This is a genomic window from Thalassobaculum litoreum DSM 18839 (genome assembly GCF_900102465.1).
GTDB classification, from domain to species: domain Bacteria; phylum Pseudomonadota; class Alphaproteobacteria; order Thalassobaculales; family Thalassobaculaceae; genus Thalassobaculum; species Thalassobaculum litoreum.
The window spans coordinates 1-419,159 of record NZ_FNBW01000003.1 but is presented as its reverse complement, the minus strand read 5'-3'; the positions used below and the strand labels follow the sequence as shown (position 1 = coordinate 419,159).

Below are 419,159 nucleotides of genomic sequence, written 5' to 3'. Positions count from 1 at the left end.
CTTCTCGCGGATCCCGGCATCGGCAAGGCCCAGGTCCGGCTGCGGTATTCGGCCGACAACATCGACCGCGTGATGATCGTCATGGGCGCCCAGCCAGGGCGGCCGAGCGGCGGTCAGCTCACCTTGCGAGTGTGGGGCTGAGATGACGACAGGCCGTATCCTTCTCGACAACCTGGCGCTCGACGCCACACTGTCCGGCGGCAGCTGGGGCGGCACGCTCGACAACGTGCTCGATCCCCGCATCACCTCCAAGCCGGCGCGCTGTGCCGATCCGTCGGACCTGGAGGCGAGCCAGTTCCTGATCACGTTCGACGACAAGGTGCTGCTCACCGGCCTGCTGCTGGGCGGCCATACTGCCCTGCTGGACAGCCGCTACCAGATCACCTGCTACGAGGGTGAGACCGAGCTGCTGCAGCTCGAATGGCGCGACGTATTCGGGCGGCTCTACGACACCGAGCAGCTGCCGTTCGAGCAGGGCAACTGGTACACGGGCAAGCCGCGCCTGAAGGACATCCAGGGCTATGCGCGCCATCTGCCGGTGCGTTTTCCGACCTCGGTGGCGCCCGACAGCATCCTGGTCGAGCTGGACGTGCGCGACGTCGCCGACGCCAGCGAGGATTTTGACCTCGGGTATGTGATGGCAGTCGCCGCCTTGGCGCCTCTCTGGAACTACGACTGGGGCCGCGAGCTGGGGATCAGCCGGCGCACTCAGGAAGAGGTCACCGTCGGCGGCCGGGTGATCAAGTCGCGGCGCACCAACGCGCGCGAGCACGTCGTCAGCTTCCCGTCGCTGACCAAGACCGAGGCCATGGCGATCTACGACCGCGCCATGCTCGATGACGATCACCCGATCGTCTTCGATCCCGATCCGAGCGACCTGGTCCACGAGTTTCGCGAGGTGTTCCCGGCGGTCATGTCGGTCGTCAGCGCACCGCGTCAGGTGGACGAGACGGGCGACTGGTCGATCACGCTGCGCTTCACCGAGATGCAGGGATAGGAGGCACCATGCCCATCGACTTTGCGACTGCGATCAGCCGGCTCCTGGCCGGGTATTGGAACGCCGAGTCACAGACCGACGCCAATCCGGGCGGTTTCGGGAACAACGGCCACAAGGAGAACCTGCCGGCGCTGGCCGAGGCTCTGGGCGTGGTCGGCAGCGACGTGGCCACCAAGGCCGGTGCTGCCAGCGGTTCGGCCGATGACGCGGCCGGTTACGCGTCGACAGCCTCCGACGCTGCCGACGCGGCGGGCATTTCAGCGGGTACTGCAGCCGGTGCGGCGACGGCAGCGGCCTATGCGGCCGATGCGGCAGCGGCCTCTGCGGCCGGTCTGAATATGCCGGCGGTCTCTGGCCCCGACGCGCTCAAGTACCTGCGCGTCAACTCGGAGGGGGATGGGTTCGAGGTCGGCGCTGGCGTCGCCAGCGAGGAAGAGGCCGAGGCTGGCACCGATACGCTCAAGCTGATGACACCGCAGCGTGTCGCGCAGGCGATTGCGGCGTTGGTCACCGGCTTGACGGTAGCCAAGGGCGGAACCGGGGCGGCCACCTTTACAGACGGCGGCGTCCTTGTCGGCAACGGAACCGGTGCGGTCCAAGCGACCAGCGCCGGGACGTCTGGTCAGGTGTTGACCTCGAATGGCGCCGGGGTTGATCCGACATTCGAGGATGTCGGGGGCGGCTTCACCTCAGCGACGAAGCAGACGGCAAGTTCCGCCTTTTCCATAGACTTCAGCGGCATCCCGTCCGGGGTTTCGGTGATTGTGCTGCAATTCGATACTCTCACAGTCACAGGTGGAGGCGATCTGAGGGTAACAATTGGCGATAGCGGCGGTTTAGAAGCAAGCGGTTATAGGGCCACTTCCATTTATATTAGAACGACGACCGGTGTGATCGTGTCGACAAGCGCCTTTGATCTGAATGTGGGCGTTGCCGCCGCCGAGTTTCACGGACATTTAATCCTGACCAATGTTTCGGGAAATTCATGGGTGGCGACGCACCTGGGGAGCCTTGGCGCTGGAACACAATATGTGATCGCGGGCGGGGGTCATAAGACGCTCAGCGGCACTTTGGACCGCCTCAGAGTAGAGGTTACCGCCGGAAATATGTCAGGCGATCTCAACATCAAATATCAGTGAGGTTCATGATGAGTTACGTCGCAATTGTCGCTTGGGACGAGAACAACCGGATCACCAAGTTCCAGGACTTCGATACCCTCCAGGCTGCGCAAGATCACGCCGACGCGGTCTCCAGTTCATGGCCTGGAGCATTCGCCGCAGAAAAGCCGGAGGGCCCCGTCTCTGAATGGCTGGTCGACGGCGAGGAGGGAACGGTTTCAAGATCACTGGATGCAGGGCAGATCCAGGCCGAGGCAATAGAGCTGATTGCGCGCGTGAAGTCCGAGGCTGAAGGCGCCAGCATGGCGTTCCTTACACCCGGCACGGCCAAATCACAGAAGTACACGGCGAAGAAAGCCGAGGCTGAAAGCTGGTCGAACGACACGTCGCCGCGCGATCTCACAAACTACCCATTTGCCTTACGTGAGGCGGCGGCGCTTGAAGGTATCGCGTTGTTTGAGCCGGAAACGGGCGACCTGGTGAGTGCTGCCGATCTGGCGGCGATGGAGGATGTGACGGAAGCTCTGGTTGGCGCGGTAATCGCGATCTACCAGGCCACAAGCGCGGCGTATGTCGGCATCGGCTCCGCTATCGAAGGGCTTGAGCAAGATGCTACCGCCGCGATCAGCGCCGCGCGTGACGCCGCAGTCTCTGCTCTTGGCGAGAACCCGCCTGACACTGCTACGGCTGACGCGCAGATTTCAACTATGCGGTCCGCCGCTGCACTCAATTGGCCGACCCCAAGTTAACTGGCCGCGCCGCCGTCGATATGCCTTTGCCTCTCGGCGGCACGGTAGTCCTTGCTGCCATCGTGGCAACCGATCCGGACGCCGACTGTCTGCCTCAGGCGAGGGCGGTGGTCGTTCCTGAGTAAGTCACCCCCGCTAGGGCGGGGGACGGAGCGCGCCAACGCTCCGAGCCGCGGGATTGGGACCCGCACCGACCACCCGGCAGCCATGGCAGCCGGTCCCGCCCTCCCCGCAGGGAAGGTGAGCTTAGGAAGGTCCATCAATGGAGTCGACTCCGCGGCTGTTTGAGAATGAGGTTGATACTCTTCAGGGCCTGGCTCCCTGGCTGGGCGGCAAGCGCGCCCTGGCCAGGCGCGTGATCCGGGAGATACTGAGAATCCCCCACAAAGCCTACGCCGAGCCCTTCATTGGGATGGGCGGCATCTTCCTGCGCCGGCCTCAGCGCGCCCAAGCCGAGATCATCAACGACGCGAGCGGCGACGTGGTGAACCTGTTCCGGCTAGCCCAGCGGCATCCGAACGCCCTGGCCGAGGAGCTGGGCGGGATGCTGATGAGCCGGGCGGAGTTTGCGCGCCTGGCCAAGCTGGATCCGGAGCAGCTCACTGACATAGAGCGGGCAGCTCGGTTCCTCCTCCTCCAGTACGCAGGATTCGGAGGGAAAGCCACGGGGAGGACGTTCGGTGTTGATCCGTCCAGCTCGGCCAGGTTCCAGCCCGGCCGAGTGAAGAAGCTGCTCCAGCGGGTCCATGCGCGGCTCGAGGGCGTCGTGATTGAGAACCTGGACGCCGGGGCGTTTCTGGACCGCTACGACCGACCGTACACGCTGTTCTATTTAGATCCGCCGTATATCGGCTGCGAAGACGACTACGGCGCGGAGCTGTTCTCGGCGGCCGATCATCGTCGCATTGCGGATCACCTGGTCGGACTGCAGGGCGCTTTCGTGCTGTCGATCAACGACTGCCACCAGGCCCGCGAGCTGTTCGGTGGATTCCGCCTGATTGAGGTGGAGCTGTCCTACACGATCAATCCGCAATCGGCTGGCGTTCGCCGGCAAGAGCTGATCGTGAGCAACCGGTGACGAGGTCAGATCTGCCCGCTAGTCTGTCGGCACCATGCACAGCCGCGCCATACCCGAGGGGCCTCCGACGCTCCATCAACTGCTGACGGACAGCGAGGTGGAGCGTGTCCTGGTCTATTGCAACAACCGGAGCTGCGGGCACCACGGCAGCATACCGATCGCCACCTTGATCGAGGCGACGGCTGGAGACCTGCTATTTACGGAGCTGGTGGGCAAGCTGATGTGCAGCTCTTGCGGCGGCACCGATGTTGATCCCCGGCCGGACTATTCGACGCGATCGACCCCCGGCTTTGCGCGCGGTTGGTCTGCAGCGTGGTAGAGGGCAGATCGGCTCGGCGGTTATGGGCCATTGAAACGACGGTTAAACACCATGCTTCGACCAAATCATTTTGCTCTAAAACCTATTGTCCAGGACTCTAAAACCAAATGTCCGGCTACAGTCCGGATGGCATCAAGGCTCTCCCCCTCGGTCAGCCCACCCGCCAGTCCGTCGGTCGCGTTGATCTTCACCCCGACAGGGAAGCCGGATCCGACCGCCTCGCGCACCGCGTCGACCACCGCCAGCGGCAACCGCATGCGGTTCTCCAGACTGCCGCCCCAAAGATCACCGCGCCGGTTGAACAGGGGCGACAGGAACTGGCTGAGCAGGAAGCCATGGGCGGCGTGGACCTGCACGCCGGTGAAGCCCGCCGCCTTTGCGATCCGCGCGGTTTCCGCATAGCGCGCCGGCAGCGCCTCGATCTCCTGCACCGTCAGCGCGTCGCAGGTCAGGCCGTCCAGGGCCAATGCCGACGGACCGACGCGCCGCCCGACCCCGTCATGAGCCAGCGCCCCCGCATGGCCGAGCTGCGCCCAGAGATGGGCCCCGTCGCCGGTCGCCCCGTGGGTCACCTCGCGCAGCGCATCGATGTCGCTGTCCGCATGCAGCACCAGGTTCCCCGGGTTCTCCAGGGCATGCGGATCGCCCTGGACCTCGCCGACGATCGACAGGGCGAGCCCGCCCTCGGCCCATCGCCGGTACAGCGCCGCCTGTTCCGGCGTGGCCTCGCCGGTGCCGCTGCCCAGGCTGTCGGACATGGCGGACTTGGCGATCCGGCACCGCAGGACCGCGCCGCAGCGCAGTGTCAGGGGATCGGCGAGCGCGGCGGCGCTTTCCGCCATCAGGTGAAGCGCACCCGCGCTTCGCCCAGATGCTCGAAGCGGATCAGCACCTCGGCCGGTTCGGTGAAATGGATCGTCTTGACCACGCTGCCGAGCATGACGAACTCCCCGGCCTGCAGCGGCCGGCCGAGAGCGACCCGGTGATTGGCGAGCCAGGCGAGCGCGTTCATCGGATGGCCGAGGATGTCGCGCCCACGGCCGGAGCCGGCGCGCACCTTGTCGACGAACATCTCGCCTACGATCGCATCCAGGTCGAGGCCCCGCCAGTTCTTCAACGGATCGCCGAGCACCACGCCCGCATTGAAGAAATCGTCGGCGATCAGCACCGGCGCGGAGAAGGACGGGAAGTGGGTGTACCGGTCGTCGACGATCTCGATCCCCGGCATCAGGGCCTCGACAGCGGGAGCGACGCCGTCGCGGTCATAGGGCGCGCCGGTATCGGGAAGGTCCGCGCCGAGCCGTGCGGCGATCTCGCATTCCACCCCGACCCGGTGGAACCGCGACAGCGGCAGGGTGGCCATGTGCTCGGACACGGTCGAGCCGAAGACCTCACCGGCGCAGGGATGGTCGATCTTCAAGTAGGCCTGCATGACCGAGGTGGTGCAGCCGATCTTGTGGCCGGTACGCGGGCCGAAGCCCGCCGCCTCCAGCCGGTCGTGGACCAGGGCCTGGACGGCATAGCCGTCCTCGACGCTGTCCGGCTCCAGCTCGGCCGGCGGCAGCGGTGTCGCCGCCCCGCCGGTGCGTGCCTTGACCAGATGGTCGGCGAGGTCGGCCTGACGGTCCGGGTTCATCCGTTGCGCCGCTCCTGCAGGATGCTGGAGGCCGCGTCCGCCAGCACCTGGCAGCCGATGGCGATGTCGCCGCGATCGCTGTCCTCGGCGAAGTCGTGGCTGATGCCGCCGATCGACGGGATGAACAGCATGGCGCAGGGCAGCTTGGCGGTGATCACCATCGGGTCGTGACCGGCGGCCGAGGGCATGGACTGCCACTTGCCCGGTACGGTGGCCTCGGCGGCGGCGGCGATGTGCTTCTGGAAGCCGTCGTCCATCATCGACGGGCGCACCGGCAGGCGCGAGCGGGTGTATTCCACCCGGGCCTTGCCGCGGCTGTTGATGTCGTCGGCGATGGCGGCGGCGATCTCCTCGAACCGGTCGAGGATGCTCTCGTCCTGGTCGCGGAACTGCAGGTCGAGTTCGGCATAGCCCGGGACGATGGAGGCCGCCCCCGGCTGCACCACCGCGCGGCCCATGGTCCAGACCGTGCGCTCGCCGGCGACCGCCGGAAACTCCTGGTTCACCCGGTAGGCCAGCTCGTACAGGGCAGTCGCGGCGTCCTTGCGGCGGGCCATCGTGGTGGTGCCGGCGTGGTTCTGCTCGCCGTGGAACTTGAAGCGCATGGCGCGGATGCCGACGATGGCGGTGACCACGCCCACATGCTGCTGGGCCTCCTCCAGATAGGCGCCCTGCTCGATATGCGCCTCCAGATAGCCCAGGTAGCGGTTCTCCTCCATGGTCAGGCGCGGCACGTCGGTCAGGCCAGCGGCGGCGATCGCGTCGGTCAGCTTGGTACCGTCGCGGCCGGTGGCCGCCTTCTCCGCCTCGGGATCGAGCACACCGCACCAGGACCGGCTACCCAGGCATCCCAGGAACGAGCCCTCCTCGTCCTGCCAGGACACCACGTCGACGGCGAGGTTCGCGGTCTCCGGATCCTCGGACAGGGCGCGGGCGATCTCCAGGCCGTAGACCACGCCGAGCGCGCCGTCGAGCCAGCCACCGCGGGGCTGGGTGTCGGAATGGCTGCCGATCAGCAGGACCGGCCCCGGCTTCGAGGTCTTGCCGAGAACATTGCCGACACCGTCGATGGTCGCCTCCAGCCCGGCCTCCTCGAAGCGCTTCTTCAGCCAGCGCCGGGCCTCCATGTCTTTCTCGCTGAGCGCGGTCCGGATCACGCCCGTCTCTACACCGCCGATGGTGCGCAGGTGGTCCAGGTCGGCGAGCAGGCGCTCGGCATTGATCTTCGGCATGGGGTCCTCCAAGTGGGTAAAGCCCAGCCTAACGCGCCACATCCGCGGGCGTCACGACAGAGAATGCGGATGGGTACGGCGCGCCGCTGCGGTGCACCACGTAGCGGTAATACATCGTGGCGCCGGTGGTCGAAAGACGGATCGCCTCATCCGCCTCCCGGTCGCGCAGGGAGAAGGCATGGGACACGACCACCGCCCCGTCCGGCAACTCGTTCAGCTTGGCGGATAGCACCTTCATGGCGCCGATCATCAGGTAGCAGGTCACGGCCCGATACGTGGACAGATCGGCACGCAGGAAGTTTGCGCGGCGGTATTCAAGGTTCGCCCGGGGGGTGATCTTAAGACGCAGGCACGAGAACCAGTAGGGGATCGGCGACAGTTCGTAGCCGACGACCTGGTTCTGCGGGTAGCGGTCGGCCAGCACTTCTGCCAGCGCGCCCCAGCCGGAGCCGAGATCGGCGATATCCCCGTCGATCGTCTCCGGCAGGAGAGAGAGCAGCGCCTCCCGTGCCGCTCGGCCGGAGGATTGCGGCGGCACACCTGTGCGCAGGGCATAGAACAGGATCAGCAGCGTTCCAGCGAGGACAGCGGTCAGCAGGGCGGTCTCGATCAGCGACAGGCTGATCGCCCTCGCGAGGGTGCCGAGCCAGGTCGTGTAGAACCAATCTGCCAAATTGTGGGCCCCGTTGAGTGTCGCCATTTCCGCCGCTTCGTTCTAGGCCGCTCATCGCGGACTGTCGACGCCTCGCCCCAAGGCGGATCGGTAGGTTGGCCGACCAAAATCCCATGCTAATCTCGGTAACCGAAACGCAACTCCGTCCAAGACCGTGTCCCTCGCCGAACGCCTCACCGGGCTCAGCGCCCGCGACAACACCCCCATCGCCATTGTCGGGCTTGGCCACGGCGCGACCCATTGGGTGGCCGCGACCTTCTATCTTCTGCTGCCCAGCCTCTCCACGGCTCTCGGCCTCGACTACGCGGCGACGGGGCTGCTGGTGTCGGTGCTGCATGTCAGCGCCTTCGTCGCCAATTTCGGCTCCGGCCCGCTGACCGACATGACCGGACGGCGGGTGGCGTTGCAGGTCGCATCGCTGCTGATGGGAGCGGCGGCCCTGGCGCTGCTCGGGTTCGCCGGCGGGCTGCTGGCGGTGGCGGCCCTGGTCGCGGTGATCGGCGCCTCGAACAATCTCTGGCATCCGCCGGCGATCAGCTATCTTTCCGCCCGCTTCCCGGGGCAGCGCGGTTGGGCGCTGTCGGTGCATGCGCTCGGCGCCGGCCTGGGCGACGCGGTGGCGCCGCTCGCCGCCGGCGCGATGCTGGCCGCCCTGACCTGGGAGGGCGTGGCGCTGTATTCCTGCCTGCCGGTCCTGGCGGTGGCGGCGGCGCTGGCGATGTTCCTCGGCAGAGCGCCGGCTGCCAGCCATGGCGACGCCGGCAAGGGCGTCGATTTCGGCCAGTATCTCGCCGGCATCGCGGCCGTGGTGAAGGACCGGGCGGTGCTCGGCCTGTGCCTGATGTCGGCGTTCCGGGCGATGACCCAGAACGGCCTGCTGGTCTTCCTGCCGCTCTATCTGGCCCACGAGATGAAGGTCTCGCCGCTGATGATGGGCGTGGCGCTGGCAGCCCTGCAGGTGGGTGGGCTGATCGCCACGCCGATCGCCGGCCGGCTGTCCGACCGGGTCGGCCGCCGCCAGGTGGTGCTGGCCGGGCTCGGCGTGTCGACGCTGGCGATCGCGGCGCTGACCCTGCTGGGCAACGAGCTGTCCTTCATCGCCGGCGTGTCGGTGCTGGGCTTCGCGCTCTACGCGATCCGGCCGGTGGTGCATTCCTGGATGATGGACCTGACGCCCTCGCACCTGGGCGGCTCGGCCACCAGCCTGATGTTCGGCGCGCAGACAGGGTTATCGATCCTGGCGCCGGTGGTCGGCGGGATCGTCGCCGACGCCTATGGGCTGGTGGTGACTTTCTACGTGCTGGCGGCGAGCATGCTGGTGACCAACCTGATCGCCTGGAGCCTGCCGAACGCGAAGCGGGCGTAGGGCGCTGTCATAGCCTCTTTCCGTCTCCTCGGCCCTGCGCCGGGGCCTAGAGAAACGCGCGCCGGAGCGGTGACGCACATTCTTCACCGCTCCAGCACACCGATGTCCGGATCCCGGGGCAAGCCCGGGAAGACGGTTGAGTAAAAGGGTTAGGTCGCATCCCCCGGGTACCAGCTCGGCGGGCGCTTCTCCAGGAAGCTGGCGAGCCCCTCCTTCGCCTCGTCGCTCTGGCGCTTGAGCGCGTGTTCCTCCACCAGCTCGGTGAAATGCGATCCGGAGAGATCCAGCCCCGCCTCCACCAGCGCCCGGCGCTTGGTCTGGGCCAGGGCCTCCGGCGCGCTCATCAGCAGGTTGTCGATCACCGGGGCCGCCGCCTCCTCCAGCCCGCCCTCGGCGCAGACCTGATGCACCAGGCCCATCTCCTTGGCCTCCCGGGCGCCGAAGCGCTCGCAGGTCAGGGCGTAGCGCCGCACGTTGCGCACGCCCATGGCGGCGTTCAGATGCGGCACGATGATCCCGGCCATCACGCCCCAGCGCGCCTCGGTGATGGCGAAGATCGCGTCCTCGCTGGCTATCACGATATCGGCCGCCGCCGCGATCCCCGTCCCGCCGCCGAAGCAGCCGCCATGGATCAGGGCGATGGTCGGTTTCGGGAACTCGGTCAGACCCTGGATCGCACTGGCGGTGCGCCGGGAGACCTCGATGTTCTCCAGCGGGCTGAGCTGGCCCATCTCCTTCAGCCAGGACAGGTCCGCCCCGGCCTGGAAATGCTTGCCGTTGCCGCGGATGACCACCACCCGCACGGCCGGATCGGCGGCAAGGCTTTCCATGCCGGCGATCAGCGCATTGATCACCTCGCCGTTATAGGCGTTGTTCCGCTCCGGCCGGTTCAAGGTGACCGTCGCCACACCGCGCGCGTCGACGGAACAGAGAACCACGTCAGTCATCGTCACTTTCCTCCCAGGGCGCCGGCCAGTTGCTTGCCCAGCCCGGCGATCAGTTGTCGTGCCTTGCCGACCATCCGGATCTGCGTCATGCAGCCGTGGATGATGCCGGCGTGTTCGGTGTGATGGGCCTCCACCCCGGCGGCCTTGAGCTTCTCGTAGAACCGGCGGGTGTCGTCGCGTAGCACGTCGACCCCGGCGGAGTGCAGGAAGCAGGGCGGGAAGCCGGTCACGTCAGCCTTCATCGGCACCGCGCGCGGGTCGTCATGGTCGGCCGGACCGTTCAGGTAATGGCCGAAATAGTTCTTCATATCTGCGGCGCTCAGGAACCAGTCGCCGCCGCCGAAGATCCGGTAGCTGTCGGTCTCGAAATCGTCGCCGAACACGCCATAGATCAGGCCGAGCGCCTTGACCGGCGAGACACCACGCTGGCGCAGGGCCACTTCGGCCCCGGCCGCCAGGTTGCCGCCGGCGCTGTCGCCGGACAGGGCGATGCGCGTCGGATCGACCGACCAGTCCGCGCCGGAACGGGTGATGAAATCGACCACCGCCACGGTCTCCTCGATGGCCGCCGGGAACTTGTTCTCCGGCGCCAGGCTGTAGTCGACGGCGGCGACAACGCAGCCGGATTCCAGCGCCAGCAGGTGCATGCCCGCCGCATGGGTCTCCAGCGAGCCGACCACCCAGCCGCCACCGTGCAGATAGACGATGACCGGGAGGTTGGTCGCCTCGCTCGGATAGAGCAGACGGACCGGGATGTCGCCGGTCGGACCCGGCACCGTGGTGTTGACGATCTTCGCCACCTCCGGGCGCACCTCGTTCCACCATTTGCGGTCCAGCTCGGAGCGCTCGCGGGCCTGAACCGGCGTCAGCTTGGAGCGGTCGGTCGCCAGCCCGTGTTCGACGACGATCTCCTGGGCGCGGGCGATCGCCTGCCTCATGTCCGGATCGACCCAGATCTGGTCCTCGGCCAAATCTCCCTCCTCAACCAGTGTTTTCGTTTTACCACTGCCCCCGGTCGGGGGAACGGTGCAGCGGTCCGCCGGGGGCCGTCAGGTCCCAGCCGGTCAGGGTGCGGTCCTGGTGGACCGCCCGCCAGGACAGCATACGCTCGGCATACATCGCCCGGATATCCCGATAGTCCTCGTCGTCGGCCCGGTTGTCGAGTTCGTGCGGATCACGGCCGAGGTCGAACAGCAGCGGCGGCAGGCCGGAGAAGTGGACGTATTTGTAGCGGTCGTCGCGGATCGTGGTGAGCTGGCACGCGTCCAGCGGCAGGCCCAGTGCGCGCTCCGCCTCGCCGCTGGCGGTCTCGCGGAAATCGAACTCCCAATGGGCGGCGTTGCGCCAGGTGTCGGGCATCTCGCCATGCAGGAAGGGCAGCAGGGAGCGGCCGTTCATCGCCGGCGGCCGGGCCACGCCGATCGCCTGCATGATGGTGGGCGCCACGTCCACCGCCTCGGTGATGATGTCGACCCGGCCGAACACCGGCGAGCCGGCGGGTTTGACGATGAGCGGGATGCGGTAGGCGCCGTCGAACCACCCGAGCTTGCCGAACAGGTGGTGGTCGCCGAGCAGCTCGCCGTGGTCGCTGGTGACGACGATCAGCGTGTCGTCATAGGTGCCGCGCTCCTTCAGGAAGGCCATCAGCCGGCCGACCTGGGCGTCGACCTCGGCGATCATGCCGTAATAGACCGCGCGGATGGTGCGTACCGAATCGTCGTCCAGATCGGCGACCAGGCCCGGCGCCTCGTAGACGAAGCTGGAGAGTGCGGTGCGTTCCATCGCGTAGCGCAGATAGGGGTGCATCGCCGCCTGGTCGGCCCGGCTCGCCGCCCGTATCGGCAGGGCGACGTCGGCCGGAGCGACCATTGTGTTGTAGGGCTCGGGCACCACGAAGGGCGGGTGCGGGCGCAGGTGGCTGACATGCAGGAACCACGGGTCGCTCCCGTCGCGGTCCCGCAGGTGCTCGATCACCCGTCCGGTGAGGAAGGCGGTCTCGGTCTCCTCGGCACCAAAAGCGGGCGGCTCCGCATGAGCGCCGGTGGGCGGCAGGTCGCCGCCGTTCGGCCGCCAGATCCGCTTCGGCTCGTCGCCGGGGTCGGTGCCACGGCCGGCCAGCCATTGCCGCCACAGCGTCCCGTCCTCGCCCAGCGGCGTATGCACGGCGAAGTCCGGCGCGACGCCCTCATAGATGCGCATGCGCGGGCTGGTGGGCGAGATCGCGCGCGGATCGGCACTCTGGTCGGTATAGCCGAACAGCATCGGGTCGTAGCCGACCTTGCGCGCCTCGGTGGCCAGCGTCGGGTGGCGGCGGTCCAGCGGCGTGCCGTTGCGCAGCACCCGGTGGTTCATCTGGTAAAGCCCCGTCAGCAGCGAGGCGCGTCCGGGCGAGCATGGCGCGCACTGGGCCCAGTGGTCGGTGAACAGCACCCCGTCGCCGGCCAGTGCGTCCAGGTGCGGCGTTCGCACGTTGGGATGGCCGAGCGCGGAGAGGCAGTCGCCCCGGAATTGGTCCAGCGTGATCAGCAGAACGTTGGGACGGAGGCTCATCGACCGGGCCGAATGTGGGAGACGGGGCGGAACCATGACGGTCGGCCCGGTCCGGCGCAACCGGGCTCGCAGGGTGTCGCGGAAATGTCATGGGGGTTTGGAGTGACGTCTCCCCTCTCCTCGGTCTTCCCGGCCCTGCGCCGGGAAGACGGGGGTATTGAAGGACGATCCCGATTCCTTCCCCGCCCGCAGTCCGAGGATTGCCGCCGGCGCCCGGCGGTGCTAACCGCTTTGGCCATGGATCTGCTCACCTCCGTCGCCGGCAGCTTCGCCGAGACCTACGGCGAGGCCCGCGAGAAGTTTCTCGCCGCCCTCGCCGCCACCGGGACCGCCCCGCGCGTCTACGCCAACCCGAACACGGGTCCGACCGGCGAGGGTCTCGCCTGCGAGACCGCCTGGATCGGCCCCGAGGACGCGGCCAAGGTCTTCGTCGTGGTCAGCGCCACCCATGGCGTGGAGGGCTTCTGCGGCAGCGGCATCCAGATCGACTGGCTGGCCGACGAGGGCCCCGCCCGCCTGCCACAGAATACCGCCGTCCTGCTGATCCACGCGCTGAACTGCCACGGCTTCGCCTGGTGGCGCCGGGTGACCGAGGAGGGCTGCGACCTCAACCGCAACTTCATCGACTTCGCCAAGCCGGTTCCGGAGAACCCGGGCCATGACGCGCTGGTCGACGCCTTCGTGCCGGCCTCGCTCGACGCCGAGACCCTCGCGGCCGACGAGGAGCGGCTGGCCGCCTGGCGCAAGGAGCACGGCGAGCTCGCCTTCCAGTCCGCCCGCAAGGCCGGCCAGTACAAGCACGCCCATTCGGTGTTCTTCGGCGGTTTCGAAGAGACGTGGTCGCGCCGCACCCTGGCGACAATCTTCGACGACTACCGGCTGGGCGACCGGGCGGCGGTCAGCGTGGTCGACGTCCATACCGGGCTCGGCCCGTTCGGCTATGGCGAGCCGATCTGCGGCCATAAGCGCGGCACGGTCGGGCTGGAGCGGGTGCTGTCCATGTACGGCGATTCCACCGGCCTGCCGGCGGAGGGCCAGTCCTTCTCGATCCCGCTGCATGGCACCCAGCGCGAGTTCTGGGCGCCGCGGCTGGGCGATCGCTACACCTATGTCGCCCTGGAGTTCGGCACCTACAGCACCGAGCGCGGCCGCAAGGCCCTGCGCGCCGACCACTGGCTGCACAACCAGGGTGAGGTCGACTGGAACGACCCCAGGACCCGCGAGATCAAGAGGGAACTGCGCACCCAGTACTATCCGGCGACCGTCGACTGGAAGGAGATGGTGCTTTGGCGCGGCCGCCAGGTCATCCGCCAGACGCTGGAGGGGCTCGCGCGGTTTACCTGACCCACAACGGATCGACCGGCGGTCGCGGCTGGGTTGTAGGGCCTCGGCGCGGCGCGCTACAAACGGCTCCTGACAGACTCCCGCGGAGAACGGCGATGGCGAACACTGAAATCCCGGGCGTGGTCCGGCGCACCGACCCGATCGGCGAGCCGGCGCCTCTGGTCTTCGACAGCCCCCATACCGGCCTGCTGTTTCCCGACGATTTCAAGCCGACCATCCCGATGGACACCTGCGAGCGGGTGGCCGACTGGTTCGTGGAGGAGTTGTTCGGCGCCTGCACGACGCATGGGGCGATCCTGGTGGAAGCGCTGTTCCGCCGCGCCTATATCGACGCCAACCGGGATACCGCCGATCTCGACCTCTCCATGGTCGAGGGCGACTGGCCGCATCCGGTCGACGTCACCGAGAAGACCAGGCGAGGCGCGTCGCTGATCTGGAAGGTGATCGACGGCGAGACCGCGATCTACGGCGGTAAGCTGCCGGCCGAGCTGGTGCGCACCCGGATCGAGACCTACTGGCGGCCCTACCACGCCGCGCTGGCGCAGGCGCTGGACGAGACCTACGACCGGTTCGGCCGGGTCTACCACGTGGACTGCCACTCCATGCCGGAATGGGGCGACGCGCGCTGGGGCGACCAGGGCGAGCGCCGGGCCGATTTCATCGTCGGCACCCGCGACGGTACCACCGCCGGCGCGGCCTTCACCGAGGTAGTGGTGGAGAGCCTGCGGGCATCGGGCTATTCGGTCGGGGTCAACGACAAGTTCAAGGGCGTCGAGCTGATCAAGCGCTACTCCGACCCGTCCAAGCGCCGCGAGTCGCTGCAGATCGAGGTGAACCGCGGCATCTACATGGACGAGGCCGCGATCACCCGCAGCGAGCGCTTCGCCGGCACCAAGGCGGCGATCACCCGGATGATCGAGGAGCTGGAAACCTTCGCCCGGCTCGGGTGAGAGGCCGCCGGCCGCCTCCTCTCGTCTTCCCGGCCCTGCGCCGGGACCGAGGATGGGTATCGCCGGAGCGCCTGGGGTAAACGCCAAACGCTCTATCGCGCTGAGCCCTGGATCCCGGCTCGAGGCCGGGAAGACGGGGAAGGCAACAGCCTAGGACCGGCCGCGACCCTAACTCGAATATTTTATGGGCGAACCTACCGCCTCGGCCACCTCCCCGGCCTTGTGCCGGGGCAAGCCGTCAGCCCGCTTCACCGCCGGTGATCTTTCCCAAGCGTCCCATCACGTTGACCCGCTGCCCCGGCACAAGGCCGGGTGAGTGAGTGGCGGTTTAACGGCCGCTCAAAACCGCTCGATCCGATACGGCGTCATGTCGATGCCCGGGTCGCGGCCGGCGATCTGGTCGGCGATCAGCTCGCCCGTGCGGGCCGCCAGGGTCAGGCCGATATGGCTGTGGCCGAAGCCGTAGAACACGTTGGCCTGATCCGGCGACCGACCAATCACCGGCACGCTGTCCGGGGTCGACGGGCGGAAGCCGAGCCACTCCCGTGTCACCTCGTATTTCAGGCCCGGCAGTGCCTCCTCGGCCATCGGCAGCATCCGGTAGACCCGGCGGAAATCCGGCGGCGCGTCCACGCCGGCGAACTCCGCGCCAGTCGTCAGCCGTAGCCCGTCCTGCATCGGCGCCAGGACAAAACCGTAATCGCCGATCACCGTGGGCCGCCGCAGTTCCGGCCCCTCGGCCACGGTCAGGTTCAGGTGATAGCCGCGCTCGGTGTCCAGCGGCACCTTGCGGCCGAGCATGGCGCAGAGCTCGTGGCTGCGGGCGCCGGCGGCGATCACCACCGCGTCGCAGGGATGCATCGCCCGGTCGGTGACCACCTTCTCCACCCCGCCCGGCCCGATCTCGAACCGGCGCACCTTCTCAGAGACCCAGGTCCCTCCGAGCTCGCGGAACTTGGCGAAATAGGCTTCGGTCAGCTTGATCGACTGGCTGACGAAGGCGTTTTCCGGCTGGTTGTAGCCATGGGTGAACTTGCGGTTCAGGCCCGGCTCGAGCTGGCGGATCTCGTCGGCGTTGAGCTCGTCGAATTTCACCCCGCGCCGCGCCATCGTCTCGCGCTCGTCCCTGGTCTTGTCGTAGCTCTGCTGGCTCGAATAGACCTTCAGCCAGCCGACCGGCCGCACGATGTCATGGGCGCCGGCCAGTGCGATCAGCTTCTTATGCGCGACCAGACCGTCCTTGGAGATCGCCCGCAGGGAGTGGGAGATCTCCTCGACCCTCTTCGGCGTGCTGGCGGCCAGGAACTGCATCAGCCAGGGCAGCATCTTCGGCAGGTAGGACGGCCGGATGTTCAGCGGCGAGGCCGGATTGAGCAGCATCTTCGGCACCTGCTTCCAGTTCCCGGGGCTGCCCGTGGGATAGACGCTGCCGATGGCGATGGAGCCGGCATTGCCGAAGGACGTACCGGTGCCGGGGGCGGCCGGATCGACCAGTGTGACCGAATGCCCCTCGCGCTGCAGGATCAGCCCGGTGGCGACGCCGACGATGCCGGCGCCGACGACGACGATGCGTTTGGGAGGCGTGGATTTGGAGACGGTCGGGGCGGAAGCGGGCGTGGTCACGCGGCGGTCTCCTTCAACATCTTCAGCAGCGCGATCAGCCGTTCGTCGCGCTGGGCCTCCAGGTCGTCGATCGTGCGGTCGCCCATCTCGTCCTTGATGCCGGCGATGAGCTCCGCCTTCAGCTCGGGCGTCAGGGCGGGCGTCTTCTGCATGTCCTTCCACCAGCCCTCGATCGGCGGGCCGAACTGCTCCAGCATCGCCGCGTAACCGCCTTTGCCGCCGGTCAGGTTGAACACCATGTGCGGCCCCATCAGCGCCAGACGCAGGCCGGGTCCCTGGGCGATGGCGGCGTTGACGTCCTCCACGCTGGCCAGCCCCTCGGCCACCGCGTTGACCGCCTCGCGCCACAGCGCCGCCTGAAGCCTATTCGCCAGATGGCCGGGCACTTCCTTGTTCACGTAGATCGCGTGCTTGCCGATATGGCCGTAGAAGCCGTGCGCCCACTCCGCCGCCGCCCGGTCGGTCGCCTTGCCGAGCACCACTTCCACCAGCGGAATCAGATGCGGCGGGTTGAACGGATGGCCGACCACAAGGCGCTCGGCGAAACCGATCCCGTCCTGCAGGTCCGACAGGATCAGGCCCGAGGTCGAGGTCGCGACCACCGTGGTCGCCGGCACCGCGTTGTCGATGCGCCGGTACAGGTCTAGCTTGATGGGCGCGCGTTCCGGTGCGTTCTCCTGCACGAAATCGGCGTCGGAAACCGCGGTCGCCGGGTCGTCGACCATGGTCAGCGTGCCCTCCGACTCGACCGCGGTACCGATGGCCTTGAGCTGCGGGCGGGCGTTGTCGACGAAGGCCTGCAGCCGCTGCTTCCAGCCGTCGGCAGGGTCCCAGGCGGTCACGTCGTAACCGCGCGCCAGGAAATAGGCGGTCCAGCTGGCACCGATGGTCCCGGTGCCCAGAACGGCGATCCGCCGGACCTCCTCGAACGGCTTGTATGCGGCCATCGTTGTTCTCCCCCGGATTTTTTGGCTCAATGCCGACACCGAACCGCGGACAACAGACCTGGACGATATCGGCTTTGCGCCAATATCAGCACCGGCACACGGCAAAGGGAATGGGCGATGAACCGGAGGAAGATTTTGACGCTGGCGGGCGCCGGCCTGGTGGCCCTGGCGGCCCGACCGGCCCAGGCGGGCCTGCTCGACAAGTACCGCTGGAAGCGCCGTTTGCTGCTGGTCTTCGCGCCAGTCAAGCCGCATCCGAATCTGGTCGTCCAGCGGCAGCGCCTGAAGGATGCCGCGGCCGGGTTGAAGGAACGGGAGGTCACCATCATCGAGGTGGTGCAGGACTCGGTCTTCGTGGACGGCAAGCTCGCCATCGAGCTGAACGCCAAGAACCTGCGCAAGGAATTCGACACCACGATCGTCGAATTCAACGTGGTGCTGATCGGCAAGGACGGCGGTGAGAAGCTCCGCCGCGACGAGGCGGTCCAGGTCGAAGAGCTGTTCAAGACGATCGACGCCATGCCCATGCGCCAGCAGGAGATGCGGCAACGCGGCCAGAAGACCTGATCAACCGGGACTGATCACGGTCGCCGGAAAGGGTGGGCAAGCTGGCCGAGAAAGTCGGGCGGCATTGGCCAGGAACGCGGCCACCAGGTCCCGCCGTCGGCCGCCACCAGGTCGGCGATCCCGATCACCGCCGTCATGAGGACCACGACCTGCACGAATCCCTTGGTCAGCACGGTGTGCAACAGGGCGGGCAGCACCTGGTCGTCCGGCCCGAGCCACTGCCGCTCATAGGGCAGCAACCGCTCAAGCACCGCCACACGGCCGCCAGGCCGAGATATGTCGCGTTGAAGGCCAGCGCCGGCGTGCCGGCGGAGAGCCCCAGCCCGATCGGAATCAGACAGGCAGAAAACAGCCCTGGCCACAGAAGGGCACGGACAATTCCGGATGCGTGATTCATCGAGATCGGCCCCGCCAGCCTTAGGCAACCGCACCGGCATTTTCCCGAGAATGATCAAAGACTCAAATTTTATCGTTGTATTTCAATTGGATATATAAAAACAGCAGTAAAGCGCACCCCGTGCGCAAATCGATCTTGAAATGCGCACTTTGTGCGCTTAAACCGGCAGTCGGAGGAGAACATGACCGCTTGCCGCAAAGAGACCACCCCGCATCCCCTGCCCAGGCTGGTGGCGGACAACCCCAAGGCCGCGCGTCTGTTGATGCCGCTGCGCGACCTGGAACGCCGTCTGTCGGTGATCGACCGGGGCCTCGCCAGGCGCGGACTGAGCCCGTCGGCGCGGACGGCTCTCCGGCATCAGCGGGCGCTGATCGCGGCCATTCTCGCCGCGCGGCTGACCGCGCCGGACCGGGCACGGCGACTGGAACAGGAACTGCGCTGGCTGGCGCCGCGGATCCCCGCGCCGGCGCCGACGCCGGGCTCCCGGGTGGCCCGCCTCTGATGGCGCTCCCTCTGCACACCTATACCCCGCCCGAGGACTGGCCGGCCACCGCGGACAGCCTGCTGGCGGCGACGGACCGGCTGCGCGGGTCGCTGGTCGCCGATGCGCCGACGACGCGGTCCCGGAGCCTCACCCTGCGCGACAGCGCGGACCAGCGTCTGACGCGCCGGGGATACCGCCTGACCTCGGTTCCCGACGAAGACGATCGCGAAACCTGGACCCTCGCCGGTCCCGACGGCGCGGTCGAGGCAACGGCGCAGGTTACGGCGCCGGACCGGCGCTTCGACAGCGACCTGCCCAAGGGCGCATTGCGCAGCCGGCTGGAGGATCTGGGCCGGGGCCGGGCGCTGCATCCGGTCGCCGAGCTTCACCTGACGGAAACCGCCCTCGCCCTGCGCGACGAGGAGGGCAAGATCCGCTGCCGCGTGCTGCTGACCCGGGTGGCGGACGGTGCCAGCGGCGAGACGACCGACGTCGCGGTCCTTGCCCTCAAGGGCTACGAAGCGGACGCCGAACGGGTCCGCGCGCGGATCGAAGACGATCTCGGGTGGCCGCAGGCGCCGGTGCCGGCACTCGCACGCCTGCTCGCCGCCGCGTTCCCGGCGCCGGTTCGGGCCGGTACCGAGCTGCGGCCGGACGATCCCGCCGGCCCGGTGATGCGCGAGCTCCTGTCGGCCCAGCTCGACATACTGGAGGATCGGCTGCCCGGCGTGCTCGCCGACCGCCACCCGGACTACCTGCACCAGTTCCGCGTCGCCATCCGCCGAACCCGTTCCGCCCTGTCCCAACTCCCCCAGGCCATCGCCCTGGAGGGACGGGCCGAGGCGACCGAGGGGTTCCGCTGGCTCGGGCAGGTCACCAGCCCGCAGCGCGATCTCGATGTCCAGCTCATGGACCTGGCCGCGCGCCGGACCCACAGCCCCGACGCGGACGCCCTGGCCCCACTGGAGCGCCACCTTCAGGCGATGAAGACCGCGTCCCACCGCGACCTCGCCCTGCAGCTTTCGGGCACACGGTTCCAGACCCTGGTCGCGCGCTGGCGCGACAGCCTGAGCCCGTCCAGCGCGAACTGGACCGCGACGGAACCGCTGCGCGCGCCGTTCGCCGAGATCGTCGCCGCCCGTGGCCGGAAGATCCTGCGCAGGGCCCTGCGCGACGGCCGCCGCATCGGCCCCCACAGCGAGGCGGAACGGCTGCACGACCTGCGCAAGCGCACGAAGAAACTGCGCTACGTCACCGAGTTCCTCGCCGAGGTCCTGCCGCGCGAGAAGACCAAGCCGGCGATCAAGGCGCTGAAGGGCCTGCAGGAGGTGCTCGGCCGGGTGCAGGACCGCGAGGTGCAGGTGGCGGCGCTGCATCGCTACGGCCGCGAACTGGCCGGCCGGAAGGGCGTCTCGGCCGAGACCCTGATGGCGATCGGCGCCTGGAGCGAGGAGCTGGACCGCGACCGGCGCGACGCCCGCGCGGAATTCGCCGCGGCCTTCAAGACCTTTGCCGCCGGGGAGACGCAGGCGCTGTTCCATGCGATCTTCGACCGCCACACCGACCGGGCCGACGGCGGCCGATCCAAATGACGCGGCACGAAGGAGGAGTGATGCGGATCCTGGCGAGCTACAACATCAAGGGCGGGGTGGGAAAGACGGCGGCGGCCGTCAACCTGGCCCATGTGGCCGCCACGCGCGGCCATCGGGTGCTGGTCATCGACCTCGACCCCCAGGGCGCGGCCAGCTTCTACTTCCGGGTCAAGACCAGGGTGAAGGGCGGCGGCAAGGGCCTGGTCAGCGGCAAGCGCGACCTGGACGACCTGATCAAGGCCACCGACCACGAGAACCTGGACCTGATCCCGGCGGATTTCCGCTTCCGCAATCTCGACCTGCTGCTGGAGGCCGAGAAGAAATCGACGCGGCGCCTGCGCAAGCTGCTGAAACCGCTGGGAGACGACTACGACATCATCATGCTCGACTGCCCGCCCAGCGTGTCGCTGGTGTCGGAGGCGGTGTTCGAGGCGGCCGACGCGCTGATCATCCCGCTGATCCCCACGACCCTGTCGCTGCGCACCTACGACCAGCTGGAGGCGTTCAAGGCGGAACAGAAGATCAAGGGACTGAAGCTGCTGCCGTTCTTCTCCATGGTCGATCGCCGCAAGGCGCTGCACCGGGAGATCCTGGAGAGCTTTCCGAAGAAGCACGGCAACGTGCTGGGGGTGAGCATCCCCTACGCCAGCGCGGTGGAGCGCATGGGCGTGGAGCGCGAACCGCTGACCGCCTTCGCCCCACGCACGGCGGTCGCCGGCGCCTACCGCGCGCTGTGGGACGCGGCGGACGCGGCGACTGGGTAGGTGGGCTCCCCTCCTCTCCTCTCCTCTTCCCGCTTTTTACACACTCCCCGGCCCTGTGCCGGGGCCCACGGCAAGGCCAGCCCGGTCGCACACGCCACTGTCCGGACGACAGGACCATCCCAAGCGTGGGTCCCGGCACAGGGCCGGGAAGTGATTTGAGGAGTGGTTTGGGAGACGGCGGCACCGCTACTCCGCCCGAACATCCTTGTCCCGCAGCAGCCCGACCGCGAAGGCCGCCACCGCCGCCATCGCCAGGTAGGTGGTCTGCCAGAGCCCGAAGGACACCAGCCCCGGGAGCAGACCCACCGCCAGCAGCGCCGTCGCCCACGGGCGCAGCGCCCGTGGCAGCCGGCCGATCTGCCAGGCGACCGCCGCCAGGAACGCGATCCCCAGCAACACGCCGACCACCCCGGTCTCGACCCAGAGCTGCAGCCCCGCATTGTGCGGATGCGGCTCCGGCTTGGTCATCCGTTGCGCCTTCGCCAGCCGCTCCGGGTCGATCGGCCGGTGATCGAAGGCGTCCAGCCCCCAACCGGTCCACGGCCGCTCCCGCGCCAGGGCGCCGCCGTGATCCCACAGCTCCAGCCGATGCCGGATCGCCAAGTCGGAGATCGCGACATTGTCCGTGATCACCCAGTCGTAGACCGCGTTCGCCGCCCAGGGCGCCGACAGCATCTGCACCGCCACCACCACGACCATCGCGACCCGCACCAGCCGCTCGGCCACCGCACCGGCGACCAGCGTGACCAGCCCGAGCAGCAGGCAGAGATGGGCGATCAGCGAAATCCCGAGCATGGACACCGCCCCGACCGCCGCCAGCAGCGCGACCGCCCACACCCGGCGGCCTTCGCCCCACAGCACCCCGCCCGCCACCAGGGCCAGCAGCACCAGCGCGACAATGCCCCGGTTGTACCGCGACAGGGAAACCGCCTCTCCCGGATCGCGGCCGTTGAGCAGGCGGTAGATCGGCGCGTCCAGCCCGAGCTCGACCAGCGCCACCAGCGCTCCGATCAGCACGCCCGCCACCAGGGCCCGGCGCACCAGCGCCCGATCCAGCCGCGCGGCCGCGACCGTCCCGCCGGCCGCCAGGGGCAGCAGCAGCACCGCGGCCCCAGCCGCCTGCGGCCAGCGATCCGCGCAGGGCGGGCAGGACGGTGCGACGAGCAGGTCGAGCGCCTGCACCGCCAGCAGCGCCGCCACCGGCGCCACCAGGGCCCAGCCCGGCCACGGCAGCCGCCGGTCGAGCAGCAGCAGCGCGCCCAGCAGCACGGCCAGGGTAATCCCGAGCGTGCTCATGCCGTGCTTGGCGAGCATGCCCACGGTCGGGAATGCCAGCAGGATGACGGCGGCGATCCAGCTCGCCGCCCGCCCGTCGGTCACCGCCGCCGGCAGAGGTCCCCGCATGTTGTGTCAGCGCCCCTTGTAGACCGGCTGGCGCTTCTCGTTGAAGGCGCGCACGCCCTCCAGGCGGTCCTCGGTCGGCACGGTGCGGTTATAGGCCTCGATCTCGAAATCGTAGCCGTTCTTCAGGTCCATCATCTCCGAGGCGTTGATCGACTTCTTGGCCTGGCGCACGGAGATCGGCGCGTTGCCGGCGATCGCCCGGGCGGTGTCCAGCGCGGCGTCCAGCAGGGTCCCGTCGGCGCAGATCCGGTTGACCGCGCCCCAGGCCAGCGCGTCCTCGGCGGAGAACGGCCGGCCGGTGAGGATGATCTCCTTGGCCCGGCGCAGGCCGACGGCGCGCGGCAGGTTCTGGGTCCCGGCCGCCCCCGGGATGATGCCGAGGGTGACCTCGGTCAGGGCGAAGCGGGCGGTCGGCGCGGCATAGGCGAAGTCGCAGCCGAGCACGATCTCCAGCCCGCCGGCGAAGGCCGCTCCGTTGACCGCGGCGACGATCGGCACCGGGCAGTCGAGCTGCGCCTTGACCATCTGCTCGAACAGGGCGTGCTGGCGGCGCCAGTCGGCATCGGTCATGCCGTTGCGTTCCTTCAGGTCGCCGCCGGCGCAGAACGCCTTGTCGCCGCGCCCGGTCAGCACGACGCAGCGCACCTCGCCGGCATCGCGGTAGAGTTCGACCCACAGGTCGCGCAGGTCGAAGCCCATCTGGGTGTTCAGCGCGTTGCGCACATCCGGCCGGTCGAGGGTGACCAGCAGCACATGCTCGTCGACCATCTCCAGGGTCAGGGTCTCGGGCGCCAGATCGGCCACACTCATCGCGCATTCCTCCGGTATTTGGTTGCGGCTCCGTCTTAGCACGAGGCGCGGCGCCGGCGAGAGGGGCTGGCTGCTCCGGCCGACGTGACGGTCGCCCGGTGCGACGGCCGCCCGGCACGGAGAGGACGGCCCGTGACGGAATACCGATCAAAATACCCTGCCGACGCTCTCGACAAACCGGAATCGACCCGCTATAAGGCCGCCTCTTTCGCGGAACCGCGGCATCTCCGGCGGCCCGCACGGATGGGCGCATAGCTCAGTTGGTAGAGCAGCTGACTCTTAATCAGCGGGTCCAAGGTTCGAGTCCTTGTGCGCCCACCATCCGAACCCCGAAAGACAACACGCAATTTCCATTACCCTGCCGGGTGACGAAGGACGTCGTGTTTCGCCCAACCCGCGGCGGCGATCGTGCGCGCCGGCGTAGGCGTCAGTCGCCGCCCTTGCCTGAATCCTGAAAATAGCTGAGGCCGATAATCAGCGACTGAACCAGGCTGATCGAGGCGGCGATCGGCCGGAAGCGGTGGATATCGGCGTCGTCGACGCAGAAATAGACCTCGCTCTGCCGGGCGAGCGGGCTGGTCGGCACATCGGTGAGCGTGAACATCGGAATGCCCCGGATATGGACGTCGGTCACCGCATCGACCACCGCCGGCGTGTACTCGGCGAAGGCGATGGCGATCAGCAGGTCGCTCTGCCGCAGGGTGGCGACCTGCTGCGGCACCATGCCGCCGACGAAGTCCAGCAGTTGGCAGCGGCGCTCAAGCCGGGTCAGCCCATAGGCCAGATAGGAGGCGATGGGAAACGCCCGGCGCTGGCCGATCACATAAATCGTGTCGGCCTGATCCATCATGGCGATGGCGCGCGCCAGTGTCTCCGGCTGGACCGTGTCGCGCAGCCGCTCCAGACACATGATCGAGGCGTCGGTGAATTCGTTCAGGATCGCCGCCGGATCGTCCTTGGCCGCCCGCTCCAGCGACTCCCTGTGGCGGTAGATCCGCTCGCGATAGGCCGGCGCGCCCTCGATCAGCCGCAGCTTGAAGACCTTCTGCATCTCGGAAAACCCGGAATAGCCGAGCTCCTTGGCGAACCGGATCAGGGTCGAGGGCTGCACCTCCACCACCTCGGCGAGCCGGTTGACGGTTTCCAGGGCGAAGGCGTTGGGGTCGTCCAGGGCGAAGCGGGCCAGGCGCTGCAGATGCGGGCTGAGCTCGTCGTAGCGTTCCTGTAACGCGTGCCGCAGGGCGTCGAAGGACTGCGGGCCGCCCGAGTTATCCACGCTCATCCCAGTCGCTTTCCGTCGTTCCCGCCTGTCCTGCCTATACCCGCCAGGACCCCGTGCGGGCAAGAAATTGAATGAATTTTCATTCTAGATCAAAAACTTGAAATTTCCATATTGACCACAGGAACGAATTTTCGTTCTTTTCTGAATAACGAATGAAATTTCCATTCGACGGAAAGGGGGACGCGGCATGACCGGATCCGACAAGGGCGACGAGTTCGAGCCGAAGGGGTTCGGCCGCGGCGCCTTCCATGTTCAGCACGAACGCGACGCGGCCTGGGAGCCGGGCTTCCGCGGGTTCTTCGACTACCGCGACCTCGGCATGGCGGAGAAGACCGGCGGCAAGTTCCGCGCCCATATCCACCGGCCGAACGCGCCCTGCCCGGGCCGCGGCGACCTGCACTACCACAAGGTCGATTTCCAGATGGTCTACGTGCTCAAGGGCTGGGCGCGGGTGGAGTTCGAGGGCCAGGGCGAGATCCTGATGGAGCCGGGCACGGCGATGTACCAGGAGCCCGGCATCCACCACCGGGTCCTCGAATATTCCGACGACTACACAGCCATGGAGATCCTGGTCCCGGCGGACCCGGAGACTGTCTCCGTCGAACCGTAACGGCCGGCGGGGAACCAACGCACCGGCCGCTCAACGGGACCGGGCGAGAAAACGAAAACAGGAGGAAACCCCATGTCCATGAAGGCAGTGAATCGACGCAGTTTCCTGAAGACCTCTCTCCTCGGCGGCGCGGCGGGCGGTGCCGCGCTGTTCGGTCCCTGGACCCATAACCGGGTCTATGCCGCAGCCTCCGACAAGCCGATCCGCATCGGCCTCACCCACGACGCCAGCGGACAGTTCGCCAATTCCGGACAGGCCGAGAAGCGCGGCTCGGAGATGGCGGTCGCCGAGTTCAACGCCAAGGGTGGCGTGCTCGGTCGCAAGATCGAAACCGTATGGATGGACACCGAGACCAACCCGCAGACCGGCACCCGCGTCGCCGAGCGGATGATCACCCGCGAGAACGTCCATTTCCTGGCCGGCGCGGTGCAGTCGGGCACGGCGAACGCCATCAGCCAGGTGGCGCAGAAATACGGCTGCGTCTACTTCAACACCAATTCCAGCTCGCCGACCGAGAGCGGGGCGAACTGCCACCGGGTGAAGTTCGTGTGGGACGGCAATGGCGAGAACTTCTCCAAGGCCGCCGCGCGCAACGCCATCAACAGCTTCGGCAACAACTGGCTGCTGATCTACAACGACTACGTCTGGGGCCAGAACACCAACGCCGCCACCAAGAAGGTCGCCACCGAGTACGGCGCCACGGTGATGGACGAGATCGCAATCCCGGTCGGCACCCGCGACTGGTCGAGCGTGCTGCTGAAGATCCAGCAGATGAAGCCCGATGTCGTGGCGGCCGCGGTCGGCGGCGACGACTTCAAGGTGATGCGCCAGCAGGTCCACGACATGGGCCTCGACCGCAACCCGGCCTGGATCAACAACCAGCAGGACTGGCCGGACATCTTCGGCCTCGGCGCCGATGCCGCCTTCGGCGTGTTCGGCACCACCTGGTACCACTATCTCGACCTGCCGGGCGTTCCGGAATTCGTGAAGCAGTACCAGGAGATGTACCCGACCACGCGGATCAGCGTGCCGGGCAACGTCACCTATAACGGCTATGTCGCCATGCGCGAGCTGCTGCGGGTGGTCGAGGAGGTCGGCTCCACCGACAACATGAAGGTCATCAAGGCCCTGGAGGGTCGCGTGATGACCGCCAAGGACCGCATGCAGCACTTCGACGCGGTGATCGATGCGAACTCGCACCAGGTGCAGCAGACCATCTACCTGGCCGAGGGCAACGCCAAGCCGCGCGACGACACCGACTACTTCAACATCCTGAGCTGGTCGGATCCGGAAGCGATCCGCTCGTCGGCCGGCGACGAGTGCAAGCTGGAGAGCTACGCGGACACGCCCAGCTACGACCAGGGCTGACCGCGCAGAGGCGATCCTCGCCTCCGTCCCTGCGGGGGAGTCCCGTCCCGGGCTCCCCCGTCCTTTTCCTGAACTCCAGTCATCGGCGGCGGCTTCCGACCCATGCTCTATGACCTGATTCCGCACATCATCAACGGCCTCGCCCTCGGGCTGCTGTTCGCGCTGCTCGCCCTGGGATTCATGCTGATCATCGGCGTGATGGAGGTGATCAACCTCGCCCATGGCTCGCTGTTCGCGCTCGGCGCCTATGTCGCACTGGCGGTCATGGTGCCGGACGGCGGCCTGCCCTACGCCTTCATGGAGCCGTACTACGCGCTGCCCGACGTGCCCCGCTACGTGATCGCGCTGATCGTCGGGCCGCTTGTCGTGGCCGTGGTCGGCGCCGGGCTGGAACTCTGCCTGCGCCGGACCTACGGCCAGGACCCGCTCTACGGCCTGCTGCTCACTTTCGGCGCCGCGCTGGTGCTGGAGGAGGGCATCCGGGAGATCTGGGGCAGCAGCGAATATTACCTGCCGATCCCGCGCGGTATTTCCGGCGGCTTCATCGCCGGCGACCTGATCTATTCCACCTACCGGATCTACGCCGCCATCTTCGCCGCCGCGATGATCGGGCTGCTGTGGCTGTTCCTGAACCGCACGCCCTACGGCGCCATCATCAAGGCCGGCGCCCATGACGGCGAGATGGTGCGCGCGCTCGGCCACAACCTGTCGCGCCTGCGGCTGTTCGTCTTCGCCTTCGGGGCCGCGCTGGCCGCCATCGCCGGCATCATCATGGCGCCGATCTGGGGCATCCGGCCGGTGGTCGGCGTCGACGCGGTCGTGCCGGCCTTCGTGGTGATCGTGCTGGGTGGGGTCGGCAGCTTCTGGGGTGCGGTCAGCGCCGGGCTGCTGGTCGGCCTCGTGGTCGGCCTGACCGCCGCCTTCGCCACCGACTGGTCGCTGTTGTCCATGTATCTGCTGCTGCTTGCAGTGGTGACGTTCCGCTCGCGCGGGCTGGCCGGCAAGGCCAGCGTGCTCGAGTCGTGAGGAGCCTGTCATGACCCTGCCCGCCATGCAGTACGACCGGCGCGAGACCACCGCCTGGATCACCAGACCGATCCTGGTCATGGCCGTGGTCTTCGCCACCCTGCCCCTGTGGATCGAGACCGTCGGCCTGTACCAGTATCTCGGGGTCGAGGTGCTGATCTGGATCGTCTTCGCTCTCGGCTTCAACCTGCTGCTCGGCTACACCGGCCTGCCGTCCTTCGGCCATGGCGCGTTCTTCGGCATCGGCGCCTATGCCTTCGGGCTGGCGCAGTTCGAGGTCTGGGCCAACCTGTGGTTCTGCCTCGCCGCCGCGATCGTGGTGACCGGTGCCTTCGGCGCGGTGACCGCCCTGTTCCTGGCCCACCGCCGCGGCATCTATTTCGCGCTGATGAGCATCGCCTTCGGCCAGATCTTCTACTTCATCGCCAGCAAATGGACCGACGTCACCAAGGGCGAGGACGGGTTGCTGAACATCGCCCGCCTGCCGGCCGATTTCGGCGTGGCCGAGGTCTCCATCCAGTCGAACACCGCGCTCTACTATTTCTGCTACGCGGTGATGATGGTCCTGATCGTCCTGCTGTGGCGGCTGACCAACTCGCCGTTCGGGCGCACCCTGCGGGCGATCAAGCAGAACGAGACCCGCGTCGCCTTCATCGGCTATCCGGTGCGGCTCTACAAATGGGCGGCCTTCACCCTGTCCTGCGGCATCGCCGGGCTGGCCGGGGGGCTGTTCGCCATGGCGCAGGAGGGTGCGTACATCAACATCATGAGCCTGCAATGGTCCGGCACCATCGTGCTGATCGTGCTGATCGGCGGCGGGTTCGTGAGCTTCTGGGGACCGGTGCTCGGGGTCATCCTCTACTTCGTCGCCCGCGACATCCTCGGCGCCTATACCGAAGCCTGGCTGCTCTGGTTCGGGCTGATGTTCGTCGTGCTGGTGATGTTCAAGCCGGACGGCATCGCCGGCATGTGGCGCGGCTGGGTCGCGCCTCGCCTGCGCGGCCGCGGCGCTACGACGCCCGCCCCGCGTCCCGCCGAATCGAGGAGCTGAGCCATGGCGCTGTTCGAAGCCACCCATCTGCACAAGCGGTTCGGCGACCAGGTCGTGCTGGAGGATATCAGCCTCGCCTTCGAGGAAGGCCAGGTCTCCGGCATCATGGGGCCGAACGGGGCCGGCAAGACCACCTGCTTCAACGTGCTGACCGGGCGCTACAAGCCGGACCGGGGCCGCGTCACCTTCGACGGCGAGGACATCACCGGGGTCGCGCCGCATCGGATCGTCGCCAAGGGGATCTCGCGGTCGTTCCAGATCATGACCCTGTTCGACGAGTTCACAGCCCTGGACAACGTGGTCATGGCCCTGCCCTCGACCCGCCGGCGCGGATTCGACGGGCTGCATGCGCTCGACGGCGACAGCGCGGCCCAGGACCGGGCCGCCGAGATCATGGGCCGGGTCGGGCTGAAGGGCCGTGAGGGCGTCAACGCCAAGTCGCTGTCCTATGGCGAGCGCCGGGCGCTGGAGATCGGCGTGGCCCTGGCCACCGAACCCCGGCTGCTGTTCGTGGACGAGCCCACCGCCGGCCTCGGCACCGAGGCGACGGCACGGCTGACCGACCTGATGCGGGAACTGAAGCGCTACACCACCATCGTGGTGATCGAACACGACATGCGCTTCCTCTTCGCCCTGGCCGACAAGATCTCGGTCATCCACTGGGGTCAGGTGATCGCCCAGGGCACGCCGGATGAGCTGCGCGCCAACCGCTGGGTCCGGCGCTCCAATATCGGGGAGCTCGCAAATGCTTGAGATCCGCAACGTCAACACCTTCTACGGCGAGACCCAGGCGCTGTTCGACGTCTCGCTCGATGTCGGCGCCGGCGAGGTGCTGGCCGTGCTCGGCGCCAACGGCGTCGGCAAGACCACCGCCATCCGCACCATCCTCGGCCTCACCCCGGCGCGCTCCGGCGAGATCCGGTTCGACGGGACCGACATCACCCGGCTGAACACCCACGACATCGCCCGGCGCGGGGTCGGCTGGGTGCCCGACGACCGCCGCATCTTCCCGACTCTCAGCGTCGCCCAGAACCTGGCCATAGCCCGCAAGACGACCCGCTTCCGCTCCTGGCGGCTCGACGAGATGTTCGAGATCTTCTCCGCCCTGGAACACCTGATGGGTCGGGACGCGGAGAACCTGTCCGGCGGCGAGATGCAGATGGTGGCGATCTCCCGCGCGCTGTTGGGCTCGCCCGGCCTCGTGCTGTTCGACGAGCCGAGCCAGGGGCTGGCGCCGAAGATCGTGCAGGACGTGATGAAGACCATCCGCCGCCTGAAGAACGAGGGCCTGTCGGTGCTGGTGGTCGAGCAGAACGCGCTCGCCGCCCTGGAGGTCGCCGACAGGGCCGTGGTGCTCGACCGCGGCCGGGTGGTCCATCGGGGCACCGCCGCCGAGCTGATCCGCGACGAAAACCTGCGCCGCAACCTGATCGGGATCTGAGCCATGACCGCGATGCTGAGCGTCGAGCATTTGACCAAGACCTACGCCACAGGCTTTCCCAGCCGGAAGCCGACCTTCACCCTGGCCGCCGACTTCACCATCGAGGAGCCGGCCATCGTCGGCCTCATGGGCCCGAACGGCTCGGGCAAGACCACCCTGTTCGAGCTGATCACCGGCTCCAACGCGCCGACGAGCGGCCGGGTGCTGGTTCAGGGCCGCGACATCCACCGCATCCGAACCGACGAGCGCGACCGGCTGGCGATCCACTATCACCAGTCCTACCAGGTCCGGCATTTCCGCTCGCTGACGCCGAACTTCATGCTGGAGAAGGCGGGGTCGGACTACCCAATCGTCCACCTATTCGACGAGCCGCAGTTCAACACCCAGGATGGCTATATCGGCTTCATGCTCGACTTCTTCCGCAAGCTGCGCGCCCAGGGCAGGCTGGTCTTCCTCTGCGTCCACCCGAACGAGCGGTTCCACTTGGAGATCCTGCAGGAAATCTGCGAGCGGTTTATCTTCGTGCAGACCGGTTCGGTCACGCCGATGCCCGACTACGCCTCGCTGATCGCCCATCCGCCGGTGCAGGCCTATCTCGGCGATCTGTTGACGGAGCGCGCAGCATGAGGGCGGCCCTGATCGGTGCGGGGATGATCAGCCTCTACCACCTGCGCGCCTGGCAGGCCGCCGGCGTGCCCGTGGCGGCGATCTGCGACCTCGACCGGGCGAAGGCCCAGGCCCGGGCCGACGAATTCGGCATCGACCGGGTCTATGACGACCCGGCGTCGATGTTCGCCGACGGCGGGTTCGACATGGTGGACATCGCCGCCTCGGTCGGCGGGCACGCGCCGCTGACCCGGCTGGCGGCCGATCATGGCGTCCACGTCCTGCTGCAGAAACCGATGACCGAGACCGTGGCCGAGGCGGAGACGCTGGTCGCCGAGGTGGGCGAGCGGATCCGCTTCATGGTGCACGAGAACTACCGCTTCCGGCCGCATTACATGACCGTGCGCCGCTGGATCGACGAGGGCCGCATCGGGCGTCCGCGCCATGCCGCCATCGCCGTGCGCGGTTCCGGCCTGTGCCCGCGCGTCGGCGACGTCCCGTATCTGATCGAGCGCCAGCCCTACCTGACCGGCTTCCGGCGCAATCTGGTGTTCGAGACCATGATCCATCACCTGGACGTTCTGCGCCTGCTGGTCGGCCCACTGACCGTCGTCGCCGCCCGGCTGAACCGGCTTGCCGACGGCCTGCCGGGGGAGGATACCGCGTCGATCCTGATGGACGGGCCGGACGGCCTGATCGCCACCGCCGACGGCTGCATCTGCGCCCCGGGCTATCCGCCCCTGCACGGCGACCGGCTCGAAATCGTCGGCACCGAGGGCACGGTGGTCATGGACTTCAACCGGGTGTTTCTCGTGGGCGAGGAGGACGCGGCGGAGGAGGTCGACCTGATCGGCCGCTATCAGGAGTGCTTCGATCATGCTATCGCCGCCTTCGTCGACGGCGTGCGCACCGGTGCGCCGTTTGAGACCGACCGACTGGACAATCTGGAAACGCTGCGACTGATGGAAAGTGTTTACACCGCCGCCGGGGTGACCGTCTGACATGGAAGCCCCGTCCCCAAGTCTCACGCCCGGAATCGATCCCAATCGGCTCGCCGGCCTGTTCAGCCTGAAGGGCAAGACCGCCTTCGTGCCGGGCGGTTACGGCGCGCTGGGCGAGGCGATCTGCCTCGCGCTCGCCGCACACGGCGCTTCCGTCGTGGTCGCCGGTCCGCAGCAGGCCAAGGCGCAGGCCCTGGCCGAGCGCGTCGCGGCCCAGGGCGGCACCGCCTGGGGCCTCGGCCTGGATGCCAGCGACGTTCCGGCGATCCGCGAGACGGTGGAGCAGGCGATCGGCCTGGCCGGCGGGATCGACATCCTGGTGAACTGTGTCGGCATCCAGCGCGAGCAGTCGATCTTCGACGTCACGCCCGAGGCGTTCGATACGATGTACGCCACCAACCTGCGCTCGGCCATGTTCCTGAGCCAGTCCGTCGCCCGCCATCAGGTCGATACCGAGCGCCAGGGCCGGCACATCCACCTGCTGTCGGTGCGCTCCCAGCTGGCGCTGCGCGGCCGCGGCTATTCCGCCTACTGCGCCACCAAGGGCGGGCTGCTGATGCTGGTGAAGCAGCACGCCATGGAACTGGCGCCCTACGGCATCACCGTGAACGGCGTGGCGCCGACCTTCATCCAGTCGGACCGCATCCGGCCGCATCTGGAGCGCGAGGAGTTCAAGAACTTCATCCTGAACCGCAACCCGCTGGGCCGGATCGGCGAGCCGATCGAGGTGGCGGGGCAGGTCATCGCCTTCGCCGCCCCGGCCGGCGGCTACATCACCGGCCAGGTCGTCTATATCGACGGCGGCGTGACCGCCAGCCAGTAGGGCGGCCGGTCGGTAGACCACACGCCGGCCCCGTCGTCGATCAGATGCCTGAGCTTGCCCGGCGGGTCAGGGCATGGCCTAGTCTGGTCGCATGACCGACAGCCTCCCCACATGCCCCCGACCGTCGGCCGACCGCGCCGGGCCGGGGCGGTCTTTCAGGCGATGACGGACGCGCTTTGCGACCCTGCCTGGACCGCGGTCGCGGCCACGCGGCCCTGGGCACCGCCGGTCTGGCTGGAACCCGGAGACGGCGCGGACTCCCCGCACCTGCCCCGGCAGCCAATACCTCCCGGTGCCCGGCAGCGGCGGCTCGCCCGGACCTATCTCGGCGATCTCGACGGGCTCCACGCTCTGCTCCAGGAGCTTCGGTTGCAGGCCGACGAGGAACTGGCCCCGCGGCTCCCAAGCTTCGCCGGCAAGCTCTACCCCCTGGGCCGCTGCCTGGAGATCCGCGACGCCGTCTTCGCCGCCCTGGTCGCGCGGATCCAGCAGCCCGACTCGGCCGCTACCCGCGCCTTGCACGGCTTTATCGCCGAGGGTGGGGTCGGCGGGAAGATATGGGGCGTTCTGCGCGAGTCCTACTTCCAGAACGCCATCCAGCTCGGCCCGCTCTATGTCGACGTGGCCAACGACACGGTGACCGTCACCAAGCCGAAGATCGAGATCCTGCCGATGGAGTCCGCCGGGATGGTGCCGGTGGCCAGCCTGGCGCATTTCGCGACCATCGCCCGGCGCTACTGGGGCGTGGAGATCTACCGCAACACGGTCTTTCCGGCCCTGGCCCCGTATTACCCGATGATCTGCGTGTCCGAGACGGGCGCGGCCTGGATCGAGCCGGGGTCCGGGCAGGTCACCACGCTGATCCGGCGCCAGCGGATGATGCCCGCCCTGCGGTTTCTGTCCGCGCTCGCGCTGCCGCCGGACGACCGGGTCCGCGCGCTGTATCAGATCAAGAGTACCAGCACCGATGCGCTGATCCGTGCCGAAGGCGATCCGGTCGCCATGGTCGAGCAGGCGCGCGCGCAGGGCCGGTATCGCGATCCGGCGTATCTCGCCGCCTGCCGTGCCAGCCGGGACGCGATCATCGCGCATTTCAGGGGGAGCGAACCGACCAAGCCATGGAATCTCGACGGGCCGCCGTGAGGCTTCTCTGCTCCCGGACCACCCCGTCGGAAGACCGACGCGGCGCGAGGGAACTCCGCGACATTTCAACCCGGTTCGAGTAGGCTTCGCCCTACTCCCGCTCTCCGGCCCAAGAGGGTTCCGTGCCTCTCGAGAACGTCACGATCATCGACACCACGCTGCGCGAAGGTGAGCAATTCGCGCGCGCTGATTTCTCCTCCGACGCCAAGCTGGAACTGGCCCATGCGCTGAGCGAGTTCGGCATCACCTTTCTGGAGGTGACCTCGCCGGCGGCCAGCCCGCGCTCGCGCGACGACGCCGCGCGGATCGCCGGGGCCAACCTGCCGGTGACCGTGGCCGCGCATATCCGCTGTCACCGCGACGACGTGGACATCGCCCTCGACAGCGGGGTCGGCGCCCTCAACATGGTCATGGCGATCTCGCCGATCCTGCGCCGCGCCAGCCACGGTCAGGCGATCCCCGAGGTGGTCCGGACCGCCGCCGAGATCGGCGAATATGTCCGCAAGCGCGCGCCCGACGTCATCCTCCGGTTTTCCAGCGAGGACGCCTTCCGCTGCCCGCTGAACGACCTGCTGAACGTCTATCTGCCGCTGTCGGAGCTGAAGCTGTTCGACCGGCTGGGCATCGCCGACACCACCGGTGCCGCCACGCCCGACAGGGTGTCGGAAGTGGTCGGTCTGGTCTCGCGGCTGACCGGCACGCCGGTCGAGTTCCACGGCCATAACGACATCGGCTGCGCCATCGCCAATGCCCATGCCGCCGCCATGGCCGGCGCCGGCTACATCAACACCACCGTGCTCGGCATCGGCGAGCGCAACGGGATCACCTCCCTGGAGGGTCTGATCGCCGTGCTCTACGCCGCCGACCCGGAGACCACCCGGTCCCGGTTCGACCTGCCGACCCTGCCCGCCCTGTGCCACCGGGTGGCCGCGCTGGCCGGAGTGGAGGTGCCGTTCAACGATGTGCTGGTCGGCGAGACCGCGTTCAGCCACAAGGCCGGCCTGCACACCAAGGCGGTGTACAACGATCCGCGCGCCTACGAGGCCCTGGACCCGGCGGATTTCGGTCTGGACCGGCAGATCTCCATCGGCCATCGGCTGACCGGCTGGAACGCAATCCGCGTGCGCTCCGAGGCGCTCGGCTACAGCCTGCCGCTGGCCGTGCTCAAGGCGGTCACCCGCCGAGTCAAGGAAGCCGGCGACGGCGGCGACCTGTCGATCGAGACGGTCGATGCGCTGATCGCCGACGCCGCCCGGGAAGGCGGTCTGGCCGCCGGAAACTGAGCTGCGTCAGGCCGGCGCACGCTGGCGCATGGCGAAGCTGGCCAGACCATAGAGCAACGCCACCACCGCGTATCCGATCCCCAGTACCGCCAGGGCGGCCGGATTGTCGGAGGCGGCGACCAGCAGCAGGCCGACCAGGGCCGGACCCGAGATGTGACCGATCCGCTCCAGGATCCGGTAGACGGCGATGGTGCGGTCGCGGCCCACGGCCCCGGCCGCCCCGCCGGCGGCGACGCGGGCGATGATGGGGGCGGCGATCAGCCCCTGGCCGACCCCCAGCAGCGCCACGGACAGGCCAATGGCCGCACCGCTCGCCACCGACAGCGGGATCGCCTCCAGTGCCGTCTGGACGTCGACGGCAAGCACGATGAGCCACTGCGGCATGGCGCCGCCGCTGACCCCGGTGACCAGTCCCAGCCCGGCCATGCCCAGCGCCAGGGCGATCATCCCGACCACCAGAGCCCGGTCGGTCGAGCCGATCAGCTTGACCAGCCGGGGGGCGATGGCGGTCACCAGATAGGTGACGATGGCAAAGACCATCAGCGCCTGACCGACCTCGTCGTCGCCGTAGCCCGACCGGTGCAGCACCAGGGGCATGGCGAAGATCGCCACCCCGGCCAGGGCGAATTTCGAGGTCACACCGATCATGGTCAGCAGGGCGAGGAAGTCCGGGAAGACAAGCACCCGCTTCAGGTCGCCGAACAACCGGATCGGCTGCGGCTCCTGGTCCTTCCGCAGGGACGGCAGCACGAAGCGGATGTAGAGCAGCGATACCACCGCCACCAGGCCGGCCAGCATGACGAACGTGGCGTCCGGCATGAACACCGCCAGCAGCCCGCCGATGCCGGTGCCGACGATCAGGCCGCCGTTATAGCCCAACACCTGGGCCGCCGCCGCCCGCACCCGCTCCTCCGACGAGACGATCTCGAAGGCATAGGCCTGCACCGCGACGAGCAGAATGCCCTGACCGACGCCGCCGAGCGTCCGACCCATGCACAGCGCCCAGAACGACTCCACGCCACCGACCAGGAACAGCCCGCCCGCCACCGCCGCGGCACCGCCCACGAACAGGGCGCGCAGGTCGATCCGCTCGGTCAGGATCGAGGCGGGGATCAGCGCGGCGGTCAGCCCGATGAAGAACAGGCTGAACGGCAGCGACACGAAGCCGCCCGACAGGCCCTCGGACACGACCCGTTCATGGCTGATCTCCGGCAGCACGGTCAGCACCAGGGAATCCGCCAGGATGCCGAGGAAATAGGCCGGCTGCAGCACCGCCAGCCCGGCCGTGCCGGTGATCCTGTCCGCACGCGCGCCGTACCCGCCGGCCCGCACCGCCCGGAAGAAGATCGTCGCGAAGAGCATGCAGCCGAAGAACAGGGCGGCGAAGTTCCGCCCGCCGGCCCCCATGGCCTCGATCACCACGGAGAACGGCAGCTCCGCGGTCAGGACCAGTTGCTGATCGGCATCGATCGGCTGCGAGAACGAGACCGTTCCCTCGCCGGTGCTGTCGCCTGCATGCTCCTGGTCGGTGATCCGGTTCAGGACCTTGTCGCGCTCGGTCAGCGTGATGGCCGCGATCTGCGGGTTGATCCGACGGTAGTCGACCAACGCCTCTCGGATCCCGCTCAGCGCGTCGATTGGAATGCCGATCTCGGTGACCGCCGTCAGCCGCGCGGCCATCGACCGCGCCAGCCCCTCGGCCTGGCCCTCCACGCCCTTGCGGTAGAGCTGGAACATCACCACGACCAGCACCGCCACCATCACGACCATCACCGCTGTGAAGGTCGGCCGCAGCCAGCGCCGCGCCGCCTCCGCCCCACGCAGCACCACGATCGTCTGCATCGCGGCGAAGGCCAGGAACAGGCCCGCGGCGGTGAGGAACACCGGCAGGAAGGCGTCGTCGATGGTGCCGCGGATGGTCGGGCCGTCCACATGCAGCATCAGGAAGCCGACCGGTCCGAACTTGTCCGTGACCGGCAGGCGCAGGATCTTGGCGTTGTCGACCGAGGCGACCTCGCCCCCTTCCCCGTCTGCATGATCGTGGAAGGCCGACACGTGGACGTCGAATTCCCCCGCGCAATCCTCCGTTTCCGGATGCTCGTGAACCATGACGCAGGCGACGGTGGCGCCCCGGACTCCGGTCAGCGCCACCGTATGGATCGAGGTATCGACACCGCCCAGTTGCTCGGCCCGCCGATCGAAGCCGGTGAACTGGTCGAGCGGCAGACCGCTCTGGGCGAACTGGTTGAGGGTATGCTGCAGCGTCGCGCCGAGCTGGACCACCCGGTCGATGCGCATGCCGGTATAGACCCGGGTGGCCTCGCCATAGCCCACATAGGCGAACATGAGCAGGCTGAGCCCCATCAGCGCAATGCCGGGGAGGATCGCAGTGAATCGGTTCATTCCGGTCTCCGGCCTCGGGCGTCGCCCCCTCGACACCCCGGGCCGGGCGTCATTTGGAAGGCTTCAGGGGATGGGCAGGCGTCGCCCGCTCACCCCTTCGGGGCGGCCGCGGCGGCAGCCGCGGAAGCCCCCGTGTCGGTCTCGATATCCTTCAACCGCGGTTCGATCATGAGCTGGACCTTGCGCAGGTCGCGCACGAACTTCTCGTTGTGCCCGTCATCCAGCTCGACCGCCCGCCGCAGGATGTCGGCGGCCTTGACCTTGTTGCCGTGTTCGGCGTGGTACATGCCGTAGGCGTGAACGACGCGCGGGAAGTCCGGGGCCATGTCGTAGGCCTCGCGGAACTTAAGACCCGCCTCCTTGATCTTGCCCTGGGCGATCAGCGAGTTCGCCCAGTACACCACGGCCTCGGGATAGTGCGGATCGATCTCCAGGGTCTTCTCGAACCGGCCGATCGCCTCCTCGTGCATCCCCATGGTCTGCAGCGCCTCACCCCAGCGCATCATCGGGCGCGGGAAGGTGGGATCGAGGGCGAGCGCCTGCCGGTTCTTCATGATCGACCCTTCCAGGTCGCCCTCGAAGTACAGAACATGGGCCCACAGGGCATAGACCCAGGGCAGGTTCTTGCGGGGCGCATGCACCAGGGCGTGGGTGATCGCTTCCTTGGTCTTGGTGAAATCGCGGGACGGGATCTCGTCGCGGAAGTGATAGACGGCGATCAGGTACGGATCGAGTTCCTTCAGAAGATCGATTGCCGCGGCACTGACGAGGCTGGGGATGTCATCCTTCGAACCGCGCTTCTCCATCAGGAAGTGCCAGTATTCCGAGGACTGGCCCCGGATCCGCAGCACGAGGTTCTCGCCCTCCTCGACGAACTCGCCGGAGAAGGAATAGGGCAGGAAGCCGAGCGCCACCTGGGTGGCGCGGATCGGCTGGGCCAGACCGAACCAGTCGCTCAGGGCCTCGACCGATTTCGCCTGGGCCGTCTCCTCGGCAACATAGGCGCCGCGGTTGGTGCCCGCGGCGTCGCTGATCCAGGCGATGCTGTCCGACAGCATCGTGGTGGCGACAGCGCCCGAATACCCCTGATCCTCCAGGCTCGGCGGCACCGAGATGTTCTGGATCACGATGGTGTCCGGACTGATGAAATATGAAACCGCAAAGAACGCACCGACCGCCAGGGCCGGAATCGTCAGGATATTGTCCAACACCGCGCGCATCCTCCTCGTCGCCTCGGCCGGCGCGACCCGTTCTCGGGATTCACGTTCAGCCGACCACTCCACGCGCTCCGCCACCGCAGCGGAACCCGCTCCCTAAACCCGTGACCCTCCGGTCCCGGTCCGTCAGAACACCCGCTGGCCGAAAGCCACCACCTGGCGTCCCTCTCGATCGTATACGAAGGTGGAAGACTCCAGAAAAGAGAATGGAATCTTCACCCCGATCCGGTCGGCGATCAGAAAGTTGATCGCCAGATCCGGCGGCGCCACCGTGCCGACCGGCAAGTCGCCCGGCCGCGCGTCCCCTGTCACCACATCCACCGCATAGACCGCGGCCAGCGTCAGCGCGCTCGTCAGGTTCACACCGATGGACAGCAGCGCCGACTCCTCGCCGGCGCGCACGATGTCCGGCAGCATGGAGACCACCGGCAGACGGCCCGCATGGCGGTTGATCTGGGCAATGCGTTCATAGGCCGCGGTCGAGCCGGTGACCAGCAGGATGCTCTTCTGGAAGTCGGGATCCAGCCTTCGGATCCGCTCCAGCGCCTTCGGCAACCCATCTTCGAGCTCCTGCTCGGCCGAACCGCGCTCTGTCACCGTGACGTCGATGATGGTGAGCCCGTGCCTGTCGGCCGCCGCCTTGAGCGGGTTCACCTGAGTCAGGACCGCGCTGTCGTTGTTCTCCGAATAGATCAGCCCGATCGTGTTCAGATCGGGGATCAGCCGCCGCAGATAGGCGACAAGCGTCCCGGTCTCAACGTTGATCGAGGTATAGGCGATGTTGGTGCCGCTACCCGACGGGTCACTCAGATGCCCCGAGGCGATCGGATCCTTCGACGCGCTGGTCACCGCCGGGATCGCGTGGCCACTGTGATGCGCCCGCAGGAACGAGGTGGCCGACGAGCCGGCCGACATGATCAGATCCACCGGCTGGTCATAGGACCAGCGCAGCGCCTCCAGCGCCACGGTCTCGTCGTTGTCGTAGTACCAGATGTCGAACCGGGCCGGCACCTGACGCCGGGCGAAGACCTGCAGGATGGTGTTGACGGCCAGGGTATAGGCCTCGACCGAGCGGCTGGGGATCAGAAGCATCACCCGCTTGGCGCCCTCGGCCCCGTCCCGGGGCACGGCCACGTGGCGGGCGGTATCGCCGGCATCGGTATCGACGCTGTAGCTGTCCAGCGTGGCGTCGTCATAGACGACCCAGTCCAGCACGGGGCGCGCCGCCGCCGCCGTGGGATCGGCGACAAGCCCAAACGCCAGAACGAGGAGCACCCGAATGATCATGGCCACACTCGTACCATCACCGCTGGCTCGCAGCATCACCGCAGGGCGTTTCAAACGGGCACGCCGCCCTCGACCGTCAGACGATGCATGATCCGCGCCTGGTCCGGCGGCGTGAAGGTCGCGGAATGGATGATCGAGGCGTTGTCCCAGGCCACCAGATCACCCTTGCGCCACTTGAAGCGCAGCACCCGGTCGGGCGTCGTCGCCTCCTCGCACAGGCGGCGCAGCAGCGGCACCGCGACTGAATCGTCCAGGCCCTCGATCCCCACCATCATCTCGTCGTTCAGGTACAGCGCCTTACGGCCGGTCACCGGATGGGTGCGGGCGACCGGGTGGCGCTGCTCGGGCACCTTGTTGCTCTTCTCCGCGGTCGGCGACGGCCCGGCCGCGGCCTCCTCGGCGAGGCGTTTGCGCTTCAGCTCCTCGATCTCCGCCTTCTCCTCGGCGGTCAGCTCGCGGTCGCCGGAGAACACGAACTCCTTGCGCTGGTAGCGGTGGATCGCCCGGCGGCCGTCGATCAGCGCCTTGGTCTCCGCGTCGAGCCGGTCATAGGCGTCGTACATGTTGGCGAACAAGGTGTCGCCGCCGCGCGCCGGCACCTCGACCCCGTGCAGCAGGGTCACGCTGCTCGGCTTCTCCACGAAGGTGCTGTCGCTGTGCCAGTGGGTTCCGGCGCCGTCGCGGCCGATCGGCTTGCCGTCCTTGCGCACGTTAGACAGAACGTAGATCTGCGGATGCTCCGGATGGTTATAGGAGCTGATGAAGAACGGCTCGATCGGCCCGAAGATCTCGGCGAAGCGGATGAACCCCTCCGGCGCTATGTCCTGGCCGCGGACGGCGATCACCTGATGGCGGAAGAACAGTTCGCGGACCCGCGCCGCCTGTTCCGGCGTGACGTCCCGCGACAGATCGAGGCCGGTGATCTCCGCGCCCAGGAACGGGGTCAGCGGCACCGCCTCGATCCCGACGCCGTCGGCCGTTTCGGTCCGGATAGCTTCTGCCTGCATCAATGACCTCCCGCCGGGTCAGCCCGGCTTCCCCGATCGCGCAAATCGGAACTGCCTGCGCGCGCAATTGCACCGGCGGACCAAGAGTGATTCACTACGCGCAATTCGTTGCGCCGGACTCACTGCGCCGGTTTCCACGGAGCGTTCTACCACGATCGCGGCTCGGCGGTCGCGGGGGTAAGTGACCGCGAGCCGCCGAAAATCCGTCCGACGACGCCCCGATCAATCAGGGAGCGGCCATGCCGCCTCGAATTTCCACCGATCCGGTCACATGGCTCAGCGCCGAGGATGTCGCGGTCGATTTCACGCTCCCCCCGGGCACGGCGCCCGCCGGGCGACAGGCCCTGGCGACGGCACGGCTGGTGATTTTCGTCGGCCTCACCGGTTCGGGAAAGTCCGCCACCGTGACCGCGCTCGCCGAGACCGGTGCCGTCCGGGCCGTGCTGCCGGACCGCCGCGCCGTCACCGATCGGATCATCCTGCCGGCGATGACCGGAAATCCCGACCGCCCGGTGACCGATCGGATCGAGCGGTTCCGGCTGACCGCGGCGTTCCGCGATGCGCATCCGGGCGGCATGGGCGACGTCCTGGAGCGTCTGACCGTCGACCGGGACGCGGCGGAGGGCTGGCTTGCCGGGGGCTGGCTGGTGTTCGACGGGGTACGCGGCCCGGCGGAGGCGGCGGCGGCGGCACGCCTGCCCAATGCCGTCTTCGCGGTGCTGGAGGCGCCGCCCGAGGTTCGGGTGGCCCGGCTCAGCCTGCGCGGCGATCCGTTCGACCGCGCGTCCCTGGACGGCAACGACATGACGGAGGATCCGGGCGGGGCGGCGGACTACCTGCGGGCGCTTCGCGAGCATGAGGTCGGCACGCTGATGCAGGAGGAGACGATGCTGCGTCTGGCGCGGCTGCTCTCTGACGCCGGCGCCGATCCGGCGGCCGTCGCCTCGGCGGCCGCCATCGTGGTCGAAGAATCCCGGTACTACGACACGGGACCGGCGATCGCGGTGCTGCAGGACCGGGCACCGGGCCGTACCGTGATCGTCGATACCGCCGAGAACCCTGTCGCAGATGTCGTGTCGGCGATCAGCGCGCGGCTCATGGACGCGGGCTGATCGCCGGAGGTCTGTTCCCGGCCGTGGCCGGGATCGCGGGTCTTACTCGCCGGTGTACCAGGCGTCGGCGTAGAGGCCACCGCTGACGGCGCCAAGCAGGCGCATGCTGCCGCGGAACAGCGCGTAACCCTGGGTGTGAATCAACGCGAAGGCATTGCCCTGGCCCAGCGCACCGATGCTCGAGCCGGTCAACGTGCCGTATACCGGCAGGATCAGGCCGTCGGTGACGATGGTCGCGACGACCGCACCGCCGACCACGCCGGCGGTGATGGCGACCGCGCGATAGGCGTCGAAGCTGGACGCCTGGGCGGCTTCCGGCACGATCGGCTGGACGGTCTGGGCCTTGGCGCCGGTGGTCGCGACGACGAAGACAAGCCCGAGGGCTATCACCAGGCCTTGCGCGAGCTTGAACAGTTTTGTCATAGCATTTCTCCCTGTGGGTCCCTTTTACCGGGAAGGCGTGAACGTCTTGTTCGTGTTGCGGCCGGAACGGCCGCCATCGGTGTCACTCGCTGACGAAATACATGCCCATCAGGGCACCGCCGAAGGCCACCGTCGCCGCGGTGACGGTATGCACGGCCATCTCGCCGGCCAGCGGCAGCGAGCCGGTTGCCGCCATCCAGGTTCCGCCGAGGATGTTGGAGGCCGGCAGGCCGATGATCGGCGTCAGAGCCGCTCCGCCCGTGATCACGTTCAGGGCGAGCGCGCCGGCCGCCGCGCCAAGCAGGGCAGCGGATACCGAGCTGATTGTGTGGGCCTCGTCGCGGGCATCGCCCAGCGACTGGACGATGGCCGGCGACGGCACACCCTGATCCAGGGTGGCCGAACCGGCCTGCTGCGCCATCACCGGCGTCGCCATAAGGCAGACCGCCGCAAGCGCCACCACGATCGTCTTGAAGAAATCCAGTCGCACCATACCCCCCATGGCAATCCCGATTGTCCGCCGTCCCCCGGACCCGCCGGGTGGCGGTGTCTACCTCATCCGCCGAGTTCCGCCCGCAGCGCCGACACGTGTTCGGTCTCCGCGGCCGAGCAGTAGTTCGTGATCAGTTCCTTGTCGCCCAGCGTGAGCTGGCCGGGCGTTACCGTCTCGGGTGCCGCAACCTCGGCGTAGAAGCCGCGCTCGTAGCCGTACATCCACCACTCGGCGAACTGTTCCGAGTAGAGCGCGGCGACGAACTGGGCCGCCAGAAAACCAGAGACTGTCGCGACGAAAGTCATGATCCCGTTCCTTCCACCGCGCCCTCAATTCCTGTCGATGATGCGGCAGAGTTCCATATCGGTGCGCGCCAGCGGCGTGCCGGTCATCTCGAACGCCAGCCGCTCCGCTTCGCTGCCCTCGGGATCCGACTCGATGTTCCAGAAGTATCCGGAAACATGTTCGCTGTTCCAGATCGCCAGGTTCTCCGCGGACACCTCGATGAATCCGAGGGCCAGCAGGGTTCCTGCGAACGTCGTCGTCGCCGTGAGCAGAAATTCCATACTACGCTCGCAGGTCTTGAAAAGGCCAGAAGGCGATCCTATCGATCCTGGGCATTTGAGGCAACAGACGGCGATGATTGCAAACCGCTGTCGGGGTCCTATACCGTCGCCGACGGTCGCCCCCTGATGCCAGTTCGGAAGCCCGCCATGGAGCACAGCGCCGTCGTCGAGAAGGCCATCGCGCAGTGTTCCGGCGCGTTCAGCACCCTCACGCTCTACGAGACCTACCTGTCGATCGACCGCAGCCAGTTCATCTGCGACGTCCATGAGCTGGTGTTCCGCTCGCATCCGATCCGCAAGAGCCGGATCGAGCTGGCCGAGATCACCGAACTCGGGCTCAGCGCCTCGATGCTGCTGCCGCCGCTCTTCGTCGTGCGCTTCGCCGGATGCGCGCAACTGACCGGCTCGATCCTGCACGACGCCATCCTCGGCAACGTCCACATGCTCAGCTTTATTGACAACCGCCCGTTCTACGCGCTGTACCATCAGTTGGAGACCATGATCCTGGCACGGCGCCCCCCGGCCGAAAGCGCCGACGTGCTGGACGACCGACGGCCGTTCCGTTCGTTCCCATAGAACAGCGTACAGTCCCCATGACCCTCTACCGTGCCGCGGCCTATCTGTTCTCGCTGCTGATCGTGGCGGCCTTCGCCGCCAGCGGGGTTCTCGCCTTCCACGGCACGCCCTTCGGCCAGAACGAGAACACGGCCGAGTTCGAGCGGCCGGACTGGGCCCGCGAGATCAACAACCACGTCGGCTTCCCGGCCTACCGGCTGCGCGACGACGGCTCGTCGGTCGCCATCGGCCGCGTGGTGATGCTCAGCCCCGAGCGGCTGCGCGTCTCCGTGTTCCCCGACGTGAAGATCGATCCGGTGGGCCAGTCCCGGGTGCTGCTGCTGGAGACCAATGCCCGCTCGCTGCTTGCCCTGGTGCCGGACAAGTCGCGGATGGAGATCGCCAAGGACATGGAACGGGTCGCCCGCTCGATGCGCGACCGGTTCGTGTCCATCGTCCGCGATCCGGCCTTCGACGAAGCCTACCGGGAGCGGCTCCAGGCGATCGTCATCGACGCCTACCGCGAGGTCCGCGCCGATCCCGTCCTCGACACGGCGACCGACCGGGCGATCGAGATCTACCGCCGGGAATACGCACCCGAGCTCAGCAACAGCCTGCTGATCGCGGCGATCCCGCGGCTGCGGGCCGCCGCCCTGGAGATGATGACCCCATCCTGGCAGAACATGCTCGACCTGCTGGTCGAGGGTAAGGTCGACTACTCGCCGCTGGGCGACGCCGCGGCCGACCTGCTGCGCAACGACGAATTCTTCGACGCGATGGTGATTCACGCCCTCAATCTCGGCCGCGACCGGCGGTTCTGGCAGGTCAGCGTGCTCCTGGCCGACGCCTTCATCGATGCGGTCTCCGACGACCCGCGCACCGAGGCGCTGCTGGACGATATCTCCCGCGACCCGGCCTTCCACAACGAACTGCAAGTGCTGGAGCGCGAGGCGGCCGCGGCAACGACGACGATCTTCTCCAGCGTCGTCGGCCGTGGCCCGCAGATGCGGCCCGACGCGCTTGCGGTCCGGATCATCCGCTATATTCTCCTGCGCCGTCCCCATGTGGTCGCCGTCGTCGTGCCGAACGGCGAGCCCCTGCCGTCCGGCATACTGGACCGTTTCACCCCGCTGACGAGAGCCGGATCTTGACCCCTGCCTCCGCCGCCGAGCGCCGCGCCCCGATCCTGTCGGTCGCGTCGCTCTCCATCGCCCAACCGGCCGGGCGCGTGCTGCTGCACGATGTCGACCTCGCCCTCAATGCCGGCGAGATCGTGCTGCTGGCCGGCCCCAGCGGCACCGGCAAATCGACGCTGATCAACATGCTCTCCGGCGCCATCGACCCGCGCGAGGAAGGCTGGCGGGCCTCCGGCGAGATCAGCTACGGCGACCGGATCTACGACCTCGCCACCGACCGGGTGGCGATCGGCGGCGTGGTGTTCCAGAACTTCGCCCTGTTCGACGACCTCTCGGTCGCCGACAATCTGGCCATCGCCCGCGACCACAGCGACGCGATCAGCCCCTCCCTGAGCGAGGCGATCGACCGGCTGATCGAGGATATCGACCGCAAGCAGCCGGTCGCCTCGGCCAGCGGCGGCCAGCGCCAGCGCGTCGCCATCGCCCGCACGCTGCTGGGCAACCATCCGGTCCTGTTCCTGGACGAGCCGAACTCCGGCCTGGACGTGTCGTCCTCGCGGCAGCTCGCCGAGATGCTGCGCGCCCTGGTCGACGAGATCGGCATCCCGGTGGTCATCATCGCCCACCACTTCCGACACCTGGTCGACGTCGCCGACCGGGCGCTTGTGCTGGATTCGAACGCCCACGCCCTGGTCGAAGTGCCCGTGGAGACCGATGCCATCGAGACGGCGCTCTCGGCGATCGAGAACGAGCAGCCCCCGTCGGCCCTCGCGGTAGCCGCGGCCAAATCCGAGGCGGCGCCGCAGGAGCTGGCGGATGGCGGGCCCCTGCCCGACGCCGCCGCCCGGTGGCGGTTCCACTGGGGACTGCGGTATTTCCTGCGCTACGTCTGGGAGCTCTGCTTCTCGCCCTCGGCCCTGCTTTTCGTCGGCCTCGGCTGCACCATCGTCGGCTTCGTGACGACCTGGTTCATCTTCATGTACCTGCCGTTCCGCGACTACCTGCTGCCGATCATCCATTCCGACGCGCTGGCCGGTCTCGCCTTCAGCGAACTGCGGGTGCTGGCGCCGCTGATGGCGGCGGTGCTGATCAGCGTGCGCAACTCGTCGCTGATCACCGCGAGCATCGGCCACAAGGTCTATTCCGATCAGATCAAGGCGATGCGGAACCTGAACGTGCCGCACCGGATCTACATCAACACGATGATCATGGCGGCGTCCGGCGTGGCGGCGATCTTCCTGGCGGCGGCCGCCGTGAGCCTCACCGCCTGGGTGGCGATGATGACCTGGGCCCATATCTTCCCCGACGGCTCCACCTACATGTGGCGCGACCAGTTCTTCCAGCGGCTCTGGCCGCCGGGAGAGCCGTTCCTGATCGGCTGGGACTGGATCCTGGCCAAGACCATCCCGTCGATCGTCGGCGCCTCCGCCATCGCGCTGTATTTCGGATACCGGCCGAAGCACGACGTGCTGGACATCAACAAGGCAATCGCCCAGTCGCTGATCTGGGGCCTGTCCTTCGTGCTGAGCTGGCAGTCGATCCTCACGCTGATCGAGTTCAAGCGGGTCTCGGCGCGGCTGGAAGCGACGTTCTGACGGGATGCCGGGGGAAACAATGGCGAAGCTCTGCTGGATTTTCACGCCCACCCACGCCCTAATGCGGCTCGACGCGGCACGGGATCCGGGGTGATGCAGCAATTCCTCGACTATATCGGCAGCTTTCGCAGTGGCCGGCGCTTCATTGCGCTGGAAGAGGAGCGCGCGCTGCTGCACATGGGCACCACCCGTTTCGGGCTGTCCCTGGACGACGCCATGTCGGCCCTGCTGGTCGGCGCGCGGCAGTCCGACCTGATCCTGGAAAGCGAGGTGGCCGACGAGACGGCCGCCTTCCTGGCCGGCCGGGTGAGGGAGGCCGGGCGCATCGCCCGGTCGGATTTCAAGGCTGCGTCCGACTTCTTCACCGCGCGGGCCGGCAACGTGGTGACACCGAACGAGGCGGCGCGCCGGGTGCGCCAACTGGTCAACCGGTCGGGCTGGACGCCGGCACGCTCGGGCTGGATCTGGCGCGACACGCGTTGGTTCGACGGCATTCCCGACCCGGCACCCAGCACCAGGGCCTGGCTGCCGGCGCCGCCGATGGCCGCCGACGGCCTGTCCGGATCGGCCGCCGACGCCATGCAGGCCTCGACCAGCGGCGACGGGACCGGCGTGTTGCGGGACTGGGCCGCCGCCCTGCAGGCGCGCAACGTCGAGCAGATCATCGCCCTGTACACGCCCGACGCCCTGCTGCTGGCGACGGCGGAGGAGCGGCCGCTGGTCGGCCCGGCACAGATCCGTACCTATTTCGACCGGTTGGCGTCCTATGAGGGGCTGAACGTGCGCTTCCAGCAGGAGCTGCAGCGGCTGACCTCCGACCGGGCGACGCTGGTGAGCGGGCTGTACACCTTCAGCTGGCTGGATCCGGTGACCAGTGCGCCGGTGGTCACCCCGGCACGCTACAGCTTCGCGGTGCGCCAGACCGGCTCGCCCGCGCGGATCAGCATGCACCATTCGTCACGGATTCCCGGAAATTATCCGGGCGCCGACCAGATCTGACCGAAGAATCGAGTCAGGCCGGGCGCTCGGGTCGGGGCCGCGACGGCGTCACCGATCAGACGTTGCGGCCTTCCTCGACGATCTTCACGCCGCCGATCCGAGAGTGGATATGGGCGTAGCACAGCCCGGCGCCCATGATCAGCACCAGGGTGAACTGCATGGCGTTGATCAGGTCGATGCGGCTGTCGATCGTCACCCAATCCTTGTCGATGGCGAACCAGGCACCGGCCGAGGCGGCGATCGTGACCAGCAGCAGGCCGGTACGCTGCAGGGCGACCGCCCCGGTTTCCGTGATGTTGTAGTAGGCGAAGCCCAGCACACCGAAGCAGCAGATCTTCAGGATGATGTCCTGATCCGGGTAGTCGACCACCCAGTGGTAATAGGAATAGCCGCTGGTGTTGTACGTGGCGAACACCACGAAGGCCGGATACAGAAGCCGCGCCAGAACGCCGCCCGGGCCGAGAATAAAGTGTCCGTCCATGCGATCCGATCCACCGCTGGGCCTTCGATGAGAAACGCCATCCTAACGAACGCCAGCCGGATCAGGCAAGCCGGTCCGCAGAGGGATCAGCCGCGGGATCAGCAGAGGCGTCAGCAGGCGGGGGCCACCGCCGCCACCCGGCACAGGGCGGCGTCCATCCGGGCCTGGGCCTCCTGGACCGTGCGGTCGCGCTGCTCGGCGATCACCTCCCGCAGCTCGGCCTCGAAGACGGGCCGGTTCCAGGCGCTGTCGACCCAGTTGATCAGATAGTCCGCCCCCCAGAGTCCGGCTGCGATCGCGCCCGAAAACAGCGAGGCCCCCAGGAAGCCGCCCGTGTCGGCCGCCGTCACGGCGGCGGCGCCGCCGACCATGGGAATGACCACGGGAACGATCACCAGCCGGGTCGCCGCGCTGAGCAGCCGGATCGACAGCGGCCGCACCGCCCGACCGAGCACCAGATCCGCCTGGGCCGGATCGATCGTGCCGTCCAGCACCGCCGTCTTGGCCCCCCGGGTCAGCCGGTCGGGCGCCCCCGGATACCAGTCGACCAGAAACGGCTGGGCGTAAGCCTGCGGCGCGCCCCGGGCCGCGCGTTCCGCCGCCAGCCCCCGGTCGACGCGGGCGAGTTGATCCACCGCCTGCTGCCAGGCTTCGAAAAGCTCATGCTCGGTGGTCTCCGGCCGGATCACCTGCTCCTCGAAGGCCGCGCCCACATAGGCCTCCAGGTCGCCGACGATCGCGTCGGTGTCGACCGGTTCGCCGCGCCAGAGCTGAGCGCCCACCGACTGGGCGCCGACACCGGCCAGCCGCGCGCTGACCGCGAGGCTGGAGAGCCAGCCATACACCCATTCACTGTATTCCGGGACCCGGTCGGCGACATGCCGGTACGGCTCGCCCAGGCGGGCGGCGACGAGCGCTTCGGCCGTGCGGCGCAGTGTCACGGCATCGCGCCGGACCCAGCGTTCCGCCCGCTCGGCCGAGACCTCACGGGCCGCTGACGCCTGGGCGGAAGGCCCGAGAAACAGCGTGCAAGCCAACAGCGCGGCGAGGCCGAGACTGCACACGAAATGACACGGAGTGTGCATTAAAGGCGTCGCAGAAATGCGATACATAAGATCCAACCTATCGGACTGATTTCTGCTATGGTGTGACGATAGATCAAAAGATCGGCGCCCATAAACGGGATGACGGTGGAAGGTCCGTCGGGCATTATGTGCACCGCGAAAGCTCGACGTCACGTATCGGCTATAAAAACGGGGGTACTCGAAATGAAAGCGTTCGCTTTCTTATTGGTTTCAGCCGGAATCCTGATCGGATCGGTCTCGGCGGCGTCGGCGCAGCAGGCGACGACCGCGCCGTCCACCGAAGCGGTCGGCGGTTCGGTCCTCACACCGGAGCAGGTGGAAAATCTCAACGCCATGGTCGAGCGCATGCAATCGAGCATGAACGACATGGTTGAAGCGGCCCGCGAGACCGCGCTGCAGATCGGCACCGGGTCGAAGACCGTGGTTCTGACCACCAACGACCTGGCCGCGATCGCGATCGGCTCGGTCGGCGTGGCACTGGTTGTCGATATGCTGGGCGGCGGTGGCATGGCCACGTTGGCCGGTGCGGTGGTCGGCGGTGTCGGCGCCCACTGGCTGGTCACCCAGCAGGGCCCGCTTCTGGAGAACCCGCTGTAATCGGGGTCCGGCGGGCGCCCCGGCCGATGAGGGCCTGGGCGCCGGGGCATGCGCGGTCGCCGGAACTGAGGCGACGCTCGGGTTTTCCCGTAGCGGCGGCCGTTCCGGAGAGTCGCTGGCGGAATCTTATTCTGATTGCGCCAATGGCCATTACCGTTGATAAAATGCGCCGGATTTCAAGGAATTGCTGAACAGGCAGCGTAGGTCGATGGTGTCAGATCCAGAGTCACGGCGGCGATTTGCCGACATGGTCCGTATCGAGGGGATGAACGGCGGTTTCATCCGGGCCGAGGAGGAACGCCGATTGCTTCAGGACGGCATGACGCGCTTCAACCTGTCCCTCGACGAGGCGAACGGCGCCATGCTGGCGACCGTGAACGATCAGAAGCTGGTGCTTCAGCGGGTAGCCGACGAGGGAACCCGCGAGTTCCTCAACGTCCAGGCGAGCCGGAACCGGCAGCGCAGGCTGTCGCGCCAGGATTTCCGCCAGGCCGTGGAGATGTATCGGGCCAAGTCCCGCCAGCGGGTCTCCGAGGAGGAGGCGAAGCGCCGGGTGAAGTCGCTGATGCTGGAGGAAGGCATTACCGCCAAGCGGCATGGATGGCTCATCCGGTCGCGGCGCTGGTTCAACTCCATACCGGAACAGATCGCGTAGGCACGCCGGGTCTGAGGACAGCCCACGCGCCGAGGATACAAGCCCGAGGATACGAGAATGGCGAACCGACCACGGCTGCCCAACGTGGACCCCGAAGACCTCGCGAAGCTGGCGAACCAGTACCCGGGCAGCCGGACGGCCGACGGCACCGGGTCGAGCGAGACGTCGACCGCGTCGTCCACCGGCAAAGATGCGCCGTCCTCCCAGAAGACTGACCAGAACACCGGATCCTCCCCGTCGCTCTCCGCCTCAGCGTCCGCCCGCAGCGGGACCTCGGGATCGGGCACGTCAGGGTCGGGCCCATCGGGGTCGGGCACGTCCGGCTCCGCCTCCCCGGCCCCGAAGAGGCGCGGAAGCTGGTCGGCCGCCTTCCTGACGTTCCTGTTCGCGCTGATCGCCCTGGCCGCCGCCGTCGCCGCCATCGGTGCGCCGAGCTACCGTGGCGAGATCCATGCGCTGCTGACCGAGTACGGCAAGCCGTATCTGAACGACGACACCATCGACATCCTGTCCGGCTACGACACCCAGCGTCTGGAGGTGACCTATGCCGGTCTCGACCAGCGCATCGCGCGGCTGAACGAGGCGTTGGAGCGGGTCGGCGCGACCCAGGGCGTGTCCGGCGACGACGCCCGCGCGCTGATGTTCCGCGACGACCTCGCCGAGAAGCTCGACGCGCTGTCCGCGCAGGTCGGTACCCTGGCGCAGACGACCGATACCCAGGCGGGGCAGATCGCCGACCTGGACACCGACATGACCGGCGTGACCGACACCCTGCGCGCGGAGCTTGAAGACTCCGCCGCCGAGGTCCGGGGCGCGATCGCCGCCGTTCAGGAGGAGGTCGCCGCCACCCGCGCCGATCTCGGCGTGCTGACCGACCGCATGGCGGCCGCCGAAGGACGTACCGACGACCAGGCCGCCGCGAGCGCCGAGTTGACCGGCCGGCTCGAGGAGATCGAGGGCCGCCTCGGCACCCTGGTCACCGACTTCAACGGGCTGCTCGACCTGAACGACCAGGTCGCCCAGACCGTGGCGACCTTCAAGAACGAGAACATGCCGATCCTGGCGGTCATCCAGCTGCGCGACGCGGTCATCCGGGCGGAGTCCTTCACCCCGGAACTGGCCTTCGCCCAGCGGGTGCTGAACGGGGCGCCCGGCATTCAGGACTCGCTGACCACCCTGGCCGCGAGCGCCCAGGACGGCATCGCCTCGATCCCCCAACTGCGCCGGGACCTGCGGCTGATCTTCAACAACATGGGGACCCTCGTCGCCAAGGTGGAATCCTGGTCGGAGCGGGTCGGCAGTTGGTTCAACATGCTTGTCGGCTCCTCGACCGTGCCGGAAGCGCGCCGCGGCGGCGGTCTGGTGTCGGCGATCGCCACAATGGACGACGCTCTCGACCGCGACGATCTCGAACTGGTCATCCGCGAGGGTGCGGCCCTGCAGTCGGAGCTGCGCTCCGCCGCCCTGGCCGACTGGCTGAACGCCGTGGTCGAGCGGCTGGAGGCAACCAGCGCGGTGCGGCAGCTCGAGACGGTCGTCTATGCCCGCTCGGCGGTGCAGCCGGCCAACCCGGGGGCGAGCAAGGTCCAATAGGGCCGGCCTCGAGCCCCCGGTGGAACCAGCGGAACTATTATCGACCCTCGGTGCCCGGCTCGTCGGAGGGATCGTTCTGGTGGCCCTGCCGCTGGTCGGCTACGTGGTGGCAAACCTGATCTGGCATGTCCGCCCCCTGGTCTTCTTCCACCGCATTCCGCTGCTCTCCAAGCTGGCGATGACCACCGGCCTTCTCCTGGGGATCGGCGTGATCGCCGCCAGCCCCGAGCGCCCCTCCTTCGACATCAACGCGATCGTCGCCGATGGCGGGGCCTGGGACGTGACGTGGCGCCGGTTCCTCACCGACATCGCCAATCCCGGCCTGTACCGCTACGACGCTCTCTGGAGCATGCTGAGCAGCCAGGACCTCTCCGGGTCGTGGATGATCTACGGGGTGGCCGTGAGCGCCGCCCTCTTGGCGTCGGCGATCGCCACGCTGGTCATGCTGCGCGGCGAGGAGTTTCTGATCGGCGTCTTCGCCATGATGTACGAAATACTCCTGATGCAGGCATTGGCCATGTACGTGATCATGCTGCTGGCCTACACGCTGTGCACCTTCAACTTTTGGACCGCGCTGCTCGCCCTGATGATCCTGCAGTATTACCGTTATGTGCAACGGCCGGCGGGACATTGATGTTCGGCATCTTTCGACCTGCCAGGGCCGCTGCGGCCGATACATTTCAAATCCACTGTAGTATGCTTTGCCCAAAGGCTGGCTCACGCAAGACGGGGACATGACCGTGACCGACGAGGACACCGGCAGCACTGCCAAGACGACGAAGCGCAAGACCGCATCGACCGGGACACGGACGCCGTCGAAACCACGCGGCAAATCGACCGCCACCCGTTCCACGGCCGCCAAGGCGCCGGGCGCGAAGGCCGCAGCCTCGGCCACCAGTGCGGCAGCGACCAAGGCTGAACCGGCGAGCAAACCGGCAGCCGCTCCGGCTACACCGGCGGCATCGCCGACTGCTGCGGCTCCGGCGGCGGCCCCCCCGGCAGCAGCCGCCCCGGCAACAACGGCGGCCGCCTCGTCGACCGCAGCTTCGTCGACCACATCCTCTTCAACCACCGGCGCCACGCCGTCCGGCGGATCGGGGTCCGGCTCCGGTGGTTCGGGGTCGGGCGGATCGGGATCCGGGGGCGGATATACCCGTGTGCCGGCGCCGCAGCCGAGCGCGTCCGGCGGTTCCGGGCTGGTCAGCCTGCCGATCATTCTCAGCATCGCCGCCATCGTCATCGCCATCCTGATCCCCGTGCTCAACGACCGGTCGGCGGAACCGGCGGTGACCGCTGAAGACCTCAATGCCATCAAGGTGCAGCAAACCGATCTGCTGACCGCCGTGGCCGGTCTGGAGGCGAACATCCAGGCGCTCGGCGTCGAGCAGGATGCCATGCAGGCATCGATCGCGGCGGTGAAGGTGCCGTCGATCATGATCGCGGCCACCGACCTGAACGACGCGATCGGGTCGGGCGATCCGTTTGAGGAGGAGCTCGCCCTGTTCCGCGCGATCGTCGGCGAGAACGACGCGGTGGCCTCGGTGTATGCGCTGGAGCCGCTCGCCCCGGCCGGCGTCCCGACGACCCGCGAGCTGCAGGCCGGCTTCGGGGACATTTCCCATGCCGTGATCGCGTCCTATCAGACCGTCGAGTCCGAGGGCGACCTGGCCAAGCGGGTGTCGGAGACCATGGCCAACCTGACCGCGGCCACCACCCGCCTGCGCTGGCGTCTCGACGGCGCCACCCCGCCGGAGGGAACCTCGCCGCTCGCCATCATGGCGCGGGCGGAGGACGCGGCCGAGGACGGCGATTTCGACGCGGTCATCCTGGAGCTGCAGACCCTGCCGGAGACCCTGAAGGCGATGACCGCGGACTGGATCGAGCAGGTCGAGACCCAGCAGAAGGCGCAGACGGCGACCGAAGATCTGGAGCTGTTCATGATTGAGACGGTGGCCAGCACCCGGAAGTAACCGGCGCTCGGAAGTAAGAGGGCCGCCGCAGACCGTCGCGGACACAGATTAGGGGATCGGCACTGCCGGTCCCCTTTCGCTTTATTCGGCGAACAGGACCGGTTCGATCTCGCGGGCGAGGTTGCGGATCTCCAGCGTCGCCCGGTTCTTCGGGGCGAGGCTCAGCGGCGAGGCGCCGTGATAGGACGCCTCCTGGAAAATCACCCGGTCGCCGATCCGCGCCTTCAGCGGGTTCAGGCCGAGTTGCTCCAGGTTGCGCTCGGTGTGCCGCACCACCGTGGTCATCCGCTTGACCCGGTTCAGCACCGAATGGAACGGAATCTCGCGTCGGGTCAGCTTGCTGGCGGAGCTGATCACCTGCTTCATCTTCGCCGCCTCGAACAGGCTGGCCTCGTCCGGCATCACCGGGATCAGCACCATGTCGGCGACGCCGACCGCATAGACCATCGCCTGGTTGCCGAACCCGGCGGTATCGACGACCACCACATCGGCCTTCTCCGCCAGGGCGTAGACCGACTCGATGATCTCGTGCTCGTTGGCGTTGGCATCCACGGAGATGCCCTTGAAGCCCGACGCGCTCTTGCGCGCCCATCGGGCCATGGCTTCGTTCGGATCGGTGTCCAGAATGGCCACCGCCTTGCCCTGGTCACGCCAGTAAGACGCCAGCGCGGCCCCGATGGTTGTCTTTCCGGTTCCACCCTTACTGGTGGCGACAACGAGAATACTGGCCATGGCGGACAACATCTTGTGCAGTGATGGCGCAATGATGAACCACGGCACCGACAAGCGATACCATGATGTTGCCCGGCGGCCCGTTTTCCGCTTTAGTTCGCTGGTTTCCTGACGGGCGGTTTCTCGAATGATCCTTTCCAAGAGCACTTCCAGCCGCAGAATCCTGCGGACCGGCGCCTCCGTGGTGATCCTCGCGGCGGCACTGGCCGTCGCGCAGCCGTCGGCCGCCCGCGCAGGGGTCGTCGGCTCCGCGCTGGAGGCCGTCGCGGGCTGGGTTTCGGGAATCGAGACGGCGATCTCAGACTGGTTCGACAGCACCCTCGGCGCGATCGAGATTCCCGATCGTGGGGAGAGTGCAGCGCGCGCCGTCGCCGGGATGGCCTACGACGACCCGGCGGGTCTCGCCGCCATCGCCGATCGGGCCGGCTTCCGGCTGACATCGATCAGCTTCACCAAGGACGGCAAGCAGGTCGACGGCATCACCTTCGCCTATGAGCGGAAGATCGAGAAGGAAGGCCGGCTGGCCCTGTGGCGCGACGTGCTGGAGGTCGAGGACACGCCGTTCCGACCGGAGATGGAGCTGGTGCGCCTGCTGCTGAACGCCTCCGACATGCAGGAGAACCGGCCGCCGGTAGGGTTGAGCATGACCGAGGTGACGATCTCCGTGGACGACGATGACCTCGACGCGTCCTGGACCTTCGTCCCGGCCGCCGCGCAATAAGCGCCTGCGTCGGTTACCTCCGGCCTCGAATACCCCCTACCCCGTGCCCGCCTATCGCATGACGTTCAGGAAGGCCGTCGGACTGATCGACGCGTCGCCGATGAACGGATAACTGAGCTGCAGCACCATCAGCAGGTGCAGCATGAGGAAGGACGTGAGCAGCGCCGACATCACCGTCTGCGACACCACGTTCACCGTCCCGAAGAACCAGGGAAACACGATCGCCATCAGGGTGCCGCTGACCAGCACCGCCCAAACCAGGGCGATCAGCGACCGCGACACCGTGGTCAGACGGAGTGCGCGGTACTCGTTGATCTGATTCACCCATTCGATGGTGTTCTGCTGCAGCGAGGCCTGCGCCTCGGTCATCGGCTCGACCCGCATGAAGACGTCGTTCATATCCGCGAGGCGGTTGGAGACGTCCGGATCGGCGAGGCCGTAGCTCATCACTCGCCACTCCTTTTCCACCACCGCCCGGGCATATTCCTGGACCGCCCGCCGCATGGCCGCGCGGTCCGCCTCCTGCCCAGGCTGGTCATAGGTGTCGGCCGCCCAGGACAGGGACGACAGCGTCGCCGCCTCCCGCTGGGTATTGGTCTGGGCGGTGGTGAAATGATCGAAGGCGCCGATCATCGCCAGGCCCAGAGTCACCGCGTAGACCTCGCCGAGGAAGCCGAACTTGGCCCCCCCGATGAAGTTGTTCGGTTCGAGCTCGAACGGAGTGAACACCGAGTTCACCAGCCAGGAGCCGACGATCGACAGCAGGATGCCGATTGCGACCGCGAAGGGTATCGCGGTGCTCAGCGGAACGCCGGCCAGTTGCAGACCGATATCGTATGTCATCGCCGTCGTTCCCCCTGGCCGCCCCCGGTCATCCCGGCACGCCCGACCTCACGCCCGCTCAGTGGTGCTCATGCTCGAGCTCGCCCTTGCCAGCGTGGACCTTACCGTCCTTGGTCTTGATCCGGATGACAGCATCTACCTCATCCGGAAGGTGGTCGTCGAGCTTGCCGACAAGCGCACCGTTCTCCATGATCAGGGCGATCTTGGTCGGCTTGCCGCCGATCAGCAGCACCAGGTCGCCGCCCGTCGCCTCCTCGGTGAGGTCCTTGCCGCCATGTTCGATCAGCCGGACGATCAGCGCCTCTTCCTGCACCACGATCTCGGCATCATAAGGGCCGACGGCGAAGATCTGCCCGCCGTTCGGGCCCTTTTCGTGTTCGCCGTGGGAATGCTGGGCCAGGGCCGGTGCCGACAGGGTAACGGCCGACAGGGCCAGGCCGCCCGCCATCAGGGCCACGGTGAGAAGATCGCGAACGATGCGCATCTGCTTGTTCCTTTCCATTCGATTGACGTTTCGTCTCTTCTCCGGGGGCCTCAATACGCTTCCTTGAGCCCGCCGCCTTCCAGTCTCTGAGCCTGCAGATACTCGAGCGATTTTTCGCCGAACAGCTTGAACAGGACCGGGGTGAGCAGGGTGTCCAGCACCAGGGCGCTGATCAGGCCGCTGAAGATGACCACCGCGATCGGGTGCAGGATCTCGCGTCCCGGGATCTCCGAGCCGAAGAGCAGCGGGACCAGGCCGAGCCCGGCCGACAGACTGGTCATCAGCACCGGCGCTAGCCGTTCCTCGCTGCCGCGCACGATCATGTCGTCGCCGAAGCGCTCGCCCTCGCTCAGCACCAGGTTGATGTAGTGGCTGATCTTCAGAATGCTGTTGCGCGCGGTGATGCCGGCCAGGGTCACGAAACCGAACATGGCGGCGATGGACAGGGGCAGGTTGAACACCCAGAGCCCGGCGATGCCGCCGATCGCCGCCATCGGGATGATGGTCATGATGATCAGGCAGAGGCTGGTCCGGCGGTAGCGGGTGTAGAGCACCACGAAGATCATCGCCAGAGAGGCGAGCGACAGCAGCAGGATCGATTTCGAGGCGTGTTCCTCGGCCCGGAAGGTGCCGTCCAGGTTCACGAAATAGCCCGTGGGCAGTTCGGCCACGCTCACCTGATCGTTGATGGCGTCGACCACCTGGCTCATGTCGCCGGCATCCGCGTTGGCGCGCACCACGATCCGGCGGCGCATGTTCTCGCGGTCGATGTTGTCGGGACCGTCGGTCTCGATGATGTCGGCGAAGGTGGACAGGGGTACATGGCCGCGCGGGGTATCGATCAGCAGCGCCGACAGGCCCTCGGAATCGCGGTCCGCGTCCTTCATACGGATCACCAGATCGAAGCGGCGCTCGCCCTCGAACACCTCCGAGGGGGTGAAGCCGAGGGCCATGTGCTGCAGGGTCTCCAGCACCTGGGACGGGGCGATGCCGTAGGCGGCCGCCCGCTCGTGGTCCACCGCGATCGAGATCTCCGGCAGGCGCGACTGGGTGGAGACCGCCACGTCGCCGATGCCGGGAATGGTCCGCATGTCCTTGGCGAAGCCCTCCGCCAGATTGCGCAGCACGTCCAGATCGTCGCCGAAGATCTTTAGCGCGATCTTGGCCCGCACCCCGGAGATCATGTTGTCGATCCGGTGCGAGATCGGCTGGTCCATGAACACCCGGACCGGGAACGGCGCGAGCTTCCGGCGGATGTCGGCCGACACCTCCTCGCCGGGTCGGCTGCCGACCGCGAGGCGCACGTTGAACTCGCTCACGTTGACGTTCTCGGCATGCTCGTCGAGCTCGCCCCGACCGGTGCGCCGGCCGACCGCAAGCACATCGGGGACCTGCAGCAGCAGGTGCTCGATCACGCCGCCGATCCGGTTGGAGGCCTCCAGCGAGGTGCCGGACGGCGCCTGCACCAGCACGACCAGCGAGCCCTCGTTCGCCGTCGGCATGAAGATGCGCGGCAGGGCCAGCGCCGACAGGCCGCTCAGCAGTGCCACGGCGGCGACGCCGGCCACCAGGGTCCAGCAGCGGGCCAGCGCCCAGCGCACGATCGACCGGTTCCACTGCTTCAGCTTCGACAGCACCGCGCCGTCGCCGGCCTGCATGAGCTTCGAATTCGGCAGCAGGTAGTAGCAGAGCACCGGGGTGATCGTGGTCGCCGTCAGCAGGCTCGCCAGGATGGCGATGATGTAGGCGGTGGCGAAGGGCGTGAACATCCGCCCCTCGATCCCGGACAGGGCGTAGAGCGGCACCAGCACGACGATGATGATGATGGTGGCGATCAGGATGCCGGAGCGCACCTCGATGGAGGCGTTGGCGATGACTTCGAGCGCCGGCCGCGGCGTCGGCAGGGCCGCGTTCTGCCGCAATCGCCTGAACACGTTCTCCACGCCGACCACCGCGTCGTCGACCAGCTCGCCAATGGCGATGGCGAGACCGCCCAGCGTCATGGTGTTGATCGACAGGCCGAAGGCGTGCAGCACCAGAATGGCCGACAGGGCCGAGATCGGAATGGCGGTCAGCGAGATGATCGTGGTGCGGGCATTGACCAGGAACACCGCCAACACGATCGCGACGACGATCGACGCCTCGATCAGCACGCGCTTCACGTTGTCGATCGAGATCTCGATGAAATCCGCCTGGTTGTAGAGCGGCGAATGCACCTGGACATCGGCCGGGAAGCCGGCGCTCAGCCCGTCGAGAGCGGTCTTCACCCGGTCCACCAGGTCGAGCGTGTCGATGCCCGGCTGCTTCATGACGGAGGTGATGACCGCGGCCGAGCCGCCGTATCCGGCGTCGCCGCGCTTCGGTCGGGCGACGAAATCGACATCGGCGACCTGCTCGAGCGGAATCGAGATGCCGTCCCGCTCGGCGACGCGGACCCGCCTCAGATCCTCCAGCTTGCTGCCGGAGCCCAGGTTGCGGATCACGTATTCGCGGTCGGACTGCTCGACGAAACCGCCGCCGGTATTGGTGCCGAAGCTGCGCATCGCGTCCGACAACTCGTCGATGGTCACGTTCACCGCCATCATCCGGGCCGGATCGGGCGTAACGCGGAACTGCCGGACCTCGCCGCCGATCGGGATCACCTGGGCCACCCCCGGCTCCGCCATCAGGCGCGGGCGGACCACCCAGTCCACCATCTCCCGCAGCTCCATGGCGGAGGTCTCGCCGTCGCTGGTGAAGGCCAGCAGCATGATCTCGCCCATGACCGAGGACATCGGCGTCATGAACGGCACCACGCCATGCGGCAGCGTTTCGGAGATCTGCTCCAGGCGCTCGACCACGAACTGGCGGTCGACCAGCACGTCGGTGTCCCAGCCGAACTCGAGATAGACCATGGAGATGCTGCGCCCGGAGACGCTGCGCACCCGTGCCAGCCCCGGCAGGCCGGCCATGCCGCTCTCGATCGGGTAGGTGACCAGCGCCTCCACCTCCTCGGCCGACAGGCCGGGGACCTCGGAGATGATGGTGACCATCGGGCGCGTCAGGTCGGGATAGACGTCGACCGGCATACGGCTCAGCGACAGCAGGCCGTAGCCGACCATCGCGAGTGCGATCACCAGGACGAAAAGCCGGTTCCGTAGGCTTTGCTGGACGAGTTGAGCGAACATGGAGCCGGCTCTCTACAGTCAGGTAGGCGGGATGGAGAGGCCGGCCCTCAAACCAGGCCGGTGGTCGAGATGCCGATGGCAAGGCCGGCGACCACCGCGCTCATGCCGACCCAGCGGGCGACGCCCCGGTAGCGGATGCCGGCCGACAGGCCGGCCAGCGAGAGCAGACCACCCATCAGGATCATCCAGGTCCCGCCGGCGTCCTCGGCCGACGCCAGTTCGCTCACCCCGTCGGTGAGGCTCGCATGGCCGTCCCCGGGCGCGGTCTGGCCGCTCTCCAGCGACGCGTCGACCACCGCATCGGACAGGCCGACGACCATCAGGTCTTCCCCGGCCTCGGCGACCACGGTCACAACCACGTCCGATCCGCGCAGCGTCTCCGGATCGACTCCGGCGGGCGGCCAGGGCGAGGCGAGATAGACCCCGGGCACCACCTGCTCGGCGATCAGCGGCGCGTCGGCCACGGTCAGCAGTTCCACATAGGCGTCCAGCACCGGGGCGTTGGTGTCGGCGTTGTCGAGGAAGATCGCCAGCGCGCCGGAGACCGGCATGGCGACGAACTCGAACCAGGTTCCGGCGGCGATGGCCCGCGGACGCAAGTCGTCCAGGGACACCGTCGGCAGCGCCTCCTCGGTCCCGTGGTTATGGCCGGGACCGGCCTTCGGGGCCGCCGCCGGCACAGTCAGGATCAGCGCCGCCAGTGCCGCTATCGTCGCGCGCTTCATCATCCGGGCGCTCCAGGCATTCGTGCGGTACATCAGCGGATCTCCGACAACAGGGTGGCCCCGGCGACGACGACGCGCACGCCGTCTTCGAGGCCGGCCTCGATCATCGCCACCTCCGCGCCGGCCGAACTCCATTTGACCTTGCGCGGCTCGTACTGCTCGGGGCCCTTGGCGACCCAGACCGTCATCTCGCCGTTGCCTTGGCGCACCAGGGCGCTGCGCGGCACCAGCACGCCCTCGACCTCGCCGAGCTCGCGGACGTTCACCACGACCTGCTGGCCGATCCGTACGCCGTCAGGCACACCGTCGACGCGGAACTGAACGGGCGAGGACTGCGCCCCGTCGGTGGACAGGCCGAGGCCCTGGAGCACCAGATCCATCACCTGACCGTCCTGGGTCTGCGCCGTCGAACCGGTATCGGCGAAATTGGTCTGCGACCCGAAGGAGTCGGCCTCGACCCAGAGATCGTCGGTATCGGCGATCTCCCACAGCAGCTGGCGCTCCTCGACCACCTGACCGACGCGTACCTCGGACCGGGCGATCACGCCGGACACCGACGCGATCAGCGGCTGGCGGGCGTCCAGCCCCTCGATCAGGGCGTCACGCTGAGCGCGCAGCCGGTTGAGCTCGATCCGCAGGGACAGAATGCGCCCCTCGCGGAACGGCAGCAGCGGCAGTTCGCGCGTCCGGGCGATCGCCAGTTCCTGCTCGGCGATCTGGCCACGCACCAGGGCGATCTGGCCCTGCAGCTCGGCGCGGCTCATGCTCGACAGGATCGGGATCAGATAGCCGAGCAACTGGCCCTTCTCCACCCGCTGCCCGATCACCGGGAAACCGAATTCGCCGGCCTCGATCCGGCCGTTCTGCTCGGCCTGGACCAGACCGCTGCTGGTCGGGTTGGCGATCACATGGCCCACCAGCCGCCGGGTCGTCGACACCGTGCCCTTGCAGGTGTAGGCGGTGCGGACCTCCAGCAGGCGCTGCGTCACCTTGGGCAGGAAGATCGTGCCGTCGGGGAGGCGCTGGGCGCTCTCATCCATCAGGCCGAGCCTGCTGAGCACAGCGACATCCTCGCCGCTGAGGGCCGCCGCCTTGCCTTTGCTCTTCGGCGCCCAGGAACAGATATCGTCCGTCGCCGCGCCCTGGTCGGAGGCGGTCCGATCAGCAGAGGTCCCCGGCGCCGTCTCCCCCTCGCTGTCGGCGGTGTTCAGCGCCACCGGACGGAACGGGCTGCGCGGTCCGGTCTGGGTCGCCGCAAGAAGCGACCGGTCGCCGCCGGCGGACCGGCGGCCGGCGGGATCCGCCGTCGGCGTCGCGGTCTCCGTGGCGAACGGATGGGGCGCCGGTGCCTCCACGGCGGGCGGCTCGTCCCCGGCGCTGCTGCCCCACCACAGGCTCGCGACGCCGCCTTCACCAAGGCGCGCGCGGTCCTGCGCCCCTTCGGTGGAGAGCAGGCCCAGCATCTGCAGTGTGCTGATACCGATGATCTGCGACGATTCGACGAGCTCGCCGCCGAGATAGTAGGCGCCCGCCGCAAGCTGCCAGCCGGTCTCGGCGACCGCGCTCGCGCCGGCGTTCAGGCCGCCGGCACTGCGGGACACGAGTCCGGCTGCACTTCGGTCGGCACTTCCGTCGGCGGCGACTTCGGCAGCCGGCACATTGGCGGACACGTCGCCCGGCGCGGCCGGATCGCCCTGTGCTTCGGCATCGACCGGCGCTCCGCCCAGTCCTGCGGCGGCGACCAGTCCCCCGATCGCCAACGCTGCTATCGCTGCGGCTCGAAAACTCATCGACGCGTCACCTCTCAACATTCTGTTTCAGGTGCACCTGGCAACTGCCCCAGGCAACAACCATAGACGCTCCCGAACCGCGAGCTTCTGCCATGCGGCGCCTCCACGCCCGTAACCGACCAACAGTCCGCTGCACGAACTCTAGCTCCTCGTACATTCTGATCCGAAAGCATGTCGCCGAATTCATGCCACGTTCAGCCTGACGGGAATAGGCTTACGGAGAGGTTATAACATGTCCGAAATTCTTCGCTGATGAAACAAAGATCTTTGAATGATTCCAACGCAACTTCCCGACTAGGTTAGCTTTTCCGACGTCAGCCGCCGGCCGCCGGCGCGAGCCCTTCCGTAACAGTTGGCCGGAACAGTTGGCCGGAACAGTTGGATTGACCGGCCGGCACAGGTAGCCTGCCCGTTCACAACGTCACCGACGAGGCATCGGCGCGGTCATGGCGGCGCATCCCCGATTGAGCGCGAACATGTTCGACGCAAGCCTGCGGGCTGTCGAGCACGGCCTCGTCTCCCCCCTGGGCGGCACCGTCGCCGTCCACAATGCCGTTCGATGCCTGTCGCGATTCGGTGACGACTTTCGCCGGGCGATGGCGGAGGGCGGCGACCTCCGGCGGACGGCCCAGAGCGGTGCGAGCCGGCTGCAGCGACAGATTGTCGTCGACGTTCTCCCGTCCCTAGCGCAGGCGTTCGACGACGCGGCCCGCGAGAGCTGGCGGAACCCCGGCGCCGACACCAAGGAGGACGCGGCCGTCGGTCCGCTGGATGCGGCCGCCCTGCTCGGCGCCCTGGCCGCCTGGCAACGGGCCAGCGGATCCGGCACCGAGGCCAGCGCGCTGATCAAGCGGATCGGGGCGCGGATGGCGGCAGAGGCCACGGACCGCGTCGATCGGTTCAAGGCGCTGCAATCGCCGGAAGACTCCCCCGATTACCGAGCCGCGATGGTGGATCTCGCCGCCATGGAGGCGATGATCCGGGTGGCCGCCCGGTTGGACGACCGCCAGGCCATGGCGGAGGTCGGGCGGCTTCGCGACCATTACGCCAAGATCGCCCTGCTGTCGGCGCTGACCGTGATCGATCGTGGGGGCGACGCGGCCGACATGTTCGTGCATTTCGACATCGCCGCCATGCTGGTCTCCGTCGAGCATGTGGTCGCCGTCATCTCGCGCACCCTGGACGTCGTCGAGCGCGAGCGCACCCATGCCCATCCCCATGTGGAGACGATCAGCGAGCATGTGGTGCGCGACTTCGCATCGGGATTGCTGCGGTTGGCGCCGAACTATGTGAGAATGCTGAAGAATACGGTGTCCAAGACGGGAACCGCGGTGCCGGAGTTCGGCTTCTCCATCCTGCGTGTCCTGCTCCAGATCACCCGCCTGATCCGGATTCTCCACCACCATCTACCCGATGGCGGCCTGGCGGAGGTGGCGAACAAGATCGCCGCCGATGTCGCAGAACTGCGAGGAAAGCTCTTGGACACAGCCCGCAACGATCAGCTCCTGCTCGCCCGCATGCACGAAGCGCTCGACGCCCTGGCGGCGGCTCCTCACATCGCGACGCCTCCGGGCGCCGGAGCGGACCGCTCATGACGGGGGTCCGCTGTCGGTGTCGGGACCGGGGTGAGGAGATCGGCCGCCTGCCGGACCACGGCATCTTCGCGCCGGACGCGAGGGCCTGAGCGATGCCGACGCCGACCATGACCATCACAGCCGCCAACCGGGCCGAGGAGCTCGATCGGATCGCCGCGGAGATCGGCGGCTTCGCCGAGGCGCACGACCTGCCGATGCGCAGCGCCATGCATCTGGACATGTCGGTGGAGGAGATCGTCTCCAACGTCATCAAGTACGGCTTCGATACTGGCGACATCCGTGAGGATGCGATCGAGATCGCCCTCACCCTCGACGGCGACCGGCTCGACATCCGCATCGCCGACAGCGGGCGGCCGTTCGACCCGCTGACCGACGCACCGGAACCGGACATCGACGCCAGCGTCGAGGACCGGGCCATCGGCGGGCTCGGCGTGCACATCGTCAAGACCGTGATGGCCGAGACGCGCTATACCCGCGACGGCGACCGCAACGTGCTGGACATGGTGCTGGCGCTCAACGCCCCGGCATGACGGCGCAACGTCGAACCGTTACTCTCGACCCGAGACTGACCTGGAAGGATCCGGAAACATGCAGATCGACACCGCGACCCATGGCGAATTGCTGGAAGTGGCCCCCAAGGGGCGGCTGGACAGCAACACGTCGCCGGAGCTGGAGAAGGCCCTGCTGGAGCGGATCGGGGCCGGACAGACCAAGATCACCATCGATTTCGGCGGCATCGACTACGTGTCCAGCGCCGGACTGCGGGTGCTGCTGGTGGCGGCCAAACGGACCGCCGCGGCGAAAGGCCAGTTCTCCATGCATTCCATGTCGCCGGAAATCCGCGAGGTCTTCGAGATCAGCGGCTTCCTGACGATCCTCAAGGTCTATCCCGACCTGAACGCGGTGCTCGCCGCCGGCTGATTGCGACCGGAGGCCGACTCAGTCCTCCTCGACCCCGGCGCGGGCGATGCGCACGTCCCTATGCACAGAGACGCCGAGCAGCAGCCCCAGCCCGATCATCATCGTCAGCATCGCCGTGCCGCCATAGCTGATCATCGGCAGCGGCACGCCGACCACCGGGATCAACCCCATCACCATCGCGACGTTGATGAACAGGTAGAGGAACAGCGTCGTGGTCACCCCCAGCGCGACCAGCCGGCCGAACTGGCTGCGCGCGCGGATGGCGATGGCGAAGCCATAGGCCAGCACCAGCACGTACAGCCCGATCAGGCACGACGCCCCGACCATGCCGAACTCCTCGGCCAGCATGGTGAAGATGAAATCGGTCTGCTTCTCCGGCAGGAAGTTCAGGTGGCTCTGGCTGCCCTTCAGGAAGCCCTTGCCGAAGATACCGCCGGAGCCCAGCGCGATCTTGGACTGAAGGATGTGATAGCCGGAGCCGAGCGGATCGCTCTCCGGGTTGAGGAAGGTAAGAATGCGCTTCTGCTGATACTCGCGCAGGAACTGCCAGACGATCGGCACCGCCGCCACCCCGGCCGCGATCAGCGCCAGGAACTTCCAGATCCGCACGCCCGCCAGAAAGAAGATCGCGCCGGACCCGGCGATCATCATCAGCGCCGTCCCCAGATCCGGCTGCTTCAGCACCAGCATAGCCGGCAGTGCCACCATCAGCAGCGGGATGATCAGGTTCAGCGGGTTGCCGACCTCCTCGTAGGTCAGGCCGTTGAAATACCGGGCCAGGGCCAGCACCAGGCAGATCTTCATGACCTCGGACGGCTGGAGCTGGAACAGGCCGAGATCGATCCAGCGCTGCGCGCCCATGCCGATCTCGCCCATGATCTCCACCGCCCCGAGCAGCAGCAGGGCCGCCAGGTAACCGAGATACGCGGTGCGTATCCAGAACCGGATGTCGATCAGGGCGATGGTCAGCATAGCGGTCAGGCCAATGCCGAAGCGCAGGGCGTGGCGGTAGGCCCAGGGCGTCCAGTCGCCGTTGGCGGCGGAATACAGCATCAGGCAGCCGACGCCGGCGATCGTGACCACCAGCAGCACCAGCAGCCAGTTGATCGCCACCAGCTTCTGGCCGATCGAAAGTTCGGGCGGATTCAGGCCGTCGGAGCGGAAGGAGATCGCCATCAGCCGTCCTGCCTCTCGGGCGTGGGAGCACCGCTTTCGCCCGAGGCGGTCGGTCCCGGTGGGTCGATCCGCAACGCCTCCCGCAGCACGTCGGCGCCGATCGGGGCCGCCATCGACGACCCGCCGCCGCCATGTTCGACCACCACCGCCACGGCATAGCGCGGCGCCTCCACCGGCCCGAAACCGACGAACAGCGCGTGGTCGCGGAAGCGCCAGGGCTTCTCCTCCTTGTAGGCGCCGGATGCCCGGTCGGCCATGGTGATGCGCCGGACCTGGGCCGTGCCGGTCTTGCCGCCGATCTTCACGTCGTCCGGGCTGCCCTGGATCTTGCGCGCCGTGCCACGCGGCCCGTTGACCACCTCCGACATCGCCACCCGCACCGCTTCCAGGTGGCGGGTGTCGACGGCCATGTCCTCGGCCGCTTCGGGCGGGCCGTTGGGAAACTCGATATGCGGCACCACAGCCTTGCCGCCATTGACCAGCCGGGCCGTCATCAGCGCGAGCTGAAGCGGGGTGGCGAGATTGAATCCCTGCCCGATCGCCGCCACCAGCGTCTCGCCCATCTGCCAGGGCACGCCGGTCGTCGCCAGCTTCCACTCGCGGGACGGGACCAGGCCACGGCGTTCGCCGGGGATGTCGACCCCGGTCAGCTCGCCCAGGCCGAACCGCTTGGCGATTGAGGAGATCCGGTCGATCCCGATCCGCTTGGCCAACTCGTAGTAGTAGACGTCGCAGCTCTGGGCGATCGACTGCTTCATGTCGAGCCAGCCATGGCCGTAGCGCGACCAGCAGTGGAAGCGGGTGTCGCCGAGAGTCAGATGGCCCGGACAGAAGAACTTGGTGTCCGGCCCCGCCAGCCCGGATTCCAGGGCGGCCAGCATCACCAGCATCTTGAAGGTGGAGCCCGGAGGATACTGACCGGACACCGCCTTGTTGTTGAGCGGCCCGCGCGGATTGGTCAGCAGCTCTTCCCAGTCCTTGGCGGACAGGCCGCGGTTGAACGGGTTCGGGTCATAGCCGGGCGCGGAGGCCAGCGCCCGCAGTTCCCCGGTATGGACGTCCATCACCACCGCGGAGCCGCTCTCCGCCTCGATCACCTTGCCCTCGGCATCGACCAGCACCGTCTGCCGGTCGGCATAGAGGTCGCGCATCGCCGGTTCGGCCTGCGCCAGGGCGAGTTGCGCCCGCGGATCCTCCGTCGGCAGCCGCTCGGCATTGCCGCGCGACAGGCGTTCGGTGGCGTAGCGCTGCAGGTTGATGTCGAGCGTCAGCTTGACGTCCCGACCCGGCTCGCCGTCCTCGCCCGGAAGCTTTCGGATGATCCGGCCGAGCGCGTTGACCTCGACCTGCCTGCGGCCGGCGGTCCCGCGCATGCCGAGGTCGTGCAGCTTCTCGATGCCGCTCTTGCCGATGCGGAAATCGGGCAGTTCCAGCACTGGGTCGCCGGTCAGCTCGCTTTCCGACACGGCGGCGACGTAACCGGTGATGTGCACGGCGGTGTCGGCGAACGGATAGCGCCGGGAGCGGCCGACCTCGATGCGGATCCCCGGAAGATAGGGCGCATTCACTGCGACCCGGGCGATCTCCTCGCGGGTCAGGTTCTCCACCACGGTGACCGGGACGAAGGCGCGCTTGCGCTTCACGTCCTTCAGCACCCGGCGTACGTCCCAGTCCGGCACCTCGATGATCGAGCGCAGGGCCGACAGGGTCGCCGCCACGTCGTCGGTCTGCTCGCGCACGATCTCGACGCGGAAATTGTCCTGGTTGTCGGCCAGCGCCACGCCGTTGCGGTCGAGAATCCGCCCCCGCACCGGCGGCAGCAGCTCCAGATTGAACTGGTTGCCGCGCGACAGCAGCTCGTAGCGGTCGGCCTCGACCACCTGCAGGTAGTACAGCCGGGCGCCGAGCGCGCCGATCAGGGCGAGCTTGCCCCCCGCCAGCACCAGCGCGCGGCGGGTGAAGACCTTTTGGACGTCCTGCTCGCTCGCCTTCAGCATGGGGTCACCGGACCACGTAACGGTGCAGGCGGACGAAGAGCCAGGCCACGACCGGGAAGCCGAGCACAGTCACCAGGTACTGGAAAAGTGCCGGCTCCGGCCCGACCAGGCGGAACTGCAGCATCGACATCATCATCCACGCGAGGATCGAGACCGGAAGCTGGATGAGCATGAAGCCGACCCAGGTCAGCAGAAACGGCTTGGTGATCAGCGCGCGCCGCTGGGACAGGGCGAAGGCGTGCAGCAGCAGCAGGCTGACCGCGGTCAGGCCGAGCGGGGTGCCGGTCAGGATGTCCTGCAGCACGCCGATCAGGAACAGGGCCGAGGCCGGCTGGAGGTCGGGACGGAACACCGCCCAGTAAAACGTCGCCATGGCGGTGTAGCCGGGCACCACCGAGGCATAGCCGGGAATGCCGATGGTGATCACCGACAGGACCGCCAGAATCGCGGTGAGCGCCATCGGCGTCGACTGGCGGATCCAGAGATCGAGACGTTGAGCCGCGGTCGGTCGCATCATTGTTTCGTCCCGCCGGAGCGGGGCGCGGTCTCCGGACCCATGACGGAGAACGGCGGCAGATGGGCGCTCTCGGGCTGGACCACGCCGTCGGAGCCGGTCTTCAGGATGCGCACGTATTCCAGCCGCTCCCAGTCGACGAAGGGCGTCACCCGGATCGAGCCGTCGGTGATCGTGGTCACCATGCCGACCGCCAGACCCGGCGGGAACACGCCGCCATGGCCGGAGGTGACGATCCGGTCGCCGGGCAGGACCTGGGCGTTCTGCGGCAGATAGACGATGCGGGGCGAGCGAGTGTTGTCGCCGGCCAGCACGCCCGGGTCGCGGGTCCGCTCGATCACGATCGGGATCTGCGAGTTCAGGTCGGTGATCAGCAGGACCCGGCTGTAGGCCTCGCCGACCTCGACGATACCGCCGACCAGCCCCTCGCCGCTGACCGCGGCGTTGCCGAGGGCGAGACCGTCCTTGCGGCCGGCGGTGATCATGACGCTGCGCACGAAGGCGCCGCCGCCATCGGCGATCACCCGCGCGCTGACGAAATCGATCTCCTTCGGCGGCACGAAGTTGGTCAGCGCCCGCAGCGCCCGGTTCTCCGCCTCAAGCCGGCGGGCGACATGCTGCCAGCGGTCCAGCCGGTCGTTCTCCACGGCCAGCCGGGCGTTCTCGGCCCGCAGGTAGCGCAGGTCGCGGACATTGTTCATCAGGTCGGTCACGGCCTCGGCCGGGCGCGCCGCCACCTCGATCACCGGCGCCAGCGCGTCCAGCACCACCACGCGCGTCCGATCCACCAGCAGGACGTCCGCCTTGCCCAGCAGCATGAGCGCGAAGGCGGCAATGATCAGCGTGGCGAAGGCGAACCGGCTCCACAGTGAACGCACGGGTTGTGCCACGCTGCTGAACGATCCGGGTCGCTTCGCCATGATCGCCGGTCACCTCACGGGTAGACGGAGTTTCGAATGCGCCTGCACGGCGTGGATGTCAGTACGCACCGATCAGCACGTTGCGCAGCACCTTCATCTCTTCCAGGCACCGGCCGGTGCCGAGCGCCACGCAGGACAGCGGGTCGTCGGCGATCATCACCGGCAGGCCGGTGGCATGGCGCAGCACGAAGTCGAGATTGCCGAGCAGCGCGCCGCCACCGGTCAGCACGATGCCCTTGTCGACGATGTCGGCCGCCAGTTCCGGCGGGGTCTGTTCCAGCGCGACCTTCACCGCTTCGACTATCTGGCTGACGGGCTCCGCCAGGCTGTCGGCGATCTGCGACTGGTCGATGATGATTTCCTTGGGCACGCCGTTCATCAGGTCGCGGCCCTTGATCTGCAGGCCCTTGCCGGTGCCGTCCTCCGGCGGATAGGCGGAGCCGATCTCCTTCTTGATCCGCTCGGCGCTGCCCTCACCCACCAGGAGGTTATGGTTGCGGCGGATATAGGCGATGATCGCCTCGTCCATCTTGTCGCCGCCGACGCGCACCGAGCGCGAGTAGACGATGCCGCCCAGGGACAGCACGGCCACCTCGGTGGTGCCGCCGCCGATATCGACGACCATGGAGCCGGTCGGCTCGGTGACCGGCAGATTGGCGCCTATCGCGGCGGCCATCGGCTCCTCGATCAGGAACACCCGGCGGGCCCCGGCGCTCTCCGCACTCTCCTGAATGGCGCGACGCTCAACCGCGGTCGACCCCGACGGCACGCAGACGATGACCTGCGGGCTGGCGAAGGAGCGGCGGTTGTGCACCTTGCGGATGAAGTGCTTGATCATCTCTTCGGCGACTTCGAAATCGGCGATGACGCCGTCGCGCAGCGGCCGGATCGCCTGGATGTTGCCGGGCGTTCGGCCGAGCATCTGCTTGGCCTCGTCGCCGACGGCCAGCACCTGTTTCTTGCCGCGGACCGTGGCGATGGCGACCACCGACGGTTCGTTGAGGACGATGCCGCGGCCCTTGACGTAGACCAGGGTATTGGCCGTGCCGAGGTCAATGGCCATATCGGCGGACAGCATTCCGAGGAGATTGGCGAAGAACATCGTTTCTCAGTCCCGTCGATGTTGCGGCCCGGTCCATGTCTCCCATGGGACTGGCCGATCGAATCCCGTCTGGGCCGCCGTCCCTGGCTGATCACCTGGACGGCCTTCCGGCCCGGCTCGTATTCCGCGTGTCGACGCTTCGGCCTTATAAACAGCCTGGCTGCGCCGCCCCCACCGCTTTGCGCTGCTCCGATACGCTACGTCGATGACAATATCAGGATTCGCAGACAGTTACAAAGCGCTCTTCACCGCGATTCGTTAAAGAGTCGCGGACGAATCCGGCGGATCGACGGTGGGCATTGTTCCGAACGCGAAACGGGCAGGTCAGCACCGGCCGACCCGCCCGTCCGTTAATCAAATAACCGACGATCAGTTCTTGGTCTGATCGACCAGCTTGTTCTCCGCGATCCACGGCATCATGGCGCGCAGCTTCTCGCCGACCTGCTCGATCGAGTGCTCGGCCGCACGGCGGCGCATGGCCTTGAACGAGGACTGATTGACCCGGTTCTCCAGCATCCAGTTGCGGGCGAAGGTGCCGGACTGGATGTCGGCCAGGACGCGCTTCATCTCGGCCTTGGTCTCCTCCGTCACGATCCGCGGACCGGAGACGTACTCACCGTACTCGGCGGTGTTGGAGATCGAGTAGTTCATGTTGGCGATGCCGCCCTCGTAGATGAGGTCGACGATCAGCTTCACCTCGTGCAAGCACTCGAAATAGGCCATCTCCGGGGCGTAACCGGCCTCGCAGAGGGTCTCGTAGCCGGCCTTGATCAGCTCGCACAGACCGCCGCACAGGACGACCTGCTCGCCGAACAGGTCGGTCTCGCACTCTTCCTTGAAGGTGGTCTCGATGGTGCCGGCGCGACCGCCGCCGATGGCGGAGGAGTAGCTCAGCGCGACTTCCAGGGCGTTGCCCGAGGAATCCTGGTCGATGGCGACCAGGCACGGCACGCCGCCGCCCCGCAGGTACTCGGAGCGCACGGTGTGGCCCGGGCCCTTCGGCGCGATCATGAACACGTCGATGTCGTCGCGCGGCTCGATGAAGTTGAAATGGACGTTGAAGCCATGGGCGAAGGCGATCGCCGCACCGGCGCGCATGTTCGGCTTCAGGTCCTCGTTGTAGATGTCGCCCTGGAGCTCGTCCGGGGTCAGCATCATGAGAATGTCGCCCCACTTGGCGGCCTCGGCCGGCGTCATGCACTTGAAGCCGGCGGCCTCGGCCTTCGCGCGGGAGCGCGAGCCCTCCTTCAGCGCGACGACCACGTCCTTGACGCCGCTGTCCTTCAGGTTGTTGGCATGGGCATGGCCCTGGCTGCCATAGCCGACGATCACGACCTTCTTGGTCTTGATCAGGTTCACATCGGCGTCGCGGTCGTAGTACACGCGCATGGGTGTCTCCCTCCTTCGGGTCTTGCGGTTCTCAGATCAGGTTTTCGATATTTTCCATGGATCCGGCGACGGTTTAGCTGGGCGGCCGCCGCCGAGTCCAGATGGCTGGTCGTTTCTTGAGTCAGTCGTCGGCGGCTTTCTTCGCCTTCCGCTTGGCCTTACGGACCAGCGGCATGTGCACGTGCTCGCCCCGGGCGATGGCGACGACGCCGGTACGCGACACCTCCACCTCGCCCAGCGAGATCATCAGGTCGATGAAGGCGTCGATCTTGCCGGTATCGCCGGTCAGCTCGAACACGAAGCTGCCCAAGGTGCTGTCGATGGCCCGGGCACGGAAGGTGTCGGCGATGCGCAGGGCCTCGATCCGCTTGTCTCCGCCGTTGCGGATCTTCACCAGCGCCATCTCGCGGCCCACATGCGGGCCTTCCATGGTCAGGTCGTGGACGTCGTAGACCGGGACCAGACGGGCGAGCTGCGCCTTGATCTGTTCGATCACCATCGGCGTGCCGGAGGTGACGATGGTGATGCGCGAGCGGGCGTTGACCTCGTCCACCTCGGATACGGTCAGGCTCTCGATGTTGTAGCCGCGGCCGGAAAACAGGCCGATGACGCGGGCCAGCACGCCCGGCTCATTGGCCACCAGCACGGCGATGGTATGCCGGGCGCTCGGTTGATCATTGGGTGTCACGTCGGATCTCCGAAAGACGGGCGGGGGCTCGGCGGTTCATGCCGGAGCCGGCGCCCGGAAAGGGAATGGCGGGGACGGCGGGCGGGGCAGCCGCCGGGAAGCCCCGGCGGCCGCACGCCGTCATACGAGGGCCATGCCCTTGTCGGTCACGGTCTGCTGCTCCTGATCGCTCGGGCTGAGGATCATCTCGTTATGCGCCCGGCCCGACGGGATCATCGGGAAGCAGTTCTCTTCCTTGGTCACGCACACATCGACCAGAACCGGGTGCGGCGAGGCGATCATCTCGTCGATGACGTCGTCGAGCTGGCTCGCCTCGGTCGCCCGCAGGCCGACGCCGCCGAAGGCCTCCGCCAGCTTGACGAAGTCCGGCAGGGCCTCGGAATAGCTCTCCGAGTAACGCTTGCCGTGGATCAGCTCCTGCCACTGGCGGACCATGCCCATCCACTGGTTGTTGATGATGAACGCTTTGACCGGCAGGTTGTACTGCCGCATCGTCGACAGCTCCTGCATGTTCATCATGAAGCTGGCCTCGCCGGAGATGTCGATCACCAGCGCCTCGGGATGGGCGATCTGCACGCCCATCGCCGACGGGAAGCCGTAGCCCATGGTGCCGAGCCCGCCCGAGGTCATCCAGCGGTTCGGCTCGTCGAAGCCGTAATACTGGGCGGCCCACATCTGGTGCTGACCGACCTCGGTGGTGATGTAGCAGTCCATGTCGCGGGTCTTCTCGAACAGCCGCTGGATCGCCTGCTGCGGCTTGATGTCCTTGGTGCCCGGGGTGAATGCCAGGCACTTGCGCGCCCGCCAGCCGTCGATCTGCCGCCACCAGGAGGCCAGCGCCTTGGCGTCGGGCTTGTAGGCCTTGGCCTTCCACACCGCCAGCATCTGCTCCAGCACGGTCGCCGCGTCGCCGACGATCGGCACATCGACCGCCACGTTCTTGTTGATCGAGGACGGGTCGATATCGACGTGGATCTTCTTGGAGTCCGGCGAGAAGCCGGAAATCGTGCCGGTCACCCGGTCGTCGAAACGCGCGCCGATGCAGATCATGACGTCGCAGTCATGCATCGCCAGGTTGGCTTCGTAGGTGCCGTGCATCCCGAGCATGCCCAGGAACTGCTTGTCCGAGGACGGGTAGGCGCCCAGGCCCATCAGGGTCAGGGTGGCCGGATAGCCGGTCTTGCGCACCAGCTCGCCGAACAGCTTGGACGCCTTCGGGCCGGCGTTGATCAGACCGCCGCCGCCGTAGAAGATCGGCCGCTTCGCCTTGGCGATCAGCTCGACCGCCTTCTCGATGGCGCTGTCGTCGCCCTTCACCTGCGGACGGTAGCTCTTCGGCTCCTTGTCCTTGGCGTTGGTGTACGGGCAGTCGGCGAACTGGATGTCCTTCGGCAGATCGACCACCACCGGGCCCGGCCGGCCGCTGCGCGCGACGTAGAACGCCTCGTGCATGACGTCCGCCAGCTTCTCCGGGTCCTTCACCAGATAGTTATGCTTGGTGCAGGGCCGGGTGATGCCGGTGGTGTCGGCTTCCTGGAAGGCGTCGTTGCCGATCAGGTGGGTCGGCACCTGGCCGGTCAGGCACACGATCGGGATCGAGTCCATCAGCGCGTCGGTCAGGCCGGTCACCGCGTTGGTCGCGCCCGGGCCGGAGGTCACCAGCACGCAGCCGACCTTGCCGGTCGACCGGGCATAGCCCTCGGCCGCGTGCACCGCCGCCTGTTCGTGGCGCACCAGGATGTGCCGGATGGCGTTCTGCTTGAAGATCTCGTCGTAGATCGGAAGTACCGCCCCGCCGGGGTACCCGAATACGACCTCTACACCCTGATCCTTGAGCGCGCGGAGTACAACAGCGGCGCCCGACATGATTTCGGGTTTAGCCGCCTGGGGAGACGACGGGGTACGGGAGGACGTCTTGCGGGTATCAGCCACCGTTCCGCTCCTTCTTTGTTGCGATCTCGCTGTCGGCGCCCGGTTCCTGAGGGGCGCCAGAGAGGATCAAGGTTGATAAAGACACGACCGGCGCGGAAACCTCCCGCGCCGGCCGGCCGGAACCTAGTCGTTCACAATTTGGGCGTCAACACGAAGCTGCGAATTTCCGAAAAGATTTTCTCAAAACCGCTTTTCGAAAATTGCGCGTCCAATCGGATATCGGACAGGAATTGATGACGGAACCAGGTCCGCTGGCGCTTGGCATATTGCCGCGTGGCGATCACCGAGGCGTCCACAGCCGCATCCAGATCGCGCTTCCCTTCAATATAATCAATCAGTTGAGGAACGCCGATCGCCCGCATGGCCGGCAGCGAAGGATCGAGACCCATTGCAGCGAGCCGCCGCACCTCCTCCACGGCCCCCTCCTCGATCATTTTTCTGAATCGGACCTCCACCGCCTCGGCCGAAACCGGGCGGGGCGGGAACAGCAGCACGCGGCAGAAGGTCAGATCGTCGCGTCCGCCGGTCGGCTGCGCCTGCCAGTCGGAGAGCGGCCTGCCGGTCGCGGTCGCCACCGCCCAGGCGCGCTGCAGCCGCTGGGAATCCCCCGGCTCCAGCCGCACGCCGAGCACCGGGTCGAGGGCTCGGACCTCCTCCCGGAAGGCGTCGCCGCCGAGCCGGGCGTAGCGGGTGACGGCCTCCTCGACCGCCTCGGCCGGCACCGGCGGCACCTCGGCGATACCCTGCATCAGGGCGTTCAGATACAGCCCGGTACCGCCGCACAGGATCGGCACCCGCCCGTCGGAAAGCACCGCGTCTATCTCGGCCGAGGCCGCGTCGCGCCACCAGGCGGCAGACCCGCGCCGGGCGGCGGGCAGCACGCCGAACAGCCGGTGCGGCACCCGCGCCTCGTCCTCCGGCGGCGGCCGGTCGGTCAGGATCCGCAGCTCGCGATAGACCTGCATGCTGTCGGCGTTGATGACCACGCCGCCGAGCGCCGCGGCCAGCTCCAGGGCCAGGGCGGTCTTGCCGCTGGCGGTCGGCCCGGCGATGACGAGCACGGTTTTCTGCCCCAGAGGCGGGGTCGGAGGCGGGTCGGCGCTGGACATGGCTCGCCGCTACGCGATAAGTGCGCTGCATGCAACAGGTTCTGACACTCTGCGCCGCCCCAGGCGCGCTCGCCGCCGACACGCTCGCCACCGCCGCCCGGCTGCTGGCCGAGGCCGGCGCCCGGATCGGCGATCCGACATGGCTGGCGCCGGGCGAGGCCGCCGACATCCCCTTCGACGCCGAGCGGCCGGTCGAGTGCCTCGCGCGGGTGCGCGTCGGGCTCGAAGACGCGCCGGTGGACGTCAATGGCGGGCCCGCGGCGGGACGGCGCAAGCGGCTGCTGATCGCCGACATGGACAGCACCATCATCGTCGGCGAATCCCTGGACGAGCTGGCCGAATACGCGGGCATCCGCGACAAGATCGCGGCGATCACCGCCCGGGCCATGCGCGGCGAGCTGGATTTCGAGGGCGCGCTGAGGGAGCGGGTCGGGATGCTCAAAGGCCTGCCGGCGGCGACCATCGACACCGTGGTGGACGGGCTGCAGCTCACCCCGGGCGCCGACGTTCTGGTGGCGACGATGAAGGCGGCCGGGGCCTACTGCGCCCTGGTCTCGGGCGGGTTCAAGCCGATGACCGGCGCGATCCGGCAGCGGATCGGTTTCGACGAGGACCGCTCGAACGTTCTGCATGTGGCCGACGGCGTCCTGGCCGGCACGGTGGGCGAGCCGATCCTGGGGCGCGACGCCAAGCTGGCGACGCTGAAGGAGCTGTGCGCCGCCCATGGGCTGGCCCTGGATGCGGCGCTCGCCGTCGGCGACGGCGCGAACGACCTGGCCATGCTCGGCGCCGCCGGCATGGGGGTGGCGTTCCAGGCGAAGCCGGCGGTGCGCGACGCGGCCGGCTTCCGCATCGAACACGCGGATCTGCGCGGGCTGCTCTATCTGCAGGGGTACAAGGTATCCGACTTCGCGACAGGGTCCGTCGCGGGATGAACGGCCTCAGTTCGGGTAGCTGACCACCGGCAGGCCCCGGTTCAGCCAGCCGGGCGCCACGCCCGTCTCGTCATAGCGGCCGAACATGCCTTCCTTGATGTCGTAGACCTCGGTGAAACCTGCCGCCACCAGCCACGCCCTGGCCCTGGTCGAGCGCACGCCGGTCTCCGCGATGGTGGCGATCGGCCGATCCCTGTCGCCGTTGACCGCCACCAGGGCGGCGGCGATGAAGCCGTCGCGGCCCCGCGGATTATGGATGCTGGCGCCGACCGCGCCCTCGGCCAGACCGGTCTCCCGCCACTCGCGCTCGGCGCGGACATCGATGATGCGGATCTCGCCGCGCGTCGCCATGGCATGGGCCTTGGAGGCGTTCAGACGTCCGTCCTCCAGGCCCCAGTGCGGCATGCCGTACAGGGTTCCGACACCGAGGATGGCGGCGCTTACGACGATCAGGAGGGGGAGGCTGTACCGCATGAACGCAGCCTAGCCGATTCCCCTGTATGTGTGAGGGATTTTCTTCAAGTGATGAGGAAAATTTAAGAGCCGACCCCCGAACGCAGGAACGGCGCCGGTTCCTTAGGAACCGGCGCCGCCTCCTCACTCCGCGAAAAGGGCCTGGGGGGCGGGGGGATCAGCCCTTGTCGATCCGGAGCGGGATAAATCTCTGCTCCCCCTGTCTATTGACCAGAAGAAGGATGGTTTTCTTCCCATTGGTGCGATGATCTTCTACGAGACGGCGCACATCCTCGAGCGAACGGACCTCGTCCTGGGCGACTTCGACGATCACGTCGCCTTCACGCAGGCCCTTGTCGGCAGCGTCAACGGTGTCGTCCACCTCGGTGACGACAACGCCTTCGACCTCTTCCGTGATGCCATATTGCTCACGCAATTGGGGCGTCAGCGTGGCGAGACCGAGGCCAAGAGAGTCCACGCGGCCTTCTTCGGTCGGTCCGGGCGTTGCCGACGTGGTCAGCATCCGCGCCTCTTCCGCCTGCTCCAGCTCACCGAGGGTGGCGGTCACGGTGATCGCGGCACCGTCGCGCCAGACCTCGACCGGTACCTCGCGGCCGACCCGGGTTTCGGCGACGATGCGCGGCAGGGTGCGCATCTCGTCAACCGGCTCGCCGTTGAACCCGGTGATGATGTCTCCCGGCTGGATCCCGGCCGCCTCGGCCGGACCGTCCGGCGTCACATCGGCAACCAGGGCGCCGCGGGCGGTATCGAGCCCGAGGCTGTCGGCGATGTCGGGGCTGACCTGCTGGATCCGCACGCCGAGCCAGCCGCGGCGGGTGCGGCCGAACTCGCGCAGCTGGTCGACCACGCCGATCGCCAGATCGGAGGCGATGGCGAAGCCGATGCCGACGGAACCGCCGGTCTGCGAGAAGATGGCGGTGTTGATGCCCACCACCTGGCCTTCCAGGTTGAACAGCGGGCCGCCGGAATTGCCGCGGTTGATCGAGGCGTCGGTCTGCAGGAAGTCGTCATACGGACCCTGGCCGATATCGCGGCCGCGGGCCGAGACGATGCCGGCGGTCACCGTACCGCCCAGGCCGAACGGGTTGCCGATGGCGACGACCCAGTCACCGACGCGCAGCGAGCCGGACTCGCCGAACTCGACGAACGGCAGTTCCCGGTCGCCCGGATTGATCGACAGCACGGCGACATCGGTCTTCGGATCCTTGCCGATCAGGGTCGCCTCGTACTCGGTGTCGTCCTGCAGGCGGACCTTGATCTCGTCGGCATCGGCGATGACGTGGTTGTTGGTGACCACGATGCCGCTGGCGTCGATGATGAAGCCGGAGCCCAGGGACTGGGCCGAGCGCGGACGCGAGGGCCGCTGGCCCTGATTGCGCTCGAAGAAGTCCTTGAAGAACTCCTCGAACGGCGAGCCCGGCGGGAACTGCGGCATGTCCGGCATGCGCGACGAATCGACCGTCTGCGTCGTGGCGATGTTCACCACGGCGGGCAGCAGCCGCTCGGCAAGGTCGGCGAAACTCTCGGGCGGCGCTTTCGCATGCACCGGGTTTGACAGCGCCATGCCGAAGGCCAGCATGGTCGCCAGTGCAGCCGCGAGTGCCATCCGATACAGATTGGCGGCGGCTTGCGACCGACCGTCTTCCGTTAAGGTGCGCACTGCGGTGGCAGAGGTCTTCAGGCCCATATCTTGTCTTATCCCTCTCTTCTCGAACCGGCTTCGGAAGACAGCATCGCGACTATCGCCCCACCGCACAACAGGTGGGCTGTCGCCGACCACAGTCAACGGCCGGCCGGTCCCGCCGGAAGACTTTCGTATACGTAAGGTGTGGCCCGATTGCGGCGACAGTCACATTCCGGCGATCAGCCGCGCACGAGCCAGAGCAGAAGGATGCCGCTGATCGCCGCACACAGGCCGGCGACGCGCATGGCGCCCGGCGGCTGCGTCAAGATGACCGTCATCGCCCGACGCATCGCCTCCGGCGCGGCGGCATAGAGTAGACCCTCGATCACCAGCACCAACGCAAAAGCGGCGAGGAAATCCATCACGATCTCGCTCGCCGCCTTGCCGTGTCAGCCTGCCGGGCCATGCGACCCGATCACTGGACCGGGGCCGGGACCCCGCCAGTCATGGAGTTGAAGTACTTGAAGAAGTCGCTGTCGGGCGAGAGCACCATGGTGGTGTCCCCGTCCCCGTCATTGACCATCGTCCGGTAGGCCTGCATCGACCGGTAGAAGGCGAAGAACTCCGGATCGCGGCCGAACGCATCGGCGTAGATCTTGATCGCCTGGCCGTCGCCTTCACCACGCAGGGTCTCGGCTTCCTTCTGGGCCTCGGCGACGATGACCGTGCGCTGCTTGTCGGCATCGGCCCGGATCTTCTGCGCCTGCTCGTTACCCTGAGCGCGGAACTCGCGGGCTTCGCGCTCACGCTCGGAGGTCATGCGGTCGAAGATGTTCTGCTTGGTGGCGTCCGGGTAATCGGCCCGGCGGATGCGCACCTCGATCAGCTCCATGCCGAAGCGCTTGGCGCTTTCGTTCACCTCGGCGCGGATGTCGGTCATGATCTGCGGTCGCTGATCCGACAGCACCTCGATCAGAGTCTTGTTGCCCAGCACCTGGCGCAGCGAGGAGTTGATGACAACCGAGAGCCGCGACGAGGCTTCCCGCTCGGTCCGCACGGCCCGGAAGAACTGCAGCGGATCGATGATCTTGTAGCGGGCGTAGCTGTCGACATCGAGACGCTTCTGGTCCGACAGGATGACCTGCTGGCGCGGCGGATCGACGTCGAGCGCGCGGCGCTCGTAATAGATCGTGTCTTCCGCCACCGGGATTTTGAAGTTCAGGCCCGGCTCGCGGATCTCGCGGACCGGCTCACCGAACCGCACGACCAGCGCCTGCTCCGTCTCGTCGACGATGAAGAAGGACTGCGACAGGACGATGCCGATGATGACGACGACGATGCCGAGGACGGCTAGGGTCCGGTTCATCAGTTGCCTCCGTTCTGCGTGCTGGACGCGCCCGCCGGGCGGTTCTTGTTCAACCGGTTCTGAAGTTCCGGCAGGGGCAGATACGGCACCACGCCGCTGCCGCCGGCGTCATCGTCGATGATCACCTTGTTCACGTTGCTCAGGATGTCCTCCAGCGTCTCCAGATAGATCCGCTTGGTGGTGACGTCCTTCGCCTGGGCGTAGGCCTCGTAGACCGAGTTGAAGCGGTTCGCGTCACCCTGGGCCCGATTGACCACCTCCTGGCGGTAGGCGTCGGCGCCCTCGATGAGCTGGGCCGCCTCGCCTCGGGCCCGCGGCACGACATCGTTGCGATACGCCTCGGCCTCGTTCTTCAGGCGCTCGAGGTCCTGACGGGCACGCTGCACCTCGTTGAAGGCGTCGATCACCTGGTTCGGCGGATCGACCTGGTCGAGCTGGACGGAGCGGATCTCGATGCCGGCGCCGTATTCGTCGACCAAAGCCTGGAGCTGCTGCTGCGCGGCGACCTGGATCTGGCCGCGGCGTTCGGTCAGCGCGTCCTGGATCCGCGTCTGGCCGATGATGTCGCGCATCACCGCCTCGGCGGAGACCTTCACCGTCTGTTCGGGATTCTGCAGGTTGAACAGGAAGTCGCCGGGGCTGCGGATGATCCAGAACACCACGAAGTCGATGTCGATGATGTTCTCGTCACCGGTGATCATCATGCTTTCTTCCGGGACGTCGCGACCGGCGCCGGTGCGCGACTCGCTGCCGGAGCGGAAGCCGATCTCGATCCGGTTTTCCCGGGTCACGTCCGGGCGGAACACCTCGCCGAAGGGCGCCGGCCAGTTCCACTGCAGGCCCGGCTCCTTCGGGACGCCGTCATACTTGCCGAACACCAACTCGATGCCGAGCTGGTTCGGCTGCACCCGGTAGAAGCCGTTCGCCGCCCACAGACCGACGAGGATCAGAACGGCCAGAATGATCAGCTTCGGTCCGCCGAAGCCGCTGGGCAGCATGCCTTTGAAGCGCTGCTGCTGCCGGCGCAGCATGTCCTCGATATCTTTCGGGCTCGGTCCCTGACCGCCGCCGCCGCCGCTCCCCCGAGGCCGGCCCCAGGGCGAATTGCCACGGCCCCCGCCGTTGCCTCCGCCATCGCCGCCGCCGCCCCATGGGCCCTGCCCGCGTCCCCCTTGATCGCTCCAAGGCATGGCTCGTCCTCTCTGTTCATTACCGCGCGGGACCTAGCATGCCACCGGCGCGTTGCAAAGCGCAGCCCAGCACTCTATGTCCCGCTTGCGTGCGGGTAGTCTTTTAAGGTTCCCGGTATGTTGGCGAAATCGCGAGGATTTCAAGCGATGACAACGGTTTCCGAGCAATCAGTCCGAAAAACCCTGGCCGAGGTCGTCGATCCGGGGTCGGGAGCGGCGCTTTCGGCGCTCGCGACGGTATCGGGTCTGGTGATCAAGGACGGCAATATCGGCTTCTCGCTCGAGGTGGACCCGGCCAAGGGCCCGAGCCTGGAAGGCCTGCGCAAGGCCGCTGAATCCGCCGTGCTGGCGCTGCCGGACGTGACGTCGGCGACCGCCGTGCTGACCGCCCACCGCGCCGGCGCCCCAGCCCAACCGCAGCGTTCCGCCCAGCCGGAACGCCCCGCCCAGCAGCAGGGCCGCATGCCGTCCCGTCCCGAGCTGCCCGGGATCAAGTCGATCGTCGCCGTCGCCTCGGGCAAGGGCGGGGTCGGCAAGTCGACGGTCGCCACCAACCTGGCCCTGGCGCTGGCCGGCCAGGGACTGGAGGTCGGACTGCTCGACGCCGACGTCTACGGCCCCTCGCTGCCGCGCATGATGGGCATCAACCGCAAGCCGGAGAGCCGGGACGGCAAGACGCTGATCCCCCTGGAGAACCACAACATCAAATGCATGTCGATCGGCTTCCTGGTGGCCGAAGACACGCCGACCATCTGGCGCGGCCCGATGGTGATGAGCGCGCTGGAGCAGATGCTGCGCGACGTGGAATGGGGCGAGCTCGACGTCCTGGTGGTCGACATGCCACCGGGCACCGGCGATGCCCAGCTCACCATGGCCCAGCGGGTGCCGCTGGCCGGCGCGGTGATCGTCTCGACGCCGCAGGACATCGCCCTGCTGGACGCCCGCAAGGGGCTCAACATGTTCCGCCGGGTCGATGTGCCGGTGCTCGGCATCATCGAGAACATGAGCTATTTCCTATGCCCCCATTGCGGCGAGCGCAGCGACATCTTCGGCCATGGCGGTGCGCGCCAGGAGGCCGACAAGCTGGGCGTGCCGTTCCTGGGCGAGGTGCCGCTGCATCTCGACATCCGGGTGGCGGGGGACGGCGGCACGCCGATCGTGGCCGCCGATCCGACCGGCCCCCATGCGGCCGCCTTCGCCCAGATCGCCGAGAAGGTGGCGGGCGCGATCTCCGGCCCCTCCCAGCGCAAGGCGGCACCGAGCATCGTGTTCGAGTAGCTCTTCCTCCGCCGATCTCCCCACCGCACTCCCCGGCCTTGTGCCGGGGAAAGCCCGGAAGCGGCTCCGAAGCCGACCGGATAGGGTTCAGGTCCAAACGCGCGCCCCGGAATGAATCCGGGGAGTGGAGAAGGGGTAGAGAGGAAACCGCAGCCTCCCCTCACGCCCGCTCATAGTCGGCGAAGGTGAACGCCGGGCGGCCCTCCTCTGCCGGATGGGGCTCGCGCCAGGTCTCGCGCCAGTGCGACCAGTCGATCTCCGGGAACAGCACGTCGCCCTCGGCCTGCATGTGCACGAAGGTGAGCGCCAGGCGGTCGGCCGAGGGCAGGGCCAGCGAAAAGATCTCACCGCCGCCGATGACGCAGATCTCGTCCTCGCCGGCGCAGGCGGCGATCGCGGCCTCCATGGCGCCCACCCGTTCCGCGCCCTCGGCGGCCCAGGCGGTGTCCCGGGTGATCACGATCGACCGCCGGCCCGGCAGAGGGCGGCCGATGGCGTCCCAGGTGCGGCGTCCCATCACCATGCTGTGTCCCATTGTGCGGCGCTTGAAATGGGCGAGATCGGCCGGCAGCGACCACGGCAGGCCGTGGCCGCTGCGGCCGATGACCCGGTTGTCCGCAAGCGCGGCGACGAGCGTGAGATCGGCCATTGCGGATCCTTGCGATTGATCATCGGACCCCACCGTGGCACCGCCGGGCCGGATCGGGCAAGATCGCCGGATGGCCTCGGGAACACAGCGCGCGGAAGAACTCTCCGACGGAATCGAGCGGGCGCGCGAGCTCGCCCGGCGGGGCGACCTGCAATCGGCGATCGGCATACTGGAGACCCTGGCAGAGCGCAGCGCCGATCCGGCGCCGGCGATCTTCGAGATCGGCAACCTCACCAAGGCGGCCGGCCTGTACGACCAGGCCGAGGCGGCCTTCCGCAAGGTGATGGAGCGCTATCCCGGCTCGGTCGAAGCGGCGACCAACCTCGCCAACGTGCTGAGCGCCAAGAGCCAGGCGGCCACCGCCATCGCCATCCTGCGCAACGTCCAGTCGGTGGTCCGGGGCAATCCGATCGTCGACATCTCGCTGGCCGACGCGCTGTTCGCCGACGACCGGATCACCGAGGCGCTGGCCGCCTACGACGCCCTGGCCGGCCGGTATCCGGACTATGCCCCCGTGCATGCCAATCGCGGCGAGGCGCTGGCCCGGCTCGGTCGCCATGCCGAGGCGATCGCCGCCCTGGACCAGGCCGCCGCCCACGATTCCGCGAACCCCAACATCATGCGCAACCGAGCCTTCAGCCGGCTGGCTCAAGGCGACCTGCGGGCCGGTTTCGCCGATTACGAGGCCCGTCTGAACCCCATCCTGCCGGCGGCCCCCGTGCGGGTGAACCTGAACGCGCCGCGCTGGGACGGCACCCTGCCGCTGGACGGCCCGCTCCTCGTGGCGGCGGAACAGGGGCTGGGGGACGAGATCCGTTTCGCCGCCGCCCTGCCGCATCTGATCGAGCGGGCCGGCGACGTGATCGTCGAATGCGATCCCCGGCTGGTCGAGCTGTTCGCCGACAGTCTGCCGGGTGCGCGGGTACTCGCCTATGACCGCCGGCGCGACGGTCAGCGCCCGGTCTTCGACTATGCCCATCTGCCCGATCCCCCGGCCGCCTGGATCGAAGCCGGCAGCCTGCCCCACGTCCTGGCCCTGCCGGACGGGGAGCCGATGGCGCGCCGGGGCTACATGGCGACCAACCGGCCGCGGGCGGGCCTGTTGCGCGCGCGCCTGGAGGCCGACGCCCTGGACCGGCCGCTGTTGGGCTTCTGCTGGGGCAGCGGGGCCGCAGAACGCCCACGCCAGCGCTACTATCCCCCGCTGCAGGACTGGGTGCCGCTGCTGACCGGCCTCGACGCCGCCTTCGTCGATCTGCAGTACATCTCTTCGGAAGCCGACCGAGCGGCGTTCCGAAGCCTGTGCGGCATCGAGATCATCGGCACCGACGACCTGGACAAGCGCAACGACCTGTCCACGGCGGCCGGTCTGGCATTCGCGATGGATGCGGTGGTCGGGGTGTCCAGCTCGGTCACCGCCATGGCCGCCGCCGTCGGCACGCCCACCGTCGAGGTCACGCCGGAGCGCACCTGGGTGCCGCTGGTCGACGGACGGGATGCCTGGCTCGGCCCCCTCGTCGCGGCCTACCCGGATGCGCCCGGCGACTGGCGGCAGGCGATGTCGCGCGCGCTCGGTACGCTGCGGCAGGTTCTGGATCCGACTGCGTAGGGCGGATCAGCCCCCGTCCAGCGCGGCCTTCATCCGCTCCACGGTCCGCTTCCACGTCCCGTCGTGATCCTGCCAATACAGCCGGGCGGTCGGGTACCAGGGCGTGCGCGCCTTGCCCACGCCCCAGCGGGCATCCGCGCCGTTGTCGAGCAGGATGCGGGTGTCGATGCCCAGCGCCGAGGACAGATGCGCGACCAGGGCGTCGATGGTGACAACCACGTCGCAGGCGGCCACGCGGGCGGCCATGGCGTCCACGTCCGCCGGATCGGGATCCGGCTCAAGCAGGAGCTTGTCGGCCGCCATCTCCCGCTCCTCCGGCGTCATCCCGCGCTGGAGCGATACCACCACGCGCCCGGGGATCGCCACCGCGTCGAGCACCGCTTCCAGCGGGATGGACCGGCGCGCGGAGCCCGGGTCCGGATGACGCCAGGACAGGCCGATGATCCGTTCCCCACTCGGCGACCACCGGTCGCGCCAGGACATCACCTTGGCCTGGTCGGCCTCCAGATAGGCGCGGGCAAGCGACTCGTAGCCGTTCTCGTAGACCTTGGTCCGCAGGGCCAGGCTGCCGATCGGCGATTGCCAGTGGATCTGTTCCTTGGAGATCGAGTCGTCCGGCGGCGAGGTGCGGCCCACCACCTTGACGCCGTTGAACGACCGCTCGAACAGCGCCTGCATGCGGGCGTCGCATTCCAGCACCAGCGGGTTCGGCGCCTCGCGGATGATCTGCGGCAGGGACGCGGCGAAGCGGATCTCGTCCGCCGGGGAGCCTTCGCCCCAGACCAGCAGCCCCTTGTCCTTGAGCGGATTGCCATCCCATTGCGGCAGATCGAAATCGCGGCGCTTGGCGCCGATGCGCGGGTCGATGTTGTTGGCGTCGAATCGGGCCTCGTAGCCGGCCCAGCCCTCGCCGTCGCGGCCGATGGCGAGCAGCGCCTGGGCGAGGATGGTTCGGGCCACCGGGTCGTTGCCGGAGATCTGCAGCGCCTTCTCGCCGGCCGCCACCGCCTCGTCCGGGCGTCCGAGCTTCAGGCAGACATCGGCGATGCCGGCCAGGGCCCGGACGGAGTCCGGATCCAGGTCGGTGGTGTTGCGATAGGCGTCCTCCGCCTCGTCCAGCCGGTCCAGGGACATCAGCACATGGCCGAGGGTGAGCCACAGCGCCGGCTCGCGCGGGTCGGTGCGCAGGGCGAAGCGCAGGTCGTTATAGGCTTCCACCGGCTTGTTGCCGGCCATCAGCGCCTCGGCGCGTTCGGCCTGGGCCAGGGGCCAGAGCGGATCGCCGCGGCGGATCCGGTCGAGGCAGGACAGGGAATCGTCGATGGCGCCGACCCGCCAGGCGATCCGGCCCATCAGCAGCAGCGCCTCGGGCGCGTTCGGCGCGATCCGCCAGGCTTCCTCGGCGAGCACGAAGGCCTGATCCGCCTCGCCGAGCTCGAGGGCCATGTCGGCCGCCCGCGCCCGCGCGGTGATCGGCGCACCGTCGATTGCCGCCCTGAACTGCGCCAGCGCCGCTTTCGTATTGCCGGACGCCGCAAGGCGCTCGGCTTCTTGGAGGGAATCAACCGACTTCGACACCACTACCGCCCTGACTTTCCGGCCTCCGATCGGGATCAGAGTGAACCGGCGCCTATATACCGTTTCGCACAAGACCCTTTAACAGCCGTTAAGAAGGGCTTATATCCTGCGATGTCGGCTTCGGTCGACTATGGCGATAAACGGCGCTCGGAATAAGCGTTGCGGACCCGGGGGCAGTACCCGGCGCCTCCACCAAAATCTCCGACCGTTCTGATGAAGAATGGCCGGAACGTTTCATGGGGGCGAAACAGGATCGACGCGCGTAGTAAAGGACCGCTTTTTGCTCGGGATGGTACCGCCGTTATCGGGCCGTATGATAGTTGCGAACGACAACTATGCTGAGGCGCGCCTGGCTGCGTAATGCAGCTCGGTAGTCTCGACTAATCCGTTGCGGTTAGCGTCGTAACGTGGGGCTCGCGGGCCGCCTAGCAACAGAAGGCTCGCACTCTCCCCCGCATATCCCTCCGGCATTTTTCCCTTGATGGGTCACAGGGCCCTGGTGTTCATTGGCCGAACGTCCAACGTTCGGGAAGCCGATGGCTGACGATCTTTTCCGATACGACCTGATGGTCGAAACGGCCCTGCGTGGTGTGGTTCGTGATGCCCTTCGGCGGGCGGCGGAGCGCGGTCTTCCGGGCAATCATCACTTTTACATCACGTTCAAGACGAGCGCGCCCGGTGTCCATATCCCGGCATATCTGGTCGAGCGCTATCCCGACGAGATGACCATCGTCCTGCAGTTCCAGTTCTGGGATCTGGAGATTCTGGAAGACCAGTTCTCGGTGACGCTGAGCTTCAACGACATCCGTGAGCCGCTGACCATTCCGTTCGAGGCGCTGACCGGCTTCGCCGATCCGTCGGTTCAGTTCGGGCTTCAGTTCCAGCAGACAGCCGACGGCGAAACCCCGACCGGGGACGACGACGATCCCAGCGGCGGCGACACGCCCGACGGTGAGGACGAGGCGGCCGACGACGATGCCGGCACCGGCGAGGTCGTCTCCCTCGATCAGTTCCGCAAGAAGAAATAATATAGCCATGCCGGGGCCGACCGGTTCGGCACCCGACGCGATGCCGCAGACCGGAGAGGATGCCCCTATGGCGGAGTTCGACTTCACCGAGATGTTCCCGCTCGGCCCGGATACGACCGAGTACCGCAAGCTGACCAGAGACCACGTGTCCGTCGACAAGATCGGTGGCCGCGAGGTCATCAGCGTTCAGCCGGAAGCCCTGACCATGCTCGCCGAGGAGGCGTTCATGGACATCTCCCACCTGCTGCGCCCGGCGCATCTGCAGCAGCTCCGCAACATCCTCGACGACAGCGAGGCGTCGGAGAACGACCGCTTCGTCGCCTATGACCTGCTGAAGAACGCGTCCATCTCCGCCGGCCGCGTGCTGCCCATGTGCCAGGACACCGGCACCGCCATCGTCATGGGCAAGAAGGGTCAGAACATCTTCACCGGCTTCGACGACGAGATGGAGCTGGCCCGCGGTATCCAGAACACCTACGTGAACCACAACCTGCGCTACAGCCAGCTCGCGCCGCTGTCGATGTTCGAGGAGAAGAACACCGGCACCAACCTGCCGGCGCAGATCGAGCTCTATGCCGACAAGGGCGATGCCTACAAGTTCATGTTCGTGCAGAAGGGCGGCGGGTCGGCCAACAAGTCCTTCCTGTTCCAGCAGACCAAGGCGTTGCTGAACCCGGAGAGCCTGGAAAAGTTCCTGGACGAGAAGATCCGAACCCTCGGCACGGCGGCCTGCCCGCCCTATCACCTGTCCATCGTGATCGGCGGCACCTCGGCCGAATTCACCATGAAGACGGTCAAGCTCGCCTCCTGCAAATATCTGGACAACCTGCCGACCCAGGGTTCGGACAGCGGCCACGCCTTCCGCGACCTGGAATGGGAAGCGAAGATCCTGAAGATGACCCAGGATATGGGCATCGGCGCCCAGTTCGGCGGCAAGTACTACTGCCACGATGTCCGCGTCATCCGTCTGCCGCGCCACGGCGCCAGCGTGCCGGTGGGCATCGGCGTGTCCTGCTCGGCCGACCGCCAGGCCTTCGCCAAGATCACCCGCGACGGGGTGTTCCTGGAGAAGCTGGAAGCGGATCCGGCCAAGTACCTGCCGGACATCGACGAGGCCAGCCTGACCGCCGACGCGGTCGAGATCGACCTGACCCGGCCGATGAGCGAGATCCGCGAGACCCTGTCGCAGTATCCGATCAAGACCCGCGTCTCCCTGACCGGACCGATGATCGTGGCCCGCGACATCGCCCATGCGAAGCTCAAGGAGCTGATCGACGCCGGCAAGCCGCTGCCCGACTACATCAAGAACCATCCGATCTACTACGCCGGCCCCGCCAAGACGCCCGAAGGCTACGCCTCCGGCTCGTTCGGTCCGACCACCGCCGGCCGCATGGACAGCTATGTGGAGCCGCTGATGGCCCATGGCGGCAGCTTCATCACCCTGGCAAAGGGCAACCGCTCGTCCGTGGTGCGCGAGGCCTGCAAGCAGCACGGCGGCTTCTATCTCGGCTCCGTCGGCGGTGCCGCCGCCAAGCTCGCCCTGAACTCGATCAAGAAGGTCGAGGTGCAGGAGTATCCGGAGCTCGGCATGGAGGCGATCTGGCGGATTGAGGTGGAGAAGTTCCCGGCCTTCATCGTCGTCGACGACAAGGGCAACGACTTCTTCAAGGATATCTGAGCCTCCGATGACCGGTCCCGCCTTCGCCGCCGTCCCGATCCTGCGGATCTTCGACGCGACGAAGGCGCTCGGGTTCTACCGGGACTGGCTCGGCTTCGCCGTCGACTGGGAGCATCGCTTCGAGCCCACGGCCCCGCTCTACATGCAGGTTTCGCGCGGCGGCATGCGCCTGCATCTGAGCGAGCATCACGGCGACTGCACGCCCGGTTCGACCGTGTTCGTGCAGGCGACCGCCCTTTCCGATTTCCATGCCGAGATCATCGCCCGGGACTATCCGTACAACCGGCCGGGCCTGGATCCCGCCCCCTGGGGCGGGCTGGTGATGGAGGTCACCGACCCCTTCGCCAACCGGCTCCGGTTCTGGGAAGACACCGGGGCCTGAGCGCTCAGACGCGGGTGCGGCTGTCCAGGTTGAGGGCCTCGGCCAGGTCTAGAATGCTCGACAGTTCCGCGAAGACCCGCTCCACCGAGGCTGCGTCGCACAGGGTCTTGCCGTTGCCGATCTCGAACGGATCGGACCGTGTGTCGAACAGCAGGGTCAGGTGGCTGTCGACGCAGACGAAATGCGCCGCGTCGCAGCCGACCACCTCGGTCATGCCGACCAGCCGCGCCATGAAGGCGGGGGTGAGCAGATAGCGCGCGCCGACCTGATCGGTGGCGAACACCGTGAACCGCTGCTCGAACTCGAGCGACTCCAGATCCACCGGCTCGTACTCCGGCCGCTCGCCGCTGCCGATCCACACCGGACCGGTGGCCCTGCGGAAGAAGGTCTGCCTGCCGATGCCGACCACATTGCCGGCGATCTGCTTCCGGGTCGGGGCGATGCGGACCGCCATGCCCTCGAACGGCGTGTTCTGGTCGCGGACCTCCGGGCCGTACTGGCTGACGACAAGGTCCCAGACGTCGGCGGCGTAACCGTCGCCGGTGACGCGCAGCCCCTCGGACCAGTGGCAGTGTTCCGGCTCGTAGGGCAGCACGCCGGCGTCCCGCAGATCCGCCCGCGCGTCACCCGCCGCCTCCCCCGTTGCGTCCGGCCGGTAGGTGAAGCCGAGAAAGCCGGCGATGTCGGCGACCACCCGCTTCTCCATCGCCCGGGCCTTAGCCACCTGCTCGGCCGGCTGACCGGAACCCATCAACGCCCCGATAACGAACAGGCTGATGATGCCGCCGAGAAAGACTGGAAACGCCAGGAAGGGATGGATCGCGGCCGACCCTAAGACCGCCGCGACGAAACAGCCGAAGAAAGTCGCGGCTTGAAGGTAGCGTTTGCGGTAGTCGGGCTTCTCGCGCCCGGGATAGTCCGCGTCGAGTGCCTCCAACCCCGGCCACAGGGTCTGCTGCACGAAGACCCGCGCGCCCTTCAGCCAGGGCCGGTCCTCGGCGATGGCGGGCATCCGGCCGACCGGCACCTGCGCCACGCCCGGCTATCCGAAATGCCGTGCGACGTCGACCACGCCCCGGGTGTTTTCCTCGGTCTCGAAATACGGCAGCGGAACCGCGCCCATCTGCGGGGCGATGATGTTACCCGGGAAGGTCTGGATCACGTTGCGGTGCTGCATCACCGAGGCGTTGTAGTATCGGCGGGCGGCGGCGATGTTGCCCTCCACCTCCTCCAGCGTGTCCTGCACCCGGGTCATGCTCTCGTCGGATTTCAGCTCGGGATAGCCTTCGGCCAGGCTGAAGAGCTGGCGGAACTCGGACTGCAGGGCCCGCTCCGCCTCCAGGTGGGCCGCCACCTCGCCGGCCTTGGTCTTGTCGTAGGAAGCGGCGGCCTTGGCCCTGAGCTCGGTCAGGCGCTCCAGCAGGGCGGCCTCGTGGCTCATGAACTTTCGCGCTGTGGCGACCACCTGCGGTATCAGGTCGTGGCGCTTGCGAAGCTGTACATCGACGGAGGCCAGTGCCTGTTCCGCCTCGTTTCCCGTCACCACGATGCGGCTGTGGGTGCGGTAGAGGATATAGGCGGCGAGCAGGACAAAGACGCCCACGGCGATCAGGCTGGGCATGTCCATTCCGCTTCTCCCCCTCTCGATCCGATCAACATTATACTCGTTGCCGCGAACAACGATCCAGAGACACAGATGCGCGATTTCCCGCTGCTGACCGACGGGCCACAGGACGCCGTCGTCACCCTCGTGTTGGCCCATGGCGCCGGGGCACCGATGGACAGCCCCTTCATGGAGGCAATCGCCACCCGCATCGCCGCCAGGGGCCACCGGGTGGTGCGTTTCGAGTTCGACTATATGGCCGAGCGACGGACCACGGGCCGCAAACGGCCGCCGGAGCGCGCGCCGGCTTTGCTGGAGCAGTGGCGGGCGGTGATCGGGCATCTCGGTGGACCGCAGGCCCTGGTCATCGGCGGCAAATCGATGGGCGGGCGGATGGCCTCGCTGATCGCCGCGGAGACGGCGGTGGAAACAGCGGTCCGGGGGTGCCTCTGCCTGGGCTATCCCTTCCACCCGCCGGGCAAGCCGGAGCGCCTGCGCACCGAGCACTTCGCCGCCCTGCGCTGCCCGACGCTGATCATTCAGGGAACCCGCGATCCGTTCGGCACGCGCGCGGAGGTCGAGGCGCTGGCGCTGCCCGACATCGCGGCGGTGGACTGGATCGAGGACGGCAACCACGATCTGGCGCCGCGCAAAGCCAGCGGGTGGAGCGTGGAGCAGGCATGGGAGAAGGCGGCCGAAACGGCCGACGGGTTCCTGCGCGCCCTGTAGGCCCGCCGGAGCCTAGAACCAAATCCGACCATATTGAATCATTTCATGATTCAATATGGTCGGTGAATTTGTCTCTAAAACAATGAGATAGAGCATACTCACGCACGCTGGCGCGATCACGAAGTGATCCCGTCACCGCACGATCTGCTCTAGAACCCGCGCCACGAGGGCTATTCCGCCAGGATCGCCTTGATCTCACGGGGGTCGAGGCCGACAGCCTCCACTTCCTCCCGCGTGATGGTGACGCCCATCTGATCGGCGGGCAGCTGCCCGAGCAGACCGCTCAACGGGCCTCTGCCCGCATCCCGTGTCGCCATCCAGCCAAGCACGCCCCCGACAACGGGCGGGCCGGCGACAAGCGTCATCCAGAACAGTGCAATCACGACGGAACGCGCCGCAGTCGCAGCGCGCTCATGGAAGCTCAGTTCCTGATCATTCCAGGTATCGACCGCCATCTGGCTCGTCCCCACAAAAGAGCCGGTCGTCTCATCTGGAATAAGATCATACGCAACACGGGTAAAAATTCAATTAACGCAGTGATCCACAAATTTCATCGATTGCTTCATCGCCTTCAACCATCTCTAGCGGAGATGGGCGACGGCGTTCTCTTTATGCTTTCCGGTGTATTTAGAGAGCTTTTTTATCAAATATTCCGCGTCTTCCTCGGAGAACCCGACCTCGTCGGCATCGAAGGTGGTCAGCACCCGCTCCAGCACGGTCTCCGCGAAGCGGTCGCGGGCATCCGGCGCGTCGACCATCTCCGTAGTTCGGGCAACATCAACCGCCGCGCGCAGGATGATCCGATCGTGCTCGCTCATCCCGGCCTTCGAGGCGAGGGACTTCAGCCCGTTCGCCCCGTCGTCATGCACCAGCAGGTCGGCGTTGCGGAAGGCGATCTTGGCGCGGACTGCCAGGCCGGCCGCGACGAAGGCGAGATCGCCGGTGCAGGCGGCGCGCAGCAGGATCGAGTCGGTAAGACGGCCGTTACGGGCCATCTCGCGGACCAGATCCTCGACCTTCTGGCTCCCGGCATCGTCCGACAGCAGCGCCAGCGTGGCCCGCTCCCGTCCCTCAAGCACCAGGTCGGTCGCCATGTCCGGCGAGATCTCGTGGCGGCGGACCAACTCGTCCTTCAGCTTGTCGGAGACCAGGGACACCAGGCGCTCCGCCACGGCCACCGGCAGGGTGGCGCGGCCGACCATGGGGGTCTGCAGGCGCGGGCTGTCGCCGAACCGGTCGAGCGCCTTGCCCAGAACGGGCTCGTTAAGCTCGGCTCCCGGATTGGAGACGACGGCGACCACGACGTCCTCGTTGCCGCGCTCGACCAGCGCGCCAGCGACGACATCGGAGACCTCGTCCCGGTTGGCGATCGCCAGTTGCTTGTCAGTGTCGCCCTCCTCCACGATCGTGACCAGGTCCCCGTCGGTCAGGACCACGCTGTCGCTGATGATCGGCAGCGCCACCTCGGCCACGTCCTTGGCCAGCTTCAGCGCGACGTCATGGGGCAGGCCGACGGATTGGCGGACGGCGTCGGCCAGGTTCCTGCGAACCTGCTGCTCCAGGTCGCCGGCCAGCTTGCGCACGATGTCCAGGGCGATGTCCCGCTCGACGGGGCCGAGTTCGGGACTGTCGATCGACCGGCCGATCGCGTCAGCGACCTCTCCACGGGCCTCGGTGGAGGCAGACCGCGAGAGCTTGCTCATCAGTTGCGCCAGGGTCGGCGCTGCGTCGTCACCGGTCATGGATCGGGCCTCCTCGGCATGTATTCCAAGGAGATTATAGCAGCGTTTTCAGGCCTGCGCTTTGATTCCGCGCGCCGGAGCGCGCCGGCTCAGTCGCGGATGATCATCACCGAACAGGCGGCGTGCCGGACGACCCGGGCGGCGTTCGGCCCGAGCAGGAAGTCGGAAAGCTCGGGACGGTGCGAGGCCATGATGATCAGGTCGCAGTTCGTCCGCTGCGCCGCCTTGACGATCTCCTGATAGATCGTGCCGTGGGCGACCACGTGCTGCAGCTTCACATCGGCCGGGATCATCTTCTCGCAATAGGCATGAAGCTGCTCGCGCGTCGCCTCAAGCGCCTTGCCCTCGAAATCCTTGGGGAAGAAGCCGGCGACGATGCCGGAGTTGAACTCCGGCACAACCGTGACGACGTGCAGCCGGCTGCCGAAGGCTTTCGCCTGCCCGACCGCGGCGGCGACCGCCTTTCTCTGGGTCTCCGGCGAGGTCAGATCGACGGCCAGGAGAATATCCGAGAACATCGCGACCTCCCTCAGAACGCCGGCACGTCGGTGCGCCGACGCTGCAGGACGATGACCAGCCCGAGCAGCAGCAAGGCCGGAATGTAGAACACCTCCTTGGGCAGGCGCTCGGCCTCCACATGGATCTCGGAGATGCGGACCGGATCGTCCCCGTAGAAGTCGAAGCCGCTGAGCTTACGGCCCGGGATGCTGCCGGCGGGACCCGGCCGGAACGGCTCCTCCAGCTTGGCCACACCGTCCTCGATCATAACTAGCAGGTCGGCATCCTGCAGCCGCTGCTCGCCCGGGCCGGCGGCTCCGAGCGGCAGGATCAGCGTGGTCTCGTGGGTCGCGTCGAGATCGTTGAAATCCGGTCCCGTGACCACCAGGCGCAGCTCGCCACCGTCGGGCATCTCGCCCGCCAGTTCGATCACCCGTGTCGGTTCCACCGTCTCGAACGGATCCTGCATCAGGTCGAGCCAGAAACCCGGCCGGAACAGGGTGAAGGCGATCAGCAGCAGGGCCACCGCCTCCCAGGCCCGGTTCTTGGCGAAGAAATATCCCTGGGTGCCGGCGGCGAAAAGCAGCATCGCCACGGTCGCGACAATGAAGACGAAGACCGCCTCCATCGGCGTGACGTCGATCAGCAGCAGATCGGTGTTGAAGATGAACAGGAACGGCAGCGCCACCGTGCGCAGGGAGTAGTAGAAGGCGGTGAAGCCGGTCTTGATCGGATCCGAGCCCGAGATCGCCGCCGCCGCGAAGGAGGCGAGTCCGACCGGCGGTGTGACGTCGGCCATGATGCCGAAATAGAAGACGAACAGGTGCACGGCGATCAACGGCACGATCAGGCCGTTCTGCGCCCCGACCTCGACCACCACGCCGGCCATCAGCGAGGACACGACGATGTAGTTCGCCGTGGTCGGCAGGCCCATGCCGAGGATCAGCGAGAAGATCGCCACCAGCACCAGCATCGCCATCAGGTTGCCGCCGGACAGGAACTCGATGAACTCGCCCACCACCTGGTGCGCGCCGGTCAGCGAGATCGTGCCGACGATGATACCCGCCGCACCGGTGGCCACGGCGATGCCGATCATGTTGCGCGCCCCGGCGATCAGGCCCTCCAGGATCTCGGAGAAGCCGCGGGCGAAGCCATGGGCGACATCGCCGGTCTTGCGGAAGACGGCCTTCAGCGAGTGCTGGGTGATCAGGATGAACAGCATGCCCACCGTCGCCCAGTAGGCGCTGAGGCCCGGCGACAGCCGCTCGATCATCAGGCACCACACCAGCACCACGATCGGCAGCAGGAAGTAGAGGCCGGACAGCACCGTCGGGCGCACCTCCGGCAGGCTGTCCACCGGCGCGTTCGGGTCGTCGAGCTCCAGCTCAGGGAACCGCGCGGCCACCGCTACCAGGGCGATATAGGCCACCACGAACAGGATGCAGACGGCGTAGAAGGTCGCGTCGCCGAAGGCGTCCTTGGTCCAGCCCAGCGTGTAGTAGATGATCGCCGCCGGGATCGCGATGGCGAGGAAGCCGGTCAGCACGCCGAGCAGGCTCTGCAGCGCGGTACGCGGGCCGCCAGGCTTGGGCAGGCCGCGCATCCCGGCCTTCAGCGCCTCCAGATGGACGATGTAGAGCAGCGCGATATAGGAGATCGAGGCCGGCAGGAGGGCGTGGCGCACCACGTCGAGATAGCTGACGCCGACATACTCGACCATCAGGAAGGCGGCCGCGCCCATCACCGGCGGCATGATCTGGCCGTTGACCGACGAGGCGACCTCGACGGCGCCGGCCTTGTCGCCGGAGAAGCCGACCCGCTTCATCAGCGGGATGGTGAAGGTGCCGGTGGTGACCACGTTGGCGATCGAGGAGCCGGAGATCAGGCCGGTCATGGCCGAGGAGACCACCGCCGCCTTGGCGGGTCCGCCGCGCAGGTGGCCGAGCAGGGCGAAGGCGACCTTGATGAAGTAGTTGCCGGCCCCGGCCTTATCGAGCAACGAACCGAACAGCACGAACAGGAAGACCATGGAGGCCGACACGCCGAGCGCGATGCCGAACACGCCCTCGGTCTGCATCCAGAAGTGCCACATGGCCTTGCCGTAGGACGCACCCTTCCACTGGATCACTTCCGGGATGAAGGGCTGGTCGCCGAAGAACACATAGACCACGAACACCGAGGCGACGATCACCAGCGGCAAGCCGAGCGCCCGGTAGGTGCAGATCAGCACCAGCGCGATGCCGATGGTCGAGATCACCAGGTCGCCGGTCGTCGGCAGACCGGCGCGCAGGGCGATCGTGTCCTTGAAGACGATCAAATAGAGACAGGACACCACGCCCAGGATCGCCAGGATCCAGTCGTACCAGGGCACGCGGTCGCGCGGCGACGATTTGAACAGCGGATAGGACAGGGCGGCCAGAACGAAGGCAAAGGCCAGGTGGATCGCCCGTCCCTCGTCGGAGTTGAACACCACCGGCAGGCCGGTGAGATCCTGCAACAGGAACGGCAGGTCAGAGGCGTAGTAGAGCTGGAACAGCGACCAGGCTAGCGCCAGTCCGGCCAGCACCTTGGCCACGATCCCGGTCGGCACGCGGTTGCCGGTGTCGGTGGAGGCGACGAGGTCTTCGAGATCGACGGTTTTGGAGGTGCCGTTCTGGTCGCTCATGATCCCCCCGATCCTTGGAGCGGGCCCACGCGTCGGGCCGGGTCGTGCCTTGGGCGCCGGCACCAGCGGCACCGGGTCGACTGCAGAAAGAAAAGGCCGGGGCGGAACGGATCCGCCCCGGCCAGGGGATTACATCAGGCCGAGTTCCTTGTAGGCCTTGATCGCACCCGGGTGCAGCGGCGCGGACAGCGCCTCCTTCACCATCTCCTCAGCCTTGAGGTTGGAGAAGGCCGGATGCAGCTTCTTGAAGTCCTCAAGGTTGCTGAACACCGCCTTGGCGACGACATAGGCCACGTCGTCGGAGACCTTGGCCGAGGACACGAAGGTGGCGCCGACACCGAAGGTGTTGGTGTCGTCCGGATTGCCCGGATACATGCCACCCGGGATCACCGCCTTGCGGTAATACGGGTTGTCGGCGACCAGCTTGTCGAAGGCCGGGCCGGTCACGTTGACCAGGTTGGCCTCACAGGTCGACACGGTCTCGGAGACCAGCGCGGCCGGGTGGCCGACCAGCCAGAAATACGCGTCGATCTTGTTGTCGCACAGCGCCTGACCGGTCTCGGCCGACTTCAGCTCGGCGGCGAGCTTCAGGTCTTCGCGCTTCCAGCCGGTAGCACCCTCGATGACTTCCCAGGTGCTGCGGGTGCCCGAACCGGCATTGCCGATATTGACCCGGGTGCCCTTGAGGTCCTCGAAGTTGGTGATGTTCGCGTCCTTGCGGGCGACGATGGTCACCGGCTCGGCATGGACGGAGAACACGCTGCGCAGGTCCTCGAACGCGCCGGCGCTGGCGAAGTCGCCGGTGCCATTATAGGCGTGGTACTGCACGTCGGACTGGGCGACGCCGAACTCGAGCTCGCCGGCGCGGATCGTGTTCACGTTGTAGGTGGAACCGCCGGTCGACTCCACGGAGCAGCGGATGCCGTGCTCCTTGCGGTCGCGGTTGACCAGACGGCAGATCGCGCCGCCGGTCGGGTAGTACACGCCGGTCACGCCGCCGGTACCGATGGAGATGAACTGCTGGTTCTGAGCCGAAGCCGGAGCGGAGCCGCCGGCGACAAACGCGCCCGCGCCCAGCGCCACGGCAAAGGTAGTGGCAAGAAGCCGCTTCATGTGAAGTCCTCCTAAAGACTCTCTCGTTAATCTTTTTCGGATCCGGCGATCTCCTTTGGGAGCTGCCGTCAGGGGTCCCGCCGGGTCGCGTTCCCTGCTCCCCCACGGGACATCGCCGTGATCCAAGAGCCTCAGCCCTTGGGCCTACTATGGGGGGCAGTTTCACAGAAGGTCAACAAAGCCGTGCCCAGCCGCGCACCGGGCAAGTCGGGCACAATTCAACGGGATGCATGGTTACGACGCGTTAACCATCTTCGACGATGACGGGTGGCCGCGACCGCCTGCCGCGTTGTTCCGGAGGCCGGGCGCCCCATTTCGCTGTCATGGACCCGACGCGGACAGTCCCGGAGCACCCGGAAGCCGGCACGGCGCCCCAGAACGGCGCCGACACCCCCGTCCACTACGATATCCACGTCTATTACAACGGCGCCTGCCCGGTCTGCCGCAGCGAGATCCACCATTACCGGAAGGTCGCCCGGCGCCATGGGGTGGACGGGATCGCCTGGACCGACATCACCACCGAGGCGGGCCTGCTGTCGCCATGGGGGGTGGACGACGACGCGATCGTCCGCCGCCTGCACGTGGTCGACGGCGAGGGGCGGTTGCTGGCCGGGGTGGACGGGTTCATCGAGATCTGGAAGCGCCTGCCCCGCTACGGCTGGCTCGCACGGCTGTCGTCGGTGCGCTGGATCAAGCCGCTGGCGGATGTGCTCTACGATCGGGTGCTGGCGGCGGCGCTGTACCGCTGGAACAAGGCCAAGGGCCGCGTTCCCCCGCCTCCGGCGCCGACGGCCTGAGAACAACTCTGCCGCCCGCCCAGGTTGCCAGTTTTGGCCACCCGGGCCATATGGCGCTTCTTCTACCCGCCGATGGAGCCTTGCGTGACCGAACTGTCCGGAAAAATTGCCGTTATCACCGGTGCCTCTGCACCACGCGGGATCGGTCAGGCCATCGCGCGCCGGCTGGCTACCGACGGTGCCACCGTTGTCGTGACCGACATGGAGGGCGCCTTTTCGCTCGAGGGCCGCAGCTACGACCGTACGGAACTGCTCAACAACCTCGCCAACGAGATTGCCGCGAACGGCGGCACCGCACTCCCCCTGAGCCTTGATGTCACCCAGGTCGACGACATTACCCGCTGCATCAATGCGGTTCGGGATCGGTTCGGTCGGATCGACATACTGGTAAACAACGCCGGTTCCCTGGCGGGTTCAGCCGCTTTCATGGAGACGGCGCCGGATCAGTGGGAGAGCAGCTTTCGGGTCAACCTGCTGGGCCCGGTCATGCTGTGCCAGGCCGTAATCCCGGCCATGAGGGCGGCTGGCGGTGGACGGATCGTCAATATCGGCTCCACCGGCAGTCTTGGCGCGGAACCCGGCTTCGGTGCCTACACCGCTATGAAACACGCGCTGGCTGCCCTGTCGAAGACCATCGCCGCCGAGGAAGGCCAATACGGCATCCTGTGCAACACCGTCTGTCCAGGCTTTATCATGACCGACATGCACATGGCGGCGAACCAGCGCCTGGCGGAGGAAGCCGGCATCGAAGTCGAGGAAATGCAGGCCCGCCGCTATGCCACTGTTGCCACACGCCACGCGGGTCAACCCGAGGACGTCGCCGCCGCCGTCGCCTACCTTGCAAGTTCCCAGGGTCGCTACGTGACGGGCATTAATCTGCCGGTCAGCGGCGGCGTTCCCTACGGCATCTGAGCCGGGTTCTGGCCACCCGGGCTACGCCGCCAGCGCCGCGTCGACCGCGTCGCCCAGCTTCTCCACCAGCTCGGTGATGTGGCTCTGGTCGACGATGAACGGCGGGGCGACGAGGACGTGGTCGCCGTGCCTGCCGTCGATGGTCCCGCCCATCGGGTAGACGATCAGCCCGCGCTCCATCGCCTCGCGCTTGATCACCGCATGGAGCTGGCGGGCCGGATCGAAGGTCTCCTTGGTCGAGCGGTCGGCCACCAGCTCGATCGCCATGAACAGGCCGCGCCCGCGGATGTCGCCCACATTGGCGTTGTTGCCGAACCGCGCTTCCAGCGCCCGGCGCAGGGCCGCTCCCTGCCGGTTCACGTTCTCCAGCAGGTTGTCGTCGCGGATAACCTCCTGCACGGCGAGGCCGGCGGCGCAGGCGGCCGGGTGGCCCATGTAGGTGTGGCCGTGCTGGAAGAAGCCGCTGCCGTCGCGGATCGCCTCGAAGATCCTGGTGTCGACCAGCACCGCGCCGATCGGCTGATAGCCCGCGCCCAGGCCCTTGGCGACGGTCATCAGGTCCGGCGCCACCCCGTCCTCGTCGCAGGCGAACATGTGTCCGGTGCGCCCCATGCCGCACATCACCTCGTCGAAGATCAGCAGTACGCCGTGGCGGTCGCAGATCTCTCGGATCCGCTTCAGGTACCCCGGCGCCGGCGGCACGGCGCCGGCCGTCGCCCCCACCACCGGCTCGCAGATGAAGGCGGCGACCGTCTCCGGCCCGGCCTGCTGGATCGCCGTCTCCAGCTCGTCGGCGGCACGCCGGCCGTATTCTTCTTCCGTCTCGTCCACCCGCTTCTCGCGGTAGGAGAAGCACGGCGCGATATGGGTCGCCTCCATCAGCATCGGCTGGAACTGGGCCCGGCGCGCCGCGTTGCCGCCAACCGCCAGGGCACCCAGGGTGTTGCCATGGTAGCTCTGGCGCCGGGCGATGATCTTGTGCCGCGAGGGCTGGCCGATCTCGATGTAGAACTGGCGCGCCATCTTCAGCGCCGCCTCCACCGCCTCGGAGCCGCCGGAGACGAAATAGACCTTGTCCAGCCCGCCGGGCGCGGCCTGCGCCAGATGGGTCGCCAGCTTCTCCATCGGTTCGTTGGAGAAGGCGCCGGTATGGCCGTAGGGGATGGCGTCGAGCTGCCGCTTGATCGCCTCGATCACCTTGGGATGGCTGTGCCCCAGGCACGACACCGCCGCCCCGCCCGAGCCGTCGAGATAGCGCTTGCCGTCGGCGTCGACGATATAGCAGCCGTCGCCCTTCACGGCGATCGGCGGCTGCAGGCGGGCGTTGCGGTGAAAGACATGGCTGGTACGTGCGGACATGGGGCGGCTCCGGAGACGGGAAGACCGTATCGAACGCCTCGCAGGAGAGGCCGTCAAGCGCGGGAGTTGGGGCGCGAGGGGCTTGCCCGCTCCGTGATCTTCTCTCTCCCTCCCCTTTCAATCAGTCCGCGGATTTGTTCCGGGGACTGATTGAAAGGGGAATGGACGCGAGAGAAGAGCGACGGAGTATCAGAAGCCCACAGGATTCTTGGCGTGCTGCCCGTGTCCGTGGATACTTCGGCGATGATTCTCTTCTCACAACGCCATTCGCCGTTCGCCCGCAAGGCCGAGGTCGCCCTCCTGGAGGCCGGCCTCGCCACCATCGAGGTCCGGCACCTGGCCGATCACGTCTCCCAGGGCGACGAGGCGGTCTATCCGGAGAACCCGCTGAACACCGCCCCGCTGCTGATCCTGGACGACGGCCGCAGTGTGTTCGAGAGCGAGGAGATCTGCTTCTACATCGACGAGTTCTCCCGCGGCGCCCTGATCCCCAAGGATGCCGGCGAGCGCGAGGCCGTCCTGACCCTGCAGCATCTGGCGACCGGCCTGTGCGCGCTGGGCGCCGATCTGCGCTGGGAACTGCAGCAGAACGACATGGGCATCAGCGTGCCCGGCCTGCGCGAGGACCTGATCGCCCAGCTGGGGGCGGCCTACGACATCCTGGAGAACGGCCCGCCCATGGACCGCACCCCCGGGGAAGCGGTCGCCGATATCGGCACCATCGCCCTGGCGACCGCATTGGACTGGCTCACCTTCCGCGGCCTCGACCGCTACCTGGCCCCGCACCCGAACCTGGACTGGTGGGTCGACAGCTTCCGGGAGCGGCCGTCCATGGCCGCCACCGAATACGAGGACCTGTCCGACCTCTGACGCGCGCTCAGCCCCTCGCGCAGTCCCATGCTTAGCCGTGCAGCGCGCGCCAGACCCTCTCCGGGGTCGCCGGCATGTCGATATGCTTGCCGCCCAGCGCGTCCACCACCGCGTTCATCACCGAGCCCAGCGCCCCGGCACAGCCCGCCTCGCCGCAGCCCTTCGCGCCCACCAGGTTGGTGGTGCAGGGCACCGGGTGGCTGTCGTAGCGAAACATCGGCGCCTCCTCGGCGCGCGGCATGGCGTAGTCCATGAACGAGCCGGTGACGATCTGGCCGCTCTCGTCGTAGCGCACCTGCTCCATCAGCGCCTGGCCGATGCCCTGGACGATGCCGCCATGGGCCTGGCCCTCGACCAGCATCGGGTTCACCACCACGCCGAAATCGTTGACCATGGAATAGCGCACCACCGCCACATGGCCGGTATCCGGGTCGATCTCCACCTCGGCCACATGGCAGCCGTTCGGGAAGGCCGAGGGGCCGGTCTCGTGGGCCAGGCTGACATCCAGGCTCTGGGGCACGTCCTCGGGCAGGTCCAGCCCGCCGCGGATCTGATCGGCCAGATCCATGATGGCGATGCTGCGGTCGGTGCCGGCCACGGTGAAGGTGCCGTCAGCGAACTCGATATCGGCGACCGCCGTCTCCAGCACATGGGCGGCGATCTTCCTGCCGTTCTCGATCATCGCATCGCCGGCCTCGATGATCGCCCCGCCGGAGGACATCATCGACTTCGAGCCGCCGGTGCCGCCGCCGACGATCAGCTCGTCGCTGTCGCCCTGCAGCAGGCGGATCCGGTCGAACGGGATTCCGGTGCGCTGGTGCAGCACCTGGGCGAACGCGGTCCAGTGGCCCTGGCCGTAATCGAGGGTGCCGGTGATGATCGTCACCGTGCCGTCCTCCTCGAAGCGCAGGCCGCCCATCTCCTTGCCCGGAGGGCCGGTGACCTCCAGATAGTCGCTCATGCCGATGCCGCGCAGCCTGCCGCGCGCCTCGCTCTCCGCCCGCCGTTCGGCGAAGCCGTCCCAGTCGGAGAATTTGACTGCCTTGTCGAACACGGCGGGGAAGTCGCCGCTGTCATAGGTCATGCCGGACGGCGCGGTGTACGGAATCTGGTCGGCGCGGATCTGGTTGCGCCGGCGGATCTCCAGCCGGTCGATGCCCATCTCGGCCGCCGCGGTGTCGAGCAGCCGCTCCACGTAGTAGTTGGCTTCCGGCCGCCCGGCGCCACGATACGGGCCGATGGTGGTGGTGTTGGTGAGCACGCACTTGGCGTTCACGTCGATCACCGGGGTCTGATAGACCGAGATCAGGTTCTTCACCGCGTTCAAGGTCGCCGGTTGCGGTCCGACCGGGCTCAGATACGCCCCCATATCGGCGTGGATGTCGGCGCGCAGGGCGAGGATGTGTCCGTCCCTGTCGAAGGCCATCGACGCGTCCACCACATGGCCGCGCCCCTGGTGGTCGGAGACGAAGGCGCCGCTGCGGTCGTCGACCCATTTCACCGGCCGGCCGAGCTGCTTGGCGGCGTGCAGCAGCGGGAAGTATTCCGGATAAGGCCCGCCCTTCATCCCGAAGGAGCCGCCCACGTTCTTGGTGATGACCCGGACCTTGTCGGTCGGCACCTTCAGCACCGCGTTGGCCAGCGCATTGCGCAGCCCGAAGGCGCCCTGGCTGCCGGCGATGAAGGTGTATTTCTCCTCCGCCGGATCGTAGCTGGCGATGGCCGAGCGCGGCTCCATTGAGGCGACGACGACCCGGTTGTTGACCAGGGTCAGCTTGGTCACATGCGCCGCGCCGGCGAAGGCCCTCTCCGCCGCCTCGGCGTCGCCATAGTGGTAGTCGAGGCAGACGTTGTTCGGCACGCCCTCATAGAGCTGCGGCGCGCCGTCCCTGGCGGCTTCGACCGGGTCGGTCACCGCCGGCAGCTCGTCGATGTCGAGCATCACCATCTCGGCCGCGTCGCGGGCCTGGGACTGGGTCTCGGCGACCACCATGGCGACCGGATCGCCGACGAAGCGCACCACGTCCTCGGCCAAGCCGGGCCGCCGCGGCTTGTGCATGTCTGAGCCGTCGCGGTTCTTGAACGGCACCACGCAGGGGATGCCGCCGAAACCCGCCAGGTCCTTCGCCGTGTAGATCGCCAGCACGCCCGGCATGGCCAGCGCGTCGTCCAGGTCGATGCCCTTGATCACGCCGTGCGGCACCTGGCTGCGCACCACATAGCCGTAGGCCTGGCCGTCCAGATTTACGTCGTCGGTATACTCACCGCGCCCGGTCAGCAGGGTCGGGTCCTCGCCGCGCGGAACCGGCTGTCCGACGCCGAATTTCAGGGTCGCAAGGTCGCTCTCGTGCAGGACGTTCATGTCCGCTTACCTCTTGGCTCGGGATCTGTCGGGACGGCCGTTATCGTTGCAGGAATGCTAGCGCAGGATCGCGCCGTGAAAACCCCGCGAAACGGGAAAGACACTTTTGGCCCAAAGCCGGGACAGGTGGATCCGCCTATCGGCCACGGCTACCCACGCTCGGGCGTCAGCTTAGCCGCAGGGTCCAGACAACCACGTCCCGCAGCACGATGCCGAGCGCGGCGTCGAACGTGTGGACGATATCGGACATCCTGTTGGACGGCGCGGGACGCTTGGTCTCGAACCCCTGGGACGCGGTGATCGTGCGCTGGGGCATCTGCACCATCTTGACGTTGACGCGTACGTTGATGGTCGGGATCTCCGCCCCGTCGAAATACTCCGCCTGAAACTCCCGCAGCTCGACCTTCAGGGTGAAGTCCGACCGGAAGCTGACCCCGTCGCGACCGACGCCGATGATCCGGTTGGAGTTCTCGAAGGATTCTATCAGCAGCCGCTGCACCATGTTCGGCGCGTCGTCGACCCAGGCCACCCCGGCGTAATAGTCCAGGGTCAGAGGCTCCCGCGCCACGGCGATCCGCGCGGACGACAGGCCGGCCGGCGCACTCGGCCGCTCGACGGCGAGCTGCCAGGGCGCTTCCGGCAGATCGGCCGGATAGGTGCTCTTCGGCGTCAGCGTGTACATCTGCGGCGGCCGCTTGCCGATCGGCAGCTGGCTGCAGGCCGCCGTGAGCCCTGCGGCGCCGGCGGCGGCCATGCCGCGGGCGAGAAACGTCCGTCTGCGCAGATCCGTCATTGTTCGGCCTCCACCTGTCCGTCGCGATCCCCGAACAGGAACTGCGACGGGTCTCGGTCGATCTGGCGCAGCACGCGGTCGATGTTCGACACCAGGAAACGCGCCTCCACCAGAAACTGTGTGAGTTCATATAGGCCGGTATTGGTGAAGTCCTTCATGCCGGGCCGGGCGTCGGCCAGCATGCCCTCCAGCTCCCCCGCCGTCGACGCGATGCGGTCGCCCGCCTTGGCCAGGGAGCCGGACAGGGCCGCCACCTCGTTGTCGAGCCCGACCGCCGTGCCGCGCACCGTGGCCAGCGTCGCGGACGCCTCCTGCATGAGCGGACCGACCTCGGCCGCCGCCTGGCGCAGGTCCTCCACACTGGCCGCCGCGCCGGAGATCACCGCCTCGATCTCGTCCGACCGGTCGGCGACGGTCGTGCTGACCGTGGCGAGATTGGCGAGGAGCATGCGGAAGTTCTGCTCGTTCTCCTCGCTGAGGAACTCCTCGATCCGGGCGATCACCACCACGAGCCGGTCGGCGATCTGCGGGGCGGTCTCGAACACCTTGCTGAGCGCCGACGAGCGGGCCGGGATGCGCGGGACCGGACGATCCCCGGTCGGTTCCAGCTCCTCGGCGTCCGCCGTGCCGCCCTCGATCTGGATGAACCCGATGCCTGTCAGGCCCTGGGCCTGGAGCACCGCGTACATGTCCTTCTTGATCGGAACCTCGGCGTCGACCTCGATATCCACGCGGATCACCTCCACGTTCTCGGGATCGATGCGGATATCGCTGACGGTGCCGACCGGCACGCCGCGATAGCGCACGGGACTGCCGGTGCTGAGCCCGTCGACCGCCCCCTGGAATTCGATGAGGAAGGGCCGGGTCTCCTGATCGAGGCGCACGCCGCCGAACCAGATCGCCAGGAAAAGCCCGCCGACGAACAGCACGATGGCGAAGGCGCCGACGGTGACATAGGAGGCACGGGTCTCCATCGCCTACTCCTGCGCGCCGGCCAATGCCGGCCTGTCGAAGGCGGCGCGGGCGCGCGGGCCATGAAAATAGCTGCGGATCCAGGGGTGCTGGCTGCCCGTCAGCTCCTCCATGGTGCCGACGACGATCTTCTTGTCGACCAGAACGGCGATGCGGTCGCAGATCCGGGCCAGGCTGTCGAGATCATGGGTCACCATGACCACAGTGAGCCCGAGCGCGCGGCGAAGGTCCAGAATCAACTCGTCGAAATCCGAGGCGCCGATCGGGTCGAGTCCCGCCGTCGGCTCGTCCAGGAAGACCACGTCCGGGTCCAGCGCCAGCGCCCGGGCAAGCCCGGCGCGCTTCTTCATACCGCCGGACAACTCCGACGGAAACTTGCCGCAGGCGTCCGGCGGCAGGCCGACCAGCGACACCTTGAGCCGGGACAGCTCGTCCATCAGTTGCGGCGGAATCCCGCCGCACTCGCGCATCGGCACCTGGATGTTCTGGCCCACGGTCAGGGCGCTGAACAGGGCTCCGTCCTGGAACAGCATGCCGAACCGGCCGGCCAGCGCCTCGGTGGAGGAGCCGTCCCACGCCACCGTCTCGCCGAGCAGGGTGACCTCGCCGTCCGCGGGCTTCTGCAGCCCGATGATGGTGCGCAGCAGCACGGTCTTGCCGGTGCCGGAGCCGCCGACCACGCCGATGATCTCGCCGCGCTTCACGGTCAGGTCCAGGCCGTCATGGATCGTCGTCGTCCCGAATCGGGTCACGACGCCCCGCACCTCGATCGCCGGTCCGTCCTGCGGGGGTGCGGCGCCGGTCATATGCCGATCTCCGCGAAGGCGACGGCGAAAAGGGCGTCGAGCACGATCACCAGGAAGATCGATTCGACCACCGCCCGGGTGGTGTAGCGGCCGACGCTCTCGGCACTGCCGGACACCCGCAGCCCGTCGTAGCAGCCGACCAGGGCGATCACGAGGGCGAAGACCGGCGCCTTCAGCATGCCGGTACCGAAATCCCAGAAGCTCACCGCCGCCTTGAGCTGGGTCAGGAACTGGGCGAAGGACAGATCGAGCAGAAACAGCGCGACCACCGATCCGCCGAGCAGGCCGGCCGCATCCGCCCAGACGGTCAGCAGCGGCATGACGATGATGAGCGCGATCAGCCGCGGCAGGACCAGCACCTCCACCGCCGACAGCCCCATCGTCTCCAGCGCATCGACCTCCTGGTTGACCTTCATCGTGCCGATCTGGGCGGCGAAGGCGCTGCCGGAGCGGCCGGCGACGATGATCGCGGCCAGCAGGATGCCGATCTCGCGCAGCACCGCCACGCCGACCAGGTTCACCGTCAGGATGTCGGCGCCGAACTGCTTGAGCTGCAGCGCGCCCATATAGGCGAGCACGATGCCGACCAGAAAGCAGAGCAGGCCGACGATCGGCAGGGCGTTCAGGCCGGTCGCCTCCATCTGCGCCACCGTCGCGGTCACCCGCAGGCGCCAGGGCCGCACCAGCACACCGCCCAGAGTCACCAGGGTGTACCCGAAGAAGCCGGCCAGATTGCGCCCGACATGCGCGGCGTGCAGCACGGCCCTGCCGGCCCCCTCCAGCGGCGCCAACAGGCCGGTGCGGGACGGTGGGGCGACGGGCGCGCGCGGATCGGGGACCACGGCCTTGTCCAGGATGGGACGGTAGGCGTCGGAGAGCCCGCGCAGTTCGGTCTCCGCGCCGCGCGCCTCCGCCTGCTCCAATGTCCGGCGGATCGCCCAGGCGCCGGCGCTGTCCAGCCCCGTCAGCCCCTCGGCCTCGACCACAAGACGATGGATCGGCCGGCGGGCCGTCGCGCGGAGTTCCCGGTCCAGACGCCGCATCGTGTCCAGCGTCCAGCGTCCCGACAGCCGCAGGACGAGGGCCCCGCCCTCCTCCCGCAGGTCGAGCGGATCAGCAACTCCGATGTCGGCCACATACCCTCCCGTTCGATAGCTGGCGGCATTCTACTGCGTCGCCGCCGCCACGAACAGGAGAGCGCCGGGATGGTTCCGCTCTTGCCGGTCGGTCGACGACCCGGGGCTGAAGCGAAGTTGAACCGAATTACTACACATTCTTCATGGTCCGACGGTACGCTCTGCCGGATCGGTGCCGCATCGGCCCGGTCATGCAAGCAGGGAGGAATGGCCATGAAGACATTCGACAGGCGCACGGTTCTGCGGTCGACGGCGATCGCCGCCATCGGCTGTGCCTGCTGCGGGTCGCTGTCCGCCACGGCGAACGCATCCGGCGGCAGCGGTTGGAGCTACGAAGGCGCCACCGGGCCGGCCGAGTGGGGATCCATCGGCAACGACTACGCCGCCTGCTCCCAGGGAAGCGCCCAGTCCCCGATCGATCTCGCCTCGCCGATCCCGGCCGAGTTCCGGCCTGCGGCACTGCGCTGGCAGGATGCCACCGACGGTCAGGTGATCAACAACGGCCACACCATCCAGGTGAACGTGCCCAACGGCAGTGCCGTGAAGCTCGACGGCACGACCTTCGAGCTGGTGCAGTTCCACTTCCACCATCCCAGCGAGCACCTGATCGACGGCAAGGCGCTGGCGATGGAGGCGCATTTCGTCCACCGCTCGGCCGACGGCGCCCTTGCGGTGCTCGGTGTCCTGATCGGCGAAGGGACGGAGAGTGCGGCGCTGGCGCCGATCTGGTCGGCTATGCCGCAGGACAAGGCCGAGGGGGCGGTCGTCCCGGTTGCGCTGAAGGACTTCGTGCCGGTCGACCGCGCCCAGTTCCGCTATGCCGGTTCGCTGACCACGCCGCCCTGCTCGGAGATCGTCAACTGGGTCGCCTTCAAGACCCCGATCCAGGCGTCGCGGGAGCAGATCGCGGCCTTCGCCACGCTGTTCCCGATGAATGCCCGGCCGGTGCAGCCGCTGAACCGCCGGTTCCTTCTGCTCGGCGGGTAATCCCGGCGAAACCACAACCTGTCTAGGCGCAGGGTGCGGCCGTTGCTAGCGTCCTCCCCATAAAAACACGGGAGGAAACACGACATGGCCACCAACGGACACACCCTGCTGCCGACATCCCTGGTCGGATCCTACGCCCAGCCGAACTGGCTGCTCGACCGCGCAAAGCTGGCCGGGCGGTTCCCGCCGCGCACCCGGGCGCTGGAACTCTGGCGGGTGGATCCGGAATTTCTGGAGGAGGCGCAGAACGACGCCACGCTGCTGGCGATCCGCGATCAGGAGCGCGCCGGCCTCGACATCATCACCGACGGCGAGGCCCGTCGGGAGAGCTACTCCAACCGCTTCGCCACCGCGCTCGACGGTGTCGACATCGACAATCCCGGCACCGCGCTGGACCGCTCGGGCCACCCGAACCCGGTCCCCCGCGTGGTCGGCCCGATCAGTCGCAGGCACGCGGTTCAGGTCGAGGACGTGAAGTTCCTGCGGGCCAATACCGACCGGCGGATCAAGATCACCGTCCCCGGCCCCTTCACCATGTCGCAGCAGGCGCAGAACGATTTCTACAAGGACGAAGCGGAGCTGGCGATGGCCTATGCCGCCGCCGTGAACGCCGAGATCAAGGACCTGTTCGCCGCCGGTGCCGACATCGTACAGGTGGACGAGCCCTACATGCAGGCCCGCCCGCAGAAGGCCGAGGAATACGGCATCGAATGCCTCAACGCCGCTCTGGACGGGGTGAAGGGCGAGACGGCGGTGCACATCTGTTTCGGCTACGCCGCGATCATCCACGAACGCCCGGCCGGCTATAACTTCCTGCCGCAGCTCTCGCGCTCGACAGTGGACTCGATCTCCATCGAAACCGCCCAGTCCAAGCTCGACTGCACCGTGCTGGAGGAGCTGCCGGAAAAGAAGATCATCCTCGGCGTGCTCGACCTGTCCGACATGGCGGTGGAGAGCCCGGAGACCGTCGCGAAGCGGATCCGCCGCGGACTGGAACACCATCCGGTCGACAAGATCATCGTCGCCCCGGATTGCGGCCTGAAATACCTGCCGCGCGACGTCGCCTTCGGCAAGATGAAGGCGATGGCCGACGGGGCCGCGATCGTGCGGGCGGAGCTGTAGAGGCCCCTGACCACCGACCGATCCGACCGGCAACGGATGGAACCGGCCCTTCTCAGACGGGCCGGTTTCCTCTAAGGGAATGCGCGTGCGGCAACCCGAGCGGAGGACGTCCCCGTGGATCTCAAGGCCCATATTCGCGCGGTACCGGATTTCCCGAAGCCGGGCATCCTGTTCTACGACATCTCCACCCTGCTGGCCCATCCGGCCGCCTGGAAGGAAACCGTCGACCGGCTTGCCAAGGTCATCGCGCCGTTCAAGCCCGACCTGCTGGCCGGCATCGAGAGCCGGGGTTTCCTCACCGCCGCCCCGCTGGCGCTGGAGCTGGGCCTGGGTTTCCTGATGGTGCGCAAGAAGGGCAAGCTGCCCGGCCCGACCGTGCCCTACACCTACGACCTAGAATACGGCACCGACACGGTAGAGATCCAGGAAGGGGCCGTGCAGCCGGGCCAGCGCGTGGTGATCCTCGACGACCTGCTGGCCACCGGCGGCACGCTGAGCGCCTCGGTGGAACTGCTGCGCAAGGTCGGCGGCGAGGTCGCGGGCGGCGCCTGCATCATGGAGCTGAGCTTCCTTAAGGGCCGCGACAAGCTGGATATCCCGTTCGAGAGCCTGCTGCAGTACGACGACTAAACGGGCGTGTATCCTCCTTCATGCACTCCCCGGACGTGTTGCGGGGCAGGCCATAAGCTTGCGCGAACTCTCAACGGTTCGAGCAGGCGGACGGGATTGCCCCGGAACACGTCCGGGGCGTGCGCGAAGGAGGGAGACGGAGAAGAGAGCCCCCAGAATCTTGACCCTGCGTGATCTTGCGCGGGTGTCGTGCGCGCCCTATCCATGAAGTTCGTCGGCGTTTCTGCTACAGATCCGCCCGAACGGATACCCAAGGACACAAGCCTTCGGTCAATCGCCCGCGCGCCCCGAAACCGCGCGGCGTCTGGATGAGGAGAGAACCCATGACCGCTTGCATCGTCGGATGGTCCCACCTGCCCTTCGGCAAACGCACCGAGGACGACGCCGAAAGCATGATCGTCCAGGTCGCCACCGCCGCCCTGGAAGACGCCGGCCTGACCCCGGACGACATCGACGCGGTCTATCTCGGCCACTTCAACGGCGGATTCGAGAAACAGGATTTCACCGCCTCGCTCGTGTTCCAGGCCGATGACCGGTTCCGCTTCAAGCCGGCCACCCGCGTGGAAAACGCCTGCGCCACTGGCTCGGCCGCGGTGCATCAGGGCATCCACCTGATCGAGGCCAAGAAGGCCAAGCGCGTGCTGGTCGTCGGCGTGGAAAAGATGACCGCACTCGGCGGCAAGGAGATCGGCGAGACCCTGCTGAAGGCCAGCTATCTGAAGGAGGAGGCCGGCATCGACGGCGGCTTCGCCGGCGTGTTCGCGCAGATCGCCCAGGCGTATTTCCAGCGCCACGGCGACAACATGGACGCGCTCGCCAAGATCGCCGCCAAGAACCACAAGAACGGTGTCGCCAACCCCTACGCCCAGATGCGCAAGGATCTCGGCTACGAGTTCTGCCGCACCGAGAGCGAGAAGAACCCCTATGTCGCCGGCCCGCTGAAGCGCACCGACTGCTCGCTGGTTTCAGACGGGGCGGCCGCCATCGTGCTGACGGACGTGGACACCGCGCTGGCCATGGACAAGGCGGTGATCTTCCGCGCCGCCGCCCATGTGAACGACTTCCTGCCGATGTCGAAGCGCGACATCCTGAAGTTCGAGGGCTGTTCGGTCGCCTGGAAACAGGCACTGGCCCAGGCGGGGGTGAGCCTCGACGACCTCTCCCTTGTGGAGACCCACGACTGCTTCACCATCGCCGAGCTGATCGAGTACGAGGCCATGGGCCTGACGCCGGAAGGCCAGGGCAAGCGCGCCATCCTGGAGGGCTGGACCGAGAAGGACGGCAAGCTGCCGATCAACCCGTCGGGAGGGCTAAAATCCAAGGGCCACCCGATCGGCGCCACCGGCGTGTCCATGCACATCATGGCGTCGATGCAGGTGCGCGGCGAGGCCGCCGACATGCAGGTGAAGGACGCCAAGATGGCCGGCGTCTTCAACATGGGCGGGGCGGCCGTCGCCAACTTCGTGTCGATCCTGGAGCCGCTGCGCTGAGATGACGGACGGCCGGGTGATAGAGGGGCGGGATCCGACATACCGCATCCGTCAGGCCCGGCCGGACGAACTGCATCTGCTGGCGGAGATCGACATCGCCGCCGACCGGCGGTTCGACGCCACGCTCCATGCCGCCGCCGTCGCCACCTATGCACCGGTGCAGGTGGACGATCTGGCGGCGATGCAGGATGCATGGCGACTGTGGGTGGCAACCGATGGGGACGGCGCGCCGGTGGCCTTTGCGCATACCCATACCGACAGCGACACGGTGCTTCACCTGGCCCAGGTCTCGGTGCATCCGGACCATGCGGGGCACCGGTTGACCGACGGGTTCCTTAAGGCGCTGATCCGCTACCACCAGGGCCGGGGGATCGCCGAGATCACGCTGACGACGTTCCGCGACGTGCCCTGGAACGCGCCGTATTACGCAAGGCTCGGCTTTGCGGAGATCCCGGACGCGGAGGCCGACGCCGATCCCCATCTCGGCCCCCGGCTGGTGGACCAGGTCGCCCACGGGTTGCCGCGCGACAGCCGGGTGGCAATGCGGCTGGTGCTGGGCCGCTGACGCCTCTCTTTTTCGATCGTTCACCCACTCCCCGGCCATGTGCCGGGCCCTACCCCTCAGTTGGCACAAACCCTCGGCGGCTCGTACCGGCGGACCCGTGGGCCCCGGAAAAAATCCGGGGAGTGTGCGAGGAGGGAGGCTATGTATGCAGGAGATCGGCGGCCGCCCGATCGGCTCCCGCCTCCCCGTCCTCCCCCAGCGGATCGCGTGGGGTGAGCTTGTGGCGGATAACCAGCTCGGCCAAAGCGGTGCGTTTCTCATCGCCGAGCAGGGAGCCCTCCGACGCCAGCAGGCAGGCCGACGCCGCGTGGTACAGGCCGGAAGCGACGCTGCGCGCCCGGTCGTCGGCTCCCTCCGTCGCCGCGCCGACAGCCGCCACCGCCCGGCGCAGAAGCCCGTCGAGACGGGTCCGCAACGCGTCCGCCACCCCGGCCTCCGCCATCCGCCGCGACAGCGCCTCCCCCAGCGCCGTATGGGCCGCCTCCTTGCGGGCCGCGCGCAGCACATCGAGCGCCACGATGTTGCTGGTCCCCTCCCAGATCGAGCCGAGATGGGCGTCGCGCACCAGCCGGGGCTCCGGCCATTCCTCGATATAGCCGACCCCGCCGCGCGCCTCCATGCCGTCGCCGGCCACCTTGCGGGCGTCGCGGCAGACCCGGAACTTCACCAGCGGCGTCAGGATCCGGCGCAGCTTCAGGCCCTCCGCCTCCCCGGCATCGGCCCGGGCCAGCGCGTCGGCGGTGAACAGCGTCACCGACAGCGCCTGCTCGGCCGGCAGCATAAGTTTCAGCAACTGCCGGCGCTGCAGCGGCAGATCGATCAGCCGGCTGCCGAAGGCCGAACGCCCGCGCGCCACGGCCAGCGCTTCCCGCAGGGCCCGGCGCATCATCCCGGCCGAGCGCACCGCGTTGGACAGCCGCGACTGGTTGATCATCTCCGCCATCTGCACGAAGCCCTGGCCCGGCTCCCCCACCATCCAGGCGGCCGCCCCCTCCAGGGTGATCTCGCCCGAGGCCATCGACCGGGTGCCGAGCTTGTCCTTCAGCCGCACGATCCGATAGGCGTTGCGGCGGCCATCCGACAGGTCGCGCGGCAGCAGGAACAGCGACACGCCCTTGATTCCCGCCGGCGCCCCTTCCGGCCGGGCCAGGACCAGGGCGAGGCCGGCATCGGTGTTGGAGCAGAACCACTTGTCGCCCCACAGCCGCCAGCCTTCGCCGTCCCGCCGGGCCACGGTCTCGGTCGCGCCCACGTCGGAGCCGGCCGCCTTCTCGGTCATGAACATGGCCCCCTGGATCTGCGTCTCCAGGCTTTGTGCCGTCAGGCCCGGGAGACAGCGCGCCACCAGATCCGGATCGGCGTAGCGCCGGATGGTGCGGGTCAGCGCGTCGGTCATGCTGATCGGACAGAGCAGGCCGAACTCGGCCTCGGCGAACAGGTACTGGAAGGCGTATTTGGCGGCAGGCGGCATCGGCCGGTCGAGGCCCAGGGCCGGCCGGTGCGACATGGCGGCCAGGGAAAAATCCTGGAAGCCGATCCGCTCCATCTCGACATAGGCGGGATGCTTGTCGATCGCCTGCACGTCGCGGCCCTGGCGGTCGCGGGGACGCAGCACCGGCGGGTTGCGGTCGGCCTCATGGGCTAGCGCGTCCAGGCGGCCATGCACCAGCCCGCCGAGGCGGCGGAACGCCGGGGTCAGAACCTCCAGGTCGGCCGGGTCGAGATACAGGCCGAGCACGGCCCGCAGCGACGCATCGTCGTCGAAGGCGTTGACGCCACGCGTGTCCGGCTGAAGTCCGTGCGGTGTTGCGGTGACCGACAGATCCATGGCTTCCTCCCGTATCGGCCCTCTTGTCGGGGCTGGGAGAAGCCTACACCCGGGAGTGAGCGATGACCGATACCTTCAAGGCCTACCTGCTGCGCGAGGGCGACGACCGCAAGGTCACCGGTGCCTTCGAGGAGGTGGCTATGAGCGACCTGCCGGAGGGGGACGTGACCGTCCGCGTCGCCTATTCCACCGTCAACTACAAGGACGGCATGGTGATGGGCGGTATCGGCCGTCTGGTGCGCAGCTATCCGCATGTGCCGGGGGTCGATTTCTCCGGCGTTGTGGAAGCCTCCGACAATCCGGGTTTCAAGCCGGGCGACAAGGTGGTGCTGACCGGCTGGCGGGTCGGCGAGATGCATTGGGGCGGCTATGGCGAGCTGGCCCGGGTGAAGGGCGACTGGCTCGTCAAGCTGCCGGACGGGCTGTCGCTGTCGCGCGCCATGGCGCTGGGTACCGCCGGGTTCACCGCCGGGCTCGCCGTCGACACCCTGGAGGCGGCCGGCATGACGCCGGCCAAGGGCGAGGTGCTGGTGACCGGGGCCGCCGGCGGGGTCGGCAGCGTGGCGGTCGCCCTGCTCGCGGCCAAGGGCTACACCGTCGCCGCGGCCACCGGCCGGGCCGAGACCCATGACTATCTGACCGGGCTGGGGGCCGCGTCCTTCATCGACCGGGCGGAACTGGCCGAACAGCCGGGCCGGCCGCTCAACAAGGAGCGCTTCCAGGCGGCGATCGACAATGTGGCCGGCCCGACCCTCGCCAACCTGCTGACCCAGATCGCCTATGGCGGGTCGGTCGCGGCGGTCGGCCTCGCGGGCGGCAACGAGGTGGCGACGACGGTGCTGCCCTTCCTGCTCCGAGGCGTGAACCTGCTCGGCATCGACAGCGTGATGTGCCCAGCCGAGCGGCGCCAGAAGGTCTGGTCGATGATCGCCGGCAACCTGCCGATGGAGAAACTCGACGCGATCAGCCACAGCCACGGCTTCGACGAACTGCCGGCCCTGGGCAAGGCGATCCTCAAGGGCGAGGTGCGGGGCCGCGCCGTGGTGACGGTCGGCGGAGAATGAACGGACCCGGCCCTACGACACCCCGGGGCTCGAGCCCCGGGGCACTCTGGGCGGGACCGCTCGCAACCCTCAATCGATCGTCATCCCGGTGAGGCCCGGGATGACGACTTTGAAGACTTGAAATGAAGCACCTTCCCCTGAACGCCCCGGACGTCGGGCCGGAGCTGTCGAAGGGCGCCCCGCCATCACCGGAATCGGCTACACTGGTCTCCTTCGTCCTCGAATTCTGGAGCTTTGCATGCCCCGCCTCGCCACCGCCCTGGTCCTTGCCAGCGTTCTGATGCTTTCGGCCTGCTTCAAGGACAGCAAGGCGGAGATCGCCAAGAAGGCGGAGAACGCCGCCACCGTGGAGGAGCTGCGTGCGGCGATCGGCGAGCCCGACGAGTTGAACAAGGCCGGACCGCTCGAGGAATGGATCTACGACGCTTCCGACGGCACGGTGCGCTTCCCGATCCTGGCCGGCAAGGTCGGCCCCTTGGTGACCGGCGGAAAGCGTCAGTAGGCGCCACGTTTCGAGGGCAGCGCCTAGAGCAGATCGTGCGGTGACGGGGCCGGCAGACGGCCGGGCTGCTGCGCGAGATCGGCCTGGCCGAGACCGTCGCCACCACGCCCGAGGCCTATGCGGACAACGTCGAGAGACTGGTAAGCGATCCGGATTTCGCTGCGGACCTGCGCCGGCGGGTGGAGAGCGAGGCGCCCCGCATCTTCGGCCGGACCGACGGGGCGGATGCCCTGACCGACCCCATCGTCGCGGGGACCTGAGGCCCGAAAAGGAAAAGGGCCGATCCAAGGACCGGCCCCCACCTTCAGGTCATGACCGAAACGGTCACTTCATCTCCAGGCTCAGGCCCTTGTAGAGACCGGCGCCGTAGATGCCGTGCGCCTCGACCGGCTTCAGCTTCGGGCCGGCGGCGACGAACATCGGCTCGTGCACCAGTGGGATCCAGACCACGGCGTCGTGGACCTTCTTCTCCACCTTGGCGTAGGCGGCGGCCCGGTCGGCGTCGTTCAGCGCACCGCGCGCCTCGAACAGCCACTGGTCGGTTTCCTTGTCGTCCCAGTTCATGCGGTTCGGGCTCGGCATGTTGGCCGACGGGAAGTACAGGTTCAGGGCGTCGCCGGCCGACACGTACGGATAGCTCATGGTGTACATGTCGAAGTCCTGGGTCTTCAGCTTGCCCCAGACGACCGTGGCGTCGAACAGCTCGACCTGCATGTCGATGCCGACCTTGCGCAGATCGCCCTGCACCGCCTCGGTGAGCTGACGCCAGATGTTGGTGAAGCTGTAGGTGACCAGCTCCAGCTTCTTGCCGTCCTTGTAGCGGAAGCCGTCGTCGCCCATCTTCCAGCCCGCCTCGTCCAGCAGCGTCGCCGCCTTCTCGGGATCGTAGCCGAACAGGCTCTCGTCGATCGCCTCCTCCGAATAGTCGAGGGTGCCCGGATGGACATAGGCGGTGGCCGGCTCGGCCTTGCCGAAGAACGGGCCTTCGGCCAGCGCCTTCTGATCGACCGCCAGGTTGATCGCCTCACGCACCTTCACGTCGCTGACGTTGTCGCGGGTGATCTTGAAGCCGATGTAGAAGGTCCAGAAGTAGAACGGCGGCTGGGTGACCGAGATCTGCGGGTTGGCCTCGAGCTGATCGATCGACCAGTACGGCAGGTACTGGGTCACGTCGCCCTGGCCGGTCTGGATGCCGGCGACCACGTTGTTCTCTTCCGGCACGATCTTCCAGACGACCTTGTCGACCTTGGCCGGGCCCTGGGTCTCGTAGAATGCCGGGCCCCAGGTGTAGGCATCGTGCTTGGTCATCACGAGTTCGTTGCGCGGCTCCCAGCTTTCGAAACAGTACGGGCCGGTGCCGTCGAAGCCCTTCACGCCGAAATCGTCGCCCAGTTCGTTGACCTGATCGACGTTGATGATCGTGTGGAAGTGCTGGGTCATCTGGTACAGCAGCTCGGAATACGGCTGAACCAGCTCGTACTCGACCGTGTAGTCGTCGACCGCGCGGACTTCCTTCACGTCGCCGGCGCGGTTCTTCACCACGCCCTTGTCGAGGTTCAGCCAGCGGTCGATCGTCGCCTTCACGTCGGCGGCGGTGAACTTCTTGCCGGAGCAGAAGGTCACGTCATCGCGCAGGTGGAAGGTGTAGAGCTTGCCGTCCTCCGACACCTCCCACGACTTCGCCAGCAGCGGATGGATGGTCTTCATGTCCGGGCCGAGCGCGACCAGCGTGTCGCCGACCATGAACATGATCTCCGCCGTCGAACGGGCGGTGGACGTGTGCGGGTCGTAACGGTCGGTGTCGATCTGACGCATGACCGTGACAGACGACTGAGCCGACGCGGTGGTCGACAGCGGCACGGCGGCCGCGAGCGCAATCGCCCCTGCCGCGAGCCACTTTGTTGCGTGTCCCATTGGTTAGCCTCCTGGGGTGTTCCGGGGCAGACATACCGTGCCCCGCTCAGTTTCCCGCGTCATCCCGACCCCCTTTGGGATTACTGACGCAGGCGTGGATCGAGGACGTCCCGCAGCGCGTCGCCCAGCACATTGAAGGCGAGCACGATCAGAAAGATCACGAAGCTGGGGATGGTCGAGACATGCGGCGCGAAGAACAGGAAGTTGCGTCCTTCGGCCGCCATGGTGCCGAGCTCGGCGGTCGGCGGTTGGGCGCCGAGACCGATGAAGCTGAGGGCCGCGCCGAGCAGAATGGTCTGGCCGAGCTGCAGGGTCAGGTAGACGAAGATCGTCGACAGACAGTTCGGCAGCAGATGGCGCCAGATGATGCGCAGATCGCTCATGCCGATGGCGCGGCAGGCGGTGATGTACTCCATCTGCATCTGCACCAAGGCTGCACCCCGGGTGATGCGGGCGATGGTCGGGACGGCGGCGATCGTCAGCGCGATGGTGATGGCGAAGATGCCCGATCCCAGCACGGCGGCGATGGCGAGTCCGAACAGGATCGACGGGAACGACAGCAGGATGTCGACCAGCCGCATGATCGGGCCTTCCAGGCGCCGGTAATAGGCGGCGATCAGACCCAGAGCCGCGCCGATGAGGCCGCCGCAGATCACCGCCAGCACCCCCATGATCAGCGTGGTTCGGGTGCCGTAGAGCAACCGGGTGACGATGTCGCGACCCTGGCCGTCGGTCCCCAGCAGGTGCTCGGGCAACGCCCCTTCCGACCATACCGGCGGCTTCAGCATGTTGCGCAGGTTGTTGTCGTAGGGATCGTGCGGCGACAGCACCGGCGCGAAGATCGCGCAGAACACGATCACCGCCAGCACGATGGCCGAGAGCATCGCGCCCTTGTCCCGCGCCAGCTTGCGCAGGATCGACGACCGGGCCATCGCGGTTGTGGAATCGGGCTCCGTGGCGGCCGGTTCTACGGCGGCGGTTTGGACCTGCATGTCGGTCATCCCGCCCTCACCCGCGGGTCCAGCACGGCGTACAACACATCCACGATCATATTCACCAGAATGAAGGAAAGCGCGAGCACCAGGATGGCGCCCTGGCTGAGGGCGTAGTCGGCCGAGACGATGGCGCCGACAGCGAGCCGGCCGACGCCGGGCCAGGCGAACATGGACTCCGTCACCACGGCGCCGCCCAGCAGGAAGCCGATCTGCAGGCCGATCAGGGTGATCACCGGGATCAGCGAATTGCGCAGCGCGTGGGTCATGACGACCGTGTACTCGCTCACGCCCTTGGCCCGGGCGGTGCGCACGAAATCGCTGCCCAGGACCTCCAGCAGCGAGGTGCGGGTCATGCGCGCGACGGGGCCGATGAAGACGCCGCCCAGCGTGATCGCCGGCAGGGCGATGTGCCGCAGGCCTTCCAGCGTCCACAGCGGTCCGGCCCGGCCCTGGAACGGCAGAAGCTGCCACTTGAAGCCGACATACTGGATCAGCATCAGGCCGAACCAGAAGATCGGCATCGACACGCCGGCGACCGAGGCGGCCATGATGATGCGGTCGGAGACCTTGCCGCGGCGCACGGCTGCCAGGGTCCCCAAGGCGATGCCGAGCGGCACAGCCCAGATCAGGCTGGCAAACATCAGCTCGATCGTCGGGCCGACCGTGTTGCCGAGCTCGACGATCACCTCGGAATTGGAAATCAGCGACCGGCCGAGATCGCCCTGCAGCACGCGGCCGAGATACATGGCGAACTGGACGAGGACGGGTTCGTTCAGGCCCATGGCCTGGCGGATCGCCTCGACATCCGCGGCACTGGCGGTCGGTCCCGCAAGCACGGTCGCGGGGTCGGTCGGGACCACCTGCATGAGCAGGAATCCGATGAACAGGACGCCGATCAGGACTGGGATCGAGATCAGCAGACGGTGGGCAATATGATGCAGCACCGTGAGGGCGCTCCTCACGAAGGGGAAGTGGGATCGGTCGCCTTACAACGACCGTGCCAAAGGTGGCACGCGCCGGCGGATCCGCGCTAGTCCTTGATTTCTATTTGTGCACTTTCACGGTCGGGTCCCTGGCCATCCCGTAAAACGCTCAGCAATAAGGCAGACTCGGGGTCTTTTGCCGATTTTTCAGCCAGAAATTGGTGCCGAGGGGGCCGGTCCCGCGGGTTGCGGCGTCGAGGCATGCGCCCGCCGTACCTGCAAGGTTGTACCCACGACCGCCACCACCTCCGCCGACGCCCCCACCTCGAGATCCTCGTCGCAGGCGATGCGCCAGCGCGAGTCGCCCACGCGGGCCGCGCCGAATCCGTTGACCACCGCCTCGGTCACCCCGACGCGTTGGCCGACCAGGGACTGGCCGCGCTGGTTCAGCCCCCGCGCCGCCAGCATGTCGCCCTTCTGCCAGCGCCGCACGTAGACCCGCACCGGGACGTAGGACAGCAGCGCGTACAGCCCGAACAGGCCGATCTGATAGGCGGTCGGCATGTCGACGACGAACAGGGTGGCGCCGGTGGCCACACCGGCCAGGCCGAACCACAGGAAGACGGTCTCCGGCAGTACGATCTCCAGCGCCATCAGCACGAAGCCCAGGGTGGCCCAGTGCCACGCCTCCGGCCGGATCACCAGCAGATGGTCCATGACCGCCTCCTCAGCCGCGCCGCGGCGGGGGCGGCGGCAGGTCGTTGCCCGACACGCTGTTGAGCAGTTCCTTGATGCCGCCGATCGAGCCGATCACGGACGATGCCTCCAGCGGCATGAAGACGGTCTTCTGGTTCGGCGACCGGGCGAATTCCGACAGCGCCTCGACGTATTTCTGAGCGATGAAATAGTTGACCGCGTTGGTCCCCGTCGAGCCGATCGCCACGGCCACCAGACGGGTCGCCTCGGCCTCGGCCTGGGCCAGACGCTCGCGCGCCTCGGCCTGACGCTGGGCCGCCACCAGCTCGCCCTCCGCCTTCAGGATCTCGGACTGCTTGTCGCCCTCGGCCCGCTGGACCGCCGCCGCACGGTAGCCTTCCGCCTCCAGGATCTGCGCCCGCTTCTCCCGTTCGGCCTTCATCTGGCTCGCCATGGCGTCCAGCAGGTCCTTCGGCGGCGCGATGTCCTTGATCTCGACCCGGGTGATCTTCACGCCCCAGGGGTCGGTCGCCTCGTCCATCACCCGCAGGATGCGGGTGTTCATCTCGTCGCGCGACGACAGGGCGGCGTCCAGGGAGGTGCTGCCCAGCACCGAGCGGATGTTGGTCAGGGCCAGATTGATCACCGCCTGCTCGAGATCGCGCACCTCGTAGGCGGCGCGGCGGGCGTCGATCACCTGGAAGAAGACGATGGCGTCGACCCGGCAGGACGCGTTGTCATGGGTGATGACGTCCTGCTCGGGGATGTCGAGCACGTTCTCCATCATGTTGATCTTCTTGCCGATCCGGCTGAACAGCGGGTTGATCACCCCGAGCCCGGGTTCCAGCGTGGTCACGTAGCGGCCGAACCGTTCCACGGTCCACTGCTCGCCCTGCGGCACGATCCGCACGCCCTTCACCACGAGGAAGATCAGCACGACCGCCAGAACGATCAGGGCGATCTGTCCGCCGGAGACGAAATCCATCACAGGATCCATGGAAACCTCGCTTGTTCAGGCCGTTGCGCGGCCACCGGGAGCAGTATCCTCCGGCGCCGGTGATGGCCGCCAACAAAAACGAGGCCCACCTTCTACAGATGGGCCTCGCCGGAGGTCGCCGCAATCAGAATCGGCCGTGAAACGCGGCCGGCAGGGTGGTCAGCCGCCGAACTTGGCCTTCGCCTCGATCCGGCGCCGGTGCAGGACCGGCTCGGTGTAGCCGCTGGGCTGCTCGCGGCCCTTGAACACCAGGTCGCAGGCCGCCTGGAACGCCACGCTGCCGTCGAAATCGCCGGCCATCGGACGGTAGGCCGGATCGCCGGCGTTCTGGCCGTCGACCACCTTCGCCATGCGCTTCATGGTCTCCATCACCTGCTCCTCGCCGCACACGCCGTGGTGCAGCCAGTTGGCGATGTGCTGGCTGGAGATCCGCAGGGTGGCGCGGTCCTCCATCAGGCCGACATTGTTGATATCCGGCACCTTGGAGCAGCCGACCCCCTGGTCGACCCAGCGGACCACGTAGCCGAGGATGCCCTGGGCGTTGTTGTCCAGCTCGGCCTGGATGTCCTGGGGCGACCAGTTCGGCCGCGCCGCCACCGGCACCGTCAGGATGTCGTCCAGCTTGGCCCGGCCACGGGAGCGCAGTTCGTCCTGGCGCGCCTTCACGTCCACCGTGTGATAGTGGGTCGCGTGCAGGGTGGCGGCCGTCGGCGACGGCACCCAGGCGGTGTTGGCACCGGCCTTCGGGTGGCCGATCTTCTGCTCCAGCATGTCGGCCATCAGATCCGGCATGGCCCACATGCCCTTGCCGATCTGCGCCTTGCCGGTCAGACCGCATTCCAGCCCGATATCGACGTTCCAGTTCTCGTAGGCGGCGATCCACGGGGCGGCCTTCATGTCGCCCTTGCGGATCATCGGGCCCGCTTCCATGGAGGTGTGCATCTCGTCGCCGGTCCGGTCGAGGAAGCCGGTGTTGATGAAGGCGACCCGGCTCTTGGCGGCGCGGATGCATTCCTTGAGGTTGACGGTGGTGCGCCGCTCCTCGTCCATGATGCCCATCTTCAGGGTGTTCGGCGCCATGCCCAGCACCTGCTCGACCCGGCCGAACAGCTCGTTGGAGAAGGCGACCTCCTCGGGGCCGTGCATCTTCGGCTTCACGATATAGACCGAGCCGGCGCGGGTGTTGTGCAGACTGTGGTCGCCCTTGATGTCGTGCAGGGCGATGGCGCTGGTGAACATGGCGTCGAGGATGCCCTCGGGCACCTCGTTGCCGTCGCGGTCCAGCACCGCCGGGTTGGTCATCAGATGGCCGACATTGCGGACCAGCATCAGCGAACGGCCGTGCAGGCTGACAGAGGAGCCGTCCGGCGCGGTGTAGACCCGGTCCGGGTTCAGCTTGCGCTCGACGGTCTTGCCGCCCTTCTCGAACCGCTCGACCAGATCGCCCTTCATCAGGCCGAGCCAGTTGCGATAGGCGAGTACCTTGTCCGGCGCATCCACGGCGGCGACGGAATCCTCGCAGTCCATGATGGTGCTGACCGCGGATTCCAGGACCAAATCGGCGACATGGGCCTTGTCGGTCTTGCCGATCGGGTGGGAGGCGTCGATGACGATCTCGGCATGCATGCCGTTGCGCACCAGCAGGATACCGGTCGGCGCGGCCGCATCGCCCTTGTAGCCGACGAACTGGGCGGGGTCCTTCAGGCCGGTGGAACCGGACGCCATGGAGACCACCAGCTTGCCGCCCTCGACCGTGTAGCCGGTGGCATCCGCGTGGCTGCCCGCGGCGAGCGGGGCGGACCCGTCGAGGAACTTGCGGGCCCAGGCGATCACCTTGGCGCCGCGCGCCGGGTTGTAGCCGCCCGACTTCTCCGCACCGCCCTCCTCGGAGATCGCGTCGGTGCCGTACAGCGCGTCGTACAGGCTGCCCCAGCGCGCGTTGGCGGCGTTCAGGGCATAGCGCGCGTTCATCACCGGCACCACGAGCTGCGGGCCGGCGATCGAGGATATCTCCGGGTCCACATTCGCGGTGTCGACCTTGAAGTCCGGCCCTTCCTCCACGAGGTAGCCGATCTCCTTCAGGAAGGCCTTGTAGGCATCCAGGTCGCCGATCGGACCCGGGTTCGCCTTGTGCCAGGCGTCGATCTCCTCCTGGATCTTCTCGCGCCTGGCCAGCAGGGCGGCGTTGCGCGGAGCGAGATCGTGGACGATGGCGCCGAGCCCGTCCCAGAACGCGGCCGCCTCCACGCCGGTCCCCGGCAGAGCCTCGTTGACGGCGAAGTCGTAGAGCTCCTTCGCCACCTGCAGTCCGCCGACCTCAACCCGCTCCGTCATTCGCCTACTCCCTGAGTTTCTGAATTTGTCTGATTACCCGACGCTATAAACAAGACGGATTCCCACGGATCAAGGCAAACCTATTTTCGCCGGGCCACCGGCCCGACCGGACCTGGCTCCGACGAAAACAATTTCTCTGCTTAACCCTAGGTTAAAAAATTGCCTCTACCTTCACCGATTCCGAGGGCTGGTCCTCGATTCAGGCACAGGTGACGCATTCCATGATCAACCTGCAGACGCTGAGCTTATTCGACGACATGACGCCCCACGGCTATTGCCTGCTTTGGGATCCGGTTCTGATCTGGAGCCATGTGCTGGCCGATGTCGGTATCGCAGCGGCCTACCTGTCGATCCCCGCGGCGCTCGCGATCATCGCCCGACGCCGCCCGGATCTGAACCCGAACGGCATTCTCTACTTTTTCGCCGCCTTCATCATCCTGTGTGCGATCACCCATCTGTTCGGCCTGGTGACACTGTGGGTCCCGGCCTACAGCGCGGAGGCGGTGAGCAAGGTGATGACCGCGATCGTCTCCGTCGCGACCGCCGTGCTTGTCTGGCAGATGCTGAGCACCATCCTCACGGTCCCGACCCATGCGGCGCTGCGCGAAGCCAACGAAAAGCTGGCCCGGGCGAATGCCGAACTGGAGTCGCGGGTGGAGGCCCGGACGCGCCAGCTGCGCTGTGCCAACGAACGCCTGGAGGTGGTCGCCTCCGACGCGCGTGAAGCCGAGCGGGTGAAGACCCAGTTCCTGGCCCGCGTCAGCCATGAGCTGCGCACGCCCCTGAACGCGGTGCTCGGCTTCACCGATCTGCTGGACCTGCAGATCTCCGGACCGGTGAACGACACCCAGAAGGACTATCTGGACAGCATCCGCACCGCTTCCAACCAGCTCCTGCAGCAGATCAACGACATTCTCGACCTTGAGCGCCTGATCCAGCACGGCCCGAGTTTCACGCCGGAACCGGTCGCGGTGGACCGCACCATCGCCGATATCTGCCAGATGCTCTCCACCACGGCCCGGGACATGGGCATAGATCTGCTGACCCAGGTGCAGTCGGCCAGCTCGCTGTGTACCGACGAACGGGCGCTGCGGATGGTGCTGACCAACCTCATGTCCAACGCCATCAAATACTCCCGTCGCGGCGGCACGGTGGAAGTGATCGCCCGGGCCGTCGATGACGGCGTCGAGATCGCGATCCGCGACCAGGGCGTCGGCATCCCGGCGGACAAGCTCGCGGATGTGTTCGAACCGTTCTTCCGCGGCCACGAGCACGACCTGCCCAGCATCGGCGGCACCGGTCTCGGCCTCACCCTGGTCAAGCAGCTCGTCGACGCCTTGGGAGGCAACATCGTGCTGGACAGCACCCTGGGCCAGGGAACCACCGTGCAGCTTACCTTGCCCGAAATGGCACCCTATCCGCAGACCGCCGCATGAACACCGCAGCATGAACACCGCTCCATGAACACCACTCCATGAACACCGCAACATTCGCACCGCGGCGTGAACATCGTCGGCTCGCTGTGCTACGTACCTATTCATGAAACTGCCATTTCTCTCCCGCCCGAAGACCCCCGTGGTGGAGCGTCGGCGCCAGCCCCGGCTGCGCACGCGCGGCGACAGCTACGTGCGCCTCGAGGGCCGCGACGTGCCGCTGATCAACTGGTCGGAGGAAGGGTTCCTGGCCGGTCCCTATGCCGGCGGCCTGATCGCCGGTCAGAAGGCATCGGTCCGGATCGTGGTGCGCGACTATCACGACCGGACCGGAACGCTGGACCTGGACCTGACGGTCGTGATCAAACGGGTCGGCGGGCCCGGCCTCGCCGCCCGGTTCTTCTCCCCGGAGCGCTACAAGCGCCAGGCCCTGCAGAGCTACTATGCCGCCAAGCGCGCCGAGGTGAAGAAGCCGTGACCGATGCCCGGATCTTTGTGGACGCCGACGCCTGCCCGGTGCGCGACGAGGTTCTGACCGTCTCCGACCGGCTCGGCTGCGAGGTCTTTCTGGTCAGCAACCGGGGCTTCCGCGTCACCGACCGGCCCAAGGTGCACAACATCGTGGTCAGCCAGGATCTGGACGCCGCCGACGACTGGATCGTCGGCAAGGTGGCGGCCGAGGACGTCGTGGTGACCGGCGACATCCCCCTCGCCGCGCGCTGCCTGGAAGCCGGCTGCCGGGTGATCGACCACAAGGGCAAACCCTTCACCGCCGCCAATATCGGCATGGCGCTGAGCATGCGCGAGCTGATGAGCGACCTGCGGGCGATGGGCGAATCCAAGGGTGGCGGCCCGGCCTTCACCAAGCAGGACCGCTCGCGGTTCCTGGAAGCCCTGGACCGCGCCCTGCAGGGCTGAGGTCAGGCCTCGTCCGGCTCGTAGCTCAACAGATCCGCCGGCTGACAGTCGAGCTCGGCGCAGATCCGCGCCAGGGTCTCGAACCGCACGCCCTTCACCTTGCCCGAGCGCAGCAGCGACAGGTTCTGCTCGGTCATGCCGATCCGCTCGGCCAGTTCCTTGCCGCGCATCTTCCGGCGGGCCAGCATGACATCCAGGGTGACGGTGATCGGCACGACGGTCAGGCGCCCCTATAAGCTAGACGAACTGCCGGTTCTCGTCGGCGATCTCCGCCGCCTCGCGCAGCACGGTCGCCAGCGCCACCATCAGAAGGCCGATCGCGAACAGCACGACGTCGTCGCTGGAGAACGAGATCTGCAGCTGGCGGCTGCCCGGCGGCATCGCCCGGGTCAGCCAGACCGACAGCAGGGCGTGGGCGACGACCTTTGCCGGCACCACGGCGAGCAGGGAGATCGCGAAACGGCGCAGCCGGACCGCATTGCCGGCATCGAACAGGTCGCCCGCCGCGAACCGGCCGAACAGCGCGGCCAGATTCAGGAACCCCCAGACCCCGATCGCCGCCGGCAGCATCGAGATCGCGTAGCCGCCGATCCGGTCGAGACCCGAGAACGTCCCGACCCCGAGGCCGGGCATGACCGAGGGGGCAAAGACCTCGAACCGCATCCACACACCGATCAGCACGACCGGTCCGAAGGCGGCAAGCGCGAGGCTGACCCACCGCATGATCCCCGCCAGCCGCCGCAATCGTGCCCTGCGACGCTCGTCAGATCGGACCTCGCTCATGGACTCGCTCCAATACATCCTCGACAAAATCACCCTAATAGGATAAAAAATTAATGTCTAACAATGATTTTTTGGATCGGAAATGCGTATCGCGACCGCCGTTGTGCTTTGCCTGACCATGCTTGCCGGATGCACGTGGAAGGAGTCCGGCATCGATCCGGTGCGGTGGCTGAGCACTGTCGCCCAGGCCGGCTGCGACGCCGTGCGGAACTGCGGAACTGACACCGGCGGCGACCGCCGGCGCTATTAGAGCGGCTCGGGCTTGAGCATGACCCGCGGCATCCGAGCGCGCCCCAGGGTCATGGTCACGTCATGGGGCAGGTCGACGAATTCCTCGTCCTTCTCGCCGCCGTCCAGGAACATCACCGTGGCGAAGACCGCCGGCCGGTCGAGCACGGTCATCGGATGGTGCCAGACATTGGCGTTGTAGCTGACGCCCTGATCGCCCTTGGCGAGGAACAGGGTGAGCTGCTCGGGATCCGGCCGTCCGTCCTCCCCATGCGGAGCCACCAGAACCAGATAGCGCGCCACATCGACCGGCAGGAAGGCCTGGCTGGAGAACTCGTGGCGCTCCATGGTCCGGGTGACCAGCGGCATCGGGCTCGGCATGGTCATGCTGGTACGGAAGCAGACCTGGGCGGCCGCCCCCCGCAGGTTCTGGCTGAAGGCGGAATAGTCGACCCGGCTCGGCCCGGTCGGCAGCGCGAGTACATGGCCGTACGGCGCGAAGGCGTCGGCGGTCAGCGGAATCGGTGTCAGAACGGTCATCGGAATCCTCGGCGGATGCGAACGGCGCGAGCCTATCCGGCGCCGTTGCCCCGGTCATCGGAGATTCGCTCGGGCGGCAGCTGAATCAGCCCCTGCGCCATCAGCTCGCGGCGTCCCTTCTCCCAGATCGGCTCGGCCTCCTCGGTCGTCATCCGGCCGAAGCAGTTCATGTAGATCTCCGAAAGCCTGAGGAAGCCCGCCTTGTGGCGCCGCGCCCAGGCCTCCAGAGTCCAGACCTCGTCCGACGGCGCCACGCTGGTGTCGATCCCGCAGAACATGGCGTCGACCTCTCCGTCGGCGGTCCGGGGGCGGCAGGGCAGCAGGCCGTAGTCGAAATCCTCGAAGAACAGGACCCGGGCGTCCTCGTCGGCGTTGCGGGTCTGGTAGACGATGCCGTCCACCGCGCTCTGCGGATCGGCGATCAGCATCGGGAAGCTGTCCTTCCACACCCGCACCCGGCGATAGCCGTCCAGGGTCGCCGGCTCGAAGCGGTCGTCGGAAACCGGCCGTGCCAGAACCAGCTCCAGCACATCCCGATCCATCAGGGTCCCGAAGAAGAAATACCGCGTCGACATCGCCCGTCCCGTTCCGTCGGCGCCCGAACCGGGCATGCTGTCCAAGGCTTCGGCGCACCGATAGACGATCGTGCTGTAGACGGCAATGACAAGAGACGGCAGTTTGGGGCCATGTCTACGACCGATCATGAACCCGCAATGGCCGAGCAGAAGAAGACAAGACCGGATCCGCCGCTTTTCTGGGGACAGCGCCTGCCGAACTTCGTGGAACGGACCCGCGAGGGCGGCCGCTTCGAGCTCTATCGCGACGTGACCCGGGGCCCGGTGGTGATCCTGGCCAATCCGACGGCCGAACTGGTGCAGTCGGTGATCGACACCGCCTGTGCGGTCATGCCGGAGACCAATGTCGTTGTCCTCGGCGATGTCGCGATCCCGGACGACGCAGCACAGCCGAAGGCCGTCCTGACGGACACCGACGGCGCGCGGCGGCGGGCGCTGTTCACCAACCGGGACGATCTGACCGCCGTGATCGTCGCCGACCAGGACCAGCGCGGCGTCGCCGCCTTCTTCGTCGACGACTATCTGAAGGTCCGCCTCGAAGTGGCCCTCGCCCCGCTGAAGCGCCCGGAGCCGGCGATGCGGCGATCGACCGCGCCGGTGCTGGTCCTGCCGAACATCATCGACCCGGGTCTGCGCGACGACCTGCTGGAGGCCTTCCACCTCCATAACGAGGAGGGCACCGTCAGCGTGACGGTGGACGGCAAGGACGCCTCCCGCGTCGCGCCGGATTTCAAGCGGCGCCGAGACCTCACCCTCGACCGCAAGGGGCCGCTCTACGCCGCCGTCTCCAGAGCGATCGGCAAGCGGCTGATGCCGGAGTTGTACAAGGCCTGGTGGGTCACCCACCTGCGCACCGAGGCGTTCTACGTCGCCAGCTACACGGCCGAGCGCGGCGATTTCTTCGTGGCCCACCGGGACAACACCCTGCCGCAGACGGCGGACCGGCGGATCGCCATCAGCATCGAACTGAACGACGACTACACGGGGGGCGGGCTGATCTTTCCGGAATACAGCGACGACCAGTGGCGTGCGCCGCCGGGCGGCGGGCTCGCCTTTTCCTGCTCGTTGATGCACGAGGCGGTGGCGGTGGAGAGCGGGACGCGGTACGTCCTGCTGGTCTTCCTGGCGGCGCCGTGATCGATTGGCACGCCCGATGGCATCCATAGCCGGCAAGGCCTTGCCCGGAGCCCGATCCATGCCATTTCGCAAGGACGTTCGCAGGCCGGACCACACCCGCAGGCCGGGCCGCAACCGAAGTCGCACTCGGGAAAAAGAAGAATGAGCCCGCGCATCACCTCCTCCATCCCCGGGGTCGCCGACCACCCCGTCGTCACGCTGGGTCGCGTGGGCGTCCTGCTGGTCAATCTCGGCACGCCGGATTCCACCGACGTCCCGGACGTGCGGCGCTATCTGGCCCAGTTCCTGTCCGACCGTCGGGTGATCGAGCTCAACCCGATCCTGTGGAAGGCGATCCTGCACGGCATCATCCTACGCACCCGCCCGCCGAAGACGGCGGAGGCCTATCGCGCGATCTGGATGACCGAGAGCAACGAGTCGCCGCTGCGCCACTACACCCGCGAGGAGGCGGCCCGGCTGGCCGAGCGGCTGGATCCCACGGGCGAGACGCTGGTGGTCGACTGGGGCATGCGCTACGGCACCCCGTCGGTGGGCGAGCGCATGCGGGCGCTGCAGGAGCAGGGCTGCGACCGCATCCTGATCGTGCCGCTCTATCCACAGTATTCCGCCTCCACCACCGGCACCGTGGTCGACGAGGTGGCGCGCGAGCTGCTGAAGCTACGCTGGCAGCCGGCGATCCGGACACAGCCGGCCTTCCATGACGACCCGGCCTATATCGAGGCGGTGGCGCAGGGGATCGAGCACCACCTGTCCACTTTGGACTGGGAGCCGGAGGTGATCCTGGCCTCCTTCCACGGTCTGCCGAAGCGCTACCTGCTGGCGGGCGATCCGTATCACTGCCACTGCGCCAAGACCGCCCGGCTGCTGCGCGAACGCCTGGGCCTGAGCGAGAGCGCCTTCCGCCTCACCTTCCAGTCGCGGTTCGGCCGCGAGGAATGGCTGCAGCCCTACACGGACGAGACCATCACCGCCCTGGCCGAGAAGGAGGGCGTGAAGCGGCTCGCTGTGGTCATGCCCGGCTTCGTCGCCGATTGCGTGGAAACGCTGGAGGAGATCGCCATGCAGGGGCGCGAGACCTTCGAGGAGGCGGGCGGCACCCACTTCTCGGCCATTCCCTGCGTCAACGACAGCGACGCCGCCATCGACATGCTGGAGGCGCTGGTCACCCGCGAGCTCGGCGGCTGGTGGGCCAAGGCTCAGAAATAGGCGACGGCCACCGCGTCGGGATCGTCCACGCCGATCAGCTCGATCCGCGTCCCGCTCGACAGCCGGATCACCGAGTAATCGCCGAAATCGAGCCGTGTCGTGACCTCGGTCCCGCTCTGCACGAGAAGCTGGTCCTCGCCCACCGCGAAGCCCTCGATGGTGTCTCGGTCCTCGTCCGCCGCGCCGTAGACGAAGACGTCGGACCCGGCGCCGCCGACCAGCACATCGTCGCCCTCCCCGCCCGACAGTCTGTCCCGGTCCTGCCCGCCATACAGGGTGTCGTCGCCCGAGCCGCCGCGCAGCAGGTCGTCGCCCTGGTTGCCGTAGACGATGTCGTCCCCGGCACCGCCGTCCAGCGTGTCCTCGCCGGTGAGATAGACCAGCGCGCCGTCGACGATCTCGGCCCCGGCCTCGCCGTTGCGGCCACCGTGGATCACGTCGTCGTCCTCGCCGCCCCAGATGGCGTCGTCGTCCTGGCCGCCATACAGGGTGTCCTCGCCGGCGCCGCCGGTCAGGCTGTCGCGCCCTGCATTGCCGTAGACCACGTCGTCGCCGCCCAGCGCGTCGAGGATGTCGCGTCCATCGAAGCCGTACAGGATCTCGTCGTCGGACCCGCCGAACAGGGTATCCGCACCGAGCGAGCCGGTGAGCTGGTCGGTGGTGACGGTAACGGTGATGATTGGATCGGCCATGGGACCTCCCGCAGGACTGTGTCCCTGGCCCTAACGCAAGATGCCTGCCAATCCGTCGGTCGTGACGGAAATCAGAGCAGATCCGGCGCGACCACGCGGTTGCAGCCGGCGGCCCGTGCCGCCTCCACCCGGTCGACGGCGCGGGCGAGCATGTTCTGCAGATCCGGCGTCTGTGCCCGGGCGCTGCGGGTCATGCCGTCGATGCCGATGCTCACGGTCACCGGGATCGCGGTTCCGTCCTCGGCATAGAACCGCATCGACTGCACCGCGACACGCAGGCGCTGCCCTACCGCACGGACGGCGGCGAGATCGATATCCGTATGCAGAATGGCGAAGGAACTGGCGTCGATCCGCCCGACCACGTCGTGGCCGCGGACCTCGTTCAGCAGACACTGCCCCACGCCGCGCACGATCATATCGGCGCAGTCGGGACCGTAGCGGGCGCGGACGGTGTCGATGTGGTCGATCTCAACCAGGGTGAGGGCCGATGCGGCATGCAGCTGCATGCCCAGGCGACGCCGGGCCCGGTCTTCGAAGCCGCGCCGGCCGATCAGTCCGGAAACCGGATCCTCGATGTCGTCCGGCACGTCGACCCACTTCTCCTCACCAAGGGCCAGCAACGCCTGACTGTTCATCTCAGCAACCATGATTCAACGACGAAATAACGTGGGTATGCATACAGTATAGCGCCCACAGGTAAACAATTCGTTTACAACCATAGCGCTATATTGCGCCCATAGAATCACAACGTGTTGATCGGCACCTTCAGCACCGGCCGCCCGTCTTCACCGGTCGGCATGTGGCCCCCGCGCATGTTCACCTGGATCGACGGGATGATCAGCCGCGGCATCGACAGGGTGCGGTCCCGCTCGGTGCGCAGCTTCACGAAACCGGCCTTGTCCCGGCCCTGCGCTTCGCTGCCCACATGGATGTTGCGGGCCTTCTCCTCGGCCACCGTGGTCTCCCAGCGGATGTCGCGGCCGTTGGGGCCATAGTCGTGGCACATGAACAGCCGCATCTTCTCGGGCAGGGCGAGCACCTTCTGGATCGAGTCGTAGAGCTCGCCCGCATCGCCGCCCGGGAAGTCGGCCCGTGCCGTCCCCCCGTCGGGCATGAACAGGGTGTCGCCGACAAAGGCGGCGTCGCCCAGCACATGGGTCATGCAGGCCGGGGTGTGCCCGGGCGTGTGCATGGCGAAACCGGTCATCGAGCCGACGGTATAGGTGTCGCCGTCCTCGAACAGCCGGTCGAACTGGCTGCCGTCGCGCTGGAAGGCGGTGCCCTCGTTGAACACCTTGCCGAAGGTCTCCTGCACCTCGACGATCTTGGCGCCGATGCCGATCTTGCCGCCCAGCGTCTCCTGGATATAGGGCGCCGCCGACAGGTGATCGGCATGGACATGGGTCTCGATCAGCCATTCCAGCGTGAGCCGCTGCTCGCGGATGAAGGCGATCAGGGTGTCCGCATGGGCATGTGACAGCCGGCCGGCGGCATAGTCGATGTCCAGCACCGAGTCGTAGACCGCACAGGCCCGGGTCGACGGATCGACGGCCACATGGCTGATGGTGTTGGTGTCGGGATCGAAGAAGCTGGTGACGTCGGGATGCACCGACAGATCGACCGGATAGGTGGGCATGACACTCCTCCCGGAAATTCTCGCCGCGCGCGTTTACCGCGCCTCCTTACAATATGGGCCTCCGGATCGGCGGAATCGAGCGTTGCGGTAAGGCCTGCGACCTACCGCCGCCAGTTGATCGCCACCACACCTGCGATGGCGGCCACCACGCCGGCGATAACGGTCGGGGTCAGGGTCTCGCCCAGCACCAGCACGCCGAGCAGAACGCCGACCCCCGCCCGCAGATAGCTCTGGCTCGCCACGCCGAGGGAACCGAGGGTGCGCACCAGGCGGAAATACAGCAGCAGGGCGAGGCCGGTACACGCCACGCCCAGCACCAGCGCGGCCACGAGTGCGGTCATGGACGGGGTCAGGGTCCACGGCCGATCCAGTACCAGGCTCGCGGGGAGGAGCACGGCCGAGGCGCAGAGCATGGTGCCTGCCGCCGTCACCACCGGCGGCAGATGCGCGAAGCGCCGGCCATGCAAGGCGGCAGCGGCATAGAGCCCGGCACTCACCAGGACGGCGATCTGTGCGGCGACCTGGCCGCCGAGGCCGTTGAGCGCATCGGTGCCGACGATCAGCACCACCCCGCCGAGGCCGAGGCAGGCGCCGACCAGCCGCAGCCCGCCGGTCGCCTCGTGCCGGGTGACCAGAACCGTGAACAGGAACACGAAGAGCGGCGAGGTCGAGTTCAGCACCGCCCCCAGCGCGCTCTCGATCTGCCGCTGTCCCCAGGCCAGCAGGGTCCAGGCGCCATAGCTGTTGAGGAAGGCCTGCAGAAACAGCCGGCCCCAGATCGTGCGTCCCCGCGGCAGGCACTCGCCCTGGGCGGCGGCGATGGCCATGAGCAGAGCGGCCGCCACCGTCACCCGGACCGCGATCAGCGTCACCGGCGGGATCTCCGCCACCGCGACCTTGAGCAGCGGATAGGATCCGCCCCACAGCAGCGCCAGGCAGGCCAGCAGAGCGAGTTCCAGGGCGGGAGGGGCTGTCCGCGGTGTCATGTCGGACTCTTAAAACCGGTTGCGATGACCCAGGCTAGGCGCTGCCGAGTTCGGGATGCTTCGGCGGCGCCCGAACCATACGGCTTTTCCGCCGGGACCGGCCCGTCTACCGTCACGCCATGATCCCGCCTTCGACACTCCCGCCCTGGCTGCGCGTCGCCATCGGCGCCCAATGCGGCCTGCTGATCGGCATGGGGCTGGGACGATTCTCCTACACGCCGATGGTCCCCGCCCTGATCGAGTCGGGCAGTCTGAGCGAGGCGCAGGCCGGCTATGTCGGGGCGATCAATCTCGGCGGCTACCTGCTCGGCGGCCTCGCCGTGCCCTGGCTGCTGCGCCGGGCCGACCGGGTGGTCTGGCTGCGGGCGGCGATCTGCCTGTCGGTGCTCTGCCTGCTCGCCAGCATCGTGCCGGGCGGGTTCCTGTGGCTGGCCTTCTGGCGCGGACTGATCGGCATCGCCGTGGCGGTGATCATGATCCTCGGCATCTCCAGCGTCACCGCCACCGCGCCGACCGGCCGGACCGGCATCGCCACGGCGACGGCCTATACCGGCGTCGGCGCGGGCATTCTGCTGGCGGCGGCCGGCCTGCCCTGGCTGCTGGCGCTCGGGGAGATCTGGGCCTGGACCGGGACGGCGGCGATCGGCATGGCGGCGCTGGTCGTCGCCCTGTGGGCCTGGTCGGGACCGGCCGCCGAGGTCGCCAGGGCGATCCCGCCGCCACCCGCGACATTGGGATCGGCGCGCGGCGACGGACTGCGCCTCGTCCTGGCCCAGGGGCTGTTCGCCGTCGGCCTGGTGCCGCATTCGATCTACTGGGTCGACTATCTGGTCCGCGCGCTCGGCTGGAGCACCGGCGCGGCCGGGGCGCAGTGGGTGCTGTTCGGTGCCGCGGCCATCGCCGGCACGCTGGTCTGGGGACGGATCGGCGACCGGATCGGCTTCCGCCCCTCCCTGATCGCGGTCTATCTCAGCCTCGCCCTCGGCGCGGTCCTGCCGGTGCTGGTGACGGCCACGCCGGCGATCCTGCTCTCCAGCCTGCTGGTCGGCGCCCAGCCCGGCCTGACCGCGATCATCGCCAGCCAGGCGCAGCGGGTGATGGGGCCGGGCTCCATGCTCGGGTTGTGGCGCTGGATGGTGCTGTCGGTGGGGGCCGCACAGTTGGTGGGCGGCTACGCCCTGGTGGCGCTGTTCAACGCCACCGGGTCGTATCTCGCCGTGTTCGGGGCCGGCGGCCTTGCCTTCGCCGCCGGTGCCGTCCTGGTCGTCGGCCTGAAGGGCCGCGCTTAGAGCTAATTACGATCAGATGGAAACTTCTGCTCGTGTGAATTTGCTCCATCTTTAATGGGCTAGAGGGCGATTCACGGTTCAGATCGTTCCGAGCCGAACCGATCGCGCGCTAGGCGGCGAAGGCGCTGCGGGCGCCACCGCTCTTCTGGGTCTTGAAGATCGAGCCGCTCTCCGGCGCCGGCGGTAGCGGAACCCGGATCGGCAGGGCCTCCATGCGCGGCGTCATGGTGAGCCCGCCGGTGATGATCCGGTCCTGCAGGTCGGCATAGAATTTCCGCTGGCCGAGGCTGTGGATGTAGGAGCCGCCGCCGAGGATCGGCCAGGCATCGGCCGCGTTGCACTCGTAGAACAGGATCAGCCGGTTGCGGTCGCTGGTGTTCGGCGCCGAGCCGTGCAGGGTGCGGGCGTGGTGCACGGTCATCGACCCGGCCTTGCCGGTCAGGGTCACCGCCTTGTCGAGATGGAAATCCGGGTCGGACGGATCGACCGCGCCGCAGAACACGCCATCGGCATTGGTATGGGCCAGCACCGGTCCCTTGTGGCTGCCGGGGATGACCTTCAGCGGGCCGTTGCTCTCGTCCACATCCTCCAGCATCAGGCCGAAGGCGAGCACGCTGTCGTTGGTGTGCGGGTAGAAGGCCCAGTCCTGGTGCCATTCCACCGCCTGGCCGCCGCCGGGCGCCTTGGTGTTCAGCTTGCTGGTCTGGATCAGCGTGTCCGGGCCGAGCAGGTCGGTCAGCACCTCGGTGATCGCCGAGTTCTTCAGCACGTCCCAGTACAGCGGGTCCTGCTTGTGCGGCAGCTTGATGCGGGTCAGGCGCGGATTGTCCGGGGAATGGCCGTCGTCCAGATCGTAGACGTCGTCGGTCTCAGTGACCGGCCGCGACGCGTCGATCAGCCGGTAGGTGGTCTCCTGGAGCGCCTTGAGCTGCTCCGGGGTGACCGCGTTCTCGACCATCAGGTAGCCGTTCTCGTTATAGAAGTCGATCTGTTCGCGCGACAGCATGGCATGCCTCCCTGGCTGTTATGTTATCGGTAACATAGCGCCGGAAAACTCGTCAATGGTATCGATATCATCTATGCTCGAGTCCGATATCGGAGGGATGCGGATGGCGATCGAGACCGGCGGCTGGGTGACCATGGGCGAGGTGGCCGAGCGGGCCGGCGTCTCCAAGATCACCGTGTCGCGCGTCCTGCGCTCTCCCGACAAGGTGAAGCAGGAGACGCGGGAGCGGGTGCGCGCCGCCATCGCCGAGCTCGGTTATGTACCGGACGAGGCGGCGGGCGGCCTGTCGTCGCGACGCAGCCGGATCGTCGGCGCGGTGATCTCCACCCTGGCCGGCTCGACCTTCGCTTCCACCGTCGACGGGCTCGGCGACCGGCTGCGGCAGAACGGTCACCAGCTCCTGCTGGCCGGCACCGACTACTCCTCGGCCCGGGAGGCGGATGCGGTCGCCGCCATGCTCGGCCGGCGGCCCGACGGCCTTGTGCTGACCAGCACGACCCACCGCGACGACACCCGCCGGACCCTGGAGGCGAGCCGCATCCCGGTGGTGGAGATCTGGGAACTGCCAGTCGACCCAATCGGCTATGCGGTCGGGTTCTCCAACCGCGATGCCGGCGCGGCGATGGCCCGGCACCTGCTGGCGGCGGGACGTCGGCGCATGGCGTTCATCGGCACGGCCGGCGAGGACGACCGGCGCGGTCGCCTGCGCTACGACGGCTTCGCCGAGGTTCTGGAACAGAGCGGGGTCGCCGAGGTCCGGGCCACCGCCGCCGCCTCCGGCACCCAGACGGCGCGCGGCGCCAGAGGCCTCGCCGCCGTGCTGGAGCGCTGGCCGGACACCGACGCCGTCTTCTGCTCCAGCGACACCCTGGCCCTGGGGGCGCTGAGCGAGGCGCGCCGGCGCGGCCTGACGGTGCCCGAGGATATCGCCATCGCCGGCTTCGGCGATTTCGAGTTCGCCGGCGAGTTCGGCCTGGGCCTGACGACCGTGCGGGTGCCAGGCCCGGACATCGGCGAGGTGGCCGCCCAACTCATCCTCGACGTCAATGCCGGGCTCGAGCCGCCGAGCCGAACGGTCGATCTCGGATTCCAAGTGATCGCGCGCGCCACGACCTGACTCCTGACGGTTGACTCAGGTCAACGCACGCATCTTCAACTCCGGATATGCATCCTCATGTAAAGACCGTTAGGAGGAGCGACCATGACCGACAAGATTCTAGTTCCCGTCGACCTGGAGCATACCGAGAAGCTCACGAAGGCCCTCAGTGTCGCGGCGACCATCGCCCGGGCCGAAGAGGCGGAGGTCTGTTTTCTCGGCGTCACCGACTCGGGTCCGAGCGCCGTGGCCGCCACGCCCGAAGCCTATGCGACCAAGCTGACAGCCTTTGCCGAGGACCAGGCCAAGACCCGGGGCATCTCCGCCAAGGCGAACGCCGTGATCGTGCATGACACGCCCGTCGAGCTGGCCAAGGCCATTCTGGGCGGCGCCAAGGAAGCCGGTGCCGACCTGATCGTCATGGCCTCGCACGTGCCGGGCCTGCAGGAGCATGTGTTCGCGACCCATGCCGGCTACATCGCCAACCACGCGCCGATCTCGGTCTACGTGGTGCGCTAACAGATAGAGCCCGACTCCCTGGCATACGCGACACGGTGTCATGCGCGGCTGGAGACGGGACATCGGCACGGGGTCGGAGTAGGGTGGCGAAAACAGCCCCGGAAACGCCCCCGAATGCCTTCCCCCCTCTCCCCGCTTCGGCGCCGCTGCGCTGAGACGGTCCGGTGCGCCCCGCGATGAGCGAGTGGCATCCGGACGACCGCCGCGCCCTGCGGAACATCCTGATCCTTCTGGGATCGTTCTTCGTCATCGTGCAGATCAACCGATCCGCCGGCGGCGTGCTGGCGAACTATCTCGGCAGCCATCGCGGCCTGTCGCCGACCGATATCGGCACGGTGATGGGGGCGATGTTCTTCGCCTCGGCCCTGGTGCAGTTGCCGACCGGCCTGCTGTTCGACCGGATCGGCGCCAAGCGCACGCTGGTCGCCATGGGGCTGGTGGCGGTCTGCGGCATCGTCCTGTTCGCCGTCGCCGAGAACACCTGGGCGCTGGTCACCGGCCGTTTCATGATCGGCCTCGGCCATGGCGGGGTGATCACCGCCGTCTATCTGATCGCCATGGGCTGGGCCCCGCCGGATCGGGTGGCACAGGCCACCGCCAGCCTCGTCGGCATCGCCGGCGGCATCGGCGGGGTCATGGCGACGGCCCCGCTGGAACTGCTGCTGTCCGAGGTCGGGCTGACCACGACCTTCCTGGTGGTCGCCGCCCTGACCCTGGCCTTCACGATCGTCATCCAGTTCACTGTTCGCGACGGGCCGGCCTCCGGCGGCGTGCGGCGCGACCCGGAGACCTTCGCCCAATCCCTGGCCGGGCTCTGGGAGGTGATCCGCATGCCGGAACTGCGGCGGATCTACGTCATGGGGTTCTGCTTCACCGCGCCGTTCATGACCATCGGCGGGCTCTGGGCCGGTCCGTATTTCACCGACGTCCAGGGCCTCAGCCACGAACAGGCGTCGCTGGCCCTGCTGATCATGGTGGTCGCCCTGCATGTCGGGACGTTTCTCTACGGGCCGCTGGAGCGGTTCGCCGCCTCCCGCAAGCGCCTGATCCTCTGGGCCGTCGCCCTGGAGGTGGCGTGCCTCGGCGTGCTGGCGATCTGGCCGGCCGCACCGATCTATGTCGCCGGACCGATCCTGTTCGTCTTCGGCTGCGTGGCGCCGTTCTTCGTGGTGCTGGCGAGCCATGCGCGCGGCTTCGTGCCGCCCCACCGCGCCGGCCGGGCGATCACCACGATCAACCTGGCCGGGCTGACCGGCGTGTTCGTGCTGCAGACCGCCACGGGCGGCGCCATCGACTGGGTGCAGACCACCGGCGGAGCGGCGGAGACCGGCCACCGGATCGTGTTCGGACTGGTGATCGCCGCGCTGACCCTGTCGGCGCTGGCCTACGCCGGCCAGCCGGAGAAGCCGGTCGAGCGCTGACGCTCAGCCCTTCTCCCGCGCCTCGGCGACCAGCTCGGCAAGCTGCTCCTTCGAGACCGCCCCGGGCACCACGTGGTCGCCGATGGTGAAGGCCGGCGTCCCCTGGATCGACAGGGCCTGGGCCAGTTCGAAGGATTTACGCACATGGGCCTGCAGGGCCGGATCCTTCATGTCGGCCTGCAGCTTCTCGACATCGAGACCGGTCTCCAGCGCCACCTGGAAGATCGCCTCCGTCGTGAGCCGCCCGCGCAGGCCCAGCAGCGCGGTGTGGAAGTCCTTGTACCTGCCCTGCCGGTCGGCGCCGAGCGAGGCCAGGGCGGCCGCCTCCGAGGTCGGGCTCAGGATCGGGAACTCCTTGAGCACCAGACGGATATTTCCGTCCTCCTCCACCAGCTCCATCAGCGGCTTCATCATCGTCTTGCAGTAGCCGCACTGGTAGTCGAAGAACTCGACGATGGTCACGTCGCCGTCGGGATTGCCCAGCACCGGATCGGCCGGATCGCGTTCCAGGGCCTCGCGGTGATCGACCAGCGCCTGCTTGGCGGCGGCGTTCTTGGCCGCGTCCTCGCGGGCCTGCATGATCGCCACACTCTCCAGGATTATCTCCGGATGCTGCAGGATGTAGTCGCGGACCAGCGCCTCGATCTCGGCCTTGCGGTCCGGCGACAGCGGCCCGTCATGGGCGTGTGCCGGCGCGGCGAGAAGGGCGGCGGAAAGCAGAGCGGCGGCGAAGACGGACCGAAACATCGAGAACTCCGAAGCGGGACAGCGGCGCCATCCTGTCCCAGCCGGGCCGGCACGTCCACAGCCCGGGCCGCTCGCGCCACATCACGGTGGCGTCATTTCTTGCGTTGGGCCGCCCGCTCGCGCTTGGCCAGTTCCTCGATGTCCAGCGCCCGCAGCATGGCCGGGGTGCCCGCCTTCAGCATCGACTGGGCGCGCTTGGACTGGGTCTCCGCGTTCTCCCACCTGCTCTGCCGCACCGCCTCCTCCGCCAGGGAAAGCGCCGCCTGCCCGATATCGCCGAGCCGCCCCTGCGCCGTGGCGAGCTGGCGCCACAGGAACGGCCAGTCTCCTTCCGTACGCTTGGCGGTCTGCAGATGATCCATCGCCTTCTGATCGGAGGCGGGGTCGTTGCGGGCCAGCAGGACCTGGGCCAGGGAAACCTCGATCAGCCCGGCCTCGGGCGCCAGCCGCTGCGCCTTCTCCATCGGCGCCACGGCGGCGTCGATCTGCCCGCTCTCGAACAGGAGCTGTCCCTCCAGTTCATGCAGGTACGGATCGTTCGGATCCTCGGCGATCATCTCACGGGTCAAGGCGATAGCCTTGGGATAGTCCGGCACCTCGCGATACGCGATGGCCCGGGCCAACTTCGCCGGCAGGCTGGTATCCGTTTCCGGATACTTGCGGAAAGTCTGGGACGGCGACCGGATGAAGCCATGCAGCTTGGCGACCACCCGGTTGAACCGGGCCACCTGATCCGGCGACGCTTCCTGGTCGGAGTATTCCGACGTCGCCACATGCGCCTCGACCGTGTTCAGACGGTCGCGGGTGAAAGGGTGGGTGGACATGTACGGCGACTGACGGGAGGCCGACAGCAGCTCCTGGGCCGCCAGTTCCTCGAAGAACCGGGCGAGGCCGCGGGCGGACTGCTGCGTGGCGTCGAGATAGCTCAGCGCCGCCTGGTCCGCCGCCGATTCCTGGGCCCGGCTGTACTGCAGGAAGCTGCCGACCGCGGCCGACTGGCCGCCGATGGCGATCGCCGCGCCGGCATCGCCGCGCCCCGTCGCCACCGCGGTCGCGATGCCGACGATCGCCGACAGCAGGGCGGCGTTGGACGCCGACGCGATCGCATCGGAGGTTCGGGCCAGATGGCCGCCCGCGATGTGGCCGGTTTCGTGCGCCACCACCCCGATCAGCTCCAGCGGCGACCGCATGGCCATGATCAGCCCGGTGTTGAGAAACAGGTTCTGACCGCCGGCCACGAAGGCGTTCAGCTGGTCGTCGTTGATCAGGTAGATCGATACCGCTTCCGGGTTCACCCCGGCGGCCTGGAAAAGTGGCGTGGCCAGATCACGGATGGTAGCTTCGATTTCAGCGTCCCGGATGAGGCTGCGCTTCTGCGCATGCGCGCCCGTGGCCAGAGACAGAACCAAGAGTGCGGCGGTCGCTGCCGCGAGTATCCACCGCCCCGGTCCAAAGATGATTCGCTTCACGCCAGCGCCCAATCCCGATGATGTCCGCCCGAACACACACTACCCATCAGATGGGCATCGGGAAAGGCGGACGCAAAGCCCCCCCCGTTCGGCCCGCCGGATCGGGCTTGGCCTAGTCCTGGCCGCCGGGCTCCTGACCGGCTGCGGGTCGGACACCGTGGATCTGACGGAAGGTTTCTACGGCACCGTGGTGGCCGAGGAGCCGCGGGCCGCCCTGCTCGCCCGCGACGTGCTGGTGGACGGCGGATCGGCGGCCGATGCGGCCGTCACCATGTTCTTCGCGCTGTCGGCGACGCTGCCCAGTTCCGTCGGGGTGACGGCGAGCGGCTCCTGCGTGGTTCACGACCCGCAGAGCAAGACCGTTCAGCGGCTCGAGTTCCTGCCGCGCCCGTCCAGCGACGCGCCGAATGCGACGACCCTGCCGCTGGCGCCACGCGCCATGTTCGCCCTGCATGCCCGCCACGGCACGACGCCGCTGGGCGAGCTGATTATCCGGGCCGAGCGCATCGCCCGCTTCGGCGCGCCGGTGAGCCGCGCCTTGGCCCAGGAACTGATCGAGGACGGTGGCGCCGTCGCCGGCGACCCGAACGCCGCCGCCCTGTACCGTCCGGGCGGCCGGCCTCTGGCACAGGGCGCGGAACTCTCCCAGGTTGTCCTGGCGGCCACGCTCGCCCGCCTGCGCTCCGAAGGCGTCGGCACGCTGTATTCCGGCGCGCTCGGCCGGGCCTTCGTCGAGGGTGCCGCCGCGGCCGGGTATGCGGTCGATCCCGACCGGTTGCGGGACGCGCTGCCGAGATGGGCGCCGATTACCGAGATCGAGCACGACAATCACCTGTGGGGCGTCGCCGCACCGACCGAGGCGGACCTGCGCCTCGCCCAGGCCGCGCTCGGCATGATCCTGGAGAGCGGCGACTGGGCCGACGGGGACGATGCCGCCCGCGCCCACCTGCTGGCCGCCGCCCTCGGCGAAGCGGCCCTGCTGGCCGGCACGAACACGGCGATCACCCCCGACGTCCTGCGCCAGGCGGCGTCCCGCATCACCGGGGACCGCAAGGCCGACAGCGCCAACCAGCCGCTGCTCGCGGCGATGCTGGGCACCAGTTCCGGCCACCGGGCCGGCGCCACCTCGTTCTTTGCCGTCGACAGCAGAGGCCTGGGGGTCGGCTGCGCGGTCGGCCTCGGCGCGCCGTTCGGCACCGGCAGGACGATCCCGACCCTCGGCGTCTTCCTCGCACCGGTCCGGGCCGAGGCGGTGAACGGGCCCGGCGCCTTCTCGCTGATCGTCGGCAACCAGAATACCGGCCAGTTCCACATGGCCGCGTCGGGCGCCGGCGGACGGCGTGCCATCTCCTCGATGCTGGAGACCGTGCTCGACCATTGGGTCCGTAGGATCAGGATCGACGACGTGCCCGCCCTGCCGCACAGCCACTACGCCGGCGGCATCAACACCATCTTCGTGGAGCCGGCGACGGACGCGTCGGTTGTCGGATCCCTGCGTCAGCGCGGCTATCAGGTCGCTCCGGCGGAAACCATCGCCACCGGCCACGCGTTTCGCTGCGTGGAGGGCCTTCCCCGGCGCGAGATCCGATGCGGCGTGGCCAAGGACCCGCGCAGTTCCGGCCTGATGTTCTTCGAATTCGGAGGGTAACCCGTGCCCCGTCCCGCCTCCCGCGGAAACGTCGATCCCTTCATCGTCATGCAGGTGATGAGCGCCGCCGCCGAGCGCGAGGCCGCCGGCGGCGACGTGCTGCATCTGGAGGTCGGCCAACCGTCCACACCGGCGCCGAAGGGCGTGCTGGACGCGGCCCGCGCCGCGCTGGACACCGACAAGATCGGCTACACCCTGGCGCTCGGCATGCCGGCGCTGCGGGAGCGGATTTCGGCGCATTACCGCGATTGGTACGGCGTCGATGTCCCGATCGAGCGGATCGCGGTGACGACCGGCTCGTCCAGCGGCTTCACCCTGGCCTTCCTGTCGGCCTTCGAACACGGCGCCCGCGTCGCGCTGGCCTCCCCCGGCTATCCGGCCTATCGCAACATCCTGAAAGCGCTCGGGGTGGAGGTGGTCGACCTGCTGACCGAAGCGGCCGACCGGTTTCAGCCGACCGTGGCGCGGCTGGACAAGGCCGGCCCGCTGGACGGCGTGATCGTCGCCAGCCCCTCGAACCCGACGGGCACCATGCTCGGTGAAGACGGCATGACCGCGATCACCGAGTGGTGCCGGTCGAACGACGTGCGGATGATCTCCGACGAGATCTACCACGGCATCAATTTCGGCCAGCGCTCGGTCTCCGCCCTGGAGAGCGATCCGAACGCCCTGGTGATCAACAGCTTCTCGAAATACTTCTCGATGACCGGCTGGCGCATCGGCTGGATGGTGGTGCCGCCCGACCTGATCGGCCCGGTGGAGCGGCTGGCCTCCAACTTCTTCATCTCCGCCCCGACCCTGTCGCAGTTCGCCGCGACCGCCGCCTTCGACTGCATCGAGGAGGCGCAGGAGAATGTGGCCCGCTATGCGCGCAACCGGGAGATCCTGCTGAACGACCTGCCGGCGGCCGGGCTCGACGACCTGGCCCCGGCGGACGGCGCGTTCTACATCTACGCCAATGTCGCCAAGTACACCAACGACAGCGTGGAGTTCTGCCGCCGCATCCTGGCGGAGACGGGTATCGCCTGCACCCCGGGGATCGATTTCGACCCGTCGCGCGGCCATGCCAGTATCCGCTTCTCCTTCGCCGGCTCGAGCGACGACATGGCCGAAGCCTGCAAGCGGTTGAAAGCCTGGCTGTAAGGAGCATCGGTCAAGGCGTGCGTAGCCTGTTCGTCGCTACCCTCCCAGCCTCATAGTTCGGCCGTCGCCATCCCGTTGACCGCAGGACCTGATCGGCGGCTGGTCCTGATCTGGGACTGGTCCTGATCTGGGACTGGTCCTGATCTGGGACTGGTCCTGAGCCGGAGGTCGGCCCGGACACACGGACTGCTCCGACGTCGGTGGGTCGATCCTGACGTGCGTCAGGACCAAGCCTCTCGCCCGACAACCTGCTCCTGCGCATGCCCGGTCAGATCGGGCGGCGCACGGGACGATGGAGCACGTCGGAAACGAAACAGGCGGCGCCGGGAGGGCGCCGCCTGTCGTTGACGTCTGGCAGTATGCCTCGGCCAGTGCCTTAGCGGCGCCACCAGCCCTTGCGGGGTTTCTCGACCGGCTTGTCCACGCTCTGGACCTCGATCGGCGCCGAACTCAGGTTCTGCGGCACCGGATCGGCATCCTCGGCCGGATCGTCAGCGGTCGTGAGGTCCTCGCCCAGCTCGCCGCTGATCGCACCCTCGTTCGCCGCGACGAGTTCCTCGGCCGGGGCCGGGGCCTCGGCGGGAATGGGCTCGGCGGCGGCAGGTTCCGGGGTCGGCTCCGGCGCAGCCGCGGCGGGCTCTTCCGCAGCGGGCACGTCCTCGGCCGGCGCGGCGTCCGCCTCTTCGTCCTTCTTGCGCCGACGGCGCGGACGCTTGGCGGCCGGTTTCTTCGCCGGCTTCTCCTCTTCCGCCTTCTCCTCGGCAGGGGCAGCGGCAGGGGCTTCGGCGGGAGCTGCGGCCGTCACATCGTCAGCCACCGTCTCGTCGGTCAGGGCCTCTGCGGCAACCGCCGGCACGGGCTCGGCCGCCTTGTCTTGGTCGCCATCGGCTTGGTCGCCATCGGTCTGGCGGTCCCCGCTCCGGGCATCGTCGCCGGACTCGTCCTCGCCGGACTCGTCGTCATCGGACTCCGAACCCTCGGCGTTCTCGCCCTCCGAGCCTTCCTCGCCATCGCGACGACGGCGGGACCGGCGGCGACCGCCGCGACGGCCCCGACGGCGGCGCTTGCGGCCGTCGGCATCCTCGTCGTCGTCCCCGTCGCCCCGCTCTTCGCCCTCGGCGGCGGTGTCTTCGCCATCGGCCTCCGCCTCGGAGTCGTCATCCTTATCCTTGGACTCCTGATCGTCCTCGGCGCGATCCTCCGGCCGGCGGCGGCCGCTCCGGCGACGGCGGCGCGAGCGGCCCCGACCGCCCTTGCGATCGTCCTGCTCCTCGCGGGTTTCGTTCTCGGCCTCGGCCTCGGTCTCGACGTCGTCCTCATCGTCCTCGATCAGGTCGCTGTCGTCCTCGTCCGGCTCGGCGGCCCCGGCGGAACTCGCCGCGATCGCGGTCTGGAAGGCGGCCCGCTCCTCGGCGGTCTTCGGTCGCAGACGCTCAAGCCGGTGATCCGGCGGCACCAGACTGTCGTCCTGCTCCAGAATCACGCGGGTACCGTAGCGGAATTCGATCTCCGCCAGACGGTCGCGCTTCTGGTTGAGGATGTAGAGGGCGACCTGTGCCGGCACATGGACGGTGATCTCGGCCGCGCGGTTGCGCAGCCCCTCTTCCTCGATGACGCGCAGGATGTGCAGCGCGGTGCTGTCGATCGAGCGGATGTAACCGGAGCCCTTGCAGTGCGGGCAGACCTGGGTGCTGGCTTCCACCAGGGACGGCCGCAGCCGCTGGCGCGAGAGCTCCATCAGGCCGAAATGACTGATCCGGCCGATCTGGATACGCGCGCGGTCGGATTTCATCGCCTCCTTCATGCGGCGCTCGACCGCATGCTGGTTACGCGACTCCTCCATGTCGATGAAGTCGATCACCACCAGCCCGGCGAGGTCGCGCAGGCGCAGCTGGCGTGCCACCTCGTCGGCGGCCTCCAGGTTGGTCTTGAGCGCGGTCTCCTCGATGTTCCGCTCCGAAGTGGAGCGTCCGGAGTTCACGTCGATCGCGACCAGCGCCTCGGTCTGGTTCATCACGATGTAACCGCCGGACTTCAGCTCCACCACCGGGCTGTGGATGGCGTCGAGCTGGCTTTCCACCTGGAAGCGGTGGAGCAGCGGCACGTGTGTGTCCTTGTAGCGCTTGACCCGCTTGGCATGGCTCGGGATCAGCGTCTTCATGAAGTCCTTGGCGATACGGTAGCCGTCATCGCCGTCGACCAGCACCTCGTCCAGATCGCGCGTATACAGATCGCGGATCGAACGCTTGATGAGGTTGGCTTCCTCGTAGATCAGGCACGGCGCCGTGCTGTCCAGCGTGGTCTGACGGATCTCGTCCCACAGGCGCAGCAGGTATTCGTAGTCGCGCTTGATCTCGGCCTTGGTGCGCTGCGAGCCGGCGGTGCGGACGATGACCGCCATGCCTTCCGGCACATCCAGGCCCTCAACGATCTGCTTCAGCCGCTTGCGGTCGCCCACATGGGTGATCTTGCGGCTGACGCCGCCGCCGCGCGCGGTGTTCGGCATCAGCACGCAATAGCGGCCGGCCAGCGACAGGTAGGTGGTGAGGGCGGCACCCTTGTTGCCGCGCTCCTCCTTGACGACCTGCACCAGCATGATCTGGCGCCGGGCGACGACCTCCTGAATCTTGTAGCGGCGGTTGGACGGCTTGCGCCGGCGGCGCACCTCTTCCATCGCGTCGCCGCCGACGGTCTCCGGCCTGGCGCTCTTCTTGGTCTGGACGCTGAGTTCGGCGGCCCGGGCCGGAGCCTCGTCGCCGCCATCGTCGTCGCCGGTCTCCTCGTCGCCGGATGCCTCCTCGTCGCCGGCGGCCGCCCCATCGTCCTCGCCGGAGCGCTCGTCGTCGGTCTCGACGTCGTCGTCGTCCTCGTCGGCCATCGCCTCGGCCTGCTCCTCACGGAGCAGTGCCTCGCGGTCCTCGATCGGGATTCGGTAGTAGTCGGGATGAACTTCCGAGAAGGCCAGGAAACCGTGGCGGTTGCCGCCGTATTCGACGAACGCTGCCTGCAGGGACGGCTCTACCCGGGTGACCCGGGCGAGGTAGATGTTCCCTTTAAGCTGCTTTTTGGCTGCGGTTTCGAAGTCGAAGTCGTCGAGCTTGTTCCCGTCGACCACCACGACCCGGGTCTCTTCCGGGTGGGTGGCATCGATGAGCATGCGCTTGGTCATGTGTTGGTAACTCCGTGTCGCGCCGCGACGACCGCAAGCATGGCTGCGGTCCCGCGCGGTCGGCGACGCGGAAAAGCGTCGGCCCAGGCGCGGAAAGTGGCGGCGCGGATTGTGGCGTCGGCGTACCCTCGGCACGCCGGATGCAGTCGCTGGAACGAAGTGCGGCGGAATCGGGCACGACACCGAACGTCCCGCTCGCCCCGTGGGCAGGAAGGACTCGGGTTGTCGCGGGCGACTTGGAGGTCGCCGTCGCCGAACTGTTCCAGTTTGCAGGTCTCACGTCGGTCGGTCCTGCGCGGAGCCGGGAACTACGATTCGCCCCGGCTCGAAATCGGTAAAAGTCTCGCGTATCCCCGTAACCCTTTGGCCAACAACGGCGCGCACGGACCCGCACACGGTCTTCGAGGACGAGTGCACCATACTGTTCCAAGCGCATACTAACAATCCAAAACTTCAGACGGTTTCCGGCCCGCGTCACTAAACGGCAACAGAGCGGGAACAATTGAGGCTAAACTGCAATTGCATCGCATAGCATTATGATATCAATCGTAAATATTGCCTTTGCGATTCGCCCACGCTAAACTGCGGCATCTTGCAACCGGTTCGGGGACAGGGAATGACGCGACACGCGGTCCGCTCAGCCATGCCGCTCGACTCGCAGGGCGCCGGCATCCCGGCTCTGCGTCTACGGTTCAAGGCCTTCCTGTGCCTCTGCGTGCTGGGGCTGGTCGCCCTCGCCACCGCGCTGCCGGCCGTCGCAGCCGGGGTCCCCGTCGTATCGAACCTGCGCATCGGCAATCATCCGGACAAGGTCCGCATCGTGCTCGACCTGGACGAGCGGGTCGATTTCTCGATCTTCCTGCTGCCGGATCCCTACCGGGTCGTGATCGACGTGCCGGAAGTGTCGTTCCGGCTGCCCGAAAGCGCGGGGTCGCGCGCCGTCGGCCCGATTGCCGGCTGGCGGTACGGCCAGTTCCGGCCCGGTACCTCCCGCGTGGTGATCGACGCCGACAATCCGGTCCAGGTGAAGTCCGCCTTCGTCCTGCCGCCGTCCGGCGCGCAGCAGTACCGACTGGTCATCGATCTGACCCCGGCGACGCGCGAGGCTTTCCTTGAGGCTTCCGACGCCTCGATCGAGCGTCACGTGGCGCTGAGCGCGCCGCGCGTCTCGCCGCCGCCCGCCGCGCCGGCCCCGCTGCCGAAATCGGACGACCGCATGACCATCGTCATCGATGCCGGCCATGGCGGCGTCGACCCCGGCGCCATCGGAGAGAACGGGGTCTACGAGAAGAATATCGTGCTGGCCGCCGCGCAGTCGCTTAAGGCGGCGCTGGAGGAGACAGGCCGGTACAAAGCGGTGCTGACCCGCGACAGCGACAGCTTCATCCGCCTGCGCGAGCGCATCGCCATCGCCCGCCGGGTGGATGCCGACCTGTTCGTGTCGCTGCATGCGGATTCGATCAAGGACGGCTCGCTGCGCGGCCTGTCGGTCTACACCCTGTCGGAGAACGCCTCGGACAAGGAGGCGGAGGCGCTGGCGACCAGCGAAAACAAGGCCGATATCGTCGCCGGCATCGACCTCACCCAGCAGGAGCCGGAGGTCACCAACATCCTGATCGACCTGGCGCAGCGCCGGACCATGAACTATTCCGCGCGCCTGGCCGGCTACGTGGTGAAGGAGATGGAGCGCGAGACCAAGCTGCTCGGCCGCCCGCACCGCTTCGCCGGCTTCGCCGTGCTGAAGGCGCCGGACGTGCCGTCGGTGCTGGTCGAGTTGGGCTTCCTGTCGAACCGGGAGGACAACCGGCGTCTCAACGACCCGACCTTCCGCCGCAAGGTCGCCGCAGGTCTGACCCGCGCCATCGACCGCTACTTCCAGGGCGTGCAGTCGGCGTTCCGGTAGGGCGGCACCCTCAACCTCCCCACAACTCACTCCCCGGACCTGTTCCGGGGCAAGCGATCCCGCGTGACGGTTCCTCGGGGCGCTGTCTCAAGCCCGACCGCCTGACGGGCTCACCCCGGCACAAGGCCGGGGAGCGGGCGAGACATGAGAGGGAAACGAGGTCTCCCCTCCCCGGCTGCACCCTCAGCCCTTCAGCACACCACGGTTGATCTGGTCCTGCTCGATGCTTTCGAACAGCGCCTTGAAGTTGCCCTCGCCAAAGCCCTCGTCACCCTTGCGCTGGATCAGCTCGAAGAAGATCGGCCCGATCACCGTGTTGGTGAAGATCTGCAGCAGTAGGCCGCCATCCTCGGTCGGCGCGCCGTCGATCAGGATGCCGCGCGACTTCAGCTCCTCCAGGTTCTCGCCGTGGTTCGGCAGGCGGTCGGACAGCATGTCGTAATAGGTCTCCGGCGGCGGGGCCATGAACTTCATGCCCAGGCCGCGCAGCCCGTCGACGGCCGCGAAAATGTCGTCGGTGCCCATGGCGATGTGTTGGATGCCCTCGCCCTTGTACTGGTCGAGATATTCGGCGATCTGGCTCTTGTCGTCGGAGCTCTCGTTGATCGGGATCCGGATCTTGCCGCAGGGGCTGGTCATCGCCCGGGACTTCAGGCCGGTCAGCTTGCCTTCGATGTCGAAGTAGCGGATCTCCCGGAAATTGAAGAGCGTCTCGTAGAAGCTGCCCCAGACATCCATGCGGCCCTGGTGCACGTTGTGGGTCAGGTGGTCGATATAGGTCAGACCCACGCCCGCCGGGTCCTGCTCCTCGCCGGCGATCGGCACGAAGTCCACGTCGTAGATCGAGCGTTCGCCGTAGCGGTCGACCAGGTAGATCAGGCTGTCGCCGATGCCGTGGATCGCCGGAATGTTCAGCTCCATCGGCCCGACCTTGCCCTCGAACGGCTTGGCGCCGAGCTTCACCGCCCGCTCGAAGGCGGCGGCCGCGTTCTTCACCCGGAAGGCGATGGCGCAGCAGGACGGGCCGTGCACCTTGGCGAAGGCCTGGGCGAAGCTGTCCGGCTCGCCGTTGACGATGAAGTTCACCCCACCCTGACGGTACAGGGTGACGTTCTTGGAGCGGTGCTTGGCGACCGCGCGGAAGCCCATGGCGGTAAACAGCTTCTCCAGGTCGGCCGTGTCCGGGGCGGTGTATTCGACGAACTCGAAGCCGTCGGTCGCCATCGGATTCTCGGGCGTGCCCTGGGGGACCGGGGGCAGCGTGGTGGTAGCCATGGGGAACCTCCTTGTCGGCGGCGCGGGCGACGTCGATCCGGACGATGCCTCGCCGCGCCGCGGGAAATCGTGTTAGTTTCATTTGTAACAGATTCATTATTTGGTTTCAAATGAAACCATTATCAAGACCCATGCGACGAGGCTCGACGCTCTGATGACCGCTCTGCCCGAAACGCCCGCTCCCGCCAACCCGGACGAGACGCTACGTCTGGACCGGTTCCTGCCCTACCGGCTGGCGGTGCTGGCGAACACGGTGTCGAAGGGGATCGCCCGGCTCTATGCGGACCGGTTCGGGATCACCATTCCGGAATGGCGGATCCTGGCCATCCTCGGCGCGTTCGGGGCGGCGACGGCCTCGGAGATCCAGGGCCGCTCGGCCATGGACAAGGTGCAGGTCAGCCGGGCCATCGCGCGGCTGACCGAGGCCGGGATGATCCAGCGCACGGTCGACGCAGCGGACCGGCGCCGCCAGACCATCGCGATGACGGCGGAGGGCGACCAAGTCTACCGCGAGATCGTGCCGCTGGCACGGGCACGGGAAGCGGCGCTTCTGGAGGGATTCACGCAGGAAGAACGGGAGATGCTGGACCGGCTGCTGGACCGGCTCCAGGCGCGGGCGGCGGCAGGAGAAACGCCCTAATCACACGCACTCCCCGGCCTTGTGCCGGGGCAATCGGGTCAACTCGCGCCAACCGCCCAAGCTCCGCGCGAGCGGAGGGGATTGCCCCGGAATAAATCCAGGGAGTGTGGGAAAGAGGGAGGAGCATTTGGAAAACGCCGGAGACCGGTAACCAACGCCCCTCCAATACCCTCTCCCCGGCGCTGGGCCGGGGAGACGAGCAGGAAAATGGGCGGTCTTTCTTCTCCCTACGCGACCATCGCCGCCACGTGGTCGGCGATCGCCAGGCTCGACGTCACGCCCGGGCTTTCGATGCCGAACAGGTTCACCAGCCCCGGCACCCCGTGCTCGGCCGGGCCCTGGACCATGAAGTCCACCGCCGGCGTGCCGGGGGCCTGGATCTTCGGGCGGATGCCGGCGTAGCCCGGCTGCAACGCTCCGTCCGGCAGGCCCGGCCAGTACTTGCGGATCGCTTCGTAGAAACTGTCCGACCGGCGCGGATCGACGTCGTAGTTGATTTCGTCGATCCACTCCACGTCCGGGCCGAACCGCGCCTGTCCGCCCAGGTCCAACGTCAGATGAATGCCGAGACCCGCCTGCTCCGGGGCCGGATAGATCAGGTGGGTGAACGGCGCCCGCACGCCGGACAGGGAGTAGTAGTTGCCCTTGCAGTAGAAGTGGGGCGGCACCTTTTCGGCGGGAAAGCCCATCAGGCCGGCGGCCAGCGGCTGGGCGTGCAGGCCGGCGGAGTTCACCACCGTCTTCGCCTTCAGCAGCATCGGCTCGGCCCCGCCGACGGCGATCTCGATCCCGTCCTCGCCCACCTTGCCCCCGGCGACCGGCGCGTGGAAGGCGATCATGCCGCCCCGCTCCTCCGCATCGCCCTGCAGGGCCAGCATGTAGGAGTGGCTGTCGAGCACGCCGGTCGACGGCGACCACAGGGCCGTCACGCAGCGCAGTTCCGGCTCCATCGCCACCACTTCGTTATGCGACTTGAACTCAAGGTCGGTGACGTTCGCCTTGGTCGCCCGGTCCTGGATCTGCTGCAGCGCCGGGATCTGATCCTCCGAGGTCGCCACGATCAGCTTGCCCATCGGGGAGTACGGCACGCCGTGGTCGTCGAGGTAGCGGTAGAGCCTTTTCTTGCCCTCCACGCAGAACTGCGCCTTCAGCGATCCCGGCGGATAGTAGATGCCGGCATGGATGACCTCGGAATGCCGCGAGCTGGTCTCGGTGCCGATGGCCTCGGCCGCCTCCAGCACCAGCACCTCGCGCCCGGCGAGAGCCAGGGCCCGGGCCACCGCGAGACCGACCACACCTGCGCCGATGACGATCGCATCGACCTGTTCCGCACTCATTTACCCGCTCCGTTCAGTCCACCGAGTTCCGCCATCACATCGACCAGCAGGGGTACGTGCTCCTCGCCGTGACCGGTCGCGCAGGCCAGTGTGTAGAGTTGAAGCGCCGCCGACCCGAACGGGGCGGGGAGCCCCGCCTCGGCGGCGATGTCGTTGTAGTAGCCCACATCCTTGCGGGCATTGGCCATGGCGAATTGCAGGCCCGACGCATCGCCGTCGACCGCATAGGCCATGATCTTCTGGAACATGCCGGAATTGACCGCCCCGGCCGAAACCACCTCGCGCAGCTTGCCGAGATCGACCCCGGCGGCCCGCGCCGTGGTTGCCGCCTCGGCCACCAGGGCGGACATGGACATGCTCATGAAATTGTTGATCAGCTTGAGGGAATGCGCCGCCCCCAGCGGGCCGATGTGGAAGATGTTGCGGGCGTAGCACTCCAGCACCGGCCGCGCCTTCTCGACCAGCGCGTCGGGGCCGCCGACCAGCACGTTGAGCGTCCCCTCCATCGCCTCCTTCGGCGTCATGGTCATCGGCGCGTCGATGAAGTCGATCCCCGTCTCCGCCAGAGCCACAGCCACCCGCTTGGTGGAGGCCGGCTCGGCGGTGGAGGTGTCGAGCACCAGGGTGCCGGGTTTCCCGCCCTCGATGATCCCGTCGGCACCGAGGCAGACCCGCTCCACCACTCGGCTGTTCGGCATGCACAGGATGACGATGTCCGACGCGGCGGCGAGCTCCTTCGGCGTGGCCGCCTCGGCCGCCCCCAGCGCCGTCAGTTCCTCCACCGGCGCCCGGTTGCGGTGACCGAGCACGGTCAGCGGATACCCCTTGGCCAGGATGTTGCCGGCCATGCCCCGGCCCATCAGGCCCACACCGGCAAAGCCGACCTTCACAGGATCGGTCATCGCGGTTCCTCCCTTTGTGGTTCTTGCTTCCGGCATAGCCGATTGTCGGGCTCCCCTCCAAGCCCCCCAATGCACAGATCGTGGATTGACCGGGCCGTACCCGCCACGCTGCAATCGCGGCAAAAGCGACAAGCAACGAGGTTGGGAGGATTCGATGGGTGACCCGGTTCCGGCGATCACCGAGCATGAGGCGACAGGCGCGGTCGCGGAGACCTTCGACGACATCAAGGCGACCCTCGGCATTCCGGTGGTCAACCTGATCTGGCGCCATCTGGCGACGATCGATGGCGGGCTGGACTGGGCCTGGGGGGCGGCCAAGCCGATCTACGCGAGCGGCCAGGCGGCCCGCTCCGCCCAGGCGCTGTTCGACCGGCTGCCGGTGGCGATGCCGGAGCCGCTGGCCCCCGGCGCGCTACAGGCGGTCGGGGTGACGGCGGAGGATCTGGCGACCATTCGGGCGGTCGCCGCCGGCTACAACCGGGGCAACGGGCTGAACCTGCTGGCCCTGGGTGCGCTGGTGGTCCCGCCGGCGGGGCCGGTGCCGGGCGGCGGCGGGTCGGCGGCGGAAGAGGCGTCCGCGCCGATCCCCCGGGTGCTGTCCGAGGGCGACGTGCCACCGCATGTCTGGGAGCTGGTCCTGGCGCTGAACCGCTTCGGGTCCCGGCCGGACGAGCCGATCCTGGCGACCATGTACCGGCATCTGGCCTATTGGCCGGGGCTGCTGGCGCTGATGCATGCGGGGTTCGCGCCGCTGGAGGCCGACGGACGCCTGCGGGCGGCGACGGCAACCACGCGGAGCATGGCAATGGCGGAGAGCGCCCGGCTCGCCCATCTGCGCGCCGAGGCGGGACCGGCCCCGGCCGAGGCGGTGGCGGCGGTGGAAGAGTTCACCCGCCACGTCATCGCCCGCATGGTGCCGATCTGCCTCGCGTTCTCGCGATGGGTGGGATGAGTGCATAAACACAAAATGCCGTCATCCCGAACTCGTTTCGGGATGACGAGTATGGTAGTCGCGTTCGAGCAGGCTATCCCCGCCCGGTGGAGCCGAACCCGCCGCTGCCGCGAGCCGTCTCGTCGAGGGTCTCCGCCTCTTCCCAGGCGACCCGGCTGACCGGCGCCACCACGAGCTGGGCGATGCGGTCGCCGCGCGCGAAGGTCACCGGCTCCTGGCCGAGATTGACGAGCAGCACCTTGATTTCGCCGCGATAATCGCTGTCGACCGTCCCCGGCGCATTGACGCAGGCGATGCCGGAGCGGAAGGCCAGCCCCGAGCGCGCCCGCACCTGCGCCTCGTAGCCTTGGGGCAGGGCGATGGACAGGCCGGTCGGCACCGCCGTGCGTTCCATCGGCGCCAGAGTCACCGGCGCGTCGAGCGCGGCGCGCAGGTCCATCCCCGCCGAGCCCTCGGTCTCATAGGCCGGGAGCGGCAGGTCGACGCCATGGTCCAGCCGGGTGATGCGGACGGGAATGCTCATACGGAATGTCCAGTCTGGAAGTGCTCTGCGATACGGGCGGCAAGGCGTTTGCCGACCTCGGTCTTGGTCATGGCGGGCCAATCCTCGGTGCCGCTTTCAGTAACCAGATGGATGGTGTTGCTGTCGCCGCCGAAGGTGCCGGTGGCGGGGGAAACGTCGTTGGCGAGGATCCAGTCGCAGCCCTTGCGCGCCCGTTTGGCGGTGGCGTGCTCCACGACCTTCTCGGTCTCCGCCGCGAAACCGATCACCAGGGCCGGGCGGCCGTCCGTCTTCTGCGACAGGGTCTTCAGGATGTCCGGGTTCTCGGTGAGCTGCAGGGGCGGGAGGGCACCCGCCTCCTTCTTCATCTTCTGGTCAGCGGCACTGGCCACCCGCCAGTCGGCGACGGCGGCGGCGCAGACCACGATATCGGCCGGCAGGGCCGCCTCGCAGGCGGCCAGCATGTCGCGCGCACTCTCGATCGGCACGGTCTTCACCCCGGCCGGGTCGGGCTCGCGCGTCGGGCCGCTGACCAGGGTGACCTCCGCCCCCAGCGCGGCCAGGGCGCGGGCGATGGCATGGCCCTGCTTGCCGGACGAGCGGTTGGCGATATAGCGCACCGGGTCGATCGGCTCATGGGTCGGCCCGCTGGTGACGATCGCCTTCTTGCCGGCGAGCGGGCCGGCCGCTTGCGCGAAATAGGCTTCCGCCGCCGCGACGATCTCCAGCGGCTCGGCCATGCGGCCGTAGCCGTATTCGCCGCAGGCCATGGACCCTTCGTTCGGCCCGGCCACCCGCACACCGCGCGACGCCAGGGTCGCCAGGTTCGCCCTGGTGGCCGGGTGTTCCCACATGCGCACGTTCATCGCCGGCGCGATCAGCACGTCGGTATCGGTCGCCAGCAGCAGCGTGGAGGCGAGGTCGCCGCACAGCCCGTTGGCCATCTTCGCCATCAGGTCGGCGGTGGCCGGGGCGACGACGATCAGATCGGCCGAGCGGGAGAGCTGGATATGCCCCATCTCCGCCTCGTCGGTCAGGTCGAACAGATCGGTATAGACCTTGTCCTCGGTCAGGGCCGACAGCGACAGCGGGGTGACGAACTGCTCCCCTGCCTTGGTCAGCACCGCGCGCACGGCCGCCCCGCGCTCGCGCAGGCGGCGGGTCAGGTCGAGCGCCTTGTAGGCGGCGATCCCGCCCCCGACGATCAGGAGAATGCGTCTGTTGCTCAGCGTCATCATGGGCCGGAAGGTAGCGCGAAGTGCGGCGGCGGGCGAGAGGGTTCGGGGAGACGCCCACCCTCATTTCCTCTGCGTCATCCCGGCGAGGCCCGGGCATGACCCGGGGCTCGGCCGGGACCCAGAGCGACTGCAGTGGCAGGTCCCGGCCCGCCTCCGGATCGGGTCCGGGGTCGTCCGGGATGACGAGGAGGGAGCCGAGCGGGTCAGAACGGCGGCCGCTCCGCGCCCGTCAGTTCGCCACCGCCTGGCCGCCGTCGATGTAGAAGGTCTCGCCGTTCAGGAACGGGATGTCGTCGGCGACGATGGAGCCGACGAAGCGCGCCACCTCCCAGGCCTCGCCCGGCGTGCCGCGCGGGATCGCCTTCTCGATGAAGGACCGGAACCGCTCGTTGTCCATGTGGGAGCGGTTCAGGTTGGTCAGCGTGAAGCCCGGCGCCACGTCGACCACGCGGATGCCCTTGCGCGCCCATTCCACGCCCAGGCACCGGGTGATCGCGCCCACCGCCGCCTTCGAGGCGCAATAGGCCGCCGTGTACTTCACCCCGATCTTGTCGTAGTGCGAGCCGATATTGACGATCACCCCGCCGCCGCTGGCGATCATGTGTGGGTAGGCCGACTGGCACATGGCGAACAGGCCGACCGCGTTGGTGTTCAGCACCTCGGCGAACTCGGCCGGGGAGAAGCTCTCGCTGCGGCCTTCCTTGTGGATGCCGGCATTGTTGACCAGGGCGTGCAGCCCGCCGGTCGTCTCCACCAGGGCCGCCAGGGCTGCGGCCCCGGATTCCGGGTCGTTCACGTCGCAGGCCAGGTTGATCATCCGCCCGGCGAGCTCGTCCGGGACCGGCTCCTCCTCCGGGCCGATACCCTTGCGCGACAGGCAGCCGACGGTCAGGCCGCGGCGGGCGAGTTCCAACGCGATCTCCGCTCCCAGGCCGCGAGAGGCTCCGGTAACGGCTACGGTTCTCGTCTCGGTCATAGGTGTCCCAGTTGTGCACGGCGGAAGGCAATGCGGCGGTCGGCGGCGTCGAAGTTCCGAGAACTCATTTTCGGCGGCTTAGCGTCGCTGATCTTCAGGTAGACGAAGGTCGGTCCGTCGGTCCGCCGCAGTTCCTTGCGGCCCGCCTCGATCTCGTCGGGGGCGGTGACGGTCATCACGTTCCTGATGCCGAGCCCCTTGGCGGTCACCGCCAGGTCGGTACCCATGGAGGTATGGGTGATCTGGTTGCCGGTCTCGCCATAGCGCTCGTTGTCGACGCAGAGGATCGACAGGTTGGTCAGGCCGGAGGCCATGACGGTGGCCAGCGCGCCGACATTCATCAGCAGCTCGCCGTCGCCGCACATGACCAGCACCTGCCTGTCCGGCTGCGCCAGCGCCAGGCCGAGTCCCATGGAGACCGACGCGCCCATCGCCCCGCCGAGCAGGAAGCAGTTATCGGCATCGGGCTCGATCGCGTACATGTCCTGGGCCGTGCCGGCGAGGCCGGTGACGACCAGGAAATCGCGGTGGTTCCCGACGATGGCCGGCACCGCCTGGGCGCGGTCCATGCGCTGGTTGGAGCCGGTGATCTTGATCTCTTCGCTCATCTCCGGTCCTTCCCTCAGAACGCCTTGGCGCCGATGAACTTCTGGGTCAGCAGAAGCGCCACCGCGCAGTTGGACCGGAAGGCGAGGTTCATCGCCGCGTTGGTCGTCTCCTTCAGCTCCTCCGGCCGCTCGACCTCGAGCACATGGACGCCGATCGCCTCCAGGCAGGGGCGCACGGCCTTGCCCATGGGAACCTGCCAGGGGTTCTGCTCGCCGAAGGTGCCGCGCATGGTGATGATGGCCAGGAACGGGAAGCGGCCGTTGGCCTGGAGCGACAGCATGTTGATGCAGTTGCCGGTGCCGCTGGACTGCATCAGCAGCACCGCCTTCTTGCCGCCGAGATCCGCACCCGCGGTCAGCGCCACCCCCTCTTCCTCGGTGGTGAGCGGGATGGAATGGACGCGGTCGTCCTCCAGCGATTTCTGGATCATCACCTTGTGCCCGCCATCGGGGACATAGGCGAAAATCGACACGCCGCCGTCCACCAGCGTGTCGTAGAGCTCAGCGCCCCAAACCGATTGGTCCGACATTTCCGTGCGTTTCCCGTGTGATCGTTCTTCTGAAGGGGCACGCTAGCACGGTGAAATTCAGGATTGTATGCAATATTTCGCCGCGCCCGACGCCCCTGGCTAGGCGCCGAACCGGTCGTCCAGTCCCTGGTGGAGCGGCAGATCCACCAGCGCGCAGTACTCCGCGTAGGTGTGCTGCGGTCCCGCCTGAGCCGGTGTGCCGTCGCGCTTGAGCGCGGCCATGGCGTCGGCCACCGCCCGCGTCGCGGCGAACAGGGCGGTGACCGCGTAGAGCACGACGGAGAAGCCCATCGCCTGCAGGTCGCCCGCGGTCAGCTTCACCGTCTCGTTGCCGTCGACGATGGAGACGACCTTCGGCCCCTCCACGCCCCGGGCCACCGCCTCCACCTCGGCGACGGTCTTGATGCCGTCGACGAAAACCAGATCGACACCTGCCTGCTGGTAGAGGCGGGCGCGCCGGACGGCTTCGTCCGGGCCGAGCGTGCCGATGGCGTCGGTGCGGCCGATGATCAGCAGGTCGTCGGCCCCCCGGGCCTCGACCGCGCAGGCCAGCCGCCGGGCGTTCTCCTCGGCGTCGATCAGGCGGATTCCGGCGAGCTGGCCGCAGCGCTTCGGTGCCATCTGGTCCTCCAGATGGATCGCCGCCACGCCGGCCTGCACATGCTCGCGCACCGTGCGGTGGATGTTGGAGGGCCCGCCATAGCCGGTATCGGCGTCGGCGATGATCGGGATCGAGACGGCCCGCGCCATGTTGCGGGCATGTTCCGTCATCTCGGTCTGGGTCAGCAAGCCGATATCCGGGGTGCCCAGCCGGCTCGCCGTGGCGCCGAGGCCGGTCATGTAGAGTGCGGGAAACCCGGCCTGCTCGATCACACGCGCCGAGATGCTGTCCGGCGCGCCCGGCGCCATGACGATCTCACCGGAGGCGAGCAGGCCGCGCAGGCGGGCGGCGGGAGAGTCGGTCATCGGGCGGGCTCCGTGATTTGTTGGCGCAGGGTGGGCTTCTGCAGCTTGCCGTTGGCGTTGCGGGGCAGCGGGTCGGCGGTGAAGGTGACGGTCTCCGGGACCTTATAGTCGGACAGGCGCTCGGCGCAGAACGCCCGCACCGTCTCTTCGTCCAGCGCCGATCCCTCCACCGGACGCAGGAAGGCGTGCACCCGTTCGCCCAGCACCGGATCCGGACGGCCGACCACCGCCGCCTCGACGATCTCCGGGTGGTGGTTCAGCACGTTCTCGACCTCGGCGCTGAACACCTTGAACCCGGCGCGGTTGATCATGTCCTTCAGCCGGTCGAAGACCTTCACGAAACCGTCGGCATCGACCGTGCCGATATCGCCGGACCGCCAGGCGCCGTCGACGAAGGCCTCCCGGTTGGCGTCGGGCCGGTTCCAGTAGCCCGGCACCACCATCGGGCCGGAGATCCACAGCTCCCCGGTCTCTCCGGGCGCCAGAACCGAGCCGTCCTCGCCCCGGATCTCCACCCGGCCGCAGGGCACGACCTGGCCGACGCTGTCCGGATGGGACGGGTTCAGCCCCGGCGGCATGATCGTCGTCGGCGAGGTGGTCTCCGTCGCCCCATAGGCATTGACCAGCACCAGATCCGGCAGCAGATGCGCCAGCTTGGCGATGGTCGCCTCCGGCATCGGCGCGCCGCCGAAACAGCCGATGCGCCAGGCGGAGAGGTCGTGGCCGGCGAGGTCCGGCTGCAGAACCGCCAGGGTGTAGAGGGCTGGGACCAGGATCGTGTAGGTGATCCGCTCCCGCGCGGCCAAGGCCAGCAGATCCGGCACCCTGTAGCCGGCGCGCAGAGCGACCAGGGCGCCGCCGGCGATCAGGGTCGAATAGAAGATGCCGACCAGGCCGCTGACATGGCTGAGCGGGATCGCCGCCAGGGCCCGTTCGTCGGCGGAGAAGGACAGGCAGCGCGAGAAGGCCAGCGCCGACTGGATGATGCCGAAATGGGTCAGCATCGCCCCCTTCGGCCGGCCGGTGGTGCCGGAGGTGTAGAGGATGACAGCCACCGCCTCGGGATCGATCGAGGCTGGCGCGTCCAGGGGGTCGGCGGAAAGCAGGCTCTCGAACGGTTGCGCGCCGTCGCACAGACCGCCGACCGAAAACCGGTGCCGCAGGTCGGGCACCGCCTCGACCGGCGGCACGTTCTCCGCCAGAGCGGCCTCGTGGATCAGCACGGCCGCGCCGCAGTCGCTCAGCAGGAACTCGAGCTCGGCCCGGCGCTGGCGGATGCCGAGGGGCACGCAGATCGCCCCGATCCGGTTGCAGGCCAGCAGGGAGGTAACGAACGCCCAGCCGTTGTCGAGCAGCAGCGCCACCCGGTCGCCGGAGCCGACGCCAAGGGCAGCGAGGCCGCCGGCGATCCGCCCAACCTGCGCGTCCAGTTCGGCGAAGGACAGGCGGGTGTCTCCCGCGACCACCGCGTCGCGCTCCGGGTGTTGCGTCACGAGATCGCGGAACATCGCCGCCAGATCCGCCGGGCGCTCGACATAGCAGCGCACCTGTCGACCGCTGTAACGAGTCTCGACGGCCGTCTCACCGATGCAACCGTCCCAGAACCGGTCGTGGGAGGCGGCGGTCACGGCTGGAAATCCGGCGCCGGCCACGGTCCCTCCCCCGGTTCGGCCAGGCGCGGGCCGACATCGCGGGCGCCTCTGTCGATATTCCCCGGCTCGCGGTATTTGCGCAGTTCCAGTCGGCCGATCTGATTGCGATGGACCTCGTCCGGCCCGTCGGCCAGCCGCAGCAGCCGCGCCGTCGCATAGGCCGAGGCGAGGCCGTAGTCGTTGCTGGTCCCGGCCCCGCCGAAGGCCTGGATCGCCCAGTCGATCACCTGGCAGGCCATATTGGGGACGGCGACCTTGATCATGGCGATCTCGGCCCGGGCCTCCTTGTTGCCGACCGTGTCCATCATCCAGGCGGCCTTCAGGGTCAGCAGCCGCGACTGCTCGATCATGATCCGCGCCTCGGCGATACGTTCCAGCGTGACCGTCTGCTGGGAGACCGGGGTGCCGAAGGTCACCCGCTGTTCCGCCCGGCGGCACATCTTCTCCAGGGTCCGCTCGGCCAGTCCGATCAGGCGCATGCAGTGATGGATACGGCCGGGGCCGAGCCGCCCCTGGGCGATCTCGAAGCCGCGCCCTTCCCCCAGCAACATATTGGATGCCGGCACCCGCACGTCCGTGAAATCGACCTCCGAGGCCCGGTCGGGCACGGCGTAGAAGCCGAAGACGGGGATCGGCCGGATCACGGTGACGCCGGGCGTGTCCTTGGGCACCAGGATCATCGACTGCTGCTTGTGGCGGTCCGGATTGTCCGGGTCCGACTTGCCCATGAAGATGACGATCTTGCAGCGCGGATCGGTGGCGCCGGTGGTGTACCACTTGCGGCCGTTGATCACGTACTCGTCGCCGTCGCGCCGGATCGAGCTCTCGATATTGGTCGCATCGGAGGAGGCGACCGCCGGCTCGGTCATGGCGAAGGAGGAACGGATCTCGCCGGCCAGCAGCGGTTCCAGCCACCGCTTCTTCTGCTCGTCGGTGCCGTAGCGGACCAGCACCTCCATGTTGCCGGTGTCGGGGGCCGCACAGTTGAACACCTCGGGCGCGAGGGGCGAACGGCCCATGACCTCGCAGAGCGGCGCGTAGTCGAGATTGGACAGGCCGGCGCCGTACTCGCTCTCCGGCAGGAACAGGTTCCACAGGCCGGCAGCCTTGGCCTTGGGCTTGAGCTCCTCGACCACGGGCTGGACCTTCCAGGGACCCAGCTCGGCGGTCTCGGCGTAGTAGCGGGCCTCGTTCGGGTAGATGTGCTCGGCCATGAAGGCCTCGATCCGCGCGCGCAGATCGTGCACGGCGGGTGCGTGCTGGAACTCCATCGTCCTCCCCTCATTCAGCGGCGGGCCTTTGGCGGCCCGTCCTTTGGGTGCAGCCTGCCATGGCGGCGGGGAGCGGTGAAGGTGGCGAAATCGTCTCCGCGGGCGGCCCGTCGGATCCTCCGCGCCGTCCCTCTTGCCCGAGGCGTGCGGTGTCGCTATTTTGGATCCATGGATCCAAATTCACCCACAGAGATTGCCGACCGCCTGCGCGCAGATATCCGCAGCGGCCATATCGCCGCCGGCGCCGTCGTGCAGCAGGAAGACCTCGCCGCCCGGTTCGGGGTCAGCCGGCAGCCGGTGCGGCTGGCTATGGAGAGCCTGCGGGCGGCGGGGTGGCTGGAGCCCGGACGGGGGCGCAGCCTGAAGGTGGTGGAGATGTCGGCCGAGGCCTTGCGCGACCTGGTGGCCGTGCGCCGGCTGGTTGAGGGCGAGGCCCTGGCCCTGGCGATGCCCCGCCGCAGCGACCTCGACGTGCTGGAGGCAACCCACCTGCAGGAGCGGATCGAGGTGGAAACCGAGCCGCAGGCGCTGGAGGAACTGGACGCCGCCTTCCACACGGTGCTGTATCGGGCGGGGGGCAACCGGCGGCTGCTGGCGCTGGTGGACGAAGTGCGGCGGGAGGACCGCCGCCCATATCACGAACAGCAACCGGACGCGGAGATCCGCGCGGTCTGGACGCGGCAGCACCGCGCCCTGCTCGACGCCTTCCGCGCCGGGGACGCGGCCCGCGCGGAAGCGGCCCTGGATACCCACCTCACCCACCTGATCGAGAGATGACGGGACCATGCCCTCAGGCTTCGCCAAGACGCCGGAACCGCCGTATTACGCGGTGATCTTCACCTCCACCCAGACCGACGACCGGCGCGGCTACGAGGCCATGGCCGAGGCGATGATGACGCTGGCGCACGAACAGCCGGGGTGTCTCGGCGCGGAGAGCGCGCGCGGGGCGGACGGACTCGGCATCACAGTGTCGTATTTCCGCGACGAGGACGCGGTGCATGCCTGGAAGCAGCACGCCCGCCACCTCGGCGCCCAGACGCTCGGCAAGGAACGCTGGTACGCGCACTACGAGCTGCGGGTGGCGAAGGTGGAGCGGGCGTATTCGGGGCCGCAGGGGCGGTAGGGCGACACCACCCCCTTTCCCGTCTTCCCGGCCTCGCGCCGGGACCGAGAGAAGGAGCTGCTGGAGCGCCGGGAAATCAATCTCCGGCGCTCCGGAAAGCGGCACCCCGGACCCCGGCGCAAGGCCGGGGAGACGCGGAAAAATGAGAGAGCACTCCCCGAGCTAGATCCGGGGAGCGCACGGGTCGGAGGCGGGCGGCGTGTCGCCCCCTAAACCCGGTTCAGCAACCGTGCCCGGATCGTCCCCGGGAGTTCGCGGATCTGCTCCAGGATCTGCACCCCGTCCTCGACCTCGCCGTGCACGTCCAGCACCACGTAACCGATCTGACCGTCGGTCTGGTAATGCTGGGCGACGATGTTCAGGCCGCGACGGGCGAACAGGTCGTTCAGGCGGCCGAGCTCGCCCGGCTCGTTGCGCTGGACCTGGATGAAGCGGGTGACCAGCGTGCCCTTCGGCAGCTGCACCTCGGGGAAGTTCACCGCGCCCATGGTCGAGCCGACATCGGAATATTCGACGAACTTGCGGGCCACCTCGTCGCCGATGCGTTCCTGCGCCTCCTCCGTCGAGCCGCCCACATGGGGGGTGAGGATGACGTTGTCGAGGCCGCGCAGGGCACTCTCGAAGGTGTCCTTGTTCGATTTCGGCTCGGTCGGGAACACGTCGACCGCAGCCCCGCCCAGATGGCCGTCCTTCAGGGCGGCGGCCAGGGCGTCGATCTCGACCAGGGTGCCGCGGGCGTTGTTGATCAGGAACGCACCCTTCTTCATGGCGCGGATCTGCTCGGCCCCGAACATCCCCCTGGTCTCATGCGTCTCCGGCAGGTGCAGGGAGACCACGTCGGACTGGGCGAGCAACGCCTCCAGGGTCTCGGTCGGCTCCACATTGCCGTGGCTCAGCTTGTCGGTGCGGTCGAAATAGATCACCCGCATGCCCATGGATTCGCCGAGTGCCGCGAGCTGGGTGCCGATATTGCCGTAGCCGACGATGCCCAGCGTCTTGCCGCGCACCTCACGCGAGCCGAGCGCGGTCTTGGCCCAGCGGCCGTCATGGGCGGCCATTGATTTCTGGAAGGCGCCGCGCATCAGCATGACGATCTCGGCGATGGTCAGCTCGGCGACGGAGCGGGTGTTGGAGAACGGCGCGTTGAACACCGGAATGCCCAGCGTCGTCGCCGCCGGCAGGTCGACCTGGTTGGTGCCGACCGAGAAGCAGCCCACGGCGACCAGCGTCCCGGCGGCCTTCAGGACCTCCTCGTTGAGCTGGGTGCGCGATCGGATGCCGAGCATGTGCACGCCCTGCAGTTTGTCGATCAGAGCGGCCTGATCCAGCGCGCCGGAGACCTCCTGCAGGTTGGTGTAACCGGCGTTCAGCAGCACGTCGCGCGCGGTCGGCGAGATCCCCTCCAGCAGGAGGATGCGGATCTGATTCTTCGGGCGGGACAGTCCCTTTGCCATCTGGCTGGGTCCGTTCTGGTTTCAGGAGCGTGCCCGCGTCATAACGCAAATGCTGCGCTGCACCAACCCGTCACGCCGTTCTGAATTGCATGGCAGGCCCGCGCGGCCCCGACTCCTGCGACGCCCTGTCACCCCCCTGACGCCCCAGCGCGAACAGCAGGAACGCGGCGATGGCGATGTGCAGGATGTTCCAGCCGACGCCGTTCAGGAATGCCGCCGTATAGCTCAGCGTCAGGTCGTAGATCGCTCCCGACATCCAGCCGCCGAGCCCCATGCCGACCAGGGTCGCCGACAGCACCACGCCGACCCGCACCCCCGCCTGGGCGGCCGGGAAGAACTGGCGCACGATCAGCGCATAGGTCGGCACGATCCCGCCCTGGGACAGGCCGAACAGGGCGGAGACAACATAGAGCGGCACCAGCCCGTCGAAAGGCAGGAACAGCAGCAGGGCCAGGGTCTGAAGCGTGGAGCTGAGCAGCAGCGTCCACAGCGCGCCGATCCGGTCGGCCAGCGCGCCGCAGACCAGCCGGCTGACGATGCCGGTGGCCAGCATCAACGACAGCATCTCCGCCCCGCGCTGGCTGTTGTAGCCGAGTTCCAGGCAGTAGGAGACGATGTGCACCTGGGGCATGGCCATGGCGATGCAGCAGGCCAGCCCGGCGACGATCAGCAGGCCCTGAAGCACCGGGCTGGGCAGCGGCGGCTTGCCGTTGCGGCCCTTGGCGACGACCGGGGCCGGCGCATGGCCGATCGGCGAGCGGCGGCGCAGAGCCAGCGCCATCGGCACCACGGTGACGACGCAGAAGATGGCGATGATCTGGTGGGTCTCGCGCCAGCCCACGTCATGGACAAGATAGTCGATGATCGGCGGCCACACCGTGCCGGCCAGGTAGTTGCCGCTGGCGGCGATGGCCACGGCGATGCCGCGCCGGCGCACGAACCAGTGGGAGATGTCGGCCAGCAGCGGCCCGAAGGTCACCGCCCCGCCCAGCATGCCGATCAGCAGCGCGTGCGCGGCCGAGAAGACCCAGATGGACGGCGCGAAACTCGTGGCCCCGTAGCCGGCCCCGAGCGCGATGCCGCCGACGATCAGCGCCGGCACGATGCCGACCTTGTCCGCCAGCTTGCCCATCAGCACGGTGCCGATGGCGACGCCGATCAGGGTGAAGGTGTAGGGCAGCGAGGCGTCGGCGCGGCTGACCCCGAAATCCGCCTCCACCGCCGGCAGCACCACGACGACCGACCACAGCCCCGCGCCGCCGATCATGCTGATCAGCAGGCACATGGCCAGCCGGGCCCAGGCATAGGGGCCGTCGATATCGCCCGGGGCGTCGGAATCGTAGCCCGGCCCGGTCTCCCGCGATGTGGTCTGGCTCATCCCGCCGCCTTGGCAAGCGCCCGTTCGACGTAATCGAGCCGGTCCTGACCGTAGAAGTTCTCGTCGTCCACGAAATAGGTCGGCGCGCCGATCACGCCGCGCATGATGGCCTCGCCGCAGTTGCGCTCCAGTTCCGCCTGCACCGAGGCGGTCATCGCCTCCTCGATCAGCGCGCGCGGATCGCCGTAGCCGGCCTGCCCCACCAGATCGGCGACAACGTCCTCATCGGCGATGTCCCGGTCGAAGCGCCACAGGGCCTCCAGTACCAGCAGGCTGAGGCGGTCTACGTCCCCCGCCTCGCCGCGCCGCACGGCGCGCTGGCCAGCGATCACGATGCCGCTGGGAAGCTCGACCGGTCCCATGTGATGGATCGGCTCGCGCTGGATCTCCACACCATGGGCGGCGGCGCAGCGCAGCGCGTCCACCATGGCGTAGTGGCGCAGCATGGTCGGCCGCTCGCCGAACTGCATCCCGCCGATCGGCGGCATGGTCTTCGACAGCAGGATCGGCCGGTGCACGATGGTGCGGCCGTATCTCTGCGCCAGGGCGTTCAGCCGGGCGGCGCCGATATAGGTGAAGTTCGACCGGGTCGAATAGTAGTAGTCGATGGTGCTCATGCCGCGCTGCTCCCGGCCTCGTCCGGCAGGCTGACGGCTTCAAGCGCCGCCTTGCCCCGGATTATGTCTGACGCCTTCTCGGCGATCATCATCGTGGATGCGTTCAGGTTGGCCGACGGCATGGTCGGCATCACCGAGGCATCGACCACCCGCAATCCCTCGAGCCCGTGCACCCGCAGGCTGTCATCCACCACCGTCAGCGTGTCGCTGCTCGGCCCCATGCGGCAGGTCCCCATGGGATGGAAGGTGGTGGTGCCGCGATGCCGGGCGGAGTCCAGCAATTCGTCGTCGCTCGCCACGCCTGGCCCCGGATAGGTCTCCCCGGCGTTGTACTCGGCCATCGCCTGGGAGGCCATGATCTGCCGCGCCAGCTTCATCGCCGCCAGCAGGACCCGGCGGTCCTCCTCATGGGCGAGGTAGTTCGGCTGGATCACCGGCGCCTCGAACGGATCGGCGTTGCGCAGGCGGACATAGCCCAGGCTCTCCGGGCGCTGCTGCCAGGACGCGATGGTCATGCCCGGCTCGCGTTCCAGCTCCGACTGCACGCCTTCGGCATAAGAGGCCGGGGTGAAGGTGAACTGGATGTCGCCGAACTGCAGCGCCGGATCGGAGCGCCAGAAGCCGTAGACCAGGGTCGGGCTGATCGCCAGGATGCCCTTCCGGGTGGTCAGGTACTTCATCACCTCGCCAGCCAGTTTGAAGCCGCGGGCGCGCTCGTTGATGCTGTCGGTGTTCTTGACCCGATAGGCGAAGCGCGGGGCGTAGTGGTCGCGCAGGTTCTCGCCGACCCCCGGCAGGGCGTGCTTGACCGCGATGCCGTGCTGGCTGAGCTGCTCGGGCGCGCCGATGCCCGAAAGCTGCAGGAGTTGCGGCGAGTTGTAGGTGCCCCCCGACAGGATCACCTCGCGGTTCGCCTTGACCTCCGACGGAATGCCGTGGCGCCCGCCCTTGTTGTAGCGCACGCCGGTGACCCGCTTGCCCTCCAGCGCCAGCTCGGTGGCGTGGGCATGGGTGATGACGGTCAGGTTCCGACGCTTCATGGCGGGGTGCAGGTAGCCGCGCGCGGCACTCAGGCGCCGGCCGTCGCGGATCGTGCGCTGGGCGTAGTTCACGCCCTCCTGCTTCTCGCCGTTATAGTCCGGGTTGCGCGGAATGCCGGTCTCCACGCAGCTCTGGATGAAGGCCTCGGTCAGCGGGTGCGACCAGTCGATATCGGTGACGGTCATGGCGCCGTCGCGGCCGCGGAAGGTCTCGTCCGCCTGACCCTGCCGGCTCTCGCAGCGCTTGAAATAGGGCAGCACGTCGGCATAGCCCCAACCCCGGTTGCCCATCTGCGACCAGGTGTTGAAGTCGAGCCGCTGGCCCCGGTTGTAGATATGGCCGTTGATCGAGCTCGACCCGCCGAGCGTCTTGCCGCGCGGCGCCTTGATCCGGCGGCCGGCGGTCCAGTGGCTCGGCTCCTGCTCGTACAGCCAGTTCACCGACGGATCGAGGATCGTCTTCATGAATCCGGCGGGAATGTGGATGAACGGGTGCCAGTCGCTCGGCCCGGCCTCCAGCACGCAGACGGAGGTGTTGGGATCCTCGCTCAGACGGTTGGCGAGCACCGAACCGGCAGAGCCGGCACCGACGATGACGTAGTCGAAGCTGTCCATTGGATCACGATCCGAGTCTTGAAGCGGTCCCACGAGTGCGGGTTTCGACCAGTCCTAGCACAGACAATGGGGCCGGCGGGAGAGAGAAGCCGACGATTTAAACTTCGCCGGATCGGCACGAATGTTTGTGCATCTGCGAAGAGGTTTTTGCGGGTGCGAAGGGATTTCGCAGATCAACACTCCCCGGATCTGTTACGGGGCACTGCCGGCAGCCGGTGCGAAGCGTTCGACGGTGGGCGTCGCACCCGGGTTCGCCCCGGCACAAGGACGGGGATTCGGAAGGGGTGGGTGGCTTGGCCCTGATTTGCATCAGGACCATGCCGACAGCGCCGACGCACCCCCCTCGCCTCTTCCCCTGCGCGGTGCCACAGTGGCGCCCCGTCCGCCCGTTGCCCGCCAGAGACACACCCATGCCCCAGCCCGCCGCCCTGATCTTCGACTGCGACGGGGTGCTCGTCGATTCCGAGGCCATCGTCATGCGCATCGAGCAGGCGGCGATCGCCGAGGCCGGACTGAGCTATTCGCCGCAGGACTACGCCACCCGTTTCACCGGCCTGTCCTATGACGATTTCTTCGCCACGCTGGACGCCGAACACCGCGCCCGCTTCGGCGGCGCCCTGCCGCCCGGCCTGTACGAGCGGATCAAGGAGGACAGCGTCGCCGCCATGGAGCGCGAGTTGGAGGCCGTGCCGGGCATCGCCGATCTGGTGGAGATCGTCGCGGTGCCGACCGCCGTCGCCTCCTCGTCCTTCCCGGACTCGCTCGTCATGAAGCTGCGCAAGACCGGGCTCCACGACCGCTTCGCCCCGCATATCTACTCCACCCAGCTGGTGCCCAACGGCAAGCCGGCGCCGGACATCTTCCTGTACGCCGCCGAGCGTCTCGGCGTGCCGCCACGGGAGTGCGTGGTGCTGGAGGACAGCGTGAACGGCATCCGCGCCGCCGTCGACGCGGGGATGGCCGCCTGGGGCTTCACCGGGGCCGGCCATGCCGATCCGGGCCTGGCCGAGCGCCTGACCGCCGCCGGGGCGCAAACCGTGTTTGACAGCCACGCCGCGATTGCGCTCCGCTTGCGGGAATAAAGAACGATAAATTTGGGAGGACTGCATGGCCGTGGACCGGGTCGAGGACGCCACCGTCGATATCGCGATCGTGGGGGCCGGGTTCGCCGGCATGTACATGCTCCACCGGGCGCGTGGCATGGGGCTGCGCGCGGTGGTGTTCGAGACCGGCGACGGGGTCGGCGGCACCTGGCACTGGAACCGCTATCCGGGTGCGCGCTGCGACGTCGAGAGCATGGAGTATTCCTACCAGTTCGACGAGGAGCTGCAGCAGGACTGGTCCTGGTCGGAGCGGTTCGCCGCCCAGCCGGAGATCCTGCGTTACGCCAACCACGTGGCCGACCGCTTCGACCTGAAGCGCGACATCCGGTTCGAGACCAAGGTGACCGCCGCCCATTTCGACGACGCGGCTGAGCTGTGGCGGGTCAGCACCGACAAGGGCGACACCGTCGCCGCAACCCATCTGGTGATGGCGACGGGCTGCCTGTCGTCGGCCAACGTGCCGCATTTCGAGGGGATGGAGGAGTTCGGGGGCGACTGGTACCACACCGGGCGCTGGCCGAAGGACGGGGTCGATTTCACCGGCAAGCGGGTGGCGGTGATCGGCACCGGCTCGTCGGCCATTCAGTCGATCCCGGTGATCGCCCGCCAAGCCCAACACCTCACCGTGTTCCAGCGCACGCCGAACTACGCGGTGCCGGCCCATAACCACCCGGTCGACCCGGAGCGCGAGGCCTGGTTCAAGGCGAACTACAGCGAGCTGCGCGAGAAGGCCAAGCAGGGTCGCTCGGGCCAGCTCTATTCGGTGCGCGACGTGACCTGGGGCAGCGAGCCGCTGGAGACGGCGAAGGCGGAGTTCGCCCGGCGCTGGGACCTCGGCGGGTTCTCCTATCTCGGCGCCTATATCGACCTGCTGGTGAACAAGGAGGGCAACGACGTCGCCGCCGAGTTCGTGCGCGACAAGATCCGCGAGACCGTGAAGGACCCGAAGACGGCGGAGCTGCTCTGCCCGACCAGCGTGATCGGCTGCAAGCGGCTCTGCGTCGATACCGGCTATTTCGAGACCTACAACCGGGACAATGTCGCCCTGGTCGACATCTCGAAGGCGCCGATCGAGCGGCTGACCGAGAGGGGCCTGATCACCGGCGGGCGGGAGTACGATTTCGACGCCATCGTCTTCGCCACCGGCTTCGACGCCATGACCGGCTCGCTGAACCGGATCGACATCCGCGGCCGCGGCGGCCTGCCGCTGGTCGAGAAATGGGAGGCGGGGCCACGCACCTATCTCGGGCTGACGACGGTCGGCTTCCCCAACCTGTTCCTCATCACCGGACCGGGCAGCCCCTCGGTGCTGACCAACATGCTGCCGACCATCGAGCAGCATGTGGACTATGTCAGCGACATCATCGACCACCTGCGGGCCCACGGGCAGAACACCATCGAGCCGGAGCAGGATGCGGAGGACGCCTGGGTCGACCACGTGAACCAGATCGCCGGCGGCACCCTCTATCCGAGCTGCAATTCCTGGTATCTCGGCGCCAACGTGCCCGGCAAGCCGAGGGTGTTCATGCCCTATCCGGGCTTTCCGGCCTATGTGAAGAAATGCCAGGAGATCGCCGCGTCGGGGTATGCGGGGTTCCGGAAGGGGTAGCCCACCACACCCTTCTCCGTCTTCCCGGCCTTGCGCCGGGATCCAGGAAAGCCGCCGCTGAGCCGCCGGTGACTTATTCCAAGCGTTCCAGCGCGCGCGCCTCTGGCCCCCGGCGCAAGGCCGGGGAGACGGTGGGGAGTGAAGCCGTCATCCCGGCAAGCCCCGCGGCCGGCGCGCGTGACGACCGCCTCGCCCGTCAGATCGTCGTCACCCGCTCCGGCGCCGGCGGCAACTCCCCGCGTTCGACCGCGTGCACGGCCTTCACCAGCCCCAGGTTCGCCGGAGCGTCGATGCCGATCTCGGCCCCCTTCTCGGCGATGAAGCCGTTGATGTAGTCGATCTCCGTGCGCCGGGCCTTGGCGATGTCCTGGGCCATCGACGGGCGGCTCTCCTCGCTGCGGCCCTCGCAGGCGGCGAGCATCTCGTCCTCGATCGCCTGGCGCTGCCTGGCGTCGCCCTTCCAGGCGGCGATCCACTCCTCGCCGGTGAACTTGCCGATCTTCTCCAGATCGTAGCCCAGCGCCTTGCCGATGGCCGCCGCCTCGCCGCAGATGCGGATCTGCAGCCAGCGCACGTCGGCGTCCCGCGCGCAGCCGTTATTGCCGAGGCCGCTCGCCGCGCTCACCCCGTTCTGGTGGGCGTTGGCGCAGAGCTTCGACCAGCGCTCGCCCCAGAGATTGGTGGTGGTCTTGGCACTGTCGATGCCGGCCAGCATGCCGCAGACGCGCTCGACCCGCGGCGTGATCCGGCCATGGATCTCGCCGACACGGAACACGGTGTGACTGTTGCCGCCCAGCGGCACGCCGCGCTTGACCTCGCCCGGTCCGGTCATCTCGACCGCGATCTTGGCGGCGATGGTGCCGATCACCCGGCCCCAGCCGACCACCTTGGCGATGGTCTCCTCGTTGATGCAGTTCTGCAGCGAGACCACGTAGCCGTTCGGCGACAGGTAGTCCTGGATCATCATGGTGGCCCAGGCGGTGTCGAACGACTTCGTGCACACGAAGGCGATGTCGATCGGCCCGGTCTTCTTCAGCGCCTGCACATCGGTCAGGTGGATCGCCTTGGCCGGCGCGTTGAAGCATTCGGCCTCGGTCAGGCCGTAGAGGTTCAGCCCGCCCGCGTTGATGGCGTTGACGTTCTCCGGCCAGGGATCGATCAGGGTGACATCCTCGCCGGCGCGGGAGAAATAGCCGCCGACATAGGCGCCCACGGCGCCGGCCCCGACGATCGCGATACGCTCGCTCATCTCTTGGTCTTCCTTGTCTAGGTTGTCAGTGCGGCCGGTCGCCGCCGCCGATGGTCAGGCGGTGCATCACCCGGCGCTCGCCCGGATAGTCGTTCAGCGCCATGTGCTGGGTACAGCGGTTGTCCCAGATCACCAGGGTGCCCTTGCGGTAGGAGGCGCGGGCGGTGAAGTCCAGGGTGCCGGCATGGGCCTTCAGGAAGGCGACCAGGGCGTCGCTCTCCTTATCCGCCAGTTCCTTGATCCGGTAGAGGTGGCTGCCGGAGATGTAGAGCGCCTTGCGGCCGGTCTCCGCGTGTGTGCGGACCAGCGGATGCTCGCTCTCCATCTTCGGCGCGTTCTCCACGTTGGCCGTGTCGAAGCGGGTGCTGCTCATAAGCGCCGCGCGGCCACCGCGCCGGCCCTTCAGATCGCCGCTATAGACGCCGGTCAGCCCGTCGACGAAGCCGCGCAGGGTCGGACTCAAGGTCTCGTAGGCGCGGTACAGGTTGGCCAGGACCGTGTCGCCGCCACGCGAGGGCACCTCGTGGGCGTAGAGCATCGTGGCGATCGGCGGGCGCTCGTCGAACGACATGTCGGTGTGCCAGGCGCCGCCGAAATTCTTCTCCTCGTCCGGCTCCTTGCGGATCTCGAACACCTCCGGATGCGCCTCCAGACCCTTCACGAAGGGATAGGGGACAAGCGGGCCGAAGCGCTGGGCGAAGGCCTTGTTCTGCTCGATCGTCAGGTCCTGATCGTGGAAGACGAGAAGCTGGTTTTCCAGGAAGGCGCGATGGATCTCCGAAAAGGTCTCGTTGCCGAGCTCCTTGGATAGGTCGACACCGGACACCTCAGCACCCATTGTGCCGCCGATGGGTTTTACGGTTATCGTCTCGTACGGTTGCATGCCGTTTCCTCCCGTGAGGACCGTCTGTTTTCGCGGCCTTGTACACAATCTCACCACGGGCCGCCGTCCGGCGTCACCCCACCAAATTCGCGGAGCCTCTGTGTCCGAAGCCCTCCCCCAAAAGGCCGTCAACGCCTACCTGCTGCTGGTCCTGACCACCCTGTCCTGGGGGGCGAACGCGGTCGCCGCGAAGATGTCGGTCGGCGAGCTGTCGCCGATGCTGCTGACCCTGCTGCGCTGGCTCGGCGTGTTCATTCTGCTGGCGATCTTCGCGCGCGGAAAGGTGGCCGCCGAATGGCCGGTGCTGCGCCGGCACTGGGGCAGGATCTTCGTGATGGGCGCGCTCGGCTTCTGCGTGTTCAACACCCTGATGTACGTCGCCGCCAAGCACACCCAGGCGGTCAATATCGGCATTCTGCAGGGATCGATCCCGATCTTCGTGCTGCTCGGCGCCTTCGCGGCCTATCGGACGCCGGTGCGCGGCGTGCAGATCCTCGGCGTGGCGATCACCATGATCGGCGTCGCCCTGGTGGCGTCGAAGGGGGATTTCGGCCGGCTGGCGGCACTGGAACTGAACCATGGCGACGTGCTGATCGTGGTCGCCTGCGTGCTCTATGCCGGCTACACCGTGTCCCTGCGCAAGCGCCCGCCGCTGTCGGGGATGACCATGTTCGCCGGGCTGGCGACGGCCGCCTTCCTGACCTCCATTCCGGTCGCCGGCTACGAGTATCTGGTGGGGGATTTCCAGGCGCCGACCGTGAAGGGCTGGGCGATCGTCGCCTTCGTGGTCATCTTCCCGTCCTTCCTGGCGCAGATCTCGTTTCTGCTGGCCGTCGACCAGGTCGGGCCGGGCCGGGCCGGCGTGTTCGTGAACCTGGTGCCGATCTTCGCCGCCGTGCTGAGCGTGGCGATCCTGAGCGAGGAATTCCACCTGTACCACGCCCAGGCCCTCGCCCTCGTACTCGGCGGCATCGCCATCGCCGAACGGTTCAAGCGCTGACGGAGGTTTCCATGGCCGCCACTCCGACCCCCTTCACCCTCGCGATCCCCCAGGCCGATCTCGACGACCTGATGGACCGCCTATCCCGCACCCGTTTCCCCGATCGAACGCCGGGGGAAGCCTGGGCCTACGGCACCGACCCGGACTATCTGCGCGAACTGGTGGCCTATTGGCGCGACGGCTTCGACTGGCGCCGGGAGGAGGCCGCGCTCAACGCCTTCCCGCAGTTCCGGGTCGAGTTGGACGGCATCCCGCTGCACTACATGAAGGTCGAGGGCACGGGGCCGGACCCGATCCCGCTGCTGCTGCTGCACGGCTGGCCGGGCTCGGTGCTGGAGTTCCTGGAGCTGATCCCGCTGCTGACCGACCCCGCCTCCCACGGCGTGCCCGACGCGCCGTCCTTCACGGTGATCGCCCCGTCCCTGCCCGGCTTCACCCTGTCCTTCGCGCCGGACCAGAAGCGGTTCTCCTGCGAGGAGATGGCGGCCACGCTGGCGAAGCTGATGGACGAGGTGCTGGGCATCGAGCGCTACATGGTCCAGGGCGGCGACTGGGGAGCCTTCGTCGGCTCGCGCCTTGCCTTCGACCATCCCGACCGGGTGCGCGCCCTGCATCTCAACTTCCTGCCGCTGCGCCGCGACGCCGCCGTGGCCGAGGATCCGAGCCCGGAGGAGCAGAGGTATCTGGAGGAACTGGCCGAGTTCCTGCGCGAGGAGACCGGCTATCAGGTGATCCAGGGTACGCGGCCGCAGACCCTGGCCTCCGCCCTGGCGGACAGCCCGGCCGGCCTCGCCGCCTGGATCGTCGAGAAGTTCCACGTCTGGACCGACAATGACGGGCGGATCGAGAACGCCGTCAGCCGCGACCGGATGCTGGCGGACATCTCGCTGTACTGGTTCACCGGCGCCATCGGCTCCTCGTTCTGGCCCTACTACGCCCGCGCCCATGGGCCGTGGCCGATCCCGCTCGGCGGCACGATCGCGGTCCCGGTGGGCTATCTGCAATCTCCGCGTGAAATTCTACGCCCGCCCCGGACCGCGGCCGCGCGGGTCTATACCGATATCCGCCGTTGGGAATCCTTAGAAAAAGGAGGGCATTTTGCCGCCCTTGAGAATCCGGACGCTCTGGCCGGTGAAATCCGAGCCCTGGCCTCCAGCCTTTAGATCCATCGACACAAATTATCAAAAATCAATTTTTGAGTGTGCATCCGGAAGCTGATACGCTGGCTCTTCCAGAGCGGGAGGAGCGGTCATGGGCGACGGAAGAACACCAAAAACCAGCATGAAGCGGCGCGATTTTCTGGCGGGCGCGGGGGCGATGGCGCTGTCCGGCCCGCTGATGGCACGCGCGGCGGTGGCCCAGGGCACCGGCCCCGGCGTCGCCCCGGCGGGTGCGAAGATCGCCCGGCTCGGCATCTATCCGGCCATCGGCATCTGCCGGGTCGGCGGCAGCAAGCTGTGGTTCCACGCGCCGGAAGTGCCCGGCCTGCCGCCGACACCGGCGGACGGGCAGTTCAAGGACGGCACCGAGCGGATCAAGAAGCAGGTCCAGCGCTTCCGCATCTACGCCTTCGACCGGGAGGGCCGGGTGATCAAGGAGATCACCGCCGCCGACGGCTCCATTCAATGGACGGTTCATGTCGCCAATACCAAGGCCGCCTGGTACGGCTTCAACAACCCCATGGACAACGGCGACCTCGCCCCTGGCATTCCCGGCCAGCGGCGCAACCAGTATTTCACCCGCCCGGAGCAGCGCCTCGACAATCTGGTGATCGACGGCACGGCCACGACCATCTCCGGCACCGACACCAACCGCGACGGCGACGACGCGGCCTTCGCCATGGGCGGCACCTTCTGGGGCAGCGAGCCGGTCGGCCTCGGCCACCTGCAGACCGACAGCGCCGGTCACCTGCTCGTGGTGCCGCCGGACGGCGTGTCGAAAAGCCCGACCGGGGCCGGGATCACCAGCTTCGCCGACAACGACGGCTGGCACGACGACTGGTGCGACGGGCCGGTCACCGCGACGGTCACCCTGGCGGACGCCCTGCCGGTGGAGCCGGATCTGGATACCGCTGCGGACTCGGCCTGGGTCGCCTGCGTCGGCCCGAACTTCGCGCCGCAGATCGAGCCGGTCTCGACCATGTACGACCTGATCTACGATATGAACGTGCGGCTGAACTGGCAGAGTCGGCCGGCCAAGCCGTCCTTCACCAAGGACATCTATCCCACCCTACAGCGCCTGGGGCAGATGCAGTGGCTGACCGACGCCGCCAATCTGCGCGAGGCCTGGATGGGCGCGTATTTCGACTTCGCCGATCCGGCCCTGATCGACCGGCTGTCGAAACCGGCCAACACGCAGCTGCGCCAACAGGCCTTCGCCCAGATCCGCCCGCCCTTCCAGTTCTCCGGCAACACCGAGGCGGACTATTTCACCGAGCAGCAGCTCAAGGTGCCGTACATGCTGGGCGACGGCATCAACTACGACGGCAGCCCGTACCAGTGGTTCCAGATGGCCCATCTCCAGTACCAGTTCCTGATCGACTGGAAGGACGGCAACTACGTCGACGACTGGCAGCCGGACGACAAGGGCATCACCGATTTCGACCAGATCCCGCTCGACCAGCAGCCCTTCGCCCTGACCCAGGCGGCGCTGATGCCGTTGAGCGGCGGCGCCTTCCACCCGGGGGTGGAGCTGACCTACTACCTGCGGCACAAGGCCATGTACGCCCGCGACCATGCCCCGACGAACGGGCCCCTGCCGGAACCGTTCCGTCTCGCGCGCGGCGACCGGCCGACCCTGCTGCAGGATGTCGGCCGGCTGCTGACGCCGGAGCTCACCCTGGTCGGCGACCCGGACAAGGGGATCGCCCCGGCGGTCGGCCCCTGCATGCCAGGGGACCTGACCCGCTGGATGGGCCTGCCCTGGCAATGCGACGCCTTCAGCTGCCAGCAGGTGCTGATGCAGAGCGATTTCCCCACGGCCGTGTGGTGGCCGGCGCTGCTGCCGATCGACGTGCTGCCCGTGGCGTTCCTGGAGGACCAGGTGATCAGGGGCGAGACCGGCGACGGCCAGAAGCTCGGCCGGGAACAGAGGATCAAGTACTTCAACCAGCGCGCCGACTGGAAACGCGGGGTCGCCGGGATCGGCTACCACGCCAATGCCAGCTACTGGGACGGCATCACCGACATGATCACCCTGTGGGAGCGCATGGGCTTCGTGGTGAAGCGCGAGGTGCCGGAAGAGGTCGCCCGCGAGCTCGGCATCCCGCGCGAGGTCTATGCCGAGGTGCAGCGCGGCGACACCATGGAGTTCCGTTTCAGATGGACGCCGGCGGACGGCCAGCTCCCGAACTGAGGCCGCCATGGGAAAGACCGTCGCCGTCATCGGGGCCGGCATCGCCGGGCCGGCGGCCGTGCTCGCGCTCGTGGAGGCTGCGGGCCTGACAGGGGGCCGGGCCGGGGACCAGGCCGGGTTGCAGGTGCTCTGGGTCGCGCCGCCCCCCGAGGCAGGACACGACCCGGTGGGCGAGACCCTGGCGCCGGCCGCCAACCCGATCCTCGCCCGCCTCGGCCTGTCCGACGCCATGGCGGCGGCCGGGCATCGGGTGTCCCACACCACCCTGTCCTCCTGGGGCGGCGACCAGCTGCTCGACCGCAACGCGATCCTGCATCTGGAGGGACCGGGACTGGTGCTGGACCGGGCCCGGTTCGAGGCGGACCTGCGGCGCCATGCCGAGGCGGTGGCCAGCCGGGTGTTCGCGACCCGCGTGAGCGATGCAGGTGCCGGCGACGGTGCCTGGCACCTGACGCTGGAGGACGGCGAGACGCTGACCGCCGATGCGGTGGTGGACGCCTCGGGCCGCGGTTCCGTCGTCGCCCGCCGGGCCGCCGAACGGCACCGGGCCGACCAGCTCGTCGCCGCCCATGCCTTTCTGCCGCACCGGGACGACAGCGTGGAGCCGACCCGGGCGGTCCTGATCGAGGCGGTCGAAACCGGCTGGTGGTACGCCGCCCTGCGGCCGGACGGCATGCTGTCGGTCGCCTATTTCACCGACCCGGACCTGCTGGGCGAGACCCCGACCCGGGACCTCGCCGCCTGGACCGCCCTGGTCGCAGGCACGCGCCATATCGGCCGCTGGATCGAGGATGCCGGCTTCGCACTGGACGCACCCCCGAGCCTGTCGAGCGCGGGGACCACCTGGCTTGTCCCTCCCGCCGGGCGGGTCGACGGCGCGCCGTGGATGGCGGCGGGCGACTGCGCGGCGGCGTTCGACCCGCTCTCCTCCCACGGCATGACCACCGCACTCTGGGCGGGCGCCCGCGCCGGCAGCGTGCTGTCGACGGCGCTGGAGGGCGACGACACCGCGCTGGAGGCCTATGCCCGATCGGTGCTGGACGGGGTGGCGGGGTTCCTGGCCCAGCGTCGGGCCATGTACGCGCAGGAACGCCGGTTCGCCGACGCGCCGTTCTGGCGGCGCCGGCAGAGCGCCAACTGACGCTTCATTCCCCCGCATCCGTCTCCCCGGCCTTGCGCCCGGGCCCAGGGAAGACGCGCGCTGGAACGCCTCGCCAGGCCCAGGAAAACTCCGGCAAGCCGCACCCTCGATCCCGGCGCAGGGCCGGGAAACCGAAAGGGGAAATGGGGGAAGGAAATGGTGAGAGGACCGTTACCCCTCGCGAGCAGCCAGCGCCCTATCGGAACAGGAACCGCTTGTGCGCGTCGGCCATGTTGCGGGCTCGGACGAGAAATTCCTGGGCCGCCCGCGGGTCGACCGTATCGGCCAGGGTCTCGGCGAACAGGGCGAGCCAGCGGTCGAAATGCGCCGGCGTCAGCTCGCCAATTCCCGCATGCACGCGCATCGGCATGCCGTCATAGCGCCCGGTCAGGTTCAGCACCGACGACCAGAACGCCTTCAGCCGCTCGAAATGCGCCGGCCAGTCCTCCACATGGCGCATGAAGACGGGGCCGAGCATCTCGTCCTCCCGCGCCCGGCTGTAGAAGGTTTCGACCACCAGGGAGATGTCGTCCTCGCTGACCCGCGCGAAGGGTGGGGCCAGGGCGGACCGGTCGGGTGCGGAATTGGAGGCGTCGGTCATGGCCGCACGCTACCACGGCATCCGGTCAGGCGGCGAGCGACGGCGTGTAGAGCAGCTTGACGTAGGACCGCAGCAGCCGGATCTGTTCGGCCAGCACGCCGGGCTCCTTCAAGGCCTTGGCCATGACGATCCCGCCCTCGGTCACCGAGGACACCATGTCGGCCAGCGCGTCGATATCGACCACGTCGTTCGCCGGATAGTGGGCGTCGATGGCATCGAAGATTCGCCGGAACCGCTCGCGCCAGGCCAGCACGCCCAGGCGGTTCAGCTCGCGCACCTCGCGGTCGAACAGAACCTCGTTGTAGCAGTAGGTCGCCACCAGGCAGCCCGGGTGCCCCTGCTCCATCTCGCCCATGATGGCCGCGAAACGGTCGAGGCCCTTCAGGAAGGCGGCGAGCGGATCCTCGCCCTCGCCGACGGCGAACAGGTCGTCCAGCACGGCGTCGTCGCGCTTCAGGAACCGCACGAGCATCGCCCGGGCGAGTTCGTTCTTATCGCGGAAGTGATAGAAGAATCCGCTCTTGGTGATCCCGACGGCGGCGATCACCTCTTCGATCGAGGTGGCGCCGAAGCCCTTCGCCAGCACCGCGTCCTCGGCGATGTCCAGGATCTTTTCCCGCGTCTGCTCTCCTCTGCGCATTCCGAACTCCTCCTCCTCGGCCGGTATCTCCGACGGATTAGAGGGCATTTGTTTCAGTTCGATTTCCGTACCGCAGGTTTACTAGCGTTAACCATGGCATCCGCCGATTTTCCGGCCACCGCGAAACATGAGGAGGCCAACCATGGCACGCTACCGCACACGCCTGCCGCAGCTCGACGGCGGGCCGTTCCTGACCGACGGCGGTCTCGAAACCACCCTTGTCTTCATCGACGGCATCGACCTGCCGCATTTCGCCGCCATCGACCTGCTGCGCCGCGACGGCGGCCGCGAGCGGCTGAAACAGTATTCCGAACAGTATCTCCAGATCGCCCGGGACAACGGCTGCGGCTTCGTGCTGGAGAGTGTCACCTGGCGCGCCAGCCGAGACTGGACCCGCAAGCTCGGCTATTCCGAGGCGGAACACCTGCGCCTGAACCAGGTCGCCATCGAGGATCTGGCCGCCCTGCGCGACCGCTGGGAGACGCCGGCGACCCCGGTGGTGGTCTCCGGCAATATCGGCCCGCGCGGCGACGGCTACGATCCGGGCGACGTGATGACGACGCAGGAGGCCGAGGCCTATCACGCCTGCCAGATCGCCCTGTTCAGCGACACCGAGGCCGACATGGTCACCGCCATGACCCTGACCAACGTGCCCGAGGCCGTCGGCATCGTGCGAGCCGCCGCCAGGCGCTCCATGCCCAGCGTGATCTCCTTCACCCTGGAGACCGACGGACGTCTTCCCACCGGCCAGCCGCTGGGCGAGGCCATCGAGGAGACCGACGCCGCGACCGACGGGGCCGCCGCCTACTACATGATCAACTGCGCCCACCCGACCCATTTCGAGTCGGTGCTGGCCAAGGGCGGCGACTGGATCAACCGGATCCGCGGCGTGCGGGCCAACGCCTCGACCCGCAGCCATGCCGAGCTGGACAACTCCACCGATCTGGATGCGGGCGATCCCGAGCAGCTCGGCCGAGACTATGCCCGGCTGCGGACGCTGCTGCCCGCCGCCAACGTGTTCGGCGGCTGCTGCGGCACCGATCACCGCCACCTGGAGCAGATCGGCGGGCGCTGCTCCGGCCATGCCCGGGCGGCCTGAGGGGGACGGGATGGGCTATCACGACCTGATCCTGCGTCCGGCCGGTCCGGACGACGCCCTCTCGCTGGTCGAGATCGTGGAGATGGCGAGCGAGGGCATGGTTACCCATGTCTGGAAAGGCATGGCGGAACCGGGCGAGACCCCACGGGATGTCGGCCTGCGCCGGGCCCGGCGGGGCGAGGGTTCCTTCTCTCATGGCAACGCCACCCTCGCGACCCTGGCCGGCCGGGTCCAGGGCGGGCTTGTCGGCTATCCGCTCGGCGCCGCGCAGCCGATCGACGAGGATATGCCGGCGATGTTCGTTCCCCTGCAGGAGCTTGAGAATCTGGCGGCGGGAAGCTGGTACGTGAACGTGCTGGCGGTCATGCCCGACTGGCGCAGTCACGGGATCGGCTGCCGGCTGCTCTTCGAGGCCGAACGTCAGGCCCGCGACTGTGGCTGCACCCGGATGTCGATCATCGTCTCCAGCGCCAACGCCGGTGCCCGTCGGCTGTATGAGCGGTTCGGCTTCGAGTTCCGGGCCGAGCGGCCCATGGGCAAGGGGGACTGGCGAAACCCGGACACCCATTGGCAGTTGCTGATCAAGGTCCTCGACTGATCCGACGATAGGGGGCGCTGGCGACTATTTGCGCGCCAGCGCCGCATGCGCCCGGGAGCGGAACTCGCGGCGATACAGGATCGCCACCACCCACAGGGATGCGGCGATCAGTGCGACCGGGTGCAGAAACCAGGCGCAGGCGGCGAGCCCGAAATAATAGGCGTGCATCCCGCCGTTGTAGTGCCGGGCGGCCAGGGTGGTGATCCGGGCGACCACGCGGGCGCGGTCCTGGGCGACCTCCGGGTCGTCCGACGCCCCCGGCTGCGGGATCGAGCCGAGCACCACGGCGGCGTTGTTGTGCAGCCGCAGGGACCAGGCGAGCCGGAAGAAGGCGTTGATGAACACCACGATCAGCGCCCCGACCATCAGGCCGAAACGGTCGCGCGTCGTCTCCAGCAGGTACTCGAACCCGTTCAGGATCAGCACCGCGTGCTCCGACCCGCCGATCATCGCCGCCAGACCGCCGATGACGAAGATCGCCGTGGAGGCGAGGAAGGCGGAATTGCCGGCCAGCGAGCGCAGGATCTGGATGTCGATGATCCGGTTGTCGCGATGCACCGCGGCCGCCGTCCAGTCGCCCCGCCACCCCTGCATCAGCCCCGACAGGTTGGCGCCGCGCTCGGCCGCCCGTTCGCCGAAGATCTCGTAGCCGAGCCAGGCGGTGACGAAGATCGCCAGGGCGAGGATGTCGAGGGGCGAGAAGATCTGCATCAACGTCGTCATGGCCCATGCGATAGCAGATTTGCGCGCGCCGTGCCGCCGAGGAATGCGGACAGGTGCCCGGCAATCCGTGTCGCTTTCGCCCTGTGCGGCGGGCGGCAAGGCGCTTACCCTTTGATCGCAAAGGGTCCTGATACGGATCGGCATGGGAGGACGTCATGGGATCGCTGGACGGAAAGATCGCCGTCGTCACCGGGGCGGGCAAGAATATCGGCCGCGGGATCGCGCTGACTTTGGCCCGGGACGGTGCCGCCGTCGTGGTCAACGGCCGCGGCGACCAGGCGGCGGTCGACGGCGTGGCCGAGGAGATCCGCGCACTGGGCGGCCGCGCTTTCGGGCACCTGGCCGACGTCGCCGACGAGGCCGCGGTCACCGCCATGGTCGAGCGTGCGGTGAGCGAGTTCGGCGGCATCGACATCGTCGTCAGCAATGCCGGCCTGCGCCGCCAGACGCCGTTCCTGGAGATGGGCCTCGCCGAGTGGCGCGAGATCCTGTCGGTCGCGCTGGACGGCGCCTTCATCCTCACCCGCGCCTGTGTGCCGCACATGATCGCCAGAAGCCAACAGGGAGGCGAGGGCGGCGCCATCGTCGGGCTATCGGGGGTATCGACCCATGTGGGCACGCCCGATCGCTGCCACGTCTCCGCCTCCAAGGCCGGGCTGGAGGGGCTGATGCGGGCGCTGGCGGTCGAGCTCGGCCCGCACGGCATCACCGCCAACTGCGTCGCCCCCGGCGCCATCGACACCGTGCGCGGCGCCGCCGCCGGACAGATGCCCAGCACCATGCGCGCCGCCGGCGTGCCGGCCGGCCGCAAGGGCACGATGGAAGAGATCGCCGCCATGGTCCGCCATCTGGTCGGACCGCAGGGCCGGTTCATCACCGGCCAGACCCTTCACGTGAACGGAGGAGCGTTCCTCACATGAGCAACCTGCCATTCCCGAACGAGCCGATGGCCCCGCATATCGGGCTGGAGATCACCGGCCTCGACCTGAACGCGCTGGACGACGACACCACCGCCGCCCTGCGCCAGGCGTTCAACGACCGCCACGTGCTGGTGATCCGCGACCAGGACATGACGCCGGAGCAGCAGGTGCGCTTCGCCGAGCGGATCGGCGAGCCGGACATCTATCCCCTTCTGAACGGCATCGACGGCTTCCCGATGGTCACGCCGATCATCAAGGAGCCGGAGGAACGCAACAATTTCGGCGGGCTGTGGCACAGCGACACCACCTACATGGAGAAGCCGCCGATGGCGACCATGCTGCTGGCCCGCGAGATCCCGCCGGTCGGCGGCGACACCCTGTTCGCCTCCCAGGTCGCCGCCTACGAGGCGCTGTCCGACGGGATGAAGGCAATGCTGGCGCCGCTGCGCGCAATCAACAGTTCGGCCAAGGCGAACGCGACCAAGACCCGCGAGGACCGGGTGAAGGGGGACGACGCGAAGAAGGAGTTCACCTCCTGCCATCCGGTTGTGCGCACCCATCCGGAGACCGGCAAGAAGGCGCTGTACCTCAATGTCGGCCACACGGTGCGCTTCGACGGCTTCACCGAGGAGGAGAGCGCGCCGCTGCTCGGCTGGCTGCACCAGCACCAGTGCCGCGAGGAATTCCAGTGCCGGGTGCGCTGGCGCGAGGGCACGCTGGTGATGTGGGACAACCGGGCGGCCATGCACTACCCGGTGAACGACTACCACGGCCACCGCCGCGAAATGCACCGGATCACCCTGAAGGGCGGCACGGTGACGTAACGCCGGAGCCGCTCCAGCGTTACATTTTTCTGCCGCTAAAGCCGTTCCACCTCGCAGCGGGAGCAGCGCAGGGGGATCGAGCCGCTGACCGGGTCGGACACCGAGGTGTCGATCGTCGCGTTGATGTTGGCGGCCAGCGGATGGTCGCGGCCGTAGGGGCTGCCGTCCGGGCCGTCGACCCACCAGCCGTGCTGGCCGAACACGCCGCCCGGCTCCAGGTCGCGGATGATGGAAACCCGCGCCACCGCCCGGCCGCGCGCCGTCTTCACCACCGCCCAGTCGCCCGGCTTCAGCCCGCGCGCGTCGGCGTCCTCGGCCGCCATTTCCAGAATCGGATCCGGCATCAGCCGGCGCAGCGAGGGAATGTTGCGGTGCTGGCTGTGGCAATAGGCCACCGTCTTGGCCGAGCCGAGCCGCAGCGGCCAGGCCTCCTCGCGCTCGGGCAGGACCGCCGGATCGAAGGCCGGCACCCCCGCCCCGCCATGCGCGTGCAGCCGCTCGCTATAGACCTCCAGCCGCCGGGTCGGCGTCGGGAAGCCGCGCGGCACCCCGCCCCCGTCGGCAATGGCATGGGCCTCCAGCGCCACGCTCCCCGGCACCGTCACGCCTTCCGGCGCCGCCCGCAGCCGCTCCACCGAAAGCCCGGCGCCGGCCAGCACATGGTCGTGACCCGCATCCGCACTGCCGCCGAAGAATGCGTCGGACAGGCCCAGCCGTTTCGCCAGGGCGAGCACGATGTCGGTGTCGGAGCGCGCCTCGCCGACCGGATCGATCACCGCCGGGCGGAGCTGCACCTGGCGCATGCCCTCCAGGCTGGCATCGAAGCCGGTGCGCAATCCCTCGCGCTCCCACGAGGTGGCCGCGGGCAGCAGGATATCGGCGTGCCGCGCCGTGGCGTTCTCGAAGAAGTCGACATGGACATGGAAATCGAGCGCGGCGAGCGCCCGCGTGGCCAGGTCGCCGTCGGGCTGGGAGACCAGCAGGTTGGTGCCGAAGGACACCAGCATCCGCACCGGATACGGATCGCCCGCCAGCACCGCCCGCCAGACATCGCGCGCCGTCACCCAGCCGCTGAGCCCGGGCCCGATCGGCCGCTCGGACAGGCCGAGCGCCTTGGCCTTCTGCTCCGGTGCCATGAGGTCGCCGCCGGAGATGTCGGCGAAGGACGCGGCCCCGCCCGGCACGTTGCCGCCGGCCTTGCCGTAGCTCCCGGTCAGCGTGTAGAGCAGCGAGATCGCCCGGTCGGTCTGGGTCGCGGTCGGGCTCTGGCCCACCCCGTTCCAGGCGTAATAGGCGACCGACGACGCCTCGGCCAGCAGGGCGGCCGCCTTGTGCAGGGCCTCCACCGGCACCCCGGTGACCTCGGCGACCCGCCCGGCCGGCCAGTCGGACGCGGCGGCGGCATAGACCTCGAAGGCGCTGCGGCAGGCGACCGGGCCGTCGGGCGTATCCAGATCCCGCTCCGCGCGCAGTGCCGGCAGGCCCTCGTCGAGCCACACGCCCCGGCCGGCGTCGAACCGCAGCAGCCCGCCCTGCTCGGCCATGGCCAGGTACACGTCCGCCCCGCCGCCGGCGACCAGATCGGCCTCGCGCAGGAACCGGCCGGTGTCCCGGCGCACCAGCAGCGGGCCGTTGCTCCAGCGCGTCATGAAGTCCCGGTCGAACCGCCCGCCCTCGATCAGGAGATGGGCGAGGCCGAGCGCCAGCGCCTGGTCGGTGCCAGGCCGCACGGCGAGCCACTGGTCGGCACGGCGGGCGAAGCCGATGGGCCGGGGGTCGACCACGATCACCTTGGCCCCGCGGCGCATCGCCTTCTGGATCTCCACCGAGCGCGCCAGCCAGGTCGCGGCCGGGTTGTTGCCCCAGAGCACGACACAGTCCGTGTTGGCGAAATCCGGCGTGCCGATATCGGTGCCGTAGGTGAAGCGGCTGGCGAAGTCCTTGTGCCAGTTGCAGATCTCGGTTCCGTAGATGGTGTTCGGGCTGCCATAGGCGCGGATCAGCCGCTCGATCCAGGAGATCGAGTCGGAGATGTGGGTGCCGCTCGGCGTGGTGACGGAGAACGCGGTCTGCTCCGGCCCGTGCTCGCGCGCCACGGTCGCCATGCGCCCGGCGATCTCGTCCAGGGCCGCATCCCAGGAGATCGGCTCCCAGCCCGGATCGGCGGCTCCCTTCGGCGCGGTACGGCGCATCGGCCGGGTCAGCCGGTCGGGGTGATAGACCAGCTCCGGCGCTGCCCGCCCCTTGGGACAGAGCTTCTCGCCGCTCGGATGGCCGGGCAGCGGGTCGATGCCGGTGAGTTTTCCATCCTCCACCACGGCGACACAGCCGCAGCGGGAGCGGCATTGGGTACAGAAAGCGGGGGTGCGGGTGATCGCGCTCACGGGGCCTCGCGACGACAGGGGGAAAGGGGCGGCAACGCGGCCGGCAGCCTTTCACCCTAGAGGAGCCCACCGTGCGGCGGAAGGTCCCGATCGGCCCGGGCCGTCAGCCGTAAACCGCCAGCATCACCTTCTGGCTGATCCCCTTCAACTCCACCGCGCCGCGGTCCTCGAACAGGGCGTAGGTCGGCAGGTCGCGGTCGAACAGCATGGTGGAGAAGCAGGCCTCGTTGTCGCCGGCCCGGGCGGAGATCCGGGCGGCGAGCTGCACCGTGGAGCCGAAGAAGTCCTCGTCCTTCCTGATCGCCTCGCCAAAATGCCCGCCGCAGCGGATCTTGTATTCCGGCGCGTCGGGGCGGTTGGCGAGCCCCTTCATGCTGTCGACCAGGGCGACGGCGCAGGCGACCATGCGCTCCTTGTTGGCGAAGCTCAGCATCAGTCCGTCGCCCAGGTGCTTCACCTTGCGCCCGCCGAAGCGCCGGCACATGTCGAGCGCCACACTCTCGTGGTGGTCGATGACGGACTGGGCGGCGGCGTCGCCGATCTCGCTGGTCAGGCGGGTGCTGTCGACGATGTCGGTGAACAGGATGCCCACCTTGACCGTGCCGCCCAACCCTTCCTCCAGGGTATCGACGATGCCGAACGCCTCCTCGAAGGTCTGCTTCAGGCCGTCGATATCGGCGCTCTGATACAGCCGGAAGCAGCGCGAGCCGACGCGGATGGAGGCCGGCGCCTCCTTCTCGGTCAGATAGCGCTCCATGGTCTCCACGAAATGGCCGATGGCGTCGGTGCTCTCGATGAAGAACTTCAGCACCTGGGCCACGATCGAGCGGCCGCGGTCGGAGAAGATGTTGATGTCCTGCTCGATGGAGAACAGCACGCCGACCGCGAACAGGCTGATCTTGCGCGCGAACTCGAGATCCCGCCGCGCCGCCTCCAGGGCGCCGCCTTCCCGCAGGGTCTCGAAGAAGCTGCGGAACTGGCGGTAGGTCGCGTCGGCGATGATCAGGTCGTCGAGCGCCACATCCTGCTCGTCCTCGAAGATCGGCACCTGGCCGCGCTTGCGCGTCGGTCCGGTGATCTCCGGCGGAACGATCTTGGCGATGTCGCTTCGGGCGATGTCCCCCTTCGCCAGATCGGAGCCGACCCCCGTCTGGCGGGCGCGAAGCGGCACGAAGAGGAAGGACAGCAGATCGGCCAGCGAGCCGCCGAAGCCCATGCGCTGGCCACCGCCGACCGGCTTGCCGACTTTGGCTGCCGGGCGCGCGGCGGTGGTGCGGCCCCTGGCGGTGGCGCCGCCGGTGACGGCCCTCGAGGTGGCGGGCGCCCGCAGGGAGGCCGGCGGCGGCGTGCCCTCGTCGAGCCGCTTGAACATCAGCGTGCGCCGCTTGAACATGCCATCCTCGCCAAGCGTTTCCTCGATCAGCTTGAGGCCGCTGCCCGGAGGGTTGCGCTGAAGGCGCTGAATCTCGGACTGGGCCTCGCCGAGTTCGCTTGGGTCGTAGGTCTGCAGCGTGCGCCACTTCCCGTCCGACTGGATTTCAATCTCGTATGCGACGACCTGAGCCACACCGGCTCTCCCCCACCCGGACCGAATCCCGCCCAACCTCTCGGAGCGGCGGGATAGATATGCGGTCAGCGTTTCACGCGCATACCCGACAACATTTCAATTGTTTCAGTATCGCGATTCCCGAGGGAGTGCCAGCGGCCTCACTTCTTCTCGAACGACACCGAGGCCCAGTCTTCCCACAGGGTGGCCAGCGCGGCGTAGTCCAGGTCGCCCATGCCCTTGGCCTCGGCGATCTCGTACGGGGTGTGGGAGGCCAGGGTGGCGAACAGCGGCACGCCCAGGTTCTGCGCCGTCTCCAGGGCGAGGACGGAATCCTTGCGCGCGTTGGAGACCGACATGCCGCCGGTGTAGTTGCCGTCGGCCATGCGCTCCTGCACCCGGTGGACCAGCGGCCGCATCAGCCCCTCCTCCCGGTTCAGGATGTCGACCATGGTCTGCACCGGTACGCCGAGCTTGGTCGACATGGCGAAGGCCTCGATCAGCACGACCATGACCGCGTGCATGACACCGTTGTTCACCACCTTCGTGCCCATGCCGGCGCCGATCGGGCCGAGTTCGAAGATCCGCTCGGCCAGCAGGTCGAGCACCGGACGGGCAAGCGCGATCTCCTCCGGCGAGCCGCCCAGGAAGAAGGTGATCTTGGCCGAGGCCATGCTGGCCACGCCGCCGGCGATGGCGGCATCGACGAAGCCGACCCCTTCGGCCCGACAGCGCGTGTGGCAGGCGATGGCGGTCGCCGGGGTGACGGTGCTGGTCTCGATGATGATGGACGGCCGGTGGCCGGCGGCGAGGATCTCCTCGACGACGGCGATGGACGCTTCCGGCTTGGGCAGGGAGAGGATGATCCGGTCGGCTTTGGACGCCACGTCGGCGGCACTGTCGGCCAGGGTCACGCCGATCTCGGCGGCAGCCTTGCGGCGCTCGGGGCTCAAATCGAAACCGATCACGGTCTGGCCCTTGTCCAGAAGCGCCTTGCAGACCGACGCCCCGGCATTGCCGAGGCCGATGAAGCCGATCGGGTTGGTCATTCTCTCGTTCCCTTCGAGTGTCCGTCAGATGGAGGAAGTCAGTTGCGGAAGTCGCTGCCCATGCGGTCCAGCTTACGTTTCCAGGCGGCCAGCTCGAGCGTGCCGATGCCGGCGAGGCGCGCGCCTTCCGACTTCTGCGCGCGGGTATGGGCGACGATCTCCGGTGCGATCGGCAGAACCTCGGCCTGTCCGCCGGCCTGGGCCAGCACCTGCACGCGGCAGGCGCGCTCCAGGTTGTACATGTGGAAGAACGCCTCGGCGACGGTCTCGCCAATGGTGAGGGTGCCGTGGTTGCGTAGGATCATCGCCTTGCACTGGCCGATATCGGCGACCAGACGGGGCTTCTCCGCGTCGTCGAAGGCCAGCCCCTCATAGTCGTGATAGGCGATCCCGCCGGGCAGGAACATGCCGAACTGGGAGGCGTCGATCAGCCCGTCGCGCTGGCACGACACCGCCACGCCGCTGTCGGTATGCAGGTGGATGACGCAATGCGCGCCGGGCACCGCCTCGTGCACCGCGCCGTGGATGATGAAACCGGCGTAGTTGATCGGGTAGGCGCTGTCCTCGACGATGTTCCCCTGCAGGTCGATCTTCACTAGGTTCGAGGCGGTGACCTCCTCGTACATCAGCCCGAACGGGTTGATCAGGAAATGCTCCTCGTCGCCGGGCACCCGGGCGGAGATGTGGGTGTAGATCAGGTCGTCCATCTGCTTGGCGGCGAAGACGCGGTAGACGGCGGCGAGGTCCTCGCGGGTCTGGCGCTCTTCCTCAGACCAGCGGTTCGTGCGGGGCATCGATGTGACGGTCACGGCTGATCTCCTTCAGGTCCCTTTGAACTCGGCGATGTCGGCGTTTTCCTGCGGCGGGAAGTCGATATGGATGTGATTCCCGTCGGCGTCGAAGATGTTCACCTGAGTGTGGCCGAAGCCGTCGCCGGGAAGAACCCCACACTTGTATGCAATGTTCAGGGAGCGCAGATGGGCGAGGAAATCCTCCAGCCCGGTGGCCCGCAAAGCGAAGTGCTCGAGCTGCTGGTCGCCGCGGTAGTCGGCGGTGGCGCCGGTCTCCACGATGTGCACGACCGCGTCCTCGCCGGAATACATCCAGGCCCCACCGAAGCCGAAATCGGGCCGCTTGCCCTTCTTCAGACCGAGCACGCGCTCGTAGAAGTCCACCAGGCGGGGGACGTCGGTGGTGCGGAGATTGACATGATCGAGTCTTCCGATTGGCATGGTGACCTCCCTCACGGCTTTTCCCCAGCATAGACCCAGGGCCCCGGACGACGCCATGACCGACCGTCTCTCCAATACCGAGCTGCGCCGTCTGTTCCTGCATCAGCACGCCCTGTCCGAGTCGCCCGGCGGCGCGCTCACCCGCGACGGGCTGGACGCGCTGATCGACCGGCTCGGATTCGTGCAGGTCGACACCATTTCCACCCTGGAACAGGCGCACCACCACATCCTGTTCACCCGGGCCAACGGCTACAAGAAGTCCCACCTGAAGCACCTGCTGGAGAAACGGAGCTCGCTGTTCGAGCACTGGACCCACGACGCGTCGATCATCCCGACCCGGTTCTATCCCTACTGGAAGCCGCGCTTCGCCCGCTACAAGGCGCGGATGGACCGCGCGCCGCACTGGGACCAGCGCTTCGCCGGCCGGCGAGACGAGGTGCTGGACGAGATGCGCCGCCGGGTCGAGGCCGAGGGCCGGGTGACCTCGCGCGACGTCACCCCCGACGACACCGAGGAGCGTGGGGCGTGGTGGGGCTGGACGCCGTCGAAGACCGCGCTGGAATATCTCTGGCGCTCCGGCGAGTTCGCGGTCGCCGGCCGCAAGGGCTTCGCCAAGGTCTACGACCTGTCGTACCGGGTCATTCCGCCGGAACATCACGAGCCGGAGCCGGACCACGCCGCCTTCATCGACTGGGCGGGGCGCGAGGCGATCTCCCGGCTGGCGGTCGCCAGCCATGGCGAGGTGGCCCGGTTCTTCGACTCGATCTCCCCCGCCGAGGCCCAGGCCTGGTGCGAATGCGTCAGCGACAACACCCTGCGCCGGATCGATATCGAGCAGGCGGACGGCTCTGTGCGGCCGGTCTGGGCACGGCCGGACGTGCTGGATCTGGCCCGCCAGGCGCCGGAACCGCCGGCGCGGGTGCGGTTCCTGTCGCCGTTCGACCCGATGATCCGCGAGCGCGAGCGCACCCAGCGGATCTTCGGCTTCGACTATCGCTTCGAGGCCTTCGTACCGGCGGCCAAGCGGGTCTACGGCTACTACGTGCTGCCGATGCTGGAACGCGACCGCCTGGTCGGCCGCATCGAACTGAAGACCCATCGCAACCGCGGCGAGCTTGAGGTGCGGGGAATGTGGATGGAGCCGGGCGTGCGGGCGTCGAAGGCGCGCGACGCCAAGATCGATGCCGAGATCGAGCGTTGGCGGGTGTTCACCGGGATGGAGCGGGTGGTGCGGTAGCGCGCCCCTGGCGGCGGCCCTGCGGCGGGTGAGTCCGCCGATACCGGCCGTGTGGAGATCGCCACAGAACACCCTGATTGGTTGCGATATCGTTCTCGCAGCCATCGTGACGGGGGAAGCGCCATGCTTGTGATCACCAACTATGCCCGCAAGGGCGGGCCCGACAAATGGGCGCCCACGCCCAGCCGGCCCGAGCGCATCTTCGAACTGCACCCCCGGGACCGGGACCCCGGCAGCTCCGTCTATTTCCTGCGTCGCGACGACGACGGCGTGCTGCACGAGATCGGCAGCCAGGCCTTCTTCAAACGCACCCAGGGGTCGATCGAGCAGGAAATCCTGCTCTACCTGCATGGTTTCAGCACCACCGCGGAGTCGGCTTTCGCCCGGGCGGCCGAGTTGCAGAAGCTCATGGACGCGCGCTTCGCCAACGATCCGAACGCGAAATCGGTGGAGGTCATCCTGCTCCTGTGGCCCTGCGACGAGGATTTCGGGATCATGAAGGATTACTGGGACGACCAGGACGCCGCCGACAAGAGCGGCTTCGGCTTCGCCCGTGTGCTCGGGAAGTTCCTGGAGTGGCGCGCGAACCGGGGCGGCGACAACGCCTGCTATCGGCCGATCAATATCCTTGCCCACTCGATGGGCAATCGGGTCCTGCGCTTCACCCTGGACCGCTGGACCACCTATGAAGGCGGGATGCCGGCGATCTTCAAGAACATCTTCATGTTCGCCGCGGACGTCGACAACCAATCGCTGGAGCCGGGCTGGTCGGGTCACCGGATCACCCAGACCGCCCGCAACGTGATCGTCTATTTCGCCAATGACGACCTGGCGATGTCCGCCAGCAAGATCGCCAACACGCCCGGCAACAAGACGATCTCACGTCGGCTCGGCCATACCGGACCGGAGGACATGGCCAAGGTCCCGAGCAACGTCTACGCGATCGATTGCGACGACTTCAACAACCTGTACGACCGCCCCAAGGGGCACAGCTACTTCTTCCGCACGAACGGCGTGACCGAAGGCACGCCCGGCGTCGCCTTCGAGCATATGGCGGTAACGATCGAAGGCGGCCGCGTTCCGGCGGGGCCGGACCGCACGCTGATCCTGACCGTGTGAGGGGCTCGGGTGCATACACCACACGCTCCCCTCCCCTCCCCTACTCCCCGGAAAAAATCCGGGGAGTGAAAGATGGGGGGCGGCGATTCTGGGAGCGTACTGCCGCTACCCCACCAGATCGCGCCGGACCACGCCGGTCAGGCAGCCGATGGCGCCCGCCGCCTTGACCAGTTCGGAGCCGTCGATGGTGACGCACTCGATGCCGGCCTTCTCGTAGGCCTTCTGCACCGCGTCGTAGCCGGCCAGCATCAGGATCTTGCGCGGGCCGAGGGTGACGATGTTCAGCGCCCGGTTCAGCACGCTGTCCGGCTCGGAGGTCGGCAGCCAGAGGATCTCGTAGCCCCGCTCCTCCAGCGCCCGCACCGTGGAGAACGGCGTGCGGCGCGGCCAGCAGATGGCGAGATCGCGGTCGACGATCCGCAGCATGCCCATGAAATGCATGGTGCCGTAGGGCATGTCGACGGCCAGGGTCTCGACCCCGATCTCCTCCATGGAAGACGCGATCTGGGCGGCGGCGTCCTCGTTGGTGCGCAGGCCGAGGCCGACCATCACCGTCTCGGGATCGAGCCACATCAGGTCGGCACCCTCGAACACCGCATTACCGGTCATGGTGCGCAGGATCGGCACGCCGGCATCGGCCAAGCGCCGGGCGACCCAGCGCTCCTCGCCGGCCCGCACCGTGGAGGCCGGACGCGCCAGGATCGCGCCTTCCGGCGACATCACGAACAGGTCGGCGCAGAACATCTGGTTAGGGGTCGGCTGGCCGGCCGGGTCGACATACTGGGCGTCGACGCCGTTGGCGCGGTAGGCCTCGGCCATGGCGTCGTGCTGTTCGCCGGCGCGGCCCAGGTCGAGCGCCTCCAGCATCTGCACCGAGTTCGGGTCTTCCAGGGCCGCCGCCAGCTCGCCGCCGGGGCGGTGCAGCAGGACCGAGCGCAGGGTGGCGTATTCGCTGTCGATGCCGCTGGCGGTCCAGAGATCGCCGATCTCCTCGCGGTGGGTGCGCGTGCGCCCCTGCCAGCCGGGTCCGCCATAGGCCGCCGAATTGAAGGTGTTGCCGGTCTTGTCCACGGGTGCTTCTCCGATCGCGTTGGAGCGCGAGAATTGTCGGGCGGCCGGCGAAAGTCAAAGGGGCGAAATGCGCAGGCCCTAACGCGCCCTTCCCTTCGTCCGTCATCCCGGCGACCCCCAGGATGACGGGAAAGGGGGAGGATGGATAGGGTCAGGTGGTGGGTCGAAGACGGAGCCCTCTTCCCGCCGTCAGGCGGCCTCGGCCGCCCGCCTCACCGCCGCCACGTCGATGCCGGCCGCCGCCATCTTGGCGGCGCCGTCCGCCTCCACCAGTTCCGCCAGGGCGGCGAGGAACGGGTCGTGACGGCAAGGCTGCGACAGCCTGTTGAACACCATCGGGTATTCCACCGGCTCCCAGGTCTCGTCCGCCGCCAGGTTGTGCTGGACCTGCACCTCCAGCCGGTCGAGCGCGTGAACCAGCTTCGCCTCCGACGTGCCGCCGGTCTCCAGTTCCAGGAACAGGGCGTAGACGTGGCCGCCGGTATCGGCGTCCAGGCTGTCGCGGATGCGCAGCGCCGCCTCGGCCTCGCGCCGACGCTTGGCGTCCTGGCGGGGGCTGACCTCGAAGGCCGGGATGTCGCCGATCACCGCCTCGGTCAGGTCGTGGACGACGATCATCTCCAGGACCCGCAGCAGGTCCACCGGACGGCGCAGATGCGGGGCCACCAGGATTGCCATCAGCGCCATCTGCCAGGAATGCTCGGCCACGCTCTCCCGCCGGCCGTCGGACAGCCAGGAATGGCGCAGCTCGCGCTTGATCCGCTCACTGAAGCTAAGAAAATCGAGGATGGTGCGGGCCTGGTTCCGCATGGTGGACCTCCGCGTGCGCTTCGGGTCCGGGAGACGCTACCGGCCGCGCGCAGGGGGCTCCACGCATAAGTTATGCGGCCGCATCACACGGGCGAAGCCGGGCCGCGCAGATCCACGAAGCTGTTCAGCACGCTCGCCGACACCGCGTCGGGGCCCAGGGTGGTCGCCATGCGCACCGGGCTGCCGTCGTTCAGCGTGAGCCGCTCCCACAGGCAATAACCCTGCTGGATGCTGATGGCCGTCCCCGGCTCGCTCGCCCCGGTCCAGAAATAGGCGCCCGGAACCCGGCCCTCGAACCAGCCGCAGTCATCCAGCCTGGCTTCGGCGGCGCGGATCTCCTCGGTGGCGAAGCGATAGAGCGAGCGTCCTTCCCAGGTGCGGGCGTCCGAGTGCCACTCCGCCTCCCGCGCCGGCGATGCGGCGAGCAGGCGGTGGGTGATGTCGCAGACCAGATGAACCCGCAGCGGCGAGGTCTCCACCAGCCGGCGCAGGCCATGGTCGGAGCCGAGCGTGGCCGAACTGTGCAGCAGCCGCAGCAGCCGGCGGCGCTGATCGCCGCTCGGCGCCAGATCGCCGTTCTCCCAGCGCGACACGGTCGCCTGGGTCACGCCGACCAGGTCGGCGACGGCTTGCTGCTTGAGCCGACGCACCGCGCGGATGCGGCGCAAGACGGGACCGAAATTCATGGGAATATCCACCGATCCGGAAACCGCGGCCATGGTCGGGGATCAGGGATGATTGCGCAAGCCGGGCGGCCATGGCCGCCGTATCAGTCGGCGCCGGCCGCGTGCATGCCGACGAGGACACCGCCGATCCGGCCGCTTTCCAGCATCAGCGGCAGGTCTAGCCGTTCGAAGTCGAAGCTCGCGCCCTTCAGCATGCGGCGGTAGCGCGAGGCGAGCGGCATGGCGGCGCGGGTGACCGCGTCGCAGTTCGCCTGGAACATCCGGCGGTATTCCGGGTCCGGCAGCGCCATCAGCGGCTGGCCGGTGACGTCCAGATGCGACAGCTCGATGATCTTCTTGCCGACGGTGCGGAACAGGCAGTCGCCGCCCGGCACCGGCCGCTCCAGCAGGATCATCCAGTTCGCCAGCTCCGGCACCGAGGCGAAATCGACATCCGCCAGCTCCGGACAGCGCCGGAACTGGCGGATGTCGTTCCAGAAGTCGAGGACGTCGCGCATCTTGCCGGCGCGCAACCACGAACGGACCCCGGCCGTGCTGAAATCCGGCGCGTACTCGACCGAGCTGGTGTCGAGGTCCGGATAGGTGAAAACAGGGTCGGTGAGGGCCATCTGCGGTCCCGAAATGACGAGCGTGGGAAGATCGTGCGGACAGAATTCCCTAGCGTCAATGCGACTTTGTGGCATTTCTCACAAAGGTTATAATTTGCTCGGTGTGTTCACCCAGTTCGGGTGGCGGCTGGCGCAGGGCGGCCGGCGTCTGGGAGAGTTTGACCGGGAATCCGGTCATCCTGATCGGTGTGCGTCCCTCGCGCTCGGACTGGATCACCATCTCCTGGGCCAGCACCTGCGGGTCGGTGAACACCTCGTCCAGTCCCATGACCCGGCCGGCGGGGCAGCCCGCCTTGTTGATGGCATCGATCCAGTGATCCACCGGCTTCTCCCGGGTCACCGCGTTGATCCGGGCGTTCAGGGCGTCCCGGTTGGCCATGCGCTTCGCGTTGTCGGCGAAATCCGGCTCCCGCAGCAGCCCCTCCAGGCCGAGCACCCGCAGGAACCGCTCCACGAAGGTGTCGTTGGAGGGCGCGACCGCGATCTCGCCGTCCGCCGCCTGGAACAGGCCGTAGGGGGCGACGATCGGATGGTTGTTGCCGGTGCGGGTCGGGTTGGCGCCGGTGGCGAAGTATTCGGCGGAGAGATAGGCCATCATCGAGATCAGTCCCCCGGTCAGGCTGCTCTCCACCTGCTGGCCGCGGCCGGTCGTGTGCCGCGCCTGCAGGGCCGAGACCACGCCGAAGGCGCAGTACAGCCCGGCGATCAGGTCGGAGATCGGCGGCGCGGCGCGGCTCGGCGGGCCGTCCGGGTCGCCGTTCACCGCCATGAAGCCGCTCATCGCCTGGGCGATGAAGTCGAAGGCCGGACGGTCGACATAGGGGCCGGAAGAGCCGTAGCCGTTGACGCTGGCGCAGATCAGCCGCGGATTGATCTCCGCCAGCCGCTCGGCCGAGAAGCCCATCTTGGCGAAGACGCCGGGGCGGTAGTTCTCCACCACCACGTCGGCGGTCTCAAGCAGCCGGGTCAGGTCGGCCTTGCCCTCGTCGGTGTAGAGGTCGAGGACGACCGACTTCTTGTTGCGGTTGAACTGGGCGAAGTACCAGCTGTAGCCCTCGACCATGGCGCCCTGGCCGCGCACCGGATCGCCGGCCGGCGGCTCCACCTTGATCACGTCGGCGCCCATATCGGCGAGCAGCAGGGTGCAGAACGGCCCGGCCAGGATGCGGGTGAGATCGACGACGCGGATCCCGTCGAGCGCCCCGGCCGGGGCGCCCGTAATGTCACTGTCCGTCACGAATGCTCACCCTTCCGCGGTACGCACGGCGTCCATGTCATGCAGGTCGAGCCGCTGCCCGGCCTTCATCACCTGCCCCGGCAGCGGGTGGCCCACCACCGTCTCCACGTCGCAGCCGATCGCCATCAGCTTGCGCAGGTCGATGCCGGTCTCGATGCCCATCTCGTGCAGCAGATAGACCAGGTCCTCGGTGCAGATATTGCCCGTGGCGCCCGGCGCGAAGGGACAGCCGCCGGTACCGCCGAACGAGCTCTCGTACTTGTCGATGCCCTCGTCCAGCCCGACCATGACATTGGCGAGTCCGATGCCGCGGGTGTTGTGGAAATGCAGGCCCATGGTCAGCTTCGGCGCGGCCTCCCGCACTGCCGCCACGCCGGCGCGCACCGTCGGCGGGGTCGCCATGCCGGTGGTGTCGCCGAAGGTCATGCCGACGAAGCCCATGTCCTGGAACCGCTTGGCGATCATCGCCAGCCGCTCCGGCGCCACGTTGCCCTCGAACGGGCAGCCGAAGGCGGTGGCGATGGCGCCGTGCACCGGGATCTTGGCGTCGCCGGCGATCTTCGCGACCTCCTCGAAGCCCTTCAGGGACTCCTCGACCGAGCGGTTCACGTTCTTCTTGTTGTGGCTTTCCGACGCGGAGACGAAGACCACCATCTCGTCGACCCCGCATTCGGCGGCGCGGATGGCGCCGCGGCCGTTCGGGACCAGGGTGGCGATGATCGCGCCCTTGCTGCGGTCGATCCCGGCCATCACCTCGGCGGCATCGGCGAGCTGCGGCACCGCCTTGGGCGACACGAAGGAGGTCGCCTCGATCCGCGGCACGCCGGCATCGATCAGCCGGTTGATCAGCGCGATCTTCTCGGCCGCCGGGATCAGCCGCTTCTCGGCCTGCAGGCCGTCGCGCGGGCCGACATCCGTCACCTCGACCTTACGCACCTGGGTCATCTCGTTTCCTCCGTTTATTCAGCCGGTTTGTTCAAAACATCCAATGCGGCGGCACCGCACCGGCGACCGGGGAGCGGAAGGTCACCAGCCCGTCGCCCGCCAGCGAGCCGCAATACACCGTCTTCAGGTCCGGCCCGCCGAACGTGATGCTGGCGATGTTCCTGAGCGGCCGCTTCGCGCCGATCATCAGGTCGTCGCGGGTGAAGCCCCCGTCGCGCCACCGCGCCATGGCCGGGGCGATCTCCGCCGGATCGCAATCCTCCAGGATCACGTGCTGGCTGCCATCCGGGCCGACGCGCACCAGCCGGTTGCTCATCACGCTGGCGCACCACACGCCGCCGTCTGCGTCGAACTCGAACCCATCGGGGATCACCCCGTCGATATAGTCGACCACGGTCTGTCTGCTACCCAGCCCGTCGCCCTTCAGCTCGAAACGGGACAGCCGCCGGGCCATGGTCTCGTTGGCATAGAGCCAGCGGCCGGAGGGGTCGACCTTCACCTCGTTCGTATAGCCCAGGCCGTCGGCGACGATGCGGGCGGTGTCCGGCCGGTCGATCGCATCCATCAGGATGACGAAGCCGTCCGCCACCTCGCGGTGCATCGCCCGGTCGCGCGGTATCCGGCAGGTGCTGATCGAAATCCAGACCCGGCCTGCCTCGTCCAGATGGACGAAGTTCACCGGCGGCACCGGATAGCCGTCGACCTGCAGCAGAAGCGGCGTGCACGTCCCGTCCGGGAACAGCCGCCACGCCCCGCCGCTGTCGCCGAGACTGGCGATCAGAAACGAGCCGTCCGGCGCCATCGACCAGCCGTTGGGCATGAAGTCGGCGGGCGCGCCCTCGCCGGCGACGATGGGATGGGGCGTGCCGTCGGCGTCCAGCCGGACGACTCCGCCGCCGCCCTGCGGCAGCGCGTGGCTGACCCAGATCGCTCCGGCTTCGGTACAGGCGACACATTCCGGCCGCCGCAGACCGCGGCCGAAGAACGAGACGGCATCGGGGGTAATGACATAATCCATGACGACGGGACTGTAGCGCCACGCCCGCCGGGCGAAAAGACGGCCAGATGCATCGGCCTCATGCCGCCTCGGCACCTTGCGGCCTGGGGCGGCCCTGGCATCATGCGGACCTCACCGGACGTAAGGACGTACAGATGGACCTGCTTCTCTCCGACAAGACTGCGCTGATCTCGGGCGCGTCGGCCGGCATCGGCCGCTCCGCCGCCCTGCTGATGGCCCGCGAAGGCGCCAGGGTGATCATCCATGGCCGGCGGGAGGCCGCCCTGCAGGCGGTGATCGACGAGGCGGTCGCGGCCGGCGGCCCGGCCCCGGTGGCCGTGACCGGAGACCTGGACAGCGTGGAGGGCTGCGCCGCGATAGCCGAGCGCGCCCTGGAGGCGGCCGGCGGCACGATCGACATCCTGATCAACAACGCCGGCGGCTCGCGGCCCATGGAGGACCCCTGGGACGAGGCGTTCTGGGAGGCGTCGTTCAAGCTGAACTTCGAGGCGGCGCGGCGGCTGTCGGCGGCGATCGTGCCGGGGATGAAGGAGCGCCGCTGGGGCCGCATCGTCAACGTGACCGGCGCCATGGTCGGCCACTCGATGAACGCCGCCATGCCGGCCAAGGCGGCGCTGCAGTCCTGGTCGCGCACGATGTCGCTGGAGCTGGCGCCGTTCGGGATCACCGTGAACACAATCGCGCCGGGACGGATCCATTCCGAGCAGATCGACAACCGCCTGCACCCGACCGAGGAGAGCCGGCAGGCCTTCATCGACCGGTTCATCCCGGCCGGCTATTTCGGCGAGCCCGAGGACCTGGCGGTGCTGATGGTGTTCCTCGCCTCGCCGCTCGCCCGCTACATCAGCGGCGCGGCGATCCCGGTCGACGGCGCGATGGTTCGGGTCGGCTGAGCGTCACTTCTCCGGCAGCGGGATGAACTCCTCCTCGTCGCCGGGGACGATGTCGAACTTGCCGGCCTTCCAGTCCGCCTTGGCGGACTCGATCCGGTCCTTCGACGAGTGCACGAAGTTCCACCAGATGAAGCGCGGGCCGTCCATCGGCTCGCCGCCCAGCACCTGGATGCGGGCCCGGCTCGCCGCCTCGACGGTGACCGGGTCGCCCGGATGCAGGACCAGGAGCTGGCCGCACTCGAACCGGTCGCCGTTGATGACCACGGTCCCTTCGGAGACGTAGATCGCCCGCTCCTCGTGCTCGGCCGGGATCGGCAGACGCGCACCGGTCTCCAGCGCGACGTCGGCGTATATCATTTCGGAGAAGGTGGTGACCGGCGAAGTCGCGCCCCACAGGGAGCCGGCGATGATCCGCACCGCCTTGCCCTCCGCCTCCAGGGTCGGCAGCGCCGTCTGGTCGCGGTGTTCGAAGGCGGGCGCCACCTCCTCGCTGGCCTTCGGCAGGGCGATCCAGGACTGGATGCCGAACAGGTGCGGCCCCATGGCCTTCACCGCATCGTCCATCCGCTCGGAATGCACGATGCCCTTGCCGGCGGTCATCAGGTTGACCTCGCCCGGCCGGATCGGCTGGGTCGTGCCGAGGCTGTCGCGATGATGGATCTCGCCGTCGAACAGAAAGGTCAGAGTGGCGAGGCCGATATGCGGGTGCGGGCGGACGTTGATCCCCTCGCCGACCGGCATCGAGGCCGGCCCCATCTGGTCCCAGAAGATGAACGGCCCGATCATCTGCCGTTTGGTCGAGGGCAGCGCCCGGCGCACCTCGAAGCCGCCGATGTCCCGGGCGCGCGGCACGATCACCACATCCACGGCGTTCGGGTTTCCGTCGGCGTAGCAGTCGGGATCGAGTTCCTGCAATGTGCTCATGGCCACCCCCCTGTTGACATCCGCAGGGTAAGCCAAATCGAGGCCGGTGGGGAGTGTTGCCTACCCGACCCGGCGGCGCACCACGGTCACGCCGACGCTTTCGGCGTCGTGGAACACGTCGAGCTTGGAAATCGTGACCTCCGCCCGCTGCGCGCGCTCGTCGGCCAGGCAGATCTCGGCAACCCGGTCGGCCAGGGTCTCCACCAGCTTCACATGGCCGCCGCCGGCCAGGGCGCGGACCGCCTTGACGATGCGCTCGTAGCAATAGACCCGGGCGTAGTCCTCACGGAAGCCGCCCTCGGGGCGCGTCACATCGACGGCGATGTCGACCCGCACGCGCTGGCGCACGCCCTGTTCGTGGGCATGGATGCCGATCTGGAAATCCACCACCAGGGCGTTGATCCGCACGGTATAAAGGGCGTCGACCACCTCGGTGGTGTCGGCCGCGCGCGGTTCTTCGATCGTGAAGGTCATCGGTCCCTCGGGCGCCATCGTCCTCTTCTCAGCCAGTTCTCGCACCCGGAAAATTACGGGGTTGCGCGTCGTCGAGCGGTGCGCACCCTAGACGCAAGGATGGGGTTTTGTCGTCCCAAACCCGCCATCGAGGGAGCGAAACCCGTCTCGTCACCTTCCTATCTTGGCGCGGAGGTCCGTCGGGTCTAGGGTCTGCGCCAATCTTGTATACAAATCGGAGGAAAAATCATGAGCGACAAGGCCATGTTCGAGGCCGGTCTGAAGAACCGGCGCGAGGTTCTCGGTGCCGAGTATGTCGACAAGTCGATCGCGGCCGCCGACGACTTCAACATGCCGATGCAGGAACTGGTCACCGAATACTGCTGGGGCGAGGTCTGGGGCCGTCCGGGCCTGAGCCGGCAGCAGCGCTCGATGCTGAATCTCGGCATGCTGGTCGCACTCGGCCGCAGCCACGAGCTGCGTCTGCACATCCGCGGCGCCATCAACAACGGGCTGACCAAGGACGACATCAAGGAAGTCTTCCTGCAGACCGCCATCTACTGCGGCGTGCCGGCGGCGATCGACGCCTTCCGCAACGCCCGCGAGGTCTTCAAGGAGATGGGGATCGACTGATCCCCACCGCCCTGCCCCGCACCTGGAACCCTACATCACGGAGTTACTGACATGTCCGACATCACCGTCGGGTGGATCGGCATCGGCAACATGGGTTGGCCGATGGCCCGCAATGCTAAGAAGGCCGGCGTCGATATCGCCGTCTTCGACCTGGACCAGGACAAGCTGGGCCGTTTCGCCGACGAGTTCGACGCCAAGCGGGCCTCCAGCCTCGCCGCCCTGTCGGAGATGTCGGACGTCATCGTCACCATCGTTCCCGACGGCAAGGTCGTCCGCCGCATCTGCTTCGGCGACGGCGACAACCTCGCCGCCGGGTTCGCCGAGGGCAAGATCGTGGTCGACATGAGCTCCTCGGCGCCGATGGGCACCCGGGCGCTGGGCGACGAGCTGGCGGCCAAGGGCATCACCCTGATCGACGCGCCGGTCTCCGGCGGCGTGACGGGCGCCGACAAGGCCACCCTGTCGATCATGGTCGGCTGCTCCGACGAGGATGCGCTCGCTAAGGTCATGCCGACCTTCGAGGCGACGGGGAAGAACATCTTCCGCTGCGGCCCGCTCGGCGCCGGCCACGCGATGAAGTGCCTGAACAACTATCTCTCCGCCGTCGGCCTGACCGCCGCGAACGAGGCGCTGCTGATCGGCCAGAAGTTCGGCCTCGAGCCGTCCGCCATGGTCGACATCCTGAACGTCTCGACCGGCCGCAACTCCTCGACCGAGCGCAAGTATCACCAGTCGGTGCTGCCGCGGACCTACAATTCCGGCTTCGCCACCGCGCTGATGGCCAAGGACGTGGGCATCGCCGCCGGGCTCGCCGGCGACCAGGACATGTTCGCGCCGCTGCTCGCCTCGCTGAACGAGATCTGGGCCGGCTACAAGGAGGTCATGCCGACCGCGAACCACGAGGCGACGATCGAGGTCCTGGAAAAGGCCAACGCGATCAAGCTGAAGGGTCCGAAGGCCTGAGCCACGCGGCCCGGGAACGTCTCTGAGCAAAAGGGGCGGCGGGCGGAGGAAACGAACGAGAGGAGGAGGCCATGGCAGGCCAGCCGCTGGAGGGTGTCCGCATCCTGGCGGTCGAGCAGTATGGTGCCGGACCGTTCGGCACCATGTATCTCGCCAACCAGGGCGCCGAGGTCATCAAGATCGAGAACCCGGCCGACGGCGGCGACATGGCGCGCGGCGTCGGTCCGTATTTCTTCGACGACGAGGGCCGGCAGAGCCAGTTCTTCCACTCGTTCAACCTGAACAAGCGCAGCGTCGCCCTCGACCTGCGCAGCGACGAGGGGCGGCGGATCTTCCGGGAACTGGCCGCCACCGCCGACGCCGTGACCAACAACCTGCGCGGCGACGTGCCGGAGAAGCTCGGTCTCGACTACGCTAGCCTGAAGGACGTGAACCCGAGAATCGTCTGCGGCCACCTCTCGGCCTATGGCCGCGACGGATCGCGCAAGACCTGGCCGGGTTACGACTACCTGATGCAGGCCGAAGCCGGCTGGTTCTCGGTCACCGGCGAGCCCGGTTCGCCGCCGAGCCGGTTCGGCCTGTCGGTGGTCGACCTGATGACCGGTGTCACCATGGCCTTCGGCGTCAGCTCGGCGATCTTGCAGGCGCGCGCTTCCGGCGAGGGCCGCGACGTCGATGTCAGCCTGTTCGACCTGGCGCTGCACACGGTGACCTATCTCTCCACCTGGTACCTGAACGCCGGCCATGTGCAGGACCGGCTGCCGCGCTCGGCCCATCCGTCCCTGACCCCGTGTCAGACCTACAAGACCGGGGACGGCTGGATCTATCTGATGTGCAACAAGGAGAAGTTCTGGCCGGCGCTGTGCCGGAAGATCGGACGCCCGGAGCTGGCGACCGATCCGCGCTTCGCCACCTTCAAGGACCGTCTGGCCGAACGCCCCGCCATCCAGGAGATTCTGGACGAGGCGCTGAGCGCGAAGACCACGGCGGAATGGATGGTGGAGTTCGGCGGCACCGTCCCCGCCTCGCCGATCCTCGACATCGCCGACGCCATGGACAATCCCTTCGTCGCCGAGCGCGACGGCATCCACGCCTTCCCGCCGCCGCCCAACGGGGCCGAACTGGGACTTGAGGAGGCTTTCCGCATGGTCGCCCATCCGATCCGCAATTCCGGCTCCGCGCCGCCGAAGCGTCCGGGTCCGGAGCTCGGCGGCGATACCGACGGGCTGCTGGCGGAGCTCGGCTACGGCAGCGAGCAGATCGCGGCCCTGCGCAAGGCGGGAGCGGTCGGATGAGCGTGAAGCTCGCGTTCATCGGCTTCGGCGAGGCCGGCCCGGAACTCGCCCGGGGCCTGCTCGGCGCCGGGGCGAAGTCCGTCGCCACCTACGACATCCTGGCGGCCGACCCGGCGACCCGCGACGCGTGGCGGGCCAAGGCCGAGAGCTTCGGCGCCACCGCCTGCGACACCCCGGCGGAAGCCGTGGCCGAGGCCGACCTGATCCTGTCGACGGTGACCTCCGAGCGCGCCCTGGAAGCGGCGGAGAGTGCCGCCCCGCATCTGCGCCAGGGCCAGCTCTATCTCGACCTGAACTCCTGCTCGCCCGGCAAGAAGGTGAAGGCGGCCAAGGCGGTGGAGAGCAATTCCGCCTGCCGCTATGTCGACGTGGCGGTGATGGACACCGTACTGGGGCGCGGTCATGTGGTGCCGATGCTGCTGGCCGGCGAGGCGGCGGAAGCCGTCGCGGAGACCATGACGAGCCTCGGCATGAATGTGGAAGTGGTGGGCACGGAGATCGGCCAAGCCTCGACCATCAAGATGGCCCGCTCGGTCTTTATGAAGGGCATCGAGGCGATCCTGTGCGAGAGCCTGGTGGCCGCTGACCGGGCCGGCGTGGCCGACCGGGTGCTGGCCTCCATCCAGTCCACCTTCCCCGGCCTCGACTGGCGCCAGGTGGCGACCTTCCATATGGGCCGCATGGCGCTGCACGGAAAGCGCCGGGCGATCGAGATGGACAGCGTCGCCGACACCCTGCGCGACCTCGGGCTGGAGCCGTCCACGGCGCTGGGCACCCGCGACCGGCAGATGTGGGTCGCCGATCTCGGCCTGCGCGAACGCTTCGCCGGCCGCGACCCGGAGACCCTGGAGGAGTTCCTGGAAGCGGTGGCGGAGAAGGCGACGAAACCCGCTTCCCTCTAGACAAGAAATCTCTTGCTATTACATGGTGACGTGCGGCCGGGAACGACGCGGCCCCGCACTCGTTTACATCCCGCGCACCGGCCCCGGCGGGCAGCACGCCTGCCGGTCGAGAGTTTCACACGAGGAGAGCAACCCATGGCCTTCGAACTTCCCGATCTTCCCTATGCCCATGACGCCCTGGCGCCGGTCATGTCCAAGGAGACCTTGGAGTACCACCATGACAAGCACCACAACGCCTACGTCACCAACGGCAACAAGCTGCTCGAGGGCAGCGGCCTTGAGGGCAAGTCGCTCGAGGAAATCGTCAAGGCCTCCTATGATGGCGGCAAGGGCGGCGGCCTGTTCAACAACGCCGCACAGCACTGGAACCACGTCGAGTTCTGGAAATGGATGAAGCCGAATGGCGGCGGGTCCATTCCGGGCGAGCTGGAGAAGAAGATCGTCTCCGACTTCGGCAGCGTCGACAAAATGAAGGACGAGTTCGTGCAGGCCGGCGTCGGCCAGTTCGGCTCCGGCTGGTGCTGGCTGATCCTCGGTAAGGACGGCAAGCTCGCCGTCACCAAGACCCCGAACGGTGTGAACCCGCTCGCCACCGGCGAAGGCACCGCATTGCTCGGCTGCGACGTCTGGGAGCACTCCTACTACATCGACTACCGCAACGCCCGTCCGGACTACGTGAAGGCGTTCGTGAACGATCTGGTCAACTGGGAGCGCGTCGCCGAGATCTTCGGTCAGGCGTCCTGATCGGCCCGATCAACTCTGCTTTCATCACCCTTTTCGATCTAATCGCAAAGGGTGACTGAGAGACCAGCAAACTGTCGACAATTGACACAAGGTCGGCGCCGAAAGTAACCCTTTGGCGCCGACCTTGCTCTTTTCGGGCAGCATCGCCGTAGTTTATTACAACGGCCCCTCTAGTATGCCCCACCACTATTCAACCATTGACAAATCAGCATCCCCTCGCGCGAATCGGGCTTGTTTGCGTTGACGTGGGCATGCGACAGTTTTTGTGCTGCTAAATTTTGTCCAGGGGCGATTGGGCATGGGGGAAGACGACGGAAACGGCGTCGGCAGGGGGTTCTGGCTGACCCAGGCAGGTCGCGAGGACCGCCATTCCGACGGAGCGGGTGGCGAAGCGGCGATGCTGTTCACCATGCTGCACCATTTCGGCTGGGTGGATGTCGGGATCCAGTCCGACCGCACGGTCGTGCGCCTCAATCCCAGCACCGCCTGCGCCGAGGCGCTGCAGGCGCTGCCGCTGCATCTTGCCGAGGAAGCCCCGAGCACCTTGATCGAACTGGTGCTGGTCGACCGCGACGCCGAGCCGGTCGACATCGCCTTTCTGGAGGCAGAGAGCGCCTGCCGCTACCTGGATACGATGATGAGCCAGCGCCGGGACGATATCGGCGAGGATCAGTCGGTCTGGGGGGCGGAGGCGTTCCCCATGCCCCAGCCCTACGAACTCTCCGACACCCTGCGCTATCCGCTCGCCTCGCCGCTGCGGCAGGATCTGGACGATCACGGCCATGTCGACGAGGAGCGGTTCGCCCGCAGCCTCGCCATGGCGGAGTGGCTGGCGCCCGTCAACACCGCCGACTGCCTCAAGGACCGCCGCCTGGTCGAGTCGACCCCGGAGATGGTCAGCTTCGCCCTGCGCTCGCTGGGCTGGGTCGGCATTAAGCGCAAGTGGAGCCTGCACGGCACGTCCTTCCGCTCGTCGGTCCCGGAGGTGGTGGCGCTCGACCCGGTGGCGATCCGCCGGGAGGCGCTGAACCAGCTCGTCGCCCTGTGCGAGGTCTGGGCGCCGATGGCCGGCGAACTCACCTTCGCCTGGTGGAACGGCATGGCCTGGGTGCGCGAGAAGGGCCACCCTGTCCAGCTCATCGACCGACTGCGGGCGATCTGCCGCATCGCCGCCAATGACGAGCCGCTCACCCTGGTCGACAGCATCGAGGCGCCGATCCACCAGATTCTCGCCTCCAGCCAGGCCTGGGCCGCGACCCACCCCTTCTCCGTCATTCTCACGCGCTGGCAGGAGGAAAAGGCCGCTGCCGGGACCGGCGAGGGGATGCTGCGCGACCTGGAACGGCTGGGCCTGTTCCAGACCCGCACCAAGCTCCTGGTGATCGACGCGAACGAGGATCTGCGGATCGCCCGCTACGCGCCCGGCGGGGTACAGGTCTGGGACGACCGGGTCCACCGGGCCATGGAAGGCTCCCGCCTGATCGACGTGCCCGACCGCGGGCTCGGCCTCTGCGTCCAGCGCGACCTGCGGTCGGTCCAGCGTCGGCGTGAGCCGGTACTGCACCGCTGCAACGGCGTGGTGGCCGCCAGCGACGGCCTCCAGATGGTCCAGTGGTCGCGCCTGACCGTGCCGCTGTTCGGTGCCGGCGAGGGTGGCGAGCGCGTCAGCGCGCTGCTGTCGACCTGCGAGCTGGAACACGCCGCCCCGATCTGAGGACGATCAGCCTCCGGCCCGCACCTCCCGTGCCGGCACGCCGGTCGGGGCCGCCACCAGCGGATGCGCGTCCGGCCGCTCGACGAACTGCGTCACATCGGCGACCACGGCGTCGCGCGTCCGGCCCAGCAGCCACATGCGGCTACGCTCCGGCTTGTGGGGGCGCAGCCAGCGCACGCCGGAATGAGCCTCGTTGAAGCGGTACTTCGAGGCGTTCTTGGCATAGACCTCGTCCTCGGCGATCGACACCATCGGGGCCGCGTCCCACTTGGCCAGCGCCAGGGCACAGCCCGCCGTCGTCAGTACCTCCGCCAGCACCGTGCGGCCGCGCCAGGCCGGTGCCAGCCACAGCCCGCCGATATAGGTGCAGTTGCGCCGTACCGCATTGGCATAGGAGTCCGCCTCCTCGCTGAGCACGAAGCGCTCGCCGCTCGCCATGTCGCGGGCCGGCGTGTTGTAGAAGAACGACAGCGTCGACAGCCAGTCGCCCAGCGTGCGCTGCCCGAGGTCGAACAGGCGGATCGCGAAGGTGGCGATCCGCTCCGACGTCGCGTCGTGCACGCTCATCCACAGTGCCGCCCCGCGGGGGAACGGCACGGCGGCGGGGTTGAAGGCGTTCGGCATGAACTTGCCGGTCTCGCGGCAGACCTGATCGAAGCCGCTCATGTCGTCATCGACCGCAATCTGCAGCCCGTACTGGTTGAGCTGCGCGTTCAGCCGCAGGAAATACTCCGCGAACAGGTCCTTCTCCGGCACGACCAGAGATCCGACGTTCGTCAGCAGTCGGTTCTTGTAGGGTATTGTGATCATGGCTCGACTCCCATCCCTGATAGCCCGAGTTAAGAGACGATCCATACGCCAATAGCGTGTACACGTTGACCGACCTTCATACGACTCGGGGGGCTTTCGCGAGTCGCCTCCCGGGGCCGGACGGCCTATAGAGGCTCCGTCGAAACGAATCGGACGCCCCGAATGCCCCGCCTGTCCCCGCCCGTGCCGGAGACCGAGCCGCGCCCTGCCGTCTTTCTCGATCGCGACGGTGTGCTGAATGTGGATGCCGGCTTCGCCCACCGCCCGGACCAGATCGTCTGGGTCGTCGGCGCGCCGGCGGCGGTGGCCCGGCTGAACGCCGCCGGGTTCCGGGTCTTCGTGGTCACCAACCAGTCGGGGATCGCCCGCGGGCTGTACGACACCGACGCGGTGGAGAGCCTGCACCGCTGGATGGGCGAGGCGCTGCTGCGGCAGGGCGCCCGTGTCGACGACTGGCGCTACTGTCCCTTCCATCCGGATCATCAGGCCGAGCGCTTCGCCGACAAGGCATCCTGGCGCAAGCCGGCCCCGGGCATGCTGCTCGACCTGATGGCGGCCTGGCCGGTGGACCGGGCCGGCTCGTTCATGATCGGCGACCGGCAGAGCGACATGGATGCGGCCGCGGCCGCCGGGATCGACGGCTATCTGTTCGAGGCCGGCGACCTGGACGCGTTCACCGCCGCCATTCTGCGCGCCCGTCCGCGCACCCGAGCCCAGGAGTGACGCGGTGACGACGATCCATCCCGTCCTGCTGTCCGGCGGGGCCGGCACCCGGCTCTGGCCGCTGTCCCGCACCGCCTATCCCAAACAGTTCCTGACGCTGCAGGGCGACCACTCGCTGCTGCAGACCACCGCGCTGCGGGTCTGCGACCCGGCGACGTTCGCCCCGCCCCTGGTGGTCGCCAACACCGAGCACCGGTTCATCGTCGCCGAGCAGCTGCGGGCGGTCGGGATCGAGCCGGCGGCGATCCTGCTGGAGCCGGCCGCCCGCGGGTCCGCGCCGGCCGCCCTCGCCGCGGCCCTGCACCTGCTGGCCGGCGATGCCGACGCGGTTCTTCTGCTGCTCGCCGCCGACCACGCCATGACCCGGCCCCAGGCGTTCCGCGACGCCGTCGCCACCGCCCTGCCGGCGGCGCGGGGCGGGCGGATCGTGACCTTCGGCATCTCCCCGAGCCGGCCGGAGACCTCCTACGGCTATATCCTGGCCGGCGGGGCGGCGGATCGCGACGTCCGTCCGGTGTCCCGGTTCGTGGAGAAGCCGGACGTCGCGACCGCCGGCACCTACCTGGCCGATGGGCGATACCTCTGGAACTCGGGAAATTTCCTCGCTTCCGCCGCCACGCTGACGCGCGAGGCGGCCCGCTTCACCCCGGACCTGCTGGACGGTTGCCGCGCCGCCCTTGCCGGCGCTCGGTCCGATCTGGACTTCCTGCGCCTCGGCGCCGAGGCCTACGAGGGCATGCGGTCGGTCTCGATCGACGTGGCGATCATGGAGCGCACCGAGACCGCGTCGGTGGTGGCCTGCGATCCGGGATGGAGCGATATCGGCTCGTTCGACGCCCTGGCCGACGCGCTCGGCCGCGACGCCGACGGCAATGCCGCCGCCGGCCCCGTCAGCCAACTGGACAGCCATGGGACCGTCGCCATCTCCCACGGTCCGCTGATCGCCACCCTCGGCCTGCGCAACACCGTCGTGGTCGCGACCGAGGACGCGGTGCTCGTCGCCGATGGCGACCGGGTTCAGGAGATCCGCACCGTCGTCGACCGGCTGCGCGCGGAAGGCTACGGGCAGGTCGACGGCCACGCCATGGTGCACCGTCCCTGGGGGTCGTACCGGAACCTGGATATGGGCGACGGCTTCCTGGTGAAGCAGATCCGCATCAATCCGGGCGGCCGGCTGTCGCTGCAGACCCATGCCCACCGGGCCGAGCACTGGGTGGTGATCGAGGGCCGGGCCCGGGTCACCCTCGGCCCCTCGGCCGACGCGCTCGACGTGGTGGACCTGTCCGCGCACCAGTCGATCGACATCCCGCTGGGCTGGGTCCACCGGCTGGAGAACGCGACCGACGTGCCGGTGGCGATCGTGGAGGTGCAGTCCGGCGACATGCTGTCGGAAGAGGACATCGTGCGGCTGGACGACGTCTACGGCCGCAGCGGATCGCCACGATAGCGGATCCAGGCGCCCGTTAAATACAATTCAAAGATCAGAGAAATTTTATTAAAAAATAAATCTAACCGTGGAACACTGCTCGGGTGATTCGCCCGACCTTTTGATCCCCGCCCCCCGCCATGCATCGCCTCCCGGTTCTTGTCCTCTGCCTCCTCCTCATCAGCCATGCGGTCAGCGCCGCCGACCGCGGTCCGGGCTATTACGAGGCGGTGATTCACTACTGCTATGGCGGCGGCCTGGCCGACCGCATCGGCCGCGACCCGTCGAGCCGCTCGATGTTCGGCGCGGCCAACCAGCGGGCGGCGCTGGCGGATCTCCGCAGCGCGCTGAAGCGCGGCGAGAATGCGGTGACCGCCCTGTGCGCGGCCACCTATTATCAGGCGATCCAGGCCGGCTACGTCACGGAAATCCGGCAGGCCAAGAGCGACTGACCGAACCTCAGACTTCCAGCCATTCCCGGCGCACCTGATCGTCGGCGGCGAACGCCGCCGGTGTCCCCTCGAAGACCAGATGGCCATGGCCCATCACCAGGAGGCGCTGGGAGATCTTCAGCGCGATGGTCAGCTTCTGCTCGACCAGCAGAATGGAAATGCCGCGCCGGGCGATCTCCTCCAGCAGCACGGCGACCTTCTCCACCATCAGCGGGCTCAGCCCCTCGGTCGGTTCGTCGACCATGACCAGGTCCGGGTCGCCCATCAGCGTGCGGCACATGGTGAGCATCTGCTGCTCGCCGCCGGACAGCGCGCCCGCCACCACGTCGGCGCGTTCCTTCAGGTTGGAGAACAGCTCGAACATGTCGTCCATCGACCAGCGGTCGCCCGGCTTCGGCTTGGCCGACTTCATGCCGAGGATCAGGTTCTGACGCACGGTGAGGGTCGGGAAGATGTCCCGGTTCTCCGGCACGTAGCCGATGCCGAGATGGGCGACCTGATGCGGCTTCAGCCCGGCGATCTCCTGGCCGCGCAGGCGGATCGAGCCGACCGGCGGCACCTCGCCCATGATCGCCTTGCAGGTGGTGCTGCGGCCCACCCCGTTGCGCCCGAGCAGGCTGACGATCTCACCCTCGCCGACGTCGAAGCTGACGCCCCGCAGAATGTGGCTCTTACCGTAATAGGCGTGCAGGTCGGTGACCTGGAGCATCAGTGTGCCTCCCCTTCCCCGGCATCCACCGCACCGAGATAGGCCTCCTGCACGGCCTTGCTGGCGCGCACCTCCTCCGGCGTGCCGGTGGCGATGATCTCGCCATAGACCAGCACCGAGATCCGGTCGGCCAGGTTGAAGACCACGCCCATGTCGTGCTCGACCATGACCAGGGTACGGCCCTGGGTGACCCGGCGGATCAGCTCGACCACGCCCTCGGTCTCGCTGTGGCTCATCCCGGCCGTGGGTTCGTCCAGCATGATGACCTCCGCCCCGCCGGCGATGGTGATGCCGATCTCCAGCGCCCGCTGCTCGGCATAGGCGAGCACGCCGGCCGGCAGGTCGCAGCGCTCCAGCAGGCCGATCTCGTCCAGGATCTGCGCCGCCCGCTCGTTCAACGCGCGCTCGGTATCGACCAGGCGCCAGAAACTGTTGCGGTACCCCATCGACCAGAGCAGGCCGCAGCGCACGTTCTCGAACACGCTGAGCCGCGGGAAGATATTGGTGATCTGGAACGACCGGCTCAGACCCATGCGGTTGATCTGATAGGGCTGGAGCTCCGTCACCTCGGTCCCGTTCAGCAGGATGCGGCCGGCCGTCTTGGAATACTTGCCGCTGATCAGGTGGAACAGCGTCGACTTGCCGGCCCCGTTCGGCCCGATGATCGCATGTCGCTCGCCGGTCGGGATCTCCAGGTCGATGCCGCGGATGATCTCCGTGGGGCCGAAGCTCTTGCGAACCCCCTGCATCTGCAGCGCGGCGGTCATGACGCCGCTCCCGCCTGGCCGGTCGCCCGGGCGAAGGCGTCGCGTAGGCGCGGTGCCAGGCGGACCAGGGCGTAGCCGCCGCCCGCCGCCAGAGCTAGGGCGACGAGCCAGGGTGCGACCGTGCTCACGTCCAGAGTCAGGCCGAAGACATGGGCCTCGCTCTCGCCGACGACGCTCTGATTGGCGACGTTCCCCATCTCCAGCAGCAGCACGACCCCGGCGAGGAAGGCGAGCAGCGGCACGACGGCCGCACCATAGGCGCGCGCAAGAATGCCCAGCCGCCCGGTCCTGAGCGCCGGCCCGTGCATGGCCACCAGACCGGTCAGGCCGCGCGGCGCGTACATCACGGTTAGCACGAACAGGATGCCGACATAGAGCTGCCAGAGCTCGGTGTGGTTGGACAGCACGGTCTGCAGCAGGGTCAGCACGATGGCGCCGACGATCGGCCCGACGAAGAAGCCGACGCCGCCGATGAAGGCCATCAGCAGCACCCAGCCAGAGGTCACCAGGTTCAGGTTCTCCTCGGTCAGGATCTCGTAGTTGATGGCGAACAGGCCGCCCGCCATGCCGGCGAAGAAGCCCGACGCACAGAACGAGACGAAGCGGACATAGCGCTGGCTGTAGCCGACGAACTCGGCCCGCTCCTCGTTGTCGCGTACCGCGTTGGCCATGCGGCCGGCGGGGGTACGGGAGAACAGGTACATGAACAGGGCCGCGACCAGCACGATGCCGGCGATCAGGTAGTAGACCTCCACCTCGCTCAGGAACTCTGAACCGAACACAGGCGGGCCCATGGTGCGGTCGCCGCTCACCCCCTCCTCGCCGCCGAAGAAGGCGACGAAGATGATCGAACACGCGGCCACCAGCTCGCCGACGCCGAGCGAGATCATCGCGAAGACCGTGCCCGCCCGGCGGGTGGAGAAGCTGCCGATCGGGACGGCGAAGGCGAGGCCGAACAGCCCGCCGACGAAGGGCAGCAGCGGCAGCGGCAGCCACCAGCCGTCGTACTCCACGTAGTTCATCACATGGACCGACAGGAACCCGCCCAGCCCGAAATAGACGGCGTGTCCGAAGGACAGCATCCCGCCCTGGCCCAGCAGCATGTTGTAGCTGAGCGCGAAGACGATGGAGATGCCCATCTGGTTCATGATCGTCACGCCGACCGCCGAGGAGAACAGCAGCGGCATGATCATCAGGACGACGAAGGCGGCCCCCCAGACCGGCAGGGTGCGCCGGAAGGCGCCGCGGCGCATCTGGTCGTCGGCCACCCGCTTCCAGGCCGGCTCGGCCCCCGTCCGGTCGCCGGATTTGCCGGTCGCCGCGGAACCCGTCTCGGTGGCGCTCATGTCTCGCGTTTCCCCATGAGCCCGCGCGGGCGGAAGATCAGGATCAGGACCAGCAGGATGTAGGGCAGGATCGGCGCCACCTGGGGCAGCGACAGGGTCCACAGGTCCCGCAATACGTGCTCGGAGTCGAAGCTGATGCCGAGGATGTCGAGCAGGTCGCTGACCGACCAGTCGAGCGCGATGGCGAAGGTCTGCAGCCAGCCGATCAGCAGCGAGGCGACGAAGGCGCCGGGCAGCGAGCCCAGACCGCCGACCACGATCACCACGAACACGATCGAGCCGAGCACGAAGGCCATGCCCGGGAAGGTGCCGAGCGCCGGCCCGGCGATCACCCCGGCGAGCCCGGCCAGGGCCGAGCCGACGCCGAACACGCCCATGAACACCAGCGGGACGTTATGGCCGAGATTGGAGACGGTGTGCGGATGGGTGATCGCCGCCTGGATGATCAGCCCGACCCGGGTGCGGCTCAGCACCGTGAACAGGCCGATGAAGATGCCGACCGAGATCAGGATCATGAAGGCCTTGTAGGCCGGGAAGTTCTGGCCGTAGAGCGTGAACAACGGAAACTGCAGCAGCTCCGGCGCGGAATAGTCCTTGGTCGCCTTGCCCCAGAAGAACTGCACGATCTCCTCGATCAGGAAGGCCAGCCCGAAGGTGAAGATCAGCTCGGCCACGTGCCCGTGCCTGTGCACGTGGCGCAGGCCGTAGCGTTCCACCAGCGCGCCGGCGAGGCCGACCAGCAGCGGCGCGACGATCAGCCCGGGCCAGAAGCCCACATAGGTGGAGATCGTGTAGGCGAAATAGGCCCCCAGCATGTAGAAGCTGGCATGGGCGAAGTTGAGCACGCCCATCATGCTGAAGATCAGCGTGAGCCCGCTCGACAGCATGAACAGCAGCAGGCCCGTGACCAGCCCGTTCAGCAGCGAAAAAATCACAAGTTCGACCATGCACGCGTCCCGTCATCGGCCAAGGCGTGGAGGGCAAGGGCGATGCGCGGCGCCGGCCCGCGCCCAGGCGGGCGGGATCGGCACCGCGCGGATCGTCCGGATCAGGCGTCCGGCCGTTCCATCTCGCAGCTTGTCGGGCTGTCCTTGCCCGCCATGGTGACGGTCTTCTCATCCTTCAGGCCGTAGCCGGAATTATCGGCGTCGACCACGATGTCCTTATTGGTGTGCACCGAGATATGGACGTCCTGGATCGCCTGGTGGTCGGACGGCCGCATCCACACCTTGCCGCCCATGATCGTGTCGTACTCCATCCCTTCCAGGGCATAGGCGACCTTCACCGGATCGGTCGTGCCGGCCTTCTCGATCGCCATCGCCAGCATCGCCACCGTGTTGAAGATGCGCGGCTGGTTGATGTCGTTGTCCGGGTACTTGGCCTTGAACCCGTCGTTCAGCGCCTTGAACTCCGGCGTCGGCGGGTTGAGGCTGCCCTCGCGCACCGAGCGGATGATGCCCTCGCCCAGTTCGCCGAAGGTGGCGGTGATGCCGTCATGGGCGCCGTAATAGGTATAGATCGGCGCGTCGACGCCGGCCTCGATGATCGCCTTGCCGAGGCCGACCATGTCGGCGCCCCAGTTGCCGGTGATCACCGCCTGGGCGCCCGACGCCTTGATCTTGGTGGCGTAGGGGGTGAAGTCCTTCACCTTGCCGATCGGGTGCAGCTCGTTGCCGACGATCTCGATATCCGGACGCTTCTCGCCCAACATCTTCACCGCCGCATCGGCCACGGCCTTACCGAAGCTGTAGTCCTGGCCGATGATGTAGACCTTCTTGATGTCCTGGTTCTCGGCGATGGCGTCGGTCAGCGCGTCCATCTTGATGTCGGCGTTGGCGTCGAAGCGGAAGTGCCAGAAGTTGCACTTCTCGTTGGTCAGCGCCGGGTCGACCGCCGAGTAGTTCAGGAACAGCACGCGCTGGTCGGGATTACGCTTGTTGTGCTTCTCGATGGCATCGGTGAGCGCGTTGGCCACGCCCGACGAGTTGCCCTGCACCACGTAGTTGATGCCGTCGCTGATCGCCCGCTTGAGCTGGATCAGGCTCTCCTTCGGGCTGATCTGGTTGTCCAGCGGTACAATCTCGAACATCCGGCCGTCGAGCACGCCGCCCTTCTGGTTGACCAGGGTTTCAGCGGCGAACTCGAAGGACCGCAGGCCGGACTCGCCGGTGGTGGCGAACGGTCCGGAAAGCGGGTCGATGAAGGCGATCTTGATGGGGTCTGCGGCCTGGGCGCCGGCGGAAACCGCCAGAGCAAATCCGAGCGTCGCGGCAAACGCCGCCCTACGGGTAACCGTCATGTATTCCTCCCTCTGGAAAGGGTCGGTCACCACTTATTGGTCGCGGTGATCCGCCGCTTCGGAAAGCATGGCGGGTGCCACAAGGGCGGTCAAGCGCGGCGACCGCACAGCGGGCAGCGCTCGATTCGCGCTATGGGCGACCCGGCGCGGCGGCTAATTCGCGCAGACGTTACTGACGGATTGGGAATGGTCCGGGAGGATAAGTGGCGCGCCCGGGAAGATTCGAACTCCCAACCTCCTGATCCGTAGTCAGGTGCTCTATCCAGTTGAGCTACGGGCGCCAATTCGTGGGGGTGCCCCCCGCGAAGGAGGCGCAACCTACTCAAACCCCTCACGCTTGGCAAGAGCCCTGATACGAAAAAGCCACGGGCAAAAGAACTTGTTCGGATTCCGTGGTTTAAGTAGTATCCCAGCAGTGATTTGTGAGCGGGGTCGCTGGACGAAAGCCGATGGAATTCTCTGTAGAGACATCCCTTGGCTCCTAACGCCGCGTATCGCATCATGGAGCGCGCCCAGTCGCGAGGGGGAGCGGCACGCGTTCTTCGGGGGTCCGGGTTGGGAATTAAAAGGGATGACGCGGTGATCGAATCGTTCGACTCCATGCGCCGCCTCGCCGTTATCGGTGCCGGCGTACTCGCCCTTGCGGGGTGCTCGTTCAGCAGCGATTCGCTGTGGCCGTCTCTGACCGGTGAAGCGCCAAGCGCCGACTCACCGGCGGCCGAGACCGTTGCCATTCAGCCATCTGCCGGGGAACGCGCGGGCTCCGCGATGGTCGGCGGCCCGCCGCCGCTCGGCAGCACCAATTTCGAGGTTCGTCCGCCGGCCACGATGGAACCGACCGGAACCTTCGTCGGCGAAAAGGTCATTCAGCTGCGCGGCGATCTGGTCCGCCTGCAGGACAGCATCCGCGGCCATAACGGCACCCTGCAGTCCCTGCGCGCCACCACCGCCCAGAACGCGCTGAACTACCACCAGACGGTCGCCGGCATCGAATCCCGCCTGCAGGTCGGCACCACGCCGGGCAACCCGCAGCTCGTCGATCAGTGGAACAGCGCCCAGCGCCAGCTGGAGCAGGTGAACACCGATATCTCCAACATGAACGCCCTGGCCAACCGGGTGTCCTCCGACGCGGCGCTGTCGACCTATCTGCTTGAGTCCGTGCGCGCCGCCTACGGCCTGTCCGGCGCGGTCGAGGCCGACCACGAGCAGCTCGCGGTGCTGGAGGACGACACCAACCAGACCGTCGTGCTGATCGACCGCCTGCTGACCGAGCTGAGCGACGACATCCGCCGCCAGAGCTCCTACGCCGCGAACGAGCGCAACGACCTGAACACCATGGCTGTCGCCATCAAGAACGGCGAGCTGTTCGGCACCAGCCTGGCCAACCGCTCCTTCGGCGGCGGGGCCATGGCCTCGGCGACCCCGGGCGGCGCCAGCTTCCCGGCCCCGGCGAGCACCGGCGTCGCCGGACGCCGTCCGCTGGTGGTGATCCGCTTCGACCGGCCCGGCGTCGAGTACGAGCAGCCGCTGTACAGCGCCGTCCGCCGCGCGCTGGAAACCCGGCCGGAGGCGATCTTCGACGTCATCGCCGTCAGCCCGCAATCCGCCAACCAGGGCCGCAACGCCCTCGACGCCAACCAGGCCAAGCGCAACGCCCAGACCGTGTTCCGCAGCCTGCAGGAGATGGGCCTGCCGCCGGGCCGGGTCGCCCTGTCGGCCCAGTCGGCGCCGGATGCGCGCACCAACGAGGTCCGCATCTACGTGCGCTGAGCGCAGAAATGAGCGCGGAAACAGCATGAGACAGGGGCGGCCGGAGATCGATCCGAGCCGCCCCTTCGCTTTCCGGCCGGGTGATCCGGATCGGCGCCGCGCCTCGTAAAGACCGGTGGAGGTGCCCCATGATCCGATCTGTTCTGCGCCAGCTTCTTCTGCGCCTGCTTCGCCCGATCGCCGCGGCGCTTGTCGCGCTCGGCCTGCTTTCGACACCGTCATCCGCCCAGACCGCCGATGAGGCCGCCGCCTTCCGCGGGGTCATCTCGGCCCAGGTGGACGCCTTCCGCGCCGATGCCTGGGACAAGGCCTTTTCCTATGCCTCCCCCGATATCCGCACGATGTTCGGCACTGCTGAGCGGTTCCGCTCGATGGTGACGGGCGCCTACGAGGCGGTCGCCCGGCCGCGGGTCTTCGAGTTCGAGGACGCCACCATCCTCGACGGCCGTCCGACCCAGCCGGTCTTCGTCATCGGTCCGGACGGGGTCGCCCGGCGGGCGTTCTACTTCATGGAACGGCAGCCGGACGGAAGCTGGAAGATCGACGGCGTGGTGCTCGAGACCCTGTCCGACCGCACCACCTGAGCGTACACATTGCCACCGCGCCATGGGGCCGTTATAGCCGGAGTATCAAGGCGACGTGCGGAGGCTATCCCCCATGAATGCAAGCAAGGACGACGATCCGCGTCGCTCTTTTCCGGTCTCCTGGGAAGAGCTGCACCGCACCGGCCGGGCCCTGGCCTGGCGGCTGCTGGATGTCGGCCCGTTCGAGGGCATCATCGGCATCACCCGCGGCGGCCTGGTGCCGGCCGCGATCGTCGCCCGCGAACTGGAACTCCGCATGATCGACACGATCGGCGTGTCCAGCTACGCCGGCTATGACGGCCCGCGCGGCGAGTTGAAGGTGGTCAAGCCGCCCTCCCTCACCCAGGACGGCGCCGGCTGGCTGATCGTCGACGACCTGGTCGATACCGGCGAGACCGCCAAGGTGGTGCGCGCCATGCTGCCCAAGGCGCATTTCGCCACGATCTACGCCAAGCCCGCCGGACGGCCCCTGGTCGACACTTTCGTGACCGAGGTCAGCCAGGACACCTGGATCTATTTCCCCTGGGATCTGGAGCCGCGGCCGGTCGACCCGATCATCGGTCTGCGTCCGCCGATCTGACGGGTACGCTGTCGACGAAGCGCAGATCGCCGATCCGCACGGCGACGAAGACCCGGGCCGGCGCTCCGGCCCGGTCCACCGGCTCCAGCGTGCGCGGATTGCGCACCTCCAGATAGTCGATGCCGTCGAACTCGGCGGCGCTCAGGGCGTCGAGGCCCCAGGCAATTTCGCCGGCGGGCGTGCTGACCCCGTCGGCCAGTCTGCCGGCTATGCGCTGCAGGATCCGGCTGAGACTGGCCACCCGTTCCCGGCCCGCCTCGTCGAGCCGGTCGATCTCCGCCACCGGCGTGATGCCGCCGGGACCGCGCGCCGCGTCCACCACCCGGATCAGCGGTGCCCCGTCCCGGCCCGACAGCCGGGACGCCAGCACACAGGCCCGCTGAAACACGGCCCCGCTCTGGTACAGGCGATCCGGCGCGATCAGGCCGATCAGCCGCTCGATCTTGCCGACCGCCTCGGTCAGCGACCGGCGGCCGTACTGGCCCTCCATGGCCACGGCGAAGTCGGGAAGGTCATCCACCGGAAGCGGATCAACCTCCCGCGCGGCCGCGTACAGGACGTCGGCGCCATTGCGCGACAGCAGGGACCGCCCGACCGGATCGGTGAGAACGTCGGCCCGAGGTCCGGCCGCCACCACCACCCGGTCGCATTCCCGGGCGGCCAGGGCCAGCAGCACCAGATGGCCCACATGGGCCTCGCCGAGCACCGGCACGAGCCCGATGGAACACCCGTCCTCGCGCCACTCGTCCAGATATCCGATCAGGGCTCCGACATCGGAGACCACCTCGACATCCGCACCCTCGTCGCCATCCAGGTTGAAGGACACCGCCGGGTCATAGGGACCGCCCCGGTCGCTCTCCGATTTTCCAACGCGCTTCGACATTGGCATTCACCCGTGGTCCCGACATTCCGGTCCTGGGGACCGGAAATCACAGGGCGCGGAGATCCGTGCCGTTCCAGTGCGGAAAAACGGCCCTCCACCCTCCTGGCAGGAGACTTATGTTCAACGCACGTTCATGGCCGTGCGCCCCGTGTTTCCGGCCCGGCATCGACGGTACGACGCCACGCCAAATCCGCCCGATTCGGCCAAAGGCTACACCGCAAAAACGAACTCCGGCAAAGCAAAATCTGCTCCCCGGACCCACCGGTCCGGGCCGGGCGGCAATCGTGTCACACCACGGTGCGCGCCGGCAGGTTCATGCGGAAGGTCGATCCGTCGGAGCCGGTCCGCTCCAATGTCAGCGTACCGCCATGGGCCTGGACCAGATCGCGGGCGATGGTGAGACCCAGACCGGTGCCGTCGCGCCGGGTGGAGAACTGGAACGGCTGGAACAGCCGGCCGCGCCCCTCCTCCGGGATGCCCGGCCCGTTATCGGCGATATCCACCAGCAGCCGCCCGGACGCCTCCCAGGCACTCACCCGCAGGGTATCCGCCCCGGCATTGACCGCGTTGGAGGCGATATTGGCGACGACCCGGAACATCTGGTCCCGATCGGCCTGGAACACGATATCCCCTTCCTGGCTCAGCAGGACCTCGACGTCCTTGTCCTTCAGCTCCGCCAGTTCCGCCCGCAGCTCGGCCACCAGGTCGGCAAGGCGGACCGGCGCCAGGGTCAGCGGCGGCGTCTCTCGGGTGAAGTTGAGGGTGGTCGAGCAGAGCGCCACCGCCCGGTCGATCGCCTTCACCAGGGTCGGCGTCACCTTCTGCACGTCCGGGTCCTGGCTCATGGCCAGCCGGTCGGAGATCAGGGTGGCGGTGGACAGCATGTTGCGCAGGTCGTGGCTGATCTTGCTCACCGCCGTGCCCAGAGCGGCCAGACGGGTGCGCTGCCGCAGGGCGGCACGCATCTCCTCCTTCATCAGGCCAAGCTCGCGCAGCGCCACGCCGATCTCGTCGCGGCGTCCCCGGTCGTCCAGGTCCGTGCCGCGGTCCTCCGGGCGCTTGCGGAAGGCGACGAGGCTCTCGGTGATCCGCTCCAGCGGCCGCACCAGCAGCCAGCGCAGGCTGACGAAGACCAGGGCGGCGGTGAACACCGAGATCAGCACCGACAGGGTCAGGATGCGCCAGGAGTAGTCGTACATCACCATGCGCAGCGGATACTCGTCGATGGTGATGCTGACCGTGCTCGCCGGCTCCATCGGTGCCGGCCCGGTCACCCGAAGGATCCGGTTGCCGGTCTGGAACAGGGCGTCGAACGCATCGAAGACCAGGGCCATGGGCATGGGCTCATACAGCGAGACCTCGACCTCGCCCGGCGGGAACATCGGCCGGCTCAGCGACCTGGTATCGCCTTCCGGGCCCTCCACCACGATCTCGTAGGCGCCGACATGATCCAGCAGTTCGAAGGTCAGTTCCTGGCTGATCACCCGGTCGGGCGAGCCGTCGATGGTCAGGGCCGCCAGATGCGCCTTGTCCAGCTTCTCGGTCAGATAGGTCAGCCGGAAGCGGGCGATCGACGGGGTGTAGATCAGCACTTCTGAGACCATCACGAAGAAGATGGTCAGGCACAGGACGCGAAAGGAAAGCGACCGCATCGTCCGATCCGCCGGAAGCTCAGGCGAAGCGCATCAGGAAGCGCACGATACGCCGGGTGCGCGCGGAGAACAGCTTCGGGACGTACCAGCTTCCGGCGGCCCGCTTCGCGACCTCGGCGCGCGTGGGATACGGCACGACGAGGCCGGCGATGTCGGACACCTTCAGCTTCTTGGCAATCGCCAGGGTGTATAGCGAGACGATCTCTCCGGCCCCCGTGCCGACCACGACGGCCCCCAGAATACGACCCTTTGGCGAGACGTAAAGTTTGGTGAAGCCGTCGACGTCGCGCTCGGCGATTGCCCGGTCGTTCTCGGAGAACGGCCAGCGCAGGACCTCGAACGCCTGGCCCCGCGCCCGCAGTGCCGCCTCGTCGGCGCCCACGCTCGCCAGTTCCGGCGCGGTATAGGTCACCCGGGGCAGCACCGGATCCGACTTGGCCGGCAGGCGGAACAGGGCGTTGCGGATGACGATGCCGGCATGGAACCCGGCCAGATGGGTGAACTGGGCGCCGCCCGCCGCGTCGCCCACGGCGAAGACGCGGCGGTTGCTGGTGCGCAGCCGCCGGTCGAGTTTCAGGCGGCCGCGCTCGTCGGTCTCGATCCCGGCGCGGGCCAGGTCCAGCCCCTCGAACCCGACGCGGCGCCCGACCGCCACCAGCAGATGGCTGCCGCTCAGCACGGTCTCGCCTGCCTCGCCGCGCACCACCAGGTCGACCCCGTCGCCGGTCGGGCCGGCATGGACGGCGGCGGCCCCTTCGTGCAGCTCCACACCGTCGCGCCGCAGGGCCAGACGCACCACCTCGGCTGCTTCGGGATCCTCGGTGCCGAGCAGCGTCTTCGCCTCGACCAGCACGACCTCGCAGCCGAGCCGCGCATGGGCCTGGGCCAGCTCGCAGCCGATCGGCCCGCCGCCGAGCACCAGCAGCCGCCGGGGACGCTCCGCCAGGTCGAACACCGTCTCATTGGTCAGGAAGGCGACGCCGTCGAGCCCCGGGATCGGCGGCACCGCGGGGGTGGAGCCGGTGGCGATCACCACGAACTTCGCCTCGACCCGGATGCCGCCTCCTTCGACGCTCCGCGGGCCGGTGAAGCGCGCCTCGGCCTGGACCACCCGCACACCGAAGCCGGTATAGCGGGCGACGGAATCCATCGGCGCGATCTCGGCGATCACGCCCTGCACATGGGCGCGCAGCCGCGCCCAGTCGACAGCCTGGACCGACGCGTCGACGCCGTAGCGCGCGGCCTGGGGGGCACCATGGGCGGCATGCCCGGCGGCGAGCAGCGCCTTGGACGGCACGCAGCCCACGTTCAGGCAGTCGCCGCCCATCTCGGCCTTCTCGAACAGGACCACCGACGCGCCCATCTGCGATGCCCCGGCAGCCACCGACAACCCGCCCGAGCCGGCGCCGATGACGCAGATATCGGCCTGGATCGTCTCGCTCATGGAAGAGCTCCGGAACGCGCTTTCATCTTCATCTCCTCACTCCCCGGTATCTCCTCACTCCCCGGATTTATTCCGGGGTAAGATCGGCAGCCGCTTCCACCGTCGGTATGAAATCACGAGACGCCCGTCGCAGATCAAAGGCTTGCCCCGGAATGGATCCGGGGTTTGTGGGAGGGGGAGGGTATCACGCGCTCACGCAGAAGACGCGACCCCGCGGCGCAGCCGTTTGTACAGCACCGGCACCAGCGACAGCAGGGTCAGACCGGCGATCGGGATCAGCACGCCCGGTTCCAGGAAGATGCCCAGGCCCGGCACCTCGCCCCGGGAGAACACGGTGTCGAGCCCGTTGCCCACGGAGACGAAGACGAAGGTGCCCGGAATGATCCCGACCAGGGTGCCGAGCAGGAACACCCGGGTGGAGACGCCGAGCAGCGCCGGCACGATGTTGACCAGCCAGAACGGAAAGATCGGCACCAGACGCAGCACCAGCAGATAGCTGAGCGCGTTCTCCTGGAACCCTTCCTCCAGGCGGGCGACGAATGGCCCGGCCTTGGCCCGCAGGCTGTCGCCGATGGCTGTGCGGGCGGCCAGGAACACTGCGAGCGCGCCGACCGTTGCCGAGACCACCGTGATCGCCGTGCCCTCGATCAGCCCGAACATCAGACCGCCGGTCACCGTCAGCACCAGCCCGACCGGCAGGGAGAAGGCGATGGACAGCGCATAGGCCAGCGCGTAGCCGAGGCGGCTGACCAACGGGTTCGCCGCCACCCAGCCCTGCAGCAGGTCGCGGTTGTCGGACAGCGCCTGGAACGACACGAACCGGTCCAGGTCCAGGGTGAAGAAGGCGATCAGTCCGAGGGCCAGCACGCCGACCGGCAGCACCCGGCGCGGCCAATCCCGGCGGCCGACTTCCGGCTTGTCCCCTTTTCGCTTCCGATCGATCTGCTGCACACGACCTCCCGTTCGCCCGTCCCCAGCCGGGCACCCTGCCATGTTGCGGCCGGGCCATGATGCGGAACCTTCCCGCTCCGGCCAAGATGCCCCCTGGCCGCGTCGGCGCCAGTCAACAGGGCGTGAGCGTTCCGTGTGCCTGGACCGAGCGACCGATCATGGCACCATGACATTGGGCCGAATGGTGCTACCGGCAGGGCCAAACAGGGCGCAGGATCGCCGTCAACAAGACAATGGAGGCATTCCATGCCCGACGGCCAGGCTTCGATCACGAAACCGAGTGTGTGCCCGCTCGACTGCCCGGACACCTGCAGCCTCGACGTCACCGTCGAGGGCGGCAAGGTCACCGGCGTGCGCGGCTCCACCGCCAACCCGCTCACCGAGGGCGTGGTCTGCAACAAGGTCTCGCGCTACTACCCGCACTTCGTCCATGGCGAGGGACGGCTGACCCATCCGCTGAAGCGGGTCGGCAGGCGCGGCGAGGACAGGTTCGAGCGGATCTCCTGGGACGAGGCGCTGGACCTGGTCCATGACGGCCTGACCAGGGCGATCGACGCCCATGGCCCGCAATCGGTGGTGCCGCTGGCCTATGCCGGGCCGCATGGGATGCTGGCCGGCGGATCCATGGACTTCCGGTTCTTCCACCAGATGGGCGCCACCCTGCTCGACCGCGGGCCGATGTGCGGCGGGGTGAAGGGCGAGGCCTTCGTCTCGATCTACGGCGCGATGCCCGGTACCCCGCCGGAGCAGGGCGTCGGGGCCGAGCTGATCATCGTGTGGTCGAACAACGTCACCGTCTCCAACCTGCACTTCATCCGTACCATCAACCGGGCCAAGGCGGCGGGGGCCAAGATCGTCGTGGTCGATCCCAAGCGGATCAAGGCGGCCGACCAGGCCGACATGCATGTGGCGATCCGGCCGGGCACCGACGTGGTGCTGGCCTTCGCGCTGGCCGCCGAACTGGAGCGGATCGGCGCCTTCGATCAGGCCTTCATCGAGCGCTGGGCGTCCGGCGCCGAGGAGTTCATGGAAGCCGCGCGCGCGTGGACCGTCGAGCGTGCCGCCGAGACCTGCGGCATCCCGGAGGAGCAGATCCGCACGCTGGCCGCCTGGTACGCCGAGGCGAGCCCGGCGCTGATCGGCATGGGCAACGGCATGGAGCGCAACCAGAACGGCGGCAATTCCGTGCGCGCCGTCGCCGCCCTGCCGGTGCTCTGCGGCAAGTGGGGCGTGCGCGGCGGCGGGGTGATCGCCAAGGTCGGCGCCGCCGTGCCGAAGACCGTGGCGAAGCTGCAGCGCACCGACCTGATCCCCGAAGGCACCCGGCGCATGAACATCATGGACGTGCCGGCCAACATGCTGCGCGACGACCTGGACCCGAAGGTGGCGGCCGTCTTCGTCTACAACCACAACCCGATCGCCGTGTTCCCGGACCAGGCGCAGGTGATGCAGGCGTTCAGCCGCGAGGACATCTTCGTCGTCGGCTGCGAGGTGCAGATGACCGACAGCATGCGCTACTGCGACGTGATCCTCCCGGCCTGCAGCCATTTCGAGCATGCCGACATCTTCCCGGCCTACGGTCAGACCTATCTGCAGCGGGCCGATCCGGTGATCGCCCCGGTGGGCGAGGCGCTGCCGAATACGGAGATCTTCCGCCGGCTGGCCGCCCGGTTCGGCTACACCGACCCGTGTTTCGCCGCCACCGATGTCGAACTGATGGACGAGGCGATCGACGGTGCCGACCCGCGCCTCGGCGGGCTGCGGCCGAGCGAGCTGCCGGTCGACCGGGCGCTGAACATGACCGCCGACGGGGCGCAGGAGATCGTGCCCTTCGCCACCGTGTTCCCGAAGAACGCCTCGGGTAAGGCCGAGCTCGCCTCCGACTGGATGGCGCAGGCGCGCGGCTTCCGGGTCCCCGCCTACCGGCCGGTGGAGAGTACCTATCCGCTCGCCCTGATCACCCCGTCCTCCTCCCACCGCACCAACGCGACCTTCGGCGGCCACGCGGCGAGCGACGGCGTGCAGGCGCTGGAGATCAACCCGGCGGACGCGGCGGCACGCGGGATCGAGGAGGGCGACCGGGTGCGGGTGCATAACGACCTGGGCGAGACGGTGCTGCGCGCAGTGCTCACCGACGCGGTACGTCCCGGCACGGTGTTCTCCGCCAAGGGCACCTGGATGCGCACCAGCGACACCGGCCTGACGGTCAACGCCCTGCTGCCGACCCACAAGGCGGATCTCTGCGAAGGCGCGTGCTTCAACGACGCCCGGGTCGAGGTGTCGAAGGTTTAGGGGGGCACCTCATCCCCCATCCCTGACACTCCCCGGCCTCGTGCCGGGGCCCATGGGTGGGCGTGCCCGGGCATCCGCACGCCGCTCTCGACCGCCGACACTGCCTCGCCCAGCGGACAGCCCATCTGCATCTTCCCGGCCTTGCGCCGGGACCGGGGGTGCTGCCATTCCCGGGGAGACGGAATTGGAGAGAGAGAGGGACGGTGGGCGGGTGTCCGTCCTCGCCTGCGGATCCCTCCGCTTACCCCTTCTTGTCACGGCCCCGTCTCCCCGGGAATGGCAGCACAGTCGCGCCGCGCCCATCCGCCAGCGGTGCCGGCCGCTGCGCCAGCGCGGTCAGGATCAGGCCCACCTTCCCCATGGCGTTGCGATACGGCAGGTGGGTCGCCATCAGGTCGCCGTGGCGGATCTGCACGATGCCCGGGGGGATCAGCCGGCCGGCCCCGGCATAGCCCGCCCCGATCCAGGACAGCGTGGTCCCCGGTTCGGCCCATTCCGGGTAGAGCCCAAGCAGGTCGCCGCCCAGCAGGGCGCGGGTGATCGCGCCCGCATACTCGATCCGGTACGACCCGCGCAGGGGATCGAGATAGGCGAGCAGCAGACTCGGCATGATCTCGCACAGGTCGGCCAGGAACAGCTCGTCCGCATCGGGCAGATCGGCCCCCGCCCGCTGGTCGTCCCAGTAGCGGCGCAGGTCGTCGAACCATTCCGGCCCGGCCAGCGCCCACCGCTCCTCTCCCGAACCGCCGAATCCCAGGGTCATGCCGGTCTCCTCCCCCAAGCGGGTCCGGACATCGCCGCCGGCCCCATGGAACGGCGGAGCTATGGAAGGCCGGGGCCGGTTTCCCGCGCGGCGAGGCTGTATGGCTGAAACCGAGGGGTGTTTGACATTGCGGACAGAGCCCCGCCACCGCACCCTGACCCCATGACACACGCCGTCCCGCCCTGCGTCGCTCTGCTCGCCGTCCCCGGTTGCCAGCTTCTGGACGTCGCCGGCCCGTTCGAGCTGTTCGCCTCGGCCGTGCGCGCCGGCTCGCCCGCGCCGGCCTATCGCGTGGTGCTGGTCGCCCCGGAGGCACGGCGGGTGACGACCGAGGCCGGGCTGGGCCTGGAGGCGCACGAGACCCTCGCCAGTCTGGACCCGGCGAGCGTCGATACCCTGATCGTCGCGGGCGGCCCCGGGTCCCGCCTGACCCCGGTGACCGGAGACCTGCGGGACTGGGTCGTCGCCACCGCCGCGGCCTGCCGCCGGGTCGCCACGGTCTGCACCGGCGCCTTCCTGCTGGCGCGCACCGGCCTGCTGGACGGGCGCACGGTCACCACCCACTGGCAGCATGCCGAGACCCTGGCCGACCGGCACCCGGCCCTGCGGGTCGAGCCGGACCGGATCTACGTGGAGGACGGCAAGTTCTGGAGTTCCGCCGGTGTGACGGCCGGCATGGATCTGGCCCTGGCGATGATCGCCCGCGACCTCGGCCGCGAGGAGGCCCTGCGGATCGCCCGCTCCAAGGTCATGGCGATGCAGCGCAGCGGCGGTCAGCGCCAGTACAGCAGCGAACTCGCCCTGCAATCGGCGGCCGACGACCGGCTGGCCTCCCTGCAGGCCTGGATGTTCGACCATCTGGACGACCGGCTGTCGGTGGAGGACCTGGCGGCCCGCGCCGGCATGTCCCCGCGCACCTTCGCCCGCCGCTTCCGCGAGGCGGTGGGCGAAACTCCGGCCGCCTTCGTCGAGCGCGCCCGCCTGGACGCCGCCCGACGCCGACTGGAACGGCCCGGCACGGCGGTGGAGCAGGTGGCGTTGCAGACCGGCTTCGTGAACGCCGAGCGCATGCGGCGCAGCTTCCAGCGCGCCTTCGGCGTCTCGCCCGCCGAGTACCGCCGCCAGTTCGGCAGCCCCGCTTCCGCCTGACAGAGGAGATGATGATGCGCGTCGGTTTTCTGATGTTCGACGATCTGGAGGAACTGGACATGGTCGGCCCGTGGGAGGTCTGGACCATGGCCGGTCACCTGAAACCGGAGATCGAGTGCGTGACGATCGGCCCGACGGACGCCCCGGTGCGGTGCGCCAAGGGCATGCGGGTCTGCCCGGACCACACGATGGAGGCCTGCCCGCCGCTGGACGTGCTGGTGGTGCCGGGCGGCCAGGGCACGCGGCGGGAGGTGAACAACGCCGAGCTGCTCGCCTGGATCGCCAAGGCGGCGCAGGGTTGCACCTGGGTGACCTCGGTGTGCACCGGCTCGATGCTGCTGGCCGCCGCCGGCCCGGCCAGGGGCAAGCGGATCACTACCCATTGGCGGGCGGTCGACCTGGTGCGCGGCCGCGGCGAGGCGGCGGAGGTACTGGACGACGTGCGCTATGTGCGCGACGGCAACGTGGTCAGTTCGGCCGGCGTGTCGGCCGGCATCGACATGGCGCTGTGGCTGATCGGCGAGATCTGGGAGCCGGCCTTCGCCCGCCAGGTCCAGCGCAACATGGAATACGACCCCGCCCCGCCGCATCAGGGGGCGGTGTAGCGGCTCACCACCTGCTCCGTCTCCCCGGCCCTGAGCCGGGGTCTAGGAAAAGTGTGTGTTGGAGCGCCACCTGGAAACGCTCCGTCACGCGGACCCCTGGGTCCCGGGGCAAGCCCGGGAAGACGGCAGGAAGGCGAGACGGCGACCTCGCTTATTCCGCCGCGCCGATGGCCAGGAACTTGTCGCGGCGTTCGGCGCGCAGCTCGCCGCCGTCGCGACCGACCAGCTCGCCGAGATTCCGGTCGATCGCCGCTCCCAGCGCGTCCAGCGCCGGGGCCGGCTCGCGGTGGGCGCCGCCCAGCGGCTCCTTCACGATACCGTCGATCACCCCGAGCTTCTCCAGATCCTGCGCCGTCATCTTCAGCGCCTCGGCGGCGTCCTTGGCGTGCTCGCCCGAGCGCCACAGGATCGAGGCGCAGCCCTCCGGCGAGATCACCGAATAGATCGCGTGCTCCAGCATCAGCACCCGGTTGCCGGCGGCCAGCGCCACCGCGCCGCCGGACCCGCCCTCGCCCAGGATGGTGGCGATCAGCGGCACCCGCACGGCGAGGCAGGTCTCGATCGCCCGGGCGATGGCCTCGGCCTGGCCGCGGGCCTCGGCATCGACACCGGGATAGGCGCCGGCGGTGTCGACGAAGGTCAGGATCGGCATCTTGAAGCGGTCGGCGAATTCCATCAGGCGGCGCGCTTTGCGGTACCCTTCCGGGCGGGCCATGCCGAAATTGCGGCGCACGCGCTCCTCGGTGGTGGCGCCCTTCTCGGTGCCGATGACGACGACCGAGCGGCCCTTGAACCGGCCCACGCCGCCGACGATGGCCGGGTCGTCGGCGAACGACCGGTCGCCGGCCAGCGGCACGTACTCGTCGATCAGATGGTCGATCGCTGCCTGGGCATGCGGGCGCTCGGGATGACGGGCGACCTGTACCTTCTGCCAGGGCGACAGCTTCTGGTAGGTGGTCCGGAGCTGGCGCTCGACCTTGGCCTCCAGTTTCGAGACCTCCTCGGCGATGTTCAGGTCGCCGTCGCTCGACAGATGGCGAAGCTCTTCGATCTTGCCTTCCAGGTCGGCAATCGGTTTTTCGAAATCGAGGAACTGATGCATGCGGGAAATCTACTCCGTTTGCGGCGGCGCACCATACCGATGCCGCCCGTTCCCCTCAAGCGCAGCCCGATGCGGTACCGGGGGCGGGCTCAGCGCTGTGCCCCGGGATGGGCCAGGGGATGATGTGTCTCGACCAGGGCCCGAAGGCGCTCGGTCAATACATGGGTATAGATCTGCGTTGTGGAAATATCGGCATGGCCGAGCATCTGCTGCACGCTGCGCAGATCGGCCCCGTGATCGAGCAGATGGGTGGCGAAGGCGTGGCGCAGAACGTGGGGCGAGACGCGCTTGCGGTCGATGCCGGCCTCCAGCGCCACCTCGTCCAGCAACTGGCCGAAGCGCCGGCGGGTCAGGTGCCCTTCGGCCGAGCGCGAGGGAAACAGAAAAGGCGAGGACCTGCCCGTCATGAACACGCCGCGCACCGGCTTGTAGTCGGCGATGGCGGCCATGGAGGCGTCGGTCAGCGGCACCATGCGCTCCTTGTCCCCCTTGCCGCGCACCAGCAGGACGCGGGGATCGCGGGCGACCGCGGCGAAGGGCAGGCCGACCAGCTCCGACACCCGCAGGCCGGTGGCATAGAGGATCTCCAGCAGGCAGACCAGGCGCAGGCCCTCCGGTCCGTCCATGTCCCGGGCGGTGTCCAGCAGGGCGTCGACCTCGGTCTCCGAGAGGATCTTCGGCAGCGGCCGGCCCTGGCGCGGCGCGTCCAGCACGGTGGTCGGGTCGTCGGTGCGGTGCCCGTCGCTGTACAGGAAGCGATAGTACTGGCGCAGGGCCGACAGGCGGCGGGCGGCGGTACGCGGCGCCATGCCGGCGCGCTCCAGCCCGTCGAGATAGCCGCGCAGGTCGTCGCTGTCGGCGCCCGACAGGACCCGCTTGCGCCCGCTCAGCCAGCCGGCCGCGTCGGCCAGGTCGCGCCGGTAGGCGTCCAGGGTGTTGCGGGACACGCCACGCTCGGCGACCAGCATCTCCAGGAAGGCCTCGACGGTGAAATCGGGGGTCCGGTCTTTCGGGGAAGCCGCCGGCTCGAGCATCTCAGAGGCCGTGGGCCAGGGCGGCTTCGGTGGCCAGACGCCGGGCCTCCGGCTCCAGACCGACGGCGACCAGGGCGCGCACGATGTCGGCCAGGGCGGGAATGGCGATCTCCCCCAGGGGCGTCTCGCCCGGCGCGGCGACGCTGAGCATGACCGTCTCGCCCAGCCGCCGGCTGTCGGCCGCCGCCCGGATCGCGAAGGCGAAGGCGGTCTCCGGCACGGCGCGGATATCGATCGCCGGGGTCGAGACCAGCCCACGCCAAGCGTCGCTGCCGACCGGATCGCCGAGCGCCGCCATGAGGGCCAGGGCGGCCGAGCCACGCAGGGTGGCCTGCTGCGGGTCGATGGAGCGCAGATGCGCCCACCAGCGCGCGACGGACGCGTCGTCGAACGCCACCGCCGGATCGCCGCCGGCCAGGCGCACCGCCGCCCAGAGCCGCAGCCATGCGGCCGACGCCTCGCCTGTACCGGAGGCCTCCAGCCGCCGCAGCCGCTCCAGCCAGGGGCGGGCGGCGCGGAACTGGTCCGCCGCCATCAGGCCGCGCACCGCATCCTCGGCGAACCAGTCCACGTCGGAACCGGGGTCGAGCGCGACCAGGAACGGCGCGAACAGCCGCACCGTCTGGCGCCAGGTCTCGTCGTCCTCGGCCATGGCCATGGCCTTGGCGATCGCCTGGGCACGGGCACCCGGCGCGGTCTGCGCCTCGGTCGCGCGCCACAGGATCGCCCGGCTCAACGGCCCGGGATCGGCCTCGGCGGCGGCGATCGCCGCGTCCATCGACCCGGCGGAAACCGACACCTCGTCATACAGGTCCGTGACCTCCCGCGACGCGAGGGCGCCGGCGCGCTCCGCCTTCTCCGCCGCTTCCAGCCGCTGGGCGAAGGGGACGTTGGCGGCCCCGCGGGCCAGCGCCACCAGGACGGGCAGGGAATTGATCTCCGAGACGGTCGGCTCGATCTTCAGCCCCGCGACCCGGGCCAGGGCCAGATGCACCGGTCCCGCTCCGCCCATCCGGAACGGCGTGCCGGTCTGCCCGGTCGTGGCGGCCTGGACCAGCGCGGCGAACAGTTCGTCGTCGTCACCCAGCTCAGACAGCAGCCGGGCGCTGAAATCGACCTTGGCGTCGCGTCCGGCCCGGGCATCGCAGACGGCGGCGACCTTGATCCAGAACGTGTCGGTCGCCGTTGCGGTCAGCTGGCCGTAGAGATCGCAGGCGCGCTCGTCCTCCCCGCGCGCGAAGGCCGCCTCGGTCAGCGGCCGGCTCATCTCCTGCGAAACCCGGTCGGCCGGAATGCGCTCGGCGAGAACGGCAAGATCGTCGATCGCCCCCATGGCCAGAAGCCGCTCCGCCCGGAGCTGCAGCAGCGCGCCTTCCGGCGAAACGTCCCGAGGCGCCGCACCGGAACTCAGCAGCGCACGCCGCGCGAGATCGCGCAGCGCCCGGCTGTCGGGCGCGGCGGGCAGCAGCGACACCAGCCGCAGGGCGATCTCGCCCGGGGTGCCGGTCCAGAAATCGGCGCTCAGGCCGCCCAGGGCGGGCGTCAGCGTGCCGGTCGCGTCGACCGTCAGCCGCTGCAGCGGGTCGATGGTGATCGAGCCGTCGACCGTGGTGCGGGTCCGAGGCGCCGCGGGGGCCTGCTGAAAGGTCGGCACCACCGGTGCGGTAGCGGCAGGGGGCTGGGTGGCGGCGGGGGGGCCGCCGAAAGCAGGAGGTTCCGGCTGGGTCCCGGTCGCCGGCGGCGGCCCGATCTGGATCGGCGCCCCGATCTGCGCGACGGCCCGATACGGCGTCAGCGCGGCAAGGCAGGCACCGGCAACCAGACCGACACGCAGCCAGGTCAGAACCGCGTGCGGGTGGCTAACGCGGGAACCGATCATTCGGGATCACCTTCTCGACCGGCGCCGTCGGCGCCGGTATGTCCCATGTCAACAGGAACACCGCGCCTCCGGCGAGGATCAGAACAATAAGGAAGAGCACAAACAGAGTAAAACGCATGGCCAAGGCCCGGTCGCCGGAATCGATACAGAACGACCCCGCCTCGCCCGGCGCAGGAAGGCGCGCCGTCAGTCGGCTGGCAGGTGTCGCGACGCATATGCTACGGTTCTAACTAAGGCGCGACGGTGGCACTTTAACCGGTGGCGCATGGCACGCGCAAACGAACCCACGGGATCCGGCCATGTCCGGGACATTGATCATGGCGGCTCGTCCGACCACACAGCCGGCATTGACCGAATCGCAGGCCGAGAGCGTCGCGGAACCCGCTCCGTCGCCCCCGCTCGCCCAGCCCCTGCTTGCACGGCCCCTGGTCCTGGTCGGCCTGATGGGCGCGGGCAAGAGCAGCATCGGCCGGCGGCTGGCCCATCGGCTCGGCGTGGCCTTCGCCGATGCCGACACCGAGATCGAGAAGGCGGCCGGCCGGACCATCCCGGAAATCTTCGAGGCCTTCGGCGAGGAGGAGTTCCGCAACGGCGAACGCCGGGTCATCCGCCGTCTGATCGAGAGCGGCGGCCCTCGGGTGCTGGCCACCGGCGGCGGCGCCTTCATGGCGGACGACACCCGCGCACTGATCAAGGCGGAGTCGATGTCGCTGTGGCTGAAGGCGGATTTCGAGACGCTCTTCGAACGGGTGTCCAAGCGCTCCAACCGGCCGCTGCTGAAGACCGCCGACCCCAAGGCCACCCTGCGCGACCTCATGCGGAAGCGCTATCCGGTCTATGCCGAAGCCGATCTCGTCGTGGAAACGCAGCGGGTCCCGATTGAGGAGACGGTCGATAAGGTCTATCACGCCGTGCTCGACCATCTGGGGCGCGAGGCCGCGCAGCACCAATGACGTCCCTCAACGACGGAAGACACATGAACGACATCGCAGTGGGCGACATCGAGACCGTCGCGGTCGATCTCGCGGACCGGCGGTATGACATCCGGGTCGGCGCCGGCCTGATCGGCGCGGCCGACCGGGAGCTGGCGGATCTGATCGACGGGCGCCACCTGGTCGTCATCGCCGACGAGGGGCTGGTCGGCGCGCCTCTGGGCGCGCTGGACGCGGCCCTGAAGGCCTCGACCGCCCGGCGGGTCGACACGCTCACCACCCCGGCGGGCGAGTCCGGCAAGACCTTCGTCCAGTATCAGGATCTCTGCGAACGCGCCCTTGCCCTGGGGATCGACCGGCGCACGCTGATCGTCGCCTTCGGCGGCGGCGTGGTCGGCGACCTCGCCGGGTTCGTGGCGGCCAGCCTGCTGCGCGGTCTCGACTTCATCCAGATCCCGACCACCCTGCTCGCCCAGGTCGACAGCTCGGTCGGCGGCAAGACCGGCATCAACACCCGCCACGGCAAGAATCTGGTCGGCGCCTTCCACCAGCCGCGCCGGGTGCTGATCGACACGACGGTGCTCGACAGCCTGCCGGAGCGCGAGCTGCTGGCAGGCTATGCCGAAGTGGCGAAATACGGCGCGCTGGGCGACCGCGGCTTCTTCGAGTGGCTGGAGCAGCACGGCAAGGCGGTGATCGCCGGCGACCCGGACGCCCGCCGCCACGCCATCGTCGCCTCCTGCCGGGCCAAGGCCGAGGTTGTGGCCGGCGACGAGCGGGAACAGGCCGGCGGTCGGCGCGCCCTGCTCAATCTCGGCCACACCTTCGGGCATGCGTTGGAGGCCATGGCCGGTTATGACGGCTCGCTGCTGCATGGCGAGGCGGTGGCGGTCGGCATGGTGCTGGCGGCCCGTCTGTCGGTCCGGATCGGCGCCTGCAGCGGGCAGGACGCCGAACGGCTGACCCGTCACCTCGACGCCGTCGGCCTGCGCACGGAGTTGGACGCGCTCGATCCGACCCGCAGCTGGACCGCCGACGCCCTGCTGGCGCACATGACCAAGGACAAGAAGGCACGCGACGGCCGGATCGTCTTCGTACTGCTCGACGCGCTCGGCGAGGCCCGGGTGCGCGACGACATCGACCCGGCGCAGGCCCGCGCCCTTCTCACCCGGCAGCAGGCGGCCTGAGCCGGCCATGGATCTTCCGACGACGTTCGACATCGACATCGACATCGGGACGGCGATCACCCTGGGGGTGATCCTGCTCCTCATCATCATGTCCGGGTTCTTCTCCGGCTCCGAGACCGCGCTGACCGCCGCCAGCAAGGCGCGGCTGAGCCAGCTCGCCCGCAAGGGCAGCGGCCCGGCCGCCACGGTGGTCGCGCTGAAGGAGAAGAGCGACAGCCTGATCGGCGCCATCCTGATCGGCAACAACATCGCCAACATCCTGGCCTCCGCGCTCGCGACCAGCGCGATGATCGCGCTCATGGGCGAGAACGGCGTGGCCGTGGCCACGGTGGTGATGACCGTGCTGGTGGTGATCTTCGCCGAGGTCCTGCCCAAGACCTACGCGATCAACAATCCGGACAAGATGGCCCTTGTGGTCGGTCCGCTGATCCGCGCCCTGGTCTTCATCCTCACCCCCTTCACCTGGGCCACCCGGGTCATCGTCGGCGCCACGCTGAAACTGTTCGGCGTCTCCGTCGCCGCCGGTCTCGGCCATGACGAGCGGGAAGAGGAACTGCGCGGCCTGATCGAGATGCACGCCGATGGCGGCGAGGAGGTCGAGCACGAGCGCGCCATGCTGCGCAGCATCCTCGACCTGGCCGATGTGGAGGTCGAGGAGATCATGACCCACCGGGGCTCGGTGCGGATGATCGACGCCGACGCCCCGATCGACGAGCTGCTGGCCCAGGTGCTCGAGAGCCCGTTCACCCGCCTGCCGCTGTACCGCGAGGACCAGGACAACATCGTCGGCGTGCTGCACGTCAAGGCGCTGCTGCGGGCGATCCGCGCCGCCAAGGGCATGACGCCGGAGGCCTTCGACGTCATGGCGATCGCCGCCGAGCCCTGGTTCATTCCCGACACCACCACCCTGCTCGACCAGCTCCAGGCATTCCGCGAGCGGCGCGAGCACTTCGCCGTGGTGGTCGACGAATACGGCAGCTTCATGGGCGTGGTGACCCTGGAGGACATCCTGGAGGAGATCGTCGGCGACATCCTGGACGAGCACGACGTCGCCGTCTCCGGCGTGCGGCCGCAGCCCGACGGCTCCTACGTGGTCGAGGGGTCGGTGACGATCCGCGACCTGAACCGCGAGTTCGAATGGGACCTGCCGGACGAAGAGGCCTCCACCATCGCCGGGCTCGTGCTATATGAATCCCGCAAGATCCCCGAAGTCGGGCAGGAATTCTCCTTCCACGGCTTCCGCTTCCGGATCCTGCGGCGGCATCGCAACCAGATGACCCTGTTGCGGATGACCCCGATCACCGAGCCGAGCGGCGGCTGACCGCCTCGGCGCTCCTTCTTCCGCTGCGACGAGAGATTTCCATGCCGCTGAGCCCTCCCGTAGAGCGCGAACCCGTCCATGACCGCACCATCGTCTGCAAGGGCTGGCGGCGCAGCGACGGGCTGTGGGACATCGAAGGCCATCTGGTCGACACCAAGAGCTACGCCTTCCCCAACGAGTTCCGCGGCACCGTGGAGCCGGGTCAGGCGATCCACGACATGTGGCTGCGCCTGACCATCGACGCGGACATGACGGTGCACGGTGCGGAGGCCTCCACGGACGCGAGCCCGTTCCCGATCTGCCCGTCGATCACCCCGAACTTCAAGCGGCTGGAGGGCCTGTCGATCGGCGCCGGCTGGCGCAAGCAGGTGCGCGAGCGGCTCGGCGGGGTGGAGGGCTGCACCCATCTGGTCGAGCTGCTCGGCCCGCTGGCGACGGTGGCCTATCAGACGATCTTCGGCGAGAAGTCCCGCATGCAGCGCGAAGCCGAGGCCAGGGGCGAGGCGCCGAAGAAGACCGACGGTTCCGGCCGCCCCCCGCGCCTGCTCAACACCTGCCACGCATTCGCCGACACGGGTCCCGTGGTGGAAAAGATGTGGCCGCAATGGCACCGGCCGAAGGCGGAGGCGGAGGCGGGGGAGTAACCCGGCTCTTTACTCCACGCCCGTCATCCAGCGAGCTCCGGGCCTGACCCGGAGGTCGGCCGGGACCCTGGGAACGGGCGGCAGTGCGGGGTCCCGGCCCGCCCCCGGATCAAGTCCGGGACCGTCCGGGATGACGGATAGGGAAAGATGGAGCTACCGCCCGACGAAGCTCGGCTTCTCCTTCGCCAGGAACGCCTTGTACCCGCGCTGGAAGTCCTCGGTGTCGAAGGCGTCGTAGCCCTCGTCGATTTCCGCCGGCGAGAGCGGAGACGGGTCGGTGAGGCGGTAGACGAACTTCTTGTGCCAGCGCGCGGTCAGCGGCGCACCCTCCGCGATCTTCGCCGCCCATTCATAGGCCGCGGCCTCGACCTCCGCGTCCGGCACCACCTTGTTGACGATGCCGTAATGGTAGGCCTTGTCGGCGTTCAGCAGGTCGCCCACCAGCAGGATCTCCAGCATGGCGGTGGCGCCGTATTTCTTCACCTGAAACTCCAGCTCCTCCGCCGACTCCACCAGGCCCAGGCGCTTGACCGGCACACCGAAGCGGCTGCTCTCGCCGCAGATCCGCAGGTCGCACAGGGCCGCGAGCCCGAAGCCGCCGCCGACGCACAGCCCCTCGATCAGGGCGATGGTCGGATGCCGGCACGAGACCACCGCATGGCCGGACGGGTTCGACGTCTTGGCGTAGTCGATGGCCGCCTTCTTGTCCTTGCGCACGCTCTCGAACTCGGAGATGTCGGCCCCGGCGGAGAACGCCTTGCCGCCGGCGCCGCGGATCACCACGCAACGCAACTCCTCGTCGGCGTCCAGCGCGGTGAAGACCTTGCCCAGCGCGCCGAACACCTCGAGGTTCATGGCGTTGTGCTTGGACGCCCGGTTGATCGTCACCGTGGCGATGCGGTCCTCCACATGGACCAGCACATCCTCGGTCCCGCTCAGATCGCTGGTCCCCTTAACCTCGCTCATTCGGCTGCCTCCTGGTTGGGCAAAGTGCCGAGCAGGACCGCGCCCGTCTCGGCCAATCTGGCGATCTCCTCGGCGTCGTATCCGAGTTCCTCGAGCACCCCGGCCGTGTGCTGGCCGAACAGCGGCGAGGGCGTGGCGACCTTACCTGGCGTGCTCTCGAACTTGATCGGCAGGCCGATGGTCTGGACCGTGCCCGCCACGGGATGCTCGGTGGTCGGCACCATCTCGCGGGCGATGGTCTGCGGGTCCTGGTGCATCTCCAGCACGTCGAAGATCGGGCCGGCCGGGATGCCGCGGGCCTCGAACTCGGCCAGCCAGGCGTCGCTGGTCTTCGTCTCGAAGCGGGCGTTCAGTTCCGCCTCCAGGTCCTTCAGGTTGGCCATGCGGTCGCCGTTGCTGCGGAAACGCGGGTCGTCGGCGAGTTGCGGCGCGCCGATCATGTCCAGCATGCCGGTCCAGAACGCTCCGGTATTGGCGGCGATGTTGATGTAGCCGTCGGCGGTCTTCACCGCCTGATAGGGCGCGTTCAGCGGATGGGCCGAACCCATGGCGCGGGGTGCGACGCCGGTGGCGAAGGCGATGGCCGACTGCCAGTAGGTATGGGTGATCCCGGCTTCCATCAGCGAGGTGTCCAGGCGCTGGCCCTCGCCGGTCTTCAGCCGGTGGGAATAGGCGGCGCAGACGCCGAGCGCCAGCAGCAGGCCGGCGGTGATGTCGCAGACCGGGGCGCCGACCTTCACCGGCGGGCCGTCCGGCCGCTCGCCGGTGATGCTCATCAGCCCGCTCATGCCCTGGGCGACCAGGTCGAAGCCGCCGCGCTTGGCATAGGGGCCGGTACGCCCGAAGCCGGAAATGGACGCGTAGATCAGACCGGGGTTGATCGCCTTCAGATCCTCGTAGCCGAGGCCGAGCCGCTCCAGCACGCCGGGCCGGAAGTTCTCGGTCAGCACGTCGGCCTTGGCGACGAGCCTGCGCAGGATCTCCGCGCCTTCCTCGGTCTTCAGGTCGAGGACCACCCCGCGCTTGTTGCGGTTCATCATCATGAAGGCGGCGGCCTCGCCGTTGATCTCCGGCGGCAGGTTGCGCCGCGTGTCGTCGCCGCCCTTGATCTTCTCCACCTTGATCACGTCGGCGCCCATATCGGCGAGCATCAGCCCGCAGGTCGGCCCCGCCATGTGGTGGCACAGCTCGATCACCGTCATGCCCTGCAGCGGGCCGAACCCCCGGTTCGCCATTCGATCCTCCCGGTTTTCGCGTCTTGTTCTTGGTTGAGGACATTTCCCCACGGGGAAGCGCCGTCGGTCAAGGTGGCGAGCGCGGAAGGGGCGCCCACACTCCCCCATTCTCTACACTCCCCGGATTTATTCCGGGGTCCACGGATCGGCGCGCCCGTAAGCGGGAAACCTCAAGCTGCAGCGGTACCCCGCGTGGGCCACGGAATAAATCCGGGGAGTGCGGAGGGGCAGGGAGCATCAACCCTTCCAACCACCCGCCCCAAGCGCCTTCAGGATCTCCGCCGTCGAGCCCGCGATATGGCGCTCCATCACCCGGTGAACCCCTACCCCGTCCCCGGCCAGCACCAGAGCCAGGATCTCCCCGTGCTCGTCGTTCGACAGCGCCGCATGGCCGGTCATGCGCCACATCAGCCGCAGATAGCGCTCGTAGCGCGCCCGCAGGCCCGTCACCAGCTCCAGGGTGATCGGCCGGTCGGCGGCGGCGTAAAGCGCGTCGTGGAAGGCGGCGTTGGCCGTCATTAGCGCCGCCGGTGTCGATGCCCGCTCCATCGCCCCGATCGCCGCCCGGGCCGCCGCCACGTCCACCAGCGCCGCGCGCCCGGCGGCCCGCTCGGCCAGCCCCGGCTCCAGGGCGAGGCGCAGGGCACCGATTTCCTCCGCCTCCGCCGCCGACAGGCCGGCGACCCGCACACCCCGGTTCGCCACCGACACGGCCAGCCCTTCGGCCTCCAGCCGGCGCAAGGCCTCGCGGATCGGCGCCTGGCTGGTGCCGAAGCGCCGGGCCAGATGCTCCTGGGGCAGCCGCGCGTCCGGCGCTAGGACCCCGTCCAGGATCTCCTCGCGCAGCAGGGCGGCGATCTCCGCCGGCATGGAGCGCCGGCTCGGCAGGGGCGTCGGGTCGAGGGTCACGATCCCATCCTGATTGTTGACGTCGGTCTGTCTATGGATCATTTTATCGATTATCGATAATTTGGAGAAGCAAAATGCGACCGGATGATTTCGACGCGATCACCTTCGACGTCTATGGCACCCTGATCGACTGGGAGCCGTCCATTCTGGCCCGGCTGCGGGCGTGTGTGGATAGCCAGGGGGCGGACGGCCAAGGCGCCACGCCCACCGACGCCGAGCTGATCGACGCCTTCGACCGCGCCCGGGCGCATTACCAGATGCTGTCCCCCGCCCGGCCCTATCCGCGCATCCTGGAGCTCGCCATTGCCTATGTGGCCGGTGAATGGGGTGTCCGAGTGGACCCGGGCGAGCAGCAAGCCTTTGGGGCGTCGGTCGGCGAATGGCCGGCCTATGACGACAGCGTCGCCGCCCTGGCGCGGCTGAAGGAGCGGTTCATGCTGGGCGCGCTGACCAACATGGACGACGCGTCCTTCGCGCTGTCCCGGGCGCGGCTGGACGAGCCGTTCGAGATCCTCGTCACGGCCGAGCGCGCCGGCGCCTACAAACCGTCGCTGCGACATTTCGTGCTGTCGCTCACCGACCTCGCCGCGCGCGGAATCCCGCCGCATCGGGTTCTGCACGTGGCCCAGAGCCGGCGCGCCGATGTGCGGCCCTGCAACCTGCTCGGCCAGCCCGTCGTCCATATCGACCGCAGCGGCAAGGCGCTCGGCCATACCGGCTTCGGCGCCGAGCTGGCGGTGCCCGACGCGACCTATCCGACCATGGCGGCGTTCGTGCAGGCGTTCGTCGACTGACCGGCGCGCCGGTCTCTTCCCGTCTCGACAACCCAGGGGCGACCGCGCATCTTCCCGCCAAACAACACGGAGGGACGACATGGCGAAGCCTCGGATCGCGGTATTCGCGCTCGGCGGGACAATCTCGATGGTCAAGGGCGAGGCGGGCGTGCGCCCGGGCCTGACGGCGGAGCAGCTTGTCGCCGCCGCGCCCGGCATCGACGCGCTGGCCGAGATCGAGGCGCGCACCGTCAGCACCATCGGCAGCTCGGACCTGTCCGTCGACAACGTGCTGGAGGTCGCCCGCGCCATCGAGGCGGCGGTGGCGGACGGCATCGACGGCGCCATCGTCACCCAGGGCACCGATACCATGGAGGAATCCGCCTTCCTGCTGGACCTGGCGCTGCGGGTCGACGTGCCGGTGGTCGTCACCGGGGCGATGCGCAACCCGCTGTCGATCTCCCATGACGGGCCGGGCAACGTCTACGCCGCCATGCAGGTGGTCACCGACCCGGCCGTGCGGAACGGCGCGCGGGAGCTGGGGGTGATGGTGGTGATGCTGGACAGCATCCACGCCGCCGTCGATGTGGCCAAGACCAACACCAGCCGGATCGACGCCTTCGCCAGTCCAGAGGCTGGCCCGCTGGGCGTGGTGGTGGAGGACAGGGTGCGGCTGACCGGCCGCCCGGTGCGGGACCACAAGACCGCCCTGGACGCGGCCCTCGGCGATCTGACGCTGACCTCCGTTGCGCCGCCGCTGCCCGCGGTCGCGCTGCTGACCATGGCGATGGGCGAGACCGGGGCGCTGCTGGCGGCGATGGCGGCCGATCCGGACCGCTTCGGCTATTCCGGCATCGTGCTGGGCGCCATGGGCGGCGGCCACACGCCGTCCTGGGTGACCGCGCATCTGGACGCCCTGATCCCGCATCTGCCGGTGGTCATGGCCGGGCGCATGCAGGCCGGCTACCTGCTGGCCAAGACCTATGAGCGCGAGGGCTCGGAAATGGACCTGCTGCGCCGGGGCGTGCGCTCGGCGGGCCGCCTTCCGCCGCTGAAGGCCCGGCTGCTGCTGACGGCGATGCTGATGGGCGGGCTCGACCAAGGCGCCATGGACCGGGTCTGGGCCGCGACGAACTGATTCATCCCCGCTGACCGGCTGCGGCCGGGCCAAAAAGAGAGCGGCGCCCCGGTTGCCCGGAGCGCCGCCCGTCCCCCACCGCAACTGTACCCGTCAGGCGGCCTGAACCCGCCCGACGAAGCGGTCGACCACATCGCGCAGCTCGCCGGAAACGACCGTGGTGCGGCCGGCCGCGTCGGTGACGTTGCCCACCGTCGCCACCGTGCGGTCCGTGGCCTCGTTCACCCCGCCGATATTGGCCGAGAGCTGCTCGGTCCCGCGGGCGGCTTCCTGCATGTTCCTGGTGATCTCGGCCGTGGCCGCCTTCTGCTCCTCGACGGCGGCGGAGATCGCCGCGGAGATCTCGTCCACCTGCTCGATGCTGGAGACGATCTCGCGGACCGCATCGACCGAGGTGCCGCAGGCTTCCTGGACGCGGCGGATCTTGTCGGCGATCTCCTCGGTCGCCTTGCCGGTCTGCGTGGCCAGGCTCTTCACTTCAGAGGCGACCACGGCGAAGCCCTTGCCCGCGTCCCCGGCCCGGGCCGCCTCGATCGTGGCGTTGAGGGCCAGCAGGTTGGTCTGCTCGGAGATGCTGGTGATCAGCTCGACCACCTGGGCGATCGCCTCGGACTGGGTGGCCAGATCCTCCATGGAGGACAGGGTCACCCGGGCCTTGTCGGAGGTGTTGCGGACCGTGTCGCTGGACCGGGTCACCTGGCCGACGATCTCGCCGAAGGAGGAGTCCATCTCCTCCGCCGCCGCCGACACGCTCTGCACGTTGGCGGACGTCTGCTCCGAGATCGACGCGACCTCGGAACTGCGGTCCTTGGTCTCCCCGGCGACGGTCCGCAGGGTCTCCGCCGAGCCGCCGAGTTCCTCCGACACGCCGCGCAGCTTCTCCAGCCGCTCGCCGATGCTGGTCTGGAACTCGGAGATCGCCTCCTCCAGCGCCGAGGCCCGTTCCTGGCGCCGCGCGTCGAGCTTGGCCTGTTCGGTCTCCAGCTCCTTGGTGCGGATCATGTTGTCCTTGAACACCTGCACCGCCCTGGCCATCCGGCCGATCTCGTCCTGTGCCTCCGTCGACGGGATCTCGGTATTCAGATCACCCTCGGCCAGATGCCCCATGCTCTCGGTCAGCGAGCCGACCGGGCCGGTGATGCTGCGGGCCATCAGAATGGCCGACAGAATGCCGATCACCAGCGCCGCCAGGGCGACCGCGCCGTCGATGATCAGTGAAATCTCGGCACTGGACTGCATGTCGGACCCCAGGTCGTTCTGCAGGTCCAGGTATTTGGTCTCCATCTCGTCGATCAGTTCGGCCGTCTGATCGCCCAGCACGTTCAGCTGGTCGGCAATGATCTGATTGCGCTTGACGGTCATCTGGACGATGGCGTCGAAGGTCTCGCCGAAGGAGGTCAGGTCCTCCTGGACGGTGATGGCCCGGAAATCGCCGGCATCGACCAGTTCGGTGACGATCTCCAGCGCATTGCCGAGAAATTTGCGCACATAGCCGATCGCTTCGGGGTCGTTGGTCACCAGATAGCGCTGGGAGGCGAAGCGAACCTCGAGCGCGCCCTCCAGCGCATAGGCCAGGTCGCCCATCGCGGCGACGTCGTCCCACCCCTTGGCGTCCTCCACCATCTCCTTGATCAGGGACGTGAACCGCTCGCCGGTCTCGTCCAGGGTCGCCACGATCTTCTTGCGCTCGTCATGCAGCGCGGAGACCTGGGCGAAGGTCTGTCCATAGATGGTGATGTTCTCCTGAATCTGGTTCAGGAGAGCTGCCTGCTCCTCGTCGGTGATCGAGGACTTGGCTTCGTCGAGCAGGGTCTGGACATCGGCAAGGCGCATCTCGACCAGGGCGGCGGCACTCGCCGAGCCGCTGCTTTCGAAGGCCTTCGCGCTGATCTGGCTGGTCAGAATGGTCGCCTGTATCCGGGCGATCAGATTGGTGTTCGTGGCAATGGCGCGATAGCCGGTGACGCCCTCGCGGGACTGCCAGAGGCTGTAGCCGGCCTGGGCGGCCAGGACGAGCAACAGCACGATGATAATGCCGAAACCCGCTGCGAGCCGAGTGCCGATCCTGAAGTTCGACAGGTACGAATGGGCTGACATTATAAGCACCCTTATGGTTCTTCGATTCCTCCGCTGCCCTAAGTTGTAATAGAAAAATTAAATTTTCCTGAAGAAATAAAGGGTCATATTTTCCACGTTTTCGGCGGAAAATTTCGACACTTTATTTCGCAGCGCACAAAAGCGGCGCCCCCGGCAGTCATCGCGTGACTGCCGGGGGCGATGTTTGGATGAGGCGCCGGGGCGTGTCCTCAGGCTGCCTTGACCCGCTGGATGAACCCGTCGATCGCGTCCTTCATGGCGACCGCCTCGGCCTCGGTCCGCCGGGCCGCAGTGGTCACACCGCCGACGGTCGACGACGTCCGGTCGGAGGCCTCGTTCACCCGTGCGATGTTCGAGGAAAGCTGCTCGGTTCCCTTGGCCGCTTCCTGCATGTTGCGGGTGATCTCCGAGGTCGCCGCCTTCTGCTGCTCGACTGCAGCGGAGATGGCCGCGGAGATCTCGTTGACCTCCTCGATGCTGGTCACGATCGCGCGGACCGCCCCAACGGAGATTCCGCAGGCTTCCTGAACCCGGCGGATCTTGTCGGAGATCTCCTCCGTCGCCTTACCGGTCTGAGTCGCGAGCGACTTGACCTCCGAGGCCACGACGGCGAAGCCCTTGCCGGCATCGCCCGCCCGCGCCGCCTCGATCGTGGCGTTGAGGGCCAACAGATTGGTCTGCTCGGCGATCCCCGTGATCAGCTCGATCACCTGGGCGATGCCCTCGGACTGCTCCTGCAGGTCCTCGATCGAGATCAGGGTCTGGCGGGCACGGCCAGAGGTGTTCTCCACCGACGTGCTGGCCCGGCTGACCTGAGAGACGATCTCACCGAAGGACGAGTCCATCTCCTCCGCCGCCGCGGACACGCTCTGAACGTTCGCCGCGGTCTGATCGGAAGCGGCTGCCGCACCGGTGCTCTGCTCCTTGGTCTCGCTCGCCACGCCGGTCAGCGTGTCGGCCGACTGGCCCAGTTCGTCGGAAACGCCCCGCAGGGCCTCGAGGCGCTCGGTGATCTGCGACTGGAAGTCGTTGACGGCCATCTCCACGGCTTCGGTCCGCCGGTTTCTCTCGGCCTGCTGGATCTTCTCCTGCTCCTCGAGTTCCTGCGCCCGGATCATGTTGTCCTTGAAGACCTGCACCGCCCGAGCCATCAGGCCGATTTCGTCCTTTTGTTCGGTCGACGGGATCTGTGTGGCCACGTCGCCGTCGGAAAGGCGACCCATGGCGCTTGTAAGACCTCCCACCGGCCCGGCAATGCTCCGGGTGATCAGCAGGGCGGCGAGCACGCCGACGATCACCGCGACCGTCGCAACAGCAATCGACACGACCACCGAATTCTCGGTGTCCGACTGCATCTGCGGGCCCAAAGTGTCCTGCACGGACTTGTAGTCGAGCTTCATGGTTTCGATCTCCTCGGCGACCTGCGGGCCGATGCGATCCAGGGTGCCGGTGATCAGGGTGTTGCGCTGCTCGATGACCTCTCCCACGCTCCGCAAGGTATTTTCATACGCGGTGAGTTGGCGAACCAGCGTATCGACGACCGCATCGTCCACCACGCCCCGGAGCATCTCGGCATTCTTCTTGCCGGCCAACTTAAATGCGATCGCCGACTCCAGATCCTGGTGCCGGTTATCAAGCAGGAACTTGTTGGCCTCGAGCCGCATCGCCAGCAGATCCTCCATGGCGATAACCAACGCGGCGATCTGCACGGGTTTGCCATTGCCGGAAACGATGTCGACCGTCGCCTCCAGCGAGGCTGTGGCCGACGGACCGATGGTATTCAGGATGGCGACAAGTTCGTTGCGCTTCACCTGCAGGGCGGTGACCTCCTCGAAGGTCTGGCCGTACTGCTCCATCTGGGCGTGCATACCGGCCAGCGCCGCCTTGCGCTGAGAGTTCTTGATTGACTGCTCGGCTTCTGTGAACAGAGCCATAGAAGCGGCGTGACGCTCCCTCACCGCGGCGATGGCGCTGTCGGACCCCGTCTTCACGAAGTCCTTCACGGCCAGACGGGTCGCGAGGAGGTTGGCCTGGATGCGGCCGATCTGGTTGGTGTTCACCGCGGTGCGTCGATAGTCGACCACGTCCTGGCTGGTGCCGAGCAGGTTCACGCTGACTGTGGCGGCGAGCAGCACCATCAGCCCCAGGACAATGCCGAACCCGCTGAACAGGCGGGCACTGATTTTCAGGTTTGAAAGGTGCTTCACGTCAGCATCCCCGAGCTAGAAGAGATCAGACGTGGTCTATCGGGGAGATGCTGTTAATAAATCTTGAACCCCACGAAATTTTTTAAAGAAAAGCAGATACTAATCGGTACCGTTTCCAGTGAGGACCGGCCCACCTCGACACCGGGCCGGTCCTCAGCAGTCGTTCTCAGCGCCCCATGGCACTCGCCTCTTGTGAAGCGCGCTGCATGTTTGCCGACATGTCATTGGCCACGGTGCTCTGCTCCTCGACCGCGGCCGCCGTGGAGGCCACGTATTCCTGGACCTCATCCATCGCCGAGCGGATGGAGGCCAGAGAGTTCACCACCTCGCTGGAAACATGCTGCATGCGGCTGATATTCTCGCCAATCTGATCGGTGGCGTTCTTCGCCTGGTTCGCCAGGTTCTTGACCTCGTTGGCGACCACCGCGAAGCCCTTGCCCGCCTCGCCGGCCCGAGCCGACTCGATCGTCGCGTTCAGCGCGAGAAGGCTGATCTGGCCGGTGATGTCGTTGATCGCCTCGACGATGCCGCCCATGGCCTTGGTGGCCCCTTCCAGTTCCACCGTGAAGCCGTCGGCGGCGACGACCAGATCGAAGGCGCCAGCCGTCGTGTCCTTCGACTTGACCATGCTGGTCGCGATCTCCTTGACCGACGCATTCAACTCCTCGGCACCCGCGGCGACCGTTTCCATGAGCTGCTGGACGTGCTCGGCCCGCTTGCGGGCGAGCACCTGATCGGTCACGTCCGAAGCGTACTTGACCACCTTGAACGGCTTGCCGTTGAGGTCGCAGATCGGGTTGTAGGACGCCTGGATCCAGACCTCGCGTCCGCCCTTGCCGATGCGCCGGAACTCACCCGAGCGGTACTGGCCGCGGCGCAGCGCATCCCAGAACTCCGCATATTCCGGGCTCGACTGGTAACCCTTGTCGACGAACATCCGGTGATGCCTTCCCCGGATCTCGTCGATCGTGTAGCCTATCGCACCGAGGAAATGCGCGTTCGCCGACTGGATGATCCCGTCGAGATCGAACTCGATGACCGCCTGTGACGCCCCGATCGCATCGATCTGGCCCTGGGCATCGGCGGCCTTGAGCTTCTGCTTGGTCACGTCGGTGGCGAACTTGACGACCCTGAACGGATTGCCGTCGAGGTCGCGGATGGGGTTGTAGGTCGCCTGGATCCAGACCTCGCGCCCGCCCTTGCCGATCCGCTTGAACTCGCCCTGCTTGAAATTGCCGGCGGCGAGTGACGGCCAGAACTGCTTGTACTCCTCGCTTTTCACCTGCGCGGGATCGATGAACATGCTGTGGTGCTTGCCCTGAATCTCCGACAGCGAATAGCCCAAGGTGTCGAGGAAGTTCTGGTTCGCCCGGACGATGGTGCCGTCGAGCTCGAACTCGATCACGGCCATCGATTTTCCGATGGCGTCAGTCTGGCCGGAGGAGAAGACATCCCGCAGCACCCGTTCGGTCACATCGGTCGCGAGCTTGATCACTCCGGTCAGGGCGCCGGCACGGTTCGTGGTGGGGATATAGCTTGCCTGCAGCCAGATGTCCGACCCATCGCGCTTCACCCGACGGAACACCCCGGTCTGAGTCTCACCGCCGCGCAACGCCTGCCAGAACGCCCGATACTCCGCAGAATCGCCTTCATGTTTGGGCACGAAGGTGCTGTGGTTCTTACCGACGACCTGATCGAGACTGAAGCCCATGAGCTTCAAGAAGTTTTCGTTGGCGGTCTTGACCGTGCCGTCGAGACCGAACTCGATGAGTGCCTGCGAACGGTTAAGCGCTTCCGCGATCTCCGGCTTGTTCTCGTTGTCTGCGCGCCGAGTGAATAGAAACATGATACCCTCATAAACGTGCATAATAGTGACTACGGAGCAGTCCCCAGTGAATGCACTGTGGACGCGGGTATCTACACGACTGTCTGTAAAAACTAATTAAATTTAGAACCAATCTGTTCTGTTGATTGTTAATGTTCGTTTAACCACGCGCAAACAGAGTCTCTGGCTCCGTGAACCGCCGCGTCACATCAGCCCGCCGTGGCGGCGGATGAAGGAGACGATCTCCGGTACGCCGGTGCCGTCCTTCAGGTTGGTGAACAGGAACGGCCGGTCGCCGCGCATCCTCTTGCTGTCCGCCTCCATCACCGACAGGTCGGCGCCGACCAGCGGGGCCAGGTCGATCTTGTTGATGATCAGCAGGTCGGAGCGGGTGATGCCGGGACCGCCCTTGCGCGGGATCTTCTCGCCGGCGGCCACGTCGATCACGTAGATGGTGATGTCGGCCAGCTCCGGGCTGAAGGTGGCGGCCAGGTTGTCGCCGCCGCTCTCGATGAAGCAGATCTGGGCCGAGGGGAACAGGCCGGCCATACGCTCGACGGCGGCGAGGTTGATGGAGGCGTCCTCGCGGATGGCGGTGTGCGGGCAGCCGCCCGTCTCCACCCCCATGATCCGCTCCTCCTCCAGCGCCTCGGCGCGGACCAGGATGCGGCGGTCCTCGTCGGTGTAGATGTCGTTGGTGACGACGACCAGGTCGTTCACGTCGCGCATCGCCTTGCACAGGACCTCCACGAGCGCGGTCTTGCCGGAGCCGACCGGCCCGCCGATGCCGACGCGGAAGGGGCCGTGGGGGGAGACGCCCTGAGATGAATTTGCCAGTGCCGTGCTCATGACCGGAACAACCTCGTGTGCTGGGTTTCGTGTCGCATGGAACACCAGTCGACCATCGGGACGGCCGACCAGAGCGCGTCGGGCTCGGCGGCTTCCGCCAGCGACGCGGTGGAGAGAATAACCGGTTCCAGCGCCGCCGTGACCCGCTGACCGTCGGTCTGGCCGATCATCGACAGGCGGATCGCGGCGGACACCGTGTTGGCCGCCGCGCCGTGCAGGAAGAACCGCAGGGTGGCCGACAGGTCGATGCCGTGGGCCGCGGCGCAGAGGCCGACGGCCACCGGCAGGGCGAGCTCGAGCTTGTCGCGTGCGAACCTTGTGGCCAGCGCGTCCAGCGCCGGCTGGGGCCAGGCGGCGCGCACCGTGCGCAGGAAGGCGCCGCCCTGAACCACCGTCTCCTGGGCCAGTTCCGCTGTGCCCTTCAGCGCGGCGGCCAGTTCCGCCGTCTCCAGCAGGGCGGCCTCGTCGTCCAGCCGGCGATAGGACCGGGCGAGCAGCACCGCATCCTGGCGGGGGGCGCCCTGGGCCAGCAGGTGCGCAGCCCAGGCCCTCAGGGTCTCGGCATCGCGCACCAGCCCCGCCTCGACCGCCCATTCCAGCCCATGGCTGTAGGCGAAGGCGCCGACCGGGAAGGACGGCGAGGTCCAGGCCGCGAGCTTCAGCAACCCATCGGCCGCCCGCTCCGCCTGAGGCCGGTCAGTGTCCATGGTGGTGGTGATGGCCGTGCCCGTGATCGTGCCCGTGGTCGTGGCCGTGATCATGATCGTGATCGTGGTGATGGTGGTGACCGCCGGGGCTGGCCGGATCGCCATAGGCGCCGCCTTCCGGCTGGAACGGCTGAGTGACACGGGCGATATCGGCGCCGAGGCCCTGCAGCATGTCCTCGATCACATGGTCCGGACGGATGAGGATGGCGTCGGCGCGGATCTCGGACGGCAGATGGCGGTTGCCCAGGTGCCAGGCCAGCCGCAGCAGGGCGTGGGGCGAGTGGGCGCGCACTTCCACCAACTCTTCCGGGGCCGCCTCCACTTTCAACCAGCCACCATCGTCCAGCTTCAACCCGTCGCCGCCGGCCATGGCTACCGGCTTGGCGAGGTCGAGCAGGATCTCCTCGCCGCCATCGGTGGTCAGCATCATCCGGCGCCGGAACCGGGCATCGAAATCCAGGGTGACGGCGGCCTTCGCCTCCCCCTCCGGCCAGTGCCCGGCCCGGGCATGCTCAACGGCGCGGGTCATGTGTTGCAGTTCCTTCCCTCAAACTCTGTTCCCACTCCCCGGCCTTGTGCCGGGGCCTACCCGTCGGCGTGCCCGATCGTTCGGGCTCGTGTGTCCGACGCCCATGCTGAACCCAGCGTGGGCCCCGGAATAAATCCGGGGAGTGGTGACGCAATACCGCTTCACTTCTCTCATCTCATCGTCATCCCGGCGACCACTGAGCATGACCCGGGGGGTCGGCCGGGACCCAGTGCATCCGTCCGCATCACGGTCCCGGCCCGCCCCCGGATTGGATCCGGGGTCGTCCGCGATGACGAGCGTGGATGAATCGATGGGTCCTCCCCCCTCAGAACAGGAAATACCGCTGCGCCATGGACACCACCTCGGCCGGCTCGCAGGTGAGCAGGCGGCCGTCGGCGGTGACTTCGTAGGTCTCCGGATCCACCGTGATCTTCGGCAGGTAGTCGTTCATCCGCATCGACTGCTTGGAGATCCCGCCGCGGGTGTTGGCCACCGCCACCGTCTGCTTGGCGAGGCCGTACTGGTGGCGGATGTCGCGCTCCAGCCCGGCCTGGCTGATGAAGGTGACCGAGCCGGCCGTCCGGGCGCCGCCCAGGGCGCCGAACATCGGCCGGGCATGCACCGGCTGCGGTGTCGGGATGGAGGCGTTCGGGTCGCCCATCTGGGCGCTGGCGATCAGGCCGCCGACAAGCACCATGTCCGGCTTCACCCCGAAGAAGGCCGGGCTCCACAGCACCAGATCGGCCCGCTTGCCGACCTCGATGGAGCCGACCTCATGGGCCACGCCCTGGGCGATCGCCGGGTTGATCGTGTACTTGGCGACATAGCGGCGGGCGCGCAGGTTGTCGTTGTCGCCGGTCTCGCCGTCGAGCCGGCCGAACTGCTTCTTCATCTTGTCGGCGGTCTGCCAGGTGCGGATCACCACCTCACCGACCCGACCCATGGCCTGGCTGTCCGACGCCATGATCGAGAAGGCGCCGAGGTCGTGCAGGATGTCCTCCGCCGCGATGGTCTCCTTGCGGATGCGGCTTTCGGCGAAGGCCACGTCCTCGGGAATGCGCGGGTCGAGGTGGTGGCAGACCATGAGCATGTCGAGATGCTCGTCCACCGTGTTGACCGTGAACGGTCGGGTCGGGTTGGTCGAGGACGGCAGCACATTGACCTCGCCGCAGACCTTGATGATGTCCGGCGCGTGGCCGCCGCCCGCACCCTCGGTGTGGAAGGCGTGGATGGTGCGACCCTTGAACGCGGCCACCGAATGCTCGACGAACCCGGACTCGTTCAGGGTGTCGGTATGGATCATCACCTGGATGTCCATGGCGTCGGCCACCGACAGGCAGCAGTCGATCGCCGCGGGTGTCGTGCCCCAGTCCTCGTGCAGTTTCAGCCCGCAGGCGCCCGCCCGGATCTGTTCCTCCAGCGCCTGGGGCAGCGCGGCGTTGCCCTTGCCGAAGAAGCCGAGATTGATCGGCAGCGCGTCGGCCGCCTGCATCATCCGCATGATGTTCCACGGGCCGGGCGTACAGGTCGTGGCGTTGGTGCCGGTAGCGGGCCCGGTGCCGCCGCCCATCATGGTGGTGACGCCCGACGACAGCGCCTCGTCGACCTGCTGAGGGCAGATGAAGTGGATATGCACGTCGAGCCCGCCGGCGGTGAGGATCTTGCCCTCGCCGGCGATGGCCTCGGTGCCGGGGCCGATGACGATGTCGACGCCGCTCTGCACGTCCGGGTTCCCCGCCTTGCCGATGGCGACGATGCGGCCGTCGCGCACGCCGATATCCGCCTTGAAGACCCCGGTGACGTCGAGGACCGTGGCGTTGGTGATGACCAGATCGACCGCCCCTTCGGCCCGGGTCGCCTGGGACTGGCCCATGCCGTCGCGGATCACCTTGCCGCCGCCGAACTTCACCTCGTCGCCATAGGTGGTGAAGTCCTTCTCCACCTCGATGACGATGTCGGTATCGGCGAGGCGGACCCTGTCCCCCTTGGTCGGGCCGAACATGCCGGCATAGGCGGCGCGCGGCATCATGCGCGGCGGCACGTTGCCCTGGCCCTTCACGGTGTCGGGTAGCGCGCCCATGACCTGGCCGTTGAAGCCGAACACGCTGCGCGCACCGCCGAACGGCACCAGGGTGACCTCGCGGGTCTGGCCCGGCTCGAAGCGCACGGCCGTGCCGGCGGGAATGTCGAGCCGCCGGCCCAGGGCCGCCTTACGGTCGAAGTCCAGGCCCGGATTGGTCTCGGCGAAATGGTAGTGGGAGCCGACCTGGACCGGACGGTCGCCGGTATTGGCGACGGTGACCGTCAGCCGGTCGGCGCCGGCATTGAGTTCGATCTCGCCCTCGGCGGGGATGAGTTCACCCGGGATCATGGCCTCTCTCCTCGCTCAGCGGATGGGATCGTGGACGGTGACGAGCTTGGTGCCGTCGGGGAAGGTCGCCTCCACCTGCACCTCGTGCAGCATGTCGGCGATGCCGTCCATCACCTGGTCCTTGGAGACGACCTCCGCCCCCGCCGCCATCAGGTCGGCGACCGAGCGGCCGTCGCGCGCGCCCTCGACCACGAAATCGGTGATCAGGGCGATCGCCTCGGGGTAATTGAGCTTCACCCCGCGCTCCAGACGCCGGCGCGCGACCATTGCCGCCATGGCGATCAGCAGCTTGTCCTTCTCGCGTGGACTGAGTTGCATAAGACCCTCCCGCTCCTCTGCACCGTATAGGTTGCCGCCGGTTAAGCCCGGCGTCGATCCTTTTTCGCACCTGCAAAAACGCCGCTAGACCGACCAGATCACCGGCATGCGCGCCGGCCGGCCGAGCCAGACCGCCCGGCTGGCGCTCCAGATCGCGGCGAGCGCGGCACGGGCGGCCGCCGGCTGCTGCGCCAGCACCCGCACCACGACGCAATCGCCGGCGAGCGCGGTGGCGCCGATCCGCAGGCCGTCGATCGGGGGCTGTGCCCGGGCGATGTCCACCGCCTGTCCGGCCCCGTCGCCGACCAGCAGCAGCATGGCCAGCGCCTTGGCCCCGTCTAGCCCGGCGGCCGCCGCCATCGACCCGGCGATATCCCCGTCGAGGCCGAAATCGTCGGCCCAGACCAGCCTTCCGTCGCGGCGCAGGCGGATGCGGTCGCGCAGGCTCCCGTTTGAGAAGACCTCACCCCGGGCGATGCGGCCGAGCACCACGGTCTCGGCATAGGCGAAGCGTCCGCCGGCGGCGACGTCGATCTCGGTGGTGCGCAGCAGCCGCGAGCCGTCGAACAGGATGGTGCCGGAGGACAGCATCTCCAGCACGGCACCGGCACCGACCCGGTAGGCGTTGGATAGCACCGCCTCGGCGCCGTCGCTGCGGTACACCTTCTCGGCGGCCTGGGTGGTGGCCAGCAGCGCCTCGTCGGCGCCGACATCGAGGGACACGCTCAGCCGGTCGCCGCCGACCACACCGCCGGCCACGTTGGCGACGACGACCGTGCGCGGCTCGCCGCCCTCGACATAGGGACGGAACAGGCGCATCGGCGGAGTGTAGTGGCTGCGCAGGAGCCTGCCCGACCCGACCGCCAGCTCCAGCGCGCCGGCATAGCGCTGCAGCGCCTGCTCGCGGGTGGTCACGGGCATCGCCGGTCAGGCCTGGGGCGTCTTGGGCTTGCGGCTGAAGCGCATGCCGGGAGCGGCCAGGGTGTCGGCATCGCCGCACCAGGCATAGGCCAGCAGCACCGGCTCGCGGTCCGCCGTGGTGATCGCGTGCATGTGCTGGGGCAGGTTGAGGACGATCGAGCCCGGGGCATAGACGCCGTTGTCATTCTCGCTCCAGTGACCCGAGAGCGACAGGTAGCTCTCCGTGATGCCGTAATGGCTGTGGGCAGGATAGGTCGTGCGCGGCGCGAAGAGAACCAGGCCGAGGGTCAGGGTCGGCGAGATGATCGGCCCCTTCGGCCCCATGATGTCGGCATAGGCGTAGCGCTCCATCAGGTAGCGCGGCATCCGCTCGTAGCCGTATTCCCAGGCGAGCTGGGACTGCACATTGCCGATCGCCCGCACCATGGAGCGCATGGAGCCGTCCAGCCCGTTGTCCAGCGCCCGCCCCAGATGGGCCGTTACCGGCTTGGCCGCCGGCTCGGGGAAGCGCACCGAGGTCTTGCCGGCCAGGATCTTGGCCAGCCGGTCGCGCACCTGCTTCATGTGGGAGCGGACCTTGCCGCTGCCGCCGGCCGAGCCTCGGCGGTAGGCATAGTCGAACTCGCGGGCGAGATAGACCCAGTCGTGCAGGCTGGAGAGCGGGCTGTGCCGCTCCTCCGTCCACTGCGCCCCTTGGTCGTCGGGGAGGCTCATGGTCCGCGCCCGGTCCGGCCGCCGCGCCCGCTAGGCCGCCAGCGGCTTGCCGTCCTCGACGCTCGGTCCGAGGCCGGCGACGGTGGTGCGGTGCATGACGCGGGGATACTTGCTCTCGTCCCAGGGCCGACCGCGGTGCAGCACCGCCCGGTTGTCCCACATGACCAGATCGCCATCCTGCCACCGGTGGGTATAGCAATGCTCCGGACGGGTCACGATCTCGGTCAGGCGGCGCAGCAGGGCGCGGCCCTTGTCCTCCGGCCAGCCCTCGATGTGGCTCGCATGGGCGCCGGCATAGACCGCCTTGCGGCCGTTCACGGGGTTGGTGCGCACCAGCTTCTGGCGCACCGCCGGCAGTTCCTTGCGGTCCTTGTCGGTCAGCAGCGACTTGTCGATCAGGCCGCGGCTGTAGAGGAAGTCGTGCACGGCGATCAGCGGCTCGTACTCGTTCTGCTCGGCCGCGGTCAGCGCGTCCCAGGCCGCCCGGCCCGAGGCGAACTCGGTCTCCCCGCCTTCCGGCGGCACGACGCGGCCGGACAGCATGGAGGCCTTGGCCGGCACCGGCTTGTAGGAGCTGTCCGTGTGCCACATCTGGTTGCCGGAGTTGAAGATCATCCGCTTGTCCTTCGGCGGGATCAGGTTTCCATCGGCATCCAGGTTGGAGAAGATGGCGATGGCCGTCCCCTCGCCGCCGGGATTGGAGGAGATCGTCGCCTCCAGATCGCCGAAGCGGCGCGAGAAGGCGGCCTGCTTGGCGTCGTCGATGCCGTGCTGGCCGCGGATCACCAGGACCGAATTGTCCTCGAAGGCGGTCTCGATGGCGACGAAATCGGCGTCGCTCAGGGTCCCGATGTCGATGCCGGTAACCTCAGCGCCGAGGACCGGCGTCAGCGGAGTGATCGACAAAGCCATGGGAGCCTCCTTTGACGGCCTTCTTTGTAAGCGCTGGAATGGTCCACCCGGCACCGAGGAACGGTCAAGGCCCGCTGTTTTCCGACCGGCGGTGCCGAAACGAAAAGCGCCGCCCCGGAAACCGGGACGGCGCCTGATACCGCGTGAAGGCAGGGACGGTTACTTGTAGCCGACCTCGTCATAGAGACGCTGGGCCAGCGGCTGGTTCTCGCCGAGCTTGGCAAGGTTCATGGTGTCCTGACGGAACAGGCCGAGACGCGCGACGGAGGAGCTGAGTTCCACGCCGGGGACCGCCGGGTACTCGTCGTTGCCGGCCGAGAAGTAGGCCTGCGCATTGTCGGATGCCAGGTACTCCAGGAACTTGATGGCGTTCTCCTTGTTCGGCGCGGTGGCGACGACGCCGGCACCGGAGATGTTCACATGGGCGCCGGTGGTGCTCTGGTTCGGGAACACCCAGCCGATCTTGGCGACCTCGTTTTCGTCCAGCCCCTTGACCTCTTTACGCATCGCACGAGCGAAGTAATAGGTGTTGGCCACGGCCACGCCGCACTCGCCCGAGGCGATGCCGCGAAGCTGGTCGGTGTCGCCGCCCTGGGGGTCACGGGCGCGGTTCTCGTAGACGCCGGCGGCCCAGTCCTTGGCCGCCTGCTCGCCCTTGTGCTCGATCTGCGCCGCCATCAGCGACAGCATGTAGATGTTCGAGCTGGACCGGGTGCAGACCATGCCCTTCAGCGCCGGATCGGCGAGGTCGTCATAGGTCTGAATCTGCGTCGGCGAGACCCGCGCCTTGTCGTAGAAGATGATCCGCGCACGCTGGGAGAAGCCGTACCACAGGCCGTCGGGATGGCGCAGGTAGGACGGGATGCGCGCCTCCAGGAACTCGGTGCTGACCGGCTGGAAGATGCCCATCTGCTCGGCCCGCCAGATGCGGCCGGCATCGACGGTCAGCAGCACGTCGGCGGGGCTGTTGCGGCCCTCGCTCTTGATGCGCTGAATCAGCTCGTCGGCGTCGCCCTCGATCCGGTTCAGGGTGATGCCGGTCTTCTCCTCGAAATCCGAATAGAGCCGCTCGTCGGTGTCGTAGTGCCGCGAGGAATAGAGATTGAGCTCGCCCGACGCCGCCGCGTCCTTGACGGCGATCCCGCCCATGACCGACACCACCGCCGCGGTCATCGCGATCCGCGCCAACAGTCCCGACACGCCGAACCGCCGGCTTCCTCCCAGTTTCGTCATTCTCGCTCTCCCTGAAGTCATCGCGCCCGTCGCCGGGCAGCGTCGCGTTGAGCCGGTTGCAGTACCGAACCCGGCACCTTCAGGAGCACTAATGAGAATGAATTGCACTGTCAACAAGAGCGACGAAACGCAGCAGACAACCTCACGGAACCGTGAGAATTCCATGAATTTTTAAGGGTTATATGCGGCGCCGATCAGTCGAGGCCGATGGCGGCGCAGAAGGTGATCCAGAGCCCCGACAGCCGGTAGGTGTCCGCAACCAGGGGCAGAACCGCCAGAGCAGCGGCCAGCATCACGGCGAAGGCGAGATAGAACACCGTGGTCAGCCGGCGGCCGCCCTCATCGGTTTCAGGACCGTCATCGATTTCAGCGTCGCGTCGTTCCGACATTGCCGACCTCCTGGCGACACTATATGGCGTCGTCGACGGGCTTCGCCACTGTGCGGTACCGCCGAAGGTGATGCCGCCGACCGAAAGCCGCGCCATGACAATCAACCCGATCTCGGTCCGCCTGTCGCTGTTCTATGCCGCCTATTTCGCGGTGGTCGGAATCATGCTGCCGTACTGGCCGGCCTGGCTGGAGAGCCGGGGCCTGTCGCCGGTGGCGATCGGTGCGGTGCTCTCGGTCGGGTTCTGGGTGAAGCTGGTGGCCCATCCGGTGCTGGCGACCGTGGCCGACGCAACGGGCACCCTGAAGCGGACCACCGTCCTGCTCGCCCTCGGCGGCCTCACGGTCTACGGCGCGTTCTGGTTCGCCGGGCCGTTCTGGAGCTATCTGGTCCTCGCCTTCCTGCTCGGCTTCACCGTCCAGAGCATCATGCCCCTGGGCGAGGCGCTGGCCCTGAGCGCCATCAAGCTGCGCGGCCTCGACTACGGTCCGATCCGGATCTGGGGCTCGGTCGCCTTCATCGTCGCCGCCTTCGCCGTGGGGGCCGCGACCGAGCGGTTCGGCGACCCGGTGATCCTGCCGCTGATCCTGGGCACCATGGTCGTGCTGATCGCGAGCTGCGTGTGGCTCCCGGGGCGTGGCGGCGAGGCGCGCAAACCCTGGTCCTGGGCTGCGGCGGCCCGGCTGGTCGCGAACCGCCGCTATCTGGTCTTCATCGCGGCCGCCGGCTGCGCCCAGGCGAGCCACGCGGTGTTCTACGGCTTCGGGACGATCTCCTGGCGGACGGTCGGATTCGGCGAAAGCGCCATCGGCATGCTCTGGTCGCTCGGCGTGGTGGCCGAGATCGTCGTCTTCGCCCTGGCCGCCCGGCTCGGACGCTTCGCCTCGGCCCCGGTCCTGCTGGCGGCCGCCGGCATCGGCGCGATGATCCGCTGGCCGCTGACCGCGGTCACCGATGACCTGATCGCGGTCGGCGCCCTGCAGCTCCTGCACGGCCTGACCTTCGGCGCCGCCCATCTGGGCGCCATGCGCTACCTGCAGGACAACGCGCCGGAGGGGCTGGAGGCCACGGCCCAGGCCTTCTACTACGCCCTGGTCTCCGGCGTGGTGATGGGACTGGCCATGCCGGTGGCCGGCTTCTTCTACGACGCCTACGGCCAGGCCGCCTATCTGACGATGGGGGTGCTGGGAGTGCTCGGTCTGGGGTTTTCCGCCGTTTTAGGGCGGATCTTGAAAGCCTAGGACTCCCCGCCGCGCACCGCCTTCATGAGAGGCGCCGCCCCGATCGCCGCCACGACCGACAGACCGGTCAGGCCGAAGGCCTTGAAGGTCACCCAGCCATCGGTGGACAGCGTGCGCCAGGCCACCTCGTTGGCGGCGGCCATGATGCAGAAGGCACAGATCCAGTAGATCGTCAGGTTGCGCCAGCCGGTGTCGTCCAACTCCAGCACCCCGTTCAGGATCGTGCGCAGGAAGTACTTGCGGATCAGCAGGCCGAAGGCGAGACCGGCGGCGATGAGCAGGGTCGCCACCGTCGGCTTGATCTTCAGGAAGAACGCGTCGTCGAACACCAGCGCCAGGCCGCCGAAGACCGACACCAGTACCGCGCCGATCACCGGCATCCACGGGATGCGTCGCTCGGTATAGACCGTGTAGGCGGTAGCAATGACGGTGGTGGCAACCAGCACCGCCGTGGCCGGCATGATCCCCCACACGTAATTGCAGACGAAGAACAGGATGAGGGGGCCGTACTCGGTCAGGGCCCGGGTCCGGGTCATCGCGGTCTCCTTCTGGTCAGGTCAGGCTCGTCGGGTCAAACGGATCGGATCAGGCGGCGCGGCGCGTGGACTCCGCCGGCACCAGCCCGGCGGCCTCCCGCAACACCGCCCCGGTGGCATCGTCGCCATACATGGTCTCGGACAGCCGGCGGCGCCACCCCCGGGCACCCGGAAGCCCCTGGAAAAGGCCGAGCATGTGCCGGCCGATGGATTTCACCGGCGTCCCCGCCTCGACCCGCATCCGGTCGGCATACTTGGCCATGGCGTCGACCACGGCGTGACGGTCCAGATCGGTCGGCGCCGCGCCATAGACCCGGGCATCGACCCCGGCCAGCATCCACGGGGTCTGATAGGCGGCCCGGCCGACCATCACCCCGTCGAGCCCGGCACCCTCGGCAATGGCGGCGTCCAGGTCGCCGAGCCCGCCGTTCAGCAGAATCTCCAGCTCCGGCCGGGCCGCCTTCAGCCGCCGGACCCGGTCGTAGTCAAGCGGCGGCACGTCCCGGTTCTCCTTCGGCGACAGACCCCGGAGCCAGGCCTTGCGGGCATGGATGATGATTGTGGCGCAGCCGGCGTCGACCACCCGGTCGACCAGCGCGTCCAGCGCCGTCTCCGGATCCTGGTCGTCGACGCCGATGCGGCATTTGACGGTGACCGGGATCGAGACCGCCGCGCGCATGGCCTCCACCACCTGAGCCACGGTCTCCGGCTCGCGCATCAGGCAGGCGCCGAACCGGCCGGACTGCACCCGGTCGGACGGACAGCCGACATTGACGTTCACCTCGGCATAGCCCCAGTCCTCGGCGATCCGCGCCGCCTCGGCCATGGCCCCGGGCTCCGATCCGCCGAGCTGCAGGGCGAGCGGATGTTCCTGCGCCGAATAGCCGATCAGCCGCCGCCGGTCGCCCAGGCGCACCGCGTCGGCGGTCACCATCTCGGTATAGAGCACCGCACGGCGCGTCAGCAGACGGTGGAACACGCGGCAGTGCCGGTCGGTCCAATCCATCATCGGCGCCACGGTAAAGCGGCGGTCCAGGGAAGCGGTCGTGTGCGTCATGGCGCGGGGTTTTACACGAAATCGAGTGTCGGCGTCAGCCCCAGCCGGTCAGGCGCCAGGTCGGGAGCGGCGGAACGCTCCTGGCCCCTTGCCGAACCGCGCCTTGAACCGCCTTGTAAAGGACGGCACCGAGCGATAGCCGCAGCGTTCGGCGATATCGTCCATCGACAGGGCCGTGTCGGACAGCAGGGCGCGGGCCTTGGCCAGGCGCCAGTCGGTCAGGTAGTCGATGGGCGTGGCACCCACCGTCTCGGCGAAACGCCGGGCGAAACCGGCCCGCGACAGAGCGGCGAGCCGGGCGAGATCCACCACCCGCCAGTCGCGCTCCGGCGCTCCGTGGATCGCCGCCAGCGCCCGGGACAGCGCCGGGTCGGTGAGCGCGGCGAGGAATCCGGCAGGCCGCCCGCCCGGCACACGGACGGAGCGCCGGGCCGCCTGGATCACCACGATCTCGATCAGCCGCGACAGGATCGCGGTGCCGCCCGGTCCGGCGAAATCCGCCTCCAGGTGCAGCAGCCGCAGCCCGGCCGCGGCCCAAGGCTCCGCCCCCAGGTCACCGGGCCGCAGCACGATCAGCGGCGGCAGGTCGCGCAGAACCGGATGGTCCAGGCTCTCGTCGAAGGCGCAGAAGCCGCAGAGCAGGCCGGCGGACGCCGCAGCGCAGCACGCCGTCGGATACCGCCCCCTGCGCCATCAGCTCCGCCAGCGAAACCGGCGTCGGGCTTGGGTCCGACGAAAGGATCTGCCGGGCGCCGTCGGGGATCAGCGCCACATCGCCGGGCGCGAGCGTCACCGGCTCCTGCCCCGACATGGACACCCGGCAGGTGCCATGACGTACAAGATGGAAGCGGATCCGCCGGGCCTCCGCCGGCACCTCGACCGCGAACCGACCGGAGAGCTCGGCGCGAAAATACAACGCGCTCGTCAGCCGCAGGGTCGAGAAGACATCGGAAAGCACATCATACTGATCCATAGAGGCAGTCTATTTGGACGATTGGATAAGAACAATCGACTGTCTGGCATTCTTTCCGACAACGGTATGGCTAGGCTCGCGGCGTCACCCTTGGAGGAACCCGATGACGCCAGATACCGCCCTCGCCCTGATCGGCTTCGCCTTCGTCATGTCGATATCGCCCGGTCCGGGCAATTTCCTGCTGCTGGCCTCCGGCGCCAATTTCGGCTTCCGGCGCACCTTTCCCACCGTGCTCGGCATCAGCCTGGGCTTCCTGTCGATGGTATTCCTGGTCGGCATCGGGCTGGGCGAAGTGCTCGACCGGTTTCCCGCCGTGACCCTCGCGCTCAAAATCGCCTGCGGCGCCTATGTGCTGTGGCTCGCCCTGAAGATCGGCCGCAGCCGGGCACTGGGCCCGTCGGCGCCGGACCGCATCGAGAAGCCGGTCACCTTCGTCCAGGCCGCCCTGTTCCAGCTGGTGAACCCCAAGGCCTGGGCGGTGGCGCTGATCCTGACCGTGTCCTACACGTCCGAGGCGGACTATCTCGCCAGCCTGGTGGCGATGATCGCGGTCTTCGCGGTGGTGAACATCCCTTCCATCAGCGTCTGGGCGATCTCCGGCACCGCCCTGCGCGGCGTGCTCGCCAAAGGCAACCGCATCGCGGCGTTCAACGTGGCCATGGCGGTGCTGCTGGTGGGCTCGATGCTGCCGGTGCTGCTGCGGGGGTGAGGGGTTTCTCTCTTCCCGCTTCTCCCACTGCCCGAATTTATTCCGGGGAGTGGGAGAAGAGCCCGGGGAGCGCGCGAATGGGGACAGCGCAGCGCGTTCACCCTTCCCGGATCGCCTTGATCGCCTCGCGGGCCAGTTCGTCGCAGCGTTCGTTCTCCGGGTGGCCGGCATGGCCCTTCACCCAGTGCCAGTCCACGTCGTGGCGCTGGGTCGCCGCGTCCAGACGTTCCCACAGGTCGCGGTTCTTCACCGGCTTCTTGTCGGCCGTCTTCCAGCCCCGCGCCTTCCAGGACTTCATCCACTTGGTGATGCCGTCGCGCACATAGGTGCTGTCGGTGGTCAGGTCCACCTGCATCCGCCGGGTCAGCGCCTCCAGGGCGGAGATCGCCGCCATCAGCTCCATACGGTTGTTGGTGGTCTCCGCCTCGCCGCCGGAAAGCTCTTTCACGTTGCCGCGCCAGCGCAGGATGGCGCCCCAGCCGCCGGGGCCGGGATTGCCGCTGCAGGCGCCGTCGGTGAAGACCTCGACTTTCTCGCCCGCCCCCTCCTCGCCGCTCATGTCAGGCCGTAGGCGGCGGGACCGGACACGCCCTGATGGAAGCGCAGTTTTTGGTGGTACTCCATCGGATCCTTCGGTTTCACCAGCGCCCCTTCGGGATGGTTGAGCCAGTCGTACAGGCGGGTCAGCAGGAAGCGGATCGCCGACCCGCGGGCCAGGATCGGCAGGGCCGCGCGCTCGGCGGCGCTCAGCGGCCGCACGCTCTCGTAGCCCATGACCAGATTGCGCGCCTTGGTCACGTTGAAACTGCCGTCGGTCTCGAAACACCAGGCGTTCAGGCAGATCGCCAGGTCGTAAGCCAGAATGTCGGTGCAGGCGAAATAGAAGTCGATGAAGCCGGACAGCGTGTCGCCGAGGAAGAACACGTTGTCGGGGAACAGGTCCGCATGGATCGTGCCCACCGGCAGGTCCCTGGGCCAGTGCGCCTCCAGATGATGCAGCTCCATGTTCAGCTGGTTATGCATCGCGTGGTAGATCTCGCGTTTCGGCAGATCGCAGCTGTCGAACAGCGGCCGCCAGCCGGCGACCGACAGGTTGTTCTCGCGCACCCGATCGTAATCGAGCCCGGCGACGTGCATCTCCGCCATGCCGGCGCCCAGTTCGCGGCAGCAGGACGGCCTGATCCGCCGCCGCCATACACCATCGACGAAGGTGACGATGGCCGCCGGCCGGCCGTTCAGCTCGCGCAGGGTGGCGCCGTCGCGGCCCGGCACCGGGCTGGGCACGTTCAGCCCCTTCTTCGCCAGATGGCGCATCAGCTCGATGAAGAACGGCAGGTCGTCCCGGTTCACCCGCTTCTCGTAGAGGGTGAGGATGAAGGTGTCGGCGGTGGTGCGGACCAGGAAGTTGGAGTTCTCGACCCCCTCGGCGATACCGGAGAAGGAGACCAGCTCACCCAGATCGTATTCGCCCAGGAAGGCTTCCAACTCCCCGTCGGAGATCTGCGTATACACCGCCATGTGCTTCAGGCCCTTCCGTCAGGCAGGCGCGACGGCGCGGGGCAGCTTGAAGCGGATGTCCTCGCGGGCGACCTCCACTTCCTCCACGCTCACGGTGAAATGCGCGCGGCAGACCTCGATCACCTGCTCGACCAGCAGCTCCGGCGCGGAGGCGCCGGCGGTGATGCCGAGCCGGCGCACACCGGCCAGCCAGGCCATGTCGAGATCCGCGGCCTTCTGGATCAGACGGGACTCGCCGCAGCCGGCGACCTTGCCGACCTCGACCAGCCGTTTGGAGTTGGAGGAGTTGGGGGCGCCGATCACCACCAGGGCGTCGACCTTGGGCGCGATCGCCTTCACCGCCTCCTGGCGGTTGGTGGTGGCGTAGCAGATGTCTTCCTTCTTCGGCGCGGCCACGTCCGGGAACCGCCGGCGCAGCACCTCGACGATCCGCGCGGTGTCGTCGACCGACAGGGTCGTCTGGGTGACGAAGGCGAGACCGCCGGCGCCGTCGGGCGGGGTGAAGCTCTCGGCCTGGGCCTCGTCCTCGACCAGGCTGATCGCCCCGTCGGGAAGCTGGCCCATGGTGCCGACGACCTCCGGATGGCCGGCATGGCCGATCAGGATGATGTGGCTGCCCATGCGGTGGTGACGCTCGGCCTCCAGATGCACTTTGCTGACCAGCGGGCAGGTGGCGTCGACATAGACCATCTCGCGCCGTGCCGCCTCGGCCGGTACCGATTTCGGCACGCCATGGGCGCTGAACACCACCGGCCGGTCGAGCGGACACTCGTCCAGTTCCTCGACGAAGACCGCGCCCTGGGCCTCCAGGCTCTCCACCACATGGCGGTTGTGCACGATCTCGTGGCGCACATAGACCGGCGCGCCCCATTTGTGCAGCGCCTGCTCGACGATCTGGATCGCCCGGTCCACGCCGGCGCAGAACCCGCGCGGGGCCGCGAGCACGATGGTCAGGGGCTGTTTCTGTTGCGCTGTCATCACGCCCCGTTTTCCGACGAATGCGGGGGTGCCGTCAATCGTCGCCGCATACGCCCCTCAATATGCCCGGTTCAATTGCGTGCGGCCTGGGGGCGGGCTATCGTCGGCGCCGGCGTTTTCCCGGCCGAAAGCGGGCCGGCGACCGACCCTTTTGCGACGGAACCTATAACGGACCCTGATGCGTTCAAACATTCTTCTGGCGGCGACCGCCGCGCTCGCCCTCTCCGCCTGCGCCAGCGACAAGCCGGTGGAGCGGCTCTGCCCGCCCGCGGCCGCCGTGGCCGGCGTCGAGCGGATGACCAGCTTCCGCCCCGGCGGCGGCCAGGACCTCACCGACGTGGCCTTCACCGCGCAGGTCGATTCCGTCGACTCGGTCTGCCAATACGGCGAAGACGGGGTCGAGGTGGCGATGAACGTGCTGCTGAGCGCCGAGCGCGGCCCGGCCGACACGACCCGGGAAGCCGACCTGAAGTATTTCGTGGCGATCGAGAACGGGCCCGGCAACTTCACGGCCAAGGAGATCTACGACGTCTCCCTGCCGTTCGAGGGCAACCGTCGGCGGGTCGGCATCGTGGAGGAGATCGACATCATGATTCCCACGCCGGCCGACAGCGATTTCTCGCAGATCCGGATCCTGATCGGCCTGCAGATCACCCCCGAACAGGTGCAGTACAACCAGCGCAACAAGGCCCGCTGAGCCGCTCCATTTCGCGGTCATCGCCTTGAAATAACGCGGAGAACTTGGTGTGGACCCGCCCGCGGGGTGGCGGTGTCCCTGCGGAGCCGCCGACCGGCCGGCCGCGCCCGGCGTGCCAAGAAGCGGTTGCAGATTCCGTTTCTTCGGCTACTCTCTGCGCCGTCATAACCCACGACCCTCGGGGGAGAGAGCGGCGGATCCGGCCGTTTCCTGAACTTCCCCGGATCGCGGCGCCGCCGAAGGAGCAACCGCCCCCGGAAACTCTCAGGCGCCCGTACCCCGAGGTGAGGTGACTCTGGAGAGCGGGCGAGCGATCGCCCCACCGACGAGGAAAGCCGCAGGCCATCGCGGTCAATCTTTCAGGTCTCGGGACAGAGAGGGGGTGTGCACCGGAATCCCGGTCGCATGCACCCTTTGTCACGGAGTCTCGATGACCGACGCCACGCTTCAGACCACCCCGCTCAATGCGCTCCACCGCGAGCTCGGCGCCAAGATGGTGCCCTTCGCCGGCTACGACATGCCGGTGCAGTTTCCCCTGGGCGTCCTGGGCGAGCACAGGCACACGCGGGTCAAGGCGGGACTATTCGACGTCTCCCATATGGGCCAGGTGCGGATCGACGGGGCCGGTTCCGATATAACGGGTGCCGCCCAGATCATGGAGACCCTGGTGCCGGGCGATATCGCCGGGCTCACCGCCGGGCGCATGCGCTACACCCAGTTCACCAATGCCGAGGGCGGGATTCTCGACGACCTGATGGTCACCCATGCCGGCGACCACCTGTTCGTCGTTGTCAACGCCGCCTGCAAGGATCAGGACATCGCCCTGATGAAGGCCGCGTTCGGCGGCTCGCTGAGCGTGCTGGAGGACCGGGCGCTGCTGGCGCTGCAGGGACCGGCGGCGGTCAGCGTGCTCGTCGAGTTGGCGCCCGAAGCGGCTGAGCTGACCTTCATGACCGGGGCGGCGATGGACGTGGCCGGCCTGCCCTGTTTCGTCACCCGGTCGGGCTATACCGGCGAGGACGGCTACGAGATCTCGGTGCCGGCCGACGGGGCCGAGGCCCTGGCCCGCAAACTGCTGGACCATGCCGATGTGGAGCCCATCGGCCTCGGCGCCCGCGATTCCCTGCGCTTGGAGGCCGGTCTGTGCCTCTACGGCCACGACATCGACACCACCACTTCGCCGGTGGAGGCTGCCCTGCTCTGGTCGATCGGCAAGCGCCGGCGCGAGGAAGGCGGCTTCCCGGGGGCCGCGCGCATCCAAAAGGAAATCGCCGAGGGCACCACGCGCAAGCGGGTCGGCCTGAAGCCGGAGGGCCGCGCCCCGGCGCGCGAAGGCACCGAGATCGTCGACGCGGACGGCGCCCCCATCGGCAAAGTCACCAGCGGCGGCTTCGGCCCCAGCGTCGAAGGCCCGGTCGCGATGGGCTACGTGGCCGGCGCCCACGCCGCCGTCGGCACCGCCGTCTCCCTGATGGTGCGCGGCAAGCCGCTGCCGGCGACGGTCGTCAAACTGCCTTTCGTTACTCCTGGATATAAACGCTAAAACAATCGCTTAGGAGCGGGACTATGGTTGTAAAGTACACCGAAGATCACGAGTGGGTCTCCGTCGACGGCGATGTCGGCACCGTCGGCATCACCGCCCACGCCCAGGAGCAGCTCGGCGACATCGTGTTCGTCGAACTGCCCGATGTGGGCAAGACCGTCGCCAAGGGCGACGAGGCCGGCGTGGTCGAATCCGTGAAGGCGGCGAGCGAGATCTACGCCCCGGTGGCCGGCGAGATCGTCGAGGTCAACGAGGCCCTGGCCGACGCGCCGGGCACCGCCAATTCCGACCCGACCGGGGCCGGCTGGTTCTTCAAGGTGAAGCTCAGCGATCCGTCGGAGCTGGACGGCCTGATGGACGAAGCCGCCTACAACGACCTGATCGGCTGAACCGAGCCCCCCTGAGCTCAGCCCCCCGAGCTGTGCCCCCTGAGCGCGTCCCCGCGTGGAGAGACCTATGACCGAGACCCGTATGACCGTCGAGCAGTTGCACGACCAGGCCGCCTTCATCGGCCGGCATATCGGACCGAGCCCGGACGAGAGCGCCGCCATGCTGGCCGCGCTCGGCTATGACAGCCTCGACGCCCTGAGCGATGCGGCCCTGCCCCGGTCGATCCATCTCGACCAGCCACTTGCCCTCGACGCCCCCAAGGGCGAGGCCGAGACACTGGCCGAACTGGCCGAGATGGCCGCCCAGAACAAGGTGGCGACCTCGCTGATCGGCATGGGCTACTACGACACGGTCACCCCGGCGGTCATCAAACGCAACGTGCTGGAGAACCCGTCCTGGTACACCGCCTACACGCCGTACCAGGCGGAGATCAGCCAGGGACGCTTGGAAGCCCTGCTGAACTTCCAGACCATGGTCGCCGACCTCACGGGCATGGACATCGCCAACGCCTCGCTTCTGGACGAGGGCACGGCGGCGGCGGAGGCCATGGCGCTGGGCCGCAAGCTGGCGAAGAACAAGGGTGCGGTCTTCTTCGTCTCCCAGCGGGTACATCCGCAGACCATCGACGTGCTGCGCACCCGGGCCGAGCCGATCGGCATCGAGATCGAGGTGGGCGACGAGTTCGCCGGCCTGCCGGCCGAGGCCTTCGGCTACCTGCTGCAGTATCCCGCGACCCGCGGGTCGGTGAACGACTACAAGGACATCGTCGAGCGGGCCCATGGCAACGGCGCCATCGTGGTGGTCGCCGCCGACCTGCTGGCGCTGACCCTGCTGACCCCGCCGGGCGAGTGGGGCGCCGATATCGTCGTCGGCACCACCCAGCGTTTCGGGGTGCCCATGGGCTTCGGCGGCCCACATGCCGCCTATTTCGCCACCCGCGACACCCATAAGCGCAATATGCCGGGCCGCATCGTCGGCGTGTCGGTCGACGCCGCCGGCCGTCCGGCTTACCGCCTCGCGCTGCAGACCCGCGAGCAGCATATCCGCCGCGAGAAGGCGACCTCCAACATCTGCACCGCCCAGGTGCTGCTGGCGGTCATCGCGTCGATGTACGCGGTCTATCACGGGCCCGACGGGCTGACCCGGATCGCCACACGGGTGAACCGCCTGGCCGCCATCCTGGCTGAGGGCCTGCGCCGGCTCGGCTACAAGCTGGACAGCGATGCCTTCTTCGACACCGTCACGGTCAAGGCGCCGGACGTCGCCGCGACCGTCTGGGAAGCCGCCCGGGTCGAGGGAATGAACCTGCGGTTCCTGGAAGGGGCGCTCGGCATCAGCCTGGACGAGACCTCCAACCGGCAGACGGTCGAGCGGATCTGGTCCTGCTTCTGGCAGGGTTCCAAGGCGGAGTTCACCTTCGACGAGATCGAGGCGGCGGTCGGCGAGCCGATCCCGCAGGAGCAGCGGCGGACGTCGGATTTCCTGACCCATCCCGTGTTCCACGAGAACCGGTCCGAGACCGAGATGCTGCGCTACCTGCGCCGCCTGTCGGACAAGGACATCGCGCTCGACCGCTCGATGATCCCGCTCGGCTCCTGCACCATGAAGCTGAACGCCACCACCGAGATGGTGCCGGTCACCTGGCCGGAATTCGCCAGCATCCATCCCTTCGCCCCGTCCGATCAGACCCAGGGCTACCTGCGGCTGATCGGCGAGCTTGAGCGGATGCTGGCCTCAGCCACCGGCTATGCCGCGGTGTCCGTGCAGCCGAATTCCGGCGCCCAGGGCGAGTATGCCGGGCTCCTGGTCATCCGCGCCTATCACCGGGCGCGCGGCGAGGCGCATCGCGACATCTGCCTGATCCCGTCCTCCGCCCACGGCACCAACCCGGCCTCCGCCGCGATGGCCGGCATGAAGGTGGTCGTGGTCGCCTGCGACGACAAAGGCAATGTCGACGTCGACGATCTGAAGGCCAAGGCCGAGGCCCATGCCGACAACCTGGCGGCGCTGATGATCACCTACCCGTCGACCCACGGCGTGTTCGAGGTGAAGGTCCGCGAGATCTGCCAGATCGTCCATGACAACGGCGGTCAGGTGTACACCGACGGCGCCAACCTGAACGCCCTGGTCGGGTTGTGCAGCCCGTGCGAGTTCGGCTCCGACGTCAGCCACATGAACCTGCACAAGACCTTCTGCATCCCCCATGGCGGCGGCGGCCCGGGCGTGGGCCCGATCGGCGTCGCCCAGCATCTGGTGCCGTTTCTGCCGGGCCACGAGGAGCTGGACAGCGGCGAGACCGCCATCGGCGCCATCTCCGCCGCGCCCTACGGTAGCGCCGGCATCCTGGCGATCAGCTGGGCCTATATCCGCATGATGGGCGCCGAGGGTCTGAAGAAGGCGACCCAGGCGGCGATCCTGAACGCCAACTACCTGGCAAAGCGGCTGTCCGACCACTACCCGGTGCTCTATGCCGGACCGGACGGGCTGGTGGCGCATGAGTGCATCATCGACCTGCGGCCGATCAAGGATGCCTGCGGCGTCAGCGTCGACGACGTGGCCAAGCGGCTGATGGATTACGGCTTCCACGCCCCGACCATGAGCTTCCCGGTGGCCGGGACCCTGATGATCGAGCCGACCGAGAGCGAGAGCAAGGCGGAGATCGACCGGTTCTGCGACGCCATGATCGCCATCCGCGAGGAGATCCGGGCGGTGGAGACCGGCAAGATGGACGTGGAGGCCTCGGCCCTGCGCAACGCCCCGCATACCAGCGACGACCTGCTGGCGGATGCCTGGGACCGGCCCTACAGCCGGCGTCAGGCGGCCTTCCCGCTGGCGGGCATGGAGGCGTCGAAGTACTGGCCGCCGGTGTCGCGCATCGACAACGTGTACGGCGACCGTCACGTCATCTGCACCTGCCCGCCGATCGAGGCCTATCAGGACGCGGCGGAGTAATCCGCCGGTTCCGCCTGGTACCATCGGCCTCGCCTCACACCGTCATCCCGGCGGCCTCCGGACCTGATCCGGCGGTCGACCGGGAGCCGGCTGCGGCAGGAGTTCGGCGTGTTTGACGCTTGGGCGGCTAAGCCGCCGCCCGCTCCCCGGCCGCCGCCCGACCGAGGATCATGTCGGCCGCCTTCTCGGCGATCATCATGGTCGGGGCGTTGGTGTTGCCGCCGATCAGCCGCGGCATGATCGACGCGTCGACCACCCGCAGCCCCTCCACCCCGTGCACCTTCAGCTCCTGATCGACCACCGCGTCCGGGTCGCTGCCCATGCGGCAGGTGCCGACCGGGTGGTAGATCGTCTCCGAGATCCGCCGGACATAGGCGTCGATCTGCTCGTCCGTCGCCACCGACGGGCCGGGGTTCAGCTCATCGCCGCGCCAGCGGTCGAAGGCCGACTGCGCCACCCAGCCGCGCGCCATGCGCAGCCCGTCGCGGAACACTTTCCGGTCGTTCTCCGTGGCGTAGTAGTTGGCGAAGATCCGGATCTTCGCCGCCGGATCGGCCGAGGCCAGTTCCAGATGACCCCGGCTCTCCGGGCGGAGCTGGCACATGCGGATGGTGAATCCGTCCTGGTCCATCCGGTCCTTCCACAGGTGCCAGAGCCAGGGCAGCCGCACCCGCTTGGCCCCCAGGCCGATCAGCATGTGCCACTGCATGTCCGGCATTTCCAGTTCGGGTCGGGTCTTCACGAAGGCCCCGCCCTCCGCCGGGAAGGTCGCCGCCGGGCCGGTGCGGAACAGCGCCGCCTGGGCCATGGCCAGGGCCGCCCGATCGAGCCGGATCAGGCTGTGCAGGGTCACCGGCTCCGGACAGGCGTATTGCAGCGGGATGTCCAGATGGTCCTGCAGGTTGCGGCCGACCCCGGGCAGATCGTGCAGCGGGGCGATCCCACGGCTCTTCAGATGGTCCGCCGGACCGATGCCCGAGAGCATCAGCACCTGGGGCGAGTTCAGCGAGCCGCCGGCCAGGATCACCTCGCGCCTAGCATGCACCCGTTCCAGCGAGCCGCCCCGGGCGTATTCCACACCGGTCGCACGTCCGCCCTCCAGCACCACCCGATGGGTCAGGGCCGAGGTCTCCACCGTCAGGTTGGAGCGGTTCATCGCCGGGCGCAGGTAGCACACCGCCGCACTGGCCCGCCGTCCGTCATGGATGGTGAAGTCGTAGCGGCAGACCCCTTCCTGCTCCGGGCCGTTGCAATCGTCGATCCGGGTCATGCCGGCCTGCACCCCGGCGGCGACGAAGGCGTCGTAAAGCGGGTTGTCGCCGCGCCCGCGCTGCACCTTCAGCGGGCCGGACGTGCCGTGCAGCGCGTCGGCCCGTCGGTCCACATGGCCTTCGGAGCGCTTGAAATAGGGCAGCACGTCGTCCCAGGCCCAGCCCCGGTTGCCGAGCTGCGCCCAGGTGTCGTAGTCGCGCGGATGGCCGCGCACGTAGATCATCGAGTTGATGGAGGACGACCCGCCCAGGACCTTGCCGCGCGGCCAGTAGAGCTTGCGGTTGTCCAGATGCGGCTCCGGCTCGGTCCAGTAGCCCCAGGAGTGCATGGACGAGCGCACCAGCTTGCCGGTGCCGAGCGGGATATGGATCAGCGGGTTCCAGTCCTTGCCGCCTGCTTCCAGCAGAAGCACCGAGACGTCCGGATCCGCACTCAGCCGGTTGGCGAGCACGCAGCCCGCCGATCCGGCTCCGACGATGATGTAATCGACCTCGCGCATGCCGGAAGTGTGGCGCGGGGCGGTCGGGCGCTCAATGGGGAAAGATGCGGTCGCCGCGAGAGCCCTCGATAACGAAAAGGCCCCTATCAGGTGATGCCCAGGACGGCGTCGATACGGCTCTTCAGAGACTTCAGGGTCGGCGGTTTGACGATGAAGGCATCGACGCCGAGCTTTACGGCTTCCTGGACGGTCGCGGATTCATTGTGGGTCGTCAGGAACACGACCGGGATCTCCCGGACCTTGAGCATCCGGGTACGGCGTAGCGCTCGCAGAAACGTCATCCCGTCCATCGGCATCATCTCGATATCGCAGACGATGACGTCGGGCAGCTTGTCCATACAGGCCCGTAACCCGGTCTCTCCGTCCTCAGCATCGCGGACCGAGGCGAAACCAAGGACCTTCAAGGCCTGGACCGTAATCTTGCGTTGGATCTCGTCGTCCTCGATCACAAGGGCATCGAGTTCCAGATATGCGTCATCCATCGTTCGTCCCATTATCCGCGACCGCCCCCAGGCGCGTCTGCAGCCTGATTGCCACCGCATTAGCCGCTTGCTCGAAAGCGGTCCAGGCTTCGGCATCGTCGTCATGTTCCAAGCGCTCGCACGCGGCCGCCAGGCCCGCGGCCCCGACCGCGGCCGCGGCCCCGCGCAAGGCATGGGCCATCCTGTGGCGGGTCGCCGCATCCGCCACCGCAAGCTCGTGTCGATCGGTTTCCAGCCGCCGGGCGAAATCGCGCAGCAGATGGTCGACCATCTCCCGATCGCCGCCGCTCAGCTCTTCCAATGCTGAGGTATCAAGCACCGAGGTTTTGTCATCTCCGTCATCTGCCAGAGGGGGCATCACAGCGACAGCCGCGCTGCCCCGCTCCGCCGCTACCAGGGCCGCCGCCAGACCGTCGAGCTGCACCGGTTTGACGAGCACCTGTCTCACCCCCGCCTGGCGGGCCGTCTCGATCTCCTCGGGCATCCCGGACGCCGTCAGCATGATCACCGGCGGGTGATCCCGCCCGCTTTCGCGCAGGGCCCGAACCAGCCCCAATCCATCAAGGCGCGGCATGTGCCAGTCGGTGATGATGAGATCCCAGACTCCGGGATTGCCACTCCATTCCGCGAGGGCCGCCGCCCCATCCTCGACAACTCTGGTCGCGCACCCGAGCCGATCCAACTGCCGGCCGATCACCCAGCGCAGGGTTGCGTCGTCTTCCGCCACAAGCACGCGCAGATGCGCACTCGGCGCACGGTGCGATGGTTCGACGCCAGCGTCCTCAATGGCGGTCGCCGGCAACGGTATCGCCAAGCGAAAGGTGCTGCCCTGTCCGGGCGCGCTGGTCACCGACAGCGTCCCGCCCATGAGCTCCGCCAGTTGTCGCGAGACCGTCAGTCCCAGGCCCGTACCGCCGAACCGCCGGGTGGTACCGCGATCCGCCTGCTCGAACGGATGGAAGAGGCGGTTGGCCGACCCCGACGAAATGCCGATGCCGGTGTCCGACACCTCAATCCGGACCCAGTCGGCCCGGTCGGCCTCAGGGACGGCCGACACCGTGATGCTGCCGGTCTCGGTGAACTTGAGGGCGTTGCCGAGGAGATTCCCCAAGATCTGTTCGATCCGCGCACTGTCGCCGATCACCGCCTTGGGAAGGGCGTCATCGATGTGAACAGTCAGGCTCAACCCCTTGGCGCTGGCCGCCGACGAGAACAGCTCGATAACAGCGCGCATGGATGACGCGAAGACGAACGGCTTCGGGTCGATGTCCAGCTTACCGGCCTCGATCTTCGACTGGTCGAGAAGCTGGTTCAGCAGGCTCAGCAGGGACGTCGCCGATCTACGGACAACGCCGGCCATCGTTTTCTGCTCGGGGTTCAGGCCGGACTCTTCCAAGAGTTCCGTAGTTGCCAAAATGCCGGTCATGGGGGTTCGGATTTCGTGGCTGACCGTCGCCAGAAACGACGACTTGGCGCGGTTGGCGGATTCGGCGCTCTGTCGGGCCTGCGCCAGAATGGTCTCGCGTTCCAGTCGATAAGCCAGAGTCCGACGGGCGAAGATCACGGCGATCACCGCGGCGGCGGCGATCAGGGCAATACCGGCCGTCGACGCATAGAACCCGATCCGCGCGTAGCTATGGGCGCTGTCGGTAACGTCCAGATAGGTCTCGAACGCGCCGATGACACGGCGGTCGGTCTCTTCGCCGGCGAAGACCGGCACATAGGTTTCGGCCACGACGGTCTGTGTGACGGCACGCGTCATGCCCGGCTCCACCGTCCCGGATTCGCCGGACGCCTGATGTTCGATGGTGGCGTGAACGCGGCCGCGCAACACGGAATCCACCCAATAGGGGGAGCGGTTGACGGACCCGAGATCCGTCGGATCGCTGGCGGCGATCGCCGTCCCTGCAGCATCGAAGATGATGAACTTCTCCAATCCGCCGATACGAGAGGCAAGCGCGATCGTGGATCGGTCCTTCTGGGACAGTTGCCCGCCTTCAAAAACCTGATCGACCGATTCCAGCACGGAGATCAGCGCCGATGACCAAGTCTCGCCCCGTGCGATCGCATCGGCTTCCAGTTGGGTCGTCTGAATGCGGTTGATGGCCAGCACAAGCAGGATCGCCGTGATCGTCAGGATCGCCACCACGATGGCGGCGAGCGCACCGGGGTGCCGTCCGATGAACGGTACGGCGGCCGGGTCTGCGCTGTTCTGTTTCATGGGCACGGGCATCGGTGCTCGCATGCGTGGGGGTCGGAGAGCCTCCAGTATCGGATGCCGCAACTAATAGCCCAGGTGACGGCCTTCGCTTTGACCTTGATCAAGGTCGAGCGCCCCGTCGGTCGTCGCGTCAACCGAGATCTCGGCTGACGACCTTCAGGTCGGACTTCACGTCGCGCGGGTGGCGGACGCCTTCGGAGCGGGCAACGCGGAAACACCGTGCTGCTTCAGCTGACCGGCCGGGCAGATGCCGGAGAGTGTCACAACCAGCGGCACTTTCGGCGCCGCGCAGGCGAGGATCACCTCGCGGTCTGGCCTCGCAGGTGCGGCATCGATAGGATCGGCCGCTATCGCCTCTTCTTGACCAGATACGGATCCCGTCATGACTGACACCGACACGCCTGAATCCCTCGAGGAGCTGGTCGGCTTCAACGCCACGCTGGGTTTTCGCCTGGTCGAGTGGACGCCCGAGCACGCGATCATGGAGCTCGATATCCAGGAGCATCACCTGAACCGGTCGGGGGTGCTGCATGGCGGGGTGATGGCGACGCTGATCGACGCGGTCTGCGGCTATTGCGGGGTGTGGCGTCCGGCGGGCGAGCCGGCGGCCAAGGCGCTGACCCTGACGCTGACCACCAACTTCATGGGCCAGAGCCGCGAAGGCACGGTGCGGGCAAAGGCTGTGCGCAAGGGTGGCGGGCGCAAGATCTTCTTCGCCTGGGGAGAGGTCACCGACGCCGAGGGCAACGTGCTGGCCATGGGCGAAGGCTCGTACCGAATCCGCAGCAGCGATCCCTACAGCCAGTCCAGCGGGTAACGCCGCTTACGGGATCCGCTCGTCGATCTCTTCGGCGGCGCCGGCCTCGTCGTCGTAGCCGTGGCGGCTGGAATAGAACACCAGCGCCATCAGGCCGGCGGTCAGCCAGAATGTGAACAGCGCCCCGAGCCCCAGGGCCAGATAGCCGTGGATGCTCAGTGCCTGCCCGCCGCTCTGCTGCCAGCCCCACATCGCGGCAACCGCGAGAAGGGCGATGAGAATGCCGGACAGGCCGATCAGGAAAAGGGTAGCGCGCATGGGAACCTCCACCCGTAAGATGGTGCGGCCCCTCCCCGAGCGCCAGCTTTGCAGGCCACACGAGTTCGTGCACAAATAGACCGCCCGCGCCGGACGCATTCGGGACAGGACACGCCGGGGAACAGGAGGATGCCATGGCCACCGCGCTCACCGCCGACCAGATCGACGCCTTCAACCGGGACGGCTTCCTCGTCGTCGAGGATGCGGTCACGCCGGCCCAACTCGCCGCCCTGAAGGCCGACCTCGCCGGCTGGGTCGAGGAGAGCCGGGCCCATGACGAGCCGTTCGGGCCGGAGACGGTGGACGGACGCGCCCGCTTCGACATGGGGGCGGAGCACACGGCCGAGCATCCCGCCCTGCGCCGGGTCAACAACCCGTCTGACATATCGCCGGCCTATCTCGACGTCATGACCCAGGCCCGCACCGTGGATATGATCGCCGACCTGATCGGCCCGGACGTGAAGTTCCATCACTGCAAGATCAACGTGAAGCTGCCCGGCACGAAGACCGAGGTCGGCTATCATCAGGACTTCGCCTTCACCCCGCACACCAATGACGACGTGATCACCGCCCTGCTGATGCTGGACGACGTCACCGAGGAGAACGGCTGCCTGATGGTGGTGCCGGGCACCCATCGCGGGCCGATGCACAGCCTGTTCGAGAACGGCGTGTTCGTCGGCAAGATGCGGCCGGAGACCGAGGCGGAGATGAAGGCCCGCCAGGTGGCGGTGACCGGGCCTGCCGGCGCGGTCTGCCTGATGCATACCCGCCTCGCTCACGGCTCCGCCGCCAATGCCTCACAGCGGCCGCGCGGCCTGTATATCTGCGTCTACACCGCCGCCGACGCGGTGCCGATCGCCCGCAACCCGATGGCCAATCCGAACGAGGGCAAGATCGTGCGCGGCCAGGAGAGCCCGGTGGCCCGCATGATCCCGATCGAGGTGGAGCTGCCGAAGCAGCCGAAATCGGCCTCGTTCTTCACCGTGCAGGGCCAGGAGTCCCGCCGCGCCCAGGCCTGACCGCCCGCCCGGAAAGCCGTCCCCATGACCGTCGCCACCCGCCGGCTGGGCCGCACCGGCTGGACCGTGTCCGAACTCGGCCTCGCCTGTACCCGGCCCTGGTCCGGACGATGGATGGACGAGGCCTCGGCCATCGCGCTGATCCAACAGGCGGTGAAGCTCGGCATCACCGGCTTCCACACCGGACCCTGCTATGACGGGGTGCGAGCCCAGGAACGGCTGGGCAAGGCTCTGCGCACGCTGGGACCGGAGCGCGACCACCTCCTCATCTCCATCGGCGTCGGCACGGTGCGGCTGGGCCGCAGCCAGGTGATCCGCGACTTCTCCCCCGACACCGTCGAGCAGCAGGTCGCGGAGAGCCTGGACCGGCTCGGCCTGGACCGACTGCCCCTGGTCTGCCTCGACCGGCCGGAGAGCGCCTATCTGACCGACGACCTGATGGATACGCTCGCCGCCCTGAAGGGCGAGGGGGCCGCCGACCTCATCGGCGTCGCCGGCTCGCCGCAACAGATCACCGCCGGGCTCGTCGCGGCCCGGGGCACCGGGCTGATCGACGTGATCATGCCGGCCTACAGCCCGGCCGATCAGGACAGCGAGGCGATCATCGAGCAGGCCGCCCTGGACGGGCTGGGCGTGATCGCCACCGGCACGCTGGCCCGCATGAGCTTCGCCGAGATGGACGCCGACTGGTCGCTGCCGCGCACCTGGTGGCAGGCCAAGCGCCGCCTGACCGACCGGCTGGTCGCCGCCGGCCAAGTCGCCCGGGCGCAGCGCTGTCGGTTCCTGACCGCCGTGAAGGGCTGGAGCGCGGCCCAGGCCTGCCTCGGCTTCGTCCTGTCCCACCCGGACGTGCACAGCGCCGTCTTCGCCACCGCCGACCTCCGGCACCTGCACGAGAACGCGGCGGCCAGCGGCCGAGTCTTGCCGACCGAGGTGATCCGCCGCATCGTTTCCGCCCACCGCTGAGCCGACCCGCCAAGCCGCCCCCGCTTCATCCCGACCCGGATTCGTTCCGATCCAGTTTCATCGAGGAACCGCCCATGACCTGGTCCATCGTCGCCCGCGACCCGTCCAGCGGGCAGATCGGCATCGCCATCTCCTCCAGGGTGATCGCCGTCGGCGCGCTGTGTCCGATGTTCCGCGACGGCGTCGGGGCGCTGTCGTCGCAGTCCTATACCAGCCCGGTCGCCGGGGAACGGCTGCTGGAGGCGCTGGCGAACGGCACCGGCGGACAGACGGCGATCGGGCACGCGCTGACCGGCGACGACGGCCATATGTGGCGGCAGATCCACGGCGTCGACGCCGCCGGCCGCCCCTTCGCCCATACCGGCGCGCGCTGTATCGAGTGGTGCGGGCACTGGACCGGCGACGCGGTGTCGATCGCCGGCAATATGCTGGCCGGCCCGCAGGTGCTGGACGCGACGGTGGCGGCCTGGAACGCGGGGAGCGAGGCACAGCCCTTCGCCGACCGGCTGCTCGGCGCGCTGGAGGCGGGCCAGGCCGCCGGCGGCGACAAGCGGGGCCGGCAGTCGGCGGCGCTGATGGTGCGGGGCGGCGAGATCCATGCGGCGGTCGACCTGCGGGTCGACGAGCATCCCGACCCGGTTGCCGAGCTGCGCCGGGTGTTCGACCTGTTCTGGGCCGAGCGACGCCCCTACATGGCGACCCTGCCGACCCGCGAGAACCCCAGCGGCATCTACGATCCCGACGAGCGCGAGGCGTTCATCGCGGCGTGGAAGGCGCAGGAAGGCGCCCTCTAACACCTTTCCCTACCGTCCATCCTGACGGAAGTCAGGACCAAGCCACGGACGGTTCCGCAGCTTGATCCCGGATCAGGTCCGTGATCACGGCTTCGGGGGGCTGGGCCTCACGTCAGCGGCAGGTCGATCCACTTCTTGAAGCCCTTGGTCGCCCGGCAGTTCTCCATCCAGGCCTCCAGGTTCGGCATCGCCGGCCGGTCCGTGACCAGGGTGAGGAAGCGGTAGGCCTGAATGGCGACCGGGATATCGGCCATGGTCAGGTGGTCGCCCATGATGAACTTCCGGCCCTCAAGCCGCCTGTCGAGGATGGCGAAGACCGCGTTGCCCCTCTCGATTCCCGCCCCGATCGCCGCCATGTCGCGGTCGGCCTCGGCGGTGCGCACCAGGCCCCAGAAGACCGGTGTCATGAACGGCAGCACGGTGGTCTGCTGCCAGTCCATCCAGCGGTCGGCGTCGGCGTATTCCTGCGGGTCGGTCGGACAGAGCGTGCCCTTGCCGTGTTTGGCCGCCAGATAGCGGGTGCAGGCGTTCGACTCCCACAGCACGAAACCGCCGTCGATGATCGTCGGCACCACGCTGTTCGGGTTGAGGTCGGTATAGGCCTTGTCCTTGGTCTTGCCGAAAGGTCCGCCGTAATCCTCGCGCTCGAACGGAACGCCCAGCTCCTCGCAGACCCACAGAACCTTCTGGACGTTGGCCGAGTTCGCCCGGCCCAGGATCTTCAACATGCCTATCTCCCCTATGCGATCAGGCGATCACGCTGCGATGGCGCGCGTCCCATTCCTCCGGATTGGCAAGGAAGGAGCGCACCTCGGCAAGCTGCTCGCCGGTGTAACCGTGACGCTCGGCGACCGCCAGCACGTCCCACCAGGTGCACAGCCCGTGCAGGTCCACGCCCTTCTCCTTGAGCGTGGTCACACTCTGCGGAAACACGCCGTAATGGAAGACCACAAAACAGTGAGCGACCTGCATCCCCGCCTCGCGGATCGCGTCGATGAAGGAGATCTTGCTGCCGCCGTCGGTCGCCAGATCCTCGACCAGCAGAACCCGGGCGCCGTCGCGCACCTCGCCCTCGATCCGGGCGTTGCGGCCGAAGCCCTTCGGCTTCTTGCGGATGTAGAGCATCGGCAGGTCGAGCGCGTCGGCCATCCAGGCGGCGAAGGGGATGCCGGCCGTCTCGCCGCCGGCCACCATGTCGAACGCCTCGGCCCCGGCCAGCGCGGTGAGCTGCTCGACGCCCATCGCCATCAGCTTCCGTCGGGCGCGCGGGAAGGAGATGATCTTGCGGCAGTCCACATAGACCGGCGACAGCCGGCCCGAGGTGAAGGTGAACGGCTCCTCCGGGCGGATATGGATCGCCTGGATCTCCAGCAGGATGTCGGCGGCGGTCTCCGCGGGGGTACGACGCCAGTCAGGCGAGAGGGTGCCGGTCATGAAGGTTCTCCTGCAGGGATGGGGAGACCTTCTCTTACGCGCGCTCCGATCCAGCGTCCAGCATGGCCGATGCGACCACGCCCGCGTCGATCCGCTCGGCCGGAACATCCAGCACGATCACGCCCCGGCGCAGCACGATGGCCCGGTCGGCGATCGCCAGCGCCCGGGGCACCGCCTGCTCCGCCAGCACCACCGCCGCCCCCGACTCGGCGAGCCGGCGGATCGTGGCGAAGACATCGTCCAGCACCACCGGCGCCAGGCCGATGGAGGGTTCGTCCAGCAGCACCACCCTGGGCTCGGAAATGACCGCACGGGCGATCGCGAGCATCTGCTGCTGTCCGCCCGACAGGGTCCAGGCGGTCGCGTCCCGGCGCTCCTTCAGGACGGGAAACAGGGTGAAGATCCGCTCGAACGCGGCGGCCCGCTCGGCCGCGCCGCCCGTCGCCGCCACGTCGAGCGTCTCCGCCACCGTGAGACCCGCGAACAGGCGCCGACCCTCGGGGCACCAGCCGATCCCGGCGCGCACCCTCTGTTCGAGGCGCATGCCGGTGACGTCCTGGCCGTCGACGCGGATCGCCCCCGACGACAGCGGCTCGGCCCCGGCCAGGGCGCGGATCAGGCTCGACTTGCCGGCGCCGTTGGCGCCCATGACCGCAACCACCTCGCCCGACGCGCAGGAGAACGAGGCTTGGTCGACCGCCACGCCTTCGGCATGGGTCACGGTGACGCCGTCCAGTTCCAGGCGCTGGGTCATCAGGCGGCCTCTTCCCCGAGATAGGCGGCGACCACCGCCGGATCGGCGCGTACGGCATCGGTCAGGCCGGCGGCGAGCACCCGGCCGGCATCGAGACAGACCAGCCGGTCGGCGATCGGCAGCAGGAAGTCCATGCCGTGCTCGACCACGATCACCGCGACCCCCACGCCGGCGAGCGCGCGGAGCAGATCGGCGAGGTCGGCGCGTTCCGACGCGCTGAGACCGGAGGCCGGCTCGTCCAGCAGCAGGACGGTGGGCCCGGAGGCCAGGGCGCGGGCGATGTCCAGCCGCCGCCGGTCGGCGGGGCCGAGCTTCGCCGTCGCCACTCGGGCCTTGGCGGCGAGCCCGACCCGCTCCAGGGCGGCCATGCCTGCGGACTCCGTGGCGGCGACGGACACCGCGGACAGCACGTCCAGGCCGGCCGGGATCTCCGGATGCTGGAACCCGCGCGCCAGGCCGAGCGCGCTGCGGGCCCGGATCGACTGCGCCAGCAGCGGGATCGCGTCCAGCCGGACGATGCCGCCATCGGCGGTCTCCAGGCCGGTGACGATATTGAGCATGGTGGTCTTGCCGGAGCCGTTGGCCCCGATGATCCCGGTGATCTCGCCGGCGCGGGCGTCGAAACCGGCGCCGTCCAGCGCCTGTACGCCGCCGAACCGCTTGCCCAGCTTCTCGGCCCGCAGCACCGAGATCTTGCGGCCCCTCGCCCGGCGCGGTTCGGGCACGGGTCCCGGCAGGTCGGGCAGCACCCTGGCGACCAGCCCGTCGATGCCGGTCGGCAGCAGGATCACCGCGGCGAGCAGCATGATCCCATAGGCCAGCAGATAGGCCTGCTCCAGGCCGCGGAACACCTCCGGCAGCGGGACCAGGATGGCGGCGGCGATCACCGCGCCCCAGGCGCTGCCCCGGCCGCCGACCACGGCGATCGCCAGCAAGGTCACCATGACGTCGAACCGGGCCACGGCGGGCGAGACGACGCCGAGCCCGAGTGCCTGGAACCCGCCGGCGAACCCGGCCAGGGCACCGGCGACGGTGAAGACCAGGAGCCGGGCGCCGACCGGGTCGAGGCCGAGGGCCAGCCCGGCCAGCGGGGCGTCACGCAGGGTCGCAAGCCGTGCCGACCGGCCGGATGCCGTCACCCAGCCGAAGACGCAGAGCGCCAGCGCCACCCCGCCCCAGACCACGGCGAGCATCGGCCAGCCGGCGCTGAGATCGAGGCCGAGGACGGTCAGCGGCGGAATGCCGTACAGCCCGTTGGCCCCGCCGGTGATCTCCAGATTGGTGACGGCCAGCAGCACCAACTGGGCCAGGCCGAGGGTGGCCAGGGCCACGTAATGGGACTGCAGACGGGCGATCGGCACCGCCACCAGGGCTCCGGCCAGGGCCGGAACGACGACCGACAGGCCGAGCCCGGCCAGCGGCGGCCAGCCCCAGCGCACGGTCGCCAGCGCGAGGGCATAGGCGCCGACCGCGAACAGCGCCCCCTGGCTCAGTGCCAGCAGGCCCAGCCGCCCGAACACGAGCTGGAAGCCGATGGCGGCGATGGCATAGGTGCCGACCAGGGTGGCGATACGCATGGCGTAGTCGTCGCCCGTCGCGATCAGGACGCCGCCCGCCGCCAGCAGCAGCACCGCGTAGAGAATGGCGCGTCTGTTCACTGCGGTCTCATCTCAATGCCGCCTCATCCCGGATAGCTCATGCCCGGCGCCCCTCGGCCTCGCCGAACAGGCCCTGGGGCCGCAGCATGAGCAGAGCCAGCACCCCCAGATACAGCAGCGCCTCGGCCACCAGATAGGAGACGGCGGCGGCGACCAGCACCTCGAAGACGGCGATGAACAGGGCGGCGAGCGCGGCGCCCCAGATCCGGCCCCAGCCGCCGACGACCACGGCGATATACGCCTTCAGCATGAAGGTCGCGCCGTCCGTCGGCGTGACGAAATACTGGTGCGACAGCAGCAGCCCCGCCCCGCCGGCCAGCGCCCCGGCCAGCGCGAAGGTGGCGCCGACGGTGATCCGCAGGTCGATGCCGCAGGCCCGCGCCATCTCCGGATCCTGGGCGGCCGCCCGCAGCCGGCGCCCGAAACGGGTCCGGTGCAGCAGGATGTGGACGGCGGCGCAGAGCACGCCGGCCACCGCGATGGTCGCGAGCTGCTGATAGGACAGCGCCGCGCCGAGCAGCTCGACCATCCCGCCGCCGACCAGGGCCGGCCCCACCCGCGGCTGCGGGCCGGCGCCCAGCGCGATCGCATGCTGCAGGATCAGGCCGACGGCGATGGTCGAGATGAAGACCGAGACCGGCGGCGCGCGGCGCAGGGGCACATAGGCCACCCCCGCCAGCGCCAGGCCGGCGATCGCCATGACCAGCAGCACCCCCGGCAGGACGACAAACCCGGGAAGCGGCACTCCCTCCGGCAGGAGAATCGCCAGTGCGACTGCCGCGAATCCGCCGGCCATCACCAGATCGCCATGGGCGAAATTGACCGCGCCCACGGCATTGATGATCAGCACAAAACCCAATGCCGTCAGTGCGTAAGCCGAGCCGAGTGCCAGGGCCGTTGCCAGGAGCTGGAGCGACGTTTCCACCATCGTCGCATTATATCAGCGCGGGGACGCTCAGCGGATACCGTTAACATTGTCGTAGCGCTTCTTTACCGCAGGCACCCGGCTGCGGCCGTCGAAACACAGGATGATGGCGTCATGGGCCATGTTGCCGGTGCCGTCGGACACGTATTCCATTGCGAGACCCTGGTAGCGGTGGCCGGCCAGCCAGTCCTTCACCTCCGGCCCCGTCCGGGCGCCGTCGGCCAGGGCGGCGAGCACCATGTTCATGCCGTCATACTGGGCCAGGGCGAACGCATCCGGCTCGACCTCGAAGCGGGTCCGGTAGGCCTCGGCGAAGGCGGCGAGTTCCGGGCTGCTTTCGGAGACCGGCGACGACGCGCTCTCGGCACAGACACCCGCCAGGGCGGCCGGCTCCACCAGCGCGGCGGTGGTCGGCTGGTGCAGGGCCGAACCGGCGACGATCCGGCCCTCGAACCCGCGTTCATGGGCCTGGCGCACGGCCAGCGCCGTCGGTCCCGAATGCAGCTGCAGCAGGAGTCCGTCCGCCCCGGCCGCCGCGACCCGTTCCAGAGCCGGCACGAAGTCCTTGATGCCCGGATCGATCGCCTCCTCCAGAACCGGCTCGACCCCGAGCCCGGCCAGGACGCGGACCAGCTCGGCCCGCCCGCTCTGGCCGTAGGCGGTGGTCTGGTAGAGGATCGCCGGCTTCTCCATACCGAGCTCCTCGACCGCGTAGCGCGCCTGGGCCACCTTCACCACCGCGTCGGTCGGGAAGAAGCGGAACACCACGTCATGGCCGAGTTCCGTCAGCTTGGCTGTCCCGGACACCGTAATCAGCGGCACGTCGGCCCGGTCGGCGATCGGCGCCATGGCCAGCATCTGGGTCCCGAAGATCGGTGCCGCGATGGCGACGGGGTTCTGCCGGTCGAGCGCCCGGCGCAGGGCAGTGACGGCGACCTCCGGCGAGGTGGCGGTATCGGCCACGTCATAGGTGACGGTCACCCCGTCCGGCGGATTGTCCAGCGCCAGCAGCGCCCCGTTGCGCTGGGCGGTGCCCTCCAGCGCCAGGAAGCCGGTGATCGGCACCAGGACGGAGACCGCCAGCGGGTCGGCGGCCCTGGCGGGCTGCACCGCGCCGGCGAGGACCGCCACGGCGGCGCCCAGGGTCATCAGGGATCGGACGAAGGTCAAAGGCATAGCGTCTCACTCCTCCGGGTCCGTTGCCGGGGAGGGATCGAGCGTTCGGCGTTCTCGAAGCAAGGAAAATCGACAACCGCCGTGACGACTCCCTCCGCCGGCGCGACCCGGTTCAGGTTCGATGGGTTTGATCTCAGCCCCCAGTGAGGAGGCACCCCAGCATCACGCCATGACCATGGGCCTTGGCCCGGTTCGTGTCAAATCACACAATGCGTGCACTTGAACATCATTATTCTCTTTTTTATCGTTCATCGGTCGGGTGCGGTTTCCATACGTTGTTTGGCGACCGCTGGGTTGGGGGACCGCGACATGAAGATGGACACACCGCAAACTTTGCGTATGCCGCCGGACGGGCCCATTCAGGGACCGTCCAGGCGCCAACAATCCATCGCCCGGTTTCTCACCATGCTTCTGCTCGGCCTGGCCCTGCAGAGTGCCGACCCATTCAACTTTCTGACGTACACCGAACGCAAGACGCTCGACCTGTTCAGTTTCGTGATGGGGCCGGAACTCCGCTCGGATTGGAACGAGGAGATGGCGGTGGTGCTGATCGATGACGTCTTTGTCGAGAACCACTCCCAGTGGCCAATGCCCTATATCGACCACGCCCGCGTCCTGAAGAAGATCCTCACTTTCGAGCCCCGGGCGGTGTTCATTGATCTGCTGTTCGCGAAGGACAAGGACGTCAAAGGTATTGTGCCGCTTATACTCGTCCTCAACGAGTACAAACGTAAGAATATCAGCGTCTTCGTCACGTCGGCCGAATCCAGATCCGGGATGCTGCCGCAGATCGCCAATCTTGTGACGCCGGTCACCACCCGCGTGACCCGGGACGAGATCGACTATCAGGATTATCGGCTGTGGCGACAAAGCTCGATGACCAATCAGGCGCCGGCCAACGCTCTGATCGAGTCCTACTGCGAGCGGACGCCGGCCGATCCGGCTAGGCACGCGATCTGGGGCGAGGCCTGCAACCGGCTCCTGGAACAAAGAGAACTCAACCTGCACGCCGACCCGATGCTGCTGCTTTGGGGCACCCGCGAGGCTGAGGCCAATCAGAACGCCTTCAAATGTAATCCAAAGGTCGGCGAAGACTGGCAGCGCCAAGTGGTCAACTGGTTCTCGCTGGAGCCGGAGGACACGCTGCAGCGGTGCCCGCGCTATCCCACGCTACTTCTGGACAACCTGCTGGGCGGCTTTCCCGACGACAAGCTCGCGGAATATCTGGGCGACAAGGTCGTGCTCTACGGACCGGAGATCGAGGGCGCGACGGTCTGGACCACGCCCCCCACCCACGAGGCTCTGTCGGCCACGTATACCCATGCCACAGCGCTGGAGAACCTGCTCATTTACGGCAATGGCTATTTCGTGAAGGACAAGAAGGTCCTGGGGGTCAGTCTCCAGTTTTTATTCGAACTGGCGATCTGGGTAATGCTCTGCCTGATCGTCGCATTCGGCCGCAACGCCGTCTCCTCCGTAGCACCCGGTCCGAACAACACGATCGCCTATCGCTTCCTGTTCGACCTCTCATCCTTCGTGTTGCTCAACGCCGTCGGGATTCTGCTGACGGTCGTCCAGGTCACCGCCTTCAACATCGCTCCGGCGAATCTGCTCGGCATCATTGCGATCGTCTTCGCCATCTCATCCGTGCACAACTCCCAGTACTTCTCCTACCTGGAGGAACGCCTGCAGGTTCTCGTGCGCGCACTGACCGTTCTGCCCCAGCAACCGCAACGCAATCGTCCGTGATAGCTGCCACAGCACGGCCTACCAGGAGGAAATTCACATGACAGGACACTGGAACAGACGGGCCGCAATCCTGCTGCTCATGGGAACCGTCGGAGTCGGGCTGGTGCCCGGATCCGCAGCCGGCGAGCAGGTTATGATCAGCAAGCTGCTCAGCAACGATCTGCCGCTCTACCAGCCGGAAACCATGAGCGAGATCAAACGTCTTTCGGCCTCGGCGGCGAGCGCAAAATTCCCACTGCCCGCCAGCCTCAACGACATCGGCATGTACGATGCCACGATCGACGGGACCCTGTACTGGATCAACCCGGCGGACGTGGTCACGTCAGCAGCGGCCGACCTGAAAGAACGCTGCCATGCCAATGCCGGAACCCAAGCGAGTTCGTCGACGGCCCGCGCCTTCGGCAGTGGTTGCCAATGACCGCCCCGCGCGCATCCGCACTCGTCCTGTGCGCGATGCTGACCTCGGTCCTTCCGATCGGAACGGCCGCGGCGGACCCCAGCGATCCGGGAGAGAACAACCGTGTGACCACGCGGGAAATCGGTCGCGACCGGCTCTTTGCCGTCTTCGACAGCCATTACGGTGAGATAAAGGCCCGACCGGAGGCGATGCGCCAACGACTCACCGCCGATCGTCGGGCCATGGAAAAGGAGGGTCACGTCTTCCTGAAGGCCTCGAAGGGCAACGCCTTCCTGAATGACCTGGTCTCTCAATGTCTGACCAAGGTGGGGCCGCGCCCCAACCTGCCATTCCAGGTCAATATGGTGGCCTCATGGGACAAGGAAGGCAAACCGGCCAAGGCGATCCTAGCCAATCGGAGCGGGCTGATCCTGATCTCGGTGGCGACGCTCCAGAGCGTGAAGCACGTGGACGAGATCGCCTTCCTGCTGGCCCATGAATACGGTCACGTGGCCATGCAGCATCCCCGGAGCCCGCAAGAATACGAGAAGATGCTCGACGACGACGCCTCCGACGGCGCCAAGCTGTCCGCCCAGGCGATCGCCGCCCTCGCGGGCGAAGGGATCGGCAAGAACATGCTGCTACGCCGGCATGAGGACCACGCCGATTTCTATGGCTTCGATGCGATGCGTGCCTGTTCCTACAACCACACCGCCGCCAATCAGGTCCTGCAGTCGATCGGCGACTGGGACCTCGAGAAGGGCATCTTCGAACGCCAGAAGGAGCTGGAGGGCGAGATGTCGAGCAAGGAAAATGTCGAAAAGGGCGGCCTCGGCAGCATCTTCACCGGACTGGGCAAGGCCTTCGCCCTCGGCGCGGAGGCGATCACCCATGGCGAGACCAAGGATACCCGGCCAAGCGCCGACCGCCGGCAGCTCCTGAATTTCTACGACCAGGAATATTATGGCGGTGCGGTGAAGTTCGACTTCCCCGCCTTCCGCAGCCGCAACGCGAAATGGACGGCCTATAAGGAGACCAGCGAATGGCGGTCTCTTGTCTCCAAGTATGGAGGCTCGTCCGGACGCTGACGCCGGAGCGCCGAACTGGCCGGCACAAACCTATCCCGCACCGGCCAGTTCGCCGATACTCGCCCCATGCTGCGCGAGGCGATCGATTGGCTGCTGACCCCGTCCCTGCCCCTGGCCCGCCGGTCGGGGCATCTGGGGGAGTTCGTGGCGATCGCCGCGCGCCGGCGGCGCAACGCCGCGGCCTGGGACGGCCATGAAGCACGGTCGCGGGCGGCCGTGCTGCGGGCCGCCGGAGCCGCCGATCCCGCCGGCACCGCCCTGATCCTCGGCGCCGGCCATGTCAACGACGTGCCGCTGGAGGCCCTGTCGGACCGGTTCCGCGCCGTCATCCTAGTGGATCTCGCCTTCGCCCGTGTCACACGGCGGCGCGCCCGACGGCTCGGCAATGTGGTCTGCCACCCCCATGACGTGACCGAGAGCCTGGGCGCCCTGGCCGAGATCCGCCAGCCCGCCGCCTGGCTGGACGACCCGTCCGTCTCCTTCGTCGCCTCGGTCAACCTGATCTCCCAGCTCGCCACGGTCGCCAGCCGACACCGCGACGACACCGAGGGCGAGCGGATCGCCCGGGCCCTGGCCGAGGCGCATCTGCGCTGGCTGACGCGCTTCGCCTGCCCGACCTGCCTCATCGCCGACCGGGAGGTCGAGATCGTCGACCGGGATGGTACCGTCACCGCCACCCTCGACCCCAACAAGGGAGCCCGCCTGCCCGACGCGGACGAGGAATGGATCTGGGACATCGCCCCGCGCGGCGAGGTAGACCGCCGCTTCGCGGTCCGCCACAAGGTGATCGCGATCGATCGCGTAAACCGCTGACCAGCCATGCGAAAATCATCATTGTGACGGATCGCGGAATGCCCGAAGAACCGCGTGTCGATGCCGGCCGTCTTGGCTGATGCGCCGGCCGGTCCAGGAGCTTATCCTACCTCGATGAACCACCTTCGCGCGGAGACCGCCTCCGCCCCGGACATGCGTCCGGCCACCATCGCCGACATACCGGCGCTTCTCGAGATCGAAGCCGCCTGCTTCGACAGCGACCGGCTGACCCGTCGCAGCTTCCACCGCATGCTGACCCGGGCCAAGGCGAGCCTGTTCGTCGCAGAGACCGCCGGCGGCAAGATCCTGGGCTACGGTCTCGTCCTGTTCCATGCCGGGACGGCGCTGGCCCGGCTGTATTCGATCGCGGTGCGTCCCGAGGCGGCCGGCGCCGGCGTGGGGACCGCCCTGATCGAGCATGCGGAGACCGTCACCCGCGAGCACGACTGCGTCGCCCTGCGGCTGGAGGTGCGGGCCGACAACGCCGCCGCCATCGCCCTGTACGAGCGGCTCGGCTACAGACGGCTGCGGGTCCTGCCGCATTACTACGAGGATGACGGCGACGGCTGGCGCTACGAGAAGCGGCTGCACTGGGTGCCGGGCGCCAACGGCCCGCAGATCCCCTACATCCACCAGACCACGGAGTTCACCTGCGGCCCCGCCAGCCTGATGATGGCGATGGCGGCGCTGAAGCCGGGCTCGGTCCCCGACCCGGACGAGGAACTGCGGATCTGGCGCGAGGCCACGACCATCTTCATGACCTCCGGCCATGGCGGCTGCGGCCCGCGCGGCCTGGCGCTCGCCGCCCATCACCGCGGCTTCCGCGCCTGGGTCTGCATCAGCCAGGAGGGCACCCTGTTCATCGACACCGTGCGCTCGCCGGTCAAGAAGCAGGTGCTCCAGCGGGTGCAGACGATGCTGAGCAAAGACCTGAACCAGGCCGGCGTGCCGGTGGACGTCACCCGCACCACGCCGGACGACCTGGAGCAGGCGATCATCGACGGCTGGATCCCCCTGCTGCTGGTCAGTTCCTACCGGTTCAACGCCGAGAAGGCCCCCCATTGGGTCGTGGTCACCGGGGTCGACGACCGGTTTATTATGGTCCACGACCCGGATATGGACGAAGACCTGTTGAAATCGGACATGGATTGCACCCATGTGCCGATACCGAGATCGGCCTTCACCTCCATGACGCGGTTCGGGCGGTCGCGTCTGCAGGCGGTGGTCTACATCGCGAACGGAGAAGCGTGAGTGACACAGCCCGTCGTTCTGATTGACCGGCCGAGCGATCTGCCGACCGCGCCCGAAGGGCTGCGTGTGGTGGCCACCTCCGACTACCTCACCGATCCGAAATCCGCCGGCAAGGGGCCGGTGCGGATCATCAACCTGTCCCGCGATCTGGTCTATCTCGGCCGGGGATACTACGCCTCGCTGCTGGCCGACGCGCGCGGGCACAAGGTGCTGCCGACGGCCGCGACCATCCTGGCGCTGAAGGACCGGGGGCGCGTGTGGTCCGGCGTTCGGGCGGTGGAGCGGGTGCTGCTGCGCGCCCTCTCCCGCATCAAGGAGGCCCCGGAGGCCTCCTTTTCCATCGACGTCTATTTCGGCCGCACCCAGGACGCGCGCTTCGCCCGGGTCGCCCGCGAGGCGTTCGACCGGTTCCGCGCCCCGATCCTGCGCGTCAAGGTGACCCTGGACGCCACCTGGGGCTTCTATGTCCGCGCCGTCAGCCAGCGCACCGTCGACGAGCTGCGGGCCGACGAGCACGACACCTTCGCCGCCGCGCTCGACGCCCATACCAGGCGCGAGTGGCGCGACCCGTCGGCCAAGCGGCCGGTGCGCCACACCCTGGCCGTCCTGATCGACCCCAAGGAGGCGATGCCACCCTCCGATCCCAAGGCGCTGGACGCTTTGGAGCGGGTCGGCGCGCGCATGGGCGTGTCGGTGGAGCGGATCCGCACCCGCGACTATGCCCGGCTGTCCGAGTTCGACGCCCTGTTCATCCGCATGACCACCGCGCTGGACAACCCGACCTGGCGCTTCGCCCGCAAGGCCGAGGACGAAGGCATGCCGGTGATCGACGACCCGACCTCGATGCTGCGCTGTACCAACAAGGTGTACCTGGCGGAAACGCTGCTGGCCAAGGGCGTGCCGGCACCGAAGACCCTGATCCTGGACGCCAAGGGTCTGACCAAGGCGGCGGACGAGTTGGGCTTTCCGATCGTCCTGAAGATCCCCGACGGCTCGTTCTCCCGCGGCGTGTTCAAGGCGGAGAACCCGTCGGAGCTGAAAAAAATCGCCAAGAGCCTGTTCGCCGACAGCGACCTGATCCTGGCCCAGGAATTCATGCCGACGGATTTCGACTGGCGGGTCGGCGTGCTGGACGGCCAACCGCTCTTCGTCTCCCAGTACAAGATGGCGCCGAAGCACTGGCAGATCTACAACCACGGTGCCACCGGTCGCGGCAAATCCGGCGGTTTCGCCACCTTCTCGGTGCAGGACACCCCGAAGGACGTCATCGATGTGGCGATGAAGGCCGCCAACCTGATGGGCAGCGGTCTGTACGGCGTCGACCTGAAGCAGAACGACCGCGGCGTCTTCGTGGTCGAGGTCAACGACAACCCGAACATCGACCAGGGCGTGGAAGACAAGGTGCTCAAGGACAAGCTCTACGAGCGGCTGATCGACAGCTTCATCACCCGCATACGGGCGCGGTAGTTCGACGTCTACCTCTTCCCCCCTCCCCGGCCCTGTGCCGGGGAGTGCGCAGTTGTTTCGTGGAAGCCCGCTCTTGCCCTCCACCTTCGCTGCGGCCACCATCGCGGCCCGATCAAATCAAGAAACCATCCCGGAGACGCCCGTGGCCCGCTATACCGTTCTCACCCCCGACGCCCAGCACGACGACGACCATCGGGTCGAGCGCGAGGTGGCCGGCGGCGATGTCGACTTCATCCACTACACGACGGCGGACGCCTCGGACATTCCGGACGAGACCTGGGAGAAGGTGGACGCCCTGCTGGTCTGGCACGTGCTGCCGATCGACCAGCGGGTGCTGTCGCGGCTGAAGAACTGCAAGATCATCGTGCGCTGCGGCGTCGGCTTCGACCATATCGACCTGGCCACAGCCGGGGGCGCCGGCATTCCGGTGTCGAACTGCCCGGATTACGGCACCAACGAGGTGGCCGACCACGCCATCGCCATGATGCTGACCTTCACCCGAGGGATGACCGCCTATCACCGCACCATGACCGCCGACCCGACCGGCAACTTCCACTGGAAGCACGGCGAGCCGCGTCGCATCCGGCACAAGACCTTCGGCGTGGTCGGCTTCGGGCGGATCGGCACCGCCGCCCTGCTGCGGGCCAAGGCCTTCGGCATGCACATCGTCGGCTACGACAAATACGCCCCGCGCGGCCAGGAGATCGCGCTGGAGATCGAGCGGGTAGAGAGCCTGGAGGAGGTGCTGGAGCGGGCCGACGTCCTCAGCATCCACACCCCGCTGACCGAAGAAACCAGGGGCATGATCGACGCCGCCGCGCTCAAGCGGATGAAGTCGGACGCCATCCTGATCAACACCGCGCGCGGCCCGATCGTCGACACCGCGGCTCTGATCGACGCCCTGCGCAACAACGAGATCGCCGCCGCCGGGCTCGACGTGCTGCCGGTGGAGCCGGCGAGCATGGACGACCCGCTGGTCAAGGCCTTCGCCGAGCAGCCGAACTGGCTCAAGGATCGGCTGATCCTCACCCCGCATGCCGCCTTCAACAGCGCCGCCGGCCGCTACGACGCGCGGGCGAACTCGACCAGGACGATGATGCGCTACCTGGAGACCGGCGAGCTGTGGAACTGCGTCAACGGCGCGTTTCTGAAGGCTTGAACGCGCCCTCCAGGGGCAGTTGCTCGGAATAGACCAGGATCTGGGACACCGTCGTCCCATCCTCGGAGAACGGGAGCAGGATGGTGTCCTCATGGACCGGCCTGCTCCTGTCGTCGAGAAAGGTGACCCGGTCGTAGATCGGGCACTTGGCCTGACGCACCGCCTCGTAATGGGCCAGCGCATTCTCCAGGGATTCCGCGTAGAATCCCTCCTCGACCAGGCGTCCCGTGGGGTTGTGTCCGCGATTGGCGACCTCGATGCCGCCGACGACCCGGTAGCGGAAGATCCCGGCGCCGTCTGAGCGGACCCCCTCCACGTCGATCAGCAGAAGGCGCGGCAGCAGCCGCGGCACATCCATCGGATCGAAATCCACCCGGCTGGGCATGGCCCGGGTGCCACGCTTGTCGTTCCAATAGGTGACCAGCGTCCGGATCGCAGCGACCACGGACACCGGCAGCTCGTCCAGCGTACCCGCGCCCAACTTCTCCAACAGATCCTCCGCCGCCCAACCCGTCACACCCAACGGCGCAGGAATAGTGGGGGCGCCGGTGACCCCGGTCAACTCGACCCTCTCCAGGGCTCGGAACGGGATGGCGACCCGCTGCGGGCGTGCGTAGACTGGGGGCTACAGAGACGATGATCCGGAGCCGCCCCATGCCCATGTCCGCCGCCGAACGCGCCCTGCGCCAGGAGGTGATCGACACCTGCATCAAGATGAACGCCCTGGGCATCAACCAGGGCACATCCGGCAATGCCAGCGTGCGGGTGTCCGAGGACCCGGCGGACGGGTTCTTCATCACCCCGTCCTCGATCCCCTACGAGGAGATCGCGCCGGAAGACGTCGTCACGATGAAGCTGGACGGCACCCATTCCGATAACCGGCGGCCGTCGAGCGAGTGGCGCTTCCATCTGGACATCATGCGCGCGCGGCCCGACTGCGGCGCCATCGTCCATACCCACGGCATGTTCGCCACCACGTTGGCCTGCCTGCGCATGGAGATCCCGGCCTTCCACTACATGATCGCCCAGGCCGGCGGTTCGACCATCCGCTGCTCCGACTACGCGACCTTCGGCACCCAGGAACTGTCGGACACCGCCCTGGAGGCGCTGGAGGGCCGCAAGGCCTGCCTGCTGGCCAATCACGGCATGATCGCCATCGGCCCCAATCTGAAGAAGGCGCTGGCGCTCGCGGTGGAGGTCGAGACCCTGGCCGCCATGTACTGGCGCACCCTGCAGGTCGGCAAACCGGTGATCCTGCCCGACGACGAGATCGCTCGAGTCGGCGAGAAGTTCGGAACCATGGGCTACGGCGCGGTCGATGCCCAGAAGGACGCCCAGAAGAAGGTAGGTACGGCATGAGCACGACTGGCGCCAACGCCACCCTAGAGGCGGCCTATTCCGAGGCGGCGGAACGGTTCACCGCCGCCAATCCCAAGAGTGCGGCGATCCAGGAGCAGGCGCTCGCCGCCATGCCCGGCGGCAACACCCGCACCGTTCTGCACTACCACCCCTATCCGCTGCGCTTCGCCCGCGGCGAGGGCTGCCGGCTGTGGGACGTCGACGGGCACGAGTATGTCGACTTCCTCGGCGAGTACACCGCCGGGCTGTACGGCCACAGCGAGCCGGTGATCCGCGACGCCATCAAGCAGGCGGCCGATGACGGCTGGGTGCTGGGCGGGCCGACCCTGCTGGAGGCGCGGATGGCGGAGACGGTGGTCAACCGCTTCCCGGCGCTGGAGCGGGTGCGCTTCACCAATTCCGGCACCGAGGCCAACCTGATGGCGCTGGCAACCGCCCGCGCCCATACCGGCCGCGACCGGGTGATGGTGTTCAAGGGCGCCTATCACGGCGGGGTGCTGTACTTCTCCGGCTCACCGCTGAACGCGCCCTTCGACTACGTCATGGGCGACTACAACGACGCCGAGGGCAGTGCCGCGCTGATCCGAGAGCAGGGCGACCGGCTCGCCGCCGTGCTGGTCGAGCCGATGTCGGGCTCCGGCGGCTGCCTGCCAGGCTCCGGGGCCTTCCTGCAGGCGCTGCGGGACGCGACGCGGGAGACCGGCGCGCTGCTGATCTTCGACGAGGTGATGACCTCGCGCCTGTCGCCGACCGGCCTGCACGGGCTGCTCGGGATCACCCCGGACCTGCTTAGCCTCGGCAAGTATGTGGGGGGCGGGTTGAGCTTCGGCGCCTTCGGCGGCCGCGCCGACATCCTGGCCAAGTTCGATCCCCGCCAGCCCGGCGCCTGGCCCCATGCCGGGACCTTCAACAACAACGTCTTCACCATGTCCGCCGGGCTTGCCGGGCTGACCCATGTCTACACGCCGGAGCGGGCGGTCTCCCTCAATGCCGACGGCGACGCCCTGCGCGCGCGCCTGCAGACGGCGATCGACGACCGCGGCCTGCCTTTGGCGATGACCGGGCGCGGCTCGATGATGGCGTTGCATGCCGGGCGCACAGCGCCCACATCTCCGCCGGAGGCGGCACAGCGCAACCGGCGGCTGGTCGACCTGATGCACCTGGACCTGATCCATGGCGGCATCTACACCGCGCGCCGGGGCATGATGGTGCTGTCGCTGCCGATGGACGCCGCGGCGTTCGACACTCTGGCCGCGGCGTTCGAGGAGTTCCTGGACAGCCGCCGGGGCGTGATCGAGGCGGCGCTGACGGAGGAGAGCGTGGCATGAGGGAGCTTGCGGCATGAGCCTGTTCGCACGACTTGCCCGGGAAGCGGTACGACGGGCCGCTTCCGATCCCCGCCTGCGGGCCAAGGCCGCCGAGATCGCCGGCGAGGCCGCCCGCCGCGCCCGGCCGACCGTGGAGAATGCCGGCCGCCATATCGTCGAGACCGCCCGCGAGACGTCCAGCAGCGGCAGTTTCGCCGACGATCCGATCGGCTACGCCCGCCGCTTCCGCGCCAAGCTGCTGCCGCCGGAGGATGACCGCTCGCGGTGATCCACAGGCTTGGTTTCCGAATAGATTTTAACGCCGATGCCTCGCCGTACTTTCAGAACGAGAATCCAACTCCCCGTTCTGGAGTGAAATTTGCGATTCACCCTCGTATATGCCATATACATCGCAGGCCAACTGCGGATGTCATGGCACCATGATCAGCGGGTTACTCGCGCCGATCTGGAATTCCCATATCGCCAGCCCGGACAAGGTCCGGATCGCCGGCGACGGCAGCGGTGTGTCCAATGAGCCAAGCCAGAAACCTCTGGTCACGGGTCGCCCGGCAGGAGAAGTGGCCGAGATGGATTCGGTCCAGCGTCTCGAGTACCTCCGCGAACTCGGCCGCGCCGCGCTGAACCGTCAACGCGGCAAGGTCATCGATATCCTGTCCTGACCGCTCACGCCCGCCTAGCGCAGATCGTGCGGTGACGGGATCACTTCGTGATCGCGTCAGCGTGCGTGACTCTGCTCCATCTCATTGTTTTAGAGCCAAATCCGAGGCTTCTCCCCCAAGAACTCCCGACGCGGCCTGGCCGGTAAGAAGTCACTTGAAATGACTTCGATAGAAATTATATAAAATTATCTGAAAATATGATTTTATATATGGGAGCCGGCTCATCGGGCTCCCGGAACGCAGCAGACGCGACCCAGAGAGACAGCACGGGAGCAACGGTCATGGCGATCGGCCCCACAGGATTGCCGGTATTCCCTCCGGTCGACGGACAGCGGGGGGCGGTCACCGACGCGACGGAGCGTCGGAACGACGCCCGTGCGTCCCGCGCCGGCGCCGAGCGGCCGCCGGAGACCGCCATCGCCGAGCCGCTGGACGAAGCGGAGCGGCGCCAGTTCGACCTGGAGCGCACGGCCGATCAGGTGCGTCTCCTCAATCCGAACGCGCCGCGCGGCACCATCCTGAACATCATGGTGTGAGAGACGCCTACCCTCGGGGGTAGGCCATCAGCCAGGCCACCGCCTCGCGCTCGCTCAGGAACACCGCGGTGGAGCCCGGGACCGACCGGTTGCGATAGAATGCCCAGAGCGTCGCGATATCCCGATCGATCTCGCTGCCGACGAGCGCCGCCGCCGGCTCGGCGATCCCGTCGAACCCCGTTCCCCGCTCGGCCTCCATCGCCTTGAAATCCTCGCCCGTGAGTTCGCTCACGTCGGCATTTCGGGCATCGATCAGCACCCGAGCCTGGCCGTACGCGGCATCGACCGACCGCCGGGCGGCGCGGGCCTTCAGAAAGACCTCAAGGGTTACGCGCCCAAAATACCGCACGACGAAGAGCCGGCGTTCGGAATCATAGGTCCAGTCCAGATCAGCCATCCCGGCTCCGTCGGGGCGCTCTCCCCAGAACGCCCCGTGTGTCGGTTATCCGCAACTCGGCGGTCAGCCACAAGTGTCTTCCGACAATCAGTCGTCGCCGGCGACAAGTTGCGGCTCGGTCCAGCCATAGGCCTCCCGCGCCGCGGCCTCGCTGACGAAGCCGTCGCGCACGTCGATGGCCAGGGTCGCCGGATCGCGGTCGGCCGGACTGCCCAGCCCGCCGCCGCCCGGCATCTCCAGCACCAGCGTATCGCCCGCCGGGATCGTCTGGCGCCCCTTGCCCTGAAGCTTCGGGCCGGACTTCAGGTAGATCTTGCCGGTCTGCCCGTTGGCACCGCCGTTGCGGCCGCGCGGCGGATGGATCACCCGGTCGAACATGGAGGAGATGGCGAAGGGCTTGCCGTCGGCATGGGCGATCTCCATCACCTGGCCCGTGCCGCCGCGATAGGTGCCGGCACCGCCGGAATCCGTGCGGTACTCCTTCTTCCAGAAGATCAGCGGGGCGATGGTCTCGTTCACTTCCACCGGCGTGTTGCGCACGCCCGAGGGGAAGGAGGTGGCGTCCATGCCGTCCTTGCCCGGCCGCGCGCCGGTGCCGCCGGTATGGAAGGTGTTCATGGCGAAGGGCCGGCTGTCGCCGTAATCGCCGTCGACGATCCCGCGGCCGCCGAGCAGCACCGGGTTCCACAGGCAGCTCGTGCCTTCGGCCGGGACCTTGTCCGGGATGATGTGGTTCAGGCAGCCGAGCATGACGTCCGGCAGCATCTGGCCGATGACGTGGCGCGCGGCCACCGCGCAGGGCGGTGGGGCGTTCAGGATCGAGCCTTCGGGTGCGGTGATCCGGATCACGCCGAGGGAGCCGGCGTTGTTCGGGATCGAGCCGCCGATCACGCAGCGCACGCCGAAGCTGGCATAGGCCTGGGTATAGGTCAGCGGCACGTTGATGCCGTAGCGCGAGGTGCCCGAGGTGCCGTCGAAGTCGATGTCGATGCCGTCCTCGGAGACGGTGAGGGAGCCGACCAGGTCGACCTCGCTCTCGAACCCGTCGATCCGCATGGAGTTGCGATAGGTGCCCTTGGGCAGCTTGCCGATCTCCTCCAGCATCCCGGCGCGGGAGCTCTCGATGATGTGGCGGCCGAGCTCGCCGAGATCGGTCATGCCGAACTCGCGCATCATCTCCACCAGCCGGCGCCCGCCGACCTCGTTGCAGGCCATCAGCGAGTAGATGTCGCCTTCCACCTCGATCGGGTTGCGGACATTCACCTTGATCAGGTGCAGCAGGCCGCGATCCACCTCGCCCTCGCGGGCCAGCGGCATGATCGGGATGTTGATCCCCTCTTCGTAGACCTGCCGGCCGTCCGGACCGAAGCCGCGGCCGCCGATATCCACCACGTGGGAGGTGCAGGCGAACAGGCCGACCGGCTTGCCGTCCAGGAAGGTCGGGGTGACGACGGTGATGTCGTTCAGGTGGCCGGTGCCCTTCCACGGATCGTTGGTGATGTAGACGTCGCCGTCCTTCATCGTGTCGATCGGGTAGACCTCCAGGAAGAAACAGACCGAAGCCGCCATGGCGTTCACGTGGCCGGGGGTGCCGGTCACCGCCTGGGCCAGCATCTGGCCGTCGGTGTCGAACACGCCGGCGGAGATGTCGCCGGCCTCCCGCGCGGAGGTGGAGAAGGCCGTGCGCACGAGGGTCTGGGCCTGCTCCTCGACGACGGAGAGCAGACGGTTCCACTGGATCTGGATGTGGATCTGGTCGAGGGCCGAACGGTTGGTGCTCATGGTCATTCTCCTCACGCCGCCGTCTTGTGCTTGGCGGTCAGGATCAGGTAGCCGAGGCCGTCCACCTTGGCGTCGAAGGTGGAGGTCACGACGGTCGTGGTCTGGTCCTCGACGATCAGCGCCGGACCGGCCACGGTCATGCCGGGTGCCAGGTCCGTGCGGGCATGGATGGCGTAGTCGGCATCGCGCTGCAGGTCGGGATCGAACACCACGCGGCTGTCGATCGGCGTGGCGGTCCCGGCGTCTCCGGCCGCCGTCGAGGCCTCCGGCGACAGCGCGATCGGTGCCGCCACGGTCAGGGTCCAGGACAGGATTTCCGGCTCCACGTCGGGGATCGTGCGGCCGTAGAGCTTGGCGTATTCGGCCTCGAAGGATTTGCGGATGGCGTCGCCATCGGCGGCGGTCAGGTCGCCCTCCGGCAATGGCACGGTGATCTCGTGGCCCTGGCCGGAATAGCGCATATAGGCGACCCGGGTCTCCGTCAGCTCGACCCCGACAGCGGCCGCGCTGACGATGGCGCGGGCTTCGGCCGACATACCGGACAGCAGCTCGTTCACCGTCCCCGCGTCGAAGTCGGACAGCAGCAGGTAGCGGCTGCGCACCACTTCGTAGGAGACCGGCGCGCGCAGGAAGCCGATGGCGGAGCCGACACCGGCCCCCGTCGGCACCACGATGGTGTCGATCGCCAGCTTCTCGGCCAGACGGGCGGCGTGCAGCGGGGCCGCCCCACCGAAGGCGATCATCGCGCGGGCGGAGATGTCCTTGCCCCATTCGATGGCGTGGACGCGGGCGGCATTCGCCATGTTCTCGTCGACGATCTCGGCCAGCGCGAAGGCGGCGAGACGGCCTTCCAGCTCCATCGGCTTACCGACATCGCTGGCCACCGCCTTCTGCGACGCCTCGATATCGAGCGCCACCGAGCCGCCGGCGAAGCGGGCCGGGTCGACCTTGCCCATGACCACGTCGCCGTCGGTCACGGTCGGGCGCGTGCCGCCGCGCCCGTAGCAGGCGGGACCAGGTTCGGAGCCGGCGCTCTCCGGGCCGACCTGCAGCCGACCCATATTGTCGACATGGGCGATGGAGCCGCCGCCGGCGCCGATCTCGACCATCTCGATGGCGGGGATGCGCACCGGCAGGCCGCTGCCCTTCATGTTGCGGTAGACGCGGGCGACCTCGAAGGTGCGGGTCATCTGCGGGGCGTAATTGTCGATCAGGCAGATCTTCGCCGTGGTCCCGCCCATGTCGTAGGAGACCACGTTGGCGAGGCCGCATTCCTTGGCGATCTCGGTCGCCAGGATGGCGCCGCCGGCCGGGCCGGACTCGACCAGACGGATCGGGAAGCGCACGGCGGTGTCCAGATCGGTCAGGCCGCCGCCCGAGGTCATCAGCAGGAACGGGCAGCCGAAGCCGCGCGACCGCATCTCGTCCTCCAGCTTGCGCAGATAGCCGGCCATCTTCGGCTGCACATAGGCATTGGCCGAGGCAGTCGACTGGCGCTCGTACTCGCGGATTTCCGGGCAGACCTCGCTGGACAGGGTGATCGCCAGGTCCGGCCGCGCCTCGGCGATGATCTCGGCCACCCGCGCCTCGTGCGCGCCGTTGGCGTAGGAGTGCAGCAGGCCGATGGCCACCGCCTCCACACCGTTCTCCTCGAACTTGGGGATCAGCGCGCGCACGCTTTCCTCGTCGAGCGGCACCAGCACGTCGCCTCGATAGTTCATGCGCTCGCGCACCGACCAGCGCAGGTAGCGCGGCACGATCGGATCCGGGCGGTCGATGTTGATGTCGTACTGCTCGAACCGGTTTTCCTGCGCCATCTCCACGGCGTCGCGGTGGCCGTCGGTGGTGATCAGCGCGGTCTTCGCGCCCTTGCGCTCGATCAGCGCGTTGGTGGCGAGCGTGGTGCCGTGGATGATCAGCGTCACCGAACCGGGCTCGATCCCGGCTTCGGCCACCGCCTTCTCCACCCCGTCGATCACCCCCTGTTCCGGCGCGCGGGACGTCGTCAGAACCTTGGAAGTGACGCGCCGGCCATCGGCGGCCGGGTCGCCGATCTCAAGGGCCACATCGGTGAAGGTGCCGCCGACATCGACGGCAAGACGTACGGACTGGGGGTTAGCGCCCATGGCAGACAATCAATCCTGAGTTTGCGGTGCAGCATTCGGGAGGAGTTCGATCGTTCCCATGATTGCCCGCCACGTCAACGTCTGTAATTCGTCGGCGGTCCGGCGGCGCGGAAGGACCGCATTGGAGGGCTTTCGAGGCTCGGCCATGTATGCCTAGACTTTCCCCATTCCTCGCCTCCCCCGGCACCCGCCCGCACAGACATGGAGCCCTTCCGATGACCGGTCCGTCCGCCCCCGGCACCACCGTGATCCGCAACGCCGCCTGGATCGTCGCCTGGGACGCCAAGGAGAGCCGGCACGTCTACCTGAAGGGGGGAGACGTGGTCTTCGCCAACGGTGTCGTGACCCAGGTCGGCGGCCGCTACACCGGCGAGGTCGACGTGGAGATGGACGGCTCCGAGCGCATGGTAATGCCGGGCCTGGTCAACATCCACAGCCACCCGACCAGCGAGCCGCTGCGCAAGGGCGTGACCGACGAGATCCGCAGCCCCGGCTTCTTCCACTCCTCGCTCTACGAGTTCCTCACCATCTTCGAGAACGATCCGGAGGGTCTCGCCGCCAGCCTGCGGGTCGCCATGGCCGAGCTGCTGACCAGCGGTGTCACCACCGTGGTCGATTACTCCTTCCCGTTCGATGCCTGGCTCGACGTCCTGGCCGAGTCCGGCATCCGGGCCTGCGTGGCGCCGATGTTCAAGGATGCCAAATGGTACACCAATGACGGCCACCAGCTTCAGTACGACTGGGACGAGTCCGGCGGCGGCCGCGCAGGGTTCGAGAAGGCGATGCGCACCATCGATCTCGCCAACCAGCATCCGTCGGGCCGCCTGATGGGCATGCTGGCGCCGGCGCAGATCGACACCTGCTCCGCCGACCTGCTGCGCGACAGCTACGACTACGCCCAGGAGAAGAACCTGCCCTGGCAGACCCACGCCGCCCAGTCGGTGAACGAGTTCCAGGAGATGATCCGCCGCCACGGCCGCACGCCGGTACAGTGGATGAGCGACATCGGGGTGCTGGGCGAGCACGCGATCATCGGCCATGGCATCTTCCTCGACCATCACCCCTGGGTGCACTGGTCGACCCGCGAGGACCTGCGTCTGCTGGCCGACAGCAGCACGACCGTCGCCCACTGCCCGACCGTGTTCATGCGCCGCGGCATCACCCTGCGCACCTTCGGCGGCTATGTCCGCGAGGGCATCAACATGGGTATCGGCACCGACACCTATCCGCACAACTTCCTGGAGGAGATGCGCAACGTCGCCACCGTGGCCCGCACCATCGCCGAGACGGTGGACGACCTGAACACCTCCGACATCTTCAACGCCGCCACGGTCGGCGGGGCGCGGGCCCTGCGCCGCGACGATATCGGCAAGCTGGCGGTCGGCTGCCGCGCCGATCTGGTCTGCGTCGACCTGACGGCACCGTCGATGATGCCGGTGCGCGAGCCGATCCGCTCGCTGATCTACGCTTCGACCGACCGGGGCATCCGCGACGTCTTCGTCGACGGCAACCAGGTGGTGAAGGACGGCGAGGTCACGACCATCGACCTGCGCGCCGCCCTGACCGAGCTCCAGGCGGCGCAGGAGCGCTCCTTCTCCAGCATCCCGACCCGCGACTGGGCCGGCCGCACCGTCGACCAGATGGCCCCGATGGTGTTCGAGACCCGCGACAGCGTGTAGGATGGCGACACGCATTGGAGGATCGCCATGGCACCGTCCGTCCTCGTCGCGGGAGCCGGACCGGTTGGTCTGGCCGCCGCCAACCGACTGACCCGGAACGGCGCGACCGTTCGCATCGTCGACAGCAACGCCGCCCGCACCACGCTCAGCAAGGCGCTGGCAGTGAATGTCCGGACCATGGAACTGCTCGAACGCTCGGGTCTGACCGAGCGTCTGATCGCCGCCGGGCAGCGGCTCAACAGGATGCGCTTCTTCTCCGGCGCCAAACCGCTCGCGGATATCCACTTCGACCGGCTTGACCATCGCTACAACTTCCTGATCTCCCTGCCTCAGTCCGAAACGGAACGGATACTGGAGGAGGATCTCCTGGCTCTGGGCGTCGGCGTCGACAGGCGGACCGGTCTTACCGCGTTCTCCGCCGGAGACGACGTTGTCGACGCAACGCTCCGGAGCGAGGATGGCAGCGAGACAAAGGTCAGGGTCGACTACCTGATCGGCGCCGACGGCGCGCACAGCATGGTGCGTAAAGGACTCGGCGTCGGTTTCCCGGGCGAAAGGCACCCGCTGCACTGGAACCTCGCCGATGTCGAGATCGACGGGCCCTACGGCGCCGACGAGGTCACCATGCACCTGCAACCGGAGCACGCGATGCTGGTGATCCCGCTCGGCGGCCGACGGTTCCGGATCGTGACGACCGTCCCCGACGCCCTCTCCAAACTGCCGATGGGCAAGATCGTCGGCACACCGTCCTGGTCCGCCGACTTCAGCACCGGGCATCGGATCGTCGACAGCTACGGCAGCAGCCGCGTGTTCCTGGCCGGTGACGCCGCGCATATTCACTCCCCCGCCGGCGGGCGCGGCATGAATCTCGGGATCGAGGACGCGACCGTCCTGGCCGACCGGATCTCGAACGGCGGGTTGACCTCCTATTCGCGCGACCGCCGCCGGGTCGGACTGTCCATCGTGCAGCAGACCGAGCGGATGCTGTCGATGGCGACCCTGAAGAACCCGATGGCCCGAGGCCTGCGCAATATGCTGCTCCGCCAGGTCGTTCCTCTGGATGCCGTACAACGGATCCTCCGTCCACGCCTGATGGGTATCGCGGACTGACGGCAACATCGAAGGAGACCCAGCCTGTGGCCCGCGTTCCGTATCTCACCCCCGACGACCTCGCCCCCGAGGACAGGGATCTGCTGAAGCGGCCGATCACCCTGCACCGGGCGCTGGCGAACAGCCCAGGCATGGCCCGCGCCTTCGGCACCATCGGCGGCCATATCCGCTACGGCAGCACCCTCGATGCGCGGCTGCGCGAGCTGGCGATCATCCAGGTCGGCTACCTCACCCGCAGCGCCTACGAGTATTCCCACCATTGCCGCCTCGGCGTGGAGCAGTTCGGCGTCAGTGCGGAAGACATCCACGCCATCAGCCGGGAGACCGAGGCGGAGGGCAACGGTGGCTTCCCCGAGCTGGAGACCGCCGTGCTGCGGGCCGCCCGCGAGATGGTCACCGACATGACCGTCGGCGACGCCACATACGCCACCCTGGAGGCCGGGATCGACCGGGCCGATCTGGTCGACCTGATCGTCACCATCGGCTTCTACTGCGGCGTGGTGCGGATCCTCGCCAGCCTGCAGATCGACGTGGAGGACGACTACGCCCCCTGGCTGGAGCAGTTCCCCCTGCCCGCCTGACGCAAAACAACAACAACCGGGAGGAACGGGCATGCGCCTGAAGGACAAGGTCGCCATCGTCGTCGGCGGCGGACAGCAGCCGGGCGAGACCATGGGCAACGGCCGGGCCGTCGCCCTGCGCTTCGGACAGGAGGGTGCGACGGTGCTGGTCGTCGACAAGGATATCGCCTCGGCACAGGACACGGTCGCGATGATCGCCGACACGGGCGGCACCGCCTCCGCCTTCGAGGCCGACATCACCGACGAGGAGAGCTGCCGGGCCATGGCCGCCGCCTGCGTGGACCGCTACGGCCGGATCGACATCCTGCACAACAATGTCGGCATGTCACTGGGCGACCGGCCGACGCCGGAGATGGACATGGAGGTCTGGGACCGGCTGTTCGACATGAACCTCAAGGGCATGGTCATGACCTGCAAGAATGTGCTGCCGGTCATGCGCGACCAGCGCGCGGGCGTGATCCTGAACGTCTCCTCGACCTCCTCGATCAGCGCCCGAGTGGAGCCGACCGCCCGCAGCGGCGTCGCCTACAAGACCAGCAAGGGGGCGGTGAACACCCTGACGCATCACCTGGCGATCGAGAACGCCGAGTTCGGCATCCGCGCCAACGCCATCCTGCCCGGCCTGATGGACACGCCCATGGCGATCGAGCGCCGGGCGCGGGAGCGCAACATCGACCGCGAGGAGGTCCGTCGCGAACGCAACGCCCGGGTTCCCCTGCTCGGTCGCATGGGTACCGCCTGGGACGTCGCCAACGCCGCCCTGTTCCTGGCCTCCGACGAGGCGGGGTACGTCACCGGCCTGATCATGCCGGTCGATGGCGGGCTCACCTCGGTGCGGGGATAGGGTTCGGACACCCGATCCGGGCGCTGCTACAACCCAGTTGTGTATCGCCCAGGGGCACCGGTGACCTTTGGGTGAGAAGGGGTGACAACCGGCGGGGAGTGTGGTCGCGTACTCTTCGATGTCGTCCACCCGTGCCGGCTGTCGCGACGCGAGGCCGGAGCGCGAACTCGGGGTGTCGGCGCAGGAGAACGAGCTTGAAAGACCGCCCCGTTGACCCCGCCTGGGTCGAGCCGACCGACGCGGAACTGGACGCCGCCGCCAACGCCCTGATCGGCGGCTGTCCGCCGGCCCGCCTGAGCCCCGACTGTCTCGCCTGCTTCTTCGCGACCTCGCCCGACCAGCTGGAGAATGAGAAGCTGAGCTTCCTGTTCTCCTACTGGCAGAAGCACACCGACCCGCAGACCGGCCACCAGACCCGCGCCGAGTTCGACATGCTGACCCTGCTCCCCGCGGTGGGGAACATCATGATCCTGGACGTGCTGCGCGACGGGTTCGACGCCCGCTACCGACTCTACGGCACCGGCGTGGCCACCCATGCGGGCCGCGACTGGACCGGCGAGACGGTGTCGGAGATGAACCGGACCACCCGGAACAATCTGGCGCTGATGTACCGTTCGATCTACCTGGCCGCCTACCGGGCGCGCCGCCCGATCTACAGCCTGCATCGGTCGCCCGACTGGGTCGGCGCGAAGTGCTGGCGTCGGGTGGTCCTGCCGATGACCTACGAGGGGGATGTCTGCTCCCAGTTCATCGTCGGCAACATCCCGGTGGACCCGTTCGAGCTGTCGCCCGAGGAAAGGGCCCGCCAGCAGGCCCGGGTGCGTAAGGCGTCGACCTAGGCTCGACACTCTGCGGTGCCGCAAGCGCGGGAGGCGGTGTACCGTCGGGCGAGCAACCGTGAAGGTACCCGCCATGACCTGGATAAAGACGGTCCCCTACGACGACGCCACCGGCCGCCTGAAGACCCTGTACGACCGGGTGAAGGGGCCGGGGGACAACGTCGACAACATCATGATGGCGCATTCGCTGCGGCCGCACTCGATGGAGGGGCATATGCACCTCTACAAGTACGTGCTGCACCATGCCGCCAACACGGTGCCCAAGCACTTCCTGGAGACCATCGGCGTGCAGGTCAGCCTGCTGAACGGCTGCTCCTACTGCGTGGAGCATCACTTCCAGGGGCTGCGACGGCTGCTCGGTGACGACGGCCGGGCGAACGAGATCCGCGGCGCGCTGGAGGCCGGCGATCCGGGCCCGGCCTTCGACGCCAAGCACCGGGCCGCCCTGCGCTATGCCGAGCACCTGACCCGCGACCCGGCGACCATGACCGCCGACATGGTGGAGGAGATGCGCTCGGCCGGCTGGGACGACGGCGAGATCCTGGAGATCAACCAGGTCACCGCGTATTTCAGCTACGCCAACCGCACGGTACTCGGCCTGGGCGTGAACACCGAGGGCGACATCCTCGGCCTGTCACCCGGCGAGAACGACGATCCGGAGAACTGGAGCCACGGGTAGCGGCCGGCCGACGCCCGTGTTCCGCACCGGCCTTACGCCAACACCTCTTCCAGCGCCGCCAGCAGGGCGTCGGTATCCTCCGCCCGGCCGGTGGTGATGCGGATATAGCCCTCGTAGCCCGGCGCCATCAGGCGGCCGATCATGATGCCGCGCTTCTCCAGCTCGGCGACCACCTCGGCGGCCGGCTTAGGGGTCTTCGACGACAGGTAGTTGCCGACGCTGGGGAACGACTCGCAGCCGAGCCTGGCCAGCCCCGCCTCCAGGCGCTGACGCTCCACGAAGGTGCGCTGCACGATCGACTTCATATGCGCCTGATCGCCCAGCGCCGCCAGCGCGCCGGCCTGGGCCACCGCGTTCACGTTGAAGGTGCTGCGGACCTTCTGGAACCAGCCGGCGACCTCGTCCGACCCGCACAGACCGTAGCCGACCCGCATGCCGGCCAGGCCGTAGGCCTTGGAGAAGGTGCGGAAGGCGACCCACGGCACGTTGGTGACCTCGGCCATGGCCGCCAGATGGTCGGAGCCGCCGCCATGGATGCCATACTCGTAATACGCCTCGTCCAGCACCAGCAGGGTGGTCGGCGGAAGGGCCTTGGCGAAGGACACCACCTCCTCGGTGCTCAGGATCCCGCCGGTCGGGTTGTTCGGCGTGGCCAGGAACACGATGCGCGTACGGTCGGTCACCGCGGCCAGCATCCCCTCGGTATCGGCGGCGCCGTCCTGGCGCACCTTGACCGCGACCAGGGAGGCGCCGTTCACCGCCGCGGTCTTGTTGTAGCTCGGAAAGGACGGCACCGGCACCAGCACCTCGTCGCCCGGCGACAGCACGATGCGGCCGGCGGCGACGATCAGCTCGTCGGAGCCGTTGGCCAGCACGATGCGGTTCTGCGGATGGCCGGTATGGTCGGCCAGAGCGGCCGTCAGGTCGCGCCACACCGGGTCCGGGTAGTAGTTCACCCGGGTCGCCGCCTCCTGCATCGCCGCGATCGCCTTGGGCGACGGCGGGAAGGGCGATTCGTTCAGGTTCATGCGCCGGATGGCGGCCGGATCGATCCCCGATTTGGAATCCCGCTGGATCGGCGGCTGGCCGGCGGGCGGCATGGCACGAATGAAGGGCTTCGCAACACTCTGCGCGGGTTCGGCATCGGCCATGTACGGGTCTCCTGGTCTGGCGGGCGGCAGAGATTAGCGTGATTTGATCGCGCTGTGCATCACCTCGCGGCACCTGCGACGGCTGCCCCTCTCGTTATTGCCGCGTGCTGCCGATAAGCTGAGGCCATGACCGCTGAGCCGATCGATGACCCCGCCGAGGCCACGCGTCCGGATGCGCTGACCCGGGCGCTGATCCTGACGACGCTGACCATGGTGACCGCGCTGTACGCGATGACGGTCACCATCGCCAACGTGTCGCTGCCGCAGATGCAGGGGGCACTGTCGGCCACCACCGACCAGATCGCCCTGGTGGTGACCTTCAACATCATCGCCACGGCGGTCGCCACGCCGATGACCGGCTGGCTCGCCGCCCGGTTCTCGCGGCGTACGATCCTGTTGTGGGGGGTCAGCGGGTTCACCGTCGCCTCCCTGGCCTGCGGGCTGGCGCCGACGCTGGAGCTGCTGGTGGTGGCGCGCGTCTTCCAGGGCGCGTTCGGCGCGCCGCTGGTGCCGCTCAGCCAGGCCATCGTCATGGACAGCTACCCCAAGCATCAGCAGGGCTCGGCCATGGCGATCTTCGGCATGGGCGTGGTGCTCGGCCCGGTGCTGGCCCCGACCATCGGCGGCTACCTGTCCGAGGTCTATAACTGGCGCTGGGTGTTCTTCATGATCGTGCCCTGCGGTCTCGCGGCGCTCGCCGGGGTGGCGATCTATATCCAGGACCGCTCCAAGGCGGGCTCCAACTACCTCGACTGGACCGGCTTCCTGACCCTGGCGATGTTCATCGCGGCCTTCCAGTTCATGCTGGACCAGGGCGAGCGGCTGGACTGGTTCGACAGCGCGACGATCCTGCTCTGCGGCGCGGTCGCGGCGCTGATGCTGTACCTGTTCATCGCCCACTCGCTCACCGCCGAGCGGCCGTTCCTCGATCCCAAGCTGCTGCTGGACCGCAACTACGCCATCGGCCTGCTGCTGGTCTTCGTCTTCGGCATGCTGAACTTCACGCCGATGACCCTGCTGCCGGCCCTGCTGCAGGGGGTGCGGGGCTATCCGGATTCGATCATCGGGGTGGTCCTGGGCGCCCGCGGGGTGGGAACGCTGGTCGGGTTCTTCTTCATGTTCTGGGGCAGCAAGCTCGACCCCAGACCGACCCTGGCCGCCGGCTTCGCGCTGCAGGGCATCGCCGGCTGGTACATGTCCCAGTTCAGCATCAACCTGACCACCTTCGACGTGCTGTGGACCAGTGCGCTCCAGGGGCTCGGCGTCGGGCTGGTCTGGGTGCCGCTGACCGTCGTCAGCTTCAACACCCTGCCGCGGGAGAAGACGTCGGAGGCGACGGCGATCTTCCACCTGGTGCGGAACTTCGGCAGTTCGATCTACATCTCGATCGCCATCTCCATCGCCCTGAACAGCGCCCGGGTGAACTACGCGGAGATGACGGCCCATGCGCGGCCGACCAACGAGGCGCTGCAGTTCCAGGATTCCCTGTTCCGGGTGTGGTCGCTGGACGGGGCCGGCGCGCTGGCGGGGCTGTCCGGCGAAATGGCCCGGCAGGCGGCGATGATCGGGTATTTGAACTCGTTCTACGCCTTCACGCTGACGTCCTTCGCCGTGCTCCCGCTGATGCTGCTGATCAGGCTGCGGCGATAGCGGGCTCTTTCCTTTTGGATTGTCATCCCGGACGAGACCGGACCCGATCCGGACTCGGGCCGGGACCGGGCCGCAGCCCTTCTGGGTCCCGGCCGACCTCCGGGTCGAGCCCGGCCCCGGATCAGGTCCGGGGTCACCGGGATGACGGTGAAAATTTACGAGCGCCACGGCCCCAGCCGCAGCGCCGCCACGATGAACATGCCGTAGAACGCCATCGCCGCGGCCACCACGGCGAAGACCGCCTGCGGGGTGGCGGCGTCGGTCGCGACCAGGGCGGTGCCGCCGGCCACCACGATCAGCAGCCGCAGCAGCGTGCCGACCACCGGCCAGACCATGGAGCCGAGACCCTGGCTGGCGAAATACAGGCACAGCCCCAGGCCGAAGAAGGCGTAGAACGGCCCGACGATGCCCAGATAGGTCGCGACCGCGGCCAGGGTCTCGGGGTCCCGGGTGAACAGCCCGCCCCAGAGATCCGGGGCCACCGACCCGATCAGACCGATGCTGCCGACGATACAGGCCGCCATCGCCCCGCCGGTCCACGCGACGCGGATCGCGCGCCGCCGCCGGCCGGCGCCGACATTGACCCCGACCATGGCGATCAGCGCCCCGCCCACCCCGAAGATCACCGGGATCATCAGCAGCTCCAGCCGCGCCCCGATGCCGTAACCGGCGAGCCAGTGGGTCCCGAGCCGGCCGATGATCGCGGTCACGATCAGCGCCATGGAGATCGTCAGGGCCGACTGGGTCGCCGCCAGGGTTCCCTGGCGCAGCAACGGGACGAGCACCCGGCCGGTCACCGGCCCCGGCTTCACCAGCACCGCCGCCCGGCCGCTCAGCAGCCAGGCCGACAGGCCAAGGGTCCCGAAGAGATAGGCCAGCGGCATGGCGAGCCCCGCTCCGGCGATGCCGAGCCCCGCCGGGAAGATCAGCACCCAGGCGATCACCGCATGCAACACCAGCACGCAGCCGAGCGCGATCGCCGGCCGGATCGTGTCTCCCGATCCGCGCAGCAGGCTGGCAAGCACGTTGAACAGCCACAGGGTGAAGATGCCGGCGGCCAGGCGGTCGCCGTACAGGTCGGCCGCCTCCAGCACCACCCCCTCGCCGCCGAGCAGACCGTAGAGAGCGCGGCCGAAGCCGAGGATCGCCAGCGCCATGACGGTGGCCAGCGCCAGGGCGATCAGCACCGCCGCGCGCAGGATCTCCTGCGCCCGCGCGTCGTCGTCCGCGCCGAGCGCGCGGGCGGTCGCTCCGGCGACCACGCCGCCGATGGCGCCGCCCGACAGCATGTTGGTGAGCATCAGCAGCGGAAACACCAGGGCGACGCCGGCCAGCTCCACCGTGCCGAGCCAGCCGAGATAGGCGCCCTCCACCACGCTCATCCCCGACTGCAGGAAGGAGGCGGCGATGTTGGGGACCGCGAGGACGGCCAGGGTCTTCAGGATCGGCCCGTCCAGCAGCCGGGTCCGGCGCGCGTCGCTCACGTCGTGTCCTTCATGTGCGAGAACCGCCCCAGGGCTTAAGGGCAAGGCGTAATGATTTCCAAGCATCCGTCATCCCGGACGGCCCCGGATCTGATCCGGGGGCGGACCGGGACCCAGCACCCTCCCAATCTAGGTCCCGGTCGACCCCCGGGTCGAGCCCTGGGCTCGCCGGGATGACGATGAAATGAGCAAAATGGACCTCGACCCGAGTGGCTCGAAGGCTGTTCTACCGGCCCGTCGCCTTGAACGCCTTCTCCAAGGCGCGGAAGGTCAGCAGGATGGACGCATGGCGGTTGGTGAAGGCCTTTGCCGGCAGCAGGGCGGAGAGCGCCTCGAACCGACCGTCGGGCGCCGGCCCGTCCCGCTTCAGCATCGCCTCCAGCGTGATCGCCGCCGCGCGCACCTCGGCCACCGACGCGCCGACCACCGCGCCACCGACCGCCGAGGCGGCGGCGGAGCCGAGCGCGCAGGCCTCCACCCGCTGTCCGTAATCGGCGACCGTGTCGCCGTCGAAGCGCACCTGGATCGCCACCCGGCTGCCGCAGGCCCGGCTGACCGCCGAGGTCTCGGCATCGGGCGCGGCGACCACATGACCGTCGCGGGCGATGGTGTCGGCGAGGTCGAGCAGCCGGTCCTGATAGACGCTGTCCAGAGTGGGAGCCAGCGTGGGGGCCGGGGTCGAGGACTGCGCCGCCATGGCCGCGCCTATGCCGCGTCGAGTTCGGCCCGCGCCCGGTCCTTGATCGCCGTCAGCATGGCGCCGAGCCCGTTCTTGCGGGTCGGCGACAGGTGGGCGTCGAGGCCGATGGCCGGGATGAAGTCGGGCTCGGTCGCGGCGATCTCCCGCGGCGTGCGGTTGGAATACACCCGCAGCAGCAGCGCAATGATGCCGGAGACGATGGCCGCGTCGCTGATGGCGTGGAACACCAGCCGCTCGCCCCGCTTCTCGCCGACCAGCCAGACCTGGCTCTGGCAGCCCTTCAGCTTGAACTCGTCGCGCTTGTACGCTTCGTCCAGCGGCGGAAGCTTGCGGCCGAGATCGATCAGGTACTCGTAGCGCTGCATCCAGTCATCGAAGAAGGCGAACTCGTCGATGAGCTCTTCCTGCTCCTCGTGGATCGAACGCTCGGGTGCAGTGTCGGGCGCGTCGGGGGTCATCTTGTCCATGCCCAGGATTTGGCGCGTTGCGGCGCGGCTGTCAACGAACAGCCCCTCAGGTCAGCGCGCCGCGGGCGGCCACCGGCCACAGGCACTCCACATAACCGCTCTCCAGCCCGCCGCGCACGCCGACATACCAGTCGTACAGGTTGACCGTGGGATCCACGTGGCCCGGCACCAGCCAGACCCGGTCGCCCAGCCCGGCCGGCGGGGCGCCGGCGCCGAGCGACAGCTTGCCATGCTCGTCCGACGCGGAGACGAAGGTCGTGTCCGCGCGCTGCCAGACCTCGGGCAGCCCGCTGTCCACCGACGACGCCTTGAGCCCGGCATCGACCACCGCCCGGCCGGGAACGACGGCGCTCATCACCGTAGAGGCGATGAACAGAGCGTGCTCGAACTCCAGCCCTTCGGAGCCGTCGTCCTTGAGGTTGCGGCCGTAGTCGGCATCCATCAGGCAGTAGGAGCCGGGCTGCAACTCGTTCCACAGCCCGGTGCCGGTCTCGAAGCGGAAGGTGCCCGAGCCGGCGCCGCCGATGGTGCGGCATTCCAGGCCGGCGGCGGCGAGCGCATCGACGGTCGCCTCGACCAGGTCGGAGGCCTTGGCGATGGCGGCGTGACGTTCGCGATAGCCGCGGATGTGCTGGGCGGCGCCGTGATAGGCCTGGATGCCGTCGAAGACCAGACCGTCGGCCGCCGCGATCCGCTGGGCCAGCTCGACGGCCGGCGTGCCGGGGGCGACGCCGCAGCGCGCCGCGCCCACGTCGATCTCGACCAGCACATGGAGCGTCGTCCCGTATGTCCGCGCGGCGGCGGCATAGGCGTCGACCTGCAGCGGGTCGTCGGCGCAGACGCCGATGCGCGCCCGTCGGGCCAGGGCGGCCAGACGCGCGACCTTGGCCTCGCCGACCACCTGGTTGGAGACCAGCACGTCGTCGATGCCGCCATCGACCAGCACCTCGGCCTCGCCGACCTTCTGACAGCACTGGCCGACGGCGCCGCGTTCCATCTGCAGGCGGGCGATCATCGGCGACTTGTGGGTCTTGGCGTGCGGCCGGATGCGCACGCCGGTTTCCTTGGCGAAGGCCGCCATCCGGTCGAGGTTGCGCTCGAAGGCGTCCAGATCGATCACCAGGGCGGGCGTGTCGATCGCACCGGCCGGATCTCCGACACGGGCTGGCGGCGGCGTGGTCATGATGAAGGCTCCCGGTGACGAAAGAGGGGACCACTGTCGTCCGCCAGACGGCCCAGGGCAAGACGGGGAGCGCTTCTATCCTCTTTCACTCACCTCCCGTCATCCCGGTGGCCTCCGGAGAGGACGACCGGGACCCAGTACCTTCGGCTACGGCTAGGTCCCGGCCGATCCCCGGGTCAAGCCCGGGCTTCGCCGGGATGACGGGGAACGGTATGTGACAGACAAGAAGATGTCCTTGCACCCACCTTCCAACCGCCCATTAAAAAAGCCCGCCCTTCGGTGGAAAGGCGGGCCCGAGGGCCGGTCCGTACGCTCCGTGATCGGCGCACGAACCGGTCCTGTAGGAAAGAACGAGACCCTTTTGATCAGGGGCGCTGCAGTCGCGCTATTTCGTCCTTGATGGCTAGCTTCTGACGTTTCAGGTCATGTATCGCGACTTCGTCCGGCAACGGTCGTCCGGACTCATTGTCCAGCTTCTCTTCAAGCGAGGCGTGGCGCACTTGCAGGGAGTGGATCCGATCAGTCGCTGTCATACGATCCTCCTTTCGACGTCTCCGGGTGCGTGTCTGCCGCCCGGAACCAAAAGCGTACCCTTCCCAGTTAGGTGCGCAACAATGAACTCTCAACCCCTTGAAGTTTTGACGGAAAGTTACCAGAAGCCCATTACGTGAATAAGGTCTCCAGGCCGAGCGAGATGGCCAAGATCCGGTCATCCGCCAGGGTTTCTCCCATGATCATCAGGCCCACCGGGGCCGCCCCCTCATCCTGCACGGGGATGGTCGCGGCACAGCGGTCGAGGAAGTTGCCGACGGAGCAGTTCCGCAGCATGGCCATGTTCACCGCGCCGTAGACCGCATCGTCGGCCGCCAGCTCCTCGATCGGCGGGGCGATGCGCGGGGTGGTCGGCATCAGCACCGCGTCGAAGGCGGAGGTCTTGGCCGCGACTCGGGCCTGGATGTCGGCCCTGGCGTTCACCAGGCTGTAGTAATCGGCTGCCGACTGCTCGCTCGCCCGGCGCATGCGGGAAATGACACGCGGATCGAAGGCGTCCGGATCGCGCAGGATATGCCGCTCGTGCAGGGCGTAGCTCTCCGGCGCGGTGAACCCGCCCTTGGCGTTGACCACCGGCAGTTCCAGCAGCTCCGGCAGGGCGAGGTCGACGATGGTCGCCCCGGCCTCCGAGATCCGGCTCAGGGCAGCCTGGAACGCCGCCGCCGTCGGCTCGTCCAGATCGTCGAGCACGAACTCCTTCGGCACGGCCAGGCGCAGACCCTTCACCGGCAGGGCCGGGATCGCCCGCCTCGGCTCGCCGGCCAGCACCTGATGCACCCGCACGCAGCAGTCCATGGTCGGCGCCAGGGGGCCGATGCTGTCCAGGCTGGTGGACAGCGGCACCGCCCCGTCGATCGGCACCCGGCTCTGGGTCGGCTTGAAGCCGGCCAGACCGCAGAGCCCGGACGGGATGCGCACCGAGCCGCCGGTATCGGTGCCGAGACCGACCGTCGCCATGCCGTCGGTCACACTGACCGCCGCCCCGGAGGAGGAGCCGCCAGGAATGCGCTTCGAGGCCCGGTCCCAGGCATTGGCCGGGGTGCCGTAATGCGGATTGATGCCGAGGCCGGAATAGGCGAACTCGGTCATGTTGGTGCGGCCGACCAGCACCGCCCCGGCGGCGCGCAGCCGGGCGATGACCGGGGCGTCGGCCTCGGCCGGCGGCTCGGAGGCCAGCACCTTGGAGCCGGCGGTGGTCACCGCGCCCTTCACGTCGAACAGGTCCTTCACCGAGATCGGCAGGCCTTCCAGCGGCCGCGGCGGCACGCCGGCCTTGCGCAGGCCGTCACTCGCCACCGCTTCGGCGCGGGCGCTGTCCTCCATCAGGGACAGGAAGACCCGTGCGCCCTCGCCGGAGGCGTCCTTCGCCCGTTCCAGGGCGGTGTCGAGCAGGGCGGCGGCGGTGATCTGGCCGGTATCGAGTGCGGTGAGGATCTCGGCGATCGGGGTTTTCGGTGCGAAGGTCATGGGTCAGCTCACCACGGGCAGGGTTTCGATGTCATAGGCATGGGCCAAGCTGCGGCCGTTCGCCGGGTCGGTGATGGAGATCGCCAGGCGGTCGGCCGGTCGGATGCCGCCGGTGACCGGCACGGTGCCGCACAGCATGACGGTGCCGGGCTTCAGCCCGCCATAACCGTCCACCAGGTCCTTCAGCGGCCGGATCAGGGCGAACGTGCCGGTCTGATACGGCTCCTCCGCCCCCTTGATCGTCGCCGTCGCCTCCAGCACCAGCGCGTCCAGATCGTCGTCCAGCGAGACCGGCCAGGCGGTGCTGCCCAGCACCTTGGGACACATCTGCTTGGAGACGGCGATGGAGTAGGTCTCCACCTTGCGGTCGGTATGGTCGGAGCCGACGGTCAGGTACAGGCCGCTCTCGGTCGCCACCAGCACCGGCTCGACCTCGCCGGAGCTGTCACCGCCGATCACCTGAACATGGTCGCTCTGGATGAGCTGCTCCACCGCGCAGCGGTAATACAGCGGCACCGTGCTCGGTCCCGGCACGCCGATCTCGGCCAGTTCCTCGATGTGATGGTCGATCGCCGCCTTGTCGCGACCGGTCCAGCCGGCGACGACGCAGTCTGTCACCGCCACCTCGACCGGACCGTCCGGGGTTTCGAACCGCAGTATCTGGGCTCCCATGCATGCCTCCCGTTTGAATGCGCGGGGACGATAGCTGCCGTCTGGGCATCGCGGAAGATCCGGATAAGGGGATGTGTCGGCGCGGACGGGTGATCTACCCTGCCGCCATGTCAAGCGTACCCCCGACCACCGCCGCCGCGCCCGCCCGGAACCCGTCGCAGGACACCCTGCGCGCGGTGCTGTTCATGCTGCTGGCGATCAACCTGCTGCCGTTCATGAACGTCGCGGCCAAATTCCTGTCCGGCGACTACCACACGGTGCAGGTGGTCTGGGCACGCTATACCGGACATCTGGTCTTCGTCGTTCTGATGTTCATGCCGCGCCGCGGGCTGTCCCTGTTCAAGGCGAGCAGGCCGGGCATCCACATCATCCGCTCGGTGCTGATGTTCGTGGCGACGGTCTGCTTCTTCACCGCCCTGCGCTTCATCGAGGTGCCGGTGGCGAGCGCCATCAACTTCACCTCGCCGCTGATCGTCACGGCACTGGCCGCCCCGTTCCTCGGCGAGGCGGTGGGCATCCGGCGCTGGACCGCGGTGGCGGTCGGCTTCGCCGGTGCGCTGATCATCATCCGGCCGGGCGGCGGCGAGACCCACTGGGCCATGTTCCTGGTCCTGGGCACGGCGCTCTGCTACGCCACCTACCAGATCTACACCCGCAAGTTCTCCGCCGCCGATTCGCCGGAGACCTCGATCACCTACATCGCCGTGGTCGGGGCGGTGATCTCCTCCATCGCCCTGCCGTTCTACTGGGTGACGCCGGTCTCCGTCCTCGATGCCGGGCTGTTCGCCCTGCTCGGCTTCATCGGCGGGCTCGGCCATTATTTCGTGATCCGGGCGTTCCAGTACGGCGAGGCCTCGGTGCTGGCGCCGTTCAACTACGGCCAGCTCGTGATGGCGATCATCCTCAGCTTCTTCGTGTTCGGCACCTTCCCCGACATCTGGACCTTCGTCGGCGGCGGAATCATCATCTCCAGCGGGCTCTACATCACCTATCGGGAGACCCTGCGCGGCAGGAAGCCGACGGCGCCCCCCTCGCCCAATCAGGCCTGATCGAGAGAGTCGGCGAGGGCCTGCCCGACCTGCGCCATCAGCGGCCGCCAGGGTTCAACCTGGGTCTTGCGGAAGCTGCGCACGGTCGGGAAGCCGGGGAACCGGTCCGTGCCGTATTCCAGGAAGACCGGCGTGTTGTAGAGCAGCCACACCGGCTTGCCGAGAGCCGCCGCGATCCAGCCGACCGTACTGGACGGGCAGATCACAAGGTCCAGCGCCTCGACCAGGGCGAACACGCCGTCCATGTCGTTGGTGGTGTCGAGCCCGTCGATCAGGCTGACATTGGCGCCGGACGCCGTCAGCTCCTCGCGCCAGCCGATGCCGTATTGCAGGGAGACGAACCGGGCGCCGCCGACCTTCAGCACCTCCTCGAACGGCCCCAGGCCCGGGTAATGCGGCAGGCGGAAGGTGGTCAGCCGCCGGCTGCGCCAGGCCACGCCGATCTTCGGCCCGTCACCGAGGGCCGCCAGCCGCTCGCGCATCTCCGCCACCCGGTCGGGATCGGCCTTCAGCCACGGCCGCGCGGCCGCATCGGCCTGGGCGACGGTGCCCCGGTAGCGCGACAGCAGCAGCGCGCCGTCGGCATAGGCGTCGGGCCGGTAGTCGGGCGGCACCCAGTCGTACAGATGCTCGGGCGCGTTGCGGTCGCCGACGCGGTGATAGGCGTGGACATAGGCATCGGGGAAGCTGCGGCGCATCAGTTCCTGGATCCGCTGATCGCACTCGATCACCACCCGGCCCACGTCGCGGGCGGCATCGTCGATGCAACAGGCATGCAGCAGCTCGTCACCCACACCCTGGTCGGCGGCGATCAGCAGGGTGGTGTCCTTCGACGGGATGCCGTTCCACAGTCGGATGGACGGATCGCGCCGCACGGCACTCGGCTTTTGACGCAACTGGCTGTAGCCGTCCCAGCCCGCGGCCATCTCGCCGATCGCAAGCAGCTGGATGCCCAGCCGGAAGCGATAATGCGGCTGTCCCGGCGACACCGTGAGGGCTTCCCGCATCCAGCGCACAGCCTCGTCCGGCGCGCCGGCGGCGAACGCCGCTTCCGACAGGCCGGCATAGGCGGAGGCCAGGTCGGGCTGCAGGGTGCGGGCCCTCCGGAAGCCGGTGCGGGCCTCGGCGATCCTCAACCGGCCGACCTGCAGCCAGGCCAGATGGTTGTAGGCATCGTGGTGGCCGGGAAGAATCACCGCGGCGGCGCGGAAGGCGCGCATCGCCGCATCGCCCTGCTCGATCTCCATCAGGCCGAGGGCATGGGACACCCAGCGGTCGGCCTTGGCGGGTGCGGCGATCAGCGCCCGGTGCCGGGCGGACTCGCAGGCCTTCAGGTCGGAGACCGCCTGCAGGTGGTTGCCGAGCCGCGTCCAGGCCTCGTCGCTCGCCGGGGCCAGGACGGCCGCCCGACGCAGCATCGCCACGCCTTCGGCCCGGCGCTCGCCCGTGGCCAGGATTCCCCCCAGACTGGCCAGGGTGTCGGACAGCAGCGGATCGCGCGCCAGGGCGGCCTCGTAGGCCAGGACGGCCTCGTCATGGCGTCCCAGTCCGTGCAGCACCACCCCGAGCGCGTGCCGGTAGGAGGCTTCCTGCGGCCGGGCCTCGGCGGCGCCGGTGATCATCTGCGCGGCGGCCTCCGCCCGCCCGCTCTGATGCAGCGCCATCCCGAGCCGGTACAGCAGGTCCGGATGCTTCGGATTGGACTTGAGCAGATGGGCGTAGAGCAGGATGGCCTGCTCCAGATGTCCGGCCAGGTGGAGGGCGGTGGCGCGCTCCAGGATCTGTTGCGGTGTTTCCATATCAGGCGTCGATGCCGCCCTCGACCATGTCGGCGCTCAGCGGCTCGCCCCGGGTCAGGTCGCGGGTCGCCCGGCGGCCGAGTACGGTCTCGTAATGCTTCGGCGCCAGGCCGTTGCTGGGTCGGATGGACCGGATGTTCCGGGCCGTCAGTTCGGCACCGGCGGGAACGTCTTCCACGACATAGAGCGAGCGGCGGAACTTCAGCCCCGCCTCCTCCGACCTGGTCGGCCGGTAGGCCGGCGCGCCCAGTGCGGCATGGGCCATGCGGGTGTCGCGCACCAGCCGGGCCAGTTCGTCCGGCTCCAGGGAGAAGGCGCTGTCCACGCCGCCATCGGCCCGGGCCAGGGTGACATGCTTCTCGATCAGGCAGGCGCCCATGGCGACCGACAGGGTGGCGATGGTGGTGTCCATGGTGTGGTCGGACAGGCCGGTGACCACGCCCAGCTTGTCGGCCAGATCGGCGATGGTGCGCAGGTTGGTCTCGTCCGCCGGGGCCGGATAGGCGCTGACGCAGTGCAGCACGACGATCTGCTCGGCCCCGGCGTCGCGCGCGGCGTCGACCGCCTCGCGGATCTCTTCCAGGCTGCCCATGCCGGTGGACAGGATCATCGGCTTGCCGGTCGCCGCCACCAACCGGATCAGCGGCAGATCTACTAGCTCCTGGGAGGCGATCTTGTAGGCCGGCGCGCCCAGGCTCTCCAGCAGGTCGATGGCGGTCGGATCGAACGGGGTGGAGAACACGGTGATCCCCAGCGCGCGCGCCTTGTCGAAGATCGGGCCGTGCCAGTCCCAGGGGGTATGGGCCTCCTCGTACAGCTCGTGCAGGCGGCGGCCGTCCCACAGCCCGCCATGGATCAGGAACTCGGGTCCGTCATGGTCGAGGGTGATGGTGTCGGCGGTGTAGGTCTGCAGCTTCACCGCATCCGCGCCGGCGGCCTTGGCCGCTTCGAGAATGCGGAAAGCGCGGTTGATGTCGCCGTTGTGGTTGCCCGACATCTCCGCGACGATATACGGCGGGTGGTCGGGACCGACCGGCCGTCCGGCTATGCTAAACTCGCCTTGCACCCAACGCGTCCTCCGACCGGGCAGTTCCAGTGATTCGGCCGCCAGACGATACTCTCCCCGCCGCCGCAAATGAAGCAGCACCGACCGTCGCCTCCCTGAAGGGCGAGCGGCTGGTGATCCGCGCGGACGCGGACGGCCGGATCGGCATGGGCCATGTGATGCGCTGCCTGGCGCTCGCCCAGAGCTGGATCGGCTTCGGCGGCACCGTGCGGCTGGCCTGCACCGCCGTGCCGCCCGCCATTGCCGAACGCTACCACGCCGAGGGGGCGGAGGTCGTGCTGCACGACCGCTGGCCGCCGCAGGATCTGGTGGACGACGCAGCCGCCGTGGTGGTCGACGGGCTGGAGATTACCGACTCGGATATGGCGGCAGTGGTCGCAGCGGGGCTGCCGCTGGCGATCATCGACGACATGGGCCATCGCCCGGCCTATCCCGGCGCGCTGGTGGTGAACCAGAACCTGCACGCCTCCCATCGGCTCTATGCCGGCAAGTCCGATGCCCGGCTCTGTCTCGGCCCTGGCTGGGGACTGCTGCGCCGGGAGTTCCGACCGACCGGCGCCGAGCCCCGCCCCATGCCGGACTTCGCGTCCCGCCTGCTGGTCCTGATGGGCGGTGCCGACCCCAAGGGATACAGCGCCCTCGCCCTGGACGCCGTGGCGGCGGCGGCGGAGAGGATTGCGGGCGAGCCGGAGGTGATCCTGGTCGTGGGTGCCGCCAACCCGGCCCTGCCCGACCTGGAGCGCCGCGCCGCGCTGCTGCCGGTCCGCATCGATGTCCGCCACGATGTGCGCGACATGGCGGGTCTGCTCGGGTCGGTCGACCTTGCCGTCTCGGCCGCCGGATCCACCGTACTGGAGATGGCGGTGCTGGGGGTGCCGATGATCATCGGCGCCCAGAACGAGAGCGAGGTCGGGCCCGCCGCCGCGCTGGCCAGGACGGGAGCGGCGGTCGATATCGGACCGCTGGAGGATCTGGATCCCGCCGTGCTGGTAGAGACCGTCACCGCCTTGGCGCTCGATCCGGAACGCCGCAGCAAGCTGGCCGAAAACGCCCGCACCCTGGTCGACGGGCTGGGAGCGGACCGGGTCGCCGCCACCATCGCCGGCCTGCTGCCGGATCAGCGCGGCAATTCATAGTCAAGAAGACCGTCCCGCTCCGCCACCTGTTCGAAGCCACAGGCCTCGAACGCCTTCCGGCTCGCCTGATTGTCTTGCTTGATCGCCGCCCGGATCGGTGCGTCGGGCCAGAGCGACTGCGCCTCCTCCACAGCCGCCGCCACGAGAGCGGCGCCGCGCCGCCGGCCCCTTGCCTCGGGGGCGACGGTGACGGAGATCTCCACCGCTCCATCCTCGTGCCGCACCGCGGAGGTGGTGCCGACCGTCTCCTCGTCCTCCAGGCCGATCCAAACCTGCCGATTCGGGTCGTCGAGCACCCGCGACAGCCAGGCGGCGTGCTCCTGCTGGGTGACGGCGTCGCCGTTGCGGGAATTGGCCCGGGTCAGCGGATCGTTGCGCCAGGCCAGCAGATCCTCTGAATCTTCCGAGGTAATGGGGCGCAGCGTGATGTCGGAGGCATCGGTCATGCTTCCAGCCTAACCGCTATTCGGCGCCGGGGCGACGGCGGCATGCTACCGTCAGTTCCGCCACCGAGACCGCCCTTGGGAGATGCCGTGACCGTTGCCGCCGTGATTCAGGCCCGCATGACCTCCACCCGCCTGCCGGGCAAGGTGCTGTTGCCGGCGGCGGGGCGACCGATGCTGGCCCACCAGATCGACCGGGTGCGGCGGGCGACAACGGTCGGCACGGTCTGCATCGCCACCACCACGAACGCCGATGACGACCCGGTGGCCGCCCTGGCCGAGGCCGAGGGTGTGGCCGTGTTCCGCGGCTCGGAGCCGGACGTGCTCGACCGCTTCGTGGGCGCGGCGGAGAGTGTCGGCGCCGAGACCGTCGTGCGGCTCACCGGCGACTGCCCGCTGACCGATCCCGCCCTGATCGACGCGGTGGTCGGCACCTTCCGCGACAGCGACCCGCCGGCGGACTACGCCACCAACAGCTTCCCGCGCACCTGGCCGATCGGGCTCGACGTCGAGGTCGCCTCCATGGCCGCCCTGCGCCTCGCCAACGAAGAGGCGGGCGACTCCTACGACCGCGAGCACGTGATGCCGTTCCTCTACCGCCAGCCGGAGCGGTTCCGCATCGCCCGCTACCCCTCCGCCCTCGATCTCAGCGGCTATCGCTGGACCCTGGACGAGCGGTCCGACTACGAGCTGCTGGTGCGGATACTGGAGGCGCTGCTGCCGGAAAATCCCGGCTTCGGCTGGCGCGACGTTATCGCGCTGCTGGACGCGCACCCGGATTGGCGCACACTGAACGCCGGCGTCGGGCAGAAGCAGCGGCGCTACGAGGACAGGATCTCGGGAGGATCGACATGACGACGAGCTGGCGCACCGAACAGGAGGCGTTCTGGAGCGGCGCGTTCGGCGACGACTATGTCGATCGCAACCAGGGGGCCTCCCTGCTGGCCTCGCGCACCCATCTGTTCTCCAACGCCCTGAAGCGGGCCGGAGGCGTGGCCTCGGCGGTGGAGTTCGGTCCCAATGTCGGCATCAACCTGGTCGCCCTGCGCCACCTGCTGCCGCAGATCGCGCTGTCGGCCATCGAGATCAACGCAAAGGCGGTGGAGGTGCTGCGCACGCTGCCCGGCGTGGCGGTGCATCACGGCTCGATCCTGGAGAAACACCCGGTCGAGGTCAGCGAGCTCGCCTTCTGCTCCGGCGTGCTCATCCACATCAATCCGGACGCCCTGCCGACCGTGTACGACAACCTCTACGCCGCGTCGTCCCGGCTGATCCTGCTGTCGGAATACTACAACCCCAGTCCCGCCGCGATCCCGTACCGGGGCCACCAGGACCGATTGTTCAAGCGCGATTTCGCCGGCGAGATGATGGACCGCTTCCCCGACCTGCGGCTGGTGGATTACGGTTTCCAGTACCATCGCGATCCGGCCTTCCCGGCCGACGACGTCACCTGGTTCCTGATGGAAAAAACTGGCGAAAAGGCCGGCGCCTGAACCCACGGCGCCGGACACATCATGCCCGATCTCCCGCTTCCCGAGCTGTCGCTGGCACTGCTCGTCGCCTTCGCCTTTGCCGTCGGCGGCGGGGTCAAGGGCATCATCGGCCTCGGCCTGCCGACCATCGCCATGGCCATCCTGGCCAATGTGGTCAGCCTGCGCACGGCCATCGGCATCCTGATCATCCCGCTGCTGATCTCCAACCTGTGGCAGATCATCCAGGTCGGCGCCGTGGGCACCCTGGCGAAGCGGTTCGGCCTGCTGAACGCAGCGGCGGCGGTGGGTCTGTGGATCGGCACCGAGATCCTGTTCTCGGTCGATCCGAAATGGATGCAGATCGCGCTGGGCTGCCTGCTGATCGCCAATGCCGGAATGCAGGTGCTTGGCGGCATGCCGGTGATCCCGCAACGCCGGGAACTCGCCCTGTCGGTGCCCGTCGGCCTCGTCTCCGGCGTCATCGGCGGGATGACCGGTAGCCAGGGGATCGTGATCGCGGTCTATCTCGCCAGCCTGAACCTGACCCGTGACGAATATGTGCAGGGGGTGGGGCTGTCGTTCTTCCTGACCGGGCTGGTCTGGGTGGTGGCCATCTGGGCCAATGGCGGGATCACCGTGGAGACCCTGCCGCTGTCGGCGGTGGCGCTGGTGGCGGCGCTGGCGGCGATGGCGATCGGCACCCGCATCCGCGCCCACCTGCCCCAGGCCCGTTTCCGCCAGGCGGTGTTCATCGCCATGGCCCTGATGGGCGCCAACCTGATCCGCAAGGCGGTGTGGGGGTGAATGTCCGCCCCTTCTGACCCGTCATCCCGAACTTGTTTCGGGATGACAGTCGGGGGAAACGGAAGTGGCTTACCCCTCGCCCTCGAAGCAGACGTTCTCCAGCGGCTCGCCGGTGACAAACCGGTCGAGCTGCTTGGCCACGAACAGCCAGCGCCGGGTGGTCATCGGCTCGGTCCAGGCCGAGTTGTGCGGCGACAGGATCACGTTATCCAGCTTCTGGAACGGAAACTTCGACGGCCAGGGGTTCGGGTCGTCCTTCGAGGGATAGACGTACCAGACGTCGATGATGCCGCCGCGAATGCGCTTCGAGGACAGCGCCTCGTACAGGGCGGCCTCGTCGATCACCTCGCCGCGGCCGACATTGCTGATCACCGCGTCCGGCTTCATGGCCTTGAACTGGGCCGCGCCGATCATGCCGCGGGTCACGTCGTCCAGCGGCGCGCAGACGATCACGAAATCGCTCTCCGCGCACAGCCGGTCGAGCCCGTCATCCACCGTCCAGTAGGCGTCGACCAGGTCGCCCTCGTCCCGGACGGTGCGGCTGACCGCCAGCACTTTCATGTCGAACGCCTTGCAGCGCCGGGCGACCTCGCGGCCGATATGGCCGTAGCCGACGATGCCCACGGTGCAGCCGCGCATCTCGCGATGCATCGGCCCGGCGGAGATCGAGCGGCCGTTATAGGATTTCGCCACCATCATCGGATGGGTGTCGCGCATCAGCCCGGTCTGGAATTCCAGCATGCCGGCCAGGATATGCTCGGCGATGGTGGTCTCGTGCTCGTGGGTGTTGCAGAACAGCACGCCCTTGGGCAGCTCCGGCGGGGTGATCCAGTCGTAGCCGGTGAACGGGATCTGAAAGAGCTTCAGACGGTTGGTCGCCGGGAATTTCAGCCCCCGGCCGCCGCCGACGATCACGTCCGCCTCCGGCAGCAGCTCCTGCAGGCGCTCCGGCTCCTCCGCCATGTCGCAGCAGACGAAACGCAGATGGGACTCGGTATTTTCGGCCAGAAAATCGGCGCGGCGGATCGAGTTCTTGCCGGTCAGCAGAACGGTGGGCGCTTCGCTCACGATGGACCTCGACTGGAGTTTGCAGAACGGAACGGGACGGACGGGCGCCCCGGTAGGCACGGCGGAAGGGAGCTTGTGTATGCGGGGCGGCTTTGTCTAGCCTTTGCCGGCTCCGCGCACCACCCTAGGCGCCGGATGCCGCCCTTTTTCTGGAGGATTCCCGCATGCCTGACGGATTTGACCCGAACGCCGATTGGGTCGGTTACGAACGCGCGCCCATGAAGCTGGGGGCGGTGGCCTGCGGCAATCCCGACGCGGCCGAGGCCGGTGTGGAGATCCTGGAGCGCGGCGGCAACGCCATCGACGCGGTGATCGCCACCGCCTTCGCCATGGGCGTGGTCGAGCCGCTGGACAGCGGCCTGGGGGCCGGCGGGTTCATGACCGTACATCATGCGCGGACCAAGACCACGACCACCTTCGACTTCATGGGCACCGCCCCGGTCAACGCCAAGTACGAGCTGTTCCAGTCGGTCAATCCGTTGGGTGACTACACCATCCTGGTCAAGGACAAGGCCAACGAGATCGGCCACCGCTCGGTCGCGGTACCCGGGGCGGCCGCCGGCCTTTGCCGGGCGCTCGACACCTTCGGGCGGATGCCGCTGAAGTCGGTGATGGCGCCGGCGATCCGCCTCGCCTATGACGGCTTCGACGTGGCGCCCAAGGCCGCGCTGCGGATGTCGCGCAGCAAGGACATGCTGTCCTACATGCCGGCCACGGCGGCGATGCTGCTCAAGCCGGACGGCGGCCTGTTCCAGGCCGGCGACCGCATGGACATGTCGGATTACGGCGCGAGCCTGGAGCTGATCGCCGATGAAGGGCCGCGCGCGCTCTACGAGGGCGAACTCGGGGCCAAGATCGTCGCCGAGATGGAGGCCCATGGCGGCTTCCTCACCGCCGACGATCTCGCCAGCTACCACGTGGTGCGCCGGCCGGCCGCCGGCGGGCAGTACCGGGGCCGCCGGATTGCCACCATGGGGCCGCCCTCGACCGGCTTCATGGTCGCCAAGGGCCTCGCCGCCCTGGACGCCGCGGGCGTCCCGGAGGACGCGCACGGCCGCACCAAGGCGTTGGCCGAGGCCATGCTGGCAATGTTCAACGCCCGACGCCGCGGGCTGGGCGATCCCGCCTTCGTGCCCTCGCCCATCGCGCCGGGCGGCGAGAGTACGGAGACCACGAGCCTCTGCGCCATGGACGCCATCGGCAACGCCGCCTGCATCACCTTCTCCAACAACAACCACTCCGCGGTGGTGGTGCCGGGCACGGGGATCCTGCTGAACAACCAGATGCGGCTGTTCCACGCCTGGGAGGGCAGCGCGAACTCGGTGGTCGGCGGCAAACGGCCGGCGTCGTCGATGATGCCGACCCTGCTGTTCGAGGGGAACCGGGCGGCAATGGCGATCGGCGCCTCGGGGGCGACCCGCATCGTCACCGCCCTGATGCAGATCCTGTTCCACCATCTCGGCCGCGACATTCCGCTGGAGAAGGCGGTGCGCGAGGCGCGCGTGCATGCGGAAGAGGACAGCATGATGTGCGACCCGGACATCGCCGACACCGCCCGTGCGGTGGCCGGGGAACTGGGCCTGACTCTGTCTGTGAACCCGGTGCGCGACCCGATGATGGCGGTCTGCCAGACGATCTCGGTCGACGCGGACGGCATGGCGGTGGCGGTCGGCGATCCCCGCGCGCGGGCGCAGGGGCGGGTTGTGTAGGTCTCCAGCGTCCTTGACCCGTCTTCCCGGCCCTGCGCCGGGGCCGAGACAAACGCCTGCTGGCGCGACGGAGGCAAATCGCCCGGCGCTCCAGTGGCACCGACCCTGGGCCCCGGCACGAGGCCGGGGAGACGGAAAGGAACGGAGAATTGGGGATAGCGGACGAAACCGCTGCCCCCTACACGGAACGGTCTTCCCGGCCCTGCGCCGGGACCGAGGCAAACGCTTGCTGGAGCGACGGAGGCAAATTGCCCGGCGCTCCAGTGGCACCGACCCTAGGCCTCTGCGCAAGGCCGGGGAGACGAAAGAACTGAAGAAAAACGGACGCACAGGAGGAACCCGCACATGCCCGACGCCAAGCCCGCCCCCGGCGGCCCCGACGCCACCTATTTCGCCTATCTGGAGGCCGGGGACTGGCGGATCCAGCGCTGCGCCTCCTGCAACACCCACATCTTCCAGCCGCGTGTCATGTGCCCGTCCTGTGACGGCGAAGACCTCGACTGGGTGGCGCCGAGCGGCAAGGGGACCGTGCATTCCACCACCGTCATCCGCCGGCGGCCGGAAAGCGGCGGCGACTATAATGTCTGCCTCGTCGATCTGGACGAGGGCGTGCGGATGATGAGCCGGGTGGAAGGCATGGAGCCGACCGAGGTCGCCATCGGCATGCCGGTCGCCGCCCGCCTCGCCAAGCAGGACGGCCAGACGGTCGTGGTGTTCGATCCCGCTGAAGGAGCCTCGGCATGACCTGGTCCCATCGCGGCAAGGCCGCCATCGTCGGTGCCGCCACCGCCCATCTGGGCGAGGCCCCCGGCTACAGCCACATGGAGATCGCCGCCGACGCCGCCCGCGCCGCCCTGGCCGACGCCGGGCTGAGTCTGAAGGACGTGGACGGGCTGTTCGCCGTCTCCATGCATTCGGTGTTCCCGGCCCTGACCTACGGCGAGTATCTCGGCATCGAGCCGCGCTTCTCCGAGGCCACCATCGTCGGCGGCTCCTCCGCCGTCATCCAGATGCTGCACGCCGCCCTGGCGCTGGAGAACGGGCTCTGCGACGTGGCGCTGATCGTCTACGGCTCGAACCAGCGCACCGCGTCGGGCAAGCTGCATTCGCCGTCCGGGGCGGAGAACCTGCCATACGAGAAGCCCTACGACCTGCGCGCGCCGATCGCCGGATACGCCATGTCGGCGGCCCGTCACATGCACGACTACGGCACCACCCGCGAACAGCTCGCCGAGGTCGCCGTCGCCGCGCGGATGTGGGCCGGAATGAACGACGAAGCCTTCATGCGCGATCCGCTGAGCGTGGACGATGTGCTCTCCTCCCGCATGGTCTGCGACCCGCTGACCGTGCGCGACTGCTGCCTGGTGACCGACGGCGGCGGCGCCATCGTCATGACCCGGGCCGACCGGGCGAAGGACCTGAAGAAGACCCCCGTCTACCTGCTTGGCTGCGCCGGCGGGCATACCCACCGCCAGTACTCGATGATGCCGTCGCTCACCACCACCGCCGCCGTGCAGAGCGGGCGCGAGGCGTTCACGATGGCCGGCCTCACCCCGGCCGATGTGGACGTGGTGCAGGTCTACGACGCCTTCACCATCAACGCGGTCATGCTGCTGGAGGATCTGGGCTTCTGTCCCAAGGGCGAGGGGGGAGACTTCGTCGGCGACGGGCGGCTGCGGCCGGGCGGGGCGCTGCCGTTCAACACCTATGGCGGCGGGCTGTCCTGCACCCATCCGGGCATGCTCGGCATCTTCACCACCATCGAGGCGGTGCGGCAGTTGCGCGGCGAATGCGGCGAACGGCAGATCGACGGCGCCACCATCGGGCTCGCCCATGGCAATGGCGGCATGTTCGCCCATGAATCCACCGCCCTGCTCGGCACCGCGGCGGCGCTGTAATGACACTGACCCTGATCCTGGGCGGTGCCCGGTCCGGCAAGTCGCGCCGGGCCGAGGCGCTCGCCAGGGAGACGGGGCTGGAGGGGATCTATCTCGCCACCGCCGAGCCGATGGATGCCGATATGGCCGCGCGCATCGCCAAGCACCGGGAGGACCGGGCGGCCCATGGCTGGACAACGGTGGAGGAGCCGCTTGCCCTCGCCGCCGCCCTGGCCGGCGAAGCCCGGCCGGGCCGGATGGTGCTGGTGGAGTGCCTGACCACCTGGCTGACCAATCTGATGGTGCATGGCCGGGACCTGGAGGCGGCGACGGCAGAGTTCCTGGCGTGGTGCGCGGCGCCTACGGGTCCGGCAATCCTGGTCTCCAACGAGGTCGGCTTCGGCATCGTCCCGGAGCACAAGATGGCCCGCGACTTCCGCGACCACGCCGGCCGGCTGCACCAGCGGGTGGCGGAGCACGCGGCACGGGTGGAACTGGTGGTTGCGGGAATACCGATGACGGTGAAGGGCTGACCCTGCACCCAGCAACACCCCCTTGCCCTCCCCCCGCTTCCGGCTAATCTCCAGGCCATGACCGAACAGCTCACCCTCTTCGAAAAGATCTGGCGCGCCCATACCGTCACCGCCCGCGACGACGGGCAGACGCTGCTGTGGATTGACCGCCACCTGTGCCACGAAGGCTCGTTCCACGCCTTCGAGAAGCTGGCAATGAGCGGCCGCAAGGTGCGCCGACCCGACCTCACCTTCTCCATCGCCGACCACTACGTGCCGACGCGCAACCGCGAGGTCGGCCCGGACGAGCCGGAGATCGCCACCATGATCCGGCTGCTGGACGAGCACAGCCGCACCAACGGCATCCGCCAGTTCGGCCTCGGCGATCCGGAACAGGGCATCGTCCATGTGGTCGGCCCCGAGCTCGGTCTCACCCAGCCCGGCATCATGCTGGTCTGCGGCGACAGCCACACCTCCACCCACGGCGCCTTCGGGGCGCTGGCCTTCGGGATCGGCGCGTCGGAGGTGAGCCATGTGCTCGCCACCCAGACGCTCTGGCAGAAGCGGCCGCGCACCATGCGCATCACCGTCGACGGGCAGCTCGGCCCGCATGTGACGGCGAAGGACCTGATCCTGTCGGTGATCGCCAGGATCGGCGCCGACGGGGCGGCCGGTCACGTCATCGAATATGCCGGCGAGGCGATCCGCGGCCTGTCCATGGAAGCGCGGATGACCGTCTGCAACATGTCGATCGAAGCCGGCGGCCGGGCCGGCATGATCGCACCCGACGACACGACGATCTCCTGGCTTAAGGGCCGGCGCTACATGCCGAAAGGTGACGACTGGGAGGCGGCCGTCGCTTTCTGGCGCGGCCTGAAGACCGACGAGGGCGCCGTCTTCGACCGCGAGGTCCGGCTGCATGCCGACGAGATCGCGCCGACCGTGACCTGGGGGACGTCGCCCGAACACGCGCTGCCGGTCACCGCCGCCGTACCGGATCCGTCCGGCGAGGCCAATGAAGGACGCCGGACGACCTTCGAGAAGGCGGTCGACTATATGGGCCTGACCCCCGGCGCGCCGCTGGACGGGCTGCGGGTGGACCGGGTGTTCATCGGCTCCTGCACCAACGCGCGGATCGAGGACCTGCGGGCCGCCGCCGCGATCCTGAAGGACCGCAGCACGAAAGTGCCGACCATGATCGTCCCCGGCTCCACCATGGTGAAGCGCCAGGCCGAGCAGGAAGGGTTGGACCGGATCTTCACCGGTGCCGGGGCCGAGTGGCTTGAGTCAGGCTGCTCCATGTGTGCCGCCACCAACGGCGACATGGTGCCGCCGGGCGAGCGCTGCGCGTCGACCACCAACCGCAATTTCCGCGGCCGCCAGGGGCCGGGGTCCCGCACCCATCTGATGAGCCCGGCCATGGCGGCCGCGGCGGCCGTCACCGGCACCATCACCGACGTGCGCAAGCTGGCGGAGGGCTGAGCCATGGACCCCTTCGGAACCCTCGCCGCCACCGTCGTGCCCCTGCGGCTGGCCAATGTGGACACCGACCAGCTGCAGCCCGGCCGCTTCCTGCGCAAGCCGCGCTCGGACGGCTACGACAATTACCTGTTCCACGACCTGCGCCGGAACGAGGACGGCTCGATGCGGGAGGATTTCCCGCTGAACCAGCCGCAGTACCAGAGCGCGGAGATCCTGGTTGCCGACCGCAATTTCGGCGGCGGTTCGAGCCGGGAGGGTGCGGTCTACGCCCTCGCCGATGCCGGCTTCCGATGCGTCATCGCCGCCAGCTTCGGCGACATCTTCCGCTCGAACTGCGCCAAGAACGGCGTGCTGCCGGTCGAACTGCCGATCGAGGCGATCGAGAGGATCTGGGAGATGGCCGAAGCCGATCCCTCCGCGCCGCTGACCGTCGACCTCGCCACCCAGACGGTACGCCTGGCCAACGACCCGGAGACGTTCGGCTTCGAGATCGACCCGTTCGTCAAGGAATGCCTGATGGAGGGCAAGGACGATATCGACCTGACCCTCGCCCATTCTGAAACCCTCTCGACCTTCGAGCGTTCCTACGGCCAGGACTTCCCCTGGCTTACTCCAACAGGTTGAGCGTGATGATGGACCTTCTTGCCGACCCGACCGTCTGGGCCAGCTTCCTGACCCTCACCCTGATGGAGATCGTGCTCGGCATCGACAATGTCGTCTTCGTCTCGATCATCGCCAACCGGCTGCCGGAGAAGCAGCGGCCGCTCGGCAGAACGATCGGGCTGGCCGGCGCGCTGGTCATGCGCATCGCCCTGCTTTTCGCGATCACCTGGGTGATCGGGCTGACGGCGGTGGCGTTCTCGGTTCAGGGGGTGGATCTGTCCTGGCGGGATCTGATCCTGATCGCCGGCGGCGCCTTCCTGCTGGCGAAGGCCACCCTGGAGATCCACAAGACCGTCGAGGGCGACGAAGAGGATCAGGGTCCCAAAAAGGGGATCTCGGCCGGCTTCACCAGCGTGGTCATCCAGATCATGGCGCTGGACATGGTGTTCAGCGTCGACTCGATCCTGACCGCCATCGGCATGGTCGAGCATATCGAGGTAATGGTGGCCGCCGTGGTGGTGTCCATCGGCGTGATGATGGCGGCGGCCGGCGCGATCGCCGACTTCATCCACAAGCACCCGACCTCGAAGATGCTGGCCCTGTCGTTTCTGATGCTGATCGGCGTGGCCCTGGTCGCCGACGGGCTGCAGTTCCACATCCCGCGCGGCTATCTCTACGCGGCGATCGGCTTCGCCATCGCCGTGGAGGCGCTCAACCAATTGGCGCGTCGAAACCGCCGCAAGGGCCAGACTTTAAAAACCTAAAGTCGGCGAGGTGGACGTTCTAGAAGAACGTCCACTCCCCCGTCAGGTCGTGGATCCGCAGCAGCGCGACCGTATACGCCACCACCACCGCGACCGCCGCAACGGTCCCGATGGCAGGCATTCCGCCGCCTTCCAGGATTTCCCACCCCAAGGCCCCCAGTGCCAGTGGCGCCCCCAGCCATGTCGCCATCCGCAGCCGCCTGCGGGCCACGATCTCGGCGTGGCGGCGGCGTGTAAACACTCTCCGTTTCACCGCTTCAGCCTTTCAATCTGAAACAAAATTTTCTATTGCACATTACAGAAAGAACGCCTAAGTTAGAAGTGCTTTCGGATCGGGGCACGTCCCCCTCTCCCCACCTGATGCCCGGTTCGGAATGCGAGTAAAGGAAGGCCTGGAGATAAGTCTCCAGGCCTTCACTCGTTTTACGATCATTTTCAGACAGTTAGCGCAGCCTCTCCGGGCGTCCGCGCGGCTCGGTTCGAGGATCTCCCGGCGGCCCACCGACCCGCATCTGTCGGTCGGATCCGCCGGAGGGCGCCGTGGATTTTTTGCCGGCCGTTCGAAAACCTCGTCGGTTCGGCCGCGGGGCGGTGCCTGACCCGGGCCAGCGGATGTGCTATGGCCTGAGGCGTCCAATACACCTCAAGGAGGCAATCGTGAGCCTGTCCGTCTATCTGTCCGGCGAGATCCACACCGACTGGCGCGACGTCATCGAGAAGGGCGCGCGCGCCGCCGGCCTGGATGTCGACTTCTCCGCCCCCGTCACCGACCACGACGCCAGCGACGACTGCGGCGTGGCGATCCTGGGCGCGGAGGAGACCGGCTTCTGGAAGGATCACAAGGGCGCCAAGCTCAACGCCATCCGCACGCGCACCCTGATCGAGCAGGCCGACGTGGTCGTCGTGCGCTTCGGCGAGAAGTACAAGCAGTGGAACGCCGCCTTCGACGCCGGCTATGCGGCGGCCCTGGGCACGCCCCTGGTGGTGCTGCACGCCCCGGAGCACACCCACGCCCTCAAGGAGGTCGATGGCGCCGCCCTGGCGGTGGCCGAGACGCCGGAACAGGTGGTCGACATCCTGTGCTACGTGCTGACCGGCAAACTGCCGGGGTGAGAGGCTCGTACCTCTTCCCCCTCTCGCCTCCCACACTCCCCGGAACAAGTCCGGGGAGTGAAACTGGTCCTGGGAATCAGCCTGGGATCAGGATCGCCGCGAGCACCGCGTTGAACACCAGGCTGCCGACCACCAGCCCGACCGACACGCCGTAGCTGACATCCAGCGACAGGCGGATGATCTGCGCCCGCAGCCAGAGGGCGCCGCCGAACGAGGCGATGGTCAGCACCTTGCCCAGGGAGCCGGGCAGGACGTCGCTCGTCGCCAGGGCGATGGCGGCGAATTGGATCACCACGGTCGGCAGGGACGACCAGAATTCCGGGATCATGTAGTCGTAGTACCGCTCCGCCCGGTCGATGGACGGCAGCACGTAATGCACCGCCAGCGCATAGCCATACCAGGCGATGACGACGGTGAAGCCGACCAGCGCCAGCAGACCGAGGGAGAACGGCGCGTCGCTCGCGCTCGACTGGATCATGTAGATCAGCAGGTTCAGCGGCAGCACGGCGGCGAGCACCCAGCAGGACCGCCAGAACCCGGAAGGTCCGGTCCCGAAATAGCTCAGGCCGCCCCGGTCGCCGAGCAGCAGCCGCCACGTCCCGTAGACCGAGGCGACGACCTCCGGCTGGGTGGGGATCGGCGGCAACGCCATGGCCCTAGCCGCCCAACGCGCGGTCCAGGACGGCCGCGTAGATGTCGGTCAGCGTCCGGATATCGGCGACGGCGACATGCTCGTCCACCTTGTGCATGGTCTGGCCCACCAGCCCGAACTCCACCACCGGGCAGAGCCGCTTGATGAAGCGCGCGTCGGAGGTGCCGCCGGTGGTGCTGAGCTCCGGCTGCCGGCCGGTGACGGCGAAGCTCGCCTCGGAGATCATGTCGGACAGCGCCCCGGGCTCGGTGACGAAACTCTCGCCCGAGCACTCGGTCTCCATGTCGTAGCGCACACCCTTCTGGTCGAAGCTGTCGCGGAACATCTTCTCCAGCGAGGCCGAGGAATGGGCGTCGTTGAAGCGCACGTTGAAGGTGGCCCGCGCCTCCGCCGGGATCACGTTGTTGGCGGGGTTGCCCACGTCGATGGTGGTCACCGACATCGTGGTCGGCGGGAAATGCGCCGTGCCCTCGTCCAGCGTGCCGTGGGCGAAGGGTTCCAGCAGGCGGATCAGGCCGTGGACCGGGTTCTCCGCCAGATGCGGATAGGCCACATGGCCCTGGGTCCCGTGCACCGTGAGGCGGCCGGTGAAGGAGCCGCGCCGGCCGATCTTCATCATGTCGCCCATGGCGGTCGGATTGGTCGGCTCGCCCACGATGCACATGTCGGGGATCTCGCCGTTGGCCTCCATCCAGTCCAGCACCTTGGTGGTGCCGTTGACGGCGGGACCTTCCTCGTCGCCGGTGATCAGCAGGCTGATGGAGCCCCTGCCCTCGCCCGACGCCAGATAGCGGTCGACCGCGGCGACGAAGGCGGCGATGCCGCCCTTCATGTCGGCAGCCCCGCGGCCCCAGAGCCGGTCGTCGGCGACGGTGCCGTCGAACGGCCCCTTGCTCCAGGCCGCGGCGTCACCGACCGGGACCACGTCCGTGTGGCCGGCGAAGCAGAGATGCGGCGCCTCGGTGCCGCGTCGGGCATAGAGATTGTCGATCGCCGGGGTCCCCTCCGCCTCGAACCGCAGGCGGTGGCAGGCGAAGCCCATCGGTTCCAGCAGCGACTGCAGCAGGTCGAGGGCGCCGCCCTCCTCCGGGGTGACGCTGGGGCAGCGGATCAGACCCGCCGCGACCTCGACCGGATCGAGGCGCGCCGCGGTGTCCGCCGAGGTTGAGGTGGCGGAAGCTGAGCCGGCCCGGGGGGACGCCGACATGTCGGTGCTCCTCGCGATCAGTCGCGCAGCAGTTCGTTGATGGAAGTCTTCGACCGGGTCTGGGCGTCGACCGTCTTGACGATCACCGCACAGGACAGGGACGGACCCGGCGTGCCGTCCGGCAGCGGCTTGCCCGGCATCGAGCCCGGTACCACGACCGAGAATGCCGGCACCCGGCCGATATGGACCTCGCCGGTCTCGCGGTTGATGATGCGGGTCGACTTGGAGATGAACACGCCCATGGAGAGTACCGCGCCCTCCTCGACGATCACGCCCTCGACGACCTCGCTGCGCGCGCCGATGAAGCAGTTGTCCTCGATGATCACCGGATCGGCCTGCAGCGGCTCGAGCACGCCGCCGATGCCGACGCCGCCGGACAGGTGCACGTTCTTGCCGATCTGGGCGCAGGAGCCGACCGTGGCCCAGGTGTCGACCATGGTGCCCTTGTCGACATAGGCGCCCAGGTTCACGAAGCTCGGCATCAGCACCACGCCCGGCGCGATGTAGGCGGAGCGGCGCACGACGCAGTTCGGCACGGCGCGGAAGCCGGCCTCGCGGAACCGGTTCTCGCCCCAGCCGGCGAACTTGGACGGGACCTTGTCCCACCACACCGACGGGCCGCGCTCCGGATCCTCGGGGCCGCCGGGGACAACCACCATGTCGTTCAGCCGGAACGACAGCAGCACCGCCTTCTTGGCCCACTGGTTGACCGTCCACTGATGATTGCCCTCGGGCTGAGCGGTACGGATCGAGCCGTTGTCCAGCCCTTCCAGCGCCGCCTCGACGGCGTCGCGGACCTCGCCCTTGGTGGAGAAGGTGATGCTGTCTCGGGTTTCCCAGGCGGCGTCGATGACGGTTTGAAGATCAGAGGTCATGGGGTCTCGGCTCTTGTCGAAAGGTCGGAATTCCGCAGGTCCGCGGCACAATGGCGGGGGGCCGGAAGGCTGTCAACGCGATGCGCGTCACGACTGTGCGTCGGAGTCGACGACGGTGCGCAGGAAGCTGATCACATCCTCGGCCACATGATGCACATGGGGCTGGTCGGCGCCGTCGGTCGCCCAGTCGAAATCGCTCTTCAGCCAGACCGTCGTCATGCCGAGATCGGCCGCCGGCTTCAGGTTCTTGGCCATGTCCTCGACCATCGCGGTGCGCGTCGGATCGATGTCCAGCAGCCTGATCAGCTTGTCGTAGGGCACCGGGTCCGGCTTCGGCGAATAGTCGGAGGCGACGATGTCATAGACATGGTCGAAATGGTGGTCGACGCCCAGGCGCTTGGCCACCCGCTCGAAATGGCCGACCGAGCCGTTGGTGTAGATCACCTTGCGCCCGGGCAGCCGGGTCAGCAGGTCGTCCAGCTCCGGCGCCGGGTCGATGATGCTGACATCGATGTCATGCACGAAGTCGAGGAACGGGGCCGGGTCGACCCCATGCTCGGTCATCAGCCCACGCAGGGTGGTGCCGTGGCGCCGGAACAGGTCGCGCTGCAGCTCGCGGGCCGGCTCGTGCTCCAGATCGAAGCGCTCCTTGATGAACTCGGTCATCCGGGCGGAGACCTGGACGAACAGGTTGGAACGCGCCGGGTACAGCGTGTTGTCGAGATCGAAGATCCAGCAGTCGATGGTCTTGGCGAGCATGCAGCGTCCTGGGCACCGGGTGGGGATCTGGGCGCGCTGGTCCCAGGCTGTTCGCGACAATACCCACGATGCCCGCCCCCGTCACCGTCTCGCCCCAGTCACCGTCTCGCCACGGCCCGCCCCGGCACCATTTGCGACAAATGCACTAGACCTGGAGCGGGTCCGCTGCCATGACGATAATGCAGTGGAATGCGGATCGAGCGGTGACCGGGTAAGGTGGACGCATGAGCGGATCGGGCGAGACGGCCGTTGAAGCACCGGAAGAGGCACTGGTCGCGAGAATGGTGTCGACCGGCCCGTTCGCCTTGGCCGACGGTCCCGCGATCCTGGTCGGCAGCGACAACGGCGTGCAGGCCCGCAACATGGCCGGAGCGGATCTCGCCCGCCGGCTGGGCGACCTTCCCGATATCGGCTCGCTGATCGCCGAGGCCCGACGTGCCGGACGCGGCATCTCCGCGGTGATCGAATCGCGCGACACCGACGGCGCGTCGACGAGCGCCACCAGCTTCTCGGCCATGCCCGTGGGCGAGGACGGCGCGGTCCTGCTGATCGGCCGCGACGTCTCGGTCGACCGCAACCTGCGCTCCGCCCTGGTCGACTCGCGCCAGCGCTACCGCGATCTGGTGGAAATCTCCGCCGACCTCGTCTGGGAGACCGACGCCCAGGGCCGCTTCGTCTTCGTCTCGCCCCATGGCGGCATCGGATGGGCGGCGGCCGACCTGATCGGCCGGCGGGCCAACGGCTTCCTGATCGCCCCGCCCGGCGTCACCGTCGACAGCCCGTTCCAGACCCGCGAGGCGCGCCAGGAGATGGAGATCACCTTCCGGCGGGCCGATGGCAGCGAAGCGCGGCTGGAAACGGCCGCCGCGCCCCTCTACGCGCCGGATGGAAGCTGGGCCGGCGCGCGCGGGGTGTGCCGCGACGTGACCGACGACCGCCAGCGCGACATGGAGCTGGCCCGGGTCGGCGCGCGCCAGCGGCTGACCGCCCATATCATGCGGGCGATCCGCGACGAGACCGATCCCGACCGGATGCTGTCCATCGCCGCCGAGGCGGTGTTCCGCGGCGGCAATGCGGACGGCTGCTCGGTCTACCGGATCCTGCCCGGCGCCGGCATGCGGCTGGCCGCCGCGGTGGGCATTCCCGTGCCCGGCGCCATCGTGGAGGAGATGCGCGAGCGCATCACGGCGAGCCGGGAACCGGTGGTCGAGGCCTATGACATCGGGGCGGCCCTCGCCCACCAACTGTCGCACCACCACGAGATCAACGGGGCCGTGATGCTGTGGCGGGTCGGAGACACCGCGGACTGGAGCGACGACGACGCCCGGCTGATCGCCGACCTGTCGGACCAGCTCGGCATCGCCCTGCATCAGGCCGCCGCCCACCAGCATCTGGAGCGGCTGTCGACCACCGATGCCATGACCGGCCTGCTGAACCGCCGGGCCTTCGACGACGCAATCACCCGGCGGCTGGCCGCCGGCGACCCGACCCCCGGGACGCTCACCTATGTCGACCTGGACAACTTCAAGAAGGTCAACGACACCAAGGGGCATCAGGTCGGGGATCAGGCGCTGATCCATCTGTCCGACATCCTGAACCGCCAGGCCAGGCCCGGCGACCTGATCGCCCGTCTCGGCGGCGACGAGTTCGCCCTGTGGATGGAGGGGGTCGGCGCACCGGACGCGCCCGCCCGTGCAGAGTGGATCTTGGAGACCGGCAAGGAACTGCTGCAGTATTCGGGAACACCGGACCATCCCGTCGGCCTGTCCATCGGCATGGCGATCTATCTCCCCGGATCCGGCGAGAGCCGCCAGCACCTGATCGAACGGGCCGACGCAGTGATGTACGAAATCAAGCATGGTGGAAAAGGCTGGTACCGGATCGCTCCGGACGCCGACGCCAAAGCCGCCAACGAACCGCATGGGTGAGGAACCGTGACCAAGCCGACACCGCGCCGCCGGTCCGACGACCAGACCGCCGACAAGCAGACCCTCGCCCAGTCGATGGAGATCGCGCGCACCGGCACCGTGCCCGAACGCTGCACGCTGGCCGCGCGCAGCGACGTGCCGCCGGAACTGCTGTTCTTCCTGGCCGAGGATGCCGACCCTGCCGTGCGCCGGGTGGTCGCCGCCAACATCAACACGCCGCGCCAGGCCGATGATTTCCTGGCCCAGGACGACGACGAGGCCGTGCGCTGCGCGGTCGCCGAGAAGATCGGCGTTCTCGCCCCCGACGTGATCGACGAGCGTCGTGGCCCGCAGCGGCTGCTGACCATCAACATGCTGGAGGCGCTGGCCCTGGACGCGGCGGTCAAGGTGCGCGCCCGGCTGGCGGAATCGATCAAGGACGTGGATAGCGCACCGCCCGAGGTGATCACCGGCGTGATCGAGGTGCTGGCCCGCGACGCCGCCATCGAGGTGGCGGGGCCGGTGCTGGAGCATTCCAGCCTGCTGAGCGACGACTTCCTGGTGGACGTCATCAACGAGCCGTCGCACACCGGGTCCGTCAGCGCGATCTCCCGACGCCAGGGCGTCTCCTCCAAGGTCACCGACGCGATCGCCACCAGCGGCGACGACGCGGCGATCGCCGTGCTGCTCGGCAACGAGTCCGCCCAGATCCGCGAGGAAACTCTGGACCGGCTGATCGAGAGTGCGCCGCCGAAGCCGAGCTGGCACGCGCCGCTGGTCTCACGCCCGAAGCTGGCGGGCCGGCAGATCGGAAAGCTCTCGGAATTCGTCGCCAACGCCCTGGTCGAGCAGCTCTCCAAGCGCTCGGACCTCGACCCGGAGACGTCCAAGCACCTGCAGACGGTGATGGCCCAGCGGCTGGAGGAAGGCGGCGGCCAGAGCCAGGGCGGCGGATTGTCGGAGGACGACCTGGCCCAGGCCGTGGCCTCGGGCCGCCGCGCCAAGGTGATCTCGTCCCTGGCGGTGCGCACCGGCTACAAGGAGCCGATCGTCCACTCGATCCTGAATTCGGGCAGCGCCAAGGCGGTGACCGCCCTGTCCTGGAAGGCCGGGCTCAGCATGGGCTTCGCCGAGCAGCTCCAGCAGCGCCTCGCCTATATCGCCGACCGGGACATGCTGCGCGGTCAGCGCGGCAGCTATCCGCTCAGCGAAGAGGACATGCTCTGGCAGCTCGGCATGTTCGACGGCGGCCAGAGCGCCTGACCGCCGCTAGAGAAGATCGTGGGGCGGGTCCGGGTCAGCCGCGGATCCAGGTGCCCATGCCGTGACTGGTGAAGAGTTCCAGCAGCACGCCGTGCTGGACCCGGCCGTCGATGATCACCGCCCCTTCGGCGCCGCCTTCGACGGCTTCGATGCAGGTCTCGATCTTCGGGATCATGCCGCCGGAAATCGTGCCGTCGGCGATCAGCGCACGGGCCTGGGGCACGGTAAGCTCCGGGATCAGGCGGCGGTCCTTGTCCAGCACCCCCTCCACGTCCGTCAGCAGCATGAAGCGGCTGGCGTCGACCGCGGCGGCGACGGCGCCGGCGGCCGTATCGGCGTTGATGTTGAAGGTCTCGCCCTCGGCGCCGAGACCGATCGGCGCGACCACCGGGATCAGGTTCTGGGACACCAGCGACTTCAGCAGCGAGCCGTCCACCTTGGTCGGCTCGCCCACGAAGCCCAGGTCGAGCACCTTCTCGATGTTGCTGTCGGGATCGACCTTGGTGCGGCGCAGCTTCTCCGCCCGGATCAGGCCGCCGTCCTTGCCGGACAGGCCGATGGCGCGGCCGCCGGCCTGATTGATGGCGGCGACGATGCCTTTGTTGATCGCACCGGACAGCACCATCTCGACGATCTCGACCGTCGCCTGATCGGTGACCCGAAGACCGTCGATGAACTCGCTCTTGATCGCCAGCCGTTCCAGCATCTTACCGATCTGCGGGCCGCCGCCATGCACCACGACCGGGTTCATGCCGACCTGCTGCAGCAGGACCATGTCGGCGGCGAATTTCAGCGCGAGATCGTTGTCGCCCATGGCGTGACCGCCGTACTTGATGACGACCGTCTTGCCGGAATATCGGCGCATGAAGGGGAGCGCCTCCGTCAGGATGCCCGCCTTCGACAGCCATTCGGCCCGCCGCTTGAGGTCGATCGGCTTGCTGGTCATGGCGCTCCTTCCCTCCAATAGAAAACCGGCCTGCGGTTATAGAGCGCCGCGCCCGTCCCGCAAAGCACCCCCGTCAGCTCCGGCACAATCGGGCCGGGCCGCTCGGTCCGGCAATCGGGGAAATGCGGGGTGGTCCGGTCAGGCCGGATTGGCGAAGCGGGACAACTCGGCGCGCAGTTCGGGAATGCCGGCACCGGTCTCGCTGCTGGTCGCCAGCACGACCGGATGGGCCGCCGGGTGACGCTTCAGAGCGGCGGACGTCTTCTCGATCATCGCCGCCATCTCGTCGGGCTTCACCTTGTCGCCCTTGGTCAGCACCACCTGATACGACAGCGCCGCGCGGTCCAGCATGTCCATGGCCTCGGTGTCCAGCTCCTTCAGGCCATGGCGACCGTCGATCAGCATGCTGACCCGCTGCAGGGTCGGCCGGCCGCGCAGATAGGCGAACAGCGTATCGGTCCAGATCGCCTGCTTGGCCTTGGACACCTTGGCGTAGCCGTAGCCCGGCAGGTCGACCAGCATCAGCCGGCCGCCCAGGTCGAAGAAGATGACCTCCTGGGTCCGCCCCGGAGTGTTCGAGGTCCGGGCCAGGGTCTTGCGGCCGGTGAGCGCGTTGACCAGGCTCGACTTACCGACATTGGAACGGCCGACGAAGGCGACTTCCGGCAGGGTCTCCGGCGGCAGCTGCGGGATCGTCGCCGCGGCGGCCACGAAGCCGCACTCCTGGGCGAACAGCACCCGCGCCGCCTCCAGCTCCGCCTGGGACGGCGCGTCGGGGGTGTCGTGGACCGGCCCGCCCGTCACGACAGCGCGTTCTTTACGCCCATGCGCTTCATGATCACCCACTGCTGCAGGATCGACAGCAGGTTGTTCCAGGTCCAGTAGATCACCAGGCCGGCGGCGAAGCTGGACAGCAGGAAGGTGAACAGCAGCGGCAGGAACATGAAGACCTTGGCCTGCACCGGGTCGGCCGGCTGCGGGTTGAGGCGCTGCTGCAGGTACATGGTCAGGCCCATGAGCACCGGCCAGGCGCCGATCATCAGCATCGCCGGCGGCGACCAGGGGATCAGGCCGAACAGGTTGAAGAGCGTGGTCGGATCCGGCGCCGACAGGTCGCGGATCCAGCCGTAGAACGGCGAGTGACGCATCTCGATGCTGACGAACAGCACCTTGTAGAGCGAGAAGAACACCGGGATCTGCACCACGATCGGCAGACAGCCGGCGGCGGGATTGACCTTCTCCCGCTTGTACATCGCCATCATCTCCTCGTTGAGACGCTGGCGGTCGTCGCCGTACTTCTCGCGCATCTCCTGCAGCTTCGGCGTCAGCTCCTTCATCTTGGCCATGGACTTGTAGGACTTGTTGGCCAGCGGGAAGAAGATCAGCTTGATGACCACGGTCAGCGCCAGGATCGCCAGGCCGAAATTGCCCAGGATGCCGTGCAGCCAGGTCAGCACGATGAAGAACGGCTTGGTCAGGAAGTAGAACCAGCCGAAGTCGATGGCGAGGTCGAAGCTCGGCACGCCGATCTGCTCCTCGTACTTGTCGAGCAGGTCGAGGCGCTTGGCGCCAGCGAAGAAATGCGAGGTGTTGGTGACCTCGCCGCCCGCGGCCACCGAGGTCGCGCCGCCGAGATAGTCTACCTGGAAGCGGTCGTTCTGATTGCGCATGGAGTGGCGGAACTTGTAGCTCCACTCGGCCTGCTGGTCCGGCACCAGGGCCGCCAGCCAGTATTTGTCGGTGATGCCGATCCAGCCGCCCGCTGATCTCGCCTCCTGGTCGCCGTCCTCCTGAAGATCGCCGTAGTCGACCTCCTTCAGAGTGTCGTCGAACACGCCGAGCGGGCCTTCATGCAGGATGTAGAAGCCGGTGGTCTCCGGCAGGCCGCCGCGGCTGATCAGACCGTAGGGGAACAGCTCCTGGGCCGCGTCGCTGCCGTTGGTCACCGTGTCCGTGATGGTGAACAGGAAGCCGTCGTCGACGCCGATGGTCCGCTTGAAGGTCAGGCCCTGGGGACTGGTCCAGGTCAGCGTCACCGGCGAGCCGGGCGCCAGCTCCGTCGCGTCGGTCTCCCACTGGGTCTTCGGCCCGGGCAGCGCCACGTTGGACCCCGGAGCGGCCACCCAGCCGAATTCAGCGTAGTAGGGCCGCACGTAGTTGGTCGGCTCGAGCAGGTGGATGTGCTCGCTGTTCGGGTCCAGGGTCACCTGGTAATCGTCCAGCACCACGTCGTCGATGCGCGCGCCCACCAGGGAGATCGAGCCGTCGATGGTCGGGGTGTTGATCTCGATGCGCGGTGTCGCCGCCAGGGCCGCCGCGCGATCGGTCTGACCGCCTGGGGTGATCGCCGGGGCAGCGGACGGTGTCGGCGAGCTGCTGGAGTCCGTCGGCGGAACCGGCGCGTCGGAGCCGACACCCGGGGTCGGATCGGCGCCCTGCTCTATCGCCTGCTGCGACGGGGCGGTCGGGGTCCACCCGAACTCCGCGGCTAGGAACTGAAAACCGATCAGGATCACCACGGAGAGGGCGATCGCTAGGATCATGTTCTTCTGGTCGCTCATAGAACGCTTCCGTCGGTACTGGCGCGGGCGGTGCGGGCGCGGGTCTTGTCCGCCGGATAGGCGGTCATGGTCCGGGGGTCGCTCGCGGCGAGCGGCGGCACCGGATCATAGCCGGCGCCTCCCCAGGGATGGCATCTTGCGAAGCGTCTAAGGGCTAGAAGGCCGCCGCGCAAGACCCCGTGTGTCTGAACCGCCTCCACCGCGTATGCCGAGCAGCTCGGGGCGTAGCGGCACGAACCGGCGAAAAAGGGCGACAGGACGTAGCGGTATAAATAGACAGGCGCCAGGGCGGCGGTCCGAGCGAGCCTGCTGAGCGGCCCAGGTGCCATCACCGACCCTTCTTTTCGATGCGGTCGAGCGCGCCGGCGAGATCCGCCACAAGGTCGTCGTAGGGACGCCCGGCGGTGGCCGCGCGGGCGATCAGGACATAGTCGCAACCCGGCATCGCACGGGCGGCGAGGACGTCGTTGACCACGGCCCGCAGGCGCCGTCGCGACCGGTTGCGCGCCACGGCATTGCCGACCTTGCGGCTGGCGGTATAGCCGACGCGGGCGGGCGCATCGGCATCCTCGCGGACCCGCATCTGCAGGACCAGACCGGGTGCGGCCACCTTTCGCCCACGCGCAACGGCCAGGAAATCCTTCCTGGCCGGCAGTATCTCTAACTTGGCGGAGCCCGACGCGCGCATGCCGTCACTCTCCGGCCTGGGTAGCGCAGATCGCGAGGATCTACGCGGACAGGCGCTTGCGGCCCTTGGCCCGGCGGGCGCGGATCACGTTGCGACCGCCGACCGTGGCCATGCGGGAGCGAAAGCCGTGGCGGCGCTTGCGGACCAGAACGCTCGGTTGATAAGTGCGCTTCACGGGAAGCCTCCGTCACGTCGACTGAATGATGCTCGATATAGCGAGCGCGGGTGTATATAGGCTGCCATCCGACCTGTCAACGACCCCACCCTCGCTTCACGCCGCCATGGCCGATTTCAGCCTCGCCCTGACCACCGCACCGGAGGCCGCCGACCTCGCCGTCCTGAAGGCCGGGATGCGGCGCTACGAAGTGTCGCGCCTGCCCGGCCTGCCGGACGAAACGGCGGACATGCCCGCCGCGGTCTTCGCCCGGGACGCGGGCGGTGCGGTGATCGGCGGCGTCCGGGGCAACGTGTACTGGAACGGGCTGGAGGTCGACCTGCTCTGGGTCGACGAGGCGCACCGCCGCCAGGGGATCGCGCGCGGCCTGATGGGACGGCTGGAGCAATTCGCGCGCGGGCACGGGGCGGTGGTCGCCTATCTGCGGACCGTGGACGCGCGGCCGTTCTACGAGCGGATCGGCTACGCGGTCTACGGCGTGCTGGAGGACCGGCCGATCGGGACCGTGCTGTATCACATGAAGAAGCGGCTGGACGGGGGGTGAGCGGTCCCGTCCTTTTATCCCTTTGCCCGTCATCCCGAAACGAGTTCGGGAAAACGAGAGGGGGAAATGGCATTGGCAGACCTCACCCGACCTCCATCGGCAGCGCCTCGTCGGACACCCATTCCGACAGGGAGGCGTCGTAAAGCGCCACGTTCTCCTTGCCCAGCCGGGTCAGCCAGTAGGTGGTGACCGAGGCGGCGATGCCGCCGCCGCAATAGGGCACCACCCGGGCCGCCTCCATGGCGCCCGCCGCGCGCAGGGCCGCCTCGATCTCCGCCGCCGGCCTGAACGCGTTGGTCTCCGGATCGAGCAGCGTCGCCGACGGCACGTTGGTCGAGCCGGCGATCCGGCCTGGCCGGCCGTAATGCGCCCCCTCGCCCTTGTGCTGCGCCTCGGACAGGGCGTTGACGATGCACACCCCCGGATCGCCGACCGCCGCCAGCACGCCGTCGCGGCCCACCACCAGCTCCGGACGGGGATGCGGGGTCAGGGTCGCCGGCGGCAGGGACACCGCCCCACGCTCGACCGGACGGCCCTCGGCGCGCCATTTCTTCAGACCGCCGTCCAACACCGCCGCATTGTCGAAGCCGGCGACCCGCAGCATCCACCAGAACCGCGTCGCCCAGCTCGGATTGTCGGCGGCGTAGAGCACCACCGCCGTGTCGTCGCCGATGCCATGGGCGCCGAACACCTCGGCCAGGCGCTCCGGCGCCGGCATGGTGAATCGGAACCGGCCCGCGGAATCGGAGAAGTCGCCCATGATGTCGAGGAACCCGGCACCCGGAATATGCGCCTCCTCATAGGCGGGGCGACCGCTTTCGGCGCGCAGGGTGGTCTTGGGATCCGGCACCAGAAAGCAGGTGCAGTCGAACACCCGCACCTCGCCCCGATCCAGGGCGCCGGCCAGCCAGTCGGTGCTCACCAATGTGTCGCGCAGGGCGTAAGTGCTTGATCCGGCCATTGTCCGCGTGCTCCCCTTGATGTCTCCGGCGGCGTCTCTCGCGCCGCCTCTCACCGGACTGTACCGGATGCCTTCCGTCGCACAAATCCGTGCTGCCTTCGATGCCGTGCCCCGCAATGTACAGGGCATGTTCTGGATCGTCCTGTCCGGCCTGATCTTCTCCAGCTTCATGGCGCTGGTGCGGCTGGTCGGCACCACCATGGACCCGATCCAGGCCTCGTTCCTGCGCTACGGTTTCGGGCTGCTGTTCCTGACGCCGTTCTTCCTGCGGGTCACCGCCGTCGACCTGCGGGCCATGCAGTGGAAGCTGCACCTGGGACGCGGCCTGATGCACGGCACCGGCGTCATGCTCTGGTTCTACGCCATGTCGCGGATCCCGCTGGCGGAGGTCACCGCCATCGGCTTCACCGCCCCGGTCTTCGCCACCGTCGGCGCCGCCCTGTTCCTCGGCGAGCGCATCCGGCTGCCGCGCATCACCGCCGTCGTCGTCGGCCTGATGGGGGCGCTGATCATCGTGCGGCCCGGGTTCGCCAACGTCGATCCCGGGGCGATCGCCATGCTGGTCGCCGCCCCGCTCTTCGCCTTCTCAGACCTCGTGGCAAAGGCGCTGACCCGCAAGGAATCAGGCCCGGCCGTGGTCGCCTATCTCTCGGTCATCGTCACCCTGGTGACCATGGGACCGGCCATCTCCGTGTGGAAATGGCCGAGCCCGGAGGAATGGTTCCTGATCATCGTCATCGCCGGCCTGGCGACCCTGGGGCACCTGGCCATGGTCCAGGGCTTCAAGGTCGGAGAGATCTCGGCGATCGCGCCGGCCCGCTACGTCCAGCTCCTGTGGTCGGCGCTGATCGGCTTCGCGCTGTTCTCCGAGGTACCGGAGATCTGGACCTGGGTCGGGGCGGCGATCATCGTCTCCGCCGCCATCTATATCGCCCGCCGGGAAGCCGCCGTGCGGGAGCGCGGCCGTCAGACCGTCACCCCCGCCCAGTCGAGTTCCACGAACACCGGATAGTGGTCGGAGGCCTTGCTGTCGCCGATCCAGCTCCGCACGACCGAGCCGGCGAGGTCCGGCGTCGCCACAAGATGGTCGATCTTGTAGGCCGTCTCGCGGGTGTAGAAGGTCGAGGCGACCAACGGGTCGTGACCGGCGGCGACGAACGTGTCCACCAGCTGGTCGGCCCGGCGCAGGCGGCCGCGATGCGGGTCCATCTCGCCGCAGACCAGGGCGATCTCCCGCGAGTCCGCCGTACAGTTGAAGTCGCCGCCCAGGATCACGCTTGCCGGCAGCGGCACCTCCACCGCGTCACCGTCCCACGCCTGCGGGAACGGCCCGTCGGCCGGCAGCGCGTCGGTCTGCGCCTCCCGGATGAAACGCATCAGCACCTCGACCTGTGGCAGACGCTGTCCGGCGGAGATGTGGGACAGATGGACCGAATAGGCGCGGATGGGACCGGCCGGGGTCTGGCAGATCCCCTCCACCACGCAGCGCTGCACGTCCATGGTCTCCGGCAGGGCGTGCTTCGGCAGGAGCTGGGTGCGCGAGGACAGGATCGGCCAGCGGCTGGCGATCATGTTGCCGAAGGTGCGCCGGCGGTTGACCACCTTGCCGTCCACCACGGCGCTGGCGTCGCTGTCGAAGGTCGAGCCAAACACCACGTGGCGGTTCAGACGCGCCGCCAGTTCCGCCACCTGATCCTCGCCGTCGTTGCGCGTCCAGTTCTGGGTGACTTCCTGGAACAGGATGATGTCCGCCTCGGCGACGGCGTCGGCGATCCGGGCGATGTCGTACCGGCCGTCCTGGCCGAGGGCGTACTGGATGTTGTAGGTGGCGATGACGAGGCGCATCGGTGGGTCCTTGGTCAGTGGATCGGGTATGACGACAGGTGGGCAGGCAGGCGGGCAGGGCCGCCACTATGGCGCCGGGGTGTGACCGCCGTGTGAAACCACCTCCCTCTTGCCGGAACGCCTGCGTGAGGACAATTCCTTTACCATGACCCGATCCGTCCTCGCCCTGCTCGGCCTCCTCCTGCTGGCCGGCTGCTATCTGTCCCGTTCGGCCGACCTGCCGGACGAGCTGGCGCGCACCTGGCAGGGGGCGACGGTGGTGGTGCCGTTCTCCTCGGCCGACCCGGCCATGTCCGACATCACCGGCGACATGGCCGAGGTGGAGCCGCTGCTCCGGTCGGCCCGGCTGGCCCCGACCCTGCCGGTGGTGATCTTCCTGCATGGCTGCAACGGCCTGCACCGGGGCTATCGGGTCGATCTGGAGTTCCTGCGCGACCTCGGATACGCGGTGATCGCGCCGGACAGCTTCTCGCGCGCCTACAAACCGACGAGCTGCGACTGGCGCTCGAAATCCGCCGGCGCGCATCCGGGCGTGATCGGCTTCCGGCTGGCGGAGGCAGAGTTCGCGGTCCGGCAGGTGCAGCGCTTCCCCTGGGTCGACCCGGAACGGATCGTCCTGATGGGCCAGAGCGAGGGTGGCATGACGACGGCCAACTATCCGGGCGACGACGTCGCCGCCCGGGTGATCCTGGGCTGGACCTGCCAGATCCCGTGGCCGCCGCTCTGGGGCCTCAAGGGCGAGGACGCGATCCCGGTCCTCTCCGTCGTCAGCGCCGAGGACCGCTGGTTCGACCGCTGGTTCCTGCGCGGCGACTGCGGCGAGGACATGGACGGCTTCGCCGATGCCTCGTCGGTGGTGATCGAGGGCGCGACCCACCACGTGCTCCGCCGCGCCGACGCGCAGGAAGCGGTGGCCGACTTCCTCGCCCGGGTGGTGCCGTCGCCGAAGCTGAAGCGGCTGGCGCGGGAGTAGGGGGCACCCCCTTTCCCGTTCTTACTTTCCTTCACTCCCCGGATTCATTCCGGGGGCCACGGTCGGGCGAGGTGCGGGCGTCAGCCACTCCGCCGCACACTCAGTGCAAGCCGACCGGTAGGCCCCGGAATGAATCCGGGGAGTGAATGGAGGGGCAGAGGGAAAGGCGAATCCCCCTCAGAGCGGCGTCGGTGCCGCCACCCCGAGCTTACCGGCCCATTCCGCCAGACCCTCAATGATCCCGGGATACAGCGCCACCCCGTCCGCCAATGCCGTGCGCTTGCGGGCCAGCGCGCCGTCGCCCGGCAGCCGCACGGCCTCCACGCCCGGGCGCGGCGGGTTGGTGCGGCACAGCTCGGCCAGCCGGTCGGTCTGGCGGGTGAAGGCGTCGGCGCCGGCAAAGGCCGTCGGGTCCTGGACCTGCACCCAGATGCCGGCGCCCCAGCCCTCCGGCGGATCGGCCCGGCCATGGCCGGACAGCGCCTGGGTCAGCGCCTCGACGATCAGGGCCAGCCCGTAGCCCTTGTGGCCGTGGTCCAGTCCGCCGACCGGCAGGATCGTGCCCGGCGGGTCGGTGAACAGCACCGACGGATCCTTGGACGGGTTGCCGTCGGCGTCGATCAGCCAGTCGTGCTCGAGATTCCGTCCCTCCTTGTGCAGGCGGTTGGTCAGGCCGTTGGTGGTGATCGACGCGGAGATGTCGATCAGGATCGGATCGCCGGAGGTCGGGATGCCGACCGCGACCGGATCCGGCGTGTAGATCGCCCGGGTGCCGCCGAAGGGGGCGACGCTGGCCACCGACGGATCGGAGCAGGTCAGGGTCACCATCATGCCCTGGGCCGTCGCGCGCTCCAGGAAGGCGGCGAGGCAGGCGATGTGATGGGCGCGGCGGATGGAGACGGTACAGGTCCCGTACTGCCGGGCCCGCTCCACCGCCAGGTCGACCGCCGTCGCCGTCAGCCACACGCCGGACAGCCGCCGGCCGTCCCACACAACCACCGGTCCACGGTCGGACAGAACCTCCGGGGCGCCCGCCGCCGTCATCGAGCCGTCGGCCAGGGCCGCCAGATACGGCGCCACGAGCTGCAGACCGTGGGTGGTGTGCCCCATCAGGTCGGCCTCCACCATCAGCGGCGCGACCAGGGCGGCCTTGTCGGCCTCCAGGCCGGCCGCGGCGAACAGGGCCTCGGCATAGTCGATCAGCGCCTCGGCGGCGTAGCGTTCTGTCATGGCGTCGTCTCTCCCTTGGCGGCCGCGATCAATGCCACGTTACCGTGCAGATGCAGTATCTGATGCTCAAGCCCGAGCTCGGTAAACCACCGACTGTAATCGTCGAGCCGCGCCGGCCGGTTGCTCGGGGACAGGTCGGCCTCGTAGTCGGCGAAACTTGCGGCGGTTCGCATCGGCCGGCCGTGGATCTTCTCGATCCGGTCCCAGACGGCCTGCTGAAGTCGAAAGGTCGACGGCGCCGTCAGCCGCAGCCGGTCGTACAGCAGGAACACGCCGCCGGGGGCGAGCCGCTCCGCCGCCCAGGCGATCACCGACCGCTTGGCCCCGTCATCCAGGTCGTGGAAGGTCAGGGCGGTGGCGATCACCTTGAAGGGCCCACCGGCGACATCGATCGCCCCGATGTCGCCCAGGTCCCCCTCGACGAACCGGGCCCGGTCGCCGAAACGATCGCGCGCCGCCTGCAGCGACTCGCCCTTCCGGTCCAGCCCGACGAACGCGACATCGTCGCGACGCCGGAACAGCAGATGGGCCAGATAGCCGGTGCCGCAGCCGAGATCGAGCAGGGCGTCGCCCGGCTGCAGCACCGCGTCGGCGGCGCTCACCAGGATGTCGAGTTGCTCGGCGCGGGTCGGATGGCCGCCGATCGGATCTTCCATACGCTAAGTCCTCATGACTCAAGAGGTTACAGGCGGAACCGGTGAAATGGCCGAGTTCCGCAGCTTTTGCCTTGATTTTAGATAAAACTTTACATAAATTCCTATCACCTACAGTCCTTCAGAAAGAGGGAAGACGATGACCAGAATGGTGACTGATAAGGCTTTTGCCCTTCTATCTCAATCTGTTGCCGACATTGTCGGCAACGAAACCAAGATTGCGACGGCGCTCATGCGCGCCATTAACAGTGGGAGTTCGGTGGATCTGATGATGGCCCAGGCCTCGTTCGAAGACCTCGACGTTGCGACCCGGCGCCAGATTCACGGCCATGCGATGCGCTTGGCCGACACGGTGCACTGATCCGGGGGACGGATACGCAAATCCTCTGTTTTGTCGCTTTTGAAGGTGTCGTGGGATCCCCCACCCCCACGGCGCTGTTTCCCCGGCCAGCCTTCCAAAGGCGGCCGGGGAAACCCCTTCGCGCGCGGATCCTGGACCCGGTTCTAATTCTTCTCGGCCTTCTCGAGATCGGCGTAGCAGCGCTCCGCGCCGGCATGCAGCGGTACGTTGACCCCGTCCAGGGCCGAGGTCAGCCGGATCTGCCTGCCGCCGGGATGACCGCCATCCAGCAGGGTGCGGGTGGCGTCGTTCCACAGCGCCTTGCAAACGGAATAGACCAGATCCTCAGACGCCTTGGCGGTGGTAACCCACTGCGCGGTGACGCCGAAGGTGTCGATCTCCTTCTGGTCGCTGCCGTAGATGCCGGCCGGGATCGGTACCCGGGAGAGGAACTCGTGGCGCGCCAGCAGCGTCTCCACGGCGGGGCCGGACAGGGGCACGATCCGCGCCTTGCCCGCGCGCATCAGGTCGGCCACCGCATTGGTGGGTACGCCGGCGACGATGAAGAAGGCGTCCAGTTCGCCCCGGGACATCAGGCTCGCCGCGGGTCCGGGCTTCATGTATTCGGCGATCACGCCGCCGGTCCCGATCCCTGCCGCATTCAGCAGACCGGTCGACAGCAGCAGCGTGCCCGAGCCTGGCTCGTCCAGGGAAACACGGTGGCCGGCCAGTTCCGCCAGCGTGGTGATGGCGGTGTCCTCGCCGACCACCAGCTGCATGTGCTCGGCATAGAGCGAGGCGATGACCCGCAGGTCGGTCATCGGCGCGCGATCCGCGAAAGCGCCGGTGCCGGTATAGGCGGCGTGGATCACATCGGACTGGGCGAAGCCGGAATCGATCTCGCCACGCTCCATCGCCTCGATATTCGCCACCGAGCCGTTGGACGACACCACGATGCCGATCAGGCCGGGCACGCCGCAGCTTCCGCCGGCCTCGCAGGCGCGGGAGCCGGGCGGGTTGGAGATCGCGTTGCCGATGATCGAGCCGATCGGATAGTAGGTGCCGTTCACCCCGCCGGTGCCGATGCGGAAGAATTTCGGCTCCTGGGCGGACGCGGCGGGGAGGCTGGCGGACAGCAGAGGGACAAGCAGGAGCAGGGCGACGGACAGTCGGGCCAGGGTCGTCATCTTTCTGCTTCGGCTCCCTTGATCAGGTTGCGCGGTGGAGTCGTCGGCCAGTATCTGGCTGCCGCCGCGGAGGGAACGCCGATGTCCTTGAGACGACACCGGCGACGCCCTTAATCGAGGCACCCTCACTTCAGATAGTAACGCACGAGTGCCTTGGCACCGTCGGAATTCCACTCCGCGTCACCGAGGATCCGCCCCATCACCTTGCCGTCCGGCGCAATCAGCACCGTCGTCGGCAGGCCGGTCGCCTTCATCTCGCGGGCCAGCGCGCCCTTGGGATCGGCGGCCGTCCTCAGGTGCTCCACCTCGAGGCCGTCCAGGAACGGCTGCGCCACCTCCAGCCCCTTGCGGTCGATGGAGATGATCAGCACCCGGAACGCGTCGCTGCCCAGATCGGCCTGAAGCTCGTCCAGGGCGGGCAGTTCGCGGATGCACGGGGCGCACCAGGTGGCCCAGAAATTCACCAGGAGCGTCTGCCCCTTGTATGCGTCGAGGTTGATGCGCTCGCCGTCCGGGTCTAGGAAGTCGATGGCCGGTGCGGGCTGCGGATCCGCGAAGGCCTCCCAGTCCCCGTAGCCGCCGGAAAAAGCCGGCGGTCCGGAGGCGGAGGCCCGGGTCAGGAAGACGCCGCCCGCAGCGAGTGCCGCAACGAGACCGACCACCCCGCCAACCAGCGCCAGCCGCACCGGCGACCAGGACGAGAGCGAACCGAGAAACGTCATGACCGAACCTTCTTCTGCGAACACGATGTGGGGCGGCCGCTTCGCCGCCGGGCCGGCGGAAGCCATGGAACGGATCAACCCGTCCATCGATTTCGACCGGCGCTTCTGGCGCGAGGACATCCAGGGCTCCAAGGCCCACGCGCAGATGCTTGTCGCCCAGGGCATCCTCACCGCCGAAGATGGGGCGGCCATCGCCCAGGGTCTAGAGGACATCTGGGGCGAGATCGAGTCCGGTGAGTTCAAATTCTCGCGCGCACTGGAGGATATCCACCTGAACGTGGAGAGCCGGCTGCGCGAAAAGATCGGCGACGCCGCCGGTCGCCTGCACACGGGCCGGTCGCGCAACGATCAGGTCGCGACCGACATGAAGCTCTGGGCCCGCGGCGCCATCGACGCCCTGGATGTCGAGTTGAAGGACCTGCAGGCCGCGCTGATCGACCAGGCGGATCGCAACGCCGACACCATCATGCCCGGCTTCACCCACCTGCAGCCGGCCCAGCCGGTCACCCTGGGCCACCACATGCTGGCCTATGTGGAGATGATCGGCCGCGACCGCTCGCGTCTCGCCGACGCCCGGCGGCGCCTGAACGAGTGCCCGCTCGGGGCGGCCGCCCTCGCCGGCACGCCGTTCCCGATCGACCGCCACATGACCGCCTCCGCGCTCGGCTTCGACCGGCCGGCCGCCAACTCGCTGGATGCGGTGTCCGACCGCGACTTCGTTCTGGAGCTGCTGGCCGCCGCCGGAATCTGCGCGGTGCACCTGTCGCGTCTCGCCGAGGAGCTGGTGATCTGGACCACGGCCCAGTTCCGCTTCGTGAAGCTGTCCGACGCCTTCACCACCGGCAGCTCGATCATGCCGCAGAAGAAGAACGCCGACGGGGCGGAGCTGGTCCGCGGCAAGACCGGCCGCGTGCTCGGCGCTTTCACCGCGATCGCCGTGGTCCTGAAGGGCCTGCCGCTGGCCTACGGCAAGGACATGCAGGAGGACAAGGAGCCGTGCTTCGACGCGGTCGACACCCTGGGCCTGTGCATCGCCTGCACCACCGGCATGATCCGCGACATGGAGGCCAACTCCGCCGCCCTGCGCAAGGCGGTGGATGCCGGCTTCCCGACCGCCACCGACCTCGCCGACTGGCTGGTGCGCGAGGCCGGCATGCCGTTCCGTGACGCCCACCACGTCACCGGCCGGGTTGTGCGCGCCGCCGAGGAGCGCGGCTGCGGTCTGGAGGATCTGCCGCTGGAGGTCATGCGGGAGATCGATCCGGCGATTGACGACCGCATCTTCGCGGTGCTGTCTGTGGAGGCGTCGGTGAACGCCCGCATGAGCTATGGCGGCACCGCCCCGGCCCGGGTGCGCGAGCAGGTCGCCGCCGCCCGGGAGCGGTTCCTGGACGACGGTTCCTGACAGGGAGGGTGAGCATGGACGAGACCCGCCGCCGACTGGCTCTGACCCTCGCGGCCCTGGCCCTGGGCGGCCTCGCGGCCTGCGGCAAGCGAGGCGACCCGAGCCCGCCGAAGGACAAGCCGGTCCTCCACCCGCGCAACTACCCGGCCCAGACCAAGACCAAGGTGCTGCAGGAGTAGGAATTGGGAGAGGGAAGCGGGTCCATCCCCTTATTTCTCACTCCCCGGCCTTGTGCCGGGGCAAGGCATCCTCTAGGCGGGCGCCCGACGAAACGCACCGACGCCCGCCCAGATGGCAGGGCTGGCTCCCGAACAAGTCCGGGGAGTGGGCAATCGGGGAGGGATATGGGTCGTGGCGTGATATCCGCCTTCCCTCCCCCGAACACATCCGCTTGAATCACCGTGCCGGGGCTTGACCACCCCTGCCTGTCGACCAACACTCCTTATATCGGCGCCCGGTTTGGCGGTCGCTTCGGAGCGGGTTCCGGCCAGGCATGATCGTGCCGGCCGGAAGAAGCCGCCGGCGCACCGGACGCCCCGACGATGGTGGAGACCCGTGGTGCGTGACCCGCAGACGCCGGACCGGTCAACGTCCCAAGACCGGTCAAGGTCCGGGAAGCAGGACGACACCAGTCGCCCGCTTGCCCTGAAACTCGCCCTGTCGAAAGCCGTTCTCGGCTGGGAACGGCTGTGGCCGTCCCTGTGGCCGCCCATCGTGATCGCCGCCACCTTCATCGCCCTGGCGCTGATCGGCGTGCCGCACTGGCTCGGCGACCTGACCTACGGCTGGGGCCATCTGGCGCTGCTGCTGATCCTCGGCGCCGCCTTCCTGTGGAGCCTGCGGCGCGGCGCGGTGCGCTGGCAGCCGGCGACCCACGGGGACGCCGTGCGCCGCCTGGAGCGCGACAGCGGCCTCACCCACCGGCCGCTGAGCAGTCTGGCCGATCGGCCGGCCGACGAGGCCAACTACATGGGTCTGGCGATCTGGCGGGCCCACCTGAAGCGGGAAGCCGCCCGGCTGAGAGGTCTCAAGGTCGCCCCGCCGGAACCGGCGATGGCCAAGCTCGACCGGTTCGGCCTGCGCGCCGGGCTGGCGCTGGCGCTGGTGCTCGGGCTGGCGATCGCCGCCGGCAACCCGGGGCAGCGGATCGCGCTCGCCTTCCAGCCCGATCTGCGCTCGCCCTACGCGTCGGCCCCGCCGACCCTGGATGTCTGGATCAACCCGCCGGCCTATACCGGTCGGGTGCCGATGCTGCTGGCCCGGGCCGCCGACAAGCCGGCGGACGGCGCGGAAGCCGCCTCCCCCGATAGCGCCTCCCCTGCTGAGCCGAGCTTGCCCGAGCGGCTGGCGGTCCCGGTAGGCTCGGTCCTGCTCGCCAAGGTGAATGGCGGCGACGGCACGCCGGAACTGGCGGTGACCGACGGCGACGGCGACGTGGCCCGCGAGACCGTGCTGCCCTTCGAGACCGTGGGCACCCGCGCCCACCAGATCGAGAAGCCGATCGAGGCCGGCACGGCCCTCACCATCCGCCAGGACGGCGACAGGCTCGCCGGCTGGACCATCACCGTCGTGCCCGACCTGAAGCCGACCGTCACTATGGCCGAGCCGCCGGCCGCCACCGAGCGGGCGGCCCTGATGATCCATTTCGCCGCCTCCGACGATTACGGCCTGGCCTCGGTCGAGGCGCGGATCGACCGGCTGAACAGCACGGCCGAGGTGGCCAGCGATGAGCCGATCATCCTGCCGCTGTCCCTGCCCGGTGCCGCCCCGGAGGCGGTGGACGCCAAGGATTATCACGACCTCACGCCGCATCCCTGGGCCGGACAGCCGGTCCGCATCACCCTGGTGGCCCGCGACGCGATCGGCCAGGAGGGGATCAGCGAGCCGCTGAACATCATCCTGCCCGAGCGCCAGTTCACCCACCCGGTCGCCCAGGCGATCATCGAACAGCGCAAGCGCCTGACCACCGAGCCCGGCGCGAAGGACGACATCGCCCAGGTGCTGATGTCGATCGCCGTCCGGCCGCACCACTACTACGAGGACATCGTCACCTTCCTCGCCCTGCGCACCGCGGCCGGCCGTCTCGTGCTGAACGACGAAGGCCCGGAGATGATCGAGGCGGTGCAGAAACTGCTCTGGGACACCGCCCTGCGGGTCGAGGACGGCGAGCTGTCCCTGGCCGAACGCGAGCTGCGCGAGATCGAACGCAAGATCATGGACCTGCTGGCCGAGGACAGCGTCGATCAGGCCGAGCTGGACAAGCTGCTCGACGAGATGCGGCAGGCGATCGACAAGATGCTGCAGGCGATGGCCGAGCAGATGCAGGAGATGATGCGCAACGGCGAGCAGAACGCCGAGCAGATGCAGGAGGTCGATCCCAATCGGATCATCGAGCGCCAGGACCTGATGGACATGCTGGAGCGGGCCCGGCAGATGGCCCAGGCCGGCGCCAAGGACGCGGCGCGCGAGATGCTGTCGCAGCTGCGCGAGATGATGGAGAACCTGCGTGCCGGGCGGCCGCAGATGATGTCGCCGGAGCAGCTCGCCGCCCGCGAGATGATGCGCCAGCTCCAGGACCTCGCCGAGCAGCAGCAGCGGCTGATGGACGAGACCTTCAAGAACCACCAGCAGGGCGAGGAGCAGTTCGGCAACCGCGGCCAGCAGAATTTGGGCCAGCAGAATCTCGGCCAGCAGCCCGGACAGCAGGGTCAGCGGCCCGGCCAGGGTCAACAGGGCCAGGGTCAACAGGGCCAACGGGGTCAGGGTCAACCCGGTCAGGGCCAACCGGGCCGCGACGGCAGCCCCCAGGGCATGACCTCCGAGCAGCTCGCCCAGATGCAGGAGCAGCTCCGCCGCCAGCTCGGTGAGTTCATGCGCAAGCTCGGCGAGGGGATGGGTCAGATCCCGCAACCCTTCGGACAGGCAGAGCGGTCGATGAAGGGGGCGGGCGACGCGCTCGGCCAGAACCAGCCGGGCGAGGCGGTCGGCCCCCAGGGCGATGCGATCGAGGCCCTGCAGGACGGCGCCCAGGCGCTGTCCGAGGCGATGCAGCAACAGCAGCAGGCCGGCGGCGGTGCCGCCCCCACGCCCGGCGCCCAGGGCCGCGCTCAGGACGGCCAGATCCGCGATCCGCTGAACAACGACCGCGAGGACAGCCAGGGCTACGCCACCGACAGCACGACCCGACACGGTCTGCCGGCGGAGAGCGACCTGCTGCGCTCCCGGCGGATCTTCGACGAACTGCGCAAGCGATCCGGCGAGCGCGACCGTCCGGCCCAGGAGCTGGATTATATCGACCGGCTGCTGAAGCGGTTCTGACGGCCCGCCGACCGGGTCGTCGCCGCGCGGACGGGTCGATGGGCCGCGCCCGTTCCCGATCACGCAAGGATGACAGAACCGGCCCCGCTTCCTATGTGTTTAGCCTGGCAATGGGACAGAGCTGCGAAGGGGCAGGGATATGGCGCGACCGGAGATCGACTGGGACGATGAGTACTCGGCCCCGAAACGCCGGTTCCTTCCAGGCCGCGGCGTGGCCCGTATCGGCGGCTATTCCCTGATCGTTCTGGTCGTTCTGGTCCTGCTCTACTACGTGGTCGGCGCCTTCATCATGCACAGCATCGATGACGATCCGAATTTCCAGGCGATCAACGAGCCCGAGGGCGGCAGCCACGCGGTCGCCGCGACCGCGGCCCTGATCGACCGGGAGATCGACACCCATTTCTGGACCGCCAACGACCCGTTCTTCTATCCCTCGGCCCTGCTCGACAACACGCCGAACTACCAGCAGGGCATCATCTACGCCCTGTCGCGCTTCACCATCGAGATGGCCGACCAGATCGGCCGGACCCGCGGGTCGTCGGAGGTGGATGCCGATCTCGACAAAGCGGCGGGGCTGCTGAAGTATCCCGGCAATGTCTGGATCTTCGACCTCTCCACCTCGTTCCTGCCCACCCCGGCCTCGGAGACCCAGTACCGCGCCGCGTCGCGCGCCCTGAAGGCCTACAACGACAGGCTGGCGGCGGGCCAGGCGATCTTCGAGCGCCGCTCGGACAACCTGATCGCCACCCTGGACCGGATCGCCTCCGATCTGGGGTCGGCCTCGGCGACCCTTGACCAGCATCTGGCCAAGCCGCGCCCGCTGCTCGTCGACACCAAGGTCGACGACATCTTCTACGGGGTGAAGGGCCGGCTCTACGGCTACTCGATCCTGCTGCGGGAGCTGGGGCGCGATTTCGACGGGGTGATCAAGGACCGCCAGCTCGGCCCGGCCTGGGAGCAGATGATGCAGTCGCTGAACCAGGCGGCGATCCTCGACCCGGTGGTGGTCATGAACGGCGCGCCGGACGGCGCCTATTTCCCGAGCCATCTGGCGGTTCAGGGCTTCTACCTCCTGCGCGCCCGCACCCAGCTCCGAGAAATCACCAACATCCTGCTGAAGTAGGCAGGCTCGCGCGTCGTCCCACTTCCTCCGTCTCCCCGGCCCTGCGCCGGGGCCCAGGGATAGAGCAGCCGGGCCGTTGGGAGTCTTCTCGCGATACACGCTCCAGCCGATCGATGGCTGGATCCCGGCGCAAGGCCGGGAAGACGGCAGCGGAAGGCCGCGCGGCAGGAAGCACCGGCAGGCGTTCAGGCAAGCATCAGCCCCCTACGTCACCACATCCACCTCCGGCGGGCCGGAGCGGCGGGCGGTGGCGCGGTCGACGGTCTCCTGAACCTCTCGGTAGCGCCGGGCCGCCTCGGCACTGGCGGTGCGGGTGCCCGTGTCCCCGTCCTGACCGAACGCCTGGGCGAGGAAGGACGCGGTCGGCCGGCTGGTGAGGAGCGGACGGCGGAAGACGTCGCCACGGTCGAGGAACGGATTTTCGCGTGTCGCCGGCCGGCCGTCCGACGCGCCGACCGGAACGGCCACCGCATCGGGAACAGGACGCTCCGGGCGATCCGGACGGCCACGTCCGGCACCCAGGGACTCATCGGCATCGGCACGCGTGTAGGGAACGACGGCGCGACCGCCCGTCGGGACGGGTAGATAACTTCCCGGCGGGGGGCCGGGGCCGTCGACGGGCGAGACCATGGGGTCCTGCCTCCCTCAAGGATCGACAGCCCCAATCTAGCGTAGAAATGTTAAGAGAAAACCAGAGAAAGGTTTAAGATCGAAGGTTAACAGCGGTTAACCACGTTAAGAGTCGTCGGTGTCCCGCTTCGACAGCGCGCCCGTCCCAAGCTCCATCAGCTGCCGCTGCAGCGTCTCGAGCTGGGTCTGGAGCTGGCGCACCGCCGCCGCCGTATCCTCGCCCGATCCGCCCGAGGCTGGCTCGGCGCTGGACGGGGCCGGCTTCGCACCGCCGCCCGTGGCCGTGCCGCCCGGCGGGGTGAACATGGACATCGCCTGTTCCAGCATGGTCAGGTTGCGCTTGGTCATGTCCTCGATCGAGCCGAACGGGTACATGCCGCCGAACGCCTCGGACATGTAGCTCCGCATCCGCTCCTGATTCTGGGAGAACGCGGCCATGGAGGATTCCAGATACCCCGGCACCACCATCTGCAGGTTGTCGCCGTAGAAGCTGATGAGCTGGCGCAGGAAGCCGATGGGGAGCAGGTTCTGCCCCTTGGACTCCTCCTCCACGATGATCTGGGTCAGCACCGCGCGGGTGATGTCCTCGCCGGTCTTGGCGTCGTAGACCACGAATTCTACGCCATCCTTCACCATCTGACACAGGTGGTCGAGGGTGACGTAGCTGCTCGTCGCCGTGTTGTAGAGCCGTCGGTTGGCGTATTTCTTGATGGTGATCGCTTGAGCGCCGCCGGTGGCGCCGGACCCATCCTCCGCCTCCGACCGTCGGCCGACCGTCGACGCCTTCGCCGCCGCAGCCTTGCGGCCGGGGGCCCGGGTCGTCTTCTTGGCGGCGTCAGTCTTGGAGCTATCCGTCATGGCTTACTGTCCCACCCTCGGTTCAGTTTTTAGCGTTTCTTTTAACAGTGCGCCGCTCGTTTGTGCTTTGCAACGATGATGTCCGGAATCCGTGCAATTTCCCGGTCTTGCAACGTGTGGCGGCGCGGAAGGCTGTACAACCAGTAGGGTTGTCCCGCGCGCTTGGCCCGCCCGTGGCGGCGTGAGATACTGCGGCGCCATGACCGGACCGCACGACATGAACGACACCTCAGACAGCTCCGCCCCGCCGCCCGATGCCGGCGATCTGGCGCGCCGGTTCATGGACCTGTGGCAAACCCAGGTCCAGGCCATGGCCACCGATCCGGAGGTCGCCGACGCGGTGCGCCGCTGGACCGCGCTGTGGACCGGCCAGGGTCTCTCCGGCCCGTCCGCGCGGCCGATGGCCGACGGGCTGCAGCCCGGCTACGCGCCCGGCGGCGCCGCTTCCTCTTCATCTGCGCCCGCTTCGCCTTATAGTGCCGGCCATGACGGCGACAGCGAACGGTATCGGAAGCAGCAGCAGGGACGCCCCACGGCCGGGGCCGCGCCCGCTGCCCCTGTATCTGAGCGCGGCGGCGACGACCTGGCTCTCATCCTACGCGAGCTCCGTCGCCTGGAAGAACGGATCGCTCGACTGGAAGCCCGGCTTGAGCGAGACGGCGGCGAGCCTGAAGACCCAGCTCGACGCCCTGGAGGCGGCAAGAGCCGCAGCGGCCGCCGGTCGTAACCCCTCCGCCGCGCCGGACAGCTTCGAGACCGCCATGGAGGAGGAGGTGCGCCGGCGCCTCGACCGCTTCCTGTCCGGCATCGAGCGCTACCGCCACCACCCCTACCGACGAGCCGTCGCCGAGCCGGCCGTCTGCTGGAAGGACGGCGCCACCCTGCTGCTCGACTACGGCACCGTCCCGGGCGCCGCCCCCGGCGGCATCCCGATCCTGGTCGTGCCGTCCCTGGTCAACCGCGGCTACGTGCTCGACCTGACCGAGGAGCGCTCGCTGCTGCGCGACCTGGCGCCGCGCGGCTACCGGCCGTTCCTGGTCGAGTGGGGGTTTCCGGGCGAGGCGGAGCGGCGGTTCTCGCTGACCGACTACGTCGCCGGCCGGCTGGAGGCGGCGCTGGAGGCGGTGCTGACGATCACCGGCACCCGCCCCGCCCTGCTGGGCTACTGCATGGGCGGGCTGCTGGCCCTGGCCCTGGCCCAGCGCCGGCCGCGCGACGTCGCCGGCCTGCTGCTGCTCGCCACGCCGTTCGACTTCGCCGCCGACGCCCCGCCGATCGCCGCCGCCCTGCCCGGGGCCGAGCCGTGGATGGCCGGCACGATCGAGACCCTGGGCTGGCTGCCGACCGACTGGATCCAGGCGCTGTTCTTCGCCCTCGACCCGCTGCTGGTGATCAACAAGTTCCTGCGCTTCGGCCAGGACAGCGGCGACACGCCGGAGGCGCTGGCCTTCGTCGCCCTGGAGGACTGGCTGAACGACGGCGTGCCGCTGGCCGCCCCGGTGGCGCGCGAGGCCCTGTTCGGCTGGTACGGCCGCAACACCCCTGCAATCGGGGACTGGCGGATTGCCGGACAGACGGTTATTCCGGAACAGGTGACGGTGCCGGCGCTCGCCATGATCCCGGCGCGCGACCGCATCGTCCCGCCCGCCTCGGCCCGCGCCCTGGCCGACCGCCTGCCGAACGCCACCCGCGCCGATGTGGCGCTGGGCCATATCGGCATGGTGGTCAGCGCCGGCGCGCCCCGACGGGCCTGGACGACCCTGCATACCTGGCTCGCCGAGACGCTGCCGGGCTGACGCAACGAGAAGAGATCAACGATCGCCCGTCAGGGCATCCGGGAGGAAGACAGACCATGACCGACGCCGCCGCCGCCTCTACCTCTGCCTCTGCCGCTGACGCCGCCGCTACAGCCGAGTTGGGCGCCATTCCGGAGACCGACCTGGAGACGGTCCGCGACGAGTTCCACGTGCTGCACGAGATCGTCAAGCGCGCCCGCGCCAACCTGGACCGCAACACCTGGGACTACCTGCGCGGCGGCACCGAGAGCGAGACCACGGTCAAGCGCAACCGGCTGGCCTTCGACAAGGTCGCCTTCCGCCCGCGCGTGCTCAACGACATGCGCGAGATCGACACCGGCGGCTCCTTCCTGACCCACAAGGTCAGCCTGCCGGTCCTGCTCTGCCCGATCGGCAGCCTGGAGAGCTTCGCCGCCAACGGCCCGGTCCAGGCGATGCGCGCCGCCGCCCATGCCGGCGTGCCGCTGTTCCTGTCCTCGGTCGGCACCGTGCCGCTGGAGGACGTGGCCAAGATCGAGGGCGGCACCAAGGTGTTCTGCCTGTACAAGCGCGGCGACGATTCCTGGCTGGACGACATCGTCGCCCGTGCCGTCGACCACGGCTACGACGCCTTCGCGCTCACCGTCGACAGCGCCTGGTACAGCCGGCGCGAGCGCGACATGGCCAACCGCTTCGTGAAGCCCTGGCGCCAGGTGCCGGGCATGGAGTTCCAGAAGGCGCTGAACTGGAAGGACGTGGAGCGGTTCAAGAAGACCCACGACATCCCGCTGATCCTGAAGGGCATCGCCACCGCCGAGGACGCCCGCCTGGCGGTCGAGCACGGCGCCGACATGATCTACGTCTCCAACCATGGCGGCCGCCAGCTCGACCACGGGCTGGGCGCGCTCGACGTGCTGCCGGAGGTGGCCGACGCGGTCGCCGGCCGGGCGAAGATCGCGGTCGACGGCGGCGTGACCCGGGGCTCCGACATCATCAAGGCCCGGGCGCTGGGCGCCGACGCGGTCGGCATCGGCCGGATGCTGTGCTGCGGCCTCGCCGCCGGCGGGGCGGCCGGGGTGGTGCGGGTGCTGGAGCTGCTGGAGGAGGAGGTCCGCATCGATCTCGGCCTGCTCGGGCTGAATTCGTTCAACGACATCGACGGGCGCTACATCGCCTATACCGACCCGGTGGAGCCGGCCCATGTGTGGAGCCAGTACCCGCTGCTGGCGCCGGACGACTATACGTACTGAGGGGGCACGTATTGAGGCGGCACGTATTGAGGCGGCATGTATTGAGGCGGCGCCGCGCGCGTTCCGACGCCGGCACCCGCCATCCTCCCTCACCGTCTTCCCGGCCGGCCTGAAAGGCCGAGCCGGGACCCAGCCCCGCCGTCGCCGGGGCCTGTGACCCCCAGGCCCAAAGCGTGCCAGCCTATCCTGCCCCGACCGCCACCGGCATCGCCAGCACCCGCAGCAGCAGGTGGGCATAGCCGACCGCGTCGTCCTCCGCCCGGTGGCTGTGCGGGACGGCGCCGAGCCACTCCGGCGGGTAGCGCTTCTCGTGCAGGGTGGCCGGGTCCCGTCCGAGCCGCCCGGCGATCAGGCTCGCCGGGTCGAGGGCGGTGGGCGCGAACAGCCGCTCGTCTAGTTGGGATATATCCAGACGAGGCCTGGATCAGTCGCAGCGTATTTAAAAGATAACAGTCCCTTCTATTCACGCTGGTTAAACAAAAATCTATACTGTAAAATTTCTTGACTTTTTTCTTCGTCCAACAAAGCACTCAATGCGGATTCTGCATTATTCCACCGGCATGACACAGGATTAACATACAATGCTTTTTCTTTATTTTTAATAAATAGAAGCGCGTCATCATCGAGGCTTTCTTTAATAAACTCTCGGAGCTGCGGTCCAGGTCGAACTTTCCACAACGCTAGTCTACGTACCGCCCGAAGCAAATTTCCTCTAGGCGAGGGATTAGGCTTCAAATTAATCTCAATTGTATTAGAGACAATGGCGTTTAGATAATTTTTCGAACTGATTATCTTTTTTGACTTAATATCATAAGCTACAGCATCCCAATCAAAGAAAGTACATGAGGGAAGATCACTGAAACTCTCAATAGAGACATGCTGACGGGCCCAAGTTTTTTCCAACGCCCAGAAATCAATTTTCCACGGGCCCGATCTATACCCAAAACCGCCAAAGCGATTAGAAGCCGCGCGCAGACTTTCGGCTAAACTCCTAACTTCGTCGGCGGGAGCGTCAACTACTAAATCGACATCCGATTTAAAACCAGAGCGCCCTTCCCTAGCAAAATCCCGAACGAGACCACCAATTACCGCTACCCCTCCTAAAGGAGTGAATCGATTTTTTAGCACCTCCCGAAAATACACCATCTCGGGCGAAGTGTTCTCCCAAAAATATCGATCCAGCCTCGCCTTGAGGGCGGAAATATTAGGAGCTGTCGACATCATGAATCTCAGAAACGTCTTTCCAAACCTTCATCGCAAAACTGTCTGTCATTCCCGAAATCATGTCTGTCAGCAACCGCAGTTCACGATACCTCATGCTTGCCGCCACGCCACTACTCTTCGCAGCGTTAAGCGCCTCTTCGATATAGTTCGGACTTATCAAGGCGTAAACATATGCCGCCTTCGCTGTGCTCCGCCGCGAGTCGAGTTTAGTATGATCACTCCTGCTCGTTATGGCATCCCAAAAAGCCGACATCAAATCAGTGATCGCCCTCGCGCCAATCGCCTCAGCCCTCAGCACAGCGCAATGACCAAAGGCATATTGCCGCGCCACATCCTTGAGAGCGTCACACAGATCGCTCCCATCCAAAAGCGCGCTTTTTAGCTGAAACTGTCTTATTAAACCCGATTCTTTAACAAAATTATTGCTAGCTTCGCTAATCAACGATTCAATTAATGAAGCCCTTAAATATTGAATCTTAATGTCTCTTTGAATGATCGGGTTTCTACCTCCGCTCTCGACGCCCAAGAATCGTTTTTCAATTTTTTTAACAACTTCGGTATCCGGCACCGCCCTACGAAGCTCAATCAAGACATCGTCAGGAGATAACATAGATTTTTTTAGTATATCATCGACATCTAATACAGAATAAGCAATATCGTCACACGCTTCCATAATCCAAGTAAGATAATGCCGTTGCCCCTCCTTTAATCCTGTGCAAGATCTGATCCATTCAACAATATTTTTTTCGGACTCGAAATATCCAAACTTTTTCGAAAGAGAATTATTCTTATCAACTCCAGACACGGCAACCGGATATTTTAAACTCGCCGCCAGCGTAGCTGCAGATAAATCTAACCCCATATACTCAACATGTGTTTGTAATTTAGTCAAAAGACGTAAACTTTGGGGATTTCCATCAAATTTAAGAAACTCTGATCGAGTTTCTTCGGAAATTGGACAATCAATGCCATCACTTGCCTGTGCCGCCGATAGGTGACTGAAGATCCAATCTTTCCTATCGTCAAACCAACGACCAATAGCTGCCTCTCCTTGATGCCCAAAGGGAGGGTTTCCTAAATCGTGCCCCAAACCTATCGAAAGTAATATTGGTTGAATGGTTTCCTCTAAATTTATTCCTTCAAACATATCTGGAACACGGTGAAAAACCCGCGTTCCGATAGAGCGAGCCAAATTTGCGACTTCGTGGGAATGCGTCAATCGAGTTCTAACACCGTCATTCTCATCCATGGGCCATACTTGTGTCTTATCAGCTAGCCGCCTTACTGGTGTAGAAAACAACAGGCGATCATAATCTTGCTGCAGAACAGACCGCACACCTAATTCTTTTATATCACTAGGATCAGACTCATTTTTATCAACACCAGACCTCGGACGCCGATCTTCCGACCAAATACTCTCTTTCATATTCTCCCCCCATAGAAAGTAGAGATATTTTTCCAGTTACGTTAAATTACCTTATAGAATTTTATCTTCCCCCTTGATCCACATCAACCCCACACCCCTCCTGGTTGTGGCACCATCCCCCCGCGCTTATGTTTAACGCACGGGCGGAACCGCCCGGTCTGTGATATTCCCCGCGCCGCGGCCCAAGGTTCGCGGGCGCGCCGAAATTCGAGACGTATGTCTGAAGAGCAGAACTCGTAAGAGACGATCCAGGAGGAGAGACCCGATGACCGAGGTCGTGATCGCCGGAGCCGCCCGCACACCGGTCGGCGCATTCAACGGAAGCCTGAGCAGCGTCGCCGCCAGCTATCTGGGGGAGGTCGCCATCCGCGCCGCCCTGGAGCGGGCCAAGACCGAGGCCGGCGAGGTCGACGAGGTGGTGATGGGCCAGATCCTCACCGCCGCCGCCGGCCAGAACCCGGCCCGCCAGGCCGCCATCGGCGCCGGCATCCCGGTCGAGCGCACCGCCTACGGCATCAACCAGCTCTGCGGGTCCGGCCTGCGCACGGTGGCGCTCGGCTACCAGGCGATCATGCTCGGCGATGCCGAGGTGATGGTCTGCGGCGGCCAGGAGAGCATGAGCCAGGCCCCGCACGCCCAGTACCTGCGCGCCGGCCAGCGCATGGGCGACCTGTCGCTGATCGACACCATGATCCGCGACGGGCTGTGGGACGCCTTCAACGGCTACCACATGGGCAACACCGCCGAGAACGTTGCCGAGAAATTTCAGATCACCCGCGACGAGCAGGACGCCTTCGCCCTGGCCAGCCAGCAGAAGGCGGGCGCGGCCATGGAGTCCGGCCGGTTCAAGGACGAGATCGCGCCGGTGACCATCAAGTCGCGCAAGGGCGAGACCGTGGTCGATACCGACGAGCATCCCAAGCCCGACACCACCGCGGCGACCCTGGCCAAGCTGCGCCCGGCCTTCGTGCGCGAGAACGGCACCGTGACCGCCGGCAACGCCTCGGGCATCAACGACGGGGCCGCCGCCCTGGTGCTGATGACCGCGGCCAACGCGTCGAAGCGCGGGGTGACGCCGCTCGCCCGCATCGTGTCCTGGGCCACCGCCGGCGTCGATCCGTCGATCATGGGCACCGGCCCGATCCCGTCCAGCCAGCGCGCCCTGGAGAAGGCCGGCTGGTCGAAGGACGATCTGGACCTGGTGGAAGCCAACGAGGCCTTCGCCGCCCAGGCCTGCGCGGTGAACAAGGGCCTCGCCTGGGACACCGACAAGGTCAACGTGAACGGCGGCGCCATCGCGCTCGGCCATCCGATCGGCGCGTCCGGCGCCCGGGTGCTGGTCACCCTGCTGCACGAGATGCAGAAGCGCGACGCCAAGAAGGGCCTCGCCACCCTGTGCATCGGCGGCGGCATGGGTGTCGCGATGTGCGTCGAGCGCGACTGACCTTTTCGGCTGCGCGGAGGGCGGGACGATAGCGCCCTCCCGTGCAACCATGATGAACCAACGGCGTTGACGGCCCGGGTGCGGCCGTCGACGCTCAGCAAACCCAACGCGGCCGCTCAACGCCGCGAGGACCGGAACAGGACAGGGAGGGACACATGGCACGCGTAGCATTGGTCACCGGCGGAACCCGCGGCATCGGCGAGGCGATCTGCGTCGCGCTGAAGAACGCCGGCTGCAAGGTCGCCGCCAATTACGGCGGCAACGACGAGCGGGCGAAGGCCTTCACGTCGCGCACCGGCATTCCGGCCTTCAAGTGGGACGTCTCCGACTTCGAGGCCTGCAAGGAGGGCATCGCCCAGGTGGAGAAGGAGGTCGGCCCGGTCGACATCCTGGTGAACAACGCCGGCATCACCCGCGACGGCACTATCCACAAGATGAGCCACGACGCCTGGCAGGCGGTGATCGACACCAACCTGGGCTCCTGCTTCAACATGTGCCGCAACGTCATCGAGGGCATGCGGTCGCGCAATTTCGGCCGGATCGTGAACATCGGCTCGATCAACGGCCAGGCCGGCCAGTACGGCCAGGTGAACTACGCCGCCGCCAAGTCGGGCATCCACGGCTTCACCAAGGCGCTGGCCCAGGAGGGCGCGCGCGCCGGCATCACCGTCAACGCCATCGCCCCGGGCTATATCGACACCGACATGGTCGCGGCGGTGCCGGGCGACGTGCTCGACAAGATCAAGGCGCGCATCCCGGTCGGCCGTCTCGGCGACGCCTCGGAGATCGCCCGCGGCGTGGTGTTCCTGACCGCCGACGAGGGCGGCTTCATCACCGGCTCGACCCTGAGCATCAACGGCGGCCAGCACATGTACTGAGCGGCGGTTCTCCGCCCGCGTCCGACGGCCCGTCTCCCCGCGAGGCGGGCCGTTCGCGTTCCGGCCCCATCACGTTTTCGTGCCGCCCCGGTGACCGGACGGCCCGGCCGGTCCATATTCCCCGCCATGACAGACGACGTCCGCATCGCCGCCAAACGCGCCAAGCTGGTCTCCGAGAAGGAGCGCTGGGCGCGCGAGAACAGGCAGTTCGGCAAGCCCGAGGCGCCCACCGGCCGGCTGCCGCGCGGCCAGCATCTGGTGCGCGACTGGCCGGTCCTGGATCTCGGCACCCACCCGAACGTCCCGGCCAAGGACTGGACCCTGCGGGTGGAGGGGCTGGTCGACGTGCCGACCAGTTTCGACTACCGCGAGCTGTCGCTGATCCCCCGGAGCGAGCGCACGGTCGACATCCACTGCGTGACCTCCTGGTCCCGGCTGGGCGACACCTTCGCCGGGGTGGCGACCCGCGACCTGATCGCCGAGGTGCGGCCGCGCGAGGAGGCGCGCTTCGTACTGATCAAGTCCTATGACGGCTACACCACCAACCTGCCGGTGGCGTACCTGCACGAGCCGGACAGCCTGATCGCCACCCACTGGAACGGCGCGCCGCTGACCCGCGAGCATGGCGGCCCGGTTCGCCTCGTCGTGCCGGCGCTCTATTTCTGGAAGAGTGCCAAGTGGATTCGCTCGATCCGCTTCGTGGAGCACGACATCAAGGGGTTCTGGGAATCCCGCGGCTATCACATGCTGGGCGACCCGTGGAAGGAGCAGCGCTATGCTTAGAGTTCTGACAGGCGCCCTGGCGGCGCTGACCATGCTGACGGGAGCCGCCCTGATGGGAGACGACACCACCGCCCGGGCCGCCGGAACCGGCCCCGCCCACCAGTTCAGCTTCACCTCGATCGACGGCGCGCCGATGTCGATGGGCGATTTCGCCGGCAAGGCGGTGCTGGTGGTCAACACCGCCTCGCGCTGCGGCTTCACCCCGCAATACGACGCCCTGCAGAGCGTGTGGGAGACCTACCGCGACCGGGGGCTGGTGGTGCTCGGTGTGCCGTCGAACGATTTCGGCGGCCAGGAGCCCGGCACCGAGGCGCAGATCAAGGCGTTCTGCGAGACCAACTTCTCGGTCGACTTCCCGATGACCGAGAAGCAGGTGGTGGTGGGGTCCGGCGCCCATCCGTTCTACCGCTGGGCGGCCGAAGCCGGTGGGGCCGACAAGGTGCCGAGCTGGAACTTCCACAAATACCTGATCGCTCCGGACGGCACGTTCGTGGCGGCGATCCCGACCCGCGTCTCGCCAACCGACCCGAGCGCCATCGCGGCGATCGAGAAGGCGCTTCCGCAATAGACCGGTGCTCACCCTTGCGCTCACAGCCACAGGTTCGATGATGCATGCTACCCTTCTGCGCGCCTCGCTGCTCGCCGTGCTGGCCCTGACGGTCCCGGTGGTCGGCACCCCGGCCGCCGCCATGGCCCCCTCGCCGACCGACCAGCCGACCATGATGGAGGACCCGGAGCTGGAGCGGGCCATCGCCCTGGTCTGGGCGGAAGAGTTCGCCGAGGCCGAACCTCTCCTCCACGCCGCCCTGAAGCGCAATCCCAAGAACCCGGACGGCTGGAACTACCTGGGATTCGCCACCCGAAAGCTCGGCAAGCTCGAGGAGGCCCAGCAGTACTACTTCAACGCCCTGCGCCTCGATCCCGAACACCTGAAGGCCATGGAGTATCTGGGCGAGCTCTACCTGCAGACCGGCGAGCCGCAACTCGCCCGCGACCTGCTGGAGCGGATCACCGCGCTCTGCCCCGCCGCCAAGTGCGAGGAGCGCGACCAGCTCGCCGCCGCGATCGAGAAATACGCAGCGACGAACTGACGCCTGCCCGGCTTTCCTGGCCCTAAACCCGTCCCGGGTCTAACCGCGATGCCGCCCGGCGCGGCCGAGCTCATGGGCCGGGACGACGGTGTCCAGCACCCAGCGGGCCAGCGACGCGCCTTTCAGCCCGTCGATCCTGGGAACCAGGCCGGGGCCGTTCAGGCCCCGCTCGATCTCGTGCTGGCGCACCAGGTGACGGAAATAGCTGATGATGAACACTCGGGTCGCGGAGGTCAGGCCGACGGGGCCGCGCCGCAGGTCGATCTGCGTGCACAGGCTGTTGATCGTCACGCCCTCGGTCCTGGCGATTTTCTCGAGCGAATCCCACATCTGAGGCTCAAGCCGCATGCTGGTCCGCTTGTTGCCGACCGTCACATTCCGGCTTTCCAGGATCGATGCCTTGTCGTTCTCGGATGACAAATCGAACTCTACGCTCATGGAACGCACAAATTGCATGCAATTTCTAAGTGCAATATAGCAATGGCATGGCTCTCGCTGATACGCAACCATTAAACGTTAATTTGTCTCGTTAACTATTTTCAGTTGTTGTTCATGTTTCCTCGGGCGCGCGTAGCTGAAGGGCGAGCGCATGGACCCGGTCGCGGAGTTCCTGCGCCAGCACCTCGTGGACCATCCGGTGGCGCTGCACCCGGCTGGCCCCGGTGAAGGCGGCGGACACGATCGTCACCCGGAAATGGGTTTCGCCCTCCGGCCTGGAACCCATATGTCCGGCATGAAGGTGGGATTCATCGACGACCTCTAGGGCGGTTGGCGCAAAGGCGTTTTGCAGCTTGTCGTGGATGGTTTCGGCGATGGTCATGTATGGACTTTCCTTTCGGGCGCGCTAGGGTCGGAGATCCGGTCTTGTTACACGCCTATGGAGCAGATGGGCACAGCGATGGCGAAGGCAAATCCAGACTCTTTCCTGGAGGATTTTGCGCCGCGCAAACCGGCGGTCCAGGCCTGCGACCGTCCGGGCTGCGGCGCAGAGGGAACGCACCGCGCGCCGAAGGCCCGAAATCGGCTGAATGACTATTACTGGTTCTGCCTCGACCATGTCCGCGAGTACAATAAGGCCTGGAACTACTACGACGGCATGAGCGACAACGAGGTCGAGGAGGATATCCGCCGCTCCACGACCTGGAACCGCCCGTCCTGGCCGTTCGGCACCGTGAAGCCGGGCCAGGGACCGCGCCGCCGCGTGAACGACCCGTTCGGCTTCATGGACGACGACGAGGAGAGCGCGGGAGAGACCCGCCGACGGCAGCCGGCCGACACGGCCGAAGGCAAGGCGGCCGCCATTCTCGGCCTTGAGCCGCCCTTCACCCTGGAGCGGCTCAAGGCCCGCTACAAGGAACTGGTCAAAAAACACCATCCCGACGCCAATGGCGGCGACAAGGCGGCGGAGGAACGGTTGAAAAGTATCAACGAGGCCTATACGACTTTGCGTCGGTTTCTAAGTTAAGGCTCATAGAGCTAAGTTATCCCTTCTGTGGAGCATCGGCTCCCCACTCCCGAGAGACAGGATCTCGTCCATGACGAACGACAGCGTCATCGAGCGTAAGCCCGCCCACCCCCTCGGCCAGCCCGACATGACGGTCTCGGCCCGTGAGGTGTTTGGCCTCGATATCGACCTCGAACTGCCGGCCTTCAGCGAGCCGAGCGAGTATGTCCCGACGAAGGACGACTCCTACCTGTTCGACCATGACACCACGCTGGCCATTCTCGCCGGCTTCGCGCGCAACCGCCGCGTCATGATCCAGGGCTACCACGGCACCGGCAAATCGACCCATATCGAGCAGGTCGCGGCGCGCCTCAACTGGCCCTGCATCCGCGTCAACCTGGACAGCCATGTCAGCCGTATCGACCTGATCGGCAAGGACGCCATCGTCCTGCGCGACGGCAAGCAGGTGACGGAGTTCCGCGAGGGCATCCTCCCCTGGGCGCTGCAGAATCCGGTCGCGCTGGTGTTCGACGAGTACGACGCCGGCCGCGCCGACGTGATGTTCGTCATCCAGCGTATTCTGGAGGTCGATGGCCGCCTGACCCTGCTGGACACCAACAAGGTGATCACGCCGAACCCGTATTTCCGCCTGTTCTCGACCGCCAACACGGTCGGCCTCGGCGACACCACGGGCCTCTATCACGGCACCCAGCAGATCAACCAGGGCCAGATGGACCGCTGGAACATCGTCACCACCCTGAACTACCTGCCGCACGACGCCGAGGTGAACATCGTGCTCGCCAAGAGCCCGGGCTACGCCAACGACGACGGCAAGCAGACGATCTCCAAGATGGTGGCCTGCGCCGATCTGACCCGCGCCGGCTTCATCGCCGGCGACATCTCCACGGTCATGTCGCCGCGCACGGTGATCACCTGGGCCGAGAACGCCGACATCTTCGGCGGCGACATCAATCTGGCGTTCCGTCTGACCTTCCTCAACAAGTGCGACGAGGTCGAGCGGACGATCGTGGCGGAATACTATCAGCGCTGCTTCGGTGACGAGATCACCGAGCTCGGCATCAAGGCGGCCGAGTAACCGCAGCCAGCGAGGAATCCCATGAGGAGCAACCGCGCGCCCGACGATCCGGCGTTCGAGGACTTCAAGCGATCCACTGCGGCCTGCCTGCGGGCGATGTCCGGCGAGATCGAGCTCGAGGTCACCTACGGCGCCGAGCACGCGACGGCGGCGGGTACCCGTGCCCGCCTGCCCTCGCCACCCAAGGACATGGAGCCCGCCGCCCTCGCCCGTCTGCGCGGCGAGGCGGATTCCATGGCGCTGCGCCTGAAGCACCATAACGACGATGTCCATGCCCGCTACGCCCCCCAGGGCCAGGCGGCGCGTGAGATCTTCGAGGCGATGGAGCAGGCGCGGGTCGAGGCCATCGGCGCGCGGCGGATGGAGGGGGTGGCCAACAACCTCTCCGCCATGCTCGACGACAATTTCCAACGCAAGGGCCTGGACCGGGCGGAGAAGGACGACGTCTCCCTGGTCGACGTCATGCGCCTGATGGCGCGGGAGTCGATGACCGGCGAGGCGCCGCCGGAATGCGCCCAGCGGGTGATCGACCTGTGGCGCCCCTGGGTGCAGTCGAAGGCCGGCGCCGACCTGTCGGAACTGGTCAAGCACGTGGAAGACCAGGGCGCCTTCGCCAAGCTGGCGCGCCAGCTGATCACCGATCTCGACCTGGATGTCGGCGACGAGGGCGTGGCCGACGACGATCCGAGCGAGGCCGAAGGCGAGGACGAGGGTGGCGACGTCGACGAGACCAGCGACGGCGGCACCCGCGGCACCTCCGAGGACGGCACCGAAAGCGAGAGCATCCCGTCCGACATGCAGGCCGGCGACGAGAGCGCCGAAGGCGAGGATGCCGAGGAGATGGACCTCGAGCCGGGTTCCGGCGACGAGGAGCCGGCCAATCCGGGCTCGCCCATGCATCCGAACATGGACGGCCGCAACTGGCAGGATCAGGTCTACCGCGCCTACACCACCGAATACGACGAGGTGGTGCAGGCCGACACCCTGTGCGACGCCGACGAGCTGACCCGCCTGCGCGCCCTGCTCGACCAGCAGCTCAGCCACCTGCAGGGCGTGATCGGCAAGCTGGCCAACCGGCTGCAGCGCCGCCTGATGGCGCAGCAGAACCGGTCCTGGGACTTCGATCTGGACGAGGGCGTGCTGGATGCCGGCCGCCTGTCCCGCGTGGTCACCGCGCCGCTCTTCCCGCTGTCCTACAAGATGGAGAAGGACACGGATTTCCGGGACACGGTCGTCACCCTGCTGATCGACAATTCCGGCTCCATGCGCGGCCGGCCGATCACCATCGCGGCGATCGCCGCCGACATCCTGGCCCGCACGCTTGAGCGCTGCGGCGTGAAGGTCGAGATCCTCGGCTTCACGACCCGGGCCTGGAAGGGTGGCTCGGCGCGCGAGCGCTGGATCTCCTCCGGCAAACCCCAGGGGCCGGGTCGCCTGAACGACCTGCGGCACATCATCTACAAGTCGGCGGACGCCCCGTGGCGCCGGGCCCGCAAGTCGCTCGGCCTGATGCTGCGCGAGGGCATCCTGAAGGAGAACATCGACGGCGAGGCCCTGATGTGGGCGCATAACCGCATCATCGCCCGCTCGGAGGAGCGACGCATCCTCATGGTGATCTCCGACGGCGCGCCGGTGGACGACAGCACCCTGTCCGTGAACCCGGGCAACTACCTGGAGAAGCACCTTCGCGATGTCATCAAGTACATCGAGTCGCGCTCTCCGGTGGAGCTGGTGGCCATCGGTATCGGCCATGACGTGACCCGCTACTACCGGCGGGCCGTCACCATCGTCGACGCCGAGCAACTCGGCGGCACGATGATGGAACAGTTGGCCTCGCTGTTCGACGAGGACGGCAAGGGCGGCGCTTCCGGCGGTCGCCAGCGGGCCGGCGCGCGGCTCTGAGCGGACGGACGCGAACCACAACGGGCGATGCCTCGGTCGGATAAGACCTTGGCAACGCCTTTCTTTCGCCACGCCCTTGGGTCACACTCGCGCGACTTTCAGACTGTCGGGTGACAGAGGGACGCGGTGGTTCGCTTTGAGAACGTCTTCATGCGCTATGACGGAGGTCCCGTCATCCTGCGCGACGTGTCCTTCGATCTGGAGCCGGGATCGTTTCATTTCCTGACCGGCGCCAGCGGGGCCGGGAAATCGACGCTGCTGCGGCTGATGTATCTGGCGGCCCGCCCGGTCTCGGGCCAAGTCTCCATGTTCGGCCGCGACATCGCCAAGGTCACCCGCAAGGAGCGCCCCTCCTTCCGCCGCCGGATCGGCGTGGTGTTCCAGGATTTCCGCCTGCTGCCCCATCTCTCCGCCCTGGACAACGTGGCGCTGCCGCTGCGCATCGCCGGCACCCGTGAGGCACTGATCCGCGAGCATGTGCCGGAGCTGCTCGCCTGGGTCGGGCTGTCGGGCCATCTGGACGCCCTGCCCGCCACCCTGTCCGGCGGCCAGCAGCAGCGCATCGCCATCGCCCGGGCGGTGATAGGAAGGCCCTCTCTGCTGCTCGCCGACGAGCCGACCGGCAACGTGGACGACCGCATCGCGGTGCGCCTGCTCTACCTGTTCGAAGAGCTGCACAAGATGGGCACGACGGTGATCATCGCGACCCACAACGAGAGCCTGGTGGACCGGTTCGACCATCCGCGCCTGCATCTGGAGGACGCCCGGATCACCCGGCGCGCGCCGTCCAGCCTGCTGCGCCGTCCGCCGCCCCGCGCGACCACTGCGTCAGCCGGTGCCGCCGCGCCCCGGCCGCCGGCGGCGGATCCGCGATGATCGGCCACTCCGACCTCGCGCTCGGCCGGGATTCCTCGACCCGGTTCCTGCCCGGCCTGCTGGCCGTCATGGTCTATCTCGCCGCGCTGGCCACGGTCGGTGCGCTGGCCGCGCGCGGGTTTGTCTCCGACTGGGACGCACGGCTGTCCGGGGCGGCCACCGTGCAGATTCCGCCGGTCGACGGGCTCAGCCAGCAGGAACGGCTGGATTCCGTACTGCGACTGCTCGGCGTCACGCCAGGCGTCGCCTCGGTGGAGCCGATGCCGCCGAAACAGTCGGCCGCCCTGCTGGCCCCCTGGCTCGGCGCCGAGCTGGCGGAGACCCTGCCGCTGCCGCTGCTCGTCGACCTGCAGTTGGACCGCGGCCAGGAGGTCGACCTGGCCAGCCTCGCGACCCGCCTCGACAATGCCGCCCCCGGCACCACCCTGGACGATCACGGCCGCTGGCTCGCCGAGGCGCGGGCGTTGGGCAATTCCGTAGCCATCGCCGGGACCTGCATCCTGGCGGTCGTGCTGCTCGCGGCCGTGCTGGCGGTGATCTTCGCCGTGCGTACCGGCCTGTCGGTGCATCGCGAGGAGATCGAGATCCTGAACCTGATCGGCGCCCCCGACCGATACATCGCCCGGCAGTTCCAGTGGCATGCCGGTCGGCTGGCCCTGTACGGCGGCATCGCCGGCGCCCTGCTGGCGGTGGCCAGCATCATCGGACTGCAGATCGGGGTCGGGCAATGGTCCTCCGCCCCGATGGATGTCGGCGTGTCCAGCATCACCGCCCTGGTGCGGATCGGCTGGGCCGAGTGGATCGCGCTGATCCTCCTTCCTCCCGTCACCGCGGCGATCGCCATGGCGACCGCGCGGGTGTCGGTCCAGACAGCCCTCGCCAGGATGGCCTGAGATGGCACGACGCAATCGTTTTCGCAGCGCCCGCGCGCAGGAACGGCGCATGGGGGGGCTGGGATGGCTGGTCCTGCTGGCCGCCATCGCCCTGGTCGTCGTGTGGACCGTCGGCCTGGTGCGGTTCGTGGACCGGCTGCCCCGCACCGCGGAGGCGCAGCCGCCGACCGCAGATGCGGTGGTCGTGCTGACCGGCGGCAGCCGGCGGGTGGACGAGGGCGTGGCGCTGCTGGAAGCGGGGGCCGCCCCCGTGCTGTTCGTCAGCGGCGTGGACGAGCGGGTCGACGGCAAGGGCATCCGCTCGCTGCTGGACGACGGCGATACCCGCCTGCCGGACAAGCTGATCGACTGCTGCCTGGTGCTGGGGCACGGCGCCACAGACACCATCGGCAATGCCCGCGAGACCGAGATCTGGATGGCCGTGGGCGACCGGGAGTCGATGCTGCTGGTGACGTCGAACTACCACATGCCGCGGGCGATGCTGGAATTCGCCCACGCCATGCCGTCGGTCCGCATCACCCCGTACCCGGTCATTCCGCAGGATGTCCGCCTGGACCACTGGTACCGCTATCCCGGAACCCTGGCACTGCTGGCGAACGAGTATTCCAAGTACCTGTTCGCCACAGCCCGCGTCACCGTCGCCGGCTGGTTCATGGTGGTGGCGAGCTGAGGCGACCGGCCGGGCTAGCGGCTCAGGATGCGGTGGGGCGGCAGGTCGACCGTCACCGCGGTGCCCTGCCCGGGACGGGTGTCGATTTCCAAGGTCCCGCCGTGCAGGCGGACCAGATGCCGGCAGAGCGGCAGTCCGATTCCGAGCCCCTCGTGGCGGCGGTTCATCGGGCTCTCCACCTGTTCGAACAGCTGCAGCGAGGCCTGGACCTGGTTCTCGGTCATGCCCGATCCGGTGTCGCAGACCCGGATCCGGACACCGCCGTTCGGGATGTCGCCGTCTTCCGGGCCGCGCCAGGCGCCGACGGCCACCCTTCCTCCCTCGCCTGCGGCGCGGATCGCGTTGAGCACCAGGTTGACGACCACCAGCTGCAGCCGTTCGCGGTCGCCCCGCACCGTCGGCAGCCCCTCGGCCAGGTCGAGCGCGATCGCCACGCCCGGCGCCATCACCGACGCGTCGACCGACCGGACGGCCTCCGCGATCATCTGCGTCACGTCGATCTCCGATTCCTCGAGAGCCAATTCGCCGGTCTCGGCCTGGGCGACCTCCAGCAGGGCATTGACCAGACGCAGTAGGTGGCGCCCCCCGCCCCGGACGAAATTGACGTAGCTGCGGGCCTCGTCGGTCGGCTGCCGGCTCTCCAGCAGGTCGGCGAAACCGATCACCGCGTTCAGCGGCGTGCGCAGTTCGTGGCCGATCACCGCCAGGAAGTTGGTCTTCGCCTGGTTGCCGGCCTCCGCCCGGTTCAAGGCGTCGCTCAGTTCCGCGGTGCGTTCGTCCACCCGTTGGCGGATCAGCGCGTTCTGATAGATCAGCAGGCAGAGCGCCAGCCCGACGAGCAGGCTCAGCATCGAGCCGCCGATCCCCAGCATGAATGCCGGCACCGTATCCACGCCGCCCTCGAAGCTCGGCAGCAGGCTCCATTGCAGGTGCCAGCGCGCCTCGCCATGGGTGAACCGGTGATCGAAGGTGGCGACCGCCTCATTGGGCGGCTCGGCCACGCCGCGCACCGTCTTCGGTTCGCTGTCGAGCTCCCAGCTTCCCGGGTATTCCAGCAGCCGCATCGACAGTCCCGGCAGTTCCCACCGGACCATCCGCTCGAACAACTCGTCCACGTCGAGAATGCCTAGCAGAAGACCCGGCGTGCCCCCGTTCGGAGCGGACACCGCCAAGGCGGCGAAGCGACGGTCGACCATCTGGAACGTCGGGCTCATGACCACGGTTCGCTCCAACCGCGTAGCCGACAGCGCCATGGACCGCAGAGGTGCGATCGCCGCCAGATCGGCCCCCTCGTGGAACTGCGGACGGCCCTGGCTCGCGAGCATCACCGGAAAATGGCTGGCCCAGCTAGGCGAGGGCTTGTCGGGGTTCCCCGGCACGGAGAGAACGATGCCCCGCCGGTCCTCGTAGCGGCGCCGCTCGCTGTCGTCGAGGATGGCCGCGAAGGCCAGCCCGGACAGGGTGACGCTCAGTCCGTCGGATGGAAGATTGGCCTCCGCGCGGGAGAGCTCGTCCGCCTCCACGAAGGACGAGCTGTGGAACAGAGTGACCAGTGCGCCGAGCTGGGCCTCGACCTGCAGGAGGGCGCCGTCCACGGCGCTGGAGAGCTCGAGCGCCTCCATCCGTCCGCGCTCCAGCCAGTTCTGGCGGCTCGACTCGGCCAGCCGCAGGGCGCCGAGGACGGACGCGGCGACCCCGCACAGCGACAGGAGCAGAACGAGCGCGAACGCCCCGAAGGAGACGCTGCCGCCAAGACGACTGGCACCAACACGACTGGCACCAAGACGACTGGCGCCGGGCGGGTTCATCCCCCGGCGGGCCTGCTCTGCCTTGCCTGGTTCCCGTGACACGTGATCTGCGGGGCCGTTGGACGGCCTCCCCCCAATGTTTTCTTGTTTAAGAACTCGTGCTACGCGCCCAAATGTTAAGATCGGCATAACACGGAGTTGCGTCGGCCAGGACGGCTGCCGGACTCCTTGTCTGCCGAAGAATGTCGAGATACACTGGGTAGCTTGCGCTAGAACCACTACATGTAGGATTCGATGAACGATCTCGCGCCCATCAGTACGCAGATCTGGGACATGAAATACCGCCTGAAACAGGGCGGATCCGCCGTCGACGCGACGATGGAGGACACCTGGACGCGGGTCGCGAATGCCCTGGCTCAGGCGGAGAAGCCGCGCGAACGCGCCCAGTGGTCCGCGCGCTTCCGCGAGGTGCTGGAAGGTTTCCGCTTCCTGCCGGCCGGCCGCATCGTCGCCGGCGCGGGAACCGGGCGTCAGGTCACCCTGTTCAACTGCTTCGTCATGGGCACCGTGCCCGACAACATGGGCGGCATCTTCGACGCCCTGAAGGAAGCGGCCCTGACCATGCAGCAGGGCGGCGGCATCGGCTACGATTTCTCCACGATCCGACCCAAGGGCGCGCCGGTGAAGGGCGTGGGCGCCGACGCCTCCGGCCCGCTGTCGTTCATGGATGTCTGGGACGCCATGTGCCGCACCATCATGAGCGCCGGCTCCCGCCGTGGTGCGATGATGGCGACGCTGCGCTGCGACCACCCGGACATCGAGGCCTTCATCGAGGTGAAGCGCGATCCGGTGCGGCTGCGCATGTTCAACCTCTCGGTCCTGGTGACCGACGCCTTCATGCAGGCGGTGGAGACCGACGGCGACTGGGACCTCGTGTTCGACGGGACCGTCTACCGCACGATCCGCGCCCGCGACCTGTGGGACCGGATCATGACCGCCACCTACGACGTGGCGGAGCCGGGCGTGATCTTCATCGACCGGATCAACCAGCGCAACAACCTGCACTATTGCGAGACCATCGCGGCGACCAATCCTTGCGGCGAGCAGCCCCTGCCGCCCTACGGCGCCTGCCTGCTCGGCTCGATGAACCTGGCCACCTTCGTGCGCCATCCCTTCGAGCCGGATGCCTGCCTGGACGAGGCGGCGCTGGCCGAGGCGGTGCCGCTCGCCGTGCGGATGATGGACAACGTCGTCGATGTCTCCCTGTTCCCGCTGGAGCAGCAGCGCGCCGAGGCGCTGGCCAAGCGGCGGATCGGCCTGGGCGTCACCGGGCTGGCCGACGCGCTGATCATGTGCGGTCTGCGCTACGGCTCGCCGGAAGCGGTGGCGACGGTGGAGAAGTGGATGGACGCGGTGCGCCGCCACGCCTACCAGGCCTCCATCGACCTCGCCGACGAGAAGGGCGCCTTCCCGCTGTTCGACCGCGACGCCTATCTGGCCGGCGAGAGCATCGCCGAGCTCGATGACGACCTGAAGGCGGGGATCGCCAAGCACGGCATCCGCAACGCCCTGGTCACCTCCATCGCGCCGACCGGGACCATCTCCCTGCTGGCCGACAACGTGTCCAGCGGGCTGGAGCCGGTATTCAGCTTCACCTACGACCGCACGGTGCTGATGCCGGACGGCTCGAAGAAGGTGGAGGAGGTCAGCGATTTCGCCTACCGCCTGTACCGGCGCCTGAAGGGCGAGACGGCGGAGCTGACCGATGCCTTCGTCGATGCCCAGAGCCTGACCCCGCATGACCACGTGGTCATGCAGGCGGCCGTGCAGAAGTATGTCGACAGCTCGATCTCCAAGACGATCAACGTGCCCGAGGACATCGCCTTCGAGACGTTCAAGGACGTCTATCGCGAGGCCTACCGCAGCGGCTGCAAGGGCTGCACCACCTACCGGCCGAACCTGATCACCGGCTCGGTCCTGGCGACCAAGCGCGAGGAGCCCGAGCAACCGGCCCCCGCTGTGGAGGCGACCGGGTCGCCGGAGGTCGTCCACCTGATGCAGCCGCTGGACCGACCGACCTTCCTGCCGGGCGCGACCTACAAGATCAAATGGGCCGACAGCGACCACGCGATCTACATCACCGTGAACGACATCGAGCAGGACGGCCGCCGCCGCCCGTTCGAGGTGTTCATCAACTCCAAGAACATGGAGCATTTCGCCTGGACCGTGGCCCTGACCCGCATGATCAGCGCGGTGTTCCGGCGCGGCGGCGACGTGAGCTTCGTGGTCGACGAGCTGAAGGCGGTGTTCGATCCGCGCGGCGGGCAGTGGGTGAAGGGGCGCTATGTGCCGTCCCTGCTGGCGGCCATCGGCGACGTGATCGAGGAACACATGCTGGCCATCGGCTTCCTGAAGGCGCCGGACTCCGAGAGTGCGGCTCCGCAGGTGGTCAAGCAGGTCATCAATATCGGCGGCGCCCCGGCGCAATGCCCGAGCTGCGGCTCGGTCGCGCTGGTGAAACAGGAGGGCTGCGACCTCTGCACCGCCTGCGGCTATTCCAAGTGCGGCTGAGGCCGTCGATCTGAACGCCGCCCCCGGCCCTGCGCCGGGGGTGCTCCCGCCGACAGGCCGCACCGCCGATTGCCGGGTCGCGGGAACTAGATCTCAGATCGTACAAACCCGCTTCACGTCTGACCTCAGGGTCGATCTTCCGCTCCCCCAGCGCACTGCGGGCGGGGTAAGCATCGGAAATCCCCCGGAGCCCGGGACCTAATGCTTCGTTTTCGGCGATGTCCGCCTCTGCAAGCCGCCGGTCGAGCGATCTGAATTAGTCATACAACCACCCAATCACTTGACGTTCACAGACGGTCCCGACAAAGTCGGACCCATGTCGGGTGAGGCGTTATTCTGCACCGTTTGAAAACCAATGCAGGTAAACTCACCGATGGAACAAATCCTGTCTGATAAGCCAGGATCAAGAAGCCGGAAGTCCGGCAGTCCATAGGGAGGACATGATGAGAATGATCGGAAAACTCGCACCCGCAGTGTCGGCCGCTCTGCTGGCGGCCGGGCTCAGCACCGCCGCCATGGCGCAGACCACGACCCTGCGCATCCAGACGCACTACGCCCCGGAGACCGTGTCCGGCAAGCTCGCCGCCCAGTATGTCGATAACGTTCAGACGATGTCGAACGGCGAGATCCAGATCGAGATGTTCTACTCGTCCTCGGTCGTGAAGTCGGTGGAGACCTTCGACGCCGCGGCCACGGGCATCCTCGACTGCGACATGACCGGCGGCGCCTATCAGACCGGCAAGAACCCGGCCTTCCAGTTCGTCGGCGACATCATGGGCGGCTATGCCACCCCGTATCAGCAGCTCTCCTGGCTGTATTACGGCGGCGGTCTCGACGCGGCCCAGAAGCTCTACAACAAGTTCGACATGCAGCTGGTCGGCTGGTGGGTCTACGGGCAGGAGTCCCTGGCCTCGTCCAAGCCGATCCGCAACGCCGCCGACCTGAAGGACTTCAAGTTCCGCTCGCCCCCGGGCATGGAGACGAAGATCTTCGAGAATCTCGGCGCCAAGCCGATCGTGATGGACTTCACCGAGGTCTTCACCGCGCTTGAGTCCGGCATCATCGACGGCGCCGACGCCTCGGGCCTGGCGAACAACCAGTCCCTGGGTCTCTACGACCTGGTGAAGCACGCCAACTATCCCGGCTTCCATTCCATGCCGTCCGACCACCTCGCCTGCAACAAGGCCAAGTGGAACGCCATGCCGGAGAGCCATCGCCGGATCATGTCTGTGGCCATGGAGTCGCTGGCTCTGCGCACCGCGCTGACCTTCGAGAAGAAGAACGCCGAGGCCGCCGCAGACCTGCAGTCGAAGGGCGTGAAACTCTACGCCTGGTCCGAAGAGGAGCTGCAGAAGTTCCGCGACGCCGCCCAGTCCGCGTGGGTCGACTTCGCGACCACCCCGGAGGCCAAGGCCCTGGTCGACAGCCACATGGCCTACCTGCGTCAGCTCGGTCTGGTTAAGGAGTGATCCTGACCGCCTGAGCACAGTATCCGACGGGCCGTCCGCATGCCGGACGGCCCGTCGTCATATCGCGACCAAACCGTTGCGCGCCTTCACAGACGCCTCCAAACCGTCTGAATCAGTCATACAAAAACCCTACGTCTTGACCTGTCTCCGTGCTCCCGACACAGTCGGAGGGATATCGGTTGAGGCGCTATTCTGCCCCGGTGAAAAGCCATTGCAGGGATCCTCGCCGAGAAAATTAGGTCTGGCCGAACGGGCGAGACCAAAAAGCCGGAACACCGGCACCAATGGGAGGACTTGATGAGAATGATCGCGAAACTTGCGCCCGCAGTTTCGGCTGCCTTGCTCGCCGCCGGGCTCAGCACCGCGGCCATGGCGCAGACCACGAGCCTGCGCATCCAGACGCACTACGCCCCCGAAACCGTATCCGGCAAGCTCGCCGCGCAGTACATCGACAACGTTCAGACGATGTCGAACGGCGAGATCCAGATCGAGATGTTCTACTCGTCCTCGGTCGTGAAGTCGGTCGAGGCGTTCGACGCCGCGGCCACGGGTATTCTCGACTGCGAGATGACCAGCGGCGCCTATCAGACCGGCAAGAACCCGGCCTTCCAGTTCGTCGGCGACATCATGGGCGGCTACGCCACCCCGTATCAGCAGCTTTCCTGGCTGTATTACGGCGGCGGCATGGAAGCGGCCCAGAAGCTGTACAACCAGTTCGACATGCAGCTCATCGGCTGGTGGGTCTACGGGCAGGAGTCCCTGTCGTCGTCCAAGCCGATCCGCAACGCAGAGGACTTCAAGGACTGGAAGTTCCGCTCGCCCCCGGGCATGGAAACCAAGATCTTCGAGAACCTCGGCGCCTCGCCGATCGTGATGGACTTCACCGAGGTCTTCACCGCGCTTGAGTCCGGCATCATCGACGGCGCCGACGCCTCGGGCCTGGCGAACAACCAGTCCCTGGGTCTCTACGACCTGGTGAAGCACGCCAACTATCCCGGCTTCCATTCCATGCCGTCCGACCACCTCGCCTGCAACAAGGCCAAGTGGAACGCCATGCCGGAGAGCCATCGCCGGATCATGTCTGTGGCCATGGAGTCGCTGGCTCTGCGCACCGCGCTGACCTTCGAGAAGAAGAACGCCGAGGCGGCCGCCGACCTGAAGTCGAAGGGCGTGACCCTGTACGCCTGGTCGGACGAGGATCTGCAGAAGTTCCGCGACGCCGCCCAGTCCGCGTGGAAGGACTTCGCCACGACGCCGGAGGCCAAGGCCCTGGTCGAAAGCCACCTGACCTACCTGCGTCAGCTCGGCCTGGTTAAGGAGTGATCCTGACCGCCTGAGCACAGTATCCGACGGGCCGTCCCCCTTTCGGACGGCCCGTCGCCCCCCTCGGGACCATTCCCGGGCGGCACGGCGGGACGCCGAGAGATCTAGGGAGTCGGAAATGGTCGAGCATGAGCGCACCGGTCCTCTGGACTGGCTCACGTGGGGCTTCAGTCGGATCGCGATGTGGGCGCCAGCCTTCATCGTCGCGATCATCTTCTACGAAGTGGTGATGCGGTACGTCTTCCTTGCCCCCACGCTCTGGGTCAACGAGATGTCCCTGTGGGTCGGCGGCGGCATCTATCTGACCGCCGGGCTCTACGCGCTGCAGCAACGCAGCCATATTCGCATCTTCATCCTCTACGACATGGCGCCGAAATGGATGCGCCAGCTGTTCGACACCCTGTCGGTGATCTGCGTCGTCATCTTCGCGATCGCCGTCGTCTGGGGCGGCTTCGGCGAGGCCAAGGCCAAGTTCCTGCGATGGGAGACCTTCGGCACAGCCTTCGACCCGCCGATCCCGGCCACCATCAAGCCGCTGATCCTGATCACCCTCGTGTTCCTGGCGCTGCAGTCGATCTCGAACCTGATCTTCGACTGGAACAAGGAACCCCAATCCCACGATCCGGCCGACGACCTCGACATGCCGAATATCGGCAACGATCCGTCGACCACCCGGACCGACTGAGGAAGCGCCGTCATGGATATCGGGACAATCTCGCTGATCCTGCTGGTCGGCATGCTGGCGCTCCTGGCGATCGGCATGCCGCTCGGCTTCGCCTCGGGTTTCCTCGCCGTCGTCGTGATGGTGCTGAAGTTCGGACCCGACCTGCTGTTCGGCACCTTCGGCACCGGCCCGCTGAACATCCTGGCCCAGCGGCTCTACGGCATCACCACCAACTACGTGCTGGTGTCGGTGCCGCTGTTCATCTTCATGGCGACCCTGCTGGAACGCTCCGGCATCGCCCGCGACATGTACTCGACCCTGAACCTCTGGCTGTCGCGTACCCGCGGCGGCATCGCCGTGGTCACCGCGGTGATGGCCATCGTCATGGCGGCGATGTCGGGCATCATCGGCGGCGAGGTCGTGCTGCTCGGCCTGATCGCCCTGCCGCAGATGCTGCGCCTGGGCTACGACCAGAACCTGGCGGTCGGCACGATCTGCGCGTCGGGCTCGCTCGGCACCATGATCCCGCCGTCCATCGTCCTGATCTTCTACGGGCTGATCACCGAGACGTCGATTCACGCCCTGTTTCAGGCGGCCTTCCTGCCGGGCTTCATCCTGGCCGGCTGCTACATCGTCTACATTCTGATCCGCACCCGCATGCATCCCGAGCAGGCACCCCTGCCCGAGCCGTCGCCCGACGACATGACCGGCTCGGAGAAGCTCACGATGGGCCTGAGCCTGCTGTCGATGATGGTCGGCGGCGCCGCCGCTCTGGTGGTGCTGCGCGGGGCCGTGCTCTACGCCGTCGGGTCGATCGACGAGGAGACCACGCTGATCGACGCCCGGTCCCTCGGCATCGCCGCGGCGATCGCGGTCGCCTGCCTTGGCTATCTGCTCCTGGTCGTCGGCCGGGAGAAGGCGATGGATGCCTGGGAAAAGGGCAAGGGCCTGGTCGCCCCGCTGCTGATCGTCGTCGTCGTGCTGGGCTCGATCTACGGCGGCATCACCGGCATCACCGAGGCGGCCGGCATGGGCTCGATCGCCGTGCTGGTCCTCATCGTCCTGCGCGGGGAGTTCTCCTTCCAGCTCCTGCAGGAAGCCTCCATGCGGACGTTCAAGTCGACCGGCACCATCATCTGGGTGACCTTCGGCGCCACCGCGCTGGCCGGCGCCTACACCATCGCCGGCGGGCCGACCTATGTGGCCAACCTGATCCTCGGCTACGACCTGCCGACCATGGGCGTGCTGCTGGTGATGATGGTGATCTTCCTGTTCCTCGGCGCCTTCATGGACTGGACCGGGATCGTCCTGCTGGTCATGCCGGTGTTCCTGCCGATCGTCCTGAAGATGCCGATGGAGGAGCTCGGCCTGACCGGCGGGCTGGACAGCATGACCATGGTGAAGGTGTGGTTCGGCATCCTGTTCTGCGTGAACATGCAGGTCAGCTTCCTGTCACCTCCCTTCGGACCCGCGGCGTTCTATCTGAAGTCCGTCGCGCCGGCGCATATCTCGCTGACCGACATCTTCCGTGGGTTCCTGCCTTTCATCTGCATCCAGCTTATGATCCTGGCGCTGATCCTGCTGGTGCCGGAGATCACGACGATCTTCCTGTAGCCCCCGTCACAATGACATCGACCGCCGCAGACACCGGTATGCGGCGGTCGTCCGGGAGACGCTGCCGCCGGAACCGCCGCCGAGCGGCAAGTCTTTCCAATCATTGGAATATTATTAATTTAATATATATACAACCATTCCGGCGAATTCACCCACTTACTCTGCGCGAGACAATTGACCATTCGACTTCCGCCGATCAAAGTGATTCAGTAGGGACGGAGCGCGGCCCTGTCCCGAGACTTGCTGCGGTGGCAGCTTCACCGACGGTGCGGGCGGTGACGTACAGAGGTCAGACGGACACGTGAACCAGAATCAAAGAGAGAAGCGTCTCGTCCGACAGCAGGTGATGCTGACGGACTCCGAGATCGACCAGTTGAAGGACTGGCAGTTCGAGAACCGTGTACCCTCAATGGCGGCCGCAATCCGCGAACTGCTTCGCATCGGTCTGACACACGCAAGCGACCTCGATCTCGGCGACAACTTCACGAACTAACGACTGTCTGCCGGGCGCGCTCGCCGTGCCGATCAGTCCATTTCCTTTTCGACCAGCCAATGCCCGATGATGGCGGTCACCGCCTCCGGCCGGAAGGGCTTCTGGATCAGGAAATCCGGCGGAATCACCGAGTGCTTCAGAACCGAGTGTGGATAGGCGGTCACGAATCCGACCGGCGCGCCGGACAGCTCGCGCAGGGGTTCGATGGCGTCGACGCCCGTCTCGCCGTCCTTCAACCGAAAGTCGGCGAAGATGATGTCGGGCAGATGCTCCTGAGCCAGCAGGATCGCCTGTTCGACCGTGCGGGCGAGATAGACCTCCGCGATGCCCGCCTGCTTCGCCAGCGCGCTCAGCTCCTCCGCGATCAGGAACTCGTCCTCAATGATCAGAGCCTTACACCCCATGGCCGGATCGAGCCGGTTCTGGGTGCGGCCTATGGACAGCGCCTTCTCCGCGACCGACCGGTCTATGCCCATGATCTCGGCCGCCTGATCCAGCGGGAATCCGGCGAAATCCACCAGCATGAGCACCTGGCGGGGTACGTTGTCGGGGCCGGGTAGCGCGCTGAAAAGCGCGGCGTCGGTGAACAGGGGCGCGCCAACCGTCGACACTCCCTCGCGCCAAGCCTCGTAGAACCGCTTGAACGCGTCCATACGCTGGTTGTCCGGGATCGACGTGCCCTGGAAAGCGCGATCGGCGGCGAGCCGGAACAACTCGTCGCCGACATCGCGGTCCCAGAGCATGACCCGGGCATGATGTCTCAGTTCGGCCTGCTCGTTAGACATCTGCGAGATTCCTGAAAGCGGTTCCCCATCGGTATTTAACGCGCGATCTGGACGGCGGTTCCAATCCCGATTTGCAGGACTGTGCGCTGCAAGTGCGGCCTGTTACAACTCAAAGATACCGACTCAACCGCCGCCACCGACAGCATAGGCCGTCGCCGAGTCCGAAGATCACCGAGCCGAGGTCGGCCGCATGCCCGACGATCAGGACGCCCCCCCGACCCGGCACGACGACGACGGCGGTCCCGCCGCCGACGCGCCGTTCCCGATCGTGGCAGTCGGCGCGTCGGCCGGCGGACTGGACGCGTTCCGCCGGTTCCTGGAAGCGGTGCCCGAGAGCAGCGGGATGGCCTTTCTGCTGATCCAGCATCTGGACCCGAACCACGAGAGCGTGATGGCGGACCTGCTGGACCGGCACAGCCGGATGCCGGTCCGCAGCGCGGCGGACGACATACGGATCGCCCCGGGCACGGTGTACGTCATTCCGTCCAACTGCTATCTGCGCGTGGTCGACCTCACCATCATGCTCGAGCGTCCGGTCGCGCCGCGCGGCGTCCGGATGCCGATCGACTATTGCTTCCGCTCGCTCGCCGAGACGCTCCACGAGCGGGCGGTCGGCATCGTCCTGACCGGCAACGGCTCCGACGGGACGGCAGGTCTGCGGGAGATCAAGGCGACGGGCGGTCTGACGCTGGTCCAGGATCCGGAGACCGCCGATTATGACGGCATGCCGCGCAGCGCCATCGGCGCCGGCGTGGCCGACTTCGTCGCGCCGATCGCCGAGATGCCGGGGCTACTGGCACGCTATGCCGGCCATCCGTTCATCGCCGCACCGGAAGCAACCGGAAAGGTCAGCGAGGAGGAACCGGCGGCCTTTCAGGCGTTGCTGGGCCTGCTGCGCAGCCAGACCGATCACGATTTCAGCAGCTATCGACCGGCCACCCTGAACCGGCGCATCCGCCGGCGCATGGGGCTGGCGCAGGTACAGACCATGCGGCAATACCTGGTCCGGCTGCGCAACGACCGCGAGGAGGTGCACAGTCTCGCCGGCGATCTGCTGATCGGGGTCACCCGGTTCTTCCGCGATCCGGAGGCCTGGGATCTGCTGGCGAAAACCGTCATCCGACCGATGATCGGCGGGCACATCGACGACCAGCCGGTCCGGGTCTGGGTGGCCGGCTGCTCCACCGGCGAGGAGGCGGTATCGGTCGCCATCCTTCTGGCCGAGGCGTTCGAGCGCCGCGGCATGGAACCCCGCTTCCAGATCTTCGCCACCGATATCGACCGGCGCGCGGTCGACACGGCCCGCGAGGCCGACTTTCCCGCCAGCATCGCCGATGACGTCACACCGGAGCGGTTGCAGCGCCACTTCATCGAAGACAACGGCCGGTACGTGCTGGGCAAGCGGCTCCGCGATCTCATCCTCTTCGCCCGTCAGGACCTGATCAGCGACCCGCCGTTCTCGAAGCTCGACCTGATTATCTGCCGCAACGTGATGATCTATCTCGACGCCGAGGTCCAGAGCCGGATCCTGCGGATGTTCCACTTCGCGCTGAAACAGGGCGGCCACCTGTTCCTCGGGAGTTCCGAGACCGTCGGAAAGCAGGCTCGGTTCTACACGACCCTGTCGAAGGAATGGCGGCTCTACCGGTGCATCGGCGAAAAACATAGTGAGCGAGTGACCCTTCCCCATACCCTGTCGGACGTCCAAGGTGGTGTCCGAAGTTCCGACAACCGGGCGTCCGCGCGCATGCAGAGCTACCGACACTCCTCCATCGATCTGGCCAAGAACGCGATGATCTCGCGGTTCGTTCCGGCCAGCATCCTGGTGAACCAGCGCAACGACGCGATCTATTTCCACGGGCCGGTGCGCGACTATCTCGACTTTCCGCCGGGCGAGCCGACCCGCGATGTGACGCTGATGGCCCTGGACGGGCTGCGCACCCGGATGCGGGTGGCCCTGAAGCTGGCCTTCGAGACCTGCGAGGTGCAGACCATGACGGCCCATCGGGTGCGGCGCAGCGGCCGGGAGCTCACGGTTCGGATCACCGCGGAACCGGTGCGCCTGCAGAGCGACCAGTGGGCGGTCCTGCTGTATCTGGAGGATATCGGCGAGCCGCGGCCGATCGAGCCGGCAAGCGAGGTCGCACCCGACGAACAGACCGCGGTCCAGCGGCTCGAATTCGACCTGCAGATCACCCGGGACGAACTGACCGCGGCGGTCGAGCAGCTCGAGGCCTCCAACGAGGAGCTCCGCGCCTCCAACGAGGAGGTGACGTCGACGAACGAGGAGCTTCAGTCCTCCAACGAGGAACTGGAGACCTCCCGCGAAGAGCTGCAGTCGCTGAACGAAGAGCTTTCCACGGTGAACAATCAGCTCGAGAGCAAGATCGGCGAGCTGGAGCGGGTCAACAACGACATCTCGAACCTGATCAACAGCACGCAACTCGCCGTCCTGTTTCTCGACAAATCACTGGTGATCCGTCGGTTCACCCCCTCGGCCGCCGACCTGCTGCGCATCCTGGAGTCCGATATCGGCCGACCGATCTCCGATCTGTCGGTGCGGGTGAACGACCCGACGCTCTACGAAGACGTGGATCGGTGCGTCACGACGCTGGCCACCCTCTCGGCCCATGTGAGCAGCATCGACGGTCGGTGGTTCCATCGTCAGGTCCTGCCCTACCGCACCTCCGACAGCCGGATCGAGGGCGTGCTCATCACCTACGGCGACATCAGCGAGCTGTACCGGGAGACCGAGCTGCGGGGGACGCGCGAACGCCAGCAGCGCGCCGTCGCCAATATCGGCCGCATCGGCCTGACCGACGCACCGCTGTCCTTCCTGTTCGACGCCGCCGCCCGCTGCCTGGTGGACGGCCTCGGCTGCGACATGGCCAAGGTCCTGCGTCATCGCCCGGAGCACCACGATCTCATGCTGGTGGCACAGCGCGGTTTCCGGGATGTGGAGGTGAACGTTTCCAGCGTGCCGGACAGCAATACCAGCCAGGGCGGCTACACCCTGCTCTCCCGCCAGCCGGTCGTCGTCACCGATCTGCCGAACGAAACCCGCTTCCAGGGCCCCGAACTGCTGACCCGAAGCGGCGTCAAGTCCGGCATCAGCGTGCTCATCGGGACGGAAGCCGACCCCTGGGGCGTGCTCGGCGTGCACGCGACCGACATCAAGCAGTTCACCGACGACGACGTCGCCTTCGTCCAGGCGGTCGCCAATGTCCTGCATGGGGTGATCACGAACGCCGCCTTCAAACAGCAGCTCCTGGAGAACTCGGAGCGACTGCGCCTGGCACTGGAGGCCGGCCGCATCGCCACCTGGGACTGGGATCCCCGCAGCGACCTCGCCCAGTGGGACGACCGGCTCTACACGATGCTCGGCCTGCAGCCGGGTGCGATCCCGCCGAGCGTCGAGAAGTTCCATTCCTTTATCCATCCCGAGGACCGCGACTTCGTGCTGCGGGAACAGACTCAGGCGGTCGAGCGCGGAGAGGTCTTCGACGTCGAGTTCCGGATCATCGACACTGCCGGCCGGGAACGCTGGCTGGTCAGCAAGGGCAAGATGTTCATCGGGCGCGCGGACGGCCCGCACCTGATCGGCCTCAGCTATGACATCACCGACCTGAAACAGAGCGCCACCCGGCTGGCCACGCTTCTGGCCGAGTTGGACCACCGGGTGCAGAATATGCTCACGGTCATGGGCTCGATCGTGAACCTGGCGGACAAGGAGGAGCATGTCGCCAGCTTCAAGACGAACCTGCGCCAGCGGCTGCTGTCGCTCGCCCGGACCCATTCCATGCTCAGCCATGCCCAGTTCGACGGGGCCAGCCTGCGCACGCGGATCGTCGAGGAATGCGCCCCCTACTCGGCCAAGATGGTCGACCGCGTCCGGTTCGAGGGCAAGGACATCCGCCTCAATCCCCAGGCCGCACAGACCCTCGGCATGGCGATCCACGAGCTGGTCACCAACAGCCTGAAATACGGCGCGCTGTCGACCGAGAGCGGGCTGATCTCGGTGCGCACCGAGAGCCGGGGTGACCGGATCTGCGTCGACTGGGTCGAGATCGACGGACCGCCGGTCCGCGAGCCGAGCGAATTCGGCTTCGGTATCCGCGTCATCCGCGATCTGGTGGAATACGAACTCGGCGCGACGGTGGATCTCGCGTTCAAGCCGAGCGGCCTGGTCTGCCGCTTCGACCTGCCGCTGGAGGCGATCGAACACGGGATCGAATAGATGGTGGGCGCGGACGATCGTGAGGAGAGCGGCCATGGCTGATGACCCGATATCGACGCCCGGTGGCGAGGATCCCTGCTTCGGCCATCGGCTGGTCGACGGCCATTTGGTGGACTGCGAGACCGCCCGCGACGTCGCCCGCTTCCGGAAGGCCGAACGCGAACGCCTCTACGCCCTGCGCCGGGCCATGGCGGTCGGCGACCGCGAGGCCTGCGGCCGGGCCATTACCGAAGGGCTGGGCCGAACCCTGGGCCCGATCGCCGACCGTACCGTCGCCGTCTACTGGCCGATCCGCGGCGAGCCCGACCTGCGGCCCTGGATGCGCGAGATCCACGAGGCCGGCGCCAGCGTCCTGCTGCCGGTGGTCGAGACCCGGGACGCGCCACTGACCTTCCGCCGGTGGGAGCCGGAATGCCGCATGGTCCGGGGCCTCTGGGACATCCCCGTGCCCGACGGTACCGACGCCGCGAGGCCCGAGATCGTCGTCGTGCCGCTCGTCGGCGTCGATGCGGAGAGCTACCGGCTCGGCAACGGCGGGGGCTATTACGACCGCACGCTGGTGCGGATCGAGCCGAGGCCGCAGATCGTCGGCATCGGATACGCCTTCTCCCGCATGCCCACGATTTTTCCCATGCCGTGGGACGTTCCCATGGATACCGTCATCCTGGACGATACACAGTCGGATCATGCGTGACGTGCAACGCTCGCGATCCGGCTTATTGTTTGCCGGTTGTTAGAAGATCAATCGCCTACTTCGTGGAGCGCGCATGGGCTACGGCATCTTCATGCACAGAGCAGATTCCATCTACGATGACAGCCCTGCCGAGCGATACCAGTTCCCCAGCCAATACCTCGACCGCGCCGCACAATGCGTTAACGACTGGATCGTCTATCTCGAGCCCCGCAAAGTCCGAGGATCACGGGGCTATTTTGCTGTCGCGCGCGTCGAGAAAATCATACCCGATCCGACCGCGCCGCAGATGTACTTGGCGTTGATGGCCGACTACATCGACTTCCCAACCCCAGTTCCGTTCAACATCAACAGCGCTCCGGTCGAACGTGGCCTGCTGAATGAGCAAGGCCGCCTTTCTGGCCGCGCGCAGGCAGCCGTCCGGCCGCTAAGCGCCGAAGACTTTAGGCGCATCGTGGACTTGGGCCTAGAAGAGGACGCGACGTTGCTGCCTCGCACGGATGCTCCTGAAACCAACGTCGGCCTGGAGGATGAGCAAGCTCCCTTCGAGTTCGAAACCGACAGAAACCGCGTGCGCTCCCTGACTTCCAGGCCGGTCCGTGACCGGGCATTCCGTCGTGTGGTTCTGAATGCCTATGACGAGAGATGCGCGATCAGCGGCCTGAAGCTCATCAACGGTGGCGGACGGGCGGAAGTGGACGCGGCCCATATCCGGCCGGTCGAAGCCAGTGGTCCGGATTGCGTGAATAATGGGATCGCCCTGTCGGGCACCGCGCACTGGATGTTCGACCGCGAGCTGATCAGCCTGTCAGACGACCTGAAGATATTGATCTCACGACAGGCGAACGACCCGGAGGCGGTCCGCGCCTTCGTCAATCCCAGCGGGCAGGCCATGGGGCCGATCCTACACAGGGATCGGCCTCACCCCCGGTTCCTGGAGTGGCATCGAGACAACTGCTTTAAGATCTAACGCGCCGCCCGACTCCGCTTCGCGCCCTGCGGCTTGGCCTTGTTCCGGGATCGGCCGCCCAGACGGCCGCCGCCCTCGCGGTCCATCTCGGCCGGGCGGTGCGGCAGCTTCCAGCCGGCCGGAGCCCCCGCCTTGGCCGGGCCGCCCGCGCGTCGGCGGCCCTCGCCGCCGGCCTTGCCGGTGCCGGCGGGCTGCCAGCGCGGGATCAGGTGGTGCTTGCCGTTGCCGATCAGGTCCTCGCGACCCATCTCCTTCAGCGCCTCGCGCAGCAGCGGCCAGTTCTCGGCGTCGTGGTAACGCAGAAACGCCTTGTGCAGGCGGCGCTGGCGCAGGCCCTTGGCCGTCTCCACCCGCTCGGTCCCGGCACGGCGGACCGGCTTCAGCGGGTTGCGGCCGGAATAGTACATGGCCGTCGCCATCGCCATCGGCGTCGGCGTGAACGTCTGCACCTGGTCGGCCCGGTAGCCGTTCTTCTTCAGCCACAGGGCGAGGTTCATCATGTCCTCGTCGGTGCAGCCGGGATGGGCGGCGATGAAGTACGGGATGAGGAAGTACTTCTTGCCCGCCTTGGCGGCCGCCGCGTCGAACATCTCCTTGAACTTGTCGTAAGAGCCGATGCCCGGCTTCATCATCCGCGAGAGCGGACCGTCCTCGGTATGCTCCGGCGCGATCTTCAGGTAGCCGCCCACATGGTGGGTGACCAGCTCCTCCACATATTCCGGGCTCTCCACCGCGAGGTCGTAGCGCAGTCCCGAGCTGATCGAGACCTTCTTCACGCCCTCGGTGCCGCGGGCTGCCCTGTACAGGTCGATCAGCGGCTTGTGGTCGGTGTTCAGGTTCTTGCAGATCGTCGGGTACACGCAGGACAGCCGGCGGCAGGACTTCTCGATCTCCGGGTCCTTGCAGGCCATGCGGTACATGTTCGCCGTCGGCCCGCCGAGGTCGGAGACCTGTCCGGTGAATCCCGGCACCTTGTCGCGCATGTCCTCGATCTCGCGGACGATCGACTCCTGGCTGCGCGACTGGATGATCCGGCCCTCATGCTCGGTGATCGAACAGAAGGTGCAGCCGCCGAAGCAGCCGCGCATGATGTTCACCGAGAAGCGGATCATCTCCCAGGCCGGGATCCGCGCATCGCCGTAGAAGGGGTGAGGTGCCCGCGCGTAGGGATGGTCGAAGACCCAGTCCATCTCCTTGGTGGTCAGCGGGATCGGCGGCGGCGTCACCCAGACGTCGCGGTCGCCGTGGCGCTGCACCAGCGGGCGCGCGTTCCCCGGATTGCTCTCCAGATGCAGGATGCGGGAGGCCTGGGCGTAGACCTCCTTGTCGTCGCGCACGGTCTCGTAGGACGGCAGGCGGATCACCTGCTCCTCGTCGCCGCGCTCGGCCCGCTCCGGCGCGTCGTCGATCGAGGTCATGTCGATCTCGCGGTAGTCGGGGGCGGCCTCGTTGCGGACCAGCGCCAGGCCGCGGATGTCGAACAGGTCGCGCGGGTTGTCGCCCTTGGCGATGCGGTGGGTGACGTCGATGATCGCGCGCTCGGCATTGCCGTAGAGCAGCACGTCGGCCTTGCTGTCGATCAGGACCGAGCGGCGGACCTTCTCGCTCCAATGGTCGAAATGGGCGATCCGGCGCAGGGACGCCTCGATGCCGCCGAGCACGATCGGCGCGTCCGGGAACGCCTCGCGGCAGCGCTGGGAGTAGACCAGCACGGCGCGGTCCGGCCGCTTCCCGGGGGCGGCGTCCGGCGTGTAGTTGTCGTCGGTGCGGATGCGCTTGTCGGCGGTGTAGTTGTTGACGAGGCTGTCCATGTTGCCCGCCGTTACCCCGAAATAGAGGTTCGGCCGGCCGAGTTCCTTGAACGCCTCGGCACTGGTCCAGTCGGGCTGGGCGATGATGCCGACGCGGAAGCCGTGCGCCTCCAGCGTGCGGCCGATGACGGCCATGCCGAAGCTCGGGTGGTCCACATAGGCGTCGCCGGTCACCAGGATGACGTCGCAGCTGTCCCAGCCGAGCAGATCCATTTCGTCCCGGCTCATCGGCAGGAACGGCGCCACCCCGAAACGGTGGGCCCAGTACTTCTTGTACTTGAAGATCTCCCGCGCGCCTTGGCGGGGCCGGGCGGGGGGGACAACGGCGTTCACGGCAAAAGCCTCGTATGATGGAATTGGCGCGGGTTGTACCTGCAAGGCTCCAGTTTAGCAAATCGAGGGCCGACTCGCGACCTTCTTGCCTGTCTGCCTTGCCTGTCTGCGGCGGCCGCGCCCGGCGAGGGGCTCTCTGCGAGGGGCTCTCTGCGGGGCGCGGATTCTTGATGGGTTGCGGGCTGGGGGTGGCGGGCTGGCCTATCGCCGGAAAAGCACCATCCCCCCGTGGTACAGGACGCCGTCGATGAAATCGCCGTCGGCCGTGAATCCGGTGTCGTCCCAGTACTCGATATGGTCGCCGGTCACCTCATAGCGGCCCTCATAGGCCCGTTCGCGCGACCCACGGGCTTCCACATACCGGCCATTGGGCAGAAGTTCGTGGCGGACCCGTCCGTCCTCGGTAACCCACATCCCGACATACGGATGGTTCGCCTCGGCCTCGGTACCGGCGGCGCCGACCGGTTGTGCCAGCATGGCGACAGTCATGAGCGTGGTCAGAGTTTTCTGCATTACGGTCTCCCATACGTTCGGTTGGGATCAATGCGGCGACCGGGTGGGTCGGATGGTGATCTCAGTCGTGTCGACGCCATACGGCGCCTCGATCACCTGGCGCACGGCCCGGGCGATGTCCGAGGGCCGCAGGGCGATCGCGCGATACGCATCCATCAATGCCTTGGTCCCCTCATGAGTGATGGTGGAAGCGAGGTCGCTCTCGACGACGCCCGGATTCACGCAGGTCACCCGGATCGTGTCGCTCTCCTGCCGAAGTCCGTCCGACAGGGCCCGGACGGCGAATTTCGTCGCGCAGTAGACCGAGGCCGTCGGCACCACGGCCAGGGCGCCGATGGAGCCGATATTGACGATCTGTCCGAAGCCCTGCTTCTCCATGTGGGGCAGCACCGCCCCCATGCCCCAGAGCGTGCCCTTGATGTTCACATCGACCATCCGCTCCCATTCGTCATGCTTTCCGGCGGAAAGCGGCGATAACGGCATGATTCCGGCGTTGTTCACCAGCACGTCGATGCGGCCCCAAAGGTCCACCGCGGCTTCGGCGAAGGCGAACATCGCTTCACGATCGGTGACGTCCAGGACCCGGGCCCGGGCCGTGCCGCCGGCGCCACAGATGGCGTCCGAGACAGCCTCAATGCGGTCAAGCCGGCGCGCACCCAGAAGCACCTTCGCGCCTTGGGCGGCAAGTTCACGGGCAATGCCCTCGCCGATACCGCCAGACGCTCCGGTAACAAGAACAACCTTATCCATCGTCTTCTCCGTGATTGCGTGAAGCCTCGGAGGTGGACCTTCTTGATGGTTAGCGGTATCCATGCCCTGATGGACATTATGGTTAGCTTCATTTGACAATAAAAATCGACCTGAACCTCCTGCCCCTGTTCGCTGCAGTGGCCGAAGAGAAAAACTTCCGCGCTGCGGCCGACCGGCTGGGTGTCACGCGCTCTGCCGTAAGCCAGGGCGTGCGACGCCTCGAAGACAGCCTCGGCATCACCCTGGTAACGCGAACCACCCGATCGGTACGGCTGACAGAAGCGGGCGAGCGGCTCTACGCGGCCCTGTCTCAGCCGATGTCCGATATCGACGTCGCGCTGGAAGGGCTCGGCGGAGCGGATCGGCCAAGCGGATTGCTGAAACTCGCCGTGACCTCGATCGCCGAAGAGTTTCTGTCGGGCCCGTTCCTTGTCAGGTTCGCCAATGCCCATCCGGCGGTGGAACTCGACGTGACGGTGACGGACGAGGAGTTCGACATCGTCGCCGCCGGTTTCGACGCCGGTGTTCGCCTGGGCGAAGTGATCGAAATGGACATGATCGCCGTCCCGGTGACGGGCGACCAGCGCGAGGCGGTGGTTGCGGCCCCCGGCTATCTCGCCGCCCATCATGCGCCGGCCCACCCCCGCGATCTGGTCCATCATCGCTGTATCGGCTGGCGCCGCGCGCCCAACATCGCCCCGCACCGCTGGGAATTCGAGGAGGCTGGCGTTCCCTTCGACGTGGCCGTCGACCCCTACGTCACCACGAACGACCTGTGGCTCATGCTTCGGATGGCCCTCAACGGCGGCGGCATCACCTTCGCGACCGCCGATACATTCCGACCCTACGTCGACCGCGGCGAGCTGGTGTCGCTGCTCGAGGAGTTCCTGCCGCCGTTCCCGGGGCTGTTTCTCTACTACCCGCAGCGTCTGAACATGGCCCCGAAGCTGAGGGCCCTGGTCGAACACACCCGCCGTTGGCGCCGACCGATCTTGCCCGCGGACCCCGTCTCGTCCTCGCAGGACTAAGTCATGCCCGGCGCTTCAAGCGCTGGAAGAGCCGCAGGTCGGACGCCTCCCTGGCTCTGACTTCCTCACCGGACGGATGGGCGATTCTGGAGGGCGGTCCCGGTTGGGATGACGGGTCGTCGGCGATGGACGCAGCCCAAAAAAAGCGGCGGGCTCCCGAAGGAACCCGCCACTGTCGTCAGACTGACTTTCTCGGCGTCTACAGCACCAGGGCCAGCAGGATGACCACGGTCAGCGGCATGCCGAGCAGCCACAGGATCAGGTAGGGCATGATGTCTCCTCCAATCGCGGGGCGGCGTCAGCGACGCGGCCCGGAGAGCCACTTGATGACCGTCTGGTCATCGCGATGCGTGCCGCCGACGGCAGCGGCCCACCAGGCCCCCGCGCCGGAGATCAGCAGGGCCGCCGCCAACACGAAGGCACTCAGCACCGAGGCGACCCGGGCGGTCTCAACCGCGTCCTTCGCCTCCTCGACCGAGGCCTGCACGGTCGCGGCCATCTGGTTCACCCGCAGGATGGCTTCCTGCTCGCTGAGGCTCGTCCGCGCGGCCACCACGCCGGCCAGATAGGCGCGGTCCGGCTGGGAGATCTCACCGCGCTCCACCGACCGTTCGACGATCGGCAGCAGCTCGTCGACGATTGCCGCCCGACTTTCCGGCTGGGAGGAGAACCGGCCGGGCTCGGCCGGGCGCAGAAGCTGGTTCAGCTCGTATTCGTAGCCCGAGCCGGCCATCTCCGCGACCGCGCCGCCGGCCGCCGTGGCGAGCTGCGCGCCGGTCCGCGCGGCGGTATCGACGGTGGCGGCCAGCAGGAAGGCGCTGAACAGAACGCCCAGGGCCCAGACCGCCAGCCCGTGCACGCCGTCGCGCACGTCCGACTCATGCTCGGTGGCATCGAACGCGCGCCGCCGCATCCGGCCGGTGACGTAGGCGCCGGCCATGTAGCTCGAGACCAGCACCCAGATCATCCAGAGCGCCACCGCGATCAGCATGGCCGTCCCGCCGATGCCATCCGCCCCGAAGGGCGACACCACGGACAGCCCGATCGCCGCGCCGAAGCCGTTCAGGACGAAGGACACCGCCGTCGCCAGCAGAGCCCCCACGAAAATCGCCGCCCAATCGATGTGACTGGCGGCCGCTCCAGTATCGGAATGCACGACCCCCGCCGGTTCAGCGGCACGCAACGTCTCTGCCATTGTCGTCTCCATATGTAAGCCTGCCGCATGTCCGCGGCGTCCCCTCACCCGCGGCGCGGGCCGGGGCGGGCGGGCGTCAGCCGAGTCCGAGCAGCGAGAGGATCGCGAGCACGATCACGACGAGGCCGACGAGATAGATGATTCCATGCATAGGATTGTCCTTCCGACAGGATCTCAGTGCCGGAGGAACGAGCAGGCGGATTGAACGGTTCCCGCAGGCGTCAGTGAAACTGCGGGTCGGTCCGATTGTCTGCGGTCTTATGACGGTGTTTTGATAGGTATTCGGTTCTGTGCGGTGCCATCCGCACCGGCTAGTTCCGCCAGAGCTTATCCGGCGGCGGCGATCGCGTCGGCCATCAGATCCAGGCCCAGGTCGATCTCCGCGTCGGTGGCCGTCAGCGGCGGCGCGATGCGGAACACCGCCCCCATGGCCGGGATCTTGACGATGTTCATGCTCAGGCCCCGCGCCATCGCCGCAGCGGCGATCCGGTCTCCCCGGTCTAGGTCGGGCACCTTGCCGGCCCGGTCCTGCACGATCTCGAGCCCCAGCAGAAGACCGCGCCCCCGCACGTCGCCGATACAGTCGAACCGCTGCTTCAGCGCCTCCATGCCCGCGCGCAGGCGCGCGCCGGAGGCGGTGGCCCGCTCCACCAGCCCGTCGCGCCCGATCACGTCGAGCACGGTCAGTCCGACGGCGGCCGGCAACGGGTCGGAGACATGGGTCGTCAGGAACACGAATCCCTTCTCGTACGCCGCCTCCTCGATCTCGCGGCTGGTCAGGATCGCCGACAGGGGGAGGCCGGCGCCCAGCGTCTTCGACAGGGTCAGGATGTCCGGCGTGACGCCGTCGCGCTGGAAGGCGAACATGTGGCCGGTGCGCCCGATGCCGGTCTGCGCCTCGTCGAGGATCAGCAGCATGCCGCGCTCCTCGCACTTGCGCTTCAGCGCCGCCAGATAGCCCTCCGGCAGCTCGATGACGCCGCCGGAGGACAGGATCGGCTCGGCGATGAAGGCGGCGAGGCTGCCGGTCGACTGGGCGTCGACCTGGGCGAAGGCGTCGTCCAGCTCGGTCTGCCAGTCCAGGCTGCCGTCCGGATGGGCGAAGCGCGGCCGGTAGGCATGCGGCGCCGGGATCGCGAAATTGCCGACCGTCGCCGGGCCGTAGCCCTTGCGCGCCGAGCTGTAGGTCGCCCCCGCGGCCCCGCCGGTCATGCCATGCCAGCTCTTGGTGAACGCGACGATCTCGTGCTTGCCGGTGACGCATTTCGCCAGCCGGATCGCCGCCTCGTTGGACTCGCCGCCGGTGGACAGCAGCATCGCCTTCTCCAGCCCCGGGACCATGCTGCCGAGGCGGCTGCAGAGATCGACCACGGGGCGGGACAGCATGCCGCTGAACAGATGGTCGAGCCGCCCGACCTGCGCGCGCACGGTGCGCACGATGTCCGGATGGGAATGGCCGAGCACGGAGCTCATCTGGCCGGAGGTGAAGTCGAGGATCCGCGCGCCGTCCTCGTCGATGACGAAGCTGCCCTCCGCCCGGTCGATCACCCGCCGCTCGAACGCCGGGCCGTAGCGCATGACGTGGGCCTCCACGTCGGTCCAGAAGCCCTCCTGCGGCGTCGGCGTGCTGTCCTGCCGGGTCATCTGCGCGCTCCATCCGGGGCCGTTTCACATGGGACAAGACTACCCGCCCCACTGGCGTTAGAAAGTTTCATAGTACTAATGGCGGAATCGAGTTTTTCTTATAGCCATGGCCAATCTCGACATCCTGCTGCTGCGCAGTTTCGTCGCCGTCGCCCGGGCCGGGTCCATCCGGGCCGCGGCCGAGCGCGTGGGCCGCACCCAGTCGGCGGTCAGCCTGCAGATGAAGCGGCTGGAGGACATCACCGGCGAGCGGCTGTTTCACCGCACCGGCTCCGGCGTCACCCTGACGGCGGCGGGCGAGCGTCTGATGGTCGGGGCGGAGCGTATCCTCTCCGCCCATGACGAGACCCTGGCGTCCATCCGCGCCCAGGGCCTGCAGGGGGCGATCGCCTTCGGCTGTCCGGAGGATTACCTGACCGCCTTCTTCCCCGACCTGCTGCGGCGGTACGGTCGGGACAATCCGGAGGTGGAGGTGGAGATCGTCTGCGCCCCGACGGTGGCGCTGCGCCCGCTGCTGCAGCGCCGCCATATCGATCTCGCCATCGTGTCCGTGCCCCTGTCCGGACCCGGCTCGGCTCCGGCGGAAGAGATCTTCCGCCGGGAGTCCTTCGTGTGGATCGCCAACGCGCCGCAGCCCGAGCTGCTGCGGGCGCCGGTCCTGCCGCTCGCCCTGTCCGGGCCCGATACCCTGGATCACCGCATGGCGAAGAGCGCGCTCGAGGCGGCGGGACGTCCCTACCGCATCACCCATGCGAGCGACGGCTTCGCCGGTCTGCTGGCGATCGCGCGCTCGGGCCTGGCGTTCAGCGTGGTGACCCGCTCAGCGGTGCCGCCGGACCTTTTCGTGGTGGCGCGGGGCCTGCCCGCGCTGCCGGAGATCGGCCTGTCGATCGCCTACGCCTCGACACGACCGCCGCCGGTGGTCCGGGCGTTCGGGGAGTTCATCGTGGCGCGATTGGGGCAGCCTGAGAGCGCTTAACGGGTATTGGCGGACACAGAGTCCGGCGAAATATGGTCCTGGTCCTGGTCCTGGTCCTGGTCTGAGCCCCGTTTGGTCCCTCATTTGAATGGGGAGTCCGTCAACCTCCAGACGGCATTCTGCTACTGCTTCAAAGGGGCGAGGGCGGCAGCGATCTTCAAGTTCCAGCTTCCCCGCCATCGGAACGGCGGACGCATCATCGGAAAGCGCTGCGGCACGTCTCAGAATATCGGCACGAAAGCACGGCGAGGGAGATGAGAGGACCAGAGCTACCCGGCGCACTCCGTCCACCAGCGACCAGCCGAAAGCGTCGACGGTGCTGCTGCTCAATCCCAATGAGACCGAAAAGGCCGCACGGGCCCGCACTTTACTCGGCCAGGGCTCGGGCGGCGATGCCCTGCCAATCCCCGGCGGTCAGAGGTCGCAAGCGATGCAGTATGCACGGCGGAGCCAATCCGGGCGCTCCGACGGGTAACCGGAACGCTTGGAAACATGGCGCGCGGTCATGCGATACAATGACGATCGCCGGCTGGCTCTTAGTCCGCAATCGATCGGAGGCTTGATCAGACTGACCGCTCTGGGTCGGACAGGAGACGTGTGTGGCTTAGCCGGACGGGGTTCTCGCGATGCGGCGCGCCATCGCCGCGATCAGATCGGTTCGGGTGACGATCCCGATGAGCTTTCCACAGTCGAGCACCGGCACCGCATCGACATCCCGGTCGCCCATCATCGCCAGAAGGACACTCAGCGGGGTCGTGGCTACGGCCCGAGGGCCGGTCGCACTCATGATATCTCCCGCCAGAACCGGCCTGCCGCGCGCGCGGTCAACCAGCCGCCGCAGAGCGGGTGCGAAACCGCGATCGAGACGCAAGGCATCGTCTCGCGCACGGCCGATCAGATGTATCTGGAAGATCACTCCGAGGAACCTGGCGTCGGAATCAATGACGGGGAGCGAAGTGAAGCGGTGTCGCTTGAACAGGTCGGCGACGTCCCCGAGCGGGGTCGTCAGTCTCACGGTTGTCAGATTCCTCGACATGATATCGGCGGCGGTGAGCGGACCGGCTTGCTGGGTTGCCACCTGAACTTCCGCGGCGCCGATCAGACGGGCAAGGTCCTTGACGCCGAGATTGAACGACTGCCGGTAGCGTTCCAGGATGTCGGTCAGGTCCTGCTCAGACAGCCCCAGCCGCTCCGCAGGGTCCGTGTCACCGGATTCCTTCGAGTGCGGATCGTCGAACTGACGGAACGGGTACCGGCGCCCCGTGATCCGCGCGTAGGCGATCGCGACGAGCACCAGCGCGATCGTGCCGGTCGCGATGGGGGCGAGGGCAAACCAGAATCCCAGTCGCTCCATTGCGTCTGGGCTCATTGCGGCGGTCATCGCGACGGCACCCGCAGGCGGATGGACCGCGCGACAGCCGATTGTGGCGAAGACCGCAAGTCCGACGGACAGCGCTATTCGGGCAACCGGATCACTCACGACCATACAGACGGAGACGGCGACCAGAGCGGCAACGGTATTCCCGACGATCGCGGACCAGGGCTGGGCAAGCGGACTGTTCGGCACGGCGAACAGGAGCACCGACGTCGCACCAAGCGGCGCCACGAGGTACAGCCCATCCGTCAGATCGACGGTCGGAGACAAGATAAACTGACCGACCAGTCCCAGGCCCAGCAGGGCCCCGAACCCAGCCCGGAGGGGTTCCATCGACGACGTGCGGGCCACAACCGGCCCAAGCGCTCGCAGGATACTCAACCTAATTCCTTTTCACTCCCCGGAAACGGCGGTCGCAGAGGCAGGGTTGTTTTCATGAAGACCGCCTGACCCGACACCCAGCGGATCGGGCGTCGGTCTCCGTCGCAGCCGCGACCGCAGGGCGCGGCACTCAATGGCTCGGTGTGCTCAGTAGAGCGTGGGGGCTTCGTCCTGCAAGGCGTTTCCGTACCAGATCCCCTCTGCGGCGCGCGGAGGGTGAGACGGAAGGCCCATGCTCCTGTTAGTGCGGGGCGGACTTGACGATGCAGATCCGGCCGTAGAGCCCAAGGAAGCCGAGGAATCCGAGCGACCAGCACAGGCCCGCGAGACGGAGCCCAAGGGCCGGATCGATCAGCCCGGCACCGGCTCCAAGGCGCAGGAGCGTTGCCGCCAGGATCGCGCCGAAGACGACGACCGTGGCCGGTGGCGCGGTTAGCGGCAGACCGGAGTGCCCCCGGGTTGCGCGCACCATGATGGCGATCGGCATCAATCCGAAGGCACCCACGGTCCAGGCATGCAGGGCGGTGGCGCCGTCGATCCAGCCCGGCCGGAACACGGCCGAGGCGCCAAGCACAAAGCCCAGCGGGACGAAGAAGTATCCGAGATGCAGAACAGCCAGCAGCGGCGCGCGACGGACAGCGAACGGCGACCAGCGCGCCTGCCGGACCAGATGTCCGATGCCGGCCACGGCCAGCGCTACGCCGGCCGTCCGCTCCAGCCAGGGCGGCGCGCCCGGCTGAAGGATCCAGAGCACCAGCGCCACCGCGCCGGCGAACACGACAAGACGGTCCAGGGTTCCGAACGGTGCCGGTTCCGAGTCGCGTTCGCTCGACCGCAGCCAGTTCGCCGTGAAATTCGGCGTCACCCTGCCGCCGATCAGAGAGACGAGCATGACCATCACGGCGATCGCGAGCCGGGGCGTGTAGGGCGCGTAGCCGAGCAGCACGTTTTCGGCCAGGAATCCGATCTGCGCCAGGACCAGCACCACGATCGCGAGGCCGACCGGCAGGTTGCGCCGGCTTCCGCCGCCGATGATCTCGCGCAGGACAACGGCGGCAAAGGCGACCGGAAACAGCAGCGCCACAAGCCCGGCCTGCGGTAGGGCAAGCCCCGGCAGCAGCATCGCCCCGCGGCCGAGGACCCACAAACCCGCCAGGACCGCGAGCGGCGTGCCGGAGACCGGCGGCCGCTTCGTCCAGGATGGCAGCGCGGTCAGCAGAAAGCCGGCCAGCACCGCCCAGAGATAGCCGAACAGCAGTTCATGGGCATGCCAGGCCAGCGGATCCGCCGGGCCCGGCAACGTCAGCCGCCCCTCATAGACGGCGATCCAGAGTGCGACCGCCACCGCCGCCCAGACGGCGGCCAGCAGGAAGAACGGCCGGAAGCCAAGGGAGAGGAAAGCCAACCTCCCCTCGCCCGGTCCCTTTGCGGCCGGCGACCTGTCGCCGGTCATCGCCCGATAGCGTGCGCTGCCCGGAGCCGCCGCGTCGATCCTATTGCCACCCCTCGACCCCCGACATGTCCGGCAGTTCGTGGGCGATGCCCTTGTGGCAGTCGATGCAGGTCTTCTCGCCGGGGACCAACAGGGACTGGTGCGCATCGGCCGCCCGGCGACTCTGCCGCGTGAAGTCCATGGACTCCTCGCTGTGGCAGTTCCTGCATTCCAGCGAGTCGTTGGTCTTCAGGCGGTACCATTCGTGCTTCGCCAACCGCAGCCTTTCCTCCAGGAACTCGTCGCGGGTGTCGATCGTCCCGAAGATCGTCCCCCACACCTCCTTGGAGGCCTGCATCTTGCGGGCGATCTTGTCGGTCCAGTCGTGCGGCACGTGGCAGTCGGGACAGGTCGCCCGCACGCCCGAGGGGTTGGTGAAGTGCACGGTGGTCTGCAGTTCCGCATAGACGTTGTCGCGCATCTCGTGGCAGCCGATGCAGAAGGTCTCCGTGTTGGTCGCCTCCAGCGCCGTATTGAAACCGCCCCAGAACACGATTCCGGCCAGGAAGCCGCCGACCGTGAGGGTGCCGAGACTGAGATGGACCGCCGGGCGGCTGAGGGTCCGCCAGTAGGTCCGCAGCAGTGTCAGTATCTTGCGCATGACCGGCCGCCTACTGTCTTCCGGTGGGGTTGATCAGCGAGTCGATATCGACGAAGTCGTTCTCGACCGGCGGACGGGCGTCGACCTGCGGAACATGGCACTGGTTGCAGAAGTAGCGCCGGGGCGAGACCGTCGCCAGGAACTGGCCCTCCCGATCCATGAAATGGGTGATGCTGACCATGGGCGCGCCGCTTTCTCCGGTGCGGGCGCGGGCATGGCAGGACAGGCACTGGTTGGCGTTGCGGTCCACCTGATAGCCGTCGATGTGATGCGGGATGGTCGGCGGCTGTTCGGGATAGTTCCGCACCCGGCGCATGGCGCCGTCCTCGACCCGGGGCATGCGGGGCGAGTCGCTGTTGTCGGCCAGTGGCGCGGTACCCCGCAGACCCGCCACCTCAGGCGGCCGGGTTTCCTGGGTCAGGGCGACCGAGGTCAGCCCCGCGAGGATAAGGGCGGCGGCGGCCAGGATTCGCAGCATGGTTCCCTCCCGATCCCTATGTCAGACCTTCTCGATGCGGACGGCGCACTTCTTGAAGTCCGTCTGCTTCGAGATCGGGTCGGTGGCGTCGAGCGTCACCTTGTTGATGAGCTGGCTGGCATCGAACCAGGGCACGAAGACCAACCCCTGCGGCGGTCGGTTGCGCCCGCGGGTCTCGATCCGGGTCCGCATGCGGCCGCGGCGGGAGATCACCGCGATCTCGTCGCCGCGGCGCAGGTTCATGGAACGGGCGTCCTCCGGGTGCATGTAGCAGACCGCGTCCGGCACCGCCTTGTAGAGTTCCGGCACGCGTTGGGTCATCGAGCCGGAGTGCCAGTGCTCCAGCACCCGGCCGGTCGACAGCCAGAACGGATACTCCTCGTCGGGGCTTTCCGCCGGCGGCTCGTACGGCAGAGCGAAGATCCGCGCCCGGCCGTCCTTGTGGCCGTAGAACTCCACGCCCGCCCCGGCGGTGACATAGGGGTCGTGGCCCTCGCGGTAGCGCCACCGCGTCTCCTGCCCGTCCACCACGGGCCAGCGCAGGCCGCGCGCGGCGTGATAGGCGTCGAACGGTGCCAGGTCGTGGCCGTGATGACGTCCGAACGCGGCATATTCCTCGAACAGGCCCTTCTGGATGTAGAAGCCGAACGCCTCGGCCTCCCGGTTGACGTAATCGTCGGCGGTCTCCTCCAGCGGGTACCGGTCCACCTGCCCGTTGGCGAAGAGCACGTCGTAGAGGGTCTTGTCCCGGTACTCGGGCATCTGGGAGACCAGTTCCTCCGGCCAGACCTCGTCCACGCGGAAACGCTTGGAAAACTCGACGAGCTGCCAGAGGTCGGAGCGCGACTCTCCGGGCGCGTCGACCAGCTGGTGCCAGAACTGGGTGCGGCGCTCGGCATTGCCGTAGGCCCCCTCCTTCTCCACCCACATGGCGGTGGGCAGGATCAGGTCGGCGGCCTCGCAGGTGACCGTCGGATAGGCGTCGGACACGACGATGAAGTTCTCCGGATTGCGGTAACCCGGGAGGGTCTCCTCCATCATGTTCGGCGCGGCCTGCATGTTGTTGTTGACCTGGACCCAGTAGGCGTTGAGCGCGCCGTCCTTGAGCTTCCGGTTCTGCAGAACCGCGTGATAGCCCGGCTTGTCCGGAATGGTCCCGGCCGGCAGCTTCCAGATCTTCTCGGCTGTCGCCCGGTGCTCCGGATTGGTGACGACCAGATCGGCCGGCAGGCGATGGGAAAAGGTCCCGACCTCGCGGGCGGTGCCGCAGGCCGACGGTTGACCGGTCAGCGAGAACGGGCTGTTCCCGGGCTCGGCGATCTTTCCGGTAAGCAGGTGGATGTTGTAGATCAGGTTGTTGGCCCAGACGCCGCGGGTGTGCTGGTTGAAGCCCATGGTCCAGAAAGACGTCACCTTGACCGTCGGATCGGCGTAGAGCTCGGCCATCTCCAGCAGCCGTTCCTTCGGCACCCCGGACATCTCATGTGCCTTGTCCAGGGTGTATTCGGAGACGAACTCGGCGAATTCGTCGAAAGTCATGGCCGTGGAGCCGCCGACGGCGTTGGCGTTCTTGGCGGCCATTTCCAACGGATGCTCCGGACGCAGGCCGTAGCCGATATCCGTATTGCCGCGCCGGAAGATCGTGTGCTTGTCCACGAAATTCCGGTTCACGCGGCCGGTCTGGATGATGTGGTTGGCGATGAAGTTGAGCAGCACCAGATCGGAGTGCGGCTTGAACACCATCGCGATGTCGGCGAGGTCGAAGCAGCGGTGCTCGAAGGTCGACAGGACGCCGACCTTCACATGGGGCGCGCTGAGCCGGCGGTCGGTCACCCGGGTCCACAGGATCGGGTGCATCTCCGCCATGTTCGAGCCCCACAGGAAGAAGGCATCCGCCGCCTCGATGTCGTCGTAGCAGCCCATCGGCTCGTCCATGCCGAAGGTGCGCATGAAGCCTCCGACCGCCGACGCCATGCAGTGACGGGCGTTCGGGTCGATGTTGTTCGAGCGGAAGCCGGCCTTGAACAGCTTGGACGCAGCGTAGCCTTCCCAGACGGTCCACTGGCCCGAGCCGAACATGCCGACGGCGGTCGGTCCCTTCTCGGACAGCGCCTTCTTGAACTTCTCCGCCATGATGTCGAAGGCCTGATCCCAGCTCACCGGCGTGAACGCGCCGTCCTTGGCGAACGCCCCGTTCCGCATCCGCAGCAGGGGTGTGGTCAGGCGATCGCGGCCATACATGATCTTCGACAGAAAATAGCCCTTCACGCAGTTCAGGCCGCGGTTCACCTCGGACTTGGCGTCGCCGTGAGTGGCCACCACCCGGTTCTCCTTGGTGGCGACCATCACCGAACAGCCGGTGCCGCAGAACCGGCAGGGCGCCTTCGACCATTTCAGATCCGTCTGCGACCGGTCGGTGACCAGGTTCTGGGCCGCGGCCGGCGCCGGCAATCCCGCGGCCGCCGTCGCGGCGAGAAGCGCCTGCGCCTTGAGAACGTCCCGTCTGCTCGTCTTAAGCTCGCTCATCGTCCACTCCCTCAGCCTTCCCGTTCCCGGCAAGCGCGGTCGGATCGGGCTGACCCGCCTCCCCGTCGATGCCGTGGAAAACCAGATTGCAGCTCAGTACGCCGGCGAGGCCGGTGAACCGGTGTGCCAGATCGGCGATCGTCCCCTGATCGGGGCTCTCCAGCATGGCGATCAGGGTGCCCGTCGGATCCGTGATCGGCACCTCGACCCCGGGCTCGGCCCCGATCGTGGCGGCCAGCGCTTCCAGTGCCGTCGGGCGGCACTGGATCAGCAGGCTGGCGATGTGGCATTCGGCGCTCATGCTGCCTCCGGTTGCAGGGTGATGGCGTCGGCCGGGCAGGTTCCAGCGCAGGCCCCGCAGCCGGTGCACCGGTCCGGCTCCAGTTCCGGGCGCGGCGGCCCGCCGAGCCGCGGTCGGAACCGCACGGCCGCCTCTCCGCAGGCATCGCGGCAGGTCTCGCAATGGACCCCGGCGACGGCGAGGCAGCGCTGCTCGGAAATAACGGCTGTTACGGTCCAGGCAGGGTTGCGGGCGGGCTCGAACACCTCGGCCCGACAGGCCCCGGCGCAGGCCCCGCAGAATGTGCATGTGCCGGATCCGGCGCCGAAATCGACCTCGGGAAAGCCGCCGTCGCCGGCAATCAGGATGCCTTCGGGACAGGCGCGCAGACAGTCGCCACACCGGGTGCAGGCGTCGAGCACACGTCCGTCGTCGGTCCAGGGCGGTCGCAGCGGCTCAGGCGTCGCGTCCGCTCCACCCGCAAGGAAGGCGCCTCGCAGAAAGGCACGCCGCGCCCGGTCCGGTCCGGCCGGCTGCGCGGGCGTCGATGTCCTCGAGCGGCTCATCCCGCGGGCGGCCCCGGTGGGCCGAGAATCATCTGCGAGATCCAGATGACGAATCCGTAGGCTCCGACGAACCCGACGGCCAGCCCCGGGAAAACGAGGAAGGTGGTCACCAGAAACGCCGTGATCTCGCGGTTGCGGGTTGCCGGCGGTTCCGCTCGCCCGACACTGCTCTCAAGGTCGGTCATCAACCCGAGCCCTCCCTGGTCGCGTGGCTCTTGTTCTTTCGGCGACAGCACGCCGTTTGTTGGTGCAGACCTTACGCCTGCGGCAGCGCACCCGCCTTGACTTTGGTCAAGTGGATCGATTTCCTGGCGGTCTCACCGAGCCACGGGGCGCTGCATTCATGCTTGCCGCCGACGATCTCAGGGCCGCGACACTGTTCTCCCGCCTTTCCGATCGCGAGATCGACGCCCTGATTCCGATCGTTCGGGAACAGACACTGGCCAAGGGGACCCCGCTGTTCCACGAGGGCGAGCCGATGGACCGCCTGTATCTCGTCATCAGCGGCTGGGTGACCCTGTTCCGCGACACCAACACGGGTCAGCGTGTCGTCATCCGGGTCTTCGGGCCGGGAGAAACCCTGGCCGAGGCGGCCCTGTTCCTGGACAGCGCGTTTCCGGCCAGCGGCGAAGTGGCGGAGGATGCGCGGCTGGTCTCCATCGATCGCGCGGCCTTCGAGCGTCTGTTGGCCGCCTCTCCGCGGGTGGCCACGGGCATGATCGCGTCCCTGGCCATGCACTTGCGCGCCCTGACCGTCGAAGTCGAGCAGCTGAAGACCCGCACCGCCACGGAGCGGATCGCCGCCTTTCTGCTGACATGTTGCCCGAACGGGCGGAAGGCGCGCTCGACCTTCGAGCTTCCCTACGACAAGAGCCTGATCGCCCAGCGCCTTGGCATGCAGCCGGAGAGCCTCTCCCGAAATCTGGCGAAGCTCGGCTGCCATGGGATCTCGATCGACCGCAACCGGGTCACGATCGACGATCCTAAGGTTCTGGAGAATGCGCTGGGTTCGGGCACTTTAGGACGCCTCTCGTCGGGTTAGTCGTATCTGGATGCGTCGGCTAACCCGGGCACCGACGTTCGTGTTTTGAACGATTGTATGTTCCAACATACCGTTACGTTGAACGTCCACTCTTGGGGCTGAACGGCTCATAGACCTCCAACGTCCTCTGTGGATGGCTCCCTGGTTGCAAGAGGTTTTTCGATGTCGGCGCGTTGGTCGGGTGCAGTCTTCTGTCCGGCCTGTTGATGCAGCCGTTGGAGACTGCTGGCCCTGATGGGGTCGGCGAACAGGGTCCCTATCTGCTAAGCAGGCTATGACGCCTCGGACGTTGGACGGGTTGTCCCTGTTTCCGGCCTGACCGGTTTCGCCATCACATCGCGTCGCTCTCACAACTTCCTTGAGCCGTTAGGTGGCTCGTTCTGTTCCCGGTATTGCTATGCAGCGCCGAGCGGGGCATGGCGCGCCTGGTAGACCTCGCCGCGGTTCATCAGCGCCCAGATCACGCGGGCCATCTTGTTGGCCAGGGCGACACTGGCCACCCGCGTCGGCTTGCGGGCAAGCAACGCGAGGATGCGCGGATCCGTCGCCTCGGGCTTGTGTTTGGCCCGGCGGATCATGGATGTCGCCCCGAGCACCAGGAGTTTGCGTAGATACCGATCGCCCATCTTGGTGATGCGGCCGAGCCTGTCCTTGCCGCCGCTGGAGTTCTGCGAGGGAGTGAGCCCCAGCCAGGCGGCGAACTCCCGGCCGGAGCGGAACTGCGCCGGGTTGGCGACGGAGGCGGCAAAGGCCGTCGAGGCGACCGGACCGATGCCCGGGATGGTCGCTAGCCGCCGGGCCATCTCATCGCTCCTCTGCAGGGCCAGGATCGCGCGGTCGATCGTCTGCACCCGGAGATGGGTGTCGAGCGCCTGGGCGCTGAGCAGCTCGAGGATCTGAACGGCCGTCGGAGGTACGTCGGGTGTTGTGTCCTTCGATGCGATCCGGTGCGCCAGCCCGAGGGCGCGTTCCAGTCCCTCGGGGATATCGATGCCGAACTCCGCCAGGAGCCCGCGGAGCATGTTGACCAGTTGCGTGCGCTGCTTGACCAGAAGATTGCGGGACCGGTGCAGCGACAGGGCTGCCTGTTGTTCGGCGGACTTGATGGCCACGAACCGCATGGTCGGGCGTGTCACCGCTTCGCAGATCGCCTCCGCGTCGGCCGCATCGTTCTTGCCGCGCTTCACATAGGGCTTCACGTAAGCCGGCGGCATCAGCCGGACCTCGTGGCCGAGCTGCGTCAACACGCGCGCCCAATGATGCGACGTCCCGCACGCCTCGATGCCGACCAGACAAGGAGGCAGCTTTGAGAAGAACGGTACGACCTGCGAGCGCCGCAACGTCTTGCGCAGAACAACGTCACCAGACGCGTCAACGCCATGAACCTGGAACACGTGCTTGGCCAGATCGAGGCCGACAGTGGTAATCTGCATGGTGGATGGCTCCATCGCTCGGGTTGCCTGATAGCCAACCCACTGTGGCACTACGATGCCGGGAGCGGGAGCCATCCACCTCATCTGATATGGGTCGCACGGAGCCGGTACGTCGAACGACCGCATCGGGTCGACGGCAGATCGCCCTGCGCGTTGGAAGAGCGGCAGTATGCCCGGATCGTTCATACCTCGGTGGAGAGTGCCGGGCTCGACAGTTCAGCCTACGGAACCCACACGTTCCGACGCATGTAAGCCGCTCAGATATACCGCAAAACCGACAATCTCTGAGCGGATCGCACTCTAAGCCCGATCTGGGTCGACCATTGCGTGACGTAGGAGGAGCTACTTTAGGCAGAATGAGCCTCGGACGTTCAGGGCGCCATTCCTACTGCCCCAGGAGCGCCGCCACCATTGGGCGATCTGAGTTGAGCCATTTAGGTGACCAACCAAGGCCAGCGGTTCCGCCCCGGGACTCTATACAAATCGGTAATCCTGAAGCCATACGAACGTGAGGTTCGCCGCCGACAGTGCGGCGGTCCGGCCATGCTGTGTCTCTGGCCTCTTTCCCCGATCTCCACCAGTCGCTTGGGATGGCCGGACCCCTGTCTCAGTCGGGCCCGCGGGGAGCACCTTGATGCCTTACCGATGTTCCGCACGGTCTCGTGCCAGCTCTAATCGCCACCCCCAAGATGTGACGGGCTTGCGCGTGTTGCATGTGATCGCGGGAGCCTCCACTGGCGGAGCGGAGACTTTCGCCTTGGACGCGATCGAGGCCCTGGCGGATCTGGGTGTGGAGCAAAAGGTCATCTGCAGGCCGCATGACCTGACCGTGCAGCGGATGACCGCGTTGGGTCTGCCGACCGTCACGATGTCGTTCTCCCAGGTCTCGCGGCATCTCGGCGGTCAAGCCAGGGTCCGATCCGTGGCAGAGGACTGGGGTCCGGACATCGTCCACGCCTGGATGGCGCGAGCGGCATCCTTCGTGCCCAGGTCCGGTGTCGGTGCCGCCGAGATGCCGTGCCCGGTGGTGGGATGGATGGGAGGGTACTATTCGGCAAAGTATTTTGGGCACTGCGACGCCTTTATCGGAGTGACCCCGGACATCTGCCGGCACATCCGCGCGACCTGCGATGGTCACGGACGAACCTACCTCTGCCACACCTTCGGCACCTTGCGCGACGATCCCCCCATACTGCGTGACGACTTGGCGATCGCACCAGCTGCGACGGTCCTGCTGATGCTGTCCAGGATGCATCAAAAGAAGGGTATCGACACCGCGATCGAGGCCATTCGCCATCTTCCCGATGCGGTCCTGCTGCTAGCCGGCGATGGGCCGGAAATGCTCCGATATCAGCGCCTGGCGACCACTCTGGGCGTGTCGGATCGGGTCCGCTTTCTCGGCTGGCGGACCGATCGGCGCGCGTTGCTGGAGCTCTGCGACATCTGTCTTCTGCCGAGCCGGTACGAACCGTTCGGAACCGTCATCGCCGAGGCATGGTCGATGCGTCGCCCTTTGATCACGACGCCGGCGGACGGCCCACGTCAATACGTGGTCGATGGAGAGGACGCCCTGGTTGTACCGTTCGACGGGCCTGCGGAGCTGGCATCGGCGGTGAACCGGCTGTCGCAGGACCGTGATCTCGTTGCGCGGTTGGTTGACGCCGGATACCGCAAGTATGTGCAGCAGTTCTCACGCGAGCGGGTGCTGGGCAATCTCCTGGCCATTTATCGGCGGGTGGCAACCAGCGGACAGGTGCGGATCGATGTGTCGGAACTCAACGCTCGTCTGATCTCGGCAGTGACTGCAGAGATGCTGAAGAGCGAGCCCGGTGCGGATGCCCGGCGGATCTCGGCGGCGGTGCTCGCCGCAATCGCGTATTGGACATATGACGAAGGACAGGACACATCGCTGGCGCGCGATGCGGCACTGGTTGAACTCTCGGGATTGCGACGGCTCGTAGACCGCCAAGTATGCGGCCGATCGGTCCTCATCCTGGATGCGGATCAGCTCGACGCTACGCTGGCCGAAGGTGACCGGGAGGCTTTGGCGAAGTGGGACGCGACCATTTGTGACCGCCTACTGACGTTGCTGGACAATCCATACCGCGCCCGGACCGAGAACCTCGCGCGATCCCATCCGTCACCGGCCGACTGATACGGCGCGGCCAAGATGCTTTTCCGCAACGGCGTAGCCGGAAGACGCCATATCTCCGCCATTGCTGTCGCACTGGCTTGTGTCCTATTGCCGACGTTAGGCCTCATCAACGGCGCCGCCTATGCGCCGATTATTTTCGTGCTGGCAGTGGTGCTGGCCGTGGTGCAGCCCCGCTCAATGGACCCTCCAGTACGCATCGACCCTCCTCTCGCCTGGCTCTGCGCAGCATTCTTGATCTGGTCCGCAGCGAGCACGATTTGGAGTATCGATCCCATAGCGTCGTTGGACGGCATCATGCAGATGGCGCTGATTTCAGCAGGAACGCTGGGACTGCTGGCCTTCGGGTGTGACGACAGGACGTTCGCTGAGCCGCATCGCCGTATCGCACTTCTGGTCGCAGCGATCGGACTGCCGACTGGTTCCGCTCTGGCCGCCGTGGATCTGGCGACCGAACACCGACTACTTGCCATCCTCGCACCTGGTGCCGCGGATTGGGCTCCGAGCGACTATAACCGGGGCATTGCCTATCTGGCTGTGCTTGCCTGGCCGATCTTGCTCGCAGTGCGCAACCGTTTGGGCTGGACCGGCGCTGTCGCGGCCGCGCTGCCCCTCGTCGTGCTGACGTTTCTCTCGCAGAGTGCCGGAGCCAAGCTTCAGCTGGCCGCCGGTACGCTGGTGCTCTTGGTGACCCTGTGGCGGCCGCGTCTGGTCACAACGGCGTTCTGGGTCGGACTGCCGGTGGCGGCGTGGATGGGACCGGCAGTTATCAGGTGGACGTTCCCATACGCTGCCTCGGCGACCAGTGGTCTCGAGCGATCCTGGCTGCACCGTTTGGAAATCTGGGATTACATGAGTGCCCGGATAGTGGAGCGGCCTTGGGCGGGTTGGGGTTTCTCCACCGCCAAGCAGATCCCGGTTACCCCCGAGGAGCTGGTCGGCTTCTCGCAGGTGGCCGAAGCCGGTATCTATCCGCACAATCAGTGGATCGAGCTCTGGGTGTATGGCGGTGGGATTTCCGTCTGTATCGCACTGTCCTTCGTTCTCTTGATCGTGCGTCGGGTCTCCCGGATGCCGAGGCAGAGCCAGCCGTTCGCGCACGCCGCGCTCGCCAGCGCGCTCGTGGTGTCCGCGGTGAACTTCGAGGTGACGACGGATTCCTGGTGGGCCGCGTTGGCCGCGACCGCGCTGCTCTTCCGGTTCGCCGCCGGCTATCGGACCCCCGCGTCCACGGAACCCGTTCCGTCCGGCAACGGCCCTGAGCCGGGGCTCAACCGGGATCGATCGCCGGTAGAACGATTGACACCTTCAATCCCGGGTCATTGTCGGACAGGCGGATCGTCGAGCGGTGCAGAGAAACGACGGCCGCTACGAGACACAACCCAAGGCCGCTGCCTTCGGAGTTGCGACTCCGCTCCAACCGGTACAATCGGCGAAATACCTTATCCCGTTCCGCTTCCGGAACGCCCGGCCCGCGGTCCGTTACCTCCAGGAGGAGTTGGCCGATCGGCTTATGCGCGAGGCGGATCGCGATACCGGTTTCGGGCGGTGTATGGCGGAGCGCGTTATCGAGGAGGTTCGCGATCATTTGCATCAGCAGATCGCGGTCGCCGGCGACCCAAGTGGCTGCGGACGCGCAGATCTCGACGCTAAACGGGCGCCCGTCGGCTTCCAGGATCGGCTGGTAGAGTTCCTCCACGGTACGGCACAGGACCGCGAGATCGATCGGAGCGAAGCGGCCACGGGGCGACCCAGCCTCAATCTGGGCAATCTGTAGTATGGAGTGAAAGACATGGATGATGGAGTCGAGCTGCTCCAGAGCATCCTTGGTGGCCGGTCCTTCCATACCCTCCAGCGTGGTCCGGAGCCGGCTCAGCGGTGTGCGAAGGTCGTGGGCGATATCAGCCGAGACCTGACGCAGACCCTCCATCGTTTCGGCAAGTTGGTCGAGCATCCTGTTGACGGCGTGCGCGACCCGATCGAGGTCATCGCTTGCGGATCCAACCGGCAGTCTTCGTCGCAGATCTCCCGCCGCCACGGCATCCAGCGCCTTGCCGATAGCAACAATTCGCCTTTCCGTTCGGGACGAGAACCAGATAGTGCCGGCAGCCGCTAGGGCCGTAGATGTCGCGGGCCCGGTGAGTCGGGGGGCGGGCGCGTTGGCGGTCAGGAACAGACGCATGACGGGTGCGCCGACCCACCCCAGGCCGGAACACATCAGTAGCCGGTGCAAGCCTTTCCCAGTCATCAGCGCCCGCCCGGCTGCAAGACATAGCCTGCGCCGCGCACCGTTCGGATCATCTCCGTGCCGTACGGCCTGTCGATCTTGCTTCGCAGGCGGCTGACATGACTCTCGACCACATTGGTCTGCGGATCGAATTGAATGTCCCAGACGGCCTCCAGCAGCATCGTCCTCGTCTGGACCCGACCGGCGGTGCGCATGAGGTGCTCCAGCAGGACGAACTCGCGACGTTGCAGATCGATTGGCTGACCCGCCCGGCTGACGATCCGGCGAATGAGGTCCATCTGAAGATCCCCGACCGTCAGAACGCTGACCTCCTCGCGCAAGCACGGACGTCGCGCTAGAGCGCTGATACGGGCGGAGAGCTCGGCGAACGAGAACGGTTTGGCGAGATAATCATCAGCTCCGGCATTCAAGCCTTCGACTCTGTCGTTGACGCCATCCATCGCGGTTAAAAAGAGTATCGGCGTCAGAATCCTGGCGCCGCGCAGAGTGCGGACCAGCGCGAGGCCGTCCAGCTCGGGGAGCATCCGGTCGACGATCAGAACGTCGTAATCGCCCACGGTCGCCTGGAGAAGGCCGTCGCGACCGTTCTCCAGATGGTCGACGACGTGCCCGATCTCGCGCAGGCTTGAGGCAATATAGGCGCCGGATTTCGCGTCATCTTCGATAAGCAGAGATCTCATGGTCAGCCTCGATTCAGACAGCACGGCTCGGCGGAGGGACCTCGGCCGCCACGTCTCCCGGCTCCGCGACGCCGTCAATCCGGCGCGGTCCCGCACCGAGAGCGAGCGCCTGCCGAGGCCGATAAGTCAGACCTTTATGCCGAACAGCTTTTCGGCATTTCGGAACGCGATTTTTTCCTTGGCCTCACGGGGCAGGTCCACCGCCCGAAACCAGTTGGTTCCTTGCTTCATGTCCGCAAACGGGTAATCCGTGCCAAACATCACTCGATCCACGCTGATGTACCTCAGCAGAAGATGAAGCAGTTCATCTTGGAAGAACGCACTGGTTGTGTACCAGAAATTGTCATTGAAGTATTGCCCGAGAGGCTTGTTCAGCGCACCTTCGGCCACGTCGCCCATATCCCCCACGATACGTTCGTAGAAGAATGGAAGGCCCTCGCCCATGTGGCCGATAATCATCTGCAGTTTGGGGAATCTGTCGAACGCTCCAGTCATGATCAGGCGAAGGCATTGCGTAATGACTTCCTGGTGCCACCCATATCCTGAACCGCTGAAGATGTAGTCTTGATACTCTTTGTTATATTCCGGCCGCGTAATGCGGTAGTAGATGTCGAAGACTTCATCAGGCGGGAAGCCGGGATGCAGGTATATCGGCACCCCGAGTGCCTCGGCCCGCGCCAGAACCGGCTCGAAATCGGGATGGTCCAGGAATCTCTTGCCAATGAAGCCATTGGTCATGGCTCCCACAAAGCCATCTTCCCGAACGGCGCGTTCCAGTTCGTCCGCTGATGCCTCGGGATCCTGCAGCGGCAAGGTCGCGTAGGCCTGGAAGCGCCCCGGATAGGTGGCCATCGGGCCATCGGCAATCATCTTGTTGAGACGATACGCGAAATCGATGCCTTCCTGGCCGGGGAGATTCTGCACGCCCGGCGTATGTGCGGAGAGGATTTGAACGTTGATTCCGGCGTCGTCCATTGCGCCGATGCGGCCAGGGCCGATTTCGGCGAGACCCGTTTCCTTGAGGTACTCTACGTGATCGTCATTGATCGCGTTCAGCGCGATCAGTTCGTCGGTGGTATAGGTCTCTTCCGTGGCGATAAAGGGCAGGTCCAGGTCTCGCAACGAGATGACCGACGGCTCCGCCGCGGCGGCGCGGGAGACGATGGCGGGTGCGGACAATCCCGCACCGACACCAAGTGCAGCCGTGCCACCTAGAAAGTCGCGGCGCCCCATCAACAGTTGCTCTAGGGACTTTAAGATCGGCTTCATATCGGTATCCGCTCCGGTGTTTGTGCTGTGCGGTTTGGGCGCAGCTTTCGCTGCTCAAGAATTTCGATTGGATCCATAGACCTAGGGGTCAGCGCAGCACCGAGCCTTTGCCGCTGATGCTTGCGCAAAGAGGCGTGCGTCGCTGCTGGTCGGTGAGGGATCATTGGGTCAACTGGTGACCCACGAAGACCGCTCAGAATTTGTAGGAAACGGTCAGCCCGCCGAAGACAACACCATCGTCCTTGCTGATCGGGCTATCGGCCGCGTCACCGATCAATCGGCTGGATTCGATCATGGTCATGACCTCCCAGTTCTCGTTGACCGGATACAGGAACGCGAGTTCCGCGGTGACTGACTTGAGGCCGGACTTAGCCGTGTACTGCTGTAGGCCGGAGCGTGCCGACTGCGTCGAGTTAACGCCGAAGTAGTTCTTCATGTATTTGTCGTCCGACCATGTCGAGGACAGTCCGGCCAGGAACGCCGGTCCATTCGCGCCCTCGTCGTCAGATCCCATCGCACCCGACCCGGAGCCCTGGCCCGTCAAGGCACTCAGGGGGATCATGGTATCGACACCGAAGGACGCTTCCAGTCCGTTGGTACCGCCGAGATGTCGGGTCAGTTCGATGAACGGGGTCACGGGGCCGATGTCATATTCCAGGCTCAGGTTTGCCGTTGCCGCGCCATCGACGTCACCCAGTCCGTTCAGGTCGGAACTGTCGCTTTCGTCGCGACCCCAGTCGTAGTTGAAGCTGACATTCACGGTAAAGTTGTTGTCATCGTAAACGACGGCGCCCAATCCATCTTCCGTCGAAAGGTACACGGTGTCCTTCCACGTAATGCCCGCCACCGGAAGGAACATGGCCTCCATTTCATCGGAGCCCTCGTACTTGGATCCATATCCCAAGCCGCCACCGATCACGAACTCCCAGTCGTCCGCGGCAGACGCGATCCCGGGGAGTGCAACGATCGCCATCAGCAATCCCGCTGCGACGCCCTTGCGACAAACCATGTAGTTCATGTCCTAGCCCCTCGTTCAGCTTTGACGTTCATGTCTCGATGCTGGACAGTCTGGGGGCGACATTTCACACGCGTGTGCCAGAAAGGCCGTAAAGTTGTAAAAAAGTGTGACGGCGAGTCTACGCTCCGAGCGCCCTCAGAGGCACGTCGCGGCAGCGTTTTGCACTCCACCGATAGTCCCCGCTGCCGGTCGAACGAGGTGCCGACGGCACGCGTTCCGCGACGGCCAGGGCGCCGACCTGGAGCCGAAACCGACCATATCGACTCGTTTCATGACTCAATATGGTCGGTGAATTTGTCTCTAGAACAATAAGATAGAGCAGATTCACACCCGTTGACGCGATCATGAGGTGATCCCGTCACCGCACGATCTGCTCTAGGCTTCATGCCCGCGTTCTAGAGCGTTTTCGGATCACTCATGATCGTACCCTGTAGCGGTGAAGTAGTTTCTGGCCTCTTCCGGCGTGACGGCATCGATGGCCTGAGCGATTGCGTCCCAGAGGTCTTGTAGGGTTCGGGCGGCGGCCTTTTTGAGTAGCGCCTTGATCTTGGAGAAGGCCAATTCGATCGGGTTGAAGTCTGGGCTGTAGGGCGGCAGGAAGCGGAGCTCGGCGCCGGCCCGCTCAATCGCGTCGCGGACTGCGGCGGGCTTGTGAGCCGGAAGGTTATCCATCACGACGATGTCGCCTGACCGCAGTGTCGGTACCAAGACCT

The 419,159-nt window shown here is 67.7% G+C and carries 400 protein-coding genes, 2 tRNA genes, 1 other RNA gene, 2 pseudogenes and 3 riboswitches; of the genes and pseudogenes, 187 read left to right on the top strand and 218 right to left on the bottom strand.

The window, feature by feature from the left end:
* The first annotated feature begins 142 nt into the window (after window positions 1–142).
* The 4 genes from BLS34_RS07190 to BLS34_RS07170 all read left to right on the top strand — a co-directional run bounded on the left by BLS34_RS07190 (window position 143) and on the right by BLS34_RS07170 (window position 3,942).
* Window positions 143–997 carry a hypothetical protein gene (locus tag BLS34_RS07190; protein WP_093149217.1) on the top strand — a complete coding sequence of 285 codons (855 nt, stop codon included), beginning with the start codon at window positions 143–145 and terminating at the stop codon, window positions 995–997.
* An 8-nt stretch (window positions 998–1,005) separates the two neighbouring features.
* Complete coding sequence (locus tag BLS34_RS07185) at window positions 1,006–2,136, top strand: hypothetical protein (RefSeq protein ID WP_093149215.1); 1,131 nt, start codon at window positions 1,006–1,008, stop codon at window positions 2,134–2,136.
* Between the two features lie 8 nt (window positions 2,137–2,144).
* Entirely contained in the window at window positions 2,145–2,864 is a 720-nt protein-coding gene (locus tag BLS34_RS07180; RefSeq protein ID WP_139189139.1) for a hypothetical protein, read from the top strand.
* A 262-nt stretch (window positions 2,865–3,126) separates the two neighbouring features.
* A complete protein-coding gene (locus tag BLS34_RS07170) occupies window positions 3,127–3,942 on the top strand; it encodes a DNA adenine methylase (protein WP_093149210.1) in 816 nt (271 codons plus the stop codon).
* A gap of 384 nt (window positions 3,943–4,326) precedes the next feature.
* Here the strand turns inward: BLS34_RS07170 and BLS34_RS07160 are convergent, their stop codons facing one another.
* The 4 genes from BLS34_RS07160 to BLS34_RS07145 are packed head-to-tail and all read right to left on the bottom strand — an operon-like array spanning window position 4,327 to window position 7,829.
* The gene (locus tag BLS34_RS07160; RefSeq protein ID WP_093149205.1) at window positions 4,327–5,103 is read right to left on the bottom strand and encodes an oxidoreductase; all 777 of its coding nucleotides are present in this window, start codon (window positions 5,101–5,103) and stop codon (window positions 4,327–4,329) included.
* Entirely contained in the window at window positions 5,103–5,897 is a 795-nt protein-coding gene (locus tag BLS34_RS07155; protein ID WP_093149203.1) for a 2-keto-4-pentenoate hydratase, read from the bottom strand. Before BLS34_RS07155 ends, BLS34_RS07160 begins: the two co-directional genes overlap by 1 nt.
* Window positions 5,894–7,129 (bottom strand): M20 family metallo-hydrolase, encoded by a 1,236-nt coding sequence (locus BLS34_RS07150; protein ID WP_093149200.1) that lies wholly within the window; start codon window positions 7,127–7,129, stop codon window positions 5,894–5,896. Before BLS34_RS07150 ends, BLS34_RS07155 begins: the two co-directional genes overlap by 4 nt.
* A 28-nt stretch (window positions 7,130–7,157) precedes the next feature.
* Window positions 7,158–7,829, bottom strand: a complete 672-nt coding sequence (locus tag BLS34_RS07145; protein WP_093149198.1) for a methyltransferase — start codon at window positions 7,827–7,829, stop codon at window positions 7,158–7,160.
* A 127-nt stretch (window positions 7,830–7,956) separates the two neighbouring features.
* Between BLS34_RS07145 and BLS34_RS07140 the strand changes: the two genes are divergently transcribed.
* Window positions 7,957–9,168 carry an MFS transporter gene (locus BLS34_RS07140; protein WP_093149195.1) on the top strand — a complete coding sequence of 404 codons (1,212 nt, stop codon included), beginning with the start codon at window positions 7,957–7,959 and terminating at the stop codon, window positions 9,166–9,168.
* 149 nt (window positions 9,169–9,317) lie between these two features.
* On the opposite strand, the gene BLS34_RS07135 is transcribed toward BLS34_RS07140, so the two are convergent.
* From BLS34_RS07135 to BLS34_RS07125, 3 genes are read right to left on the bottom strand one after another with little or no spacing between them, the layout of a single operon-like run.
* Window positions 9,318–10,115, bottom strand: a complete 798-nt coding sequence (locus tag BLS34_RS07135; protein ID WP_093149193.1) for an enoyl-CoA hydratase-related protein — start codon at window positions 10,113–10,115, stop codon at window positions 9,318–9,320.
* A gap of 2 nt (window positions 10,116–10,117) precedes the next feature.
* Window positions 10,118–11,086, bottom strand: coding sequence for an alpha/beta hydrolase fold domain-containing protein (locus BLS34_RS07130; RefSeq protein WP_093149191.1), 969 nt, complete (start codon window positions 11,084–11,086; stop codon window positions 10,118–10,120).
* Window positions 11,087–11,114: 28 nt separating this feature from the next.
* On the bottom strand, window positions 11,115–12,665 hold the full coding sequence (locus BLS34_RS07125; protein WP_093149189.1) for an alkaline phosphatase family protein: 1,551 nt from the start codon (window positions 12,663–12,665) through the stop codon (window positions 11,115–11,117).
* Between the two features lie 219 nt (window positions 12,666–12,884).
* Between BLS34_RS07125 and BLS34_RS07120 the strand changes: the two genes are divergently transcribed.
* Both BLS34_RS07120 and BLS34_RS07115 read left to right on the top strand, forming a co-directional pair.
* Window positions 12,885–14,009: a DUF2817 domain-containing protein gene (locus tag BLS34_RS07120; RefSeq protein WP_245701932.1), complete on the top strand. Its 1,125-nt coding sequence runs from the start codon at window positions 12,885–12,887 to the stop codon at window positions 14,007–14,009.
* Between the two features lie 95 nt (window positions 14,010–14,104).
* On the top strand, window positions 14,105–14,959 hold the full coding sequence (locus tag BLS34_RS07115) for an N-formylglutamate amidohydrolase (RefSeq protein WP_093149188.1): 855 nt from the start codon (window positions 14,105–14,107) through the stop codon (window positions 14,957–14,959).
* Between the two features lie 339 nt (window positions 14,960–15,298).
* Here BLS34_RS07115 and BLS34_RS07110 read toward each other — a convergent pair whose 3' ends face one another.
* Entirely contained in the window at window positions 15,299–16,582 is a 1,284-nt protein-coding gene (locus BLS34_RS07110; protein WP_093149186.1) for an NAD(P)/FAD-dependent oxidoreductase, read from the bottom strand.
* Window positions 16,579–17,529, bottom strand: coding sequence for a 3-hydroxyacyl-CoA dehydrogenase NAD-binding domain-containing protein (locus tag BLS34_RS07105; RefSeq protein WP_093149184.1), 951 nt, complete (start codon window positions 17,527–17,529; stop codon window positions 16,579–16,581). The genes BLS34_RS07110 and BLS34_RS07105 overlap by 4 nt, the downstream gene beginning before the upstream one ends.
* Window positions 17,530–17,646: 117 nt before the next feature.
* On the opposite strand from BLS34_RS07105, the gene BLS34_RS07100 reads away from it, so the two are divergent.
* Entirely contained in the window at window positions 17,647–18,096 is a 450-nt protein-coding gene (locus tag BLS34_RS07100; protein ID WP_093149182.1) for a DUF4174 domain-containing protein, read from the top strand.
* 14 nt (window positions 18,097–18,110) lie between these two features.
* Here the strand turns inward: BLS34_RS07100 and BLS34_RS07095 are convergent, their stop codons facing one another.
* On the bottom strand, window positions 18,111–18,347 hold the full coding sequence (locus tag BLS34_RS07095; protein WP_139189138.1) for a hypothetical protein: 237 nt from the start codon (window positions 18,345–18,347) through the stop codon (window positions 18,111–18,113).
* 327 nt (window positions 18,348–18,674) lie between these two features.
* On the opposite strand from BLS34_RS07095, the gene BLS34_RS07090 reads away from it, so the two are divergent.
* Genes BLS34_RS07090 through BLS34_RS07080 form a run of 3 tightly spaced genes read left to right on the top strand, consistent with a single transcriptional unit; the run spans window position 18,675 to window position 21,333 of the window.
* On the top strand, window positions 18,675–18,995 hold the full coding sequence (locus BLS34_RS07090) for a hypothetical protein (protein WP_093149178.1): 321 nt from the start codon (window positions 18,675–18,677) through the stop codon (window positions 18,993–18,995).
* Entirely contained in the window at window positions 18,995–20,569 is a 1,575-nt protein-coding gene (locus BLS34_RS07085; RefSeq protein ID WP_093149177.1) for a CYTH and CHAD domain-containing protein, read from the top strand. The genes BLS34_RS07090 and BLS34_RS07085 overlap by 1 nt, the downstream gene beginning before the upstream one ends.
* Window positions 20,570–20,589: 20 nt before the next feature.
* Complete coding sequence (locus tag BLS34_RS07080) at window positions 20,590–21,333, top strand: ParA family protein (RefSeq protein ID WP_093149174.1); 744 nt, start codon at window positions 20,590–20,592, stop codon at window positions 21,331–21,333.
* 186 nt (window positions 21,334–21,519) lie between these two features.
* On the opposite strand, the gene BLS34_RS26635 is transcribed toward BLS34_RS07080, so the two are convergent.
* Together BLS34_RS26635 and BLS34_RS07070 are read right to left on the bottom strand one after the other, a co-directional pair.
* Window positions 21,520–22,737, bottom strand: a complete 1,218-nt coding sequence (locus tag BLS34_RS26635) for an O-antigen ligase family protein (RefSeq protein WP_093149172.1) — start codon at window positions 22,735–22,737, stop codon at window positions 21,520–21,522.
* 6 nt (window positions 22,738–22,743) lie between these two features.
* Window positions 22,744–23,547 (bottom strand): enoyl-CoA hydratase-related protein, encoded by an 804-nt coding sequence (locus BLS34_RS07070; RefSeq protein WP_028795387.1) that lies wholly within the window; start codon window positions 23,545–23,547, stop codon window positions 22,744–22,746.
* Window positions 23,548–23,792: 245 nt separating this feature from the next.
* Between BLS34_RS07070 and BLS34_RS07065 the strand changes: the two genes are divergently transcribed.
* Window positions 23,793–23,868: transfer RNA gene (locus tag BLS34_RS07065), tRNA-Lys, on the top strand.
* Between the two features lie 106 nt (window positions 23,869–23,974).
* Here the strand turns inward: BLS34_RS07065 and BLS34_RS07060 are convergent.
* Window positions 23,975–24,829: a MurR/RpiR family transcriptional regulator gene (locus BLS34_RS07060; RefSeq protein WP_093149170.1), complete on the bottom strand. Its 855-nt coding sequence runs from the start codon at window positions 24,827–24,829 to the stop codon at window positions 23,975–23,977.
* A gap of 187 nt (window positions 24,830–25,016) precedes the next feature.
* Here BLS34_RS07060 and BLS34_RS07055 point away from each other — a divergent pair, with 187 nt between their 5' ends.
* From BLS34_RS07055 to BLS34_RS07005, 11 genes are all read left to right on the top strand, one after another.
* A complete protein-coding gene (locus BLS34_RS07055; RefSeq protein ID WP_093149168.1) occupies window positions 25,017–25,439 on the top strand; it encodes a cupin domain-containing protein in 423 nt (140 codons plus the stop codon).
* Between the two features lie 72 nt (window positions 25,440–25,511).
* On the top strand, window positions 25,512–26,807 hold the full coding sequence (locus tag BLS34_RS07050) for an ABC transporter substrate-binding protein (RefSeq protein ID WP_093149167.1): 1,296 nt from the start codon (window positions 25,512–25,514) through the stop codon (window positions 26,805–26,807).
* A 102-nt stretch (window positions 26,808–26,909) separates the two neighbouring features.
* The gene (locus tag BLS34_RS07045) at window positions 26,910–27,833 is read left to right on the top strand and encodes a branched-chain amino acid ABC transporter permease (protein WP_028795391.1); all 924 of its coding nucleotides are present in this window, start codon (window positions 26,910–26,912) and stop codon (window positions 27,831–27,833) included.
* 10 nt (window positions 27,834–27,843) lie between these two features.
* Entirely contained in the window at window positions 27,844–28,884 is a 1,041-nt protein-coding gene (locus BLS34_RS07040; protein WP_093149165.1) for a branched-chain amino acid ABC transporter permease, read from the top strand.
* Window positions 28,885–28,887: 3 nt separating this feature from the next.
* Window positions 28,888–29,637 (top strand): ABC transporter ATP-binding protein, encoded by a 750-nt coding sequence (locus tag BLS34_RS07035; protein ID WP_093149163.1) that lies wholly within the window; start codon window positions 28,888–28,890, stop codon window positions 29,635–29,637.
* Window positions 29,630–30,325: an ABC transporter ATP-binding protein gene (locus BLS34_RS07030; RefSeq protein WP_093149162.1), complete on the top strand. Its 696-nt coding sequence runs from the start codon at window positions 29,630–29,632 to the stop codon at window positions 30,323–30,325. Before BLS34_RS07035 ends, BLS34_RS07030 begins: the two co-directional genes overlap by 8 nt.
* A gap of 3 nt (window positions 30,326–30,328) precedes the next feature.
* The gene (locus tag BLS34_RS07025; protein ID WP_093149159.1) at window positions 30,329–30,952 is read left to right on the top strand and encodes an ATP-binding cassette domain-containing protein; all 624 of its coding nucleotides are present in this window, start codon (window positions 30,329–30,331) and stop codon (window positions 30,950–30,952) included.
* On the top strand, window positions 30,949–31,932 hold the full coding sequence (locus tag BLS34_RS07020) for a Gfo/Idh/MocA family protein (protein ID WP_093149157.1): 984 nt from the start codon (window positions 30,949–30,951) through the stop codon (window positions 31,930–31,932). Before BLS34_RS07025 ends, BLS34_RS07020 begins: the two co-directional genes overlap by 4 nt.
* A 1-nt stretch (window position 31,933) precedes the next feature.
* Complete coding sequence (locus BLS34_RS07015; RefSeq protein ID WP_093149155.1) at window positions 31,934–32,755, top strand: SDR family NAD(P)-dependent oxidoreductase; 822 nt, start codon at window positions 31,934–31,936, stop codon at window positions 32,753–32,755.
* Between the two features lie 162 nt (window positions 32,756–32,917).
* Window positions 32,918–33,898, top strand: coding sequence for a hypothetical protein (locus BLS34_RS07010; protein ID WP_139189136.1), 981 nt, complete (start codon window positions 32,918–32,920; stop codon window positions 33,896–33,898).
* 122 nt (window positions 33,899–34,020) lie between these two features.
* On the top strand, window positions 34,021–35,181 hold the full coding sequence (locus BLS34_RS07005) for a homocitrate synthase/isopropylmalate synthase family protein (RefSeq protein WP_028795398.1): 1,161 nt from the start codon (window positions 34,021–34,023) through the stop codon (window positions 35,179–35,181).
* Between the two features lie 6 nt (window positions 35,182–35,187).
* Here BLS34_RS07005 and BLS34_RS07000 read toward each other — a convergent pair whose 3' ends face one another.
* The 4 genes from BLS34_RS07000 to BLS34_RS06985 all read right to left on the bottom strand — a co-directional run bounded on the left by BLS34_RS07000 (window position 35,188) and on the right by BLS34_RS06985 (window position 41,095).
* Complete coding sequence (locus tag BLS34_RS07000) at window positions 35,188–37,584, bottom strand: MFS transporter (RefSeq protein ID WP_093149151.1); 2,397 nt, start codon at window positions 37,582–37,584, stop codon at window positions 35,188–35,190.
* An 89-nt stretch (window positions 37,585–37,673) separates the two neighbouring features.
* The gene (locus BLS34_RS06995) at window positions 37,674–38,795 is read right to left on the bottom strand and encodes a tetratricopeptide repeat protein (RefSeq protein ID WP_139189134.1); all 1,122 of its coding nucleotides are present in this window, start codon (window positions 38,793–38,795) and stop codon (window positions 37,674–37,676) included.
* A 132-nt stretch (window positions 38,796–38,927) separates the two neighbouring features.
* Window positions 38,928–40,088: an ABC transporter substrate binding protein gene (locus BLS34_RS06990; protein WP_175474137.1), complete on the bottom strand. Its 1,161-nt coding sequence runs from the start codon at window positions 40,086–40,088 to the stop codon at window positions 38,928–38,930.
* Window positions 40,089–40,138: 50 nt separating this feature from the next.
* Window positions 40,139–41,095 (bottom strand): TauD/TfdA dioxygenase family protein, encoded by a 957-nt coding sequence (locus tag BLS34_RS06985; RefSeq protein ID WP_051244979.1) that lies wholly within the window; start codon window positions 41,093–41,095, stop codon window positions 40,139–40,141.
* 239 nt (window positions 41,096–41,334) lie between these two features.
* Between BLS34_RS06985 and BLS34_RS06980 the strand changes: the two genes are divergently transcribed.
* The gene (locus tag BLS34_RS06980) at window positions 41,335–42,207 is read left to right on the top strand and encodes a DEAD/DEAH box helicase family protein (RefSeq protein ID WP_093149146.1); all 873 of its coding nucleotides are present in this window, start codon (window positions 41,335–41,337) and stop codon (window positions 42,205–42,207) included.
* Between the two features lie 42 nt (window positions 42,208–42,249).
* Here the strand turns inward: BLS34_RS06980 and BLS34_RS06975 are convergent, their stop codons facing one another.
* The 4 genes from BLS34_RS06975 to BLS34_RS06960 all read right to left on the bottom strand — a co-directional run bounded on the left by BLS34_RS06975 (window position 42,250) and on the right by BLS34_RS06960 (window position 43,689).
* Window positions 42,250–42,630: a hypothetical protein gene (locus tag BLS34_RS06975; RefSeq protein WP_028795402.1), complete on the bottom strand. Its 381-nt coding sequence runs from the start codon at window positions 42,628–42,630 to the stop codon at window positions 42,250–42,252.
* A gap of 82 nt (window positions 42,631–42,712) precedes the next feature.
* On the bottom strand, window positions 42,713–43,123 hold the full coding sequence (locus tag BLS34_RS06970) for a hypothetical protein (protein WP_028795403.1): 411 nt from the start codon (window positions 43,121–43,123) through the stop codon (window positions 42,713–42,715).
* A gap of 62 nt (window positions 43,124–43,185) precedes the next feature.
* Window positions 43,186–43,428: a hypothetical protein gene (locus tag BLS34_RS06965; RefSeq protein WP_028795404.1), complete on the bottom strand. Its 243-nt coding sequence runs from the start codon at window positions 43,426–43,428 to the stop codon at window positions 43,186–43,188.
* Between the two features lie 24 nt (window positions 43,429–43,452).
* Entirely contained in the window at window positions 43,453–43,689 is a 237-nt protein-coding gene (locus BLS34_RS06960; protein ID WP_093149143.1) for a hypothetical protein, read from the bottom strand.
* 147 nt (window positions 43,690–43,836) lie between these two features.
* On the opposite strand from BLS34_RS06960, the gene BLS34_RS06955 reads away from it, so the two are divergent.
* The 4 genes from BLS34_RS06955 to BLS34_RS06940 all read left to right on the top strand — a co-directional run bounded on the left by BLS34_RS06955 (window position 43,837) and on the right by BLS34_RS06940 (window position 47,974).
* On the top strand, window positions 43,837–44,265 hold the full coding sequence (locus BLS34_RS06955) for a hypothetical protein (protein ID WP_028795406.1): 429 nt from the start codon (window positions 43,837–43,839) through the stop codon (window positions 44,263–44,265).
* Between the two features lie 17 nt (window positions 44,266–44,282).
* On the top strand, window positions 44,283–45,395 hold the full coding sequence (locus BLS34_RS06950; protein ID WP_028795407.1) for a hypothetical protein: 1,113 nt from the start codon (window positions 44,283–44,285) through the stop codon (window positions 45,393–45,395).
* Entirely contained in the window at window positions 45,392–46,975 is a 1,584-nt protein-coding gene (locus BLS34_RS06945; RefSeq protein WP_093149142.1) for an ATP-binding cassette domain-containing protein, read from the top strand. The genes BLS34_RS06950 and BLS34_RS06945 overlap by 4 nt, the downstream gene beginning before the upstream one ends.
* A gap of 93 nt (window positions 46,976–47,068) precedes the next feature.
* Window positions 47,069–47,974, top strand: a complete 906-nt coding sequence (locus tag BLS34_RS06940) for a nuclear transport factor 2 family protein (protein ID WP_028795409.1) — start codon at window positions 47,069–47,071, stop codon at window positions 47,972–47,974.
* A gap of 55 nt (window positions 47,975–48,029) precedes the next feature.
* Here the strand turns inward: BLS34_RS06940 and BLS34_RS06935 are convergent, their stop codons facing one another.
* Both BLS34_RS06935 and BLS34_RS06930 read right to left on the bottom strand, forming a co-directional pair.
* The gene (locus tag BLS34_RS06935; protein ID WP_028795410.1) at window positions 48,030–48,455 is read right to left on the bottom strand and encodes a DUF6524 family protein; all 426 of its coding nucleotides are present in this window, start codon (window positions 48,453–48,455) and stop codon (window positions 48,030–48,032) included.
* 110 nt (window positions 48,456–48,565) lie between these two features.
* Window positions 48,566–49,540, bottom strand: coding sequence for a hypothetical protein (locus BLS34_RS06930; RefSeq protein ID WP_139189132.1), 975 nt, complete (start codon window positions 49,538–49,540; stop codon window positions 48,566–48,568).
* Between the two features lie 183 nt (window positions 49,541–49,723).
* On the opposite strand from BLS34_RS06930, the gene BLS34_RS06925 reads away from it, so the two are divergent.
* The 5 genes from BLS34_RS06925 (at window position 49,724) to BLS34_RS06905 (ending at window position 54,355) form a co-directional block, all read left to right on the top strand.
* On the top strand, window positions 49,724–50,137 hold the full coding sequence (locus BLS34_RS06925) for a hypothetical protein (RefSeq protein WP_139189130.1): 414 nt from the start codon (window positions 49,724–49,726) through the stop codon (window positions 50,135–50,137).
* Between the two features lie 247 nt (window positions 50,138–50,384).
* Window positions 50,385–50,792 (top strand): hypothetical protein, encoded by a 408-nt coding sequence (locus BLS34_RS06920; RefSeq protein WP_028795413.1) that lies wholly within the window; start codon window positions 50,385–50,387, stop codon window positions 50,790–50,792.
* A gap of 57 nt (window positions 50,793–50,849) precedes the next feature.
* Entirely contained in the window at window positions 50,850–52,385 is a 1,536-nt protein-coding gene (locus BLS34_RS06915; RefSeq protein WP_038015161.1) for a hypothetical protein, read from the top strand.
* 19 nt (window positions 52,386–52,404) lie between these two features.
* Window positions 52,405–53,019 carry a hypothetical protein gene (locus BLS34_RS06910; protein WP_139189128.1) on the top strand — a complete coding sequence of 205 codons (615 nt, stop codon included), beginning with the start codon at window positions 52,405–52,407 and terminating at the stop codon, window positions 53,017–53,019.
* Window positions 53,020–53,542: 523 nt separating this feature from the next.
* Window positions 53,543–54,355, top strand: a complete 813-nt coding sequence (locus BLS34_RS06905; protein ID WP_093149138.1) for a COG4223 family protein — start codon at window positions 53,543–53,545, stop codon at window positions 54,353–54,355.
* Between the two features lie 81 nt (window positions 54,356–54,436).
* Here the strand turns inward: BLS34_RS06905 and BLS34_RS06900 are convergent, their stop codons facing one another.
* Window positions 54,437–55,087, bottom strand: coding sequence for a nucleotide-binding protein (locus BLS34_RS06900; RefSeq protein WP_028795416.1), 651 nt, complete (start codon window positions 55,085–55,087; stop codon window positions 54,437–54,439).
* A gap of 127 nt (window positions 55,088–55,214) precedes the next feature.
* On the opposite strand from BLS34_RS06900, the gene BLS34_RS06895 reads away from it, so the two are divergent.
* On the top strand, window positions 55,215–55,808 hold the full coding sequence (locus BLS34_RS06895) for a hypothetical protein (protein ID WP_093149136.1): 594 nt from the start codon (window positions 55,215–55,217) through the stop codon (window positions 55,806–55,808).
* Window positions 55,809–55,859: 51 nt separating this feature from the next.
* Here the strand turns inward: BLS34_RS06895 and BLS34_RS06890 are convergent, their stop codons facing one another.
* From BLS34_RS06890 to BLS34_RS06870, 5 genes are read right to left on the bottom strand one after another with little or no spacing between them, the layout of a single operon-like run.
* Complete coding sequence (locus tag BLS34_RS06890) at window positions 55,860–56,651, bottom strand: bestrophin-like domain (RefSeq protein ID WP_028795418.1); 792 nt, start codon at window positions 56,649–56,651, stop codon at window positions 55,860–55,862.
* Between the two features lie 58 nt (window positions 56,652–56,709).
* Complete coding sequence (locus BLS34_RS06885) at window positions 56,710–57,135, bottom strand: hypothetical protein (protein ID WP_139189126.1); 426 nt, start codon at window positions 57,133–57,135, stop codon at window positions 56,710–56,712.
* A 50-nt stretch (window positions 57,136–57,185) separates the two neighbouring features.
* Entirely contained in the window at window positions 57,186–60,302 is a 3,117-nt protein-coding gene (locus BLS34_RS06880) for an efflux RND transporter permease subunit (protein WP_093149132.1), read from the bottom strand.
* A 47-nt stretch (window positions 60,303–60,349) separates the two neighbouring features.
* Window positions 60,350–61,060, bottom strand: coding sequence for a hypothetical protein (locus BLS34_RS06875; RefSeq protein WP_093149130.1), 711 nt, complete (start codon window positions 61,058–61,060; stop codon window positions 60,350–60,352).
* Entirely contained in the window at window positions 61,060–62,817 is a 1,758-nt protein-coding gene (locus tag BLS34_RS06870) for an efflux RND transporter periplasmic adaptor subunit (protein WP_175474136.1), read from the bottom strand. Before BLS34_RS06870 ends, BLS34_RS06875 begins: the two co-directional genes overlap by 1 nt.
* Window positions 62,818–63,293: 476 nt before the next feature.
* Here BLS34_RS06870 and BLS34_RS06865 point away from each other — a divergent pair, with 476 nt between their 5' ends.
* The 3 genes from BLS34_RS06865 to BLS34_RS06855 all read left to right on the top strand — a co-directional run bounded on the left by BLS34_RS06865 (window position 63,294) and on the right by BLS34_RS06855 (window position 65,333).
* The gene (locus BLS34_RS06865; RefSeq protein ID WP_093149126.1) at window positions 63,294–64,412 is read left to right on the top strand and encodes a hypothetical protein; all 1,119 of its coding nucleotides are present in this window, start codon (window positions 63,294–63,296) and stop codon (window positions 64,410–64,412) included.
* A gap of 107 nt (window positions 64,413–64,519) precedes the next feature.
* Window positions 64,520–64,942, top strand: a complete 423-nt coding sequence (locus tag BLS34_RS06860; RefSeq protein WP_038015299.1) for an ATP-binding protein — start codon at window positions 64,520–64,522, stop codon at window positions 64,940–64,942.
* A gap of 58 nt (window positions 64,943–65,000) precedes the next feature.
* Window positions 65,001–65,333: an STAS domain-containing protein gene (locus BLS34_RS06855; RefSeq protein WP_028795422.1), complete on the top strand. Its 333-nt coding sequence runs from the start codon at window positions 65,001–65,003 to the stop codon at window positions 65,331–65,333.
* 18 nt (window positions 65,334–65,351) lie between these two features.
* Here BLS34_RS06855 and rodA read toward each other — a convergent pair whose 3' ends face one another.
* The 9 genes from rodA to miaA all read right to left on the bottom strand — a co-directional run bounded on the left by rodA (window position 65,352) and on the right by miaA (window position 76,160).
* A complete protein-coding gene (gene rodA, locus BLS34_RS06850; RefSeq protein ID WP_028795423.1) occupies window positions 65,352–66,509 on the bottom strand; it encodes a rod shape-determining protein RodA in 1,158 nt (385 codons plus the stop codon).
* Window positions 66,509–68,506, bottom strand: a complete 1,998-nt coding sequence (gene mrdA / locus BLS34_RS06845; protein WP_038015164.1) for a penicillin-binding protein 2 — start codon at window positions 68,504–68,506, stop codon at window positions 66,509–66,511. Before mrdA ends, rodA begins: the two co-directional genes overlap by 1 nt.
* A 4-nt stretch (window positions 68,507–68,510) precedes the next feature.
* A complete protein-coding gene (mreD, locus tag BLS34_RS06840) occupies window positions 68,511–69,023 on the bottom strand; it encodes a rod shape-determining protein MreD (protein WP_215906055.1) in 513 nt (170 codons plus the stop codon).
* On the bottom strand, window positions 69,020–69,940 hold the full coding sequence (mreC, locus tag BLS34_RS06835; RefSeq protein ID WP_093149123.1) for a rod shape-determining protein MreC: 921 nt from the start codon (window positions 69,938–69,940) through the stop codon (window positions 69,020–69,022). Before mreC ends, mreD begins: the two co-directional genes overlap by 4 nt.
* A gap of 58 nt (window positions 69,941–69,998) precedes the next feature.
* Entirely contained in the window at window positions 69,999–71,042 is a 1,044-nt protein-coding gene (locus tag BLS34_RS06830; RefSeq protein WP_028795427.1) for a rod shape-determining protein, read from the bottom strand.
* 369 nt (window positions 71,043–71,411) lie between these two features.
* Complete coding sequence (gene ilvC, locus BLS34_RS06825; protein ID WP_028795428.1) at window positions 71,412–72,431, bottom strand: ketol-acid reductoisomerase; 1,020 nt, start codon at window positions 72,429–72,431, stop codon at window positions 71,412–71,414.
* Window positions 72,432–72,552: 121 nt separating this feature from the next.
* Complete coding sequence (gene ilvN, locus BLS34_RS06820) at window positions 72,553–73,119, bottom strand: acetolactate synthase small subunit (RefSeq protein WP_028795429.1); 567 nt, start codon at window positions 73,117–73,119, stop codon at window positions 72,553–72,555.
* Between the two features lie 120 nt (window positions 73,120–73,239).
* Window positions 73,240–75,051 (bottom strand): acetolactate synthase 3 large subunit, encoded by a 1,812-nt coding sequence (locus BLS34_RS06815; RefSeq protein WP_281169185.1) that lies wholly within the window; start codon window positions 75,049–75,051, stop codon window positions 73,240–73,242.
* 131 nt (window positions 75,052–75,182) lie between these two features.
* Window positions 75,183–76,160 carry a tRNA (adenosine(37)-N6)-dimethylallyltransferase MiaA gene (gene miaA, locus BLS34_RS06810; protein ID WP_093149120.1) on the bottom strand — a complete coding sequence of 326 codons (978 nt, stop codon included), beginning with the start codon at window positions 76,158–76,160 and terminating at the stop codon, window positions 75,183–75,185.
* A gap of 29 nt (window positions 76,161–76,189) precedes the next feature.
* Here miaA and serB point away from each other — a divergent pair, with 29 nt between their 5' ends.
* Window positions 76,190–77,095, top strand: coding sequence for a phosphoserine phosphatase SerB (gene serB, locus BLS34_RS06805; protein ID WP_093149118.1), 906 nt, complete (start codon window positions 76,190–76,192; stop codon window positions 77,093–77,095).
* A 6-nt stretch (window positions 77,096–77,101) separates the two neighbouring features.
* On the opposite strand, the gene BLS34_RS06800 is transcribed toward serB, so the two are convergent.
* From BLS34_RS06800 to hflK, 5 genes are all read right to left on the bottom strand, one after another.
* On the bottom strand, window positions 77,102–77,569 hold the full coding sequence (locus tag BLS34_RS06800) for a rhodanese-like domain-containing protein (protein WP_093149115.1): 468 nt from the start codon (window positions 77,567–77,569) through the stop codon (window positions 77,102–77,104).
* A gap of 157 nt (window positions 77,570–77,726) precedes the next feature.
* Window positions 77,727–79,256: a DegQ family serine endoprotease gene (locus BLS34_RS06795; RefSeq protein ID WP_038015165.1), complete on the bottom strand. Its 1,530-nt coding sequence runs from the start codon at window positions 79,254–79,256 to the stop codon at window positions 77,727–77,729.
* Between the two features lie 176 nt (window positions 79,257–79,432).
* The gene (locus tag BLS34_RS06790; RefSeq protein ID WP_245565641.1) at window positions 79,433–79,615 is read right to left on the bottom strand and encodes a DUF2065 domain-containing protein; all 183 of its coding nucleotides are present in this window, start codon (window positions 79,613–79,615) and stop codon (window positions 79,433–79,435) included.
* 53 nt (window positions 79,616–79,668) lie between these two features.
* Window positions 79,669–80,559: a protease modulator HflC gene (hflC, locus tag BLS34_RS06785; RefSeq protein ID WP_028795435.1), complete on the bottom strand. Its 891-nt coding sequence runs from the start codon at window positions 80,557–80,559 to the stop codon at window positions 79,669–79,671.
* Complete coding sequence (hflK, locus tag BLS34_RS06780) at window positions 80,559–81,590, bottom strand: FtsH protease activity modulator HflK (RefSeq protein WP_028795436.1); 1,032 nt, start codon at window positions 81,588–81,590, stop codon at window positions 80,559–80,561. The genes hflC and hflK overlap by 1 nt, the downstream gene beginning before the upstream one ends.
* Window positions 81,591–81,896: 306 nt before the next feature.
* Between hflK and BLS34_RS06775 the strand changes: the two genes are divergently transcribed.
* Complete coding sequence (locus BLS34_RS06775; protein WP_028795437.1) at window positions 81,897–83,027, top strand: Mrp/NBP35 family ATP-binding protein; 1,131 nt, start codon at window positions 81,897–81,899, stop codon at window positions 83,025–83,027.
* Window positions 83,028–83,187: 160 nt separating this feature from the next.
* Here the strand turns inward: BLS34_RS06775 and BLS34_RS06770 are convergent, their stop codons facing one another.
* Complete coding sequence (locus tag BLS34_RS06770) at window positions 83,188–83,676, bottom strand: dihydrofolate reductase (RefSeq protein WP_093149113.1); 489 nt, start codon at window positions 83,674–83,676, stop codon at window positions 83,188–83,190.
* A 70-nt stretch (window positions 83,677–83,746) separates the two neighbouring features.
* On the opposite strand from BLS34_RS06770, the gene BLS34_RS06765 reads away from it, so the two are divergent.
* Window positions 83,747–85,285 carry a tetratricopeptide repeat protein gene (locus BLS34_RS06765; RefSeq protein ID WP_093149111.1) on the top strand — a complete coding sequence of 513 codons (1,539 nt, stop codon included), beginning with the start codon at window positions 83,747–83,749 and terminating at the stop codon, window positions 85,283–85,285.
* Between the two features lie 6 nt (window positions 85,286–85,291).
* Here the strand turns inward: BLS34_RS06765 and BLS34_RS06760 are convergent, their stop codons facing one another.
* Window positions 85,292–86,863: a tetratricopeptide repeat protein gene (locus BLS34_RS06760; protein WP_139189124.1), complete on the bottom strand. Its 1,572-nt coding sequence runs from the start codon at window positions 86,861–86,863 to the stop codon at window positions 85,292–85,294.
* A 73-nt stretch (window positions 86,864–86,936) separates the two neighbouring features.
* On the opposite strand from BLS34_RS06760, the gene ssrA reads away from it, so the two are divergent.
* From ssrA to BLS34_RS06740, 4 genes are all read left to right on the top strand, one after another.
* Window positions 86,937–87,310: a transfer-messenger RNA gene (ssrA, locus tag BLS34_RS06755) on the top strand.
* An 89-nt stretch (window positions 87,311–87,399) separates the two neighbouring features.
* Window positions 87,400–87,891, top strand: a complete 492-nt coding sequence (locus BLS34_RS06750) for an SspB family protein (RefSeq protein WP_028795441.1) — start codon at window positions 87,400–87,402, stop codon at window positions 87,889–87,891.
* Between the two features lie 67 nt (window positions 87,892–87,958).
* Complete coding sequence (locus tag BLS34_RS06745) at window positions 87,959–89,569, top strand: fumarate hydratase (protein ID WP_093149107.1); 1,611 nt, start codon at window positions 87,959–87,961, stop codon at window positions 89,567–89,569.
* A 7-nt stretch (window positions 89,570–89,576) separates the two neighbouring features.
* On the top strand, window positions 89,577–89,951 hold the full coding sequence (locus BLS34_RS06740) for a glyoxalase superfamily protein (protein ID WP_093149105.1): 375 nt from the start codon (window positions 89,577–89,579) through the stop codon (window positions 89,949–89,951).
* A gap of 4 nt (window positions 89,952–89,955) precedes the next feature.
* Here the strand turns inward: BLS34_RS06740 and BLS34_RS06735 are convergent, their stop codons facing one another.
* On the bottom strand, window positions 89,956–90,987 hold the full coding sequence (locus tag BLS34_RS06735; RefSeq protein ID WP_215906054.1) for a DUF3137 domain-containing protein: 1,032 nt from the start codon (window positions 90,985–90,987) through the stop codon (window positions 89,956–89,958).
* 6 nt (window positions 90,988–90,993) lie between these two features.
* A complete protein-coding gene (locus BLS34_RS06730) occupies window positions 90,994–91,578 on the bottom strand; it encodes a LemA family protein (RefSeq protein ID WP_175474135.1) in 585 nt (194 codons plus the stop codon).
* A 69-nt stretch (window positions 91,579–91,647) separates the two neighbouring features.
* Here BLS34_RS06730 and BLS34_RS06725 point away from each other — a divergent pair, with 69 nt between their 5' ends.
* A complete protein-coding gene (locus BLS34_RS06725; protein ID WP_093149101.1) occupies window positions 91,648–92,283 on the top strand; it encodes an alpha/beta family hydrolase in 636 nt (211 codons plus the stop codon).
* A gap of 170 nt (window positions 92,284–92,453) precedes the next feature.
* Here the strand turns inward: BLS34_RS06725 and BLS34_RS06720 are convergent, their stop codons facing one another.
* From BLS34_RS06720 to BLS34_RS06700, 5 genes are all read right to left on the bottom strand, one after another.
* Window positions 92,454–92,738 (bottom strand): hypothetical protein, encoded by a 285-nt coding sequence (locus tag BLS34_RS06720; protein ID WP_028795447.1) that lies wholly within the window; start codon window positions 92,736–92,738, stop codon window positions 92,454–92,456.
* A gap of 126 nt (window positions 92,739–92,864) precedes the next feature.
* Window positions 92,865–94,025, bottom strand: a complete 1,161-nt coding sequence (locus BLS34_RS06715; protein ID WP_093149099.1) for a DUF2336 domain-containing protein — start codon at window positions 94,023–94,025, stop codon at window positions 92,865–92,867.
* Between the two features lie 89 nt (window positions 94,026–94,114).
* The gene (locus BLS34_RS06710) at window positions 94,115–94,543 is read right to left on the bottom strand and encodes a universal stress protein (RefSeq protein WP_028795449.1); all 429 of its coding nucleotides are present in this window, start codon (window positions 94,541–94,543) and stop codon (window positions 94,115–94,117) included.
* 11 nt (window positions 94,544–94,554) lie between these two features.
* On the bottom strand, window positions 94,555–97,188 hold the full coding sequence (locus BLS34_RS06705) for a TRAP transporter permease (RefSeq protein WP_093149097.1): 2,634 nt from the start codon (window positions 97,186–97,188) through the stop codon (window positions 94,555–94,557).
* A gap of 129 nt (window positions 97,189–97,317) precedes the next feature.
* The gene (locus tag BLS34_RS06700) at window positions 97,318–98,301 is read right to left on the bottom strand and encodes a TAXI family TRAP transporter solute-binding subunit (RefSeq protein ID WP_028795451.1); all 984 of its coding nucleotides are present in this window, start codon (window positions 98,299–98,301) and stop codon (window positions 97,318–97,320) included.
* 323 nt (window positions 98,302–98,624) lie between these two features.
* Here BLS34_RS06700 and BLS34_RS06695 point away from each other — a divergent pair, with 323 nt between their 5' ends.
* Both BLS34_RS06695 and BLS34_RS06690 read left to right on the top strand, forming a co-directional pair.
* The gene (locus tag BLS34_RS06695) at window positions 98,625–99,098 is read left to right on the top strand and encodes a thiol-disulfide oxidoreductase DCC family protein (RefSeq protein ID WP_175474134.1); all 474 of its coding nucleotides are present in this window, start codon (window positions 98,625–98,627) and stop codon (window positions 99,096–99,098) included.
* 84 nt (window positions 99,099–99,182) lie between these two features.
* Window positions 99,183–100,010 carry an SDR family NAD(P)-dependent oxidoreductase gene (locus BLS34_RS06690; RefSeq protein WP_175474133.1) on the top strand — a complete coding sequence of 276 codons (828 nt, stop codon included), beginning with the start codon at window positions 99,183–99,185 and terminating at the stop codon, window positions 100,008–100,010.
* 21 nt (window positions 100,011–100,031) lie between these two features.
* On the opposite strand, the gene BLS34_RS06685 is transcribed toward BLS34_RS06690, so the two are convergent.
* Window positions 100,032–101,369 (bottom strand): aspartate aminotransferase family protein, encoded by a 1,338-nt coding sequence (locus tag BLS34_RS06685; protein ID WP_093149090.1) that lies wholly within the window; start codon window positions 101,367–101,369, stop codon window positions 100,032–100,034.
* A 243-nt stretch (window positions 101,370–101,612) separates the two neighbouring features.
* On the opposite strand from BLS34_RS06685, the gene BLS34_RS06680 reads away from it, so the two are divergent.
* Window positions 101,613–102,239 (top strand): glutathione S-transferase family protein, encoded by a 627-nt coding sequence (locus tag BLS34_RS06680; protein WP_093149087.1) that lies wholly within the window; start codon window positions 101,613–101,615, stop codon window positions 102,237–102,239.
* Window positions 102,240–102,270: 31 nt separating this feature from the next.
* Here the strand turns inward: BLS34_RS06680 and BLS34_RS06675 are convergent, their stop codons facing one another.
* The 5 genes from BLS34_RS06675 to BLS34_RS06655 all read right to left on the bottom strand — a co-directional run bounded on the left by BLS34_RS06675 (window position 102,271) and on the right by BLS34_RS06655 (window position 108,308).
* Window positions 102,271–104,601, bottom strand: coding sequence for a xanthine dehydrogenase family protein molybdopterin-binding subunit (locus BLS34_RS06675; RefSeq protein WP_093149085.1), 2,331 nt, complete (start codon window positions 104,599–104,601; stop codon window positions 102,271–102,273).
* 166 nt (window positions 104,602–104,767) lie between these two features.
* Window positions 104,768–105,394 carry an ABC-type transport auxiliary lipoprotein family protein gene (locus tag BLS34_RS06670; protein ID WP_093149083.1) on the bottom strand — a complete coding sequence of 209 codons (627 nt, stop codon included), beginning with the start codon at window positions 105,392–105,394 and terminating at the stop codon, window positions 104,768–104,770.
* Window positions 105,391–106,368: an MlaD family protein gene (locus BLS34_RS06665; protein ID WP_093149081.1), complete on the bottom strand. Its 978-nt coding sequence runs from the start codon at window positions 106,366–106,368 to the stop codon at window positions 105,391–105,393. The genes BLS34_RS06670 and BLS34_RS06665 overlap by 4 nt, the downstream gene beginning before the upstream one ends.
* A gap of 3 nt (window positions 106,369–106,371) precedes the next feature.
* Complete coding sequence (locus tag BLS34_RS06660; RefSeq protein WP_093149080.1) at window positions 106,372–107,172, bottom strand: ABC transporter ATP-binding protein; 801 nt, start codon at window positions 107,170–107,172, stop codon at window positions 106,372–106,374.
* Window positions 107,169–108,308: an MlaE family lipid ABC transporter permease subunit gene (locus BLS34_RS06655; protein WP_093149078.1), complete on the bottom strand. Its 1,140-nt coding sequence runs from the start codon at window positions 108,306–108,308 to the stop codon at window positions 107,169–107,171. The genes BLS34_RS06660 and BLS34_RS06655 overlap by 4 nt, the downstream gene beginning before the upstream one ends.
* Window positions 108,309–108,521: 213 nt before the next feature.
* Between BLS34_RS06655 and BLS34_RS06650 the strand changes: the two genes are divergently transcribed.
* From BLS34_RS06650 to BLS34_RS06630, 5 genes are all read left to right on the top strand, one after another.
* The gene (locus BLS34_RS06650) at window positions 108,522–109,295 is read left to right on the top strand and encodes a carbonic anhydrase (protein WP_093149076.1); all 774 of its coding nucleotides are present in this window, start codon (window positions 108,522–108,524) and stop codon (window positions 109,293–109,295) included.
* A gap of 84 nt (window positions 109,296–109,379) precedes the next feature.
* On the top strand, window positions 109,380–110,417 hold the full coding sequence (locus BLS34_RS06645) for a uroporphyrinogen decarboxylase family protein (RefSeq protein ID WP_028795459.1): 1,038 nt from the start codon (window positions 109,380–109,382) through the stop codon (window positions 110,415–110,417).
* 114 nt (window positions 110,418–110,531) lie between these two features.
* Window positions 110,532–111,047 carry an adenine phosphoribosyltransferase gene (locus BLS34_RS06640; RefSeq protein ID WP_028795460.1) on the top strand — a complete coding sequence of 172 codons (516 nt, stop codon included), beginning with the start codon at window positions 110,532–110,534 and terminating at the stop codon, window positions 111,045–111,047.
* Window positions 111,048–111,370: 323 nt separating this feature from the next.
* The gene (locus tag BLS34_RS06635) at window positions 111,371–112,537 is read left to right on the top strand and encodes an acetyl-CoA acetyltransferase (protein ID WP_028795461.1); all 1,167 of its coding nucleotides are present in this window, start codon (window positions 111,371–111,373) and stop codon (window positions 112,535–112,537) included.
* A gap of 1 nt (window position 112,538) precedes the next feature.
* Complete coding sequence (locus tag BLS34_RS06630; protein ID WP_093149075.1) at window positions 112,539–113,102, top strand: GNAT family N-acetyltransferase; 564 nt, start codon at window positions 112,539–112,541, stop codon at window positions 113,100–113,102.
* Window positions 113,103–113,241: 139 nt separating this feature from the next.
* On the opposite strand, the gene BLS34_RS06625 is transcribed toward BLS34_RS06630, so the two are convergent.
* The gene (locus BLS34_RS06625; protein ID WP_093149073.1) at window positions 113,242–114,930 is read right to left on the bottom strand and encodes an acyl-CoA dehydrogenase family protein; all 1,689 of its coding nucleotides are present in this window, start codon (window positions 114,928–114,930) and stop codon (window positions 113,242–113,244) included.
* 62 nt (window positions 114,931–114,992) lie between these two features.
* On the opposite strand from BLS34_RS06625, the gene BLS34_RS06620 reads away from it, so the two are divergent.
* Both BLS34_RS06620 and BLS34_RS06615 read left to right on the top strand, forming a co-directional pair.
* Complete coding sequence (locus BLS34_RS06620; protein ID WP_093149071.1) at window positions 114,993–115,994, top strand: MDR family oxidoreductase; 1,002 nt, start codon at window positions 114,993–114,995, stop codon at window positions 115,992–115,994.
* 238 nt (window positions 115,995–116,232) lie between these two features.
* A complete protein-coding gene (locus BLS34_RS06615; protein ID WP_028795464.1) occupies window positions 116,233–116,496 on the top strand; it encodes a hypothetical protein in 264 nt (87 codons plus the stop codon).
* Window positions 116,497–116,820: 324 nt separating this feature from the next.
* On the opposite strand, the gene BLS34_RS06610 is transcribed toward BLS34_RS06615, so the two are convergent.
* From BLS34_RS06610 to BLS34_RS06585, 6 genes are all read right to left on the bottom strand, one after another.
* Window positions 116,821–118,410 (bottom strand): ABC transporter substrate-binding protein, encoded by a 1,590-nt coding sequence (locus tag BLS34_RS06610; protein WP_028795465.1) that lies wholly within the window; start codon window positions 118,408–118,410, stop codon window positions 116,821–116,823.
* Between the two features lie 80 nt (window positions 118,411–118,490).
* Entirely contained in the window at window positions 118,491–119,402 is a 912-nt protein-coding gene (locus tag BLS34_RS06605; protein ID WP_093149250.1) for an ABC transporter permease, read from the bottom strand.
* 5 nt (window positions 119,403–119,407) lie between these two features.
* Window positions 119,408–120,349: an ABC transporter permease gene (locus tag BLS34_RS06600; protein ID WP_028795467.1), complete on the bottom strand. Its 942-nt coding sequence runs from the start codon at window positions 120,347–120,349 to the stop codon at window positions 119,408–119,410.
* A 186-nt stretch (window positions 120,350–120,535) separates the two neighbouring features.
* The gene (locus tag BLS34_RS06595; RefSeq protein ID WP_051244991.1) at window positions 120,536–121,045 is read right to left on the bottom strand and encodes an NfeD family protein; all 510 of its coding nucleotides are present in this window, start codon (window positions 121,043–121,045) and stop codon (window positions 120,536–120,538) included.
* A 10-nt stretch (window positions 121,046–121,055) separates the two neighbouring features.
* Complete coding sequence (locus BLS34_RS06590) at window positions 121,056–122,021, bottom strand: SPFH domain-containing protein (RefSeq protein ID WP_093149070.1); 966 nt, start codon at window positions 122,019–122,021, stop codon at window positions 121,056–121,058.
* Between the two features lie 159 nt (window positions 122,022–122,180).
* On the bottom strand, window positions 122,181–124,355 hold the full coding sequence (locus tag BLS34_RS06585) for a malate synthase G (protein ID WP_093149068.1): 2,175 nt from the start codon (window positions 124,353–124,355) through the stop codon (window positions 122,181–122,183).
* A 221-nt stretch (window positions 124,356–124,576) separates the two neighbouring features.
* On the opposite strand from BLS34_RS06585, the gene BLS34_RS06580 reads away from it, so the two are divergent.
* From BLS34_RS06580 to BLS34_RS06570, 3 genes are all read left to right on the top strand, one after another.
* Window positions 124,577–125,791: a sensor histidine kinase gene (locus tag BLS34_RS06580; RefSeq protein WP_028795470.1), complete on the top strand. Its 1,215-nt coding sequence runs from the start codon at window positions 124,577–124,579 to the stop codon at window positions 125,789–125,791.
* Window positions 125,792–125,894: 103 nt separating this feature from the next.
* Window positions 125,895–126,266, top strand: coding sequence for a hypothetical protein (locus BLS34_RS06575; RefSeq protein WP_139189122.1), 372 nt, complete (start codon window positions 125,895–125,897; stop codon window positions 126,264–126,266).
* Window positions 126,263–126,706, top strand: coding sequence for a YaiI/YqxD family protein (locus tag BLS34_RS06570; protein WP_028795472.1), 444 nt, complete (start codon window positions 126,263–126,265; stop codon window positions 126,704–126,706). Before BLS34_RS06575 ends, BLS34_RS06570 begins: the two co-directional genes overlap by 4 nt.
* A 2-nt stretch (window positions 126,707–126,708) precedes the next feature.
* Here the strand turns inward: BLS34_RS06570 and BLS34_RS06565 are convergent, their stop codons facing one another.
* Both BLS34_RS06565 and BLS34_RS06560 read right to left on the bottom strand, forming a co-directional pair.
* A complete protein-coding gene (locus tag BLS34_RS06565; RefSeq protein WP_028795473.1) occupies window positions 126,709–126,921 on the bottom strand; it encodes a helix-turn-helix domain-containing protein in 213 nt (70 codons plus the stop codon).
* 22 nt (window positions 126,922–126,943) lie between these two features.
* Window positions 126,944–127,489, bottom strand: a complete 546-nt coding sequence (locus tag BLS34_RS06560) for a DUF2975 domain-containing protein (RefSeq protein WP_175474132.1) — start codon at window positions 127,487–127,489, stop codon at window positions 126,944–126,946.
* A gap of 82 nt (window positions 127,490–127,571) precedes the next feature.
* Here BLS34_RS06560 and BLS34_RS25805 point away from each other — a divergent pair, with 82 nt between their 5' ends.
* Window positions 127,572–127,739, top strand: a complete 168-nt coding sequence (locus tag BLS34_RS25805) for a hypothetical protein (protein WP_175474131.1) — start codon at window positions 127,572–127,574, stop codon at window positions 127,737–127,739.
* Here BLS34_RS25805 and BLS34_RS06555 read toward each other — a convergent pair.
* The gene (locus BLS34_RS06555; protein WP_093149064.1) at window positions 127,736–128,257 is read right to left on the bottom strand and encodes an ureidoglycolate lyase; all 522 of its coding nucleotides are present in this window, start codon (window positions 128,255–128,257) and stop codon (window positions 127,736–127,738) included. The genes BLS34_RS25805 and BLS34_RS06555 overlap by 4 nt on opposite strands.
* Before the next feature lie 32 nt (window positions 128,258–128,289).
* Window positions 128,290–128,832, bottom strand: coding sequence for a gamma-glutamylcyclotransferase family protein (locus tag BLS34_RS25800; RefSeq protein WP_175474130.1), 543 nt, complete (start codon window positions 128,830–128,832; stop codon window positions 128,290–128,292).
* Between the two features lie 138 nt (window positions 128,833–128,970).
* On the opposite strand from BLS34_RS25800, the gene BLS34_RS25305 reads away from it, so the two are divergent.
* Both BLS34_RS25305 and hemH read left to right on the top strand, forming a co-directional pair.
* Window positions 128,971–129,969, top strand: coding sequence for a 2OG-Fe(II) oxygenase (locus tag BLS34_RS25305; protein ID WP_175474129.1), 999 nt, complete (start codon window positions 128,971–128,973; stop codon window positions 129,967–129,969).
* A 141-nt stretch (window positions 129,970–130,110) separates the two neighbouring features.
* Entirely contained in the window at window positions 130,111–131,175 is a 1,065-nt protein-coding gene (gene hemH / locus BLS34_RS06545; RefSeq protein ID WP_093149060.1) for a ferrochelatase, read from the top strand.
* Here hemH and BLS34_RS06540 read toward each other — a convergent pair.
* From BLS34_RS06540 to BLS34_RS06525, 4 genes are all read right to left on the bottom strand, one after another.
* Window positions 131,166–131,867: a calcium-binding protein gene (locus tag BLS34_RS06540; protein WP_051244995.1), complete on the bottom strand. Its 702-nt coding sequence runs from the start codon at window positions 131,865–131,867 to the stop codon at window positions 131,166–131,168. The genes hemH and BLS34_RS06540 overlap by 10 nt on opposite strands.
* A 71-nt stretch (window positions 131,868–131,938) precedes the next feature.
* The gene (locus BLS34_RS06535) at window positions 131,939–132,502 is read right to left on the bottom strand and encodes a GGDEF domain-containing protein (protein WP_175474128.1); all 564 of its coding nucleotides are present in this window, start codon (window positions 132,500–132,502) and stop codon (window positions 131,939–131,941) included.
* Window positions 132,503–132,609: 107 nt separating this feature from the next.
* Window positions 132,610–133,503 (bottom strand): MBL fold metallo-hydrolase, encoded by an 894-nt coding sequence (locus BLS34_RS06530; RefSeq protein ID WP_093149056.1) that lies wholly within the window; start codon window positions 133,501–133,503, stop codon window positions 132,610–132,612.
* Between the two features lie 101 nt (window positions 133,504–133,604).
* Window positions 133,605–134,489 (bottom strand): DMT family transporter, encoded by an 885-nt coding sequence (locus BLS34_RS06525; RefSeq protein ID WP_093149053.1) that lies wholly within the window; start codon window positions 134,487–134,489, stop codon window positions 133,605–133,607.
* Between the two features lie 119 nt (window positions 134,490–134,608).
* On the opposite strand from BLS34_RS06525, the gene BLS34_RS06520 reads away from it, so the two are divergent.
* Window positions 134,609–135,778: a YbfB/YjiJ family MFS transporter gene (locus BLS34_RS06520; protein ID WP_093149052.1), complete on the top strand. Its 1,170-nt coding sequence runs from the start codon at window positions 134,609–134,611 to the stop codon at window positions 135,776–135,778.
* A gap of 109 nt (window positions 135,779–135,887) precedes the next feature.
* Here BLS34_RS06520 and BLS34_RS06515 read toward each other — a convergent pair whose 3' ends face one another.
* A complete protein-coding gene (locus BLS34_RS06515; RefSeq protein ID WP_028795480.1) occupies window positions 135,888–136,784 on the bottom strand; it encodes a phytanoyl-CoA dioxygenase family protein in 897 nt (298 codons plus the stop codon).
* 103 nt (window positions 136,785–136,887) lie between these two features.
* On the opposite strand from BLS34_RS06515, the gene BLS34_RS06510 reads away from it, so the two are divergent.
* The 3 genes from BLS34_RS06510 to BLS34_RS06500 all read left to right on the top strand — a co-directional run bounded on the left by BLS34_RS06510 (window position 136,888) and on the right by BLS34_RS06500 (window position 139,820).
* Entirely contained in the window at window positions 136,888–137,901 is a 1,014-nt protein-coding gene (locus BLS34_RS06510) for a LacI family DNA-binding transcriptional regulator (protein ID WP_175474127.1), read from the top strand.
* A gap of 84 nt (window positions 137,902–137,985) precedes the next feature.
* Complete coding sequence (locus tag BLS34_RS06505; RefSeq protein WP_028795482.1) at window positions 137,986–138,399, top strand: universal stress protein; 414 nt, start codon at window positions 137,986–137,988, stop codon at window positions 138,397–138,399.
* A 176-nt stretch (window positions 138,400–138,575) separates the two neighbouring features.
* A complete protein-coding gene (locus BLS34_RS06500; RefSeq protein ID WP_093149048.1) occupies window positions 138,576–139,820 on the top strand; it encodes an MFS transporter in 1,245 nt (414 codons plus the stop codon).
* Window positions 139,821–139,823: 3 nt separating this feature from the next.
* On the opposite strand, the gene BLS34_RS06495 is transcribed toward BLS34_RS06500, so the two are convergent.
* Window positions 139,824–140,567: a DsbA family protein gene (locus BLS34_RS06495; RefSeq protein ID WP_028795484.1), complete on the bottom strand. Its 744-nt coding sequence runs from the start codon at window positions 140,565–140,567 to the stop codon at window positions 139,824–139,826.
* 92 nt (window positions 140,568–140,659) lie between these two features.
* Window positions 140,660–141,976, bottom strand: coding sequence for a M48 family metalloprotease (locus tag BLS34_RS06490; RefSeq protein WP_211228955.1), 1,317 nt, complete (start codon window positions 141,974–141,976; stop codon window positions 140,660–140,662).
* A 217-nt stretch (window positions 141,977–142,193) separates the two neighbouring features.
* Here BLS34_RS06490 and BLS34_RS06485 point away from each other — a divergent pair, with 217 nt between their 5' ends.
* Complete coding sequence (locus tag BLS34_RS06485) at window positions 142,194–143,684, top strand: gamma-glutamyltransferase (RefSeq protein ID WP_175474126.1); 1,491 nt, start codon at window positions 142,194–142,196, stop codon at window positions 143,682–143,684.
* Window positions 143,685–143,687: 3 nt separating this feature from the next.
* Window positions 143,688–144,827 carry a pyridoxal phosphate-dependent aminotransferase gene (locus BLS34_RS06480; protein ID WP_245701931.1) on the top strand — a complete coding sequence of 380 codons (1,140 nt, stop codon included), beginning with the start codon at window positions 143,688–143,690 and terminating at the stop codon, window positions 144,825–144,827.
* Between the two features lie 376 nt (window positions 144,828–145,203).
* Here BLS34_RS06480 and BLS34_RS06475 read toward each other — a convergent pair whose 3' ends face one another.
* On the bottom strand, window positions 145,204–147,996 hold the full coding sequence (locus BLS34_RS06475; protein ID WP_028795488.1) for an Rne/Rng family ribonuclease: 2,793 nt from the start codon (window positions 147,994–147,996) through the stop codon (window positions 145,204–145,206).
* 616 nt (window positions 147,997–148,612) lie between these two features.
* Here BLS34_RS06475 and BLS34_RS06470 point away from each other — a divergent pair.
* Window positions 148,613–149,899 carry an N-acetylmuramoyl-L-alanine amidase gene (locus BLS34_RS06470; RefSeq protein ID WP_245701930.1) on the top strand — a complete coding sequence of 429 codons (1,287 nt, stop codon included), beginning with the start codon at window positions 148,613–148,615 and terminating at the stop codon, window positions 149,897–149,899.
* Window positions 149,900–150,082: 183 nt separating this feature from the next.
* On the opposite strand, the gene hppD is transcribed toward BLS34_RS06470, so the two are convergent.
* Complete coding sequence (gene hppD, locus BLS34_RS06465; protein WP_093149044.1) at window positions 150,083–151,174, bottom strand: 4-hydroxyphenylpyruvate dioxygenase; 1,092 nt, start codon at window positions 151,172–151,174, stop codon at window positions 150,083–150,085.
* Between the two features lie 154 nt (window positions 151,175–151,328).
* On the opposite strand from hppD, the gene BLS34_RS06460 reads away from it, so the two are divergent.
* A complete protein-coding gene (locus tag BLS34_RS06460) occupies window positions 151,329–151,814 on the top strand; it encodes a MarR family winged helix-turn-helix transcriptional regulator (protein ID WP_093149042.1) in 486 nt (161 codons plus the stop codon).
* A gap of 227 nt (window positions 151,815–152,041) precedes the next feature.
* On the opposite strand, the gene BLS34_RS06455 is transcribed toward BLS34_RS06460, so the two are convergent.
* The gene (locus BLS34_RS06455; protein ID WP_093149041.1) at window positions 152,042–153,151 is read right to left on the bottom strand and encodes an NAD(P)/FAD-dependent oxidoreductase; all 1,110 of its coding nucleotides are present in this window, start codon (window positions 153,149–153,151) and stop codon (window positions 152,042–152,044) included.
* On the bottom strand, window positions 153,148–154,053 hold the full coding sequence (locus tag BLS34_RS25300; protein WP_175474125.1) for an NAD(P)-dependent oxidoreductase: 906 nt from the start codon (window positions 154,051–154,053) through the stop codon (window positions 153,148–153,150). The genes BLS34_RS06455 and BLS34_RS25300 overlap by 4 nt, the downstream gene beginning before the upstream one ends.
* A 154-nt stretch (window positions 154,054–154,207) precedes the next feature.
* On the opposite strand from BLS34_RS25300, the gene BLS34_RS06440 reads away from it, so the two are divergent.
* Entirely contained in the window at window positions 154,208–155,005 is a 798-nt protein-coding gene (locus BLS34_RS06440) for a hypothetical protein (RefSeq protein ID WP_175474124.1), read from the top strand.
* 73 nt (window positions 155,006–155,078) lie between these two features.
* On the opposite strand, the gene dut is transcribed toward BLS34_RS06440, so the two are convergent.
* The 8 genes from dut to BLS34_RS06400 form a co-directional block, all read right to left on the bottom strand.
* Window positions 155,079–155,528: a dUTP diphosphatase gene (gene dut / locus BLS34_RS06435; protein ID WP_028795494.1), complete on the bottom strand. Its 450-nt coding sequence runs from the start codon at window positions 155,526–155,528 to the stop codon at window positions 155,079–155,081.
* Window positions 155,525–156,742 (bottom strand): bifunctional phosphopantothenoylcysteine decarboxylase/phosphopantothenate--cysteine ligase CoaBC, encoded by a 1,218-nt coding sequence (gene coaBC / locus BLS34_RS06430; RefSeq protein WP_093149245.1) that lies wholly within the window; start codon window positions 156,740–156,742, stop codon window positions 155,525–155,527. The genes dut and coaBC overlap by 4 nt, the downstream gene beginning before the upstream one ends.
* Window positions 156,743–156,974: 232 nt before the next feature.
* A complete protein-coding gene (locus tag BLS34_RS06425; protein WP_093149033.1) occupies window positions 156,975–157,721 on the bottom strand; it encodes an SDR family NAD(P)-dependent oxidoreductase in 747 nt (248 codons plus the stop codon).
* Window positions 157,718–158,329, bottom strand: a complete 612-nt coding sequence (locus BLS34_RS06420) for a thiamine pyrophosphate-dependent enzyme (protein WP_215906052.1) — start codon at window positions 158,327–158,329, stop codon at window positions 157,718–157,720. The genes BLS34_RS06425 and BLS34_RS06420 overlap by 4 nt, the downstream gene beginning before the upstream one ends.
* 14 nt (window positions 158,330–158,343) lie before the next feature.
* Window positions 158,344–158,859, bottom strand: a complete 516-nt coding sequence (locus tag BLS34_RS06415) for a phosphonopyruvate decarboxylase (RefSeq protein ID WP_028795498.1) — start codon at window positions 158,857–158,859, stop codon at window positions 158,344–158,346.
* Window positions 158,860–158,958: 99 nt separating this feature from the next.
* Window positions 158,959–159,825: an isocitrate lyase/PEP mutase family protein gene (locus BLS34_RS06410; RefSeq protein WP_093149031.1), complete on the bottom strand. Its 867-nt coding sequence runs from the start codon at window positions 159,823–159,825 to the stop codon at window positions 158,959–158,961.
* Window positions 159,822–161,453, bottom strand: a complete 1,632-nt coding sequence (locus BLS34_RS06405) for a class I adenylate-forming enzyme family protein (protein ID WP_245701929.1) — start codon at window positions 161,451–161,453, stop codon at window positions 159,822–159,824. The genes BLS34_RS06410 and BLS34_RS06405 overlap by 4 nt, the downstream gene beginning before the upstream one ends.
* The gene (locus BLS34_RS06400) at window positions 161,450–162,748 is read right to left on the bottom strand and encodes an acyl-CoA dehydrogenase family protein (protein WP_093149029.1); all 1,299 of its coding nucleotides are present in this window, start codon (window positions 162,746–162,748) and stop codon (window positions 161,450–161,452) included. Before BLS34_RS06400 ends, BLS34_RS06405 begins: the two co-directional genes overlap by 4 nt.
* A gap of 168 nt (window positions 162,749–162,916) precedes the next feature.
* Here BLS34_RS06400 and BLS34_RS06395 point away from each other — a divergent pair, with 168 nt between their 5' ends.
* Together BLS34_RS06395 and BLS34_RS06390 are read left to right on the top strand one after the other, a co-directional pair.
* Complete coding sequence (locus BLS34_RS06395) at window positions 162,917–163,525, top strand: GntR family transcriptional regulator (RefSeq protein WP_093149027.1); 609 nt, start codon at window positions 162,917–162,919, stop codon at window positions 163,523–163,525.
* 7 nt (window positions 163,526–163,532) lie between these two features.
* Window positions 163,533–163,871 carry an antibiotic biosynthesis monooxygenase family protein gene (locus BLS34_RS06390; protein WP_093149024.1) on the top strand — a complete coding sequence of 113 codons (339 nt, stop codon included), beginning with the start codon at window positions 163,533–163,535 and terminating at the stop codon, window positions 163,869–163,871.
* Window positions 163,872–164,080: 209 nt separating this feature from the next.
* Here BLS34_RS06390 and serA read toward each other — a convergent pair whose 3' ends face one another.
* From serA to BLS34_RS06370, 4 genes are all read right to left on the bottom strand, one after another.
* The gene (serA, locus tag BLS34_RS06385; protein WP_028795503.1) at window positions 164,081–165,325 is read right to left on the bottom strand and encodes a phosphoglycerate dehydrogenase; all 1,245 of its coding nucleotides are present in this window, start codon (window positions 165,323–165,325) and stop codon (window positions 164,081–164,083) included.
* A gap of 70 nt (window positions 165,326–165,395) precedes the next feature.
* Window positions 165,396–166,703: an MFS transporter gene (locus BLS34_RS06380; protein WP_084619009.1), complete on the bottom strand. Its 1,308-nt coding sequence runs from the start codon at window positions 166,701–166,703 to the stop codon at window positions 165,396–165,398.
* Entirely contained in the window at window positions 166,700–167,320 is a 621-nt protein-coding gene (locus BLS34_RS06375; RefSeq protein WP_028795504.1) for a 2-hydroxychromene-2-carboxylate isomerase, read from the bottom strand. Before BLS34_RS06375 ends, BLS34_RS06380 begins: the two co-directional genes overlap by 4 nt.
* Window positions 167,317–168,975, bottom strand: a complete 1,659-nt coding sequence (locus BLS34_RS06370) for a GMC family oxidoreductase (RefSeq protein WP_093149021.1) — start codon at window positions 168,973–168,975, stop codon at window positions 167,317–167,319. The genes BLS34_RS06375 and BLS34_RS06370 overlap by 4 nt, the downstream gene beginning before the upstream one ends.
* Before the next feature lie 410 nt (window positions 168,976–169,385).
* Between BLS34_RS06370 and BLS34_RS06365 the strand changes: the two genes are divergently transcribed.
* Window positions 169,386–170,057 carry an HAD family hydrolase gene (locus BLS34_RS06365; RefSeq protein ID WP_093149018.1) on the top strand — a complete coding sequence of 224 codons (672 nt, stop codon included), beginning with the start codon at window positions 169,386–169,388 and terminating at the stop codon, window positions 170,055–170,057.
* A gap of 25 nt (window positions 170,058–170,082) precedes the next feature.
* Window positions 170,083–171,687, top strand: a complete 1,605-nt coding sequence (locus BLS34_RS06360) for a flavin-containing monooxygenase (RefSeq protein ID WP_093149015.1) — start codon at window positions 170,083–170,085, stop codon at window positions 171,685–171,687.
* 196 nt (window positions 171,688–171,883) lie between these two features.
* Here BLS34_RS06360 and BLS34_RS06355 read toward each other — a convergent pair whose 3' ends face one another.
* Window positions 171,884–172,936, bottom strand: coding sequence for a ketopantoate reductase family protein (locus BLS34_RS06355; RefSeq protein WP_093149013.1), 1,053 nt, complete (start codon window positions 172,934–172,936; stop codon window positions 171,884–171,886).
* 25 nt (window positions 172,937–172,961) lie between these two features.
* Complete coding sequence (locus BLS34_RS06350; RefSeq protein WP_093149012.1) at window positions 172,962–173,819, bottom strand: TauD/TfdA dioxygenase family protein; 858 nt, start codon at window positions 173,817–173,819, stop codon at window positions 172,962–172,964.
* A gap of 100 nt (window positions 173,820–173,919) precedes the next feature.
* On the opposite strand from BLS34_RS06350, the gene BLS34_RS06345 reads away from it, so the two are divergent.
* The 4 genes from BLS34_RS06345 to goxB all read left to right on the top strand — a co-directional run bounded on the left by BLS34_RS06345 (window position 173,920) and on the right by goxB (window position 179,314).
* Complete coding sequence (locus BLS34_RS06345; protein ID WP_245701928.1) at window positions 173,920–174,819, top strand: DMT family transporter; 900 nt, start codon at window positions 173,920–173,922, stop codon at window positions 174,817–174,819.
* An 11-nt stretch (window positions 174,820–174,830) separates the two neighbouring features.
* Window positions 174,831–175,982: an epoxide hydrolase family protein gene (locus tag BLS34_RS06340; protein WP_093149008.1), complete on the top strand. Its 1,152-nt coding sequence runs from the start codon at window positions 174,831–174,833 to the stop codon at window positions 175,980–175,982.
* A gap of 88 nt (window positions 175,983–176,070) precedes the next feature.
* Window positions 176,071–178,173, top strand: a complete 2,103-nt coding sequence (goxA, locus tag BLS34_RS06335; protein ID WP_215906051.1) for a CTQ-dependent glycine oxidase GoxA — start codon at window positions 176,071–176,073, stop codon at window positions 178,171–178,173.
* A gap of 7 nt (window positions 178,174–178,180) precedes the next feature.
* On the top strand, window positions 178,181–179,314 hold the full coding sequence (goxB, locus tag BLS34_RS06330) for a glycine oxidase maturase GoxB (RefSeq protein WP_093149005.1): 1,134 nt from the start codon (window positions 178,181–178,183) through the stop codon (window positions 179,312–179,314).
* Between the two features lie 196 nt (window positions 179,315–179,510).
* Here the strand turns inward: goxB and BLS34_RS06325 are convergent, their stop codons facing one another.
* Both BLS34_RS06325 and BLS34_RS06320 read right to left on the bottom strand, forming a co-directional pair.
* The gene (locus tag BLS34_RS06325; protein WP_051245001.1) at window positions 179,511–179,915 is read right to left on the bottom strand and encodes a group III truncated hemoglobin; all 405 of its coding nucleotides are present in this window, start codon (window positions 179,913–179,915) and stop codon (window positions 179,511–179,513) included.
* Window positions 179,916–179,940: 25 nt separating this feature from the next.
* Entirely contained in the window at window positions 179,941–180,555 is a 615-nt protein-coding gene (locus BLS34_RS06320) for a TetR/AcrR family transcriptional regulator (RefSeq protein ID WP_093149003.1), read from the bottom strand.
* Window positions 180,556–180,697: 142 nt separating this feature from the next.
* Between BLS34_RS06320 and BLS34_RS06315 the strand changes: the two genes are divergently transcribed.
* Both BLS34_RS06315 and BLS34_RS06310 read left to right on the top strand, forming a co-directional pair.
* Window positions 180,698–181,654: a homocysteine S-methyltransferase family protein gene (locus BLS34_RS06315; RefSeq protein WP_093149001.1), complete on the top strand. Its 957-nt coding sequence runs from the start codon at window positions 180,698–180,700 to the stop codon at window positions 181,652–181,654.
* A 10-nt stretch (window positions 181,655–181,664) separates the two neighbouring features.
* Window positions 181,665–182,252, top strand: coding sequence for a GNAT family N-acetyltransferase (locus BLS34_RS06310; RefSeq protein ID WP_175474123.1), 588 nt, complete (start codon window positions 181,665–181,667; stop codon window positions 182,250–182,252).
* A gap of 24 nt (window positions 182,253–182,276) precedes the next feature.
* Here BLS34_RS06310 and BLS34_RS06305 read toward each other — a convergent pair whose 3' ends face one another.
* The gene (locus BLS34_RS06305; RefSeq protein ID WP_175474122.1) at window positions 182,277–182,975 is read right to left on the bottom strand and encodes a DUF599 domain-containing protein; all 699 of its coding nucleotides are present in this window, start codon (window positions 182,973–182,975) and stop codon (window positions 182,277–182,279) included.
* 155 nt (window positions 182,976–183,130) lie between these two features.
* Here BLS34_RS06305 and BLS34_RS06300 point away from each other — a divergent pair, with 155 nt between their 5' ends.
* Together BLS34_RS06300 and BLS34_RS06295 are read left to right on the top strand one after the other, a co-directional pair.
* Window positions 183,131–183,895, top strand: coding sequence for an SDR family NAD(P)-dependent oxidoreductase (locus tag BLS34_RS06300; protein ID WP_093148995.1), 765 nt, complete (start codon window positions 183,131–183,133; stop codon window positions 183,893–183,895).
* A complete protein-coding gene (locus tag BLS34_RS06295) occupies window positions 183,892–184,719 on the top strand; it encodes a TauD/TfdA dioxygenase family protein (protein ID WP_028795518.1) in 828 nt (275 codons plus the stop codon). The genes BLS34_RS06300 and BLS34_RS06295 overlap by 4 nt, the downstream gene beginning before the upstream one ends.
* 35 nt (window positions 184,720–184,754) lie before the next feature.
* Here BLS34_RS06295 and BLS34_RS06290 read toward each other — a convergent pair whose 3' ends face one another.
* The 5 genes and pseudogenes from BLS34_RS06290 to BLS34_RS06270 form a co-directional block, all read right to left on the bottom strand.
* The gene (locus BLS34_RS06290) at window positions 184,755–187,103 is read right to left on the bottom strand and encodes a molybdopterin-containing oxidoreductase family protein (RefSeq protein WP_093148993.1); all 2,349 of its coding nucleotides are present in this window, start codon (window positions 187,101–187,103) and stop codon (window positions 184,755–184,757) included.
* 103 nt (window positions 187,104–187,206) lie between these two features.
* Window positions 187,207–188,670: an adenylate/guanylate cyclase domain-containing protein gene (locus BLS34_RS06285; RefSeq protein WP_093148991.1), complete on the bottom strand. Its 1,464-nt coding sequence runs from the start codon at window positions 188,668–188,670 to the stop codon at window positions 187,207–187,209.
* A 140-nt stretch (window positions 188,671–188,810) separates the two neighbouring features.
* Window positions 188,811–189,701 (bottom strand): annotated as a pseudogene (locus BLS34_RS06280) (NAD(P)-dependent oxidoreductase); the annotation flags it as partial.
* Window positions 189,702–189,736: 35 nt separating this feature from the next.
* Window positions 189,737–190,507 (bottom strand): class II aldolase/adducin family protein, encoded by a 771-nt coding sequence (locus BLS34_RS06275; protein ID WP_215906050.1) that lies wholly within the window; start codon window positions 190,505–190,507, stop codon window positions 189,737–189,739.
* Between the two features lie 12 nt (window positions 190,508–190,519).
* Entirely contained in the window at window positions 190,520–190,930 is a 411-nt protein-coding gene (locus BLS34_RS06270; protein ID WP_093148987.1) for a VOC family protein, read from the bottom strand.
* A 55-nt stretch (window positions 190,931–190,985) separates the two neighbouring features.
* On the opposite strand from BLS34_RS06270, the gene BLS34_RS06265 reads away from it, so the two are divergent.
* Both BLS34_RS06265 and BLS34_RS06260 read left to right on the top strand, forming a co-directional pair.
* Entirely contained in the window at window positions 190,986–192,167 is a 1,182-nt protein-coding gene (locus BLS34_RS06265) for a winged helix-turn-helix domain-containing protein (RefSeq protein WP_093148985.1), read from the top strand.
* 123 nt (window positions 192,168–192,290) lie between these two features.
* The gene (locus tag BLS34_RS06260) at window positions 192,291–193,286 is read left to right on the top strand and encodes an alpha/beta hydrolase (protein WP_093148983.1); all 996 of its coding nucleotides are present in this window, start codon (window positions 192,291–192,293) and stop codon (window positions 193,284–193,286) included.
* 105 nt (window positions 193,287–193,391) lie between these two features.
* On the opposite strand, the gene BLS34_RS06255 is transcribed toward BLS34_RS06260, so the two are convergent.
* The 7 genes from BLS34_RS06255 to BLS34_RS06225 form a co-directional block, all read right to left on the bottom strand.
* Window positions 193,392–194,357, bottom strand: coding sequence for a dimethylarginine dimethylaminohydrolase family protein (locus BLS34_RS06255; protein ID WP_093148982.1), 966 nt, complete (start codon window positions 194,355–194,357; stop codon window positions 193,392–193,394).
* A gap of 189 nt (window positions 194,358–194,546) precedes the next feature.
* Window positions 194,547–195,167: an HD domain-containing protein gene (locus BLS34_RS06250; RefSeq protein WP_093148979.1), complete on the bottom strand. Its 621-nt coding sequence runs from the start codon at window positions 195,165–195,167 to the stop codon at window positions 194,547–194,549.
* An 83-nt stretch (window positions 195,168–195,250) separates the two neighbouring features.
* Window positions 195,251–195,853: a helix-turn-helix transcriptional regulator gene (locus tag BLS34_RS06245; protein WP_051245003.1), complete on the bottom strand. Its 603-nt coding sequence runs from the start codon at window positions 195,851–195,853 to the stop codon at window positions 195,251–195,253.
* An 83-nt stretch (window positions 195,854–195,936) separates the two neighbouring features.
* Window positions 195,937–196,461 carry a PAS domain-containing protein gene (locus BLS34_RS06240; protein WP_028795527.1) on the bottom strand — a complete coding sequence of 175 codons (525 nt, stop codon included), beginning with the start codon at window positions 196,459–196,461 and terminating at the stop codon, window positions 195,937–195,939.
* Window positions 196,462–196,516: 55 nt separating this feature from the next.
* Entirely contained in the window at window positions 196,517–197,698 is a 1,182-nt protein-coding gene (locus tag BLS34_RS06235) for a CaiB/BaiF CoA transferase family protein (protein WP_215906049.1), read from the bottom strand.
* A gap of 6 nt (window positions 197,699–197,704) precedes the next feature.
* Entirely contained in the window at window positions 197,705–198,643 is a 939-nt protein-coding gene (locus tag BLS34_RS06230) for a hydroxymethylglutaryl-CoA lyase (RefSeq protein ID WP_028795529.1), read from the bottom strand.
* A 31-nt stretch (window positions 198,644–198,674) separates the two neighbouring features.
* Entirely contained in the window at window positions 198,675–199,661 is a 987-nt protein-coding gene (locus BLS34_RS06225; RefSeq protein WP_093148977.1) for an SMP-30/gluconolactonase/LRE family protein, read from the bottom strand.
* Window positions 199,662–199,795: 134 nt separating this feature from the next.
* Here BLS34_RS06225 and BLS34_RS06220 point away from each other — a divergent pair, with 134 nt between their 5' ends.
* Window positions 199,796–200,554 (top strand): SDR family NAD(P)-dependent oxidoreductase, encoded by a 759-nt coding sequence (locus BLS34_RS06220; protein ID WP_093148974.1) that lies wholly within the window; start codon window positions 199,796–199,798, stop codon window positions 200,552–200,554.
* Window positions 200,555–200,557: 3 nt separating this feature from the next.
* Here the strand turns inward: BLS34_RS06220 and BLS34_RS06215 are convergent, their stop codons facing one another.
* Window positions 200,558–201,478 carry a pirin family protein gene (locus tag BLS34_RS06215; protein ID WP_093148973.1) on the bottom strand — a complete coding sequence of 307 codons (921 nt, stop codon included), beginning with the start codon at window positions 201,476–201,478 and terminating at the stop codon, window positions 200,558–200,560.
* 60 nt (window positions 201,479–201,538) lie between these two features.
* A complete protein-coding gene (locus BLS34_RS06210; RefSeq protein WP_038015330.1) occupies window positions 201,539–201,952 on the bottom strand; it encodes a dihydroneopterin aldolase in 414 nt (137 codons plus the stop codon).
* A gap of 228 nt (window positions 201,953–202,180) precedes the next feature.
* Here BLS34_RS06210 and pcaC point away from each other — a divergent pair, with 228 nt between their 5' ends.
* The 6 genes from pcaC (at window position 202,181) to BLS34_RS06180 (ending at window position 208,182) form a co-directional block, all read left to right on the top strand.
* The gene (gene pcaC, locus BLS34_RS06205) at window positions 202,181–202,564 is read left to right on the top strand and encodes a 4-carboxymuconolactone decarboxylase (protein ID WP_038015174.1); all 384 of its coding nucleotides are present in this window, start codon (window positions 202,181–202,183) and stop codon (window positions 202,562–202,564) included.
* A gap of 51 nt (window positions 202,565–202,615) precedes the next feature.
* Window positions 202,616–203,527: an NAD(P)-dependent oxidoreductase gene (locus BLS34_RS06200; protein ID WP_093148971.1), complete on the top strand. Its 912-nt coding sequence runs from the start codon at window positions 202,616–202,618 to the stop codon at window positions 203,525–203,527.
* Window positions 203,528–203,598: 71 nt separating this feature from the next.
* Window positions 203,599–204,822 carry a CaiB/BaiF CoA transferase family protein gene (locus BLS34_RS06195; RefSeq protein WP_093148969.1) on the top strand — a complete coding sequence of 408 codons (1,224 nt, stop codon included), beginning with the start codon at window positions 203,599–203,601 and terminating at the stop codon, window positions 204,820–204,822.
* The gene (locus BLS34_RS06190) at window positions 204,819–205,724 is read left to right on the top strand and encodes an NAD(P)-dependent oxidoreductase (protein WP_093148967.1); all 906 of its coding nucleotides are present in this window, start codon (window positions 204,819–204,821) and stop codon (window positions 205,722–205,724) included. The genes BLS34_RS06195 and BLS34_RS06190 overlap by 4 nt, the downstream gene beginning before the upstream one ends.
* A 135-nt stretch (window positions 205,725–205,859) precedes the next feature.
* Entirely contained in the window at window positions 205,860–206,468 is a 609-nt protein-coding gene (locus BLS34_RS06185; protein ID WP_093148965.1) for a superoxide dismutase, read from the top strand.
* 298 nt (window positions 206,469–206,766) lie between these two features.
* On the top strand, window positions 206,767–208,182 hold the full coding sequence (locus BLS34_RS06180; RefSeq protein ID WP_028795536.1) for a hypothetical protein: 1,416 nt from the start codon (window positions 206,767–206,769) through the stop codon (window positions 208,180–208,182).
* Between the two features lie 6 nt (window positions 208,183–208,188).
* On the opposite strand, the gene BLS34_RS06175 is transcribed toward BLS34_RS06180, so the two are convergent.
* On the bottom strand, window positions 208,189–208,992 hold the full coding sequence (locus tag BLS34_RS06175; protein WP_093148963.1) for a hypothetical protein: 804 nt from the start codon (window positions 208,990–208,992) through the stop codon (window positions 208,189–208,191).
* A 162-nt stretch (window positions 208,993–209,154) separates the two neighbouring features.
* On the opposite strand from BLS34_RS06175, the gene BLS34_RS06170 reads away from it, so the two are divergent.
* The 3 genes from BLS34_RS06170 (at window position 209,155) to BLS34_RS06160 (ending at window position 211,593) form a co-directional block, all read left to right on the top strand.
* Complete coding sequence (locus BLS34_RS06170; RefSeq protein ID WP_093148962.1) at window positions 209,155–209,715, top strand: D-glycero-alpha-D-manno-heptose-1,7-bisphosphate 7-phosphatase; 561 nt, start codon at window positions 209,155–209,157, stop codon at window positions 209,713–209,715.
* 4 nt (window positions 209,716–209,719) lie between these two features.
* Window positions 209,720–211,162 (top strand): mannose-1-phosphate guanylyltransferase/mannose-6-phosphate isomerase, encoded by a 1,443-nt coding sequence (locus tag BLS34_RS06165; protein WP_245701927.1) that lies wholly within the window; start codon window positions 209,720–209,722, stop codon window positions 211,160–211,162.
* 119 nt (window positions 211,163–211,281) lie between these two features.
* A complete protein-coding gene (locus tag BLS34_RS06160; RefSeq protein WP_028795540.1) occupies window positions 211,282–211,593 on the top strand; it encodes a hypothetical protein in 312 nt (103 codons plus the stop codon).
* A 7-nt stretch (window positions 211,594–211,600) separates the two neighbouring features.
* Here BLS34_RS06160 and BLS34_RS06155 read toward each other — a convergent pair whose 3' ends face one another.
* The 6 genes from BLS34_RS06155 to BLS34_RS06130 form a co-directional block, all read right to left on the bottom strand.
* Window positions 211,601–212,302 (bottom strand): ABC transporter ATP-binding protein, encoded by a 702-nt coding sequence (locus BLS34_RS06155; RefSeq protein ID WP_028795541.1) that lies wholly within the window; start codon window positions 212,300–212,302, stop codon window positions 211,601–211,603.
* Window positions 212,302–213,069: an ABC transporter ATP-binding protein gene (locus tag BLS34_RS06150; protein ID WP_028795542.1), complete on the bottom strand. Its 768-nt coding sequence runs from the start codon at window positions 213,067–213,069 to the stop codon at window positions 212,302–212,304. Before BLS34_RS06150 ends, BLS34_RS06155 begins: the two co-directional genes overlap by 1 nt.
* Entirely contained in the window at window positions 213,066–214,415 is a 1,350-nt protein-coding gene (locus BLS34_RS06145) for a branched-chain amino acid ABC transporter permease (RefSeq protein ID WP_093148957.1), read from the bottom strand. Before BLS34_RS06145 ends, BLS34_RS06150 begins: the two co-directional genes overlap by 4 nt.
* Complete coding sequence (locus BLS34_RS06140) at window positions 214,412–215,362, bottom strand: branched-chain amino acid ABC transporter permease (RefSeq protein WP_028795544.1); 951 nt, start codon at window positions 215,360–215,362, stop codon at window positions 214,412–214,414. The genes BLS34_RS06145 and BLS34_RS06140 overlap by 4 nt, the downstream gene beginning before the upstream one ends.
* A 101-nt stretch (window positions 215,363–215,463) precedes the next feature.
* Window positions 215,464–216,714: a branched-chain amino acid ABC transporter substrate-binding protein gene (locus tag BLS34_RS06135; RefSeq protein ID WP_028795545.1), complete on the bottom strand. Its 1,251-nt coding sequence runs from the start codon at window positions 216,712–216,714 to the stop codon at window positions 215,464–215,466.
* A gap of 204 nt (window positions 216,715–216,918) precedes the next feature.
* Window positions 216,919–216,995: transfer RNA gene (locus BLS34_RS06130), tRNA-Arg, on the bottom strand.
* A gap of 298 nt (window positions 216,996–217,293) precedes the next feature.
* Here BLS34_RS06130 and BLS34_RS06125 point away from each other — a divergent pair.
* From BLS34_RS06125 to gpt, 3 genes are all read left to right on the top strand, one after another.
* On the top strand, window positions 217,294–218,484 hold the full coding sequence (locus BLS34_RS06125; protein ID WP_245565645.1) for a hypothetical protein: 1,191 nt from the start codon (window positions 217,294–217,296) through the stop codon (window positions 218,482–218,484).
* A gap of 128 nt (window positions 218,485–218,612) precedes the next feature.
* Window positions 218,613–219,068 (top strand): DUF4864 domain-containing protein, encoded by a 456-nt coding sequence (locus BLS34_RS06120; protein ID WP_028795547.1) that lies wholly within the window; start codon window positions 218,613–218,615, stop codon window positions 219,066–219,068.
* Between the two features lie 73 nt (window positions 219,069–219,141).
* Window positions 219,142–219,648, top strand: a complete 507-nt coding sequence (gpt, locus tag BLS34_RS06115) for a xanthine phosphoribosyltransferase (RefSeq protein WP_093148955.1) — start codon at window positions 219,142–219,144, stop codon at window positions 219,646–219,648.
* Here gpt and BLS34_RS06110 read toward each other — a convergent pair.
* From BLS34_RS06110 to BLS34_RS06095, 4 genes are all read right to left on the bottom strand, one after another.
* Window positions 219,623–220,531, bottom strand: a complete 909-nt coding sequence (locus tag BLS34_RS06110; RefSeq protein ID WP_175474121.1) for a pantoate--beta-alanine ligase — start codon at window positions 220,529–220,531, stop codon at window positions 219,623–219,625. The two genes, gpt and BLS34_RS06110, sit on opposite strands and share 26 nt — an antisense overlap.
* A gap of 287 nt (window positions 220,532–220,818) precedes the next feature.
* Window positions 220,819–222,183 carry a sensor histidine kinase gene (locus tag BLS34_RS06105; protein WP_093148951.1) on the bottom strand — a complete coding sequence of 455 codons (1,365 nt, stop codon included), beginning with the start codon at window positions 222,181–222,183 and terminating at the stop codon, window positions 220,819–220,821.
* 19 nt (window positions 222,184–222,202) lie between these two features.
* The gene (locus tag BLS34_RS06100; RefSeq protein ID WP_093148949.1) at window positions 222,203–223,627 is read right to left on the bottom strand and encodes a dihydrolipoyl dehydrogenase family protein; all 1,425 of its coding nucleotides are present in this window, start codon (window positions 223,625–223,627) and stop codon (window positions 222,203–222,205) included.
* A 192-nt stretch (window positions 223,628–223,819) separates the two neighbouring features.
* Window positions 223,820–224,578: a TVP38/TMEM64 family protein gene (locus BLS34_RS06095; protein ID WP_245701926.1), complete on the bottom strand. Its 759-nt coding sequence runs from the start codon at window positions 224,576–224,578 to the stop codon at window positions 223,820–223,822.
* A 246-nt stretch (window positions 224,579–224,824) separates the two neighbouring features.
* Here BLS34_RS06095 and BLS34_RS06090 point away from each other — a divergent pair, with 246 nt between their 5' ends.
* Window positions 224,825–226,870 carry a molybdopterin-containing oxidoreductase family protein gene (locus BLS34_RS06090; protein WP_093148945.1) on the top strand — a complete coding sequence of 682 codons (2,046 nt, stop codon included), beginning with the start codon at window positions 224,825–224,827 and terminating at the stop codon, window positions 226,868–226,870.
* 241 nt (window positions 226,871–227,111) lie between these two features.
* Here BLS34_RS06090 and BLS34_RS06085 read toward each other — a convergent pair whose 3' ends face one another.
* Window positions 227,112–227,633, bottom strand: coding sequence for a hypothetical protein (locus tag BLS34_RS06085; protein WP_093148944.1), 522 nt, complete (start codon window positions 227,631–227,633; stop codon window positions 227,112–227,114).
* 162 nt (window positions 227,634–227,795) lie between these two features.
* Here BLS34_RS06085 and BLS34_RS06080 point away from each other — a divergent pair, with 162 nt between their 5' ends.
* Both BLS34_RS06080 and BLS34_RS06075 read left to right on the top strand, forming a co-directional pair.
* Window positions 227,796–228,782 carry a GlxA family transcriptional regulator gene (locus BLS34_RS06080; RefSeq protein WP_093148942.1) on the top strand — a complete coding sequence of 329 codons (987 nt, stop codon included), beginning with the start codon at window positions 227,796–227,798 and terminating at the stop codon, window positions 228,780–228,782.
* A gap of 14 nt (window positions 228,783–228,796) precedes the next feature.
* Window positions 228,797–229,387: a DJ-1/PfpI family protein gene (locus BLS34_RS06075; RefSeq protein WP_211228960.1), complete on the top strand. Its 591-nt coding sequence runs from the start codon at window positions 228,797–228,799 to the stop codon at window positions 229,385–229,387.
* Between the two features lie 151 nt (window positions 229,388–229,538).
* On the opposite strand, the gene BLS34_RS06070 is transcribed toward BLS34_RS06075, so the two are convergent.
* The 3 genes from BLS34_RS06070 to BLS34_RS06060 form a co-directional block, all read right to left on the bottom strand.
* Complete coding sequence (locus BLS34_RS06070) at window positions 229,539–230,489, bottom strand: acetyl-CoA carboxylase carboxyltransferase subunit alpha (protein WP_028795556.1); 951 nt, start codon at window positions 230,487–230,489, stop codon at window positions 229,539–229,541.
* A gap of 89 nt (window positions 230,490–230,578) precedes the next feature.
* Window positions 230,579–231,523: a site-specific tyrosine recombinase XerD gene (xerD, locus tag BLS34_RS06065; RefSeq protein WP_093148940.1), complete on the bottom strand. Its 945-nt coding sequence runs from the start codon at window positions 231,521–231,523 to the stop codon at window positions 230,579–230,581.
* 1 nt (window position 231,524) lies between these two features.
* Window positions 231,525–233,402 carry a hypothetical protein gene (locus BLS34_RS06060; protein ID WP_093148938.1) on the bottom strand — a complete coding sequence of 626 codons (1,878 nt, stop codon included), beginning with the start codon at window positions 233,400–233,402 and terminating at the stop codon, window positions 231,525–231,527.
* 317 nt (window positions 233,403–233,719) lie between these two features.
* Between BLS34_RS06060 and BLS34_RS06055 the strand changes: the two genes are divergently transcribed.
* From BLS34_RS06055 to BLS34_RS06040, 4 genes are read left to right on the top strand one after another with little or no spacing between them, the layout of a single operon-like run.
* Complete coding sequence (locus tag BLS34_RS06055; RefSeq protein ID WP_028795559.1) at window positions 233,720–234,355, top strand: shikimate kinase; 636 nt, start codon at window positions 233,720–233,722, stop codon at window positions 234,353–234,355.
* A 23-nt stretch (window positions 234,356–234,378) separates the two neighbouring features.
* Window positions 234,379–235,521: a 3-dehydroquinate synthase gene (gene aroB / locus BLS34_RS06050; protein ID WP_245701925.1), complete on the top strand. Its 1,143-nt coding sequence runs from the start codon at window positions 234,379–234,381 to the stop codon at window positions 235,519–235,521.
* A 7-nt stretch (window positions 235,522–235,528) separates the two neighbouring features.
* Window positions 235,529–236,842, top strand: coding sequence for an HlyC/CorC family transporter (locus BLS34_RS06045; RefSeq protein WP_093148932.1), 1,314 nt, complete (start codon window positions 235,529–235,531; stop codon window positions 236,840–236,842).
* Window positions 236,843–236,883: 41 nt separating this feature from the next.
* A complete protein-coding gene (locus BLS34_RS06040; RefSeq protein WP_093148930.1) occupies window positions 236,884–237,486 on the top strand; it encodes a DUF2889 domain-containing protein in 603 nt (200 codons plus the stop codon).
* Between the two features lie 153 nt (window positions 237,487–237,639).
* Here the strand turns inward: BLS34_RS06040 and BLS34_RS06035 are convergent, their stop codons facing one another.
* The 3 genes from BLS34_RS06035 to BLS34_RS06025 all read right to left on the bottom strand — a co-directional run bounded on the left by BLS34_RS06035 (window position 237,640) and on the right by BLS34_RS06025 (window position 240,638).
* On the bottom strand, window positions 237,640–238,452 hold the full coding sequence (locus tag BLS34_RS06035) for an enoyl-CoA hydratase/isomerase family protein (protein ID WP_093148928.1): 813 nt from the start codon (window positions 238,450–238,452) through the stop codon (window positions 237,640–237,642).
* Window positions 238,449–239,687: a CaiB/BaiF CoA transferase family protein gene (locus BLS34_RS06030; protein ID WP_028795564.1), complete on the bottom strand. Its 1,239-nt coding sequence runs from the start codon at window positions 239,685–239,687 to the stop codon at window positions 238,449–238,451. Before BLS34_RS06030 ends, BLS34_RS06035 begins: the two co-directional genes overlap by 4 nt.
* Window positions 239,688–239,924: 237 nt before the next feature.
* Window positions 239,925–240,638, bottom strand: coding sequence for a GntR family transcriptional regulator (locus BLS34_RS06025; protein ID WP_093148926.1), 714 nt, complete (start codon window positions 240,636–240,638; stop codon window positions 239,925–239,927).
* A gap of 32 nt (window positions 240,639–240,670) precedes the next feature.
* Between BLS34_RS06025 and BLS34_RS06020 the strand changes: the two genes are divergently transcribed.
* Both BLS34_RS06020 and BLS34_RS06015 read left to right on the top strand, forming a co-directional pair.
* Window positions 240,671–241,390 (top strand): HAD-IA family hydrolase, encoded by a 720-nt coding sequence (locus BLS34_RS06020; protein WP_093148925.1) that lies wholly within the window; start codon window positions 240,671–240,673, stop codon window positions 241,388–241,390.
* A 79-nt stretch (window positions 241,391–241,469) separates the two neighbouring features.
* Window positions 241,470–242,507 (top strand): asparaginase, encoded by a 1,038-nt coding sequence (locus BLS34_RS06015; RefSeq protein ID WP_093148923.1) that lies wholly within the window; start codon window positions 241,470–241,472, stop codon window positions 242,505–242,507.
* Between the two features lie 93 nt (window positions 242,508–242,600).
* Here BLS34_RS06015 and BLS34_RS06010 read toward each other — a convergent pair whose 3' ends face one another.
* The 13 genes from BLS34_RS06010 to BLS34_RS05950 all read right to left on the bottom strand — a co-directional run bounded on the left by BLS34_RS06010 (window position 242,601) and on the right by BLS34_RS05950 (window position 257,579).
* Window positions 242,601–244,604 carry a HAMP domain-containing methyl-accepting chemotaxis protein gene (locus BLS34_RS06010; RefSeq protein WP_093148921.1) on the bottom strand — a complete coding sequence of 668 codons (2,004 nt, stop codon included), beginning with the start codon at window positions 244,602–244,604 and terminating at the stop codon, window positions 242,601–242,603.
* A gap of 209 nt (window positions 244,605–244,813) precedes the next feature.
* The gene (locus BLS34_RS06005) at window positions 244,814–246,811 is read right to left on the bottom strand and encodes a methyl-accepting chemotaxis protein (protein WP_093148918.1); all 1,998 of its coding nucleotides are present in this window, start codon (window positions 246,809–246,811) and stop codon (window positions 244,814–244,816) included.
* Between the two features lie 166 nt (window positions 246,812–246,977).
* Window positions 246,978–248,657: a methyl-accepting chemotaxis protein gene (locus BLS34_RS06000; RefSeq protein WP_093148916.1), complete on the bottom strand. Its 1,680-nt coding sequence runs from the start codon at window positions 248,655–248,657 to the stop codon at window positions 246,978–246,980.
* Window positions 248,658–248,840: 183 nt separating this feature from the next.
* Window positions 248,841–249,485 carry an urease accessory protein UreG gene (ureG, locus tag BLS34_RS05995; RefSeq protein ID WP_093148915.1) on the bottom strand — a complete coding sequence of 215 codons (645 nt, stop codon included), beginning with the start codon at window positions 249,483–249,485 and terminating at the stop codon, window positions 248,841–248,843.
* The gene (locus tag BLS34_RS05990; RefSeq protein ID WP_093148913.1) at window positions 249,482–250,246 is read right to left on the bottom strand and encodes an urease accessory protein UreF; all 765 of its coding nucleotides are present in this window, start codon (window positions 250,244–250,246) and stop codon (window positions 249,482–249,484) included. Before BLS34_RS05990 ends, ureG begins: the two co-directional genes overlap by 4 nt.
* On the bottom strand, window positions 250,182–250,721 hold the full coding sequence (locus BLS34_RS05985) for an urease accessory protein UreE (RefSeq protein WP_093148911.1): 540 nt from the start codon (window positions 250,719–250,721) through the stop codon (window positions 250,182–250,184). The genes BLS34_RS05990 and BLS34_RS05985 overlap by 65 nt, the downstream gene beginning before the upstream one ends.
* A gap of 325 nt (window positions 250,722–251,046) precedes the next feature.
* Window positions 251,047–253,092, bottom strand: a complete 2,046-nt coding sequence (gene ureC / locus BLS34_RS05980) for an urease subunit alpha (protein WP_093148910.1) — start codon at window positions 253,090–253,092, stop codon at window positions 251,047–251,049.
* Window positions 253,093–253,107: 15 nt separating this feature from the next.
* Window positions 253,108–253,410, bottom strand: coding sequence for an urease subunit gamma (locus BLS34_RS05975; RefSeq protein WP_028795574.1), 303 nt, complete (start codon window positions 253,408–253,410; stop codon window positions 253,108–253,110).
* An 84-nt stretch (window positions 253,411–253,494) separates the two neighbouring features.
* Complete coding sequence (locus tag BLS34_RS05970) at window positions 253,495–254,325, bottom strand: urease accessory protein UreD (protein WP_175474120.1); 831 nt, start codon at window positions 254,323–254,325, stop codon at window positions 253,495–253,497.
* Between the two features lie 12 nt (window positions 254,326–254,337).
* Window positions 254,338–255,045 carry a dimethylsulfonioproprionate lyase family protein gene (locus tag BLS34_RS05965; RefSeq protein ID WP_093148906.1) on the bottom strand — a complete coding sequence of 236 codons (708 nt, stop codon included), beginning with the start codon at window positions 255,043–255,045 and terminating at the stop codon, window positions 254,338–254,340.
* Between the two features lie 30 nt (window positions 255,046–255,075).
* A complete protein-coding gene (locus tag BLS34_RS05960; protein ID WP_093148904.1) occupies window positions 255,076–255,957 on the bottom strand; it encodes a TauD/TfdA dioxygenase family protein in 882 nt (293 codons plus the stop codon).
* Between the two features lie 159 nt (window positions 255,958–256,116).
* On the bottom strand, window positions 256,117–257,190 hold the full coding sequence (locus BLS34_RS05955; protein WP_175474119.1) for a Fe(3+) ABC transporter substrate-binding protein: 1,074 nt from the start codon (window positions 257,188–257,190) through the stop codon (window positions 256,117–256,119).
* Between the two features lie 194 nt (window positions 257,191–257,384).
* Window positions 257,385–257,579, bottom strand: coding sequence for a hypothetical protein (locus BLS34_RS05950; RefSeq protein ID WP_028795578.1), 195 nt, complete (start codon window positions 257,577–257,579; stop codon window positions 257,385–257,387).
* Window positions 257,580–257,673: 94 nt separating this feature from the next.
* Here BLS34_RS05950 and BLS34_RS05945 point away from each other — a divergent pair, with 94 nt between their 5' ends.
* Entirely contained in the window at window positions 257,674–258,819 is a 1,146-nt protein-coding gene (locus tag BLS34_RS05945; RefSeq protein WP_175474118.1) for an MFS transporter, read from the top strand.
* Here BLS34_RS05945 and BLS34_RS05940 read toward each other — a convergent pair.
* From BLS34_RS05940 to BLS34_RS26170, 4 genes are read right to left on the bottom strand one after another with little or no spacing between them, the layout of a single operon-like run.
* Complete coding sequence (locus BLS34_RS05940) at window positions 258,816–259,355, bottom strand: inner membrane-spanning protein YciB (RefSeq protein ID WP_028795580.1); 540 nt, start codon at window positions 259,353–259,355, stop codon at window positions 258,816–258,818. The two genes, BLS34_RS05945 and BLS34_RS05940, sit on opposite strands and share 4 nt — an antisense overlap.
* 49 nt (window positions 259,356–259,404) lie before the next feature.
* Window positions 259,405–260,412 carry a tRNA dihydrouridine(20/20a) synthase DusA gene (dusA, locus tag BLS34_RS05935; protein ID WP_093148900.1) on the bottom strand — a complete coding sequence of 336 codons (1,008 nt, stop codon included), beginning with the start codon at window positions 260,410–260,412 and terminating at the stop codon, window positions 259,405–259,407.
* Window positions 260,413–260,460: 48 nt separating this feature from the next.
* Entirely contained in the window at window positions 260,461–261,006 is a 546-nt protein-coding gene (locus BLS34_RS26630; RefSeq protein ID WP_281241202.1) for a helix-turn-helix transcriptional regulator, read from the bottom strand.
* The gene (locus BLS34_RS26170) at window positions 260,966–261,385 is read right to left on the bottom strand and encodes a cupin domain-containing protein (RefSeq protein ID WP_215906047.1); all 420 of its coding nucleotides are present in this window, start codon (window positions 261,383–261,385) and stop codon (window positions 260,966–260,968) included. The genes BLS34_RS26630 and BLS34_RS26170 overlap by 41 nt, the downstream gene beginning before the upstream one ends.
* Before the next feature lie 103 nt (window positions 261,386–261,488).
* On the opposite strand from BLS34_RS26170, the gene BLS34_RS05925 reads away from it, so the two are divergent.
* Window positions 261,489–262,094 (top strand): LysE family translocator, encoded by a 606-nt coding sequence (locus tag BLS34_RS05925; RefSeq protein WP_028795582.1) that lies wholly within the window; start codon window positions 261,489–261,491, stop codon window positions 262,092–262,094.
* A gap of 97 nt (window positions 262,095–262,191) precedes the next feature.
* Here the strand turns inward: BLS34_RS05925 and rnhA are convergent, their stop codons facing one another.
* Genes rnhA through ispH form a run of 3 tightly spaced genes read right to left on the bottom strand, consistent with a single transcriptional unit; the run spans window position 262,192 to window position 264,590 of the window.
* Window positions 262,192–262,653 (bottom strand): ribonuclease HI, encoded by a 462-nt coding sequence (gene rnhA, locus BLS34_RS05920; RefSeq protein ID WP_028795583.1) that lies wholly within the window; start codon window positions 262,651–262,653, stop codon window positions 262,192–262,194.
* Window positions 262,650–263,612, bottom strand: a complete 963-nt coding sequence (locus BLS34_RS05915; RefSeq protein WP_028795584.1) for a homoserine kinase — start codon at window positions 263,610–263,612, stop codon at window positions 262,650–262,652. Before BLS34_RS05915 ends, rnhA begins: the two co-directional genes overlap by 4 nt.
* Window positions 263,613–263,630: 18 nt before the next feature.
* Complete coding sequence (ispH, locus tag BLS34_RS05910) at window positions 263,631–264,590, bottom strand: 4-hydroxy-3-methylbut-2-enyl diphosphate reductase (protein WP_093148898.1); 960 nt, start codon at window positions 264,588–264,590, stop codon at window positions 263,631–263,633.
* A 178-nt stretch (window positions 264,591–264,768) separates the two neighbouring features.
* Here ispH and BLS34_RS05905 point away from each other — a divergent pair, with 178 nt between their 5' ends.
* The 4 genes from BLS34_RS05905 (at window position 264,769) to gcvP (ending at window position 270,172) form a co-directional block, all read left to right on the top strand.
* Window positions 264,769–265,287 carry a hypothetical protein gene (locus BLS34_RS05905; protein WP_051245010.1) on the top strand — a complete coding sequence of 173 codons (519 nt, stop codon included), beginning with the start codon at window positions 264,769–264,771 and terminating at the stop codon, window positions 265,285–265,287.
* Between the two features lie 171 nt (window positions 265,288–265,458).
* Window positions 265,459–265,577: riboswitch (glycine riboswitch) on the top strand.
* A 3-nt stretch (window positions 265,578–265,580) separates the two neighbouring features.
* Window positions 265,581–265,664: riboswitch (glycine riboswitch) on the top strand.
* A gap of 53 nt (window positions 265,665–265,717) precedes the next feature.
* Window positions 265,718–266,830: a glycine cleavage system aminomethyltransferase GcvT gene (gcvT, locus tag BLS34_RS05900; RefSeq protein ID WP_093148897.1), complete on the top strand. Its 1,113-nt coding sequence runs from the start codon at window positions 265,718–265,720 to the stop codon at window positions 266,828–266,830.
* 23 nt (window positions 266,831–266,853) lie between these two features.
* The gene (gene gcvH / locus BLS34_RS05895; RefSeq protein WP_028795587.1) at window positions 266,854–267,219 is read left to right on the top strand and encodes a glycine cleavage system protein GcvH; all 366 of its coding nucleotides are present in this window, start codon (window positions 266,854–266,856) and stop codon (window positions 267,217–267,219) included.
* A gap of 67 nt (window positions 267,220–267,286) precedes the next feature.
* Complete coding sequence (gene gcvP / locus BLS34_RS05890) at window positions 267,287–270,172, top strand: aminomethyl-transferring glycine dehydrogenase (RefSeq protein WP_093148894.1); 2,886 nt, start codon at window positions 267,287–267,289, stop codon at window positions 270,170–270,172.
* 127 nt (window positions 270,173–270,299) lie between these two features.
* Here gcvP and BLS34_RS05885 read toward each other — a convergent pair whose 3' ends face one another.
* From BLS34_RS05885 to BLS34_RS05875, 3 genes are all read right to left on the bottom strand, one after another.
* A complete protein-coding gene (locus BLS34_RS05885; RefSeq protein WP_093148893.1) occupies window positions 270,300–271,943 on the bottom strand; it encodes a GMC family oxidoreductase in 1,644 nt (547 codons plus the stop codon).
* An 86-nt stretch (window positions 271,944–272,029) separates the two neighbouring features.
* Window positions 272,030–272,425 carry a response regulator gene (locus BLS34_RS05880; protein WP_038015183.1) on the bottom strand — a complete coding sequence of 132 codons (396 nt, stop codon included), beginning with the start codon at window positions 272,423–272,425 and terminating at the stop codon, window positions 272,030–272,032.
* The gene (locus BLS34_RS05875) at window positions 272,418–274,646 is read right to left on the bottom strand and encodes an ATP-binding protein (RefSeq protein ID WP_175474117.1); all 2,229 of its coding nucleotides are present in this window, start codon (window positions 274,644–274,646) and stop codon (window positions 272,418–272,420) included. Before BLS34_RS05875 ends, BLS34_RS05880 begins: the two co-directional genes overlap by 8 nt.
* Before the next feature lie 382 nt (window positions 274,647–275,028).
* Between BLS34_RS05875 and BLS34_RS05870 the strand changes: the two genes are divergently transcribed.
* The gene (locus BLS34_RS05870) at window positions 275,029–275,463 is read left to right on the top strand and encodes a PaaI family thioesterase (RefSeq protein WP_028795591.1); all 435 of its coding nucleotides are present in this window, start codon (window positions 275,029–275,031) and stop codon (window positions 275,461–275,463) included.
* A 6-nt stretch (window positions 275,464–275,469) separates the two neighbouring features.
* Here the strand turns inward: BLS34_RS05870 and BLS34_RS05865 are convergent, their stop codons facing one another.
* Window positions 275,470–275,721 (bottom strand): hypothetical protein, encoded by a 252-nt coding sequence (locus BLS34_RS05865; protein WP_093148887.1) that lies wholly within the window; start codon window positions 275,719–275,721, stop codon window positions 275,470–275,472.
* A 134-nt stretch (window positions 275,722–275,855) separates the two neighbouring features.
* Here BLS34_RS05865 and BLS34_RS05860 point away from each other — a divergent pair, with 134 nt between their 5' ends.
* The 3 genes from BLS34_RS05860 to BLS34_RS05850 all read left to right on the top strand — a co-directional run bounded on the left by BLS34_RS05860 (window position 275,856) and on the right by BLS34_RS05850 (window position 278,500).
* A complete protein-coding gene (locus tag BLS34_RS05860) occupies window positions 275,856–276,740 on the top strand; it encodes a phytanoyl-CoA dioxygenase family protein (RefSeq protein ID WP_093148885.1) in 885 nt (294 codons plus the stop codon).
* Between the two features lie 24 nt (window positions 276,741–276,764).
* The gene (locus BLS34_RS05855; protein ID WP_093148883.1) at window positions 276,765–277,706 is read left to right on the top strand and encodes an aldo/keto reductase; all 942 of its coding nucleotides are present in this window, start codon (window positions 276,765–276,767) and stop codon (window positions 277,704–277,706) included.
* Window positions 277,707–277,780: 74 nt separating this feature from the next.
* Window positions 277,781–278,500: a DUF1028 domain-containing protein gene (locus tag BLS34_RS05850; protein ID WP_093148881.1), complete on the top strand. Its 720-nt coding sequence runs from the start codon at window positions 277,781–277,783 to the stop codon at window positions 278,498–278,500.
* Window positions 278,501–278,607: 107 nt separating this feature from the next.
* Here the strand turns inward: BLS34_RS05850 and BLS34_RS05845 are convergent, their stop codons facing one another.
* From BLS34_RS05845 to BLS34_RS05820, 6 genes are read right to left on the bottom strand one after another with little or no spacing between them, the layout of a single operon-like run.
* Window positions 278,608–279,228 (bottom strand): glutathione S-transferase family protein, encoded by a 621-nt coding sequence (locus BLS34_RS05845; RefSeq protein ID WP_093148879.1) that lies wholly within the window; start codon window positions 279,226–279,228, stop codon window positions 278,608–278,610.
* 19 nt (window positions 279,229–279,247) lie between these two features.
* Complete coding sequence (locus tag BLS34_RS05840; RefSeq protein ID WP_093148876.1) at window positions 279,248–279,934, bottom strand: orotate phosphoribosyltransferase; 687 nt, start codon at window positions 279,932–279,934, stop codon at window positions 279,248–279,250.
* Window positions 279,935–279,968: 34 nt separating this feature from the next.
* Window positions 279,969–280,688, bottom strand: coding sequence for an ABC transporter ATP-binding protein (locus tag BLS34_RS05835; protein WP_093148873.1), 720 nt, complete (start codon window positions 280,686–280,688; stop codon window positions 279,969–279,971).
* Window positions 280,688–282,346: a branched-chain amino acid ABC transporter ATP-binding protein/permease gene (locus BLS34_RS05830; RefSeq protein ID WP_093148870.1), complete on the bottom strand. Its 1,659-nt coding sequence runs from the start codon at window positions 282,344–282,346 to the stop codon at window positions 280,688–280,690. Before BLS34_RS05830 ends, BLS34_RS05835 begins: the two co-directional genes overlap by 1 nt.
* Window positions 282,347–282,383: 37 nt before the next feature.
* Entirely contained in the window at window positions 282,384–283,274 is an 891-nt protein-coding gene (locus BLS34_RS05825; protein ID WP_028795599.1) for a branched-chain amino acid ABC transporter permease, read from the bottom strand.
* A 27-nt stretch (window positions 283,275–283,301) separates the two neighbouring features.
* Window positions 283,302–284,447 carry an ABC transporter substrate-binding protein gene (locus tag BLS34_RS05820; RefSeq protein ID WP_215906046.1) on the bottom strand — a complete coding sequence of 382 codons (1,146 nt, stop codon included), beginning with the start codon at window positions 284,445–284,447 and terminating at the stop codon, window positions 283,302–283,304.
* Between the two features lie 71 nt (window positions 284,448–284,518).
* A riboswitch (TPP riboswitch) is annotated at window positions 284,519–284,616 on the bottom strand.
* 140 nt (window positions 284,617–284,756) lie between these two features.
* On the opposite strand from BLS34_RS05820, the gene BLS34_RS05815 reads away from it, so the two are divergent.
* From BLS34_RS05815 to BLS34_RS05785, 7 genes are all read left to right on the top strand, one after another.
* Window positions 284,757–286,196, top strand: coding sequence for a CHASE2 domain-containing protein (locus BLS34_RS05815; RefSeq protein ID WP_093148868.1), 1,440 nt, complete (start codon window positions 284,757–284,759; stop codon window positions 286,194–286,196).
* Between the two features lie 37 nt (window positions 286,197–286,233).
* Window positions 286,234–286,614, top strand: a complete 381-nt coding sequence (locus tag BLS34_RS05810; protein WP_093148865.1) for a hypothetical protein — start codon at window positions 286,234–286,236, stop codon at window positions 286,612–286,614.
* Between the two features lie 104 nt (window positions 286,615–286,718).
* Window positions 286,719–287,681 (top strand): M48 family metalloprotease, encoded by a 963-nt coding sequence (locus tag BLS34_RS05805; RefSeq protein ID WP_139189116.1) that lies wholly within the window; start codon window positions 286,719–286,721, stop codon window positions 287,679–287,681.
* A gap of 66 nt (window positions 287,682–287,747) precedes the next feature.
* Complete coding sequence (locus BLS34_RS05800; protein WP_093148860.1) at window positions 287,748–288,494, top strand: hypothetical protein; 747 nt, start codon at window positions 287,748–287,750, stop codon at window positions 288,492–288,494.
* Between the two features lie 114 nt (window positions 288,495–288,608).
* A complete protein-coding gene (gene rimI, locus BLS34_RS05795) occupies window positions 288,609–289,745 on the top strand; it encodes a ribosomal protein S18-alanine N-acetyltransferase (RefSeq protein WP_051245013.1) in 1,137 nt (378 codons plus the stop codon).
* Window positions 289,746–291,212 (top strand): RimK family protein, encoded by a 1,467-nt coding sequence (locus tag BLS34_RS05790; RefSeq protein WP_028795606.1) that lies wholly within the window; start codon window positions 289,746–289,748, stop codon window positions 291,210–291,212.
* A gap of 142 nt (window positions 291,213–291,354) precedes the next feature.
* Window positions 291,355–292,371, top strand: coding sequence for a C-terminal binding protein (locus tag BLS34_RS05785; RefSeq protein WP_093148858.1), 1,017 nt, complete (start codon window positions 291,355–291,357; stop codon window positions 292,369–292,371).
* On the opposite strand, the gene BLS34_RS05780 is transcribed toward BLS34_RS05785, so the two are convergent.
* Complete coding sequence (locus BLS34_RS05780) at window positions 292,346–292,861, bottom strand: PAS domain-containing protein (RefSeq protein WP_175474116.1); 516 nt, start codon at window positions 292,859–292,861, stop codon at window positions 292,346–292,348. The two genes, BLS34_RS05785 and BLS34_RS05780, sit on opposite strands and share 26 nt — an antisense overlap.
* A 164-nt stretch (window positions 292,862–293,025) precedes the next feature.
* Between BLS34_RS05780 and BLS34_RS05775 the strand changes: the two genes are divergently transcribed.
* The 5 genes from BLS34_RS05775 (at window position 293,026) to BLS34_RS05755 (ending at window position 296,253) form a co-directional block, all read left to right on the top strand.
* Window positions 293,026–293,730, top strand: a complete 705-nt coding sequence (locus tag BLS34_RS05775; protein WP_342739480.1) for a class II aldolase/adducin family protein — start codon at window positions 293,026–293,028, stop codon at window positions 293,728–293,730.
* Window positions 293,727–295,058, top strand: a complete 1,332-nt coding sequence (locus tag BLS34_RS05770; protein WP_093148854.1) for an aspartate aminotransferase family protein — start codon at window positions 293,727–293,729, stop codon at window positions 295,056–295,058. Before BLS34_RS05775 ends, BLS34_RS05770 begins: the two co-directional genes overlap by 4 nt.
* Window positions 295,059–295,071: 13 nt before the next feature.
* Window positions 295,072–295,326 carry a hypothetical protein gene (locus BLS34_RS05765; RefSeq protein WP_028795610.1) on the top strand — a complete coding sequence of 85 codons (255 nt, stop codon included), beginning with the start codon at window positions 295,072–295,074 and terminating at the stop codon, window positions 295,324–295,326.
* Between the two features lie 151 nt (window positions 295,327–295,477).
* Window positions 295,478–295,717: a hypothetical protein gene (locus BLS34_RS05760; RefSeq protein ID WP_028795611.1), complete on the top strand. Its 240-nt coding sequence runs from the start codon at window positions 295,478–295,480 to the stop codon at window positions 295,715–295,717.
* A gap of 281 nt (window positions 295,718–295,998) precedes the next feature.
* Window positions 295,999–296,253 (top strand): hypothetical protein, encoded by a 255-nt coding sequence (locus BLS34_RS05755; protein WP_093148851.1) that lies wholly within the window; start codon window positions 295,999–296,001, stop codon window positions 296,251–296,253.
* Between the two features lie 7 nt (window positions 296,254–296,260).
* Here BLS34_RS05755 and BLS34_RS05750 read toward each other — a convergent pair whose 3' ends face one another.
* The 3 genes from BLS34_RS05750 to BLS34_RS05740 all read right to left on the bottom strand — a co-directional run bounded on the left by BLS34_RS05750 (window position 296,261) and on the right by BLS34_RS05740 (window position 300,558).
* Window positions 296,261–296,650, bottom strand: a complete 390-nt coding sequence (locus BLS34_RS05750; RefSeq protein WP_093148848.1) for a hypothetical protein — start codon at window positions 296,648–296,650, stop codon at window positions 296,261–296,263.
* 87 nt (window positions 296,651–296,737) lie between these two features.
* A complete protein-coding gene (locus tag BLS34_RS05745; protein WP_211228962.1) occupies window positions 296,738–298,432 on the bottom strand; it encodes a hydantoinase B/oxoprolinase family protein in 1,695 nt (564 codons plus the stop codon).
* An 11-nt stretch (window positions 298,433–298,443) separates the two neighbouring features.
* Entirely contained in the window at window positions 298,444–300,558 is a 2,115-nt protein-coding gene (locus BLS34_RS05740; RefSeq protein ID WP_093148846.1) for a hydantoinase/oxoprolinase family protein, read from the bottom strand.
* A 215-nt stretch (window positions 300,559–300,773) separates the two neighbouring features.
* Between BLS34_RS05740 and BLS34_RS05735 the strand changes: the two genes are divergently transcribed.
* The 6 genes from BLS34_RS05735 to BLS34_RS05710 all read left to right on the top strand — a co-directional run bounded on the left by BLS34_RS05735 (window position 300,774) and on the right by BLS34_RS05710 (window position 306,290).
* Window positions 300,774–302,237: an amidohydrolase family protein gene (locus BLS34_RS05735; RefSeq protein WP_093148844.1), complete on the top strand. Its 1,464-nt coding sequence runs from the start codon at window positions 300,774–300,776 to the stop codon at window positions 302,235–302,237.
* 27 nt (window positions 302,238–302,264) lie between these two features.
* The gene (locus BLS34_RS05730; protein ID WP_093148841.1) at window positions 302,265–303,347 is read left to right on the top strand and encodes an FAD-dependent oxidoreductase; all 1,083 of its coding nucleotides are present in this window, start codon (window positions 302,265–302,267) and stop codon (window positions 303,345–303,347) included.
* 26 nt (window positions 303,348–303,373) lie between these two features.
* The gene (locus tag BLS34_RS05725) at window positions 303,374–303,928 is read left to right on the top strand and encodes a carboxymuconolactone decarboxylase family protein (protein ID WP_093148839.1); all 555 of its coding nucleotides are present in this window, start codon (window positions 303,374–303,376) and stop codon (window positions 303,926–303,928) included.
* 31 nt (window positions 303,929–303,959) lie between these two features.
* Window positions 303,960–304,772: an SDR family NAD(P)-dependent oxidoreductase gene (locus tag BLS34_RS05720; protein ID WP_093148836.1), complete on the top strand. Its 813-nt coding sequence runs from the start codon at window positions 303,960–303,962 to the stop codon at window positions 304,770–304,772.
* Between the two features lie 194 nt (window positions 304,773–304,966).
* Window positions 304,967–305,611 carry a PAS domain-containing protein gene (locus BLS34_RS05715; protein ID WP_093148833.1) on the top strand — a complete coding sequence of 215 codons (645 nt, stop codon included), beginning with the start codon at window positions 304,967–304,969 and terminating at the stop codon, window positions 305,609–305,611.
* A 73-nt stretch (window positions 305,612–305,684) separates the two neighbouring features.
* Window positions 305,685–306,290 carry a carboxymuconolactone decarboxylase family protein gene (locus tag BLS34_RS05710; RefSeq protein ID WP_093148830.1) on the top strand — a complete coding sequence of 202 codons (606 nt, stop codon included), beginning with the start codon at window positions 305,685–305,687 and terminating at the stop codon, window positions 306,288–306,290.
* A gap of 32 nt (window positions 306,291–306,322) precedes the next feature.
* Here BLS34_RS05710 and hisC read toward each other — a convergent pair whose 3' ends face one another.
* On the bottom strand, window positions 306,323–307,441 hold the full coding sequence (gene hisC / locus BLS34_RS05705) for a histidinol-phosphate transaminase (RefSeq protein ID WP_051245015.1): 1,119 nt from the start codon (window positions 307,439–307,441) through the stop codon (window positions 306,323–306,325).
* A gap of 126 nt (window positions 307,442–307,567) precedes the next feature.
* Between hisC and BLS34_RS05700 the strand changes: the two genes are divergently transcribed.
* Entirely contained in the window at window positions 307,568–309,091 is a 1,524-nt protein-coding gene (locus BLS34_RS05700; protein ID WP_051245016.1) for a DHA2 family efflux MFS transporter permease subunit, read from the top strand.
* Window positions 309,092–309,246: 155 nt separating this feature from the next.
* Here BLS34_RS05700 and BLS34_RS05695 read toward each other — a convergent pair whose 3' ends face one another.
* The 7 genes from BLS34_RS05695 to BLS34_RS05665 form a co-directional block, all read right to left on the bottom strand.
* Window positions 309,247–310,575 carry an MATE family efflux transporter gene (locus BLS34_RS05695; RefSeq protein ID WP_175474115.1) on the bottom strand — a complete coding sequence of 443 codons (1,329 nt, stop codon included), beginning with the start codon at window positions 310,573–310,575 and terminating at the stop codon, window positions 309,247–309,249.
* Between the two features lie 226 nt (window positions 310,576–310,801).
* Complete coding sequence (locus tag BLS34_RS05690; RefSeq protein WP_051245017.1) at window positions 310,802–311,272, bottom strand: iron-sulfur cluster assembly scaffold protein; 471 nt, start codon at window positions 311,270–311,272, stop codon at window positions 310,802–310,804.
* A gap of 8 nt (window positions 311,273–311,280) precedes the next feature.
* Complete coding sequence (locus BLS34_RS05685) at window positions 311,281–311,742, bottom strand: SufE family protein (protein WP_093148825.1); 462 nt, start codon at window positions 311,740–311,742, stop codon at window positions 311,281–311,283.
* A 46-nt stretch (window positions 311,743–311,788) separates the two neighbouring features.
* Window positions 311,789–312,925 (bottom strand): DSD1 family PLP-dependent enzyme, encoded by a 1,137-nt coding sequence (locus BLS34_RS05680; RefSeq protein ID WP_093148823.1) that lies wholly within the window; start codon window positions 312,923–312,925, stop codon window positions 311,789–311,791.
* A gap of 365 nt (window positions 312,926–313,290) precedes the next feature.
* A complete protein-coding gene (locus tag BLS34_RS05675) occupies window positions 313,291–313,458 on the bottom strand; it encodes a YdcH family protein (protein WP_084619024.1) in 168 nt (55 codons plus the stop codon).
* A gap of 130 nt (window positions 313,459–313,588) precedes the next feature.
* On the bottom strand, window positions 313,589–314,944 hold the full coding sequence (locus BLS34_RS05670; RefSeq protein WP_093148821.1) for an amidase: 1,356 nt from the start codon (window positions 314,942–314,944) through the stop codon (window positions 313,589–313,591).
* A 3-nt stretch (window positions 314,945–314,947) separates the two neighbouring features.
* The gene (locus BLS34_RS05665; protein WP_093148818.1) at window positions 314,948–315,616 is read right to left on the bottom strand and encodes a DUF2848 domain-containing protein; all 669 of its coding nucleotides are present in this window, start codon (window positions 315,614–315,616) and stop codon (window positions 314,948–314,950) included.
* A gap of 107 nt (window positions 315,617–315,723) precedes the next feature.
* Between BLS34_RS05665 and BLS34_RS05660 the strand changes: the two genes are divergently transcribed.
* Window positions 315,724–316,665, top strand: coding sequence for a DMT family transporter (locus BLS34_RS05660; RefSeq protein ID WP_169400885.1), 942 nt, complete (start codon window positions 315,724–315,726; stop codon window positions 316,663–316,665).
* Here BLS34_RS05660 and BLS34_RS05655 read toward each other — a convergent pair.
* Together BLS34_RS05655 and pseI are read right to left on the bottom strand one after the other, a co-directional pair.
* Entirely contained in the window at window positions 316,656–318,464 is a 1,809-nt protein-coding gene (locus tag BLS34_RS05655) for a tetratricopeptide repeat protein (RefSeq protein ID WP_093148816.1), read from the bottom strand. The genes BLS34_RS05660 and BLS34_RS05655 overlap by 10 nt on opposite strands.
* Before the next feature lies 1 nt (window position 318,465).
* Window positions 318,466–319,530, bottom strand: coding sequence for a pseudaminic acid synthase (gene pseI, locus BLS34_RS05650; protein ID WP_093148813.1), 1,065 nt, complete (start codon window positions 319,528–319,530; stop codon window positions 318,466–318,468).
* A gap of 29 nt (window positions 319,531–319,559) precedes the next feature.
* On the opposite strand from pseI, the gene BLS34_RS05645 reads away from it, so the two are divergent.
* On the top strand, window positions 319,560–320,666 hold the full coding sequence (locus tag BLS34_RS05645; protein ID WP_139189114.1) for a PseG/SpsG family protein: 1,107 nt from the start codon (window positions 319,560–319,562) through the stop codon (window positions 320,664–320,666).
* Here the strand turns inward: BLS34_RS05645 and BLS34_RS05640 are convergent.
* Window positions 320,648–321,112, bottom strand: coding sequence for a GNAT family N-acetyltransferase (locus tag BLS34_RS05640; protein WP_051245021.1), 465 nt, complete (start codon window positions 321,110–321,112; stop codon window positions 320,648–320,650). The two genes, BLS34_RS05645 and BLS34_RS05640, sit on opposite strands and share 19 nt — an antisense overlap.
* An 87-nt stretch (window positions 321,113–321,199) precedes the next feature.
* Here BLS34_RS05640 and BLS34_RS05635 point away from each other — a divergent pair, with 87 nt between their 5' ends.
* From BLS34_RS05635 to BLS34_RS05625, 3 genes are read left to right on the top strand one after another with little or no spacing between them, the layout of a single operon-like run.
* Complete coding sequence (locus BLS34_RS05635; RefSeq protein WP_028795631.1) at window positions 321,200–321,964, top strand: cytidylyltransferase domain-containing protein; 765 nt, start codon at window positions 321,200–321,202, stop codon at window positions 321,962–321,964.
* Window positions 321,961–322,602 (top strand): pseudaminic acid biosynthesis-associated methylase, encoded by a 642-nt coding sequence (locus tag BLS34_RS05630; protein ID WP_028795632.1) that lies wholly within the window; start codon window positions 321,961–321,963, stop codon window positions 322,600–322,602. Before BLS34_RS05635 ends, BLS34_RS05630 begins: the two co-directional genes overlap by 4 nt.
* 21 nt (window positions 322,603–322,623) lie before the next feature.
* Window positions 322,624–323,385 carry a sulfite exporter TauE/SafE family protein gene (locus tag BLS34_RS05625; RefSeq protein WP_093148809.1) on the top strand — a complete coding sequence of 254 codons (762 nt, stop codon included), beginning with the start codon at window positions 322,624–322,626 and terminating at the stop codon, window positions 323,383–323,385.
* A gap of 69 nt (window positions 323,386–323,454) precedes the next feature.
* Here BLS34_RS05625 and BLS34_RS05620 read toward each other — a convergent pair whose 3' ends face one another.
* The gene (locus BLS34_RS05620) at window positions 323,455–324,453 is read right to left on the bottom strand and encodes a 2-hydroxyacid dehydrogenase (protein ID WP_093148808.1); all 999 of its coding nucleotides are present in this window, start codon (window positions 324,451–324,453) and stop codon (window positions 323,455–323,457) included.
* A 164-nt stretch (window positions 324,454–324,617) separates the two neighbouring features.
* Here BLS34_RS05620 and BLS34_RS05615 point away from each other — a divergent pair, with 164 nt between their 5' ends.
* The 8 genes from BLS34_RS05615 (at window position 324,618) to BLS34_RS05575 (ending at window position 332,513) form a co-directional block, all read left to right on the top strand.
* Complete coding sequence (locus BLS34_RS05615) at window positions 324,618–326,162, top strand: gamma-glutamyltransferase family protein (RefSeq protein WP_093148806.1); 1,545 nt, start codon at window positions 324,618–324,620, stop codon at window positions 326,160–326,162.
* A gap of 345 nt (window positions 326,163–326,507) precedes the next feature.
* On the top strand, window positions 326,508–326,906 hold the full coding sequence (locus tag BLS34_RS05610; RefSeq protein WP_028795635.1) for a Zn-ribbon domain-containing OB-fold protein: 399 nt from the start codon (window positions 326,508–326,510) through the stop codon (window positions 326,904–326,906).
* Entirely contained in the window at window positions 326,903–328,060 is a 1,158-nt protein-coding gene (locus BLS34_RS05605) for an acetyl-CoA acetyltransferase (RefSeq protein WP_093148804.1), read from the top strand. Before BLS34_RS05610 ends, BLS34_RS05605 begins: the two co-directional genes overlap by 4 nt.
* The gene (gene cobU, locus BLS34_RS05600) at window positions 328,060–328,572 is read left to right on the top strand and encodes a bifunctional adenosylcobinamide kinase/adenosylcobinamide-phosphate guanylyltransferase (RefSeq protein ID WP_093148803.1); all 513 of its coding nucleotides are present in this window, start codon (window positions 328,060–328,062) and stop codon (window positions 328,570–328,572) included. Before BLS34_RS05605 ends, cobU begins: the two co-directional genes overlap by 1 nt.
* Window positions 328,573–328,629: 57 nt before the next feature.
* A complete protein-coding gene (gene leuC, locus BLS34_RS05595; protein ID WP_093148801.1) occupies window positions 328,630–330,033 on the top strand; it encodes a 3-isopropylmalate dehydratase large subunit in 1,404 nt (467 codons plus the stop codon).
* Between the two features lie 3 nt (window positions 330,034–330,036).
* The gene (gene leuD / locus BLS34_RS05590; RefSeq protein ID WP_093148799.1) at window positions 330,037–330,657 is read left to right on the top strand and encodes a 3-isopropylmalate dehydratase small subunit; all 621 of its coding nucleotides are present in this window, start codon (window positions 330,037–330,039) and stop codon (window positions 330,655–330,657) included.
* 5 nt (window positions 330,658–330,662) lie between these two features.
* Window positions 330,663–331,400 (top strand): TerC family protein, encoded by a 738-nt coding sequence (locus tag BLS34_RS05585; RefSeq protein WP_175474114.1) that lies wholly within the window; start codon window positions 330,663–330,665, stop codon window positions 331,398–331,400.
* 657 nt (window positions 331,401–332,057) lie between these two features.
* On the top strand, window positions 332,058–332,513 hold the full coding sequence (locus BLS34_RS05575; RefSeq protein ID WP_245701924.1) for a YtoQ family protein: 456 nt from the start codon (window positions 332,058–332,060) through the stop codon (window positions 332,511–332,513).
* Window positions 332,514–332,589: 76 nt separating this feature from the next.
* On the opposite strand, the gene BLS34_RS05570 is transcribed toward BLS34_RS05575, so the two are convergent.
* The 4 genes from BLS34_RS05570 to BLS34_RS05555 form a co-directional block, all read right to left on the bottom strand.
* The gene (locus BLS34_RS05570) at window positions 332,590–333,165 is read right to left on the bottom strand and encodes a hypothetical protein (protein ID WP_093148793.1); all 576 of its coding nucleotides are present in this window, start codon (window positions 333,163–333,165) and stop codon (window positions 332,590–332,592) included.
* Between the two features lie 4 nt (window positions 333,166–333,169).
* Window positions 333,170–334,372: a succinyl-diaminopimelate desuccinylase gene (gene dapE, locus BLS34_RS05565; protein WP_093148791.1), complete on the bottom strand. Its 1,203-nt coding sequence runs from the start codon at window positions 334,370–334,372 to the stop codon at window positions 333,170–333,172.
* Between the two features lie 17 nt (window positions 334,373–334,389).
* Window positions 334,390–335,247, bottom strand: a complete 858-nt coding sequence (gene dapD / locus BLS34_RS05560; protein WP_093148788.1) for a 2,3,4,5-tetrahydropyridine-2,6-dicarboxylate N-succinyltransferase — start codon at window positions 335,245–335,247, stop codon at window positions 334,390–334,392.
* A gap of 87 nt (window positions 335,248–335,334) precedes the next feature.
* Window positions 335,335–336,006, bottom strand: coding sequence for a pyrimidine 5'-nucleotidase (locus tag BLS34_RS05555; RefSeq protein ID WP_093148786.1), 672 nt, complete (start codon window positions 336,004–336,006; stop codon window positions 335,335–335,337).
* Between the two features lie 224 nt (window positions 336,007–336,230).
* On the opposite strand from BLS34_RS05555, the gene BLS34_RS05550 reads away from it, so the two are divergent.
* Entirely contained in the window at window positions 336,231–337,934 is a 1,704-nt protein-coding gene (locus BLS34_RS05550; protein ID WP_093148783.1) for a sensor domain-containing diguanylate cyclase, read from the top strand.
* A 6-nt stretch (window positions 337,935–337,940) separates the two neighbouring features.
* Window positions 337,941–339,176: a DUF2336 domain-containing protein gene (locus BLS34_RS05545; protein WP_038015186.1), complete on the top strand. Its 1,236-nt coding sequence runs from the start codon at window positions 337,941–337,943 to the stop codon at window positions 339,174–339,176.
* A gap of 34 nt (window positions 339,177–339,210) precedes the next feature.
* Here BLS34_RS05545 and argB read toward each other — a convergent pair whose 3' ends face one another.
* From argB to rpmH, 6 genes are all read right to left on the bottom strand, one after another.
* Entirely contained in the window at window positions 339,211–340,122 is a 912-nt protein-coding gene (gene argB, locus BLS34_RS05540; protein ID WP_028795646.1) for an acetylglutamate kinase, read from the bottom strand.
* Between the two features lie 138 nt (window positions 340,123–340,260).
* Window positions 340,261–340,926, bottom strand: coding sequence for a ribosome biogenesis GTP-binding protein YihA/YsxC (yihA, locus tag BLS34_RS05535; RefSeq protein WP_093148782.1), 666 nt, complete (start codon window positions 340,924–340,926; stop codon window positions 340,261–340,263).
* Window positions 340,923–342,683: a membrane protein insertase YidC gene (gene yidC / locus BLS34_RS05530; RefSeq protein ID WP_093148779.1), complete on the bottom strand. Its 1,761-nt coding sequence runs from the start codon at window positions 342,681–342,683 to the stop codon at window positions 340,923–340,925. Before yidC ends, yihA begins: the two co-directional genes overlap by 4 nt.
* Entirely contained in the window at window positions 342,680–343,012 is a 333-nt protein-coding gene (gene yidD / locus BLS34_RS05525; RefSeq protein ID WP_093148778.1) for a membrane protein insertion efficiency factor YidD, read from the bottom strand. Before yidD ends, yidC begins: the two co-directional genes overlap by 4 nt.
* Window positions 343,012–343,293: a ribonuclease P protein component gene (rnpA, locus tag BLS34_RS05520; RefSeq protein ID WP_425441423.1), complete on the bottom strand. Its 282-nt coding sequence runs from the start codon at window positions 343,291–343,293 to the stop codon at window positions 343,012–343,014. Before rnpA ends, yidD begins: the two co-directional genes overlap by 1 nt.
* Window positions 343,294–343,411: 118 nt before the next feature.
* The gene (gene rpmH / locus BLS34_RS05515) at window positions 343,412–343,546 is read right to left on the bottom strand and encodes a 50S ribosomal protein L34 (protein ID WP_028795650.1); all 135 of its coding nucleotides are present in this window, start codon (window positions 343,544–343,546) and stop codon (window positions 343,412–343,414) included.
* 106 nt (window positions 343,547–343,652) lie between these two features.
* Between rpmH and BLS34_RS05510 the strand changes: the two genes are divergently transcribed.
* Entirely contained in the window at window positions 343,653–344,090 is a 438-nt protein-coding gene (locus BLS34_RS05510; protein WP_175474113.1) for a GNAT family N-acetyltransferase, read from the top strand.
* Between the two features lie 82 nt (window positions 344,091–344,172).
* On the opposite strand, the gene BLS34_RS05505 is transcribed toward BLS34_RS05510, so the two are convergent.
* A complete protein-coding gene (locus tag BLS34_RS05505; protein WP_175474112.1) occupies window positions 344,173–345,051 on the bottom strand; it encodes a sulfurtransferase in 879 nt (292 codons plus the stop codon).
* A gap of 67 nt (window positions 345,052–345,118) precedes the next feature.
* On the opposite strand from BLS34_RS05505, the gene BLS34_RS05500 reads away from it, so the two are divergent.
* Window positions 345,119–346,063: a DMT family transporter gene (locus BLS34_RS05500; RefSeq protein ID WP_215906045.1), complete on the top strand. Its 945-nt coding sequence runs from the start codon at window positions 345,119–345,121 to the stop codon at window positions 346,061–346,063.
* Here BLS34_RS05500 and BLS34_RS05495 read toward each other — a convergent pair.
* A complete protein-coding gene (locus BLS34_RS05495; RefSeq protein WP_093148769.1) occupies window positions 346,018–346,896 on the bottom strand; it encodes an endonuclease/exonuclease/phosphatase family protein in 879 nt (292 codons plus the stop codon). The genes BLS34_RS05500 and BLS34_RS05495 overlap by 46 nt on opposite strands.
* 145 nt (window positions 346,897–347,041) lie before the next feature.
* Between BLS34_RS05495 and BLS34_RS05490 the strand changes: the two genes are divergently transcribed.
* Window positions 347,042–347,869 (top strand): dienelactone hydrolase family protein, encoded by an 828-nt coding sequence (locus BLS34_RS05490; RefSeq protein WP_093148767.1) that lies wholly within the window; start codon window positions 347,042–347,044, stop codon window positions 347,867–347,869.
* Window positions 347,870–348,046: 177 nt separating this feature from the next.
* On the opposite strand, the gene BLS34_RS05485 is transcribed toward BLS34_RS05490, so the two are convergent.
* On the bottom strand, window positions 348,047–349,099 hold the full coding sequence (locus tag BLS34_RS05485) for an Ldh family oxidoreductase (RefSeq protein WP_093148765.1): 1,053 nt from the start codon (window positions 349,097–349,099) through the stop codon (window positions 348,047–348,049).
* Window positions 349,096–349,755 carry a class I SAM-dependent methyltransferase gene (locus tag BLS34_RS05480; RefSeq protein ID WP_093148763.1) on the bottom strand — a complete coding sequence of 220 codons (660 nt, stop codon included), beginning with the start codon at window positions 349,753–349,755 and terminating at the stop codon, window positions 349,096–349,098. The genes BLS34_RS05485 and BLS34_RS05480 overlap by 4 nt, the downstream gene beginning before the upstream one ends.
* A 136-nt stretch (window positions 349,756–349,891) precedes the next feature.
* On the opposite strand from BLS34_RS05480, the gene BLS34_RS05475 reads away from it, so the two are divergent.
* Complete coding sequence (locus tag BLS34_RS05475) at window positions 349,892–350,113, top strand: hypothetical protein (RefSeq protein ID WP_038015189.1); 222 nt, start codon at window positions 349,892–349,894, stop codon at window positions 350,111–350,113.
* Window positions 350,114–350,256: 143 nt separating this feature from the next.
* Here BLS34_RS05475 and BLS34_RS05470 read toward each other — a convergent pair whose 3' ends face one another.
* Entirely contained in the window at window positions 350,257–351,279 is a 1,023-nt protein-coding gene (locus BLS34_RS05470) for a TAXI family TRAP transporter solute-binding subunit (RefSeq protein ID WP_093148761.1), read from the bottom strand.
* A 125-nt stretch (window positions 351,280–351,404) separates the two neighbouring features.
* Window positions 351,405–352,001 carry a TlpA family protein disulfide reductase gene (locus BLS34_RS05465; protein ID WP_051245027.1) on the bottom strand — a complete coding sequence of 199 codons (597 nt, stop codon included), beginning with the start codon at window positions 351,999–352,001 and terminating at the stop codon, window positions 351,405–351,407.
* Here BLS34_RS05465 and argH point away from each other — a divergent pair.
* From argH to BLS34_RS05450, 4 genes are all read left to right on the top strand, one after another.
* Window positions 352,000–353,406, top strand: coding sequence for an argininosuccinate lyase (gene argH, locus BLS34_RS05460; RefSeq protein ID WP_093148759.1), 1,407 nt, complete (start codon window positions 352,000–352,002; stop codon window positions 353,404–353,406). The genes BLS34_RS05465 and argH overlap by 2 nt on opposite strands.
* Before the next feature lie 14 nt (window positions 353,407–353,420).
* Window positions 353,421–353,585: a hypothetical protein gene (locus tag BLS34_RS25795; RefSeq protein WP_156907392.1), complete on the top strand. Its 165-nt coding sequence runs from the start codon at window positions 353,421–353,423 to the stop codon at window positions 353,583–353,585.
* 379 nt (window positions 353,586–353,964) lie between these two features.
* Window positions 353,965–356,724, top strand: a complete 2,760-nt coding sequence (locus BLS34_RS05455; protein WP_175474111.1) for a TIGR02302 family protein — start codon at window positions 353,965–353,967, stop codon at window positions 356,722–356,724.
* Between the two features lie 139 nt (window positions 356,725–356,863).
* The gene (locus BLS34_RS05450; protein WP_093148755.1) at window positions 356,864–357,847 is read left to right on the top strand and encodes a DUF2333 family protein; all 984 of its coding nucleotides are present in this window, start codon (window positions 356,864–356,866) and stop codon (window positions 357,845–357,847) included.
* A gap of 204 nt (window positions 357,848–358,051) precedes the next feature.
* Here the strand turns inward: BLS34_RS05450 and BLS34_RS25295 are convergent, their stop codons facing one another.
* Together BLS34_RS25295 and phaR are read right to left on the bottom strand one after the other, a co-directional pair.
* Window positions 358,052–358,477: a hypothetical protein gene (locus BLS34_RS25295; protein WP_139189112.1), complete on the bottom strand. Its 426-nt coding sequence runs from the start codon at window positions 358,475–358,477 to the stop codon at window positions 358,052–358,054.
* Window positions 358,478–358,582: 105 nt separating this feature from the next.
* Window positions 358,583–359,335, bottom strand: a complete 753-nt coding sequence (phaR, locus tag BLS34_RS05440) for a polyhydroxyalkanoate synthesis repressor PhaR (protein ID WP_093148751.1) — start codon at window positions 359,333–359,335, stop codon at window positions 358,583–358,585.
* 217 nt (window positions 359,336–359,552) lie between these two features.
* On the opposite strand from phaR, the gene BLS34_RS26405 reads away from it, so the two are divergent.
* The 3 genes from BLS34_RS26405 to BLS34_RS05430 are packed head-to-tail and all read left to right on the top strand — an operon-like array spanning window position 359,553 to window position 362,360.
* Window positions 359,553–360,062 carry a hypothetical protein gene (locus BLS34_RS26405; RefSeq protein WP_245701923.1) on the top strand — a complete coding sequence of 170 codons (510 nt, stop codon included), beginning with the start codon at window positions 359,553–359,555 and terminating at the stop codon, window positions 360,060–360,062.
* Window positions 359,983–361,131 (top strand): alpha/beta fold hydrolase, encoded by a 1,149-nt coding sequence (locus tag BLS34_RS05435; protein ID WP_245701922.1) that lies wholly within the window; start codon window positions 359,983–359,985, stop codon window positions 361,129–361,131. Before BLS34_RS26405 ends, BLS34_RS05435 begins: the two co-directional genes overlap by 80 nt.
* Window positions 361,132–361,187: 56 nt before the next feature.
* Window positions 361,188–362,360 carry an alpha-hydroxy acid oxidase gene (locus tag BLS34_RS05430; protein ID WP_093148749.1) on the top strand — a complete coding sequence of 391 codons (1,173 nt, stop codon included), beginning with the start codon at window positions 361,188–361,190 and terminating at the stop codon, window positions 362,358–362,360.
* Between the two features lie 459 nt (window positions 362,361–362,819).
* Here BLS34_RS05430 and BLS34_RS25290 read toward each other — a convergent pair whose 3' ends face one another.
* On the bottom strand, window positions 362,820–363,581 hold the full coding sequence (locus tag BLS34_RS25290) for a hypothetical protein (protein ID WP_139189110.1): 762 nt from the start codon (window positions 363,579–363,581) through the stop codon (window positions 362,820–362,822).
* Entirely contained in the window at window positions 363,565–365,010 is a 1,446-nt protein-coding gene (dgt, locus tag BLS34_RS05425) for a dGTP triphosphohydrolase (RefSeq protein WP_093148747.1), read from the bottom strand. Before dgt ends, BLS34_RS25290 begins: the two co-directional genes overlap by 17 nt.
* A gap of 265 nt (window positions 365,011–365,275) precedes the next feature.
* Here dgt and BLS34_RS05420 point away from each other — a divergent pair, with 265 nt between their 5' ends.
* From BLS34_RS05420 to BLS34_RS05400, 5 genes are all read left to right on the top strand, one after another.
* Window positions 365,276–366,454 carry an acetyl-CoA C-acetyltransferase gene (locus BLS34_RS05420; protein WP_093148744.1) on the top strand — a complete coding sequence of 393 codons (1,179 nt, stop codon included), beginning with the start codon at window positions 365,276–365,278 and terminating at the stop codon, window positions 366,452–366,454.
* A gap of 155 nt (window positions 366,455–366,609) precedes the next feature.
* A complete protein-coding gene (gene phbB, locus BLS34_RS05415; RefSeq protein WP_028795663.1) occupies window positions 366,610–367,332 on the top strand; it encodes an acetoacetyl-CoA reductase in 723 nt (240 codons plus the stop codon).
* 126 nt (window positions 367,333–367,458) lie between these two features.
* Window positions 367,459–368,115 (top strand): sulfite oxidase-like oxidoreductase, encoded by a 657-nt coding sequence (locus BLS34_RS05410; RefSeq protein WP_093148742.1) that lies wholly within the window; start codon window positions 367,459–367,461, stop codon window positions 368,113–368,115.
* Entirely contained in the window at window positions 368,108–368,683 is a 576-nt protein-coding gene (locus tag BLS34_RS05405; RefSeq protein ID WP_093148739.1) for a glutathione peroxidase, read from the top strand. Before BLS34_RS05410 ends, BLS34_RS05405 begins: the two co-directional genes overlap by 8 nt.
* Window positions 368,684–368,723: 40 nt before the next feature.
* Window positions 368,724–369,206 (top strand): tetratricopeptide repeat protein, encoded by a 483-nt coding sequence (locus tag BLS34_RS05400; protein WP_175474110.1) that lies wholly within the window; start codon window positions 368,724–368,726, stop codon window positions 369,204–369,206.
* A 39-nt stretch (window positions 369,207–369,245) separates the two neighbouring features.
* Here the strand turns inward: BLS34_RS05400 and BLS34_RS05395 are convergent, their stop codons facing one another.
* Window positions 369,246–369,644: a ribbon-helix-helix domain-containing protein gene (locus BLS34_RS05395; RefSeq protein ID WP_093149226.1), complete on the bottom strand. Its 399-nt coding sequence runs from the start codon at window positions 369,642–369,644 to the stop codon at window positions 369,246–369,248.
* Between the two features lie 112 nt (window positions 369,645–369,756).
* Entirely contained in the window at window positions 369,757–370,026 is a 270-nt protein-coding gene (locus tag BLS34_RS05390) for a BolA family protein (protein ID WP_093148735.1), read from the bottom strand.
* Window positions 370,027–370,104: 78 nt separating this feature from the next.
* Between BLS34_RS05390 and BLS34_RS05385 the strand changes: the two genes are divergently transcribed.
* The 6 genes from BLS34_RS05385 (at window position 370,105) to BLS34_RS05360 (ending at window position 376,087) form a co-directional block, all read left to right on the top strand.
* Window positions 370,105–370,671 (top strand): J domain-containing protein, encoded by a 567-nt coding sequence (locus BLS34_RS05385; RefSeq protein ID WP_093149224.1) that lies wholly within the window; start codon window positions 370,105–370,107, stop codon window positions 370,669–370,671.
* Between the two features lie 70 nt (window positions 370,672–370,741).
* Window positions 370,742–371,746, top strand: a complete 1,005-nt coding sequence (cobS, locus tag BLS34_RS05380; RefSeq protein WP_051245030.1) for a cobaltochelatase subunit CobS — start codon at window positions 370,742–370,744, stop codon at window positions 371,744–371,746.
* Between the two features lie 21 nt (window positions 371,747–371,767).
* Window positions 371,768–373,648 (top strand): cobaltochelatase subunit CobT, encoded by a 1,881-nt coding sequence (cobT, locus tag BLS34_RS05375; RefSeq protein ID WP_093148732.1) that lies wholly within the window; start codon window positions 371,768–371,770, stop codon window positions 373,646–373,648.
* Window positions 373,649–373,774: 126 nt separating this feature from the next.
* Complete coding sequence (ftsE, locus tag BLS34_RS05370; protein ID WP_084619034.1) at window positions 373,775–374,524, top strand: cell division ATP-binding protein FtsE; 750 nt, start codon at window positions 373,775–373,777, stop codon at window positions 374,522–374,524.
* Window positions 374,521–375,417, top strand: a complete 897-nt coding sequence (locus BLS34_RS05365; RefSeq protein ID WP_038015194.1) for a cell division protein FtsX — start codon at window positions 374,521–374,523, stop codon at window positions 375,415–375,417. Before ftsE ends, BLS34_RS05365 begins: the two co-directional genes overlap by 4 nt.
* A 1-nt stretch (window position 375,418) precedes the next feature.
* Complete coding sequence (locus tag BLS34_RS05360) at window positions 375,419–376,087, top strand: YdcF family protein (RefSeq protein WP_093148730.1); 669 nt, start codon at window positions 375,419–375,421, stop codon at window positions 376,085–376,087.
* Window positions 376,088–376,101: 14 nt separating this feature from the next.
* On the opposite strand, the gene BLS34_RS05355 is transcribed toward BLS34_RS05360, so the two are convergent.
* Window positions 376,102–377,937 carry a sensor histidine kinase gene (locus BLS34_RS05355; protein WP_175474109.1) on the bottom strand — a complete coding sequence of 612 codons (1,836 nt, stop codon included), beginning with the start codon at window positions 377,935–377,937 and terminating at the stop codon, window positions 376,102–376,104.
* A gap of 192 nt (window positions 377,938–378,129) precedes the next feature.
* On the opposite strand from BLS34_RS05355, the gene BLS34_RS05350 reads away from it, so the two are divergent.
* The 6 genes from BLS34_RS05350 to BLS34_RS25285 all read left to right on the top strand — a co-directional run bounded on the left by BLS34_RS05350 (window position 378,130) and on the right by BLS34_RS25285 (window position 385,969).
* Window positions 378,130–380,406: an adenosylcobalamin-dependent ribonucleoside-diphosphate reductase gene (locus tag BLS34_RS05350; RefSeq protein WP_093148726.1), complete on the top strand. Its 2,277-nt coding sequence runs from the start codon at window positions 378,130–378,132 to the stop codon at window positions 380,404–380,406.
* Window positions 380,407–380,849: 443 nt separating this feature from the next.
* Window positions 380,850–381,875, top strand: a complete 1,026-nt coding sequence (locus BLS34_RS05345) for a TRAP transporter substrate-binding protein (protein WP_093148724.1) — start codon at window positions 380,850–380,852, stop codon at window positions 381,873–381,875.
* A 303-nt stretch (window positions 381,876–382,178) separates the two neighbouring features.
* Window positions 382,179–383,198: a TRAP transporter substrate-binding protein gene (locus tag BLS34_RS05340; protein WP_215906044.1), complete on the top strand. Its 1,020-nt coding sequence runs from the start codon at window positions 382,179–382,181 to the stop codon at window positions 383,196–383,198.
* A gap of 118 nt (window positions 383,199–383,316) precedes the next feature.
* Complete coding sequence (locus tag BLS34_RS05335; protein WP_051245032.1) at window positions 383,317–383,883, top strand: TRAP transporter small permease subunit; 567 nt, start codon at window positions 383,317–383,319, stop codon at window positions 383,881–383,883.
* A gap of 12 nt (window positions 383,884–383,895) precedes the next feature.
* A complete protein-coding gene (locus BLS34_RS05330) occupies window positions 383,896–385,476 on the top strand; it encodes a TRAP transporter large permease (RefSeq protein ID WP_093148720.1) in 1,581 nt (526 codons plus the stop codon).
* A 301-nt stretch (window positions 385,477–385,777) separates the two neighbouring features.
* A complete protein-coding gene (locus BLS34_RS25285; protein WP_038015195.1) occupies window positions 385,778–385,969 on the top strand; it encodes a hypothetical protein in 192 nt (63 codons plus the stop codon).
* 32 nt (window positions 385,970–386,001) lie between these two features.
* On the opposite strand, the gene BLS34_RS05325 is transcribed toward BLS34_RS25285, so the two are convergent.
* Entirely contained in the window at window positions 386,002–386,754 is a 753-nt protein-coding gene (locus BLS34_RS05325; protein ID WP_038015196.1) for a response regulator, read from the bottom strand.
* Between the two features lie 190 nt (window positions 386,755–386,944).
* On the opposite strand from BLS34_RS05325, the gene BLS34_RS05320 reads away from it, so the two are divergent.
* The 3 genes from BLS34_RS05320 (at window position 386,945) to BLS34_RS05310 (ending at window position 392,652) form a co-directional block, all read left to right on the top strand.
* Complete coding sequence (locus BLS34_RS05320) at window positions 386,945–390,991, top strand: chemotaxis protein CheB (RefSeq protein ID WP_093148718.1); 4,047 nt, start codon at window positions 386,945–386,947, stop codon at window positions 390,989–390,991.
* 34 nt (window positions 390,992–391,025) lie between these two features.
* Window positions 391,026–391,685: a 5-formyltetrahydrofolate cyclo-ligase gene (locus BLS34_RS05315; RefSeq protein ID WP_093148716.1), complete on the top strand. Its 660-nt coding sequence runs from the start codon at window positions 391,026–391,028 to the stop codon at window positions 391,683–391,685.
* A 73-nt stretch (window positions 391,686–391,758) separates the two neighbouring features.
* The gene (locus BLS34_RS05310; RefSeq protein WP_093148714.1) at window positions 391,759–392,652 is read left to right on the top strand and encodes an HNH endonuclease; all 894 of its coding nucleotides are present in this window, start codon (window positions 391,759–391,761) and stop codon (window positions 392,650–392,652) included.
* Here the strand turns inward: BLS34_RS05310 and BLS34_RS05305 are convergent.
* The 3 genes from BLS34_RS05305 to BLS34_RS05295 form a co-directional block, all read right to left on the bottom strand.
* The gene (locus tag BLS34_RS05305) at window positions 392,649–394,691 is read right to left on the bottom strand and encodes a YgiQ family radical SAM protein (RefSeq protein ID WP_093149222.1); all 2,043 of its coding nucleotides are present in this window, start codon (window positions 394,689–394,691) and stop codon (window positions 392,649–392,651) included. The two genes, BLS34_RS05310 and BLS34_RS05305, sit on opposite strands and share 4 nt — an antisense overlap.
* A gap of 306 nt (window positions 394,692–394,997) precedes the next feature.
* The gene (locus BLS34_RS05300) at window positions 394,998–395,309 is read right to left on the bottom strand and encodes an Atu4866 domain-containing protein (RefSeq protein WP_093148711.1); all 312 of its coding nucleotides are present in this window, start codon (window positions 395,307–395,309) and stop codon (window positions 394,998–395,000) included.
* A 27-nt stretch (window positions 395,310–395,336) separates the two neighbouring features.
* Entirely contained in the window at window positions 395,337–396,059 is a 723-nt protein-coding gene (locus tag BLS34_RS05295; RefSeq protein WP_093148708.1) for an SDR family oxidoreductase, read from the bottom strand.
* A gap of 92 nt (window positions 396,060–396,151) precedes the next feature.
* On the opposite strand from BLS34_RS05295, the gene BLS34_RS05290 reads away from it, so the two are divergent.
* Window positions 396,152–397,087 (top strand): LysR family transcriptional regulator, encoded by a 936-nt coding sequence (locus BLS34_RS05290; RefSeq protein ID WP_245701921.1) that lies wholly within the window; start codon window positions 396,152–396,154, stop codon window positions 397,085–397,087.
* Window positions 397,088–397,385: 298 nt separating this feature from the next.
* Here the strand turns inward: BLS34_RS05290 and BLS34_RS05285 are convergent, their stop codons facing one another.
* The gene (locus BLS34_RS05285) at window positions 397,386–398,282 is read right to left on the bottom strand and encodes a hypothetical protein (protein WP_093148706.1); all 897 of its coding nucleotides are present in this window, start codon (window positions 398,280–398,282) and stop codon (window positions 397,386–397,388) included.
* 327 nt (window positions 398,283–398,609) lie between these two features.
* Window positions 398,610–399,926, bottom strand: coding sequence for an aspartate aminotransferase family protein (locus BLS34_RS05280; RefSeq protein ID WP_093148704.1), 1,317 nt, complete (start codon window positions 399,924–399,926; stop codon window positions 398,610–398,612).
* A 106-nt stretch (window positions 399,927–400,032) separates the two neighbouring features.
* Between BLS34_RS05280 and BLS34_RS05275 the strand changes: the two genes are divergently transcribed.
* A complete protein-coding gene (locus tag BLS34_RS05275) occupies window positions 400,033–400,905 on the top strand; it encodes a LysR family transcriptional regulator (protein WP_093148703.1) in 873 nt (290 codons plus the stop codon).
* Between the two features lie 254 nt (window positions 400,906–401,159).
* Complete coding sequence (locus BLS34_RS26625) at window positions 401,160–401,468, top strand: HGGxSTG domain-containing protein (RefSeq protein ID WP_342739438.1); 309 nt, start codon at window positions 401,160–401,162, stop codon at window positions 401,466–401,468.
* A gap of 41 nt (window positions 401,469–401,509) precedes the next feature.
* Here the strand turns inward: BLS34_RS26625 and BLS34_RS05265 are convergent, their stop codons facing one another.
* From BLS34_RS05265 to BLS34_RS05230, 8 genes are all read right to left on the bottom strand, one after another.
* Complete coding sequence (locus BLS34_RS05265) at window positions 401,510–402,661, bottom strand: HPP family protein (protein ID WP_245701920.1); 1,152 nt, start codon at window positions 402,659–402,661, stop codon at window positions 401,510–401,512.
* A 241-nt stretch (window positions 402,662–402,902) separates the two neighbouring features.
* Window positions 402,903–404,066 (bottom strand): NnrS family protein, encoded by a 1,164-nt coding sequence (locus tag BLS34_RS05260; protein WP_175474108.1) that lies wholly within the window; start codon window positions 404,064–404,066, stop codon window positions 402,903–402,905.
* 88 nt (window positions 404,067–404,154) lie between these two features.
* Window positions 404,155–404,754 (bottom strand): NapC/NirT family cytochrome c, encoded by a 600-nt coding sequence (locus tag BLS34_RS05255; RefSeq protein ID WP_028795680.1) that lies wholly within the window; start codon window positions 404,752–404,754, stop codon window positions 404,155–404,157.
* A gap of 10 nt (window positions 404,755–404,764) precedes the next feature.
* Entirely contained in the window at window positions 404,765–405,232 is a 468-nt protein-coding gene (locus BLS34_RS05250; RefSeq protein ID WP_028795681.1) for a nitrate reductase cytochrome c-type subunit, read from the bottom strand.
* Window positions 405,233–405,253: 21 nt separating this feature from the next.
* Entirely contained in the window at window positions 405,254–407,758 is a 2,505-nt protein-coding gene (napA, locus tag BLS34_RS05245) for a nitrate reductase catalytic subunit NapA (protein ID WP_093148697.1), read from the bottom strand.
* Window positions 407,745–408,059: a chaperone NapD gene (locus tag BLS34_RS05240; protein WP_051245038.1), complete on the bottom strand. Its 315-nt coding sequence runs from the start codon at window positions 408,057–408,059 to the stop codon at window positions 407,745–407,747. The genes napA and BLS34_RS05240 overlap by 14 nt, the downstream gene beginning before the upstream one ends.
* Complete coding sequence (gene napF, locus BLS34_RS05235) at window positions 408,056–408,604, bottom strand: ferredoxin-type protein NapF (RefSeq protein ID WP_093148696.1); 549 nt, start codon at window positions 408,602–408,604, stop codon at window positions 408,056–408,058. Before napF ends, BLS34_RS05240 begins: the two co-directional genes overlap by 4 nt.
* Window positions 408,601–408,789 carry a periplasmic nitrate reductase, NapE protein gene (locus BLS34_RS05230; RefSeq protein ID WP_028795684.1) on the bottom strand — a complete coding sequence of 63 codons (189 nt, stop codon included), beginning with the start codon at window positions 408,787–408,789 and terminating at the stop codon, window positions 408,601–408,603. Before BLS34_RS05230 ends, napF begins: the two co-directional genes overlap by 4 nt.
* Window positions 408,790–408,947: 158 nt before the next feature.
* Between BLS34_RS05230 and BLS34_RS05225 the strand changes: the two genes are divergently transcribed.
* On the top strand, window positions 408,948–409,646 hold the full coding sequence (locus BLS34_RS05225) for a Crp/Fnr family transcriptional regulator (protein WP_093148693.1): 699 nt from the start codon (window positions 408,948–408,950) through the stop codon (window positions 409,644–409,646).
* Between the two features lie 395 nt (window positions 409,647–410,041).
* On the opposite strand, the gene BLS34_RS05220 is transcribed toward BLS34_RS05225, so the two are convergent.
* The gene (locus BLS34_RS05220; protein WP_093148692.1) at window positions 410,042–411,079 is read right to left on the bottom strand and encodes an IS110 family RNA-guided transposase; all 1,038 of its coding nucleotides are present in this window, start codon (window positions 411,077–411,079) and stop codon (window positions 410,042–410,044) included.
* Window positions 411,080–411,713: 634 nt separating this feature from the next.
* Between BLS34_RS05220 and BLS34_RS05210 the strand changes: the two genes are divergently transcribed.
* Together BLS34_RS05210 and BLS34_RS26730 are read left to right on the top strand one after the other, a co-directional pair.
* Window positions 411,714–413,234: a glycosyltransferase gene (locus BLS34_RS05210; protein WP_093148690.1), complete on the top strand. Its 1,521-nt coding sequence runs from the start codon at window positions 411,714–411,716 to the stop codon at window positions 413,232–413,234.
* Window positions 413,235–413,249: 15 nt separating this feature from the next.
* Window positions 413,250–414,230 (top strand): annotated as a pseudogene (locus BLS34_RS26730) (O-antigen ligase family protein); the annotation flags it as partial.
* 271 nt (window positions 414,231–414,501) lie between these two features.
* Here the strand turns inward: BLS34_RS26730 and BLS34_RS05200 are convergent.
* From BLS34_RS05200 to BLS34_RS05180, 5 genes are all read right to left on the bottom strand, one after another.
* Window positions 414,502–415,413 (bottom strand): sensor histidine kinase, encoded by a 912-nt coding sequence (locus tag BLS34_RS05200; protein ID WP_175474106.1) that lies wholly within the window; start codon window positions 415,411–415,413, stop codon window positions 414,502–414,504.
* A gap of 65 nt (window positions 415,414–415,478) precedes the next feature.
* Window positions 415,479–416,159 carry a winged helix-turn-helix domain-containing protein gene (locus BLS34_RS05195; protein ID WP_028795686.1) on the bottom strand — a complete coding sequence of 227 codons (681 nt, stop codon included), beginning with the start codon at window positions 416,157–416,159 and terminating at the stop codon, window positions 415,479–415,481.
* A 126-nt stretch (window positions 416,160–416,285) separates the two neighbouring features.
* Window positions 416,286–417,428, bottom strand: coding sequence for an amidohydrolase family protein (locus BLS34_RS05190; RefSeq protein WP_093148685.1), 1,143 nt, complete (start codon window positions 417,426–417,428; stop codon window positions 416,286–416,288).
* Window positions 417,429–417,621: 193 nt separating this feature from the next.
* Window positions 417,622–418,446 carry a MipA/OmpV family protein gene (locus BLS34_RS05185; protein WP_093148684.1) on the bottom strand — a complete coding sequence of 275 codons (825 nt, stop codon included), beginning with the start codon at window positions 418,444–418,446 and terminating at the stop codon, window positions 417,622–417,624.
* A gap of 411 nt (window positions 418,447–418,857) precedes the next feature.
* Window positions 418,858–419,159, bottom strand: a 302-nt coding sequence (locus tag BLS34_RS05180) for a transposase (protein ID WP_139189106.1), incomplete at its 5' end; no start/stop codon positions are given.

What these genes read in the sequence shown, in the direction of transcription:
- BLS34_RS05305 (WP_093149222.1), bottom strand. Translation starts at nt 394,691, where the DNA reads ATGAGCCGGGACGAAATGGATCTGCTCGGCTGGGACAGCTGCGACGTC.
- BLS34_RS05365 (WP_038015194.1), top strand. Translation starts at nt 374,521, where the DNA reads ATGATCGGCCACTCCGACCTCGCGCTCGGCCGGGATTCCTCGACCCGG.
- BLS34_RS06145 (WP_093148957.1), bottom strand. Translation starts at nt 214,415, where the DNA reads ATGAGCGCCACCGAGACGGGTTCCGCGGCGACCGGCAAATCCGGCGAC.
- gcvT (WP_093148897.1), top strand. Translation starts at nt 265,718, where the DNA reads ATGACCGACGCCACGCTTCAGACCACCCCGCTCAATGCGCTCCACCGC.
- BLS34_RS05950 (WP_028795578.1), bottom strand. Translation starts at nt 257,579, where the DNA reads ATGTCGGAACGACGCGACGCTGAAATCGATGACGGTCCTGAAACCGAT.
- BLS34_RS06580 (WP_028795470.1), top strand. Translation starts at nt 124,577, where the DNA reads ATGATCAACCTGCAGACGCTGAGCTTATTCGACGACATGACGCCCCAC.
- BLS34_RS06865 (WP_093149126.1), top strand. Translation starts at nt 63,294, where the DNA reads ATGTTCGACGCAAGCCTGCGGGCTGTCGAGCACGGCCTCGTCTCCCCC.
- BLS34_RS05405 (WP_093148739.1), top strand. Translation starts at nt 368,108, where the DNA reads ATGCTTAGAGTTCTGACAGGCGCCCTGGCGGCGCTGACCATGCTGACG.
- BLS34_RS06215 (WP_093148973.1), bottom strand. Translation starts at nt 201,478, where the DNA reads ATGAGCACATTGCAGGAACTCGATCCCGACTGCTACGCCGACGGAAAC.
- BLS34_RS07070 (WP_028795387.1), bottom strand. Translation starts at nt 23,547, where the DNA reads ATGAGTGTGGCCGATCTGGCGCCCGAGACCCTGACCCTGGAGATGGTC.
- BLS34_RS05395 (WP_093149226.1), bottom strand. Translation starts at nt 369,644, where the DNA reads ATGAGCGTAGAGTTCGATTTGTCATCCGAGAACGACAAGGCATCGATC.
- BLS34_RS06030 (WP_028795564.1), bottom strand. Translation starts at nt 239,687, where the DNA reads ATGGCGAACCGGGGGTTCGGCCCGCTGCAGGGCATGACGGTGATCGAG.
- BLS34_RS06615 (WP_028795464.1), top strand. Translation starts at nt 116,233, where the DNA reads ATGCCCCGCCTCGCCACCGCCCTGGTCCTTGCCAGCGTTCTGATGCTT.
- cobT (WP_093148732.1), top strand. Translation starts at nt 371,768, where the DNA reads ATGAGGAGCAACCGCGCGCCCGACGATCCGGCGTTCGAGGACTTCAAG.
- cobS (WP_051245030.1), top strand. Translation starts at nt 370,742, where the DNA reads ATGACGAACGACAGCGTCATCGAGCGTAAGCCCGCCCACCCCCTCGGC.
- BLS34_RS06475 (WP_028795488.1), bottom strand. Translation starts at nt 147,996, where the DNA reads ATGACCAAGCGCATGCTCATCGATGCCACCCACCCGGAAGAGACCCGG.
- BLS34_RS06320 (WP_093149003.1), bottom strand. Translation starts at nt 180,555, where the DNA reads ATGCGCAGAGGAGAGCAGACGCGGGAAAAGATCCTGGACATCGCCGAG.
- BLS34_RS26170 (WP_215906047.1), bottom strand. Translation starts at nt 261,385, where the DNA reads ATGGATCAGTATGATGTGCTTTCCGATGTCTTCTCGACCCTGCGGCTG.
- BLS34_RS06680 (WP_093149087.1), top strand. Translation starts at nt 101,613, where the DNA reads ATGATTCTCTTCTCACAACGCCATTCGCCGTTCGCCCGCAAGGCCGAG.
- BLS34_RS06305 (WP_175474122.1), bottom strand. Translation starts at nt 182,975, where the DNA reads ATGACGACGTTGATGCAGATCTTCTCGCCCCTCGACATCCTCGCCCTG.
- BLS34_RS06200 (WP_093148971.1), top strand. Translation starts at nt 202,616, where the DNA reads ATGTCCGACATCACCGTCGGGTGGATCGGCATCGGCAACATGGGTTGG.
- BLS34_RS25295 (WP_139189112.1), bottom strand. Translation starts at nt 358,477, where the DNA reads ATGGTCTCGCCCGTCGACGGCCCCGGCCCCCCGCCGGGAAGTTATCTA.
- BLS34_RS06745 (WP_093149107.1), top strand. Translation starts at nt 87,959, where the DNA reads ATGGCGGAGTTCGACTTCACCGAGATGTTCCCGCTCGGCCCGGATACG.
- BLS34_RS06645 (WP_028795459.1), top strand. Translation starts at nt 109,380, where the DNA reads ATGGCCACCAACGGACACACCCTGCTGCCGACATCCCTGGTCGGATCC.
- BLS34_RS06950 (WP_028795407.1), top strand. Translation starts at nt 44,283, where the DNA reads ATGACCCTCTACCGTGCCGCGGCCTATCTGTTCTCGCTGCTGATCGTG.
- BLS34_RS06725 (WP_093149101.1), top strand. Translation starts at nt 91,648, where the DNA reads ATGCGCGATTTCCCGCTGCTGACCGACGGGCCACAGGACGCCGTCGTC.
- BLS34_RS05230 (WP_028795684.1), bottom strand. Translation starts at nt 408,789, where the DNA reads ATGACCGACCTTGAGAGCAGTGTCGGGCGAGCGGAACCGCCGGCAACC.
- BLS34_RS06060 (WP_093148938.1), bottom strand. Translation starts at nt 233,402, where the DNA reads ATGATCGGTTCCCGCGTTAGCCACCCGCACGCGGTTCTGACCTGGCTG.
- hemH (WP_093149060.1), top strand. Translation starts at nt 130,111, where the DNA reads ATGAGCCCGCGCATCACCTCCTCCATCCCCGGGGTCGCCGACCACCCC.
- BLS34_RS07150 (WP_093149200.1), bottom strand. Translation starts at nt 7,129, where the DNA reads ATGCCGAAGATCAATGCCGAGCGCCTGCTCGCCGACCTGGACCACCTG.
- BLS34_RS06635 (WP_028795461.1), top strand. Translation starts at nt 111,371, where the DNA reads ATGACCGCTTGCATCGTCGGATGGTCCCACCTGCCCTTCGGCAAACGC.
- BLS34_RS06425 (WP_093149033.1), bottom strand. Translation starts at nt 157,721, where the DNA reads ATGACCGAGACGAGAACCGTAGCCGTTACCGGAGCCTCTCGCGGCCTG.
- BLS34_RS06770 (WP_093149113.1), bottom strand. Translation starts at nt 83,676, where the DNA reads ATGGCCGATCTCACGCTCGTCGCCGCGCTTGCGGACAACCGGGTCATC.
- BLS34_RS05660 (WP_169400885.1), top strand. Translation starts at nt 315,724, where the DNA reads ATGTCAAGCGTACCCCCGACCACCGCCGCCGCGCCCGCCCGGAACCCG.
- BLS34_RS05670 (WP_093148821.1), bottom strand. Translation starts at nt 314,944, where the DNA reads ATGACCTTCGCACCGAAAACCCCGATCGCCGAGATCCTCACCGCACTC.
- BLS34_RS06960 (WP_093149143.1), bottom strand. Translation starts at nt 43,689, where the DNA reads ATGGAATTTCTGCTCACGGCGACGACGACGTTCGCAGGAACCCTGCTG.
- BLS34_RS06870 (WP_175474136.1), bottom strand. Translation starts at nt 62,817, where the DNA reads ATGAGTTTTCGAGCCGCAGCGATAGCAGCGTTGGCGATCGGGGGACTG.
- napA (WP_093148697.1), bottom strand. Translation starts at nt 407,758, where the DNA reads ATGAGCGAGCTTAAGACGAGCAGACGGGACGTTCTCAAGGCGCAGGCG.
- hflC (WP_028795435.1), bottom strand. Translation starts at nt 80,559, where the DNA reads ATGAACCGGACCCTAGCCGTCCTCGGCATCGTCGTCGTCATCATCGGC.
- aroB (WP_245701925.1), top strand. Translation starts at nt 234,379, where the DNA reads ATGAACGACATCGCAGTGGGCGACATCGAGACCGTCGCGGTCGATCTC.
- BLS34_RS06175 (WP_093148963.1), bottom strand. Translation starts at nt 208,992, where the DNA reads ATGATCACAATACCCTACAAGAACCGACTGCTGACGAACGTCGGATCT.
- BLS34_RS06895 (WP_093149136.1), top strand. Translation starts at nt 55,215, where the DNA reads ATGATCCTTTCCAAGAGCACTTCCAGCCGCAGAATCCTGCGGACCGGC.
- BLS34_RS06410 (WP_093149031.1), bottom strand. Translation starts at nt 159,825, where the DNA reads ATGACCGACTCTCCCGCCGCCCGCCTGCGCGGCCTGCTCGCCTCCGGT.
- miaA (WP_093149120.1), bottom strand. Translation starts at nt 76,160, where the DNA reads ATGTCCAGCGCCGACCCGCCTCCGACCCCGCCTCTGGGGCAGAAAACC.
- BLS34_RS06500 (WP_093149048.1), top strand. Translation starts at nt 138,576, where the DNA reads ATGAGCGAGTGGCATCCGGACGACCGCCGCGCCCTGCGGAACATCCTG.
- BLS34_RS06170 (WP_093148962.1), top strand. Translation starts at nt 209,155, where the DNA reads ATGCCCCGCCTGTCCCCGCCCGTGCCGGAGACCGAGCCGCGCCCTGCC.
- BLS34_RS05585 (WP_175474114.1), top strand. Translation starts at nt 330,663, where the DNA reads ATGATGGACCTTCTTGCCGACCCGACCGTCTGGGCCAGCTTCCTGACC.
- ispH (WP_093148898.1), bottom strand. Translation starts at nt 264,590, where the DNA reads ATGACAGCGCAACAGAAACAGCCCCTGACCATCGTGCTCGCGGCCCCG.
- BLS34_RS25290 (WP_139189110.1), bottom strand. Translation starts at nt 363,581, where the DNA reads ATGTCGACAGCTCCTAATATTTCCGCCCTCAAGGCGAGGCTGGATCGA.
- BLS34_RS05915 (WP_028795584.1), bottom strand. Translation starts at nt 263,612, where the DNA reads ATGGCGGTGTATACGCAGATCTCCGACGGGGAGTTGGAAGCCTTCCTG.
- BLS34_RS05570 (WP_093148793.1), bottom strand. Translation starts at nt 333,165, where the DNA reads ATGGCGTTGCCGCCGATCCCCACCCAGCCGGAGGTCGTCGCCTCGGTC.
- BLS34_RS05815 (WP_093148868.1), top strand. Translation starts at nt 284,757, where the DNA reads ATGAAGATGGACACACCGCAAACTTTGCGTATGCCGCCGGACGGGCCC.
- BLS34_RS06370 (WP_093149021.1), bottom strand. Translation starts at nt 168,975, where the DNA reads ATGGACAGCTTCGACTACGTCATCGTCGGTGCCGGCTCTGCCGGTTCG.
- BLS34_RS05665 (WP_093148818.1), bottom strand. Translation starts at nt 315,616, where the DNA reads ATGGGAGCCCAGATACTGCGGTTCGAAACCCCGGACGGTCCGGTCGAG.
- BLS34_RS05190 (WP_093148685.1), bottom strand. Translation starts at nt 417,428, where the DNA reads ATGAAGCCGATCTTAAAGTCCCTAGAGCAACTGTTGATGGGGCGCCGC.
- BLS34_RS06365 (WP_093149018.1), top strand. Translation starts at nt 169,386, where the DNA reads ATGCCCCAGCCCGCCGCCCTGATCTTCGACTGCGACGGGGTGCTCGTC.
- rimI (WP_051245013.1), top strand. Translation starts at nt 288,609, where the DNA reads ATGAACCACCTTCGCGCGGAGACCGCCTCCGCCCCGGACATGCGTCCG.
- BLS34_RS06470 (WP_245701930.1), top strand. Translation starts at nt 148,613, where the DNA reads ATGACGCGACACGCGGTCCGCTCAGCCATGCCGCTCGACTCGCAGGGC.
- BLS34_RS05905 (WP_051245010.1), top strand. Translation starts at nt 264,769, where the DNA reads ATGCGTTCAAACATTCTTCTGGCGGCGACCGCCGCGCTCGCCCTCTCC.
- BLS34_RS05840 (WP_093148876.1), bottom strand. Translation starts at nt 279,934, where the DNA reads ATGACCGGCACCCTCTCGCCTGACTGGCGTCGTACCCCCGCGGAGACC.
- BLS34_RS07185 (WP_093149215.1), top strand. Translation starts at nt 1,006, where the DNA reads ATGCCCATCGACTTTGCGACTGCGATCAGCCGGCTCCTGGCCGGGTAT.
- BLS34_RS06160 (WP_028795540.1), top strand. Translation starts at nt 211,282, where the DNA reads ATGCATCGCCTCCCGGTTCTTGTCCTCTGCCTCCTCCTCATCAGCCAT.
- BLS34_RS05820 (WP_215906046.1), bottom strand. Translation starts at nt 284,447, where the DNA reads ATGCCTTTGACCTTCGTCCGATCCCTGATGACCCTGGGCGCCGCCGTG.
- BLS34_RS05855 (WP_093148883.1), top strand. Translation starts at nt 276,765, where the DNA reads ATGACCGTCGCCACCCGCCGGCTGGGCCGCACCGGCTGGACCGTGTCC.
- BLS34_RS05690 (WP_051245017.1), bottom strand. Translation starts at nt 311,272, where the DNA reads ATGGCGGCGCAGTCCTCGACCCCGGCCCCCACGCTGGCTCCCACTCTG.
- BLS34_RS05610 (WP_028795635.1), top strand. Translation starts at nt 326,508, where the DNA reads ATGCCCGACGCCAAGCCCGCCCCCGGCGGCCCCGACGCCACCTATTTC.
- BLS34_RS06260 (WP_093148983.1), top strand. Translation starts at nt 192,291, where the DNA reads ATGCTTGTGATCACCAACTATGCCCGCAAGGGCGGGCCCGACAAATGG.
- BLS34_RS06415 (WP_028795498.1), bottom strand. Translation starts at nt 158,859, where the DNA reads ATGTCGGACCAATCGGTTTGGGGCGCTGAGCTCTACGACACGCTGGTG.
- BLS34_RS05225 (WP_093148693.1), top strand. Translation starts at nt 408,948, where the DNA reads ATGCTTGCCGCCGACGATCTCAGGGCCGCGACACTGTTCTCCCGCCTT.
- BLS34_RS06975 (WP_028795402.1), bottom strand. Translation starts at nt 42,630, where the DNA reads ATGACAAAACTGTTCAAGCTCGCGCAAGGCCTGGTGATAGCCCTCGGG.
- BLS34_RS06080 (WP_093148942.1), top strand. Translation starts at nt 227,796, where the DNA reads ATGACACACGCCGTCCCGCCCTGCGTCGCTCTGCTCGCCGTCCCCGGT.
- BLS34_RS06375 (WP_028795504.1), bottom strand. Translation starts at nt 167,320, where the DNA reads ATGAGCACCATCGACTACTACTATTCGACCCGGTCGAACTTCACCTAT.
- leuD (WP_093148799.1), top strand. Translation starts at nt 330,037, where the DNA reads ATGGACCCCTTCGGAACCCTCGCCGCCACCGTCGTGCCCCTGCGGCTG.
- BLS34_RS06555 (WP_093149064.1), bottom strand. Translation starts at nt 128,257, where the DNA reads ATGACCGTTCTGACACCGATTCCGCTGACCGCCGACGCCTTCGCGCCG.
- BLS34_RS06665 (WP_093149081.1), bottom strand. Translation starts at nt 106,368, where the DNA reads ATGGAGACCCGTGCCTCCTATGTCACCGTCGGCGCCTTCGCCATCGTG.
- BLS34_RS06595 (WP_051244991.1), bottom strand. Translation starts at nt 121,045, where the DNA reads ATGGACCATCTGCTGGTGATCCGGCCGGAGGCGTGGCACTGGGCCACC.
- napF (WP_093148696.1), bottom strand. Translation starts at nt 408,604, where the DNA reads ATGAGCCGCTCGAGGACATCGACGCCCGCGCAGCCGGCCGGACCGGAC.
- BLS34_RS06225 (WP_093148977.1), bottom strand. Translation starts at nt 199,661, where the DNA reads ATGGATTATGTCATTACCCCCGATGCCGTCTCGTTCTTCGGCCGCGGT.
- BLS34_RS05200 (WP_175474106.1), bottom strand. Translation starts at nt 415,413, where the DNA reads ATGCGTCTGTTCCTGACCGCCAACGCGCCCGCCCCCCGACTCACCGGG.
- BLS34_RS06970 (WP_028795403.1), bottom strand. Translation starts at nt 43,123, where the DNA reads ATGGTGCGACTGGATTTCTTCAAGACGATCGTGGTGGCGCTTGCGGCG.
- BLS34_RS05740 (WP_093148846.1), bottom strand. Translation starts at nt 300,558, where the DNA reads ATGGGCGCTAACCCCCAGTCCGTACGTCTTGCCGTCGATGTCGGCGGC.
- BLS34_RS06025 (WP_093148926.1), bottom strand. Translation starts at nt 240,638, where the DNA reads ATGATCCATAGACAGACCGACGTCAACAATCAGGATGGGATCGTGACC.
- BLS34_RS06610 (WP_028795465.1), bottom strand. Translation starts at nt 118,410, where the DNA reads ATGGGACACGCAACAAAGTGGCTCGCGGCAGGGGCGATTGCGCTCGCG.
- BLS34_RS05770 (WP_093148854.1), top strand. Translation starts at nt 293,727, where the DNA reads ATGAGCACGACTGGCGCCAACGCCACCCTAGAGGCGGCCTATTCCGAG.
- BLS34_RS06955 (WP_028795406.1), top strand. Translation starts at nt 43,837, where the DNA reads ATGGAGCACAGCGCCGTCGTCGAGAAGGCCATCGCGCAGTGTTCCGGC.
- BLS34_RS06750 (WP_028795441.1), top strand. Translation starts at nt 87,400, where the DNA reads ATGGCTGACGATCTTTTCCGATACGACCTGATGGTCGAAACGGCCCTG.
- BLS34_RS06015 (WP_093148923.1), top strand. Translation starts at nt 241,470, where the DNA reads ATGGCGAAGCCTCGGATCGCGGTATTCGCGCTCGGCGGGACAATCTCG.
- BLS34_RS25800 (WP_175474130.1), bottom strand. Translation starts at nt 128,832, where the DNA reads ATGTCGACGCGGTATTTCTTCTTCGGGACCCTGATGGATCGGGATGTG.
- BLS34_RS05430 (WP_093148749.1), top strand. Translation starts at nt 361,188, where the DNA reads ATGACCGACGCCGCCGCCGCCTCTACCTCTGCCTCTGCCGCTGACGCC.
- BLS34_RS06135 (WP_028795545.1), bottom strand. Translation starts at nt 216,714, where the DNA reads ATGACGGTTACCCGTAGGGCGGCGTTTGCCGCGACGCTCGGATTTGCT.
- BLS34_RS05945 (WP_175474118.1), top strand. Translation starts at nt 257,674, where the DNA reads ATGACAATCAACCCGATCTCGGTCCGCCTGTCGCTGTTCTATGCCGCC.
- gcvP (WP_093148894.1), top strand. Translation starts at nt 267,287, where the DNA reads ATGACCGAGACCCGTATGACCGTCGAGCAGTTGCACGACCAGGCCGCC.
- BLS34_RS25795 (WP_156907392.1), top strand. Translation starts at nt 353,421, where the DNA reads ATGGACGAGACCCGCCGCCGACTGGCTCTGACCCTCGCGGCCCTGGCC.
- hisC (WP_051245015.1), bottom strand. Translation starts at nt 307,441, where the DNA reads ATGGCCGATGCCGAACCCGCGCAGAGTGTTGCGAAGCCCTTCATTCGT.
- BLS34_RS05875 (WP_175474117.1), bottom strand. Translation starts at nt 274,646, where the DNA reads ATGAAACAGAACAGCGCAGACCCGGCCGCCGTACCGTTCATCGGACGG.
- BLS34_RS06525 (WP_093149053.1), bottom strand. Translation starts at nt 134,489, where the DNA reads ATGACACCGCGGACAGCCCCTCCCGCCCTGGAACTCGCTCTGCTGGCC.
- BLS34_RS05255 (WP_028795680.1), bottom strand. Translation starts at nt 404,754, where the DNA reads ATGCGCAAGATACTGACACTGCTGCGGACCTACTGGCGGACCCTCAGC.
- BLS34_RS05315 (WP_093148716.1), top strand. Translation starts at nt 391,026, where the DNA reads ATGGCTGATGACCCGATATCGACGCCCGGTGGCGAGGATCCCTGCTTC.
- BLS34_RS06230 (WP_028795529.1), bottom strand. Translation starts at nt 198,643, where the DNA reads ATGACCCAGGTGCGTAAGGTCGAGGTGACGGATGTCGGCCCGCGCGAC.
- BLS34_RS05360 (WP_093148730.1), top strand. Translation starts at nt 375,419, where the DNA reads ATGGCACGACGCAATCGTTTTCGCAGCGCCCGCGCGCAGGAACGGCGC.
- BLS34_RS05450 (WP_093148755.1), top strand. Translation starts at nt 356,864, where the DNA reads ATGGCGCGACCGGAGATCGACTGGGACGATGAGTACTCGGCCCCGAAA.
- BLS34_RS06380 (WP_084619009.1), bottom strand. Translation starts at nt 166,703, where the DNA reads ATGAGCCAGACCACATCGCGGGAGACCGGGCCGGGCTACGATTCCGAC.
- argH (WP_093148759.1), top strand. Translation starts at nt 352,000, where the DNA reads ATGACCGAACCTTCTTCTGCGAACACGATGTGGGGCGGCCGCTTCGCC.
- BLS34_RS07080 (WP_093149174.1), top strand. Translation starts at nt 20,590, where the DNA reads ATGCGGATCCTGGCGAGCTACAACATCAAGGGCGGGGTGGGAAAGACG.
- BLS34_RS05680 (WP_093148823.1), bottom strand. Translation starts at nt 312,925, where the DNA reads ATGACCACGCCGCCGCCAGCCCGTGTCGGAGATCCGGCCGGTGCGATC.
- BLS34_RS06935 (WP_028795410.1), bottom strand. Translation starts at nt 48,455, where the DNA reads ATGGACGGACACTTTATTCTCGGCCCGGGCGGCGTTCTGGCGCGGCTT.
- BLS34_RS06630 (WP_093149075.1), top strand. Translation starts at nt 112,539, where the DNA reads ATGACGGACGGCCGGGTGATAGAGGGGCGGGATCCGACATACCGCATC.
- BLS34_RS05500 (WP_215906045.1), top strand. Translation starts at nt 345,119, where the DNA reads ATGCCTTCCGTCGCACAAATCCGTGCTGCCTTCGATGCCGTGCCCCGC.
- BLS34_RS06855 (WP_028795422.1), top strand. Translation starts at nt 65,001, where the DNA reads ATGCAGATCGACACCGCGACCCATGGCGAATTGCTGGAAGTGGCCCCC.
- coaBC (WP_093149245.1), bottom strand. Translation starts at nt 156,742, where the DNA reads ATGACGCTGAGCAACAGACGCATTCTCCTGATCGTCGGGGGCGGGATC.
- BLS34_RS06985 (WP_051244979.1), bottom strand. Translation starts at nt 41,095, where the DNA reads ATGCAGGCAGAAGCTATCCGGACCGAAACGGCCGACGGCGTCGGGATC.
- BLS34_RS05505 (WP_175474112.1), bottom strand. Translation starts at nt 345,051, where the DNA reads ATGGCCGGATCAAGCACTTACGCCCTGCGCGACACATTGGTGAGCACC.
- BLS34_RS06915 (WP_038015161.1), top strand. Translation starts at nt 50,850, where the DNA reads ATGGCGAACCGACCACGGCTGCCCAACGTGGACCCCGAAGACCTCGCG.
- BLS34_RS05555 (WP_093148786.1), bottom strand. Translation starts at nt 336,006, where the DNA reads ATGCTCGCCAAGACCATCGACTGCTGGATCTTCGATCTCGACAACACG.
- BLS34_RS05490 (WP_093148767.1), top strand. Translation starts at nt 347,042, where the DNA reads ATGACCCGATCCGTCCTCGCCCTGCTCGGCCTCCTCCTGCTGGCCGGC.
- BLS34_RS25805 (WP_175474131.1), top strand. Translation starts at nt 127,572, where the DNA reads ATGCGTATCGCGACCGCCGTTGTGCTTTGCCTGACCATGCTTGCCGGA.
- mreD (WP_215906055.1), bottom strand. Translation starts at nt 69,023, where the DNA reads ATGATGCGACCGACCGCGGCTCAACGTCTCGATCTCTGGATCCGCCAG.
- BLS34_RS05965 (WP_093148906.1), bottom strand. Translation starts at nt 255,045, where the DNA reads ATGAGCCTCCCCGACGACCAAGGGGCGCAGTGGACGGAGGAGCGGCAC.
- BLS34_RS05960 (WP_093148904.1), bottom strand. Translation starts at nt 255,957, where the DNA reads ATGGCTTTGTCGATCACTCCGCTGACGCCGGTCCTCGGCGCTGAGGTT.
- BLS34_RS07170 (WP_093149210.1), top strand. Translation starts at nt 3,127, where the DNA reads ATGGAGTCGACTCCGCGGCTGTTTGAGAATGAGGTTGATACTCTTCAG.
- BLS34_RS05400 (WP_175474110.1), top strand. Translation starts at nt 368,724, where the DNA reads ATGCATGCTACCCTTCTGCGCGCCTCGCTGCTCGCCGTGCTGGCCCTG.
- BLS34_RS06245 (WP_051245003.1), bottom strand. Translation starts at nt 195,853, where the DNA reads ATGAATTTCGGTCCCGTCTTGCGCCGCATCCGCGCGGTGCGTCGGCTC.
- BLS34_RS05940 (WP_028795580.1), bottom strand. Translation starts at nt 259,355, where the DNA reads ATGACCCGGACCCGGGCCCTGACCGAGTACGGCCCCCTCATCCTGTTC.
- dgt (WP_093148747.1), bottom strand. Translation starts at nt 365,010, where the DNA reads ATGAAAGAGAGTATTTGGTCGGAAGATCGGCGTCCGAGGTCTGGTGTT.
- BLS34_RS06185 (WP_093148965.1), top strand. Translation starts at nt 205,860, where the DNA reads ATGGCCTTCGAACTTCCCGATCTTCCCTATGCCCATGACGCCCTGGCG.
- BLS34_RS06860 (WP_038015299.1), top strand. Translation starts at nt 64,520, where the DNA reads ATGACCATCACAGCCGCCAACCGGGCCGAGGAGCTCGATCGGATCGCC.
- BLS34_RS07160 (WP_093149205.1), bottom strand. Translation starts at nt 5,103, where the DNA reads ATGGCGGAAAGCGCCGCCGCGCTCGCCGATCCCCTGACACTGCGCTGC.
- BLS34_RS05880 (WP_038015183.1), bottom strand. Translation starts at nt 272,425, where the DNA reads ATGGATGACGCATATCTGGAACTCGATGCCCTTGTGATCGAGGACGAC.
- BLS34_RS06940 (WP_028795409.1), top strand. Translation starts at nt 47,069, where the DNA reads ATGCAGCAATTCCTCGACTATATCGGCAGCTTTCGCAGTGGCCGGCGC.
- BLS34_RS06325 (WP_051245001.1), bottom strand. Translation starts at nt 179,915, where the DNA reads ATGACCGACGCCTCCAATTCCGCACCCGACCGGTCCGCCCTGGCCCCA.
- BLS34_RS06090 (WP_093148945.1), top strand. Translation starts at nt 224,825, where the DNA reads ATGCCCGACGGCCAGGCTTCGATCACGAAACCGAGTGTGTGCCCGCTC.
- BLS34_RS06000 (WP_093148916.1), bottom strand. Translation starts at nt 248,657, where the DNA reads ATGTTTCTATTCACTCGGCGCGCAGACAACGAGAACAAGCCGGAGATC.
- BLS34_RS06625 (WP_093149073.1), bottom strand. Translation starts at nt 114,930, where the DNA reads ATGGATCTGTCGGTCACCGCAACACCGCACGGACTTCAGCCGGACACG.
- BLS34_RS05605 (WP_093148804.1), top strand. Translation starts at nt 326,903, where the DNA reads ATGACCTGGTCCCATCGCGGCAAGGCCGCCATCGTCGGTGCCGCCACC.
- BLS34_RS05720 (WP_093148836.1), top strand. Translation starts at nt 303,960, where the DNA reads ATGCGCCTGAAGGACAAGGTCGCCATCGTCGTCGGCGGCGGACAGCAG.
- BLS34_RS05325 (WP_038015196.1), bottom strand. Translation starts at nt 386,754, where the DNA reads ATGTCTAACGAGCAGGCCGAACTGAGACATCATGCCCGGGTCATGCTC.
- BLS34_RS07180 (WP_139189139.1), top strand. Translation starts at nt 2,145, where the DNA reads ATGAGTTACGTCGCAATTGTCGCTTGGGACGAGAACAACCGGATCACC.
- BLS34_RS07015 (WP_093149155.1), top strand. Translation starts at nt 31,934, where the DNA reads ATGGAAGCCCCGTCCCCAAGTCTCACGCCCGGAATCGATCCCAATCGG.
- BLS34_RS06730 (WP_175474135.1), bottom strand. Translation starts at nt 91,578, where the DNA reads ATGGACATGCCCAGCCTGATCGCCGTGGGCGTCTTTGTCCTGCTCGCC.
- BLS34_RS05280 (WP_093148704.1), bottom strand. Translation starts at nt 399,926, where the DNA reads ATGACCCGGCAGGACAGCACGCCGACGCCGCAGGAGGGCTTCTGGACC.
- BLS34_RS07085 (WP_093149177.1), top strand. Translation starts at nt 18,995, where the DNA reads ATGGCGCTCCCTCTGCACACCTATACCCCGCCCGAGGACTGGCCGGCC.
- BLS34_RS06140 (WP_028795544.1), bottom strand. Translation starts at nt 215,362, where the DNA reads ATGGTCGAACTTGTGATTTTTTCGCTGCTGAACGGGCTGGTCACGGGC.
- BLS34_RS05730 (WP_093148841.1), top strand. Translation starts at nt 302,265, where the DNA reads ATGGCACCGTCCGTCCTCGTCGCGGGAGCCGGACCGGTTGGTCTGGCC.
- BLS34_RS06700 (WP_028795451.1), bottom strand. Translation starts at nt 98,301, where the DNA reads ATGAAGCGGCTTCTTGCCACTACCTTTGCCGTGGCGCTGGGCGCGGGC.
- BLS34_RS05675 (WP_084619024.1), bottom strand. Translation starts at nt 313,458, where the DNA reads ATGACAGCGACTGATCGGATCCACTCCCTGCAAGTGCGCCACGCCTCG.
- BLS34_RS06710 (WP_028795449.1), bottom strand. Translation starts at nt 94,543, where the DNA reads ATGTTCTCGGATATTCTCCTGGCCGTCGATCTGACCTCGCCGGAGACC.
- BLS34_RS05825 (WP_028795599.1), bottom strand. Translation starts at nt 283,274, where the DNA reads ATGGTGGAAACGTCGCTCCAGCTCCTGGCAACGGCCCTGGCACTCGGC.
- BLS34_RS05870 (WP_028795591.1), top strand. Translation starts at nt 275,029, where the DNA reads ATGACTGACACCGACACGCCTGAATCCCTCGAGGAGCTGGTCGGCTTC.
- BLS34_RS05990 (WP_093148913.1), bottom strand. Translation starts at nt 250,246, where the DNA reads ATGATCACGGCCACGACCACGGGCACGATCACGGGCACGGCCATCACC.
- BLS34_RS06535 (WP_175474128.1), bottom strand. Translation starts at nt 132,502, where the DNA reads ATGAACAGTCAGGCGTTGCTGGCCCTTGGTGAGGAGAAGTGGGTCGAC.
- BLS34_RS06010 (WP_093148921.1), bottom strand. Translation starts at nt 244,604, where the DNA reads ATGTCAGCCCATTCGTACCTGTCGAACTTCAGGATCGGCACTCGGCTC.
- BLS34_RS06085 (WP_093148944.1), bottom strand. Translation starts at nt 227,633, where the DNA reads ATGACCCTGGGATTCGGCGGTTCGGGAGAGGAGCGGTGGGCGCTGGCC.
- BLS34_RS06510 (WP_175474127.1), top strand. Translation starts at nt 136,888, where the DNA reads ATGGCGATCGAGACCGGCGGCTGGGTGACCATGGGCGAGGTGGCCGAG.
- BLS34_RS06295 (WP_028795518.1), top strand. Translation starts at nt 183,892, where the DNA reads ATGAGCAACCTGCCATTCCCGAACGAGCCGATGGCCCCGCATATCGGG.
- BLS34_RS05465 (WP_051245027.1), bottom strand. Translation starts at nt 352,001, where the DNA reads ATGACGTTTCTCGGTTCGCTCTCGTCCTGGTCGCCGGTGCGGCTGGCG.
- BLS34_RS06105 (WP_093148951.1), bottom strand. Translation starts at nt 222,183, where the DNA reads ATGCGGTCGCTTTCCTTTCGCGTCCTGTGCCTGACCATCTTCTTCGTG.
- BLS34_RS05750 (WP_093148848.1), bottom strand. Translation starts at nt 296,650, where the DNA reads ATGGCTGATCTGGACTGGACCTATGATTCCGAACGCCGGCTCTTCGTC.
- BLS34_RS05330 (WP_093148720.1), top strand. Translation starts at nt 383,896, where the DNA reads ATGGATATCGGGACAATCTCGCTGATCCTGCTGGTCGGCATGCTGGCG.
- BLS34_RS05955 (WP_175474119.1), bottom strand. Translation starts at nt 257,190, where the DNA reads ATGACGAAACTGGGAGGAAGCCGGCGGTTCGGCGTGTCGGGACTGTTG.
- BLS34_RS05195 (WP_028795686.1), bottom strand. Translation starts at nt 416,159, where the DNA reads ATGAGATCTCTGCTTATCGAAGATGACGCGAAATCCGGCGCCTATATT.
- gcvH (WP_028795587.1), top strand. Translation starts at nt 266,854, where the DNA reads ATGGTTGTAAAGTACACCGAAGATCACGAGTGGGTCTCCGTCGACGGC.
- BLS34_RS07125 (WP_093149189.1), bottom strand. Translation starts at nt 12,665, where the DNA reads ATGAGCCTCCGTCCCAACGTTCTGCTGATCACGCTGGACCAATTCCGG.
- BLS34_RS07045 (WP_028795391.1), top strand. Translation starts at nt 26,910, where the DNA reads ATGCTCTATGACCTGATTCCGCACATCATCAACGGCCTCGCCCTCGGG.
- BLS34_RS05775 (WP_342739480.1), top strand. Translation starts at nt 293,026, where the DNA reads ATGCCCATGTCCGCCGCCGAACGCGCCCTGCGCCAGGAGGTGATCGAC.
- pcaC (WP_038015174.1), top strand. Translation starts at nt 202,181, where the DNA reads ATGAGCGACAAGGCCATGTTCGAGGCCGGTCTGAAGAACCGGCGCGAG.
- BLS34_RS06530 (WP_093149056.1), bottom strand. Translation starts at nt 133,503, where the DNA reads ATGCCCACCTATCCGGTCGATCTGTCGGTGCATCCCGACGTCACCAGC.
- BLS34_RS06920 (WP_028795413.1), top strand. Translation starts at nt 50,385, where the DNA reads ATGGTCCGTATCGAGGGGATGAACGGCGGTTTCATCCGGGCCGAGGAG.
- BLS34_RS06590 (WP_093149070.1), bottom strand. Translation starts at nt 122,021, where the DNA reads ATGGATCCTGTGATGGATTTCGTCTCCGGCGGACAGATCGCCCTGATC.
- serA (WP_028795503.1), bottom strand. Translation starts at nt 165,325, where the DNA reads ATGGCAAAGGGACTGTCCCGCCCGAAGAATCAGATCCGCATCCTCCTG.
- BLS34_RS06990 (WP_175474137.1), bottom strand. Translation starts at nt 40,088, where the DNA reads ATGATCATTCGGGTGCTCCTCGTTCTGGCGTTTGGGCTTGTCGCCGAT.
- BLS34_RS06455 (WP_093149041.1), bottom strand. Translation starts at nt 153,151, where the DNA reads ATGAGTGCGGAACAGGTCGATGCGATCGTCATCGGCGCAGGTGTGGTC.
- BLS34_RS06675 (WP_093149085.1), bottom strand. Translation starts at nt 104,601, where the DNA reads ATGAACGTCCTGCACGAGAGCGACCTTGCGACCCTGAAATTCGGCGTC.
- BLS34_RS06875 (WP_093149130.1), bottom strand. Translation starts at nt 61,060, where the DNA reads ATGTACCGCACGAATGCCTGGAGCGCCCGGATGATGAAGCGCGCGACG.
- BLS34_RS07105 (WP_093149184.1), bottom strand. Translation starts at nt 17,529, where the DNA reads ATGGCCGCATACAAGCCGTTCGAGGAGGTCCGGCGGATCGCCGTTCTG.
- BLS34_RS06040 (WP_093148930.1), top strand. Translation starts at nt 236,884, where the DNA reads ATGCCGCTGAGCCCTCCCGTAGAGCGCGAACCCGTCCATGACCGCACC.
- BLS34_RS06420 (WP_215906052.1), bottom strand. Translation starts at nt 158,329, where the DNA reads ATGAGCGAAGAGATCAAGATCACCGGCTCCAACCAGCGCATGGACCGC.
- BLS34_RS07025 (WP_093149159.1), top strand. Translation starts at nt 30,329, where the DNA reads ATGACCGCGATGCTGAGCGTCGAGCATTTGACCAAGACCTACGCCACA.
- BLS34_RS05470 (WP_093148761.1), bottom strand. Translation starts at nt 351,279, where the DNA reads ATGACGACCCTGGCCCGACTGTCCGTCGCCCTGCTCCTGCTTGTCCCT.
- BLS34_RS26625 (WP_342739438.1), top strand. Translation starts at nt 401,160, where the DNA reads ATGAGAGGACCAGAGCTACCCGGCGCACTCCGTCCACCAGCGACCAGC.
- xerD (WP_093148940.1), bottom strand. Translation starts at nt 231,523, where the DNA reads ATGCTCGAGCCGGCGGCTTCCCCGAAAGACCGGACCCCCGATTTCACC.
- BLS34_RS05550 (WP_093148783.1), top strand. Translation starts at nt 336,231, where the DNA reads ATGAGCGGATCGGGCGAGACGGCCGTTGAAGCACCGGAAGAGGCACTG.
- BLS34_RS26635 (WP_093149172.1), bottom strand. Translation starts at nt 22,737, where the DNA reads ATGCGGGGACCTCTGCCGGCGGCGGTGACCGACGGGCGGGCGGCGAGC.
- BLS34_RS05700 (WP_051245016.1), top strand. Translation starts at nt 307,568, where the DNA reads ATGACCGCTGAGCCGATCGATGACCCCGCCGAGGCCACGCGTCCGGAT.
- BLS34_RS06110 (WP_175474121.1), bottom strand. Translation starts at nt 220,531, where the DNA reads ATGTCGAAGCGCGTTGGAAAATCGGAGAGCGACCGGGGCGGTCCCTAT.
- BLS34_RS06720 (WP_028795447.1), bottom strand. Translation starts at nt 92,738, where the DNA reads ATGGCGGTCGATACCTGGAATGATCAGGAACTGAGCTTCCATGAGCGC.
- BLS34_RS06220 (WP_093148974.1), top strand. Translation starts at nt 199,796, where the DNA reads ATGGACCTGCTTCTCTCCGACAAGACTGCGCTGATCTCGGGCGCGTCG.
- BLS34_RS06585 (WP_093149068.1), bottom strand. Translation starts at nt 124,355, where the DNA reads ATGACGGAGCGGGTTGAGGTCGGCGGACTGCAGGTGGCGAAGGAGCTC.
- BLS34_RS05685 (WP_093148825.1), bottom strand. Translation starts at nt 311,742, where the DNA reads ATGGACAAGATGACCCCCGACGCGCCCGACACTGCACCCGAGCGTTCG.
- dapE (WP_093148791.1), bottom strand. Translation starts at nt 334,372, where the DNA reads ATGTCGGCGTCCCCCCGGGCCGGCTCAGCTTCCGCCACCTCAACCTCG.
- BLS34_RS06265 (WP_093148985.1), top strand. Translation starts at nt 190,986, where the DNA reads ATGACCGACCGTCTCTCCAATACCGAGCTGCGCCGTCTGTTCCTGCAT.
- BLS34_RS06100 (WP_093148949.1), bottom strand. Translation starts at nt 223,627, where the DNA reads ATGAGCGAGACGATCCAGGCCGATATCTGCGTCATCGGCGCCGGCTCG.
- BLS34_RS05410 (WP_093148742.1), top strand. Translation starts at nt 367,459, where the DNA reads ATGACAGACGACGTCCGCATCGCCGCCAAACGCGCCAAGCTGGTCTCC.
- BLS34_RS05925 (WP_028795582.1), top strand. Translation starts at nt 261,489, where the DNA reads ATGACGCCAGATACCGCCCTCGCCCTGATCGGCTTCGCCTTCGTCATG.
- BLS34_RS05185 (WP_093148684.1), bottom strand. Translation starts at nt 418,446, where the DNA reads ATGAACTACATGGTTTGTCGCAAGGGCGTCGCAGCGGGATTGCTGATG.
- rodA (WP_028795423.1), bottom strand. Translation starts at nt 66,509, where the DNA reads ATGGCGATCTCCTTCCGCTCCGACGGCCTGAATCCGCCCGAACTTTCG.
- BLS34_RS05755 (WP_093148851.1), top strand. Translation starts at nt 295,999, where the DNA reads ATGGCGATCGGCCCCACAGGATTGCCGGTATTCCCTCCGGTCGACGGA.
- BLS34_RS05475 (WP_038015189.1), top strand. Translation starts at nt 349,892, where the DNA reads ATGACCAGAATGGTGACTGATAAGGCTTTTGCCCTTCTATCTCAATCT.
- BLS34_RS06715 (WP_093149099.1), bottom strand. Translation starts at nt 94,025, where the DNA reads ATGACCGGTGACGACGCAGCGCCGACCCTGGCGCAACTGATGAGCAAG.
- BLS34_RS05845 (WP_093148879.1), bottom strand. Translation starts at nt 279,228, where the DNA reads ATGTTGAAGATCCTGGGCCGGGCGAACTCGGCCAACGTCCAGAAGGTT.
- leuC (WP_093148801.1), top strand. Translation starts at nt 328,630, where the DNA reads ATGACCGAACAGCTCACCCTCTTCGAAAAGATCTGGCGCGCCCATACC.
- BLS34_RS05495 (WP_093148769.1), bottom strand. Translation starts at nt 346,896, where the DNA reads ATGCGCCTCGTCATCGCCACCTACAACATCCAGTACGCCCTCGGCCAG.
- argB (WP_028795646.1), bottom strand. Translation starts at nt 340,122, where the DNA reads ATGACCAGCAAGCCGATCGACCTCAAGCGGCGGGCCGAATGGCTGTCG.
- BLS34_RS05710 (WP_093148830.1), top strand. Translation starts at nt 305,685, where the DNA reads ATGACCTGGATAAAGACGGTCCCCTACGACGACGCCACCGGCCGCCTG.
- BLS34_RS05860 (WP_093148885.1), top strand. Translation starts at nt 275,856, where the DNA reads ATGGCCACCGCGCTCACCGCCGACCAGATCGACGCCTTCAACCGGGAC.
- BLS34_RS06880 (WP_093149132.1), bottom strand. Translation starts at nt 60,302, where the DNA reads ATGTTCGCTCAACTCGTCCAGCAAAGCCTACGGAACCGGCTTTTCGTC.
- BLS34_RS06505 (WP_028795482.1), top strand. Translation starts at nt 137,986, where the DNA reads ATGACCGACAAGATTCTAGTTCCCGTCGACCTGGAGCATACCGAGAAG.
- BLS34_RS06355 (WP_093149013.1), bottom strand. Translation starts at nt 172,936, where the DNA reads ATGAGCGAGCGTATCGCGATCGTCGGGGCCGGCGCCGTGGGCGCCTAT.
- BLS34_RS06540 (WP_051244995.1), bottom strand. Translation starts at nt 131,867, where the DNA reads ATGGCCGATCCAATCATCACCGTTACCGTCACCACCGACCAGCTCACC.
- BLS34_RS05640 (WP_051245021.1), bottom strand. Translation starts at nt 321,112, where the DNA reads ATGACCGATGCCTCCGACATCACGCTGCGCCCCATTACCTCGGAAGAT.
- BLS34_RS06195 (WP_093148969.1), top strand. Translation starts at nt 203,599, where the DNA reads ATGGCAGGCCAGCCGCTGGAGGGTGTCCGCATCCTGGCGGTCGAGCAG.
- BLS34_RS05765 (WP_028795610.1), top strand. Translation starts at nt 295,072, where the DNA reads ATGAGCCTGTTCGCACGACTTGCCCGGGAAGCGGTACGACGGGCCGCT.
- BLS34_RS06210 (WP_038015330.1), bottom strand. Translation starts at nt 201,952, where the DNA reads ATGACCTTCACGATCGAAGAACCGCGCGCGGCCGACACCACCGAGGTG.
- goxB (WP_093149005.1), top strand. Translation starts at nt 178,181, where the DNA reads ATGGGAAAGACCGTCGCCGTCATCGGGGCCGGCATCGCCGGGCCGGCG.
- BLS34_RS06800 (WP_093149115.1), bottom strand. Translation starts at nt 77,569, where the DNA reads ATGCGGTACAGCCTCCCCCTCCTGATCGTCGTAAGCGCCGCCATCCTC.
- ilvC (WP_028795428.1), bottom strand. Translation starts at nt 72,431, where the DNA reads ATGCGCGTGTACTACGACCGCGACGCCGATGTGAACCTGATCAAGACC.
- BLS34_RS06180 (WP_028795536.1), top strand. Translation starts at nt 206,767, where the DNA reads ATGGGGGAAGACGACGGAAACGGCGTCGGCAGGGGGTTCTGGCTGACC.
- BLS34_RS06250 (WP_093148979.1), bottom strand. Translation starts at nt 195,167, where the DNA reads ATGCGGAACCAGGCCCGCACCATCCTCGATTTTCTTAGCTTCAGTGAG.
- BLS34_RS06045 (WP_093148932.1), top strand. Translation starts at nt 235,529, where the DNA reads ATGGATCTTCCGACGACGTTCGACATCGACATCGACATCGGGACGGCG.
- cobU (WP_093148803.1), top strand. Translation starts at nt 328,060, where the DNA reads ATGACACTGACCCTGATCCTGGGCGGTGCCCGGTCCGGCAAGTCGCGC.
- BLS34_RS05285 (WP_093148706.1), bottom strand. Translation starts at nt 398,282, where the DNA reads ATGGCAGAGACGTTGCGTGCCGCTGAACCGGCGGGGGTCGTGCATTCC.
- BLS34_RS05420 (WP_093148744.1), top strand. Translation starts at nt 365,276, where the DNA reads ATGACCGAGGTCGTGATCGCCGGAGCCGCCCGCACACCGGTCGGCGCA.
- ureG (WP_093148915.1), bottom strand. Translation starts at nt 249,485, where the DNA reads ATGAGCACGGCACTGGCAAATTCATCTCAGGGCGTCTCCCCCCACGGC.
- BLS34_RS05275 (WP_093148703.1), top strand. Translation starts at nt 400,033, where the DNA reads ATGGCCAATCTCGACATCCTGCTGCTGCGCAGTTTCGTCGCCGTCGCC.
- BLS34_RS05350 (WP_093148726.1), top strand. Translation starts at nt 378,130, where the DNA reads ATGAACGATCTCGCGCCCATCAGTACGCAGATCTGGGACATGAAATAC.
- BLS34_RS26405 (WP_245701923.1), top strand. Translation starts at nt 359,553, where the DNA reads ATGAACGACACCTCAGACAGCTCCGCCCCGCCGCCCGATGCCGGCGAT.
- hppD (WP_093149044.1), bottom strand. Translation starts at nt 151,174, where the DNA reads ATGGCTACCACCACGCTGCCCCCGGTCCCCCAGGGCACGCCCGAGAAT.
- BLS34_RS06150 (WP_028795542.1), bottom strand. Translation starts at nt 213,069, where the DNA reads ATGACCGCCGCGCTGCAGATGCAGGGGGTTCGCAAGAGCTTCGGCCCC.
- BLS34_RS06890 (WP_028795418.1), bottom strand. Translation starts at nt 56,651, where the DNA reads ATGACATACGATATCGGTCTGCAACTGGCCGGCGTTCCGCTGAGCACC.
- ureC (WP_093148910.1), bottom strand. Translation starts at nt 253,092, where the DNA reads ATGATCCCGGGTGAACTCATCCCCGCCGAGGGCGAGATCGAACTCAAT.
- BLS34_RS06560 (WP_175474132.1), bottom strand. Translation starts at nt 127,489, where the DNA reads ATGAGCGAGGTCCGATCTGACGAGCGTCGCAGGGCACGATTGCGGCGG.
- BLS34_RS05630 (WP_028795632.1), top strand. Translation starts at nt 321,961, where the DNA reads ATGACGACGAGCTGGCGCACCGAACAGGAGGCGTTCTGGAGCGGCGCG.
- BLS34_RS06930 (WP_139189132.1), bottom strand. Translation starts at nt 49,540, where the DNA reads ATGCACACTCCGTGTCATTTCGTGTGCAGTCTCGGCCTCGCCGCGCTG.
- BLS34_RS05335 (WP_051245032.1), top strand. Translation starts at nt 383,317, where the DNA reads ATGGTCGAGCATGAGCGCACCGGTCCTCTGGACTGGCTCACGTGGGGC.
- BLS34_RS06685 (WP_093149090.1), bottom strand. Translation starts at nt 101,369, where the DNA reads ATGTCCGCACGTACCAGCCATGTCTTTCACCGCAACGCCCGCCTGCAG.
- BLS34_RS05300 (WP_093148711.1), bottom strand. Translation starts at nt 395,309, where the DNA reads ATGCAGAAAACTCTGACCACGCTCATGACTGTCGCCATGCTGGCACAA.
- BLS34_RS07155 (WP_093149203.1), bottom strand. Translation starts at nt 5,897, where the DNA reads ATGAACCCGGACCGTCAGGCCGACCTCGCCGACCATCTGGTCAAGGCA.
- BLS34_RS07040 (WP_093149165.1), top strand. Translation starts at nt 27,844, where the DNA reads ATGACCCTGCCCGCCATGCAGTACGACCGGCGCGAGACCACCGCCTGG.
- BLS34_RS06495 (WP_028795484.1), bottom strand. Translation starts at nt 140,567, where the DNA reads ATGTTTCGGTCCGTCTTCGCCGCCGCTCTGCTTTCCGCCGCCCTTCTC.
- BLS34_RS05250 (WP_028795681.1), bottom strand. Translation starts at nt 405,232, where the DNA reads ATGCTGCGAATCCTGGCCGCCGCCGCCCTTATCCTCGCGGGGCTGACC.
- BLS34_RS05480 (WP_093148763.1), bottom strand. Translation starts at nt 349,755, where the DNA reads ATGGAAGATCCGATCGGCGGCCATCCGACCCGCGCCGAGCAACTCGAC.
- BLS34_RS06705 (WP_093149097.1), bottom strand. Translation starts at nt 97,188, where the DNA reads ATGAGCGACCAGAACGGCACCTCCAAAACCGTCGATCTCGAAGACCTC.
- BLS34_RS05320 (WP_093148718.1), top strand. Translation starts at nt 386,945, where the DNA reads ATGCCCGACGATCAGGACGCCCCCCCGACCCGGCACGACGACGACGGC.
- phaR (WP_093148751.1), bottom strand. Translation starts at nt 359,335, where the DNA reads ATGACGGATAGCTCCAAGACTGACGCCGCCAAGAAGACGACCCGGGCC.
- BLS34_RS25300 (WP_175474125.1), bottom strand. Translation starts at nt 154,053, where the DNA reads ATGACCGATCCTGTGAAGGTCGGCTTTGCCGGTGTGGGCCTGATGGGC.
- serB (WP_093149118.1), top strand. Translation starts at nt 76,190, where the DNA reads ATGCAACAGGTTCTGACACTCTGCGCCGCCCCAGGCGCGCTCGCCGCC.
- BLS34_RS07115 (WP_093149188.1), top strand. Translation starts at nt 14,105, where the DNA reads ATGGCGAACACTGAAATCCCGGGCGTGGTCCGGCGCACCGACCCGATC.
- BLS34_RS06670 (WP_093149083.1), bottom strand. Translation starts at nt 105,394, where the DNA reads ATGACGGATCTGCGCAGACGGACGTTTCTCGCCCGCGGCATGGCCGCC.
- goxA (WP_215906051.1), top strand. Translation starts at nt 176,071, where the DNA reads ATGGGCGACGGAAGAACACCAAAAACCAGCATGAAGCGGCGCGATTTT.
- mreC (WP_093149123.1), bottom strand. Translation starts at nt 69,940, where the DNA reads ATGGCGAAGCGACCCGGATCGTTCAGCAGCGTGGCACAACCCGTGCGT.
- BLS34_RS05975 (WP_028795574.1), bottom strand. Translation starts at nt 253,410, where the DNA reads ATGCAACTCAGTCCACGCGAGAAGGACAAGCTGCTGATCGCCATGGCG.
- BLS34_RS06310 (WP_175474123.1), top strand. Translation starts at nt 181,665, where the DNA reads ATGGGCTATCACGACCTGATCCTGCGTCCGGCCGGTCCGGACGACGCC.
- BLS34_RS07030 (WP_093149162.1), top strand. Translation starts at nt 29,630, where the DNA reads ATGCTTGAGATCCGCAACGTCAACACCTTCTACGGCGAGACCCAGGCG.
- BLS34_RS05210 (WP_093148690.1), top strand. Translation starts at nt 411,714, where the DNA reads ATGCCTTACCGATGTTCCGCACGGTCTCGTGCCAGCTCTAATCGCCAC.
- BLS34_RS05865 (WP_093148887.1), bottom strand. Translation starts at nt 275,721, where the DNA reads ATGCGCGCTACCCTTTTCCTGATCGGCCTGTCCGGCATTCTCATCGCC.
- BLS34_RS05345 (WP_093148724.1), top strand. Translation starts at nt 380,850, where the DNA reads ATGAGAATGATCGGAAAACTCGCACCCGCAGTGTCGGCCGCTCTGCTG.
- BLS34_RS07060 (WP_093149170.1), bottom strand. Translation starts at nt 24,829, where the DNA reads ATGAGCGTGGATAACTCGGGCGGCCCGCAGTCCTTCGACGCCCTGCGG.
- BLS34_RS06520 (WP_093149052.1), top strand. Translation starts at nt 134,609, where the DNA reads ATGATCCCGCCTTCGACACTCCCGCCCTGGCTGCGCGTCGCCATCGGC.
- BLS34_RS05810 (WP_093148865.1), top strand. Translation starts at nt 286,234, where the DNA reads ATGACAGGACACTGGAACAGACGGGCCGCAATCCTGCTGCTCATGGGA.
- BLS34_RS06360 (WP_093149015.1), top strand. Translation starts at nt 170,083, where the DNA reads ATGGCCGTGGACCGGGTCGAGGACGCCACCGTCGATATCGCGATCGTG.
- BLS34_RS07010 (WP_139189136.1), top strand. Translation starts at nt 32,918, where the DNA reads ATGACGGACGCGCTTTGCGACCCTGCCTGGACCGCGGTCGCGGCCACG.
- BLS34_RS06440 (WP_175474124.1), top strand. Translation starts at nt 154,208, where the DNA reads ATGGGTGACCCGGTTCCGGCGATCACCGAGCATGAGGCGACAGGCGCG.
- BLS34_RS05220 (WP_093148692.1), bottom strand. Translation starts at nt 411,079, where the DNA reads ATGCAGATTACCACTGTCGGCCTCGATCTGGCCAAGCACGTGTTCCAG.
- BLS34_RS06350 (WP_093149012.1), bottom strand. Translation starts at nt 173,819, where the DNA reads ATGCAACCGTACGAGACGATAACCGTAAAACCCATCGGCGGCACAATG.
- BLS34_RS05625 (WP_093148809.1), top strand. Translation starts at nt 322,624, where the DNA reads ATGCCCGATCTCCCGCTTCCCGAGCTGTCGCTGGCACTGCTCGTCGCC.
- BLS34_RS05760 (WP_028795611.1), top strand. Translation starts at nt 295,478, where the DNA reads ATGATCAGCGGGTTACTCGCGCCGATCTGGAATTCCCATATCGCCAGC.
- BLS34_RS06120 (WP_028795547.1), top strand. Translation starts at nt 218,613, where the DNA reads ATGATCCGATCTGTTCTGCGCCAGCTTCTTCTGCGCCTGCTTCGCCCG.
- BLS34_RS06775 (WP_028795437.1), top strand. Translation starts at nt 81,897, where the DNA reads ATGACAACGGTTTCCGAGCAATCAGTCCGAAAAACCCTGGCCGAGGTC.
- BLS34_RS06660 (WP_093149080.1), bottom strand. Translation starts at nt 107,172, where the DNA reads ATGACCGGCGCCGCACCCCCGCAGGACGGACCGGCGATCGAGGTGCGG.
- BLS34_RS06515 (WP_028795480.1), bottom strand. Translation starts at nt 136,784, where the DNA reads ATGCTGTCGCGCGAACAGATCGACTTCTATAACGAGAACGGCTACCTG.
- BLS34_RS05985 (WP_093148911.1), bottom strand. Translation starts at nt 250,721, where the DNA reads ATGACCCGCGCCGTTGAGCATGCCCGGGCCGGGCACTGGCCGGAGGGG.
- BLS34_RS07190 (WP_093149217.1), top strand. Translation starts at nt 143, where the DNA reads ATGACGACAGGCCGTATCCTTCTCGACAACCTGGCGCTCGACGCCACA.
- BLS34_RS05615 (WP_093148806.1), top strand. Translation starts at nt 324,618, where the DNA reads ATGCCTGACGGATTTGACCCGAACGCCGATTGGGTCGGTTACGAACGC.
- BLS34_RS05745 (WP_211228962.1), bottom strand. Translation starts at nt 298,432, where the DNA reads ATGAGCACCAACCGTTCGGCCCTCGACCAGATCCACATCCAGATCCAG.
- yidC (WP_093148779.1), bottom strand. Translation starts at nt 342,683, where the DNA reads ATGAGCGACCAGAAGAACATGATCCTAGCGATCGCCCTCTCCGTGGTG.
- BLS34_RS07050 (WP_093149167.1), top strand. Translation starts at nt 25,512, where the DNA reads ATGTCCATGAAGGCAGTGAATCGACGCAGTTTCCTGAAGACCTCTCTC.
- hflK (WP_028795436.1), bottom strand. Translation starts at nt 81,590, where the DNA reads ATGCTGCGCCGGCAGCAGCAGCGCTTCAAAGGCATGCTGCCCAGCGGC.
- BLS34_RS06020 (WP_093148925.1), top strand. Translation starts at nt 240,671, where the DNA reads ATGCGACCGGATGATTTCGACGCGATCACCTTCGACGTCTATGGCACC.
- BLS34_RS05510 (WP_175474113.1), top strand. Translation starts at nt 343,653, where the DNA reads ATGGCCGATTTCAGCCTCGCCCTGACCACCGCACCGGAGGCCGCCGAC.
- gpt (WP_093148955.1), top strand. Translation starts at nt 219,142, where the DNA reads ATGAATGCAAGCAAGGACGACGATCCGCGTCGCTCTTTTCCGGTCTCC.
- BLS34_RS05850 (WP_093148881.1), top strand. Translation starts at nt 277,781, where the DNA reads ATGACCTGGTCCATCGTCGCCCGCGACCCGTCCAGCGGGCAGATCGGC.
- BLS34_RS06740 (WP_093149105.1), top strand. Translation starts at nt 89,577, where the DNA reads ATGACCGGTCCCGCCTTCGCCGCCGTCCCGATCCTGCGGATCTTCGAC.
- dapD (WP_093148788.1), bottom strand. Translation starts at nt 335,247, where the DNA reads ATGACCTCTGATCTTCAAACCGTCATCGACGCCGCCTGGGAAACCCGA.
- BLS34_RS06070 (WP_028795556.1), bottom strand. Translation starts at nt 230,489, where the DNA reads ATGCATCAGTTCCTCGATTTCGAAAAACCGATTGCCGACCTGGAAGGC.
- BLS34_RS07035 (WP_093149163.1), top strand. Translation starts at nt 28,888, where the DNA reads ATGGCGCTGTTCGAAGCCACCCATCTGCACAAGCGGTTCGGCGACCAG.
- BLS34_RS06830 (WP_028795427.1), bottom strand. Translation starts at nt 71,042, where the DNA reads ATGTTCTTCGCCAATCTCCTCGGAATGCTGTCCGCCGATATGGCCATT.
- BLS34_RS06395 (WP_093149027.1), top strand. Translation starts at nt 162,917, where the DNA reads ATGGATCCAAATTCACCCACAGAGATTGCCGACCGCCTGCGCGCAGAT.
- BLS34_RS06965 (WP_028795404.1), bottom strand. Translation starts at nt 43,428, where the DNA reads ATGACTTTCGTCGCGACAGTCTCTGGTTTTCTGGCGGCCCAGTTCGTC.
- BLS34_RS06620 (WP_093149071.1), top strand. Translation starts at nt 114,993, where the DNA reads ATGACCGATACCTTCAAGGCCTACCTGCTGCGCGAGGGCGACGACCGC.
- rnhA (WP_028795583.1), bottom strand. Translation starts at nt 262,653, where the DNA reads ATGAGCGGCGAGGAGGGGGCGGGCGAGAAAGTCGAGGTCTTCACCGAC.
- BLS34_RS05655 (WP_093148816.1), bottom strand. Translation starts at nt 318,464, where the DNA reads ATGGAAACACCGCAACAGATCCTGGAGCGCGCCACCGCCCTCCACCTG.
- BLS34_RS06885 (WP_139189126.1), bottom strand. Translation starts at nt 57,135, where the DNA reads ATGCGCATCGTTCGCGATCTTCTCACCGTGGCCCTGATGGCGGGCGGC.
- BLS34_RS05485 (WP_093148765.1), bottom strand. Translation starts at nt 349,099, where the DNA reads ATGACAGAACGCTACGCCGCCGAGGCGCTGATCGACTATGCCGAGGCC.
- BLS34_RS07000 (WP_093149151.1), bottom strand. Translation starts at nt 37,584, where the DNA reads ATGAACCGATTCACTGCGATCCTCCCCGGCATTGCGCTGATGGGGCTC.
- BLS34_RS05295 (WP_093148708.1), bottom strand. Translation starts at nt 396,059, where the DNA reads ATGGATAAGGTTGTTCTTGTTACCGGAGCGTCTGGCGGTATCGGCGAG.
- BLS34_RS06900 (WP_028795416.1), bottom strand. Translation starts at nt 55,087, where the DNA reads ATGGCCAGTATTCTCGTTGTCGCCACCAGTAAGGGTGGAACCGGAAAG.
- BLS34_RS06925 (WP_139189130.1), top strand. Translation starts at nt 49,724, where the DNA reads ATGAAAGCGTTCGCTTTCTTATTGGTTTCAGCCGGAATCCTGATCGGA.
- BLS34_RS05835 (WP_093148873.1), bottom strand. Translation starts at nt 280,688, where the DNA reads ATGACCCAGCGCCTGGAACTGGACGGCGTCACCGTGACCCATGCCGAA.
- BLS34_RS05800 (WP_093148860.1), top strand. Translation starts at nt 287,748, where the DNA reads ATGCTGCGCGAGGCGATCGATTGGCTGCTGACCCCGTCCCTGCCCCTG.
- BLS34_RS06650 (WP_093149076.1), top strand. Translation starts at nt 108,522, where the DNA reads ATGAAGACATTCGACAGGCGCACGGTTCTGCGGTCGACGGCGATCGCC.
- BLS34_RS05240 (WP_051245038.1), bottom strand. Translation starts at nt 408,059, where the DNA reads ATGAGCGCCGAATGCCACATCGCCAGCCTGCTGATCCAGTGCCGCCCG.
- BLS34_RS06765 (WP_093149111.1), top strand. Translation starts at nt 83,747, where the DNA reads ATGGCCTCGGGAACACAGCGCGCGGAAGAACTCTCCGACGGAATCGAG.
- BLS34_RS06605 (WP_093149250.1), bottom strand. Translation starts at nt 119,402, where the DNA reads ATGCAGGTCCAAACCGCCGCCGTAGAACCGGCCGCCACGGAGCCCGAT.
- BLS34_RS25305 (WP_175474129.1), top strand. Translation starts at nt 128,971, where the DNA reads ATGGCCGAGCAGAAGAAGACAAGACCGGATCCGCCGCTTTTCTGGGGA.
- BLS34_RS05340 (WP_215906044.1), top strand. Translation starts at nt 382,179, where the DNA reads ATGATCGCGAAACTTGCGCCCGCAGTTTCGGCTGCCTTGCTCGCCGCC.
- dusA (WP_093148900.1), bottom strand. Translation starts at nt 260,412, where the DNA reads ATGACGCACACGACCGCTTCCCTGGACCGCCGCTTTACCGTGGCGCCG.
- phbB (WP_028795663.1), top strand. Translation starts at nt 366,610, where the DNA reads ATGGCACGCGTAGCATTGGTCACCGGCGGAACCCGCGGCATCGGCGAG.
- BLS34_RS06190 (WP_093148967.1), top strand. Translation starts at nt 204,819, where the DNA reads ATGAGCGTGAAGCTCGCGTTCATCGGCTTCGGCGAGGCCGGCCCGGAA.
- BLS34_RS06390 (WP_093149024.1), top strand. Translation starts at nt 163,533, where the DNA reads ATGCCCTCAGGCTTCGCCAAGACGCCGGAACCGCCGTATTACGCGGTG.
- BLS34_RS06400 (WP_093149029.1), bottom strand. Translation starts at nt 162,748, where the DNA reads ATGGAGTTCCAGCACGCACCCGCCGTGCACGATCTGCGCGCGCGGATC.
- BLS34_RS06075 (WP_211228960.1), top strand. Translation starts at nt 228,797, where the DNA reads ATGCGCGTCGGTTTTCTGATGTTCGACGATCTGGAGGAACTGGACATG.
- BLS34_RS06315 (WP_093149001.1), top strand. Translation starts at nt 180,698, where the DNA reads ATGGCACGCTACCGCACACGCCTGCCGCAGCTCGACGGCGGGCCGTTC.
- BLS34_RS06155 (WP_028795541.1), bottom strand. Translation starts at nt 212,302, where the DNA reads ATGCTCCAGGTCACCGACCTGCACGCCTATTACGGTAAGAGCCACATT.
- BLS34_RS05885 (WP_093148893.1), bottom strand. Translation starts at nt 271,943, where the DNA reads ATGCGCGAGGTCGATTACATCATCGTCGGAGCCGGATCGGCGGGCTGC.
- BLS34_RS07145 (WP_093149198.1), bottom strand. Translation starts at nt 7,829, where the DNA reads ATGGCGACACTCAACGGGGCCCACAATTTGGCAGATTGGTTCTACACG.
- BLS34_RS05390 (WP_093148735.1), bottom strand. Translation starts at nt 370,026, where the DNA reads ATGACCATCGCCGAAACCATCCACGACAAGCTGCAAAACGCCTTTGCG.
- BLS34_RS06340 (WP_093149008.1), top strand. Translation starts at nt 174,831, where the DNA reads ATGGCCGCCACTCCGACCCCCTTCACCCTCGCGATCCCCCAGGCCGAT.
- BLS34_RS05735 (WP_093148844.1), top strand. Translation starts at nt 300,774, where the DNA reads ATGACCGGTCCGTCCGCCCCCGGCACCACCGTGATCCGCAACGCCGCC.
- BLS34_RS07100 (WP_093149182.1), top strand. Translation starts at nt 17,647, where the DNA reads ATGAACCGGAGGAAGATTTTGACGCTGGCGGGCGCCGGCCTGGTGGCC.
- BLS34_RS07020 (WP_093149157.1), top strand. Translation starts at nt 30,949, where the DNA reads ATGAGGGCGGCCCTGATCGGTGCGGGGATGATCAGCCTCTACCACCTG.
- BLS34_RS06035 (WP_093148928.1), bottom strand. Translation starts at nt 238,452, where the DNA reads ATGAGCGAGGTTAAGGGGACCAGCGATCTGAGCGGGACCGAGGATGTG.
- BLS34_RS06695 (WP_175474134.1), top strand. Translation starts at nt 98,625, where the DNA reads ATGGACCCGACGCGGACAGTCCCGGAGCACCCGGAAGCCGGCACGGCG.
- BLS34_RS05385 (WP_093149224.1), top strand. Translation starts at nt 370,105, where the DNA reads ATGGCGAAGGCAAATCCAGACTCTTTCCTGGAGGATTTTGCGCCGCGC.
- BLS34_RS06980 (WP_093149146.1), top strand. Translation starts at nt 41,335, where the DNA reads ATGCCGCCTCGAATTTCCACCGATCCGGTCACATGGCTCAGCGCCGAG.
- BLS34_RS06790 (WP_245565641.1), bottom strand. Translation starts at nt 79,615, where the DNA reads ATGGATTTCCTCGCCGCTTTTGCGTTGGTGCTGGTGATCGAGGGTCTA.
- BLS34_RS06240 (WP_028795527.1), bottom strand. Translation starts at nt 196,461, where the DNA reads ATGGCCCTCACCGACCCTGTTTTCACCTATCCGGACCTCGACACCAGC.
- BLS34_RS06055 (WP_028795559.1), top strand. Translation starts at nt 233,720, where the DNA reads ATGGCGGCTCGTCCGACCACACAGCCGGCATTGACCGAATCGCAGGCC.
- dut (WP_028795494.1), bottom strand. Translation starts at nt 155,528, where the DNA reads ATGAGCATTCCCGTCCGCATCACCCGGCTGGACCATGGCGTCGACCTG.
- BLS34_RS07090 (WP_093149178.1), top strand. Translation starts at nt 18,675, where the DNA reads ATGACCGCTTGCCGCAAAGAGACCACCCCGCATCCCCTGCCCAGGCTG.
- BLS34_RS07135 (WP_093149193.1), bottom strand. Translation starts at nt 10,115, where the DNA reads ATGACTGACGTGGTTCTCTGTTCCGTCGACGCGCGCGGTGTGGCGACG.
- BLS34_RS06575 (WP_139189122.1), top strand. Translation starts at nt 125,895, where the DNA reads ATGAAACTGCCATTTCTCTCCCGCCCGAAGACCCCCGTGGTGGAGCGT.
- yidD (WP_093148778.1), bottom strand. Translation starts at nt 343,012, where the DNA reads ATGGCACCTGGGCCGCTCAGCAGGCTCGCTCGGACCGCCGCCCTGGCG.
- BLS34_RS06795 (WP_038015165.1), bottom strand. Translation starts at nt 79,256, where the DNA reads ATGGGCCTGAAGACCTCTGCCACCGCAGTGCGCACCTTAACGGAAGAC.
- BLS34_RS06300 (WP_093148995.1), top strand. Translation starts at nt 183,131, where the DNA reads ATGGGATCGCTGGACGGAAAGATCGCCGTCGTCACCGGGGCGGGCAAG.
- BLS34_RS06460 (WP_093149042.1), top strand. Translation starts at nt 151,329, where the DNA reads ATGACCGCTCTGCCCGAAACGCCCGCTCCCGCCAACCCGGACGAGACG.
- BLS34_RS05310 (WP_093148714.1), top strand. Translation starts at nt 391,759, where the DNA reads ATGGGCTACGGCATCTTCATGCACAGAGCAGATTCCATCTACGATGAC.
- BLS34_RS06270 (WP_093148987.1), bottom strand. Translation starts at nt 190,930, where the DNA reads ATGCCAATCGGAAGACTCGATCATGTCAATCTCCGCACCACCGACGTC.
- BLS34_RS07055 (WP_093149168.1), top strand. Translation starts at nt 25,017, where the DNA reads ATGACCGGATCCGACAAGGGCGACGAGTTCGAGCCGAAGGGGTTCGGC.
- mrdA (WP_038015164.1), bottom strand. Translation starts at nt 68,506, where the DNA reads ATGCTGAAGGCGAGCGAGCAGGACGTCCAAAAGGTCTTCACCCGCCGC.